We start from the raw sequence: 341,481 nt of genomic DNA on the forward strand, positions 1-341,481 counted from the left end.
CACGAGTTGGTGAAGGGCCGAACCCCGAGGAAGTCGGGGCAGGCTGTATTGTGAAGTAAAAACCAGCCTGCCGGCTGGCAGGTTCGATAAGGAGTGCCGATAGCTATCGGCATAGCCTTATCTTAAAAGTAGCGGAAAGAGGTTGCTGGTGTAAAGAGCGGCGGCCTTATGCTTTACGAACCGCCGTATACGAGATCCGTACGTACGGTGGTGTGAGAGCCTCAACCTGAGCCAATTGGCTCAGGTCGGGCTACTCGATTGGCAATCGTAATTCATTCTATCGTCAATTTCAGTTTCTTTCCAAGTCCTGCTTCTACAATTTTCCGAAATGTAGACATCTCAAGGTCAGTCTTATCATTCTCTATTCTCGAAATGTAAAACCTGGTTGTTCCACTTCTCATAGCTAACTGCTCTTGTGTCAGACCCGCTTTCAATCGTGCACTTCTTATCAGTCTGCCGTATCTGTATTTTGATGGCTCTTTAATACTGTCACTTAGTTCGTAAAGAACATCAGCTCCTATTTCGTATGGCAAGGTTAATTCTTCCCCGTTTTCTCCTTTTATTTTAATCTCAATGTTCGGCCATGACAGAGTAAAGTTTCTAAGTTTTACTTTTTCAAATTCTTTTTCGTCAAGTAAGGGGTATTCAAAATCGCTCTCGGTAACATTCCACTGTTTAAAAATCTTTACAAAGTCCAGTATTCGGCTCTCTCCGTTATTGAACATGCATTGGATTTTGTATCCTGAAATCTTTTCGATTTTTACTATTCTGGGTATTTTAATTTTCTGTCTCATGGCCTTGGATTTAATTTATTGAAAATCTCCATAAGGAATTGTTTGTTATCTGCCGCCCAATCATTCACTTTTTTTCTTTGCACTTTTGGCATTTTCCCTGCGTAAGTCTCCAACGTTTCAATTACTATCAGCTCTTCATATTCAGAGAATTTGGCATGAAAGTGTGGCGGTGGATGCTCTCGCGAGTAAATGTCAATCTTAATGTTATCAATCGTTTTTATTGTCGGCATGATTGTTATCCATTTAGACAACAAATTTAAAACATTATTTTCTGATTTCCAGGGTAGTTTTTTCAATTATTATGATTGCCAATTCTCTTATCTGTCTGGAAAATCCAGACCAATTTTTCAAATATATGTATATATGACTGGTTTTTATTTTCCTATATCCAAATCTTCTAAAGGGCTTCGGATCAGCTGTAATGACTTTTGGCTTACATGAGTGTAGATTTCCGTCGTCCTGCTGCTATTATGACCTAAGAGTTCTTGGATATATCTCAGGTCAGTTCCTCTTTCCAGTAAATGGGTCGCAGACGAATGCCTTAACCAATGCGGGGTAACAGGTTTTTTAATCCCCGCATTCTTAACGGCATTCTTCAAAACTTCTGCAAGGCTCTTTTCACTATATCGGCCACCCTTTTGTCCTTCAAAAATATACTCTTTAGGTTTATAGGCTCTCTAATACGATTCCAGTGCTTTGAGTAAAGAGTCAGGTAAAGTCACTACCCTATCTTTTTTTCCTTTGGAATTTTTCACAAGTACAAGACCTCTCTCTCTTTGGATATGCTCGAATTTTAATGCCAGTACTTCTCCTCTCCTCAATCCGCATGCATATAGAAACATCAACAATACTCGATGGTTTAAATTGGTTGGCGCATTTAAAACCCTTCCAACCTCTTCTTTACTCAGTACGTTCGGTAAATTCTTTTCATTCTTGGGTCTGTAAATGATATCAGGATTGATTTTAATACCTCTCCTGTTTGAAAAAAATAACTTGACAGCGTTGACAAACTGGTTTTGATAGGAACTTAATACCCTTTTGCGATGATATATTCGGTATTGAATTTTTCCAAATCTGAGCTTTCAACTTCTGCAATCGGCTTATTTTCCAAAAATCTGAAAAATACTGATAGTGCATCCCGATAGGTTTTGATGCTGCTTTCACTATATCTTTTGTTCCGCATCCATTGCTCAAATTTTATGATTTCCTCACCTATCCCAGAATCAAGGGGACTCAGATCATTCTTGATTTTTTCAACTGGCAAGGCTACTTTATTAAATTGGGAATAATCCAACCAAACCTTTCCCTTAAAAAATTCCAACAGTTCATTAAGCTTATTATCCGAGTAGGGGACGTACCATACTTTGAGTTCTTTTTTCCAATCCATTCCGGGAAATGTCTTTACCAGTTCTTTCAGCTCAAAATCGTAGAGAAACTCTAGGAAAATCATCTGGGATTTAACTATAGTACCATTTTTGATAAAAATCTTCTTCATAAAAAATCGGTTAAAAATTTATCTAAAATAAAAAAAATGCTGAAACCAAAAGCTTTCGGTCGCCTCCTTCTTCCCTGTGGCATCTAACATCGAGTGGCGACCCTGATGTCATATGTTTATAGTAAAAATAATCGTGTGTGGACCATCGACCTCGAAAGGGTCGATCAGAAGCTTCGTTGAAAAAGTGATACTACACATTTATTATAAGTTGATCGATTGTAATGACACTGAGAAAAAAATATTTTCACTTTTTTGAATTTTTTTTTTTTGATTTTAATTTTTGTTCAAATACATATTCTCTTTGTCCACCTGCAATAATTGTTTTGTATAATTTTAAAAGTGACAATTGACTCATTTTCAGGCGTATTTTATGAGGAAGGCAAGGGGGGGACGACTTTGGATATAAAGATTTTTGTCTCATATTAGAGGAACAATTGAAGGGTAAATGTTTAAAAAATGCCCCAAGATTGTTGCAGAAGTTTTGATTAATCACCCTTTAATCACCTTTTATATAATTATGAAAAACAAGACAAAATTGATTTTGGCGAATGTTTTTGCGTTGGTTGCGGTTTTGGCTATCCTTACCGTATTTAAGTTGCAAGGAATCGAAATAGGAAGTGCATCAGGCTCAATGCTGCCTAATGTATTGTTATTGGCGGTTCCACAAATAGGCTTTTTCTATTTTTATTGGATGTCTTATCAGAATAAAAAGCAAATGGCCTGATTACAATCTTCATTTTTTCAAATAATCCATCTCATTTAAAATCACCCAAAGGGGACTTTCTCTGGAAGTAACCATTTTTTGAGAACAGTAATATCCTTGCAAAAGGAAGTTTAAAGAGCCCGGAATGAAAGTTCCGGGTTTTTTTTAATTTGAGCTAAGTACTTCTTATTCTATCCAAAGATTCTTCCAAAATTCCTCATCAGGCGTAGCTTCCCAAGTATTTAAATTTTCCACAATTAGATTTTGGGCAAGGTCAAAAAGGTGTGCTTCGCTTTCATAGAAGTGCATCATATATCCTGCGGTATTTACAAAACAAACCAAATCCCCAATTTGTGGATACTGGCGGAGTGAAATCTTCCTTTTCAACAAAAGCTCTTGTTCAAGACAATAGGCACCTACAAAATAAACTTCACAAGGTACCTTTTCCATAGGCTTTTGAGGTAGGAAAATAGGGTCAAGTAGAAAATCAGCGCTAGAACTGAACATCTGGGTCCTGTTCATTTCCAATCCAACCAAAAGTCTCCCTTGTGAATCTGTTTTTCTAAAAGCAACCTTGGCTATGGTAATTCCAACTTGGTCCAACATAGACCGTCCCGGTTCAATTCTTAGTTCAATATTTCTTTGATTAAGATGTTTATAAAGAGGTATTCCATCCTTTAAACCTGTTAATATTTTCTCTACAAACTTCTCTTGAAATAATTCATTATAATATGGATACACCTTGGGTTCACCTCTTAACCTACCATCAATATTGATAATCCCCAGCAAATCCTTTTGGAAGGTAATCTCATCTTTGGCAGGTTGGATACTTTCCCTGAGTGTTTGGTGGAATGTTTCCCATTCTGTGGATGAGGCCAGATAATTCATTAAAATGCCGCCTCCCATATCAATAAATGATGTCTCCAAACCCGACTTCGAAAGGTTGTCGGCTATACTGATGGTTTGTGATAATGCATCAATCCTTTGTTCTGGACTGTATCCATTTAAGTGAAAGTGCAAGCCATGATATTTGAAGCGATTGTATTTACCTGACCCTGTTACATTTTCGGAAACATAATTCACCACTTCATCCACATCAAAGCCAAATCGAGAATATAATTTCTCTCCGTCATGCCAAAATCCGCTCAATCGAAATCCAACACGCAAAGTCTTATCTTCTTCAATTAGGATTTGATGCAAAAGCTCACATTCGTCATGATTGTCAAGAACTACAGGGATTTGATGTTCTATGACATATCTAAGAAGCTCGCGGTTTTTTACAGCAGCTGTTACGGTTATTTTTTCCGGATCTAACCCAGCGTCGATACAATCTTTTATTTCATTCAAGCTTGCGGTATCTACTCCAAAACCAAATTCTTTTGCTGCCCACACCAGGCTTTTACATTTATTGGCTTTTCTGGCAAAAAAGACACTGCTTTTCAATCCATATCGGTTAAAAACTTTGTCATATTTCAGAAAGTTCTCTTGAAATGGATCGAGATGCAACAGGTTGATTGGAGAACCGTATCGGGCAACCCAGCCGCTTATCAGTTCAATGTTACTCGTGAGGTCCTTAATCCAAGGTTGGATAATCGGCGTTAATTTTGGTGTTTTTGATATTGACATAATTTTGTGCGATTCGTTTAGCCCAGGGTGAAAGAAAATTATTGTTTGACCTGGAGAGGCTTTCATTATCAAGTGTCCAACCCTCTGTGGGTGTGCCATAAAAACTTATTTGCTTCTGCTTTTTCAATCGGCCCTCCTTATCCATTTCTATAGATCCGGTTTTGTAGTCTCCATTTGTGAAAAAACCAGCCCCCATATTCAATATTAATTTCCTGATGTATTCCGGCTGGGTAGAAAGATCCTTGGATTTGGGAATTCTGGCATCGATGAATAAACTAGCTGCTATGGAAAGGAGATTATCTTGATTGCTTAATTTTACATATGAATCTTGGTCTAGGATCGATATCTTGGGATTCGCAGCCAAGTCAAATCTCAAAATGTCTGCAGCTGCAAGGGTGAGTATTTTCTCCATATTTCCCTTTGGAGGACCATAAGCTACACGCTGAAATCTGCTGAAATAGTTCAAATCAAAATGGCGCTGACTTTCCCCAGTCAGTTTTCCGAAAGCATAAACCTTGTTGAATAGTGGATATATTTCACGCCACAATGCTGACATGGCTACTCTTGCTTGATGCAATTCATCAAATCGTTCTGGAAAAATTGTTTCTTCCAAATAGTCAATTACCGCATTGTGCCAGTCATTGGAGGGAAATGTTGGTGATAAAAACTTCTCTAAATCGAAGGGTGTAAAGTCAGGGAAAATGCCTGAAGCGTAAAATTCCATCTCTAGTAAAGTTTTTTCTGAATGTTTGACTTTATCAGAAATAAATGCCAGAAGATGTATAACATATTGGTATCTAAACTCATGCTGAATAAAAGGCAGTAAGTGTAATTTGAAATCAAGTTTATCATGCTTGTTAGATAAATGATCAACAGTTTCCTTTGTGAAGAATCTTAAAGAAAAATCACCTTTGCTTAAATCATCCTTCCTAGCAATCATTGGTAACCCGGTCCTTGAAAACGCAAAAATCTCCTTCGGTTCCTTTTTTGAGGCCAAATAGGTCAGACTTGTATTTTCGCGCTTAAATGCGCCCCCCTTACCTTCGGTTATACCCAAAACAGCATCCACAAAAGTCAACCCCAATCCCTTGATGGCTACAGTTTTTCCAGAATAGTTATTTTCCTGTAACTTTTGAATGGGATATACAGATCGGAATATTGATGAAGGAATCTCATCCGATTTTTTAACCTGATATGCGGAATTGCTCCCTTCTCCAAAACTATAAGCATGACCCGTACAGCATATGACCTCTGAAAAACCTTCATGAATTCCTACTTTGGAATTTATCAAAAGATTAGCGGAATCTTCCTCAATAGATGTCACCTCATCCACAATCAAATGCAAGTGAATGTTTGATGGAAGTGCCTCAATGAGTTTGCATAAACAATATTGCAGATATATGCCTGTCACGGCACGTGAACAATAATCAAAGGATTCAACCTCCACTTCAGATCTATTGTTTCTTTTTAAAAATGCTAAAAGATCTAGCCGATCATCCACTATCTGTTCCTGTTCATCAGTCCAGAAATCAACCTTTCCAAGGTTATAATTCATCAGCAAAAAGTCAGGCTGTTCTGTCTGATAATTTGGGCCACTGCCAAAATCAGCAGTGGTATTGAAACAAACAATATCCAAATCTTTACCAGGATGATTGCAATTCCAGACACTTGCCAGTCGCTCTATGGCATAGACACCTTTTGGACCACCACCAACTATAGCTACCCGGAAATCAGATTCCGGTAGGTAACTACCGCAAGTGTGATCTGTTAAAAATCTTTTATTTTGATTGATGATATCAGTTAAATTGCTCGAGTTCCAGACCTTCATTTACTTTTCTGTTTATTTTTTCGAGGATTTCAATTCCAAAGGTTTCCTCGATCCATTCGTCCGAATAAATTGTCTCTAGGTAGCGCTCTCCGCGATCACAAATGATGATCACGGCTTTTTCATCAGGATTCATTTTCAGTTTTTCAACCGCTGAAACCAATGCTCCTGTAGATCCTCCTGCTAGAATAGCTTCATGCTGTAAAAGCTTTTTACAACCCACTATACTTTCCCATTCCTTCATCCACATGGGTGACTCCAATAACTCCGGCCTCAATAAGGTTGAGGTCTTTGAAGCTCCAAAACCTGGAATAACCCTTTTTTCAGCCTTTCCACCAAAAATAATACTGCCATAAGCATCCACGGGAACAATCTTCATTTTTCCGCCAATCTGATCATTGTATTCTGCGAATCCCATTAATGTACCACAAGTGCTGGTGGCAGCCAAAATATAATCAGGACTTTCACCCAACTGACTGACAATTTCCTCGGCAGTCTGATGATGGGTGAGGGGATTTAACGGATTTTCGTATTGTTGGGTCCAGAATGCATTTGGATTTTCAGCCAAGATTTTCTCCACCCTTTTGATCCTTGTTCCCAAATATGAACCGGAGGCATCTGCTTCCTCCACCATTTCGATGTTCGCTCCATAAGTTTCCAATAACTCCAGTGTTTGCTGATTGATAAATGGATCTACGACAAGTCGGAGATTGAGTCCGTAGTACAGGCAGATTTGGGCAAGACCCACACCCATATTGCCGGAAGTACTCTCAACAATCAATGAGCTCTCACCGATCAACCCCAATTCCAGCGATTTCTCAATGATAAATTTCGCTGTCCTGTCTTTGATGCTTCCTGCAGGATTCATCAGTTCCAATTTTCCATAGACCTGTTTGTCAGGAAAGAGCTTGGACAATCGAATCAGTCCGGTATTCCCAATTAAAGCAGAAACACCATCTATGACTTGGTTTTCTGGGCTTTGTTTTTCTATGTTCAATATCATTATTTACTTGTTAGAATAGGGGAGTGGGTAGGATCGTTTAGGAGGCTTATCCGCCAACGATTTCACCACCATTGATATGTAAAACTTGACCTGTCATGTAACTGCTGTCCGTTGACCCTAAGAATACAAAGGCAGGTCCTACTTCTGATGGTTGACCGGCACGCTTCATGGGAGTATCTTGACCAAAATCTTCAATATCATCGAAAGTCGCGACGATTAAGGGAGTCCATATCGGCCCTGGAGCAACTGCGTTTACCCGGATTCCTTTTGCTGCCAAGTTCTTAGCTAGAGATCTCGTAAATGCCACTATAGCACCTTTGGTACTGGCATAATCGACGAGATGTTCACTGCCACGGTAAGCCGTAACCGAAGTTGTATTGATGATTGAGTCGCCTTCTCCCATCTGGGGCAAAAACTCTTGTGCCAAATAAAAAAATGAATAGATATTGGTTTCAAATGTTTCTTTTAGCTGTTCTTCTCCTATCTCTAGGATTGAATCTTTTGGATGCTGTATGGCTGCATTATTTACCAATATATTTACTTTTCCCAAAGAATTGATTATTTCCTTTGCTGCGGACTTACAAAATGACCTGTTTCTGATATCACATTTGACCAGAATACAAGAACGCCCCTCATTTTCAACCATCATTTTTGTGTCCTCAGCATCCTTATCTTCGCTGAGATACATGATAGCAATGTCAGCACCCTCTCTTGCCATATGGACCGCAGCACTACGACCAATTCCGCTATCTCCGCCTGTGATTACGACGGTCTTATCATTTAATTTTCCACTGCCAAGGTATGATGCTCTTATTACTTCAGGTTCGGGTTTCATTTTCCGTTCTTTACCGGGCAATTGTTGACTTTGCTTGGGGAATTCTGTTGGTTGATTCATCTTATTTTTGTTTAAGTTTTTGTCAAAGAGGTTTTTAAGTGATTTTTTAACTGAAAGGAAGTATATTATCCCTCTTTATACTTAGAAGGGGATAAACAAATACTTGAAATGTTCAGGTTTTTTTAATTATCACTAACCCTTCTCTAAATACTCCGTCGCACTAAAAAATATACACAAATACCACTCCAGCTATATAATAAAATGGTAAAAATTATAACTTATGTAAGTTTAAAGATTAAAAGTATAAACATTTAAATTCACTTCTTATTTTCCAATAGCTTCAATAATAATTTTTCAGCTTTATCCAGTGAAGTCGGCGAGTTTGTTTCCCGAAAGGGGTTTTTTAAGGGCAACTCCCCCAAATCCACTTTTTCCAAAATAAGAGGATGAATATAATATCCTTTACAGATAGTTGGGGTATTTCCCAATTCGTCTGCAATCATGCGAATTAAAATGGTTTCAAGTTTTTTTCGGGGAAATTGCTGCTGATGATTAAGGGCTTCCGGGAAAAATTCAATGGCTAACCTACTTCCAACCCAAGTTCTGAAGTCCTTGCTGGTAAACTCCTCACCCATATTTTCCTTGATATACTCTTGAACATCATAACTATCTACCCGATTAATTTGACCATTTGGATCAACATACTTGAAAAGTTCGTAACCGGGCAATTCTGCAACCTTTTTGATATGTCGCATAATGGCTTTGTCTTCAATAGTCACCTCCCGCTCTTTATTGCTTTTTCCTTTGAAGGAAAGAGAAAGAGTACCTCCCTCCACGACCATATGTTTACGGCGAAGTGTAGTTAACCCATAAGTTTGATTATCCCTTTCGTATTGTTTATTCCCAATTCGGATACCGGTTTCATCGAGGATGGTAACCATCAAAGCAAGAATTTTTCGCTTTGGCCAACTCTGTATTTTTAAATCTTTCTGAACCCTTTTTCTGATTTTTGGAAGTGCCTTCCCAAATTGGGCCATCCGCTCAAATTTTTCTTCCTGACGACTTTTTTCCCACTCGGCATGATAGATGTATTGTTTTCTACCTTTCAAATCCCTACCTGTCGCCTGAATATGACCATCATCAAACCTACAGATGCTCACATCATTCCACATCGGAGGAATGACCAAACTTTTGATCCGGTTTAATTTATGCTTATCGCCAATCTTCTCTCCCTTTTCATCCAAGTAGGCAAAACCTCGACCCTTTCTTACACGCTTGAAGCAGAGAGAATCTTCCTCGCTATAATATCTATAAGTAGATTTCATTATTGAATTGATTTGCAACATTTAAGCCAAATTTCAGCAACACTTATGAATGAAATTTTTTATCCGAAAGAGCGAAGATCAAAAACATTAATGCAACTGACATAAAATCAAATACTTAAAACTTTCTGCTGCTACCTGAGTTATGGTTACATCAAGTCAGAAAATTGATCCGACTATTCCTTGATTAACATCACTGATTTCTTTACCAACAAACTACATATTTAAAAAAAAATATTGAAATTCATGAAGAAGTTTAAAAAATCTGAAATAGTATTAATGGTCTTGGTAGTAGTCCTGATCGGAGTATCAGAATATTATTTTGTCATTCAAAAAGAGCCGTTAAAAGCCATTTTCATTGGTTTATGGTGCCCGACCATTTTGGGCTTTTTAATAATATTTAATATGAAAAGGTAAAATGGAAAATGTAGACATAATTATATTAACAATACTTGTTGTTGTTTCTTTTGTAGTTTTTATAGCTACTTCTCTAAAGGAATTTAACAAAATGGAGGATGAACCCTACGAATTTGAAAAGGCATCCGGCTTTACCAGAGCGGCATTATTTAATGTGCTCAGTTCCTTTTTTGATGATGATGAAATTCCTGAAAAAACCAGAGAAAAGTTTAAAAGCACCATCAAGCGTACCATTTCAGATATGGAATCAGATGGTGTATATTTTGATGATAAAGACAAGTCTAAAAAGAGACCTGATGGCAAAAAATAAAAAAATTATCTTTTAGAAATTACTATTTAATCCAATAAAAAGGATCAAAATCACAATCATGGATTACTTTACAGCCCTCCCAATTCCAAATTGATCTCCGGCTTTGGTCACCTGATGCTTGCTGAAATGGATCTCCACCATTTTTTCGCTCGCTACATAATTGTGGTATTCATCTTTGAGGGTCAAAAGAATATTTCTGGTTTCCACATCGATTACTTCACCGCTTGAAGGATAAGCATATTTTCCGTCCATACTAAAAGTAATCCAACCCGGTATATCCTGAAGCGGAATGGTCGTGAGTTGCTGGTAGGGCGGTGTTGCACTGAATACATGCATCCGCATGTTGTGGCCATCACTGACCCATAGTTCTTTTTCATTTGGGGTGAGACCAATGCCATGACTAGGATTTCCATGTCTCCGAACCGGGCCTTTTTCCCAACCTTCCACCACAATACTTTGAAGTACTTCCCCTGTATTCAGGTCACCCACTTCAAAGCCCAACAAGTCATCCACATTTGCAAAAACCAGTTTTTCTTGGCTGTCAATGGTAAAAGGCCGGATGCCATTGCTAAAGGGCCCCACTTTTTTAATGATGGAATGGTCCTCCGTATTAGTTACATGTAAATAGGGCGATGCAATATCAGCCAAGTAGGCATGCTTTCCAGAAGAGCCATAAAGGGTATTGTGTGCCCGCTGATGCACTTCAATTTTTTTGATGATTTCACCTGTTTCGCAATCCACTACATTCCAAAAAGACTTTTCTAAGGAAGGTAAATACATGGTTTTGCCATCAGGAGATATCGCCATCCGATCCGCGCCGCCATCATAGGTTTTCTCCCATAGCACCTTTTCCGAAGTCAGGTCAATGCGTTGGAGTGTTTGGAGCGTGCTGACATAAATGCTGTTGAGGGTCACGCTGACAGCTACCCCTTTGACATTGGAAGGCTTGCCGTTGGGAAGTAATCCTTGGGTTTTAATTCTTTTGACAAACTGATGACCATTGTCCATGTCAAAAACCAAAATCCCATGACCCCCATAACCCAAATAATTCCGAATTCCCGGGACTGCCACATACAGATACCTTCCTGATTCAGGAGATTGGATTTCCGGATCGGTATTTTCGACCTGATAGGGCATCCATGCGACGGAGAAAAAGATTAATAGGGCAACGCTGACAATGGCTTTGGTTTTATTGGGCTTCATGATATTTTGTTTTGGAACAGGGGAGGAGTAAGATAATGAATAAAGATAAACATTTGGAAGTGTTAGAAAAATCCGGCTTAAAAACAGGCAGATATTGCGACGAAATCATGATAAAATCTTTCGGTTATTTCCACCCTTTAAGGGTAAAGCCAAATATGCAGGCATGAATGCGACCTTGTTAAGGCAGTATGCTGCTGGTGTTAAAAATCCATCTCTAGAACAAGCTAAGAAGATAGAAAAAGCATTACATATTTTAGCAGACGAGCTTCGGGAAGCAAATATCGTAAATTAACTTCAACAAGGAATCCATGGCTCATCTCCTTTATCTTAAATAATATTATGCTACTTTTTGAGCAGACCTTTGGACAGACGTCATTTACCAACAGCTATATCTAAATACATATAAAATCAGTTTCAAAACATTTATTATATTTTTTTACATATAATTTAATATATTTGGTATTGTTTATATCTAAAAGAATATAATGAAAAGACTTTCGGAGTTTGTAAAAGAAAAGAGAAAGGAGACAGGAATGACTCAGGAGGAGTTTGCCGAACGCTCTGGGGTAGCCTTGACGGTAATCAGAAAGATAGAACAAGGAAAGACCAATCTCAACCTGGATAAGGTCAACCTGGTGCTCCGGATGTTTGGCCACGAACTGGTTCCTATAAACAGTAAAATTTTGAACGATGAGACAAGCGGAGATTTATTATAAAGACACGCTGGCAGGAATGCTTACTGAAACTGACGATGGGGAATATCAATAAGATTTACTAAACGTTTCTATAGCCAATCCTGAGTTCAGATCAGCTATATCAGACAATGGGTATTTATCAAATTCATCGGAACACATGCCGAATATGATAAAGTTGATGCAAATACAGTTGAGCAATTTAAATCGTAAAATACAATCGTAGATATGAAATGGGATAAAATCATCACCACAGAGCAAGAATATGAAAAAGCTTTAAAGAGGCTTTCCTCAATATTTGATGCGAATCCAGATAGTCCTGAAGGGATGGAAGCAGAACTCTTGGTCACCCTTGTTGAAAAGTATGAAAAGGAACACTATCCTATTGCTTTGCCCGAACCGATCACAGCTGTCAAGGAAGCCATGGAAATGAAAGGATTAAAGGACAAAGACCTAATTCAGGCTATTGGAAATAAGACCACTGTCAGCCTTGTTCTCAATCGCAAGCGAACTTTGACCATAGATATGATCAGAAACCTCAGCGAGCTTCTAGGACTCCCGGTAGAAGTGTTAATCCAACCTTATAAACTCAATGGTAAGCAAGAGATGGTAAATTGAGTCTAAGTTATCTTTGGTATCCATTAGTCCTTATACTGAGTAAAGTGACTATTCCCAAAACACCGGAACATGTGATGTAAGAAGAAGGATTTTGCGAAAAATTGGAGACCTTGGAGGTTTAAATTTCTGTATTTATAAGTTGATAGGTTATTTCCGATGACTAAAAATGAAAAAAGGCTGAATTTCTTCAGCCTTTTTGAGCAGAGGAGGAGGGATTCGAATAATCGCTATAACTCACTCTAAATCAAATATTTATTTTTGTAATTTTTCCGAGGTCTCGATTTTCCCTCACGGTAAATTTTCAATAAATCTGTGATGAATGGTAATTCGGGGATTCGAACCCTTGGTACTTTAGGTAATTCTCTACAGATTTTTAAGTACAGTTCTGAACCAATCAGGAATTGATTTTGGCAAAAGACAGTCAAACAATGATTTCAGTTATTTCAAAAGATTTTCTATTTTCCCTTGAATCATATTAAGGCTTCTCTTAACAAACTCCTCTTTTGTTTCATTTTCTAAAGGAAGTCCTATGTTTTCACTTATAGTTGTGATAAAAGAATCTGATGTTGCCAAATTCTTTATCTCCTCTATTTTTTCATCTCGAAGTGCATTATCATTTTTTATAGAAGGAGGAAATAAGTTAGTAATTGTTGAAATATTTTTTTTACTAAATTTTAAAAGATCTGGGTTTTCTTCTAAAAATAATTTAAAAGATACCTCTTTATTTAATTCGAATTTTTGTCCCATATAAATTAAGCGGTTTTGGATTTATAATAATCATAAAATTTTTCAAATATCTTTTCAAACATGTCTTTTAAAATATCTTGGAGATGCTCTTTTATATTTTTTTTAGTGTCATCATCAAATCCACTCCATAAGTGGATTAACCAGTTTATAATCTTTACAAAAATTGATGTCATAATTTTTTAGTAGTGGTTATTTAAATTTAATTTGAGGGTATTTATACTATTAGACTTTTAAATATATGATTTTTTTTAAAAATATAAAATCTTAGTTTAGAGTCTGAAGTATTAGTCCCGACAAACAAACTCTTTACGTCTTTTTAGTATATGATTTAAATAATAACTGGTATCTATCCAAAAAACTATTTATAAATATGATGATATGCTATAGGTTTATGGTTTTCAATCATTGCCTTCGATTTCAATGAAAATCTTCAAATTATCCCCTCCTTAAGTTTATGTTTCCATTTAATAAATCCTTCAGCAAAGTTTAAGGAAATATCATCGTGGTCTATGGTAGAAAATCCAAGGTCATTGTCAATATCTTTGTTTCTATATGCTTTTTTATATAGTTCACGTCCACCATCTCTAATTGTATTTATTGATGCTTCAATTCTCTTAAATTGTAATTCTATATCCAGTTCAGATTTTTCAATACTCCATATATACGTTGCATGAGAGTTGAGAAGCTCCCATACAAAATGGTTATTTTCTTTCCCTTCAATCAAAAATAGAAAGCCGAAGTTAGGATGAAGGGTAAACTTTAGCTTGCTGTTTTCCGACTGTTTTCTGCCAGCTAAGTACTCAAGTTGCTTCTTGTTTCTTGTTTTGTGGTTTTTAAGCAAGAGACCTAATATATCATCATCGCTCTGTTTGAAAACATTTCCTTCAACATCATTTGATTTGATTTCACCAAAAATTTCATCCAATGTGAAAAGTGATTTATCTCTGTCAAATGAATTTGGTTCTTTGGTCAAAGCAATTGTTCGATCATATTTGATGCTATCAACTAATTCTGCATCAATCTTCGAAATTTCCGGTGAGGTTGCTGTTGTTTCGAAAACCTTACCATAAGATATTTTGATAATAGCATTAACCCTGAATTTTTTAGTTTTTAATTTCTTAGAAAACCATGACTTTATACTTTCAAACTCAGCAAGTAGGAACTCATTTTTGACATTGAATTCAACATTTTCTGGAATTTTAGTTATCTTTTTAGTGAATGTTACATAACCATCCTTAAATTCTGCATCAGAAAAGTCAACCTTAAATTCAAAATTTAATGAATAGAAATTGGGATCTAAATCATCATCTTCCATGAAATCATGATCATCCTTTTTTTGTTGATGGAAGTCTAATTGATGGTAATCATCTTTTTTAGATTGCTTTGCGCTTTCCCTATAAAATCTATCCACATCATGATTATCCAATATACTTATTAAGTTTATCTTTGAATAGCTGGTCAGAAGCTGCTCAAAATTTAGCCAATCAAATTTTTCAAATGCTATTCGATCGATCTGCTCTGCGTATTTTTGGCCTTCAAAACTTTCAGTATGTTTGATAAAATAGTCCAAAACTTTCATTTTCCAGCACCTTGTATCATGGTTATATTCAATCAATTCAACATTCCAATATATTTCATTATGTGAACGAAATTTAAAATGTTCTATAGGGATATTTGTTTCACCAATAGGAATAGCCAGGGTTGGACTCAGATGGACTTCCTTGTTATCAATTTTTATGATTAACTCTCTACGCATAAGTTGTTAAACAAAATCCCTCAAATCCTCAAATAAGTAATATCACAAGCCTTGCATTTCCGTTTTTCCTGGTCGAGGTCTGCTGCATTGAACTTTCCTTCAATCCGGTCAAAAATATCAAGCCCTCGTCCAAGACTGATTTTCCATCCATTATCTGCCATGATGGATCTGTCATGGATATCCGAAAACTCATAAGTTAAGTGGATTCCAAGATCAGCAACACTTTCCTGTAAATCCTGGAAATTGGAAAGAGAGTCCTCCATATAGTCCGGATTGTTCAAAGTTACAATATTCTCCCATTGGCTTTTATTTATTTTGAAAGCTGCCTTTTCTTTAATTAGCGGGACATACTTTTCCAATTGGAGAGAATCTTTCTCCGAACTTTTCTCCGAACTTTTCTCCGAACTTTTTGACTGCCTTTTTAGGAGAACAGTGAAAATTCCCTCTGTCTTAAATAAGGCTGCCTATGACTCTTCCAATTTTCTCTTCAAGCTTTGTATATGCAGTATCTCCCTATTGCAGCCAACACTTTGTAAAGAAGAGTTTTCCCAATTGGAGAGCATCAATTATATGCCCGCAGATTAATCACCCATTTCAAATCCTCACCAACTCAGACTTACTCCCAATACCTGTAATAGAAACCCTTTGGATTGCTCTTGAGACTGCCACATACAGCAGGGATTTTTCATTTTTAAAGTAGCTCAGCTTTTCAGATTCTGACCAGTTTTTTAATTCTTCAAAATACCTGGGACAGGTTCTGTTATTGACATCTACCAAGAAAACCTGTTTGAATTCAAGTCCCTTAATATTATGAAATGTCAGAAGGTTGATTCCATTTTGATGTCCAACTTTGTTTCCATTTTCATACTCCGTGTAGGGTAGATTCACAAGATGGAGTTTTGACTTAATGTCCTTAAGTCCATTTTTTGTTCTTGATGTTATGGCAATTTCTTCCGGCTTATATCCTCCTTCTAACAATAAACCTACTTCTTGCAATACATAATCAACCTCCTGATCCTTGGAATGGAAGATTTTGTATTGTGGATGTTGGCCATGAAACAAAGATACATAGCCTCCTTTTTCTTCCTCCTGACCATCAAAATCATCATAGTGCTCGTCATTAACAATTGATATTGCGAGCTTCTTGATTTCCTCTGTTGTTCTGTAATTGATTCTTAACCTTCTGCTTCGCTTCCCTCTTATGTTGATTCCTGCTTGTGTGAAATTTATTCGTTTGTCGTAGATCTTCTGAAGTGGGTCACCAACCAGGAAAAGATCATTCGGTTTTTCACTTACAAGTGCCCTAACTACTCTAAGTTCTACATTCGAAAAATCCTGTAACTCATCTACCAAAGCATAGTCATAAACTTTGGTGTTATGGCTTTTGAGAAAATCGACCAACAGGTTATACAGTTCCTCTTTGTGGTAATAACTGTACTCAGCCTTGGCACCATTATATTTTTCAACCAAGGACCAGATCTCTTTTCTTTGTGTCCTACTTATCGCTTTTCCTCTGCCTGTTCGAGGGGCTTTCAGGTACTCCACAAGATTCTTAACGTCATGATACAGAATGATATCCGTATATTCTTTTATCAAAAATTCCGGGTCAAAAGAAGTCAATATCGTGCCTAATACTTCTTCCCAGATCTCTTCAGGCTTCTTAATGTTGTGTAATCCAAAAACCTTATAATGATTTGGAATCAATAGAAACTGTTTAACCAAATCGAAGGCCATGGCATCTATATTTGAAATTGTTATTCCTGAGAGGTCAATTTCAAGGTCATTTGCTAAGCCTTTCAAATTTTCAGTTAGTGCTTTTGTGAAAGTAGTGAAAAGGATTTTTTCACCTGATTGTCTGGTTTCAGCAAGGTATTTCATCCTGTGAAGAGCAGCTACTGTCTTTCCTGTACCCGCGCCTCCAGAAACTTTAACTGTCCCCGTAAATGAACTTGTCACTAATTTTCTCTGAGAAGGGTGAAGATAATATTTCCATTTTTTTAGGTTCCCTTCTAAAATATCATTGAACAAATCATCATCGGTAAGTTCAATGAAGCTTCGTTGATTATTGATACTTCTGATCTGTTCTTCTTCACTAACGGAACTTGCTTTACCCTCTTCAATTTCAAAAATCAATTGTTCAATTGCAGCTCCGTCTGAGAGGTAAAAGAGGTGTTCAAAAGTATCCTGAGGAATAAATTTTTCAAGTTTTTCCAAATCATCCAGATTTTGGATCCCCCTTATTGAAGGCAGCAACACTTCCGGAACACCAATTTTCATCAATTCAGGATCTTCATAATCGCTGAATAATCCCTGAATTGCAGTTAGTTTAGGTTCTACCGGAATTTCACTTTGCTCTTCCAATACTTCCGGTGCGGTAAATACCTGCATGCTTTGGGTATTTTCGTTCCATTGAAACACCTTGTTGGTGGCCCATTCATAAGCCTTATCGTGATGGTCAACCCAAAGTAGGTAATAGGTTTCTCCTGATTCAGGTACTTTGATGATTGCCCGGTAGGTTTGGTCCACTCTTGCGGATCTTAAGGAATTGTCCTTGAAGCCCTGAATAGGTTCCAGATGAATGGCTGTAGACTTTGAATTTTCCCGGAATTTCTTCTGAAATTCAATCACTTTTTTCTGGATGCCTTTCGGCAGTTCGATCAGGGAGTCAAAAAACTTATCATAAAACAATAATTTCATATCTCTTTATTTTTTAATTCCTCTTGAGATTCAATCCGGTAGCCAATATTTTCAAAATACTTAGTGCTTTGCTCATCGATAGGTCCGATTACCAATTTTAAATGGTCAATGATTAACTCTGCTTCAGCCAAGGTATTTCCTTGGTCGTCAAGAGCAGTATATAACCTAATCTCATCTTCTTCGCTTTTCAAATACCCTTTGGTGTAAAGTTTTGCCAAAACTTCATGATAGACTTCATCCGGGAAATTTCCTAATAGCTGTTCAAGGTTGTAGCCTGATTCCTCTTTCACCAACCCAGTGGTCTCTTGCACAAACTCCGCAAATTGGAGCATGTTAAATAGAACCCAGAAGTTATTCCATTCTTCTTTATCAATTTGCTCAGAAGACCTGATTTTATAATGGTAAAAGATCTGCCACTTTTTGAGATGGATCATGGCTTTCATTTCAAAAAGGGATGATTTGGGTACACCTTCGAAAGGAATTAATGCATCTTGGGTTCTTTGATCCAAAGCATACTGATCCCAATATTCTTCTTCAAAGAATGCCTTTTGAAGCTGATCGGGATGGTAGCTTGGTGAAAATAATTTTTGATGAAATGTGACCAAGTTCAATCCCCAAGTGTATCTAAAACCCTCATGATTTTTGATAGGGAATTTCAATAATCGCAAGAATCTTTCGAAATTATTCCTTGCCTCATAAACTTTGATAGGGTCATTTGCACCAAATTTCCCAAGCATTTTGTTTCGGGTTTCTTTAAAACCATCTGTTTTAGATAGTTGAAAGAGAAAGTCTTCTGATTTACGGATTTCATTATCTCCAAGAAATCCGGAATCAAATTTCTCTACATCTTCCCAAGTTAAAGTCCAGGTAAGATATTGGGGATTTTCAATTATGCCTTTTCGCTTTTCCAAATCATTCACAAACCTATTATTTTCTTCAGAGGCGTGATATTGGAAGCCATCCAAATAAACAGCAATTCGAGGAACCATATCCAATTCATACAATACTTTTCCATTAAAGCTTGCTGATGTACATACAAAAAGAAAATCGGTTCTGGTGATAAATTGAATTCCATATTGAGGGCCAAGAACTACCTGAGGTCTTATATGGTAGGTCAAGGATGAAAGTTCATTTTTATACCTGAGAATATAACTGACAAGACCCTCTTCCTTGATATCTTCAAATGTCCATTCTTCTTTATTATCTGCAAGAATCTTCAAACTTCTTACAAACCTATCCTCCAATTCAGACTCTTCAATTTGACCACTTGCAGTAATTTTGCCCAATCCTTGAGGAACAGATTCCCAGCTTTCCGATTTCTGAACAATTTCAGCAAAACGTTTTTCTGCACGCTCCCTGCTCAAATCAGACTGATAATATTGATTGCTGTAAGAATAAATGCACCTATAGCAGCCATCTTTTCCGTGATGCTGACAGGAACAATTTTTGATTTCTTGATATGCTAAACGGAGTAATTCACTGAAATTAGAAAAGTCAAATAGTTTCTCCAAATAACCTGTACCTCCGGGAACAGTGTCATATAGCACCAAATACCGATCAAACTTACCCGTATGGTGATTGAATTCCCTATATTCAGAAATGGCAATATGCTGGGGATTTCCATTGAAATACTTTTTCAAACCCAACTCAATCCCAGCTTGGAACATTTTGATCTCTGCCTCTGAGTTAAAGTCCTGAACAGGCAATAAGATTTTCAATACCTCAGTCTTGACTTCCCGAAAAAGGAACACTTCGGCATAAACCTCATCAGATTTCCCTACGTATTCCTTGTCTTTATACTTACAATACCCATAATGATACCTGTAATCTTTTTCCCGTAAATTAGAAGTTGATTTTCCACAATATCTACAGGTGACAAATCCATGGGCAGGAACTTCGGTATTATTGATTTTAACTTTTCTGGCATCAATAAGTCCCTGCCTTCCAAGATTGGCATCTGTAATGGTTACGTTTTTGACGAATTCAATCCCAAATGGAATTTCCTTCATTGCCCACGCTCCTGCAGATTGGTTGGTCTTAAATTCAAAATGACGATTGACCTGAAAAATGATGCTTTCCCTGTCTTCTTTATCATCTTTCAGGAAAGCGTCAGCTTCATTATTAGGCTTACTTTTACTACAGTACAACGGGTTTCCACCTATTCTGCCACCATGGAAACGGAGGAAGCATCTTTTGAAACCATGGCATTTGACAATGTGGATGAGACCAGGCATACCGAAATGCTCTTCAACCATACCGAAGGGGGACAGAACAGTGCCAGGCTGAATGCCGCAGCGGGAAAGGTCATGGGACCTTCCCTGAGCCTGGAGGTAAAGGCCGGGGATACCGTAAGGATGGAAGTACAGGCCAAATACCTTGACAAATACAAAGGTTCCAATGTTCTGCCGGGAGCAGCTTCCATCATTGCGGCTTCATTGGTCGCGGCACCGGTTAATGAAGCGTTGGGTATTTTGAATGAACTGCAGAGCGTATTGGGTGCAGGACAGGTCGCGGCTTTTTCCGATAATGATGAAATTCCCAAAGCCTATCTGCAGTACCTGTATTTTGACAATGTTTATAAGTTCAAAAAATCCGGTTTCAGGCAGATAAGCAAACAGGGGGAAGGGAGTTTCGAGACTCTGACGCTGGAACATGTGGCAGAGGAAGACGGCTTTATGATGATGTACGTGGCCAATGAGACCAATGAGGATCTCAATGTCTTCTTCGATGACCTGACCGTGGTCCATTCCGAGGGGCCGGTGATCAGAAAAGATGATTATTATCCCTTTGGATTGTCCTATAATACTTCTACTTTAGGTGGTGCTTTGACCAACAAATATCTTTACAACGGTAAGGAGTTTGAAGGGGAATTGGCGCTGAACTGGAATGATTACGGGGCGAGGATGTATGATGCGGCAGTGGGGAGATGGTTTGTTGTGGATCCATTGGCTGAAAAAGGAAGAAGATGGAGCCCTTATACTTATGCATTCAATAATCCAATAGGCTTTACTGATCCTGATGGAATGTGGCCGGATTGGAGTCTAAGTGATATAGTTCATACAACGCTTGATGTAGTTGGACTAGTACTTGGATTAGGAGAAGTAGCGGAAGGAGTAAATGCAGTTATATACTTGGCGGAAGGGAATTATACAGACGCTTCTTTGAGTGCTGCCGCAATGGTACCTTTTGCGGGAACTGCCGCAACTGTTGCTAAATTTGCTAAAAATGCCGATAAAGCTATCACTTCAGTAAAGGCTGCTGATAAAGCCGCGACCCTTCAAAAAAATATTGAAAAAGGTAAAGATTTCGAAAAAGTAGTATCGGGAGATCTAGCAAAAAAAGGAAATAAAGATATTGCTGAACAAGTTACCATTAAGGCTGATAATGGAACCAAAACAAGGGTAGATAATATTAGTAAAAATAAAGATGGAAAAATAGAATTAACAGAGGCTAAATCATCTTCTACAGCTCCATTAACAAAAAATCAAAATTCTGCCCATCCATCAATTGGGCAAAGTGGTGGCACAGTTGTAGGGAACAATGGAGCTGCTTTTGGTTATCCTGCCGGTACCAAGATACCACCTACAAAAGTTGATGTAGTCAGACCAAATAATTAATAAACATGACAGAAAGAGAATTTCTAAAATCAGAAGTATTAAAAGGTCTTTATGAAGAATTAATACATTATGATTATATACTTATAAAATCTACAGGCGAATTTGTTAAAAAAAGCAAGGATGGTTGGTTTAAGTATTCGCTATTATTTTTAATTAGGGATGAAGGTTGGGAAATTAATCCTACTATAAGCTTAAGAATTAATCTTGTAGAAGAAATTTACCACACAGTTTCTGGATTTGAAAAAAAATATCAAAAAGGGACACCTACATTAGGCACATCTGTCGAAAATTATATAAATGACGGACAAGAATATAGATTTCGCTTAGTTAATGAAAATCAGATAAATAAAGTAGTTTCAGGATTAACTGATTTATTTAAAAAAGTTGCATTACCATTTTATCAAAGGTATTCATCAATTGAAGCTCTTGATAAGGTCCTAAATGAAAATCCTAGTGATTCATCCCTTACTGGAGCGATTTTTAAAGGTGCTAAAGGACTTATTTTAGCTAAATTAACGAAGCGTTCTGATTATCCGGATCTTGTTAAAGTATATACTAGTCATTATGAACAATTAGCAGATGGGTTTTATTTAAAAGATTTCGAAAAGCTTATCTTAAAATTGGATTCATCTAATATTGTTAACTAAAAAAAACATGCAATTTCTAAAATATTTATTGATCATAAGCTTATTTTTTCAATGTTCTAATTCCTCTTCAACAAATAATAATTCTGAGAAAGTACAAAGAGTGATGCAAAAAGAAGTTTTTTCTATTTCAAGTAAGCAACTTCATTTTTTATTAAATGAAAAACCAGTTTTGTCAGGGAAAGCATCAATGATGGTGCCCGAGAATTTTAAATTAATGAATTCTGAAATGCTTGCTTTAAAATACCCTAATGTAGGACATCAACCAACTGAAGTTTATACAAACCTAGAGGGCACTATCAATATTGCTCTTAATCATACAAAAAATGTAGCATCAGAAGATAACTTGCAAGAGGTGAAAAAAGCTATGGATGCTCAAATTAATAAGCCTCCCATAGAATTTATTAAAAGTGAATTGGTTCAACTAAACGGTAACAGGTGTATTCTTATGGAATTTAAAAGCCAGGCGGTGGACAGCAAAATTTATAATTTAATGCTTATCACAAGCTTAGAAGGGCGTCTTGCTATGGTTACTTTTAATTGTACAGAAGAAAATTTAAATATTTGGAAATCAAGAGGGAATGATATTATATATTCCTTTAAATTAAATTAATTTTCAATACAACTGCTTTAAGATATTGACTCAGGAGTTGGGCGTTGACCTAAGTGCTAGTATAACGGTAAGGAGTTTGAGGGGGTATTGGGGCTGAACTGGAATGATTACGGAGCGAGGATGTATGATGCGGCTGTGGGTAGATGGTTTACTGTGGACCCTAAAGCACATCTTCTACCTTCCTGGTCGCCGTATGTATTCAGTCTGAATAACCCTATATTGTTTATTGACCCAGATGGGCAATTTCCATATACTTTCCATGTGAGAGCTTTTGCACCTACTGGATCATTTAAGGGATCCGGTTTCCATGATGATGGCAGAGGATTTTCTACAAATGCTGGTGCATCATCAAGGATAAAGCAAAACTTTACAGTTGACCCAACAGCCCAAACATTTTCAGGCGGAACACCGACTAGTGATCCGACATACTGGAATGGTATTAATACCGGAACTGCTACAAATAAGTGAGGTATTTCTACACCCGAATTTGGAGCCAATTCACTTGGTAGTGCCACTGCCTCTCTTTCCTCTAATTTTGAGGGTTCTAATCCTGCATTTAAGGGCTTAGCTCCTAATATTGAAGTTAGTTCTGCTTTATCGATAACAGAGAATTTAGAGAAAGGGCAAGTAACTATTTCGTTCGATCTTTTCAGTAAACAATTTCCGGCAACGGAAGGGTTTGTTCAGGACGCAGCTGGAAACAAGTGTATTCTTAGGAGGTGCAGCAGCTTTTGGAAGTGCTGGAAATTTGGTTAATGCTGATAAAAAACAAGTTTCTACAATTGATTTGATAATTGGGATAAATGATAAAGGAGTATTTCAAAATGTAACAATGGGAGGAACGACTTATTCCCTTGATGATTTTAACAATCTACGAACATCCAAACCTTCAGGACCATTCCCCAGAGAGGACAAAGACAAATAAGCAAATGATAAGTTATATAATATACGGGATATACAATCTGGTTTTTCAAATAGCTTCCATCGGCTTTTTGTTTTACGCCAATACATACCTGAATGGGTTCATTATTCCTGATCGCCTTCGATGGAAGAACGGGGGACTAAGGGAAGACCTAACAAGTTTGGCGTTCGCACAAGCAACAGTATTAATAATAGAGGCTGCTTTATTACTGCTTCTGATTTACTACATTAACAAGTGGTATTTAACCAACTTGGCAGGAGCAAGTGATCCTGTCAAGGTTGCACTATGGACAGCAGGTATTTATGCAGTTATTACTGTGGGGGTAATACTTGTGACGACTTACCTGAACTTCAAATAATTAAAAAAGCCCGGACTTGCCGGGCTTTTTGCATTTATAGCGCAGCGACATTTTTCTGGAAAAAGTCTTTGAATTTTTTGTTGGTGAGCATCTTGTCTATCAGCTTGAAGATGGTCTGCCTGTCCTCTTCTTTGAGCTGCTGGATAAGCCTGAGCTGTTCTACGGCGGTTTTGTCCTCGATGACGAATTCTGATGGGATCCATGAAAGCAGACAATCTGACCATAAACATAATGGGATCCAGGCCAGTCAGTGACTCGGCAGAATGCGAAAAGATGCCTGGTATTGGCCCATAATACTCCCATGGATGTGACAGTGGGTGATTCGATTCGTCGCGGCGAAAGGCTAGTAAAATTTCGAAACTTCCCATTCTTGGCCATTCTGTGCATTAAAATTCGCTACACTTTTAATCCATAAATAGCACTTGAAAATAATAATCCTTAACAATTTGGGAAGTGTTATAATTTTACAGTCATTTGATGAAATTTTCAACACATGAGACGTCAGCTTTTGGATTTATTCCAGGTCTTTACCTACGGTTTACTTTGTGTCTCAATTATTGGTGTTTCATTGTGGTTTGCCACAACTTCTGAATCCTTTACAGATCTTACCGCTGAAATACCTTTTGAAAAAATAGATATAAATCATAGTACGTCATACTTAGACTTTGAAAATGTCTTTGTTTCTGAAAACAGTACATCAGGGTTATTTTCCCAAGAAAAAAGCAAAAATCAAACCGGAGAAAGTAGCAGTATTTTCGGCTACAGGTCTATAAGTTTTTATCAATCATTTTTTGTAACAATAATATACAGGGAGCCGAAGTTTGGTAGCCTGCTGGATCAGCTCCACAACATTCTTTTCTTTTTCTGAGATTAACCAAGCCTTCATTGCACAGAAGTTCCCCGCTACAAGCACTGGGGATGCAAAAACAATCCATTCATTGTAATTATTTAGATTTTCTACCTTCTTGTTGATGAAAAATAAAACTTTGGCCAAGGATGCCTGGGGCTCCAGGTTAGGCCTGATTCTAGCTATGGCAGGCAATGCTGTAGGTCTTGGAAACTTCTTACGCTTTCCCGTTCAGGCAGTTCAGAACGGGGGAGGTGCATTTATCATTCCTTATCTTGTTTGTTTTTTGATCCTGGGCATACCCCTCTTGTTTATTGAATGGTCTTCCGGCCGGTTTGGGGGAAAATTTGGCAATCACAGCACACCTTTTATTCTCGACACAATGGGAAAAGGGAGGATTTGGAAATATATTGGGGTGTTTGGCATCTTTACAAACATTGCCGTAGTAGCATATTATACTTACATAGAGTCGTGGAGTTTGTCCTATGTCCTTCATTCACTGATGGGCACGTTTGAAGGAATGTCCCAATCTCAAGTAGCCCAGTTTTTTGATAACTACATATCAATCAGTTCCAGTACCACCGGCATTCCATTTGAGCCTGTGGTTATTTATATTTTAGTTTTGATACTCAATGTTTACATCCTATCCAAAGGTCTTGGTGGTATAGAAAAAGCTGCCAAGATAGGGATGCCACTTTTAATCCTATTCGGTATCATATTGGCTGTCAAATCCCTTACATTGGGAGAATCAGGCCGATCAGTACAGTTTCCTGATGCGAGTGCCTGGGATGGATTGAATTTTCTATGGACACCTCAGTATGATTCCCTACTTAACCCAAAAGTTTGGTTGGCAGCTGCCGGGCAGATTTTCTTTACGCTATCTGTAGGAATGGGGACAATTCAGTGCTACGCCTCATATCTTAAAGCCAACGACGATGTGGCATTGAATTCCGTTTCGGCGGGCTTTATGAATGAATTTGTAGAGGTAGTGCTTGGAAGCGCTATCGTCATTCCAATAGCTGCAGGCTTTTTAGGTTTGGATTGGGTATTGGAAAATGCCGGCTTTGGTATGGCATTCCAAACCATGCCATTTCTCTTTCAGCAATGGGGCACTGTGATGGCTACATTTTCAGGGGTTTTTTGGTTTGGATTGTTGTTTTTTGCAGGTATTACTTCATCACTCGCCATGGGGACACCTTGGATGGGCTTTATGAAAGATGAATTTGGTTGGGGTATGAAAAGAGGAGCCTGGTCTTTTGGGTTGTTGGCTTTGATTATGGGATTGCCGACTGTTCTTTTTTATCAGCAGGGCTTTTTTGATGAGTACGATTATTGGGGCGGAACTGTCAGCCTGGTCATTTTCGCCCTATTGGAGTCCATCTTGTTTTCATGGGTTTTTGGGATCAACAAAGGTTGGCAGGAAATCATGGAAGGGGCAGATATTCATGTTCCTATTATATTCAAATTCATCATCAAATATGTCACTCCATTGATGCTTCTCTTGGTATTCATCGGAGCTTTGGTGACGCCTCAAGGAAATGATTGGACAACCAATATTCAGAACCTATTGAGTGGTAATACATGGCAATTGGATAGCAGCTCCATCATCAGAAAGCTTTCCCATTTTGAATTAACAAATCAACTTGCTGTGTCAAATACACCTCTTAAACGGGAAATCATAGAAGATAAAATATTCTATTCCAACTTTGCCAGAATCCAGTTGGTAACACTCTTTCTATTCATCGCATTATTGGTTTACTACGCAAATTCCCGAAGAACTAAATTATTTACAAAATGAACCTTATACCCTTACTTGTGCTCTTGGTTACCCAAAGTTTAGTGACAGGCGCAACGATCTATTTCTTGTGGAAGGTCATGAAAACACCGTTGGAAGACGAGGAAAATCTATGATGCATATAGAATACTTAATTCCTATCGTTGCTTTTATCCTGGCAGCTTATTCGGTGATTGGCAATGACGTCATTCAGACCCTCGGAACTTTCCTCACTTCCAACAGTGACAAAAAGTGGTGGATTCTTTGGCTATATGCCTCTATCATTTTAGCTGCGCTTTTGATTTATGGGTGGTATGTGCACAATGGAGATGTTTCTTATGGAAGACTGGAACAGATACCATTACCTGAAAAAATGGCTTTGTGGTACTTAATCCCCCCTGTGGTTTTGATAATTCTTACCCGGTTGGGATTTCCGGTCAGTACCACCTTTCTCATCCTGAGTGTCTTTTCAACCCAAACGGTCATCGAAAAAATGATCATCAAATCCGTTCTGGGCTATGGAGTGGCATTTGTAGTTGCAGTGGGTCTTTACCTGCTTATTGCCAATAAACTGGAGTCAAAAGAAAGTTTTCAGCGTACAGGAAAATCACACAACAGGATTTGGTTGGCTGCGCAGTGGGTATCCACCGGTTTGCTGTGGGGACAATGGCTGATTCAGGATTTTGCAAACATCTATGTATATCTTCCCAGAAAGCTCGGAGCCCAAGAATTGATATTTTCTCTAATCATCATTTTGGGGCTGATGGCATATCTGTTCAAGACAAGGGGTGGAAAAATCCAAGAGATTGTTAATTCCAAATCCAATACAAGACACATACGTTCTGCAACAATCATTGACTTGGTTTATGCATTGATTCTCTATCTATTCGCAAACTTGAGCAATATCCCAATGAGTACCACATGGGTGTTTATTGGAATTTTGGCAGGAAGAGAAATGGCGATTAGCTATAGATTGAACAAGCATGAAATGAAAAAATCAAGAAATATTATCATCAAAGATCTTTACAAGGTTAATGTTGGTCTTATTGTCAGTGTTTTGATCGCATACCTTATAGGATATCTTAATTCGAATTATTAAAACAACCTGAAAAAACTAAAAACACATGACCATCTTTCTTATCAGCTCATTAGTAGCTATTGTGGTTTCATTTCTCTGCTCATTGACAGAAGCAGCACTATTGAGTTTAAACAGCGTGAAGATTGAGACAGACAAACAAAAAGGTCTGAAATATGCAATTATTCTTGATAAACTAAAAGGGAATATTAACAGGCCAATTGCTGCCATATTGATTTTGAATACCGTTGCCCATACAGGTGGGGCAACAATTGCAGGAAGTGCTTTTGACGAAATTTATGGAGACGAATGGATTTGGGTATTCTCAGTTGTGTTTACAGTCATCATACTATTTGGAACAGAAATTCTTCCAAAAGTCATTGGTGTTTCTAACTCAGATAATTTATCAAAATACATTGCCATACCTTTAGACATTACAATTAAGGCACTTTATCCCCTCATTTACCTTACTGACCTTTTCAATAGATTGATTTTGAAGAAAAAAGATAAAACCGTAAAATATTCTTTAGAAGACATTCAGACAATCGCCAAAGTAGCTCAGGTAGAAAATATTATCAACAAGGATCAGGAGGATATAATCATCAAAACCTCAAATCTGAAAAGCAGAAAAATAGATGAAATCATGCTCCCGCTTTCGGAAGTCATATATTTTCCGGAGACCATAGGCATTGATGATTACTACGCCTTAGCTGAAAAACATTTGCATACAAGATATCCTGTAAGCAGGACGGATTCACCTCAGGATATATTTGGTTATCTGAATTTCAAAGAGATTGCTTTACAGTGGGATAATATATCATTGGGTAACCTACAAAAATTCATCAGACCGATTCTATTCGTAAAAAGTACTCAAAGTATCATCCAAGTGCTTAAAGACCTAAATACAAAAAGGTATCATTTGGCAATTGTAGAAAATGAAAATGGAGAATTTAAAGGTTTGGTGACCTTAGAGGATATTGTGGAAGAAATAGTAGGAGAAATTGCAGATGAATTTGATAGTGAATGACCTGGCGCTTTTTTTGAGGTTTGCTGGCATGGGGATACAAAATATATTCAGATGAGTGAAAGATTCGATTCGTCATGGCGAAACCCTTTGACATGTACGAGAGTTTTATGATGGATCAAAATCAGGAGTTACAAAATTAATTTAGAAAAAGTAACCGGATTTGAGGGAAATGGAAAAGTCCAAACAATAAACATTTGGACTTAGAACAGAGAGTGGGGGATTCGATTCACCGTGGCGATACCCCCTTTGGGTGAAGTTTAGCTTTTGCCCTAAGCGTTTGCAACTACGCCTTTTCTACCAAATAGAATTTGCGATTTCACTACCAATTAATGGGGTAGTAGTTGTATTTTTGATGATAATCCAAATACATTTCGATAGATTAAGAAAATTTTGATGAAGTGTTTTGATTCAAATGAGCCCATGGTCGCAACCTAAACTAAATTCTACTCCTCAATGAATCTGATCCCAATCAAAATTTCAATTTTGAACTCATCCTTTTAAAACAATTCTAAGTTTCTCCATATCCTTGCTGATCTTGATATCCAGGATTTTTGCATAATGCTGGGTCTGTTTGAGAGATTTGTGTCCGAGCATTTTTGAAACCGTTTCGATAGGCACACCGTTTCCTAATGTTATTGTGGTAGCAAATGTGTGCCTGGCAATATGAAAGGTCAACTGTTTGTTGATACCACAGATATCGGCGATTTCCTTAAGGTAGGAATTCATTTTTTGGTTGCTCAAAACAGGTAATGCATATCCTTTATTCTCACAGTATGGATGGTCAATATATTTTTGGATAATGGACAATGCCTGAGGGAGTAATGGGAGTCTAGTTGGTGTTTCTGTTTTTTGCCTTTGGGTAAATATCCATTGTTCACCATCTATTCCCAATTTAATCTGTTCCTTTTTCAGGTTTTTGACATCTATATAGGCAAGACCTGTATAGCAGCAAAAAAGAAATATATCCCTGACCTGTGATAATCTTTCTATACTAAATTCTTTTTTTCGGATACTGTTCAATTCTTCATTACTCAATACCTCCCTTACAACTTCCTTTTTCACCATTTTATAGCCAAAGAATGGATCCCTGATCAGCCATCCTTTTTTGACACAGGAGAGGACAATCTTCTTAAAATTTGACAGATATTTTACAGTTGTATTGTGGCTGCAATTCCTGACAGTTTTCAACCAGAATTCATAGTCTGAAATAAATTCATAATTGAGTTGGTGGATTTCAATGTCATCTTTTTGGAATTTCCATTGAATGAAAGATCTGGTATGGTCCAAAGATGTCCTGTAACGCTGAAGGGTCCCTGCAGCGAATCCTTTTCCTACCAGTGCTTCGAGCTGTTCATAGTGCACCTGAAAGACCTCCAATATTTGTTTCCGATCCTCAGTTTTCCCAAGGAGAATATTTTTGATGTTTTCGGCGGTTACATCTTTGTTGTTGTCCATCAAAATTATCTTAGCCTGAAGTGTCTTCATTTGAAAAGAATCCAAGAAGGCATTCAGTTGCCTCACTTCTTCTTTGTTGCCAATTGCTCTTCCCTGACCTTGATTCCACTTGTGAATCTCACAAACCCTTTTAGTGGAGATTTCCCTTGAATCACCATCTACGGTCACTCTAGCGTAGATATACTTCTCCGATTTCTTACTGTTTTTGGTTGTTTTTAGAAAAAACATCAATCCAAAGCTTTTGTCCAGCATAATGTTGTTTTTTATTGGTTAAATAAATATCTAAAAACATGCTAACCAATACAAGATGTTCAGCTATTGAACATGTTGTTTTTCAGTAGTTTAAACCACCTAAAAAGCGTCTTTTTTTTGAAACCAAAGAACGCCACGAATGACGCTTTTGAATTTTGGGTATTTTTGAAAAATTTGGTGGTTTTGACACCAAAAACAAAAAGCCCACAGTTTGTGGACTGTAGGCTTTTTATCAATAAAATGATGTAAAATTGGTGGAAAATGTGCTTAAAATCGCTTTAAAACCACTTTTTCAATTTTTTGACTTATTTTGTTCAAATATGGAAAATTTAAAACTCTTCAAATTTGAACGTTTTGTAAGCCATTTTCGCAGAGGAGGAGGGATTCGAACCCCCGGTACCTCACGGTACAACGGTTTTCAAGACCGCCGCGATCGACCACTCTGCCACTCCTCTGTTTGATAATTAACGAATCGCTCGATTACGGATTGCAAATGTAGCCCTTAACTTTGATTTTGCAAATCCAGATCAGCCAAAAATAATTGCATTTGCCTTAAATCATTGATTTCCTGAAATATTGAATTGAAAGTTTTTTGAGGTAATTAGAATAGTGAGAAGTGTCGGATGTCCGGGAGTGCGAAGTTTGGGGGCAGTAGGCAGTCGCAGTTTGCAGTAGGCAGTTGCAGATAGTGGGCAGTTAATAGTAGGCATACCCAGTCGCAATAGGTATCAGTATTGACTGAAAATATTCTTCAATTTGAGGATTTGGTGTTTTATTGATATTGTGTAATTAGATTTTGTATCTAAAAATCCTGTATTTTAAGGGTTTATTAAATCAAACAAACATGACAAAAACCACTACTTTCCTTTCATTTATATTGATCTGTATTTTATTGCTTGCATGCAGCCAAAAAGAAAATACCGAAGGGAACTCCGATCCATTGCCCCGGATTGCCATTGCAGGGATAGCCATTGAATCCAGTACTTTTTCTCCCGCAGTGAGTGAAATGGATGCCTTTAGGGTCAGTAGGGGTGAGGAGATATTTAACCTTTATCCTTTTTTCTCAGCGGATTCAACCAATAGAAATCGAGCCTCTTGGTTCCCTGCCCTTTATGCAAGGGCAATTCCCGGCGGAGCAGTCACTCGGGAAACCTATGAAGCTTTGGTTAATGAAATCCTCGAAAGGCTGAAGGAAAACCTACCCTATGATGGGATGTTTTTTGACATTCATGGAGCTATGAGTGTGACCGGATTGGACGATCCGGAAGGAGATCTGATTACCCGCATCAGAGAGGTTATAGGTGATGAAACCATCATTTCCACCTCTATGGACCTGCATGGCAGTGTATCTTGGCGGTTAGCCGAAAACACAGATTTGATCACCTGCTATAGGATGGCCCCCCATGAAGATGCTATGGAATCAAAAAAACGTACGGTGGATAACCTCTTGGAAAGGTTGGAATCAGGAACTGGCAAACCTGCCTACAAAGCTTGGGTGGCTGTACCTATTTTGTTGCCAGGAGAGAAGACTAGTACGAGGGTTGAGCCCGCAAAGAGTCTGTATGATAAAGTTGCCCCGATTGCGAATCAGGATGGGGTAGTGGATGCAGGAATATGGATTGGGTATGCTTGGGCGGATGAGCCACGAAACCAAGCCTATGTCATGGTCACAGGAGATGATCAACAAAAAGTAACTGATGGGGCTGAATATTTGGCCAGAAGTTTTTGGGAAGTAAGGAAGGAGTTTGACTTTATCGCCCCAACTGCCACTTTGAAGGAAAGTCTGGATAAAGCCATTGCAAGCGATAAGAGACCGTTTATCATCAGTGATATGGGAGATAATCCGACTGCCGGTGGGGCGGGGGATGTAACTTGGACCTTAAATGAAATTCTTTCCCGTCCCGAATTCAAAACAGAGAAGGGGCCTTCATTAATTTACGCGTCTATTCCGGGGCCTGATTTTGTGGAAATGGCCGTCAAAGCCGGAGTAGGGGCTGTGGTGGAAGGTAATGCAGGCGCTATGGTGGATGACCGATATGCTCCCCCGATTCGATTAAAAGGGACGATCACTGCCATCGAACACGGTGACCAACACGCACAGACAGAAGTGGTGGTCAAAGTAGGTAGTGTTTCTGTGATTGTGACCAAAAGGCGTAAACCGTATCATTATGAAGCAGATTTTACCAATTTGGGTCTGAATCCAAGAGAAACAGATATTTTGGTGGTAAAGATTGGCTATTTGGTACCAGAGTTGTATGATATCAGGGCAGATTGGATCATGGCTCTGACTCCAGGTGGGGTAGATCAGGATTTGGACAGATTGGAATTCGAACGCATCAACCGCCCCATGTTTCCTTTCGATAGGGATATGGATGACCCCGACCTTAAGGCAAAGTTGGTTCCTATGAAGTGATCTGACTAGCCCATCGATCATGCCCATGTGAGTGTCCCCACTCACACCCCTAGCCGATAAGAGTGTCTCTCTTCTAGCTTCTAGCATCTTGATTCATTGTATTTCACTCCTCCCCAAGAGATTGCCACGTCGCACAAAAGGTTTCCTAAATTGAAAGGTAAATTGAAGTGCTCCTCCTACCAGAGGCAGGCAGGCGCAATGACGCCGTAGCCTCAAATCTCATCCACCTCTGTGGTCTGTCTCATATCTCACGTCTCACATCTCAAGTTTTCAGGTTAGCACATCACATCCAGGTTTCAGAATCGAACCTTGCTCTGATTGCCATAAGTATCGTTCATCTTGTTTCTCGTCCCTTTGTTCTCCTTTCTAAAATCTCGACTCTCGCATCTCGTTTCTTTAATCTTACGTCTTGTGTCTAATGTCTCACGTCTCACGTCTCACATCTCAAGTCTAAAATTCAAATATTCCACCAATAAGTAAACTTCAAAACTACCGACCTGTCTTTGGCCAAAAAGGGTGCGGGGAGGTAGTTGTCGGTGAAGACTAAGAAGATGTCGGAGGCGGGTTTGAATCGCCATTGCAAACGGGTATTGAGGTTGATATTGTTGATCTGTTCGTTGTATTGCATAAAGGCAGTGACAAAAAAGGTATTGGTCAAGGTAAGATCCAATCTCGGACCAACCAGCCAAAATGTAGTGACTCCCCAAGGTTCGGGAAGATGGATTTCATTGTAATTGGCAGAAAGGGTCATACTGAAATAGGGCTGAAAACGGTAGCCCACTTCACCACTGACATTGTACCTTTCTCCCTCGGCATAGTATCCTCCCATGCGGGAGGAAATGGCATAAGTGAAAATGCTCTGTGGCTTGGAGGTGAACTCACTTCCCCAAGAATACCACCGATGTTCTGTCCCTGTGGCCAAGGTATCTCCACTGAAATTGGTAGGGTCAAAGGGTTGGAGTAATTTGATATAATCATGTGCCGCCCATACAGCAAGGTTGCTCTGACTTCTGAACCGCATCTTGTACAAAAGATAACTTTCATTGTCTGTTTGGTTCATTTTGGTATCAAAAAACCATTTGGTGTTGATCTCAGGTCCATGGCTAAGGATTTTCTTGCTCTTTGGAAAAAACAGGTATCCAATCGAAGGATGTGCTTTGTAAAACCCTGTTCGAGGAACATATCCCACTTCTGCGGTATAGTTCTCAGAAACATATTCATGTTGCCAATTCCAATAAAGGTTGCCGCTGACATAGCGTAAATTGGAAGCATAAGCTATTCCATTTCCTTTTTGAAGTGGATTAAAAGATTTGAGGATAAAGGTTTTTCCGGTCCAAAGGTTATTGGAAGATGCCAGGTTAAATTCCACACCCACATTCCTGTCATAACCTGATAAACTTGGATTGTTACTATCTATTGAAGGAGCAAACAACCCGGCCTGTCTGTTGACCACGATTGCCCCAATGGTGGAGCGGGCAAATACCCTTCTTTGCAAGGTGAAAACAGAAAAATTCTGCGGATCAAGGTTGTCTTTTTCCACAGCCCCTGTTTGCATCGTCATTGCACCTACCCGCCAATCTTTGTTGATTTTGCCACTGAGCCGGGCCCCTGCTTGAATGGGGGCGTTCAAACCTATCCTTCTTGAAAAGAAGGGCCTAACAGTTTCATATCCAAAATTGCCAAAGAGGTCTCCATTTTCGAGGAAAAACTGCCGTCTTTCAGGGAAAAAGAGTTCAAAGCGATCAAGATTGGTAATCTGTCTATCTACTTCCACTTGGGAAAAATCAGGGTTGACCGTGAGGTCAAGGTTCAGGGCTGTTCCCAAGCCGACCTTTGCATCAAATCCTAGTGATCTTCTGTAATTGTCCTGTTCACCAGCAGCTCTATTTTGGGATATTCCGCCCAATCCGTATGGAATCAGTGAAATATTCGGCCCCGCATGCGGTGGTGGTTCATCCCAAACCAATACGCCCGTATAGGCAAGAGAAGCTGAAGGGAATTGCCTTGGAACGGGCGCCCAACCTGATTTCTCCGTTGTCTTTAAGTCCATTCTACTGAAATTGATTCCCCATTCCTTGATACCCGGTTTGTATCGTATGGATTTAAATGGAATAGCGGCTTCAAAAACCCACTTGTCCTCGTGATTTTTTACTTTGGAAACCCATTTATTGTCCCAACTCAAATCAATTCTACCCCCATCAAACATGATCCCGTCCCATTGGGCACCTGCGGCATTGGCTCCAAATGAAAATCCATTGAACTGATCCTCAAATGGATCCATAAAAAATATGAAATTGTCGTTTTTTCCAAAATTAAAATCCCTTCTCAAAGATTCGACCATATAGGGGCCTTCCACTGCGTGGTAATTGATCACAATCATGTAGATGTGTTTGTCATCATAAGACATTCTTACATCAGTTCTCACTTGAGAATAGCTAGTATCCATCGGGGTTATCATAAAAAAGTCAGTGGCTACGTCAGCATTTTCCCAAGTCAGTTCATCCATGACTCCGTCTATAATCATGGGTTCAGCTGTTTTTTCAATATTCAGCCGATAGGATGAATTAATTTTTTGGGAAAATGAAAACTCCTTAAAAGAGATCAACAAAAGAATCAGTAGACTGATTTTCTTCATAGCTTAGATTGGGTAATTTTCTGGGCAGCTATAAAATTAAGTAAGTTTTTACCGGAATCAGTAAATCTTTTTTCAACTGTTGCAGTCAGTTTAAGAATGGCTCAATTATAATATAGTCAGTAATTCATCTCAATACCTTAGACCATATTTTACTCTAGTAATTATGATAACCCCTGAATAAAAAAAACATAGAGTTTTAGCCGTCACGAATCAGGAAGCACTCTTTAATTTATGTATTCTGGCTAACCTATCGTTAACTGATATGATTAATTTAAATTACTACTTGGAGTTTCAATGTTTCCACTTCCCCGAAGTACATCAATGATCATTTCCAAGTCTTCGCTGAGTGTAATTATTCCGATCAAAGGCTCATTTCTTCGGCCGTTTTCGGTGATAAAAAGTGCTTCTGTAAGATTCTTTTTCCCGAGACTTTCAACAAAATATTCTCTGGCAGTTACAAAATCTGTATTGCTTTTGATGATTCTATAATTTTTCAATTGTTGGGTCGCTTTAAATACATCTTCGGTTGTGGTATTTTTACAGATTTCGAAGGGGTTCTCCAATTTTGTGATCTTTGCCATCCATTTGGCAATTGACTCAAAATTGATCATTCCCAAAAGGTACCCATCCTTGAGGATAGGTACTTGACTGTAATCTTTTTCGACCATGGCATGAAGCACATTGATCATAGGTTCATCCGATTCTACTGTATAGACTGGGCGAAGAAAATGTTGGGAAACTAAAGGTGGGTCCAATAGCATTTTCACGATTTTTTCTATCTGTTCCACCACATCTTCTCTTGGGTCGGCTACAGGTTTTCCATCTCTTCGGTCGGAGTGGACAATTGCATTTCTGAGATTGCCAAAAAGTCTAAGCTCTTCCCGGTATTGTCTTACAATAAGATTGTCTTGACTGGCATCATCGATCAGATTAAAAAAACTACTGAAGTTTCTTGCCTCAAGGTTTCTTCTCAGAAAATTTTCAATGGAATTGAAAGCCTGAATAAACCGCTCTGCATTTTTCATGAGGATTATTATTTATTCATTAAAGCAAATGTCTGTTTACCGATTTCCAATTCCTCATTGGTGGGAATGACAAGTATTTTGACTTTAGATTCTTTCGTGTTTACTTCTCTAATATCTGAAGATTTTGATTTATTTTTTACATTATCCAGCATTATTCCGAAAAAATCCATGTCCTTACAGACAGCTTCTCTCATATCAGGATCGTTTTCGCCTATTCCGGCAGTGAACACAATGGCATCCAAACCATTGAGAGATGCGGTGAAGGTACCGATATATTTCTGAATCCTATAAGCATATAGTTCATAGGCCAAAATTGCGTCTTCATTGCCTTCCTCCATTGCTTTTTTGACATCACGCATATCACTTAGTCCGCAAAGTCCCAAGAGCCCACTCTTTTTATTCAATATATCATTGACCTCTTTGGCAGTAAATCCCCGTTCGTTGATCAGATGAAAAATAATGGAAGGATCAATATCGCCGCTTCTCGTTCCCATCACCAGACCTCCCATGGGTCCTAGTCCCATACTGTGGTCAATGGATTTACCGCCTTTGATAGCTGTCATGCTACTGCCATTGCCAAGATGAATGGTAATGATTTTGGCATCAGGATTTTCCAAGTATTCATTTGCCTTTTTTGAAACGTAAAGATGACTTGTCCCATGAAAACCATAAGCGCGGATACCAAGGTCTGTATATAGTTCTTTTGGGATCGCATAACGGTAGGAGCGGGGAGGCATGCTTTGGTGAAAAGCTGTGTCAAAAACAGCTATTTGTTTTGCTTTCGGAAAAACGCTTTCTGCCACGGTTATCCCAAGATAGTTAGGGGGATTATGCAGCGGTGCAAGGGCAAATAATTCTTTGATTTTATTTTTGACTTCCTGGGTGATCAAAGTGGTTGAAGCAAATTGTTCTCCTCCATGAACCACCCGGTGTCCGATGGCTTTGACTTCATCCATATTGGAAATCACCCCTTTTTCGGGATCAATCAAAAGATCGGTTACTTTGAGCAGACCTTCTTCGTGGTCTTTGATCTTAGCTTGAATTTTGAATATCTCTTCCTTTCCATCGCGCATCACTTTATGTGTCAGCAATGCATTTTCCAATCCAATCCTATCCACCAAGCCACTGCACAATGGAGCTTCATTGGGCATTTCAAACAATTGGTATTTAAGTGAACTACTTCCGGAATTTAATACGAGGATTTTCATTTTTTTTCTTAGACGTTAGACATAAGACATAAGACACAAGATGCGAGAAACGAGAGCCAAGACATAAGACACAAGATACAAGAACCAAGAAACAAGACAAAAGCAAAGAAAGCTTTTCCTTGTCACTTCGACGAAAGGAGAAGTCTGTTGACCTCAGGGTTTTAGGTTTCTTTCTAAGTTCGAAATGGAGGAAAGATCAATCCCAAATTAAACAAGGTGGTTTTCAGATCTAAAATCTAAAATCTAAAGTCTAAAATCTACCTTCCTCCTTCCAAACTCACTCCTGCGCCTGAATAGCAGTAATCACTACCGTATTGAAGATATCATCTACAGTGCAGCCGCGGCTGAGGTCATTGACGGGTTTGTTGAGTCCTTGGAGCATGGGGCCGATGGCCATTGCTCCGGTTTCCCTCTGGACGGCTTTGTAGGTATTGTTTCCTGTGTTCAGGTCAGGGAATATTAGGACCGAGGCATTACCTGCCACTTCCGAATTCGGCATTTTTTGTTTCCCGGTTATAGGGTCTACTGCAGCATCATATTGTATGGGACCTTCCACTTTGATATCCGGTCTTTTTTGTTTTACTATTTCAGTGGCACTGCGGACTTTTTCGACATCCTCACCTGTGCCGGATTCCCCGGAAGAATAGGATAACATGGCTACCCGTGGTTCAATACCGAATTTGATGCTGGTATCTGCGGAGGAAATGGCTATTTCAGCGAGTTCTTCTGCTGTGGGGTTGATATTGATGGCGCAATCTCCAAATACCATCACTCTATCAGGAAGGCACATGAAAAAGATGGAGGACACCAAAGAAATCCCCGGCTTGGTTTTTACAAACTGAAGTGCGGGTCTGATGGTATGGGCAGTGGTGTGAATAGCGCCGGAAACCATTCCGTCTGCGTGACCTTTGAATACCATCATGGTACCGAAATAGGCCACATCTGTCATCAAGTCCTTGGCAACCTCCAGGGGCAAGTTTTTCCCTTTTCTCAGTTCAAAAAGGGTATTGACATAATCATCATAGTAAAAAGATTCATGGGGATTGATGATCTGACAGTTATCATGGTTAAGGCAAAGGCCTAATTTGCTGATGGTTCTGGCAATTTCATTCGTGTCTCCCAGTAAAGTAATGTTGACAATTTTCTGTCTGACGAGTCTGTCTGCAGCTCTCAAAATTCTTTCATCTTTTCCTTCGGGCAATACGATATGCTTTTTCTTGCTTTTTGCCCAACTGACCAATTGATATTGGAACATTCTAGGAGTAATACCAACAGCTTTGAATGAGGAAATTTTATTTTCCAAAGACGAGATGTCCATGTATTTCCTGAATATGTTGATGGCCATCATGATTTTCTCGGTGTTGTCCGGGGAAATTTTGGAGTGTATACCCGCCACTTTTGTTGCAGCATAAAAAGAAGGGTCTTCTACTCTTAAAATGGGAACTACGGTATCTGAACCTTCAATAAGCTTGAGAACAGATTCAGAAATATCAAATCCACCTGTGAGCACTATCCCCGCAATTTTCGGATAGTTTTTTGAAACATTTGCCTGAAGGGAAGCCACCACGATATCTGCCCGGTCACCGGGAGTCACTATAAGTACATTTGGCTTGATATGGTTGAGAAAATTGGAAATCTGCATGGCCCCGAAAATAAAATGGTCAGCACGGTTGGACAGATAATTTCCACCAAACATTACCTCTGCTCCTAAATGCTCCTTCACTTCCTTCATTGAAGGACTTTTAAGATCAATAATCTTTGGAATGATTGATAGGATAATGTCCTTGGGCAACTGTGCCCCGATAGCTGATTTGATTTCTTCAATTTCAGATTTATCCACTTTATTGACCACCACTGCCAAAACCTTCACTTTTCTTTGCAGGAAGTTTTTGGTGGTAATGATGGCGGAATTACTGATCTGTGCAATACTTTTATTATCACCGCTGAGGACGATAATTACTGGTGTTCCCAGGTTTTTGGCGATGGTGACATTGGCATCAAATTCAAATGCAGTGCCCTCTCCCAAGAAATCACTTCCTTCAATAATGGTAAAATCAAACTGTGCCTCAAGGCTTTTGTACTTACTGATGATGGTATCAATAATTTCCCCTTGAAATCCAGATTCTGCCAATAAGTTGGCTTCTTCACGGGTATAAGCATATGATTTTGAATACTCGATAGGTAGTTTGAAATGCTGTATCAAAGTATCGATATGAGCATCTCTTTTGACCTCAGGGCTATCGTTGATGATGGGCTTGAAATACCCGATTTTATGGGCTTTGGCCAGCAACATGTCTACAAGTCCCAATGCTACAATTGATTTTCCACTGAAGGGTTGTGCGGTAGCTATAAAAATGCTTTTGTTGGTTTCCATTGAGATAAAGGTTTAATATTTGATGCAAAACTAGTCAGTCTTTACAATGGCAAAGTTGACTTACTTTTGGTTTTTTTATGATAAAAATCATGAAATTTCAGCGGCGGCAGTTTTGGATACATATCTCCTTTCGGCAGCTTTATCCAAACTCACATTAATCTCAAAACATACCAATATAATCAATGATGTAATAAATAACCATAACATGACAGCAATCATTGCGCCGATAGACCCGTAAAGCTTATTGTAGGTAGCAAAATTGTTCAAATAGAATGAAAATAGGTAGAATCCTAAGGTGATGAGTATACCTGCGGTAATGGAACCTGTAGAGAAAAACTTCCACTTATCATGAACTGCAGGTGCAAATCTGAAGATATAGGCTGTTGCAATTAAGAAGACAGTCAAAAGCACCAAAAATCTGAATATGGTCAGCATATAATAGTAGAGATTGCTCGATACAATTTCCCATTCTGATATTCTGTACAAAATGCTGCTACCAAATATCATAATGACTACTGCTCCACAAATAGCAAGTATCAAGACAAATACGATGCTTACGGCTATGGCACGGGTTTTCCAAAAATCCCTATTCTCCTTGGTTCTGTAAACTGCATTGAAGGCATTCATCATCGAAACCACTCCGTTGGTAGAAAGGAATAGTGCCAGAAAGAAACCAATGGACAGCAAACTCTGCCTTGGCTTGCTGACAATATCCATGATGGTGGGTTCTGCTTCCGAATAAATAGAATCCGGAATAATTTCTTTGATAAATAACAAGATATTGTGCGTGGTCACATTGGCAAAAAAAATCCCAATATAAGGGATCATGTTCAGCAAAAACAGAATCAGTGGAAACATGGCTACTGTAAAACTGAAGGCCATGGCACCGGCCCTCTCTGTGATTTCGTCTTTGCGCATTTGTTCCATAAAAATCTTACCTACATCATAAAGATTCTGGTCAGGGTTTCCAAAATGGAATTTCCTGAGAAGCTTTGCCTTACGGGTAAATTTGATGGAGAATAAACGCAGTCTTTTCTTCACTGAAAAATTTTATTGGTAATAAGGTTTTAATAAATCTAGTAAATATTGCGGAGGTCTACAGGGTCTATGGTTATCTTTTTTCAAAAAAGTCAAGGTAGTCCAACCTTTGGTGATGATTTCATCCGCTTCATTAAATACTTCATATTCAAAGCGGATTCGGACATCGGGAAGTTTGGGGATGATGGTCTTGATGGTCAACATCTCATCATATTTTCCTGGTCTTAAATATTGGGAATGTAGTTCCAAGACAGGCATGATGATGCCATCATCTTCCATCTGTTTATAAGAGAAGCCCGCAGACCTAAGCGCCTCAACCCTTGCGACTTCAAAATACATGGCGTAGTTGCCATAATATACATAGCCCATTTGATCTGTTTCGGCATATCTGACCCTGACACTTGTTTCTGCTTGGAACATATCAATATATTTTAGCCCTATTCAAGGCAGCTTGGTATTGTCTTGCGTTTCTCATATGTTGGGAAAGATTGGTCGCAAAAGCATGATAGCCTGAGAAATCATCTTTGGCACAAAAGTAAAAGTATTGATGATCCTCATAGTTCAAGACGGCATCCAGTGCTGAAATTTCCGGCAGATTAATAGGTCCTGGCGGCAAACCTCTGTATTTATAGGTGTTGTAAGGGCTATCAATTTCTTTATGGATATTCAGTACTCTTTTCAGACTAAAATCACCCGATGCAAATACAAGGGTAGGATCGGCTTGTAAATGCATTTGAGTGTGAAGCCGGTTCATATATACCCCAGCAACCTTGGAGCGTTCATCTGCTTTTACAGTTTCTGCCTGAACAATAGATGCCAAAGTGGACACCTGTATAGGGTTCAGCCCGATTTGATGGGCCTTTTCCATCCTGGTTTCATTCCAAAAATTACCAAATTCCCTGTACATCCTATCGAAGAGATTTTCAGGACTAGTGTTCCACCATACCTCATAGGTGTTTGGGATAAACATAGCCATAATCGTTTCTTCATTGAAACCGAATTTTCTGATATTGACCGAATCAGTGAGAAGATTTAAAAAGGAATCTTGACTGATTTCCAGATTTCTAGTGATTTTTTCGGCAAGATCCTCCTTGGTTCTGATGTTGTTAAAAGTTATTCGCACCGGAGTCTGATTACCTGACCTTAGAAATTTAACTAAGTTGACGTTGTTCATTTTAGGCGAAATGGTATAAAGTCCCGGCTTTACAGATTCCTGATAATTAAGGACTTTAGCTACAAAGCTGAAAGATATCAGGTCATTGATGACACCTTTGCCGTAAAGACTGTCCACCACTGTTTGAAATGTGGCATTGCTGGGAATCATCAGCATATGGGATTCCTCTTTATCTGTCAGGGCGTTTGGACTGTAAAAAGCCTGATAGAAATAAAAGGAAAGTGTACTCAGGAGGACCGAAAAGGTAATTATGAATACGAGATAATATTTTGTTTTTTTGTCGTCAAACATATTTTTGAATCTCAATATTACAATAACCGCAAAAATAGAGATTTTTGTTCACTGGGCTAACATAGATCAAAATCAATGGTAAAACTAATCAAAGTTACTTGCGCGATTATTTTGGATTCCGGTAGGGTCCTATGTACCCAAAGGAGTGAAAATATGGATTTGCCGCTCAAATGGGAGTTTCCAGGTGGTAAAATGGAAGAAAATGAGTCGGCAGAGGAATGCCTGAAAAGGGAAATTATGGAAGAATTGAATATTGAAATTGAGGTGTTGGAATCGTTTGAAAGCAATATTCACCAGTATAGTCCTGCTAAGAAGATTGAACTTATTCCCCTTCTTTGTTGCTTTAAAAGTGGTAATATGGTATTAAAAGAACATAAAACCTTTTGTTGGAAGAAAGTCGGAAGCCTATCGGAACTGGATTGGGCAGCAGCAGATATCCCCATTGTCCAAAACTTTCTTCATTGGTATTCCCAAAAAACTCCAAAAGCTAATGGGACTTCTGTCTAAAAGTCCATCCTTTTGGTTAAGCCAAACCTAAATCTACCTCCTAAAATCTAACTTCTAAAAATTATCCCTCACCAATGTCCGCCGAACTCATTAAATTATATCCGGAAAATCCTGACCCCCGAAAAATCCAAAAAATTGTGGAAGTGCTTCGGGACGGTGGTGTAATCATTTACCCCACGGATACCATCTATGGTATGGGATGTGATATTCATAATCAACGAGCCGTAGAGCGTATAGCACAGATTAAAGGTATCAAACCGAAAAAGCATAATTTTTCATTTATCTGTTATGACCTCAGTAATATTTCTGAATACACAAGGGCATTGAGCACGCCTGTCTTTAAGGTCATGAAAAAAACATTGCCAGGTCCTTATACTTTTATATTGGAAGCCAATAACAATGTTCCCAAGATTCTCAATAGTAATAAGAAGACAGTGGGTATCCGTGTTCCCGATCATTCTATACCAAGATTGCTTGTAAAAGAACTTGGTTCGCCCATATTGACCACTTCTATCAGGGATGAAGATGAAGTAATCGAATACAGTACAGATCCGGAATTGATTTATGAAAAATACAGGGATTTGGTGGATATTGTCATCGATGGAGGGTATGGACAAAATGTGGCTTCTACAATTTTGGATTGCACAGGTGGAGAAATAGAAATCATCAGAGAAGGCCTAGGTCCTATAGATGACCTCTTTTAAGTGGAGACATGAGATTTGAGACAAAAGATTCAAGAGCCAAGAGCCAAGAAACAAGAAGGGAGAACCGAGAAGCGAGAAGCGAGAGTCGACAAGAATCAAGAAGCGAGAGCTGAGACAAGAACCAAAAATCAAGAGCCAAGAATCAAGAGCCTAGAGCCGAGAACCAGAAGCGGAACCCTAAAATGAATATCGGGGAAATGAGGGCAGAGAAACGGGAATCGAGAGCCAATAGACAAGAAAAAAGAACCAAGAATCAAGAACCAAGAGAAAAGATCCAAGAACCGAGAAGCTAGATGCGAGAGAAAGCTAAAACCTGCATGGAGAATCTGGGAAACGAGAGCTGAGATTCCTGATTCGAGAACCGAGATGCGAAATACGAAGGTTTCCCGAAAAGTTTACCAGCATCCTTCCCCCGGAGTCAATCTGAAATCTAAAATCAATCCCCTTCATCCCTCATCCCTTATCCTTCATCCTTCCCCATTGCCGAATCTTCAATCTAAAATCTAAAATCTAAAATCTAAAATTACCCCCCCCTTCATCCTTTCCCCATGCCCATCATAACAGAGCTCTTCTACCTGCCACCCATCGAATATTTCACCCAAATCAGTGGATACCGGGAGTTGTACATCGATGGCACCGAAAAGTATCAGAAGCAAACATACCGAAACAGGGCACAGATTTTATTGACGAATAAAGTGGATACTTTGTCTATTCCGGTTTTGGGCGGGAACAAAAAGCAGTTATATAGAGAAACCAAAATAGATTATGACCAAAAATGGAAAAACATTCATTTAAGGGGGATTCAAAGTGCTTATGGAAAAGCCCCTTTTTTTGAATATTTTTTCCCTTATTTGGAAAGCATTTATGCAAAGAACCTGACGTTTTTGTTTGACCTCAATATCGAACTACTGACAGTTTGTCTTAAATTATTGCAGTCAGATACAGAAATAAAAGTGGCATTAGAGACTTTAGATTTCAATGAATGCATTGATACAAGAGGAATAATCAGTGCCAAGCAGGATTACAGTACGAGAAACATCATGACAGTCTATCCCTATGATCAAATGTTTGGCGTAAACTTTGTGCCAAACCTTAGCGTTCTGGATTTGTTGTTTTGTAAAGGGCCTGAATCAAATGATGTTCTGAGCCTAACAAAAAAAAAATGATTGAACAATCGGTAAATAGATTGTGTTTTTAAAACAAATTCGGTAACATTAATACTGAAATAAGAATAAAAATAGAAAGGTTATACATGGAAGCAAAATTTTCAAACAGAGTCAAAGAGGTGATCTCCCTGAGCAGAGAAGAAGCGCTGCGTCTCGGACATGATTACATAGGTACAGAACACCTCTTGCTGGGCATGATTAGAGAAGGTGAGGGAGTAGCTGTTTCCATATTGAAAAAATTAGGAGTGCCTTTAGACGAACTCCGAAATTCTATCGAGCGGGCAGTTAAAGGTACTGCTACCCATAATGTCAAAAACCTTGCAAATATCCCATTGACAAGACAATCTGAGAAGGTACTTAAGATTACTTATCTTGAAGCCAAGATTTTTAAAAGCCAGTTGATTGGGACGGAACATTTGCTCTTATCTATTCTAAGAGATGAAGATAATATTGCAACTCAAATATTGAATAAGTTTGATACCAATTATGATTCTGTAAAGGAAATGTTGGAATTTCAGACCGATTCCTCACCAAGATCAAGAGCCGAAGCTGATGATCCGGATGATGATGGATCCAAGCTATTTGGATCATCTTCGGGAAGTTCCTCCGGTTCTTCCAAAAGCACAAGTGAAAAGTCCAGAACACCTGTTTTGGATAATTTTGGTCGTGATTTGACCAAAATGGCTGAAGACGATAAATTAGATCCGATCATCGGTAGAGAAAAAGAAATTGAAAGGGTTGCTCAGATTCTTTCCAGAAGAAAGAAAAACAATCCAATCCTAATCGGTGAACCCGGTGTAGGTAAAACTGCCATTGCAGAAGGACTTGCATTGCGTATTGTGCAGAAAAAGGTTTCCCGAGTGCTTTTCAACAAAAGAGTGGTCACTTTAGATCTTGCTTCTTTGGTGGCAGGTACCAAATATAGAGGTCAGTTTGAAGAAAGGATGAAAGCAGTAATGAACGAATTGGAGAAATCTCCAAACGTCATCCTTTTCATTGATGAGTTGCATACAATTGTTGGAGCAGGAGGAGCAAGTGGCTCTTTGGATGCTTCCAACATGTTCAAACCCGCATTGGCCAGAGGAGAAATTCAATGTATTGGTGCGACCACCTTGGATGAATACAGACAGTATATTGAAAAAGACGGTGCCTTGGCGCGTAGGTTCCAGATGGTGATGGTGGATGCAACCTCTCCGGAAGAAACCATACAAATCCTTGAAAATATCAAAGACAAGTATGAAGATCACCATAATGTGATTTATACCCCTGAAGCGATTGATGCCTGTGTAAAACTTTCAGATCGCTATATTTCTGATAGATTTCTTCCTGATAAGGCCATAGATATCTTGGATGAAGCTGGTGCAAGAGTCCATATCAACAATATCCATGTTCCTGAGGAAATCCTTAAGTTGGAAGAAGAAGTTGAGCATATCAAGGTTGAGAAAAACAGGGTTGTAAAGAGTCAGAAGTACGAAGAGGCGGCCCAATTGAGAGACAAAGAAAAGAAATTGCTCGAACAACTTGAGAATGCCAAAACGAAGTGGGAAGAGGAAAGTAAGACCAAGCGCTATACTGTTGAAGAGGATAATGTGGCGGAGGTGATTGCCATGATGACCGGTATTCCTGCCAAAAGAATTGCCCAAAATGAAGGAATAAAACTCTTGACCATGGGTGAAGAGTTGCAAGCTAAAGTCATTGGACAAGAAGAAGCAATCAAGAAGTTAACCAAAGCCATCCAAAGAACGAGGGTAGGATTGAAAGATCCGAAAAAGCCAATCGGATCTTTTATTTTCTTAGGACCTACAGGGGTAGGTAAAACTGAGCTTGCCAAAATGCTGGCCACCTATCTCTTTGACAAAGAAGATTCTTTGATCAGAATCGATATGTCCGAATATATGGAAAAATTCAGTGTTTCCCGACTTGTGGGAGCACCTCCGGGATATGTTGGATATGAAGAGGGTGGACAATTGACTGAGAAAGTCAGAAGAAAACCGTATTCAGTGGTATTGTTGGACGAAATTGAAAAAGCTCATCCTGATGTATTCAACATCCTACTTCAAGTTTTGGATGATGGGATTTTGACTGATGGTTTGGGTAGAAGAGTGGATTTTAGGAATACGATCATCATCATGACTTCCAATATTGGGGTTAGAGATTTGAAAGATTTCGGTGCAGGTATTGGTTTCTCACCAAAGGCCAAGCAGCAAAGCATGGATGAAGTGATGAAATCCACTATTCAAAGTGCATTAAGAAAAGCCTTTAGCCCTGAATTCCTGAACAGATTGGACGATGTGGTTGTATTCAATTCACTTGATAAATCCCATATCCATAAAATCATCGATATCAGTTTGGGTAAATTGTTCAGCAGAATCACTGATTTGGGTTATCAAATCGAGCTGACAGGGAAAGCCAAGGATTTTCTATCTGAAAAAGGGTATGACCAACAATATGGTGCAAGACCATTGAATAGAGCCATCCAAAAGTATTTGGAAGATGCCCTCGCCGAGGAAATCCTTAAAGGTGAACTTTCCGATGGAGATGTGATCATCGCTGATTATTTGGGTGAAGGTGAGGAACTCACCATCACTGTCAACAAGAAAGAAAAAGCGGAGTAAAATTTGAAACTTAACATTTACAAAACGGCCAATGAAAGTTGGCCGTTTTTTTAATGAATTTGTACCAATATGTTATATACAAGAGTTATAATTTTTTATGTGGCGAACCTTTAAATTTACAGTCAATTTTGGTTTAGTGGTTTTTCTGGGATGCACTGAGAAACAAGGTGAAATAAATATTTGGGCCAATCATATACCTTTTGAAAGTAATTTTTCAATCTCGGAAATGGAAAGTTCAACATCTTTTGCGCAAATGGGAGAGTCTAAGGGTTATCCGGAAGTTGACCAAGCATCGGGTTTGGCTTATAGCAGAAAAAATCCCGGATTCCTTTGGACACATCAGGACAAAAATTTTGACAATAGTCTGTTTCTTATTAATGCTTCAAATGGAGAGATTGCAGCTACCTATAAAATTCCAGGAATTGAGAATAGAGATTGGGAGGATATTGAAATTGCATCGGGACCAATAGCAGGACTTGATTATCTGTACTTGGGGGATATTGGCGATAATGATCAAAATTATGACAGCTATGTAGTATACAGGTTTGAAGAACCAAAATTCGAAGAAAACCATCAAGGAAAGATCATTGAACTTGCAATGTCTTTTGATAAAATAAACTTCAGATACCCAAATAAAAGCTATGATGTAGAGGTATTAATGGTGGATCCAATGACGAAAGATATCTATTTGGCTACAAAAAGGGAGTTGAGATCCCAACTTTTTGTCTTGCCTTATCCTCAAAATGTGGAAAAGGAAATCACAGCCATCAAAGCAGGGACATTTTCATTTAGAATTGTAACTGCTGGCGCGGTCTCCAGAGAAGGGGATAAAGTACTGATAAAAAATTATGATAGGATATTTTATTGGGAGAGAAAGTCAGGTCAAACTTTTGTTGAAATGATGTCAGAGATACCATCATTGCTGCCTTATAATCCGAAAGAAGAACAAGGCGAGGCTATTTGTTTTGATCAGGAAGGCGGTTATTTTACCTTTAGCGAATTAGCCAATGGTGTAAAACCCCAACTTTATCATTACACTAGGTTGAAGAATTGACGCCAAAATCACTGCTCAGGATATAAAGCGGAAAGGATTATGAAAATAAAATCCATCTCATTTCTGATAAGGGATATTTAATCAGCAAAAAAAAACGAATTAACAAACCTTAACATCAAACAGTTGAAAAGGGGACTGGATTTTGACTGCTAAACCTTATGAATACATTGTTCCATTACCTATTCAAGGCATATTTGATTTTCGTTTCCATACCTTTTGTGGTTTCACAGAAGGTTCCTGAATCCAAAGACCTTTCTTTTATTCCGGCTTATGCGGATTCGGTTTTTTCTGCCCCGAAAAAAGCTGGGGAATTGAAAAACAAAAAAATAGATGAAGCCAGTGGCCTTGCATTTTCCAGGACTCATCCTGGAATACTCTATACCCACAATGATAGTGGGGGAGAGCCTTTGGTATATTTAATAGATACTTTGGGTAAAGACAAAGGAAGTATTAGACTCAAAGGAGTAAAAAACAGGGATTGGGAAGATATAGCTGTAGGTCCCGGACCGGATCCAAAACGCCATTATATATATGTCGGAGAGATTGGTGACAATAATGCAGTTTACAAAAGTATAAAGATCTTCTGGTTTCCTGAACCCAAATCATTGGAAGAGGAAATGGAAGTTGAACCAGAAATACTCAAGCTTACCTTTCCTGACGGTGCTAGGGATGCAGAGACCTTGATGGTAGATCCGATTACAAAAGACATTTTCATTGTTTCTAAAAGAGACTCGGTCAATATCCTATACCGGGCACCTCAATCTGCTTTTTCAAAGAAGGATTTTGAACTTGAAAAAATCATGGAACTTCCTTTTACCATGTCTGTGGCTGGAGATATATCCGTAGATGGAAAACAGATATTGATCAAAAATTATTTTACTGTTTTTTATTGGGAAAGGAAAGTTGGGGAAACCGTTCCTGAGGCTTTAAACCGTACTCCGGTGATTTTACCCTACAAACCAGAACCGCAGGGAGAAGCCATAGCCTTCAATCCAAATGGAAATAGCTATTTTACTTTGAGCGAAGCAAGGTTTAAAATAAAGCCTGTACTGTACCGCTATAATAAAAAATAGGTAAATTCGGCTTTCCAAAAGCAACTATGCCAACTCAAACCACTTCAAATATCTTAATGGTCCGTCCAGCAAATTTCGGATTCAATCCTGAAACTGCATCCAATAATTTTTATCAGAAAAAAGACAATAGAAGCCCACAAGAGATTAATAAACTCGCCCAAGAAGAGTTTGACGGATTTGTTGGTTTGTTGGAAGAAAAGGGCGTGAATGTAATGGTAGTTGAAGACACAGTTGAACCAAAGAAAACAGATGCTATTTTCCCGAACAATTGGTTCAGTACCCATGAAGATGGAAAAGTGATTTTGTATCCCATGTTTTCACCCAACCGCAGGCAGGAAAGAAGAACAGATATAATTGAAATATTCATGAAAAGGGGTTATAAAATCAGTGATATTATTGACCTGACTTTTTTTGAAAATGATGAACAGTATTTGGAAGGAACTGGAAGTTTGATTTTGGATAGGGTGAATAAAATTGCCTATGCATGCAGGTCAGAACGAACACATTCAGTGCCATTGGCCTATTTTGGTAGGATAATGGATTATGAAGTGGTAGATTTTGATGCCAACCAAGTTGTCAATGGAGTGGTCTCAGCGATCTACCATACCAATGTCATGATGCACATTGGATCTGAAATAGCTGTTGTCTGTCTGGATAGCATCACACCTGCTTCTGAAAAGCTCAGGGTTCAGGAATATCTTGAAAAAACAGGTAAAAAGATGATTCCTATTACAGCAAAGCAGAAATTTCAATTCGCAGGTAATATGCTTGAAGTTAAAAATTCATCAGGTGCTAAATTGACAGTTATGTCAGAAGCAGCCTATCAATCACTCGGTCAGGTTCAGATTCAGACTATTCAACGCTATACTGAACTTATAGTGCCCGATATCGCTACCATAGAAAAGTTGGGCGGGGGAAGCGCAAGGTGTATGATGGCTGAAATATTTCTTCCGTCCGCGTAGGTTGTCTTAGGTCACAGATTTGATTTTTATAGTATCTACTTCAATCTCTTTTTCCTTTGCTGAAATTTTGTAATTGGCAATCACTTCAAGGACATCATAGTCAATCACTTTTGAGTTTGAACCATCAATGATTACATGCTTTCCAGGAGCGATATCATCCAAAGCTTGAATCAAGGCTCCTTTGTTTAGAAAACTCACCTCTTCAGATAGTACAATATGGATGGTGTTGGGATCTTTTTCAGGTCTTTCCTCATAAAAATGTGAGTTCTGAAAGTTTCTCATCAAAATGTAAACGATGGCAACACCCATCCCTATACCTATACCAATCAAAAGGTCAAAGATCACAATCCCTAAAATAGTCGTAACAAAAGGTAAAAACTGATCCATACCTAATCTTGCCTGCGATTTAAACAAGGAGAATTTTGCCAGTTTATACCCTATCAAAAGCAGGATTGCAGCTAAAGAAGCCAACGGTATAAGGTTAAGTAAGCCTGGAATAAGCAGGACACTTGCAAATAATAGAATACCATGAAAAACGGCTGAGGTTTTTGTTCTCGCACCTGAGGTAATATTCGCGGAAGTCCGCACAATAACCGCAGTTACAGGTATACCTCCGATCAAACCATTAATAACATTGCCAATACCTTGTGAAAAAAGCTCTCTGTTGGGCGGAGAGACTCTTTTGTAAGGATCCAATTTATCACCTGCCTCGAGACTCAGTAGGGTTTCCAAACTGGCAATAATAGCGATGGTGAAGGCCACGAGCCAAACATCGGGGTTGGTTATAGCTGAAAATTGAGGAAATGTCAATTGCCCAACAAGATGTCCAAAGGATTCAATTTCAGGCAATACAACTTTTCCTGATGCGTCAATATAAAGCTTTGGAACAAAAAACTTAAAAAATTTATTGATGGCAACCCCAATAATAACAACCACCAAAGGTCCCGGGATAAATTTAACAAATTTTTGCTTTTTAATAATCGGGCGATCCCAAAACAACAGTATGGCCAAGGAAACCAAAGTAATGATGATAGCACCAAATTCAAATTCCTTGGAAAGGTTTCCCAAATCCATTACCGCACTCCAGTCATTGACAAAAGGAATATATTTTTCAAGGTTAGCATCTTCATTTACACCAAAGGCATAAGGGATCTGTTTGATGATCAAAATCACCCCAATGCCAGCAAGCATTCCTTTGATGACCGAAGTAGGAAAATAATAACCAATGATACCTGCTTTTAACCACCCTAGAAGGATTTGTAGAATCCCGGCCAATACAACTGCCGTCAAAAAAATATCAAATGCTCCAAGATCTGAAATGGCATTCAGCACAATAACAGTCAAACCTGCTGCAGGCCCCGATACAGCAGTATGAGAACCGGAAAGAGAACCAATCACGATTCCTCCTACCACACCGGCAATAATTCCTGAGAATAAAGGAGCACCGGAGGAGAGCGCTATCCCTAAACATAAGGGGAGTGCTACCAAGAATACAACTAATCCTGCAGGTAAATCACTACTTAAGTGAGAAAAGATTCTTTTGTGGCTATCCATTTATTTTTATTTTTTGGTATTCAAATTGTCGTGACCAATTATAGAGAATACATTTTATTTATAATTACAATAAATTTAATTTATGTGCAAAATTATCTATTTCTATAGATCCCCCATCCCTTTTATCAAAAAAACTAAAAGGAGAAAGCTTATATCTGAAGTAATCAGATAGATAAGATTTCTCCTTTGAGTTAGGCAGGTAGGGATTAACCTCCCAAAAGCAACAACCTTTAGTCTAATCCGGTATAATTAAACGGACTGATTCTGCTTAATTCCTTTTTCAATTGATCAGAAACTTTCAGGCCATTGATAAAAGCAGAAATAGATTTTTCCGTAATTTTTTCATTGGTGCGGGTCAGTTCTTTAAGTGCCTCATAGGGCTTAGGATATCCTTCTCTCCTTAATACGGTTTGGATGGCCTCAGCGACCACAGCCCAATTTTCCTGTAAATCTGCGTCTATGGCTGCCCTGTTCAACTCCAATTTGCCAAGTCCCTTAGTCAATGACTCGAAGGAGATCAACATATGGGCCAAAGGTACGCCAATAATCCGAAGAACAGTCGAGTCTGTCAAATCCCTTTGAAGTCTGCTTATTGGTAATTTGGCAGCCAAGTGCTCTAACAAGGCATTTGCTATTCCAAGATTTCCTTCAGCATTTTCAAAATCTATAGGGTTTACTTTATGGGGCATTGCTGAAGAACCAATCTCACCTGCTTTTATTTTTTGTTTGAAATAATTCATGGCCACATATTGCCATATATCTTTTGAAAAATCGAGCAGGATGGTATTGATCCTTTTCAAAGCATCAAAACATGCAGCCAAGTTATCATAATGCTCAATCTGAGTAGTAGGATAACTTCTTTCCAATCCTAGATATTCTCCGACAAATTTTGCCGCAAAATTATTCCAGTCAATTTCAGGATAAGCGACATGATGGGCATTCATATTTCCCGTTGCACCTCCGAATTTGGCCGAATATGGAACCTGAGCAAGCAACTCCAATTGTTTTTCCAATCGGATGACAAAAACCCGTAATTCTTTTCCCAAGCGGGTTGGTGACGCAGGTTGACCATGGGTTTTGGCCAACATGGGAATATCTTTCCACTCAGCTACTTGTCCTTTCAACTTTTCAATGATGCCATTTAAATGGGGTAGGATGACGCCTTCAAGTCCATCTTTCAGCATCAAAGGTGTAGCGGTATTGTTGATATCCTGAGAAGTCAAGCCAAAATGAATAAATTCCTTGAATTCCTGAAGATTCAATTCATCAAATTTTGATTTTAAAAAGTATTCTACTGCTTTTACGTCATGGTTGGTGACTTTTTCTGTTTCCTTGATTTGGAGGGCATCTTCAAGACTGAAATTCTGGACTAAACTTCTTAAAGAAGAAAATAACTTCTTATCAAAATTATTAAGTTGTGGTAAGGGGATTTCGCAGAGCGCAATGAAATATTCCACTTCCACATGGACCCTGTATTTGATCAACGCAAACTCTGAAAAGTATGCTCTCAATGAAGCAGTTTTATTTCCATATCTGCCATCGATAGAACTTACAGCAGTCAGGTTGTCAAGATTCATCATAATAGGTTTTTGATTTGATTCACAAAGTTAGTTTTTAAGGTGAAAATACCTGTCTCTAGATCCGAATAAGTTTGATTTTAAAAAGAGGGTCACTTTTTCTGGGTAAATGCAAACCAGTTTCTCAAATATTTGTTGTAAACAATGATAATTATTATCAATAGGGCAGACAAATTGAAAATTGCAGTTTAATTTTGAAGCTTGGTTATTGTTGAAACAACTTGTAAAAGTATAGCGGGAATGTTTAATATATTTAAGAAGAAAAAAGACGAAAATAATAGGGGTGACCAGTATTTGTCATTGAAAATCAGAGAAATTGTAAAAGAAACTCCGGATACGGTTACGGTATTTTTTGAACAACCCGAGCCATTTTTGGAGTACAAGCCAGGGCAGTATATTACAGTTATTCTTGATTTGGGAGGGAAAGAGGTAAGGAGATCATACAGTCTTTGTACTTCACCTTTTATAGATCCTCACCCAGGAATTACGGTTAAAAGAGTTAAAGGTGGATTGGTTTCCAATTATATCAACGATCAACTTAGACCGGGAAAGACCATTGAGATCATGAAACCTTTGGGACATTTCACTACTGATTTCCATTCCAAAAACAAAAGACATTTTGTGATGGTGGCAGGGGGTAGTGGCATCACGCCGATCATGGGTATTGCCAAATCAGCTTTGATCAATGAACCAGAGTCAAAAGTTACAATCTTATATTGCAGCAGGTCAGAAGATCAGATAATATTCAAAAACCAGTTGGAAAAACTGGAAAATCAATACCCAGGGCGAATAACTGTGGTACACAATCTAAGTCAGCCAAATCCTACTTGGTCAGGTCTCAAAGGCAGGTTGGATGCCACTAAAATTAAAGAATCTTTGTCGCCAAGTGCCTTTCCAGCGTACACATCTTCTCTATATTTTGTCTGTGGACCGGAAGGCCTGATGGAAACTGCCATCCACTCACTTGAATCCATGGGTGTTCCAAATGACCTGATCTATAAGGAAAGTTTTTTTTCAGATATTGAAGCCAAAGAAGCTGACTTAAAGGCTTCAGGTAAATTGGCACCTGAACTCACCCGGGAAATCGAGGTCGTCGTCAACGGTGAAAGTCATCATTTTGAAGTGCCTGCAGGAAAGACCATTTTGGAGGCAGGTTTGGATAGGGATGTGGACATGCCTTACAGTTGCCAAAGTGGACTATGTACAGCATGTAGAGGTAAACTGACTTCAGGAAAAGTAGATATGATTGAGGATGCGGGTTTGAGTGAAAGTGAAATCGCAGAGGGTTATATCCTTTGTTGTTCCTCTAAACCTGCGAGTTCGGATATAAAAATCGTTATTGAATAACAGGATTTTGGAAAATAAAAACATCAAACAGATTTATGAAACTTTGGAGCGGAATGTGCTGATTTTGATAGCCATTCCGATTCCTTTTTTTGCAGTTACTTATTTAAATTCCCAAAATAGTACCATAACATTTGACATTCCTGAGGTTCCTCCTTTTTGGGATTCCTTTGGCTTGGGGTTGGTAGTTTCAATTTTGGTTTTGCATTATTTCAATTTTCAGTCAGCTATCAGACGAATTCAAAATGGAAGCTATGACTTGGAAATCAAAGTTAGTTTGTATTCCCAAGCCACTATGCTCCGTTTTTATATGCTTTTTGCTACGTCTTTATTGTGTGCAGCGGGACTATTGCTTTTCAACAATGCGGGATATACCATCGCCTTTGCTACGACACTGATTTTCTTTTCATTGGGCAAACCCAGTCCGGATCGGATTGTAAGGCTTTTGAAACTCAAAGGTGAAGAGAAAGATAAAATATTGGAGTTGAGGAGGAGGGGATGAGAAGCAGGAAATTGATCTAAACCCCATTACTCCGCATCTACGGCTATCTGATTAGCTTTGCCCATGCCATCTATTCCCAATTCTACTACATCTCCTGCCTTGAGGTACCTCGGTGGTTTTAGGCCCAAACCAACACCTGATGGGGTTCCTGTAGAAATGATATCTCCGGGAAGCAGTGTCATGTATTGACTGATGTAAGAGACAAGGGTAGGGATGTCAAACACCAAGTCAGAAGTATTACTGTCCTGTAGTTTTTCACCGTTGACTTTAAGCCAAAGTCTAAGGTTATGGGGGTCTTTGATTTCGTCTTTGGTCACAAGATAGGGACCAAAAGGTGCAAAATGATCTGCACTTTTTCCCTTTACCCATTGACCGCCATGATTTAATTGAAAATCCCTTTCGCTGACATCATTGTGTAGGGCATAACCTGCCACATAATCCATGGCATCCGCTTTGGAAACATAGGTGGCTTTTTTGCCGATGACCACTGCCAGTTCAACTTCCCAATCAGTTTTTGTGGAACTACGGGGAATGATAATCGAATCATTGGGGCCGCAAAGTGAAGAAGTTGCTTTCATGAAAAGGATTGGTACTTCGGGAACAGCCATACCGCTTTCCTTGGCGTGCATGGTATAATTCAACCCAACGCAGATGATTTTTGAAGGTCTTTTGATGGGTGAGCCTAAGCGGATTGATTTGCTGATTTGAAGTAGTTTGGATTCGTTTTGTTCCAACCACTCGGAAAGTCTTTCCAAGCCATTGTTTTCAAAAAAATCTTCAGACCAGTCCTCTCCAAAAGCACTGCAATCAAGCCATTGACCATTTTTGTTTTCTATTCCGGGTTTTTCTTTTCCTGTTGTTCCGAATCGAATAAGTTTCATAGGGGGGTAATTTAGATTTTAGATTTATGATTTAAGATTTTAGATTCGAGAAGCGAGAGCCTAGAAACAAGAGTCAAGAAACAAAGCTTGCCCCGAGTATCGGGGAGCCAGGATACAAGATGCAATAAACAAGAAAAGACCTGTTCCGGGTTTCAGGGAACCCAGAGGTAAGACTACATTGTACTTCGTACTTTCATCCTTCATCCTTTCTCCTTCATCCTCAGGCTTTCAGGCCTTGGAAGCCTCCGTCGATATTGAAATTGCTTCCTGTGATAAAGGAGGACTCTTCGGAGGCTAGGTAATATGCCATGGCAGCTATTTCTTCCGGCTTGCCCATCCTGCCGATGGGTTGGGTAGCTGCCAGTTTAGCAAACATTTCTTTTTCCTGCCCGGGGTAGTTTTTGGCTAAGAACCCATCCACGAATGGGGTGTGGACTCTGCCGGGAGAAATACAGTTGCAACGAATTTGGTCTGACACATAATCCCGCGCAATGGAGAGCGTCATCGATAAGACAGCCCCTTTGGTCATGGAATAGGCAAACCTATCAGGCAAGCCCATGGTTGCCGCTACTGAACACATATTGATAATCACTCCGCCTTTATTGGCTTTGAGTTTGGGTATGGCTAATTGACTGCAGTTAAACACGCCTTTGACATTTACTTGAAACAATCTGTCCAAATCTTCTTCAGAGGTAGTTTCCAGATTTCCAATATGGGATATTCCTGCATTATTTGCCAAAACATCTATTTTTTCCGGCATCTGTTTGAAAGCAGCCTTTACCTGATCCAAAGAAGACACATCGCAATGCAGGTAGGTGGCAAGTGTACCTTGTTGAATGAGGCTTCCCTCCAATTTTTTTCCGTTTTCTGAATTATAATCCAGAAAAAATACCTTGTAGCCATTTTTGGCAAAAAGCTCGGTGATGGCTAAACCGATTCCACTTGCCCCTCCCGTAATCACAATGGTTTTCATATTGATTTCGATTTTTTTCTCTTAAATATTTTATCAAGCCGAATTACCGGTTTTACATATTCCCCTGATCTTCTAGGCAATATATGGAAAATGAAAAAATAAAATAATTAAAAATTACTTTTGGCATGTAAATTGATTTCGAGGTGATCCCTTGTATTTCATTATAAATCAGTTGGTTTTATGTTAAAAAGATATAGTGTTTATTCTTTGCTTGTTTTTATATTGTTGGGTTCTTGTATGCCAGGTTCCGAAGATGACAACGGACCCAATCCCAATGACTTTGTAGTTTTTCTAGTGATTGATGAAGACAGTATCGACAATGATAGCGAACCGAACAATTTCAGTGAGACGGATGTCAACAATAACATTGCCCGTATCGGACAAAGGGAACAATTGAAATTCTTTACAGAAAATGTAGGAAAAACCATTGAGCTTTACACCGGTGAAGTAGGGGACGAGGGTTGGTTTGCTCTGAAATCAATTCCAAATAGATGGATCAATGCGGGACCCACAGATAATGGTCTCCAAAATTTTCTTGTTCCTGGACCTGGACTTGGTGCACCGAATATGGATGATGATAGGGAAGTTTTGTTGGATGAAATACCTGATGTCATCCCACTTAGGGCCACGGGTTTGAGGATGCTTGTAGGATACAAAGTATTGGCAGTGGTTTACAACAGCGATATCAGTGTCAATTATTCCCCTTTGGAGGGGAATCTTCAGGGAGCAAATTTGGGAATGGTGGCTTTTGAAGTCATGAGCGTCAGCCAGAGAACAGATGGAAGCGATTCTTCCTTACCAGCAGTCAGCATCAGGATTTTGGATGTCCCGGCATTGAGTGATTTTGGAAGGGTGTTATTTTCCAATGCACCGGTACCACAATCAGCTTCTGAACCATTTGATATTGTCCCTCCATCCAGCACAACTATACCTGTTTTGGTTCAGGCGAATTGATTTTTAATCTATGTGAAAATTACCAAATAAGGTTACCCATTTCACTTCTGTTTTCCAGCTTTCTGAAAATGAAGAATGAGGCCATAAATTCATGGGTGGGGTTGGAAATCATGAAAGACCTGTGTGCGGGAATTTCATAGGCATAGCCAAACCTGACTTTAGACATGAGGAATCCTAATTGAAAATTAGTGGCATAATCCACTCTATGTCCTAGACCTAGCCAAAATTTTTCCATCAGCATGGCTTTTACATTGAATTCGATATTGGAGGGGAGATCAGATTGAATTCTATACATCACATGAGAATAAAGGGAAAGGTTTTGGTTGATAGGCTGTTTGAACCCTGTTTGGAAAATACTCACGATAGGCTTTTTATCCATAAAAACATCTCCATTGCTCAATCTACCTTGATTGACATTTTGCATACCATAGGCGAAATAGTAATTCTGATGGGTAATGGACATTCCCAAGTTAAAATCAACAATATTCATATTGGCAAAACTGTTGATATATTGATTTACAGTAGGGTCATTGGCCATTTCGGTGGTCAGGTTATTCCCGTCAAGTCTTATTGTATTGTAATTGACCGAAGCCCCCAATCTTAAATTGGTTGCTGTTCCCAGTTGGATTCTTGATGCATAGCTCAATAGAAATTCGGTATCCACAAAAGGCCCATAATTGTCATGTACCATGTTGAACCCAAAAGCAGTTTTTCCCAATAATGCTGCATCATCCCCATTTTTGATTTCGGCAGGATCAAATTCTGCGGATAGAAAATAGGTTTTTGGAGCCCCATCCAATCCTGCCCATTGGTTTCTGACAAAACCCCTTACTATGGAGCCCTCATACCCAGTCAGTGAGGGGTTGAAATAGCTCTGAAGCTGATTGAATTGACTCACATACTTACGGGATTGACCGTTGACCACTATTGTTGGCAAAAGCGCTAAAAAAAAGAAGAGATAGATATTTTTCATGGTGATGTTTAACTTATCTGTTAACAGATATACTTTGAATTGAAGGATCCATTTGAAAGGACCCTTCAATTTGTTTTTTTATTTTCTTAGGAGATTAAGGACACCTTTTCTGGATTCTTTGGTATCTTCTATTTCAATGACATAATAGTAAGTGCCTACAGGCATTTCTTTGCCCAAATATGTACCGTCCCATTTTTTGTCAGCATTGTCGGTAAAGAAGACCCTTAATCCGCTTCTCTCGAAAATGTGCAATTTCACTCCTTTGTAGATTTTGAGGCTTGTCATTCCCCATTCATCATTGATATTGTCTCCATCAGGAGTGAAGGTATTTGGGATTTCCAAATCGCTCAGTTCATTGATTCTTCTGGTGATTGTAAACTCTTTTTCGAAAACGTTTCCGTCTCTGTCAGTCACCCTGACCAAAACTGTAAAGGTGGTTTCTCCCGGCATTAGACTTGAATTATTCCAATACAATTGGTTGTCAATAATGACAAACAAGCTATTGTCCAAAGCTCCTGGGACGAGTTCCAAAATGTGGATGTCATCAATAGGATCAATCACCGTAAAGTCCCCAACAAAAATAGGCTCTCCGTTGTCATCATGGGTGAATATGTCATTGCTTAGAACAAGGTCTATGGGACTGTCTTTTTGAAGGACTACCACCATGATATTTGGTAGCCTATCTGTTTGATTTTCCCAGCTGTTGGGGATAACAATAGTTCCGGTCAACATATAAGGGCCATTTTGGAACGGATCATAGTCCCCAATTTCCCAAATAATTGGCAGGTAAACCCAATTACCATTGTCAGTTTGAACCAAAATCTGCTCAGGTAGTCCCAATTCGTCGAAGAGCGTACCCCAAGGAACCTCTATGATTTCCCCATCTTCAAAATCTACAACGGCTATTGTTTCCGGTTCTTCCAATGAACATCCAAACTGATCTACCTCTGCTCCCTCAGGAGTATCAGGACACAAATCCATATCATCTGTGATTCCATCTCCATCGGTGTCAATTTCGGACAAAGCACAGCCATTTTCATCTACTTCCATTCCTGTAGGTGTTTCGGGACATTGGTCCAGGTCATCGGAGATACCGTCACCATCTGAATCCAACTGAGATAACGCACAGCCATTTTCATCAACTTCTGCACCCGTAGGGGTATCAGGACATTGATCCATGTCATCGGTGACGCCGTCTCCATCTGTATCCAATTGAGATAATGCACAACCATTCTCATCGACTTGAGTTCCTGCAGCTGTGTTAGGACACTGATCTATATAATCCGGTACGCCATCACCATCTGTATCAATCTGATCAAGGCTACAGCCGTTTTCATCGACCTGAGCTCCGGCAGCGGTGTCAGGACATTGGTCCAAATAGTCCGGTACCCCATCACCATCCGTGTCAATTTGATCCTGACTACAACCGTTTTCGTCCACTTGATCGCCAATAGGGGTATCAGGACAGAGATCAAGGTGGTCAGGTATCCCATCACCATCAGTATCAATCTGATCCAATGCACATCCATTTTCATCCACCTCAACACCATTTGGCGTATCCGGGCACTGATCAAGATAATCTGGTATTCCATCGCCATCGCTGTCTATCTGATCTAGACTACAACCGTTTTCATCCACTTGTGCTCCTATAGGAGTATTAGGACATTGGTCAAGATCATCGCTCACACCATCTCCATCTGAATCCAATTGTGAGGTTGCGCAACCATTTTCATCCACTTGAGCTCCCTGAGGTGTATTTGGACATTGGTCTAAATCATCTGTAATACCGTCTCCGTCAGAATCCAATTGTGAAAGCGCACAACCGTTTGAATCCACTTGAACTCCTTCGGGAGTATTGGGACATTGATCCAGGTCATCGGTCACACCATCTCCGTCTGTATCCAATTGAGAAAGGGCACATCCATTTTCATCGACCTGAACTCCTGCAGGTGTATCAGGACATTGATCAATATAATCAGGAATTCCATCCCCATCGGTATCAATCTGATCTTGGCTACAACCATTCTCATCTACTTGGGTTCCGGTTGGGGTATTTGGACACTGATCTAAATCGTCCGTGACCCCATCACCATCGGAATCCAATTGGGAGAGTGCGCATCCATTTTCATCCACTTGAGCTCCTGGAAGAGTATTGGGACATTGGTCAAGATCATCGGTCACCCCATCCCCATCAGAATCTACTTGAGAGAGTGCGCATCCGTTTTCATCAACCTGTATTCCAGCAGGAGTATCGGGACACTGATCCAAATAATCAGGAATTCCGTCCCCATCAGTATCGATTTGATCTAGGCTACAGCCGTTTTGGTCCACTTCTGCACCGTTAGGAGTATTTGGACATAGATCAAGATAATCCGGTATACCATCACCATCTGTGTCTATTTGGTCGAGACTACAGCCATTTTCATCTACTTCGGCACCAGCAGGGGTGTCAGGACATTGGTCTAAATCGTCCGTGACCCCATCACCATCGGAATCCAATTGTGAAAGCGCACATCCATTTTCATCTACCTGAACTCCAGAAGGTGTGTCAGGACATTGATCCAAATAATCAGGTATGCCATCCCCATCTGTATCGATTTGATCCGGGCTACAGCCATTTTCATCGACTTCAGCTCCGGTAGGGGTGTCAGGGCATTGGTCTAAATCGTCCGTGACCCCATCCCCATCTGAATCCAATTGTGAAAGCGCACATCCGTTTTCATCAACCTGTATGTCAGCAGGAGTATCGGGACACTGATCCAAATAATCAGGTATGTCATCCCCATCAGTATCTATTTGATCCAGACTACATCCATTTTCATCGACTTCAGTGCCGGCAGGAGTATCAGGGCATTGATCCAAATAATCAGGTATTCCGTCACCATCTGTGTCAATTTGGTCTTGGCTACAACCGTTTTCATCAACTTCATCTCCTGCAGGAGTATCAGGACATTGGTCCAGGTAATCAGGTATTCCGTCACCATCTGTATCAATCTGGTCTTGGCTACAACCATTTTCATCTACCTGAGTACCAGTTGGGGTATTGGGGCATTGGTCTAAATTGTCAGTGACCCCGTCGCCATCTGAATCCAATTGGGAGAGTGCACAACCGCTTTCATCTACTGCAGCTCCGGCAGGAGTGTCGGGACATTGGTCTAAATCGTCCGTAACTCCATCACCATCCGAATCCAACTGGGATAAGGCACAGCCATTCTCATCGACTTCAGTGCCGGCAGGAGTATCAGGACATTGATCCAAATAATCAGGTATACTGTCACCATCTGTGTCAATTTGGTCAAGACTACAGCCGTTTTCATCTACTTCTTCACCTGTAGGGGTATCCGGACATTGGTCCAGGTAATCAGGAATTCCATCCCCATCAGTATCAATCTGGTCAAGACTACAGCCATTTTCATCCACCTCGACTCCATTGGGTGTATCTGGACATTGGTCAATATCATCGGTGACTCCATCCCCATCTGAATCCAATTGTGACAAGGCACAACCATTTTCATCTACCGCGGCTCCCGGTGGGGTATCAGGGCATAAATCCAAGTAATCCGGAATCCCATCCCCATCTGTATCGATCTGATCAAGGCTACATCCATTTTCATTCACTTCTTCTCCTTCAGGAGTGTCTGGACAAAGGTCCTTATCATCCATGACCCCATCTCCATCACTGTCTTTTTGGGAAGGTCCACAACCATCCTCATCCACTTCCTCTCCTTCCGGAGTTTCGGGACAAAGGTCAAGGTAATCAGGAACTCCATCTCCATCTGTATCAATCTGGTCAGGACTACAGCCATTTTCATCTACTTCGACACCATTTGGTGTATCCGGACAAAGGTCCATATCATCAGAAACGCCATCTCCATCAGTATCTTTTTGAGAATCGGAGCATCCTGACTGGTCTACTGCTTCACCAAGGGGAGTGTTAGGACAGAAATCCATGAAGTCAGGTACACCATCACTATCCGAGTCTGTTTGTGCAGCCCTGCAATCATCCAAATCCAAAAACTCCTCACAATCATCAAATTGTACGGCATAATTCATGCCTTCTCCTGATAGGGGAGCGGACCTTTGAGCTTCAATGGTATATGTTTTTTGTGTGCCATTTGCCAAAAGTACCTGTATAGGAATTATGTTTTTTCCCGGATAAATCAAGATCTTGGGAGAAGCAACGGATGGCTTTACTTCTATTCCTCTTATAAAAATTCTTGCCTGATTGTCGGCTGTGATTGGTGTGATGTCAACCGCAAAATCGAGGTAGGATAACTGTACCTTATATTCCGCAATAGCAGGGTGAAATCTTGGCTCCAGTTTTCCATTACTGAACTTCAAATCTGAAAGTTCAGTGCTTGGTATACCGAATTTTATGTTCGTGTCTTTGAGGGCAACAGATTGGTGTTGCATAAAAAAAACACTGGTAAATATGACAATCCAGAAACAGTTTCTGAAAATACGTTTGGTGTCGACGATTTTCATTTTTTACTACAAAATGATGTTGAAATTGGGTGAGAGACTATGCTAGTCGGTAATAAATTTGTGGAAAAAAAACCATATTATAAAAATAATATTTGAATAAAATAGCGTTTTACCATATAATATTCTATAAAATTATTTTTTCAGGTTTTGAAATGCAAAAATATTGTGCTCAAAAAAAAATATTTTTTAAACTTTTTTTTTCAAAATCAGGTGAACATGAAGAATTCAGTGAAAAACATGAAAACCTAAGACTTTGGTTAACAGTTTATGACAGCGACCTGACCAAGTTAGAAATACAATCTTTTGTAGGCTTTTTGGAAGAAGCCTGACTCGAAACTCAAGGATAGGGAGAGGTGGATTATAATGGCAGGCCATACTGCGAGTGTAAAGATTACAAGCAGACAAAGGATAACCCCAAAAGCAATACTTGACCATGCTTCCTTGGGGCCTGCAAAATAATGGATTAAGGCATATAGAAATACATTGATACCGATGGCCAAAGAAGTGGAAAATGATGACAGCAGGTCTTGAAGAAAAATGCCCCTGAACCAAAATTCATAAGCGATTAAGAAACTTATTCGGAAAATAAAAAACAATGCAACGATCAGAGGAATGGGTGGTGCAATGAATAGTGTATCAATTTTTTGTAGTTTTTTTGATTGGGAAAATCCGACAATCGATGCCAAAATCACCAATGAAGCTACCAACAGCCATTGCATGTTGCCCAAAGGATTTTTTCCAAGTATGATATCTTCTGAAAATTCAGATCCCCAAATGATAAGTGGCAACAGACCCCAAACGAGAATACCTGTTCCCATTACTAAAAAATGTGGTCCCATGTGCTTTGCCCAACCTTGATCGGAAAAGAATTTGAGACTTTTTTTATAATAAGCATACCAGCTGACCGCAAACATGGCCAAATAAGCGAAAGTATGGTACAAAAATTCTGAATTAATCCAATTCATAACATCGAAGGATTACAACCTGGTTTTCAAAGATCGATCATTTTGCCAGTTTTTACAGATTCGTCACAGGCAAAAGCTATTTTGAGACTATTGATGGCATCGTCCAGATGGTCAGTCAAGTCCATATTGTTTTGAATTGCTTTCAAAAAGAATCGTTGTTCACGGTTGCACAATTCCTGATGATCCGGTTCGTCGGTCATATCTATCCATTGGTCTTCATGGACAAAGTTGTTGTGTTCATCAATGGCTGCATGATGGATTTTGATACTTTCAGTTTTGGTATGGGAGTCCACATCATCAGATTTTCCGGAGGCTCCAGCACTTTTGGCCTGTATGGAAACAGCACCTTTTGGACCAAAAACATCTTTGATAAAAAATGCATTGTCTGAAATCATCGGACCCCAACCCGCTTCATACCAACCTACAGAACCATCCTCAAATCTGATCTGAAGTTGTCCGTAATTGTAATTGCTGTTAGGGATTTCATTGGTCAATCTTGCGCCGATTGCTGAAACAGACATCGGCTTTGAACGGGTCATCTGACACATGACATCTATGTAGTGTACCCCGCAATCCACAATAGGGCTGAGGCTTTCCATCAGGTTTTTGTGTACATCCCACATGTATCCGTGACTCTGCTGATTGAGATTCATCCTCATGACCAAAGGTTTACCAAGCTTCTGTGCTTCTTCAATAAACCTTTCCCAAGAAGGGTGGTGCCTTAAAATATAACCCACAACCACTTTCTTTCCGGTTCTTTTAGCAGCATCAATAATATGTTGCGAACCTAAAACGGTATCAGCCAAAGGTTTTTCTATGAAGACATGACATCCCGCTTCCAAAGCTTTCAGTGCCATTTTCTCATGGGTATCGGGGTAAGTGGAAATACAAACTGCGTCAGGTTTGCATTGGGAGAGGGCAGTTTCATAATGATCAAAAAGAGTATAATCAGCTCCAAGCTTTTCATTCAATTTCCGTTTGCTGTCACCTCGGGCAACTAAGCCACATATTTCAAACTCGGGCATATGGTGATAGGCGGTGGCATGGGAGGCACCCATATTGCCACAGCCAACAACAAGGATTCTGATCGGTTGGGTCATTTTATTTTCTTTAATAATAAGAATACTTATGAATGAATTCGATGTTAAAATATTGAATTAACTAGGAAAAACTGATCCAATTCAAGAATAGACCTTTTATTGCCACCCTTTTCCTACTCCTGACTTCCCTGCCTGCCGGACGGGTAGGCGACCTGTTTGAAGTAGGATATTGGCTTATTGGCAAAGAAGCGGATAACCATTTTAAGAGTCAAGCAACTTTTCAATTTCGCTTTTACTGAGGTTTATTATTTTCACTTTAAGGGTTATGGGAGACAGGGGTTCATCTGTTTCATCTCTTTTTTCATAAACAATTCGGTCCACTATATCCATGCCTTTGATGACCTGACCAAAGACAGTATAATCACCGTCCAATCTGTGGAGACCATTTTTGTTTTGCACGATGTAAAACTGACATCTTGCTGATAATTTGTCAGGATTATTGTCCCTACCTGCACCTACGGCACCGTAGACATGGGTTATTCCGCGGACGAACTCAGGTTCCAACAAGTATTCAAGGTCATTGAAGCCTTCCTCAGTATCGGGACAACCCCCTTGTGCTACGAAATTGGGAATTACCCTGTTGAAAGTCAGTGAATCCCAATATCCTGCCTTGGCAAGTTGGATGAAACTGTCTCGGTGTTTTGGTGTTTCATCAAACAAACGGATATAAATCTTCCCTTGCGGGATTTCAATCAGTCCAATAGGTTCGGTTTGGGCAGTAGCGGTTTGTATAAACCAAAAAACCACCAAGGTGAGTAGCGGAGTGAATTTCATGGTTTTAAATATAAGGGGAAAATAAGGGAAAATGAAAGATGTGATGGGTGAAAGGAGGACGAAGGTTGAAAGATTTAAAAATTGTGGGAGTAGGGGATTGTAAAATTGAAAGATTGAGGGAGTAGAAGGTTGGAAGTAAAAAAGCAGTATCACTCTTTCAACCAATTTATTGCTGCTTCTATAAAATGATCTCGACCTGGAATCAGATCTGTAGGGTGGGTCAGCAATTCATCCACTTGCACTCCAAACTCCAATTGTGTGCCGTCAAGGTCAATCACCTGGCTGGCAGAGAAGCGGTAAGTCCAGCCGTTGGGCAATTCTGCATAGGCAGGTGTTCCTGCTCCGCCTCCTGTTTGATCTCCAAATAACCTGCCTTGGGGCAAAGTATTTATCATCTGCGCGAAAAATGTGGTCGTACTGTAGGAGCCCCTATTGGTCAAAACTGCTACTTTTCCCAAATACTTTTCCCCGGAATGGGGGAGAATCCGCAAGGGGACCCATGGTGTGAAATCCGATCTACCTGGTCCCGTTTTGAAGCGCTGTCTGCCGTAAGTCAGTTCTTCATCTGTCAATCGGGCAGCAATAGTAATTGCATTCATCAAATTACCTCCGCCATTGTTTCTGACATCAATGATCAGGCCCTCGTGAAACTGCATCAGTCGGACAATTTCATCCATGTGCCGGGCAGTTAATTTCCGTTCAAAGGAGCTGTTTCTGACATAGAGTATATCATTTACGGTTTGGGCATGCAAAGGACCAATTATCCTGTAGTCGGTTTTGAGATATTTATCATAGATTAACTGCTCATCAAAAAACAAGGGGAAGTCCGTATACCAACTCCAATTCCGAGAACGGTTGAATGTACTCAGAAGATTGACATGCCCGTCTTCGAGCTCAGCCAACATATCGCCAAGCACATCAAAAAGCTCAAAAGGACTCATGTCCTCAAGAATCAATGGACTGTAAATATCCTTTTTGGCCTCCCAGTCAATCTGCTTTTCCTCAAAAAAACTGTACCTGTTATTGATATCCGTCCATAAATGTTCAAATATTGCATTTGGACTGGCCTGTGGGGCTTTGGGTTCAATGATCTCCTCACAGCCCACGGCAATTACAGCCAAAGTCAATAACAAAAATCTGATCAAAAGATTTGTCCGTCTCATAGCTTGAAATTCAATTGAAAGAAATAGTGGCCTCCTGAGCGTTGGGAACGCTGTGCATTTTCCAGGGAAGTATAATGAAATCGATAACCAATACCGATCTCATTTCCATTGGATAACTGGTAAAATAACTGGTTCAGTATACCCAAATCCTGTTGTTGAAAAGGCTGGAAAAAACGGATAGATTGCCAAAAGGCATTGAAGGTTGACTGCTCGTGCAAGAAGGCATCCGGTGGACTTGTCACATAGGAAGCAGAAAATAGGAACCCGATGACCTGCCAATTGGCCTGTGAGGAAAACCTCCATTGCTGCTGATTTCCAAAAAACGTTTGGTAACGCATGGCTGGTCCAAAAGAGGTGTGGAAATCAAACCTAGGATTGAAATTCTGTGAATCTTCAAAATTTCTTAAGCTTAAGGCATTGTTATTGGACCAACCTAAGGCGAATTTTTCTGGTAACCAATCTGCCTTGTAAAAAGTGTAGGTCATGACACTGGCATGGGTGGCTGTCAATCCAGCATTGAATCCATTTTGTAGCGGCAGTCTACTGTAATGAAGATAGACTTCATCGGTTTTCTTTTCACCTACGCTGCTATATCCAAGTGTGAAACCCATGGAACTACCCTTATAAACCAAGGGAGAATAGGCGAATTCCCGTTCCCATGTATTTTGAGGGCCTGTATTGATTAGGATTGTTCTTTGATTTTTCTGTGCAAGCGCCAATAATTGGATAAAAATCAAGAAGGCCAAAATGAGTAATCTTTTCATTTTAATGGTATTAGAATCCAAAGTTAAGAAGAACGAAAATTTAAAAACATGATATATATCAGTTTGGAATATCTCACCTTCCCTTTACTCCATATCAAAAAGATCAGACTAAAAGAGATACCCTAGGGTCAACAAGCGAAATTAAAATAAATTAATCTTAGTTTTAAGACATTTTTCTCCACCCTTTTATGTCTTTCAAAAGGTCCAAAACGCTTTATTTTTTTAAGGACAAAAATATCCTTTATAGGAATAGGGAATTGATTTTGAGTTTGATATGTTTGCGATTATGCTTACGACCCAAACCCTAGTATCACCGCACGTTCCTAAAAATGAATTCGAAAGATTAGTCGAATTGAGTAATTACGATCTCGATTACTCCAGTCTGGAAGGTCATTTTAAAGACCTTACCAAATTGGCAGCTAAAATTGCCGGCACAGAAATTTCGCTTATTAACCTGATAGACTCATTTACACAATGGTCAGTTGCCGGTTATGGATTTCCAGCTGTTCAGATGGATAGGGAAGAAACTGTCTGTCAATACACCATTTTAGGAGATAGCCCTTTTGAGGTAAGAGATCTTAGCGATGATGTACGCTTCAAAGAAAAAACCTTTGTAAAAGAAGAACCAAAACTCCGGTATTATTGGGGGATTCCTTTGGCTACACCAAATGGTCATAATCTAGGGGCTCTTTGTGTTCTGGACAAGAAAATGAAAACTATCAGTCCTGAAAAAGTGGAAATGCTCAGGATCATTGGGGATGAGATTGTCAGTAGGTTGAGTCTTCTACGTGATATGGATGAACTGAAAAAGAGCATGTCCACGATAAGGGAAGACCATAAAAGGGTAGCCCATGATATCCGGGGTCCGATTGGGGGAATTATCGGACTAGCCCAGATTCTACAGGACCAAGGTGATGACAACAACCTGGAAGAAGTGCTTGAATTTATACATTTGATCAAGAAAAGTGGCAAATCACTCCTTGAAATGGCAGATGATGTCCTTTCACAAAATTTTCATTCCAGAAACAGACCAAAACTCAACAAGAAATTAGAGTATAATCTTTTCACCCTGAAAGAAAAGATATATGACCTTTATGCTGTTCAGGCAAAGCAGAAGGAGGTTGCACTCTCCGTGCACCTCAAAAGCCAGAATGGGGACATCCCTTTTCCGAAAAACAAACTGCTTCAGATCTTAGGAAACTTAATTTCAAATGCCATCAAATTTACACCCAAATATGGAAATGTGGAGATGCATCTGTCATTGGCTGAAAAAGAGGATGGAAACTGGCTGATTGTGTCTGTCAGGGATAATGGACTGGGGATTTCACAGGAAAGGATTCAGGAAATTCTTTCGGGAAAAACCAACTCAAGTCAAGGTACAAAAGGGGAGAAAGGCTATGGCTTTGGGCTTCCTTTGGTCAAGCATCTGGTTGATACGTATCATGGTAAAATAAAGATCAAATCGGAATTGGGACTTTACAGTTTGTTTTTGGTGAGGTTACCGGTTGGCAGATAGCAATCAATTTTTTACCCTAAGTTTTCTGCTTCTTCCTTTTTCAAAGTAAAAAACACTGTAGTACCCATATTTTCTTCTGAGGCTATCCAGATTTCTCCACCATGCTTTTCCACGATTTTTTTACAAATAGCTAGCCCAATTCCGGTACCGGTATATTTGTCCTTGCTGTGCAGCCTTTGGAAGATCTGAAAAACCTTTTCATGGTGCTCTTTGGAAATCCCGATTCCATTGTCTTTTATGCTGAATTTCCAAAACATACCTACATCTTCAGCACTTATTTCTATGACCGCCGGCACATCAGAACTGCTGTATTTAAGGGAGTTTTCAATGATATTCTGAAACAGTTGCCGCATGGGGGATTTTGAAGCCAATACCTTTGGAAGGTTATGGTAAATTATTTGAGCATCTCTTTCCTGTATGAGTTTTTTCTCCAGCAGTTTTATTTCGGTCATCAATTCATTGAGGTCAACTGTTTCTTTTTGACCGATATTATCTGCCCGGCTATATTCAAGTAAGTCCAGAATAATCTGTCTCATTCTCTCGGCACCATCCACTGAAAATTGGATGTATTGTTTGCCCTTTTCATCCAAAAGAGAGTTGTATTTTCTTTCAATCAAATTTAAAAAACCGGTAATCATCCGAAGTGGTTCTTGGAGGTCATGTGAGGCCACATAAGCGAATTGTTCCAATTCCGCATTGGAAAGTTCTAGTTCTTGTGCCCTTTTCAGCAATTCTTCACTCATTTTAAAAAGCGCCTTTTCATTGGCTTTGATTTCAGAAATATCCTGGGTAGCGCCTATCAATCTTACCGCTTTGCCCGATGCATTGCGTAGAATTATGCCTTTGTCAATGATATGACTGTACTTGCCATTACTTTTTTGGAGACGAAACTCCTGTTTCCAAAAGTTTTCCTTTCCTTCAAGGGTTTCCTGTAGGTTTTTATTTACTTTTTCCCTGTCTTCAGGATGTATTTTGGAATCCCAAAAATTATGGTTGCTGTTAAAGTCACTTGCTGAATACCCAAATAGTTTTTCAAAATTTTTCGATCTATAGACCTGATTGTTCAAAAGATTCCAATCCCAAATGGCATCGGAGGTGGCCATGGTGGCATATTCAAATCTCTCATTACTTTTTTTGAGCCGCCTAGACTGTTTTGCAACCTGGGCTTCAAGTATTGCGGGGATGCTTGCGAGGTACCAAAGAAAAAATCCTATCAGCATAGAAAAAATTGTCCTCAAGATCAAGGCCACAATGATGTGGTTAAATGCAGTACTTTTTTTTAATTGGACCGTCAGATTCCATTTACCTAGAGAAAGAGATGAACTGCTTTCAAATCCATTGTATTCTTCTTGTGGTAAGGGCAGAAAGTGTTCCAATAAACCGGTATCAGGGTTGGTTTTTGAAAACTGAACATAAAACTCACTCTTTTCCAGATGCTCATAATCAATCATTTTAAGGAATGTTTCCAAACGAATAACTACTGCTGCAAAACCCCAAAAACCATCTTCTTTGAATATCGGTATCCTTCCAACAATTCCAATTCCACCCTGTTTCAGTTCAAATGGACCTGCAAAAATAACTCTTCCGGATTCTATCGCTTGCATGGCTTCTGTTTTTCGGCTTGGGTCCTCCAAGATATTATATCCGATAACAGATTCATTCCCCTCTAATGGATACACATATTTAATGGCACCACCTTCTAACAGTTGAATGATATCTATGTTTTGATTGCTTTGGAGGATTTCCTTCGCCACTTCCACAAAATCGCCGTTGATATCAAAATTCTCCTCTAAATACGCCAAGGTCTTAATGGCTGAAAAACTATTCCGCAAACCATAGACTATCTTCTTTTCCAATAGGTTTTTTTGATCAAGAACTGTTTGTTGTTCCGAGGATTGGTACAGCAGAAAATCTTTGTAGGTGAGGTATTGGGTAAGTACAAAAGTCAATAAAAATCCAAAAAGACCTGTAATGATGGGATTTTTATAAAAAAACTTTAAGGATTTTTGTTTCATGTTATGTTTGTGGCTTTTTCGGGACAATTATATGGAACTGACTACCTTTATTTTCTTCTGATTCAACCCAAATACTTCCGCCAATATTTTCAACGATTTTCTTACATATAGCCAATCCAATGCCCGTTCCTGAATATTCTTCTTTGTTGTGGAGCCGTTGGAATATGACAAAGATTCTTTGATAGTACTCAGTTGCAATTCCTATACCATTATCCGAAATAATAAAATGCCATTGGTCTTTGGCTTCCTCTATCTTTAATTCTATGATTGGGTTCAATCCTTTTTGGCGGTATTTGATGGCATTGGAGATGATGTTTTGAAATACTTGCCTTAATTGTGATTTTTGGGAATTGATGACAGGAAGCTGAGGATAGACTATAGTTGCCTTATTTTCTTCAATTTGGGATTTTAAAAGAATTTTGACCTCTTCCATCAATTTGTTTAAATCAACAATAGAAATAGGGTCAGCCATTCGGCCTATTCTCGAAAACTCCAAAAGATCTGATATGATGGATTTCATTCTTTTGGCGCCATCCACAGCATAGTAGATATATTGTTTTGCTTTTTCATCAAGGAGATCACCATATTTTTTTTCAAGTTGACCCAGAAAGCTGGTAATCATTCTAAGTGGTTCCTGTAGGTCATGTGAAGCAACATAGGCAAACTGTTCCAATTCTTTGTTGGAAATATCAAGTTCCAAATTACTTTGAAGCAAATCTTCATTCAGCCTTTTTACGGAATCCAGATGATTCTTTCTTTCTATCGCTACGGCAAGATTGGAACTCAAGGTTTTTAAGAATGATATTTCTTCTTTGGACCATTTCCGTTCTTGGGTACAGTCATCAAAACCCAAGTAGCCATAAAAGTGGTCTTTGATAAATACAGGGATTTGAAGAATTGATTTGATACCTTGTTCTTCCAGTAATGCTTTAGTCTGCCCTTCAAGCTCATTGGTGAGATAAGAAAAAGGCTCATTTTGTAAAGCCAATTCTAAAAATATTGGATGTTCCTCCAAAGAAATTGCCTGATAATACGGATTTTTGATCTGAGCGGAAATCCCGTTCTGAACCCATTCCATCAATTGTCTGGTGTATAGTTTTTTTGAAATTGGGTCAATGTAATTTTCAAAAAAGTAAACCCTATCAGCAGCTACGGCTTTTCCCATCAGTTCCAGACATTCGGGCATAGCGGATTCCCAGTTTTTATTGAAAAGCAAGAGCTTGACTACTTCTGCGATAGTTTCCAGTAGTTTTGTTTTTAAAATCAATGATTGTTCACGTTCCTTACTCCTGGTAATATCCCTTGAAATACCCACAAGACCCAATGCCTCCCCTTTAGGATTGAATAGCGGGATTTTGGAAGTTAACAACCATTTTTTCTGGCCATTTTTATCAATTATTGGTTCCTCCTTATTAATAATTGGCTTTTTGCTGTTCATGACAAAAATGTCATCCTGATGATAAAGGTCCGCCAATTCTTTAGGGAAATACTGATGTGTGGTTTTCCCGATGGTTTCCTCCTCATTTTTTGCACCCAATAATTGTATGTTGGCCTTGTTATTAATAATCTGCCGGAGTTGTGTGTCCTTTACAAAAATGTAATCGGGGATGTTGTCAATCAAGGTACGAAGTAGGTTCCGCTCTTGGTAAAGCGATTCTTCGTAATTTTTTTGGGCACTGATATCCTGAAGGGCTCCAACCATCCTGATCGGAATTCCATTTTCATTTCTGATAATTAAGGTTTTTTCTCTGACAAAAGCATATTCACCATTGTATTTTTTAAACCTGTATTCGCCTGTCCATTTTTCTATTTGAGGATTATCCCTTGCCTCCTGAGTACTTTTATGAATGCTATCAAAGTCTTCAGGATGGATGGCTTCTTTCCAAAAACGCTCATCAACAATTGACATTTCAGTAGCATATCCGAATAATTCATGGTAACCCGGTCCCCAAAAAATCTGACCTGACTTGAGGTCCCAATCCCAAATGGCATCAGAAACAGCCTTTGAAGCATACAAAAACCTTTCGTTGCTTTTAATCAATTCCTGTTCGGCCTCATACTTTTCAGTCTCATCCAAAACTGTAGATATCATCAGATTTTGGTCATATAGCGGTATATTTTTTGCCGAAATATAACGTTCTTCACCTTTTTTGGTCGTGATTTTTATACCGTTCCAAGACATTCTTTCAGGATTCCGACTTTTTATGTCAGCTATGATTCTGTCAGCTATTTCTTGTCGGTAAGTGGGATCAGGATATACATTGGCAAAAAAGTTCTCCACATTTTCAATTTCATCAGGAGGCCAACCATAAATTTCAGAAAACTTCCTGTTTAACAATGTCGCAGTTCCTGAATCGATTTCATTGACAGCAATTCCGATCGGAATATTATCCAATGTAGTCTGTATGAACTGATTTCTTGTTTTCAGTTCTTCATTCGCTTTTTTGATTTCAGAAATATCCTGAATAGCTCCGACCATCCGGTATACTTTTCCTTTATCATCTCTCAAAGCATAACTTTTGTCCTGAACATCTACAAACTCACCATTTGCCTTTCTAAATCTATATTCTTTTTGCCAATTGTCAAATCCACTTTCCATGTAGTCTTCCAGACTATTGAGCACTTCTTGCAGATCATCCGGATGTATATTGTCCCTCCATGTGGAAAGATCAGGTTTAAATTTTTCAAGCTTATATCCGAAAATGCTCCTGTATCCCTCTCCCCATACAACCGTGTCTGATTTTACATCCCAATCATATATTGCCTCAAAGGTAGCTTTGGTGACCAAATGATATCTCTTTAGCAGGTCTTTGAGCCCTTGTTTCAGTATTTCTTCTTCGGTAATATCCTGAACTGTTCCTTTAAATATTTTTTTACCTTTCTCATCAACAAGTTTTCCTTTTTCGTGAACCCATTTCACCTCCCCATTTGGAGTAATGATTCTATGTTTAAAATCCAGGTAAGTATTGCCTGTAATAGCCTGATCATTTTGCCAATCAAATTCATTTACATCTTCTGGATGGATGCTTTGATGAAAATTTTCAAAATTATGAATGGTCTTACTTTTATTTAATTCCCAGATATTATATACCTCATCTGACCAAAAAAGGCTTCCTGTTTCGATATCCAATTCCCAATAGCCTACTTTTGTGATAGTTTGGGCTATAGTCAATTTTTGCTCCAGGTCCTCATGTCTTTTGATTTCTTTCTCCTTAACTGTAATATCCTCCGTTGTTAGGATGACACTTTTCAGACTATCTTCATACCCAGGTACAATTTTCCATTTGAAAGAAATACTTTTGATTTGTCCATCAAGGGTAATTGTTTGTGATTCATCCTCAAAGGCGTTCTTTTCCTCACAAATTGCCGCTAATTGTTTAATGACAAGTTCATATGCTTTTGGAGGGAACAATTTGTGAAAGTTTTCCTTTAATTCTTTTTTTGATTTGGCATGATGCAACTTCAGGCATGCATCATTGAAATCCACTATGATAAGCTTCGAAATACACTCCTTTACAAAACCGCTGTTGTTTTTCAGGAACTTCTCTACGCTAGAGGATGGCTGACCCATTAATCCTTTTTCTACCAGGCTTTTTTTGATTTCTGAAAAATCCTGTTCCCAGATGGCAACAGGGGTTACATCAAAAATGGCTTTGTATTTAGAATCAATTGTTGTCATGAATGATGTAAATGTGGGCAGATTAGCGGTTGCTTTTTATAAAAAAAAAATCAACCAGATTTAAAATTCGATTTGTTGAAGCATAAAAGCAAATTAATCAAATAAAATCGACGAATAAATTTAAAAAAAAATTATTAGAAAATTATTCTAAAAAATTGAATTTTATCGAGGGCGCCACTTTTTGCCAAGGATAGCAATATTCTGATTTTCAGGAAAATACTGTTTTTTGTTAGTGAAAAGCATTTTAATGGGCTTTTATCTTGAATCAGCTTCCGAATTGAACTTCTGATAATGGGTACCTTGGGTTGAACTCCTTAAACTTCCCTTTTTACACCTGGACATTTTTTTTTCAGGTTATACCATTATATAACGCTCCTTTCCAAGTCAAGTCCTGTTCTAAACAAATTAGAACCGCTGTTTTTTTTGATTGACTACAGGGTTGGCGTACATAGCCAGAAAATTTTCCACTGCTACGGAATCATTTTGATCCACTCCTTTATGGAATCTTGCTTCAAAATAGGCTTTTTCAGCGGAAGTATATTTATCCTTGAATTCATCAGTTTGATACAGCAGGTCATAAGCGATGTACTTGGTCGGCCAAAGTTTGTATCCGGACACAATTTGATCATCAATCAGGTCTGCCAGGGCTTTCAATTGCTTGGCTGGTCCCGTGGTTTTTTTACTGATTTGGTCTATCTGATCGGTAAGTAAATCCCCGATATGGATATGTATCCGGTTTTTTTGGCCTAAAATCCCGCTGAGTAAAGTGTGGAAATCTTCATTTTCTCCTTTGACATAGGATTCTGAACGGGCTTTAGCCAGAAGTTCGGGCATTTTCAAAATGTCTGTCGGATCATATTCATAGGAAATACTGACAGGTACAACATTCAGTTTTTTGAAATAATCTAATAGACTTTCTCCCTGATCTGATGCCATGGCGATCATTTTGAGGACACCTTTATGGGTCATGTCATTCCCGTCTTTGGTCCGGCCTTCCCTTTGGGCTATCCATACGGACCTGTTTTCCCTCAAAAGTGATTTGCCTATATACGCGGATATCAACTTGGAACTGTCCAGCAATTCCCTGGAAGGAAGTCCTCTTTTGATGATAAAGTTTCTTGTCAACTTTGCCAAAGCTCTCAGAAATTGTTTTTTGACCAGGTTGTCACCGATAGCAGAAGTGGTCATGGATAATCCATGCTCATACAGACAGGTATTGAGCAGGGAAGTATCAAGGATAATATCCCTGTGATTGGAGATAAAGAGATAGGAAGTGTTTTTGGATAGTTTTTCAAATCCCGAGGTACTCAATCCGTTTGAACTGCTTTCCAAAACCCTTTTGACTCCCGGATAGATAAAATTGATCTGGAAGTCCCTGATTGAATGGCAATGCAGCAAAAGGTCTTTCCAGTATTCGTCATTTTTACCCGGAAAAGTATAATTCATCATGGCCTTAAGCATCGGCTGGTCAATGATTTCCTTGATGGCTTGATTGACTTCTGTGTCGTAGTACGGTCTTATATCTTCAAATGGAGACATTTTTGCTGGGTTGATGAAGTACAAAGAAAGTAAATTTTAGGCAAATAGGGTGATTCTTTTAGATGGATACATTTTTTCCACGCGATTATTTTTAGGAGTAAATTTATATTGAAAAAACAGAAGCTGTCCCAGGGGAACAGCTTCTATTCAAAAAATGATCCAAAGGAATATTATTTTACCAAAAGTCTTTCGACCGTACTATGACCGTTTCTATCAGTAATTACAATGAGGTAAATGCCTTTTGACAAACCTGATACATCAAATTCAACAAATCCTTCATCCGTTATTTTACTGGTGATTTTGACACCTGCGGATGAAAGCAATTCCACATTGATTAAACCTTCTGTGTTTTTGGCAATGACTGTAACCAAATGACTGGAAGGGTTAGGGAATACCCGGACAGAACTGTTTCTCATTTGTTGAGGGAACCTGAATGTCTCAGATATTGATTGGCAACCCAATTCATTCTCTATGACAACTTCATAATTGCCGGCCCCTTGTATCCTGGTAGCATTGACAGTGGTAGTTGAAATAAGGACATCATTTTTATACCAATAGTATGTATAATCACCTTGAATGGTATTCAGCAATCCTCTTTCGAAATAGATGACCGGTTCAGGCAATTCAACCAACGCTGTTTCGGAAACATCAGAATAGGCAAAACATAAATTAGATTCCATCAAGACTCTAAATGATGCAGAAGCATTGATAGCAGAAATTGTTATTTCATTCTTGCCATCAGATCCCTCAATGGGCTCCCAAGTCATGCCGTTATCCGTTGAAATCTCCCAAGCCACGATGTTGGTAAATTCTCCTCCTACAAATAAAAGATTGAATTCACTTTCCGCACATACTTCATTTGGTGCTATAATCTGTCCAGCTATAATATCGCAGCGGAGTTTAAATCTTGCCTTGACCGGTAGATGGTCTGAAGTAGTAGAAAGATAATTGGTAATCAGGTCGAAAGGAGCAACAGCACGCTCGGAGTTGACTATCCAATTGCTTTCCAGTTCATCAGAAATGATCATGTGATCTATCACATCTTCAAAACTAGGGAATGTCCTCAAGCCGGCATTGCTTAGACTTAGGGTGACAGGAATATAGTTTTCAAGGTCATTGATATAATTAATGAATGATGTTTCTGATGTATTTACTGTTGGGGCAGTTTGATCGGCTACAGTCTCGTCAAGATCATCATTAAAATCTCCAAACAAAATCAAAGGAACATCACCATAATAAAAATCCAGAGAATCTTTCAGCACATTCACGTCATATCTTCTCATGGCATACCTTGGATTGGCAGCACTTTCTCCACCTCCGTTAGACCTGGTGTGTACGTTGACTAAATTGAATTTCTGTTGTATCCCATCAATATTCGCTTTTATTTCCATCATAAACGGAAGTCTACCACTTGCCCAGAATCTATCCGGGGTTGAAGGATACCCTACCAAATCTTCAGGATTTACGCCTTCCAGCAACACCCTGGTTTTCACCAATTCCACAACTTCTTTTTTGTAAAGGAAAATCAATTTTTGGGCGTCATCAAAGACATCAGGTCCTTGGGATGCGGCAGGGGAGACTACTGCTTCATATTCTTCCAACAATTCCACCAACTCATTAAATTTATCCAAACCTGTAATTTCCTGGAAAGCATATACATCAGCATCCAGATCTTCCACGATGGTTTTAACATTTTGAAGTTGAAGGTCAACATCGTTTGGACCCTGTCGCGGTTGGGTAGAACCAAACCACTCCACGTTCCAGGTAACAATATCAAAAGTATTGTCCCTTTCTACTGTCGCTCCGGTGACAAACCCTCTTTGGATCATAATATCCCCGCTTTCAAAAGCAATGTTACCACTAAATGCTCCCATGTCATTCGGTGCAAATCTTACTGTGACAGTATTATTGGCAGCAGCTTCTATTGGATCGTATGTCAAGGATTGGAAGAAATCACTTCCGTTTTTGGAAAACTCAAATCCTGGCACGGCCTTAATGGTCAGAGGTTCCAAGGCATCAGAAAGAGAGAAGTTAAAGGTTCTCGTTGCAATAGAAACTGTCCCTACAGGGATAATTCCAAAATGCCAGTAATCTACATTTCCAATAGTATTGGTCAAGAAAGGGGCAGGAGGGGCATCGGAATTTTTAAGGTTGAAATCATCCAAGGTCCAACGTGTTGCTCCTTCCACAGGGGAAGATCTGTATTTAAAGGCAATTCTTACATTACTGTTTTTGAAACCAACCAAGTTAATTTCTTTGGAAAAAGTCCATGTATTGGAAGTGGCAAACCTATCATTCAATTCCGTCCAATCAGCTTGAGCAGGATCTCCATCTACATAATTTGTAGATACCAATAGCTGTAATCTTGGTCCCGCAAAGTTTGCCCTCGACCAGAAGGTAAGTATGGGGAAGTCAAATTCCGAGAGGTCATAGGCAGGGCTAATCAACCAATCTTCATTCAATACAGGGCCGGATAAAAACCCATTCATTTGGACCCCAAAAGGAGCATTTGCAAACTCATTGGTGCCCGCTCTGCCAAACTCCGTACAAACCCATTCCTGATCACCCAAAAGGCTTACCGAAGTCCAACCGGAAGGTAATCCATCAGGGCAGGAGTTATTGAAGTCTTCCGAAATATTGAATGGATCAACAACCGTGGCAGAAACCGTCAAATTTACAGGACCAGCACCGTTGGTCTGATGAGTAATGTTTGATGAAAGAGTACCTGGAACGCTTGAATCCAAAGCAACAGAAATCGAAACAGGATTATTGAATTGACCTGCAGGAATTGTGATAGTGTTTTGGAAATTCACCCCATCTGCTGAAATGATAAATGGTCCCTCACTATTGATAATGATATCAGCAGTAAGGTTTGAGGCAGTAATTTCATAGGTCAAAACAGGGGCTGTTTCGTTGATGGTTACCATTCCAAAATCCAGCGTATTTGGATCAAGGTTAATGCCAGGAACAATTACTCCCGATGCATTTTTGACGATTCCAACAAATGATACGCCTACATTATCGGGGAAGAAATTGGTAACTCTCAGAGTGCCCCCTGAGGCGACAGTTCCGCCATTGGCAGATACATCGGAAGTACTGACAATTCTGAATTCAACATTGCCAGATAGATTTTTTAAGACGGATAGGTCAATTTCCTGATTGTTGAATGCTGTCCCTATTTGCTCCCAATTTGCCAGATCGCTGGAGAAATTGTCTCCGCTATATCTCAATGCGAGATTTTTAGGCCCTGTATTGGATGATCTTGTTCCTAATTTCAGATTGCTCAGGTCAACCAATTTGTCCGGCGCTACTGTGAAACCAAAAGTGAAAAATCTTTCAGCTCCGGAATCCCATCCATTTGAACTGATCGAGTTATTGGCTCCTGTAGGACCAATGTCAGTGCCTCTAGCAAAATCTAAGGCAGTCAAACCATCTGTCACTAATTCTGCACCGGTAGAAATCTGATTTCCAGGTTCACCTGTGAAATTATAATTGAGTATGACCTCAGGCTCTAAAGGTGGAATCTCCCTGATTGTTCCGTTGAATTGGACTGGTAAGAAGTTCCCAGATGAAACAAAGAAGTTTCCAACCCTTAATGTTCCTGCGGTTTGTATTTCGCTATTATTTGCAGCTCTATTGCTAGTAGCAACTACTCTGAATTCTACATCTCCTGATATCAGACCTATATTGGAAAGGTCTAAAGTTTCATTGGAGAAATTGGATCCGGAATTGGTCCATTGCGCCAAATCTGAGCCGAAATTATCAATACTATATCTTAAGGACAAATCGCCAGGTCCAGTATTTGAAGATCTTGTAGCAATTACAAGGTTTTGTAATTCCACTTCAAATCCTGACGCTATGGTAATACCAAAAGTAAAATAATCATTCGCTTCAGTGCTCCAACTGGAGCCACTTATTGAATTATTGGCTGTTGTAGGTATTATTCCTGTACCTCTTCCGAAATTTTTCGCATCAATATTTATACTTCCTGTTCCTGCGGTGAATTCCTGATTTCCCGGCTGCCCAGCAAAATCCCACTGAGCTAGGGTAGCTGCTGTTTCTGGATCGGGGTCATTGATAGGAGTAACTTCCCCATTTAAACTCACTGCCAAATCACCCGGGAAAAAATTAGTGACCCTAAAGGTTCCTGTAGTCGAAACTGTGCCGCCATTTGCTGAAACATTGCTTGAACTTACAATTCTGAATTCAACATTTTCTGTCAATAGGGGCAAAGCGGACAGGTCAATTTCTTGGTTATTAAAATTTGTACCCACCTGTACCCATGTCGCAAGATTGTTGGTAAAACCATCCATGCTATAGGTTAAGGCCATTTCTCCCGGACCTGTTCCTGAAGAACGGGTTCCTATAATCAGTTTGGAAAGTTTGGCCTGAAAACCTTCATCAATGGTTATTCCAAAACTGAAGTACCTGTTTTCTCCCGCATCCCAACCTGCAGAACTGATGGAATTGCCCGCTGTGGTAGCCGTAATATCTGCTCCCCGTGTTAAGTTCAAGGGAATTACGTTGGTACTTCCAGTACCTGCTGTAAATTCCTGATTGCCTGGTTCACCTGCAAAATTCCAGGAGGCCAAAGTTTGGGCCTGTACATTAAATAGCCCAAAGACCATTAAAGCGACAGTAAGTAATTTTTTAAGTAAAGGTTGTTTCATGAATTTTTAAAATTGATTTGAACTAATTCTAAAATTAGCCCTTCTATAAGCCAAAAGAGGAATGAGATTGTTATTAGAATGTTAAAAAATTGTTGGTTGGTTTTGGGTTTATTGGTGAGTAAAGTCAGCTTCCAATGTATCTGAAAGGTATGGAAATGAAAATTCCACTGATTACTCAGTGGAACTTTGCAAATCTATTATTTTATGATTCGATTGAATATTAAAATAAAAACCTCCAAGTCAGATTGATTGGTCTGATATTGTCAACATTTCCCGCAGTCAAAGGGGAGTTAAATTGGTAGGTGAGCCCAAAAGTTGAGGCATTTAGGATTTCCAGTTTTTTGAAATAATCACCCTTAAATCCAATCATCAGTTCTGCTTGAAGGTTTAATGGACTGGCCACTTCTGACAAGTTAATGGTTTGGTTTTCATTGTTTTCTCTGTAACCAAAAGTTGTGCTGAAGTTATAGCCCCCTCTTAATCCTGTTTGAAGAAAAATATTTGAGGTTTGTTTACTGCTGTTTTCCCTAAAATAAATTCTGGTCTGTGCAGAAAGGTTAAGACTATTTTGAAACACACGAGTATATTTAATTCCATCCGGCGCTTGGATGAAATTATTCCTGTTTTCATCCAAAACCGGATAAAAGTCGAGATTATAGGTCAATCTCTCCAGTTCCAAGCCTGTAATGAATGAAAGCCTTTTGTTGAATGGTAATTCCTTCATGAGACCTATTTGGACATTGCTGTGACTATCTTGATAGAAATTTTCAGAGACACCTTGCAGGAAACTAACCCCTGCGCCAAAGCTAAAGTAGGTTTGGGATTTGTAAGGTTTTTTTGAATTTTTACGCATTTCCTGGGCCTCTACATTGAAAGTGGCCAATAAAATCAAGATGCTTAGTAGATTTTTTTTGATAGTTTGTGTTTTCATAATTGTACCTCATTGATTTACAGGTACAAAATTGGGGGAAGATGAGGAGGTAAAAATTGACCTAGGTTAAGAACGTTTCTTTTTTTGCGCCATTAACTTTTTTCTGATCCTACTCAAGGATTCAGGTTTGATGTTGAGGTAGGAGGCAAGATATTTTAAAGGGACCTGTTCCAAATACACGGGGTATTTCTGCATCAGCTTCAAATACCGCTCACTGGCAGAATCTGTCAGAAGTGAGATTTCTCTTTGTTCACGCCAAATGTAATATTGTTCCACAGCTGTTCTGCCAAATTTATTGCTCTCGGGAAATTGTTCATAGAGGTGTTGTAAAAATGTATAGGGTAATGAGGCAAGTATGCAATCTTCCAATGCTTCTATAAAGAACATGGAAGGGCTTTGTTGGATAAAACTGGAATAGGAACAATTGAATTCGTGTTGGAAAGAAAAATCAAATGACTTTTCCTCTCCTTTTACCAAAATAAAATGCCTCGTTAGGCCTTGGATTACAATAGATAGGTACCTTTCAGTTTCACCCTCATTTATTATATAGTCACCCTTACTATACTTTCTGATTTTGAATCCCTGCTTGAACACTTCCCATTGTTCATCAGTCAAAGGGAGGTAATCATACAAAAGCTCCCTTGCTGCATATAAATGTTGTTCGTACTCATCTTCCGAAAGTGTTCTATCCATGAAGGAATTGAGGTTCAGTTTGATTTACAAGTTAAGGATTAACTTAACATAGGTCAATTTTTGGCGGTTTTAGGTCGCATACCTTTGTAAAACAAACCAAACTTAATGAAAATGAAAATTCAATTTACATTCGGAAGCCTAAAAGGGCTATATGTGATTGCTTACCTGTTGCTCTTTGGCGGAATATTGAGGCTGTTTTCCGGCCTGTATGATTTTTTCAAAGTTCAGTCAAAATTGGACCTTCTTGAAAAATTTGATTTTCTGGTAGAAAATGCCCTTTTATTTGGCCTTAATGGATTGATCTTGTTTTTAATCCTAAAATGGATGGCAGCTAATCTCAGAGGAAAGGATTTTGAAATGAGTCTGAAATAATTGTCAGGAATAAATAAAAATTGAAATGAAGAAGTCAAAATACAATTCAGCTTATCCATTTATCAACATCCTTTCCTATATATTTCTGGTGTGTGGGATAGTCCTTATTTCTTTGGAAATAGTGTTGTTCTTTAGATCAGAAGACTATACCATGGTGGATTCAAGTGATAAATATTTTATGGTAATCTTGATGTTGTTATGGTATGTGGGTTTACGGTATTTTAATAAAAGATATATTAACAAACATTAAAGTTGAGTTCGAACAGGTTTGAAATTCAGAATACGTTTGTATTTACAAATCCGTACTTTTGCTCAATCCTTGTGATCTTTGAGAACACCATGTTTAATTGCGCTGCAAAAAAAGACCTTTGGGAATAATTGCTTTTAGAATCCCAAGGTCAGGAATTAATTCCCTAGAGGTCTTTCCAACCTCTAGGGATTTAATTGACAGAAAAGTAAAAAGGAAGGATTACAATATAGCGTGAATTTTATCCAGGAAAGGATTTAAGCAATCAAAATTATTAACTGCTATGATTGCAAAAGTTCAGCCTTTATCCTATTGCAATCATCCAGATCAATTGGTTTTTCAAAAAACATTTTCACTCTCTTGTAGTGTGAACTTTTATCTTTATCTGATTGATGAATAGAGGAAGTGGCCATAATCACATTGACATGAGAAGGTATATTTAATTTGTCAAGTTTGTCCAAGATATCCCAGCCATTTAAGGTAGGCATATTGATATCCAAAATGACCAATATGGGGTTGATGTCATTTGATAATTTAACTATAAAATCCAATCCTTCTTTGGGATTGGAAAATGTGAAAATCTGATCTGTCAGGTTACTTTCTGACACCATCAATTCATGAAGAAATAATATTCCCGGTTCATCATCAACAATAATGACAGGTAAATTTCTCTCATTGTTTTTCATATTGCTTCTCCAATTTTGAATTTAATTCACGTAAAATTCTGTCCAACTCCAAAGAACTAGCCTCAATCTCCTCCATAATTTCATGCTTATCGAGTTTCACATTTTGGTAGTTTTCATAATTCTTCAAAGCCCTAATCATTCCTATGATTTTTGAAAGGGGGCCCCTAAATTGGTGGGATTGGGTCCAAGCCACATCTTCTAACAGTTTATTGTGTTTTTCTACATTATCCAAGGCTTTGGTGAGACTGAGGTTTTTGAGCTCCAGATCTCTTGTCTGTGATTTTATTTTACCTTCCAATTCCAATTTATTTCTTTTATTGGTTATCAAAGTTTTGACAAAATATCCCAAAACAAAAATGGAGATTAAACCAATAATTTTGAACCATATCGTTTGGTAAAAAAATGCTTTTACAGAAAAATTGACTGAGGCAATTTCAGAAGACTCTCCAAATTGTTCGGATTTGACCTGAAACTCATAATTACCGGGTGGTAAACCTGAGAAATAGGCCACATTTCTATTGTCATTATCAATCCAATTATTACCCAATTCTCTAATTCGATAAAAATATTTTATTGCAAGTGGCTTTTCAAATTCTATATTTCCGTATTTAATATTGAAAAAAGTCATCCCAGGTGGTACTTCGATATTTTTTTTAAAATCAATTTCATTGTTCCCATATTTTAAAGTTTCAATGTAGGGGACAGATACTTCCCTGCGAGCTTTGAGGTTTTGAGGATCCACAATAATAGCCCCTTCCATACTTGGGAATATGATTTTTCCGTTATCCAATTTCCAGCCTGAAGGATGAAAGCCACCATTAAACTCATTATTCAACAAGCCATCTGATTTATCGATTAGAGTAGTTGAAATCCTATAATCCTTGTCATCTGATTTTTTAAGAACCATCAAGTGGCTGATAGTCATCGCTTGAATTCCATGATTTCCAGTTATCCATAACATTCCATCTTCATCGGCAATCATTTTGTAGATGGTTTCAAATTGGAATCCATTGCTTTTCCCGAATATCTTAAACTTTCCATTGGTATAAGAAAGCAAACCGTCGGGAGTTCCTATCCACAAGTCCCCCTCAGGGTCTTCCCAAATACCTGTAGCCATTTGGGAGGGGGCTTTCTCGTGGATAGGGAAATGCATAATGTTTTCATCCTCATCTACACTGAAAAAACCGTTCCCATATGTTCCAAACCATAAGACACCTTTTGAATCTTCCATTCCAAAAATGATCTCAGCATTGATAAGCTCACTTTCAAGTTGGATGGTTTTCAATTCTTCATCAGGAGTTAGCTTCTGAAGAATGCCATTGATGGTTCCGATCCAAATGTTATCCTTTGAATCCTTCATCAAGGAATAAATTACACCCTCCAATATTCCATCTTGCCTATGGTAAACCTTCTCAATTTTCAAAGAGGGCAAGTGTATTTTATTCAATCCATTTCCAGTTCCTACGTAGATATAATCACCCCTTTGTGCAATACTCAAGACAAGGTCGTGGCTTAAGCCATTTTGTGTTGAAAACTTCATGACCCCATCGTCAGTGACCCGGTTCAGACCACCTCCTGGAGTGCCGAGCCATATCCCTTTTTCACTGTCTTGGAATGTGGTAAGGATGACACTGTGGCTTAGTCCTACTTTTGCATCAATGACTTCAACATTGCTTTTTCCAAACCTGGAAATACCAATCCCCAGACCACTGATCCAAATGGCATTTTGATTATCTTCATAAATGTCCCATATCTCATTCATAGATGAGTCGATATTGGGAAAAGAAATCAACTGATCATCAAGAATCTTATATATCCCATTAGCACTTGTACCAATCCATATCCCACCATCTATAGTAGAATGTTGAAGTGCAGTAATATTTTTGAAACCCGAATTAGTTGGTAATTCAACCTTTTTCACGTTTTCATTTTCCAAGACGTATAATCCATGAAGCCTTGTCCCAATGTAGATTTTCCTGTCAGTTGAAACAGCAATAGTCCTGACATCTTGATTGGTCAAAAGCTCATAGGAAGAGAATTTGCCTGAACTCATATCAAAGGAATAAAAACCATTTAATCCACCAATGAGGATTTGATCTTCAAAGGCAATCAATTCCCGAATATATCCGATTTTAAAATTTTCAGGGGAATTGATTTGCCTGAAGTCCTGACCGTCGAATAGAATCAAATTACCGTTTTGTGTTCCTAAAAATATTTTACCTGTAGCGGTTTCCGTAATTGCAGTAAATCTAAAAGTTCCCAGGTCTTCTGTGTTGGTAAATACCTTAAAGTCGTTGAATTCGGCATAAACCAATGCAATGGAATTAGCGGCATATATGCCTCCTTTTTTCGAAAGAATTAAATCGGTGAATGTTGCAGTTTGGATTTGGGAAGTATTCCTATGGTCAAAAATCTTAAATGTCCTACCATCAAACCTTACAAGCCCTTCTTCGGTTGCCATCCAAATAAATCCATTTTTGTCTTGCACTGTTCTAAATACAGTATTTACTGGAAGTCCATTGGAATTGTCCCAATCCGTCTGTACAAAAATTGTTTCTTTTTCAATTTGTTCCCATTTTTGGCCATATGAGTTCTCTAAACCAAAATAATTTAGGTGAAGTACGAGTAATATAACCCTTAAGGATAAGGAAGATTTACTTTTCATACAGATTAAAAGCTTTTATTGAAGAGTTAGGTGGTGATAGAATCAAATCTAGATTTCATTTTCCCCATTATTCGATACAGGTATTATTTTTTTACAACTCTTATGGTTTCCTTTTTGTAACCATCTATGATTTCAACCAATAAAATACCCTTTGGCAAATCCTTGATGATTTCATCCAAAACTATTGTTTGTCGATTGACTGACACTGATTTATGCAAACTTCCGGTAATGGAGGAAATGAAAATCTGAACTTGATTGTCTGGATTACTTGGCAAGCCTTGAAATTTTAAGGTCAGACTATTTCCTGCTATTGGATTGGGGTAGGCCAACCATTCAGATTCTCTCTGTTCTATTTGTTCCGGTACCAAAATAGAAATAACCTTGCTCAAATAGACTTTATCATTGACATCCTCGGTCCTGATTCTGTAGTAGACACGTCCGCCTATAGCAGGCAAGTGACGGTCCAAAAATTCATACACTCCACTACCTTCATTGTAACCATAGCCTTTTACACTACCTAGATCTTTAAAATTTGAGATACCTTCTATGGATCTTTCGATATAATATTTACAGGGATATTTTTCCAAAGTTGTAATCCATTCGATCTTGACACTCCGATTATTTTGACTCAATTTGGCTTCGAATGAATCCCACTTCTGTGATAGAATCGAGGACCACTCCAAAAAGTAATTTTCTGTAACAGTACATCCTATAGCGTCGGTAACAGTAATTGAATAGTTTCCTGAAGGGAGATTGTTGATGGTATAAGAACTGTCTATCCCTGATACTGAACCTGAATATCCTGATGGGTCACTTTGCCATGCAATTGAATACGGAGCATTTCCCCCACTGACATCAACTTTTATGGAACCATTATTTGAATTGATTTTGCTAGGGGTTATCTCAACCTGAATATCAAACACCGGTATGGTGACTGTTTGGGTTACTGCCCTCACAGTCCCGCTATTGTCAGTAGTAGTAAGCGTTACCTCATAACTTCCCGGTTGAGGAAAACTAAAGGAGGGGTTTTGAACGGTAGAAATTCCCAATCCATCAAAATCCCAAGCAAAACTATAGGGTGAATATCCACCTACAGTAAGGTCATTGAACTGTACTAGGGGATCGCAATAAGAAGCTACATAACTGAATTCAGGAAACAAGGGCACAGCTGCGACAAATCCATCTGCACTATAATAACATTGTGAATTGCCATCACTGACTTCAGAACAGGTAGAGTTGCTGTTAGTTGACCACCGAACATAGACATTCCTCACCTCTACGACATCTCCCCAATTCCAAGTAAAATTATTGACAAATACAGGAGTGTCGAGAGCAACTTTTTGCTGGTTAAACAGACAGGCGTACCCTTGGGTGACAGTTAACACCCCATTAATATAGACATCATAGGTGGTTTTTAAAGAATAAGCATTGGTCGAACTACCCGAAAAAGTCACAAATATCTGCCCTGTCACTGCATCTCCGATTTCATAATCATCATTGGGTGAAAAAGGGTTGCCATTTGCGTCACGCAAAGTAAAACTTTCTGCAACAATATTATTTTGGGTACAACTTTGTGCAAAAGCCTGATGTATCGGCAATATGAAATGTAATCCCAAAGCTAAAATGATGGTCAGTTTGGTTTTCATTTTCTTAAGATTTGTATTGCCGGAAAAATGGGGTGATTCTTCTTAGCAATGTTATAACTGGGTGTTAATGATATAAATATAACATCAAAACCATTAAAAAAAAGGCAATTTTATCCGCTTTAACCAATTCACTATAAGCTTAGGTTTCATCTTGTGCCAAATGACATTTAACTGATCAAGTAATCCAAAATAAAAGACTTGAAGCGGATATACCGTTTGTAAAATATTTTTTAAAAAAAAAATTCTTTAGCCAAATATCGCTGTTACATAAGTCCATGTAATCATAGCTGAATATCACATAGTTGGCTTTTTTAGGTTAATTTGTGAGGGTAGCACAAATTCCCGAATAGCTTGAAATAGGATAAGCTAGGTGATATGAATAAAAAAAATCGTTTTTTAACAATGTGATGTAACAATTTGGTTTTCAGATGGGGTACATTGGTAACAGTTGTTTTTAAAAATAATCTAAGTTGGTCTTCGATTTTTTTTTCCTTTAACCAATCTGTTTTTACATCATTGTGCTATTAGATGTATTGTACGGTTATTAGATCGATGTAATTTCACTTCTGATTTTTTGAATTTTGATTCACCCGATTTCAATGTTTTAAATGGAATAATTTTGGTCTTTGTAATAATGAAAACAGAATAGGTCTGTAAATCATTGAAGACTAAATAAATTGTTATGTTAAAATTAAATCAACAACCACTTAGAATAATCTATTTAGCTGTGATCGGTATGATCATCTTTGGCTGTGACCCTAATTCCTTGGGATCTAAGGACACCGAACAGTTAAACAATGATCATGATCCTACCAATATCGAAATCCCAAGAGATCAAGATAATCGCCAATTAGATAGTTTCAGTAATATGGATGATGATGGGGAATTTGTTGTTATTCAGGATTTTGGTGAGGAAGACTGGGTAAAATTTAGGGAGGACCGTAATTTAGAAGCTATATCCAATTCGTCTTTCAATCATATCAATGCTCAAAATTCAGGTGCAGAATCATGGAAACCATGGGAAGGTCATCAATATCGGATCGTATACTTTTCTGAGGAAGGCTCGCTAAAAGCTAGAGCACATTTAATGACCCCTGATAATAGAGAAATCGAAGTTTCAAACACGACCCTTGATTCACTGAATATTCAAGAACTTCGAAATGAAATCCAAAGGAGCTTAGACGATGTTTCTGCAAATTATAAAAGGATAAATTAAATTCAAAAACTATCAAGCAATTGGGAAATAGCACACTCGGCATCTGATTGACGAGCATCAATTACCATTATAGTAGAAATCTGTATCTGGAAAAAAATCTTCATGGTACTTTCTTTTTGGATGGTCTTGGTGTTGCTTATCTTAAATCTCTTTCCATCAGAATTGCTAATAACAAAAAAGTCCAAGTTCATCAGAACTTGGACTTTACAATTGTTGACCGACCAGGGCTCGAACCTGGACTCTTCTGAACCAAAATCAGACGTGTTGCCAGTTACACCATCGGTCAATTTTGGATTGTTTTACTATTCCCTTCTTTTAAGGTGCCACAAATGTAGGGGTACTTTCTTTTTTATCCAAGTCTGATTTGTAAGATTTTTGACTAAACATTTTAATTGCTTTAAAGTCAGAGATAAAAGTGGAAAATTATTTACCAGTTATCATGTACATGATAGCAATAAAATGGAGTATGGTACCTGCCAAAACAAATAAATGCCATATCATATGGGCAAACCTCATTTTTTGACGGACATAGAAAATGGTGCCTATGGTGTAGCTGATACCCCCTGCGGCAATCATGGTGAGGGTAGGAGTAGAGAGTGTTTCCAATAAGGGCCTCACCAAAAATACAGCCATCCACCCCATAGCTAGGTATAGTATCAATGAAGCTTTTGGGAATCTATGCGTATAAAATATTTTGAAGACTACACCAAATGCAGTCAGCCCCCAAATAATTCCAAAAAATACCCAACCATAGGTGCCTTGTACCCCTAGAAGTAAAAATGGAGTATATGTACCTGCGATCAGAAAATATATACCGATATGGTCGAAGGTTCTCAGCCATGATTTAATGGTTTCTTGCTGTGTTGCATGGTAAAGGGTGGAAAAGGTATACAACAATAGGATAGACCCTCCAAAAAGGCTGCAGCTGACAATATGAAGGGTGTCTCCATTGAGGACAGAGAATGTTACCAACAAAGCAATTGCTATCACACTGAATAAAATACCAAATCCATGTGTAATACTATTGGCAAATTCCTCTTGAAGACTCTGCTTTCTTTCCATAATTTTTCACTAAAATTCTTAACTATAAATATAACTTAAAAAAAATTAACCAAATAATGCTAACGAAATCGATTGAATTTTGAATTTATATTACTAAACATCTCATTATTTTGTATTTATGGAAAATTTACTTTTGTTTTGTGCTGGATTTAAGACAAAGAAGAAATCGAATTTAAACCAAAATTAATAATATTATGTCAGTTAAAATTTCTGAAAAAACAATTGTTTCAACATTAGAGAAGCTTGAAAAATTGAAATTAGATGAGAAGCTTCATGCAGAGCTTTCTTGGTGCTGGAATAGCTATGTAGCAGACAACAATCCTGCTGGAGTTATCGAAAAAAGCAAAAAGGCTTTGGATCTTCTAAAAGCTAAGAGAGAGCAAAACAGCAAGGCTGTTGCCAAAAAACTGGTTGAAGATTTGGAGAAAATAGCTCTTAATTAATCTTCTGATTAGAATTTTAAACAAAAAAGGCTTTCAATTTGAAAGCCTTTTTTGTTTACAGCGTTGAGGTGAATTATTCTCCTACAACTACAAATTTTACTAAGCTTTTCACTTCTCGATGAAGGTCTACTTCAGCTTCAAACTCTCCGGCACCCTGAACAGGAACATTGATGGAGATTTTCTTTCTATCGATGTCTATACCGTTGGAAGCTAGTGCATCAGATATCTGAAGTGTGGTTACTTTACCGAAAATTTTACCGGAATCACCGATTTTTGCTTTGATTTCCAAGGTCATTTCAGAAAGCTTTTCTGCAACGTTTTCAGCTTCTGTTTTGATTTTTTCTGCTTTGTGTGCAGCCTGTTTGATATTTTCAGCAAGAATCTTCTTGTTTGAACCTGTAGCCAGCACTGCATAGCCTTGCGGGATCAGGTAATTTCTACCATAACCTGGCTTGACATCTACCATGTCATTTTTATATCCAAGTCCTTTTATGTCTGTTTTAAGAATAATTTCCATCGTCGTACAATGTTAAATATGAATGAATTGAACAAGAACGGATTATTTCAAACCGTCAGTCACGAAAGGCAACAATGCCAAGTGTCTTGCCTTTTTAATGGCATTGGCCACTTTTCTTTGATATTTGGCTGAGTTACCAGTCAATCTTCTAGGAAGGATTTTCCCTTGTTCATTGACGAATTTCAAAAGGAAGTTAGGGTCTTTGTAATCAATGTATTTGATCCCGTGCTTTTTGAATCTACAGTATTTTTTTCTGTTTTCTACTCGATTGATCGGTTCATTCCTTAGTGTCATTGTGCTGGCTCCTCCTTAGCTTCTGTTTTCTTGTTAAATTCACCTTTTCTTCTTCTTTCTCCATAAACAATTGCATGTTTATCAAGAGCAGTAGTCAGGAATCGCATTACTTTTTCATCTCTTCTCAATTCAACTTCGAATTTTTTGATTAAAGTTGGAGCTGCGAGAAATTCTGCTAATACGTAAAAACCAGTACTTTTTTTCTCAATTGGGTAAGCCATTTTCTTAAGGCCCCAATTTTCAACATTGATGATTTCTGCCCCCTCAGTTTTTAACAAGTTAATGAACTTGTCTACGGTATCCTTCATCTGAACATCAGACAAAACGGGAGTAAGGATGAATACCGTCTCATAATTTTTCTGGAACATAATTATTTATTTGCTTTGTTTTTTTTAAACAGACCGCAAAAGTAGAGGAATTATCGTTTTTATCCAAATAGATGGAGAAAAGAAATGGGGTATAAGGGTTGGAGAAATGGTTTTAAGACTTTTCCTTGCCCCCTCAATCTTTTCAACACTACGGGAGTGATGTATAAAAACCCTACGGAATGACAGATCTCTTCTGCTACGGTGCACTGGCTAATACGTCCTGCCACAGCAGACAGGCGAAATGACAAAGGATTTGCCATCAGATTCATTCTTACTTCACCTCAAAACTTTTTGTTCCGATCTGATAGCCATCCACATAAATTCTGACTTCATAGATACCTGCAACATACTTACTTCCTTTTTCATAGAAGTAGGTAAGTTCCTGCTGGGTATTGTCAAAAAGTATATCTTGGTGTACGGTAAAGAATTCCTCCCTACCATCTAAGGTAAATGTACCTGAGCCTCTTGCTACATCAAAGATGGGTTGATTGTTTGGAGCAATAACCTGAACATACACATCTCTTGGACCTTGATTGGCAACTTTGTTATCAGCCAAATTAAAAGTTACTTTTAATCTTTCCAATTGCCTGTTTCGGAAGCCATCTTCTCTTTCCCGACCTCTTGTATTGACAGCAGCAACGACTATATTTTCAGCTTTTAAGCGGGCAGCAATATCCACCTTCTCTTGTAGTTCCTGTTTGCTCATATTTAGTTGGACCACTTCATCTTGGATTTCAGCCTGGGTAGTTTTCAGGTCTTCATTTTCTGCAAACAGCTGCTGATTGACTTCTCTGAGACGGATGATTTCCTCATCTTTTTCCTGGAGTGTAGTTGTATAATTTGCTATTCTCCTATTCAAAGCAGAGATTTCTTCGGCGGAGCGTTTTCTATCTAGATTTCTTTCTGCAGTCAGTTGATTTTTGATTTCTTCAAGACTTGAGATATCCCCTCCCAATTTGTTGATTTCGTTGATTCTCAGATCTAATTGGTAAGTCATCGAATCAATTCTTCTGTTGAGTTCGTTGTTGTCTTCTGAAAGAATCAGAATCTCCTCGGACTTTCTGGTCTTGTCCAAATGATCTGTGTAAAGCTTGATGCCACTAATGATGACAAGGATAATCAATACAATGATCAGAATGTTTTTTCCATTGTCACTGCGTTTGACTTTTTGAGGATTGGTTTCCATAAATGTTTAAGTTGTAATTTTACCCAAAATAATAAATTTTATGACGAATAACCTCCTGGATGAGAAATATTGGACGACTAGATATTTAAATAAATCAACTGCGTGGGATGCAGGTGAGGTGACTTTGCCCATAAAGCAATATTTAGACCAATTAATCAATAAAAAAATAAAAATACTCATCCCAGGTGCTGGCAATGGACATGAAGTAATTTATGCATTTGAAAATGGTTTCAAAAGCGTTCATATTTTAGATATTTCTCAAACTCCACTCAAAAGGTTTGAAGAGACATGTCTGGATTTTCCAAAAGATCAAATTCACCATCAGGATTTTTTTGAACATGAAGGACAGTACGACCTTATTCTAGAACAGACTTTTTTCTGTGCACTTCCTCCAATTCTACGCATTGAGTATGTCAATAAAATGAAAGAATTGCTGAAGCCAAATGGGAAACTGGTTGGGGTTTTATTTGGAATTGATTTTGAAAAAGAAGGCCCTCCATTCGGGGGAGATAGGGAAGAATACCAGAAATTGTTCAGTAGGGAGTTTGAAATCATGAAATTGGAACCATGCAGGAATAGTATTCCACCAAGAATTGGGTCGGAATTGTTTTTCATGCTCAGGAAAGCTCAATATTCCAGAACGTAGGCGGCTTTTGTAAATTTTTTGTCAAAAATCAATAAGCCGCATTCATAAAAGTCAAGACTTACTATCACCCTTGGGTGGTTCTTGATTTTCTCCCAAGCAGCAGACATTCCTGCTGACCAGTGTATGTCGGCTAAAGCAATGATACTGCTATCCTGAATGTAGGGTAGAATGAATCGAAAATACAATAAGCTGGCATCATAGGTATGGGTGGCATCTATAAGCACAAAATCGACCATCTCTATTTCATAAAGCTTTCTTGGAAGGGTCTCATCGATAGTGCCACGGATGTATTGGGTATTTTCGGGAATCTTATTTTCTTGGGCTTTTTTCCATAAGCTATCGGAGCCTTCGAAAGTAAACAATCGGCCCTTGGTTACTCTTGAAAGGTAACGGGTGTTGATTCCGACACATGTACCCAGTTCTACAACAACCTTCGCAGGGGTGCGAGTACAAAAATATTGGTATAGCTTCGAATATCTTTTGGAACTCGTGCTGTATTTGGTGATTGACGAGGTTTTTCTATAGGTGCTTTTAAGTTTTTTGGAACCTGCGCCAAAGTCATCTATGTGGAGTATTTCATGATCATTCAAAAGTAAATTTCTGATTTCCTCCAAGTCCAAGTCCCTGTTGACAGATTCCTTAACAAAAATCAAGAGACCATTATATAGTTCATAAATTTGGGGTGATTGAATGGCATACCTGCCTTCTTTGATCAGCCAATATTTAAAATAAGCAAAAAAAGGAAAAAGATAACCTCTCAATATCAATTGTCAAAAATATCTGCAATCAACTGAAATTCAGGTATTTTAACCTCTATTTGTTTTCCGTCAAATAGCTTCTCCATAAAATATGATCCCCTCATTTTACCCAAACCGGATTTTAAATTGCATCCTGATACATATTCATGATTGTTTCCGGGTTCGAGGATTGGTTGTTGTCCGACAACACCATCCCCTTCAACTACTTTTGAGGTATCACCGGCATCATAGATTTCCCATTTCCTGCGCATCAGTTGCATCGTGTGGGGGCTTTTGTTCTCAATATTTACTTTGTAGGTAAAAACAAAGTGGTGTTGGTGAGGACTTGAAAATTCAGCCTGATACGTAGCTTCAACTGTCACTTTTATACCTTCGGTGATGGCTGTTACCATTGTTTTGTTAAGTTTGGCTTTTTAGAGCTTTAAAAGTAAAGCTTAATCTTAAAAATCCAATTAGTTTCGTTGTAAAATGAATGTTAAAATTGAAGAATCTTGGAAAAAAGTCCTTGAGAGTGAGTTTTCCAAACCATATTTCACTGGATTGACTGATTTTGTAAAAAAGGAATATCAAGAACAGGTGGTTTATCCCAAAGGAAGTGAGATTTTTAATGCATTTCGGCATTGTCCATTGGAAAAAGTTAAAGTCGTCATATTGGGACAAGATCCATACCATGGTCCGGGTCAAGCGCATGGGCTTTCTTTTTCAGTAAGAGAGGGAATACCTTTTCCACCGAGTTTACTGAATATTTTCAAAGAAATCAATAGGGATTTAGACCAGTCTATGCCCTCTCATGGGGATTTGACAAGATGGGCAGATCAAGGTGTTTTATTGTTGAACGCGACACTTACTGTTAGGGTCCATCAAGCAGGTTCACATCAGCAGAAAGGCTGGGAACAGTTTACTGATGCCGTGATTCAACAAATTGACAAGGAAAAGAACAATGTGGTATTTATGCTTTGGGGTGCCTATGCGCAGAAAAAAGCTGCATTTATCTCAGACAACAAGCATCTCAAACTCCACGCCCCCCATCCCAGTCCGCTTTCCGCCCATAGGGGATTTTTGGGCTGTGGTCATTTTTCAAAGGCGAATGCCTATTTGAGGGAGAAGGGGTTGGAGGAGATTAAGTGGTAGGGGTGGAATTTTAGAATTTAGAATTTAGAATTTAGATTTAAGAATCAAGAGACAAGAACCAAGAGACGAGAGACGAGAGCCGAGAACCGAGAGATTAGAGTTAAGTGGCTAGAAAAAAGAGCCAAGAACCAAGGGAGGTTAAATGCCAATAGCGATCCATCAAAACAAGGACAGCTAATTAAAAAAACTTATCCTTTTCACCTCGAGTTACCAACATTATTAAAAATGCTCAGAATAGGCAATGACATCAGGTTACTCGTCATCCCGGGTCCCTAACATTTTGAAAATGTTCAGAAAAGAAATGACATCCTAGTGGGCCGCAGACCTCTCCTGACGTCGAGGTGACAAGGCAAAGTTCTTTAATAGATTTGAATGCTATTTGTAGTTCTAAACCATCAATTTTCAAGTATGTCATTGGTAGGGCACGAGGGAGCTCCAGCGGTACAATTAGACAGTTGAATAACTTGAAAAAACTTAACCCATTTGGTCAAAACCAACCTTTCCAAGAACCTCGGGAGATGCTTCTCCACGATAGCTATCGGGATCAGCATGACGGACGCTTCGATTTATTTCATTTTTGCGATAGGAGAGGTCTGGAAACCTTAATACAGGAGCAAAAGATTTCTTCCGCCACGGCCAGGCTTCTACGTTCCTGCCACGGCAGGCTGGCGAAATGACAAGGAAAAGCCCTTTTCAACAATTGATCCAATAAAAGTTTTCAATATTATATCAACAAAGGTTGTCTTGTTTCCCCGATACTCGGGACAGGCTTTGTCTCTTGGTTCTTGTCTCTCGCTTCTCGCTTCTAGTTTCTCGCTTCTATCACCAACGCTTCTATCACCAAACCCCTCTCACCTTCATCTGAAGTGTGTACACTGAGCCCATTGCCGTGATGAAAAGTGTTTTACGTTCTGCGCCGCCGAAGACCACGTTTGAGGTCCAGTTTTCTTCTATGGGAATATGGGCTATCTGAACTCCTTTTTGATTGAAAACCGTAACCCCCTTGCCTGTCAGATAGACATTCCCCCTGTTGTCTATGGTCATTCCATCAGAACCCATTTCCACAAAGAGTTTTTTATTGGTAAGATATCCATCTTCCTCAATGTTATAAACATAAGTTTTGTTGGCACCAATATCAGCGACATAAAGTTTTTTGCCGTCATAGGTTCCAACCACCCCGTTTGGTTTGACTAAGGTTTCGTCTACCCTGAAAAACTGTATTTTGTCAGCAGAAAGAAAATACAGATGCTCTCCATCTTGTTGCATTTCAGGATCTCTTTCCCAATAAGGTCTTTTGTACAAAGGATCTGTGATGTACATCCCTCCATAAGGAGAAATCCAAAGGTCGTTGGGACCATTTAATTTTTTGCCCTGAAAGCTCTCGATCAGGACTTCGATATTTCCTTTTTCATCTATAGACACCACTTGATTATCCAAATCAGCACAAGTGATCAGGTTTTTATTTCTGTCAAAATACATCCCGTTGGACCTGCTTGATTCTTCCATGAAAACACTTACCTCGTTTCTTGTTGCAGACCATTTGATGATTTTATTATTGGGCTGATCAGTGAAAAAGACATCTCCATTTAGATGTACAGCAGGACCTTCTGTGAATGAATAGCCGTCTCCTACTTTTACCAATTCAGCTTTTTTGGCTACAATTGATTTTTTGTCAACGATCTGTGCTTGGATGAACAATGGAGTCAAAATTGAAATTAAACAAAGGCAGATTGATTTTTTCATTTTTTCAATATAATTGGTTTATCGTGTTAGAAATTCAGCCCAAAGTGGAAAATGGTCCGAAATCCTGTAAGAAAGCTGAGAGAGACTATAATTCCTATTTTTTAAGACTTTATTTCTAAAATCCACAATACCACCCTTGGTGTATTTGAGGCATATATTGTCTTCAAACCATGCAATTTGGTCATAAAATGAATAAGTCTTTTTAAAAATGGTTCTGTCGATTTCCTGCAGGTCATCAGGGACATAGAGGCCCGATGAGACAAATGCTTCATAGGTGGGATCTCCGTTTTTGACAACATTAAAATCTCCTAAAGTGATCAAGCTGTGGCTCCAAGAGTTAAGTTCCTTGGCCCACTTGGAAATCCAATCTGCTATGGCCTGAATTTCAGCAATCCTATCAGGCGATTTTGTTCCAAAAAGTACATGAAGCGTCAATAAAACAAAAGTATTTCCTGCGACCTGAAAACTGACCCCATATGGTGTTCTTGCAAATTGTCTCTGTAACGCATCCGATTGGATAGCTTTGTTTTTCTCCAGAACATCATCAGGGATGACGATCTCACAGGCTAGACCGGAGAGTTTTACTTTCCTATTGTCAAATATAAATGCCAACCTTTCATCATTGCCTTTTGAACCGGCTGTGACATCGGTCATCAAAAAACTCCAATCAGGCCCCAGAAGCTGCATGGTTTCTCTGAGGGCTTTGATGTTGCCCCTTACCTCTTGTACAGCAATGATGTCAAATCTTTTAATAATCTCTACTATGCACAACAAAGAATGGCAGTCTCTTTTGGGCGATTGCTCGTCGGAAGCCTCCCAATCCATGGTTAATCCACCAAAAATCCGAATATTCCAAGTACATATCAGGACATTTTTGTCCAGTTTTTTTGCAGGAATCAGATCATCCAGAAATTCGCTGAATTCTTTGATTTCATTTTCTACTTCTTTTGGGGGAGTTTTAAATTCAATTTCCATATTTGAGTCGAAAAGAGTTGAACAAATGATTTGAAAACAATAAAGGCTTCTTATTTTTGATGATACCCAATTTAATCCTTTATGAGCAATATGCAGAACAAATCGAAAACCTTTTTGGATAGATTTTTGGATTTTATTGAAAAGGCAGGAAACAAGCTACCTGATCCGGCCATTTTGTTTTTGATGCTGATGTTGCTGACTTGGGTTTTATCGGCAATGCTTTCCCCTATAGATTTTGGTGCAGTGGATCCCAGGACCGGAGGGGAATTAAGGGTGCAGAATCTCCTGACAGGCCGACAGTTTGCTTCTTTTCTGGCCAATATGACTGGAGTCTTTATCAACTTTCCACCCTTGGGAGTGGTGCTTTTGGCGATGTTGGGAGTGGGAGTAGCCGAACATTCAGGATTTATCAATGCAGGATTAAAGTTTTTGTTGGGAGTTACTCCAACGATATTGCTAACCCCGATTTTGGTCTTGGTGGCAATTGTCAGCCATACCGCTGCTGATGCAGGATATGTATTGGTCATCCCATTGGGAGGTGTGATTTTTTATGCAGCGGGTCGACATCCTTTGGCAGGCATAGCAGCGGCGTTTGCAGGGGTCTCCGGTGGATTCAGTGCCAACTTTATTCCTTCCAGCATAGATCCTTTGATACAGAGTTTCACACAATCCGCTGCCCAGATTTTGGATGCAGATATTTCCCTAAACCCACTCAATAATATTTACTTCACAGGTTTATCGAGTGTGGTGGTGATCAGTGTTGTCTGGTATTTGACGGACAGGGTCATCGAACCAAGGTTGAATAAAAATGTGATGGTGGATGAAAACATGGATGACATCCCCAAAATGGAAACTCTGAATTCCAGAGAAAAGAAAGCCTTCTGGATTGCATTTATGACCATGATGGTCAGTTTTGCAGCCTTGTTTTTTTGGGCTTATCCCCAGGATTCTGCCTTAAGGGATCCCGTTGGTGAAATTACTTCTAGGGATGCACCTTTGATGAGGTCCATTGTTCCCTTGATATTTATCTTATTTTGGATACCTGGATTGGTTTATGGATTTGCCTCGGGTACCTATAAAAGCATGAAGGACATGGTCGCTTCGATGAGTAAGGCAATGGGCAGTATGGCATATTATATTGTGATGGCATTTTTCTGTGCCTTGTTTATTGATGCCTTTGGGAAATCAAATATCGGAGCTTTGACGGCATTGAAAGGTGCAAACTTCCTTCAGGCACTTGATTTACCTGCTCAAATTACCATTGTAGGAATAGTGCTGTTGACAGCTTTTGTCAATCTTTTGGTAGGATCAGCTTCCGCCAAGTGGGCATTGATCAGTCCGATCTTTGTTCCGATGTTGATGCAATTGGGGATATCGCCCGATTTGACGCAGGCGGCTTATAGGGTAGGGGATTCTGTATCCAATATCATCACACCTTTGCTACCTTACTTTCCTTTGATTGTGGTTTTCTGTCAGCGATATGTCAAAACTACTGGAATCGGGACTTTAGTTTCGATGATGATTCCGTATTCGCTTGCCTTGTTGGTCATTTGGACTTCGTTTTTGTTGCTTTATTGGACTTTGGGCATACCCTTGGGGTTGCAAAGTACTTATGAATATTTGATGGTAAGGCCTTAAGGAACTTAAATCAGAAAGTTGATTTTGGAACACAAAACGTCTTCGTAGATTTTTTTTATGTTCTTTTCAGTGAGTGACATTCTCTGCATTTTTCTTCCATCAATTCTCTTACTTTTTGTCATGATACAAAAAGTAACAAAAAAATCTAGACAATGGAATCCTATCCACGCGCAAGGCCTGTGCTGGCCCGGTCCATTGTCTTCCTGCCCGCGACCCTACCAAATTAAGGCTATTTTTTAAATTAAAGTTTTATAGAAGCAGCCCTGTAGGGGCTTGATATCCGTAGCCCCGGGCACAAGGTGCTACGTGATATATTTCGGCTTCTACCAAGCTCCAAGCACCGTCGCCCGGGGTATGAAGGCAACGAGAGAGTAAATTTCGGTCACAGAGTCTATTTTGGAATATAAACCCTATTCACCGAAATGTGGAACGCAAAGTCTATTGAAATGAGTTTTATTTGACATCTTTTTCAGTGAGGACATTCTCTTTATATTTCTTCCCTACAAATACCTCAAAAAAGCCTCCGGATTATTCAGAAAGTTTTTCATGATGGTAAAGTGTTCTGTTTCATCAAATCTGACTTTTTGAATGGTATCAGCGAACTGGTAAATGGTGGCGTTCGGCAGAGTCATTAAAATGGGGGAGTGGGTAGCGATGATAAACTGACATCCATTATTTTCAGCCAGATTTTTGACCAAGGAAAACAATGCCAATTGCCGCTGTGGAGAAAGTGCCGCTTCAGGTTCATCGATCAGGTAGATTCCTTCAGCTTGTAATCGACCTTGCAATACCTTTAAAAAACCTTCTCCGTGTGAAACTTGCGTTAAATCTCCGTATTTTCTCAACAGTGCCTCTTTTTGACCAAGAACTGCCCCAACTGCCAACTTCAATCCTGTTCCACTCAGTCTTTTTTCAAAGTCCACAATATCTCCCTTGAGTTCTTGGTCAAGGTTTTTCAATCTTTTGACAAAGCCGAAGTAATCTTCCGCCCTGAAAAAGAAGCCTCTATAAGCTTTGTTGGTCCATCTGGTTTTGATGCTTTCCCCGAATTCCTTGATTTCACTCAGCGTCTCATCTGACTCCAAATCACTGCTTCCTATAGCAGGGAGATTTAGCTTGATGGCCAAGGCTTTCAATAAGGTAGATTTGCCTGACCCATTTTCTCCAACAAAGACAGTAATAGGACTTTCAAACTGCATGCTTTCAAAGTTTTTGAAGGCAGGAAGGGAAAATGGAAAGCTTGACCTGGTTCCGGTTGGTAGAGATATATGTTGGAGGAAGTACATTTTTTTTAGACTTGAGACGTGAGACGTGAGATTTAAGAACCAAGATGCAAGAACCAAGAACCAAGATGAAAAGCTTGTCCCGAGTATAGAGGAACCAAGATACATGGAGGGAAGTTTTGATTTCGAACGGCTCATTCTGCATGACGGAACCTTTTCTGACTACTAACCTTATACTTGGTACTTTGTACTTAGTACCTAGTACTCAATCTTCAACCCTCTCCATCACCACCACTAATTTCCCCAACTTATCAGTATAAGCCATTCTACTGATGTTTTTGTAGCCGGGGACAATGATTTCACCTGCTTTTCTCCAAGTGTTCTCATTGTGTTTTTTGACGTATAGATCATCTCCTTTACCCATCAGGAGTAAGTTTTTGTTCAGCCATATAAAATCTTCAGCACCTGCAATGGTGTAACCAAACTCTATTAGCTCTCTTTTTTCAAGGTCAAAGCCCATGATGGCAAAAGCTTTTTCCCCTGCTATTTCTTTGAAATCATTTTTGTCAACATAGGTGATGATGCTGGTTTTCGGCCTTTTTTTAATAGCCCTTCCTACATTTTCGCTGATGGTAAGCACCTCTGATTTGCTGTAAGGGTAAACCAATGTGTTGGGTTGGCCGAGTACAAACATGGCGGCCTTGTTGTCATACCAATCATAATACCCAACAGGTTCGATATCATCATACAATAATTCAGGTTCACCGAAATTGGTGGGGTAGAGCCAAAGTCTTTGTTTTCCATCATCTTCGACGGTTACTGCCGACACATAAAGCCCACAATCTGTGAGAGAAGGGGAGAATTCATTCAGGTCAGGTGTTTTGGTCAGGTTGGTAAATTTGCCTGACTCAAAGTTATAAATGATGATATCATGGTTTCCTTTTTCATCGGCTGCGGAAAAGGCCATCTGAATATCATTGATAAAAGCAGGTTGGTTGTCATAAAGAGGCCTGTCTGTTATCAAGAATTCAGTACCTTCAGTAATGGTTAATTTACTGCCGGAAACTTTGACATCCACAACAATTAAATCCGTAGAAGTCTGTGAGAAAGCCGATATTTGGAGCAAGAAAAAGGATAAAGCAATCAAGGATTTAATCAGGTTCATAAGTAATCATTTCAAATCAAAAACTAAATTACAAAATGGAGGTTAGATTGGTGTGGAAAAATTGAGTTTATATACCGACAAGAATTTTAACTATCTGAGAAATAGGGTAGATGAATTGGCCGATGAGGCGGTTAAATTGCTGATCAAAAGTCCTGATCTATGTATTGCCATCAACAGTTGGGAAAATTTGCCGGAAGAAAATGAGTTGATGCAATTCCCGGAAGCAGCACAAAGTTATTTTCTATCATTTTCCCAAAAACCTGATTTTATCAATCCCAACAAGGTAAAGATTGCCCAGGGCTTTTTCGACAAGGAATCAAATTTGTATTTGTCCTTATTGGGTTTTTACTCACTTCCTTACTGTTACGCTTTCGCAGATGGTGCACAGGTTTTGATCAGGTCAAAAAGGATCATTGAAGATATTGGTAGAAGACTTTCAGAAACAGCTCTTTTTTTGTTGGACAGTTTTAGACCGGGAACATTTCTGGATGACAATCAATCCTTATTGACGATTGCAAAGGTTCGTCTGATCCATGCTTTTAGCAGGTACTTTGTCATTCATTATGCCAAAGATTGGCAGCCTGAATGGGGAATCCCAATCAATCAGGAAGACCTGATGGGTACCAATCTTGCCTTTAGCTTGATGGTGATGCGTGGGATGGAAAAACTGGACAAATTTCCTGGAACAGAAGTGCATGAAGCTATTTTGCATTATTGGAAAATCATTGGTCATTATCTGGGCATTGATACAGATTATTGGCCTGAAACAGCCAAGGAGGCTTATGAAATGGAAAAGTTGATCCGAAAAAGAAACTTAAAACCATCTGAAGCAGGTGAAATCCTCACTCGCTCATTACTGAGATTTTTTGAAAAGAATATACCCGATCAAAACCTGACTGCTTTTTCAGAAACAATGGTTGCTTATTTTTTGGGCAAAGAAGCTTCAGAGGCGGTTGGTATATCCCAAAAGGTCAAATTACCCAAAGGTCTGTATGGTTTGATTCTGGATTTGAGTTTTGTGCAACAAGGAGGATTGAAATCCAACTATCGGAAAACCCGACAGCAGTTTTTAGCACAGAGCAAGATGAGATTTGGTGAAGAACTTACTCTGAATATCCCTGTGATCACCCGTTCATAATCGTACACTTTTTGTCCGTGTTCGGGTCAAGCCTGAATACATAAAACGTTAATTAAGGTTAAAAACGATGTTTTTGCCTTATGGCATCCTTTTCGTACTTTACTGATCAAATGAAAAAAATCGGTAACATTTTCCAACGCTTTCCCTTGGAACTGATCTTTTGGATAGGGGCCCTGATAGGAATCCTTCTGATCGATCCTTATGGCGCCCAACACTTCACGCTTTGCCCTTTGGACAACCTTGGTTTCCATTGGTGTCCGGGCTGTGGATTGGGAAGGGCCATGAGTCTGTTGACCAAAGGGGACATCAAAGCATCATGGTCCATGCATCCGCTGGCGATGTTTGCTTTCGCTGCAATCGGTTACCGAATCTTCGAATTGATCAGAAACTTAAAAACTACTAATCACTATGGCTAATGTATTGAGACATCTTCCTGAATTGGAAGGAATGGAATTGGGTTACATCCAGGGAATTTTGAAAAACATGGATGACGACCAGGCAAATTTGTTTGCACAGGTTTACCGTGCAAGAAGAAAAGACAACCAAATGATATTGATCCTTTGTTTGTTGGGTTTCTTTGGATTTGCCGGACTGCACAGGTTTGTCCTCGGACAGATAGGATTAGGTATACTTTACTTATTGACCGTCGGTCTTTGTTTTATAGGTACCATCGTCGATTTGGTCAATTACAAAAGTCTTGCCTACGAATACAACATCAGGGTAGCACATGAAACTTTGAACATGATGTCCAATGGTGGAAGTTATGCTCCACATGCAAACACTAATGACAATGTATAAATCTTTGCAAAAGATTGGATTGATTTTGGTGAGCGGTTTTCTTCTGGTCTCCTGTTTTGCACCGGAGAAAACCGTCACCAAGGACTATGAGGAAACCTTTACAGATATCGAAGAAATAGAGTTGGATGGCAGGTTTTTGGAAGTAACTTATGAAGGTAGGAGTGGAGATGCGGAAGTTTATCTCAACGCCTATCTTGAAGCTTCTGAAAGCAGTGGCATGGAAGTCAGGTACCGCAAATCCGGCTCTAAGCTTAAGATTGAAGTGGTAGGAGAAAGTATGGGTGGATGGAATTTTGGTAACCAACACAAAGGATATATCAGTTTGACAGGTCCCGAAGATATCAAGCTCAACCTTGCTAACAACTCAGGTTCCTTGGAAGTGATGAATGTAACCCATCGGGTCATCGACCTAAAGGTAAATTCAGGAAGCATCAAAGCAATCGGTTTGGAAGTGGCTGATATCAACCTGACAGCATCCTCAGGAAGTATCAAAGGAGAAGGATTGACCGGGGATGTGATAGCACAGGTAAACTCCGGTAATATCACCATCATCGATGTGGAAGGAAATGTGGAAGCCAAAAGCTCCTCCGGAAGCCTCAAACTGGAAGATATTCAGGGCCTAGTCGCCGCCAAAGCTAACTCCGGTTCCATGAAATTTATAGGTGTAAAAGAACTCGGAGAACTGACAGTAACCTCAGGCAGTATCAGGGCAGAAAATTCCGGTTTGGGCAGAAACAGCACCTTCAACGCCAACTCCGGCAGCATCACCATCCAAACCAACTCCGACCTCCAAGATTTCAACTTCGACCTTAGTGCTAATAGTGGGAGTGTTAAAGTAGGGGATAATTCTTCTGGGAAGAAATTGAATATTGATAACGGGGCTTCCAATACCGTAAGAGGGAAGGTGAGTAGTGGGAGGATTAGGATTGGGAATTGAGGGGGGAGAGAGATTGGAAGATTTCAAAATTGAAAAATTGGAAGATTAAGGCAGTTAATAATTCAGGATTTAGTGGTCAAAATTCAAGATCGGAATTAGATTATTGTGGATTCAGTAATTAAGTTATTGGAAAATGGGGATGAGTTGAATTAAGCTTTTGAAATATCAATAAACTTTTCCTTGTCATGCCGACGACAGGAGGCATCTACTAAGGTCAGAATTGGGAATTAGACCATAGGTAATTTCAAACCTGTGGTTTTGTTTTTTCCATATATGGCAGTTTTTTTTCAAGAATTTTAATTTTATCAGTAACCCTAGGGTATAGAGCTTAAATGAATGATTTCAAAGGTGTATAACCCAAAATATATTTAAAAGAAACATGCCTTATTTGGAGTTATTTCAAGTGTATTCCGAAAATTTCCTGTAGTAATTAGCCATGGTATATTTTTTTGATTGGGTTTGTTTAGAATTTTTATGTAAGTATATTTAGAATTAGAAGGTTATTCTTTCATTTTTCAATCCTTACCAAAAACAATCTAATATGGAAGAAAAAAAGTTAATGGGAGACTATGATGAAATGATTGGCGAATTAGGCCGTTTTTTGGAAAATAATAAAAGGCATTTTGGCGGAGAAAACTTTAAATTTCAGGAATCTCATTTCAAAACCACTTTTGAGGTGGACAGGGAACCAGCAGAATGTAAGCAACTAGAATTGTTGCCCGAGCAGGTTTCCCAAAGATTCAGTCGAAATTTTGTTGATGGCAAAGTTCCTCCTTCTCTAGTCAAAGCGCTTTCTCAAGATGAGTATTACTTATTGCTTTTTCCGCTAAATATAAATACCCAGTTTGCTTTCGATTTCATTTCATTGAAAGTGGAAATGGATGAAGCCAAAACAGGACGGAGCTTTGTCGGGGCTTTCCCCGATTCTTTTAAAAGCACTATTGTGGAGGGAAATTTTAACCTTGGTATAAGCGTGGATGGAGATGCAGGTTTGAAATTAAATACCATCACTTTGGATACTCCCGTGGCGGCTGTTAACGCGAATGCAGATTTGGGGGCAGGTTTAAAAGTAGGACTAACCTCCCAATGGTCTTTTAAAATAAGCAGAAGTTTTATTAAACGGAATGCAGGTAATAATACCACTTGGACGGGATGGGAATTCAAAAAAGCTCCTGATGGTGGCGGATTGAACAATACGATAGAGAATATAAGCCTTTTAATGAAGAAACCTGTTGGGGCAGAATTTCCTACAATTAAGATTTCAGGATATGGCAGTAGAAGCGTAGGTATTTGGCCGGATTGGCTAATTAGGCTATTGGGCAACAAAAGTAGGTTGATGTCTCCAAAATTAAGGAAATTTATTCAGGAAGGCTTTTCTATAGGTTTAAACGGAAATCAAACAGTGATTTGGTCCTCAGATTTTTTCAAAGCTCATTTTGATATAAAGTAAAAATGGAAAAGTACGACTACAAGTTTAATTTCAATTCTCTAGAACAACTTGAATGTAACGGATTAGCGCTTAGAGAAATACTTAATACTAATAATTATTTACTGCGGCTTTTAAAAAATTATTCACAGATTACCCAAATCCAAGTGAATCAACAAAAAGAAAGTGGCGAAGGAGAAGAGGCAGACGAAACTTTGAGAAATTTAGGGCTTTTACTCTGGAATTATATTTTTTCGACCAATGCAGAGAACCAGGCCATTACTGATTTGGAAAAAATTTATAAGAACCGTTTCGATCATGAAAAATCGGGCAACATATTTGTTTTATGGTTTAAAGAAAGAAACCAAAAAATACGTTTTGAATCCTTACCTTGGGAGTTGCTTTTTTGGCCAGATTCCATATCCCCTGATGTAGATGGACAATTCCTTTTTAACCTTGAAAAAAATCGAATCATTCGTCAAGGTAATCCTTCAGAAAATAGTTTTGAAAGTAAAATTCCTCCTACGCTTTCTGAAAACGAAAATCTTAAAGTGTTATTTGTTGTCTTGGGATTTCCAGAGGATTTAAAAAACCCTAAATCCAATCAGGGATTTCAAAATAATGAGCTTTCGCCTTTCGAAGAGCAAAAGAAGGAGATGGAATGGGAGCCACTATCATATTTAAACGTAAAAGATGAGCTTTTAAATCTTGGCAAAAATGTAAAAAGTGAGATACGGATACTAATTAATGGGAAAGCTAAAGAAATCCACATCAATGGTACCCATACATCGGAGCAAGGACCAGAATTCATTACTTTCAGTTTGCTCCGTGATGAAATCACCACTTTTAAGCCAGATATTATCCATATAATCACTCATGGTAGATGTGATCCTCAAACAGGAACTTTGGAAATGATGATCAATTCGAATGAATATCAATTAAGGCCTGTGTGGGACAAAACATTATCTGACAACTTGGTTGCGCTTTTTGATTCTAACCAGTGGACTATCCAAAACAAACCAAAGTTGATATATCTTGAAGTCTGCCAATCAGGCCAATCAAATTTCCCGATTAAACTTTCTGAAAGAGGGATAGGAATTATCATAGCTATGTTTTACAACATCAAACAAAATATCTCACAGATAATTGCCATCAATTTTTATAAACATATTCTTTCAGAGGATCCCCTTGAGATTTTAGAGGCATTTCATAAAGCAAGGCGGTATTCTTGGGAGGAATTCGAAAAGAACGAGCTTGGATTTGGCCTTCCTCTGATTTATTATAATTATGATTGGGACGCGCATTTGATAAATAATAATCACTTTAAAAAGGATCCAAAAAATAAAATTAAAAAAGAAGTCATTAAATATATTAGCGGCATTTTCAATTCAAATGTTCCAAGACAGGCTGGAAATCAAAACGAAAACTCTAAGTCAGTCCAATTGAAAAATGAAATTAATAATTTAAAAAGTCGAAAATATGAATATGGAGAAAATGTAGAGGAATTAGTTACTTCATCTCTTGAAACATTGATAAGAGACACTGAAGTGAAAACAAAATGGCCACAGGCCATTACAGTTATTGAAGAATATTTAGAAAAAAATTCAAATATAGTTATTGAAGAATATTTAAAGGAAAATTCAAATAGCTCACAAATGTGGAAAAATGACGAAAAAGAATCATTCCCAGGTCAAGATAGCCCTTTAACTTCTCAATCTAAATCTACTTCATTTCCAATCAGGCATTAAACAGTCAATATCATTAAATAAATCAATTCAATGAAACTGTTACCATCCTATGGCCAACTACCTGAAAATCAAGCATGGATTGCCTTGGCTTGTAATCTAATGCGTAAGTGTGACCCATGGCGGGCCTTAGAAAAATTAAAACAGGTTCATAGAGAGGACTTACCTTCTGAGGATTTATATTGGGTTTCGTTTACTTCAGCAAGGTGTAATGCCTGGCTACAGGATCGGAAATCATTTGAAAGGGAACATAATCTATTGAAAGAATTGGGGACTCCATCCAAGGAATTAATCTTTTTAGAAGCAGAAATGGATTATTCTGAAGGATTCTTTCAAGAAGCACTAAAAATAATCAATAATTTTCATCTAGAGTCAGTAGAATTTGATTCTCTTAAAAGGTTGTGTTTGGGCAGGTCAGTAATTTTGCTTCAGCCTAAAGATTCATTGAAGATTTTGAAAGAGATCAACTACGAATCCCTTGAACCTTGGTACCGTGATGCTTTTGATTCAATCTACAATTTGGCTGAAATGATGGTAGGCATAAAGGAGCCTGACGAATCAATTCAAAGAACGGGTTGGATGTCCAATCTTCCGGAGGCGCAACTGTGGCGGGCATTTTTTTTGACATCAAAAGGAGATTATTCTCTGCCATTAAAATTACAGGGCAATAATTATCCCAAGGAATTGGAAATTTATATAAATCTTTTAAATCTTCGCCTGTCAATAGAAACCCTCGAACCTTTCGACCTCTGTAAGTCAAAACTCGAATCCTTTTTAAAAAAGTACGGTCATCCTTCCAATTTAAAATGGGGACTGGCATTATCAGGCAAACCTGCTCACTTAAACTATCAGCTCTTCAGGGTTTTTATATCTGAGGAATCGGAAGTTGAAATTGCAATTGAGACTATCCATTCGTGGATAGTTTCTATCAAAAATCATCAAACTTCAAATGAAGTTGGGCAGGTATTTTCCCTAGGTTTTCTATATTGTTTGAAGGGTTATTTTTATGAAAAACTACAAAATTCTACAAAAGCTGCTTTCTCTTACTTAAAAGCCGCGGAAAGAAATTATTGGGACGGGGAAGTAGACTACGGATTTAGGAATTTTGAAAAAACAGAAAAACTTGATCAAGGTCTTTCTGATTTGTATTGGTATTGGGCTGACTCCGCTTATCTAAGTTCTTTCTCTATTGCTGATACCATAGAAAAAATGGAGCGATTGAAGATTGCTCAACAAATCTGGGAAAAAGGTTATATCAAAGATCCACCAAAGATGGCATGGCCTTTCATTACCATGTCTCGGATTGCCATGCATCAAGCTTATATACTACAGCATGATAATGGTATAGAAAATGTAATTAAATCCATGCTGTATTGTTCAGTGGCTTTGATACTAGAGCCCAACAATAAAGATTGGAGTGGAACCTTGGCGAGCTTGTTCAATGGTCTAAATTTCAATTGTATTGCATATGCACTTTCTTTATCAGTCTTGGGGAAAGAACCCAATGACCCATTTAGTATAGAAAACGCATTACGATCAACCATTAGTTTTGGTGATCTAAAAAAGGCTAGCACTTATATGGAGCCTATTAAAAGCATCAATCCTGTTTTCCAAGAACAGTGTAGCATTTATGAAATGTACTTGGCAGGCGAATTGGATAATGCGACAAGTTCCTTAAAAAAACTAGTGAGTCAGGCCGATTTCAAAGAGGATAAATGGGCAAGATACAGTTTGTGTGTAATAAGCTGGTTAAAGGGTGATATGGATTTTGCCTTGGAACAGGCAAAATGGTTCAGAAACAAGGAAGTTTCTACTGAATTGGATGAAAATCCAAATGAGCTTACTTTTGTCAGTCTTCTTGATCAAAGGGATATCATTAAACGTTTTGAGAAAAACGCCAAGCTGATTGGCAATCCCATACTGGAACCTTCGCTTTCAATAAACCATCTTTTATTGCTTCTTTTTAATGGACAAATAGATAAAGGAGAAAATCATTTCTGCCAACTTCTCAATTACCCCCTAATTGGTCTCAACCACCTTTACGACATAAAATTATTCCTGAAAAGACTGGTGGATTATTCAAAGTCTCTAAACCAACCTCACCATTCAGTTTTGGAAGAGATGATTGGCGGTGAAAATTCAGGCTGGATATTGGAAATAAACCGGATTCAGGCCTCCCTTAGCCCTGAACTTGATCCATCTAATGCTAAGGTCTTTTTGGAGATGAAAAAGTTACAACAGATTTTACCCTCTGCCAATTTTGGGGGAATGCATTGGGCATCTCTGAAGTTAGCTGAAGTCTATTTGTCTTTCTTATTGGAAGGAAAAGTCAGACCATGTATGGAGGTACTACTCGATGTCCATCGACATGCTGCTACTCATATACCGGTGCCGATCACAGCTTTTTTTATATCATTAATAGAAAAACTCAAATCGTCAGATGAATATTGGGAAATAGATGAGTATATCAATTCACAAACTGACTTGTTGGATTTGGATGTAATTCTGAAAGAATGGCAAGAAGTGCTTAGTAAATTTGTTCAGACGGAAAGTAAAATTTCGGATAGTACTTCATTTTCACCATTAGTGGTTGATATTCATGGACCTTCTTTAATACCTGAAGGAATGATTGAAGGCCAAGTTTCCACGGATGATTGGAGTCTCTTCAAATCAAGCTTACCCAAATACCGAAATCAATTTTTGGAAAGGTTTGGTTGGGAGATGCCTGCCATTCTATTCCGACCTATTTCCTACGATCAACCTGAAGGAACTTTTATCATTCAAATTCACGGGGTATCTCTCTTCCTATGGCAAGTCAGGATTGGCTTCTGCTACCTCCTTGATATTCATTCAAAAAATTTAGTTGATTTGGGAGTAAAAGCAGAAGCAATTATTGAAGAGCCTATACCCTTGGATCCAAGACCAGGTTGTTGGGTAGAAAACCGGTACCAAAGCTTGCTTAAGGATAATGGGCTAAATTTCCTTGACAACTATGATGTGATTATGGAATACTTGTGCCATGTAGTAGAGCGCGAGGCCTCCCAATTTGTGGATTCAGATCTGATCCATAAAATCCTCCTAAAATGGCATCTGCAACCTCAAAAAAATCATGAATTCGAAGGAGATGATCTAAACCGTCAAGCCTGGATGGGGAAACTTATCAGAAGGCTAATTAGTCAACGGGTACCTTTAGCCGATTATCCCCTTATCATAAAGCAAATTGAAAGTTGGGGGGAAGAATTGCCCACTGTCACCGAAGCAGCTAATTTCATTAGGGAAATTCTACCGACAGTTCATTCATATGGACCTTACCTTTTAAATCACCCGATTTATTTAGATGCAGATTTAGAGGATCAATTATCCGGTTTATATATCAATACCACCGTAGAACAGATGAATGGTGCAAATGGCTATCAAAAAGTAATCATGGGTACCCCAAATGAAATACAAGAAGCCTTAAACAATATTAGAACCTGCATTACCGATCAATTACTTCCAAACACTGGACCGTGGCCCGCCCAGCAACTTGTAATTACCAGTAATATCCAAATTAGAAATGTATCCTCTGAATTGCTGGCATATGAGTTTCCACAGCTAACGGTGATTACGAGCAAGGAATTTGAAAATATTAAAAACAGTCAGCTTTCCGGCAGGTTTGATAGACTTTCTCAGAAACTAAACAAAGAAATCAAGAAATGATGAATATCCAAATACATATTGCACACCCAGTAGGCTGGGAGTCTAAAGTTTGGGACCAAACACGACAATATGTTCAGGAATCATTTGTTTCATGGATTACTCCAATGGGCTTGGTTCCTGAATTGTTTAGAATTAACATTTCACAAATTGATTCCTTTTCTGATTGCTGGGTAAGTGTAATTTTAGAAGAAATGGTTTTGCAATGTCCGGTTTGGAAAGCTCACCAAATAGCAACTTCCGTATCCGGAAAGCTTCCGGAAATGCCAAAGAATGAAAAGGAATTGTTCCATGATGTAACTATGGTTTCTTTGGTGGAAAAGGGAATATACAATTATTTTGTGGGTAAATTGGTCATTGATATTTGCCAGGAGAACATTGCATACTTTGCTACCAAAGCAGTGTGTAAGGAGATTTTGAGAGGCCATAGGTTATCACTTGATGATCTCAAAATTACTGATGACGAATTGATCCCAATTTTTTGCAAATTAATGGAAATGAAGTCCTTAAACCGCTTTATAGAAAGACTTAAAGATGATTGTTTCCGAGAAGCCCTTCGTGATAAATTAGCTTATCAAAATGACCCAATAGAAAAATCCGCCATTGCTTACAATCATTGCGGAACTCCTGAATTTGCATTACACATCGGGAGGCAATATCTCCGTCAATTACCAATTGGTTCATTTGAAGAGGAGTTCAAAGCGCTAGATCAGGAGCTTTTTTTTCTAACAGGCATTGATTTTCCTGATATTAAAATAATTCTTGATGATAAATTGATTCATCATCAATTCAGTGTTTCTGTCAACGGGTATCCTGGGCTGACTCAAAACGGAATTTCTCCGGAAAAAATCTATGAACGCATCTACTCTGATACACAAACCCAATTTATAGGCTTTCAATCCTCGACCGCGGATACGTCAGATGATTTCAGTGAATTCTATTTGCCAATAAATTTTGCCTCCTATAATATCCAACAGCTAAATGCAATACAATTTATCGCTACACATATCAAAGAGGTACTTTATCTTCATGCACCTTTGATGATAACTGTTGACTGGATGGCCGAGCAAATGGAAAATCATGGAAAGACCTATCCTACAATGAAGCAGATCATCCAAAGCCAATATGAACATGGGTTTTTGGCAGAAATCTTTTGCAGACTTATAGCTGAAGGTATATCCTTACGTAATTTTCATGTGATTCTGCAGGCTATTATTGATTTTGATTGGGTATTGGTAGATGACAGGAATTATTTGGTTTTTGATGAAAGGATTTCCTTGGATACCGCCCCTAAGAGCCGAATAAAGTTATTAGAAGCCATTTTAGCATTTAGTCGGACAAGACTTGCCAATTTTATCTCTTTTAATTATGCAGGAAACCATCAATCTGTATTTGTATATACTTTAGACATCGAAACAGAAAACAAGTTAGTATCTATTCTTCAAAATGAAGGAAATATGGCCGCCAGAGACTACTTTTTTCAAAAAGTAGAAGATCTCATAAATAACACCAAATTAATTCAAGGCAACATCAATATCATTACCACTACATCGCTAAGAACTTTAATCCGGTCTGCATTGATAGCTAAATTCCCTCAAATCAATGTGATTTCATTTCAGGAAATGGCAAAGAATGCAAATATTCAAATTGTTGATAGGGTATAGGGTTTCATTTTTTTTAAGGTAGAAAACTCAGGTTTGGGAAGAAATAATTCCTTAAATGCCAACTCCGGCAGCATCACCATCCAAACCAACTCCGACCTCCAAGATTTCAACTTTGACCTCAGCGCAAACAGTGGCAGTGTCAAAGTAGGAGATGATTCTTCAGGGAAAAAGTTGAATATTGATAATGGATCTTCCAATACAGTAAGAGGGAGGGTGAGTAGTGGGAGGATTAGGATTGGGAATTGAGAAAAATACTGATTTAATCCCAATACATATCGGGTTGGGGATCTGAGAAAATTCTTATAGTTCCGGGATTGGCTAATTCATCATTGGGATCATTTCCTTTTTCCAAAATTACAAAACACATAGTGAAATTTGTTAAAAGGTAATAATTGTAAGAACCTGAAATGATCCATAATGCCTTATAGGGAATATTCCTAAAACGTGCATTTTCTACTAAAACAAATAAAGTAAAGTTATCTGCACCTCCTGATGCATAACCACTTCCTTCCCCCGAGTCTATTCCATTTGGATATTCTGGATAGTTATCGCTGGAAAGTGAAGAATATCTTAACCGCCCAAGGTTGTTTAAACCTGGTTCGGTATCGATCAGCATTTCCATGAAAAAGCCTCCAAAAACTTCACCTACATTTGAAGAATTTTTTCCATCATAGATACACAGACTTTCGACAGTATATCTCACACCAAAATCCCCCTTTAATATGTCTGCCATAATTGTTGGTGGTTGGGCCCCGTTCGACACCCTCATTCCATTCGCCGTCAATAAATCCAAAAAATTCTCTAAATTACCTACCTTACTTAATACTTCCTCATTAAAAACATTTTCTTGGATCTCCACACCTAAATTATATTTTATCAATTTATTGGATGGCTTTTCTTCAGAGCCACATCCAAACATTAGTAACAAAATGATGGTGACATTAGCTAAGCAAACAAATTGATTTTTCATGTGTAAATAAATTTGAGGATAATTGAAAGATTTATAAATTAATCTGACTCGATGCTTTTACGGGTTGTTTTTTCGTATTTACTCATCAGAATTTCAATTAAAATTGAGATCAAACCCACAAAGAATACGACCATTAAGGAATAGGTTATCAATAATTTCAACCATGACTGATTGATGGAATCCTGCGTCCAAACCTTTCCTTTCTCTTCCGGAGAACCAAAACCCTCCCGTATGAGATCGTTGTCAGATTCTATATAGGGATTTTCAAGCTTGAATTTTTTTGCCAACTGAGTATATTCACTTCCTTTAATGTGATAACTAGTATTGTTATCAAAATCGCTGTAAGAAAATGTGCCTTCTAAAAAGAATTTTGTATGCGTAATCAAAATGACAATTAGGGAAAAAAACAGACCAACAGAAATATACTTCAATTGATTTCGGATTTTGAGGTTCCACTTTCCTTTTAATAAAAAAGATACTAATAGATTAACAACTAATGCTATCATTGTGGCCAAAGAAGTATAATACAGTGCCATTTCCTCAATAGCCAATAAATTAGCCAATCCTCCTCCAAATAGGCCAAATAAGACTCCAATTAGAGCTGCTCTGTATTTTAGTAATTTAATCATTTTGAAACGTAAATAGGGACAGTAATTCTATCCTCAGGATCACCTAATTTTGGATTATTAAAAGCTAGTTTAAAATCAATTAGTGAATTATTAATTGGGATACTACTTCCTAGATGGTCTTCCAATACAAAAAAAAGTTTCGCCGGAGGTAATAAGGCTATGGCATATGTAGCAGGGCCCGATAGGTAATGGAATGAGTCAGGATTATCTTTTAAGGCGGGTAAGGAATATTTAATTAGGTATTTTTTTTCAACTTCCGGTCCTTCAGTAATCAATTCTCCTTGTTCCCCAAACTTGTACACAGCAAAAGCAAATTCTTTTAATTTACTTGAATTGAGCCTTACATTATTTTTATGAAACCCCTCGATGTTGATGTTTTTATCAGACTGATAATTTTCCTGAAAGGAAAAAGTACTTGCAAACTGGATCTGATTTCTAATAAGATCGTTAAATGTCAGGTCATTTACTTCATTTAATGTATTTGGATCAAAAGAGGTTAATAGGTCTTTTAAATTTGTATCAAGATTTTCAATAAGATTGACCTGTTCATCAGAAATGCTCTGTGAATGAATTATTTTTTCAAGATTGTCATTTAATGCAAATATCAAATCTGAAAAGAATTGAATCATTACTATATTTTCTTCGCTTTTTTCAGCTAAGGCAACAGTATTGATTGCCTCAAAGGAGGGAAGAATTGCAGATATTCGGTTGGCACTTTTCAAATCTTCAGTTTTTCTTAGATCAACTTCCCAAGCTTTATATTTTTGAATAGTGGATTTGAGATTATTTTCTAAATTTCTCAAACTGTCTTTATTAAAATCTATTTGGGCGGAAAGGATTTCTTGAAAGTTTATTCCAGGTGGAGGTTCAGGGAAACTTGGCATGCGAAGCTTTTTATTTGATCTAATCACGTCACCGCTATCCAATTCAGGATTCAACCCGTACATTAGATTTAGTGCATCTTGATTTGGTAAAAAATTTCTATTTAAAAGATATGTTGGTAAGTGTTCAACAACAAATATCTTTGGCGCTCTAAATTTTTTTACAGTTAGAAAACTTCCGGCTGCAACAACAGCACCTCCCGCAACAATTAAAAACGGAAAGTCGTCATCAGGTGGAGTTGTGCTAAGAGGATTAGGACCGCTAGTTATAGGTCTTTGAGCAAAAATCTCCAAACAAGTCCAAAAAAGGACCAAAAAAATAGAGAATAGTTTTTTGAATTTATTTGGATTATAGGTCATGGCAAATTTTATTTTACATCATTTTACTATGTTGTTTAATTTTAATTTCTACTCATAACATTTATGGTGAAGAAATCAGATCACATTGATATTGCTTCCTGATTTGAAATCAATAAGTAGCGCAATTAAAATGTTTGCATTCTATTCATTTTTTCAGGAATCTGATTAATTCTTTGTCCAGCAATAGGATATAAAATCCAGGTGCAATATTTTCTAAATTGATTTCAATAAAATCCTGAACTTGAATATTTGATCCAAGGTCTTTTACCAAGGTACCATTGGCACTAAATAATTTTAGAGTTCCCAATATGGTAGGTTGTTCAAAAGTCACCTTTATAAACCCCTCAGCCGGGTTGGGATAAATTTTTGAACTGAATATTCTGTTTGGCGTAATCTCTGAAATAACCAAAGATTCAGAAATAGCAGAGCATCCAAATTCATTGGTTACCCTTACTTGGTAAATGCCAGGTTGCCTGATTTCATAGAATTGTTCTGTTCCGTTTGGAACTTCAAATCCATTAATTATCCATTGATTATTTATGGTACTACTTGAAGCAAGCCTTACTCCTGAAGGAGTCCCATCCGGTCCTAAGATAGAAATGACAGGAATAGGAGGAAAGTCAGCTTGGGCGCTCAGTTGAATTTCAACAGTTCTTTCACAGCCATTTTCATCGCGGGCAATTAAAGAAAAAATACCTTCAGCAAAACCTTCAAATTCTCCATCAGAGTTTATTATTCCTTCTGAAGGTATTTCGAAAGTATAATTACCATTACCTCCATTTGCAGCAACTCTTATCCTGCCTGAGGTTTCGTTAGGACAGCTAGGTCCGGTTTGTTCAAGAACGACAACTTCAATTGGATCGGGCTGTGAAACTGAAAATACCCTACGTATCACATAATTGGTGTTTTGGCTCCCCCTTATAAATACTGTGTATTCCCCTGCCTCTAACTGATTGAAAGAATTTATAGAGATAAAGTTATGCCCGTCAATACTATATTCAAGAGTTCCTTCCCCGACTGTGGCGGAGATTTCGATTCTACCATTATTTCCCCCAAAACACCTAACGTTTTCGACAAATGTTTCGCCTATATTGATTGGGTACCAATTGATAGCATAAGGTTCGGATATTTCGGAACCACAACCTGACTCAGAGAAAGCCTGCAATTGATAGGTACCCGATTGCGTCACTTGAAGCCTAGGATTGTCTGAATTGGGTATTTCCACTTCATTACGGAACCATACATATCGAAATGATTCAGTATTATCCGAAGACAATAACACTTCTGATGACGGATTTTGAGGGTTTTCCAGGAATATTTGAGGTGTAGAAGGCACATCATCGGTTTGGGGAGTTAAAGACAAATCAACAGATGTCGAGCATCCCCCCTCATCGTAAACCCAAATTGTATATGAACCTTCTGACAAACCGCCAAAAACACCACTATTATTGATGTTTTCCTCATCACCTGAAATTTCATACTGATAAGATTCGCCTGTTCCTCCACTTGCCGCTACCCTGATATTTCCTGTATTTTCTCCCGGACAACTTGGTCCGGTTTGTTCAAGAACGACCACTTCAATTGGATCAGGCTGTGAAACTGAAAATACCCTGCTTATTACATAATTGGTGTTTTGACTACCCCTGATAAATACTGTGTATTCCCCTGCCTCTAACTGATTAAAAGAATTTGTTGAGATAAAGTTTTGCCCGTCAATACTATATTCAAGAGTTCCTTCCCCGACTGTGGCAGAGATTTCGATTCTACCATTATTTTCCATAAAACACCTAACGTTTTCGACAAATGTTTCGCCCATATTGATTGGGTACCAATTGAGAGCATAAGGTTCGGATATTTTGGAACCACAACCTGACTCAGAGAAAGCCTGTAATTGATAGGTACCCGATTGCGTCACTTGAAACCTAGGATTGTCTGAATTGGGTATTTCCACTCCATTCAGGTACCATACATATCTGAAGAAGTCTAAATTATCGGAGGATATAAACACATCAGAAGTGGGTGATTGAGGGTTTTCCAGGAATATTTGAGGTGTAGAAGGCACATCATCAGTTTGGGGAGTTAAAGACAAATCAACAGATGTCGAGCATCCCGCTTCGTCGTAAACCCAGATTGTATATGAACCTTCTGACAAACCACCAAAAACACCACTATTATTGATGTTTTCCTCATCACCTGAAATTTCATACTGATAAGATTCGCCTGTTCCGCCACTTGCCGCCACCCTGATATTTCCTGTATTTTCTCCAGGACAACTAGGTCCGGTTTGTTCAAGAACGACAACTTCAATTGGATCAGGCTGTGAAACTGAAAATACCCTGCTTATCACATAATTGGTGTTTTGACTACCCCTTATAAATACTGTGTATTCCCCAGCCTCTAACTGATTGAAAGAACCTGTAGAGATGAATGGCTGACCACCAAGACTATATTCAAGATTTCCTTCCCCAACGGAAGCAGCGACTACGATCCGTCCATTTTCCTCTCCAAAACACCTTACGTCATCTACAAAAGCATCATCGATATTAATAGGATACCAATTGATTAAGAAGTTGTCGGAAAGATTGGATTCACAACCTGCTACTGATATTACCTTAACCTGATAATTCCCCGATTGTGTAATAGAGATAATAGGGGAATTTGAATTAGGGATTTGAACACTGTCAAGGAACCAAACATAAGAAAAAATGCCTGTTGTGTCGGTAGTTAAAGAAACATCAGGAGAGGGTATGGTTTTAGGAACGATAGAAATATTCGGAGTTTGGGGAATTTCACCGTAAAATGGTAATTGAATATACTGACTATCTTCGCAACCCTCACTGTCTTTAACCGATACAGTAAAATCACTATGAATTAACCCTCTAAAAATCCCGTTTTCGCTTTGAACTGTTGAATCATTGAAATATGTTAAATAATACGTATAATTTCCTGTCCCACCTGTTGCTGTTGCATAGACTTCTCTACACAGTTCGTTCGTTTCGGTGTCAATTTGGAGTGGGGGATTTATCGTAACAGTATCTCCTTTAGCTACAAAAATTGATTCGTTAATGGGTGTATTTGTTTTTTTTCTAATACCAGTTATATTAGCAGAATAAGTCGAATTTGTATTTGTATTTTCATTTATTCCATTGATTAAAATATTCCCAGATAAAGTTTCATTAGAATAACTCAAATTAATTTCTCCCGATGAGATTCTGAATTCTAAATACTCAGAATCTTTATTTAAAATATTTGAAAAAAAATAAATATTGTATGGGTTTGGTATAGATCCATTACTTAGGATTAAATTTGTATTTTTATTTTCATTATGAGAAAAGGATTTAGATGAAATATCAATATTTTCAGCATTTAAATCAGACTTGAAAACATTGATTAATGAGGTATTACTACCAAATTGCAAATGTCCATTTTTAGATAATTTTTCATTATAATCTGTAACGATTCCAATATCAATGGTATAATTTAGGTTCTGAGTGTTCGAAGGAATTTTTTCTGTAATGATTAAGCTACCTTGAATATTAAAAGACGGGATTTCTAATTGTTCAATCAGTCCTTTTCCCGAGATAATTATTTCGTATTCACCCGATACATTTATATTTGAAATTACATTACTAGAACCTCTTATTACTGGGATGTATTTGCCAGGAGATCGTTCAAATGAATTTTGAGTTGAAAAATTATTTCCATTAAGGCTATATTCTATGCTTTTTAGGCCCGAAGCTTCGATTTGAATAAATCCTCCATTATAAAACGTACAACTTTTAAAAATACTTTGAATTTCAATTGGAGGATTATTATAATTATTGCTCTGTGCGAATAAAATTTGCAACGTGGCGAAAATATAGACAAAAACTAAATTAAATAATTTCATAAAATCCAAGAAATAATGATGAAAAAGATTTTAAAATTTCAAAACAGAAACTGTTTGGTTTATGTTTTGGAATAGTTTTTACGAGAATTTGATTGCCTTTGAACTAATTCCTGATTTAATTCAGAAATACCGAGGTCTATTAAATGTTATTTTCAATAACATCAGCTTAAATGCGGTCAATAATTTTTTTTAAATAGTGAGAACAATTTATGAGCCTATAGAATTCTTTTTTGAACAATAAGAATTATTTTTGTGATAAATATAAGAAATTAAAACATTATTCCGCAATACTAAATGCAAAAAAAATTATATGAAATACTTTTTTGTCTTTTAATTAAAATTAAATAGTGATTTTTAGTTCTGTTTAAAGTTACATGGATGGGCAAATTCAACGATGAAGGGCTTAATATGAAAAAAATCTCCCTATTTTAATTTTGTGGAATAGTCTCTTTTAATAGGTAGAAGTTCTCAAATTCTGCCAGTGCAAAAAAAGTTATTGATCCCTTTTCCCAGTTTAGTTTTGAAATTTTTTTAAAAATAACTCTCAATGATGAGTAAATTGAATTTAACTCTATCACGATTTTAAAACCATTATAAAAATGGAGGATATAGTTCAAATTTTAGCTATTATTTCTTCTTAGAAATGCTATTGAAACTATTTTTTGAATTCAAGACTCACCGAATTGATACAATACCTAATCCCCCCCATATCTTTCGGGCCATCAGGAAACCTGTGGCCTAAGTGACCGCCACAATTCGCACAAAGAATTTCTTCCCTGACCATAAAATGACTTCGGTCCATTTTTACCTCAATGGCTTCAGGTCTGACAGGTTCGGTGAAGGATGGCCAACCACAACCACTGTCATATTTGGCTGAGGAGTGGAAAATCTCATTGCCACAGGCTTTGCATTCATAGATGCCGGTTTCTTTGTTGAGATAGTACTGACCAGTAAATGGTCTTTCCGTTCCTTTTTCCCGAAGGACATGATAGCTTTCAGGGTCAAGGTCTTTTTTCCATTCTTCTTCTGGTTTGGAAATTGGGTATGTTTTTGTTGGTTTTGAGGTCATGGTGTTTTGGTTGTTGTTGATATGAGCTTTCCTGATTGGTAAGGTTTTGTATCTAAACCATAAAATAGGGAAATTGGTTTTTTAAGGGTTTTTAAAACTTTGAATTTCTGATTGGTTGCCATTACCATTTTATCATATAAAACTTAGTTTAAACTGAGGGTTTTTAGATTTCTCCTGCCGTCGAAATGGCAAGGCGAACTTAAATGCCAGTATTAATCCATCAAAACAAGGACAGATAAAGAAAAAACCTTGCCTTGTCACCTCGACGAAAGGAGAGGTCTGGATACTTTCAGGGCTTTACAGATTTCTCTCCCGATAGCCATCGGGATCGAAATGACGAGGTGAACCCATAGACACAATTGATCCAATAACAGGAGTTAAGAGTCCTATTAAGATTTACCTTGTCACCTTTCTCCACATAGTCACCTCCCTTAAGGCTTCAACACCAACTTCCTCTTCTCCTTGATCACCGTCTCTTCCATTAGCATCGGCCTGTAAACGCCACTAGCGTACATTTCGGACTGATCGCTATAGTGGGGGCTGAAGAGATTGCTGCTTTGGCCGGTGGGTAGAATGGATTCTCCCGCTGATACATTGGTGAAATCGATGATAACCCGAAGTGCTGGACCTGAATTGACCTTATAAATTCCATCAGGATTGATGGTAAAGGCCATTTTATTGACTGATTCTTCATTGGCAGCTACCGCAGGCGCTTTTACATTGAAGATTTTATCCAAAGGCTTTTTGGAACTCAATGGATGGGGATGTTCCAAAACAACCACCTTTTCCCATTGCCATTTTTCAGGATTGTTTCCCAATTGTGCTTTGAGTTCTGTTAAGGTTGTTTCCAATGCCGCCTGAATGATGTCTTTTCTGCTTTCTTTTTGAGAGGTGTTGACATTATCCCACCAAGGTGAATCTTCTGTTTGTATCAGTTTCGAAGCACTTCTGATGTACATAAATGATTTGATGAAGTTGTTGAAATATTCCTCTCCCAACTCATCTGCCATCATCCCATGCATGGTATGGTAAAGCCATTTGTAATAAATGGTAGGGGCTATGGCGTCAAGGTCGTGATAACCTTTCCAGGATTCAAGAGCGCTAAGGGCTGATTCCAAACCTTTAAAAGTAGATCTATCAGAAGCTGACAACATGCTTTGGACATTCATAGGTTGGACTTCATTGATGGATTCCAATTGTAAGGTTTTGATGTTGTCTTTGGTCCAATCATTTCTGGAAGTGACGGTTTTTGCAATCCTGTTCCACCTTTCACCGGGGTAGTAGTAACCCGGGTAAAATATGCCGTTGCTCAAGGTGTCAGGCTGATTGTTGGCAGAGGCTACAAAACCGGATGGGGGATTGATGCTCATTGGGTTTTCTTCGAAAGGAATCCATTGGGTGATATCATTGGCAGGATTGCTGCCGTCTGAGAATATCTTGCTGTTGATGTTTTCAGATCTTAAGGGAAGTTTGGCAGCTGCCCACCAAGCAATATTTCCATCTTTGTCTCCATACATGACATTCAGGCCGGGAGAATGGATAAGGCGAACGGCATTTTCTGTTTCCTGAATACTTTTTGCCCTTGCCATTTTGAAAGTAGCTTCCAAAGCCCGTGTTGGTTCAAGGGTATAAACCCACCAAGAGGCGACAGGATTATCAGTCATTTTCGCAATTTCGGGAATGACCTCATTCATGATGGGGCCATGAATAGATTCTTTGATCTCAATGGTAACAGGCTCACTGCCTTTAACATTTATGGATTCAGTTCTTGTTTTCAAAGGCTTGAATTCATCTCCATAAATGGTTTCGTTGGGATTGTTGGGGTTCAGTTTTTCCTCATAAAAGTCCTGATCGTCATTCTCGAACATGGTCAAGCCGATGGCATGGTGACTGTTATGTCCCACAAATCCAAAGGGAATACCGGAAATATAATTGCCATAATAGCTAAATCCCGGATATTCAATGTGTGATTCGTACCAAACAGATGGCTGCGAAAATCCAATATGGGTATCATTACAAAAAAGTACTTCCCCCGAAGCTGTTCGGCTGCCGGAGATAACCCAACCATTGCTTCCTTCCAAGAGAGGAACCGGAAGTTTTTCCAATAAGGCTGAAAGATTATCGTTGACTAACATTTCCCCGCTGTATTCATCTCTTTCGGGATAATTGTTTGGAATGAAATGATGTTCAGGCAGGGTATGTACAGAAAGGACTTCCATGTATTCAGGCTCCAATGTCCTAGCCATGTATGTCACCAAAGGATCAGTTTTCATGGCCATGGCAAAAGTAAATGACAAATAACCTGCAATGGCATGGATATCGTTGACCGTAAACTCTCTTGGTTTGGATCCCAAAAGGGTGTATTCAATGGGAAGTTTTCCATTTTGTATAAAATGGTTCACACCTCTGACATAAGCTTCTGTGGCAGTTTTCCATTCAGAGTTTCCAGCCTTCTTCCATTCCTCTGTACTCCAAGCCGCATGCTTGGGAATACCTAAAGTCCTAAAGAATTTATCCACTTCCACCAGGTCCTCGCCCAATAGTTCCGCCAAAGTCCCCGTTCCGACTCGTCTTGTCATTTCCATTTGAAATAGTCTGTCCTGTGCATGGACATATCCCAAAGCCATATAGGCATCTTTGGCGTCTTGGGCATAAATATGCGGAACACCATAATCATCAAAGTAAACGGCTGTTTCGGCCGAAAGACCACTTATTTCAATTTCACCGGAATAGGTCGGACCAAATTGATACTTGACAATCTGATAGCCGGCAATGATGACAAAAAACAGGATGATCAGGACATAGAGGAGTTTTTTCATAAGGGTTTATTTGGGTGGGAGGATTACGGTAAATATAAGGTTTTCAAATTAAAGTCAGGAAAACTGAATATGTAAAAAATTAAATAGATAATCGGTAATTTGACGATTATCGATTTGTTAAAATACAGGGAACTGTAAATTGTTTATTGGTCTAATTACCCCTTAGACTTCTAGATTTCTTTCTACGTTCGAATGACAAGGAGAGAAAAATGCCAGTACCGATCCAACAAAACAAGGACAGCTATTAAAAATAACTTCTCCTTGTCACTTCGCCGGCAGGAGAAGTCTAAAACCTCAAGGCTGAATAGATTTCTCCTTTCGTCGAAACGAGAACCCTCTATTCAATTTATTCAGTAAAAGCATAAAATCACCCTTCTCCTTCCACCGCCTCCAAAATCACCCCACAAGCCTTCTCAATTTCCTCCTCCGTAATGACCAAAGGCGGCGCAATTCTCATGGCGTCATCGCAGAAAAGAAACCAATCTGTTATAACTCCTTTTTCAATGGCTCGGTCAATAATGGGTTTTAAAACCTCAAAAGACTCAAATTCCACTGCCATCATCAGGCCTTTGTTTCGGATGGATTTGATTTTTGGGTGGACCAATAGTTTTTTGAAAAGGTTGGCTTTGGCCTCTACCTGTTCCAAAAGATCTTCTTCCTGAATCACTTTGATGGTGGCCAAAGAAGCAACTGCTGAAACAGGATGCCCTCCAAAAGTGGTGATATGCCCCAATAATGGATTGTTTTTAAACACGCCCATAATCTCCTTATTGGCAATAAAAGCTCCGATGGGCATACCTCCACCCATACCTTTGGCACAGACCAAGATATCCGGTACAATTCCAAAATGCTCAAAAGCCCAGAATTTACCTGTTCTTCCAAATCCCGCCTGTATTTCGTCCAGAATCAATAGGGTTCCTGTCTCATCACATTTTTTCCTCAAAGCTTGGAAATATTGTGAGCAGGAGACTTTGATACCTGCCTCTCCTTGTATGGTTTCTACTATAAATGCAGCGGTATTTTCAGTGATTTCTTCCAGCTGATGGAAAGAGCCATAAACCACATTTTTGATACCAGGCAGTAGTGGACGGTAAGCCCTTTTAAAAATCTCATTTCCGCCAACCGAAAGTGAACCATGGGATGATCCATGATAGGCATTGACACAGGAAATGATTTCCCGTCTGTTGGTAAATCTTTTCGCCAATTTCAAAGCGCCTTCCACCGCTTCACTTCCGGAATTGACCAAATATACATTGTCCAAATGAGAAGGAAGTGTTTCGCAAAGTGCTTTCGCCAATAAGGTCTGTGGACTTTGGACATATTCTCCATAGACCATCAGGTGCAGGTATTTATCCAATTGTTCACGAATGGCTTCCAAGACTTTGGGGTGCCTATGGCCAACATTGCTGACCCCAATTCCCGAAATCAGGTCTAAATATGATTTCCCGTCAGGCCCATACATATAGACCCCCTCAGCCCTCTCGATTTCGATCATCAAAGGAAAATCAGTAGTCTGTGCGAGGTGGGAAAGAAAGAGTTGACGGTTGTTCATTTGGTTAGATGTGAGATATGAGACGAGAGATGGTAGAGCCAAGAGTCAAGAAACAAGATTCAAGAAGCGAGAAATTAGAACCGAGAAGCGAGAGCCGAGAGGTGACCACTTAATTAGTATCTTCTTCAACTTTAGCAGGCGTCACCCTAATCTGATGGCTATGCCGATGTGAGTGTCTTCACTCACATAGAAACCTCCCTTTTATCACTCACCAAGTCTCGATGCCAATGTGAATGTCTTCACTCAAATAGAAACCTCCCACTTCACATTGACCCAGTCTTGAATCTTGTGTCTTGGATCTTGAGTCTAATGAATTGTGTCTTGTATCTTGTGTCTCAAAACTTCCTGAACCTAAAGAAAATTCCAAGTGGCAAATTCTTCTTGAATCTATCAACTAAATAAAGCTCCCCGTGTTCAGCATTGTCAACTTCTCCGAAATTGGAATGGATCAAGTTGGCAGCGATCATGGAACTGAAACTTAGGGAATACATATTCAAAATCAGAAAGTGATGGTCAGGATCAAGGAGTTCTGCGCAGAGTTTGAGCATTTCGTTGATTTGCTCTTCTAGTATCCATTTTTCACCATCAGGGCCCCGACCATAGGCAGGTGGATCCAGGATGATTCCATGATATTTGTTTCCTCGTCTAACTTCTCTTCTAATAAATTTCATGGCATCATCTACAATCCATCGGATACCTTCCTGACCTGAGGATTCCATGTTATGCTTGGACCAGGTTACGACCTGCTTTACAGAATCTAAATGCGTTACTTCTGCGCCACAGGCTTTTCCAGCAACGGAGGCAGCCCCTGTATATGCAAACAGGTTCAATAACTTTGGGTTTTTGACAGGGAATGACTTTAAAGTATCCGAAATATAATCCCAATTCACAGCTTGCTCCGGAAAGAGTCCGATATGCTTGAAAGAGGTCATGGCCAGATTGAGTTTCATTTTTAATCCATCAGGATTTTGATAATTGATCTGCCAATTATGGGGGATTTCGGCAAGCTCATTCCAATGGCCCTTTTCAGGATTGTTTTTTTCTTTTGAAAAATGTGCATGGGCCAATTTTCCCCATTCTTCTTCATTCAGGCTTTTATCCCAAATGGCCTGCGGTTCGGGACGGCTCAAAATATATTTCCCAAATCTTTCCAGTTTTTCAAATCCACCAGTATCAATTAGTTCGTATTCTTCCCAATGATGTGGTGCTAAAGACAAAATAGATTCTTTCATAATGCAAAAGTAAATATATAATTGAAGTACAACCCATTTTCTATTTGTGATTTGTTTTGGTAAATTGTAAAAGAAAATTATCCAAAATCCAAGATGCAGAAGCAGTTTCGCTATATATTAATATTTTTGATAGGAGGAATGCAGGCTTTTTCCGCATTCAGCCAAGCTATTCAAACTATAAGAAGTCCGGAAAATCAATACTCAGGGACTTTCCGACTTAATCCAAAAAGTGATGGCGTAAAAGGAACACCATACCTTTTTGAAATACCACCTATGGGGAATATTTCCTTAAATAATGGTAATGTGCATGATCAGGTTCCTTTCAATATTTTGCTGGAAACCAATACCGTATATATTCAAACAGGGGGAGAGGATTCAGAGCCATTAGCTTTAAAAAACTGGCAATGGATCAAAACAATGGGTGAAGATGAAAGGCTATTTAAGATGGAGTTTGTTTCAGGAAAATCTCAATTGGTGGAAATCTTATTTGAAAATGAAAATGGAAAATATGTTGCACTCCATTCCAAAACTCTTGTTCAACCAAGTGGGGTAAGGGATGGATATACTGGGCCTCAATATGATACTTATAAGCATGATATTAAATATCTTTTTATTAAGGGAATGCAATCTTCTGAATTAAAGACAAATAGCTCGGGAATGAAGGATTTGGCAGGCGAAAAGTATAATGAATTAAAAAATTTTATTAAAACGGAGAAACTGAAACCCGAAAACCCGACTGATTTAAGAAAAATACTTATATTTCTGCTTGATTAATAACCCAAATTATTTTATGAAAAGACAACGATTTTTAAAATCATTTTTGTTGCCTTTCCTGATAACTTTGTTTTTTTCTTGTTCAGAACAAAATCAACAGGAATTTAATGTAACAGGCAACCCGTATTTATTTGAATCCATTACTACTTTACCGATTGAGGATCAGTACATTGTAGTTCTTCACGAAACCCAATTGTCATTTAAGATAGATGACAATGACTATGATGGTATGCAGACTATGATGCGTCAAGAAGTAGAGGGTTTATTCAGGCAATACAAAATCGCGGAAGATAATCTTGAAAGAATTTATTCTTTGGCTTTGACAGGGTTTTGTGCAAGGTTGGATCAATCCAAACTTGAATTGATCAGCAATGATCCAAGAGTGAAATATGTGGAACAAGACAGGATGGGGACTTTAGGGAAACCAACAGACAAACCACCGTTTAAAGTAAATGAAGATTTGGGGCCAAATACCCAAGTGGTGCCATGGGGCATTAAAAGGGTAGGAGGGCCTTTTGCCTATTCAGGAAGAAACAGTGTTTTTGTTATTGATACAGGCATTCAATTGGATCATCCTGATTTGAACGTGGACAGCAAAAGAGGTTTCGATGCTTACAATTCCAAAAAGAAAGATTGGAACATGGATGATGAACATGGGCATGGTACCCATGTCGCAGGGACGATCGGAGCTTTGGATAATAATTTCGGAGTTGTAGGAGTGGTTCCTGGAGTTTCAGTTGTTCCGGTAAAGATTTTCTTTGGTCCAAGGGCTGATTTCACATTTTCAGGAATGATAGCAGGTATAGAACATGTAGGCGTTCGGGGAATTCCCGGTGACGTGGCAAATCTAAGTTTTGGTGGTTTTGATTCCAGTACTGCAGTTGATGAGGCTGTGTTGCGGGTTTCTGAAAAAAGAAGAATTTGGATGGTCATAGCCTCGGGTAATTCGAGGTTGCCGGCAACTTCATTCAGCCCGGCAAGGGTGAAAGGAAAATATACCATTACAGTTTCGGCTTTTGATTCCAGAGATAGATATGCTTGGTTTTCACATTATGGAGAACCTATACAGTTTGGTGCACCCGGAGTTTCAGTACTCTCTACATGGGCCGGCAATAGATATCGTTCAGAAACAGGCACTTCCATGGCAGCACCTCATGTGGCAGGGCTGAGATTGCTGGGTGACATAATTTCGGATGGTTATGTTCTCAATTATCCCATTTCACCATCAGATCCGATTGCGTTTAGAAACAATGCTAAATGAAGATATCAAAACATTTGTTTTTGAGTTGTTTTTAAAACATCTTGAAAATCTTTTAATTACCCCAGTACATTAATACCTATGAAAAAAATTGTACTTTTTTGTATCGTCAGTTTCGGAATCACATTTAAGCTATTTGCTCAATTATTGGAGGTAGATAGCTTAAAAAAGGTTGTTCTGATGGAGACTAATGATTCAGAAAAGCTCAGAACCCTCAATAAGTTTACACTTCTGATCAGGGAAAAGGATACACAACAGGGATTGAAATGGGGAATTCAAGCAGAAGAATTAGCCCTTCAATTAGGAGATAGTCTTGAACTTGGGAGAGCAAAAGGAAACCTTGGTTGGATATATTACCGTTTGGGAATATGGGATAAGGCATTTAAGTATTCCAAAGATGCTTATCTGATAGGAATGCAATCCAATGATAAATTAGAAATAGGAATGGCCCTTAATAATTTAGGAGCACTTTACTATCAAAGAAAAAATTTTTTAGAAGCCATTAAAAACTTTCGCGAGGCATATGAAATTGCCCTTGAAATTGATGATCATTTTCTGACCATCAGGAGTTTGAATAATCTAGCCCTTAACTTTTCAAAGGTTGGTGAATTGGACTCTGCACTTTATTTTGCAAATACTGCTTTAGAGGTCAATGAGAAAGAGGGGTTAATGTATTTCACCAGTTTTACAAATAGGGTAATCGGAGATGTTTTTCTAGCAAAAAACGAGTTGGACACAGCTATACAGATATATGAATCTGCACTAGGAGTTGCTTCCCATCAAAGGCTAAAGACCTATGAAGCATCGATTTTTCATCGATTGGGTAAAGCATATTTCCTTTCCGGGAACATACCTAAAGCACTTGAATACTTGGAAAGAGGAATAAAAATTTCTGAACAAAATGGTTTTCAGGAAGAATTGGTCAGTACTTATCAGGTTCTTGCCACAGTCTATCATTCCATGGGGGATATAACACGCGCCTATCAGTATCACAAGGCTTTCTCAGAATTAAAAGATAGTATGGAGGAACAAATAGATGAGGATAGAATGTCATTGTTACAGGCCATGTTTGAAGTTGAAAAATCAGATGCAGAAATCAATTATCTTAAAATTGAAAACTCCCTCAAAGAACTTGAAATCCGAAGTGTGAGAAGGACGGTATTTGTAGCTTCTGGGTTTGTTGTATTGTGTTTGTTTTTGTTGACATGGTTGTACATTTTCAATAAAAAGCTCAAGAACGCAAATGACAGACTGACCCATAAAAAAGCGATAACAGAACTCCAAAAAAAGGAATTGGAGTCCAAATCCCAAGAACTCTATGAGTCTAATAAAATGAAGAACAGGTTGCTTTCTATTTTGGGACATGATCTCAAGAGTCCTGTAGCACAATTAAAAGGCGTTCTGGACCTTATGCATTCCCAAGGTCTTACAAAAGAGGAGTTTGAGGGAGTTTCTCATATCTTAAAAAGAAATGTGGATGGACTTTTTGAAACAATGGACAATATCCTCAGCTGGTCCAAATCCCAAATGGAAGGATTCAATGTCCAATTGTCACCAACTAACTTGGGAAAAGTTATCAGGCCGTGTTTGGATTTGTTGCAACATCAGGCCATTTCAAAGGAGATAACCATCAATTTGAATATAGGCCATGAAGAGAAGGCTTTGGTGGACAAGGATCTTTTGCAAATCGTGGTAAGAAATCTGGTGAGCAATGCAATCAAATTTTCCAATAAGGGATCTAAAATAGACATTTATACCATCAGTGAAGATGAATTTTTAAAATTGGTAGTACAGGATTTTGGCTTGGGCATGAGTGAAATTCAATTGAAAACCATCCTCAATGATCAGGTTTCCCTATTGGAGTCCAGTGCTGGCACAGAAAAAGAAAAAGGAACGGGTTTAGGACTGAATCTCTGTAAGGAGTTTTTGAATCTGATGGGTGGAAAATTGATTATCACAAGTAAAAAAGGAGAAGGGACGACGGCAATCGTTCATCTTCAGCGAATCATTATTCAACAAGAGAAAGCATTGGTCTAAACAAAAGATCTTCGGGATTAAAAAGTTGATCAATCAAGCCAAGTTCCAATAAAACCCTCATTGTTTTCTCGAGCATTTTAAAGGAAATATTGTTATCTGTTGACCACTGAGTCTGATTCAGCCAAGCTTTGATATCTTCCTCTTGTATTTTGTAATACTTGCTCAATTGCTTTGCATAGTCATCTTTTATGGATAGTTCAGCAGACATGTCGTAGACAAGGTTTCTTAATACCTCAATTGTCCCTTGAAGTTTATCCAAAGTTAATGGATGTGCAACGATGGAAAAGCAAGGCCATGGTGTAGGTACTTCACCTATTCTTTTGAATACACCACTGTCAACAAGTGGTTTCGTGGTATATTTTTCCCATAAAAAAATCTTTGGTTCTACGCCACTCAATGCAGTCTTGGCACCTTGAAGATCACCTACAACTTCAAATTTCAAATTTTCAGGACTCCAGTTTTCTCTTTTTGCTAATAAGAAAGCCATTAAATGGGATCCTGAACCATAGCGGCTGATTATAAAATGATGGTTTTTCAGTTGATGAACCGAATCGACCGATGAATTACCCGGTATATGAATACCCCAAATCAAGGGAGAAGCAACGTGTAATCCAATAATTAAACCTGGATTTCCTTCTATCTTATCTTTAATAAAGCTTTCTGTCAAAACAATCGCAAGATCTGTTTCTCCGCTGCGCAATGCCTTATTCATTGCTCCCGAGCCCTTAGGTTCATTGATCCATTCCAATTCGATGCCTTCTTGGAGAAAAGGTTGAGACTCGATCACCTTGATCCAAGGATAATTGAAATGTTCCGGAACTCCGGTGATTCTAATTTTTTCCATTTTTGTTTCTTTCGATCAACTGCCCACTGCCTACTGCGACTGAACACATAGAGTGCCTAATAAATCTGATACTTCCTACTACCACACTGCAACTGCCCACTGAAAACTGTCTATTGCGACTGCCTACTGAACACTGCGACTACCTCTACCCATCATGAGTAGCATTTCTATCTGTGATCAAGAGGTTAGCAAAACCGGCAACAATTAGAGACGTGCCTGCAAGCACCATGGTATAAATCACTTCTTCTCCAAACAAAAATTTATACATCACATTGATACCACCCAAGGCAGCAACGATTTGGGGAATGACGATAAACATATTGAATATTCCCATATAAACTCCCATTTGTTTTGGGTTGACCGAACTCGAAAGCATGGCGTAGGGCATGGACAATATACTTGCCCAAGCGATACCGACCAAAGCAAAGCATAAATGAAGCATCCAAGGTTCCGAAATAAAATAAATCAAGATAAAACCGCAACCTCCTGCTATGAGACTTAGCATGTGGACCAATTTTCTGTTGATCTTTATTTTGCTTGTCACAAAAGCCAATATCAGGGCATAGAACATGGAGATTAGCCCATAAGTGCCTAAGTAGTTCCCCACACTGTCCGCGGCATTATTGTAGGCCAAAGAGGAGGTGTCAGTAGCTTTGAAAATATGTTCTGTAATTGCCGGAGTCGCGAAACTCCACATGGTGAAAAAAGCAAACCAAGAAAAAAACTGAACCACACCCAGCTTTTTCATCACATTCGGCATACCAGCTATATTTCTGAAAATTTCTTTGAAGCCGTTCCAAAACCCTTTGTTTTCTTCCTTTTCTTTTTCAAAAGCTTTTAAATCCTCGGGTGGATATTCATCTGTGGTAAGTATGGTATATAAAATAGAACTAAAAAGTACAACTGCCCCAATGGCAAAAGCATATTTTACAGAGTCAGGAACCACACCCGGTGCAGCAGTATTTGGGATACCCACTTGGGTCATCATCCATGGCAGGTTACTAGCTACCCATGTGCCTATACCAATAATGAGAGTTTGGACAACAAAACCGTAGGATCTTTGGCTGTCCGGTAATTTATCTGCAACAAGTGCCCGGAATGGCTCCATACTGATATTGATGGAAGCATCCAATATCCAAAGTGAACCTGCAGCCATCCAAAGGGCACTGGAGTAAGGTGCAAAAAACAAGGCGCAGGTACTCAAAATGGCCCCAATTAGGAAATAAGGCCTTCTTCGCCCAAATTTATAATGCCAAGTTCTGTCACTCAAATACCCAACAATTGGCTGAATGATGAGACCTGTCAAGGGAGCTGCAATCCATAGCAAAGGGATCGCATCTTTTTCAGCGCCCAGAGTTTGGAAAATTCTCGACATGAAACCACCTTGAAGGGCAAATCCAAATTGGATTCCAAGAAATCCGAAACTCATATTCCAGATCTGCCAAAAACTAAGCCTTGGTTTTTGTTTTATTGCCTGCATTATTTTGGGTAGCTATTGATTTAAATTCAATCATGGATATTTAAATAAAATCTATGGAAAAATCTTCCATTGAATGCTCAATTACAAAACTCGGAGCAGCTTTGATTTCATGGTAAGGATGGTCATGTTCAGGCAAAGGATCAAATTCCGTCAGTTTTCCAAGAAATGCAACATTTTCGTATTTAGGAGTCAAAGTCATTTCTCCAATCTTTGCATTACCCACTTTTTGGTTTCCATGAAGGTATAGCTTTATCTTTTTGTATTTACTTTGGAATTCTCCTTGAGGCTTTTTAAATGTTAATCTCTCAGCAGAAGAATCCCATTCAATTTCTCGTTTGAAATACCCATGATCTTTGTAATCATGACTGATACCATCATCTTCGTAATGTATATGGACTGATTTGTCATTTCCTTTGTAGATGTGTAAGTACAATGTCTCATCATTTGCCTCTCCCGTATGGGACACATCTGACTGTAAGGCCAAAATAGATCCCGCTTTAATATACACAGGAAGGTAATTCAAAGGACAATCCTGATAAATGATCTGATGTCCGTGATGTTTTTGACTATTGTACATGTAGTACCAATCTCCTTCCGGAAGAAAGACTTTAGTGATCTCTTTGGTACTCTTGACGGGAGCGACCAGAATTTTGTCACAAAAAATGTATTGGTTTTGAAATTCTGTAAGGTATATTTTGTTGTCGTGAGGATAATCGATAGCAAGACTTTTTGATAAGGGAAGCCCAGTTTTAGTACTTTGATAGAAGCTACTGTATATCGTAGGCAGTAATTTATACCTTAATTTCATGTAGTTTCTGGAGATTTCTTCCACTTCCTCCCCAAAAGCCCAAGGCTCCGCATCACTACTATTGATCATGGAATGTGCCCTGAACAATGGGGAAAATACAGCAATACTCATCCATCTAGCAAAAAGAGATTTCGTAGCTTCTCCTGCAAAACCACCCACATCATATCCTGCAAAAGCCACTCCGCTAATCCCCAGACTATTGACCAATCTGATTCCTGCCATCATATGGTCTTCATTGGCAACGTTGTCTCCCGTCCATGCAGCTGCATAGCGTTGAATTCCTGAAAAACCTGATCTTGTTAAAACAAAAGGTCTTTCTTGGGGCCTTTGTAACAGACTTCCTTCCATGGCACTTCTTGCCATCTGAAATCCATATATATTTCTGGCTTTCCGATGACTTACCATCTCACCTTCATAGTTAAAGTCAATCAGGTTTGGAGTGAATTGCCCCCATGAGGCAGGCTCATTCATATCTGTCCAATAGCCGTCAACTCCAGCTTCATTATAAAAAGCCATTTTTTCCGCCCACCATTGACGTGTTTCTGGTTTGGTGAAATCCGGGAATGCACACCATCCCGGCCAAACTTGACCTTCATAAATCTGTCCATCCGGGTATTTTACAAAATGATCTTGTTCTTTTCCTTCATCATAGGGAAGGTAACCTTTGTCAGTTTTAATGCCGGGGTCCATGATCACCACCACTTTAAACCCCTTTTCTTTCAAAGTCCTGATCATACTTTTTGGATCAGGAAATTTTTGACCATCAAATGTGAAAACCTTGTATTTTTCCATGTGGTGAATATCAAGGTAAATAACATCAGCAGGCATGTCTTTATCCCTGAAGGTCTGAGCCAATGTCGTGATTTCAGAATCAGGATAATAGGAATATCGACATTGCTGATAACCTAATGACCAAAGCGGGGGCATCTCCATTTTTCCTGTCAGGTCACTGTATGCACTGATGATTTTGCCTACCGAATCATCATGGAAAAAATAATAATCCATATCACCATCTTCTCCTGAATAGTATACAAATCGGTTGTTTGAAGCTCCGAAATTGAAAACGCTCTTGTGGGTATTGTCAAAAAATATCCCATAAGCAAGTTGATTGTGGATACCTATATAGAATGGAATACTCATATACAAAGGATCATCTTCTACACCATAGGCAAAATAATCTGTGTTCCAGTTTGTATATGCCTTGCCGGCTCGGTCAAGGTTACCTGTTTTTTCGCCTAGACCGATAAACTTCTCATTTTTCTGAACCTTTTTATAATTGGTCACTTCCGTTCCAAGCCATGAAACTGCAAATGCGGGATCATCCTGATTGATGATTTCACCTTTTGGAGTTTGGAAAGTCAGAAAAAATGGAGAAAGGTTGACACAAAGATGGATTTTTGAAGTTTTTATCCAGACTTGTCTGCTATCATTTTCTTCGATGTTTGAAAAAACGCCTTTGGGTGTATTGACTGTACTGTAGGGATTTGGAAAAAAGGAATCATTTTGACTGATTTGGACCCTGATGGTGTGCTCATCGAAGACGGTAAGTTCAAATCTTGCGGATGAGGTCTCACCTTTGATTCCGTCGTTCTTTTCGCTCCATGATATTACTTCACCAATTCCAAGATTTCTGAAATTTTTTGTACTTTTTGTAAGGGAGGTCATTAGGCTTTATTTTGATTGAAAAGGTAAATAAATTCTCAGCATTCGCGTGGCTTGTCGGGTCAATTTAGGAAGGATTATTTAAGTATGAAATGTACTTATGTTGGAATCTTATGGTTCAAAGAAGGATTTGGACCGTATAAATGCGGGTTTTGTGTCAAACAGTTAAATTCAAACGTTTGCACAAAAAAATGGAACAGACTAAAAAAAAATCGCTAGATTCTGACAGAAGACTTCCTAACCAGCAATTCTGTGTCTAAAACAATATTCTTCGAATCCCATGATTGGTCTTTTTTGATATTGATCATTTCTAACAGAAGCTTTGACGATTGTTCACCAATCTTAAATCCTGGCTGGGATACTGTTGATAATGGTGGATCGATCATGGAGGAGAATTGCCAATTGGAATAACCTACTATGCCAACATCTTCCGGAATTCTTAGCCCTAAATTTTTCAAAGCCATCATTGCGCCGGCAGCAACAATATCATGATGCGCAAAAATAGCATCAGGGAGATCAACTGAATTGGAGAATAACTTACTGGTAATATCATAACTTTCCTTTTCTGTTCCGAAAGGACATTCAATGATCCAATCAGGGCGAGGTTTAATACCGGCATTTTTTAATGCATCAAGATACCCTTCTTTTCTTTTTTTGCTGATGGCCAGGTTTTGTGGGCCTGAAAGGTGTGCTATTTTTTTATAGCCTTGCTCTACAAGGTGATTGACTGCATCGTAGGCTCCTTGATAATCATTTACTGTAACATTTACTGTATTTTCCAGATCAGGCATTCTATCAAAGAACACAATTGGAAATCCCAAGTCAAGTAATTTTTTGAAATGTGTGAAATCAGTAGTTTCTCTTGAAAAACTCACCAAAAATCCATCTATCTGATTGGATAACATGGTTTCAATGCTGCTTTGCTCACGACTCAGTTTTTCGTTGGTTTGACACAAAATCACATTGTATCCATTGGCAAATGCCACTTCCTCAATTCCACTGATCACAGTAGAAAAGAAAAAATGTACGACTTCAGGAATGATGACACCAATTGTAAATGATTTGCTTTTCCTCAAACTTAATGCCACAGCATTGGGCCTATAATTCAATTTATCTGCTAATTCTTTGACTTTTCTTTTTGTTTCATCACTGATACCCGGGTAATCCTTCAGTGCTCTTGAAACAGTGGATGAGGAGACATTGAGTTCTCTGGCAATGTCTTTAATTGTGGCTTGTCCTAATTTCATAAAAATTAAATTTTTCTAAGATTGATATTATTGATACCGTTTGTTAGTTGATTGAAGAAAATGCCATAAATAATAGCAGGTAATTCATTTTTTTGATTCTAATATACACAAAATCTATTCAATTTTTTTTCCTACTGCAAACGATTGCGGCGACGTTTGCACCGTTTTTATTGAACGAAAGTTATGTGAAATACTTGCTATAACCTTTTTGTTTGTGTAATATTTGATAAAAGTTTTTCCATATCGTGATCTCATGTATTAGACTAAATCACTTATTTATGGAAAATACTTATTTTAAATATAATTAAATCTATAATATTTGAAAACAATAAATACCAAAACAATTACCTATGAGAAAATTTTCTAAAATCCTTTGGGTAGCATTTTTGCTCCCATTAATCTGGTCATGTGGTGAAATAGCCCCACCACCAATTATTTCCCAAACAACATCTTCGGTATTATCAACATCTCCTATAGTTTTAACGGAAGATGAAGCTGAGGAATCCATCGCATTTGAGGTCAGTCCTGCCGATTTTGGTATCTCTACAGAAGTAACCTATGTCTTACAGATGGATAGACCTGGTAACGATTTCGCCGCTCCGATTGACCTGGGTTCAAATACAAGTACTACGATATTGGTCGAAGTAGCTGAATTAAACAGAAGAGCCATTTCTAAAGGAATTGTAGCAGGCGAAACTGGAAACATGGAATTCCGGGTAAAAGCGGTAACACCTAGGAATATTTCTGACCTTTTTGGAGCGCCAGCTTCAATAGCGATTACAACCTATGCTGATGCTGTAATACTAAGAAACCTCTTCCTTGTCGGTGAAGCTACTGCTCCCGGATGGAGCAATGACAACAATAACCCTGCATTGTTCAGAGATCCCGTGAATACTGATCTTTATGTTTATACAGGCTTTTTCAATCCTGGTGGATTTAAAGTGCTAGGAAGATTAGGAGAGTGGCAGCCACAATATGGCACCAATGATGGTTCTACCATAGCAGTAAATGATGGAGGAGGATCTGATCCTGAAGTGTTCACGATACCATCCGCTGGTATTTATACTTTTACCATGGATCTTGACGCCAATACATTCTCAATCGAACCTTTCACAGATGGTGCTGGTACTGACTTTGCCACTGTGGGTATTATTGGTGACGCCACTCCTGGAGGCTGGGATGGAAGTACAGCCATGACCAAATCAACATTTGACGGAAATATCTGGACGATTACTGCAAACCTCACCCCCGGCGAGTTGAAATTCAGAGCCAATGACGCTTGGACTGTAAACTGGGGAGCAGATACTGCTATCAGTGGTATAGGCACTCAGGATGGTCCAAACATCCCAGTTGAAGAAGCAGGAACCTACACGATATGGTTCAATTCTTTAGATGGAAGTTATATTTTAATTCAATAGAATGAATATTGGTTTTAGCAAAAAGGCTACTTGATCAAGTAGCCTTTTTGTTGTTACATTACTTTAGCTTTATCTTCAAAACGGCTAACAAAAATTCTCAAATGCTAAACAAATTACTAACTACGCTTATTTTTTTGGCTTCAGCAGTTTCAGTATTTGGACAAGTAACATCTGTCCCAAGTTTCCCTCGCGCTGACCAAAATATCAAAATCACTTATGATGCTACCAAAGGGACCTCTGGGCTTCAAGGCGTAGATCCGGTTTATATTCATATCGGGGCAGTCATAGCAGGTCCAACATCTACATCTTGGGCCATAGTGCCATTTGACTGGGGGACTGCCAATCCAGATGCACAAATGACCAAGGTTGCAGACAATATTTGGGAATGGGAATTGATTCCTAATGAATTGTTCAATGTTTCTTCAGGCCAAACCATTTATAGATTGGGAATGGTGTTCAGAAACGCAAATGGATCTTTGGAAGGCAAATCTGACACCAATCAGGATATTTTTGTAGACCTTAGCCAAGGCTTTCAGGTCACCTTTACCAACCCTACAAATTCATCAATGCTTTTGGAAGTCGGGGACTCTCAGGATATTTCCATTGTTTCTTCTGAGCTTGCTGACCTGAGTATTTCCATCAATGGTTCAGTAGTCAATTCTTCTTCAAATATTGATGAATTAAACTATACTTTTCAAGCACTAACTGAAGGGGCTTTTAATGTTGAGGCTAAGGCCGAAAAAGCAGGAGAAGAAGTTACTGCCGAACTAATCATTACCGTCGTGGGTCCAAGCCCAAAACAGCCCTTGCCACAGGGGGTCCTAAAAGGTATCAATTATATATCGGATACTGAAGTAGTGTTGGTTCTTGAAGCCCCAATGAAAAAAAATGCTTTTGTAATCGGGGATTTCAATGATTGGAAGGTATTGCAAACCTATCAAATGAATCAAACTTTAGATGGGGAATTTTTTTGGTATAGGTTAACAGGACTAATCCCCGGTCAGGAGTATATTTTTCAATATTTGATTGATGGTAGTATACGAATAGGCGATCCTTATGCAGATAAAGTTTCTGATCCATTCCATGATGGGGAAATCATCCAACAAAACAGGTATCCCGGATTGAAACCTTATCCTGATGGGAAGACAGAGTTTCAGGCAACTTTTTTACAGACAGCCCAAGAAGAATACCAATGGCAACATACAGATTACGAAAAACCTGCTCCGGAGGAATTGGTAGTTTATGAATTATTGGTCAGGGATTTTGATGACCGCAGGACTTTCAAGGCAGTAACAGAAAGATTGGATTATTTAAAAGATTTAGGCATCAATGCCATAGAATTGATGCCCATCAAAGAATTTGAAGGCAATCTCTCATGGGGTTACAATCCCTCATTCTTTTTTGCAGTGGACAAATTCTATGGCCCAAAAAACCATTTGAAGGAGCTGATAGATGAAGCGCACAAAAGAGATATGGTGGTTATTTTGGATATGGTTCTCAATCATGCCTTTGGCCAAAATCCATTTGTCAGACTTTATAATGAAGGGGATTATGGAGCTCCTACCCCTGATAATCCTTGGCTTAATAGGATTGCTCGACACCCTTTCAACGTTGGATACGACTTCAATCATGAAAGTGCTTACACCAAAGCTTTTGTTGATTCAGTCAATAATTATTGGTTGACTGAATACAAGGTTGATGGTTATAGATTTGACCTGAGTAAAGGATTCACGCAAGTCAATTCAGGCGACAATGTTGGTCTTTGGGGTCAGAGGGACCAATCAAGAATTGATATCTGGAAAAATATTCATGATCGCATCAAAGAGAATCATCCCGATGCCTACATCATTCTAGAGCATTTTGCTGATAATACCGAAGAAAGAGAATTAGCCGACTACGGCATGATGTTTTGGGGTAACCTTAATTTTGATTTCCGGGAAATGGCAAAAGGTAATTCAAGAAATTTTGATTGGGGCTATTACCAAACACGGGGATGGGCCAAAAATAATCTGGTCAGCTACATGGAAAGTCATGATGAGGAAAGGACCATGTGGGAAACGCTGACTTGGGGCCAAACTTCACCTGTCAACCTGAGACAATTAAGAAATGCCGTCAATAGAAATCAGTTGATGGCGGCCTTCTTTTTTTCGATCCCGGGTCCCAAGATGATTTGGCAGTTTGAAGAATTTGGGTATGATCTGGAGCTGAACAATGACAGGCTGGGCATCAAACCTACTAGATGGAATTATCTTGAAGATCCGGAAAGAATCAGGTTATTCAATCTTTACAGGGCAATGATTGATCTGAAAAAGAATCATAATGCATTCAATAAACCTGAGAATGCCATTTTAAATTTGGCACAGCCTTTAAAGTCCATCAGATTGATTGATGGAGATTTACAGGTGATTCTTCATGGGAATTTTGGGCTGACTGATATCAATAATGCGACTCTCAGTTTTCCTACTCAGGGTACATGGTATAATTATTTTACAGGAGAGGAAATCAATATTACGGGCAACTCCAGAACTTTCAGGTTAAGGGCAAATCAGTATTTGTTGTTTACCAATCAAAAACTTCCGATGCCTGAAGGAGATATTTTAGAAGATCCAATTACGTCAATAGGACCTGAAGATGTGGACTTATCTGGATTTAAGATATATCCTGTTCCAGCAAATGACAGGATAAATATAGAGGCTCCCAAAATAGTTAATCAATTAAAATACAGGATTATAGATATGAAAGGTTCAGTTTTGAAAGAAGGAAGTCATATCGTCTCTGATAATATTTTGCAAGTGGATATCAAGGATTTTAACGCAGGTCTTTATATCTTTGAGATTAATGACAACCGTCAAGTTCTTAGAAAACGGTTCATAAAACAATAATCAATCATTTTTGATAAAATATTATGAAATTCAAACCAGGAGTAAAGTATGGTGAGGAGCTCAAAGATCTTTTGGAATATGCCAAAGAAAGTGAGTTTGCTATGCCAGCAGTTAATGTTATCAATACCAGCACAGTCAATGGTGTATTGGAAGCCGCGAAAAAGGTCAATTCACCGGTAATTATTCAGTTTTCCAATGGAGGAGGGCAATTTTTTGCCGGAAAAGGAGTAGGGAACGAAAACCAAAAAGGTGCCATTCAAGGATCTATTTCAGGTGCTTTACATGTTCACAGAATGGCTGAAGCTTATGGAGTTCCAGTTGTTTTACATACTGATCATTGTGCCAAAAAATTATTGCCTTGGATTGATGGCTTGCTTGAAGAAGGTAAAGCATATTATGAAGCTTTTAAAAAACCATTGTACAGTTCCCATATGTTGGATCTTTCAGAAGAGCCCGTAGAGGAAAACATAGAGATTTCGGTGAAATATTTCAAAGAGTTCAAGAAACTTGAAATGGGAATTGAAATCGAATTGGGTGTAACAGGAGGAGAGGAAGACGGTGTGGACAATACTGATGTGGATAGTTCAAAATTATATACTCAACCATCAGAGGTCGCTTATGCCTACGAGCACCTTAAGGAAGTAGGTGATTTATTTACCATAGCAGCCGCATTTGGAAATGTACATGGGGTCTACAAGCCTGGTAATGTATCTTTGAAGCCAGTTATTCTTAAAAATTCCCAAGATTATATCAATCAAAAATACGGAACAACTGGAAAACCGCTCTTCTTTGTATTCCATGGAGGATCAGGGTCAACTACAGAGGAAATCAGGGAAGCCAATAGCTATGGATCTGTTAAGATGAATATCGATACTGACCAGCAGTGGGCGTTTTGGGAAGGAGTTAAAAACTACTATAAAGCCAATGAAGGATACCTTCAAAGCCAGTTGGGAAATCCTGACAGTGCAGATGGTCCAAACAAGAAATATTATGATCCAAGAGTCTGGCTAAGAAAAGGTGAGGAGTCTTTTATCAAAAGACTTGAGTTGGCATTTGATATGCTTAACGCCATTAACAGAAATTGATATCGACTTCAATCATGATGAAAAAGTCACTTTTAAAGTGACTTTTTCTGTTTAAAAAAAAGCCCTTATGAAACAATATTCAATCCACATTATTCTTTTAATGTTGATACTAACAGCTTCTTGTACAGACAACAAAAATAAGAAAGTCGAAAATCATTGGCCGCATGCAGGTATTACCTACGAGATCTTTATCCAGTCATTTTTTGATTCTGATGGAGATGGAATCGGAGACATTGGTGGAGTTACCAAAAAGCTTGAACATGTAAAAGAATTGGGTGCAAATGCCATTTGGTTTATGCCCATCATGGCTTCACCCAGCTACCATAAATATGATGTGACAGATTACAAGACCGTTCATCCGGATTATGGGACTTTGGAGGATTTCAAAACATTGATTGATGAGGCACATCAAAAAGATATCAAGATAGTCATTGATATGATCATTAACCATACTAGCAATCAACATCCTTGGTTTTTGGAATCCCAAAAAAGCAGGGACAATCCTTACAGAGATTACTACGTTTGGGCACAAAAAGACACTATCGCAGATTTTATCAATAAAAAGACCATCACCCTTGACAGTGATAATATTCGTCAGTGGCATGACCCCGGATTTGGCGAGGATTATTACTATGGATTTTTCTACGGGGGTATGCCGGACCTAAATTTTGACAATCCTAAAGTCCGTGAGGAAATCTATGAAATTGGAAGGTTTTGGTTAGAAGAAGTTGGCGTTGATGGGTTCAGGCTTGATGCTGCCAAACACATTTTTCCTGACGACAGACCCTTAGATAATCATGCTTTTTGGAAAGAATACAGAGATAAAATGCAAGAAATTAAACCTGATGTTTATCTAGTAGGTGAGGTTTATGATAAAAAAGAAATTGTAGCCCCTTATCTTCCCGGGCTTCCGGCTTTGTTCAATTTTGATTTTCATTATACCTTGATTGAATCCTATCAGAAGGAAGATGGTATGTTGCTTGCCAAAAAGCAAAAAGAAGTGCTGGATTTTTATTTTGACATTACCAAAGACTTTATTGATGCCACTTTTTCCTCTAATCATGACCAACCGAGACTTTTGAACTCTCTGGATGAAAATCCTAAAAAATTCAAGCAGGCAATCAATATTTTGATGACCATGCCGGGTGCGCCTTATCTCTATTATGGAGAGGAAATAGGCATGTTGGGTAAAAAGCCTGATGAGAACATCCGGGAACCGTTTTTATGGGACATCAAAAACAATGACAAGGGGCGTACATCCTGGATTGAGCCCGTTTACTCTATAGATGAAAAGGTGACCCCACTAGCGATCCAAAAATCAATGAGTACGAGTTATTTTAATCATTATAAGGATATTATCAAGTTGAGGAATAGTAACAGGGCATTGGCTTTGGGTAAATTAGAACTGTATCAAGGGGAATTACCAAAACCCATAATGGCTTTTTTCAGAATTCATGAGAATCAGGAGGTTTTTGTTGTCCATAATTTGAGTGAAGAAACCCAGACTATTGATGCACCTGAAGAATTTACGGTTGAATTGTTCTCCTATGGAAACGCTAAAAAAGAGGGTAATAAAATTAATCTTCCTGCTTATGGGTCTATAGTACTGGAGTATTAGTCTTTTTTCAAATTATTGAAGAAACGATTTTAACGTATGAATTTTAAAAAAAAATGGAGGTATTGAGACCTCCATTTTTTATTTCCAATTTAATTTTGATCAGGTTGAAAGAATTTTTGCAATCCTAAAATCATCTTCATCGACTTCCTTACTTCCGATAATTGCTTTTGCAATTGGTGTAAATACGATTTTATTGTTGATGATACCGGCCATGACGTCATATTTGCCATTGATGAGTCCTTCTACGGCGGCCACTCCCAATTTGCTTGCTAACACCCTGTCTGAAGAGCTTGGTGCACCACCTCTTTGTAGGTGACCCAAGATGGTTACTTTGATATCATAATAGGGGAGTTGTTTTTTGATTTTTTGGGCTATTTCAGTGGCCCCACCACTTTTACCTCCTTCGGCAACTATTACGATATTAGAGGTTTTCATCGCCTTAGTACGGGCTTTTAGGCGCTCAACCAATCTTTCTATGGGCATTTTTTTCTCAGGTATAAGGGTGGCGGCTGCGGCACTGCCTATTCCCGCATTAATGGCGATAAACCCTGCGTCTCTTCCCATTACCTCTACAAAGAAAAGCCTGTCATGGGAGGTAGCAGTATTCCTGATTTTGTCAATGGCCTCAATGGCGGTATTACATGCCGTATCGAAGCCTATGGTATGGTCAGTTCCAGCAAGATCATTATCAATAGTACCGGGGATCCCAATTGATGGAATCCCATATTCCTGATAAAAAAGATGAGCACCTGTCAGAGAACCATCTCCTCCAATCACAACCAGTCCATCAATGCCATGCTTCTTAAGGTTTTCATAGGCTTTATTCCGACCTTCAGCGGTTCTGAATTCAGCACTTCTGGCAGATTTTAAAAATGTACCACCTCTTTCAAGTACATGTGCAATATTTTTTGATTCAAGTTTTTTGATTTCATCTTGAATCATTCCTTCATATCCTCTGTAAATGCCATACATTTCAAGGTTATAAAAAAAACCAGCTCTGACTGCAGCCCTAATGGCAGCATTCATTCCTGGGGCATCACCACCTGAGGTGAGGACACCAATTCTTTTCATTGTCTTAATTTCCATCAAATTGGGAGGTTAACTGTTCAAACATTAATTGAGCACCTGCTGGATTGGTAGCCAAAGGTATATTATGGACATCACATATCCGCATCAACATTTGTACATCTGGTTCATGGGGATGTTTATCCAATGGATCTCTAAAAAATATGACCATAGACAATTCTTTTTGAGCTGCCAACGAAGCTATCTGAGCATCGCCTCCCAATGGGCCCGAGAGGAGTTTCTGTACTTTGAAACCAGCTCTTTCGATGTGTGATCCAGTGGTGCCTGTAGCCACCAAATCAATTTCAGCATGGTGTAGTTGCTTTTTGAAGCCACTGAGGAAATGTATCATGTCTGCTTTTTTCCCATCATGCGCAATCAATGCGATTTTCATTCTTTTTAATTTAATAGGTTCTGGGTCTAAAGTTATGAAAATTTACATTCTTCACGTCCAGAACACCTTTTATAATACTTAATACATGGTGTATTATCTCAATATAAAACTCAATTTTCAGTAGGAAAGTCTGAATATTGTTAGATTGACAAACTAATTTTGACCGGACTGTTCATATTTTGTTTTTTTTACCTATTTTCAAAATCATTATTCACAAACTTTAATCAAAAAATATGAGCCTACTTAAAGAGTTTAAAGAATTTGCCATGAAAGGCAATGTAGTTGATTTAGCGGTAGCTGTCATTATAGGCGGCGCATTCGGCAAAATCGTTTCTTCTTTTGTCAATGATATTATTATGCCACCATTAGGTATTCTATTAGGAAATGTTGATTTCAAAGATTTGAGCATCATTCTAAGGGATACTTATCTTTCAGAGGCAGGAGAAGAAATGGCCCCTGTTTTGATCAGCTACGGAAATTTCATTCAAAATGTAGTGGATTTTCTAATTATCGCATTTGTGATTTTTATGGCTATCAGAGCAATGAACTCTATGAAAAAGAAGGAAGAAGCTGCACCTTCGGCACCACCTGCAGCGCCAAAGTCTGAAGTTCTATTAGAAGAAATCAGAGATTTGCTTAAAAAATAAAAAATAAAAAAAGCAGCTGAAAAGCTGCTTTTTTACTTTAATCATTTCTTCCCCGTTTTCCGCCTTGTTGCATTCTGTAGACCTGTCGTGTAAATTCCCGGTTGACCCCTCCTAACTTCATAGCTTGTACAGGAGTGATGGTTTTTATTACTTCCTCCATGAATTTTTTCTCCTTATCTAGCAGCATTTGCTGCAGGGATAGTCTTTGTTGAATCATTTCTCTTGCTTTGGCATCTGAGATATCCTGCGAAGAATTTCTATTTATAGCAGAAATCTGATTCATCAATTTACCTCTATCTTCATTATACTGATTGAAGATAGGCCAAAACTTCTCAGCTTGATCTGCCTTTAAATCCAGTCGATTGGTGATAAATGCAACTCTTGCCGCTTCAAGTTTTTCTTTATCATATTGTTGACCACTTGGTCTTTGAGCAAGCAATGATGAATAGGAACATACAAGGACAATAAATATTAGCACAATTTTTTTCATAATTTATTTGATTAATATAACCAATCTTCTTCTAACTGATCAACGGTATCCATTTCATAAGTTCCCCATTCCGTGGAGATGATTTCGTCTAAAATGGAGTTTGGATTGTCGGCAAAAGATAATATGTCTTCGGCCTGCCAATAGCCGGAATTGATGTACAGATCAATCTCCTGATCAAGATTGGCTTCCAGGGAAGTCTCGGTATTGATATCATACTTAAGGACAAAAAGAAACATACCCAAAACAATCACTGCTGCGGCTGCAATACTACTTACCAAAGTAAATGACCTTGTTTTTCTTTTTTGATTTCTTGCCAAAATCTCTTCCGGAAGCTTTTCAAAATAGCCCTCAGGCGTATTGAATATATTGGTTTTTGGTATATTTTTCATGATTATGTGGGTTAGACAGCAATAAAGTTCTGAAGTTTATTCTGTTTGAAGTTCATTTTCAATTTTTTTTGCGGCATGATGGTAACTTGCTTTTAGAGCGCCTACCGAAGTTCCGGTGATCTGACTGATTTCCTCATATCCCAAATCTTCAAAATACCTCAAGTTGAATACCAATCTTTGTTTATCGGGCAGTTTCAATAATGCTTTTTGAAGTTTCTTTTCTATTTCATCTCCTGTTATCAAGCCAGAATGATCGAGGTAGTTTTCCATAGCGGCCTCATGGTCATCAAAAGAAAAAAAGAATCTCTTTTTTTTCTTTTGGAGAAAATTCAAACTCTCATTGGTAGCGATACGGTACAGCCAAGTGAACAGAGAAGAATTTCCGCGGAAATTATTGATGTTTTTGAAGGCTTTGACAAAGGTGTTCTGAGTAATGTCATCAGCATCCTCATGGATTAAAACCATTTTTCTGATTACTCCATAAATTCTTCTTTGATATATTTCAACTAAAAATCTATATCCTTTCTCCCGGGTACCGGGATTTTGGATCATCTGTAAAAGGTCTAAATCGCTTATTGAAATCATTCGCTTCTTTGACAGAAGAATAATACATAAGTTTAATTGGTTTTCAAAAATAAGTGCGGATTGATGGTTTTCTATTACACAGCCTTTTCAATCCTAAATATTATTGCTCTGGGCAGCTATTGATAAATCAATGGTAGTTTCTGTGAGTTAATCACACAAAACGTATGGGAATTGAATACACAGGGAAAAATCAAACCGCTAAAAATTTATTAAGCGGTTTTTAAGAATTTCAAAATAAAATCAGATTTCAAGGATATAATCCAATATACCGGCATTTTTTCCTTTTGGTCTAGTTACCAATAATGGGAACTCATCATTTAGCTGAATCAGTCTTTCAGCAAGACTACCAATGAAGAGGGCTGTCGCAGCAGTTCTGCCTTTGGCACCGATGATTATAGCATCAGCTTCTATTTCTTTGGCTTTTGCCAAAATATCCTCAACAGGGTCATCGTCTTCGTCTTGCGTATATACCGGATTGATTTTGATGTTTTTTGTATCAATTTTCCTGATGAACTTTTTGAAATTTATTTCAGCATGCATCAACATGATGGCTGTAAATTCCTTATAGCTTTTACCGGTAAAATGGTATCCTGAAGGCACTGTAAATACATTTTGGCAAACTATTTCAGTATTTCCACCGTATTTCTCCACAATCATTACGGCCTCTTCCATGGCGTCTTTCGAATAGTCTGAAAAATCACTGGGGACCAATAACCGTTCCATCTTAGGTTCGGATTTTTCCGGAATAATCAGTAAAGAGCAACTCGCTCTTCTTGCCAATCTTTGAGAGACGACCCCTGTTCCGGGAAGTGTCACTTTTCTGCCCACTAAAATCATATCAGCAGATTTCTCGTGTGCAAGTTTGAGTATTTTTTTGGAAAGTTGGCCTTCTTTGACAACGTAGGAAAATTCAACATTTTCATCTTTGTCAAAATTCATATCCACTACTTCCTTCATCTGGGCCTTCCTTTCTTCCACCATATTATCGATCAAATGAGGGAATTCCTCCAAAACATCTTTTGGGATATTCAGGTTTCTGATGACATTGGTAAAATAAATCTTTTTGGTTTGGTTGACCTTGGAAATGAATGAAGCGAATTTAACAAGGGTAGCATCCAATGCACTCTGATCAAGACAAACGATGAGTTTTTTTATTTGATACATTTTTCTAAGCCTTATCGAACCGCAAAATTAAGCGATTTCAATCATCAATAGTTGATTTTGGTGAAATATTATTTTGAATATATAAATTAAACTTTAATGGTACAGATTATTATTTTGAATTAAGGGTCATTTTTGTTGAGGGATGATTGAAAATTACAAAAATGAATTAACCCAAGTATCCATTAAATTTTTTTTTCCAATAAAAATACTGATTAAATGTATTGAACAAAATGAATTTTGGTGAATTTGTTTGGGAAGGTAGATTATCCAACAAAAATCTTAAATCACAAAAGCGGAATTTAAGGGTGTGATAGTTGTTCTTAACGTTTCATGGTTTAATTCGTATATTTGAATTCAAAGGCTCAGGTCGCTGACATGTTCCAACTTCACAATTAAAATACAATGCCGAGTGAAGCCCTTTCCAAAAACAGGCCTCATCCCTTTCCGATAGCTATCGAAAATGGACCTCGTATCTAAGGATTCAGGATAACAGTGGAAGTTTGCGGATTTCAGGCAGCTCAAATCTTGTCAATAAAGGGGTTTGGTAACACTCTATGGCCTGGGCCTTTTTATTTTTTCAATTATTGACTTTTGACTCTCTTTAGCTATTCCGAGCAAATACATGCCTGTAATGTAGGTGACAGTAATTAGCAATGATCTTAAAATAATGTCATTGAATCCAACTTCCATATTTTGGAGTAGAAAAAATTGAATGATGTAGGTCATCGATCCCAATACAAGGATTTTCAATATATCTAATGAAAATGGATCAAAATCCAATCTGATTTTAAGGTAAAAATATTTGATCAGGTTGTATATCAGCAGGGATAAAAACGAAGCAACTGCGGCCCCTTCAATACCATACATGGGAATAAGGAGAAGATTCAATACGATGACTGCAACACACATGATCAATGTTGCTGTGATATTGAAAACGTAATATTTCGAAAATACAATAATCTCCCCGTTAATGGAAAACAGAATATCAGCCATTTTGGCAAGTCCAATCCACAATACTACCCATTTACCGGTTTCATAAATGACGTTGTTTGGGACAAAGTGATAAAGGTTGTCAATATTGGACCATATTCCCAAAAACAAAAGCAGACAGAATAGAAACTGATGAACTGCCACATCCTTATAGAGTTTATTGATTTCTCGAAGCTCATTTTTCGCAAAATGCTCAGCTACGACAGGCATGGCAACTTGGGATATGGCTCTTCTAGGTAATTCTATGACAATTGCAATTGAAAATGCGATTGTATAAATCGCATTGGCATCCAACCCAATCATTGAACTTACCATCAGGCTATCGATTTTCATGATAAGTACTGAACCCGCTGTACCCAAAAGCGTTATCAGACTGTATTTGATGAACTCACTTCGGAATCCTTTTGGAAATGATGAAAAGTCGAAGTCTAACTCGAAAATATTTATCCGGAGCATGTAAATGAGCATTCCGATAACAGTAGTCAAATAAAGAACTGCTAATCCCCAAATCATTTGGTCAAAACTTAGCCACCCCATAAAATATAAACCAATAAGTGTGGCCGTAAATAACCTATTGACAACCTCCCTGAAAAAAGTAGGTACTGCGATTTTCATAAAAGACCGGCAAAAGGCTTCTAAAATTGTGTTCATGACCGAAAAAAATGTAATGAACAATACTACGCCTAAAAAATCAATGACCTCAGGGGAGTTGGTCGCAAAGGCAGCAATCACATAGTCTTTGAAAATCAGGAAAAGCACTGAAACAATTAAAAATCCTACCAAAGTCAATCCCAAGCTTAAGGTAAAAAAAGCGTACATTTTTTCTTTGACCAAAGGAAAAAACCTGGTAATTCCATTTCCAATACCTAATTGCGCAATAGGAACAATCAATAGGGCCATATCCTGAAGGGTCCGAAACAGACCTATTTCATCAGGTTGCAAAACATAGGGTAAGAGCCAAAGAACGTTGAAATAACCTATCAAAACCCCTATGTAGGAAGAAATGGTGGTCAGGAGGCTTTGGCGGGCTAAGGGTTTCATGGAAAACAAAAATAGAAAGATAAATCTTATTTTGCCGAGGCAAGAATATTGCAGAATTCTTGTGGGACACGCGCTACAGGAATGCGTTTTCCCCTAAACCCGATTTTTTCAAACGTGTATCCCATTGGCCTTAGCAACTCAAAAATCTCTTCAGGTTCGTAGCCCCCTGCAAGACAAGCCTCTCTATTGATTTCGATCATGAGGTAGGGTTTGTGTTTTCTTAAGGTATCCAAGGCGCCTTTGAGTACCTGTAATTCAGCACCTTCCACATCTATTTTGATAAGATCAACTTGATTACAGTTCAAAAGACTCAATTGGTTATCCAGGGTATCAAGAATGATTTCCTGGATCATGACTGTATGGGTCTCAGTAGGGAACATGGTGTTTACGCCTTCATTGTCTCCTTCTTTGCCATATAGGTTGAGTTTTCCGGCGGCGTAGGATAAACCTATTTTTACCGGATAAAATGCTTTTTGGTACTTGGGATTTAAGGAGAAGTTAAATGTCAGTTGATCGTAGAGTCCATCCATTGGTTCAAATGCGATGACTTTTCCTGTATTTCCAGCATGTTTTATGGCCCATAAGCTGTATTCACCCTGATTGGCTCCCACATCTACAATGGTATGACCGTTTCTCAGGATTTTTTCAAGGACAAAAATTGGTGCCCAGTCATGCGCACCTCTCCAGTAAATCGCAGCACCCATACTTTTAGAAATATCCACCTTCATGGATATTCCTCTAAAAGAAAAAGTTCTCCACGTAGGATTTTGGTAATTGTTCTGAAAAAGATTTTTAATAAACTGCACCAAAAAATATCCTCCCGGAATGATATATAAATTTCTGGTAAACGAAGCCGCAATTCTGTCCATAGGCTTTATTGAAAATCAATGAGGTAATTTTGAAAAGAGCAAATCCTCCCTGCTCTGTAGAGAATATTTTTGAATAATTCTGTCTCTCGCTCCTTGGTTAAACACATTTACAATTGGAATTTCGAGTATTTTCCTAATCATTTTTTCCAAAAGATTGAGGTCTCTGTGGTCCAAAATATATCCGGTTTCGCCGATGATCTCCGGGATGATGTTGACCTTACTGCCTATGGGTGTGCAACCGCAGAGCATGGCTTCACAAAGCGCACAACCAAACCCTTCAAAAACAGATAGTTGTAAGTAATATCTGGCTTCGCGGTATTCATTTCTGATCAGTTCAGCATTTAACTTTCCCAGAAATTTCACGTTTTCATAATTACCGTTCAAGGTCTCGGGTTTGGACATTCCGGCTATTTTAAAGTTACAATCAGGAAATCTCTTTGCCAATTCCAATATCAGGTCACCACCTTTCAGCATATATTGTTCTGGAGAAAGCACGGCCAAAAATGATCGTGGAGATTTCTGAATGCTTTCATCACCTTTCCAAAACTCAACGTCAAATCCGTTATGGATGATTGTATATTCCTTTATCAGGTCCGGGAAATGATAAAGGAATCCATTGTTGATGGTGTTTCCTTTTGAGAAAAAATCATTTCCTGAATTTACAAGGGATTGGCTGACGGGAAACAAGCCTGTAGCCTGATCATAAGATTGTTTACAAAACCATTTTAAAAGTGGTATTCTCAGACTTCCATAATTCAATTCAGGAATAGATGCACAATCGGTTCCATGGAGAATTATATAAACAGGCTTTCGGAATACCTTACCCAATAAGGTTGGGAAAAAAGACCAATAGCCACCAAAATGGACGATTACAAGGTCAACATTTCCCATGTTTAGGAGCAGGATAAAAAATTGCATGATCATAAATACCGGTGCCAGTTCTTTTCTTTTCCAGTTATAGGAATCAATAATCAGATCATATTTTTTTGTCAGGATTTTAATGTCCTGTAAAACAAAGGACTGAAAAGAAGGAGTTACCAGCAGCAGCTTTGGTTTTCGCATTAATCAGGAGGTTTTATGAGACTTGTAAAAAGTAAGACCGACGCTTCCAACCAGGAGAATAACTGTCAGGTATTGAAATACGATCACCCATAATTTAGTAGCATAGTAGCTTGATGGTTCGAATCTCATTTCAACCCTCGATTGACCATCAGGTACCATAATTCCCCGTAACAGATAATTTGTCCTAATGATATCAGTTTTCTCTCCATTGACGAAAGCCTTCCAACCAATCGGATAATAAATCTCAGAAAAGACCAACAATCCACCTTTTTCGGCATCAATAGCATAAATGAGTTCATTGGCGCTATTTTTTTCAAGGACAACATTTCCTGAACCTGATTGAACCTTGTCAAAATCTGTTTCACTTACCGTTGCAGTTGATTTTGTGTCCATTGTTGAAACCATGTTGATTTCTTCATCATCAGTGATTACTTTTTGGATATTGGAAGGAAACCATGCGTAACCATTTGATTGGGGGTTCATAAAGACTGCATTCTCAGCCTTACCTGCTATGATGTATTTGGTATTCAACATGTTCAGGGAATTCAAACCCTCCCAATCAAAATTGCCTTCCTGAGCTTTTTGAATAAATGACTGCATTTCAGGGCTGATAACATTTTCTATCATTTCCTGGTACCTTTTCATTTTGGCCCCATGATATCCTCCGATACTATTGAAATAATAACTTGTACGGGCATCATTGAAAGGATTCTCCAGATTCAAGACCCTGAAATATCCCTTATCTGCCAGGATTCTTTCATCGGCAGGACTTTTGGCAAAGAACTGTTCTTTGGGACTAAACTGAAATGCTTCCTCATTTAGGTATCGCTTGTTGATCATCCAAAGATCAATCACCAAGATGACTGCAATAGCCAATCCGGTAACCTGTGTTGAAATTTTGTTCTTTAATGCGGCCCAAATCAATCCAGCTGAAAGCAGTATAAAAATCAAACTTTTCAGAGCACTCCCACGCATGATCGATTTTCTGTCTTCCTGAAGTGCTTCGGCAAGCCAGTCTGGGAAATTGACATCTATCGGTCCTCTAAAGCTGAACATGCCTGCAAAAACCGCAAAAAGCAAGGCCAAACCCCCACTAGCCCCTAATGCGATCAATAATTTCTTGGTCAGTACTTTTTGGTCTTGATTTCTAAATAAGTGTTCTAGGCCTAAACTACCCAAAACAGGAATGGCAAATAAAGCCATGGAAAGTCCCATGGTAACTGCCCTGAATTTGTTATATCCCGGTAAGAAATCAAAAACAGCGTAATTGAACCATTCCAGATTTTTCCCCCATGCCAATACAATAGACAGCAGCGTAATAGAAAGGAAAGTATATTTTTCTTTGCTTGGAGCAAAGAGTAACCCAAGTACAAAAAAGAAAATCATTATAGCTCCTCCATAAATAGGCCCACCCGTTCCAGGTTGATCACCCCAATAGGTTCTGCCATTTTGAAGAAAATCCCTGATCTGATCCTCTTGGGCACCATAAGATCTCAAAGCCTCTTCTGATTTGGAATCCTTGGGAAGTGGTTCCACGCTGGCCCCACCATATAGATAAGGAACTAGCAGTGTGAGGGTTTCTAATTTTCCTTGTGACCAATTGAATGCATAATCTTTATCAAGGCCTTGTTGGGAGAGGTTAGTGGATGAGGTTAAATTTGAAGCTCCTCTTGTTGAATAGGTTCCATATTCCAACACTGTAGCAAATCTGCTGAGGTTAGCTCCAACAGCCAAAAAGGCCCCCAGAATCAAGATTAGCATTGTTTTTCCCAAATCAGGCAAACCTTTTTTCTTAAATGTATCAACCATTTGGAAAATCCCATAAATACCGACAATCAATACGGTGTAATAAGTGATCTGTAAATGATTAAACTTCAATTGAAGCATAAGTCCGAAAGCGAAAAGTGCTAATCCTAAAATTCGTTTTCCAGTGAATGCTAAATGGATTCCGGCCAAGATCATCGGAATAAGGCATATTGCCCAGATTTTGGCATTGTGTCCTGCATCCAAACTGATGACATGAAAAGTATTGAAGGCAAATGCAATCGCTCCCGGAATGGAGAATTCAGGCCTGACTTTGAAACTCAGCAAGAGGATGTACATAGACACCATTCCAAAAAACAGAGAATTGACAGGGTGGGGGAGTCCAAGAGTGAAAATCTTAGTTAAGTAATTAGTAATATCACCAGGGATTTCAAAACTGACCAAATAAGCGGGCATTCCACCAAATAACCTGTTGGTCCACAGGGCTTCCTCACCTGTTTCAGCTCTGTAATCCATGATTTCTTTGGCAGCGCCTTCCCATTGAAGTATGTCATATTGGAAAAGGATTTTGCCATCAAAAACTGCGGGAGAGAAATAAAACAATACGATCAGGTAAAAAATGGCTACTCCTATGATGTGGGGCAGAATATCTTTTTTGAAGTTGGATTGCATTCTATGTGGTTTATCAATTTGTAGATAGCCTGCAAATTATGAATTATTGGGAGAAAAATCTTTATTGAAAGCCAACCACTTCGAATTTTAACTTGCATTAAGAATTTAAAAACCCCTAACCTTGACCCTTTGCCTAATAAATTTGATGCTTTGAATTTTTTAGAGATAAAATCGACTTTATGTTGAGTCCCTTTCAATAATTTTAGTTTTTAAAATAAAAACCTTGTGTGCCATAAATTCAGGATTTCTAATTTCCTCCAATAATCTTCTTGCTGCTAATTTCCCCATTTCAAAAGAAGGCTGTTCCACTGTAGTCAGATTTGGTTCTACGATCTGGGAAGCAGGAGAATTGGAAAAACCCATAACAGCAATTTGTTCAGGGATTTTGATTTTCTTTTTTTTCAAATGTAAAATACAGTCAATGGCTACCGTGTCATTAATGGCAAGGATAGCATCAGGTCTGTTTTTTAAGCTTAAATAGAAGTCAATACAATCTCCTGTTGATTGTTTTGATAGGTCTGATTCCAAAATCCAATCAGATTCATAGTTCATTTGATGTTTTCGAAGCGCATTTTGATATCCTGATAACCTGTTTTTGCAGATGCTGAGAATTTTGGGACCACACAAAAAACCAATTTTCTTATATCCTTTATGGATCAAATATTGGGTAGCTTCAAAGGAACTTTCTTCATCATTGATGACTACACTTGAATTTGAACCATTTTCATGGACCCTGTCAAAATACAAAAATGGAATCTTATGTTCTTTTAATTGATCCAAATGCTCAAAAGAATTTGTTTCCCTCGATAATGAAATCAAAATTCCATCAACCCTTGAATCTTGAAGGGTTTTGATATTGAATTTCTCTTGTTCCATTGACTCATTGGATTGGCAAATGATCAAGTTGTAACCACTCTCTTAAAAAGTCTTCTGCATTCCGCTGATGCAAGAAGAAAAAAAGTGCAGTTCAAGATCAGGCACCACGACACCGATGGTTTTGGAAGATTTGGTTTTAAGATACTTTGCAAAAAGGTTTGGATGGTAATCCATTTCTTTTGCAGCCAGCATAACCCTTTTTTTGGTTTCTTCTTTGATCGACGGGAGGTCACTGAGCGCCCTTGAGACTGTAGAAGGAGAGAGATTTAGCTTTTTTGCTATATCTTTTAGGGTTACATGTTCTTGTTTCATTAGTTTTCCGAATATGGTTTTTGAAATAAGAAAGGAGCTGATTAAGCTCCTTTTCCTACCAATTATTTATCGAATACTTTGTAATAAATTTCATTCCATTTCAACTCATTCTGAAACTGCCTTAATTCGGTCTTCTTATCTATGATTAGATTTTCAATTCCTGCAATGGAGGCAAAATCGGACAAATGCTCCTGAGTCAAATTTTGACTGAAACAGGTATGGTGAGCTCCTCCTGCATAAATCCAGGCAGCACAAGCTGTATTCATATCGGGTAAGGGTTTCCACATGACCCTGGCGACAGGAAGTTTTGGAAGGTCATACTGAGGCTCTATGGCTTCGACCGCATTCACCACCAACCTGAATCTGTTACCCATATCCACAAGTGAGGCATTGAGTGATGTTCCCGACTTACCATTAAATACTAACCTCACTGGATCCTCCTTTCCGCCAATTCCTAAAGGATGTACTTCACATCTTGGTTTATCCTTGGCCAATACTGGATCAACTTCCAACATGTGTGCTCCCAAAACCAAATTGTTGTCTGGCTCAAAATGATACGTATAATCCTCCATAAAGGCACTACCTCCTTCGAGACCTGTCCCCATTACTTTCATCGCTCTTACCAAAGCAGCAGTTTTCCAATCTCCTTCACCTGCATAACCATATCCATCAGCCATTAGCCTTTGGGTACCGATTCCCGGTAATTGTTTCATGCCATGCAAGTCTTCAAAAGTATTTGTGAATCCCTTGAAACCTCCTTCGCTTAGAAATTTCCGCATACCCAATTCGATTTTGGCAGCATCCAATAGGGAGCTTCTTCTATCTCCGTTTTTAAGCAGATTTTCGGAAAGTGTATAGGTGTTTTCATATTCAGAAACTAGGAGATCGATTTCACTTTCCGAAATTGAATTAATTACCTGAACCAAGTCGCCAACAGGATGGGTGTTTACAGAAAAACCAAATTTCATTTCTGCTTCCACCTTATCACCTTCTGTGACAGCTACATTTCGCATATTATCGCCAAATCTGGCAAATTTTGCTCCTTGCCAATCCTTCCACGCAGAAGCAGACCTTGACCATGTATCAATTTGAGACTTCACTTTTTCATCTTCCCAATATCCAACCACTACTTTACGGTTGATTTTCATTCTTGAAACCAAGAAACCGAATTCTCTGTCCCCATGTGCACTTTGATTGAGATTCATAAAATCCATATCGATGGAATTCCAAGGGATATCCCTATTGAATTGGGTATGCAAATGGAGTAGGGGCTTGCTTAAAATTTTTAAACCTGAAATCCACATTTTTGCAGGAGAAAAAGTGTGCATCCAAGTAATTATGCCAATACAGGCATCTGATTGGTTAGCCTCTTGACATACAGCGTAGATTTCTTCAGTAGATTTGACTATAGGTTTAAAAATTATACTTACACTGATTTCGTTAGAGTCATTAAGAGCTTTTGAAATAATGCGTGAATGTTCAGCTACTTGTCTGAGTGTTTCTTCTCCATAAAGATGTTGGCTACCAGTGACAAACCACACCTCGTTTTGTTTCAAACTATTCATTTCAGGTTATTTTCGGTTATTATATATTCAAATTACATCCAGAAAAAATAATAGAGCGTACCTACAATCAATACAATTCCTGCAGCCCCAAGGTTGAAAGGTGTAGCAGTATTGAAGAGTTCAGGATTGATCTCAAATGCTTTTTCATCAGATGTTTTCATTCTTGTATTGGTAAAGAGTATTATTCCCAGCATCATAAACAAAGTGGAAAGCATGAAAATGGATTCGATCCCCAAATACTGATAAGGCTCAAACAAAAGTAAGCCCAAAGCAGCCAGGATTAGCCCAAAAATCATAAAAACATAGCCAAGGGTCAAGATACCCTGATTTTTTCCATAATTTGGATTGATTCCCGTTTTTTTCTCTGAAAAACTTATCAATGAAGCCAAGAAGCATAGGACAATAAATACGTAGCCCATCCTAAGTATGAAAGGCATCTCGGGGTAAAGCAATTTAAAAACGATGCCTGCTGGTATGGTAGCTATTGCCGTCCATAACGCTGCATTAGCAGTAATCTGTCTCCAGAACAATCCCATACAAAAGACAGCAACCACGCCAGGATAAATATATCCTGTGTATTCTTGTATATATTGAAAAACCTGATCTAAAGTGCTCAATTTGGGAGCTATGAACATGGCAATCAATAAAGCTACAATTGCAACTATTCTTCCTGTATTTACCAGTTGTTTGTTGTTGGCATTTGGATTAAAGTAGGTTCTATAGATGTCCATTGTGAAAATGGTTGAGGTACTGTTGATCATTGAAGCCAGAGAAGAAACAATTGCAGCAGCAAGTGCCGCAAATGCCAAGCCCCTTACTCCAGCAGGGACGAAGTTTTTGAGCAACCAAGGATAAGCCTCATCCGATTTATCTATAGTGCCTATTTGATCCACAGGTACATTGAGCATGAGGGAAAGCTTTTCAGGGCTGAAATCATTGATCAAGACATGTGCTGCGATCCCAGGAATCACCACCAACAACGGAATGAGAATTTTGAGATATCCAGCGAAAATGAGTCCTTTTTTTGCTTCTTTGATGCTTTTAGCTGCAAGACCTTTTTGGATAATATATTGGTTAAAACCCCAATAACCAATATTGGTTAGCCACATGGCACCAAGTATCACAGCTACTCCGGGCAAATCCTGATATGCGTCCTTAAGCCCGCCTTCTCCATCAGGTACCATTAATTGACCTTGTGGGATGATCATTGAAAAATGATCTCTTCCGCTTTTGAAGATGGTTGAAATACCAGCAAATATTCCATTTCCATCACCCACAGCATCAAGTGCCAGAAATGTTGTCAACAATCCGCCTCCAATCAATACGATGACTTGTACCACATCTGTCCAAGCTACGGCTTCCAATCCACCATAGATCGAATAGATGCCAGAAAAAATCAAAAGTCCTATAATTCCATATGCTAAAGGGACCCCCATAATTTTTTCCATGGCCAAAGCACCTAAATAGCTTACTGAAGTTAAATTCACAAATACATAAACAAGCAACCAAAAAACCGCAAATGCAGTGCTCACGCTTCGATTGAATCTTTGACTGAGGAATTGAGGCATGGTATAGATACCTTTGTCAAGAAAAACCGGTAGAAAATATTTGGCAACAATAATCAGTGCTATCGCTGCTATCCATTCATAGGCAGCTATTCCCAAGCCAATTGCAAAACCGGATCCAGAAGTACCAATAAAATGTTCGGCTGAGATATTTGCTGCGATGAGAGAAGCACCTACAGCCCACCATGTCAAAGATTTATCAGCCAAAAAATACTCCTGTGCCGTTTTTTGAACTCCTTTTTTTGTTCTTGACACATATAGTCCAATGGTTACAATGGTTAGGCCATAAAAAACAAAAACTGTATAGTCTAAAGTAGAAAAACCTGAATTCATGCTCCGGATTTTTAGATTGATAGGTATAAAGGAAGAATAAGTATATTAAATATAAGTGTCATAAGTACACCATTTAATTTTAAAAAAAAAATATATGAGTAATAAATTACTCATTGAGCATTTGAATTTCATTTTTAGGAATGAAATTCAATATGCTTTGTACATTTTCTTTATAAAATTCTTCATCTAAGCTGTAGAAAAAAGCACCTTTTTTGCTACTTGACTTGTCTTTCTCTTTTTCTTTTTTGAGTAGATTAGTGGACAGGATTTTTCTACTGAAATTTCTCTTATCAATTTTAGTATCATATAAACCTTCATACATTGCCTGAAGCTGTGGAAGGGTGAATTTTTCAGGAAGGAGCTCAAAAAGGATCGGATGAAATGCTGCTTTGTAGCGCAACCTTTCCAAAGCAGTTTTTACCATTTCCTCATGGTCAAAAATGAGTTTGGGTAAATCCTTAATTAAAAACCATCTGGCATGGAAATCATCATTGATCTGTTGCTGGTATTTTTGAATGTCTATCAATGCCACATAGGCAATAGCCACGACTCGCTCTATAGGGTCTCTATCAGGCTTCCCGAAGACATGTAACTGTTCCAAATATACATCCTCTAATCCTGTCAATTGTTTGAGGATGCGGTTGGCAGCTTCATCTACTGATTCATTCATCTGCACAAAACCGCCCATAAGGCTCCATTTTTCCTTCTCGGGAGCAAAGCCTCTCTGTATTAACAATAATTTGTAATCTGATCCATCGAAGCCAAAAATAATGCTATCTACTGCTACCAAAACCCTAGCCTGATTTGAGTATTTCATGTTTCTGAATTTAGAATCGTAAAATTAAGAATTTTAAAATAATCTACCGATATAATAAATAAAACACTTAATTATAGTAAAAAGAATAAGGAAATCATACATCTTAATCAATATAGTATCAGTATCGGTTAATCAGACACAGTTTTATTTTAAGTGTTTATTGTACGTTTGTAATTGCCAGACAATAGTAATCTTTTTATATTTAAATTTAATATTTATGAAATTCAAATCAGACCTATCTCTTAAGTCAATGCAAAGGACAGTAGTTCTTGCAGTTTTACTAATAGTGATTTTTGTTTGCCAATCATTAGGTCAAAATATTTGGACAAGAATTGAGAATAGAAATCAGACATTGAATGTGGAAAATCAAACTGAGTTCAGTGTTGGTGGTCTAAATTTGAAGATTGTAAATGAATCACAGACCGTAGGTGAATTACGGCCTAATATCGACTTAGCATTTGATTTTGTACCCTCTGAATTGCTGGAAATCAGAAATCGAGATAGTCTATATCATTTGGGTGATGTAAACATAATGCTGCGAAAGAAAAATGACAAGGATTGGATAAGATTTTCATCTGCCAAAGAGCGCAAATCTGTCAGTCCTTTAGGACCATCAAAGGAATATCTTTTAGGATCTATCCTAAATCCCACTTTAGGAGAAGATTTTCCTATTGAAATTAGGAGGTATTGGGAGGAAAAGGATGGCCTGCTTTTAATGAGATTTGAAATCATCAATAATAGCCCTTCGGCTGTGGAAATTGGTTATTTAGGATTCCCTATGGTTTTTGATAATATACTTCACCGAAAAAACCTGGAAGAAGCGCATCTTCAAAAAGTTTTTTACGATCCTTATATGGGTAAAGATGCAGGCTATCTTCAGGTTGTTAGGTTGAGTGGTAAAGGACCTGTGTTATTGGTGTTGCCAAATGAAAATGCGGGATTTGAAGCCTATAATCCACTTTTGGATGATTTGACTCCAAGAAGTATCACATTTGAAGGATTTCATGATTGGGTTGTTCACAGCAAAGCACTAGCTGAAACAGAATGGGAAAATGTATCTCCATGGAATAGCCCGACATCAACGTATCTTGAACCTGGGGCAAAGCGATCAGTATCTTTTAAATTTGTTTTGGCTGAAAATGTTAAGGAAATAGAAAAAACCTTGTCCGAGCACGAAAGGCCCGTAGCTGTTGGTATACCCGGTTATGTCATGCCTATGGATATTGTCGGTAAATTATTTTTGAACTCCCCAAGTGAAATCAAAGAAATGACCATTGAGCCCGAGAATGCTATTGAGATTAAGAGAATAGGTAAGAGCAAATCTGGGATGTGGACAGAATTTCAGGTCAATGGGAAATCATGGGGAAGAAGTAGGATTACCATTGAATATGAAAATGGGGAAAAGCAAACCATACATTATAATGTCATCAAACCTGAGAAAGAGGTAATCGCTGATTTTGGGAGATTCTTGACTACCGAACAATGGTATGAAAACGATCAGGATTTATTCGGTAGGCATAACTCGGTGATATCCTATGATATTGAGGAAAATGCCAAAGTATTGGAAGATAGCAGGGCTTGGATTCCCGGACTAAGTGATGAAGCGGGAGCCGGTTCTTGGCTTGCAGCGATGATGAAGCAGGTAATTCAGCCAAATAAAGGAGAGATGGAAAAGCTATCCAAATTTTATTTTGAGACACTTTGGGGAGGTATTCAGTATAGCGAAGGTCCAAAAAAATATGGCGTAAGAAAAAGCATGTTTTATTATGAACCAGAGAAATTTCCCGAAGGTACTTACAGTAAAGATATCAACTACGGAACTTGGGCAGCCTGGGATCAAGAACAGGCTGAATCAACAGGTAGATCTTATAATTACCCACACGTTGCCGCAGCGCATTGGGTAATGTACAGGTTGTCAAGGTTTCATAAAAATCTTGTCGATCAAGAATCATGGGAATGGTATTTGGAAAATGCATTTCATACTGCTAAAGCGATGGTGGAACAGGCACCCCATTATGCACAATACGGTCAAATGGAAGGTACAATTTTCTTAATGATTTTAAAAGATCTACAAAGAGAGGGTATGGTTAATATGGCTCAAGAATTAGAGGACTTAATGAGGAAGAGAGCTGATATTTGGGCAGCGCTTGCTTATCCTTTTGGCAGTGAAATGCCCTGGGATTCTACCGGTCAAGAAGAAGTATATATGTGGTCAGATTATTTTGGATTTGATGAAAAATCTGAAGTTACCCTCAATGCAATTTTGGCTTATATGCCAACAGTTCCGCATTGGGGCTATAATGGGAGTGCAAGAAGATATTGGGATTTTGTGTACGGAGGCAAATTACGAAGAATTGAAAGGCAATTACACCATTATGGATCTGCTTTGAATTCCATTCCTGTTTTGAGTGCTTATCACAAAAATCCTGAAGATCTTTATTTGTTAAGAGTAGGTTATGGCGGTGTATTAGGGGGGATTTCTAATATTACCCAAAATGGTTTTGGACCTGCAGCATTTCATTCATTTCCAAATACCTTAAAAATAGATGGCTACTCTGGGGATTATGGTTCAGGATTTTTTGGATATGCTGTAAACTCACGAAGTTATCTTGTATTACATGAAGATTTTGGTTGGTTGGGATTTGGAGGAAATGTGAAAGAGGAAAAGGACTGGATCAATTTAGAAATAAAAAACGCATCAAGGTCTGCCGTATGGATAGGGCCAGAAAAAATTCTATTGGAATTGGATGCCGGAAATTTTGAAAGCGTACGCTACAATCAGAAATCCAAAGAAATAGAATTGATTTTTTCTCCAAAATCCACCTTTAAAGATAAGGTTTATCTGAAACAAAATGACAAGGTCGGAAAGGTATATAAGCCTGATATCCAATATCCGGTAGAGAATGGATCTTATGTAATTGAGCTAAAGAGTGAAAGATTAAAGTTGATACTTGAAAAGTGATTTTTACACTTATTAAAAAACCAAAGAGCTACATTTTGTAGCTTTTTATTTTTTTAATATTAAACCTTTTTAATCTAGTCAATATAGTATTAGTATTTATCATTTCTGTATAATTTCCGCATAAGTGTTTTTAGTACATTTATAATATTCATTTTCTATAAAAAAATCATTTCGTGATTTAGAATTATGAATGTAACTCAATTAACTACATCATTTAACCGAAATGCTTATGAAACATTTTACAAAATTTGTCAGCATGCTAGTAATAGTAGGGCTAGTAGGGGCCGGACCGACCATTTCAGTATGGGCGTCAAGTTCAGGTCCAAATGAATCTGGTTCAAACTCCTCCTTTAGCAAATTATCTGATCGGGATTTTGATAGAACAATCAGGGGAGTGATTACTTCTTCTGATGATGGTTTACCAATGCCAGGTGTGAGTGTTCTTCTTAAAGGCACTACAAGAGGAACCGCCACGGATATTGATGGTGCATACTCCATTACTACACCCGATGAAGGTGCAATTCTGGTTTTTAGTTTTATCGGATTCAAAACGCAAGAGGTTGCTGTGACAAATTCTTCTGTCCTCAATTTAAAAATGGAACTTGACCTCACTGCAATGCAAGAAGTGGTAGTAGTGGGATATGGAACCATGAGAAAAGGAGACATCACCTCAGCGGTAGCACAGGTCAAACCTGAGGAATTCATCACCGGAGCTGTAAGAAATGCGGGGGAACTGCTGCGAGGTAAAGTTGCAGGGCTTGCTATCAGTACGCCAACTGGGGATCCGTCGGCTGGACCTGAGATATCCCTTAGAGGTATTACATCCGTATTTGGGTCATCAGCACCTTTAGTTTTGATTGATGGATATCCGGGAAGCTTAAATGTGATTTCTCCTATGGATATTGAATCTGTCGAAGTATTAAAAGATGCTTCTGCATCAGCAATTTATGGAGCCAGAGGAAAAAACGGTGTCATCTTAATCACTACTAAACAAGGTAAATCAGGTAAGCCTACTGTTGAATACTCAAATTTTATGTCCACGAGTAATTTCGTGAGAACTGCTGATTTTATGTCAGCGACTGATATGAGAGGCTTTATAGATCAAGGTTTGATAGATCCTTCCAACGATTTGGGAGGTGACACTGATTGGCTAGGGGAAATAACAAGAGATGTTCCGTTTAATCACTTTCACAATGTTTCTTTAAGAGGCGGCACGGAGCAGACCAAGTATGTGGCCAATATGAGTTATCAGAATGAGTTAGGTGCATTTTATGGATCTGCGAATGAGGAATTTAAATTTAGAATGGACCTTACACAGTTTTTCGCAAACAATAAGGTTAAGGTAAACATGAATGTTTTGAAAGGTATCCAGAACATTGACGCTAGATTTGGAGGATGGGCATATCGTCAGGCACTTATCCGAAACCCAACAGACAGGGTTTTCAATGATGATGGCCGCTATCAGGAAAGACCCGAACAGTTCCAATATGAGAACCCATTGGCATTGATCAATGAGCAGGATTATAAAAATGTAAATGATTGGTTATGGTTGACAGGTTCGGCTTCTTATTTCCCTGTTCCTGAACTTGAGTTGAAAGTAGTAGGCTCTCAACACCGGTCCACAAATGATTTTGGTAGTTATCAGACAAGAAACCACATCTCAACGATTAGAGATAACAGAAATGGGGTTGCCAATGTGAGTAACTCCCTAACAGTTGAAAATTTCCTTGATCTGACTGCTGATTATCAGAAAATCATAGGTGACCACAGGGTTCATGGGATGGTTGGATACAGTTATATTGATTGGGTCAATACGGGCATGGCAACCAGTAATTTCGGTTTTCCATCTGATGTATTTTCTTTCAGAAACATCCAACAGGGTACTGCTTTAAGACAAGGTTTGGTAGGGACATTTGCAAACTCATCTTTTTCAGACTGGAAACTGATAGGATTTTTTGCGAGAGCAGGATATGGCTTCAAGGACAAATATAATATTCTCGGTAGTTTGAGATATGAAGGTTCTTCAAGATTCGGAACAAATCAAAAATGGGGATTATTCCCAGCTGTCTCAGCAGGTTGGACTATCAGTAATGAAGGCTTCCTGAAAAGCTCATCGGTAGTGGATTTCTTGAAGATTAGAGTCGGATATGGAGAAACTGGATCTGTTTCTACTGGACCCTACCAATCTTTGACCAGGTATGCCTATAGTCCAACGCAGTTTTATTTTGATGGCCAGAATTGGGTAAGCGTTTTGAATCCAGTTGCAAATCCAAATCCAAATTTGGGATGGGAAACCAATATTGAATATAACATTGGTTTGGATTTCAATCTTTGGAAAAATAAGCTTAGCGGTTCAATTGATTATTATGACAGGACCTTACAGAATTTAGTTTATAGTTATCCAGTACCTGTACCACCAAATTTGGTTGGCACTACCTTGGCAAATGCTGCCGCCATGCGAAATTCAGGAATGGAAGTAGCATTCAACTCTGATCTGATCAAAAAGGAAAAAATTGAATGGAGAGCCAATGTCAATTTCAGCGTCAATACAAATGAATTGACTCGTTTGTCCAGTGAGGAATTTCAATTAAGAAATGATTTCTTCTTTACAGGAGGAACAGGTGATCCAATTCAATTAAGCACACACAAAGTGGAAGAAGGTCAGCCAATCGGTTCATTCTTTGGATTTAAAAGTGTTGGCGTTGTAAATGATCCTTCTGATCCTGCGAGAAATGGAACTTGGTTGATAGAGGGACAAGACGGAGAAATCAAATCCATTTTGGATGCCAACCCGGATGATAGACAAATTTTAGGAAACGGTATGCCCAAATATTTCCTGAATTTCAACAATTATATCAGGATTGATAAATTTGACATCAATGTCACCATGAGGGGTGCATTTAAGTACCAGATTCTGAACTTCCAAAGGATGTTCTATGAAAATCCCAATATTGTTTACAACAGATTAAACTCCTCCTTCGATCCTATTGATGGACAGATTTTGAGAAGCCCTCAGTCCTATGTCAGTCATTACATAGAAAATGGGGATTTCTTGAAAATTGATAACGTATCAGTTGGGTATAATATTCCAACAGAAACATCAAGGTTCTTCACCAGTGCCAGGGTTTACGTTGCAGGTTCCAACTTATTTACATTTACCAATTATCAAGGACTTGATCCTGAAGTACCAAGAGCTGGATTAGCTCCAGGAAATGACGGTCGTGACAAATTTCCCACACTAAGGATTTTCACAATAGGAACAGATCTTAGATTTTAAATGAAAGTCAATATGAAAAATTCATTAAAAAAATTCAAATACATCATTGGTGTAATGGCACTGATGATAGTCTCTTGCACAGATTTATCAGAGAGACCTTATAACGTACTGATAGAAGATGATTTGGGAAGTGATACCCAGACTCTTAATGCTTTGACAGCTCCGGTTTATACAAGGTTAACGGATGTGCTTTATGGCTGGCATGGATATTTTGATCTTACCGAGGAAAGTTCTGATGCCATTGTAACTCCAGCAAGACCCAACGGATGGGTGGATGGTGGTACTTACAGAAACCTTCACATGCATACATGGAATGCATTTCAGTCTCAACCAAATGGTCTTTGGAATAGGGTCTATGGTGCACTTAATGTTCTGAATAATGGACTTCTTAATTATTCAAGACTTGAAGGCCCTGAAATAGAAGTCCTGGTAAGTGAATTGAGGGCTTTGAGAGCCTTATATTATTACTTTCTGTTGGATGCTTTTGGAAATGTACCCATAGTGACAGAAGCAGACTTGCTTAATGTTGGTGCTTTGCCAACACAATCGACAAGGAGACAGGTCTTTGATTTCATTGAAAGAGAACTTTTGGAGGTAATGCCGATTATTCCTGAAACCAAAGTTTATGGAAAAATGAATAAATGGGCCGCTAAAATGATTCTTGCAAAAATATACCTTAATGCTGAGGTATATATTGGTCAATCAAAATATCAGGAAGCCATTGTTCAGGTTGATGACATTATCAATTCAGGTTTGTATCAATTGGAATCCAATTACCATAATAATTTTATTACTGAGAATCAGGGTTCCAGAGAACAGATATTTTCGGTAATATTTGATACCACAAGAGCAGGCTGGTTCCATTATCACTGGAAAACCTTACATCCCGCTAGTTCTGCAACATATAATCTTGGTTCAGCACCTTGGGGAGGCAGCGGAGCAATTCCACAATTTATTGATACCTATGAAGATGGAGATGACAGGTATAACATTTGGATAAGAGGGCCTCAGTTTACGTCAAATGGCCAACCTATTTATAATTCAATGGACCCAACTCTTCGGGACACTCAATTGAATTATACAAATTTCATGGGAAGTGTGGATGGAACTAGGGAGTATGAAGGTTTTAGAGTCGGTAAATATGAAATTGCCTTGGGTACTGTTGGACCTTTGAGTAATGATGTTCCACTGTTTAGATATGCCGATGCATTGATGATCAAAGCAGAATGTCTTTTGAGAACCGGAAATAGTGCCCAAGCAGCGCAGATTGTGACTGAGGTAAGGTCGAGGGCATTTGAAAATGCTGAAGATGCGGTAGTGACCGCAGCAGATCTGACTTCAGGGAGTAGGTATCAGTATGGAAACTACGAAAGTGGTGTCATTACAAATTTAGAAGGAGGAGCAGACATACCTTTTGGTAGATTCTTTGATGAATTAGGTTATGAATTTGCTGCTGAATTCCATAGAAGGCAGGATATGATTAGATTTGGTGTATACACCAGAAAATCCTGGCTTAGCCATAGACCTAATGGTGACCATAGGACGATATTCCCAATACCCCAATCGGCTATCGAAGCTAATCCTAATTTAAATCAGAATCCTGGTTATTAAATAATCAGTTTAAATAAAAAAGATACCCGGTAATTGGAATTGCCGGGTATCCTTTTTTTATTCAAACTAAAAATCGAACAAAATGAAAATACAGGTCAAATTGAGAATTTTAATTTTCTGTTTTAATATTTTTGCACTAACTCTTAATTACAGCGATTCTTTCGCTCAGGGTACTTTAGAGGATTATCAAAGGGCAGAAAAGGTAAAAACAGAATCCCAAAAAGTTTATAATGCTCCCAACTCCTTCACATGGACTGATGATGGTACTTTTTTTCATTATTCTAAGCAAACACCTCAAGGAAAAGAATATTGGATATTTGAAGCAAAGTCAGGTAATAAAAAATTAATGTTCGACCATGAAAAGCTGGCAGGAGAGGTTTCAAAGATCAGTGGGAAAACATTAAAACCATACGATCTGGATTTGAATATCAGAAGTTTTGATCCCATTAAAAATCAATTGGTATTGATTCTTGAAAATGCCGAGTGGCAATATAAAATTGAGGAGAGTACTTTGGAAAAAATCAAAGAAATTCCTAGCAGAGGCAGAGGATATTGGGGACAAAGAAGAGATGACAGGGTAGGAGATCCGGTATTTTCGCCTGATAAATCCAAAAGCGCTTTTATAAAAGATAATAACATATTTATAAAAAATGGTGACATAGAAAAGCAGGTCACTTTTGATGGAGTACCAGGGCATTATTATGCTGCAGATATTACCTGGTCTCCTGATAATAAAAAACTAGCTGCTTTAAAAGTCAGACCCGCAGAGGTTCGTAAACTAACTTTGATAGAATCGGCCCCTAAAAGTCAGTTTCAGCCTTTGTTTCAGCAACGAGACTATGTCAAGCCGGGTGATGCTCTTCCAATCAAAACCCCTGTATTATTGGATTTGGAAAAAGATTTTTCCTATGCAGTGGAAAGTTCATTGATTCCTGAACAATTTTCTATATCCCGAATCGCGTGGAGAGAAGATAGCAGGTCCTTTACTTTTGAATACAATGAAAGAGGGCATCAAAAATACAATGTAATTGAAGTAAATGCGGTTCAGCCTAATGCCAAAGTTTTGATCAGTGAGACAAGTGAAACATTTATCGATTACAGCGGGAAAAATTACCGTAAGGATATTGCTGATGGAAAAGAAATAATTTGGTCGTCGGAAAGAGATGGGTGGAGGCACCTGTACTTGATTGATGGCAAAACAGGGAATGTGATCAATCAAATCACCAAAGGCAATTGGGTGGTTAGAAATGTGATCCATGTTGACGAGGAAAAACGAAAAGTAATATTCTATGCGAGCGGACTCAACAAAGGAGAAGATCCTTATCATTTGCATCTTTGTTCGGTCGATTTTGACGGATCCGGAATGCAGGTCTTGACCAAAGAAAATGCCAATCACACCATCACATTTTCGCCTGATTATAAATTCTTCATCGATTCCTATTCAAGACAGGATTTACCTACTGTATCCAAATTAGTTTCATTGGATTCCAAACCAAAAGATTTGTTTACGATTGAAGAGGCTGAAGTAAATTCGCTTTATGCTGCGGGATGGAAAGAACCTGAGATTTTCCATGCCAAAGGTAGGGACTCCCAAACAGATATTTGGGGCTTGATCATCAAACCCACAAATTTTGACCCTTCGAAAAAATATCCTGTGATTGAATACATTTATGCAGGACCCCATAGTTCACATGTGCCCAAAGGTTTCCGTCCAAACTATGCTGGGCTGAATGAACTGGCAGAGCTCGGATTTATCGTGGTTCAGATAGATGGGATGGGTACATCCAACAGGTCCAAAGCTTTTCATGATATAGCCTGGAAAAATCTGAAAGATGCGGGCTTTCCCGACAGGATAAAATGGCTGCAAGCCGCTGCAAAGACAAGAACTTACATGGATATTGACAATGTGGGAATTTTCGGAACCTCTGCTGGAGGCCAAAGTTCTGCCGGGGCATTGGTTTTCTTTAATGATTTTTACAAAGTAGCGGTCTCATCTTGTGGCTGTCATGACAATAGGATGGATAAAATCTGGTGGAATGAGCAATGGATGGGATACCCAATTGGTTCACATTACGAAGAATGCTCTAACACAGCCAATGCGTCAAAACTTCAAGGGAAACTCCTTTTGATTGTTGGAGAATTGGACGACAATGTTGATCCTGCTTCCACTCTTCAGTTTGCTGATGCATTGATTAAAGAAATGAAGGATTTCGACATGATTTTTGTGCCCGGAATGGGGCATAGTTCAGGTGGAGCATATGGTGAGAAGAAGCGAAGAGACTTCTTTGTCAAAAACCTATTGGGTGTAAATCCCCCTTCATGGAATTAAACTATTAAAAATGCTGTGAACATGAAAATGAATAAACTTATAGTAAAAGCATTGATGCTTTCACTGGTCATTATATCCTCTATGGCGACAGCAAGAGGCCAAAGTGGTGACCAAATTCTAGACGGAATCGGGGAAACAGATTTGAAGGCAAGGTATGTTTTTGATGGAGATTTTAGAGATTGGTCCAGAAACAATCTGCATGCTATTTATCGGGGTTCAAAACCTGAATTTATCAAGGATGAGCGATTTGGAAATGTATTGTCAATTTCAGGGAAGAAAGGAGAATTCATTTCCATTCCCAAAGAAGCATTTTTGGATGTTGAGTCCCTCAGTATTGCCACTTGGGTATATCTTAGATCCGAGAAGTCAAAACAATTTCTTTTTGATTTTGGAACTGGAAAAAAGAGCCGGTTTGCGGTATCGCCATTCGGTGCAGGGGAAAATGAAGGGTTATTGTTAAGCCTACAAACCCCAAATGGTAAAGAGAAAAAACTTTCCGCTCCTGAACTGCCGACCAACAAATGGGTTCACTTTACTGTTGTATACGATGTGCCTTCTAAAACCCTGACCTGTTTTGCTGATAGTAAACAGATAGGTGAACCAATAGCATTTGATCATGAATATTCAGAAGTTTTTGGCTTGGAAAACATAAAAGATATTCAATTTTTCCTCGGAAGATCGTTGCAGTCAGAAGCCAATAACTTGGATGCTATGCTGCACGATTTAAGATTTTACCGGGTACCCCTAAGCACCAAACAGATCGCAGGAATCTATTATAATGCTTGGCGAAATGTCAACGAAGATGCTTCGCCTAACAAAAAAGCTGAAGATGATCTACCTTTATTTTCAAAAAACACTGCACAGCTTTACAATACCTATCTCTTGGATGTGGCTGATGTGGAAGTGGAAACTGAAATCGGGAATTTACCAAGGTTGCCGACACATGTTCAGGGAGTTTACCAAAATCAACTAGATGGCCCTAAAGTCCGGGTAATCTGGCCCGCACCAATAGACAACGCTGAGGTGATTCAATCCGGGTCATATACCATTACAGGTATGGTGCCGGGAACCAAATTAGCGCCAAAAGCCAAGGTTATAGTCAAAGAAAGTGGTAGTAATTATGCACCAGCTTTGAAATTGGAGTCTTTTCATCTCCAACAGGTAAGTCTAGATGCAAATGTCAATAGTCAGGAAACTAAATTTGTCCAAAACAGAGATAAGTTTATTTTAACATTGGCCGAAACGGACCCCAATGCTTTCTTGTACATGTTCCGACATGCCTTTAATCAACAGCAACCCGAAGGAGCAAAACCATTGGGAGTATGGGATAGTCAGGAAACCAAATTAAGGGGACATGCCACAGGTCATTATTTGACGGCCATAGCGCAGGCTTATGCTGGAACGGCTTATGATAAAGAGTTGCAGCAGAATTTTTTAGACAAAATGAACTACATGGTTAACAGCCTTTATGAATTATCGCAATTATCGGGGAAACCTAATCCAGAAACCGGAACCTCAGTGAATGATCCTACAAAGGTACCAATGGGATCAGGTAAGTCTGAATTTGACTCTGATTTAAGCGATGAGGGAATCCGAAATGATTACTGGAATTGGGGCAAAGGATTTATCAGTGCATATCCTCCTGATCAGTTTATCATGCTGGAAAATGGCGCCAAGTATGGTGGTCAAAAAAACCAGATATGGGCCCCATACTATACCCTTCACAAAATTCTAGCTGGGTTGATTGATGTCTATAAAGTCAGCAACAACAAAAAAGCTTTGGAAATAGCTGTCGGTATGGGTGATTGGGTGTATGCAAGACTTAATGCCTTACCGCAGGAGACGTTGATCAAAATGTGGAATACTTACATTGCAGGAGAGTTTGGTGGAATGAATGAAACGATGGCCTCCCTATATGATATCACCAAAGACCAAAATTACCTTAAAGGAGCTCAGCTTTTTGATAATATTCAGATGTTTTTTGGAGATGCTGATCATTCCCATGGGCTTGCCAAAAATGTGGACACATTCAGAGGATTGCATGCCAATCAGCATATTCCCCAAATAGTTGGCAGCTTGGAAATGTACAAGGTGTCAAATCGAGCAGATTATTTTAAGATAGCCGATAATTACTGGTTTAAAGCAGTCAATGATTATTCCTACAGCATAGGTGGGGTAGCAGGAGCCAGAAACCCGGCCAATGCGGAATGTTTTATCAGTGAACCGGCAACCCTTTATGAAAACGGATTCTCAACCGGGGGGCAGAATGAAACCTGTGCTACTTACAACATGCTGAAATTGACGGGTAACCTCTTTTTATTTGATCAGCGTGCGGAATATATGGATTATTATGAGCGTGGGTTGTACAACCATATTCTGGCATCTGTTGCCGAAGACAGTCCGGCCAATACCTACCATGTTCCGCTCCGCCCAGGTTCTATCAAACGTTTTGGAAATGCAAAAATGACCGGTTTTACCTGCTGTAATGGAACAGCCATAGAGAGTAGCACCAAACTCCAGAATTCCATTTATTTCAAAAGTAAGGATAACGATGCCCTGTTTGTCAATCTGTATATTCCATCAACACTTAACTGGGAGGAAAAGGGCATTACCCTCAAGCAAAGCACCAATTATCCCAAAGAAGATAATACACTGCTGACAGTGAGTGGTGAAGGTAATTTCGATATCCATGTTCGGGTACCGGGATGGGCTACCAAAGGTTTTTTTGTAAAAATTAACGGGATAGAGCAACAACTTGATTATAAGCCAGGATCTTATTTAAAACTCAGCAGAAACTGGAAAAATGGAGATACCATTGAATTGAAAATGCCTTTTCATTTTTACCTCGACCCGGTAATGGATCAGCCAAATATTGCCAGCTTGTTTTACGGGCCGGTATTACTTGCAGCACAGGAAACAGACGCCAGAAAAGAATGGCGTAAAGTAACCCTTCATGCAGAAGATATCGGAAAGTCCATAGTTGGTAATCAAAAGGAATTGAAATTTACAATTGATGATGTTGAGTTCAAACCCTTTTATGAAACCTATGGAAGGCATTCTGTTTATCTGGATGTAACTTTAAAATAACAAGTTGACTGAGATTTATAGGTGTATGAAAAAAGAATGGTTATCTGCTTCTTTGCCATTAACCCAATATTTTACTACAAAAAGGTAGGAAGTCCGATGCTCCGTAATTTCAGTTTCTTGGCGAGAATTAAATTGAATTATCCTTTTAATGGATTGCGTATATACATGAAAAAAAGCCTTGTAGTATCTTACTGCAAGGCTTTTTAAATCAAATTCGGGCTAGTTTTTTTTCTTGAGGTGATTTTCTATTTGACTTTCCATTCCATCACTCCACTGGCATGGTCTTTTGGTAAAGTGACTTCTAGTCGCATAGCGGTAGTTTCTATCGGTTCGAAATTTACCTTGCAAAACCTGTCGGTGTCTATTTCATAATTGGATTTAGCTTTGACCGGCTTCCACTCATTTCCATCTTTGTAGAGGATTCTCCATTCTGCGGGAATTCTGGTCCCGCCAAAGGGTCCATCATCAAACCAATATACAGCAGCTTCACTGACAGTGACTGATTTTTCAAAATCATATTGCAACCATTCTACTGTGTTTTTCTTGGGCCACCAATGATAAAAAATGATTGACTTGTCATTTGAGTTTTCAGGTTCCATCTGGTCATTGATTGCCTGAATTGCCTTGGTGATATGTGACCCGGTAACAGTACTCTTAGAAGCTATTGTTGGATTTTTTGTGGGCTTTGCATTTTCTTCTTTGGTTGGTATCCACACCAACATTTCGCCTGCGCCTCTGTGAGCCCAAGCATAGTAGGGGATCAGGGTAAGTGACTTATCACTGGCCACAAGATTTTGGTTTTCATTGATTGACATGCCTTTTGCATTCCCTTGGATGGTATAAATACCACCCAAAAGATCCGGGTTGGACTTGGCTTCCAGATGCTGCCCTTCATTTAAAACCAAATTAAGGACTTTTTTGTCTTCCTGATCTGTCCACTCGGCAGCATATACCAACGGCCCTCTTTGGATGGCAATTTTATCTTTGTTGGTAACTAAATTCTCATGGGACTTAATTCTTCTGACTGGCATAGGAAGATTCAATTCTATTTTATCTCCTTTTTTCCATTTGCGATTGATCACGGCAAAGCCTTTTTCCATTTGGATATCAATGGCTTTACCATTTACACTTAACGTGACTTTATCATCTGATTGGTCTATAAAAGTATAAAGCCCACCTGGTGTTACGACATTGCTGGACCATCCTGGTATTCTGAGTTTGATTTTAAATTCTTCCGATCTTTCCGGTGAAACATCGACAAGAATTTTTCCTTCCCAAGGGTATTCAGTTTCTTGGCGGATTTGGACAGGATTGTTTTGGATATTGATTTCTGCAGTGCCTGAAGCAAATAAGTTTATAAACAGCTCATCATCTTTTTGTGCATAAAAATAGCTTGGAACAGAAGGGACGAACCGGGCAACATTGGAAGGGCAACATGCACAACCGAACCATGGGCTCCGCTCGTGTTGGCCATGAGATTCCAATGGGTTGGGATAAAAAAACAGGTCTCCGCTCATACCAACGCCAGAAAGTAATCCATTGTATAGGGAGCGCTCCAATACATCATAATATTTGGCATCTCCATGAAGCATAAACAATCTATGATTCCAATAGACGTTCCCGATAGAAGCACAGGTCTCACAATATGCTGACATATTTGGCAATTCATAAGGAGCCCCAAATGCCTCCCCATGACCTGTGGAGCCAATTCCACCTGTGATATACATTTTTTTGGTAACCACATCTTCCCAGATGGAATTGATGGCATCTATATATGCTTGATTGTTTCTCAAGGCAGCTATATCAGCCATTCCGGCATACATATAAACTCCCCTTACTGCATGTCCCACACCTTCACGTTGTTGGGTGACAGGAATATGGGATTGACTATATTCAGATCCATTGTTTCTGGATTCCAAAAGAAATTCGGAAGTGGTCAAATATTTTTCATCCCCAGTGGCTCTGTAAAGTTTGGCCAAAGCCAATTCAATGATCTGATGTCCTGGGTAAGAGACGATCTTATCTGGACCAAAATCTTCACAAACACGGTCAGCAGCTTTGATGGCTATATCTATTAAACCTCTTTTGCCTGTGGCGTAATAATGGGCGACACCCGCTTCAATTAAATGCCCGAGATTATACAATTCATGACTGAGGTCATGGGTCAGTTCCCATCTTTTTGTCCCTGCCCAGACATGAGGTTTATCTTTAAGAATCGTTCTGTTGGTATATAAATATCCATCATCCTCCTGAGCCTCATCAATCAAGGCAATGAGCGAATCAACCCGCGCTTCCAAATCAGGATCTTCTTCTACCATCAGGACATAGGCGGCACCTTCTAAAATTTTAAAAACATCAGAGTCATCAAATGGATATTCAGAACAAAATCCACCTGTTTCATGCCCGGCTGCAATCCTGAAGTTCTTTATTCTCCCCGACTTTTCTGATTGATCTAAAGTAAAAGGGATAGTAACGTCTTTGGAAGTCTGTAATCTTTTGGACCAAAATTTATCCTCAAATTTGACTGCTGTGAACAAAACAGGTTGGATAGGATAATCCTGCTCTAAAGTAATGGGTTGGGGAAGTTTTTTTAGGCTTTCTTGTACTTCAGGTTTACAATACACCAAAAGAATTATTGATAACAAGAAAAGAGAGAAGTTAATAATTTTAGTTTTGATTGTCTTCATCTGTTATTTTTATTTAATACCATATTTAAAGGTTTTGATAATAAATAATTATCCAATTGATTGAATAATTAAAGGTACCAATCACACTTTAATTTAAATAAATAATTATAGCTCATAGCCTATTTCTCAGGTAATTTGAAAACATGTTAACATACTACTGATATATATTAATATGGTATCAAGCGATCCCATATTTACAGATTTATCTTAGTAAAAAAATTAGTGGAGATTGATTTCACAAGAGCACTGACTAAAAATAATATTCTTAGAATCAAGAATAGTACCTTTGGAATATGAAGGCTCTAAATGATGGATATTTCAAACTCAGGTTTGTTTTACTTTTTAATGTTTAATTCGTGTAAAAAACACAATTATTATTTATGACATGTCTTTTAAATTTTCAATATTTGAATAAATCTTTAGCAAAAATATGAAGAACATTAGCATTATGGGGTTAATGGTGGTATCAACCTTCCTCATTTCAATTTCGTCAAACGCCCAAGAAAACCGACTCATTGTAAATACTGATCAGGGTAAAACAACCATCAGCAGACATATTTACGGTCATTTTGCAGAACATTTGGGAAGGAATATTTACGGAGGTATATGGGTAGGACCTGATTCGGAAATCCCCAATGAAGATGGTTATCGCTTAGATGTACTAAAGGCAATCCAAAATCTTGAAATCCCGAATCTAAGATGGCCGGGAGGTTGCTTTGCAGATGAGTACCATTGGACAGATGGGATCGGTAATCCCAAAGACAGACCGATGATGATCAATACCCATTGGGGAGGCGTTGTTGAAGACAATTCATTTGGGACACATGAGTTTATGAATTTTGCAAAAAAGATAGGAGCAGAACCTTACATCACAGGTAATGTGGGGAGTGGGTCTGTAGAAGAAATGTCCAAATGGATCGAGTATATCAACTTTGATGGTGTCAGTCCTATGTCCAATCTGAGAAAAAAAAATGGTCAGGAAGAGCCATGGAATATCAAATATTGGGGAGTAGGTAATGAAAACTGGGGCTGCGGTGGAAATATGACAGCTGAATATTATGCCAATGAATATAGAAGGTATGCTACCTATGCCAGGGATTATGGTGCTAATAAACTATATAAAATTGCAGGAGGAGCCAATAGTTTTGATTACAATTGGACAGAAGTTTTGATGAAAAATATCCCAATATCGATGATGGATGGGCTTTCATTACACTACTACACGGTGACCGGTACATGGCAGAACAAAACCTCTGCGACTGATTTTGACAAAGCAACCTATTTGGTCACTTTAAGTAAGGCAGCTAGACTTGAAGAACTGATTGTCCGACATGGTGCAATTATGGATCAATATGACCCGGAGAAAAAAGTAGGAATCATCTTTGACGAGTGGGGGACTTGGTTTGATGTAGAACCGGGAACCAATCCTGGATTTCTTTACCAACAGAATACTTTAAGAGATGCGTTTGTTGCCGCGATTTCTCTGAATATTTTCAACAAGCATGCAGACCGGGTCCATATGGCCAACATTGCTCAGACAGTCAATGTGCTTCAAGCCATTATTTTGACCAATGACAACGACATTATTCTTACCCCAACATATCATATTTTTGATATGTACAAACCACACAAGGACGCATTACTTTTATCCCATCACCTGACTTCAGAGGAGTTAAGTATTGGTAGTGAAAAAATGGAATCGCTGAACGTATCTACTTCCAAATCCGAAGATGGAACTGTCAATATCAGTATTGCTAATATCAATCCAGATAAGAAAATTGACTTGGAAGTTCTTTTGAGAGGGATGAATGCAAAATCTGTAACGGCTACAATCCTGACAGCGCCTGAAATCAATTCTTATAATTCTTTCGAAAAGAAAGAAGTAGTGAAGCCAACTGAATTCAAAGATTTTAAGCTGTCCAAAGAATCATTGAAAATAGCTGTTCCAGCCAAATCGATCTTGATGGTCAGAGTAAAATAATTTCTGAAAAATCGCCAACCTAGAATTAATTTTCAGTTTGGAAAATTTCCCAAATCATGAATAATAACTATGTTATAGGCCTTGATTATGGTTCTGACTCTGTCAGGGCAGTTTTGGTCAATACTTCGAATGGAGCAAATCTGGCCGAAGATGTTTTTTGGTATCCAAGATGGAAAGCCGGAAAATATTGCCATCCAGTTTCCAATCAATTCAGACAACATCCCTCAGACCATTTGGAAGGTTTGGAGGCTACTATAAAAAATGTACTTATCAAATCAGAAATTGATCCTGCTCAGGTTAAAGCAATCTGTGTGGACACCACAGGATCTTCTCCGATGCCAGTCGATGAAAATGCCCAATCTCTTGCCTTGAAGCCTGAGTTTGCCGCAAACCCAAATGCCATGATGGTAATTTGGAAAGACCATACCGCTATCGCTGAGGCAGATGAAATCAATCATGTCGCAAGAACATGGGGTGGGGAAGATTATACCAAATACGAAGGAGGGATTTATTCTTCCGAATGGTTTTGGGCCAAAATACTGCATGTCATCCGGGAAGATGAAGCTGTGAAAAATGCAGCTTTCTCATGGATGGAGCATTGTGATTTTATTACTGCCCAATTGATCGGTTGCGAAGATCCTTTAACCTTAAAAAGAAGCAGATGTGCGGCAGGACACAAAGCCCTGTGGCATGAAAGCTGGGGTGGTTTGCCTCCGAAGGAATTCCTTGGAAAGTTTGATTCATATCTTGCTGAACTGAAGGATAGACTCTATATAGATACCTACACTTCGGATGAAGTAGCTGGGAACCTAAGTGAAACCTGGGCTTCTAAACTGGGTCTTTCAACTGATGTTGTGGTAGCCGTTGGTACCTTTGATGCCCATGCAGGAGCGGTAGGAGGAGAGGTGACAGCAAATACCCTGATCAAGGTAATGGGTACGTCTACATGCGATATCATGGTTACAGATAAAGCAACGCTTGGGGATAAATTGATTCCTGGGATTTGTGGACAAGTGGATGGTTCTGTAATTCCCGGCACTATCGGTTTGGAAGCGGGACAATCCGGATTTGGAGATGTGTTGGCATGGTTTAAAAGCCTTTTGCTTAAGCCTTCATTGGAATTGATCGAGGAAAGCCAAACGCTCAATCAAGCTCAAAAAGAAAAATTAATAGCCGATTTGGAAGATCAATTGATTGTCAAATTATCAGAAGAAGCAATGGCTATACCTGTTGCTGAGTCCAGCATTGTGGCCTTGGATTGGATCAATGGGCGGAGAACACCTGATGCCAATCAAGCTTTGAAAGGAGCTATCAGAAATCTCAATATGGGTTCTGACGCAGTAAGGGTCTTCAAGTCACTGGTAGAAGCCATCAGCTTTGGATCGAAGAGCATTGTGGAAAGGTTCAGAGAAGAAGGAGTGAAGATAGATAATGTAATCGGCTTGGGAGGTGTAGCGAAAAAGTCCACCTTGGTCATGCAGACTTTAGCCGATGTACTTAATATGCCTATCAAAGTAGCCTCCTCAGATCAAGCTCCCGCCCTAGGTGCAGCCATGTACGCCTCCGTAGCCGCCGGCATCCACCCCAACACCCAAGCCGCCATCAAGGCTATGGGAAATGGGTTTGATAAAGTATATGAGCCGATTGAGGGGAATGTGGAGGTTTATGAGAAGCTTTATCGGGAGTATTTGGGGTTTGGAGGTGTTATTGAAGGATGAAGGATAAGGGATGAAGGATGAAAGTGGCAAGGTTGAAAGAGAAAGGATGAAGGAGAAGGGAGGAAGTGAATGATTTTAGATTTTAGAAGGTAGATTTTAGATTGGGAAGTGTAGAATGATTAAATTGTTGAAGTAATCATTTTTCTCATCTAAATTTTTATCCATGCAAAATCAACTTAAATCCAGAACAAAAAAATTTTGAATTGATGTAATTGACCTCGCGTAAAAATTACCAAATACAATTTCGTCAAGAATAATTGTGAATCAATTGGTGAAATGTGGAACATCGGTAGGAGCAAACTATAGGGCAGTTTGCAGGTCCAGAAGTAACAATGAATTTATCTCTAAAATGCAAGTTGTTCTAGAGGAGTCAGACGAAAGTTGCTATTGGCTGGAAATTGTCGAGGAAAAAGGTTGGGTTGATGTCAGAGCCCTCCTAAAAGAAGCCAATGAGTTAACAGCCATTTTTGTCAGTAGTATAAAAACCATTAAGAATAAATCCAATAATATTAAAAATAACAATATTAGAAAAACCTAATTTGCATTCTGACCCAAATCTAAAATCTAAGATCTAAGATCTAAAATTACAATGGGAAAATAATTAAAGAGGAAGCGATAAATCCACCTAAATCTAAAATCTAAGATCTAAAATCTAAAATTAATCATGTTTGAACATATAAAAACCTCCTGCCTCCAAGCCAACCTCCAACTCCCCACCCTCGACCTCGTCGTCTACACTTTCGGCAACGTCAGCGCGGTGGATCGGGAAAAGGGGGTGTTTGCCATCAAGCCGAGTGGGGTGCCGTATGAAGATTTGAAAGTGGAGGATATAGTCATTGTGGATTTTGACAACAATATTGTGGAGGGATCCATGAGGCCATCATCCGATACCAAAACACACGCGTTTTTATACAAACATTGGGAGCATATAGGCGGAATTTGTCATACCCATTCCACCTATGCGGTGGCATGGGCACAGTCACAATTGGACATCCCGATTTTTGGTACAACACACGCAGACCATTTGACTGCTGATATTCCATGTGCACCTCCCATGTCAGATGAACTGATTCAAGGTGACTACGAACACAATACCGGGCAACAGATTTTGGATTGTTTTGAAGAAAAGAAACTAAGCGCCAAAGAAGTAGAAATGGTACTGATTGGTAACCATGGACCTTTTGCTTGGGGAAAAGATGCTGCAAAGGCAGTTTATAATAGTAAAGTATTGGAAGAGATAGCAAAAATGGCCTATCTTACCCTACAGATTAATCCCAATGCGCCAAGATTGAAGGATGCACTGATCCGCAAACACTTTGAAAGGAAACATGGAAAAGATGCTTATTACGGCCAAGGATGCTAGGATAGAAGCGAGATGTGAGAATTGAGAACAAAGACTTAATCAAGTCACTGATGAAGCCTTGATAATTCAAGTTATTAACTATTATAAAAGACTTCACCTTGTCATGTCGACGACAGGAGACATCTAGTGAGAGGAGAATGGAGAACCAAGAGCCAAGAGGGGCACAGTCAGAAGCCATTAATAAGTTGTCAACGGTTTGGGGAAGATGCGTGGACCTAGAGGTAAGTGAAAAGAAATAAGAATCGATAAAATTCCGACTGATCATCTGGGTGAATCAATGAGGAATCGAGTTTATAGAATTTTAAACTTTCGCAAAAACACAAACAATAAAACTGAAATGAAAAGAAAGCAACTATTGACCGCAGTACTTTCTGTGGGATTAATTTTTGGGACAATATGGTCCTGTCAATCACCGAAATCTGACAACAAAGAAATGGAAAAAAAAGAAATCAAATTTAATGTCAATATTCAGGAAGTCCCTGTGGGAGGTAAAAATGCCAAATTATTTACTTTTGACAACGGAAACGGAGTAAAGGTTGAAATTTCCAGCTTTGGTGGGGTAATCACCAAATTGATGGTACCTGATAAAGATGGAAATTCCGAAAATATTGTCCTCGGTCATGAAAACCTAGAAGGCTATAATTCCAATGATGGATATTTAGGTGCTTCTGTAGGAAGATATGCAAACAGAATTGCTAAAGGTAAATTTGAATTGGATGGAACAACTTATCAATTGGCCACCAATAATGGTAATAACCACCTTCACGGTGGTTTGATAGGTTTCCACAGAAAGCATTGGGAGGCCGAAATGGTCGAAAGTGAAAATTCCATGAAAGTCAAAATGACTTACCTTAGTCCGGATGGAGAAGAGGGATACCCCGGTAATCTAAAAACAACCCTGACTTTTGAATTAACAGCTGATAATAAGCTTATGGTGGAATTTGAATCTGAGACAGACAAACCCACCATTGTCAACCTGACCCAACACGGCTATTTTAACCTCAGTGGTTTGAATGAAAATATTCTAGGACATGAATTGGTAATCCATGCATCCAAATACACCCCTGTAAATGATGAATTGATTCCAACAGGTGAGTTGGCGTCTGTCCAAGGGACAGCTTTTGATTTTAACGAACCCCATACTGTAGGTGAAAGAATTGCTGAAGTATCAGGTGGATATGATCATAATTATGTGATCAAAGAAAATCATAATGATGAATTGGTGAAAATGGCAGAAGTGTATCATGCTGATTCAGGCAGATTTATGGAATTGTACAGCGATGCCCCTGGAGTTCAGTTCTATTCAGGTAATTTTTTGGATGGAAAAATCACTAACAAAGGAAAAGCATTCACAAAACATATGGGGATGTGTCTTGAACCTCAGGTATTCCCCAATTCTCCCAATGAACCTACGTTTCCCACTTCAAGGTTAAATCCCGGTGAAAAGTACTCACATAGGATCCATTACCATTTTAGTACCAAATAAATTCCTATTTTTGCATCAAATAGTATTGAAAACATGTTTGATAATCTTAGTTCGAAATTAGACCGCGCTTTTAAAACCCTGAAGGGAACAGGGAAAATCACTGAAATAAACGTTGCCACCACTGTCAAGGAAATCAGAAGGGCCTTGATAGACGCTGATGTCAACTATAAAGTAGCCAAAGAAGTCACCGATAAAATCAGAGAGGAAGCCCTTGGCAGGGATGTGTTGATTGCTGTTTCTCCGGGTCAGTTATTGGTGAAAATCACCCAAGAAGAACTGACCAACCTGATGGGTGGCAGTAAAGTCGACGTCAATGTTAAAGGAGACCCGGCTGTTGTTTTGATCTCAGGCCTTCAAGGATCAGGTAAAACCACTTTTACTGGAAAATTTGCAAACTACCTCAAAAAGCAGGGGAAGCAGGTTTTGTTAGTTGCCTGTGATATTTACAGGCCAGCTGCGATCGATCAGTTGAAGGTTTTGGGTGAACAGATAGGAGTAGAGGTCTATGCCGAACCTGAGAATAAGAATGCCATCCAAATTGCCAACAATGCATTGGCTTATGCCAAGCAAAAAGGTAAAAAAATAGTCATTGTCGATACAGCAGGCCGATTGGCAGTGGATGAACAGATGATGCAGGAAATCGAAGCTTTGAAAAAAGCTATGAATCCATCTGAGACGCTTTTTGTGGTCGATTCCATGACAGGTCAAGATGCTGTCAATACTGCTAAAACCTTTGATGAAAGACTGAATTTTGATGGGGTGGTCCTGACCAAATTGGATGGTGATACCCGAGGTGGAGCAGCCATTTCCATCAGGCATGTAGTCAACAAGCCGATTAAATTTATTTCCACAGGTGAGAAAATGGAGGACTTGGATGTTTTCCACCCTGACCGAATGGCCCAGCGAATCCTTGGAATGGGTGATGTGATATCACTTGTAGAGCGCGCCCAACAATCCTTTGACGAGGATGAAGCCAAAAGGATTAATGCCAAAATCCGTAAAAACCAGTTCAATTTTGATGATTTCCTTTCCCAATTGGAACAGATCAAAAAGATGGGGAATATCAAAGACCTCGTAGGAATGATTCCTGGAATGGGAAAAGCCATGAAAGGCTTGGATATTGATGACGATTCCTTCAAACCGATTGAAGCTATCATCAGAAGCATGACACCATTGGAAAGGGAAAACCCGGATATCATCGATGGCAGCAGAAGAAAAAGACTTGCCTCAGGAAGTGGAAGAACCATTGTAGAAGTTAATAACCTGATGAAGCAATTTGGCGATATGCGAAAAATGATGAAACAAATGAACAAAATGGGCGGCCCTCAAAAAGCCCTTGGTGGCATGATGCCGAAGATGGGAAGAAGGTAAATAAAATTGATCAAAAAAACCTCCAAATCACATGATGTGATTTGGAGGTTTTTTATTTTTATTTGAATTCCCACACGGGCAGGTAAGTTCCTAGCCTTTAGTGTTTCCATTAAGGTGTATTGCTGGGCTTAAAGTGTATTTCCCAATTGAAAATTGGTTGTGATATAGGGAAGTAGTTGCAAACTCACCCAGTCGCCAAGGAAGGTTTAATCTACACCAAAGGTGGTTGGCGAAAATTAGGGGAGATCAACAATTTTATCAGATAAAAAGGTCAGTAAAACGTAAAAGTCAATATTTTTAAAGTTTTTAATAATATACAATAGAAGTTTTATGCGGTTTGTAAATATCATCCTACTACTTAGTATTGGAATGAATCCTTGTAACTCTCAAACACAGAAGAAGTTTAAAACTGCCGAAAACCGGGCAGCAGCTTTGAAGGAGTATTATGAAAAAGTCATCAACAGCGCAGGAAGTGAAAAACCTAAATACGAGCAGCTTTTTTTCGAAGCGTTTCCTTCATCTTTTCAAGAAATGCAAAGTGTGTTTGGATATGATGAAGAAAAGGGAGCGGCACCAATGTATTATTACAACATAGAGCTTGAAAGTGAAGGAAAGATTAGTATAATATCATTCTTTTATAATCTAAATTATATAGATAAAGAACAGCATTACAACAAGTACATTAATATTTGTATTGGCGGCCAATGGGATGCTGATAATATCAGTGAAGGATTTGGAATAGGGGCCAAACTATATAATGATACAGAAGCAATGGCATCAGTACTCTCCAAACGAACAAATAAAGAAATAATAAGTGCTATCCGTTTTGTGTTTGATGGCCCTCACCCCGAACAAAGAAAAGAATATTACGAAGAACTATACAACAAGGTAAAATTGGTCAATTCCCGTATTTCCAATTTAATAAAGCTGGCGTATGAACAATTATTGGCAGAAGATGACTGCCATGGGAATTAGGAAAGTAAAAAACTTAAGGATGGAGCTTGGACTTTAAGCCCAGTTTTTTATTTTCCCCATAGGTATGCAAGTGGTGGGGTAATGGATTTATACATTACAGTTCTTTTTCTATTTCATCTATAGCAGAATCAAAGTCCATGGCAGAACTGAGATTTTTCCTGTAATCATCCAGACGTTTTCTTACTAAATTCTTTTGCCAATCTGGTATTTCAACTTCTTCCTGCTCAATACCTTGTGTATTTACTTTTTAATTTATTCCACTCGTTAATAGGTGTGAAAACACCCGTAGTTTGCCCATTTCTGTCTGAAATTTATTGTAATTCATAATTGCATATTTTATTGAAAGCCAAGACCACACCTAGTCGGGGTAAAAAAAGGATTGGATTACACGAATGGGTTAATGATAGTAAGCCGGTTTTCTATAAGTTGGTTGTGCTGTAAATCTTCTGAGTATAGGGTGCTACAACTGGCCTCAAGTGCCGATGAAATTATGATACTGTCGAAAAGTTGGAAGTCGTATCTATTAATTAAATAAAGAGCTTTATCTAAAGTTAAATAGCTTACTGGAATGATTTTACAGTATGACAACACTTTGTTGCATTTTTCCAAAACTTCATTTTTGGGCATTTTTTGTAATCTTCTAGTTACGTTCAAGAACTCAGAAACTACTTGCGTGCTAACAGAAGGAGTACTAGCCAAAAGTGACTCACTGATTCGTCTCTTTTTTTCATCAGAGGAATCATACAAGTACATTAAGACATTGGTGTCAAGGGCGATTCTATTCATTATAATTATTAGCCTCGTCCCGGTTAAACTTGAACTTGCTCATATCCAGAAGGTTCCCCTTGAATATTTCTCTGATATCGCTCAAAATTTGGTTTTGATCAATTTTTGTTTCATCATTTACAAGAACATCCTTATTAAGCTCGAAAGCAATTACTTCCACACGCTTGCCTATCATTTCATCTGGGAGGGTAAGTGTGTAGGAGTTTCCGGTGGGTACTATAATTTCCCTGATTAGTTCCATAATCCTTTTGTTTATCACAAATGTAACAAAAAAGTGGCAAAGGGAGTGCCAGCAATTCCTTTGAACAATTTGCAAATAAACAATAAAAAGAATTCAGTCAGCGAACTTGCATTTTGATAGCAATGGAGGATGGTTGTGATTGAATTGTGTAGATTCATCCCGACAATTGTCGCGGATACACCCAGCCGCCGCTAAAAAATAAGATCAAAATAACCTCCAAATCGCACAATGTGATTTGGAGGTTATTTTTATACTTCGATCTTCCGTCTACAAAATAATTATCAGAGTTAAGACGTTCAGATGACTGCACATCAATTTTACCTAAAAATATACCCCAACCTCAAAGCCAGATGATTGACATTTCCCTGATCAAAATTGTCGCTGACCTGATTGGTCAAGCCCTGACTGAAGTTCAAGCCTAATTGGATTGCTCCAAAGGAATAACCAATCATGGCATTTACAGCGATGGTTAAGGGAGGTTCCTCGTTTGCACCACTTCCAAAATTATAATCACTGGTATTGGTATTGCCATTCAGATCCACTGTTCTTTTACCGGAAAGCCCTAGGTTGAAGGAAGGGCCAATACCAGCAAAAAAGCCTTTTTCATTTCCTCCTGTAAATACAAACTGGATAGGAATCTCCAAATAATTGATGCTCACTTTGGTGATTTCAGAGTCTCCTGTTGTCAGGTTTTCCAAATCATCTTTCCATTGTTTATTCAGGAAGTTGACCGCAGGCTGAATGACAAATTGATCACCAAAAGGAAGATTGTACATGGCACCGAAAGTAAAACTCATAGCGCCACCTAATTTGTCAAAACCATCCGCTGTAGGAAAAGCCTCACCTAAAATACCTACCGGTCCTGCCTGAATTCCAAATTGGGCGAAACTCTCATTGAAATGCAGGACAAATGTTAAAATTAATACTGTCAGGAATTTTTTCATGATATGTTAAATTTGGTCTGAATAAATGTCCTGAAAAAAATAAACGGACCAAATACCCCAAAAGTGGTATAATTTCCTATTCATTTATCCTCCATATTCCTTTTGAAAAAAAACTGACCTTAAGTGATCTTATATTTTTTACCTGGCATTGCCCGGATGATCCCCTGAAACTCCATGTTCAAAAGTTTTGAAGCCAAAACCGAAAGCGGTAACTCCATTCGGAATGCCAATTGGTCAATTTCAAGTTCTTTGGATTCATCAAGAATTTCATAAATCTTTTTTTCTGTCTCGTCCAAATCCTGAATGCTCTCGATTTTGCTTTTTGCTTCCACACTGTTGTTTTCTTTGGACCAAGACAAAGCCTCCTCAAGATCTTTTAATCCTGTAAAAATCGATGCTTTCATGGTTCTAATCAGATTATTGCAACCTTCACTGTAGGTGGATTGGAGATTACCGGGAACAGCAAATACTTCCTTATTATAACTGTAAGCTATTTCGGCAGTAATCAAAGCTCCGCCTTTTTTGGCAGCTTCCACCACAATCAAAGCATCTGAAAGCCCGGCGATTATTCGGTTGCGTTTTGGGAAGTTGGTTGGGTGCATCTCACTTCCCGGCATAAATTCACTGATCAATCCGCCTCTTTCAAGCATGGCAAGTGCGGTATTCTTATGGATAGAAGGATAGATCTGATCGGGTGAAGATCCTAATATAGCCAAGGTGGGCAGGTCAAATTGAAGGGCAGTCTTATGGGCTTCTATATCAATCCCATAAGCCAATCCACTGATGATGGTAGGGTTATATGGGGCGACATCCTCTATGATTTTTCTGGTGATGTTTCTGCCATATTCGGAAGCATTTCTGGTGCCTACTATCCCCAAAGTTCTTTTTGGATTCATGTCGGAAAAGCCTTTGCTGAATAGCACCATGGGCATATCTTCAATACTTTTGAGTCTTTGAGGAAATTGAGGATCGGAAATGGTGACGACCTGAATGTTTTTTTTGGCACACATTTCCAAAATCTCCTCTGCTTTTTTCAGGAAAGCATTCTTTTCCTTCCGCAAGGAGAGGAGTTTTTGATTGACCCTGGGGATTTTTGATGCTTTGCCGTTCGGAAGCTCTAAAAAATTGTAAGCAGATCCGGTATATGCTATGATATTTCTATAGACCGCAGGACCTATCTGCGGAATAAGACTGAGTGCCAATTCATGATGAAGTGTTTCATTCGGCTTTGACATGCATGGTATCTCTGATTTCCATTAAAAATCTCTTGATCTGATGCAACCGGTCAACCATCATGGCTTTGTCAAAAACTTGTTCCTGACCGGTTTTAAGGACTTCCTGAGCCCCTTGCAAAGTATACCCTTTGATTTTCACCAATTGGTAGATATACCGGATTTTTTCTATATCATCCTTTGTAAAACGTCTGTTTCCTTTTTTGTCCTTTTTGGGTTTGATGATATCAAATTCGCCTTCCCAATATCTTATCAATGAGGGGGCTACTTTAAAAATACTAGCTACTTCGCCTATGGAATAGTATTTTTTCTCAATTTCTCTTTCTTTGTACGGCACGGCTTTCAAGTAAAACTTTAATCAAAAATAAGAAAATTTCTTTTGCTTTATACTTTAAATATATTTTTCATCAACTGCCACTTTTCATCTTTTTTAACGCCCGGAAGCTTTTTTTGGTATTTGGACATTAGTTTTTCCCATTTTTGAACAACAGGATTTTCAGCGTCAGACTTTGCTTTTTTTTCAAATGTAAAACCTTCTTCTGTCTCAATAATCATAAACAACCTGTTCTCCCACCTGTAGATTTCCATTGTCGAAATCCCCGAATCGTAAAAGCTTTGTATAATCTCAGGCCAAACCTTTTGGTGATAAGATTCATATTCTGCAATCAAATCAGGATCATTTTTCAGGTCAAGAGTGAGACAATAGCGCATTAGAAGCAGGCTAATTTTGGATGTGGGTGATTCAAAATTGATGAAGTACTACTTTAATACTTTAAATATATGTATCTGATTCATAATGTGAAAAGGAAATAGATAAAATTTAACAATTTATTTTGGTTTTGATGATTTTTCAATCATTATGGCATAATCTTTTTGACATATCCAAAAAGACTTAACCTCAAAGAGTTGCCTTGGGACAAATTTAATATATATAAAAAACAGATGACTTGATTTCTTCGTCAAACACATGAGAGGCAAGCCATGAAAAGGATAATTTAAAATCTCCTTGAAACCAAAAAAATGGTCTTGATTTATCAATTTCAACAACTTATAGAATGAAAATTGCATTTCACCTAAAATTAATTTTTATACCCAAAAGATTGCTTTAAATTAACAGCCATAAATTCAATTTAATCGATGAGAGTTTTTAAAGCCCTGACCTTCTCTATCTTGATTGCACTGATGCAAGTGATTTTTTCTATTCAGGTAAATGCACAAGTTACTACCGTAGGCAAGGAATTTTGGTTTGGCTTTATGGAAAACAACGGGGTTCCACCCGATGCCCCGGACAGGGGGGTAGTGATCATCACTGCAAGTGAAAATGCAAGCGGTACTTTGCAATATGCAGGTAGAACGCTGAGTTTCAACCTAACCCCAGGTCAGCAGTTTATGCACAATATAGATGATGTAGACATGCTTCATCGATCTTCGGGGCAGGTCGAAAATAAAGGGATTTATATCGTATCAACCGGAAATATTTCAGTTTATGCATTCAATGAAAGATTTCGATCAGCTGATGGTACCGTAGTCCTTCCATTGCCCACACTAGGAAAGGATTATTACGTCACTTCCCATTTTGAAACCATGACCACACAGGTGAATTATGATGCCAATATCAATAATGAAAGTACACTTTTGGTAGTAGGAGTGGAAAATGACACCAGAATTGAAATAACCCCATCAGTTTTTACTGTAAATGGTAGGCCAGCCGCCACTCCGTTTGTAATCACGCTGAACCGTGGCCAAAGCTATCAACTCAAAGCAAGGGGTGATTTGACAGGTTCAAGGGTAAGGGTAGTGGGAGAGAATGTTGATGAATGTAAAAATATAGCTGTTTTCGGGGGAAATAAATGGGTCAGTGTAGGTGATTGTGGTCAAGCCAATGACCACCTTTTCCAACAAACATATCCTGTGAATACTTGGGGGACAGAATTTTTTCATATCCCTCTTTCAGGCAGGTCCTCAGGTGAATTGGTAAAAGTTCTGGCATCTGAAAATGATACAGAGGTATTGGTGGATGGAAATAATGTGAGAGTTCTTCAGGCCGGTAAATTCCTTACATTGAACTTTGAACGAAATCAGGTTGCAAATATTGAAACCAATAAACCTTCTTCAGTAACTGTCTTTGCCAAAAGCCAAAGTTGCAATGATCCAGTCCAGCCACTTTTCCAGGATGGTGATCCATTCATGATTTCATATAGTCCCAATCAGCAACTATTAAGCAACATCACCTTCAATGCGCTTCAGCTACCTTCCATTACCAGTCACTATGTGAACATAATTGTAAAAACAGCGACGAAAGGGGAGACTTGGCTAGATGGGCAAAATATAGGTAATAATTTCATTGAGATTTCCCAGAATTCAGAATATTCATATGCAAGAGTCCGAATCAATCAGGGTGTGCATAACCTGAGAAATTCAGAAGGTCTCATCGCCTACGTTTATGGATTTGGCTATATTGAATCATATGGTTATGCTGTAGGTGCAAGTTTGGATAACCTGAATTTTGAGGTTGAAGCATCTTACGATTTTGAATTATTGGGAAAGAGGGTGGCTTGTTATAACAGAGAGGGAACTTGGGAGATAATTCCAGAAAATGATATCTTCACTTATTTTATTTGGGACTTTGGTGATGGAAGTGAAACCAAAATAGGTAAGGTAGTTGACCATACCTATACAGAATTGGGAGAATATGAAATTAAAGTAATTGCTGCAATCAGTGAGGTAAGCTGCGATGAACAGCAAGAGGTTGTTTTCAATGTAGAAGTTGATAATACGGAAGGAGAAATTGCAGGGATTACAAAAGCATGTCCATTGGTAGAAGAATTGACCTATTCGTTATTCTCACAGGAAATTATATCCAAGGTGGATTGGGATGTGGTAGGAGGAGAAATCATTGAAGTAAATGAGGAAAACAAAGAAGTGACAATTCTTTGGGGACCTGCAAATCCAAATGCTCAAGTCATTGCAATTCCATACAATTCCGAAGGTTGTCCCGGAGATCCCATTTCCTTGGGGGTCATTATTAATCCATTGATTGATGCAGGAATTCCTAGTGGTGTGATGGAAATTTGCTTTGACCCAGAACAAACCTATGAGTACACTGTAGCTGAAAAATTCAATAATAGGGGTTTTGAATGGTTTATTGAGGAAGGTGAGATTGTGGGACCAAGTGATCAAAGTGTTGTAGCCGTAAACTGGTCCAATCCTGGTGTTATCGGAAAAATATGGTATCGGGAATTTAGTCTTTTTGATGACATGTGTGAAGGTACTTCTCCAAAATTGGAGGTGATAGTGAACCCGCTATTGGAAGCCTCAGTGTCGGACTTAGATGACGTGTTATGTTTTGGAGGAAACACAGGAAGGATAAATTTAGATGTCAAAGGAGGAAAGTCACCCTACACTTACAATTGGAGCCATCAATCAAACTTAAATTCAAATACTGCAGATAATTTAATATCAGGCTCTTATTCGGTCACAATTACAGATGCTTTTGGATGTTCAGTTTTATTGGAGGATATAGTCGTTGAAGAACCACAATTACTTAGCTACAGGGAGTTAGAATCAATAGCAACATCCTGCTTTGGTAGGGCAGATGGAAGTGAAGTTTTGGAAATCACGGGAGGCATTGGTCCGTATACCATAGACTATCCATCTGCTGTGGTCATTGATAATGAAATAAGGTTTACAGAATTGGAAGGGAAAGACTTTTCTTTTGTGGTTTCAGATGCCAACGGATGTTCTTTGTCTGTTAATTTTAGGATAGACTCTCCTATGCCTACCGTAGCAGATATTAGGGTTCTCAAACCCAGTTGCCCTGGACAATCAAATGGAGAATTGATTGTGAATGCGGTGGATGGTCAAGGACCATATACCTATTTATGGCAGTATGACAATTCAGGCAGCGTAACTTTGGATGGTATTCCTAGGGGTATTTATAATATCAGTATTGAGGACAGCAGGGGTTGTATCAGCAATGGATTAGGAGAAATGGTGGAAGAAGCACCTCAGGTAAGGATGCCGACAGGTTATAAACCAATGGAAGGCTTGTTTGGCCCTGTTTCCAACTGTAATCTCAGTTTCACCTTAAAAGTACTGAACAGATGGGGAAATTTAATCTATAGTGGTGAATCAGGTTGGGATGGATTAGTGGATGGGCAAGAAGCACCAATAGGTTCCTATACCTACTTATTATTTTTGGAAATAAATGTCAATGGTGAGGTTACTTCCAAAGAGTTGAGCGGTTTCTTTACTTTAATCCGTTAATTAAATCGAATAGAACCGTTATTTGAATTCAAGCTGTTATTATTGTAATTTAATTTAAGTAATATGAAAAAAATACTTATTACAGGTGGTGCAGGGTATATAGGGTCCCACACTGCTGTAGCATTGGTCAATGCGGGATATGAACCTGTTATTATTGACAATTTTTCCAATTCAGAAAAATCAGCCTTGGCCGGATTGAATAAAATCTGCGGCAGGGAAATTACCTCCTATGAGGTGGATTGTTTGGATAGGTCAGGAGTTGAAAGGGTATTTGTAGAAAATGATTTTTCCGGTGTGATCCATTTTGCTGCATTTAAAGCAGTAGGTGAAAGCACAAGGAATCCATTGAAATACTATACCAATAATGTTGACTCTTTGCTCATTCTTTTGGAAACCATGTCAAAGTTCGGAGTGAGAGACATTGTTTTTTCATCTTCTTGCACAGTTTACGGTCAACCCGAGGTATTGCCGGTAAAAGAATCCACCCCAAGACAACTTGCAGAAAGCCCTTATGGCAACACAAAAAAAATCTGTGAGGATATTTTGGTTGACTATATCAAAAGTGGGGCTGATTCCAGGATTGTGTCTTTACGGTATTTTAATCCGGTAGGTGCACATCCAAGTTCGGAGATAGGGGAACTTCCTATTGGTGTTCCTGCCAATCTGATTCCTTTTGTCACCCAAACTGCAGCAGGAATCAGGGAGAAGATCACGGTTTTTGGCAACGATTATAATACCCCCGACGGTACCTGCGTCAGGGATTACATCCACGTGATGGATTTGGCTGATGCCCATGTCAAAGCATTAGCTTACTTATCAGATCAGAAAGATAATTTTTACGATATTTTCAATGTTGGAACTGGAAGAGGAAATACAGTATTAGAAGTCATTCAGACTTTTGAAAAAGTTAGTGGTCAAAAATTAAACTATGAGATTGGCGATCGAAGACCAGGAGACATCGAAAAAGTGTGGGCCAATACAGATAAAATTAACAATATATTGGGTTGGGACGCCAAGTATTCATTGGAAGATTCGCTAAGAGATTCGTGGAATTGGCAGAAAAGATTGTCAGAAAGGATAGTTTAATGACAGAAAAATAAATTTATGTATTTGACAAAGAATGGTATAAGATAATGGCATCCATTTTTTTTCAATCAACTTTTGTATAAAATCAACAATTGGCTACCTTTGCGACAATTCAAAAGGGAAGCAAATTACAAAATGGTAGTTCAGCTGGTTCGAATGTCCTGGTTTATCGGGAAAATCGCTGGTTAGGGTTCACTATTTTATCAGAATAATTGAAAACGGAGTGGTAGTTCAGCTGGTTAGAATGCCTGCCTGTCACGCAGGAGGTCGCGGGTTCGAGTCCCGTCCATTCCGCATTAAATCAACGGTTCTTAAAAGAAGAACATTATTAAAAATATTGGAGTGGTAGTTCAGCTGGTTATAATGCCTGTCCCGATATATCGGGAAGGTCGCTGGTTCGAGTTCATCATTTTTAAAGAATAAAGAGTAAACGGAGTGGTAGTTCAGCTGGTTAGAATGCCTGTCCCGATATATCGGGAAGGTCGCTGGTTCGAGTTCATCATTTTTAAAGAATAAAGAGTAAACGGAGTGGTAGTTCAGCTGGTTAGAATGCCTGTCCCGATATATCGGGAAGGTCGCTGGTTCGAGTTCATCATTTTTAAAGAATAAAGAGTAAACGGAGTGGTAGTTCAGCTGGTTAGAATGCCTGCCTGTCACGCAGGAGGTCGCGGGTTCGAGTCCCGTCCATTCCGCTTAAGCCTTGGGAAAACCTAAGGCTTTTTTAATTATGGGTCATTTTGTCTATATAATACAATCTGAAATAGACGGAACCTTTTATATAGGCTCTACCCAAGATCCTATCTCTAGACTCCAAAAGCACAATGCGCTTCACAAAGGTTTTACATCTAGGAAACAGCCTTGGAAAATCGTCTACTCAGAGAAGTTTGAGAATAAGCAGGATGCACTCTTAAGAGAAAGGTTCCTTAAAGCGCAGAAAAGCCGTGAATTTTTTCAACGTTTAATTTCTGGTAGTTCAGCTGGTTAAAATGCCAGTCCCGAATTCTCGGGAAGGTCGCGGGTTCGAGTCCTCCCGATACTCGGGACAGGCTGTCCATTCCGCTTAAGCCTTGGGAAGACCTAAGGCTTTTTTAATTATGGGTCATTTTGTCTATATAATACAATCTGAAATAGACGGAACCTTTTATATAGGCTCTACCCAAGATCCTATCTCTAGACTCCAAAAGCACAATGCGCTTCACAAAGGTTTTACATCTAGGAAACAGCCTTGGAAAATCGTCTACTCAGAGAAGTTTGAGAATAAGCAGGATGCACTCTTAAGAGAAAGGTTCCTTAAAGCGCAGAAAAGCCGTGAATTTTTTCAACGTTTAATTTCTGGTAGTTCAGCTGGTTAAAATGCCAGTCCCGAATTCTCGGGAAGGTCGCGGGTTCGAGTCCTCCCGATACTCGGGACAGGCTGTCCATTCCGCTTAAGCCTTGGGAAATCCTAAGGCTTTTTTAATTTATTGGATATTATTCCATACTTCCGGTTCTTTTTTGGTGTTTACATACAAATAATTTTTCTTCGCAATATTCTTTTTATCTTTGCCCAAGTCAAAAAAACCGAGTATGCTATTAGAATTTGAAAAACCAATCGCTGATTTGGAGCTGAAACTTCAGGAAATGAAGGATTTAGCCAAAGGTAGAAACATTGATTTGACTACAGATATTCAGTCTTTGGAAGAAAAGATTCAGACTTTGAAAAAAGAAACGTTCCAACATCTCACCAGGTGGCAAAGGGTTCAGCTGTCCCGTCATGCGGATAGACCATATGCCCTAGATTACATATATGAAATCACCAATGATTTTATAGAAATCCACGGAGACCGTACTGTCAAAGATGACAAGGCCATGATTGGTGGGCTTGGGGATATTGATGGTAGGTCAGTAATGTTTGTGGGCCAACAAAAAGGTAGAAATACCAAACAAAGGCAAGAACGTAATTTTGGAATGGCCAACCCTGAAGGATATAGAAAGGCATTGAGGTTGATGAAAATGGCTGAGAAGTTTGGCAAACCAATTGTCACCCTCATAGATACTCCTGGTGCATTTCCAGGTATTGAGGCCGAGGAAAGAGGACAGGGAGAAGCGATAGCGAGGAACCTCAAAGAAATGTTTATGCTTAAGGTTCCTGTCATCTGTATCATCATTGGAGAAGGTGCCTCTGGAGGTGCTTTGGGAATTGCCATTGGTGATAAGGTATATATGTTGGAAAACACATGGTATTCTGTGATCTCACCTGAGTCTTGTTCTTCGATTTTGTGGCGAAGTTGGGATTATAAAGAACAGGCTGCTGAGGCCTTGAAGCTTACAGCTATTGATATGAAAACCAACGGTCTGATTGACGGCATTATTGAAGAACCACTTGGTGGTGCTCATAAAGACATGAAAAAAATGGCAGGAACAATCAAACAGACTATTCTGGAAGCCTTGAAAGAATTGGATAAAATCAAACCTGAAAAACGCATTGACCAAAGAATTGATAAATTCTGTGCAATGGGAGTTTTTGAGGAATAGAATCATTTATACCTTCCCACAAAATCCTAATTCCAATTTGTGTTGGTAGATGGTTTTGTGGGATCGTTATTTTCAGTAGAACCCCAATGAACTTACATGTAATCCATACCGGATTTTTTAAATTAGATGGAGGTGCCATGTTTGGTGTCGTTCCTAAGGTGCTTTGGTCAAAAACAAATCCCGCAGATGAAAACAATCTTTGCACTTGGGCCATGCGCTGTTTGCTGGTGGAATTGGGAGATCGGTTGATCTTGATTGACAATGGCATTGGAAATAAGCAGGATGCCAGGTTTTTTTCCCACTATTTTCTACATGGAGACATGAGTCTTGAAAGCTCCTTACATACCAATGGCTTTAGCTTCGAAGATGTTACGGACAACTTTCTGACACATCTACATTTTGACCATTGTGGGGGTGGAGTCAGGTATCATAATAGAAATCCAGATAGACTTGAAATGACCTTTCCAAATGCTGTCTACTGGTCAAACGAAGACCACTGGAAATGGGCCATTGAACCCAATGCACGGGAAAAGGCTTCATTTTTGAAAGAAAATATATTACCGATTCAGGAAAGTGGTCAATTAAAATTCCTGGATCTCAAGGAAAAGAAATTTGACTCTTCTTTTGAATTTCTGATTGCTGATGGGCATACGGATAAACAAATGCTTCCTAAGCTTAAATATAAAGACAGGACAGTTGTTTTTGCTGCAGACCTGTTACCTTCTGTAGGACATATTCCATTGCCTTATGTAATGGGTTATGATACCCGCCCATTAATCACTTTGGATGAAAAAAAGATTTTTCTTGAGGAAGCCGCTTTGAACAATTATGTTATATTTTTGGAACACGATCCTATAAATGAATGCTGCACCGTTAAAATGACTGAAAAAGGCGTACGTTTGGACCAAACATTTGCATTGCATGAACTCTGATAAAAAAATTGGAATAGCTCTCTCAGGTGGAGGAGTCAGGGGAGTGGCCCATTTGGGAGTTTTAAAGGCCCTAAACCAACATAAAATATACCCAAACAGATTTAGCGGAAGCAGTGCCGGTGCCATTGCTGGTGCGCTGTATTGTAGTGGATTGGAACCTGATGAAATTCTGGAAATTATCATCAAAACCAACTATTTCAAATTTATAAAACCCGCCATCAGTTGGACAGGAATCCTTAAAATGGATTCGGTGGAAGAGCTCTATACCAAGTATTTGCCAACCAATAACTTCGCTGATCTTAAGATCCCACTTACGGTGGTAGCGGTCGATATCAAACGAGCAAAAGTGGTTTATTTTTCGGAAGGAGAACTGATCAAACCTTTGATGGCTTCATCTTGCATTCCAGGAATGTTTGACCCTATGGAAATCAATCATGTATTTTATGTAGATGGAGGGGTATTGAATAATCTTCCTGTAGAACCTTTGGAAGGTTTCTGTGATGCCATTATAGGTGTAAACTGTAATCATCTACCTGTTGAACATAATATCAAAAACATCAAAGCCCTCATTGAAAGGACTGTAATTATGTCAATGAACTACAACGCATACAGTAGAAAAAACAGCTGTGACTATTTCATAGAGCCTCAAGGACTTGCCAGATATGGCGTCCTTGATATCAAAAAAGCAAAGGAAATTTTTGAAGTAGGTTATCAAACTGCAATGGAATTTGTTGCTGAAAACCAAGTAATATTAGAGCTTGCAATCAAAGAAAAAATTGTAGTTAAATCATGATGAAGTTTTTGTCAAGAATAGTATTCTGGATCAGTGGTTGGTCTTTAAATATAGGATGGCCCAAAGACCTTAAAAAAGCAGTATTGATTGCAATTCCGCATACAAGCAACTGGGATATATTGTATGCCAGGGCAGCTTTTTTTCTGATGGATATCCCTGTCAGGTTTACGATCAAAAAAGAAGTTATGGTAGGGCCTTTGGGTTGGTTGATTAAAGCATTGGGAGGAATTGCCATTGATAGAAAAAGAATTCCGGGCGGAAGAAAGCAAACCTATACAGAGGCCATGGTCAACATGCTGAAAGATGCTGATGAATTGGTCATCATGGTGACTCCCGAAGGTACCCGAAGCTACGCTCCAAGGTGGAAGTCAGGATTTTACCATATTGCGTTGGGTGCAGATGTCCCGATCGTTATCGGTTATTTGGACTATAAAAAGAAAGAAGCAGGCATTGGACCGATTATTTATCCCAATGGAAAAATGGATGAACAAATTGAAGAAATGAAGGCATTTGGAAGAACAGTTACCGGGAAATATCCTGAAAAGGGAATTCGTTAATGAGATTTTTTAATCCTTTTAGAAGGATAGCATTGATTTTGTATAGCAATTGCAAATGGTAATTTTTTTTAATTAGAACTATCGAATAATCGATAGCTTGGGATAAAACTTAAAATCATGTTTAGATCGAATTTTAGAAGATTCAAAAAACACACTTCTTTCCAAATCATTATGGAGAGTGTAAAAGATTTTTCTAAAAATGAGGCGATGACCTTTGCAGCTTCCACAGCTTTTTATACCATTTTTAGTTTACCGGGTCTCTTGATTGTCTCACTAACGGTAGCGTCTTATTTTTACAGTGAAGGAGAAGTGCGGGAAGAGTTACTTAATCAAGTCTCTGGAACCTTGGGTTCAGACAGTGCCGAAACATTCGATAATATCATTAAAAGTGCCAGAGTTGATAACAAAAGTATTTGGGCCAAAGTCTTAGGTGTTGGAGTATTAATATTTAGTGCCACTACAGTATTTGTAAGTTTACAAAACAGTATCAATCATATTTGGCATATAAAAGCAAAGCCGGAAAGAGGTCTTTTAAAATTTCTTATCAACCGGTTATTGAGTTTTTCAATGGTTGCTTCCATTGGATTTGTCTTGTTGGTTTCCCTATTGGTTGATGCCATCATTGTGGTTTTTTTCAGGTATTTATCAAATTTACTTGATGAATCCACCTTGTTTTTAGCTTCCATAGCAAATTTTATATTTGCTCAGGGTATTTTGGTTGTCATTTTTGGATTGATGTATAGAGTTCTTCCTGATGCCCGGGTAAAATGGAGAGATGTTTGGCTGGGAGCGTTTGTGACAATGCTTCTGTTTGCTTCGGGAAAATACCTACTTGGTTTTTATATGGCAAATTCAGGTGTTGGAAGTGCCTATGGGACTGCAGGTTCGTTGGTATTCATCCTCATTTGGATTTATTATTCGGTAATCATCTTCTTATTTGGAGCTCAAATTACTTTTTACATTGCAGAAAAAGCAGGAGGAAGCATTACACCCTACAAGGAGGCCGTAAGGGTGGAATTGATGGAAGTAGATGGTGATGGAAAGATGATCAAAAAAGCGACAGATAAAGATACGCCCGAGGAGATTAAGCAGGCTGGGGTGGAGGAAGAAAAAGCCATAGAAAAAGAAAAAAAGGAAGAGGAGAAGGAAAAGCAGAAAAAGGATGATGAAACTCATTGACAAGAATCTAATCAATTTCAATTAAGCGTAACAGGGTCATTCATTTAACTGTCAATGTGATTTCATCAAAATATATTGTACCTGTGTTTCTGGAAAGTATACTGAGAAAGGTATTCAGAATTTATTCAACTGTCAGGGTAATATCATCGAAGTAAACTTTTCCTGTTGTTCTCGGACCCATTACGAGATACACCATAATAAAGTCAATGTCTTTTGGAACGCTGGGTAGTGTGATTGCCAAAGGTTCCCAATCAAAAGTACCAAAAACCCGAAATCTATTTTGAGAGCTCAAAAATCTATTGATGGTTGTGCCTTCGCTATCCTCTACAGGAAACATTCTGATCGAAATATAAATGTTACTGTTGGGGCCTTTTAATTCAACATTTTCACCTTTTAAATGAGTGCGAAGGGTCAAACGCCTTCCCTCAGAAGGCATGGGACCATTGTATGATTGCCTCCATATTGAAGTATTTACATTGAGGCTATCCTGATTTTCAATAAATAATGACCTGTTTCCGGAAAGAAAAATCTCTTGACTGACTCCTAAGGAAAATCCTTCATTTGCGACAGGTACCCAAGGAGACACTGAATCTGGTGAGCGTGAAATGTCCGTATTCCGAAGGAGTTGGGAGTTGGCAGGTAACCCATCTCTACTTAAATCGCATTGGAAAAACAGTAGAGAAATAGATATTAAGAGCAACCCTTTTTTCATATGGAAAAGATAATAGACCTATCCCAAAAAACGGATATAGATCAGGTAAGTTTTAACATTTTTTTTTTAAATATTTTTAATTCTATATTGTAATATGATCCCAAGACCCTTTGACGTATGAAAAAATGGCTAAAGGTAAGTTTGATATTGCTATTGGCTCTTGCAGTTATTTTTATTTCTTATACTTTATATCAATTTAGGGACCGACATAAGGGATATGAGGTCGATATAAAGATCAATGCTGCCCATTCTGAAGAAATCAAAGCCGGGTTTTCAAAGGTAGACATTACCCCAACATATTTTGACACTTGGACAGATCACAATGGAGATGCCCGTTTCAGTGAGAAAGATGGGGATGTTTACCAAGATCGAAATGGCAACGGGCAATTTGATCCCATCTATTTGGCAGGTTTTCATCAAAACAGACCTGCTTCAGGGGTCAATGATCCTCTTTGGGCCAGAACAATGGTATTGGATGATGGTAATTCTAGGTTGGCTTTATGTGTCATTGATATGATTGGATTTGGCCACGATGATGTGGTCAATGTAAGAAAGAGATTAGAAGCATCACTCAATATCGATTATTTGATCATTTCCAGTACCCACGTGCATTCTTCGCCTGATCTGATGGGAATGTGGGGTGTAAATGAATATTCCAATGGTGTCAATGCTGATTATCTGGAGTTTGTCATGAAGGGAATACTTGAGTCAGTGGAGTCTGCCACAAATGTTCTGGAACCTGCTTATTTCAGGTTTGCAGTCGATGAAGATACTGCACATCCTTTGGTGGGTGATACCAGAGATCCTCAGGTTTTCGATGCCAGTATTCAGATTATGCAAGCTGTATCTGTAAAGGAAGGTCGAACTTTAGGGACGCTCATGAATTGGGGAAACCATCCTGAGACACTTTGGTCAGGAAATACGATGATCAGTTCAGATTTCCCCCATTATTTTAGGGAATATGTGGAAAATGGAATCATGGAGAAAGATAGCCTCAAACTGGAAGGTATGGGAGGCACATCAATTTTTTTAAATGGCGCACTTGGTGGTTTGATGACAACGCATCCATCTCTCCCCGTTGTAGACCCTTATTCTGGTGAGATTTTTCAGGAAGAAAACAATGATAAAATCGATGCACAAGGTAAAGCGCTTGCCAAGATTGTTTTGGAAAAATTGATAAGTGATTCCGTGGTGGAAGTAAAGAATGGAAATCTAAATATCAGGGCAAAAAGTATAGAACTCTCTTTGGATAATAAGCTTTTCAGATTGGCGGCATGGATCGGTATATTTAAAAGAGGACTAAGTTCTTGGTGGAAAATAAGATCGGAAGTGGCTGTTTGGAATTTAGGTCCGGCATCTTTCGTCCATATTCCTGGTGAACTGTATCCTGAGATTTTGAATGGAGGTATAGAATTACCTGAGGGTGCTGACTTTGGAATAGAACCTATAGAAGTACCAGCAATAAGATCAGTCATGCCCGGTCAATTCAGGTTTTTCAATGGTATGTCCAATGATATGATTGGTTATATAGTTCCCAAAAGCCAATGGGATGAAAAACCGCCATTTACTTATGGAAGAGAAAAAAGACCCTATGGTGAAATCAATTCCCTTGGTCCTGAAACTGCACCTGTTTTACATCGAGTTGTTTTGGAATTATTGGAGGATCTTAGGTAAGAGTTGAGCATTAGAGTTTTGAATACATGATTGGGAATAGCCAATCTATCTCAGGTGAAATTTTGATCAAAATATCTATCAATATCAAATATCCATAAATATCATTATTTTCCCTTTCCAATTTTCACATACCCAAAAACGCTTAACCAATTCCACCATGCAAGACAGCATTTTGACAGCAGTTTTTCTTCCTTTGGCCCTGGCATTTATTATGCTGGGTATGGGCTTATCACTTTCCATTAAAGACTTTAAGAACATCTTTGTTTATCCCAAAGCCATGATTCTTGGCTTGACAAACCAACTGATTTTGTTGCCCATTTTTGGTTTTGCCCTTGCCCAGGTTTTTGGGCTGACAGGTGCAATGGCAGTGGGAGTGATGATTTTGGCCGCTTGTCCAGGAGGTGCTACTTCGAACCTGATTACCCACCTCTCCAAGGGTGATATTGCGCTTTCGATAAGCCTTACCGCGGTAAGTTCTTTAATTACGATTATTACCATTCCGATCATAGTCAATTTTGCCATTGCTTTTTTTGGAGAGGAGGGGAGTATCAAACTTCCGGTATTAGAGACAATTATTCAAATTATGGGTGTGACTGTAGTACCGGTTTCTATTGGGATGTTTTTAAAGAAGAGATTTCCAATTTTGGCCATTAAAGCCGATAGGCCTGTTAGGATAGCTTCAGCTGTGATATTTGCCGCGGTACTGATAGCAGCCATTCTCAAAGAGAGGGATTCGATTGTTGAATATTTTATCCTTACTGGACCGATAATGCTTTCCTTGAATGTACTGACCTTGATAGTCGGCTTCTTTTTGGCTACCGTTTTCCTACTTCCTAAAAGGCAAAGACTTACAGTTTCTATAGAATCCGGAATTCAGAATGGAACTTTGGGTATCATGATTGCCGCAACATTGTTGAAAAATTCCGAGATGACTATTCCAATTGCTATTTATAGTTTGATTATGTTTATCACTTCAGCAGTCATCATTTTTTGGGCTAATAAGAAAAAGGCTTAATCCCGTCTGACTGCAGGTTTAAATATACCAGAGTTTTTAGAAAATGATCAGGCAAATCTGCTTGTAAATTGATTTCCTGATTGGAGTAAGGATGAGTGAATTTTAATTTCCAAGCGTGCAGTAACATATTTTCCAATCCGAATTGCACTCTGAAAAAATTGTTCTGTTTGTTATCTCCATGAGTAGAATCTCCGATGACATAATGACGTGCATGTGCCATATGCCTTCTTATTTGATGCATCCTGCCGGTATGTGGATATACTTTCAAAAGTGAATACCTGCTTGTTGGGTATTTTGGTGAAGAGGAGAAAGGTATTTTTGATTGGGCCAGAGACCAATAGGAAGTTTGGGCTTCCTGCAGTTCCCCAATCAATTTTTTCTTTAAGGGATGATTGATGACCCCATGCTTATCTTCCATATAACCACGGACGATGCAGAGGTAAAATTTTTCTACCTCAGTAGTTGGAAAAAGGGGCTGAAGTAATGAAGCAGCTTCTGATGATTTGGCAAATACCAAAACCCCACTTGTCGGTCTATCAATTCGGTGCAGTGGATAAACCTTTTGCCCAATTTGATCACGTAATATTTGGAGAGCAAATAGGGTTTCTTCATCATTAGCTATATTGGTTTTGTGTACCAATAAACCTGCAGGTTTATTGATTCCAATATAAAAATCATCTTCAAAAAGTATCTCTAAAACTGGTTTTTCTAAAGTCATTTATATTATTTTTAAATTTTTCATTAATGCAAAGTAACTCTTCCCTTCCAATCTTCTTTTTTAAAGTGAGAATTTTAATGATGCCAATTACATTTTTACCAAAAGGGCAAAAGTTCGCTTTGAGCTTTTGCCCTTTTGGTAAAAATTATCCCACTTATCCTTTTCACAAATCAATCTATATAATTCCTAATGACTGTTTTAAGAGATCAATTATCTTAGTCAAAGAATAAGACTTAGATCGAATATGAAAAAACAATTATTGACCGTATGCCTGTTTCTCATCTCCATGTCATTTGCTTTTTCGCAAGAGACTAGAGAAATTAAGGTAGAATCCGCTTCAGTGACCAATGGAGAAGTAACCATCAAAGGAAAAAGGGTGCCCTACAAGGCTACCGCAGGAACCATGCCTGTTTGGAATGAAGACGGTAAGCCAATTGCCACTTTGTTTTTTACTTACTATGAGAGAACTGATATCAGTGATAAAGCAGCTCGACCATTGGTTTTTTCTTTCAACGGTGGCCCAGGCTCTGGATCCCTTTGGATGCACCTAGCCTATACAGGTCCCTACAAATTGAATATTGATGATGAAGGAAACCCGCTACAACCTTATGGGGTAAGTCAAAATCCCCATTCCATTTTGGATGTTGCGGATATCGTTTATATAGACCCTGTCAATACCGGATACTCCAGAATTCTTGATAAAGAAACTCCCAGATCCACTTTTTTTGGAATCAATTCAGATATCAAATATTTGGCAGATTGGGTCAAGACCTTTGTGACAAGACAAAACAGATGGCCTTCGCCGAAATATCTAATTGGAGAAAGTTATGGTACAACACGTGTGGCAGGTTTGGTGCACGAATTACAAAATTCCCATTGGATGTATTTCAACGGGGTAGTTTTGGTATCACCAACTCCTATGGGATTGGAAAGAAGCGGTCCGGTTGCCAAAGCCAATTACCTTCCCTATTATGCTGCAACTTCTTGGTATCATAAAGTCCTTCCTTCAGACCTTCAAAGTAGGGATTTGGATGATATTCTCCCTGAAGTGGAAAAATATACTTTAGATGTCCTCATTCCTGCTATTTCAAAAGGGGGTTCCTTAGATCCTGCTGAAAGAAAAGCAATAGCCAAAAAAATGGCTTATTATTCAGGCTTGAGTGAGCAGGTGATTTTGAACCATGCTTTAGCTGTCCCTACCAGTTTTTATTGGAAAGAATTGATGCGTGATAAAGGTTTTACTGTTGGAAGGCTTGATAGTCGGTACAGGGGAATAGACCAAACCGATGCAGGGGAGCGATATGATTATGACCCGGCTTTGACTTCCTGGAACCATGCCTTTTCTCCTGCCATGAATTACTATGCTAAAAACGTATTGAAATTTGATACTGATTTGACCTATAATTTATTCGGCCCGGTGCATCCATGGGACAGAAGCAATGAAAATACAGGTATGCAATTGGCTCAGGCCATGTTACAGAATCCATATCTTCATGTGATGACCCAATCAGGGTATTTTGATGGAGGTACGGATTACTTCAATGCCAAATACAACATGTGGCAAATGGATCCTGCTGGTAAAATGCAGGATAGGTTAAGTTTCAAAGGCTATAGAAGCGGTCACATGATGTACCTGCGTGCCGAAGATTTAGCCACTTCCAACGAAGACATTAGACAGTTTATCCAAAAGACTTTGCCGGGTAAAGGAGTTCCTGCGAAGTATTGATGCCAATGACCTTTGAGTGCGCCGCAGCGTACTCAAAGGTTTTTTTTTGCCTTCCTCAATTCAAACGAAAAACTTTAAATTTTCGAATTAGACTTCTCCTTGTCATTCGACCATAGGGAGAAATCTGAAAAGCCTTAGGGTTTTAGACCTCTCCTGTCGTCGAGGTGACAAGGCATGGTCCTTTTCACTGGCAATCCTTTGTTTGATGGATTGCTAGTGGCATTTAGCTCAAATATACCTCCCAAACTCCTCCAAACTTTTGATAGGTTCCTTCACCCCCAGCCATTCACCAATCATCTTATAAATATCCTCTTTCTTTTTCCCGGATTTGCGCATGAATTGGATAGAAGATGCCCCTGCGGATTTGGATAGCTTTTGATTTTTTGGATCTTGTAGGAGATAGTGATGATAAAAAGTATTTTGCGCAAATGTATTGGGAGCCAAATGTTCGGAAAGATATACCTGTGCTAAAGTGGAACCAAAAAGATCTTTTCCTCTGACAATCAGATCAACCCCAAAATGTAGGTCATCGACCATCGAAGTGAATTGATAGGCAGGTAGGCCATCTTTTTTTCGGACTACAAAATCTGTCAGGATTCCGGGTAGTTTACCAACAATATGACCCTCATTAAGATCTTTGAAAGATATGTCCTGATGCATATTTGCTTTGAGCCTCCAAGAGATCTCATTTTGATCAAAAGGCAATTTTCGGTTTCGGCAAAAACCGGTATAGTATCCTTTAGGATGCATTTTCTCCACCTTTTTTCTACTACAATCACAGGCAAAAAGCAATTGGCTTTTTTTAAGGATTTCAAGGCCTTTTGTGTATTGCTCCATCCTTTTATTTTGGGAAAAATTACTTGTGAAATCCTTTAAGTTCTTTGGACCCAAGTCATAGGGTAATTCTAAAAAATCAAGCGTATCAAAAATATCCTGAATATATCGGTTCTTTATCCTTTCCTTATCCAAGTCATCAATCCTCAATAAGACTTTTGCTTGGTGCTTCTTGGCCAAATGATAAGTTACAACAAATGAATAAACATTTCCCAAATGAAGAAATCCACTCGGAGTGGGGGCGTACCTCGTCAGCTTAAAATTTTTCATAAAATATCTCGAACGATAGTTACAAAAATCTAAATATTATTGAGAATTTAATACCAATACAGCTCATTTAATCGAGCACATTTGAAATTGCACCTGAAATATCTTTTCCTCATACCCATGTTTATTTTTTATATTCTTTTCAACCTTCTATTTCTGATTTGGAATCGATTTAAAGCCCATTGCTTATAATGACCAACAAGGGCGATACTCTTGAATAGGGAAATCATCATTGGAGATTTGAAAAATCCAGCTGAAAGACTTTGGTATAGGACTGAAAATAAAGAATTTTTGGGTACTGATTATTTTGGAAAACTGAAGAATTATCCGTGACTGAACCTGATTAATATATTTTAACGCCTTAAACTTTTCTGGTATGTCTTCCTGAAGTAACTTTGATTTGTGAAAAAATATCTTCTCGCCCTTTTCATTTATGTTGTTCTAATACAGACCCAAGCTCAATCACAGGTCATTACCGGCAATGTCATTGAAGGTATGGATAAAGGTTTTCTTGAAAAAGTGTGGGTAATCAATCTTCAGAGAAAGGATAGCAGTTTGACCAATGAAAGAGGATATTTTCGGGTTAAAGGTGTCAAAGGTGACAGTCTTTTGGTAACAAGACCTTATTTTATTCCCAAGAAAATTTTGGTAGGTGAGGAGACACATATTCTTACGGAAATCTATTTGGATGCGAGAACACTTCCAAGGTTTGATTTATATGGGGAGGAGATTAAAATTCCTTTTAAGGTTGGCAATCAGTCCAGTATGAGAAGTTTGAGTGACAGACCGGCTGGTCCTGGGAAAATTTATTCAGGCCTTAGCAACAACGAAGGCCTCAATCCAGGTTTTACAATAGATGGCCCCATTTCCTACTTTATGAAGAGTGAAAGGCAAAAAAGACAGTATGCCAGGAAATTGGCCTTTATCTCACGTCAACAGAATTACCTTGATCTTATTCAGTCAGATTCAGTCATGCAGGTTCTCAAAATGGAATACAATCTGACCGACAAAGATATGGATGACCTGATCATCGAATTCAACCTCTTGCACATTGACCACCAATTTGTGGATATGGATTATGATAGGGTAGAGCGCCTGCTGATTGATTTCCTCGACCGTAGGACAAGGTACAGAAGAGAATATCCCGAAGATATGCGGAGGATAGATGGTGGGGGATGATTGGATTTAGAACCAAGAACCAAAGCCTGCCCCGTACCGTTAGCTGTCGGCATGGGGCCCCAAGAGCCAAGTAAAAAGAAGCGAGAACCTAGAGATCTAAGATCCTTCAATTTTGAGATAATAGCCAAGAAACGAATATCAAAGGCTGTCCTGAGTTTTGGGTAACCAGGAATCTAAATCTTAAATCTAAAATCTTAAATCTAAAATTAGATCACTGAGGCAACCTGTAAGCTTGTCTGGAAAGTAACTTCCAAGTAGATTTACTTTTCACCCAAACCATCATGTTACCTATCCTGATATTTACTTTTTCCATGGCTTTGTTTTCAGCTGTTGCGACATAAATATGCGTAACAACAGCTACATTACCAGAAATGGTTATTTCCTGATTTTCCACATCTACGGCGAGGTAATCAAATGGTGTCAGACTTATGATTTCGGCAATAAAGGCATTTTTGTCCTGCACTGAGCCATTGGAATGACCGTATACCAAATCATCGGACAATAATTTCAAAAATTTAGATTCGTCGGCTTCCACTACTGCTTTTGCAAACTCCTGAACAGCTTGACTTACTTTTTCTTTTTCATCAACCATTGAGCTGAAGCCTAAGAAATAAAAAAGGGAGAGTATTAATAATGTTTTCATTTTTTCAAATTTAAAGGAAAGGCTGTGTTAAAAATTTCACAGCCCTTCCAATTTGGATCTTCTGATTAACTCCAAGTTCTATCGTGGGATCTTTTTTCATCCCATTCAGGTGTAGGAGCAAAATAGGATGAATCTGATTTGTGGAGATGTTGTTTTACGACCTCATCATTCAATTCAATTCCCAATCCTGGAGCAGTCAATGGAACGGGTGCATAACCTTTTACGATCAATTTATCGCCACCTGTGGTTTTGACCATATCTTCCCACCAAGGTAGATCAACAGAGTGATGTTCCAATGAAAGGAAATTCTGAGTGGCTGCGGCACAATGTACATTTGCCATAAATGAAACCGGAGTTCCTGCCTGATGCATGGCCATGGCTATGCCAAACTCTTCTGCGTAATCACCAATTCTTTTTGTTTCCAATAAGCCACCTGATGATGCCAAATCAGGATGCACAATATCTATTGCCCGGTTGTGTATCAAATCTTTGAAGTTTTCCAGCAAGAAAATATCTTCACCTGTGGTGGTAGGGGTATCCAAAGCATCAGTAATGGTTTTATGCTGTTCAGTCCACTGCCAAGGAACCATATCTTCCAACCATGCCAAGGTGTATTTTTCAAGTACTCTACCCAATTTGATACAGTTGTTGACATCGATATGACCGTAATGGTCTGTTGAAATCGGAATTTCATAGCCAACCATTTCTCTGACCTCATGTACTATTTTCGCGAGTTCGTCCAATCCCTTTTCGGTTATTTGGACACCGGTAAATGCATGTTTTGTGTTGGCATAAGACATGTAACCACCCTGCCATTGATTGGAACCTTGTTTCATAATTTCTGTATTATTCAAGGTCCCGGGGATATTTCTAACCTGATTAATGGAAACGTCCATTTTAAGCCAAGAATACCCTTGGGTTTCTGTCCTGTATTTGATTTTTTCCTTTTGGTCCTGGGGATCACTTCCTGTAGGTGTATCGGCATACAATCTGATGTTGTCCCTGTAACGTCCGCCCAATAACTGCCATGCAGGCACGTTGTAAGCTTTTCCACAAAGATCCCAAAGGGCCATTTCTACAGCACAGACACCGCCTGCCTGACGTGCTTGCCCACCAAACTGCTTGATGATTTTGAAGATTTTTTCAACATTACATGGATTTTCTCCTAAAATCCTGCTTTTCAGCATTAACGCGTACCTTGGATCTGCACCGTCCCGTACTTCCCCTAGTCCGTAAATTCCTTGGTTGGTGTCGATTCTGATAATGGCGGTCCTGCCCAATACTGTAGTGACACAATACCTTAGGTCAGTGATTTTTAGATCAGAAGGTGCAGAAGCCCTTCTAACATTTGAGGTGGTTTCTGCCATGGTATCTTCCATAGAAAGTCCCATCAAGGCAGTTAAAGACATTCCTCCAAGTGCCGTCTTTTTAAGGAAATCCCTTCTATTTGCTTTTGTATTGACATTGTTCATTTCTGCCAATCTTTCCGCCGCATACTGCTTTTCAATTTCTTTGGTGGTTTTGATTATATCCTTCAGCGCGTTTTTCATGATATTCTAGGTTTATTGTTAATGTTTGGGTTATAGCTTGTTTGTTTTGATGATCAGGAACTACCAATTCCTGTCTTTAAGGAAATTATTCAATTCTTCTCGGCTCATAGGCAGGTCAGTTTTATTGTTGACCCAATCCAGGAAATCCTTTACAATTGTCTCACTCCATTTGCTGTCAACTTCACCGGCAGTATACTTGCCCTCTTTTAGCCTTTGGATACCAAATTGATCCCTTAGCATGATGAATTCTCCATTAATGACCAGGTCAGCCAAAAGATGGGCAGGAATAAATATCACCCCAAATTTATTAGCAAGGACTGCATCCCCGGGAAGTACGGTAGCCCTTCCAACACGAATAGGATAATTAATGGTCGTAAGCATCATTTGCTGAATGTATGAGGGATCATGACCCTTTACCCATCCATTAAAGCCATCTATTGCAGACAATCCGGCCATATCGCGAACAGATCCATAAAAAATAACACCCCTTTTAGTTTTGGCATAAATGGCATTTCCAAGATTATCTCCTATTAAGGTGCCATCTACAATTTTACCATAACCATCTGCCACATAAATATCACCGTCTACCAGCTTGTCTATCGGCCAAGAGTTGGTTCCTCCGGCTTGGGTACGGCCTTCTTTTTTACCAATTTCTTTTACAAGGTCATTGACATCGGTCCTTAGCGGCATATATTGTGCAGTGAGTGCCCTGCCTGTCATTACCCGGTCATCATCGATGATAACCCAATCATTTTCATATTGGTTGTTATACCCTTTGTTTCTTAAAAACCCCCATGATTCTTCCATAGAAAGTTTTTCCAGCCTTTTGAGTAAATCATCGGACACCTTAGGTCTTCCATCAGGAAACCGTTCACCTGTCCATTGGGAGGTTAGCATTTTTACTTGATCGGGTGTCGGAGAAATCTGTTGGGCTTTGGTGGAAAAAGCCAAGCATGTGACAAATGCAATGGCTAGTAAAATTGGTTTTCTCATAATCTCGGGTTTTTGATATTGAAGTTTCAAATAATTTAATTGATTAATAACTGAAATCCTCTTAGCAATTATAGGATTGGTTGATTCACTGTTTTGACCAATCAAAGATTCATGCTACAGGAATCAACCAATTTACTACTTCTCGGAATTTGCAAAATACTCTTCGGTTCTATTCAAAGAACGGAATCCCTGGAGCAGCATATTTTTTCATACCTTCCTCATTGATTTCCACACCGATACCGGGCTTTTCTGAAACTGTAATGAAGCTGTTTTCGGTCCTTGGACCATCGTAGGTGACGATATCTTTCCACAATTGATCTTTGTCCATATAGATCTGCCATTCCATAACCTGGAAGTTTGGGACCGAAGCACAGACATGGCAACTTGCCATTGCACCTAGGAAGGAAGCTACCATATGTGGGGAAAATGGCACGTAATATAGGTTTGAAAGATTGGCAATACGCTGGGCCTCACCTAAGCCCCCGGCTTTTTGGATATCAGGCATGATGATATCTACAGCTCCTTCGGATAGCAATCTTGTAAATCCATAAGCCAGATAAATATTCTCTCCTGTACATATAGGTGTAGAGGTTTGTGAAGTGATGGATTTATATACTTCAGGATTGTCAGCCGGAATAGGTTCTTCCAGCCACATGAGATTTAAATCTTCATACATCCTGGCCATTTTCAATCCTGTAACTGCGTCATACCTACCATGCATATCCACGCAGATATCAATATTTGGACCTACAGCTTCTCTTACAGCAGCAATGGCATTGTACATTCGATCTATTTCAGCATTGTTTGCTGTCCAATTGAACCTGTCATATTTATTTGGATCACGACCATCATCAACATCAAATTTTACCGCATTGTATCCTCTGCTTACTGCGTCTTTGGCGGCAAAAGCATAATCTGCCGGAGTGGGATTTGTGGAAGTATATAAGGCTGTATCACAGTATACCCTGATTTTATCTCTGTATTTTCCTCCCAACAATTGATAAACGGGAACTCCAAATACTTTGCCTGTAATATCCCATAAGGCAGTTTCTATCGCAGTAAGAACTGCAACAAAAACGCCTGATTGTGCACCTCCAAAAAAAGCACCTTTTCTGATTTGTTCTGCCAGACGGTTTGGGTTCAAGGGACTTTGACCCTTAATTTGATTTCCCAGTCTTTTCACCAAATGATAGGTGCCGTGGATGGCATCAACTGCTTCTCCACAACCCCAGACATCCTGGTTGGTATATATTTTAACATAAAGAGCACCTCTTACATATCCGCATTTTACATCTGTAATTTTCAAATCGGAGGGATTGGAAAAAGGTGATTGCCTGTCCACTGCGGCACTCAATCCCTGTCCAAATGTGCTTAGCAGGGCCCCACCTGTCAGGCCGGCGACCAAGCCTTTTTGTAAGAATGATCTTCTACTGTCTTTTTTATCTATCATTACTTGAGTTTTTTTGGTTTTTGAGATTTAATAAGTTTAAAAGAAGGGTGCGTCCTTGACTGCATATTTTCTGATCGCATCTTCGTTTGGTGTTACGCCCACACCGGGTTTGTCAGTAAGGTGAATGTATCCATCCTTAATCAAAGGTGCTTCTAGGATCAATTCATCCCATTGTTTCCATTTTGAAAACCAATGCCATTCCAAACAAAGGAAATTGGAGATGGAAGCGCAGCAGTGACATGCAGCCATAGCTCCAAAAGGAGATGCCACCATGTGCGGAGCTACTGGAACATAATAGAGGTTGGCTAAATTGGCTATTCTTTGGCCTTCACCCAATCCTCCACATTTATGCAGGTCAGGCATGACTACATCCGCAGCTTTCTTTTCCAATATTTTTCTGAAATCATGTGCCAAATATTGGTTTTCACCAGTACAGATAGGAGTAGTGGTCTGACTGGTAATTTCCCTTAAACTGTCCAGATTTTCTGCCGGAACAGGTTCTTCGAGAAACATTAATTTAAACTGCTCCATTTCTTTCGCGATCTGAATTCCTGATGGAAGGTCATACCGACCGTGTGCATCCAAACATAAATCCATATTCATTCCTATGGCTTCCCGAACAGCAGTGATTTGTTTTACCATCCGATCGATTTCACCATTGGAAGCTGTTCTGTTAAATTCATCTTGCTTTGAAGGATCACCGGCCCAATCAATATCAAATTTGATAGCAGTGAAACCAGCATTTTTTACATCCATTGCCCCAGCAGCCATATCTTCAGGACTTTCAGAACTGCTGGCACTATCGCAATAAAGCCTGATTTTATCTCTGAACTTTCCCCCCATAAGGCGATATACAGGCTGGTTCATGGCTTTTCCTGCCAAATCCCACAGGGCGATTTCAATTCCCGTGAGTACAGCTACATACATTCCTCCCTGTGCTCCACCAAAATGACCCCTTCGAAGAATTTGCTCTACAATCTTATTGATTTCAAGGGGATTTTGACCGATGAGAAATTGAGTCATATTGTCCCAACCCACTGTTCCTGTTGCAACACCATAGGTGCCCCTGACAGCATCCATTGCTTCACCATATCCTGTGATTCCCTGATTCGTTGTCAGTTTCACAAACATATGGGTGCCATGACCGCTCATATAGGCTGTTTTGACACTCGTTATTTTTAGATCTGACGGATTTGAATATTTTGGTCCATTTTCAACCGCACGGATAAGACCTGAACCGAAGCTTGGGATAGCTATTGATGAGGCAAATCCAGCCATCAAACTTTTTTGAAGAAATGAGCGCCTATTTTTGTCAGTTGTCATAATGGATGATTTTGATTTTGAAATTTACCAGGTTCTGTTTTTCAAAATTTCCTGGATCTGTTCCCGTGGGATGGGCAGCTCATCAATATGCTCATTGAGCCAAGATGAAAAATCCCTTTCTATATCATCTGACCATCTGGTATCGATTTGTCCTGCTGTATATACTCCTGCTCTCAATCTTTCATGGCCAAACATGTCCCGTAACCTGACAACTTCAGAAGTGACTACTACTTTTTCAACGAGATGGGCTGGAATAAATGATACGCCACCATCTCTTCCCAATACCACATCACCTGCCATGACAGTAGCCTGCCTTATTCTGGTGGGTTTGTTTATGCCTACCAACATGGTATTGAGATTACCTTGTTGGTTATGGTGGGAGGGATGATAGCTTGAATAATAGGAGGTGAATCCACCAATTTCTTTTAAACCCGTCACATCCCTAATTGCGCCGTCATAGACGATTCCATTTCCTGATTTTGTGAAAATGGCATTACCTACATTGTCTCCAATGGTGGGGCCGTCCACATGAATGCCGAATTGATCTACCACATAGACATCACCTTTAACCAAAAGGTCAACAGGCCAAGAATTCTGTCCACGTTTACCTTCTTTTTTCCCTCTTTCATCTATGGCGTTGTGGATATCAGGTCTTCCGGGCATAAACGTAGCAGTTACTGCCCTTCCAATTAGGATACTATCGGAATTGATTGTCTGCCATCCATCTGCATATTGGTAACGGTAGCCGGCATTTCTCATGACGGCCCAAGCTTCATCATGGGTGACTAGCCGCATCCTTTTAAGAAGGTCATCTGAAACCTTTGGCCTGCCGTCTTCAAATCTTTCTCCTTTCCATTCTTGGGTGAGAAAGAGCATTTCTTCTTTTGTGATTTGTTGGGCTTGTAATGATGCTTGTACAATTAGAAGTGTTAAAAGCAGGGAAGCTAAATTTTTGATCATTTTTGATTTTTATTTTTGGTCTTAGTACAATTTAAATAAAGAGGCTGTTCTGTATTCCATAAAGTTGATTCAACGGCTAAATAAAGTGTCTTACTGACACCGACACCTCTAAGTGGCCAAGAGTTTTCGTGGAAAAGTATTGTTTTCAACACAATAGCTATTTGGCACGCTAGGTATAGCTGAAATTTAATACTTCAATTGCAATCAACTTGCAAGAGGAGTTTAGAACAGCCTCTTGGAAACTTACTTATGCCACCAAATTCTAGTTTCAAGATTATCTGGACCTTGTGCAGAAATAGCAGCCTGTACATTTTCAGAATTAACTGATATTTCTGAGTTTGGATAAGTTAATCTGTTAATGAATACGGCTTCTCTTCCAGGGAAAGGATTAGGATCTAAACTTGGAAAACCGCTTCTCCTGAAGTTTGCAAATGATTCGGGGCCTTGCATAAATGTCGCTATCCAATATTGTTCATTGATTTGCTGTACTGCAGTAGCCTCGATTAAAGGATTGGCATTGACGTATGCCTCAATATCTGCCGTTGGAATTTCCATTGCCGGGTCATAAGATGGCATTTGATTCATATGAGCTCTGATTCCGGCATGAAAATAGTCCTGAACTGTTCCTGTTGTAATCCAACCAAGCTGCCTTGCTTCTGCCAGTAATAATTGGCTCATGGCCGCAGTAACGATAAAATTTGGAGAGGTCAATTTCACCATCCGCCTTCTATCTACCTGACTGAAATCATAGAAGCTTGCCAAACCCAAATTGGCAGCAACTTGCACTGCACCGGCATTGTCATTGCCCAAAGGCATTCCAATCTGAAGTTCAGGCTCATAGCTTTGTCTGGCAACCGTTTGCTCAGGTCCTGAAGAAGCACCAACATACCTCACAGCTATTGATCTTAGCCTTGGGTCATTCGTGTTTTTCATGAAGTTGACAAATGGCTCAGTCAGGTAAAAGTTTGCTGCTTCCGTAGCATTAAGTGTATTCCCAATTGGATTGACGTAGTTGGCATCATGGTTGATGATTACATTATCAATATTGCTTAAGATAACGCCTCCTGCAAAGGCTTGGGCAACTGCTTGTTGTGCAGCAGTGGGATTGGCTTTTCCTATTCTCATTCCTGCCCTGAGGAGTAGGGAATAACCAAATTTTTTCCACTTTTCAATATCTCCTGCAAACAAAACATCAGCGGTTTCTATTCTTCCTGAAGTACCTAAAGCAGTTGAAGCTTCGGTGAGTTCTTTTATGATGTCCGTATAAATTAATTCCTGAACATCATATTCAGGGAAGAAAATCTGATCACTAAATCCTGCGCCTGCCTGCCTGTAGGGAACAGAACCATAGGTGTCTGTCAACACCATGAATGCATGCGCCTGGACTATTCTGGTCATTTGAACCAAGTTATTTCTGGTAGGGTCATCCTTAATTCTGTCCAAAACATCTTTTGTGTTTTTGATGACATTTCGGTAATACTGTTGCCAGTTGGCTTGTGTAGATGCCCTATTGTCCTGATTGAAATTAGCGCCTGTCAATACTCCTGAGTTTGGAGAAATAACATGCTGTACAGCACCAACCTCATAAACGAGCACACCAAAAGATGAAGGTGCGGAAGAAATTATCGCTTGATTCAACTGGAACGTTGGATCTATTACAGTTGCGGATACTGTGTTGGTATTCAGCTCATCAAAGTTTTGATCGCATGAGGTGCTATATCCAATAAATAGCACAATCCATAAATATTTAAATATCTTTTTCATGGTGTCGTTGTTTAAAATCTGACATTTAAATTAAAGCCCATACCTCTTGTAGTCGGTAGTCCGGTACCTTCCAAACCGACCAAGTTATCAGAAGCATATCCAAATGATTCCGGATCAATATTATCCACCCATTTTTTCAACATGAGTACATTGTTGGCGACAAGGTTTAACCTTACTCCCGCCACAGGCCATTTCTCAGGTATAAATTTGGTAAAATCATAACCAGCAGTTACTTGACGAAGTTTCCAAAAACCTCCATTGTAAACAACCGGTTCGACAAGCCCTTGTGATCTCACTATTTCCCAATAGGATTGAACAGGAGCTACAGCAGTATTTGGTTCACCTGCCTGGTTAACACCATCTCCAATCACTCCACCTTCACGGCCTTCCAGGGTCATTTTATGCAGACCATGTCTTACCGCATTGAAGTTGGTACCTGAAATCAACTTGCCTCCTAATCTGAAGTCAATTAAGAAAGAGAAGCTCAATCCTTTATAATTAAATGAATTGTTAAATCCGCCCACCCATCGTGGCAGGGCACTTCCAAATTCAACCATATCAGGAGTTCTCAGAGGAAGACCGTTAGCTCCAAATATTCTACGACCTTGATCGTCCCTTAAGAAACCAAAACCAGTTACCTGACCCATTTCCTTGCCCACAACCTGTCTTAGTTCTCCATTGAAAACGTGGTTTCCAACTGTAATTCTTTCTCCCGGAGTATCTGAAAGGAGACTGAGGACTTGGGTTTTGTTATATGCTGCATTGAATGATGTTTCCCATGAAAAATCACCTGTCTCAACAGGTACTACAGTCAGCAACATTTCAACCCCTCTGTTTCGGCTTTGTCCACTGTTGATAGAGGTATTGATAAATCCGGAGGCATCAGAAATCTGTGCGCTTACAATCTGATCAGTTGTGATTTTATTGTATGCAGCCAAATCCACGAGTACTTTACCCTGAAACATTCTCATTTCCAAACCTACTTCTGATTCGGCTACCCTCATAGGTCTCAGGTTTGGGTTTGGCAATGTGCTGCCTATTGGACTTCCGACCGGCTGACCGCGAAACAAATTGGCATTGATTCCATAAAACAGCACATTGGAGTAAGGGGCTACATCAGCATCACTGCCCACTTCGGCATAGGCCAACCTAAGCTTTCCGAAATTGAACCAGTCCGAAGTACCTGTATTTTCTGAGAATACCCAACTCGTGGAAACTGAGGGGTAAACAATGCTTCTGTTTTCTTCAGAAAGCGTGGAAAACCAATCATTCCTGACAGTACCATTGATGTAGATGGTTTTTTTATAGGAAAATTCTGCAAAAGCAAAAAGAGAATTTACAGCTCTTTCCACCCTGTCAAAGATCGGGTCTTTTGCCCTACCGTTTTGGACTGTATACAAATCTCGGATTACAAAATCCGTCACCTGTACGCTGTTGAGCTCTGAATTTCTTTTCATGTGGTTTCCACCGACATTGGCATTGAAAGCATAGTCACCAAATTCTTTGGTAGCAGACAAAATAAAGTCAGCATTAACTTCCCGGAATCTTCTTGCTTCCTGTGTGTAAACCCCGTTGACAAAGCCTGCAGGGGCAGCGGCTCTTGAAGCTTGACCGGTTGGGAAATTGTTGAATTCCTGATCTCTTGACCAATAATCCTGGCCAACCCGGCCCTGTATATACAACCAATCTGTGAAATGATAAACAGCAGCAACATTACCAAAAATCCTATCCCTTTTGATATTGTTGAATTGTTCCGAAAGGGTAAAATAGGGGTTTGTTCTGTTTCTGAACCTTGAATACACCGCTTCGTTTCCATTTGCATCAAATTTGTTCTCGTCAAGAACATTGAGCGGCATGGAATTGGCCATGTTATATAGTGATGTAGGAATGCTATTATCCTGATTTGCCACATTGGGAGGATTTGTGTTTCTTTCAACGGAATAATTGATATTACCTCTAAAACTTAATTTTTTACTGAACTCATGGGTAAATCCAAAATTGAATGTTTTTCTGTTAAATGAATTGTTGGGTACAATACCCTTGCTGGTCAAATCCGAGAAAGAAAAGTTCATTCCCCCTTTATCAGAATTAGTTGCCAAACTGATGGAATTGGTTGTATTCTGTCCATTTCTGAAGAAATCATTGATGCGACCTCTAACAGGAACATAAGGGACAACAACCCCATCAAACAATGTTTGGGTCATACCTGGAGCAAATCTTTCTCCAAATGACCATTGACCTGATGTTGGGTTTGAGGATGTCGGTCTTACACCTTGTTCACCCTGTCCGTATTCATATTGGTAGTCTGTAAAATCAAGAGGTCTTTCATTCGTATAATTAAGGTTATAAGTGATACCAATACCCTTTGAATCACCTTTTGATTTGGTGTTGATCATGATAACCCCATCTTTAGCCCTGGATCCATAAAGTGCCGAAGCAGCAGCCCCTTTTAGGACTGTCATACTTTCTATATCATCAGGGTTGATACTGCTCAATCCATCACCACCATCAGAAGTGATACCACCTCCTCTAGTTCCGAATGAATTATCCGATGCAGCATTACCCGGCTTCGTACCAAAATTGGTGTTGTCAATAGGAATACCGTTAACAACAATTAAGGGATTGTTTTGGCCGGATATAGAGGACTGACCCCGGATTCTCACTTTAGAAGTACCTCCGGGACCTGTGCCCAAAGATGAAATATTCACACCGGCAATTTTGCCCTGAAGTGCATTCATGAAATTTGGGGTCCTGTTCACGGTTACTTCGTCAGTGGCAACATTTGTAGCCGCATATCCTATACTCCTGGAAGTCTTTTGGATACCCAAGGCTGCAATAACTACCTCTTCCAAAGCACGTGCTTCCTGGTCTAAAGTCACGTTGATTACAGATTGGTTTCCGACTGTAACTCTTTTGGTTGTAAATCCGATATAAGAAAAAACTAATGTGGAACCTTCAGGAACAGAAATAGAGTAATTTCCATCAATGTCGGTCACAGTACCTGTTGTAGTACCATCAATGAAAATTGTAACACCGGGCAGAAGTTCACCGGTTTCACTTTTAACAGTTCCCGTAACCTCTAAAAAGGCATTTGTAATTTGGCTTTCGATGGAATTATTTACTTCAGTAGATTTCAGTGATTTTACACTGATGATGTTGTTGACTTGTTTGAAGTGCAGTTGTTTTTTTTTGGCTACTTCGGTCAGAAAATCAGCAACAGTACCTTTTGAAATATCCAATTAGATTTTTTCATTGTCTCTGATGTTGTTTTCGGTGTAAAAAAAACTGTAATCTGTTTTTTTCTCAATGGCATTTAGAATTACTTCTAAATTACCCTCCCGGATATCGAGTTTGATGTAAACCTCATCAATACTTTTTACCTGGCCCGAATTGCTATCAGCAAATACTTCATTAATGGATGCACTCAACAAAATGGCACTGAAAAATGCGAATTTGAAGAATGAAATCATTGTTTTGTAAAATGATGGTATCATATTTTGGGTTGTTTTTGACAAATGATATTTTTAAATAAGTGTCCTTTTTTAATTATTAATTGGTTGTTTATGGGTTTCTTTTGTTAAAGGAATAAAACATTGAAACCTCTTCCGTTTTTTTGTCATAGGCAGATTTATTTAAAGTCAAGCGTTACCTTTTTTTGATTTATTTTATAATTGAATTCAATTGAATGGCCTAGAGCATCCAATACATTGGACAGGTATTCATTGGGTTTGAATGTGCCTGTGCATTTGACTGTCTTGGAAGGATTGCTTCCTATTATTTCTATTTCAACTCCATACCACCGCTCGAGAATTTCTATCACCTCCGGAAGTGGGAGTTTCTCAAACTGGAGAATACCATCCTTCCAGTTCAAAACACTTTTTATGTCCACCGTTTGTAATTCCAATTCACCTTTTGTAGGTAAATAACTTATACCTTCACCAGGCTTGATTTCTATTTGGGAGTTACTGATCGATTCGGCTATTATGACTTTACCGGTAGCCAAGCTGACTTCAATTTTTGAGGAATTTTCATAAGCTTTGATATTGAAGCTTGTGCCGAGAGCTGTAGTAACAAGATTGTCGGTAATTACTTCAAATGGGTGGTTTTCATCTTTGGCTACTTCAAAAAATGCCTCTCCATATAGATGGATGGTTCGATTTACTTCGAAATTATCCGTGAATTTTATGCTGCTTTCCGAATTCAGAAATACTATTGAACCATCGGGCAGAGATATTTTGGATTTTTGCCCTTTTGGGACGCTTTTTATAATTTCTTTTGGTGTTGTATCGACTATTTGATTTTCAATTGAGCCAATATCCCTTTTTATAAAAAATATAAAAGTGATTGAAAAAATAATCAATAGGCTAGCAGCAATTCTTAAAAATTTTGTAGACAAAGACTTAGTACTTTGATTGATGTCTTTTTGTTTGATCATTTGGACATGATGGGCGATATGTTGATCATCCCCCTTTATTTCTTTGTCCCTTTCTGTCTGAATCTTCCATAATTCATCCACCCGAGAATTTAAGACATTTTCACCATCCTTCGAATGCAACCAAATCAGAAATTCCTTTGCTTCTTTTTCGGAAAGCTTTCCGCTGAAAAATTTTTCAATATCATTTTCACTGAATTTCATTGGCTATACATTTATAGTATATAGCCTTTAACTCATTATTTTACTCATGAAAAAATAAATAATTGTACTATTTATAATAAATAAATAGTCCAATTGCTAAATCAAAAAAATAAGTGCCGAAAAAATAACAAAATTGTAAAATTGATCAATGGTTTGATAGGTACCAATGATTTTGCTGTCAGAGACTTTTTGATAGATTTTGTAGCTCTATAAATGTGATTTTCAACAGTTCGTTTTGAAATACCCATTTTTATCGCAATTTCCTCTGTAGCTAAATTTTCTTGATTTCTTAAAATATATACCTCTTTTTGAAAATCAGGGAGTTTGGCAATGGCAGTTAAGGCGAGAGATTCCATTTCAGTAATTTCTGATTCACTTTCAAAATTCTCTACAATTCCCTTTTGGGTATGAAGAGCATATTTTTCGTAAGCTACTTTTTTGGCTTCCTTTCGGGATCTTTTGATGATCAGTGATTTCAGGATTGCCAAAAGATAGGCATTGAAAGAAAGTTCACATTTTAAGTCTTGCCTGTTTTTCCAAATAATCAGAAATACCTCTTGGGCTATTTCCTCGGCATCCTCATTGGACAAAAACATTTTTTTGGAGGTATTGAATATTTTCGGTCTGAATATTCTAAAAAGTTCAGTAAATGCAAATTCACTCCCATCTTTTAATTGGGAAACCAAACAGGGTATATTTTGGGTGGCTTTCTTCTCCATTAATAGAAAGGAATATTTCTAATAAAGTAAAGAATAAATGAGTTTTAATGCAATTAATGTTAGGGTAAATTTCAGATATTAAAATTTTATTTCATGAAAGGTGAAAAAAATGAAATTAAAATGGTTGTTTTAAGTGATTTTTTGACACTTATTTTATCGATGTTTCATTTTTATGACTAACTCCTGAGGCATTTCTTATTGGGATAACACATCAATCTTCTGGGTAGGGTATATATACGAAACTTGTAAATACGCCATCCACCACGAAAAGACAACAAAACTCATCAGGGTCTTTATAAGCTTTGATAAAATCTTCCTGTAACTCTTCTGCGATCAATTTACGCTGGATGAACTCATCCAAATAGGTGATGTAATAGTTCCAATCCAGATTTTTTTCTGTTTTGTTCAAGAGCAACTGACCTATGGGTTGCTCGGTCTTGGAAATTGGAAAGATTGGATATTTGGAAAATTTCCTGCTTCGGACCTGATAAGAGGCTTCCTTAAGTATTTCTGAAACCTGTATAAAATCCTTTGTAATTGTTCCCAGGTATTTTCCACTCAATTCGGGATCATTGAAATCTGAAATCATGATTTTAAAGTTAATCGTATTACATTTTCAACATGATAAGTTTGGGGAAACATATCTACGGGTTGAATTTTTTCAATAATATATTTTTCTGCCAAAATAGCCACATCTCTGGCCTGTGTAGCTGGATTGCAACTGACATAGACAATTTTTGGTGCTTCTAGCCTCAATAACATTTTGACCACATCCTCATGCATTCCTGCTCTAGGGGGGTCCGTGATGATGACATCAGGTCTTGCATGGCTGGCGATGAATTCATCATTCAGTAAATCTTTCATATCCCCGGCATAGAAAAGCGTGTTTTCAATTCCGTTTACTTTTGAGTTGAGTTTTGCATCCGCTATGGCTGCTTCCACATATTCTATTCCGATAACTTGTTTCGCCTCTTTTGCTACAAAATTGGCGATGGTGCCCGTACCGGTATACAGGTCATAGACAACCTCATTCCCTTTCAAATCTGCAAATTCTCTTGCAACTTTATATAATACGTATGCTTGTTTGGAATTGGTCTGATAAAAGGATTTGGGCCCAATTCGGAATTTCAGGCCTTCCATTTCTTCTTCTATAAAATCTTTTCCTGCATAGGTAATTACTTCGAGATCGTTGAAGGTTTCATTCCCTTTCATGTTGATGATATAAAGGAGTGATGTGATCTGCGCGAATTCCATTTTTAAAAATGTCATCACCTTTTCAATTTCTTCAGGATCTTTTTTACCGAATTGAACAATCACCATGGATTCTCCGGTGGAGGTTGTTCGGATAATCAAATTACGTAGAAGTCCTTGTTGTTTTCTTAAATCATAAAAAGTCAATCCTTCTTGTAATGCATATCTTTTCAGAGAATTCCGGACCTCATTGGAGATATCTCCCTGTAAATAGCAGTGGTCTATGTCCACTATTTTGTCAAACATTTTGGGTACATGAAATCCCAAGGCATTCCTTTCAAATTCTTCTCCGGAATCAATTTCTGCGCGTGTCAGCCAACGGTTGTTGGAAAATGTATAATCAAGCTTGTTGCGGTAATATTGGATGTTTTCTGAACCAAGAATAGGTAAAACCTCAGGCATATTTTCGACTTTACCGATTCTTTCAAACTGATCTACTACCTGTTGTCTTTTATAGTTTTTCTGTAAATCATAATTGATATGTTGCCATTTACAGCCCCCACAGGTGCCGAAATGGGAGCAAAAGGGTTCTACTCTGTCTTTGGAGTATTCATGGAAAAATATTGCTTCCCCTTCCATAAAAGAACTTTTGCCTTTGGTTATCCTTACATCTACCACATCACCCGGCGCAACTCCCTGTACGAATACAACTTTTCCTTCATGGTGCCCCACACATTTCCCTTCAGTAGCAATCCTTTCAATCCGTAGGTTGGTCACAACCTTGTTCTTCATTTTTCTCGACATGGGCGCAAAAATAAGGTTTTGGATTGGAAGATTGGAAAATATTAAAACTAAAATGGTTATCCGCTTCTTTGCCAGTAACTCAATTCATCAACATACAGGACGGAAGACCGATGTACCGGACATTTCAGTTTCCTGGCAAGAATAATATAGAATTACCATTTCATTCTTCATTCTATCTCCCTTATCCGTCATCCTTTCTCCCTCATCCTTCCTCACTAAAAAGAGATTGCCACGTCGCACGAAGGATTATATAAAAAATCAAAGTTTCACCAGTGCTCCTCGCAATGACGCCCTCGACTCCCTTCAACTTTCTCCCTAAATCTTAAATCTACGATCTACGATCTACCCTCATCCTTCATTCTTTATCAACTTCCCACTTCCCAACTTCCTCCCTACCTCTTGTATTTCCCAAAAAATGCCCTTAATATGCTGTTTCATTTTCAAACAAAATAATGGGAGAATATATCGTAAACTTCAGCAATTGGATTTGGGATACACCAATGCTTATCCTATTGATGGGAGGTGGGTTTTTATTGTTTGTTTATTCAGGTTTCCTGCCTTTCAGGTACTTAGGGCATGCAATCAAGGTAGTACAGGGAAAATATGACGAAACAAATGTTCCCGGACAGATATCTTCCCGGCAGGCACTTTCAGCCGCGATTGCGGCCACGGTAGGTTTGGGTAACATCAGTGGGGTGGCCATCGCCATCAATATGGGCGGTCCCGGAGCGATATTTTGGATGTGGATGTCTGCTTTTGTAGGGATGGCTACAAAATATTTTTCCTGTAGTCTTGCCATCATGTACAGGGGCAAGGACAGTTCGGGAGAAATTCAGGGAGGGCCAATGTATGTGATAGAAGAGGGGATGGGTAAGAAGTGGAAACCACTTGCAGTCCTGTTTTCAGTAGCAGGTGTTTTGGGTCTATTATCTATTTTTCAAGCCAATCAGTTGACAGCAGTGTTGCGGTCAGTATTGTTGATTCCAAATGGTTTGGATAATGGTGAAACCACCAAATGGATTTTGGGTATTACGATGATGTTCATTGTTGCCGTGGTCATTTTGGGTGGGATTAAGCGAATTGCCGCTGTGGCCTCCAAATTGGTTCCATTTATGGTCATACTGTATTTTGTAACTGTAGTGATCATTATGGTTCAATATATCGGCGATGTTCCTGCCATGTTGTGGTTGATTGTTGAAGATGCCTTTACAGGCAATGCGGTAATGGGTGGCGCTGTTGGCGCAGTGATTGTAATCGGCGCGAGAAGGGCTGCTTTTTCCAATGAGGCAGGTATAGGAACGGCACCCATGGTGCATGGTGCATCCAAAAACAATGAACCTGTGAGGGAAGGTTTGATTGCCATGTTAGGCCCCTTTATTGATACTGTTGTGGTCTGTACCTTGACTGCCTTGGTTATTTTGTTGACAGGAGTATGGGAAAGTACCGAAAACGATGGCGTAAGGCTTACCTTGTCCGCATTTGAAATGGCGTTGCCGGGATTTGGGAAATACCTGCTAATGGTGGCGGTTTTGGTTTTTGCGCTTTCGACCATGTTTACTTATTCTTATTACGGACATAAGTGTTTCAATTATCTGTTCGGAGCAGAAAAAGCCAATTATTACAATTACTTCTATTTGGTTACCATTGTCGCGGGTGCAGTAGCCTCGTTGGAAGTAGTAGTAAGTTTCATAGACGGTATGTATGCCATCATGGCCATCCCAACCATGATTTCCACTATTTACCTAGCACCAAAGGTGAAGGCAGCGACCAAGGTTTATTTTGAGAAATTGAAAGCTGAGGAGAAGAAGTAGGGGGATTGCAAGATTGTAAGATTGCAAAATTGGAAGATTAGTGACCTGCAGATAAAAAGTTGAAGTGGATTGGAAGATTTCAAAACTTGTTGAAAACGCCATAGTCAAACAGGCTGGGCAGACTGATCGGAAAAACCTTCCAGGTCTAAAAAAGACCTCAAAGGTTACGGGTTTGACCTTTGAGGTTTTTTTTCAAAACCTCGAAGGTCTTAGCGGTAGACTTAACGTGTTTCTTTTACCTTGACCGAATTTCGCTGCAAATTTAAAACCTCCGAGGTCAAAAAAAGACTTCAAAGGTTAAACTGCTCTCTTCTTGGCTCTTTGTTCTTGACTCTTGTTTCTAACATCTCGCTTCTCGTCTCTCGTCTCTCGCTTCCCACATCTCATATCTAAAAAATGAACTACCTCATAGCACCAAACGCATTTAAAGGTACCATCGAAGCGGATGAAGCTGCGGCAATTATTTCGGAAACTATTACCAAGAGATTTCATGATGCCCATACTGATCAATGCCCAATTGCTGATGGCGGGGATGGGACCTGTTTTTTGTTGGGAACTGAATTGAAATTGCCACGGATCGATATTTTCACTTTGGATCCTTTGGGAAGGTCTATTTCTGGTTATTACTTTTTGGATAAAGTCAACGAAACAGCCTACTTGGATGTATCTACAGTTTCAGGGATAAAATATTTAAAGGAATACGAGAAAAGCCCTTGGATAGCCAGTACCTATGGCACAGGGGAATTGATCTGCAATGCCATAGCATTAGGGGCTAAACATATCGTTCTTGGTTTAGGCGGGAGTGCGACGGTGGACCTTGGAATGGGAGTTTTAAATGGTTTGGGTTATCTGTTTTTGGATGAAAATGGTCGGGAAATCCCCACTTTTTCTGATATGCTGTTTAGAAAAATTCGATATATTCAAAGTCCTTTGAAGCGGCCTGATATAAGGTTTACCTGTCTTTGTGATGTAAACAATTATTTTTTAGGTGAAGAAGGAGCCATTCCTGTTTTCGGTCCTCAAAAAGGTTTGGACAAAAATGATTTTGAGGAATTTGGGAAATGCTGTTCAAATGTTTTGGAATTACTATCCAAAAAATCAGGAAAAAAAGTTCTAGATAAATCCGGTTTTGGAGCAGCAGGGGGAATAGCCTTTGGACTTTCATTCTTTTTCCCCGTAGAGATTCAAATGGGAGCAAAATGGTTTTTTCAACAAGTTGGAATCGAAGAAAAAGTTAAGCGATCAGATGTCGTTATAACAGGCGAGGGACGATTTGACAGCCAATCTTCAGGTGGTAAAGGAAGTTATGAATTATTGCAAATCGTTAAAAAGCTTAACAAAAAAATCGTTTTGATCACCTCGGGAACACAGGCCAATGAAGCAGGTTTTGATGAGGTTTTGATTTTACCAGATTTGGATTTTGATCGGAAAGATTTTCAGGATCTGGCCCGGAAAAATTTGTTTGATTGTGTCAGGCAGTGGAAAGGTTCAATTTAATTGCAAAGCAGATTTCCCCGGAAGAAAATTCATTTGTCCTGGCATTATACGGATGACCTAAGGCCCTGTCTGTAAGCAGACAAGGATGCCGATTGAAGCCCGAATCCTGAGAAAAGATAACTTTTTTGATGACTTCTATCATATTCTACCCATTGGTAAATGTCTAACTTGAGATGATCAAAATAACCTGACATCAAATTATATGGGGAGCCAAAATGTAAGCATATTAAAAAGTAAAAAGGATAAGTCTGAATATTTTCATAGGCTGATCAAAGACATTAAAGCGCTGGAAGATATGCTTCAGCAGGATTTAATAGAAAAAGCACCCATAAGGATGGGTGCAGAACAGGAATTTTTTATTGTAACCAACGAATTTTTACCAAATAACAATGCGCTCGAGCTTTTGAAGGCAATCGATGATGAACATTTTACAACTGAAATCGGGAATTTTAATTTAGAAATTAATTTAGACCCGATTGAACTCAGAGGAAATTGTTTCAGTCAGATGCATCAGCAACTTACTGCTATGCTAGACAAGGCAAAGTCAGCTGCAGCCAAACATGATTCCAAGATAATTCTGACAGGCATACTCCCCACACTCTCCCAAAGGCATATTACCGTAGAAAACATGACCCCTATGCAACGGTATTATGTTTTGAATGAAGTTGCCAAGGAATTACGAGCGCAGGATTTTAATATTCATATTCGAGGAGTCGATGAATTGACTATCCTTCATGACTCTGTGATGCTTGAAGGTTGTAATACGAGTTTTCAAATGCATCTTCAGGTTGATCCTGATGAATTTACAGAAAGCTACAATTGGGCCCAGGCAATTGCGGGTCCTATTTTGGGTATTTGTAGTAATTCACCACTATTATTTGGAAAAGAATTGTGGAGCGAAACGAGAATTGCCCTTTTTACCCAATCAGTTGATATCCGATCAAATTCGTATTTGTTGAATGAAGCCCAACCAAGAGTTAGTTTTGACAACGAGTGGCAAAGAGGTGCTGTTATAGATATTTTCAAGGACAATGTCGCCCGATTTAAAAGCTTGGTTACGAGCGAAATGCTGGAAGACAGCACTGAGATTTTGAAGGGAGGAGCAATCCCAAAACTCCGGGCCCTTAATCTCCATAATGGAACGGTTTATAGGTGGAACAGGGCCTGTTACGGGGTAGGAGGAGGCAAGCCACACCTCAGGATTGAAAACAGGTACATTCCGGCAGGTCCTACACAGATGGATCAAATTGCCAATATGGCTTTTTGGATAGGCGTGATGAAAGGTAGACCGGAGCAATATGACAGAGTTCACGAAAAACTTGATTTCAAAGATGCCAAATCTAATTTTTATCATGCATCGAGATATGGTATGGGTGCGCAGTTTAAATGGGATGGAAAAGAAATATCCAGCCAAAAACTGATCTTAGAGGTATTTCTTCCGATGGCATATGGCGGATTAAGAAAAGCAGGAGTATCTGAATCGGATATAACGACTTACCTTTCCATCATCGAAAAAAGAGTACATTCTCATTCAGGTTCTGAATGGATAATCAAAAGTTATAGAAACCTGTTGACCTCTAAAAAAAGAAATGAATCCCTGCAGGTATTGGCAGCAAATTTATTTTTAAATCAAGAGAAGGATATACCGGTTGCGGATTGGGAAATATTGAAATCATCTGCCACTACGACCTTTAACATTGAGAAGAAGGTACATCATGTCATGAGCACCGATATCTTTTCTGTGGAAGAAAAAGACAGTTTGGAACTTGTGCTGTACATTATGAAATGGAAGAATATCCATCATATGCCGGTGATAAGAGGGGACAAGGAGTTGGTTGGTATTCTTTCCTGGAAAGATTTGGTTCCTTATTTTGACAGTGATGAAATCAAATCGATTGCAGTTAAAAAGCTGATGAAAACAGATCTTATCACCATTTCTCAAGATAAAAACGTGGACGAAGCAAAAGAATTGATGAAGTACCACGGCTTCAATTCTTTGCCTGTGGTGAAGGATAAAAAATTGGTGGGAATCATTACTTCAAAAGATATTTGATTTTATGGTTCAGGTTTATAGCAAAGCCTTAAATAAGAAGCTCATGGTGGATAGGATAATAGGGAAGATCGAAACGGGTAAACCGGGGCCCACCGTGGTTTTTTTTGCTGGGATTCACGGTAATGAGGTTGCCGGAGTTTTTGCACTTGAAAAAGTCTTTGGCGAGTTGGATAAGTTAAACGCTAAAATTCGTGGGAAGATTTATGGGATATGTGGAAACCTCAAAGCACTGGCTTCCAACAAGCGTTATATCAAAGAGGACCTCAACAGGCTTTGGACCAAATCAAATATCAAAAAGATTGCGATCAAAGAGAAATTAAGTGATGAAGAGGAAGAGTTGGTCTCTTTGATGGTCATTCTAGAAAAGATTTTGAAAGATGATCCGGGACCGTATTATTTTATTGACCTGCATACTACCTCTAGTAAAACCCTTCCCTTTATCACCATCAATGATGCTTTGATCAATAGAAAGTTTTCGGCTAATTTTCCAGTTCCGGTAATTTTAGGAATAGAGGAATTTCTAGATGGGCCGATGTTGAGCTACATCAATCAATTGGGATATGTAGCGATAGGATTTGAATCAGGGCAACATGATGAAGCAATATCCATAACCAATAATATTGCTTTTATCTTTTTAACATTGGTTTTTGCCAGGTTGATCAAAAAAAAATCTTTGCCTGAATTTGAAGTTTATTTTAATCAGTTAAAAGATGCTTCAGGTGATGTGTCAGAGATTTTTGAGATCATCTACCTTTACCGTATCCAAAATGGGGAGCATTTCAAAATGCTACCCGGATTTGAAAGTTTTGAGAGTGTTAGTAAAGGGATGCCTTTGGCTATGAGTGATGGTTTTACCGTTGAATCTCAGTATAAAGCAAGGTTGTTTATGCCCTTGTACCAAAAGCTGGGGGATGATGGATTTTTCCTGATCCGTAGTATACCATATTTTGCCCTGAAGTTGTCATCCTTTCTTAGGAAAATCAAATTTGACAATCTGTTGGTATGGTTACCCGGGATACAGTGGGAAAGTCGGGAGAAGGAGATCCTCAGAGTAGATTTAAATACAGCGAAGTACTTTACAGGCCCACTTTTTCACCTATTGGGCTACCGCATCCGTGTCATGGACGAGAATTACCTCAGACTTTACAACCGAGAACATGCCGCAAAAACCGAGATGTATAGGGGGGAGAAGTGGTATTGATGATATTGAAAGGATAGGCTAGATATGGATAGATCAGAAAGACCAGAAGAAAAGAATAAGGGAATACGGATAGCGACCGTATGTAGCAGCTAGGTACTCCCCGGGTTTGATCAACTGCGGGAGTTTTGTATTTTTATAAGCTTGTTGATTGTGTGAGAACATTGAAAATCAAAGCGTGGGGAATGGTTTTGGAAATGTGTAAAATAGATTAGATTTGATCAGGATGCAGAAAAAATTGAGTTTGTTTATATAGGAAAATGAGAAGCTATGTGCAATTTTGATTCTAATTATACCGAATTCGGGGTAATTAGAAATCAAGCTGGAAGCGATAATTTCGTTTTGTCCGTTAATAATTGACGCGATCAAGTTTCGCATGTAGCAGCGTAAAGGTGAATAGCGTAAATCCGAAAAGAGACATTCGTCAAAGCCTTATAATCCGGATATAGCAAATACCCTTTTCAGAAGTGGGTATATCGAATCCTGGGGAAGAGGTATTGAAAAAATGATTAATTATTGTTTAGAAGCTAAGATTCCTTCACCCTCCTACTTTTTTGAAGCTTCCGATTTCTTGGTAGAATTCAGAAAGGATATTTACAATGAAGAGTATTTGACAAATATTGGCTTGAAAGAAAGACAAGTTAAGGCGGTACTTTTTACAAAGGAGAAAGGGAAAATCACTAACGGTGATCATCAAGAGTTGAACAAAGTATCAAAACGAACAGCTATAAGAGAATTGACGGGACTTGTAGATGAACATAAAATATTAATTTGAGAAGGCACTTCCGGGTCAAGTATAATTTATAGTATAGTGGGGCCATAGTGGGGCCATAGAGTTTTTAAGATTGAAAGAAAAAGGATATGTTGTATCCTAATAAATCTAAAAACAACAAAATAAATGAAATAAAAATGAAATCGCCATTTCCGCCAAACGAATTTAGACCTCAAAACCATTCCCCCCGCATCTCCACAGTCACCATATCATCCGACACCAACCTTTTGCCAAGACCATCCATTTTGACCAGTTCATATTCAAAGAAGTAGCGCATGCACATGATTTTACCTTGGTAGAAGTCTTTTTCGGGACTGTCGGAATTCAAGGCTTTTTGGGAGATTATACCTTGATGAAGCCACTGCCAAGCAATGGTCAGGATGCTGAGATATTCCAAATATAAGGTGGCATCTGCAAGGAATTCTTCTGGATTTTTGCCGGCCTTGGCCATTAGTTGTCCACTAGTTTGTTGCGCCCTTTGAAGGTATTTTTCCAGCTTTTCGGCGAAGGGTTGCATAGCGCCATCTTCTTTGGCTTCTGCAATGGTCTGCATTATTTTTTCAGCAAAGATCCTGACAGCGCTACCATTCTTCATCAAGACCTTTCTGCCCAACAAATCCATTCCATGAATACCTGTTGTCCCTTCATGGATAGGGTGGATGCGGGCCTCGCGGTAGTATTGCTCCACTGGAAAATCCGTGGTATATCCCGCACCTCCCAAAACCTGCACGGCAGCCGATGTAGTCAGGCAACACATTTCTGAAGGATAGGATTTGGCTATCGGTGTCAGCAGGTCGAGCAGGAGTACAGCCTCTTCTTTTTCCTGACCTCCTGCCACATTGACCAAATCACCCAATTTGGCGCAGTAGAGCAATAGCGAAAGGGAGCCTTCCACAATGGATTTTTGAAAGAGTAACATGCGCTTGACATCGGCATGTTCGATGATAGAGACTTGGGGTTGATTGGGGTCTTTTTCTCCGATTTTACGGCCCTGAGGCCTTTCCTTGGCATAAGCAAGGGAAGCATAATAGGCTGCGGTGCCAATGGCAGCGGCATTCATGCCCACACCAACTCTTGCCTCATTCATCATCTGAAACATGTAGGACAAACCTTTATTGGGTTCGCCTACCAGAAAGCCTTCACAAGCATCGTTGGAACCTACCATCAAGTGGGCAATGGGTGCGCCTTTATAACCCATTTTATGATACAAACCTTCGGTCAGCACGTCATTGGAGGCTCCGGTATCGGTTCTTTTTTGGGGAACGACAAACATGGATATTCCTTTGACTCCTGCAGGGGCGCCTTTGATTCGGGCAAGCATTAGGTGAATCACATTTTCACAGGCATCATGGTCTCCACAGGAGATGTATATCTTTTGTCCTTTGATTTTATAAATACCTTCTATTTCAGTAGGGTATGCGGTGGTACTTAAATCTGAAAGGGAAGAACCGGCATCAGGTTCGGTCAGGGCCATGGTTCCCTGCCATTTGGCATTGTACAAATTTGGCGTGAATCTTTCGATCAGTTCCTTACTTCCAAAAGTTCGGATCAGATTGGCGGCACCCGAAGTGAGAAAGGGATACACCGAAGCCGAATAATTGGCAGCCTGCCAAATAAAACCTACTGCTGATTGGATAGTATTAGGCAATTGCTGCCCACCTTCTTCATAGCTGAAACAGGCATTGATCCAACCGTCTTCTCCATATTGGCAGTAAATCTTCTTCATGCCCTCATGCACAATAATTTTTCCATTTACCAATTGAGGTTCCTTCCTGTCCATTTCGGTCAACAATGGTCTCAAAGAAGTCACTCCAATCTGATCCGCTGCATCCAATACCATCTCAAATGTTTCCTGGTTATGGTCTTTGAAAAAGTCAAATGAGGTCAGCGATAAAGCATCAATATTTTCAAAAAGTTGGAAGTGGAGGTCACGTTTGGAGTAAAACATAGAAAGGTTGGATTGAGGGTTTAATTATTAAGACGGGAGACGGAAGACAGAAGAACCGGGAATTGATGCATTATTGGTAATATTCATTTGATAAGTTGTTGGCAGAATCCGAACAATCATTTTTTTTACAAGATTAAGGTATTGAAAAATTGATTCACTTAAAAGTAACAAAAGTCCACAAAAGCTTTGTATAGTACATTTTTGACTTCTTTTGTTCTCTTTTGACACTTTTGTGGTTCAAAAATTTATGGTTGATAAGAACATGCAACTGCTTTAGCGGAAAAATTATGGCATTTTCACTCCAATTTCCTGATTACTTTGCAGGGGTTTCCTGCGGAGATTACATCTGCAGGAATGTCTTTGGTGACCACCGAACCTGCACCGATAATGGACCTGTCCCCAATGCTGACCCCGGGGCAGATGATGCTTGCCCCGCCTATCCAAACATCATCTCCAATGTTGATGGGGGCACCCGATTCCAGCAAGCTGCCCCTTACCTGATGGTCAATAGGGTGGGTCGCGGCATAGAATTGAACATTTGGACCCACCAATACCCTGCTTCCAAAATTCACTGGAGTGACATCTAGGATAACACAATTGAAGTTAAAGAAAACATCGTCTCCAGCGGAAATGTTGTAGCCGTAATCGCAGTAGAATGGTGGCTCAATCCAGAAGTTTTTGCCTTTTTTGCCGATCAGTTTTTGGAGTATACTTTCCCTCAGTTCGGTTTCATCAGGATTGGAATCGTTGAGTTGTTTGGTCAATTGCCGGGCATGAAGCCTTTCTGTGGCCAATTCAGGATCGGAAGCGAAGTAGAGTTCGCCGGCGAGCATTTTTTGTTTTTCGGTTTTTGGAGAAGACATAAGACAATAGATGTTTTCAGAGATTCATGATATTTCAGATTTTTGTTAAAAGCAGGTTTTTGGCTTGGTCGAGGTGTCGCTGTTCGTGGGCAATGATGATTTCGATTGCTTTTTCCAGAGAATACACGATCAATTTATTGGCGGGAGAATGGATAATCTGGTTTTTTTCAACAAATGGCTCCATCTGTACTATCCATTTTTTCAATTCTTCCTGATGTTGTTTAAACCGTTCCAAAACGCCGGTGTCTTCGTCAGTGATTTTTGGTTCCCAAAGGGGAAAGGTTTTTTGTTTTTTCTTGCCGCCATCTGATACGGATTTGTAGATCATATCCCCAAATAGGTTATTAAAAAAGGAAAACCTTCCTATAAAAGCGCCTTGATAGGAGCCGTTTTTGAGTTTTTCGAAAATCGGGAAATAGGTCTTGTTGATGGTGATCAGATGTTCGATGTTCTCGGCAATACTCCAGGTTTTGGGATCGGGTTTGAAATGGATTTTCTCAGCAGGCAATCCAATGAAGTTATCAAATGCATCGTTTGTGATTAGGTCAATTGATTGGAGATGATTTTCTAATTTTGTTGGCATTGTTTTTTTCAATTGAAAAGTTTCATTATACATTCATTTCAAGTAGTTGGAGTTTTTCCATTCTTTGAAAGTGTTGAGGATTTAAAGTTGCAATTTTCAAATTATAAGCTATCCCTGTTGACCCAATGAATAAATCCTCTATTTCAATCAATTGGTTTTTTCTCCTAAGATATTTATAATTTGAGACAGCCACCTTAAGACAATTTTCATCAAACGGAATAACTTCAACTTGTTCAAAAAATTCCTGCCAAAAAAAACTTTGCTCATTTGTACTTCCTACCATTATCTCATACTTGGTAACAATCGAAACAGCAAACGAATTATAAAATTTTGAAATTGAATAAAATGTTGATTTGCTTTTATTTTTCTTTCGAAAATAATCTATCAGAATTCCTGTATCCAGTAAGATTATTTCACTCTCCATGTATTGAAATGCTTTTTGTGTTCCAAATAATCTTGGTATTGGCTGTCATCCATTACAGGACCGCTCAATAAAAACTTTTGAAAATTGAATGACTTTACTTTTTGTTGTTGAGAATTCTTTTCTATCAATTTTTGAATCAATTCCTCAATTTCTTTTGAATTAAGTGATTCTGATTTTAAAAGGATTTGTTTGATGGTCTGCTTAGCACTTAATTGATAGATTTCCGGTTCTGGTTCATTTACCATATTTATCTCGATTTTCTCTGACTTTTTTTTCATAGCAAGTATATAATATTGGTTCAACCACAATGTTCATTTGATGAACCTGTGCTTATTTTCCTTCCACCAATTTGCTTTTGATTCGTCAGCCAATTTATTGACAATTTCCTCGGTGGCTTGGGAGTCCTGGGTAGCCTCCCTATATTTTAGGAAATCAAAAATTCTCTGAAGTTCTTTGATATCAGTATCTGCAGGAATTTTGAATACAATTTCTTTATCTGTTCGCTCAACTATCATATTCAAATATACTGAAATCAAGTGAAAAATGATTCAAGTCTAACAGAACTAATCCCATCACTTTAAATGTTAGAAACTGTTTTTAACCCATCAACATGACTAAAACCAAACCAAAAGAAAGCAGGGTCACCATGGCCACTGTGTTCAAAACCATCATCTGGCCAAGAAGAAAGCATTTGTTTCTCGGCTTATTTTTGATCATTATTTCCAGACTTTCAGGCTTGGTTTTGCCGGGAGCCAGTAAAATATTGATTGATAATGTGATTCCCTCCAATGACCTGGATTTGCTCAAATGGCTGGTCTTGGGTGTAGTGGCAGCCATTACCATTCAGGCGACGACCTCTTATGCATTGACGCAGATTCTCAGCGTGGAAGCACAGCATTTGATTTCCGTACTGCGTTCGCAGGTCCAAAAACATATTATTCAATTGCCCATCAGGTTTTTTGACAATACCAAGACAGGAGAACTTGTATCAAGAATCATGACGGATGTGGAAGGGGTGAGGAATCTTGTAGGCACCGGTTTTGCCCAAATGGTAGGTGGGATACTTACAGCAGTGATTTCGCTGGTACTCTTGATCTATATCAGTCCGATGATGACTGTTTATGTATTGGTTCCGGTGATCATATTTGGACTGATCTCTTTGAAAGCTTTTGGCAAAATCAGGCCCATTTTCAGAGAAAGAGGAAAAATCAACGCGGAAGTCACCGGTAGGCTGACCGAAACTTTGGGCGGAATCCGGGTCATCAAAGGCTTCAATGCAGAAGATCAGGAAATCAAAACATTTGAAGCAGGGGTTGAGCGACTTTTTCTCAATGTGAAAGCAAGTTTGACAGCAACCAGTTTTGTGACTTCTTCAGCTACTTTCCTTTTGGGTTTGGCTTCTGCCGGTATCATGGGCATAGGTGGATATATGATTATGGATGAGCAGATGACTTTTGGGGACTTTTTGGCTTTTACACTTTACCTGGGTTTTATGATTGCGCCAATTGTGCAGATGAGCAATATTGGCAGTCAGTTGACTGAAGCTTTTGCAGGGCTAGATAGGACCGAAGAAATCATGAATTATCCTTTGGAAGATGCGCATGGCATTAGGAATTTAATGCTGCCAAATTTCAAGGGGGATATCCGGTTCCAGAATGTTTCTTTTGCCTATGAAGAGGGAAAAGAAGTGGTGAAAGGAATCAGTTTTGATGCGCCTGCAGGTTCTGTAACCGCATTGGTGGGTACTTCAGGTTCAGGCAAAACCACTATCGCAGGCTTGGCAGCTTCGTTTTTAAACCCTGATTCAGGCTTGATTACCATTGATGGCAACGATTTGCAGAAAGTATCCTTGAAAAGTTATAGATCACAGTTGGGTGTGGTGTTACAAGATGACTTTTTGTTTGAAGGCACAATCAAAGAAAATATCCTTTTCCCAAGACCCAATGCAAGCGAATCAGAATTACTTCAGGCAGTAAAAGCCGCCCATGTGCAGGAGTTTACCGATAGGTTTGAAGATGGGTTGGAGACCTTGATAGGAGAGCGGGGCGTGAAATTATCAGGAGGACAAAGGCAAAGGATCGCTATTGCAAGAGCAATACTAGCAGATCCAAAAATACTCGTATTGGATGAAGCAACCTCCAACTTGGATACCGAATCCGAGTCATTGATTCAGGCAAGTCTGAAACAATTGATGAAAGGGCGGACGACTTTTGTAATAGCCCACAGATTGAGCACCATCCGGCAGGCAGATCAGATTTTGGTGATTGAGAATGGGGAGATAAAAGAAAGAGGAAAACATGAGGAGTTGATTGCTTCTGAAGGAAGATATTATCAGTTGTATACTTATCAGGCTAGGATTTGAGAAGGGAGTTTTGAGTCGTAGCGGGCAGTGTTCAGTGAGCAGTCTCAGTAGGCAGTTTTCAGTGTTATGTGTTCAAAGCAGCACTTCGACTGTATATTGCCTACTGTTCAGTTAGAAGGGAAGGTCTGAATTTTGAAGTTTGAGGAGGAGGTCTGAAGTTTGCAAGTAACCACTGCCAACTGCGACTGCCTACTGTTCAGTTCGCTGTTGCCTTAGGTTATGTACAGTCTCAGGATGTAAGACCAAAAACTTGTAAACCATTTATCAAAAAGTAGGGGTTTTGGCAGATTCTAATGAGGTAAATTGCTCCTTCTATGAGATTTTCTCCCAAAATTTTCAGGTATCTGTTTTTGTTTTTGTGCTTATTGATCCCCCTTTTTAAGGGAATGGCGCAAGATTCAAAGTCATTGGAGGCATACCGTCTCAAGCCGGGTGAATTGATTGTATTGGATGGGAAGTTGGATGAAGAGTTTTGGGGAAATACAGATGTGGCTTCGGATTTTTTGATGATGGAACCTGTAGAAGGCTCTCCAGCTTCAGAGCGGACCATCATCAGGGTTGCCTTTGACGGTCAATACCTGTATATAGGAGCTCGGTTTTTTGATTCCGAACCGGATAAAATAAAAGCATTTCAACGGAGAAGAGATCAATCTTTGTTAACCGATGACAGATTTGCCTTTATTTTGGACACTTATAATGATCAGCGATCTGCCTATTATTTTGAAATTAACCCATTGGGTCTGATGAGTGATGCCCTACTACGGGTAGGTCAGGGCACAAGGCTGATACCTGCATGGGACGGTATATGGAGGGCCTGGGTCAGCAGGGATACAGAAGGTTGGTCAGCAGAGATAAGAATTCCGTTTATGACACTCAATTTTGACCCTAGCTCAGATGTTTGGGGGATCAATTTTTTGAGAAGCATCAGAAGAAAAAACGAAGAAGTTCTTTGGTCAGGTCATCGGAGAAACCAAGGGATACGGAGACCACAGGATGCGGGTAAATTGACTGGGTTAAGCGGCATCAACCAAGGACTCGGCTTGGAAGCAATTCCTTATGGAATAGTCTCAGAGTTCAGACAAAAGGCTGATCCTGAAAGTCCCACTCAAAGTGAATTCCGTTACAATGCAGGAGGAGAATTGAACTATAACATTTCCCCCAACCTTAAGGCAGGTATTACTGTGAATACCGACTTCGCCGAAACCGAAGTGGATGACAGACAGATTAACTTGACCAGATTTCCTCTCTTTTTTCCGGAAAGGAGGGCATTCTTTCTGGAAGGTTCCCATATTTTTCAGTTTGCCCCTTCCAGTAACCCCAACCCTTATTTCAGCAGGAGAATAGGTCTTGATGACGGTAGACCCATTCCGATTCGGTACGGTGCCAGAATGATAGGGAGGATCAAAAATACAGATGTAGGGTTTCTTCATGTCCGAACCGGAGAAAGTCAGGAGAACTCCGGAGAGTCATTTACTGTCGGGCGCGTGGTCCAGAATTTTGCAGGGGAAAGTACCATTGGTGTGATGTATACCAGAAGGGATACAGATGAAGATCCATTACAGACCCGACAAACAATAGCAGCAGATTTGGGGCTCAATACATCTAAATTTTTGGGCAACAAAAACCTACAATTTGAGGCATTTGTGGCAGGTCACACCGAAACGGAATTCGGAGACACCACCAATCTATGGGACAGATCGGTTCGGGGAGCTAGGATCAATTTTCCCAATCAGCCTTGGGAAGCCCATGTCAGTTACAGAGAATTTGGCATCAACTATGACCCAGCTGTCGGATTTGCACCCAGAGTAGGATTTAGGCGGCTTCAACCCTCCATCAGCTACAGTCCTTTGATTGGCAAAAGTGCAATCATCAGGGAGCTGAGTTGGCAGTATTATTTCGAATATTTAATGGAAATGGATTGGCGTCCTGCTACTGTCAATCACCGCCTTCAGTTATTGGGAATCAGGTTTGAAACAGGTGATATCCTTCAATTTGAGGTCAATCACAACTATGAATATTTGGATCATACTTTTGATATTCTGAGAAATGGGGAGTTTGTCATCCAACCTGGAGATTTTTACAATTTGGGTTACAGCATTGCCGTCCGATCAGCGAGCTTCAGAAGAGTGGGCGGCGAATTTACATTAAATAAAGCCGGGTTCTGGACCGGTGAACAAACGATGATCACTGCGGACTTGTTTGTTAGGCCATTTGTTGGACTGAATGTGACTGGAAGCTGGGTCCACAGCAGGGTCAGGCTGGCTGAAGGAGACTTTGATACCCACCTTTTCCGTTTGATCACAGCTTATGATTTTTCTCCTTGGGTTTCGATCAACTTCAACATCCAATATGACAATGTCACCAATTTTTTGGGAACCAACACCCGATTTTCTTGGGTATTAAGTCCCGGAAACACCTTTTTTGTAGTGTATAACCACAATTGGCAAAACTACATGGAGAGATTTGTATCCATGGAAGCAAATACCAATATGAAATTGACATATACATTCAGGTTTTAACCATTTGGAAATAACCAAATGTGGACTAATTGAGTCCTAATAAATCAAAAGGTTTCAGACCAAGACGGTCTGAAACCTTTTTCATTTTAAAAATCTAAGAAGATGATCAGCTCAAAGATTGATTTTCTTTGCCTGCCAATTCCAGAATTTTATCATATTCTTCTGGCGTGAGGTCTTTGAAGAAGTAATTGACAGGGTTTATAAATCTTCCATCTTTCATAATCTCATAGTGGACATGTGGGGCTGTTGAAGAGCCTGTATTTCCCACGGTGCCAATTTGGTCGCCTCGTTTTACTTTTTGACCTCTCCTGACTTTAAAGTCGTTCATGTGTGCATACCGGGTTACAAACCCAAATCCATGATCAATTTCAATATGTTTGCCATAGCCACCAAATACTGTTTTTACTGATTTTACCACTCCATCTCCGGTTGCATAAATCGGAGTTCCTTTTGGGGCAGCAAAATCCACTCCCTGATGCATTTTCCGCACTTTGAGAATAGGATGAACCCGCATACCGAATCCTGAAGCCAACAAATTCAATTCTTCATTGGTAACAGGCTGAATTGCAGGGACTGAAGCCCAATATTCTTCTTTCTTCAAGGCAAGTTCAGTAACTTCATCATAACTCACTGATTGGACATAAAGTTGTCGTTTCAAGGCATCCACTTTTTGAGAAAGTGTGAGGATCAAATCTTCTTGTTTAAGACCCTTGTCCTTCAACTCTTTATACCTTTCTGTGCCTCCAATGCCAGCTTTTCGTATCTCGGTAGGAACAGGCTCTGTTTCAAAAATGATCCTGTAAAGGTTGTCATCCCTTTGTTGAAGGTCTGATAGCATGTAATTCATTTTGGAAACTTCTTCCTCCAATAACTGATAATACAAAGTCAGTTCTTGATTTTCCTTTTTGAGCAAAAGTTCTTTTGGACTGTCAAAGTAATAACTGAAAAGTATGAGAATTCCAATTGCCATCATGGAAGCCAATGAGACAAAACCCAAAGTATTGAGCAATATGTCCCATTTGCTACGTTTGTAACGTTCGTATTTACATGTTTTGGCGTCGTAGTAATATTTTATTCTACTCATTGTAAAATGCAGGGTAAATCTTCTAATTTTGTGCCCCTAAGGTAAGTGGGTGATTACGTCAAGGAGCCCACAAAGATATTAAAATTAATTAGATAATACGAACATAGTCAAAAGCTTAGATGAAAGCCAAGGAAATCAGAAATTTATTTATAGAATTTTTTAAGTCAAAAAACCATCAATTTGTCCCTTCTTCTCCCATTGTTGTCAAGAATGACCCTACACTGATGTTTACCAATGCAGGTATGAATCAGTTTAAGGATTTCTTCTTGGGAAATGAGGTTCCCAAAGCCAATAGGGTTGCAAACAGTCAGAAATGCCTTAGGGTTTCAGGTAAGCACAATGACCTGGAAGAGGTGGGTGTGGACACCTACCACCATACCATGTTTGAGATGTTGGGCAATTGGTCATTTGGTGATTATTTCAAAAAAGAAGCAATTGAATGGGCTTGGGAATTGTTGACCGAAGTGTATAAGTTGCCCAAAGACAGGCTATATGTTTCAGTATTTGGAGGGGACCAAAAGGATGGTCTCGACAAGGACTTGGAAGCCTTCCAGATTTGGAGCAGCATAGTGCCTGAAGCCAGGATCTTATTTGGTAGCAAAAAAGATAACTTTTGGGAAATGGGAGAGACCGGGCCATGTGGACCCTGTTCTGAAATCCATATTGATCTAAGAACTGATGATGAGAGAAGTCAAACATCTGGTTTTGAACTGGTCAACAATGATCACCCACGGGTAATTGAAATCTGGAATTTGGTTTTTATGCAGTTTAATCGGCTGGCTGATGGTAGTTTGAAGGAGCTTCCTGCAAAACATGTGGATACAGGGATGGGATTTGAAAGACTTGTAAGGGCCATCCAAAACAAATCTTCCAATTATGATACGGATGTGTTCACTCCTTTTATCCAATTGATTGAATCCAAATCAGGCAAAGAATACGGCAAGGAGGAAAAGACTGATATTGCAATGCGGGTTATTGTGGACCATATTCGTGCGATTGCATTTACAATTGCAGATGGGCAGCTTCCATCCAACAACAAAGCAGGCTATGTTATCAGGAGGATATTGAGAAGAGCAGTGAGATATGGCTATACCTTCCTCGGTTTTCAAAAACCATTTCTTCATGAATTAATGCCATTGTTAGCAGAAAATTTCGGTGATGTCTTTCCGGAAATTGCTGCCCAACAGGATTTTATTTCCAAGGTGGTGATGGAAGAGGAAGCATCCTTTTTGAGGACCTTGGATAACGGACTTAAAAAGCTCGATCAGATCAAAGAGGAAATGTCCCATACCGGATCCAAAGTGATTGAAGGAAAAGTTGCCTTTGAACTGTACGATACTTATGGATTCCCTTTGGACCTGACTTCTTTGATAGCGAGGGAAAATGGACTTTCTATTGACGAAGTAGGTTTCAAAGTAGAAATGGAAAAGCAAAAGACCAGGTCCAGGGCTGCTGCTGAACAGGAAACCGGTGATTGGAATATGGTCCATGACGAAGAAGGTGTCGAATTTGTTGGTTATGATTTTCTGGAGTCAGAAAGTAGAATCATAAAGTACCGACAGATCAAGGATAAAAAAGGTGACAGGTTCCAATTGGTGTTGGATAAGACACCGTTTTATGCAGAAAGTGGTGGACAGGTTGGTGACCAAGGCTTTTTACAAAATGGTAATGAGACAATACAGGTATTGGATACAAAAAAAGAAAATGATCTCACCGTTCATTTTGTAGACAGACTTCCCAATGACCCAAATCAGCTTTTTTTGGCAAAAGTAAATGTTGATAAAAGAAAATCAACAGTCAACAATCATTCTGCTACCCACTTGCTTCACGCCGCCCTTAAAGAGGTGTTGGGCAATCATGTTCAACAAAAGGGTTCTTTGGTCAATGAAGAATTGCTCAGGTTTGATTTCTCTCATTTTGCCAAAATGACCGATGAAGAAATCATCAAAGTTGAAAATATCGTCAACGCCAAGATAAGAGAGAATATTCCATTGGAAGAGCAGCGGAATGTTCCTATCGAAGAAGCAAAGAAAAGAGGGGCCACTGCCCTGTTTGGAGAAAAGTACGGTGATTTTGTGAGGGTAATCACATTTGATAAGCATTTTTCGGTAGAACTTTGTGGCGGTGTGCACGTACCTTCCACAGGTGTGATCGGGATGCTTAAAGTTGTCTCTGAATCTTCTATCGCCGCAGGCGTCAGAAGAATTGAGGCAGTGACGGCAGAGGCTGCTGAACAAATGGTCAATGGACAGTTAACCTTGCTGAAGGAAATTCAGGAAATGTTAAAAAACCCAAAAGATCTGAGGAAATCCATCGAATCCTTGGTTTCTGAACGTAATGACCTTAGAAAGGAAATTGAGGTTTTGCATTTGGGCCAAGCTTCTCTTCAAAAAGAAGCGCTTTTGAAAAAGTTGGAAAATGTCAATGGAATCAATTTCCTTTTTGCACAAGTAAATTTCCCAAATGCAGATGCACTTAAAAAAATCTCTTTTGAATTAAAAAATGAAATCGAAAATCTAGTTGCAGTTTTGGCAGCAGAAATTGAGGGGAAACCACAAATTGCAATTGTCATTGATGAGGAGTTGGTAAAATCAAAAGGATTGAATGCAGGAACTATAATAAGAGATCTTGCCAAAGAAATCCAAGGGGGAGGAGGAGGTCAGGCCTTTTTCGCTACGGCAGGAGGGAAGGATGTTTCAGGTTTACCAAAAGTGTTGGAAAAGGCAAGGTTGATGTTAATGGGTCTTTGACTCTAAATATTAGGTTGGATCTTATTGTGTAAATTTCTAATTGAGATCTTATTAAAATATCCTTGGTTTTTTTGCCATAAAACAAATAAGTTATTGTTACCATGTAAATATGACAATGCATGGTTAATGTAAATGAAGACCGTTAATTTGGTTTTGGATGAATTTGGACCCAATTTTGGGTACTTCAATAATAGTTTTACCTGATATGATTTCAGCAGAAATAAAAAATAAATATGAGTTGGTAATAGGGCTTGAAGTTCATGCCCAACTTTTGACCAAAAGTAAAATGTACACTTCCGATTCTACCGAATACGGAAATCTTCCCAATACCCATATTTCAGTCCTTACATTAGGTCATCCGGGCACACTTCCTAAAGTCAATATGAAGGCAGTGGAATTTGCTATAAAAATGGGTTTGGCCTGTGAAAGTGACATAACAAGGAACAATATTTTTGCTCGAAAAAACTACTTTTATCCTGACTTACCAAAGGGATATCAGATCACACAGGATAAAAATCCTATTTGTGTAGGAGGACATGTCCCCATTACTTTGCCGAATGGGACCAAAAGGTCTGTGGCGCTGACACGGATCCACATGGAAGAGGATGCCGGAAAATCCATGCACTTGGCAGGAGAAGTGGATACTTTGGTCGATTTCAACAGAGCAGGGGTCCCGCTCATTGAAATAGTTTCTGAGCCGGATATGCGCTCCTCAGATGAGGCATATGCCTATTTGGTTGAGATCAAAAAATTGGTCCGATACCTGGATATTTGTGATGGTAACATGGAAGAAGGTTCCTTGAGGTGCGATGCAAATATCTCAGTAATGTTAAAAGGAGCAGCTGAATACGGTAAAAAGGTGGAGGTCAAGAATATGAACTCCTTTAGAAATGTAAGCCGTGCAATTGAGCATGAATTTGAGCGTCAGATTGAATTGGCAGAACAAGGAAAAGAAATTATTTCGGAAACAAGGACTTTTGATGCTACCACAGGTACCACTGCAAGCATGAGGACAAAAGAAGACCTGAACGATTATCGATATTTTCCTGAACCCGATCTCAGCCCTGTAATTGTATCTGAAGAATGGCTTGAAAGTGTCAGGGCAGCTATGCCTCCATTACCAAGGGAGCTTTTCCATAAGTTTGTTCATGAATATGGATTGCCGGAATATGATGCCGGTGTGCTGACTGATTCTAAAGAAATCGCACTCTACTTTGAAGATCTTTGCGCTCATACCCAAAATTTCAAAGCAGCATCCAACTGGATGATGGGGCCTGTAAAATCCTATTTGAATGAACTTACCTTACATATTTCAGACTTTCCTGTTAAAGCAAATAGTCTGGCAGAATTGATTTCCATTATTGATGAGGGTAAAGTGAGTTTCTCGGTAGCATCACAAAATATATATCCTGAACTCCTAAAAGGAACGGATAAATCACCATTGGAAATTGCCCAAGAACTGAATCTGATACAGGAGAGTGATGAAAGTTCTCTGAAGCCAATAGTGGAGACTGTATTGGCGGAAAATGTTGGAAAGGTAGAGGAATATAGATCAGGCAAAAAAGGGTTGATGGGGATGTTTATGGGGCAAGTAATGAAGAAATCCCAAGGAAAGGCAGATCCTAAAGTAGCCACTAAATTATTGACAGAATTACTTGAAAATTAATTAAATGAATACGCCAAATGCAAAATCTGCATCCAAAGGCGATATACAGTTTTCTTACAAACTTAGCTTCATCCAACAAGGTATTTGGGTATTAACCGAAGACTTTGAAAAACTAATTTAATTCAGATGAAAAATATATTGAATTTACCTTTATTGATTGTCCTTGTGACATTGTTTTCTTGTTCAACAAACGAAAAAAGAGTTTTTGACGGAACTGTAGAAGTCTCAGGAATATTGACCAACGCACCTGAGGGGAAACTTGAATTGTCGCAGTTTGTGGACGATAGCACAGAGTCTCTTGCGGAACTTGAATTGAATAGCAGTGGAAAATTTGATTATCAACTCAATTTGGAATCCCCCGGTTTTTATGAATTGAATCTGATGGACCAAAGAATTGTAAGGCTTGCGCTTTATGATCAGGATGTACAGATTTTTTATGATTTCGATGATGAAAATAGCCTAAAAATTGAAGGTTCAGAAGATTCAAAGAATATGCAGCAGATAGAATCTCTCATGACCGATTATCAAGAGAAGCTCAATGAACTTAATGATGCCTATTTTGAAGCAATGAGCAAAAGAGATCAAGATGCCATCAAGGATATTCAAAACAAAGCTATGTTGATTGAAACTTCTCATAGTGAAAAAGTCAAAAAAACATTGGAAGGGATGAATGGAAGCTTTGCCACGATGGCAGGGATTTCCCTATTGAATCTCAAGAATGATTTCTTATTTGTTGATCAGATGGTTTCTGATCTCAACCAAAAATATCCTGATACGAAGATGATACAGGTGATGGCCAATCAACTGGATGAGATGAGGGCATTATCGATAGGTCAAATAGCCCCCGAAATATCGCTGCCTGATCCCGATGGTAATATGGTAAATCTCTCGGACTTAAGAGGTAAATATGTTTTAATTGACTTTTGGGCTGCATGGTGCAGACCTTGTAGACAGGAAAACCCAAATGTTGTAAAATTGTATAATGAATACAATGATAAAGGTTTCGAGGTTTTCGGAGTGTCTTTGGATCGGACAAAAGATGCTTGGGTAAAAGCAATCGAAGAAGATGAACTGACCTGGACCCATGTTTCTGACCTGAAATATTTCAATTCTGCTGCGGCAGCTTTGTATCAAATCAATGCAATCCCAGCCACTTACATGGTGGATCCAGAAGGAAGGATTATTGCTAAAGATTTAAGAGGTGTAAATTTGGAAAATAAATTGAAAGAAATCTTCAATCAATAAAATACCGATCAAACGAAGAGGCAGTGTTTTGGGCACTTGTAGTCTTTTTATTTGTAAAAATAAATTTTATATTCCTTCGTCAAACATTGAAAATATATAAAGAATTTTCACATAGATTTGTGCATCTTTGAAAAATACAAAAAACACACAAATTGCAATTCCAGAAATAATAAATTCAAAATAAATAATTTGAAATCTTTCAATGGAATACATTTTGTACAATATAAAGTAACCCAATCTCTTAAATTAAAATTAATCAATTAGCTAAACATGAAAAAAAGAACCGTCCAATCACCACTGAGCAGGATACTGACAATTGCCCTGTTTGGATTGCTAGCCTTGGGTGCCTGTAAAGGGAAGAAGAAAGTCGTAGCAGCACCAGAACCAGCACCTGTAGAAGAAGTAAAACCAACCCCACCACCACCACCTGCGCCAGGTCCTTCTGCTGAGGAAGTTGCAGTAGGTAAATTGGAGAATTATTTCAACAGTATCGCCAATTCCAGCAATCTAGATGCTGCCAATACGACTATCCAAGAAGCATCCGGCATGTTTTCTAATTCAAATACACCTGTTTTGATTGTGATTCATGAAGAAAGTGGAATTAAGGATTATGATGAACCTACTACCATTGATAAATATTTGAATTACCTAAAAGACACCAAGAAAAACCTCAACTTTATATCCGATATCAGACTTGATAATAATGGTAGGGTTTCTGAACTGGAACTTCGTCGTAAAAAATAATATCCACCGTAAAATCTAATCAAATGAAAAAATATATCCCACTTTTCCTGTTGCTGTTTTTGGTATCAGCATCAGTTTCAATGGCCCAATCCGACAATATCAGTCCAGCTAGAAAGCAGGCGATTGATTCCTTGGCATTGGAAAAAGTAAAAGATTTGAGTAAGTATATCAGTATAATTGGAAGTAAGGAAACACAATTCTCTGAGGCAAATCGCGTTATGGACAGAGCGGAAGAACTATTTGCACCAGGTGCTGAAATGGGAGTTTCTTCCTTGAACCGCAAAGAAATAGCTTATTATAAAGTAAGAAGATACTTTGAAAGATTGATGGCTTTGAATTATGATCGGGTAAACATTTCATGGTACGATATTCATTACATCAGTGATCTTGAAAGACAGCCTGATGGAAGATATGTTGGCGTTGTAACTGTTTACCAGAGATTTGAAGGTACTTCCCTTGAAAGTGGTCTAAACTATAGAGATACCACCAAAAAAGATATCACCATATACGTTGAGAAAAAACAAACTCAGATCGCCGGTAGGACTATCGAATTCTGGGATGTGATGCTCGGTGATATCCGTGTGACTGAAACCTCCGCATGAGAAAACTATTATTAGTATTAGTATTATTTATTACATCCTTATCAATGGCGAGCAGCCAGGGCCTTTACAGCCCTGGTTCGCCGAAGGATGATGGCAGATTCGCCGCTTCAACAAAACAAGTCAACCAATTTTTTAGAAGGTTTAATGCCGAAGAAAGTCAGGATGGACAAAAAAGGTATTATTCCGGAGACCCTCTCTATAGGGATAGGGAATTAAGAGGTCAATTTATTAGCATACTTTTTGACAATGAAACATCGGGTATCACCAATAATCTCAAATCTGATTTCATGAAAGAAGTACTTGCAGATAATCTGCCGCAATTCCTGAATTTTCATCGGGAAGGATGGTTTGCAGAAGTAAGTTCAATTTTCATGTATAAGGGAAAAAGGGAAAATGTCACTTTATTCCTCAAAATCCAGCCTGAAGGTTTGGGGTATGAGTGGGTTATTGATAAAGTAATATTCGAACCCTTCAGGGATGTTTTCAAAAAACCAAGTGGAAGTGAAAAAGGCTTCCTTCATCCTTTGAGTCATGAATTGGGCTTTATGAATCTTAGAAGAGCATTTCAGGATTCTGATACTCCTGAGGCATTTACTTCAAAAGAATATGAACCCGATTACCTGACTTTATTTCTTTACGAAATGAAAAAAGGCAATATCAGATTTGAAACAATAAGTGATGTGAAATTCCATTTCTTCCAGATCAACAATTGGTATTTCGAACTCAATCAATTCAACAGACCGGGATTCAATACCGGTTGGCTGATAGGAAATTTAGTGAAACTCAACCCAGGAGATAAAGAAACTATTCTCAAGTATATTTATGATCAAAAATAAGCACTTCATTCTTTTTATTATTTCTTTGATTGGAACAATGACACCGGGTTTTTCTCAAAACCTGGGTGATTATACCAAAACAGAAATTAAAGAATTGTCTCAAAAGGTGGACGATCAAGTACAGTTTTTGGAGTATTTTTTCAATACTGTAGGCAGTAAGGATACGCCTTCGAGGGATAAGGATGTGATTATCAGGGAGAGCTATAAAAAGATTTTTAGAGACGAAAAAGTCCAAGTAGAAGATGACCTTTTGCTGGATAGAAAAGTAATTACCAATAAGGATGTGACAGCTTATCTAAAAGATATCGAGTTTTTTTTCAAGGATGCCAACTTTAAATTTAAAGTCCGAGAGGTTAAGCCTTTTTTGAGAGACAATGAGGAATTATCATTTCTTGTTTCCATGGACAGGACGCTTACAGCGACAGGTCTCAACGATGAGAAGATCACCAATACAAAAGAACGTTTTGTGGAAGTGAATGTGGATAAAAAATCAAATGAACTGAAAATTGCCAGTATATACACCACCAAATTGAGTAGGGATGAAGAATTGACAGAGTGGTGGTCAACACTTTCTTATACGTGGGAAGCTTATTTTAGAGAAAAAATTGGGTTATCCGAAGAAGATTCAATTATGCTGGAACACCTTTATAAGATCAGTATTATTGACTCTTTGGACTTTTCGGGTAATGAATATGTTCTTGATCTTGAGCCAATTCATGCGCTAAGAGAACTAAAATACATTAATATTAGCAACACCAAAATAGTTGAGCTTAATCCTATCAGTCATGTGACTTTTCTGAATTATCTGGACATTTCCAATACCCCCACTGAAGATATTCAGTTTATAAAATACTCTGATAATCTAGGGTACTTGAATATTTCAGGTACGCAGATTCAGGATATCAGTGAATTGGGTAATTTAAAAAAGCTTCATTCGCTCAAAGCCATAAATGTTCCTGTTCAGAGCTTTGCAGTGCTCAATTCTTTTGAATCATTGAAAGATCTGGATTTAAGTAATAGTGGTTTTAACAATATTGAAAATATCAGTGAATTGGAGAATCTTGAAAGGTTGGATATCAGTGGGAATTACTTGATGAACCTTGATCTTCTGTCATCCCTTAAAAGTTTGGAAGAAATAACCCTCAAAGAGACCAATATAGTAGATTTGACACCGCTTGTAGGATTGGAAAAACTCAATATGATTAATATCAATCAGACTGAAGTTTCTGACCTGAGTGCATTAAGTGGAAAAAGATCCCTGCGAAAATTATATGCTGACAGGACAGGTGTTGCGGAGGAAAGTGCGGATGAATTTGCCAGAAGAAATAGGTCAGTCCTTTTAATTCACCATGTCGAAAACCTTCAGACTTGGTGGAATGGGCTTCCGGTTGAGTGGAAAGCAACGCTAGCGAATATCAATCCTAAGCTTAAATCAACCACTCCTGCTATTGAAGACATTTCATTTACTGTAGGGGCTGATTCCTTGGATCTTTCCGCAAGTGATATCAACGCACTAGGTCCTGTACTGAAATTTAAAAAAATCAATCATCTTAACTTTGATGATACCCAGGTCAACGACCTTACACCACTTTCTGATATCAAGACTTTATTGACAATATCAGGTAAGAATACGAAGGTTAAAAATCTTCAGCCGTTGGTTAACTTGCTGGATTTGACAAGGATTGATTTTCGTGACAGCCCAGTGGAATCATTTTTGATCCTAAAAGAACTTCCTGCATTGGAGTACCTTAATCTCGATAATTCTGAAATTAATGCTGAAGATCTACCGGAGTTTTTGACTGCCAATAAAAAAATAAATATCATTTACCGATCAACTTCCCTTGAACAGTGGTGGGATATTTTGGATGAAACTTGGAAGTCTGTCTTTAAAGAACAGTTTGGCGACTCTGACCAAACACCTACTTTAGAGTCCTTACACAGTTGGACAGCACAGCCTGAAGTAAAAATTCAAGGGGTACAAATATCCAACCTTCAGCCATTATTGATTTTTAATAATTTGAGGAAACTTTCAGTTTCAAATGTTCCCATGATTGATATTTCGGATCTTTCCAATATGCCTCTTTTAGAACAATTGAAAGTTTCTCATGCCCCTGTTACTGATCTTTCAGTATTGACTCCCCTTAGAAATCTACTTGTCCTTGACGTTTCCAACACAGGTATTGAAGATTTGAGACCCTTAGGCGAATTACCAGGTTTGGAATCATTGGTCATTTCAGGAACCAATATTAGAGTTTTACGTGGTTTGGAAACTCTGATTAATCTTAAGCATTTGGATATTGCCAGCACCAATGTCAGATCCCTGAAGCCTGTTCAAGGTTTGAATCTAGAAAGTTTGATATGCTTTAACACAAGATTGAACCAAAGGGCCGTCGATGGTTTCAAAAAGCTAAATCCCAATGCCGACGTGAGGTTTTATTAGGGGGAGGCTGAGAGGAGAGAAGCGAGAGATTAGAACTGAGAAAGAAGAGCCAAGAAAAAAGACCAAGAATCAGTCGTTTATGCGTATGGTGAAGCTGGTTCTTGGTATTTCGTACAAAATGTACTAGGAGTATTGTTCTTGCCAACTGCCAACTGCAACTGCCTTCTAAATCTTCTACTTTTTCAACACCTGTTCAAGGCTTTCTCGTAAAATTTGCCCCATATTGGTACAATTCAAAAACCTGTCATTTTTGTAGTGTCTAGCCAAATCTTTTTTGAGGGAATCTATATTTTCTTTGGTAGAAATCGTGTCATTTTCCATAGTTTTGAGTACATCTTCAATTTCAACGGTTGATGTTTTGAGCCTATTGGCAATTAAGGCTCTTTCCTCTCTTTGGTATTGGGCCATGGACTCCGGTGTAATATGTTTGATACCCAGCTGTATCAGCGCATTATTCTGCTTAAAATACTGGGGTAGATAAATGGATTTTTTCGCCTCATAAGACTGTTGGTCAAAATCAATGGCACGGATTCTATAATGGGTTTCTTCAAAATCAGGCGTCACCACCACCACAAAGTTGGATGAATGCATGTCACCCAAAAGCCTTACAAAACACCTTTCATTGAACTTCACAAACTCCTTGGCCAATCTGATCGGATTAAGTAATGGGTCATTGATTTGTTGCCGCATAAACTGTTCTCCGGGTATTCCGGCAATATGTTCTTCTATCAGGGTGTTTTTGTGGACAAAATAGCTGATTCGATTTGGGGAAAGTAAGTGCTCCAATTCCAGACCATAAACTCTGGAAGCATCTGCTTGTTTGACATAAAAATAATCGAAATTATCGTTTATTCTATTTACAATCCTGACTCTGAAAGGCTGCGTATTTCCGTAGACACACAGATCAATCCGGTCCACATAAAGGTGTTTCATGACAGACATATCACCCTCGGCCTTTAGAAGAGAATAGATTTTTTTTACATTATAATGTATTTCCTCCCGATCAGATTGGGCATAAAAAACTGTCTCCCAAAGCGTATCGTTATCTTTATAATCATACAATGGGATCGAACTGCTGTACCTCAATAAGTCATGGTAATGAATCGGAAAATCAACTTCCCGACCATATTTTTGAAGAAACAACCGTAAGCCGTCACTGATTGGATAAATTATTTTCTTTTTACTGATCAGTGCCATAAGATTAGAATTAAGATTTAGCCATCTCTTTTTCTTCTTTGCTCAAATACCTGTCAAAAATAAATGGGCCAAATGGTAAAACCGAAGCCATCAAAGCAAAAAAGGTTTTACTGAAATTCCATGACATTCTTCTGGCTGTAGGAAAAACCACATAAATATAAATGACAAAAAGTATCCCATGTGCCCAGCCGACATAGGTGACAGCAAGTGGTAAATCCAACATGTATTTCAATGGCATGGCGATAAATAAAAGCACTAGGAATGATATTCCTTCCACGATACTGATTATCCTGAACCTTTTTAACCACGTAATTTTAATATTGTCAGTGCTCATTTTTGCTTTTTAGTAATGTTGAATAGTACCTGAAGTTCAGTCCAGAGTGCTTTTTTTAAAATAATATTTTCAAAGAGAATTTTCAGATCATCGGCAAAAAGGTATTCTACACCTTCATGATTGATGATTTCGTAAGGTGATTTTTTGAGCATCATGATGTCATGTCTAAAATTCCCGAACAAAATTATTTTATTTGGGTTCATTGCCATAACATTAGAAAGTGATATCATTTCCATCGAATCAGAAGACGCTAGGGCTATGTCTTTCAAAGAACAACCCACTGCATTTAATATTTTGAACAAAAGTTCATGCAAAGCAGGATCTAAAGACTTCCCTTGGTAAACTACCAATACACCTTTTCCAAATCCGCCCTCATATTCCAAATTCACTGAATCATTTTCTGAATCTTCTTCAACCAAGCTTATTTCCTGCTTTGGTTCAGGATAGGGAAGGGAATCTGATTCCTTCTCGATGATCATATTTTTCTCTTCGGGAAGAATAAAAATCTCACTGTCCATGAACATAGCCAGATGATGAATGCTCAAATTTTCCATGTGCCTAAATTGATTAAAAAATCGGGGTATTACAAGAAGTAGAGACTATGATTCTTTTGGATTATCCATGTTAAAAATCGACTTGAGTTCAACGGCATCTTTTGGGTCCATTCTTTTCGCAAGTACAAGCCTTAATTGCCTTCTTCTCAAAGCCCCTTCAAACAATTCAACTTCTTCCGGCGTGCTCGGTTCTACTTCAGGCACTTCAATCGGCCTCCCATTTTGATCTACAGCTACAAATGTAAAGAAGGCTCTATGGGTAAGTATTTTTTTGTTTGCGGGAATATCTTCTGCCCAAACTTCAATGAATACTTCCATGGAAGAGTTGAATGCCCGGGTAACCTGAGATTTTAAAGTCACGACATTTCCAAGTGCAATAGGATGTTTGAACGAAATACTATCAGCCGCTGCTGTCACTACAATTCTATTGGAATGCTTTTGCGCTGCTATAGCCGCTACGACGTCCATCCAATGCATCAGTTTGCCACCCATGAGGTTGTTGAGGGTATTGGTGTCATTGGGGAGAACCATCTCGGTCATAATTACCGCCGATTGACTGGCAAGTTTCTTTTTTGTCATAAAAATTAATTTTTTTGTAAAATTACAAAATTATTGATTCATATTTTAATTATAGGATTCAAAATTCAGTATATTATTCTGTTATCTCCAGCCTTCTGCGCCAAGTAGTGGCACAAATGCAAAGTTTTCAAATTCCTCCTGAATGATTTTGGTTGCTGTTTTTTTAGTCAATCTGAGCATCTTCTGATTTTTTCTATCTCCGACCGGGATGACCAATTTCCCTCCGATTTTAAGCTGTTGCAGCAGTGATTGAGGTACAACCGGGGCTCCAGCGGTTACCAATATTTTATCGAAAGGTGCTTTTTCAGGAATTCCCTGCGAACCATCGCCAAAATAAAAATGAAGGTGAATTCCGAGTTTTGTCAAAAATTTTTTCGTTCGGTCAAATAATTTTTTTTGATATTCAATGGTGTGGACTTCTGCCCCAAGCAAGTGTAGAATCGCACCTTGATATCCCGAGCCTGTTCCTATTTCCAAAACTTTATCTCCAGGATTGACTTGCAGCAATTCGGTCTGAAATGCCACAGTATAGGGTTGAGAGATGGTTTGACCTTCTCCTATAGGGAAAGCTTTGTCTTCGTATGCGTGGGAGTCCAATGCAGAATCAAAGAAAAAATGGCGTGGCAGGGTGTTGATTGCTTCAAGTACAGCTTCATCTTTGATACCTTTTTCTTTGATCACTTTCACCAATTCTTTTCGCTGACCCTTATGACGGTAGCTATCTTCTAATTTCAACATATAAACTGATTGAGAAACTTTTGTACGGCGTGCTAAGTTAAGGGATAAATTGGCTTAATTTGAGAGCTGATGTGCAAATTGCTGCTTATTACCTGAATAATTGGAAACTAGAATTTGAAAAATGTTTACAGGAATTATTGAAACTTTGGGTACCGTTACCCATATTGAAAAAGAAGGTACAAATGTTCATTTTGATATTGCTTCTCCAATAACAGATCAACTTACAATCGATCAATCTGTTGCGCATAATGGTGTTTGCTTGACGGTAGTAGCCGTTGGGAGCGAGCATTACCGCGTAACAGCAATTGATGAGACGCTTAATAAAACCAACCTTGGATCTTGGTCAAAAGGAGGGAAAGTAAACTTGGAAAGATGCATGTCTGCCAATGGCAGATTTGATGGTCATATTGTTCAAGGACATGTGGATCAGATCGGAATTGTAGATAATATTACAGAGAATGACGGTTCATGGATCTTTGATTTTTCCTTTGACTCCGCCACCGGAAACGTTACAGTTGAAAAAGGGTCCATTACCATCAATGGCACGAGCCTTACCTGCTTCAATTCCAAAAACGGTAAATTCACTGTAGCTATCATACCCTATACTTATGAACACACAAATTTCCATGAGTTAAAAATAGGGGATAAGGTCAATTTGGAATTTGACATCATTGGAAAATATATCCAAAGAATCATTAAAGGTTACCAATAATTTTTGCAAAAATTTAAAAATCCCCTTTGCATATTGAATTGTTGACAAGCTGTTTATAAAGTGATTTTGCTTGTTAATAAGCATGTTATTCAATCTCAAAATCAGTGGAAAAATTGTTCAAAAGTAAATGGTCAAATGATTGGAAGACAGATATTTATGATATAATTTTATCATCATCAAGTAAGAGATAAAAGATCGGATATACGAATCCGGACATTGGTTGAAGACTTTCGGTGAAAGTATAAAGGGATCAAAACCTTAGGGTTTTATCTGAAACAGGAAACTGCAGAATACTGAACTCAGCTTTGATTTCGAAAGATTGAAAAAGTTTTAGTATAGACCAAATGTTATGATCTTGGGCAACTGGGTAAAAATCTTGAACTGTAGCTTGACATGTTTTGGCAATTACGATTACCAAGTCATGAAACGGGAAGTATTCGAAAGATTACTTCCCGTTTTTGTTTTTATTTACTTTTTGATCCAATGTTTTTAATGAATAAAATGCGATCAGTCCGCTCAAAATGCCTACTAAACCACCCATAATTACATCCCCAGGATAATGTACTCCCAGGTAAATTCTAGTATATGAAAAAAATATGGCCCAAATAAAAAGCCACCTTACTGTAAAATATCTATGTGATAGTGCCAGACTCATGATGGTTGCAATTCCAAAGCTATTGGCAGCATGGGAAGAAGCAAATCCATACATGCCCCCACATCTCCCAAAATTATGGACCACACCTTCCAAAGCAGGGTCGTGACATGGTCTCAATCTTTCAAAATAAGGCTTCATAATAGCAGAAGTAGTTTTGTCTGCCAACAAGATGGTTAATCCAACAGCAACAAAAACCCACCAACTATTTATCCCATAAGTTTTCCATATCAAGTAAGATAGGAGAATGTATAAAGGAACCCAAGGCAAGGTTTGGGTCAATTGGAACATGATCGGATCCATGAAATCCGAATGAAAACTGTTTAAGAATATAAATAGCTGCCTGTCCCAATGGCTGATTTTTTCCAGCATTTTCGTTCTGTTTCAAATGAATTTACAAACTGACCCAGTCAATATCTTTTTTGAGATATTCCAGGGTTTGAGCTTCCCTTGAGCCTTCTTCAGGCTCATGCATATATTCCCAGTTTGCCACAGGTGGCATACTCATTAAAATACTTTCCGTTCTTCCATTGGTATCCAATCCAAATTTGGTTCCTGCATCCCAAACCAGGTTAAACTCCACATATCTTCCCCGACGAAGGGATTGCCATTTTTTCTCCGTTTCGGAATATGGTAGGGCACTATTCTTTGCCATAAAATGTCTGTACACTTTTGGAAAAAGGTATCCTATAGATTTGACGAATTCAAAAATGTTGTTCATTTCACTGGGGTCATTGCTGACGAGGCGATCAAAAAATATTCCACCGATACCCCTTGTTTCGTTTCTATGTTTGATAAAAAAGTAGTCATCCGCCCATTTTTTAAATCTGGGGTAATAATCAGGATTAAAAGCATCACAAGTTTTTTTCACCTCCTGATGAAAATACTTTGCATCCGATATCTCTACGTAATGGGGGGTCAGGTCAATACCTCCACCAAACCAATTGACACCATTGCTCATTTCGAAATAGCGGATGTTCATGTGAATTATCGGCACCATAGGACTGACAGGATGAATGACTATTGAAACGCCTGTTGCATAAAAATCTGCTTTTTCAAGGTTGAGTTTTTTAAGGATTTTTTCTGGAGTTGGACCCTCAACAGCAGAAAATGCTACCCCACCTTTCTCTATAATCTTTCCGTTTTTGAAGATTCTCGTACGTCCACCGCCACCTTCTGCCCGTACCCATTTATCTTCATGAAAAGAACCGTTTTCATCTCCCAATTCGAGTTCCCTACAAATGTGGTCCTGAATATCTATGAAGTCTCGGGTGATCGTTTGTTTATCCATGTGTTGATTGTAATTCAAATAATTTTAGTGATTAAAAAGTTTTTTGATCAATCTTCTGATTCCAAAGCCTCAAGGATTTCAGATAACTCATCAAAATCTTTGAGACCAGGTTTGATTTCATCGCCACCTTGCATGGATATGCCTTTTATTTCCGTTGATTCAATTAGTTTTAGAATAGAATCAGCATGAATTCCAAACCCCAGAAGTACCTGACATTTGGAAGATAGCTCTGTTAATTTATTTAATACTTCCTCATTTATTTCCAAACTTTCAGATTGGAGTAGGAGGGTGACATTAAAGTCATGGTAAGAAGTAGATTTTTTGATCAAATCATCGATATCTTCCAATTCTTGTACTTTTTGATTTAAAAAGATACCGTAATTGGTATTGACCAACATCTTCAAGTGAATTTCTTCTTTGATTTCAATATTCTGGATTTCGGGGTAATCTTTTAATTGGGTGAGAATCCTTTCAGGATGTGTATGAGAAAACTCAGCAACATATTCAACACCTGAAAGCCAGCCTGTTATTTCTTTGAATTTCTCAGGAGATATATAATTTTTGTCACTTTCTTCCAGACAAAATCCCATCAAATTGACCTGCATTCCTGAGCAGTAACGGGCATCTGAAAGGTTATTTACTGTCGATATTTTCACAAATGTCTTTAACGCCATTTTTCACTATACTTTTTTTATGCTCGCTAAGGTAAAAGATTTCAAGATAAAAATGTATTTTTAGGCTCTGCTATAGTAAATGAAATGCGCAGCTTACACCCATTTAGTTTTATTCTTCTTATTTCAGTGTTGTTTTCCTGTGGCGAAACAGAAAATCCAAGGGTTGATTTTGGCTTGGATTATCAGCCATTGGAGATTGGATTGTATTGGGAATATGAAGTCAGCCAAACACTCGTTTTTGGAGAAAATGACTCCGAAGAATCATCCTTTTTCATAAGAGATAGGGTGGATTACAGCTATATCAATGCCGAAGGAGAATTTGTATATGTCTTGGTAAGGGAAACTTCAGATGACCGGTCTGCATGGCAACCTGTAAGTAATTATGCCATGCAGCATGTTCGGAATACCTTGATCCGAAATTTTGAGAACAAAAGGACAGTTAATTTGGTTTTTCCTCCTGAATTAGGGAAGTCTTGGGACGCGGAGGCGTTGAATTCGCAAAGTCAGGATATCTTTAAAATTGATATTATGGGAACAATCCCTGTTGGAGAACAGTCTTTTACCCGTTCTTTAAAGGTATTGCAGGAAGAGGAGGATGACGAAATTACCTTCAGAAATAACAGATATGAAGTTTTTTCCAAAGGGATAGGTCTAGTGGAACAATATTATGAGGTTTTCACTTATTGTTCAAGAAACGATTGTCTTGGGCAGATGGTTATAGATTCAGGAAGATTGACGCATCTCAAAATAGTGGCATATGGTAAATTTTAATAGATATTTTTTAGTTTTTCTGTTATTGATCTTCAGTAGTTCCGTCTTCGGACAAAACCGTTACGCAGTTCATTTTAAATTCAAGCCTCAGGACAGTTATTCTTTCAATAGCCCTGAAGAATTTCTTACTGAAAAATCCTTAGACAGAAGACAGCGACAACAGATACCTTTGGATAGCTTGGATTTTCCTGTTTCCCAAAAATATCTTGAATTAATCAAACCTTCAGTAGATTTTATTTTATATAGTACTCATTGGCTTAATGCATCTGTTGTCACAGCAGATCCTGAAAATGTACCTGATTTGGAATCACTACCATTTGTTGAAAAGGTGGTATTGGTCGCCCCGGGTAATTTTTCTCAAGCTAGATTAAATTCAAATATACGGGGTAAAGGAGGATTAAATGTCAATTTTAATATTTCTTCGAAGAAAAATTCATCTCCTTATGATTTCCAAAATCAGGTTTTGGGTATTCCTCAAATGCATGAAGCAGGATTCAAAGGGAAAGGCATTACGATTGCAGTTTTCGACGCGGGATTTCCCGGAGTAAATCAAATACCTGCTTTTTCACATTTATTTGAGAATGATCAAATTGTCGGTACCCGGGATTTTGTACACGTGGGAAACGATGATGTTTACAGCAAAAACCAACATGGGACCAACGTATTGTCTCTGATTGCAGCCAATGATGATGAATTATTGGTTTCGGGTGCTCCAGAATCAAATTATATCTTGTGTATCACGGAGGAAGTTCCTACGGAATACCGGATTGAGGAATATAATTGGGTCAAAGCTGCTGAATATGCAGATAGCTTGGGAGTGGATATTATCAATAGTTCCCTCGGCTATTGGGATTTTGACGACCCGGGTATGGATTACACCACCGATGACCTTGATGGAGAAACCGCTGTCATTACAAGAGGAGCTTCTATAGCAGCGACTAAAGGTATTTTGGTGGTGACCAGTGCGGGTAATTATGGAACGAGAGGGGCTTCTTCTCTTACAGCCCCAGCGGATGCAAGAGGAATTTTGGCCATTGGTGCTGTAAAATCAGATTTGACAAGAGCCGTTTTTAGTTCAATGGGCCCTACCGCGGACGGAAGGATTAAACCTGATGTGTCCGCTTTTGGAGAGCAAGTTTGGCTGATGAGATCCAATGGTGTTGTTTCGAGAGGAAATGGAACTTCTTTTTCAGCCCCGCAGGTTGCCGCATTGGCTGCTGGGTTATGGCAAGGAAGGCCTGAATGGACAAAAGATGATTTATTAGAAAATCTGATCAGGAGTTCACACCTGATGGAGGAACCTGACAACATGTTGGGATTTGGAATACCTGATTTTTATAAAGCCTATTATGGAGAAATTTTGGATGTAGTCACAGTAGATAGAGAAGGCAATTGGAAGGTTTATCCCAACCCTATTGATGGTACTGATCTGTTCATTTCATTCGGGTCCAATCTAAACGGACAGTTTTCCTTAATTGATATGAAGGGAACGATTCTAAAAAAAGAATCATTGAGTAGAACAAATTTAGAGATTCCTTTTGTCGTGAATTTACCAGAAATCCGAAATGGGGTATATTTTGTCCAAATGCAATCAGGAAAGGAAATCCAAAGGACAAAATTGATGAAAAGATAGGTGCCCAATTGGATTTTTATTTCCTTTGCAGCACAATTAAAGCACCTTTGACATGCCCATTAAAATTGCACCCTCTGTTTTGGCTTCTGATTTTGCCAATATTCAATCCGAAATAGAAATGTTAAATGCATCTGAGGCAGATTATATCCATGTGGATATCATGGATGGGGTATTTGTGCCCAATATTTCATTTGGCATTCCGGTAACTGAAGCAATAAATAAGCACGCTAAAAAACCTTTAGACGTTCATTTGATGATCATAGATCCTGACAGGTACCTTGAAGCATTCAAAAAAGCAGGTGCTGGTATTATTTCAGTTCATTTGGAAGCCTGCAATCATTTACACAGGACCCTACAGGCCATCAAAGAATTAGGCTGTAAAGCTGGGGTGGCTTTAAATCCACATACTTCTATTCATCTTCTTGAAGATGTGATCATGGATATTGATTTGGTATGTCTGATGTCAGTTAATCCTGGTTTCGGAGGACAAAAATTTATTGAAAACACTTACCATAAAGTAAGGCAATTGAAGTCTCTTATCACTGAAAAAGGTGCCAATACCATGATTGAAATTGACGGCGGTGTCAATCAAATAAATGCACCATTGCTTCAGGAAGCAGGAGCGGACGTTTTGGTAGCTGGTAGTTTTGTTTTCTCTGCCGAAAACCCATTAGAAACAATCAGGAGCCTAAAAAATATTTAAATTTCAATGTTCTAACTGTTTGCCTTTAAAGTTATAATATTTCCATTTAACAATTTTTAAGGCCAATTTTTTGTATTTTTTCTTGTATTGAAGGCATTTTAACTGTTTATTGGAAATTAATTCTAATTTGATTAAATCATATAAACCTTCTATTAAGATGAAAAAAGTATTTGTATTGGCATTTTTCCTTTTGGGAATTTTGAGTGTGAACACCATGGCCCAAGATGCTCCGGAAGAAGTTACTGAAGAAGAAATCCAGAAATTTGCTGCCATGGAAGAGGCTGTGGCAAATTATCTCCAAGAGAAGCAAGATCAATTGGTGGACATGATTAAAACTGACGAGGCTTTAGGTGGTGCAGCCAGATACAATGAAATCAAAGGTGCATGGGGTAAAGAGGATGAGCTTGCAGAGATCAATATTACAGATGAAGAAAAAGAAGCATTTCAGAAAATCCAAGACTTTATGGATTCTCTCTCAGAAGATGTGAAGAATTACAAAGTAGAAATGATCATGGATGCAGAAAAACTTGGTGCGGGAACCTATAATAAAATCATGAAAGCGATGAGTGCGGACCCATCTGTAAAAGAGAAAGTTGATTCCCTTATCTCAGAGTTAAAAGAGAAAAGAGCAGCGGATGACGGTGAAGTTACCTTGTAATTGAAATAATTTAGATTAGAAGGCTTCCAATTTTGGAAGCCTTTTTTGTTTTAATCAAGGTATTGTTTTTACTTTCGGTTTCGTTAAATAGAAATATGAGAAGAGTCTATTTTACAATGTTTGTATGCTTATTGGGTTTTCAAACCCTTCTTGCCCAAGATGACATATTTGGGATTGATTCCAAAGCAAGAGACAAGGGAAGAAAGAGTCAGAGCAACATTGGTAATGTTTTTAGGAACGCTGTTAGTAATTTCAGCTTTGAAATGTCTTCGGGGGGGAGCTTTCACACCAATCAAATGCAGTTTTTTTCCCAATTTCCAAATCAATACCCCATAAAACAATACCGGAATCTTGAAGAGCCCCAAAGCATTGCAGCAGGCGATACCATAAGCTTTAACAGCAACCAAATTGCCATTCCAATAAACCTAGGAGTCAAATTGAATCTTTTCAATACATTAATGGTCGGTGCAGGCTATGGGCGTGAGCTAGGGAAAATGGATAACCTTCGTGGAGGCGATTTTGAATTTCAATTTGAAAATGCAAACTACACCTTGGATAGGGTTTTTGGATCTGTTGGACTAGTAGTTTATGACGCCAGGAAAAGAGCTAAATTCTTGAATTGGAGATATAGACAATTTTCTACCAACAATATCTACATGCAATCGGAAAAGAATCAGAGGATCCGTCAGAATTATCCATGGAGATTTTTGATTGAAGCTGAGTTTGGGAATTTGTACATGAGGAAGAGTTTTGATGGTAGGGTTTTGCCATCAGAAGATCCTTTTTATAATGTTGGTCTTAGGGTTGAAAGAGAGTTTTCAGAATACGCAAGATTCTTTGCCAAAACAGGAGTTGAGTTCAGGAATTATAATTTTGGAACTGAGAATCTTGATGAATTCCAAAATATTAAGCAGAATTTATATCTTGCCCAAATCGGAATTTCGATAAGTCTTCCCGGTACCAAAAGGTGTAAAGTCCATGGTTGTGGGGTGGTAATGAGGCATGTACATGATGGTATAGAGTATAGAGGAAGCTCAATATTCAATTTCCAGAACAGGAAAGTTGGTCAATGGTATTAAACAATATCCAAATAGCCTTTACAAGACAGAATAATCTTTTTAAAACCGTATTCTTTTTAGTAAATTGCAACATTATTGATCACCTAATAAAATATGGCGAAAGGAGAAAACGAGAATATAATTCCGATTAATATTGAAGATGAAATGCGTGGAGCCTACATCGATTATTCGATGTCGGTTATTGTTTCCAGAGCACTTCCAGATGTCCGTGACGGACTCAAGCCAGTTCACCGTAGAATCCTTTTTGGGATGCAGGAACTTGGTGTCATGCACAACAAACCATTCAAAAAATCAGCAAGGATAGTAGGGGAAGTATTGGGTAAATATCACCCACATGGTGACTCTGCAGTATATGAAACCATGGTCCGAATGGCCCAGCCTTGGTCCTTGAGATATCCATTGGTGGATGGTCAGGGTAACTTTGGTTCCGTTGATGGAGATAATCCCGCGGCCATGCGTTATACTGAGGCAAGGTTGAAAAGAATTGCAGAAGAATTGCTGATTGATATTAATAAAGAAACTGTTGATTTTCAGTTAAACTTTGATGATTCCCTGAAGGAACCTGTTGTTCTACCGGCTAAAATTCCGGCGCTCTTATTGAACGGTGCTTCAGGTATAGCTGTAGGCATGGCTACCAATATGGCTCCTCACAATTTGGGAGAGGTAGTCGATGGTATTATTGCATACATTGAAAATAGAGATATTACCATTTCAGAATTGATGGAGTTTGTTATTGCTCCTGATTTCCCTACCGGAGGAATTATCTACGGTTATAATGGTGTCAAAGCAGCTTTTGAAACAGGAAGGGGCAGAATCATTGTACGTGGAAAGGCAGAAGTAGAGACTAGGGATAATGGACGTGAGTCTATCATCATTTCTGAGATTCCATATATGGTCAATAAGGCCAATATGATTGAAAAGACTGCTGCGCTTATCAATGAGAAAAAAATTGATGGTATTGTGGCTATCAGAGATGAATCAGACAGGCAGGGTATGCGTGTGGTATATGATCTGAAGAGAGATGCCGTTACGAATGTCGTCCTAAATAATCTTTACAAACAAACACAGTTACAAACCTCATTCTCAGTCAATAATGTAGCTTTAGTAAAAGGACGACCTCAGACCCTTAATCTAAAGGATATGATTGTACATTATGTCAATCATAGACATGAGGTAGTGGTCAGAAGAACCCAATATGAATTAAGGGAGGCTGAAAAGAGAGCCCATATATTGGAAGGCTATCTGATTGCATTGGATCATTTGGATGAGGTGATTTCCTTAATTAGAAGTTCTAGAGATCCTGAGACGGCACGAAACGGCTTGATGGAAAAATTCGAGTTAAGTGAAATTCAGGCAAGAGCAATTCTTGATATGAGACTTCAACGTCTTACAGGAATGGAGCGTGAGAAGATCCAAGAAGAGTATAGGGAATTGATGGCTTATATCGAAGAACTCAAAGGGATTTTAGATAGTGAGGAGCAGCGGATGCAGATCATCAAAGATGAACTGACCGAAATCAAAACCCGCTACAACGATGATAGGAGAACAGTCATTGAACATAATGCAGAGGACTTCAACTATGAGGATATGATTCCTAATGAAGAAGTAGTCATTACGGTTTCCCATGAGGGTTATATCAAGAGAACTGTTCTTACTGAATATAGGACTCAGGGCAGAGGTGGAGTTGGTTCCAAAGGAGTTTCCACCAAGCAGGATGATTGGACCGAATATTTGTTTACTGCTTCTACACATAATTACCTTTTGATTTTTACGGACCATGGTAAATTGTTTTGGTTAAAGACTTATGCCATTCCTGAAGGTTCAAAAACATCAAAAGGACGTCCTATTCAGAATTTGATCAATATTAATTCTGAAGATAAGATAAGGTCAATTATTCAAGTAGGGGATCTTAATGACGAGGATTACATCAATAACAATTATCTTGTGATGGTCACCAAGAAGGGCATCATTAAAAAGACCACGCTAGAACAATACTCAAGACCTAGAACAAACGGTATCATTGCTTTGAATATCAGGGAAGATGATCAGTTGTTGAGAGTTGAAATGACGGATGGAGATACCCATATCATCATTGCTGCCAAAACAGGAAGGGCTATACATTTCCATGAATCCACAGTAAGGCCAATGGGAAGGACAGCTACCGGCGTCAAGGCAATTAAGTTAAGGGATGTTAATGACGAAGTGGTTGGCATGGTATGTGCATCTAGAGAAGATGCCAGTCTTTTGGTAGTCTCAGAGAAGGGTTATGGTAAAAGGTCACCCCTTGATGAATACAGAATTACCAATAGAGGAGGTAAAGGTGTCAAAGCTATGAATGTCACCGAAAAAACAGGATTCCTGGTGGCTATTAAAGAAGTCGTTGATAGCGATGACTTGATGATCATCAACAAGTCAGGAATCACTATCAGAACTCCTGTTTCAGAACTTAGGGTAATGGGCAGGGCAACTCAAGGAGTCCGTTTGATCAAACTCAGTGAAACAGATCAAATCTCATCAGTGGAGAAGATTTCAAGGGAAGAAGATGTTGAAGAAATTGAGGGTGAAATTGAACCAAATACAGATGAGCCCAACGGGGAAAATGAAAGTGATAATCCAATTGAATCTTAAAAGAGGAGATTTTAAATCCAATTAAATATAGACCAAACAATTAGCAAAAACGAAATAAAATGAAAAAGTTAATCTTATCATTGGCTTTAGTAGGCATTGCAACTATGGCCTTTGCCCAAAAAAAGGTAGTAAAATCTGCCGAACGTAATTTTAAAAAAGGTGAGTTAGAAGTTGCCATGACGGAAGTTGAGGCCGCTCTTCAAGATCCTGAGACGAAGGATGACCCCGAGACATTACTGCTGAAAGCTAACATTCAAACAAAAATGTTTGAAGCTGATGAAGAAAATAATGCTTCAACTGTAGCTACTGGTAGGAGTGCATATAATGATTTTCAAAGTACCCTTAAAATGGTGGACAATGACAAGGAAAGCAAAGTCGGCAAGGAAATCTTCAAAGAAGATATTCCAGGAGTTCTTCCTGATAACCTCAGACCATTCTCTATTGAAACTTTAAGACAAGCGTCTTTCAATAAGGCAATTACTACTTATGAAGAAGATGATTACGAAATGTCTTATGAGTTTTTCGCATTGGTTTCGGATATTGACCCTTCTGATACTACTGCGAATTTCAATGCCGGCTACCTTGCAAATGATCTTGGTAAATTTGAAGAGGCGAAAAAACATTTCAACAGGTTGATTGAAATTGAGGATTACGATAAATTAAATTCCTATTATTTCCTGATTCAAATTGCCAGTGGAGAGGACAAAGATCCTGAACAAGCTCTGAATTATGTCACCATGGCGAGAAAGGAATTCCCTGAGGACAAAACGTTATCAGAATTTGAAGTGCAACTATTGCTTCAAATGAACAAGATGGATGAGGCCATGGCTTCTGTTAAATCTGCCTTAAAAGATGACCCAAACAATTCAGGTCTATTATTGAGACATGGATATTTGATGGAACAGTCAGGAGACATGGAGGGAGCTTTGGGTGAGTACAGAAAAGCGGTAGTAGCTGATCCTGATTTCTTCGAAGGAAACTATTATGCTGGAGCCATTTATCTCGATAGGGCAAGAGCTATCTTAGCTGAAGTAAATAATTTGTCAGATGAAGAGTGGGAAAAAAGAGCGCCTGAAATGAGCAAAGAAGCTGATGGACTCTATGGTGATGCTATTCCTTATTTCACTAAAGCATCAGAATTGAAGCCTGAAAATGTTGAAATTCTTGAAATTCTTTTCCAAATTCATACAAGATTGAAAAATACTTCGGAGGCTGAAAAAGTCAATCAGAAATTGATTGCAATACTTGGTCCTGATTGGATGGAGAGATAATTGATTTATAATAAAAAAAGCTGCCTTACTAAAAAGGCAGCTTTTTTTATTGTTTTTTTGATCAATTTCGGGAATAATTTCCTCTAATTATTTTGTTATGCGCCATTTGTTTTTTCAGACAGGTGTAATTCTTATTTTTCTTCTCCTTTTCGGAAAGGCAGCAGCTATTCAAGAGACGGATTCATTGCCGAAAATTAAAAAATATCAAAAACAATTCAGTTTTCTTTTGGAATCAGGGCACATGATAACATAATTTAACATGAGCCTAAACCCTCTGGTGTAAAAAAGAGTTTTAATTGTTCATTCCTTCCAGTACATTTTCATCAAATTTCAAAAAAACATGAAAAACCCCAAATGGCTGCTGTTTTGTTTATCATTTTTAATTCTATCACCAGTATTTTCGCAGTCTCATCCATCTTCAGTCCTTTACCACAAACTGCTACGCTTTAAGGACACCAAAAGAGTATTGTTTGTAGCGGCCCACCCTGATGATGAGAATACGCGATTGATTGCCTATTTGGCCAATGCCGAACATGCCGAAGTTGCCTACCTCTCTCTTACAAGAGGTGATGGAGGTCAAAATCTAATTGGAAAAGAATTGGGAATCGAGCTTGGAATGATCAGGACACATGAGTTGCTTAGGGCGAGAGAAACCGATGGCGGTAGACAGTTTTTTACCAGAGCACTGGATTTTGGATTCAGTAAAAACCCTGATGAAACCTTCAATAACTGGGACAGAGATAAGTTGCTCTCGGATGTGGTTTGGATGGTAAGAAAGTTCCAGCCTGATATCATTATCAATAGATTCAATACCATACCGGGAACCACTCATGGACACCATACGAGTTCAGCGATCTTATCTGTAGAAGCTTTTGACAAAGCTGCGGACCCTTCTGTCTTTCCGGACCAATTGAAATACACAAAACCTTGGCAGGCCAAAAGGATTTTCTGGAATGCCTATAACTGGGGAGGTCAATATGAACCCGAAGAGGGAAAGACCTATTTCACTTTTGCTGTTGGAGAATACAATCCTTTGTTGGGCACGACCTATTCTCAAATCGCCGCTGACAGCAGGACCATGCACAAATCCCAAGGGTTTGGATCGACTTCTCAAATAGGCGAAGGAAATGACTTCATAGAATTGGTCAAAGGCCCGACATTTAAAGATCACCCTTTTGAGGATATCAGTAACAGGTGGGAACAATTGCCCAATGGAAGCAAAGTCATTGAAGCGATTGAAGGTGCACTGATTGATTTCGATTTTACCTCTCCCGAAAACAATCTCGAAAAACTCCTTCACATCAAGAGTCTTTTGGATGCTCAAAATTCAGAGGATTTATGGTTAGTTGAGAAGAAAAAATATCTTGACAAACTTATTTTGGAGGCCTTGGGTGTCAAAGCAGAATTTATTGTAAAAAAGGAAATTGGTTTTCCAGGGGAAACCATCACCACTGAACTTGTTTTTAATAACCCTGCACAAATCCCTTTGACAGTAAGCACTTTTGGGGGGAAGATTTTTTCTCAAAATATTAATAAGGAAGCTAAAAACAACATACCGGTAACACAAAATTTGGAAATCAAGATTCCAAGAGATTACCCGGTTTCGCAGCCATTTTGGTTAGAAAAACCCTTGGATGGTAGTCTTTTTGACATTCAAGAACTTGCAAAAATAGGTCAACCTGTCAACGGTCCAAGTATTGAGGGTAGTTTGGTTTTATCGATCAATGGCCAAGTTATCCAGATGAATCTTCCCTTATTGTATAAATACAATGATCAGGTTGATGGGGAAATAAAGCAGCCATTTACCCTTGTACCTGAAGTCAATGTCAAATTGGATAAGAACAATCTGTTTCTAATCCAAGGTGCCGACCAGACTTTGAATGTAGAAGTTTCCTTTAGAAACAGAATCTTGGATGGGAAACTCGCTTTGGAAGGTGTAGAATCAGGACAGTTCAGGATTGTAAATGAGGAAAAAGACGAGAAAAGAAATAGGTTGGTGTACACCATCGAATTTTTGGACTCGGATCAGGAAAAGAAAGAAATACTTGTTTCATTTCAAACCAACGATGGTCAAAAATTCAATTTGGATACCAAAAGAATTATTTATAGGCATATTCCAAACCTGACTTATTTTACCAGTACTACTTTAGGTTTGGTGAAAATGGAACTTAAACTCAGCAATCAAAGAATCGGATATATCAGCGGCGCCGGAGATGACGTTCCAGAAGTTTTGAGAAACCTGGGTTATCAGGTTTCAATTCTGGAAAATGAAGAGTTAAAAAAGGAAAGGCTAAAATCATTTCAAACCATCATCATAGGTATTCGTGCATTTAATGTCAATCAGGATTTGGCAGATAATGTAGATCAACTGATGGAGTATGTCCAAGAAGGTGGTAATTTGATTGTTCAGTATAATACCATTTCTCCTTTATTGACACGAGAACTTGGACCTTATCCTTTTTCCTTATCAAGAAATCGGGTGACCGTAGAGAACTCTCAGGTAGTGGCGGATTTGGCCCATCCTGTTTTAAGTAGACCAAATAAAATAAGCCTATCAGACTTTGAGGGATGGGTTCAGGAACGGGGTTTATATTTTACCAGCAATTGGGACAATAATTATACTTCTCCGCTTACAATGCAAGATCCAGGAGAAAAAGCCAATAAAGGTTCTTTGATTTTTGCAAAGTATGGCAAAGGTACCTATACTTACTCAGGCATTTCCTGGTTCCGTCAATTGCCTGCCGGAGTTCCCGGAGCCGTCAAATTATTTGTCAACTTAATCGAACAATCAGGTGAAGGATCAAATTAACTGGAGAAACTGGTATTTGGGATTGATGATCACCTTGGGAATTTTGATTGTATTTTTTTATTGGTTAACGATCAGTTACTTATGAGCAGTATTGATTGGATCATCATGTTTGGGACACTTTTGGCCATAGTAGGCTATGGTGTATACAAGACATATGGAGTGAGGGATATGGATAGCTATATCCGAGGCCAAGGAAATATGAACTGGTGGACCATCGGGCTGTCTATTATGGCCACCCAGGCTTCAGCAATCACTTTTTTGAGCACACCCGGTCAAGCCTATGAAGACGGCATGCGCTTCATTCAATTTTATTTTGGTCTTCCTTTGGCCATGATTATTCTATCGGTAACTTTTTTACCGATGTATTATAAGTTGAAGGTCTATACCGCCTATGAGTTTCTGGAAAATAGGTTTGATCTGAAAACAAGGACGCTTGCAGCTTTATTGTTTTTAGTTCAAAGAGGACTTGCAGCGGGAATAACCATCTATGCACCCGCCATCATCTTATCGACTCTGTTGGGTTGGAACCTTACCTTCACGAATATATTTATTGGGGTATTGGTCATTATCTATACCGTATCGGGAGGAACTAGGGCAGTTTCAATTACCCAAAAACAGCAAATGGCTGTAATGATGGGAGGGATGGTCCTGGCAGGTATTCTGGTGATACAGATGTTGCCGGTCAAATTCACCGAAGCTTTGCATGTGGCAGGAAAAATGGATAGGTTGAATGTTGTCAATTATGAATTCAACCTTTCAGACAGGTATAATTTCTGGTCAGGTATGACCGCCGCCTTGTTTTTATTTCTTTCCTATTTTGGCACAGATCAATCTCAGGTTCAAAGATATTTGACGGGCAGTACACTTACCCAAAGCAGGATGGGGCTGATGATGAATGGACTGTTAAAAGTCCCCATGCAGTTTGTCATCCTGTTTATCGGTGTCATGGTCTTTGTTTTTTATCAGTTTTTCCAACCACCGGTTGTTTTCAATAAAGTGCAAACCGAACAACTGCAAAACAGTGCCTTTAAGGAAGATTTCAGATTTTTGGAAGAAGAGTATACGCATGTTTTCCGTGAAAAAGGGCAGGACATTGAAGATCTGTTGGAAGCAGTCAAAAGCGATAATCAGGAAGGAATTGCCCTGGCCCAAGATGGGATGATGAAAAAAAGCCAACATCAGGAGCGTATTCGAAATGAAGTCAAAGAATTGATTGTCAAAAATGACCCAATGGCAGAAACTCGGGATACGGATTATGTCTTTATGCGCTTCGTCATGGATTATCTCCCCAAAGGGATTGTTGGCTTGCTGTTTGCCGTCATATTCAGTGCGGCCATGTCATCTACCGCCTCCGAGCTCAACTCGCTTGGCACCACCACTACCATTGATATCTATAAAAGGTCAATATCCAAGCACAGTAGCCAATACCACTACATGTTATCCTCCAAGTGGTTTACCGCGATTTGGGGGATTTTTGCGATTGTGTTTGCTACCTATGCCACCCTGTTCGAAAACCTGATTCAGGCGGTCAATTTGCTTGGTTCCTTATTTTACGGTACCATCTTGGGGATCTTTTTTGTGGCCTTTTACATGAAATGGATCAGAGGAAATGCCGTCTTTATCTCAGCCCTGATAACTCAGGCCATCATCCTCTTGATACATTGGAAAAATGGAGATTCCCTGTTAGGCATTCCCATCAACATCGGCTTCTTATGGTACAATGTGATCGGATGTCTATTGGTGATGCTCTTTTCGGCGATTATTCAGTTGGGAGGAGTTAAGGGAGAGAAGGTAGAGGGTTAGAAAGAGTTTTCAAAAGCGAGATGCGAGACCCGCCTGCCTGCAGGGACGAGAAACGAGAGCGGGTTTAGAGCCAAGAGCTAAATCCTGCCTCGAGTATCGGGGAGCCAAGAGCCAAGGAACAAAAGAAATAAGATGCGCTAATTATCAGGGAGATAAGAAAAAAATTCCAGCCAAATTTAGTATTGGGATGAATAAAGCAGTTACCAATAGCTCCACAAACTTTTAAACCTGAACCTTCTTATATCTTGTGTCTCACGTCTCAAATCGCAAATCTAAAATCTACATTCTAAAATCCTCACAATCCTACATCATATACTTAAAACACTTCAAAACCCGATTCCTTTGGTTTCTACTCCTTGGGTCCCCCATTAGGAATTGGTAGCGGAAGGATATTTCATGGGCACCTCTTGTCTGATAGCCGATATTGGAAATCATAAAATCGTAGCTATAGCCGATGACCATCCCATTTTCCAGGTTAACACCAAACATCGTAATGATGGAATCCTGATTGGGCATATTCCTTAATCCCGGAATCCCCCTATAGCCCAATCCCCCGATGACACTGCCATACAATGCCTGCAGGGCAACATCCATTTGTTGGAAGGGTCCCTGTTTTTTATAATTTACCAATAGAGAGGCTTGATTGTCAAAATTGGACCCAAAATAGTCATTGGCACCCAAAGGGAAATTGACACCTCCATGTACACTCCACTTCATGGGCAAAACTCCAGCTTCATTGTCAGGGAAAAATGAAAGATTGGGTCGGTTGATATGGTGTGCGGAACCACCAAGCCACATAAAGTCATTGTTGACCAATGCTCCGAAGGAAATGTCCACATAGCCATTGGGTTCAAAATCCGGGATCAGGTCAATGCTGCTTTGATTGACAGTTCTATTGAATAAATCCACCTGATCTCCAAACACCAGGTTGTCGAGTTTGGCGCTCCTTCTTACCCATGAACCTTGTCCGCCTAACCTGAAATTCCAGGATTCTGCGACTCGGAGATTATAGGCATAAAGGAAGGAAATGTCAGAGGTATTGATCCGCATATTGGCTTCCTGAAAACTGTTGACCATAATCCCAAACCCACTGTTGAGGTCATAGCTATAGTGGTCAAAATATGCCGAATAGGCATTGAAATCATAGGAAAGCCCTGGCCATTGTTTCCGGTAATTGACACCCACCCGGGTCAGTTCAGTTGAACCGGTCAAAGCCGGATTCAGATTTAGGGGCGAGGCGTAAAACTGTGAAAAATGAAAGTCCTGACTGTATCCCAAATTGGAAATCAGTAGCATGAAGATCACGTATGTCAGGTTTTTCATCCTCATCATTTCAATAATAAAAAGACATCTGTTTTTGTCTCAATCCTACCATCCACCGTTTGGAATTTGAGTTTGTAAACATAATTCCCGGGCATGGCCATGTCACCCATCACCGTACCGTCCCAACCATTGGCTTGGATATCATCTGTATAGAAAATCGTTTCTCCCCATTTGTTCAAAACCCAAAATTCCAATTTCTCAAGATTCAGGAATTTGGGAAAGAAATAATCATTGATGCCATCACTGTTGGGCGTAAAGACATTGGGTACGACTAAGAAATAATCAATTATCTTGATTTCTTTTACCAGTTCGAGTATGCAACCAAAGGCATCAATGGCCTGTAGTTTGACCTCAAACTCACCTGCTGTTTGGTAGGTATGGGTTGGATTGGTTTCCGTGCTGCTGTTGCCATCTCCAAAATCCCAGAAATAGGAGATGATATTGCCGATGGACTTATTCTGAAATTGAATAGGAATCCCGACCAAAAAGGCATTGTATTGGTCAAAGCCAATGGATTCAATATCAGCTTCCAACAATACATCGGTGTTTTCTACCTGATATGATTCCTGATATTCACAGCCTTGGCCATCTGTAATGGTCAGGACATACAAACCGGACTGACCGGTAGACATGGTCAACCCATTATTTGAAACTATTCCGCCGGACCAAGAAATGGTGTAAGGCGCAGATCCACCTGTAATAGAAATATTTAATTCTTCCAAAATCTCTCTGGGTTCACAGTTCACGTTGGTGGTTCTGATGGTAGCCACAGAGATTGGAACAGGTCTTTTGACAGTAAATTGTCTTTCTGTTAAACATCCCTTGGAATCTTCAATGCTCACGCCATAAGTGCCTGAGGGGATATTGGTAAGATTTTGTTCGGTGCTGCCATTACTCCATCTGTAATTAAATGGTGGATTTCCTCCTGTTGGGTTGACAAAAATACTTCCGCTTTGAGGATTGTCGCAGTCAAACGCATCCACCACCGAACTTTCAATTAAAAGTGGATCAGGCTGAAGAATGGTAAATTCCCTTCTGACTTCACAGGAACCGAATTTGGAAACAGTGACCCCATAAGTTCCTGCATCCAGATTGAAGAGATTTTCCAATTCCTCCCCATTGTCCCATCGGATTGTCACGCCTTCGGTACCCCCTTCAATATTGAGTTGAATATGACCGTTTTTTTCTCCAAAGCAAGAAATCTGATCTACTTCTGCATTGACTTTGAATAATGGAGCGTCAATGATACTTACCGATTGGGAAAGTATACAGCCTGCTTGGTCAGAAACGGTAACTGAATATTGCCCCGGTCCGACATTGTCAAAACTTCTCAGATTGGAACCAAAATCCCATGCCACCGTATAGGGTTCAACTCCTCCTGAAATGTCCAATCTCAAAAAACCATCATTGGCTTCATAGCAGGAAATATCACCTTTTTCAATGTTGATTTCCAACCTTTGTTCGGGTTCTTCAATCTGGATTGGACCTGTAGATACCGTACAATTATTGTTATCAAAGACAGTCAATTCATATATTCCTGCAGCTATATTTTCTAAAAGTAAACTACTCGATGGAAAAGGTTGACCGTCCTTGGTCCAGTTTAGCAGATAGGGTGAATCAACAATTCCCCCCGAAACAGCCACTTCTATCCGTCCCGTTTCATCTCCTTTACAGAATACATCTCGGGAATTGATAAGGTCAACAACAAGTTGTTCTGGTTCATTTATGGTATAAGGACGGGTCAAACTGCAACCAAAGTCATCTTCAACCAACAAAGTGTAGTCACCCGGTATTAAGTTTTCAATAATTGTGGAAGATGCAGTAAAGCCATTTGGTCCCGTCCAGGTTAAAGTAAAGTTTCCATTGCCTCCTTGTGGGTCAACCGAAATGCTACCGTCATTTGCACCAAAGCAGGAGATGCCGAAACCCGAAAAATTACTCACTTCATCCACAACGCTAAGCGTAGGGTTTACCGTAATTTGATAGGTTTTTGGAAGACCTTCACAATTACTTTGCCCACCTGTACTTGCAAAAACAATGAACTCAACAGTAATTGGTTCAGAAGTTGGATTGAAGAGATTCTGAATTGGGATCGTCCCATTGCCATTTGGTAAAACCCCCGAAACCCCATTCGCCACCGATGTCCATGAAATAACTGCATCTGCTACATTGCTGCTGATTAAGACCTCCTGACTTTCAGAACCTGTACAGAGGGTTTGGTCAGACAATGAAAATTCTATTGCCGGTGATGGTAGAACGGTAACAGAAAGCAAAAAGGACTGTCCCTGACAAATCCCAAGAAATGGTGTGATGTTATAAATGACGGTTTCTGGATTGTCGCTGTTATTCACCAATTCAATTGGAATGGTATTTTGGGCTTCCTCAACCGATTCTGCACCTATAACTGTGGATGGGGCAGAAACTGTCCATGTAAAAGTGCTTCCCGAAAGCATGTTCTGTGGAGTAAATGATGAAGATTGGGAACTACATATTTCCAGTTCCTCATCTTGATATACAGGTTCAGGGTTTACAGTTATTTTGTAGGTGGCGACTACTTCTTCACAGCTCCCAAGGTTTTCAGAGGCTATTTTTGCTAAGAAAAGCACTTCAATCGGATTATTACTTTTATTGATGATGGTTTGAGAAGGTATCTCATTGAGACCCTCAGGTTCTACGCCTTCAGCACCGTTGCTGACCGAAGTCCACTCAATGATTGCTTCTGAAAGATCAGAAGTTAAAATAACAGCTTCAGATGCCTCTCCTGAACAAATGATCTGATCCGGTATAGAGAATTCCACCGAAGGTGCTGGAATGACAGTAACCGTAACCTGACTTTCTATACTACAAGTAGTTTGTATATTGGTGGCAACTACCGTGTAGGTTGTAGTTTCTTCAGGTCTGACGGTTGGATTGGCACTGTTGGCATTTTGAATATTGCTGAACGGACTTGCCGTCCAGCTATAGCTATAATTTCCCTCAGGAATAATTTCTGAATCCAAAACAAGTGTTTCTCCTTTGCAGATTTCCTTATCAGGTCCCAAATCAATCTCGGGGATTGGATTGATGTTGAAAGTAATAGATGAGGAGGTCGTGCCACAGGAATTGGTGACTTCTAAGGTAACAACCTTGTTTCCTATCGTTTTGAATTCAATAGGTCCAGGGTCTGCATTTGATGATGTTGAAGGAATTCCGCCTTCAAAGGTCCATTTAAAAGTCGCCTCATCTTCACTACATAAAAGAACAGTTGATGTGGGTGAAATGGTCAATTCTCCACATGAATCAGGGATGATTCCCAATGAAACTGAAGGCGGCGAATAGACAGAAATCAATTCTGAGGCTGTAAATACCCCGCAAGATGTAATCAATTGTTGGGTGATAATATAGTCTCCGGGATTGATGAAATTGAATTCAGGGCTGATGTCATTGAAACTGCTTCCTTCCGCGAATTCCCAATTTCCACCAATACTGCATTCTCCTCCCTGAAAAGCTACCGACCACCTGAAGAAGTCTCCACCATCAGCACAAGTTCCCAGAATATTTGATGTATTTGTAGTTTTGACTGAAATTGGACCACATCCATCAAGTTGATCGACTTCAAATGAGGCAATAGGCTCAGAAATGATACAGATGGTTTCCTCTCTTTCTTCTATGCCACAGCGATTGCCAGAAATCAACTTAATGGTATAAATTCCAGGTTCGGTAAATCTAGGCGTTAAAACAGGTGATCCGTTGACCCAAGAATTTGGGATTTCCGGATTGTTTCTTACCCCTAATGTGTTATCAGCACTGAGTTCCCAACCCGTTTCGGGACTTATTTCCCAAACAAATTTTCCACTAGTAGTACATTGTCCATTATTGTTGACTTCATTTCCGTAAAGCGTTTGGTTGAATATATTAAAAAAGGTGTTTTCACAATATACAGAGTCAGCTAAGCCGATTATAGGTTCCGGTTTTTCAGAGACATAAATCGGCACTACCTGTGCAGATGATCTTGAACAAGGGTTTTCAGCCAGTATGGTTGCTGAAAATGAATTCCCAAATCCTGGTGCTCCGAATTGTCCACAGGAAGTGGATTCAAAAATATGACTGACTGTGGCAGGAGGTGGATGTGAAAATACCTGGGGAGGAGTTCCATCAGAAAAAGTCACGGTATAGGTTGTCCCAATAGGGTTATTCTCAGTTCCTGTAATTGGAAAAGTCAATGCTTCTCCCGAGCAGATATTTGTATTACCGGGGTTTCCAAAACCAACAGCTGGGTTTGAACCAATGAATACACCGATTCTTCTGTTGACAATACATCCATTTCCACCTGTGACTGTATAATTCAGGTAATATACACCAATGGAATAAGCATGAGTTAATTCCGTCCATTCTTCTCCTTCAAAAGCTTCCGAACCATCCCCCCAATCGATGAGATAGGAAGCGTTAGTGGATATAGTGCTTGAATTATTATAAAAAGTGAATTCTGAAAGCTCATCATTGTCACAAACAATAAAATATGGAAGATTATCAAAATCAGTGTCATTCCTGTCACTTGAAACAGCGACAGAAGGAATTTGGTTGATAGTAATCGGGTTTGTTTTGGTGGCCGTAATCCCCAAAGAATCTGTAACGGTCAGCGTTACTTGAAAAGTCTGTGTTCCATTTCCTATGGCATTGTCAAATACATGCTGTGGCTCTTCTGCAACAGAAGTTGTTCCATCCCCGAATTGCCATAAATAAGTTAGTTTATTTCCTGTGGAAAGATTGGTGAACTGTATGGGAGAGTTGCCACAATATTCCTCTTCTTCAAAACTGAATTCTGCGGTTGGAGGGTCACTGACTTCATTTTTTTGGTTGGAAAAAACCGATTCTATGAACAAATTAGGGGAAAAAATAAGCATACCGCTTACACCGCTGAAAGCAAAAAACAAACATACAGAAAAGAAAATCAATATTCTTTTAAAACGCATCGAAAATAAACTACAAGCAAAAATGTATTACGTGGCTATATTTATGCGGAATATAAATAATCAACAAGAGAAAAAAAATACTTTCTAAAAATCATTAATATGGTTTCTTAAAAATCTGCCGATAACTTGCCAAATTAAAGAACGATTTTATCAAATGTACCAAGTCCCATTCCATCGAATTTCCAACTTATGGGAGCTTTAATTTTACTGGAAAAAAATAGAATAACTTTGTGTTATTGAATTATTCAAAGAAAAGAAGTGTCTTCGGAAGCTTCTTCGGTCATTTTTTCAGCAATTTCTTTGCCTAAATATTTATCTATCAGACCGTGTCCAACATAGAGTAGGGGAGTGAGCAAAATTGCGACACTGAATTTGTAGATGTAATTGATGATCCCAACGGAAGCCACTTGCGCCCAACTCCAGTTTCCAAAAATATAAAATGCAATTCCCAACACGACAAAAGAATCTATAAATTGGGAAACCAAGGTTGACCCTGTCGCTCTCAGCCAAATCATTTTTGGTCCAGTGATTTTTCTTAATTTTTGAAAAACATACACATCTATTAACTGACCTAATAAAAATGCCACCAAGGAACCGAGGATAATTCCCAAGCCTTGTCGGAAGATTACGTTAAATGCATAATCTATATTAAAAGGATTGCCGTCAGGGTCAGGTGTATTTACATCTAGCCAGAATGCTGCAGGAGGAAGACCGGTGACCAGCACTATAATCAGGAAGACATATGCAATAAAAAAAGCTGTAATAAAACTGATTTTTCTGACACCTTTCTTCCCAAAATATTCATTGATAATGTCTGTCGTAATGAATACTATAGGCCAAATAACCGCACCTGCGGTTAAGTTAAAGTCCAATATATATTCTCCAAATATTGTCCATCCAGCAGGTTCCCAACCAAGGGTTTTTTCACCGGAGAAAATTTTTACTCCAATAATTTCCGCCAAAATGGCATTGGTGAGAAAAATCCCACTGAGGATAATAAAGAGGTTGGTCTTTTTTGACTGAAAAGTCTTAGAGGTGACTTCTAAATCCATGTTGTAGGAATTAATATGAAATGGGTAGTTGATAATCAGGGGTTGAGAATTGGATAGGTAATACCTTCTTCACTTAAGTAACTTTCAGTAAATTCTTCTTTGGCCTGTTCTGACAATATGGATAGGTCTTTATATCGGGATGAATAATGTCCTAGCAATAATTTCTTTACACCCGCAGATTTGGCTATCAGAGCAGCTTGTCTTGCTGTACTGTGAAAGGTAGATCCTGCTCTTTCTACCTCCATATCATCGAATGTGGCTTCATGATACAATAAATCTACACCTTTAATTATTCTAACAATCCTTGGATCATAAATTGTGTCTGAACAATAAGCATACCTACGGGGCGGCTTTTGTTCATGGGCAAATTCCGAAACTGCATACAGTACATTGCCATTAGCGTCCAAATAATCCTTACCTGATCTGATGGTATTTATAGCTTCTATACTGAGTTTATGTCGTTGTAACTTTTCCTTAACCAAATTCCGAAGCCCTTGTTTTTCTTCAATCAAAAATCCTGTACAGGAAATCCTGTGTTGAAGTGGGAAAGAATAAACCCGAAAGTTTTTTTCTTCAAGGATTAGTTCATCTTTTTCAGTTTTTGTACTGATAAATCTTAGGGGGAAGCCGAGGTTGGATTTGCTATGTTTGAGTTGAACAGTAATTATTTCATCAAGACCTTGCGGTCCAAAAATTGTCAATAGGCGTTCTCTTTTGACAAGGTGAAAACTTGAAATCAATCCCATCAAACCATAAAAGTGGTCTCCATGCAGGTGAGAAATAAAAATAAAGTCAATTCTGGAAAATTTAAGCTTGAATTTTCGAAGCTGGATTTGGGTTCCTTCTCCACAATCCAAAAGTAAATAAGACCCCCCAACTTGAATCAGCTGGGAGGTTTGATTTCTACCATGGGCCGGAATAGCAGAATTTGAGCCTAAAATCGTAACTTCAAAATCCAAGATTAATCTTCCTCCTCGTGTTCGCGGCCCTCAATTTCGTGTATGAAAATTGCTTCTGCTGCTTCTTCGATGGAATCCACAATTTTAAAAACTTTATCAAGCATGGAAATCCTGATCAGTTTCATAACATGTTCCTGCGGTGATGCAATGATGAAAATCCCCCCGTCTCTACCAAACTCCCTGTTTCCTACCAATAAAGCACTCAACCCACTGGAATCAGCATATTTTACATGACTCATGTCGATGACCAGGTTATCATAACCTTCAGCATTTACTGTCAACAATTCTGATTTCAATATTGGAGACAAGGCAGAATCCAGTTTTTCCTCCATGGGGGTGAAGATTACATATTGCTCTTTTTTATCTACTGTATATTTCATATTTTTTTGATTCAATTATTCTAAATCCCAGTTATCTTATTTTAACGCGAAATTAATGATCGTATTTTAAGGTAAGTTTGATCAAAAACTTGATTTTAATCTTACTTATTAAATTTTTTCCAAGATGGCTTTTTCTATACTTCCTTCCAAATCTTCAAAGCCAGATTTCACAAATTCCTCACCTATGATTTTTTCGTACAGCTCAATATACCTCGTTGAAACTTCTTCAACAAATTCGTTAGGCATGACAGGAACATTTTGTCCTTCCTTACCCTGAAATCCATTTGAAATCAACCATTGTCTAACAAACTCCTTGGATAGCTGTTTTTGAGGAAGACCTTCTATTTGTAAAGCTTCGTATTTATCTGCATAAAAATACCTGGAAGAATCAGGTGTATGTATTTCATCTATCAAAAGGATTTCATCTCCAAATTTGCCAAACTCATATTTGGTGTCCACCAAAATGAGCCCTTTATCCTTTGCCATCTCCGTCCCTTTTTCAAATAAGGCAAAGGTATAATTTTCCAATACCTCATAGTCCTTCTCACTGACGATACCTTTTGCCAGGATATCTTCCTTGGAAATATCCTCGTCATGCCCTTCAGAAGCTTTCGTGGTAGGTGTAATGATAGGTTGTGGAAGTCTGTCGTTTTCTTTTAGTCCATCAGGTAAAGGCACGCCGCATAAGATTCTTTTTCCGGCTTTGTATTCCCTGGCTGCGTGCCCGGCAAGGTAACCCCTCACGACCATCTCCACTTTAAAAGGATCACATTTTTTACCAATAGTCACATTGGGGTGGGGGGTGGATGTCACCCAATTGGGGACAATATCAGCTGTTGCCTGAAGAAATCTGGCTGCGATCTGATTCAGCACCTGTCCTTTAAAGGGAATTGCTCTGGGTAATACGACGTCAAAAGCAGAAATTCTGTCAGTGGCAACTACAGCAAGACTCTCCTCAAAAATATAGACATCTCTTACTTTACCTTTATAGAATCCGATTTGATCGGGGAATTTGAATTGGGTTTCTTTTATTGCTGTTTCCATTCGATATATCAATTAAGCAAAATTAAAAAAAGCTTCTTGTTTTGAAGCTTTTGGGTATTTTATTTCTTGAATTCAATTGTCATTTTCATTAAAAAGATCCTGCGCATATTTTCCTTCTTTGAATTGTCGTTCCTGAATTAGATCACCTGCCTCATTATATATTTTCTGGATTCCATGGGGTTTGCCCATGCGATAGGGCATAATTTCTTTGATCTTGCCATTCGGATGATAAATTAGCGCTTCACCTTCCTCTTTGCCATTGAGGTAAGTTACCTTTCTTTCTTCCTCTCCATTTTCATGGTATCCAATGATTCTAACCAAATCCCCGAAATTATTGTAAGTAGCCACTTCTTTGATCTGACCATTTTGATAATAGGTGTTGATTGTTCCTGAAATCCTACCAGCACGATATTGTCCCTCTTCCTCCAAAGAACCGTCTTCATAAAAGCTCTTGAAGGTTCCTGTGGGTTGCCCTTTCTTGAATTTACCCTGTCTAGCTATCTGACCATTTGGGTGAAAATAAGCAATGCTGCCATTTTGGAGGCCATTATTATATTGAATTTGAGATTTGATTTCACCGCTAGGATAATAAGTAAATTGGTCACCATCCAATTTGCCATTTTTATAATAAAGTTTGGAGATTAGTTTTCCATCTTCATCATATTCTTCCTTATTGCCATCAATTACACCGGATCTATAAAATGATTTTTCTATCAGCTTTTCATCTTCATCATAATAAAAGCTCCAACCTTCCGGAACGTTTTTTTCAAAACTTGATTTTTGCTTGATTTTACCATTTTCAAAATAGTTGATGACTTCACCTTCTATCTGGTTTTTCGAAAAATTAAGTTCTTGTGAAATATGGCCGGTCTGAAAAAAATTCTTTGAAGGACCTTCACGCAGATTGTTGACATAATTCACCAATCTTAAGGTATCTTCGCTGAAAGGATAAAAATCTACAAAAAGCCCCTCTTTTTTCCCATCTTTCAATTGCCCAATGAGAGCCAAACCACCATCTTCATAATACAGCTTATATAATCCCTGCGCGACACCACTGATCATTTCATATTCTTCCTTTAGCTTAAGGCTATCTTCATCATAATAGGTCTTGACCGGGATTTGAGCAAGAACGCTTGATGAAAACAAAACGAAAAGAACAAATAGAACAGGGTTTTTCATTGGATATTTCAAAGTTGATTCAATGACCAAATGCCTGCGAAATCACAGGCATTTGATTTTATTCAGAAGCTGAATAATGGCTAAAGTTTTTCAATGACAATGGCAGATGCACCACCACCTCCGTTGCAGATACCTGCAACCCCTATTTTCCCTTTCTTTTGGTTCAATACAGAGCAAAGCGTAGAAATAATTCTTGCTCCGGAAGCACCTAATGGATGACCAAGAGAGACAGCACCTCCAAATACATTCAATTTGTCATTGTCCAAATTCAATTGACGTTGATTGGCAATAGCTACAGCAGCAAAAGCTTCGTTGATTTCATAGAAATCAATATCTCTTTCAGTAAGACCAGCATTTTTGATTGCTTTTGGTATAGCAACAGCAGGTGTGGTTGTGAACCAAAGAGGATCTTGCGCAGCATCTGCAAAGCCAATTATTTTTGCAATCGGTTTGAGGCCCAATTCCTGAACTTTTTCTTTACTCATTAAAACCAAGGCTGAGGCCCCATCATTCATTGTAGAAGCATTTGCTGCGGTTACCGTACCTTCTTTATCAAATACTGGACGTAAAGAAGGGATTTTATCAAACATAACATTTTTGAATTCCTCGTCCTCATCGATGATGATGGTCTCACCTTTTCTTCCTTTGATAGTTACAGGTATAACTTCATCTTTGAAAGCGCCTGATTTCCATGCTTCAGCCGACCTATTATAGGATTGAATGGCATAATTGTCCTGATCTTCTCTGGAAATATTCATTTCCCTTGCAGTATTGTCCGCGCAGTTACCCATAGGAAACTTATAATATACTTCAAACAAACCATCCTTGACCAATCCATCAACGAACTCGGCATTGCCATATTTGTATCCAAATCTAGCTTTTGGAACATAATAGGGAACATTGGACATACTTTCCATCCCACCTGCCACGATCACGTCATTCTGCCCCGTCATGATAGATTGGGCAGCAAACATGACCGCTTTCATACCTGAGGAGCAAACCTTGTTAATGGTCGTACAGGGTACATTATAACCAATACCGGCACCTATGGCTGCTTGCCTTGCAGGTGCCTGACCAAGATTGGCCGAAATCACATTTCCCATAAGGACTTCGTCTACTTCCTTGGGTTCAACTCCTGCTTTTTCCAGTGCACCCTTAATTGCAATACTTCCTAATTCCACTGCTGTAAGTCCAGACAGTTTTCCACCAAAACTCCCCAGGGGAGTTCTTACGGCTGATATGATATATACTTCTTTCATTTGGGTTTATATTTAAGATATGAGACGTTAGATATTAGACTTGAGATACAAGTGCCAAAGTTTGCCCTGAATATTGGGGAGACAAGAATGAAGAATCAAGAACCAAGAGACAAGAAATAAATTCCGGTCCAAGATTTAGATTTAAGGAGAAAAGCCTACCAATCCGGCAAGCCTCTTTCAGGTCTTTTGGTGGCTTTCTTTTGATTTTGTTGGATGTATCTGAGTTCAGCAGCATTCATGGCCTCTAGGATTTGTGCTGCCTGTTCGGGAGTGAGGTTCATTTCTTTCAGATTTTCCCTCATTTTTTCCATTGCCTTTTCCCGGTCACTCAGGTCACTTTCAAGATCACTTGGTTCCTCCGAATCCTCTTCTTGCTGGGATTCTTCACCGGATTTATCATCTTTTTTCTGCGACTCCGAGGCTTCATCTTCCTCAGTTTCTTCATCACCCTCACCGTCCTTGCTATCATCAGATTTTTTGTCCTGATCCTGTTGGTCTTGATCTTCTTGATCCTGTTGCTCTTCACCGTCCTCACCTTCTTCGTTTTGATCGTTTTGGTCAGGATTTTCCTCCAACCACCTGCTCAATAATTCATAGTTGTACCTTGCAGATTCATTGAGATGATTTTTGATCAGGGCCATTTTAAAGGATTCCAAAGCTTCCTCATATTTCTTTTCTTCTCCCAAAATGACTCCCGATTGGTTATAAGCAAATGAAGCAAGTTCTTTGTCCGGAGCATTTAACAATCCCGAATAAGTTCTTGTAGCTTCTTCCAATTGACCGTTATAATGATAGCTTAAGGCAAGGTTATAATTGACATTTGGGGTACTCAATTCAAAATCAGAAATGAGTTTCATATGTGAGGCTACAGAAGCCTCATATTCTGTTGATGCATAGTCTTTCGCAGCTGTTTTGATTGCCTTGTTGCGGTCACTGACTTCTGTCAGTGAAGAAGGAATCATTACAATGAAAATTAATATAAATCTTATGACCAAATGCATGTATGATAACACGTTTTTAAAGGTTAATGGTTTTTATTGGAAGCATTAAATCTAATAACGCCAACCCCAATCCAATAAGCAGGAAATAAAAATATTTATTTGCTGAGGCTTCAATCATTCTGGAACCCGTGACAGTGCCTTCCTGCCTTTCAATAGCTGCCATGAGGTCAGGAATTTCCTGTACTTCATCACTGAGTTCAAAATATTGTCCGTCTGTTTGGGAAGCAATCAGTTTCAGATTATTTGATTCTAGTCTGCTTACGGCAGGCTGATTTGTATTGGGGTCAATAATTCTCGAATTTCCTCTTGGAATTGTACTTCCTTGGCTTGTACCCACTCCCAAGGAAAATACTTTTATACCCTGTTCACTGAGTCTGCTTGTCTGATCTCTAAAATTATCTGCAAAATCCTCCCCGTCAGAAATCAAAATTACTGACTTGGAATTGATGTCAGGGGAATTTTCCAAATTGAATTTTTCCAAAGCCATGTTCAAAGGAGCACTGATGTCAGTACCCTGATTGGGTACTAAATTTGTATTGAGACCATCCAAATGAAGTTGGATAACGTTTTGGTCAAAGGTTAGGGGACATTGCACAAAAGCCTCAGAACTAAAAATAATCAACCCGATTCTATCGCCTGCAAAATTTTTGACAAGGTTTTTCAGTTCAAACTTTATTCTCTGAAGTCTGCTTGGGCCAATATCTGTAGCATTCATGGACTGGGAAAGGTCAATGGCAATGAAAATATCCTTACCTTCTTCTTTGATCTCTTTTAATGCTGTGCCCACAGATGGTCCTGATAAAGCAATCAGAAATAAAATAAAATAGGAAAATCTTAACAATATTTTAAAAAACAACCTGTGCTTCTTTACCTCCAGTTTCTTATTGATAAGATAAAAACGGAATAAATAAATAAAGTATAGCAAACCAAAAAGGATTGCCAAGGTTAAAATCAAACTTATATCAGGATATGCCCAAATCATGGCCTGAAATTATAAAATATATATGAAAAGAAAAGGAATTAGATTTTATTGATATAATTTTCAACACCCAAACGCGATTATGCGTTATCCTATCAAACATTAATACAGGCATGAAGTTTTTGACCCTTTTATTATCAGGGATTATATTTTCAAGTTTTTTGGCTTTTGCCCAAAATGAACAACATATTTCAGGTCAGGTCCTTGAAGTGGATGGCGGGACACCTCTTCCTGGCGCCAACATTTATTGGGAATCGGAGCCTCAAAAAGGTGTGGTTTCGGACCTTGATGGAAATTTCACGATTGAAGTGAGCACACTTCCAGATAAGTTGATCATTTCTTATTTGGGTTTTACACCATCTCTAAGAATACTGACTGTGAAAGATTTGGAAAAGCCACTGAAATTTTACCTCAAGCCGGAAGAACTGTCTTTGGAGGAAATCATCATCAGAGATACCAATCCCGAACAAAATATTTTAGGCACTGAAATGGGCAAATCAGTAGTTTCAATGGAGACCATCAAAAACATTCCGGCTTTGTTTGGAGAGGTAGATCTTTTGAGAAGTCTTCAACTGCTGCCTGGTGTGCAAACAGCGGGCGAAGGTACCACAGGCTTATTTGTCAGAGGTGGATCAGCAGATCAAAACCTGATCCAACTGGATGGTGCACCGGTTTATAATCCTTCACACTTTTTCGGATTCTTTTCAGTCTTCAATCCAGATGCCCTTAGTGGAGTGGAGTTTTATAAGGGAAATATCCCTGCCGAATTAGGTGGGAGGGTTTCCTCAGTTGTTGATGTTTCTCTACGGGAAGGTAATTTTCAAAAAATTAGAGGTGAGGGGGGAATAGGTACAATCAGTTCAAGATTTACTTTGGATGGTCCTATAGTTTCCGATAAATCTTCATTTATCATCTCGGGCAGGAGGACTTATGCAGATTTATTTTTGAGGCTTTCAGGCAATGAAAATATCCGCAATAACCAGCTTTATTTTTATGATTTGAGTGGAAAAGCCACTTTTAGACTGAGTGAAAAAGACAAACTTTCAGTTTCTGGCTATTATGGGTCAGACTTCTTAGGTATTTCCAACCAATTCGGTCTGGGCTGGAACAATTTTGTTTCTTCTCTTAATTGGAATAGAAACATTAGCAACACTTCATTTTTTGACTTGAATGTCTACAATAGCAGGTATAATTACAAAGTGCTTTTTGATGATGACGGGAGTGGCTTCAATTGGAACAATACCATATCGGAAACCGGCGCAAGGATGGAATGGTCCTGGCTAAAACCTAATAATACTGTGATAAAAGCCGGGTATCACCCACAGCTTTATCATTTTTCCCCGATTAGTCTTACACCAGGCCCTGAAAGTAATTTTGATAATATAAACACCAATCCCAGAAATGGCCTGCAGAACAACTTGTTTTTCTCTGGATCTACGGACATAGGAAAGAAAATAAAATTGGAAGCTGGATTGAGGTATGCATTGTATCAGGAAATCGGTTCAGGAGTAATTTATGATTATGAAGGTGGAAGACCCTTGCCCGATGCCGAGATTATTGATACGCTTAATCTCAATAGGTTTCAGACTGCCAAAGTCTTTCACAGATTTGAGCCCAGGTTTTCGATGAGGTATTTACTTAGGGATGATATTTCCATAAAAGCCGCATTTAACCGTAACCATCAATTTGTACAAGTTGCCACCAATAGCTCTGCAGGATTGCCGATTGACAGATGGGTTCCTGCTGGTACTTATATTGATCCTCTACGTGGTGATCAATATTCAATTGGTGTCTTTAAAAATTTTGGACTCGCCAAGTGGGAAGTTTCTGTAGAATCGTATTATAAAGATTTTAGAAATGTGGTAGACTTAAGACAAGGTGCCAGTGTACTATTCACCGACAATGTAGAAACCGAACTTTTGAGCGGGGTAGGTTATGCCTATGGTTTGGAGTTTCTTTTGAGGAAAAATTTTGGTAAAACTACCGGATGGATAAGTTATACTTATTCCAGAACCTGGAGAAAAATCGAAGGTATCAGTGGTAACAATTGGTACAATCCAAGGTTTGACAGACCTCATGATGTTAACCTGGTTTTCAATCATGAATTTTCAAAAAGATGGATGGCGGGTCTGACTTTTGTCTATACTACAGGTCAGGCAGTTACTTTTCCCGTAGGTACCTACGAGATTGATACCCAAACGCTCCCTTTGTATGGTGAACAGCGAAATGCTGACAGGTTTCCTGACTATCATAGAATGGATGCTTCTGTAACTTGGAGGGGATATGATAAGGGAAGAAAATGGAAGGGAAGCTGGAATTTCAGCATCTATAACCTTTACGGTCGAAAAAATCCATTTACATTTCAGTTTACCGATATAGTCAATGAAGATATTAATTTTAATCAGGATGGAGGAGAGGAAGTAACTTCCAGGAGACCTGGTGTTGTGATGACCTATCTATTTACATTCTTACCGTCGTTAACCTATAATTTCAAATTTTGATGCGTACTATTTGGTTTATTTTATTTGGAATGTTGCTTGGATCTTGTCAGGAAGAGATATTTCTTGACCTGAACACGGCAGACCCGACACCGGCCATCGAAGCCATTTGGACTAACAATGGCAATATGAATCAGGTTAAGATCATGTATTCTAAGGATTACTATAATCAAGAACTCAATCAAATTGTGACTGATGCAGAAGTCAGCATTAGAAATCTAAGGACTGATAGGGTATTTCCTTTCATTTTTTCCGAACAGGCAAAAAGGTATTTGCCAGTCAACAATCCTGGAGGTAGAATCGGAGAGCGATACCAGTTAAATGTAAGGATCGGAGAAAATGAATATGTCTCGGAAGGTACCATGTTGCCTCCTCCGATTTTGGATAGTATTAAATATGAATTTAAGGAAAAAAGATTCTTTAGAGAAGAAGGATATTATTTGACGGTATATGGTAAAATCCCATTTGAAACTGATAATAATTATCGAATAAGAATTATTCAAAATGATACCTTAAAAAACAGTCGTTTCGATTACCTTTTGTTCGATGATTCATTTGGAACGTCAATATTGGATAAGGGCTTTGAACTTGCAGGTTTTCCTTTTGCTGCCAATGATAGGATAAGATTGGAATTGTATAGGCTCAATACTGATGCTTTTAATTATCTCAATCAATTGGTTGATTTGTTATTTAATGATGGTGGTCTTTTTTCACCGCCACCACAAAACCCCAAATCAAACATTAAGCTAAAGAGTGGTTATGGTGAAGTATTAGGTTATTTTATGGTCAGTCCATTTTTAAGCGAGGTGGTAGAAATTGTGCCGGAAGAATAGCAAAATCATTTTTTGAAAGTGGTTCAGAGTTTATTTCTACTTTTGTAACATGATAGATTTTGAAACCAAAGGAAAAGTCGTAGTTACCTTCAAAGACAGGTTTGCTCCTTATGTTGAATTAGAATTGAGAGAATTGGGATTCAAACCTGTGAAAGCAGAGCGGACATCGATAGAACTCTTTGCGTCCATGCAGGACTGCATTTTTTTAAATCTTCATTTGAGGACTGCTAGTCATGTGCTTTACGAGATCAAATCCTTATACCTTCACCATGCTGACGATATTTACCGAAGATTAAAAGCAATACCTTGGGAAGAATATATCAATGAGGATTCTTATTTCTCGGTGATATCTCATGTAGACAACGATAGTGTAGATAATCCACTTTTTGTCAATGTCAGAGTGAAAGACGCCATTGTTGACCGATTCAGGGATAAGTCAGGAATAAGACCCAATTCAGGGTCTGAATTGGATGGAGCAGTTTTTCAATTATTCTGGAAGGATACCCAAGCTTCCATCTATATCAATACCTCAGGAGAAACTCTTGCCAAGCATGGTTATAGAAAAATACCTGGAAAAGCACCCATGTTAGAGGCGTTGGCTGCAGCAACTATTTATGCGACAGGATGGGATAGAGAAAGTCCTTTTGTCAACCCTATGTGCGGTTCAGGAACTTTGGCTTTAGAGGCTGCTATGATTGCGACTGACCGCTACCCGGGGCTTTACAGAGACCATTATGCCTTTATGCATATTTTGGGTTATGAGGAATCTTTCTACTCAGATCAAAAAGAGATTTTGGTAAATAAAATCAAGTCCAAACCAACATTAAGGGTTATTGCCAGTGATATCAGCGAGCAAGCGGTGTTATTCAGTAAAGAAAATGCAGGCTATGCCGAAATGGAAGAAATTATAGAATTTGAAGTCTGTGATTTTGAAGAAACTACCATTCCAGAATCAGAAAATGGGATTGTTATTTTCAATCCGGAGTATGGAGAAAGGCTGGGTGAGGAGGAGGAATTGGGATTGACCTACAAAAGGATTGGAGATTTTTTGAAACAAAAGTGTGCAGGGTATACGGGATACATATTTTCCGGCAATCCATCCTTGGCAAAAAGAGTTGGTCTGAGAGCCTCTAGAAAAATTGAATTTTATAACGGTACCATAGATTGTAGGTTATTGAAATTTGAACTGTATAAAGGGACGAAGAAGGTTGTTGAATAAAAAAAACCGGCTAGCAGCCGGTTTTTTTATTGTTCTGGAGAGAAAGTATGTATTTTTTTAAAAGCTTCCCCTGTTTTTCGATCTCCCTCAACATCGGTCATCGGTCATCCAACAACTAACCAATTCTTCCTCAATCAAAGCTTTCCCATCAATCCATCAATCTTAGACTTGAGGTTATTGATGGCATTGCTGTACCTGTCATCCCATTCTGTCAGTCTTTCTGTTGATTTCATTTCGGTTTCATATTTGATTCCTGGAAGAATCCACGAGGCATAACCACTGAAAGGATCTGAAGAAGCGTAAAGAGAACGGTACCAATTTCCGAAATACATGCCTTTTGGATCGATAAAGCTTTTTTCTAAAGTCATTAAGTCTTTATTGATGGCATTCAGTTTTTTGGAATCGTTCAAATTTGAAGCTAAAACTTCAGAGATTTTGACATCCAATGCCTCAGCACTTTTTTTCAATTCAGCTATGGAATTTTTGGATTTCGCGAAACCTGAGAAATCTGTATGGTAGACTTTCACATCTTTTTCGGCAGCTTCAAAATGCATCTGCAGGTCCTGTGCATACCTGCCCACATGGTAAGGGATAATTTCAGCATTTGCTAACCTGAGACTCAATATACCAATCACTTGCTCTACAGTTCCACCCATCTTGAATGTTGGATCAGCAAATTTTGCATAATAAGTAAGGTTGTCATAATTGGTGTGATACAGGGAAGGGCCACCTGCACCACCGCTCATTGAGGGAATCCCTACATGCATATAGAATGCAATGTGATCAGAACCCCCGCCTAAATTCCCAATATTGGGTTCACTACTTCCTTTTGCCCAAACATCATAAACAGTTTTTGCAGAATCCGGATAGGCTACTTCTTTGGCTGCGTCCATAATAGATCTTTTCAATGTAGGCGAAGATGAAGCTCCGAAATTTCTTCCGCCAACAGCTGCATCCAAATTGATATAAGCCACAGCCTTTGCTCCCAATTCATTTCTGAACTGCTCTACCCATTCTGTAGAACCAATTACTCCATGTTCCTCTGCATCCCAATGCGCAATCAAAATAGACCTTGCTGGTCTTTCACCTTCTTCGGCCATTTTGCCAAGGGTCTCTGCAAGACTGAGCAACATGGCAGTACCTGAATTGGGATCCGTAGATCCAAAGCTCCAAGCATCATAATGACAGCCTAATATGATCCATTCATCAGGATGGGTTTCTCCTTTTAAAGTGCCAACCACATTGTTCGCGCGTACGAAACCTTTTTCCTGTTTTACCATTAGCCTTACAGTAAGATCTTTGCCTCCTTCTAGTCTGTAAGTAAAAGGAAGGCCCCCCTGCCAGCCTGAAGGAACAGGTTCTCCTTCCATTTTTTCCAGTATTTCCCTGGCAGAACCATAAGATATGGGCGTAACAGGAATCGTATGTAAGCCAACTTCATCCGGACTGAGTCTTTTGATTTTGGTTTTCCCATCCAAAGGAAGCGCAGGTTCAAAAGGAGTAAGGGGATCGCCCGTCCAATCAGCAGTCAACAAAGAACCTCTTTGGATAGAGCTTTCGCTGAAAGCGGTTCCATTGGGATAGACAAGCCCCCTAGCGTAACCCGAATCCCCGGGATCAGTAAAAATCAATAAACCTGCTGCGCCATATTGCTCCGCAAATTTTGCTTTGTATCCTCTGAAGTTTCCCCCATATCTTGCCAATACAATTTTTCCTTTGATGTCAATGCCCAATGCTATTAACTTCTCAAAATCTGCTTTAGTACCATAATTGGCATATACTACCTCGGCAGTAACGTCCCCGCTGCCAGAATAGGCATTCCATCCTTTCCATAAATCAGGATGTGAAGAATAAGGGTCTTCTTTTAAGATATATTCCTGTTGGTTTAGAGGCTGACGAATTGGAGTAACCAATTCGATGAGAGATTCCCCGGGCTCTTTGGATAGGTAAAGATCATAAGGATAAACAGTCACGTCCCAACCAGCTGCTTTCATCGACTGAACCATGTAATCCTTGACCTTTTCATTTGCTGCTGAACCTGCCACATGAGGTACGGAGGTTATTTCAGTCAAGTGGGTTTTGAATCTGCTAAAATCTACAGTATTTTTAAATTGCTTCTCGAGTTCCAATTGTTTTGGTCCGGATTCCTTTGTAAATCCGCTCAATGTTTGTGCTCCAAGTTGAAGACCCAAAAAGGCTCCAAATGTCAGTGTCAATAGAATTCTTTTCTTCATAGAAATATTTTTTTGTGAAAAACAACACATCACAAATATATCCAAATAGGAGTGTAGCGGACCCCAATATTGTTAAATGGTAGATATTTGTTGTGATTAGTTGATTTGGTTTTAAAAAGTGAGTCCTTTAAGGGGCGATTCATTAATTATAAAGCGTATTAAATATCCTTTTTATGGTTTCGAAAAGGAAAATATAAATTCCCTTAGTAAATTGTATTAAAAATTCACCCATGCCAAATACTGTAATCCCTATTCAAAAAACAGCTTACAAATTATTAGTTTTTGTATTGGTGGTATGGATACTAAAAGTAGGTTCTGTTATCATCATTCCATTGGTATGGGGTGCTTTTTTTGCATTTGCGCTTTATCCCATTTCCAATTGGTTGGAAGAAAGGCGGTTCCCAAGAGCATTAGCTATTGCTTTGACCCTTATTTTGGTCACCTCCTTCGTCTTAACAGTTTTATATTTTCTGACAGATCAGGTTTTAGGGCTGATAGGAGATATCCCGGAGATTAAATTGGCATTTGAAACCAAAGTCAATGTATACCTTGGAGAATTTAGAAATTTTTTTGGACTTGGAGCTACCGGATTGCCTTCAACTAGTGAATTTTTAAAGCAACAAAATATGGAATCAGCTATTTTTGAGGCAGGTAGGTCTTTGGTTTTGTTAGGCGTAATTCCGCTTTTTATTTTTCTAATGTTATATTATAAGGATTTTTATGTAGAGTTTCTCAAAAGAATATCAAAAGATGGTAATCCTGCTATTTTAATCTGGGTAAAGGAATCGGGTTCGGTGATCCAATCCTATTTATTGGGGATGCTTATGGTCACCGGAATTGTGAGTCTGATTTGCGGGATAGTTTTTTATTTTTTGGGGATAAAATATTTTCTTCTCTTTGCTGTGTTTATAGCAGTGATGAATTTGATCCCTTATGTTGGAGTGATTTTTAGTTCTCTCTTGTTGGTGTTTTATGTGCTTTTAACTACTGAAACATTATTCTATCCTTTGGCAACCCTTATATTGCTTTGGCTAATTCAGCTTATTGAGAATAATCTAATTACGCCATTTGTAGTTGGTGCTAAGGTAAGGGTAAATGCCTTTGCTGTTATTTTGGCCATACTGATTGGGGCATATATTTGGGGTGTTTCAGGAATGGTTCTATTTATTCCTATGGTAGGAATTTTAAAAATAAGTTTTGAAAGAATACCCTCTTTAGCCCCATACGGATACCTATTGGGTGATAACAACCATGTAATTGAAAAGAAAGAAAATTTCTGGAATTTGTTGGTCAGAAAAGTCAAAAATAAAAAAGAGGCCAATTGACCTCTTTGAGTTTTAATAATTTGAATGTATTTCAAATATCAGATTCCACTTCAATATGCCGCACATCCCCTCGCGAATCCTCCTTATGGTCGGATTTCGAACCCCGGTTCTCATCCTGCCACCTTGTGGAGATCGAAAGTGATAGACACAAAAAAACCCACCCTTATGGGCAGGTTTTGTCTGTATTGGTCGGGGTGGCAGGATTCGAACCTACGACCTCCTCGTCCCAAACGAGGCGCGATACCGGGCTACGCTACACCCCGAAACTTTAAACACTGTTTAATTGCCGTTGGAACAAAGTCCGCAAACTCCAATAAATAACAGGCGTTTTCTATCGAGGCTCAAAAGTAGTGATTAAATTGAATTCTTTTCAAATGAAAAGTAGAATTTTAAATTAATTAATTTTTCAAGAGATGAATCTTCATAAAACATGGTGTGAGGTGATTATCGACTTTTTTCGGAAATTCTTTTTCATATCCTAATTGAGCGTTAATATTGGAATCATATTTTGAAATTCTGTTAGTGGTTTTGATGTCATTGTTTTCAATCGCTTATGCATTTAGCCAAAAGATAGCAGTATGATTTCTTGCATCAATCTACAGGAATCACCTGGATGCAGGTAGCTATTTCTTGTAAAACCCTTTCAAATAGTTATATATATCCTTGACACAATCAAGACGCTCTGTCTCTATTCCGATATTAATAGTTTGAATTAACCCTTTTCTCTTGCATTAAACAACATCACATTATACATAATAAATTAAATGTATTATATTTTTTATAATTATATGAAAATATTGTATTTAAATAATTATTTATAGTTCCGTAAAGTACGATATATAAATTATTTGTTAAATATTTAAATTTTATGATTATGAAAAAAAATGTATGGCTACCTTTTTTAGTAGCCGGAGGATTATTCCTACTCGCTTCCTGTGATGCAGAAGAGCAGCCTACTGTTGGTGGAGATCCAACAGATCCGGCAGAAGTGCAAACCGTAGAGTGGACTGCTGAACATGTGCGTATGATTTCCCGAAATGAGGGGAACACCATTCCTAGGGTAGATTTCGATGAAGGTGTGGATGTTATGCCCGGATATCATCAGTGGGATTACTGGCCTATCCTTAATTTGGATGGTTCGATTGCAAGAATTAATGGATACCGTGTCATGATAGTTTTGACGGCGCCTGATACTGTGCTATCCGGTAAGCGACATGATATCGTAAGACATCGTTATGCCATTTCGAAAGATGGTGTCAATTGGGAAGATAAGGGTATGGTGTTTACCGAAGACGAAATCATAGGTTCCCGCCAATGGGCCGGAGCAGCTTATTATGATCAAGGCTTGGTATATTTCTATTATACCGCTACAGGTGAAAAAGGCGAATTGAATTCAGGTAGGTTAAGCAGCGGCGCTCCAGGTGGAGATACCGGTATTTCCTATGAGCAAAGGATAGCCCTAGCAACAGCTCAGGTAGCTAATCAGTAGGAAACTGTGGTTTTTGATAACTATAGCCAACATAAAATTATCTTGGAGGCGGATGGTCAAATCTACCAACCTGCTACAGGTATTGATGAAGCGGGAACCGTATTTGCAATGAGGGATCCTTTTATCTACAGAGATCCTGCGACCAACAAGATATACATGACTTTCACAGCTCGGGAGGCAGGCGACATCACAACCTATAACGGTGCAGTTGGTTTGGCCGAAGCGGTAGACAATGATCTGACAAAATGGAAACTACTTCCTCCTTTGGTGGTAACAAACATCAATTCCGAATTGGAAAGGCCTCATTTTGTCCTTCATGACAACAAGTACTACATGTATTTTTCTACACATATAGAAAAATTCGCCCCTGAAGTAATGGATAGGGTAAATTCCCCTGAAGGGATGTACGGATTTGTCTGTGACAATTTTCTCGGACCCTATGAGCCTCTTAACGGAAGTGGACTTGTGGCAGGAAACCCAATAGAAGATCCTTATGCAACTTTCTCATGGCACGTGTTGCAGGGCAATACTGTATTGAGTAATACCAATTACTATAATATACAGCCTGGACTTGAAGTTGGAGAGTTTGGTGCTTTGGGAGAAGAATGGGACCGTAGGCATTTTGGAGGTACCCTTGCCCCAAGATTAGTACTTTCGGTAAATGGCAATGTGGTTACGTTGACTAACAGACTTGCACCTTCTTTACCATAATAACTTGATACTTGAATGCCGGATTTAGTCCGGCATTTTTTTTTGGATTAAACTGAATGACCATAAAAATGCAATTGAATCCAAAACTTGAATTGTAGAGACTTATTCAATTGGAAAAATTGCGACACTTGCTGCCAAAGGGAAAATTTAATTGGCGTCATGTATGGATTATTTTAAAAAGTGTTTAAATTACACTTGTAAATTAATTTTCAAATCCCCTTTCTTTGGAGATTTTGAAATATAGGTTGATGCATGCTATGTAGCGAAGGAACTTTTAGGTGCTTGCTACGAGAATGACTTCGATTACTGGAGGTAGATGCTGTTGGTTTCTGACAAAGAATTACTTCCATCTTGCTTTTTCAATAAAAACCAAACATGACCATGAACCTAAAAACCAATAAAGGCATTCCAATCCAATTATTTTCATTGCTGTTTGTCTTCCTGTGCCATATTGGATTGGCACAGCAAGCCAACGTCAATTTGGATTACAATCCCCAAAAAGATACTGAAGGGTTGATCCCTTTCAGTGCTCCTTTGAACTCCCCGGAAGTTCACGATGACAGGACGGTCACATTCAGGTTAAAAGCACCAAAAGCCCAAGAGGTCCAATTGGCTGGTGGAGCTTTGCTGACGGGATTGGGTAGGGGAAATGAGCAAGTGCCCTTTACCAAAGGAGAGGACGGGATTTGGACTTTGACTGTAGGACCATTACGGCCTGATATGTATGCCTATCATCTCAATGTGGACGGCATGCAAATCACCGACCCCAACAATACTTATGCGGCCTTTACGGCCATGCCACCTTACAGCCAATTGATTGTGCATGGGGATGGACCTGCCTACTATGATGCCAAAAATGTCCCTCATGGAAATGTCACGCGCCATGTTTATCATTCGGAGGTGACGCAGGGAGAGCGTGAAATGTATGTTTACACTCCGCCTGGATATGACCCAAATAAAAGCTATCCGGTTTTGTATTTATTGGGAGGCAGTGGTGAATTGCCATCCAATTGGATATACGATGGCAGGGCAAACTTTATCTTGGATAACTTGCTGGCGGAGGGGAAAGCAGAACCCATGCTGATAGCCTTACCCAACAACCAGATCATTCACCGTAACCATCCAAAGCATACTGAATTGACCTTTGATGTTTTTGAAAAGGAACTTAGGGCGCATGTAATTCCCTTGGTGGATCAAAACTACAGCACCATTCAGTCCCCAAAAGGAAGGGCAATATCCGGCTTGTCAATGGGCGGAAGACACAGTATGTTTATTGGTTTCCGGTCCTTAGATCTTTTTGCCAATTTCGGCATTCTCAGTGCGGGAGATGGTGACGCAGAAAAAACATTGGCCGAATTTCTCAATGATCCTGAAGTCAATGAAAAAGTGGATTACCTGTTTGTAGGACAGGGCACTGAGGAAGCAAAAGGATTCTTTGGTGCTAGAGTGAAAGGACTTCTAGAAGCATTGGATAACCACCAAGTCGAATATGAATATTATGAAGGAGGCCATGGAGGGCATGATTGGTCCACCTGGAGACACCTACTTCACGAGAAGTTTCTTCCGAATCTTTGGAAGAGAAAATGAATTTGAAATCAAGTAATCTCCCGGTTTCAGATGGGATGGCTGATCTCAATCCTGAGATATTCCCCTCTACCTTCCTGGCGGTTTACCTTTTATGATCGAATAGCTGACTTGAAGGCCGATAAACAACAGGGAAGACTTGATGGTGTCATGGTATACCGGATTAAAGTTACCGCCCGGTACCAATCTGGTAGTCATGGAATATTCGAAATCAGCACGCTGATAAAGGATTTCCAAGCCGGTCTGTATTCTCCCTGTTTCATAGCTAAGGTTGAACATTCCCCCGTAAGCAAAAGCATTGAGGTCCGGTCTTGGCCCATCATGCCCCCAGGTCCCTTTATGTGATGGTGTATATGTTAGGATTAGATTGTAATATGGAAATTCTAACCTCCCATTCCCTGCAAAAAGTCCTGTACTTAAACCCCAGTTTCCCAACCTGTGGGAATACCCTATCCCTGGGGCTAAAGTCCGTAGCTGATAATCCGTTTGGGTGAAATTAACCTCAACTGACCATAGGGTACTAAAATAGTCCTCAATTATCTGTTCTGCAACCGGATTATTGGAACTTCCTGCCCTTAAGAAAACAAAAAACCGGTTTGTAATCCCATAATTCACCTGGGCCGCATAATAATAGCCTGGCCGGGCAAAACCATTTTCGGATTTTTTAATGCCGATCTCCCAAGGGGGTGTCACATCTTCTCTGTAAATTATAGAAGATGCTATATCTTTTCCAGAAAATCCTGCCATTGGACGGGAACTTCCTCCACTTAGGGAAAAGGCCAGTTCTCCTCTGTTGAAAGTTTGGCTTATTGAATCCATGAAGATTACCGAAAAAGCGATTAATAAGATTATTCTTTGGTACATAGCTCCTTGGTTTTATTTTGAAATTACAATCCTTTGTTGGTGGATCACTCTTCCTTCATAGAATATGGAGATCAAATAATCCCCCGGTTTCAGATAGGAAGTATTGATCTCTCTTCCGCCTTTGTATTTCGATATATCCATTCCGAGAGTAATTTCGATCCATACACCGATTCATCAATATGCCAAGCCGACGGTGATTGATCACCTGAGCAATTTCCCTGTGCAAATCCACTTATTGAATAGAACAAGGATAGCGTCAAAAGCAATAAAAAAAAGTTGGGTTAAAAGAAATCCAGTCTGAAATAGCCCTTAAAAAGCAGGGTAATCGGTAGGTTATTTTTCATATTGGGTTTGGGTTGAGTGGATAATATAACTAAAAATATTTTATTTATACAAGTCTATGTCTAATTCACCAAATTAAAATGGGTTTTCATTTTCCTTTATTCACCTTTTTCCATGAACACAAAAACTTGACAATTGATAATCATTTGAACTGACTCTTCGGAATCTTACAAGTAGCTAAATATAAGGCCTCGTCCTCGAGCTATCGGGATGGGCCAACGGATTTTCCACCTTTCCACACAAAATTCAGTACCCCGAGCCTTCCGAGGGGATTTTATGTCAAATAATATTTCATTACGTGTAACATTGCGGATACTCAGATCATTTTAACAAAACTACTTCAACTGATTACCAGGTAGGAATGAATTTTCCAAGGAATTGAAATCCAATTAAAGCTCCACAATCGCTTTGATCACCTTATTTTCCGGCAACAATAAACTTTCAAATTTTTCCGGTAAATCCTGAAATGCTACCCTGTGGGTAATCCAGAGATCCGTATCAATCTTTCCTTCCTCCATTAAAGTAATGATCTGTTGAAAGTCGGTTCCAAGCGCATTTCTACTTGCCAACAAGGTGATCTCCTTTCTGTGAAACAGTGGGTCAAAAAATGTAAAATCTCCTTGAAACAGGCCGATGAAAACAATCTTTCCACCAAATGCAACATAGTCAAAGGTGTTTTTCATGGATTGGGGATTTCCCGTGGCATCCATCACTACAGTGGGCAAATCTCCCGCAAAGACATTCCTGATATCATCTATCACCTTATTTGATTTGGCATTGATGATGCCGGTCAGGTCTAGATTGGTTCTGCAAAATTCCAGTCTCTCCTCATTGACATCCATCACGGCGACTTTTGCATTTTTGATTTTTGCAAACTGAATGGTGGCCAATCCAATCGGACCTGCACCGATTATCAGTACCTTGTCTTCTTTGGTCAACCCTGCACGGTTGACAGCATGGCAACCAATGCTCAATGGCTCGATCAAAGCCAATTGTTCATAAGTGAGTTTGTCGGATTGATGCAGATACCTGGAAGGTAACTTGATAAACTCCCGCATCCCACCGTCTTCGTGAACCCCAAACACGGAAATATTTTCGCCGCAATTGGTCTTTCCCCTCCTGACTGCCTGATCTGTTCCAAAGTTAAAATATGGTTCTACAGAGCATCTATCCCCAACTTTTACATTTTTCACTTGATTTCCGATTTCGATTACTTCCACTCCAAGTTCATGCCCGAGGATTCTCGGATAGGAAAAAAATGGCTGGTTTCCCCGAAATGCATGCATGTCCGTTCCACATATCCCGATTCTATGGACCTTGAGCAAAGCCTCATCGGGTTTTAAATCCTGATCCATTTCAGTCTCTTTTTTTTCCAGTTGCCCTGGTTTTTTCAGAATTATTGTATTCATTTTATTGGTGGTTCTATTATTGGAAAAGAAGAGGTGCAAAGGTATAAAGATCATTTCTCCAAACAGGCCATGTATGCCCCCCAGGATATTCACGATAAGTGTATTTGATATTCATTTCATCGAATTTGGCCATCATGGCTTTGCAGTTTTCATAAGCAATATCCTCTTTTCCACCCATGGAAATCCAGAACTGCTTCAGGTTTCCATTGATTTTATCAGCATTGGTTTTCATGAATTCATATTGGCCATCAGAAATCTCATTTTGTCGGTCCTTAAACCAGCCCGAACTGAATACCCCCAAGTAAGAAAACAAATCAGTATTTTGAATCCCGGCATAAAGGGTCTGTAATCCTCCCATGGACAAGCCTGCTAATGCGCGGTTATTGGAGTCTGTCAAAACCCTGTAGTTTTTCTCCACAAATGGAATGATACTTTCCAGCAATTCCCTTTCAAACATCTTCAAACTGTTTTCATTGAATCCGGGAAATGGCATATTGCCATCAGGCATGACCACCAGCATCGGTTTGGCTTTTTTTTCTGCGATTAAGTTATCCAAAATCAGGTCTGTTTTTCCCTGAGAAGCCCATGCCCGCTGATCTTCTCCACCTCCATGCAAAATATACAATACAGGAAATTTTTCATTGCTCAAGGCATCATATCCCGGAGGAGTGTAGAGATTGAATGTCCTCCATTGACGGAGGATATTTGAAAAGTACCTCACCTTTCTCACTTCACCATGTGGCACGTCTTTGATGGCATAATAATCATCTCCCTTAAAAGGAACTTCAATACCACTGGCTTTTCGGCCCATCCCATAGAATGTCTCACTCGCTGGATCAGCCACGGCGATTCCATCGATGATCAGGGAATAATAATGGAACCCTTCACCTAAAGGTTCGGTGGTCACTTCCCACATGCCGTCTTCACCTTTTACAAAGTCATATTTCTTTCCTAAATCAAGTTGTAGCTTATTTGCCTCAGGCGCTTTGATCCTAAAAAGTGCACGGCTATCGGGTAGGATTTGGGGAAATTTCGCATTCCTGATATTGGTAGCAGCAGGGGTGCCCAAAAGACTATATTGATTGAATTTTGATTGGTCAACAGGCTTGAACAACATTTTCGAAAACATATACAGTCCACTTTTCCAGACCTTGAAATCATGGCCTCCCGGTTCAGGATAATAGATGTGCGGAACATCATTTTTCACTAGGTATTGATGGGTGCGCTCACTGAAACGAAGCAGGTTATCGGCATCACCACAGGATATCCAGAGTAATTTCAGCTTTTCCCTTGCCGCATGGGGATCAGGAACCAAAACCGCCGGTTCTTTGGTGTTGGGTGCAGAAGAAAATCCACCCACCCATGCGAATTTGTCAAGGTTGCCAAGTCCAAAATTCAGGGATTGGCCACCGCCCATGGAAAGTCCTGCAATGGCCCGGTTTTCACGGTCTTTCAGCACAGGGTATTTTTTTTCAATGAAAGGAATCAGATCATTCAACAGGTCCTTTTCGAATGTGGCAAAAGCTTCGACTTTGTCAGGTGCCATGATATTTCCGCCGGCACTGTCATCTTTCATGGCCCGGCCATTTGGCATGACCACAATCATGGGTTCGATCTTTCCATCGGCATAGAGATTGTCCAGGATTTCCTGTGGACTCCCATGGGTTAACCACTCTTTTTCGTCACCACCTATACCATGCAGCAGGTAAAGGACAGGATATTTTTTGCTTTTGGAAAAAGAAGGGGGCGTATAGATTAAAGCTTTCCTCGTCACCCCAACTGTTTAGGAGGGGTAGTTTATGGTTTCGATTTTTCCTTTGGGAATGTCAGTTCTGACAACGTCAAATCCTTCAGGTGCTTGTTTTTCGAAGTCTTGTCCGTAGACAAATCCAAATCCTAATGACAGGAGTAGAAGTAGGGGAATGATTTTTTTCATGGTTTTAGGGTTTGATAGGTTTGAATTCCTAAGTACATCGTGCTAAAATGGTATTGTGGTACTTCTCACATTAATGGTCCTATAATTTCAATTGGATATTTGTCGATATTGGATGTTGATGGATATTTTTTCGAGGTGGGATATAGATTCAAAGGATATTTTAATTTTATATTTCATTTTTTTCAAGAAAGTAAAGTGCCTTTCTGATGAGGATTAATGTCCAAGCAAAGCCAGCATTTTTTCACCGTAACGTGTGCCGAGTTTTCGGTAGCCTTCGGCGGAGAAATGCAGGCCATCAGCAACAGCTTCACAGTCTTCAGATGAGATCACATGTGCATTCGGGATTATTTCCGGAAGTTGATTGATTATTGGGTTCATGCTGGCACATTTTCCTCCCTGAGCTTCGCCTACAAGTTCACCCGCCAAAAGGGGAACGGACTTTTGATCAAGTCCAAGATCATCCAACAAATTGGTATACACATCCTTTACCTTATTTGGCCAAGTGGTATCACCTGTATTGGACTCACCCTGATGCAATAGAATACCTTTGATGACTCCATCTTTTTGTGCCAGTTTCGCCATTTCCACCAGCCTGCCGTAAGGATTCCCATCGTAATCATTGATCATATTTTTCATCCAACCCGGTGCGTCAGCGGTGTATGTTTCATAATTGTCTTTATCAAAGAGTTCTATTTTACAGCCTCCGACCGAGACATTGATGACGGCAATTTTGATGTTTTCCGGTAATCCTGCGACCAAAGTCCGACCGAATTAATCAGCAAGGGTCAGCCCAGTATTGCATCTGGTCAATGGCGGGACAGCGTCATACCATTTCCCTTTTTTTCTATCAAGGTTTTCACAATCCACTACTTGCATGACCTTGAACCGTGGATTTGCAATGGTGTCCACGGGTTCAAATTTGGCGTGCCCTTCCATATTGGATTGTCCGAAACTGAGGAATATATAGAAATCAGGATCCTGGGCGCGGCTTTGAGTGCTTATCAAGGTTGCGGTTATCAAGGCAATGAACAATAATTTTAAGTTTAATCTCATGTCAAATTGGTTTATAAATTCTCCTGTTTCTCTGTCATTAAAATTGCAGATCAGAACACATGAACTAGATATATTTCTATCATTTGAATTCAATTTACATTTTCAATTATAAATAGTGTCATATTAACACTAAAAGTGTTATGAACGGTCAATTGACCTTGTAGTTATCTTTGGAAAATGGACATCTGCCCATATATTTAGTGTTGTTAATTTTGATTGACCTTTGTGAAAAAACCACACAGGGTATTCATCTCAAATTCATTGCCATCCCCAAATCTTTAAAATGATAAGCGGATGATATGTTGATACTTAATTTAAAAATATTAATGAGCCCAAGAAAACCTATAAACTCAAAAGTTCCGATTGTTTTCGGAATATTTATATTGACCTTATTTTCAGCTTGTCAAAAAGAAGCTTCTACAGAACGACATGCCACTTGGACACACTATGGGGGAAGTCCGGATCAGTCCAAGTTTTTTGATGGAGATGAAATTACGAAGGCAAATGTTTCCCAATTGAAAGTGGCTTGGATGTATCCAACAGAGGATGAGACCCCGTATTTTTTCAGCCCTATCATTGTGGATACAGTGATGTATGTGATGGGTAAAAACTCTTCACTTATAGCACTGAATGTGGTTACCCAAGAGGAAATTTGGATCCATGCCAATCTTATGGGGCTGACCAGAAGGGGTATCAATTATTGGGAAAGCAAGGACAAAAAAGACAAACGATTGATCTTTACAATCAGTAATACCATTCAGGCCATAGATGCAGTTACCGGTCTATCTGTGATGAGTTTTGGAACAGATGGATATGTTGACCTGAGAGAGGGGGTTGACCGTGACCCTACTTCGATAAGGAGGATACAGCCCATGATGCCAGGAGTGATTTATAAGGATTTATTGATCATAGGTTCAGCGCCCGGAGAGAATTACTTCTCTCCTCCGGGACATGTAAGGGCATACAATGTGGTGACCGGCAAGATGGAATGGATATTCCACACCATCCCTCATCCCGGTGAATTTGGGTATGACACCTGGCCAAAGGATGCTTACAAATATGTGGGAGGGGTGAATGTTTGGAGTGAAATCACAGTGGACACAGAAAGGGGAATTGCTTACCTTCCGGTAGGTTCACCAACCTATGATTATTATGGCGCTGACAGGATCGGAAGTAACCTTTTTGGCAATTCGATTGTAGCATTGGATGCTAATACAGGTGAAAGAATATGGCATTATCAGACTGTCCACCATGACCTTTGGGACTATGATTTGTCACCCGCGCCACAGTTGTTGACAGTTGACCGGAATGGGAAAAAAATAGATGCTGTGGCAGTAGCTACCAAGCATGGCTTTGTATTTGTTTTTGACAGGGTTACAGGTGAGCCTTTATTTCCGATTGAAGAAAAACCTTTCCCTCCAAGTGCAATGCCCGGGGAAGAGGCTTGGCCTACGCAACCTATATCCTCGCTTCCAAATTTTACCAGAAATGAGGTTACAAAGGAAACCCTGAATCCATATTTTCCCGATAGTATCAAACAAGCATGGTATAAAAGATTGGAAGAAGCCAAGTCAGGCTTATATGTTCCTCCATCAGACCAATATGAGACGATGATGATGCCCGGGGCCTTGGGGGGCGCTAATTATGGCAACTCTGCTGCTGATCCTCAAAATGGAATGATGTATTTACTGACTCAGGAACACGCTTCAATTTACAAACTGAATAAAGTAGAGCCTCCAAAAATAGACTTATCTGTGAATGAGGTGCAACGTATAAAAACTCTGTATTCTTCAACCTGTCAGACTTGCCATGGCGTAGACATGGCAGGAGGGGTAGGTCCGTCTCTTGTGAATATTGGACAACATGTTTTCTTTGATGAATTCAGAAGTGCCGTGATCAATGGGAAGGGTCAAATGCCAGGTTTCGTACATGTAGATGAAGAAACATTAAAAGCCATGTACCGTTATTTGGGAGGTAACCCTGCCAGCTTCAACTTCAGAAGAAACCTCGAGCCAAAAACGCCGGAAGGGCCTGTCGTAGCGTCGGGTGGTGTCAAAATCAGACCTGATGAAAACAGGGCTCCTGCAATGTCAGCTTATCCTAAAGATACCGAACATCCAACTGATAGGTACACCACGGAATATGGTTTGGAATGGCCAGGATTGGCTGCACCGCCCTGGTCTTCCATCGTAGCCTATGATCTGAATGAAGGGGTTATCAAATGGAGAATGCCTGTAGGCCAAGACTCCCTCTATGTGCAAGGGGACCAAAGCAAAGGAGCGCCCGGTGGGGTTTTGAGAAAAGGAATGATCGTTACTTCTACAGGGGTTGTGTTTTCCACCGCCAAGGGAGGGAAACTTTATGCCTTTGATGCAGAAAACGGAAAGCTCCTGTGGGAAGAAACCCTCAGCAGGGAATCCAATGCACAGCCCAGCATGTATATGTTAAACGGGAAACAATACCTGGTCATCAATGCCACTTCCAATTTTGCCAGAGATAGCTATAACCATTCCAAAAAACCAGGGGCTTTGCCAAAAGGGTATGTAGTATATGCCTTACCAGGGAATAAATGATACCACCTCATTCTAGAAATTTGTAAAAAACTAATCCCAGACGACCTATGAAAAGATTAATCATTTTGGCAAGTATTGTATTGGCATTTCAGGCCAATGCACAGTCCCTTAAAGATAGAATAATCCCCAATGACCAGACCAAATACAGAGAATTGTCCGGGGTGCATGCAGGGGCAGGAAAAATGGGCTTTACCCAATTGATAGGGAGAAATGACCTTGCTTCAAACTTCCTTTACCTCCATGCAGGACAAATTCAAGGAAAATCCGGCATTGGCCATCATTTCCACCATAGCATTGAAGAAATGTTTGTCATCTTGGATGGTGAGGCAGAATTCACTGTTAACGGAAGAACTTCAAAAATCAAGGCCCCGGCAGTAGTTCCCTGCAAGATGGGAGACTCCCACGCCATATATAATTCCTCTGACAAGGGCTTGACCTGGCTCAACTTTGCCGTCAGCCGCACAAAGGGAAAGACTGATAACTTTGACCTTGGTGATACCCGCGTAGGAGCAACACTGGATCCTATCCCCACCTTTGTCAATGGACGATTGGAAAAAGAAAAGCTCAGAGCTGATAATCCAGCTTATGGGGGAGAAGGTGTCTTATATCGTAGGATTCTTGGTCCAGAGATTTTCAGTACAGACTGGAATCATGTTGATCATGTGGTCATTCCTGCAGGAAGTAAGGGGATAACACGAAAACTTGAAGGATTTGAAGAAGTGTATTATGTTACAAAGGGCAATGGCAGTGTAGCAATTGGAAATGACTTGGGGAACTTCAAAGCGCATGATGCCTTCTTTGGTTCATTGGGAGAGCATTTGAGTTTCTCAAATGATGGAAGTGAGGATTTGGAATTGTTGGTAATCGGTATAATGCCGTCCAAACATGCCCATGCGAATGCATCAACCCAGTCAAAAGGAATTTCATTGCAAATGGAATTTGTGGTGGACAAGGAAAATGCCAAAGCCTTTGAAGATATGTACCATTCTATATATGTGCCGGCCATGGTAGTGCAGCAAGGGTATTTGGGTTCAAAACTTTTACGTCTGTTTCCAGAGAACATCTCCAAGGAGATTCAGGCAGAACAGACCAGCTACAATTACCAGATCATGATTTCCTTTGATACCGAAGAAAACCGAAGAAAATGGGTTGCCAGCAAGCAACATGACATTGCCTGGCCTGCCGCCTCTGATCTTGCCAAAGAATTCAAATGGAAAGGATATGAGGTGATGGGAGATGATAATCGTTAATTGAGTCGAAACAAAATTTGTATACCTGCTATAAAACCAACAAGTAATGAAGTTTAGAATCACAGTTATTTTTATTTGTCTAATATCTTTTATTGGCATTTTACCTGCTCAAACTATTTCCAAAGAAGAAATGATTTTTCTTACTTCGGAATGGAAGGGAGAGCGTTTTCCGGATGGCAGACCAAAAATCCCCGATGATTTATTGGAAAGGGCCAAGCATATCATGATAGACGATGCATGGAATGCACTTCGGAACGAGGGGTATAATAACCAATACGAAGGCGGATGGAAAATGGTAAATGAAACCTTGATGACAGGACGTGCCGTCACTGCCATGTACTTGCCCAATAGACCGGATGTGGAACGCAACATCAAGGAAAGAGGTGCCAAAGAAGGAAGGAAAGGGAATACCAACGCTTGGCCCATTGATACGCTTGTGCCGGGTGACTTGTATGTTGCCGATGCTTTTGGAAAAATAGGAGGTGGACCCATCATGGGATCAACATTGGCCAATTCCATTTTCAGTAAATCAGGCAATGGGGTAGTATTCGATGGTGCCTCCAGAGATTTGCAGGAAATCAGGAATATTCCTGGGTTCAATGCATTTGTCCGGGATTTTCATCCTTCATTCACTGAAGAAATGGTCCTGATGGGACTTAATACACCTATCCGAATTGGAAATGCCATTGTGCTTCCGGGGGATTTGGTGATAGCAACGGTAGAAGGGGTACTATTTGTACCTGCGCATTTGGCCGAAGCTGTGGTCTCTGTTGCGGAATTTGTGGTAAGAAAAGACCAATTCGGTTTCGAGATGGTGCGGAATAATATTTACAGCACCGGCGAAATCGACAGTCAGTGGACAGATGAAATCAAAGTCGCCTTTCTGCAATGGTTGGAAAAACATCCCGAACTCGGCACCATGACCCGACAGGAATTGGATCAGATGATGAGTAAGAGGACGTGGTAGGAGAGGGAATTGTACAAAGTTCGATGTACCAAGAATCAAGAAACAAGAGACAAGAACCAAGAAACAAGAGACAAGAGACAAGAAACAAGAACCAAGAAACAAGAGGGGAGAACCGAGAGACTAGAATCGAGAAGAGGTAAGTGGTATAAGATCCAGAGAACTATGGCGTGAGACTTTTGGCGGTCAGTGGCGTATCGAAGGTTTAATGCATAAAAGTCAAGTTCTATCAGGACTTGACTTTTATGTAATCAACCTACAAATAATTCACATACCCCTCCTTATTCGTTCTGATCTTGTAGACTTTGCTGTAACTGACAATGTAAAGTGTCTTCATATCTTCATCCCCAAAAGCCAAACTTACAGGAAATGAGGGCATATTGATCATGCCGACAAATTTGCCTGTGTTGTCAAAAATCTGTACACCATAATAGGTTGCCACGTAGATATTGCCTTCTTTGTCAATGGCCATCCCATCAGCACCGGAAGACCTGCCCTGCCTATCAAGTACATCTTCTGTCAGAAAGACCTTTGCAAACTGTCGGCCATTGCTGATGCTTCCATCTTCATTGACATCGTAAGCCCATATATAGTTGTCTTTGTCGCTTTGGACGGGATACCAATCTTCTTTGTCAAAACAGTTGTTGATATATAAGGTCTTTTCATCAGGTGAAAGTAAAATCCCATTGGGCATGGCAAACTCATTGGGTTCGGTGATCCTTTTGATTTCGCCTTTGGCTGAGACATAGTAAACTGCTCGGCCTGGTTGAAACTTTTCAGCTTCCATGGTAAATTGGGGATCAGTAAAATAAAATCCTCCCTTTGAATCCGTGATGATATCATTGGGGCCATCAATGGGTTTCCCCTCATATTTATCTGCAAGCACCCTCACTACCTGTCCATTTGGGGTCATTTCAACCACTTGATGTCCCATCATGTCACAAACCAAAAGGTTGCCGTTTTTGTAGGGATATAGTCCATTGGTCTGCATCTTACCTTCAGTAATGTTTCTGTAACTTCCATCAGGATCCATGACCACGGTTGAACTCCTTTTTGGATCAGCATTGTAATCCTGGTCAAAATACATGTTGGAGAAATAAAGCTTTCCGTTCATCCATTTTGGGCCTTCTGTAAAGAAAAGTTCAGGTTTGGTTTTTTTGCCGTCTATGACCAATTCCAATTCAGCCTCTTTTGGAATGAATTCATGGAAAGTGTTCATTCTTTCCTGTTCCTTTTCCAGATAATCATTGCGGGAAGGCCAGAAAATATCCAAAGCGTCAGCACCCAAATCCCTGATTTCGGCACCATGGACAAAATTTCCAGGAATAAGAACCACATCATTGCTTTCCATCAGCTTTTTGCGATCCAACAAAATTTCATCAACAGAACCCCTCAATACAAACATGATTTGTTCTTCCGGGTGTATATGATGTCCAAACACCGCATCCGGGTCCATGGAAATAAAGCTTAAGAGCATATTCCTGCCTGATATCAATCTTGAGAAAGCTCCCGGAGCTAACTCCGAAAGTTGGATATCATAGAGGTCATAAACGGTGTTGGGTTCAATATTGGGGGAAAGAGGGTTTTCAATATCCTTAATTTCGGATGGAAGTTTTTCTAAACCTGCTTTTTGGAGGTATTCTTTACGAAGTGGACTATATATTTCATATATCTTGGCTCCTGTTGGCCCTGCTATTAAAGTGAATTTACTGCCCTTTTCAAGGTATACAAAATCAATCTTTGGGGTACTGCTATGAATACCATCCGGGGCTTCCCTTTTTCTGGATACCATGGAAACAGGAGTCCCGTTGATAAGGGCTTCGGTCTCTCCATCCATAATAAAAACAAACCTGTCGACCTCTGATGTTTCTTCGGGAATTTGGGCTTGCGGATCAAGCAGGAGTTCTGCCATCATCGTTCCGGAACCCCAAATTACCTTGGCCTGAACACCGGGATGCAGTTCAATACTTTCAACATTGCTCAGATTGGTGACCTGCGCAGCTTCAGGATTTGAATCCAGGGTAGTAGATGGAAGTCCGGGAATTTGACTTTCCGTCAATCCGTATTTCTTTATAAGAGTCAGGTTTTCTTTTTTCCAATCAGGACCGGATGGAGTGCATTGGCTAAAAATCAAGATATAGATGACAAGATAAAAAACCGGGAATGGTTTTCGGCTTATTTTTAGGTTCATAGGTGAATAGGTTTTGATTTGAACTCAAAAAATAGCCATTTAATTTAAGAATTAAGAATACACTCACTGATTTTGAAGATAAAAAAATAAGGACTTATATTTTAATGGGATTGTTAAGAGAGCTAACCATTATTCAATTAGGGTGCCTGGAATAATTTTTGTGCATAAGGCAAAATTTGGCTAAATGTCCTGCTATTTTACTTCATTAGCTTCTCGGGATTTGTAATCTCGAGAACGGATAAGGAGGAATTTGTAATTCCGGTATGCAAGGCTTGAGGTGAAGATTGGGATTACAAATCCCAATTTATCTGGATTCGGCATTAAAAATACCGAATAGCTAATCCTACAACCTAAACTTCAATATCTCTGCTTTGACGGCATAGTAATCTTTTTCTGTCAACAGGAAATTGTTATAGGCCATATAGTAATAATTGGACTCCATAAAATATACGATGGTAGAGATATGGCCGACCTCCAAGGCCTTGTCCAAATACTCTAAACTGTTTATAGCCGAAAGCACCGTTTTATATTCATTGAAGGTTCTTGACAATTTCTCATATTTTTCAAACAGCTGTTTGACATCAAAAAACTTCTCATTTTGGTATTCCCTGACCCGTAAATCCGAAAATAAGACAGCAGCTTCGCTTTGGCGGACTTTGTATTTGTTTTCCCAAAGCGGAATGCTTGTGCCGATATGAAATCCGTTGAAGGTTTGTCCCAAAATTCCCTGATAACGGTAACCTGCTTCCATTTTTGGAAGGGCAAGAGCTTTGCTGAGTTCCAATTGCTTTTTTGCAGTCACAGTTTCCAACTCAATAAACTTAAGCGTAGGGTCTTCTGTCTGAATTTCATCATACAAATCCTCAAAAAATGGTATCGGATCCATTTCCGGATAAATGGTTTCTGTAAAGGATAATTCAATCCCACCATTGAGTGCAGTAAGTTGTTGGTTGAGTTGGTTAATTTCTGACTGATTTAATTGAAATTCTTTGTTGATTTCAATCAGTTGTAACCTTGCTTTGTTTACATCAAGAATGTTTCCATCTCCCGTTTCCAATTTGGTTTCAAAATCGCTGAGTAAGTTTTCAGTAAATGTTTTTCTTTGGTCGTATTGTTCCTGAAGTTTATTTCTATAAACCAACTCAATACAGGTTGACTGAGCTTCAAAAAGAATTTCCTGCCTTGCAGCATCAAAATTGTAGGAGGATTGGGCGATTTGTTCATTCGCAAGCTGTTTTCTTTTACCATACACTGTGGGGAAATCAAAGGCCTGATTGAATAAAACATCAATTTGATTTCCTGCGCTTAAAGGAAATCCATACAAATAATCATACTCGATATTGGGGTTGTAAAGAGGCATTTCCGATTTGAATTGAAGATTCTGAGCTTGTTGTTTTTGGTAATTTGCCTGTAAGGTTTTGTTGTTTTTTTCAATCTCTGACATAATGAGCTCAAAGCTCGATTGTGCTCGAAGAGTCACAAAAGCCAAAAATGAAAATGCAAATAGTAGGATGGACTTTTTCATTTGGTTTCAGATTTTGAGTTGACTAGAAAATAGACCATGGGAACAATGATCAGGTTAAGTAGCGTAGAAGTGGTCAAACCGCCCAAAATCACTTTAGCCATCGGGCTTTGGATTTCATTTCCGGGCAGATCCCCCGCCAAAGCCAATGGGATCAATGCAAGGCCTGCGGTGATGGCTGTCATCAGAATAGGACTCAATCTATCTTGTGAACCTTGAATCACAGTTTCATAGAGACTTAGTCCCTGTTTCATCAGGTTTTCGTAATGCGAAACAAGTAGAATTCCATTTCTGGTGGCAATACCAAAGAGGGTGATAAAACCGATGATGGCAGGTATACTCAAAATGCCACTTGTGAAGTAAATACTTAATATACCACCGATCAAAGCCAAGGGGAGATTGATCAATATGATGGAGGCGAGGGTGACTTTTTTGAACTCCTGAAATAGGATCATGAAAATAATCAGAATGGCAAAAAACGAGGTGACCAAAAGGGTAGTGGAAGCTTCTTCTTCTGCTTCAAATTGCCCGCCAAGTTCCACATGGTAGCCTTCAGGAAGTTGGATATTTTCGGATATTTTGGCTCTGATATCATCCACCACGCTCTTTTGATCGCGTCCTGTCACGTTTGCCGAGACTACAGTTTTTCGCTGTACGTTTTCCCGGTTGATGGTGTTTGGGCCGCTGCCGCTTACAATATCAGCTACATAATGTATAGGGATTTTTTCTCCGTTTTCAGCATCAATGAGGGTATTCATGATATGATCCATTTTGATCCTGTTCTCCTCATCAAAGCGCACTATAAGATCAAAGGACCGGTTTTCCTCATAGATTTCTGAAACTTTTTCACCGGCAAGACCCACATCTACGAATTCATTGAATTTGCCAATGCTGATACCATAATGGCTTAGCAATTCCCTATTGGCTTTGATCTGTATTTGTGGGATTTCAATCTGCGGCTCTACCTGCAAATCAACCAATCCCTCAATTCCCTGTATTTCATTTTTGATCTGATTGGACAAATTGTACATCCTGTTCAGGTCAGAACCAAAGATTTTGATGGCAATATTTGCCCTTGTACCTGAAAGCATATGGTCGATTCTATGGGAAATTGGTTGGCCTATGGTGACATTAGCTTCTTTGATCTGTGAAAGCTTTTCCCTTACCTCTTCTAAAAATTCGTCCCGACTTCTTTCTTCCAAGAGGAATGGAACCTCAATTTCTGATGAATTGACACCCTGTGCATGCTCATCCAATTCTGCCCGTCCGGTTCTACGGGTAGTTGAAATCACTTCAGGAACACTTAATAGAGCTTCTTCCACTCTTCTACCTATCTTATTGCTTTCTTCGAGCGATAGCCCTGGTAATGAAACAGCTGCGATGGTAAGCGCCCCCTCATTGAATTCCGGTAAGAAACTTCTTCCCAATTGGGTAAAAGCCAAGATTGCTACAACTAGCATAGCCAGAGCGGAACCAATAAACAGCTTTTTCCACTTCATGGCATATTCAAGAAAGATCCCATATCCATTTTGCAGCCTACTCACAAGCCAACTTTCTCTGTCCTGTTTGATCAGCCTGCTTTCATCGGTCAGCATGTAGCTGCAGAGAACAGGGGTAAGTGTGATGGCTATGATCAATGAAGCAAATAATGCCACTATAAACGCAATTCCCAAAGGCGCCAATAATTTACCTTCCATTCCCGATAGAAAGAACAAAGGGATAAAGGCCACAATAATGATAAAAGTAGCATTGATGATGGAATGCCTGATTTCGAATGAAGCATCAAAAATTACTTCTAGTTGATTTCTTTTATGCTGTTCAGGAAGCTTGGCATTTTCTTTCAACCGTTTGAAAACATTTTCAACATCAATGATGGCATCGTCCACCAAATCACCGATTGCGATGGCCATACCACCCAAACTCATGGTATTGATGGTGAATCCCAGCCATTTTAATGTTAGGATGGCAACAAGCAATGATATCGGTATGGCCAAAAGTGAAATGACTGTTGCCCTCCAATTCATCAGGAACAGGAACAATACGATGACAACAAATGCGCTGCCTTCCAATAATACCTTCTGAATGTTGCTAATGGAAGCGTTGATAAAGTCAGCTTGCCGAAATACTTTGGTGTCTATTTTGATATCCTCAGGAAGTGTTTTTTGAAGATCTTCCAAGGCCTCATCAATTTTTTCGGTCAGCAAAAGTGTATTGACATCAGGCTGTTTGGAGACAGCTAGCACAACACTTGGCTTGGCATTACTGGAAGCATCTCCGATTTTTGGTGCTGCACCTATTTTGACTTCTGCAACATCCTCAATCCTGATAATTTGTCCATTAGCATGTTTTATGATTGACCGTCCGATTTCTTCTATGGAATTGGTTCTGCCTATTCCTTTGACGATGTATTCATTTCCATACTCATACACAAATCCACCTGAAGAGTTGCCATTGGATTCCTCTCCGGCTTTCATCAATTCTTCCAAAGTAACACCATGAAAACCCATCCTTTGGGGATTGGCCAAAATCTGATATTGTTTGAAATCCCCGCCATAAACAATCACCTGTGCAACGCCACCTGTTGCCAATAACCTAGGGCGGATAATCCAGTCCGAAAGCGTCCTTAAGTCCATCATGGAGGTACTATCCGCAGTCAAACTGACAAACATGATCTCTCCCATAATGGAGGATTGTGGTGCCATGACAGGCTTTCCTGCGCCTATAGGTAAGGATTCTCCAATGGTTGCCAGTTTTTCGTTGACAATCTGCCTGGCCCGATAGATATCAGTATCCCATTCGAATTCCACCCAAATCACTGAGAATCCTCCTGATGAGGCAGACCTTACTCTTCTGACATTGGTGGCACCATTGACAGAAGTTTCAATTGGGAAAGTGACCAATCTTTCCACTTCTTCAGGAGCCATTCCATGAGCTTCGGTTAAAATAACGACCGTTGGGGCCGTCAAATCCGGAAATACATCCACTTCCATATTGAATGCCACATAAGTGCCAAACAGTGATAGTAAAGCAAATGATGTCAGCACCAGAAGTCGGTTATGCAATGAAAATTTTAATATCGCATTAAGCATGTTTTTCTTCTTTTAAAATTTCTAAATCCTAAGATTTGAAGTGGACAGAATTTAAAAATCAATGGCTATGACCGTGCTCCGGAATTGCTCCTGATGCAGAGGCCAATTTGATGGCGTAAGCTCCTTTGGTGACAACCCTTTCATTTTCCTTCAGGCCTGAGAGTATATGGACATTTATACCGTCATTTCCGCCGAGCTTTACCTCTCTCTTTTGAAAACTTTCTCCCCCGGTTTGAACAAAGACATAGAAATTCCCCAATTCTTCCATAAGGGCTGAAACCGGAATGATCAAGGCATCAGGAATGGGTGATGACTTCAAATAGACTTCTGCAATTGCGCCAGGGATTATATTGCCGATATTGTCAATTTCAAAAGTGATCGGAATGTAGGAGGAGTTTGCCGAAGCGCTTTTACCGAAGGAAACAACTTTGCCGTTCATCCTTTCTGAATCAAAAACTTTTTCATCTGAAATGATTCTAAAATTGGCAGCGGAAATTCCGGGCAGTTTGTTATAATATTTCTGAGATACATTGGCCTGAAGTAGGACTTTTTTGTTTTTACTGACCAAAGCCATTGGGAAACCCGCTTCAACATATTGACCTTCTGTGACCATGAGATTTTTCAGAAAGCCAGGGGAATTGGCGCTGATTTTTTGACCTGATCTCGAATAATTCCTGGATACTGCCTGAAAGGTGGATTCCATGTTTTCAAATTCCATCTTTGCTTGTAAATATTCTTTTTGCGAAATGATCCTATCCTTTACCAAAATCTCTGCTCTTTGGAATTCTGCTTTTGACAGTTCGTATTTGGCTTTGGTTTCATTGAAGTAAACATCAGGATTCTCCTGAGTCAGGTTGGCGCTGCTGATGGTAAAAAGGTGATCTCCAGCTTTTAATTCAGACCCGATCACTGTCTTATTCGTTGCAAACAAAACTGCCCCATTGGAATTGGCTGTGATGACTGTTTCATCTCCCGGTGCGGGCAATACCTGACCGCTTGTTTTCAGGATTTCGCGAAATGACTCCCTCCTTACAGGTGCATTTGAAAATTCAATGTTCCAGGTCTGATTTTTCAAATAAGTTATTTCATCACCTGAATCGCTTGGCTTTTTATACCTCGATGCAGAAACGATGTCTGGAAAAACAGTGATATTTTCGAATCTGATGAAATCTGTAAACGAAGGCGTTTGAACCTCAAAAGTCAGATTTCCTTCTCCACTAAGTTCAGGATCCAATTCCATTTCAAAAATTCCCGGAGTTTCGGGTTTATTGGAACTGGATTTTGTTTCTTTTCCACTCATTGAAAAAACAGCATTGATTGTGCCATTTTCCAAAGGGATGAACCGCTCATTCATCAGACTGACATGGACCATCATGGTAGTGGTTTTGCCGGCAACCATGGGTTCGAAGTCGACAAACAGTTCGATGTTTTCTGAATATGCGGTCAGCGCAACGGTTTGGAATTCTTGTTCATCATGGCTATGGTCATGCGCTTGTTGGCAGGAAGCCAAAAATGCCAAACCACAGGTCAAAAGGATTTTTGCCCGATTCATAAAGGTTGATTTTAATGGTAACTTAAATTTTATTAAGGCCTAGTCAAAATAAATGACTCTGCTGATCTTCAAAATGATCACACCTGTGACGGTGGGGCCCTCAAACTGTCCGGTAACAGTTCAGAAATTTTGGAATAAAAAGATGTGGAATAGGGGTGGCTGTTCTTAGATATGCCAAGGAATTTTTTGTAAAGTCTTTTATTTTCGGCCACTTCGGATTCAAATTCAAATAATTGTTTTTGAACCGGTTGATCCATATGGGGGCAGGCGATACACTCTATTCCTGCTTGACCATGTTGAATCAAGGAGAAAATATCCGAGCTGTGTTGCTTACCTGTATCATGGTCATTTCCATGATGTTGTTCACATGGATATACATGATGACTATACATGTCCAATGGATCGTGGTGGTGATGCGGAAAAATACTATGCCCCAACAACATCGCTTGGGCTAGGGTAAGAAAAAAGATGGATATGTACTGCTTGAACATCTCAATCAAATTTAGAGAAAAAGTGGAGATTATGAACGATTTCATATTTTTATTTCACCAGATACTTAGGTGCAGATCCGGAAGCACGGATTGCTGGAAGACCTATCTGGCAGTTTGATGAACACGTAGAGGTGTCGGAATCCTATCTTGCTCCCGGACTTGATCCATCATCCACTTGGCTGCCCTCCAAGGCCTTTACCCTTAGCTATCAATCAAGATTTTTAATTTTATGGGAAAGTCAATGGTTTGGAATTTTTCAAAATTTCTTTTGCTGTTTTCCAATCAGGAAATTTGTCTGAATCTATGGTAAGGGTTTTGATTTCTTTTGCGATTTGCCCCGATTTTTTCATGGACTGAAAATGGGCGCCGCTTTTGGAAAACTCTTTCAGTGATTTTTCATCCGGCCACATAGTCATGGTATAGTGCTTCGTCCAAACCCCTTTTTTTCTCATGCCCAAGCAATTGCTTTTTTTTATTTGTCGCGTAATGGCAAGTGCTTGTTTGGATAATTTGAAAAATAAAAAGGGGCTCTTAAGTTCAAGGTAAGTGATGGTGACTTTCATGATTGATTGGGATATTTCTTCAATGTAAAATCCATAGATGCTTTGACTAAGTCTATCAGGACCTCTATATTGATGTCTTCCAATTTGTTGACATACAAACAACTTTTTCCGTTTTTGAATTTTCCCAGTTTTGAAAGAATTGAGGCATGCTGACCTTCAATGTCACATGACAAATAAAGGGATATGGCATTTTTTCTCGGGGAAAAGCCAATTAATAGAAAATCCCCCTCTCTGCCGCTTGCATATTTATAATGATAGCTGCCAAAGCCAATAATGCTATCTCCCCACATTTTGGGTTCAAATCCTGAAACCTCCTGAAATAACTTCAGCAACTCAAAACTGTCCTGCCTTTTCTTTTGATCCTCAACAGCGTTGATAAAATCTTCAACCGATTTTTCTGTCTCTTTGGTTTTGTTTTCTGTCATGACCAAGTTATTTGTATTTGTCATTCAGTCCTTTACCTTCCAAAATCATCGGCTTGATTTTTTCCAAACGGGAGATTTTTGTTTCCTCCCTTTTGGATTCCTGAATATGGAGCGCATATTCTTTTTGCTTGCCGGGGCTGAGTTTGAAGAAACTATCTTTCAATTCAGCATCTTCTTCGAAAGCCTTTTGAAGTAATTCGGGGATTTCAAATTTGGCAGACCTATCAGGAACCAATCTTTTCCCTGCCTTTTCATTGGCTATTGCTTCCAGGAGATAGGAATAAATCTGATCGGGATTGATTTCGTCCTTACTTGTAAATCTCCATTGTCTCAACGCTTTGGTTTTTCCTTCTTGGGCATTCACAAAGACATTCAAAGGATCAGACATAAACACGCCATTGTAAAACCAAATTCCTATATATGCCTTAAAAGGAGCAATACCAATGATATTCTGTCCATTCAGGGTATATACATCTATACCCCATTTGATCGCGTGCTGCAGTTCAGTTTTTTCCACAACGGATTTTATCAATTCAATTTCTTCCTGCCAGTGGGTTGTCATAGTTGATTGGGTTGAATGGGTTTATTCGAAATTAAGGATTTTAAGGGAAAAACATAAATCAAAACTGGAAAGCTTAAAATCCCAAGGTAAATTTATTTCGGGGAAGAAAAATTCAGGTGAAAAAGTATTTAAATTAGGTTAAGGCCAATTATTGATAGGAACGATAAAGTCAGCAGCAACCCATTTGGAATCCAATTCATTTTTTGCCTTTCTAGCGATCTCCAATGGTTCAAAGCCTGTTATTACGTCTTTTACTACAAACCTTTGGGTCAGGCTTGTTGATCCTTCCCATTCTAATCCGTTTTCTAATTGGATTTGGGTTTCTTTTTTCAAAGTCATTAAATTCCACAAATACAACACCAGTCGGTTTAGTTTATGCCGGCTACGGTATTCGAAACCGAATTTTCATTTAGCTATTTTATAAATGTTTGTCTGTGGCCATATTGAATTTGCTTGCCATATTCCTAATGTGTCTGAATTGATACCATATCCAAAAACAATTTCGGAATCTTGAATTCTAAATATTCTGAAGTTATCATTTGTCTCAAAAACAACATCAAGTTCTGTAATAATCATTCTGCTATTATTCTTAATAATTAGTTTCCCTTCTCTTGTAAAAGTATAGTAGTGTGTTGAATCAACGTCCAGTGGAGTTATAGGTCTTCCCCTTGTGTCAAAGGTTGTCTTTACCCACTGCCATTCGTTATAAATGTCATAAACCGGTGTAACATCGTCCTCGCACGATATCATTATGAGTAGAATTAAAATTCCTAAAGTCCTTTTCATTTTTTCAAATTTGCCACTATTAATAGGATACTTATACGTTCGGAAAAGTTGGAGTATTAATCTAATATTTTTAAACTTCTCTATAAATCGTTTAATTGTCAGAGTTGCATTTTGGGGCTTGCCAGCAGCCTAGGGGTAAAAGAAATATTTTCATAAAGAAAACTTTCCTGACAGGATTCATCAAGAAGCTCGCTGTCATTTGCACAGGAAGAAATTATTATCAATGTCAAAATGAAGAAGCTCCTTATCATAACTAACATAACATCAAAGTTTTGAAGGATCACCCAATTTTCCCATAAACAAAATCGCACCACTGTGTTTTTCCTGAATAAAGAAAATGAAAGGTTTATCCAATACAATGACACTTGGAATAGGTGGCGCTGATGTTCTTTCGACTACTACTTCCACTATTGTAGCTGCTGCCGCCTCACTACCTTTTTCATCTACTTCAATCATGGCATCATGGATCACCCTTGAAATTTTCAGGTCATCAGTGGGATTGGAAAACAATTTGGTGAAGTTATCGGGATGGAAGGAAAAAGGTCTGACTAATCCCATTGCTATCAAGTCATCTTTCATGTTTGCCATTTTGTACTTCATCTTGAATTTCGGCATTTTGAGGATGAAATTTCTTTCTTGGGCATCCTTTCTCCACATGTCAAGGTTGCCCAAATTCAGATATTGGCTTACCTGATCAAGATTTCCTTCTTGATTGTAAAGAATTCCCATAGCGTATTGTCCTGTGGAATAGGGGATTTCAAAGTAGTGGTATCCGCTCCCAGAATAGCTTCTAAATGCGGAAGGTTTATCCAAGTCCATCATGTCTACCTGAACAGCATTTCCGGGACTGGGATAAAAGTTTTCCTTTTTTGTTTTTGAAGCAACAAATTGATACTTCCAATCAGCCTTGAAGTAAATGGCATTTACTAGGTACATGACGGCATTGGAGGGGATTTCATCCAACATGTCTTTGATCAGGTTGTTGGTTTTCTGGGCTATCCAGTTGTTGATGATATTGACTGAATTGGGATTCAGCATATCAAGCCCGGCTATTTCAGCATTGTAGTATTCCCTCGCTGTATCTTTGAAAGGCACCTGCACCTGATACTCCTGCTTGTACCAAATGGCATTGGCAATGGCCAGTTTCACTTTAGGGTCGACTTGTAGCAAAAATTCAGTCAGTTCTTTGGAACCGCGATTGGCATCATCCAAACTCATCCCCTCATACCTCAGGAGATCAACAAATTCTTGGAGAACTTCCCCCTCATTCCCATTCATGGTCATGGAGAGGGCCTGATGGATGCTATAAGGACTATAGAACTGATTGGGTTCTTCGGGGTCGTTTAGCTGCGCGAAAAGATCAAGGGCGAATTTGGTACTTGAATTGGCCAGTTCTTTTTCATAAGTGGCCAATGTCCTCAAATTTGCTTCTGCAGGTTTAAATTCTTCGGAAGGCACACAGGCAAAGAAAAATAATGAAAAGAGGGGCAGGAGCAGTTTTTTCATAGTTTGTGCATTTATTAGACTCTACGTAGAATAGTGGTAAAACGCGACAAAAAAATCTAATAATCATAAAAAAAATTGAACTGACCTCATTTGATTTTAATCACCAAAATAAAAATAAATGGGCCTCGTCCGCGATAGCTATCGGGATCGGCCACCGGGATCGTCTTTTGGAGAGGTGGGGTGTGGGAAAAGCGGCGGCGCCGCTTTTCCCACACCCCACCTCAATTAACCAAATTATCCGTTCCCCGATTCCGATAGCTATCGGAACGAGGGGCAATTTCTAATTCTGTCATTGGTAGTTATGAAAATTGGCATTTATAGAAAGGAAATGACATCAAAAAGGGCGTCATTCCGAGTCTTTAACATTTGGTAAATGTTCAGAATGGGTAATGACATCAAGAAGGGCAGTAGACCTCTCCTGACGTCGAGGTGACAAGGCAAAGTTTTTTATAGACTTGAATGCTTTTTGTAGTTCAAAACCATCCAATTATAAATCTGTCAATGGTAACTTTGAGAAAATCCTATTTGGAGGTATCCAACGCCCTTTCTACATCCTGAATGATGTCTTCATAATGCTCTAAGCCAACTGACAACCTTACCAATCCATCAGTAATGCCAACATTTGCCCTTTCTTCCTCACTCAACTTGCTGTGGGTCGTAGAAGCAGGATGGGTGATGATGCTCCTGCTATCTCCCAAGTTAGCCGTGACAGAAATCATCTGTAAGCCATCAATAAAGCGCTGTGCTCTTTGGATTCCTCCCTTTACAGTCAAAGTAATAATTCCTCCGCCCTGCGACATTTGTTTTTTTGCCAGTTCAAATTGGGGGTGGGAGGGGAGGAAGGGGTATTTCACAAATTCTATCTCTTTGTTGCCTTCAAAATATTCAGCAACTTTTAGGGCATTGCCACAATGTCTATCCATTCTGACAGCCAATGTCTCCATGCTTTTTGCAAGTATCCATGCATTGAAAGGGGAGATGGAAGGGCCGGTATGTCTTGTAAAGAACTGTACTTCTTTGATCAATTCCTGTTTCCCCAAGATCAATCCACCCAAAACCCTGCCTTGTCCGTCAATGTATTTGGTTGCTGAATGGGTCACAATATGCGCTCCCCATTTTGCAGGTTGTTGCAGGTAAGGAGTAGCAAAACAATTGTCCACCACCAAAATCAGATTATGCGCTGCTGCAAACTTTCCTGCCCATTCCAGGTCAATGATTTCCAAACCGGGATTGGAGGGGGTTTCTATAAAGAGCATTTTGGTGTTTGGCTTGACCAGCTTTTCCCAATTGGCCGTATCAGAAATATCTCCATAGGTTGATGTAATTCCCCATTTTGGAAATACCCTTGTCAGCAATTGATGTGTCGACCCAAACAATGAACGGGAAGCAAGGATATGGTCTCCCTGTTGCAAAAGTGAAGCTATGCTGCCAAACATGGCTGCCATTCCGGATGCAGTAGCTATTCCGTCCTCCGTCCCTTCTGCGGCACATACTTTCTGGATCAGGTCAGAAGAATTGGGATTCGCATACCTGGAATAGATATTCCCTTCGATTTCATCGGCAAACATCTGTCTCGCCTCTTCAGCAGAATCAAAAGTAAAGCTAGAACTTAAATACAATGGAGCAGAATGCTCCTTATGATTGGATTTGGAGGAGGCTATTCGGATGGCGTCAGTTTCAAAATGGGACATTTAAGTTTTGTTTAATGGTTAATTTCGCAGATTCCGAACGAATTTGCGATTCGGGATGGTTGAAATAGGGTAGAAATAAAGTAGAAATATGGTTGAAATAAAATGGAAATAGATACTTGTAGATAACTCGTCCCGATTTTTTCGGGATTGGATATTGATAGATATTTCATTGAAATATATGAGAAATAAAAGTAGTAAGACGGTAGAAATAGTAGCAAATAGTGATCCCAAAAGCAGTAGCAAATCTGGATTTGGCCGTAATAAAAAGTGGTTAAATGAGATTTTTTGACAGAAATGTTATTTGCAAGAGAAGTTATTTTCTTTATATCAATACCCGGAAAATGGCTGGTCTCCCAACTCTTGGTACATTGTACTTTGTACTTGGTACAAATTCCTAAAGACGAAACAATTTCTTTAAATAACGTGTAAATCTGTGCAGATGGCATAATTTCCAATTTATAGTCCCCGATTAGCCGGGCAGGTTTTGGCACCTTTCCCGATGTGTCGGGGTGGTTGCCAGAGGGTCTTCGAGCCTGTTCTCTCACCTCTTCTTTATAAATCAGTTTCCTGAAGTGAATGCAAAGTAAGTTTTCAAAAAGTGGATTTCAAAAGATTATCCAGAATACTTTTTTATCGAAGGGAAATATGGTGAAATAAAATTAGAGATTGCCACGTCGCACGATGGAATACCTCAATTATTAAGTTTAATGGAAGTGCTCCTCCTACCAACGGCAGGCAGGCGCAATGACGGGCTTAATTCTTGTGTCTTGTGTCTTGTGTCTCACGTCTTTCAAATACCACACATCTCCCATCTAGCCTCTCAAGTCTAATCACTCATTAAACTGCGTCATCGTCATATTGATCCCAACGGTACAAAAGCTTAAAATCATATCAATTGCCTTATCCATGAAAATTGGCAGTTCCTCGATTTCTTTTTGTGTCCATCTGCCGAGCACATATTCTATCTGCCTCCCCTTGGGAAAATCATCTCCAATTCCGAATCTCAACCTGGGATAATCCTGTCCACCGGTTAATTCTTCGATATTTTTGAGCCCGTTGTGGCCTGCAGCAGAACCTTTTCCCCGCATTCTCAACTTTCCAAAGGGAAGTGCCACATCATCAACGATGACCAAGACGTTTTCTTTTGGGATATTCAGTTCCTTCATCCAATAGTTCACTGCTTTACCACTGAGATTCATGTACGTGGTGGGTTTGATCAGATAAACCTGTCTGCTTTTGTGCTTAAAATTTGAAGTGAAAGCAAGCCTACCACTTTTCCATTCCGCACCATATTTGTCCGCCAACCTGTCAACAGTCAGGAAGCCTACATTATGTCTCGTCAGTTCATATTCAGGACCAATATTCCCAAGTCCCACGATAAGATATTTCATGTTTTGATTGATATAAAAGCTGCACAAAAATAAAAAATCCTGCTTATGGTTAAGCAGGATTTGATTTTATCGTATTCTAAAGTCTGATTACTCAGCTTTTTTGCCTCTAAGTGCTCTTGGAATACCAATGGTAACTATGGAAACATTCGGGCTGGTCAGGATTTCAAAGCCTTCAACTTTCAAATCTCCAACTTTAAATGATTTACCCAAATCCAAGTTATTGATATCAACTTCAATACTGTCAGGAAGATTTCCTGCCAACCCTTTGACAGCTAATCTTCTTGTTTTGATTTCAAGTTTACCACCTTTGATGATACCCGGAGAGGTACCTTTGATCACAACAGGAATTTCAAACTTAATTGGTCTGTCAGGACTGAAAGCCAAGAAGTCTGCATGCAACAATACGTCTGATACCGGATGGTATTGGGAATCTTTCAATACTGCTTTCATTTTTTCGCCTTCGATGTTCAGATCAACCATGTGGACTTCAGGCGTGTACACCAAGTCTCTGAACAAAATAGCAGGGGAGTAGAAATGGATTTGCTCTTTGATAGCAGGTCCATATACTACACAAGGGACATTACCATCCTGACGGATTTGGTTCAATTCCTGGTTATCGAGATTTGCTCTTTTAAACCCTATAATCTCTAAAGATTTCATAAAATTTTTAATTTAAGTATATATATAATTGAATAAGTAATTCACTAAATAAACAATGCACTGATAGAAGTATTTCCAGTTACTGCATGTATTGCTTTTGCAAACAAGTCTGCAACCGACAAGACCCTGATTTTTGAACTCTTTCCTTTCATAGGTATGGTATCGGTGATCACAAGCTCCTTAAGAACAGAATTTTCAATATTTTCATAGGCATTCCCTGAAAGAACGCCATGGGTAGCTATAGCTCTAACGGAGGTAGCACCCTTATCCATTATAATCTGAGCTGCCTTACACAATGTGCCTGCAGTATCTACCAAATCATCAATGAGTATCACATCCTTACCTTCAACATCACCAATAACCTGCATAGACGCCACTTCATTGGCTCTTTTTCTGTGCTTATCACAGACTACCATTTCTACTTCAAAATGCTTGGCATAAGACCTTGCTCTTGCCACACCTCCCACATCAGGAGCGGCGAAAATCATATTGTCCAAGGCCAGCCTTTCCAAATAGGGCACAAAAATAGCTGATCCGTTCAAATGATCCAAAGGTATATCAAAAAAACCTTGAATTTGTCCTGCATGCAGGTCACAGGTCATGATCCTATCAGCACCTGCAGAGGTTAACATATTTGCAATTAGCTTTGCAGCTATAGAAACCCTTGGTCTGTCTTTTCTGTCCTGTCGGGCATACCCGTAATAGGGTATGACAGCACAAACTTTGTAAGCACTCGCCCTTTTCGCGGCATCTATCATCAAACAAAGCTCCATCAGGTTATCAGCATTCGGATTAGTTGTCTGGATCAAAAATACAGTACATCCCCTTACAGACTCATTGTAACTTGGGGACATCTCCCCGTCACTGAATTTGGAAATCGTAAGATCTCCCAGACGTTTTCCGTAATGTTTTGCTATTTTTTCGGCGAGTAAGTGGCTGTTGGTACCGGAAAAGAGTTTAACCTCCGTCATGTTTTATTGGAATTTTGCAGTGAAATGATTGATTTCGGAACGCCAACAAAGGTATATAAATTTGATGGCAATGTGAATCTGATCGTGAAGATTGTAAAATATAATTTGGTGGCAATCCATATTCATCCTATCGGGAAACTAATTTGCCATCCTCTAATATCCCAATTACATCATAAATATTCTGGGAAAGGCAAAAAACAATATCTGATTCGATATTGTGGTTTTGTAATCTTTTGGCATGGGAAGCTTGCCCCATAAAGACCTGTAATCTGTGTTCATTACTTTCATAGAGTGATCTCATGGCTATTGATGTATCGCAGTCCGTGCCAAAATGAGGATGTAGACTACTTACCAATGCACCGGCAAAAAGAGAATCTTCTAAATTGAATTTTCCCTTCCATCCTGCACAAAGTATCAGAATATCGGTTTCTTGGGATATGAGGAATTCTGCTGTTGCCTTTATATTTACGAAAGCGCCAAGTATGATATTTTTGGCCAGTTCTCTGGTTTTTTCGATTGCTACCGTGCCATTGGTAGTTGTCATTGCAATTTTCTCATCTGCAAATTTTTTACCCAAATAGGCTAAAGGAGAGTTTCCCAAAGTAAATCCTTCCGCAGTTTTACCATCCCTTTCCCCTGCAATGACATACCCTTCTTTTTCCATTGTTCTGCAGGATTCCAGGTCCATAACAGGGGTTATTGAGGCCACACCATTTGCCAAGGCTGCCATCATAGTTGAGGTAGCCCTGAAAATATCCACAATCACCACGTTTTTGCCTTTGAAATCATACAAGTGAATCAATTCAGGACTGAGGCAAATTTCAACTTTTTTCATTTATAAAATATAATAAAAAACCTCGCCATTGAGTTTTTATTGTAAATGGCGAGGTTGAGGTGTATTATTGATTACTTCTTGTAGAGTGGAAGTTTTTCTATTTTGGCAGGCAGGTTCTTATTTCTGACAGTGATGGCAATGTCCGTTCCAGGTATCGCATATTCAGAATTGACATACCCCATTCCTATTCCTACACCCATAGATGGTGACATGGTGCCTGAGGTTACCTCACCGATGATCTCCCCGGAAGTGTTTACGATAGGGTAGTGTGCACGTGGAATTCCTTTTTCCTGAATGATAAAACCAACGAGTTTTTTTTCAAGCCCTGATTCTTTTTGTTTTTTAAGATTTTCACTGTTGATAAAATCCTTGGTAAATTTTGTGATCCATCCTAGTCCTGCTTCAAGTGGAGATGTTTCGTCATTGATGTCATTTCCATAAAGGCAATAACCCATTTCCAGTCTCAGTGTATCCCTAGCGCCAAGACCAATGGGTTTGATACCAAAATCTTTTCCCGCTTCAAAAACAGCCTTCCATACTCTCTCTGCATCTTCATTTTTCACATAAATTTCAAATCCTCCTGCCCCGGTATATCCTGTTCCTGATATGATGACATCATTGACCCCAGCAAAATCTCCTTTGGTAAAATGATAAAATTTGATCGTAGAAAGGTCAATGGAAGTTAAGGACTGAACGGCTTCTATGGCCTTCGGGCCTTGAATGGCAAAAAGCGATAGGCTATCCGAAATATTTTCCAATTCAGCCCCGATATCATTATGTTGATTGATCCAGTTCCAATCTTTTTCGATATTGGAGGCATTAACCACCAACATGTATTCTTCTTCTCCAATTTTGTACACAATCAGATCATCTACAATTCCACCTTTCTCATTGGGAAAGCAGGAATATTGTGCTTGTCCAATGATAAGTTTAGAGGCATCATTTGAAGTTACTTTTTGAATAAGATCCAAAGCTTTTGGTCCTTTTACCATAAACTCACCCATGTGAGAAACATCAAAAACACCGACTCCTTCCCGGACTGTTTTATGTTCTTCTATATCCGAAGAATACCTGACAGGCATATTGTATCCTGCAAAAGGAACCATTTTCCCCCCTAAAGCTTCATGGAGGTCATTGAGTTGGATTTTTTTGATTGAATCTGTCATAAATGGGTTTTGGTTTTCTGCACGCAAAGGTAGTTAATGGTAACAAGTATAGCGAACGGGGCAATAAAAAAGCCACCAAAAAGGTGGCTTTTTTATTTAGATGGGTTCTATTAATTTCCGTAACCTGGATTTTGCACCAAATTTGGATTGGCATCCATTTCTCTTTGAGGTATCGGGAAGACCATTCGTGGACTATCAAATGCAAACACATCAGTTCCAGTATTGTCATTGATTGAACCACGGGTTCTTTTCACATCGTGGATGATATGACCTTCATGAGCCAATTCCACTTTTCTTTCCTGTAAAATTTCCGCTAAAGTAAGGGTAGTCTTTGCAGGTAGATTTACCCTTGCCCTGATAAGGTTGATATCATTCAAAGGAGTATCTCCGATTGCAGTACTTTCTCTAAAATTAGCTTCTGCACGGGTAAGATACATTTCAGCAAGTCTCATCACTTTCACATTTCTAAATTGATCTCTCCATTTGGCAGTTCTCAATTCCCCTGCAGCTGTGAAAAATTGATCTAATCTTGAATCCCCTGTCTCATATTGGGTCAAATGATTGGCAAGGATGGCTACATCACCACCCCTTGCACCAAATTCGGGCAAGGAATAGAATAGGAACATATCATTTGCTGGATCTTGGGTGTTTACCTGAATGGCATAGAGGTCTTCTGCTGAATTACCCTCCGTATTGAAAGCATCCATGTAGTTAAAGATAAGGGTTTTTTGCAAACCTGTAGCGAGAGTGATTGCTCTATTGGCAGCATCTCTTGCATCTCCAAATCTTTCCATCTGTAGATAAACTCTTGAAAGTTGACCTGCGGTGACATAAGAATTGGCTAAAAAACTATTTGATGCTGGAAGCAAAGATTCAGCTTGTGTCAGGTCGCTCAAAATCTGAGTATATATCTCCTCAACAGTATTCCTGCTGACAAAACTTTCTTCATTGATTTCCCTGGTTGGAGTCAGCACTAATGGCACACCCAAGTTTGAAGCAGGATTTCCGGCAACATAAGGAAGTGCATAAAGTTTGATCAGTTCAAAATACATGGAACCTCTCAAAAACAAAGCTTCTCCTCTCACACGATCTCTGTCTTCTTCGTTGACAACTTCCAATGCATCCAAAACATTATTTGAAATGTTGATGGCACGATAGGCAGCAGCCCAAGTACCTTCTATAAAGGAGTTGTTGACAAATATAGACTTATTGAAAATTTCCCTGGGTTGATTGAAAGTACCTTCCCATCTCACTTCACCGTTTGCACCTAGCATCTCACCATACAACTGAAGTCTTCCACCATACAGGTCAACATCTCTTGTTTCTGCATAGGCTCCGATCAATACACTTTTGACATTGGCATCATTACTGAGTGCAATGCTCTGATCTATACTCTGAAAAGGGGTTAAGAATAACTCGTCATTACAGCTACTGAATACAGTAGAAAGCCCCAATATTGCTATAATTATATATTTCTTCATTTTCATATCTATTTAGAATCCAACATTAAGACCCAATGATAAAATTCTAGCCTGTGGCGCTGAATAGAAGTCATTTCCTTGGAAGACATTACTTGCCAAATAATCTGCATTCACTTCAGGATCCCATCCCGCATATTTGGTGAAAGTCAACAGGTTTTGGCCAGTAAAGAAAAACCTTGCAGTTGCAATTCTCATCTTACTGAGCAAGGTTGATGGCAAAGTATAACCTATTGTCAGCGTTCTAAGTCTGACATAACTTCCATCAGAAAGGTATCTACTGGATGCCTGGCAACCGTTGCATTCTCCCAATCTTGCTTGCGGAATCATGGTGACATCACCTGGGTTCTGCCATCTTGCCATTTGGTCTCTGGTAGAGTTATCAAACCAATCACCATTGGCCGCAAAGAAACCTCCACCACCGTCAAAAATTTCATTGCCGAATACACCTTGGAATAGGAAACTCGCATCAAAATTACCAAAAGTAAAATTGTTGGTAATACCTCCAAAGAATCTTGGGTTTGGATCACCTACGACCATTCTTGCAGCATCATTGTAGCTATTGGTTGTTTCTGTCAATTCCTCATTGAGGTAGTACAATGCGTCACCGTTGGCAGGATCGACACCGGCATATTTTGGACCATAAAATACCCCTATTGGCTCACCAACAAAAATTCCATTCAGGAACCTAGAGGAAGAAGGCGGGATAGAAGTCTGACCTGGAGCCAATTCCTTAACAGTATTCACGTTCCTTGCAAGGTTCAAGGTTGCATTCCAGCTGAAATCCTGTTTGGTAACTATGGCGCCATTCAAGATCAATTCAAATCCGTAATTTTGCATCCTACCAATATTTTGTCTTTGCACGGCAAAACCTGAGGTTGCCGGAACAGGAACATTTAAGAGTAAGTCACGGGTGTCTTTGTTATAATAATCAATTTCACCTGTAATTCTGTCTCTAAAAATACCAAACTCAACACCAACATTGAATTGAGCAGTTTTTTCCCAGTTTAGGTTTGGATTTGGAATTTGACTTGGTCTTAATCCCGGTAACAATGCATAAGAAACCGGACCGTAAAGACCCAAATGGTCAAAATTTCCGATTTCAGCATTACCAGTCAGACCATAAGATGCTCTCAATTTCAACAAACTCAATGCGTCATTTCCTTTAAGGAATGATTCTTCTGATAGAATCCAACCTAGCGAAGCTGCAGGGAAGAAACCATACTTGTTGTTGTCTCCAAATCTTGAAGACCCATCAATTCTACCACTGATAGTGGCGAGGTATTTTCCTGCAAATCTATAGTTGGCTCTTGCAAAGTAGGATAAGAAAGTAAAATTGGTAAATGTAGAAGTACCGCCTGTAATCTCTGCTGCTGAAGCAAGTGTTCTTAACTCATCCAAAGGAAATTCCTGCCCTTCAACACTGGTAAAGTTATCCTCAGATTTTTGGAATTGCATACCACCTACCACTTCAAGGTTGTGCTTTTCAGCGAAAGTATTGGTATATGTAAAGTAGTTGTTGGTATTGTAATTGAATATCCTCAACCACCTGGATCTTGCAAATCCATTTGTAGACAATCCAAGGTTGGTTCTGGACCCGAAGAATTGCTCTTCGTTTTGGTTCATGACATCCACACCAAATTCACTTCTAAATTTCAACTTTTCGGTTAATTTATATTCACCATAAATGTTGGAAATATTTCTGAAAGAGGTGTTCAACCACTGTGCATTCTCGGAATCAATCAAGTTATTGTAATAAGTAGCTGTTGGACGGTCATACAATTGACCTTCAAGATCCCTGATCGGTGTAATCGGCGCTAGGGCAACCAACTGAATTGGATTGTTAAACTGATTGTCATCTGCTAATCTATTATTTCTCGTTCTACTGACACCTAGATTCGCTCCCAAAGTAAATCGCTCATTTACCTGATGATCTAGGTTCAATCTGACCGAAATCCTTTCAAAATCATTTCTGATCAGAATACCATCCTGCTTGTCATAGGCGGTACTGAAATAAAATTTGGTTTTTTCATCGCCACCTGATGCGGAAAAATTGACATTGGTTACGCCGGCATCAGGATTGAACGCCTGTTCTTGCCAATCTGTATCAGTTTCCAAAGTTCTCCAGTCAGACCAACCTGAATACCGGTCCAATCTGCTTTCTACAAACTCCAAATCAGAATCTTCAAAGTCAGCGGGGTTATTGATCGGATCTAACCCATTTCTAAGGTCATTGTTGTATCCTGCTTCTCTCATTAACTCCACAAACTCAGAGGAATTTAGGAATTCTCTTTTTCTTGTTGGAGATGAAACACCTCTTTGGATACCCACATTGAACTTAGTTTTACCTTTTGAACCAGACTTGGTCGTAATCAGGACCACACCGTTTGCAGCTCTTGCTCCATATATGGCGGCTGCTGAAGCATCTTTCAATACTTCGAAAGATTCAATGTCATTGAAGTTGATATCTGCTAAAGGATTGAACAAGCCAATCGCACCACCTGAAGTAATAGGAAGACCGTCAATAATATATAAAGGCTCGTTACCACCTGAAATAGAAGTAGTACCTCTAACCCTTATCTTGACTCCTTCACCCAATTTACCACTGGAAGATTCCACAAAAACGCCTGCTAATCTTCCCTGTAAGGCTTCCTGAAAGTTAGGGACCGGAATATTGGCTATTTCTGCACCTTTAATAGAGGCAATGTTTCCCGTGAGATCTCCTTTTGTCATTGATCCAAAACCTACGACTACAACCTCACCCAATGTCTTGGCATCTAACTGCATCGTGATGTCGATGACACTGCGGTTTCCTACCAAGGCTTCTTGTGATTCAAAACCAACAAAGGAATATACCAATGTTTGATCTGATGCTGCTTGAATGGTATAATTTCCATCCAAATCCGTCACAGCTCCCGAGGTAGTTCCTTTAATGATCACATTCACCCCAGGAAGGGGCAAATTATCTTCGACAGAAATCACAGTCCCCGTGACTGTTTTTGTTTGTGCATTGGCAATGCTTCCCAGGAAAAAGAAACAAAGCAAAGCGCTTAGTAAATTTTTTGTCATAAATAGTAAAGGTTTAGTAAATAAATTATTAAAGTAATAGAATAAATAGTATCAGTGGTGTAAGTTAAAAAACATTTTCCTTTAGAGTGAAATTTAAATTGAAATTTATTTCTCGCATTATTTAATAAAAAGATAAAAAAATACTTATAAATATAATTTTAATAATAAATGATTGTATCAATATATATGTATTAAATTCTATTTTTTATTGCGTGAAAAGTATGAAAGGGACATTCAGTATATGAGTTTAAATTTAATAGGCATATTTTTTCTGTAACAGCTTGATGGTTTTATTAAAATATTATGAATAAAAAAGCCAGTTTGGTAAAACTGGCTTAAAATTGAATTTTTTAAAGTTAAATTTAAACTGAAAAACTTTCTCCGCAACCGCAGGTTCTAGAGGCATTGGGGTTGACAAATTGAAAACCTTTACCGTTCAATCCATCTGAAAATTCCAATGTCGTTCCTGCCAAATACAGCAAACTTTTTCTATCTACAATAATTTTAACTCCTTTGTCTTCAAAAATATGGTCAGAGTCTACTGTAGTACCGTCAAAACCTAGATCGTACATCAATCCCGAACATCCACCACCTTTGACAGAAACTCTAATATTCTCATCCTCTGCCCTTCCTTCCTCTTTTTTCAATTCTAGAATTCTTTCTTTTGCCTTTTCTGAAACGATTATCATATCTTTAAATTATTAAGTCAAATTTATAAGCACCAAATTAACATGCTTTGTTTTGAAATGATTCACAAACAAATATAAAAAATAATCAAGATGAGAAAAATTGAACATTTGGGAATTGCAGTCAGGGATCTTCAAAAATCAAATGATCTCTTCAGGAAATTATTGGGTTCAGAACATTATAAAACAGAAAGTGTTGAAAAGGAGGGTGTCAAGACTTCTTTTTTTCAGGTAGGGGATACCAAAATAGAACTTTTGGAAGCAACAAGAGAAGATAGTCCAATAGCAAAATTTATTGAAAAGAAAGCAGAAGGAATCCACCACATTGCTTTCGATGTGGAAGATATCTTTAAGGAAATGGAAAGGCTGAGGGCGGAAGGATTTGAGATTTTGAATGATATCCCTAAAGAAGGGGCGGATAATAAATTGGTGGTCTTTTTACATCCCCGGTCAACCAACGGGGTTTTAGTGGAGTTGTGTCAAGAAAAACAAGCCGATTTTTAAACGTTTGACCTTTTTTCTTTAATCCATTAATTCTGTAGTAAAAATTTCTTTAACTATTTTTTTTTCAAATTATCATCTTCTCTTAATTCATTTACAATGCTATGAAACCATCAATCAAAATTTTTCTGATTATTCCAGTGTTTGTTCTTTTGTCTTTAATCCAACAAAATTGCCTTGCCCAAGAAGTGGGTGAAAGCAGGTTTGGAATTCAGTTGTCATATGGCAATCCCTATTTTATCCCAGGCAAGTAGAGAATTCTTTGGAGCTTTTCGGCTTGGATTTTCTCTTGGTGTTGGCAAGGAGTTCAACTTGGGGGAGAAGTATGCTTTATTGATTGTCCCAACTTTTAATGCCAATCCATTTTTCCCTACAAACACAGAAGGTATGACCCAATTGGGAATTCGCAGTATCTTTGCATTTCCAGGTAAGAAATAAAAAGTACAAAATATGTCCGAAGAAAGAACTGAGATCTCTGAAATAGGAGAATTTGGTCTGATTGACCATCTGAATGAAAAAATAATCATCAAAAACGCGTCTACCATCAAAGGAATCGGTGATGATGCAGCAGTCATTGAAGCTGGTGACCATGTCAAAGTGGTGACAACTGATTTATTGTTGGAAGGGGTTCATTTTGATATGTCTTATGCACCATTGCCCCATATTGGATTTAAGGCAGTCGCTGTCAATGTCTCTGATGTAGCAGCCATGAATGCCGTACCAAAGCAGATTACTGTAAGCATTGCACTTTCCAATAGATTCTCTGTGGAGGCCGTTGAGGCCCTGTATGCAGGAATCAATGCAGCTGCCGAGCATTATGGCGTAGATGTCATAGGCGGGGATACTACTGCTTCCCGCTCGGGTTTGGTGATATCGGTGACCGCCATAGGGGAAGCCAAAAAAGAATCTTTGAGTTTTCGATCAGGTGCCAAGGTCAACGATATCATTTGTGTCACAGGAGATCTGGGTGGTGCTTTGGTAGGTTTGCAGATTTTGGAAAGGGAAAAGCAGGTCTATTTGGCTAATCCCGATATGAAACCTGAATTGGAAAAATACAGCTACGTTACGGGAAGACAATTAAGGCCTGAAGCGAGAATGGACATTGTCCATGAATTGAGGGAATTGGGGATTGTGCCCAGTAGTATGATGGATGTTTCAGATGGCTTGGCTTCTGAATTGTTTCATATCTGTAAGGCATCCAAAATCGGTGTTACCATCTATGAGGATAAATTACCCATTGACAAACAGACTTTTGATACCGCAGTTGAACTGAATTTGGATCCGATTACCTGTGTTTTGAATGGGGGAGAGGATTACGAATTGTTGTTCACCATTGACCAAAAGGATTTTGAAAAATTGGAAAAACATGCTGATATCCATTTTATCGGTCATGTGACCAAGGAAGAGGAAGGGAAGTTTTTGGTAACAAAAAGCGGAACGGCAGTACAGTTAAAAGCCCAAGGTTGGAAGCATTTTTAAAATCATAGTTCTCCAACTTTTCCAAGGGCATAATTTACCAATTTATCGTCCAATCTGAAATTGAGTTTCTTTTTAAGGACCTCAATTTCAGATTTTAATGAATCTATCTTTCCTTCAATTTTACATCTAATCAAAAGCCCCAATATTCCGGTAATTTTTATTCCCAAATTTTCAGCTATTTTCCTTCCTTTTTTCTCATCAATGAGTAAAAGGTCAGCGCTTCTTTCCATACAAACTAATATTGATTCAGACTCTCCAATATCTAAAACTTTGCTTAACTCATTTAATGCAATTTTATTTCTACATTCAGCTACAATAAATGATCCGTGGGATAATGGGCCTAAATCATAGCCATATTTTATCAGTGATTGGGTTTCTTCAAAGACTGATAATGGAATTAAAATCTGATCAAAAAATTCAGTTAGTATTTCGATTTTTCCCAATGCCAAAAAACCTAAGATAACTGATGAATCAGCTACTACTTTCATTTTGCAATTTCAGGTTGATCAAATCAATGTTTAAATCTTCGATGTCATAGTTAACAGTTTCATTCCTATTGGCTAACTCCTTTAAAAATTGAATTCTATCAATCCCGGCAAAGTGAAATGCTTGGCCAATAGAAAACTTACCTCTTTTGTATAAAGCAACACTGAGTTCAAGTTTGATATCTTTTTCGTCTAATCCCACTTCCGGAAAATTTTCAAGGGAAATCTTCATATTCTATTTGTTTATTGATCTAAATATAGGAAATTTTATTTTCAAAATCTGGTTCTTAACTATGTCGAGACTTATCAAATCATCTTATTTTTATCCTTTAGAGGTTATTATTGACGATAGGGAACCCATGTCTGTTGAAAAGGAATTGCTGGCAAAGGGAAATTTGTTGGTGCAGAGAAAAAGGTTGGATGTTGGGGATTATATTTTTGACAACGATTTATTGGTGGAAAGAAAAACTGTGGTTGACTTCTGTGGATCCATTAAAGATGGTCGGCTTTTTAAGCAAGTAAGCAAACTTGCAAAAAGTAAAATTCCGGGGATATTGATTTTGGAGGGGAAGCAAAAAGAATTTAAAGAGACTGATTTTTCTGTTTCAGCTATTCAAGGTATTTTGGTTTCCATCAGCCTAGGATTCAAAATTCCAATTCTTCAGTCCAAAGGAATAAAAGAAACAGTAGCGATTATGTTGCAGGGCTATAAGCAACTGACAAAGGACAGACTTCAAGACCAAAGGGTTTATCCCCGTAAGGGAAATTTTAAGAAGGGTAAAGATCAATCTTTAAAACAAAAGATCCATATACTGGAAGGCTTTCCAGGAATAGGAGTGGACAGGGCAGAAAGATTATTGGATCACTTTGGAAGTTTAAAGGCTGCTTTTGATGCGGATTTTGAAAAACTCCTGAGTGTACCGGGCTTTGGAAGAATTTCTGCCCTTAAGTTCATTGAAATTCTTGATGATTAAAGGTTCATTTGAGCATCCATAGGAAGCCCAAATGAATGTAATATTTACTTTTTTTAAAGAATCAGCCAATCTTTTCAGTCGCTTCGATTTATGTTGCTGCCTCATCTTTAGGTGGTTTTCGATGCCAGTAAGATGCTAAAACTGAACCTGTGATGTTCATCATCGGGCCAAAAACGGCGGCAGCCAAACCAACAGTCGCAATCTTACCCATTTCCTTGGCCAGTCCTGAGGCTAATCCCGCATTTTGCATGCCGACTTCAAGGGCAATTGTTCGGCAATCGCTTTCATTCATCCTGAAGAGTTTTCCCATCCAATAACCTAAGGTATATCCACTTAAGTTGTGAAAAAGAACCAAAAGAATCAGCAATGGCCCAATGGACAAGAGATTATCCCTTCCGGCGGCGGTAATGATGACGATGATCACGGCAATGCCGATCATAGAAACCAAAGGCATGGCAGCGTCAAGCCATTTCATTTTTCCGCCCAGGTATTTGTTGAACAGTAATCCTGCTCCGATGGGTATAATTACAATTTTCACGATATCCAAGAACATTCCCCAAACGTTGACTTCCACAAATTCTCCAGCTAACCAACCCATCAGGACAGGTGTGATAAAAGGTGCCAACATCGTGGTAATGGCTGTAATGGTGATTGATAATGCCAAATTTGCTTTTGCCAAAAAGCTCATGACATTAGAAGCCATACCACTAGGGGAACAACCAATCAATATTAGACCCGCAGCAATCTCAGGTGGAAATCCACTGGATTTTGCCAAAGTATAACCTATAAAAGGCATGATAGAAAATTGACAAAAAACACCTATTAAAACACCTTTTGGCATTTTTACCACTCCATGGAAATCTCTTAGGCTCATAGATGTACCCATTCCAAACATGATGATCTGAAGCAGCGGAGTAATTAATCCGCTCAATTTGAAACCACCCATTTCCTGAAAAAAAACAGGATAAAACATGGCTGCAGTAACAGAGGCAAAAATCATGATGGTGTAGGTAAAGCCCTTGAGTTTTTCAAAACCCCTGAACCCTATCCCTAATAAAACAAAAAATAAAATCAACAGAGGCCCTATAAATACTGTATGATCCATCAGAAACAGGATTCCGGACAATAATAATACTGGCAAAGAAAGCCATAATAGTGTTTTAAATACGTGTGGTTTCAAGGTGCAGGTTTTTTTGGGTTTGAAATAATGGGTAATCTATCAGCTAAATTTTAAAATCTAAAACCTCTAATATAAAAACCAACATCAATGATAAAATTATTCAACCTTAGAACAAAAATTTCCAATTGAAATAGTTCCTTGGCTACTTTTTCTTGAATGACCATTTTATATAAAATCTTGCAACCACCTCACCGTCGGGATTGGTGCCGGTAGATATCATGGTCAAGGTGTTAGTTGCTCCTGTTGTTAAGTTGTCGAGTATTTGGGTCAGTTCAATTCCCTGATTACAAACAAAGGTGATTTTTTGGTTCGCCTTTTTGTGGTATTCAGCGCGGAAATCCACCACCAACATGCTGAATTTTCCTTTTCCTGCCATAGCCAACTGACATAGTGCCCCGGTACTCAATTCCCCTGCACCTGCCATGGCTGCAAAATAGATGGATTTGAAAGGATTTTGACTTCTCCAGAAATAGGGAATGCTTACCCAACATTCCTCAGGAGTTATTTTCTTGATCTTTATTCTCCAAAAAACCACAGAGGGTAATTTAAAAAGCATGGCCCACCAATAAATAAAAGGGTTGTTCATTCTTTTCAGGTATTTCTTGGCTTCAGGGGTCATATGATTTTTGATTTTATTGTTCGTCAAATTAAGCAAAAAATTAAATTCCCTTTTTGAAATGGCATCTTTTTTGGGCAATTTCGGGCAAAATATAAGGATATGTTAAAGAAGATAATTTTTCTGTTGGCCTTGGGAATCACGGTGTATTCCTGTGCCAAAGTTCCCATGAGTGGAAGAAATCAATTGTCATTGGTGAGCAATGAGGAATTGTTGCCCATGGCGTATGTACAATACAATGATGTGTTGAAAGAAAGTAAAATTGTGACCAATACGGCCGAAGGACAAATGGTGGTGCGCGTAGGAAAAAGGATCGCTGAAGCAGTTAAAGTTTTCATGACCGAACAGGGTTTGGAGAAGGAATTGCAGGGTTTTGCCTGGGAATTCAATCTGATTGAGGATGACATCGTCAATGCCTGGTGTATGCCCGGTGGTAAAGTTGCCTTTTACACAGGTATCATGCCGATATGCCAAGATGAAGCAGGTGTAGCGGTGGTGATGGGACATGAAGTAGCCCATGCCATTGCTAACCACGGCAGAGAAAGGATGTCAAACGGGATGTTGCTCAATGGATTGATCGGAACAGCCCAAGCTGCCATGGGTCAGAATCCCACCCTGACCCAAGATCTTTTTCTGCAGGCTTTTGGAGTAGGCGGTCAGTTGGGCATGTTGACTTTCTCGAGGACACATGAATTGGAAGCAGATCAGTTGGGACTAAATTTTATGGCTTTGGCCGGATATGACCCAAGGGTTGCTCCCGGTTTTTGGGATAGAATGGGAGAGGGACGCACAGGTGAAGAACCACCTGAATTTCTTTCCACACACCCCGGCCCCAAAAGAAGAAAGGATGAACTGAACAAAGCCATGCCAAAGGCGATGGAGTATTATGAGAAGAGTGATAAGGTGAAGTAGTTGGGGGATTTGGATTTAAGATTTTAGATTTTAGATTTAGGATTGCCTTCAGATAGCGGGATTAGATTTAAGATTTTAGATCTAAGGTTTGAGTTGGGAGGTGGATTGTCCGTTAGGGGCAGTTGGATTGAGTATTAAATGATGAGTGAAGAATGATAAGATGGGGAGAAATCAAAGAAAATAAAATCAAAAAGCCTGACCTGATGGTCGGGCTTTTTGCTTTTTTAATGAAAAGCTACATGGGTTTTAGCCAAAAGATAGATTTCCAAATAGGCGTGAAATCTTCCCAAAAGGTGTAAAGGATTCAAACCTTCCCTGTTTTTGGCGGAAAGCCTAATTCACTTTTGACATTATTTCGGCCAAAAACCGGAGACGTTTTGTTGATCATTGTCCCCGGGTTGCGTTCCTTACCCGGGGCTACCCATATTTGATCCCTATGGGATCATTTTTTAATTCAAACCGGCTGCTATCAATAATCAGCCAAATAAATCCTCAGAAATAAGCCGAAACAAGCAATCATCCAATAAAACAAAATCCCAAATAGAAAAAATACCCTGTTTACGGTATTTTTTGTGGAGGAAGAATATAGTAGGTTTAGAAAATAAAAGGAAAGAAAAACCAGACTGATCTATTTATATTTTATAAATCTGTCTGGGAAATCCAAACAGATAAGTAAGTTGCCAGTAATGTGAACAAACCGCAAAATGTTTCCATATAATTCAACTTTTTATTATCTTTGTTCTGTATCATGAATTAAAAAACTGACTGATGAAATTTGGGAGTTCAGGACAAAATATAGCGGACTGCAATATCGACTTTTCGCATTTTGGGACAAAACAGACAAATCTGAAAC

At 39.0% G+C, this 341,481-nt stretch carries 271 protein-coding genes, 5 tRNA genes, 6 pseudogenes and 1 riboswitch; of the genes and pseudogenes, 119 read left to right on the forward strand and 163 right to left on the reverse strand.

Translation table 11 applies throughout. The features are described from left to right. Positions 1-272 precede the first annotated feature (272 nt). From HMJ38_RS03700 to HMJ38_RS25265, 4 genes and pseudogenes are all read right to left on the reverse strand, one after another. Positions 273-794, reverse strand: coding sequence for a helix-turn-helix domain-containing protein (locus HMJ38_RS03700; RefSeq protein ID WP_194973029.1), 522 nt, complete (start codon positions 792-794; stop codon positions 273-275). After that, positions 791-1,090 (reverse strand): DUF4160 domain-containing protein, encoded by a 300-nt coding sequence (locus HMJ38_RS03705; protein ID WP_228779870.1) that lies wholly within the window; start codon positions 1,088-1,090, stop codon positions 791-793. Before HMJ38_RS03705 ends, HMJ38_RS03700 begins: the two co-directional genes overlap by 4 nt. A 78-nt stretch (positions 1,091-1,168) precedes the next feature. Continuing rightward, positions 1,169-1,858: pseudogene (locus HMJ38_RS25260) on the reverse strand (tyrosine-type recombinase/integrase). Next, entirely contained in the window at positions 1,822-2,289 is a 468-nt protein-coding gene (locus HMJ38_RS25265; RefSeq protein ID WP_228779871.1) for a phage integrase N-terminal SAM-like domain-containing protein, read from the reverse strand. Before HMJ38_RS25265 ends, HMJ38_RS25260 begins: the two are co-directional and overlap by 37 nt. Before the next feature lie 517 nt (positions 2,290-2,806). Between HMJ38_RS25265 and HMJ38_RS03715 the strand changes: the two genes are divergently transcribed. Beyond that, positions 2,807-3,013, forward strand: coding sequence for a hypothetical protein (locus tag HMJ38_RS03715; protein ID WP_194973030.1), 207 nt, complete (start codon positions 2,807-2,809; stop codon positions 3,011-3,013). A 165-nt stretch (positions 3,014-3,178) separates the two neighbouring features. Here HMJ38_RS03715 and HMJ38_RS03720 read toward each other — a convergent pair whose 3' ends face one another. From HMJ38_RS03720 to HMJ38_RS03740, 5 genes are all read right to left on the reverse strand, one after another. Further along, positions 3,179-4,618 carry a type III PLP-dependent enzyme domain-containing protein gene (locus HMJ38_RS03720; protein WP_194973031.1) on the reverse strand — a complete coding sequence of 480 codons (1,440 nt, stop codon included), beginning with the start codon at positions 4,616-4,618 and terminating at the stop codon, positions 3,179-3,181. After that, positions 4,566-6,446: an FAD/NAD(P)-binding protein gene (locus HMJ38_RS03725; RefSeq protein ID WP_194973032.1), complete on the reverse strand. Its 1,881-nt coding sequence runs from the start codon at positions 6,444-6,446 to the stop codon at positions 4,566-4,568. Before HMJ38_RS03725 ends, HMJ38_RS03720 begins: the two co-directional genes overlap by 53 nt. Continuing rightward, a complete protein-coding gene (gene sbnA / locus HMJ38_RS03730) occupies positions 6,415-7,446 on the reverse strand; it encodes a 2,3-diaminopropionate biosynthesis protein SbnA (RefSeq protein ID WP_194973033.1) in 1,032 nt (343 codons plus the stop codon). Before sbnA ends, HMJ38_RS03725 begins: the two co-directional genes overlap by 32 nt. Before the next feature lie 46 nt (positions 7,447-7,492). Next, a complete protein-coding gene (locus HMJ38_RS03735; RefSeq protein ID WP_194973034.1) occupies positions 7,493-8,341 on the reverse strand; it encodes an SDR family oxidoreductase in 849 nt (282 codons plus the stop codon). Positions 8,342-8,598: 257 nt separating this feature from the next. Then, complete coding sequence (locus HMJ38_RS03740; protein ID WP_194973035.1) at positions 8,599-9,606, reverse strand: DNA topoisomerase IB; 1,008 nt, start codon at positions 9,604-9,606, stop codon at positions 8,599-8,601. Positions 9,607-9,849: 243 nt separating this feature from the next. Between HMJ38_RS03740 and HMJ38_RS03745 the strand changes: the two genes are divergently transcribed. After that, positions 9,850-10,020: a hypothetical protein gene (locus HMJ38_RS03745; RefSeq protein WP_194973036.1), complete on the forward strand. Its 171-nt coding sequence runs from the start codon at positions 9,850-9,852 to the stop codon at positions 10,018-10,020. A gap of 1 nt (position 10,021) precedes the next feature. Further along, entirely contained in the window at positions 10,022-10,330 is a 309-nt protein-coding gene (locus HMJ38_RS03750; RefSeq protein WP_194973037.1) for a hypothetical protein, read from the forward strand. A gap of 63 nt (positions 10,331-10,393) precedes the next feature. Here the strand turns inward: HMJ38_RS03750 and HMJ38_RS03755 are convergent, their stop codons facing one another. Further along, positions 10,394-11,533, reverse strand: a complete 1,140-nt coding sequence (locus HMJ38_RS03755) for a YncE family protein (RefSeq protein WP_194973038.1) — start codon at positions 11,531-11,533, stop codon at positions 10,394-10,396. A 163-nt stretch (positions 11,534-11,696) separates the two neighbouring features. On the opposite strand from HMJ38_RS03755, the gene HMJ38_RS25510 reads away from it, so the two are divergent. From HMJ38_RS25510 to HMJ38_RS03770, 4 genes are all read left to right on the forward strand, one after another. Continuing rightward, the gene (locus HMJ38_RS25510; protein ID WP_262892868.1) at positions 11,697-11,825 is read left to right on the forward strand and encodes a hypothetical protein; all 129 of its coding nucleotides are present in this window, start codon (positions 11,697-11,699) and stop codon (positions 11,823-11,825) included. A gap of 193 nt (positions 11,826-12,018) precedes the next feature. Next, positions 12,019-12,249, forward strand: a complete 231-nt coding sequence (locus tag HMJ38_RS03760) for a helix-turn-helix domain-containing protein (RefSeq protein ID WP_194973039.1) — start codon at positions 12,019-12,021, stop codon at positions 12,247-12,249. Positions 12,250-12,339: 90 nt separating this feature from the next. Continuing rightward, positions 12,340-12,438, forward strand: coding sequence for a type II toxin-antitoxin system HigB family toxin (locus HMJ38_RS03765; RefSeq protein ID WP_317174492.1), 99 nt, complete (start codon positions 12,340-12,342; stop codon positions 12,436-12,438). Between the two features lie 15 nt (positions 12,439-12,453). Further along, the gene (locus HMJ38_RS03770) at positions 12,454-12,843 is read left to right on the forward strand and encodes a helix-turn-helix domain-containing protein (RefSeq protein WP_194973040.1); all 390 of its coding nucleotides are present in this window, start codon (positions 12,454-12,456) and stop codon (positions 12,841-12,843) included. Positions 12,844-13,281: 438 nt separating this feature from the next. Here HMJ38_RS03770 and HMJ38_RS03775 read toward each other — a convergent pair whose 3' ends face one another. The 5 genes from HMJ38_RS03775 to HMJ38_RS25270 all read right to left on the reverse strand — a co-directional run bounded on the left by HMJ38_RS03775 (position 13,282) and on the right by HMJ38_RS25270 (position 20,052). Next, positions 13,282-13,590 (reverse strand): hypothetical protein, encoded by a 309-nt coding sequence (locus HMJ38_RS03775; protein WP_194973041.1) that lies wholly within the window; start codon positions 13,588-13,590, stop codon positions 13,282-13,284. A gap of 430 nt (positions 13,591-14,020) precedes the next feature. Further along, a complete protein-coding gene (locus HMJ38_RS03780; RefSeq protein WP_194973042.1) occupies positions 14,021-15,346 on the reverse strand; it encodes a hypothetical protein in 1,326 nt (441 codons plus the stop codon). A 20-nt stretch (positions 15,347-15,366) separates the two neighbouring features. Then, entirely contained in the window at positions 15,367-15,705 is a 339-nt protein-coding gene (locus HMJ38_RS03785) for an MIT C-terminal domain-containing protein (protein WP_194973043.1), read from the reverse strand. A gap of 235 nt (positions 15,706-15,940) precedes the next feature. Further along, complete coding sequence (locus HMJ38_RS03790) at positions 15,941-18,043, reverse strand: UvrD-helicase domain-containing protein (protein WP_194973044.1); 2,103 nt, start codon at positions 18,041-18,043, stop codon at positions 15,941-15,943. Beyond that, positions 18,040-20,052 carry a DUF1998 domain-containing protein gene (locus tag HMJ38_RS25270; protein ID WP_228779872.1) on the reverse strand — a complete coding sequence of 671 codons (2,013 nt, stop codon included), beginning with the start codon at positions 20,050-20,052 and terminating at the stop codon, positions 18,040-18,042. Before HMJ38_RS25270 ends, HMJ38_RS03790 begins: the two co-directional genes overlap by 4 nt. Before the next feature lie 39 nt (positions 20,053-20,091). Between HMJ38_RS25270 and HMJ38_RS03795 the strand changes: the two genes are divergently transcribed. From HMJ38_RS03795 to HMJ38_RS03840, 10 genes and pseudogenes are all read left to right on the forward strand, one after another. Continuing rightward, positions 20,092-21,660, forward strand: coding sequence for an RHS repeat-associated core domain-containing protein (locus HMJ38_RS03795; RefSeq protein WP_228779873.1), 1,569 nt, complete (start codon positions 20,092-20,094; stop codon positions 21,658-21,660). Between the two features lie 5 nt (positions 21,661-21,665). Beyond that, positions 21,666-22,307, forward strand: coding sequence for a hypothetical protein (locus HMJ38_RS03800; RefSeq protein ID WP_194973046.1), 642 nt, complete (start codon positions 21,666-21,668; stop codon positions 22,305-22,307). 7 nt (positions 22,308-22,314) lie between these two features. Beyond that, positions 22,315-22,917 carry a hypothetical protein gene (locus HMJ38_RS03805; protein WP_194973047.1) on the forward strand — a complete coding sequence of 201 codons (603 nt, stop codon included), beginning with the start codon at positions 22,315-22,317 and terminating at the stop codon, positions 22,915-22,917. Between the two features lie 72 nt (positions 22,918-22,989). Continuing rightward, positions 22,990-23,385, forward strand: a pseudogene (locus HMJ38_RS03810) (RHS repeat-associated core domain-containing protein); the annotation flags it as partial. A 211-nt stretch (positions 23,386-23,596) separates the two neighbouring features. After that, on the forward strand, positions 23,597-23,842 hold the full coding sequence (locus HMJ38_RS03815; RefSeq protein ID WP_194973049.1) for a hypothetical protein: 246 nt from the start codon (positions 23,597-23,599) through the stop codon (positions 23,840-23,842). Positions 23,843-23,846: 4 nt separating this feature from the next. Further along, positions 23,847-24,197 carry a hypothetical protein gene (locus tag HMJ38_RS03820; RefSeq protein WP_194973050.1) on the forward strand — a complete coding sequence of 117 codons (351 nt, stop codon included), beginning with the start codon at positions 23,847-23,849 and terminating at the stop codon, positions 24,195-24,197. A 493-nt stretch (positions 24,198-24,690) separates the two neighbouring features. Then, positions 24,691-25,065, forward strand: a complete 375-nt coding sequence (locus tag HMJ38_RS03825; protein ID WP_194973051.1) for a hypothetical protein — start codon at positions 24,691-24,693, stop codon at positions 25,063-25,065. Between the two features lie 103 nt (positions 25,066-25,168). Further along, positions 25,169-26,842, forward strand: a complete 1,674-nt coding sequence (locus tag HMJ38_RS03830; RefSeq protein ID WP_194973052.1) for a sodium-dependent transporter — start codon at positions 25,169-25,171, stop codon at positions 26,840-26,842. A 109-nt stretch (positions 26,843-26,951) separates the two neighbouring features. Next, positions 26,952-27,917, forward strand: a complete 966-nt coding sequence (locus HMJ38_RS03835) for a hypothetical protein (protein WP_228779874.1) — start codon at positions 26,952-26,954, stop codon at positions 27,915-27,917. A gap of 25 nt (positions 27,918-27,942) precedes the next feature. Continuing rightward, positions 27,943-28,920, forward strand: a complete 978-nt coding sequence (locus HMJ38_RS03840) for a CNNM domain-containing protein (RefSeq protein WP_194973053.1) — start codon at positions 27,943-27,945, stop codon at positions 28,918-28,920. A gap of 489 nt (positions 28,921-29,409) precedes the next feature. Here the strand turns inward: HMJ38_RS03840 and HMJ38_RS03845 are convergent, their stop codons facing one another. Together HMJ38_RS03845 and HMJ38_RS03850 are read right to left on the reverse strand one after the other, a co-directional pair. Then, a complete protein-coding gene (locus HMJ38_RS03845) occupies positions 29,410-30,627 on the reverse strand; it encodes a site-specific integrase (protein ID WP_194973054.1) in 1,218 nt (405 codons plus the stop codon). A 370-nt stretch (positions 30,628-30,997) separates the two neighbouring features. Further along, positions 30,998-31,082, reverse strand: a tRNA-Ser gene (locus HMJ38_RS03850). A 389-nt stretch (positions 31,083-31,471) separates the two neighbouring features. Here HMJ38_RS03850 and HMJ38_RS03855 point away from each other — a divergent pair. Beyond that, positions 31,472-33,040, forward strand: coding sequence for a M81 family metallopeptidase (locus HMJ38_RS03855; protein WP_194973055.1), 1,569 nt, complete (start codon positions 31,472-31,474; stop codon positions 33,038-33,040). A 457-nt stretch (positions 33,041-33,497) separates the two neighbouring features. On the opposite strand, the gene HMJ38_RS03860 is transcribed toward HMJ38_RS03855, so the two are convergent. The 7 genes from HMJ38_RS03860 to mltG all read right to left on the reverse strand — a co-directional run bounded on the left by HMJ38_RS03860 (position 33,498) and on the right by mltG (position 42,785). Continuing rightward, a complete protein-coding gene (locus tag HMJ38_RS03860) occupies positions 33,498-35,675 on the reverse strand; it encodes a DUF5916 domain-containing protein (RefSeq protein ID WP_194973056.1) in 2,178 nt (725 codons plus the stop codon). A gap of 266 nt (positions 35,676-35,941) precedes the next feature. Next, the gene (locus HMJ38_RS03865) at positions 35,942-36,700 is read right to left on the reverse strand and encodes a CBS domain-containing protein (protein WP_194973057.1); all 759 of its coding nucleotides are present in this window, start codon (positions 36,698-36,700) and stop codon (positions 35,942-35,944) included. A gap of 8 nt (positions 36,701-36,708) precedes the next feature. After that, positions 36,709-37,908, reverse strand: coding sequence for an acetate/propionate family kinase (locus HMJ38_RS03870; RefSeq protein ID WP_194973058.1), 1,200 nt, complete (start codon positions 37,906-37,908; stop codon positions 36,709-36,711). Positions 37,909-38,185: 277 nt separating this feature from the next. Then, entirely contained in the window at positions 38,186-40,282 is a 2,097-nt protein-coding gene (pta, locus tag HMJ38_RS03875; RefSeq protein ID WP_194973059.1) for a phosphate acetyltransferase, read from the reverse strand. A gap of 87 nt (positions 40,283-40,369) precedes the next feature. After that, positions 40,370-41,323 carry a YihY/virulence factor BrkB family protein gene (locus HMJ38_RS03880; RefSeq protein ID WP_194973060.1) on the reverse strand — a complete coding sequence of 318 codons (954 nt, stop codon included), beginning with the start codon at positions 41,321-41,323 and terminating at the stop codon, positions 40,370-40,372. A 9-nt stretch (positions 41,324-41,332) separates the two neighbouring features. Beyond that, positions 41,333-41,740 (reverse strand): acyl-CoA thioesterase, encoded by a 408-nt coding sequence (locus HMJ38_RS03885; protein WP_194973061.1) that lies wholly within the window; start codon positions 41,738-41,740, stop codon positions 41,333-41,335. Position 41,741: 1 nt separating this feature from the next. Beyond that, positions 41,742-42,785, reverse strand: coding sequence for an endolytic transglycosylase MltG (gene mltG, locus HMJ38_RS03890; RefSeq protein WP_194973062.1), 1,044 nt, complete (start codon positions 42,783-42,785; stop codon positions 41,742-41,744). Between the two features lie 75 nt (positions 42,786-42,860). Here mltG and HMJ38_RS03895 point away from each other — a divergent pair, with 75 nt between their 5' ends. The 7 genes from HMJ38_RS03895 to ctlX all read left to right on the forward strand — a co-directional run bounded on the left by HMJ38_RS03895 (position 42,861) and on the right by ctlX (position 50,866). Then, positions 42,861-43,292, forward strand: a complete 432-nt coding sequence (locus tag HMJ38_RS03895; RefSeq protein ID WP_194973063.1) for a (deoxy)nucleoside triphosphate pyrophosphohydrolase — start codon at positions 42,861-42,863, stop codon at positions 43,290-43,292. A gap of 74 nt (positions 43,293-43,366) precedes the next feature. Next, on the forward strand, positions 43,367-43,996 hold the full coding sequence (locus HMJ38_RS03900; protein ID WP_194973064.1) for an L-threonylcarbamoyladenylate synthase: 630 nt from the start codon (positions 43,367-43,369) through the stop codon (positions 43,994-43,996). A 548-nt stretch (positions 43,997-44,544) separates the two neighbouring features. Continuing rightward, the gene (locus HMJ38_RS03905) at positions 44,545-45,162 is read left to right on the forward strand and encodes a WbqC family protein (protein WP_194973065.1); all 618 of its coding nucleotides are present in this window, start codon (positions 44,545-44,547) and stop codon (positions 45,160-45,162) included. An 86-nt stretch (positions 45,163-45,248) separates the two neighbouring features. Next, positions 45,249-47,777: an ATP-dependent Clp protease ATP-binding subunit gene (locus tag HMJ38_RS03910; protein ID WP_194973066.1), complete on the forward strand. Its 2,529-nt coding sequence runs from the start codon at positions 45,249-45,251 to the stop codon at positions 47,775-47,777. Positions 47,778-48,003: 226 nt separating this feature from the next. Next, entirely contained in the window at positions 48,004-48,831 is an 828-nt protein-coding gene (locus HMJ38_RS03915) for a hypothetical protein (RefSeq protein ID WP_194973067.1), read from the forward strand. A 158-nt stretch (positions 48,832-48,989) separates the two neighbouring features. Then, on the forward strand, positions 48,990-49,904 hold the full coding sequence (locus tag HMJ38_RS03920) for a hypothetical protein (protein ID WP_194973068.1): 915 nt from the start codon (positions 48,990-48,992) through the stop codon (positions 49,902-49,904). A 26-nt stretch (positions 49,905-49,930) separates the two neighbouring features. Then, positions 49,931-50,866: a citrulline utilization hydrolase CtlX gene (ctlX, locus tag HMJ38_RS03925; RefSeq protein WP_194973069.1), complete on the forward strand. Its 936-nt coding sequence runs from the start codon at positions 49,931-49,933 to the stop codon at positions 50,864-50,866. A gap of 6 nt (positions 50,867-50,872) precedes the next feature. Here the strand turns inward: ctlX and HMJ38_RS03930 are convergent, their stop codons facing one another. Both HMJ38_RS03930 and purB read right to left on the reverse strand, forming a co-directional pair. Further along, positions 50,873-52,420, reverse strand: coding sequence for a SulP family inorganic anion transporter (locus HMJ38_RS03930; protein WP_194973070.1), 1,548 nt, complete (start codon positions 52,418-52,420; stop codon positions 50,873-50,875). Positions 52,421-52,650: 230 nt separating this feature from the next. Then, positions 52,651-53,997 (reverse strand): adenylosuccinate lyase, encoded by a 1,347-nt coding sequence (gene purB, locus HMJ38_RS03935; protein ID WP_194973276.1) that lies wholly within the window; start codon positions 53,995-53,997, stop codon positions 52,651-52,653. 240 nt (positions 53,998-54,237) lie between these two features. Between purB and HMJ38_RS03940 the strand changes: the two genes are divergently transcribed. Both HMJ38_RS03940 and HMJ38_RS03945 read left to right on the forward strand, forming a co-directional pair. Beyond that, a complete protein-coding gene (locus tag HMJ38_RS03940; RefSeq protein WP_194973071.1) occupies positions 54,238-55,344 on the forward strand; it encodes a ferredoxin--NADP reductase in 1,107 nt (368 codons plus the stop codon). A 7-nt stretch (positions 55,345-55,351) separates the two neighbouring features. After that, complete coding sequence (locus HMJ38_RS03945; protein ID WP_194973277.1) at positions 55,352-55,843, forward strand: hypothetical protein; 492 nt, start codon at positions 55,352-55,354, stop codon at positions 55,841-55,843. A gap of 26 nt (positions 55,844-55,869) precedes the next feature. Here the strand turns inward: HMJ38_RS03945 and HMJ38_RS03950 are convergent, their stop codons facing one another. Beyond that, entirely contained in the window at positions 55,870-56,724 is an 855-nt protein-coding gene (locus tag HMJ38_RS03950; RefSeq protein WP_194973072.1) for a fumarylacetoacetate hydrolase family protein, read from the reverse strand. A 220-nt stretch (positions 56,725-56,944) separates the two neighbouring features. Beyond that, the gene (locus HMJ38_RS03955; RefSeq protein WP_194973073.1) at positions 56,945-57,697 is read right to left on the reverse strand and encodes an SDR family NAD(P)-dependent oxidoreductase; all 753 of its coding nucleotides are present in this window, start codon (positions 57,695-57,697) and stop codon (positions 56,945-56,947) included. A 180-nt stretch (positions 57,698-57,877) separates the two neighbouring features. Here HMJ38_RS03955 and HMJ38_RS03960 point away from each other — a divergent pair, with 180 nt between their 5' ends. Next, the gene (locus HMJ38_RS03960) at positions 57,878-58,651 is read left to right on the forward strand and encodes a hypothetical protein (RefSeq protein WP_228779875.1); all 774 of its coding nucleotides are present in this window, start codon (positions 57,878-57,880) and stop codon (positions 58,649-58,651) included. Between the two features lie 19 nt (positions 58,652-58,670). Here the strand turns inward: HMJ38_RS03960 and HMJ38_RS03965 are convergent, their stop codons facing one another. The 7 genes from HMJ38_RS03965 to HMJ38_RS03995 all read right to left on the reverse strand — a co-directional run bounded on the left by HMJ38_RS03965 (position 58,671) and on the right by HMJ38_RS03995 (position 68,875). Next, entirely contained in the window at positions 58,671-59,624 is a 954-nt protein-coding gene (locus HMJ38_RS03965; protein WP_194973074.1) for a PorP/SprF family type IX secretion system membrane protein, read from the reverse strand. 78 nt (positions 59,625-59,702) lie between these two features. Then, positions 59,703-64,109 carry a thrombospondin type 3 repeat-containing protein gene (locus HMJ38_RS03970; RefSeq protein ID WP_194973075.1) on the reverse strand — a complete coding sequence of 1,469 codons (4,407 nt, stop codon included), beginning with the start codon at positions 64,107-64,109 and terminating at the stop codon, positions 59,703-59,705. A gap of 287 nt (positions 64,110-64,396) precedes the next feature. Next, positions 64,397-65,074: a CPBP family intramembrane glutamic endopeptidase gene (locus HMJ38_RS03975; protein ID WP_194973076.1), complete on the reverse strand. Its 678-nt coding sequence runs from the start codon at positions 65,072-65,074 to the stop codon at positions 64,397-64,399. A gap of 26 nt (positions 65,075-65,100) precedes the next feature. Next, positions 65,101-66,174 (reverse strand): Gfo/Idh/MocA family oxidoreductase, encoded by a 1,074-nt coding sequence (locus HMJ38_RS03980; protein WP_194973077.1) that lies wholly within the window; start codon positions 66,172-66,174, stop codon positions 65,101-65,103. 201 nt (positions 66,175-66,375) lie between these two features. Further along, positions 66,376-66,948 (reverse strand): peptidylprolyl isomerase, encoded by a 573-nt coding sequence (locus HMJ38_RS03985; protein ID WP_194973078.1) that lies wholly within the window; start codon positions 66,946-66,948, stop codon positions 66,376-66,378. A 149-nt stretch (positions 66,949-67,097) separates the two neighbouring features. Then, entirely contained in the window at positions 67,098-68,111 is a 1,014-nt protein-coding gene (locus tag HMJ38_RS03990; RefSeq protein ID WP_194973079.1) for a S41 family peptidase, read from the reverse strand. Further along, the gene (locus HMJ38_RS03995; protein ID WP_194973080.1) at positions 68,108-68,875 is read right to left on the reverse strand and encodes a hypothetical protein; all 768 of its coding nucleotides are present in this window, start codon (positions 68,873-68,875) and stop codon (positions 68,108-68,110) included. The genes HMJ38_RS03990 and HMJ38_RS03995 overlap by 4 nt, the downstream gene beginning before the upstream one ends. A gap of 286 nt (positions 68,876-69,161) precedes the next feature. Here HMJ38_RS03995 and HMJ38_RS04000 point away from each other — a divergent pair, with 286 nt between their 5' ends. Continuing rightward, positions 69,162-70,391 (forward strand): GAF domain-containing sensor histidine kinase, encoded by a 1,230-nt coding sequence (locus tag HMJ38_RS04000; RefSeq protein ID WP_194973081.1) that lies wholly within the window; start codon positions 69,162-69,164, stop codon positions 70,389-70,391. A gap of 11 nt (positions 70,392-70,402) precedes the next feature. On the opposite strand, the gene HMJ38_RS04005 is transcribed toward HMJ38_RS04000, so the two are convergent. The 6 genes from HMJ38_RS04005 to HMJ38_RS04030 form a co-directional block, all read right to left on the reverse strand. Further along, positions 70,403-72,406, reverse strand: coding sequence for an ATP-binding protein (locus HMJ38_RS04005; protein ID WP_194973082.1), 2,004 nt, complete (start codon positions 72,404-72,406; stop codon positions 70,403-70,405). Between the two features lies 1 nt (position 72,407). Then, entirely contained in the window at positions 72,408-76,085 is a 3,678-nt protein-coding gene (locus HMJ38_RS04010; protein WP_194973083.1) for a PAS domain-containing protein, read from the reverse strand. A gap of 405 nt (positions 76,086-76,490) precedes the next feature. Next, positions 76,491-77,624, reverse strand: a complete 1,134-nt coding sequence (locus HMJ38_RS04015; RefSeq protein ID WP_194973084.1) for a 1-acyl-sn-glycerol-3-phosphate acyltransferase — start codon at positions 77,622-77,624, stop codon at positions 76,491-76,493. Between the two features lie 170 nt (positions 77,625-77,794). Beyond that, positions 77,795-82,294, reverse strand: coding sequence for an endonuclease/exonuclease/phosphatase family protein (locus HMJ38_RS04020; RefSeq protein ID WP_194973085.1), 4,500 nt, complete (start codon positions 82,292-82,294; stop codon positions 77,795-77,797). A gap of 220 nt (positions 82,295-82,514) precedes the next feature. Further along, positions 82,515-83,225, reverse strand: coding sequence for an outer membrane beta-barrel protein (locus HMJ38_RS04025; RefSeq protein WP_194973086.1), 711 nt, complete (start codon positions 83,223-83,225; stop codon positions 82,515-82,517). A gap of 66 nt (positions 83,226-83,291) precedes the next feature. Beyond that, on the reverse strand, positions 83,292-83,918 hold the full coding sequence (locus HMJ38_RS04030) for a Crp/Fnr family transcriptional regulator (protein WP_194973087.1): 627 nt from the start codon (positions 83,916-83,918) through the stop codon (positions 83,292-83,294). A gap of 111 nt (positions 83,919-84,029) precedes the next feature. On the opposite strand from HMJ38_RS04030, the gene HMJ38_RS04035 reads away from it, so the two are divergent. After that, positions 84,030-84,290, forward strand: coding sequence for a hypothetical protein (locus tag HMJ38_RS04035; RefSeq protein ID WP_194973088.1), 261 nt, complete (start codon positions 84,030-84,032; stop codon positions 84,288-84,290). 25 nt (positions 84,291-84,315) lie between these two features. Then, entirely contained in the window at positions 84,316-84,540 is a 225-nt protein-coding gene (locus tag HMJ38_RS04040) for a hypothetical protein (protein WP_194973089.1), read from the forward strand. 278 nt (positions 84,541-84,818) lie between these two features. Here HMJ38_RS04040 and HMJ38_RS04045 read toward each other — a convergent pair whose 3' ends face one another. From HMJ38_RS04045 to HMJ38_RS04055, 3 genes are all read right to left on the reverse strand, one after another. Beyond that, a complete protein-coding gene (locus HMJ38_RS04045) occupies positions 84,819-85,223 on the reverse strand; it encodes a response regulator (RefSeq protein ID WP_194973090.1) in 405 nt (134 codons plus the stop codon). Then, a complete protein-coding gene (locus HMJ38_RS04050; protein ID WP_194973091.1) occupies positions 85,210-87,888 on the reverse strand; it encodes a ligand-binding sensor domain-containing protein in 2,679 nt (892 codons plus the stop codon). The genes HMJ38_RS04045 and HMJ38_RS04050 overlap by 14 nt, the downstream gene beginning before the upstream one ends. A gap of 83 nt (positions 87,889-87,971) precedes the next feature. Beyond that, positions 87,972-89,534 carry a PKD domain-containing protein gene (locus tag HMJ38_RS04055; protein WP_194973092.1) on the reverse strand — a complete coding sequence of 521 codons (1,563 nt, stop codon included), beginning with the start codon at positions 89,532-89,534 and terminating at the stop codon, positions 87,972-87,974. A 682-nt stretch (positions 89,535-90,216) separates the two neighbouring features. On the opposite strand from HMJ38_RS04055, the gene HMJ38_RS04060 reads away from it, so the two are divergent. Then, complete coding sequence (locus HMJ38_RS04060) at positions 90,217-90,750, forward strand: hypothetical protein (protein WP_194973093.1); 534 nt, start codon at positions 90,217-90,219, stop codon at positions 90,748-90,750. A 213-nt stretch (positions 90,751-90,963) separates the two neighbouring features. Here the strand turns inward: HMJ38_RS04060 and HMJ38_RS04065 are convergent. Further along, positions 90,964-91,036: transfer RNA gene (locus HMJ38_RS04065), tRNA-Gln, on the reverse strand. 137 nt (positions 91,037-91,173) lie between these two features. Then, the gene (gene trhA, locus HMJ38_RS04070) at positions 91,174-91,812 is read right to left on the reverse strand and encodes a PAQR family membrane homeostasis protein TrhA (RefSeq protein ID WP_194973094.1); all 639 of its coding nucleotides are present in this window, start codon (positions 91,810-91,812) and stop codon (positions 91,174-91,176) included. A gap of 194 nt (positions 91,813-92,006) precedes the next feature. On the opposite strand from trhA, the gene HMJ38_RS04075 reads away from it, so the two are divergent. After that, positions 92,007-92,255, forward strand: a complete 249-nt coding sequence (locus tag HMJ38_RS04075) for a hypothetical protein (RefSeq protein ID WP_194973095.1) — start codon at positions 92,007-92,009, stop codon at positions 92,253-92,255. 73 nt (positions 92,256-92,328) lie between these two features. On the opposite strand, the gene rplI is transcribed toward HMJ38_RS04075, so the two are convergent. The 4 genes from rplI to HMJ38_RS04095 form a co-directional block, all read right to left on the reverse strand. Next, on the reverse strand, positions 92,329-92,772 hold the full coding sequence (gene rplI, locus HMJ38_RS04080; protein ID WP_194973096.1) for a 50S ribosomal protein L9: 444 nt from the start codon (positions 92,770-92,772) through the stop codon (positions 92,329-92,331). Between the two features lie 42 nt (positions 92,773-92,814). Next, the gene (rpsR, locus tag HMJ38_RS04085; RefSeq protein ID WP_009035688.1) at positions 92,815-93,066 is read right to left on the reverse strand and encodes a 30S ribosomal protein S18; all 252 of its coding nucleotides are present in this window, start codon (positions 93,064-93,066) and stop codon (positions 92,815-92,817) included. Next, the gene (gene rpsF / locus HMJ38_RS04090; protein ID WP_194973097.1) at positions 93,063-93,434 is read right to left on the reverse strand and encodes a 30S ribosomal protein S6; all 372 of its coding nucleotides are present in this window, start codon (positions 93,432-93,434) and stop codon (positions 93,063-93,065) included. Before rpsF ends, rpsR begins: the two co-directional genes overlap by 4 nt. Positions 93,435-93,705: 271 nt before the next feature. After that, the gene (locus tag HMJ38_RS04095; protein WP_194973098.1) at positions 93,706-94,620 is read right to left on the reverse strand and encodes a hypothetical protein; all 915 of its coding nucleotides are present in this window, start codon (positions 94,618-94,620) and stop codon (positions 93,706-93,708) included. Between the two features lie 40 nt (positions 94,621-94,660). Here HMJ38_RS04095 and HMJ38_RS04100 point away from each other — a divergent pair, with 40 nt between their 5' ends. Continuing rightward, on the forward strand, positions 94,661-95,266 hold the full coding sequence (locus HMJ38_RS04100; protein ID WP_194973099.1) for a methyltransferase: 606 nt from the start codon (positions 94,661-94,663) through the stop codon (positions 95,264-95,266). Here the strand turns inward: HMJ38_RS04100 and HMJ38_RS04105 are convergent. Continuing rightward, entirely contained in the window at positions 95,248-96,033 is a 786-nt protein-coding gene (locus HMJ38_RS04105) for an O-methyltransferase (RefSeq protein WP_228779876.1), read from the reverse strand. The genes HMJ38_RS04100 and HMJ38_RS04105 overlap by 19 nt on opposite strands. Next, positions 96,030-96,416, reverse strand: a complete 387-nt coding sequence (gene apaG, locus HMJ38_RS04110) for a Co2+/Mg2+ efflux protein ApaG (RefSeq protein ID WP_194973100.1) — start codon at positions 96,414-96,416, stop codon at positions 96,030-96,032. The genes HMJ38_RS04105 and apaG overlap by 4 nt, the downstream gene beginning before the upstream one ends. Before the next feature lie 76 nt (positions 96,417-96,492). Between apaG and ung the strand changes: the two genes are divergently transcribed. After that, positions 96,493-97,155 carry a uracil-DNA glycosylase gene (ung, locus tag HMJ38_RS04115; RefSeq protein ID WP_194973101.1) on the forward strand — a complete coding sequence of 221 codons (663 nt, stop codon included), beginning with the start codon at positions 96,493-96,495 and terminating at the stop codon, positions 97,153-97,155. Positions 97,156-97,992: 837 nt separating this feature from the next. Here the strand turns inward: ung and HMJ38_RS04120 are convergent. Continuing rightward, entirely contained in the window at positions 97,993-98,898 is a 906-nt protein-coding gene (locus HMJ38_RS04120; protein WP_194973102.1) for an SMP-30/gluconolactonase/LRE family protein, read from the reverse strand. Positions 98,899-98,916: 18 nt separating this feature from the next. Then, on the reverse strand, positions 98,917-99,873 hold the full coding sequence (locus HMJ38_RS04125; RefSeq protein WP_194973103.1) for an endonuclease/exonuclease/phosphatase family protein: 957 nt from the start codon (positions 99,871-99,873) through the stop codon (positions 98,917-98,919). Positions 99,874-99,963: 90 nt separating this feature from the next. Here HMJ38_RS04125 and HMJ38_RS04130 point away from each other — a divergent pair, with 90 nt between their 5' ends. Then, entirely contained in the window at positions 99,964-101,511 is a 1,548-nt protein-coding gene (locus HMJ38_RS04130; protein ID WP_394355055.1) for an AbgT family transporter, read from the forward strand. Positions 101,512-102,011: 500 nt separating this feature from the next. Here the strand turns inward: HMJ38_RS04130 and HMJ38_RS04135 are convergent, their stop codons facing one another. Beyond that, entirely contained in the window at positions 102,012-102,797 is a 786-nt protein-coding gene (locus HMJ38_RS04135; RefSeq protein ID WP_194973105.1) for an AAA family ATPase, read from the reverse strand. 202 nt (positions 102,798-102,999) lie between these two features. Further along, on the reverse strand, positions 103,000-103,899 hold the full coding sequence (locus tag HMJ38_RS04140) for a TolB-like translocation protein (protein ID WP_194973106.1): 900 nt from the start codon (positions 103,897-103,899) through the stop codon (positions 103,000-103,002). A gap of 52 nt (positions 103,900-103,951) precedes the next feature. Here HMJ38_RS04140 and HMJ38_RS04145 point away from each other — a divergent pair, with 52 nt between their 5' ends. From HMJ38_RS04145 to HMJ38_RS04185, 9 genes are all read left to right on the forward strand, one after another. Continuing rightward, on the forward strand, positions 103,952-105,037 hold the full coding sequence (locus tag HMJ38_RS04145) for an oxygenase MpaB family protein (RefSeq protein WP_194973107.1): 1,086 nt from the start codon (positions 103,952-103,954) through the stop codon (positions 105,035-105,037). 80 nt (positions 105,038-105,117) lie between these two features. After that, positions 105,118-105,453 (forward strand): DUF2752 domain-containing protein, encoded by a 336-nt coding sequence (locus tag HMJ38_RS04150; protein WP_228779878.1) that lies wholly within the window; start codon positions 105,118-105,120, stop codon positions 105,451-105,453. Beyond that, on the forward strand, positions 105,446-105,835 hold the full coding sequence (locus tag HMJ38_RS04155; protein ID WP_194973108.1) for a TM2 domain-containing protein: 390 nt from the start codon (positions 105,446-105,448) through the stop codon (positions 105,833-105,835). The genes HMJ38_RS04150 and HMJ38_RS04155 overlap by 8 nt, the downstream gene beginning before the upstream one ends. Then, positions 105,828-106,772, forward strand: a complete 945-nt coding sequence (locus HMJ38_RS04160; protein ID WP_194973109.1) for a DUF4097 family beta strand repeat-containing protein — start codon at positions 105,828-105,830, stop codon at positions 106,770-106,772. The genes HMJ38_RS04155 and HMJ38_RS04160 overlap by 8 nt, the downstream gene beginning before the upstream one ends. Positions 106,773-107,313: 541 nt before the next feature. Beyond that, entirely contained in the window at positions 107,314-108,222 is a 909-nt protein-coding gene (locus HMJ38_RS04165) for a hypothetical protein (protein WP_194973110.1), read from the forward strand. Positions 108,223-108,224: 2 nt separating this feature from the next. Beyond that, positions 108,225-109,946, forward strand: a complete 1,722-nt coding sequence (locus HMJ38_RS04170) for a CHAT domain-containing protein (RefSeq protein WP_194973111.1) — start codon at positions 108,225-108,227, stop codon at positions 109,944-109,946. Between the two features lie 30 nt (positions 109,947-109,976). Then, positions 109,977-113,642, forward strand: a complete 3,666-nt coding sequence (locus HMJ38_RS04175) for an FHIPEP family type III secretion protein (protein ID WP_194973112.1) — start codon at positions 109,977-109,979, stop codon at positions 113,640-113,642. Next, positions 113,639-115,303, forward strand: a complete 1,665-nt coding sequence (locus HMJ38_RS04180; protein WP_194973113.1) for an FHIPEP family type III secretion protein — start codon at positions 113,639-113,641, stop codon at positions 115,301-115,303. Before HMJ38_RS04175 ends, HMJ38_RS04180 begins: the two co-directional genes overlap by 4 nt. A gap of 33 nt (positions 115,304-115,336) precedes the next feature. Beyond that, positions 115,337-115,549, forward strand: a complete 213-nt coding sequence (locus tag HMJ38_RS04185) for a DUF4097 family beta strand repeat-containing protein (RefSeq protein ID WP_228779879.1) — start codon at positions 115,337-115,339, stop codon at positions 115,547-115,549. Positions 115,550-115,562: 13 nt separating this feature from the next. Here HMJ38_RS04185 and HMJ38_RS04190 read toward each other — a convergent pair whose 3' ends face one another. The 8 genes from HMJ38_RS04190 to HMJ38_RS04225 form a co-directional block, all read right to left on the reverse strand. Continuing rightward, positions 115,563-116,273, reverse strand: coding sequence for a hypothetical protein (locus HMJ38_RS04190; protein ID WP_194973114.1), 711 nt, complete (start codon positions 116,271-116,273; stop codon positions 115,563-115,565). Positions 116,274-116,311: 38 nt separating this feature from the next. Next, the gene (locus HMJ38_RS04195; protein WP_194973115.1) at positions 116,312-116,902 is read right to left on the reverse strand and encodes a hypothetical protein; all 591 of its coding nucleotides are present in this window, start codon (positions 116,900-116,902) and stop codon (positions 116,312-116,314) included. After that, complete coding sequence (locus HMJ38_RS04200; RefSeq protein ID WP_194973116.1) at positions 116,899-118,143, reverse strand: hypothetical protein; 1,245 nt, start codon at positions 118,141-118,143, stop codon at positions 116,899-116,901. The genes HMJ38_RS04195 and HMJ38_RS04200 overlap by 4 nt, the downstream gene beginning before the upstream one ends. A gap of 145 nt (positions 118,144-118,288) precedes the next feature. Then, positions 118,289-121,333 (reverse strand): T9SS type A sorting domain-containing protein, encoded by a 3,045-nt coding sequence (locus tag HMJ38_RS04205; protein WP_194973117.1) that lies wholly within the window; start codon positions 121,331-121,333, stop codon positions 118,289-118,291. Positions 121,334-122,687: 1,354 nt separating this feature from the next. Further along, the gene (gene msrB, locus HMJ38_RS04210) at positions 122,688-123,101 is read right to left on the reverse strand and encodes a peptide-methionine (R)-S-oxide reductase MsrB (RefSeq protein WP_194973118.1); all 414 of its coding nucleotides are present in this window, start codon (positions 123,099-123,101) and stop codon (positions 122,688-122,690) included. A gap of 431 nt (positions 123,102-123,532) precedes the next feature. After that, the gene (locus tag HMJ38_RS04215; RefSeq protein ID WP_194973119.1) at positions 123,533-125,920 is read right to left on the reverse strand and encodes a penicillin acylase family protein; all 2,388 of its coding nucleotides are present in this window, start codon (positions 125,918-125,920) and stop codon (positions 123,533-123,535) included. Between the two features lie 367 nt (positions 125,921-126,287). Beyond that, a complete protein-coding gene (locus HMJ38_RS04220) occupies positions 126,288-127,472 on the reverse strand; it encodes an aspartate aminotransferase family protein (RefSeq protein WP_194973120.1) in 1,185 nt (394 codons plus the stop codon). Positions 127,473-127,807: 335 nt separating this feature from the next. Beyond that, on the reverse strand, positions 127,808-128,704 hold the full coding sequence (locus HMJ38_RS04225; protein ID WP_194973121.1) for a class I SAM-dependent methyltransferase: 897 nt from the start codon (positions 128,702-128,704) through the stop codon (positions 127,808-127,810). Between the two features lie 93 nt (positions 128,705-128,797). On the opposite strand from HMJ38_RS04225, the gene HMJ38_RS04230 reads away from it, so the two are divergent. From HMJ38_RS04230 to HMJ38_RS04240, 3 genes are all read left to right on the forward strand, one after another. Beyond that, positions 128,798-129,478, forward strand: coding sequence for a hypothetical protein (locus tag HMJ38_RS04230; protein ID WP_228779880.1), 681 nt, complete (start codon positions 128,798-128,800; stop codon positions 129,476-129,478). A 16-nt stretch (positions 129,479-129,494) separates the two neighbouring features. Continuing rightward, a complete protein-coding gene (locus HMJ38_RS04235; RefSeq protein ID WP_194973122.1) occupies positions 129,495-130,739 on the forward strand; it encodes a S8 family serine peptidase in 1,245 nt (414 codons plus the stop codon). A 78-nt stretch (positions 130,740-130,817) separates the two neighbouring features. Next, positions 130,818-132,773 carry a sensor histidine kinase gene (locus HMJ38_RS04240; RefSeq protein WP_194973123.1) on the forward strand — a complete coding sequence of 652 codons (1,956 nt, stop codon included), beginning with the start codon at positions 130,818-130,820 and terminating at the stop codon, positions 132,771-132,773. On the opposite strand, the gene HMJ38_RS04245 is transcribed toward HMJ38_RS04240, so the two are convergent. The 4 genes from HMJ38_RS04245 to HMJ38_RS04260 form a co-directional block, all read right to left on the reverse strand. Continuing rightward, positions 132,745-133,617 carry a substrate-binding domain-containing protein gene (locus HMJ38_RS04245; RefSeq protein WP_194973124.1) on the reverse strand — a complete coding sequence of 291 codons (873 nt, stop codon included), beginning with the start codon at positions 133,615-133,617 and terminating at the stop codon, positions 132,745-132,747. The two genes, HMJ38_RS04240 and HMJ38_RS04245, sit on opposite strands and share 29 nt — an antisense overlap. Before the next feature lie 145 nt (positions 133,618-133,762). After that, the gene (locus tag HMJ38_RS04250; RefSeq protein WP_194973125.1) at positions 133,763-135,097 is read right to left on the reverse strand and encodes an MFS transporter; all 1,335 of its coding nucleotides are present in this window, start codon (positions 135,095-135,097) and stop codon (positions 133,763-133,765) included. Between the two features lie 40 nt (positions 135,098-135,137). Further along, entirely contained in the window at positions 135,138-137,570 is a 2,433-nt protein-coding gene (locus HMJ38_RS04255; protein ID WP_194973126.1) for a glycoside hydrolase family 31 protein, read from the reverse strand. Positions 137,571-137,782: 212 nt separating this feature from the next. Continuing rightward, positions 137,783-138,814: a LacI family DNA-binding transcriptional regulator gene (locus tag HMJ38_RS04260; protein ID WP_194973127.1), complete on the reverse strand. Its 1,032-nt coding sequence runs from the start codon at positions 138,812-138,814 to the stop codon at positions 137,783-137,785. A 350-nt stretch (positions 138,815-139,164) separates the two neighbouring features. Between HMJ38_RS04260 and HMJ38_RS04265 the strand changes: the two genes are divergently transcribed. From HMJ38_RS04265 to HMJ38_RS04280, 4 genes are all read left to right on the forward strand, one after another. Next, complete coding sequence (locus HMJ38_RS04265; RefSeq protein ID WP_194973128.1) at positions 139,165-140,232, forward strand: SusE domain-containing protein; 1,068 nt, start codon at positions 139,165-139,167, stop codon at positions 140,230-140,232. A 101-nt stretch (positions 140,233-140,333) separates the two neighbouring features. Then, positions 140,334-143,114, forward strand: coding sequence for a DUF4961 domain-containing protein (locus tag HMJ38_RS04270; RefSeq protein ID WP_194973129.1), 2,781 nt, complete (start codon positions 140,334-140,336; stop codon positions 143,112-143,114). A gap of 23 nt (positions 143,115-143,137) precedes the next feature. Continuing rightward, the gene (gene fbaA, locus HMJ38_RS04275; RefSeq protein ID WP_194973130.1) at positions 143,138-144,199 is read left to right on the forward strand and encodes a class II fructose-bisphosphate aldolase; all 1,062 of its coding nucleotides are present in this window, start codon (positions 143,138-143,140) and stop codon (positions 144,197-144,199) included. Between the two features lie 67 nt (positions 144,200-144,266). After that, entirely contained in the window at positions 144,267-145,817 is a 1,551-nt protein-coding gene (locus tag HMJ38_RS04280; protein WP_194973131.1) for an alpha-amylase family glycosyl hydrolase, read from the forward strand. Between the two features lie 99 nt (positions 145,818-145,916). Here the strand turns inward: HMJ38_RS04280 and pfkA are convergent, their stop codons facing one another. After that, the gene (gene pfkA, locus HMJ38_RS04285) at positions 145,917-146,903 is read right to left on the reverse strand and encodes a 6-phosphofructokinase (protein WP_194973132.1); all 987 of its coding nucleotides are present in this window, start codon (positions 146,901-146,903) and stop codon (positions 145,917-145,919) included. Beyond that, positions 146,893-147,276 (reverse strand): methylglyoxal synthase, encoded by a 384-nt coding sequence (locus HMJ38_RS04290; protein WP_194973133.1) that lies wholly within the window; start codon positions 147,274-147,276, stop codon positions 146,893-146,895. The genes pfkA and HMJ38_RS04290 overlap by 11 nt, the downstream gene beginning before the upstream one ends. A gap of 233 nt (positions 147,277-147,509) precedes the next feature. Between HMJ38_RS04290 and mscL the strand changes: the two genes are divergently transcribed. Beyond that, on the forward strand, positions 147,510-147,923 hold the full coding sequence (mscL, locus tag HMJ38_RS04295; protein WP_194973134.1) for a large-conductance mechanosensitive channel protein MscL: 414 nt from the start codon (positions 147,510-147,512) through the stop codon (positions 147,921-147,923). A gap of 37 nt (positions 147,924-147,960) precedes the next feature. Here the strand turns inward: mscL and HMJ38_RS04300 are convergent, their stop codons facing one another. The 13 genes from HMJ38_RS04300 to HMJ38_RS04360 all read right to left on the reverse strand — a co-directional run bounded on the left by HMJ38_RS04300 (position 147,961) and on the right by HMJ38_RS04360 (position 162,417). Beyond that, complete coding sequence (locus HMJ38_RS04300) at positions 147,961-148,413, reverse strand: Spy/CpxP family protein refolding chaperone (RefSeq protein WP_194973135.1); 453 nt, start codon at positions 148,411-148,413, stop codon at positions 147,961-147,963. Between the two features lie 11 nt (positions 148,414-148,424). Then, complete coding sequence (locus tag HMJ38_RS04305; RefSeq protein WP_194973136.1) at positions 148,425-148,802, reverse strand: hypothetical protein; 378 nt, start codon at positions 148,800-148,802, stop codon at positions 148,425-148,427. Positions 148,803-148,838: 36 nt separating this feature from the next. Continuing rightward, positions 148,839-149,387 carry an RNA polymerase sigma factor gene (locus HMJ38_RS04310; RefSeq protein ID WP_194973137.1) on the reverse strand — a complete coding sequence of 183 codons (549 nt, stop codon included), beginning with the start codon at positions 149,385-149,387 and terminating at the stop codon, positions 148,839-148,841. Positions 149,388-149,627: 240 nt separating this feature from the next. Continuing rightward, on the reverse strand, positions 149,628-150,551 hold the full coding sequence (locus HMJ38_RS04315; protein ID WP_194973138.1) for a universal stress protein: 924 nt from the start codon (positions 150,549-150,551) through the stop codon (positions 149,628-149,630). A 552-nt stretch (positions 150,552-151,103) separates the two neighbouring features. After that, entirely contained in the window at positions 151,104-152,582 is a 1,479-nt protein-coding gene (locus HMJ38_RS04320; protein ID WP_194973139.1) for an oligosaccharide flippase family protein, read from the reverse strand. A 26-nt stretch (positions 152,583-152,608) separates the two neighbouring features. Beyond that, a complete protein-coding gene (locus tag HMJ38_RS04325; protein WP_194973140.1) occupies positions 152,609-153,451 on the reverse strand; it encodes an FkbM family methyltransferase in 843 nt (280 codons plus the stop codon). Positions 153,452-153,466: 15 nt separating this feature from the next. Continuing rightward, positions 153,467-154,513, reverse strand: coding sequence for a glycosyltransferase family 4 protein (locus HMJ38_RS04330; protein WP_194973141.1), 1,047 nt, complete (start codon positions 154,511-154,513; stop codon positions 153,467-153,469). Positions 154,514-154,516: 3 nt separating this feature from the next. Further along, positions 154,517-156,949 (reverse strand): glycosyltransferase family protein, encoded by a 2,433-nt coding sequence (locus HMJ38_RS04335; protein WP_194973142.1) that lies wholly within the window; start codon positions 156,947-156,949, stop codon positions 154,517-154,519. A 177-nt stretch (positions 156,950-157,126) separates the two neighbouring features. Next, complete coding sequence (locus HMJ38_RS04340) at positions 157,127-157,852, reverse strand: substrate-binding domain-containing protein (protein ID WP_262892870.1); 726 nt, start codon at positions 157,850-157,852, stop codon at positions 157,127-157,129. 15 nt (positions 157,853-157,867) lie between these two features. After that, positions 157,868-158,137 carry a LacI family DNA-binding transcriptional regulator gene (locus HMJ38_RS04345; protein WP_194973144.1) on the reverse strand — a complete coding sequence of 90 codons (270 nt, stop codon included), beginning with the start codon at positions 158,135-158,137 and terminating at the stop codon, positions 157,868-157,870. Between the two features lie 62 nt (positions 158,138-158,199). Beyond that, positions 158,200-159,702 (reverse strand): L-arabinose isomerase, encoded by a 1,503-nt coding sequence (gene araA, locus HMJ38_RS04350; RefSeq protein ID WP_194973145.1) that lies wholly within the window; start codon positions 159,700-159,702, stop codon positions 158,200-158,202. Between the two features lie 32 nt (positions 159,703-159,734). Then, the gene (locus tag HMJ38_RS04355) at positions 159,735-161,600 is read right to left on the reverse strand and encodes a sodium:solute symporter family transporter (RefSeq protein WP_194973146.1); all 1,866 of its coding nucleotides are present in this window, start codon (positions 161,598-161,600) and stop codon (positions 159,735-159,737) included. 106 nt (positions 161,601-161,706) lie between these two features. After that, complete coding sequence (locus tag HMJ38_RS04360) at positions 161,707-162,417, reverse strand: NUDIX hydrolase (protein WP_194973147.1); 711 nt, start codon at positions 162,415-162,417, stop codon at positions 161,707-161,709. A gap of 217 nt (positions 162,418-162,634) precedes the next feature. Here HMJ38_RS04360 and HMJ38_RS04365 point away from each other — a divergent pair, with 217 nt between their 5' ends. The 5 genes from HMJ38_RS04365 to HMJ38_RS04385 all read left to right on the forward strand — a co-directional run bounded on the left by HMJ38_RS04365 (position 162,635) and on the right by HMJ38_RS04385 (position 175,683). Further along, entirely contained in the window at positions 162,635-165,379 is a 2,745-nt protein-coding gene (locus tag HMJ38_RS04365) for a DUF5695 domain-containing protein (protein ID WP_194973148.1), read from the forward strand. A 256-nt stretch (positions 165,380-165,635) separates the two neighbouring features. Beyond that, positions 165,636-168,656, forward strand: a complete 3,021-nt coding sequence (locus tag HMJ38_RS04370; protein ID WP_228779881.1) for a SusC/RagA family TonB-linked outer membrane protein — start codon at positions 165,636-165,638, stop codon at positions 168,654-168,656. 12 nt (positions 168,657-168,668) lie between these two features. Beyond that, complete coding sequence (locus tag HMJ38_RS04375) at positions 168,669-170,267, forward strand: RagB/SusD family nutrient uptake outer membrane protein (RefSeq protein ID WP_194973150.1); 1,599 nt, start codon at positions 168,669-168,671, stop codon at positions 170,265-170,267. Positions 170,268-170,349: 82 nt separating this feature from the next. Next, entirely contained in the window at positions 170,350-172,596 is a 2,247-nt protein-coding gene (locus HMJ38_RS04380; protein ID WP_194973151.1) for a S9 family peptidase, read from the forward strand. 21 nt (positions 172,597-172,617) lie between these two features. Continuing rightward, entirely contained in the window at positions 172,618-175,683 is a 3,066-nt protein-coding gene (locus HMJ38_RS04385; protein WP_194973152.1) for a beta-L-arabinofuranosidase domain-containing protein, read from the forward strand. A gap of 245 nt (positions 175,684-175,928) precedes the next feature. Here HMJ38_RS04385 and HMJ38_RS04390 read toward each other — a convergent pair whose 3' ends face one another. Beyond that, a complete protein-coding gene (locus HMJ38_RS04390; protein WP_194973153.1) occupies positions 175,929-178,370 on the reverse strand; it encodes a glycoside hydrolase family 127 protein in 2,442 nt (813 codons plus the stop codon). Positions 178,371-178,800: 430 nt separating this feature from the next. On the opposite strand from HMJ38_RS04390, the gene HMJ38_RS04395 reads away from it, so the two are divergent. The 7 genes from HMJ38_RS04395 (at position 178,801) to HMJ38_RS04425 (ending at position 187,264) form a co-directional block, all read left to right on the forward strand. Further along, on the forward strand, positions 178,801-180,351 hold the full coding sequence (locus HMJ38_RS04395) for an alpha-N-arabinofuranosidase (RefSeq protein ID WP_194973154.1): 1,551 nt from the start codon (positions 178,801-178,803) through the stop codon (positions 180,349-180,351). Positions 180,352-180,407: 56 nt separating this feature from the next. After that, on the forward strand, positions 180,408-182,069 hold the full coding sequence (locus tag HMJ38_RS04400) for a ribulokinase (RefSeq protein ID WP_194973155.1): 1,662 nt from the start codon (positions 180,408-180,410) through the stop codon (positions 182,067-182,069). A 241-nt stretch (positions 182,070-182,310) separates the two neighbouring features. Beyond that, positions 182,311-182,607, forward strand: a complete 297-nt coding sequence (locus HMJ38_RS04405) for a four helix bundle protein (RefSeq protein WP_317174494.1) — start codon at positions 182,311-182,313, stop codon at positions 182,605-182,607. 126 nt (positions 182,608-182,733) lie between these two features. Then, a complete protein-coding gene (locus HMJ38_RS04410) occupies positions 182,734-183,432 on the forward strand; it encodes an L-ribulose-5-phosphate 4-epimerase (RefSeq protein WP_194973156.1) in 699 nt (232 codons plus the stop codon). A 337-nt stretch (positions 183,433-183,769) separates the two neighbouring features. After that, positions 183,770-184,918, forward strand: a complete 1,149-nt coding sequence (locus HMJ38_RS04415) for an aldose epimerase family protein (RefSeq protein ID WP_194973157.1) — start codon at positions 183,770-183,772, stop codon at positions 184,916-184,918. A gap of 33 nt (positions 184,919-184,951) precedes the next feature. Then, a complete protein-coding gene (gene ffh, locus HMJ38_RS04420) occupies positions 184,952-186,289 on the forward strand; it encodes a signal recognition particle protein (protein ID WP_194973158.1) in 1,338 nt (445 codons plus the stop codon). Between the two features lie 330 nt (positions 186,290-186,619). Further along, the gene (locus HMJ38_RS04425) at positions 186,620-187,264 is read left to right on the forward strand and encodes a hypothetical protein (protein ID WP_228779882.1); all 645 of its coding nucleotides are present in this window, start codon (positions 186,620-186,622) and stop codon (positions 187,262-187,264) included. 94 nt (positions 187,265-187,358) lie between these two features. Here HMJ38_RS04425 and HMJ38_RS25745 read toward each other — a convergent pair whose 3' ends face one another. The 7 genes from HMJ38_RS25745 to HMJ38_RS04460 form a co-directional block, all read right to left on the reverse strand. Further along, positions 187,359-187,493, reverse strand: a complete 135-nt coding sequence (locus tag HMJ38_RS25745) for an addiction module protein (protein ID WP_194973283.1) — start codon at positions 187,491-187,493, stop codon at positions 187,359-187,361. Positions 187,494-187,648: 155 nt separating this feature from the next. Beyond that, complete coding sequence (locus HMJ38_RS25750; RefSeq protein WP_194973160.1) at positions 187,649-188,050, reverse strand: PIN domain-containing protein; 402 nt, start codon at positions 188,048-188,050, stop codon at positions 187,649-187,651. Next, the gene (locus HMJ38_RS04440; RefSeq protein WP_194973161.1) at positions 188,043-188,291 is read right to left on the reverse strand and encodes a hypothetical protein; all 249 of its coding nucleotides are present in this window, start codon (positions 188,289-188,291) and stop codon (positions 188,043-188,045) included. Before HMJ38_RS04440 ends, HMJ38_RS25750 begins: the two co-directional genes overlap by 8 nt. A 317-nt stretch (positions 188,292-188,608) precedes the next feature. Continuing rightward, positions 188,609-189,235, reverse strand: coding sequence for an outer membrane beta-barrel protein (locus tag HMJ38_RS04445; protein WP_194973162.1), 627 nt, complete (start codon positions 189,233-189,235; stop codon positions 188,609-188,611). 119 nt (positions 189,236-189,354) lie between these two features. After that, positions 189,355-190,470, reverse strand: a complete 1,116-nt coding sequence (gene dprA, locus HMJ38_RS04450) for a DNA-processing protein DprA (protein WP_194973163.1) — start codon at positions 190,468-190,470, stop codon at positions 189,355-189,357. Then, complete coding sequence (locus tag HMJ38_RS04455; protein ID WP_194973164.1) at positions 190,454-190,804, reverse strand: MerR family transcriptional regulator; 351 nt, start codon at positions 190,802-190,804, stop codon at positions 190,454-190,456. The genes dprA and HMJ38_RS04455 overlap by 17 nt, the downstream gene beginning before the upstream one ends. A 47-nt stretch (positions 190,805-190,851) precedes the next feature. Further along, positions 190,852-191,178 carry an L-rhamnose mutarotase gene (locus HMJ38_RS04460; protein WP_194973165.1) on the reverse strand — a complete coding sequence of 109 codons (327 nt, stop codon included), beginning with the start codon at positions 191,176-191,178 and terminating at the stop codon, positions 190,852-190,854. Positions 191,179-191,604: 426 nt separating this feature from the next. On the opposite strand from HMJ38_RS04460, the gene HMJ38_RS04465 reads away from it, so the two are divergent. The 11 genes from HMJ38_RS04465 (at position 191,605) to HMJ38_RS04515 (ending at position 201,794) form a co-directional block, all read left to right on the forward strand. Then, positions 191,605-194,733, forward strand: coding sequence for a PKD domain-containing protein (locus HMJ38_RS04465; protein WP_194973166.1), 3,129 nt, complete (start codon positions 191,605-191,607; stop codon positions 194,731-194,733). A gap of 63 nt (positions 194,734-194,796) precedes the next feature. Beyond that, on the forward strand, positions 194,797-195,819 hold the full coding sequence (galE, locus tag HMJ38_RS04470) for a UDP-glucose 4-epimerase GalE (protein WP_194973167.1): 1,023 nt from the start codon (positions 194,797-194,799) through the stop codon (positions 195,817-195,819). 220 nt (positions 195,820-196,039) lie between these two features. Further along, positions 196,040-196,113: transfer RNA gene (locus HMJ38_RS04475), tRNA-Asp, on the forward strand. A 324-nt stretch (positions 196,114-196,437) separates the two neighbouring features. Then, a tRNA-Asp gene (locus tag HMJ38_RS04480) sits at positions 196,438-196,511 on the forward strand. Between the two features lie 35 nt (positions 196,512-196,546). Beyond that, the gene (locus HMJ38_RS04485) at positions 196,547-196,804 is read left to right on the forward strand and encodes a GIY-YIG nuclease family protein (RefSeq protein WP_194973284.1); all 258 of its coding nucleotides are present in this window, start codon (positions 196,547-196,549) and stop codon (positions 196,802-196,804) included. A gap of 109 nt (positions 196,805-196,913) precedes the next feature. After that, positions 196,914-197,171 (forward strand): GIY-YIG nuclease family protein, encoded by a 258-nt coding sequence (locus tag HMJ38_RS04490; RefSeq protein WP_194973284.1) that lies wholly within the window; start codon positions 196,914-196,916, stop codon positions 197,169-197,171. A gap of 214 nt (positions 197,172-197,385) precedes the next feature. Further along, complete coding sequence (locus HMJ38_RS04495; RefSeq protein ID WP_194973168.1) at positions 197,386-198,333, forward strand: acetyl-CoA carboxylase carboxyltransferase subunit alpha; 948 nt, start codon at positions 197,386-197,388, stop codon at positions 198,331-198,333. An 86-nt stretch (positions 198,334-198,419) separates the two neighbouring features. Continuing rightward, complete coding sequence (locus HMJ38_RS04500) at positions 198,420-199,265, forward strand: MBL fold metallo-hydrolase (RefSeq protein ID WP_194973169.1); 846 nt, start codon at positions 198,420-198,422, stop codon at positions 199,263-199,265. Beyond that, positions 199,255-200,058 carry a patatin-like phospholipase family protein gene (locus tag HMJ38_RS04505; protein WP_194973170.1) on the forward strand — a complete coding sequence of 268 codons (804 nt, stop codon included), beginning with the start codon at positions 199,255-199,257 and terminating at the stop codon, positions 200,056-200,058. The genes HMJ38_RS04500 and HMJ38_RS04505 overlap by 11 nt, the downstream gene beginning before the upstream one ends. Further along, entirely contained in the window at positions 200,055-200,615 is a 561-nt protein-coding gene (locus HMJ38_RS04510; protein WP_194973171.1) for a 1-acyl-sn-glycerol-3-phosphate acyltransferase, read from the forward strand. Before HMJ38_RS04505 ends, HMJ38_RS04510 begins: the two co-directional genes overlap by 4 nt. A gap of 117 nt (positions 200,616-200,732) precedes the next feature. Further along, on the forward strand, positions 200,733-201,794 hold the full coding sequence (locus tag HMJ38_RS04515; RefSeq protein WP_194973172.1) for a YihY/virulence factor BrkB family protein: 1,062 nt from the start codon (positions 200,733-200,735) through the stop codon (positions 201,792-201,794). 121 nt (positions 201,795-201,915) lie between these two features. Here HMJ38_RS04515 and HMJ38_RS04520 read toward each other — a convergent pair whose 3' ends face one another. Continuing rightward, a complete protein-coding gene (locus tag HMJ38_RS04520) occupies positions 201,916-202,506 on the reverse strand; it encodes a hypothetical protein (RefSeq protein WP_194973173.1) in 591 nt (196 codons plus the stop codon). A gap of 117 nt (positions 202,507-202,623) precedes the next feature. Between HMJ38_RS04520 and HMJ38_RS04525 the strand changes: the two genes are divergently transcribed. Together HMJ38_RS04525 and HMJ38_RS04530 are read left to right on the forward strand one after the other, a co-directional pair. After that, positions 202,624-204,180 (forward strand): neutral/alkaline non-lysosomal ceramidase N-terminal domain-containing protein, encoded by a 1,557-nt coding sequence (locus tag HMJ38_RS04525; protein WP_194973174.1) that lies wholly within the window; start codon positions 202,624-202,626, stop codon positions 204,178-204,180. 157 nt (positions 204,181-204,337) lie between these two features. After that, positions 204,338-205,195, forward strand: coding sequence for a bile acid:sodium symporter family protein (locus HMJ38_RS04530; protein WP_194973175.1), 858 nt, complete (start codon positions 204,338-204,340; stop codon positions 205,193-205,195). On the opposite strand, the gene HMJ38_RS04535 is transcribed toward HMJ38_RS04530, so the two are convergent. Then, positions 205,176-205,913: a pseudouridine synthase gene (locus HMJ38_RS04535; protein WP_194973176.1), complete on the reverse strand. Its 738-nt coding sequence runs from the start codon at positions 205,911-205,913 to the stop codon at positions 205,176-205,178. The genes HMJ38_RS04530 and HMJ38_RS04535 overlap by 20 nt on opposite strands. Before the next feature lie 244 nt (positions 205,914-206,157). On the opposite strand from HMJ38_RS04535, the gene HMJ38_RS04540 reads away from it, so the two are divergent. Next, a complete protein-coding gene (locus HMJ38_RS04540; RefSeq protein WP_194973177.1) occupies positions 206,158-207,639 on the forward strand; it encodes a S10 family peptidase in 1,482 nt (493 codons plus the stop codon). 228 nt (positions 207,640-207,867) lie between these two features. Here the strand turns inward: HMJ38_RS04540 and HMJ38_RS04545 are convergent, their stop codons facing one another. Then, complete coding sequence (locus HMJ38_RS04545; RefSeq protein ID WP_194973178.1) at positions 207,868-208,743, reverse strand: glutamate--tRNA ligase family protein; 876 nt, start codon at positions 208,741-208,743, stop codon at positions 207,868-207,870. 399 nt (positions 208,744-209,142) lie between these two features. On the opposite strand from HMJ38_RS04545, the gene HMJ38_RS04550 reads away from it, so the two are divergent. Next, entirely contained in the window at positions 209,143-209,919 is a 777-nt protein-coding gene (locus HMJ38_RS04550) for a hypothetical protein (protein WP_228779884.1), read from the forward strand. A gap of 211 nt (positions 209,920-210,130) precedes the next feature. Here the strand turns inward: HMJ38_RS04550 and HMJ38_RS04555 are convergent, their stop codons facing one another. The 13 genes from HMJ38_RS04555 to rlmD all read right to left on the reverse strand — a co-directional run bounded on the left by HMJ38_RS04555 (position 210,131) and on the right by rlmD (position 225,952). Continuing rightward, on the reverse strand, positions 210,131-210,562 hold the full coding sequence (locus HMJ38_RS04555; RefSeq protein ID WP_194973179.1) for a nuclear transport factor 2 family protein: 432 nt from the start codon (positions 210,560-210,562) through the stop codon (positions 210,131-210,133). Between the two features lie 65 nt (positions 210,563-210,627). Further along, on the reverse strand, positions 210,628-212,112 hold the full coding sequence (locus HMJ38_RS04560) for a mandelate racemase/muconate lactonizing enzyme family protein (protein WP_194973180.1): 1,485 nt from the start codon (positions 212,110-212,112) through the stop codon (positions 210,628-210,630). 60 nt (positions 212,113-212,172) lie between these two features. Then, entirely contained in the window at positions 212,173-213,105 is a 933-nt protein-coding gene (locus HMJ38_RS04565) for an RraA family protein (protein ID WP_194973181.1), read from the reverse strand. Between the two features lie 169 nt (positions 213,106-213,274). Next, on the reverse strand, positions 213,275-214,555 hold the full coding sequence (locus tag HMJ38_RS04570) for a mandelate racemase/muconate lactonizing enzyme family protein (RefSeq protein ID WP_194973182.1): 1,281 nt from the start codon (positions 214,553-214,555) through the stop codon (positions 213,275-213,277). A 36-nt stretch (positions 214,556-214,591) separates the two neighbouring features. Then, positions 214,592-215,878 carry a mandelate racemase/muconate lactonizing enzyme family protein gene (locus HMJ38_RS04575; RefSeq protein ID WP_194973183.1) on the reverse strand — a complete coding sequence of 429 codons (1,287 nt, stop codon included), beginning with the start codon at positions 215,876-215,878 and terminating at the stop codon, positions 214,592-214,594. A gap of 24 nt (positions 215,879-215,902) precedes the next feature. After that, a complete protein-coding gene (locus HMJ38_RS04580) occupies positions 215,903-216,838 on the reverse strand; it encodes an RraA family protein (protein WP_194973184.1) in 936 nt (311 codons plus the stop codon). A 243-nt stretch (positions 216,839-217,081) separates the two neighbouring features. After that, complete coding sequence (locus HMJ38_RS04585; RefSeq protein ID WP_194973185.1) at positions 217,082-218,602, reverse strand: SusD/RagB family nutrient-binding outer membrane lipoprotein; 1,521 nt, start codon at positions 218,600-218,602, stop codon at positions 217,082-217,084. Between the two features lie 11 nt (positions 218,603-218,613). Then, the gene (locus HMJ38_RS04590; RefSeq protein ID WP_228779896.1) at positions 218,614-221,739 is read right to left on the reverse strand and encodes a SusC/RagA family TonB-linked outer membrane protein; all 3,126 of its coding nucleotides are present in this window, start codon (positions 221,737-221,739) and stop codon (positions 218,614-218,616) included. Positions 221,740-221,841: 102 nt separating this feature from the next. Next, the gene (locus tag HMJ38_RS25275; RefSeq protein ID WP_228779885.1) at positions 221,842-222,096 is read right to left on the reverse strand and encodes a hypothetical protein; all 255 of its coding nucleotides are present in this window, start codon (positions 222,094-222,096) and stop codon (positions 221,842-221,844) included. 134 nt (positions 222,097-222,230) lie between these two features. Further along, positions 222,231-223,238: a FecR family protein gene (locus HMJ38_RS04595; protein WP_194973186.1), complete on the reverse strand. Its 1,008-nt coding sequence runs from the start codon at positions 223,236-223,238 to the stop codon at positions 222,231-222,233. Between the two features lie 101 nt (positions 223,239-223,339). Further along, positions 223,340-223,957, reverse strand: a complete 618-nt coding sequence (locus HMJ38_RS04600; RefSeq protein ID WP_194973187.1) for an RNA polymerase sigma factor — start codon at positions 223,955-223,957, stop codon at positions 223,340-223,342. Between the two features lie 211 nt (positions 223,958-224,168). Then, positions 224,169-224,546 (reverse strand): hypothetical protein, encoded by a 378-nt coding sequence (locus HMJ38_RS04605; protein ID WP_194973188.1) that lies wholly within the window; start codon positions 224,544-224,546, stop codon positions 224,169-224,171. Next, positions 224,543-225,952: a 23S rRNA (uracil(1939)-C(5))-methyltransferase RlmD gene (gene rlmD, locus HMJ38_RS04610; RefSeq protein ID WP_194973189.1), complete on the reverse strand. Its 1,410-nt coding sequence runs from the start codon at positions 225,950-225,952 to the stop codon at positions 224,543-224,545. Before rlmD ends, HMJ38_RS04605 begins: the two co-directional genes overlap by 4 nt. A gap of 452 nt (positions 225,953-226,404) precedes the next feature. On the opposite strand from rlmD, the gene HMJ38_RS04615 reads away from it, so the two are divergent. The 5 genes and pseudogenes from HMJ38_RS04615 to HMJ38_RS04635 all read left to right on the forward strand — a co-directional run. Continuing rightward, on the forward strand, positions 226,405-227,763 hold the full coding sequence (locus HMJ38_RS04615) for an alanine/glycine:cation symporter family protein (RefSeq protein ID WP_194973190.1): 1,359 nt from the start codon (positions 226,405-226,407) through the stop codon (positions 227,761-227,763). A 396-nt stretch (positions 227,764-228,159) separates the two neighbouring features. Further along, positions 228,160-229,260 (forward strand): glycerate kinase, encoded by a 1,101-nt coding sequence (locus HMJ38_RS04620; protein ID WP_194973191.1) that lies wholly within the window; start codon positions 228,160-228,162, stop codon positions 229,258-229,260. Positions 229,261-229,462: 202 nt separating this feature from the next. After that, positions 229,463-231,313, forward strand: coding sequence for a CBS domain-containing protein (locus tag HMJ38_RS04625; RefSeq protein WP_194973192.1), 1,851 nt, complete (start codon positions 229,463-229,465; stop codon positions 231,311-231,313). Positions 231,314-231,356: 43 nt separating this feature from the next. Further along, entirely contained in the window at positions 231,357-232,514 is a 1,158-nt protein-coding gene (locus HMJ38_RS04630) for a succinylglutamate desuccinylase/aspartoacylase domain-containing protein (RefSeq protein ID WP_228779886.1), read from the forward strand. A gap of 421 nt (positions 232,515-232,935) precedes the next feature. After that, a pseudogene (locus HMJ38_RS04635) lies at positions 232,936-233,286 on the forward strand (ATP-binding protein); the annotation flags it as partial. 169 nt (positions 233,287-233,455) lie between these two features. On the opposite strand, the gene HMJ38_RS04640 reads toward HMJ38_RS04635, so the two are convergent. The 6 genes from HMJ38_RS04640 to HMJ38_RS04665 all read right to left on the reverse strand — a co-directional run bounded on the left by HMJ38_RS04640 (position 233,456) and on the right by HMJ38_RS04665 (position 237,637). Then, positions 233,456-235,231, reverse strand: coding sequence for an acyl-CoA dehydrogenase (locus tag HMJ38_RS04640; protein ID WP_194973194.1), 1,776 nt, complete (start codon positions 235,229-235,231; stop codon positions 233,456-233,458). A gap of 296 nt (positions 235,232-235,527) precedes the next feature. Next, positions 235,528-236,094, reverse strand: a complete 567-nt coding sequence (locus HMJ38_RS04645; protein WP_194973195.1) for a sugar O-acetyltransferase — start codon at positions 236,092-236,094, stop codon at positions 235,528-235,530. Positions 236,095-236,128: 34 nt separating this feature from the next. After that, positions 236,129-236,677 carry a DinB family protein gene (locus HMJ38_RS04650; protein WP_194973196.1) on the reverse strand — a complete coding sequence of 183 codons (549 nt, stop codon included), beginning with the start codon at positions 236,675-236,677 and terminating at the stop codon, positions 236,129-236,131. A 25-nt stretch (positions 236,678-236,702) separates the two neighbouring features. Then, positions 236,703-237,101 carry a type II toxin-antitoxin system VapC family toxin gene (locus HMJ38_RS04655; RefSeq protein WP_228779887.1) on the reverse strand — a complete coding sequence of 133 codons (399 nt, stop codon included), beginning with the start codon at positions 237,099-237,101 and terminating at the stop codon, positions 236,703-236,705. After that, positions 237,086-237,379, reverse strand: coding sequence for a hypothetical protein (locus tag HMJ38_RS04660; RefSeq protein WP_228779888.1), 294 nt, complete (start codon positions 237,377-237,379; stop codon positions 237,086-237,088). The genes HMJ38_RS04655 and HMJ38_RS04660 overlap by 16 nt, the downstream gene beginning before the upstream one ends. 33 nt (positions 237,380-237,412) lie before the next feature. After that, positions 237,413-237,637, reverse strand: a complete 225-nt coding sequence (locus HMJ38_RS04665; RefSeq protein ID WP_194973198.1) for an SH3 domain-containing protein — start codon at positions 237,635-237,637, stop codon at positions 237,413-237,415. Between the two features lie 74 nt (positions 237,638-237,711). Here HMJ38_RS04665 and HMJ38_RS04670 point away from each other — a divergent pair, with 74 nt between their 5' ends. Next, positions 237,712-239,463, forward strand: coding sequence for an ABC transporter ATP-binding protein (locus HMJ38_RS04670; RefSeq protein WP_194973199.1), 1,752 nt, complete (start codon positions 237,712-237,714; stop codon positions 239,461-239,463). A gap of 314 nt (positions 239,464-239,777) precedes the next feature. Then, positions 239,778-241,982 (forward strand): carbohydrate binding family 9 domain-containing protein, encoded by a 2,205-nt coding sequence (locus HMJ38_RS04675; protein ID WP_194973200.1) that lies wholly within the window; start codon positions 239,778-239,780, stop codon positions 241,980-241,982. A gap of 106 nt (positions 241,983-242,088) precedes the next feature. On the opposite strand, the gene HMJ38_RS04680 is transcribed toward HMJ38_RS04675, so the two are convergent. Further along, positions 242,089-243,066, reverse strand: coding sequence for a M23 family metallopeptidase (locus HMJ38_RS04680; protein ID WP_194973201.1), 978 nt, complete (start codon positions 243,064-243,066; stop codon positions 242,089-242,091). 119 nt (positions 243,067-243,185) lie between these two features. On the opposite strand from HMJ38_RS04680, the gene alaS reads away from it, so the two are divergent. The 7 genes from alaS (at position 243,186) to HMJ38_RS04715 (ending at position 253,349) form a co-directional block, all read left to right on the forward strand. Continuing rightward, positions 243,186-245,816 carry an alanine--tRNA ligase gene (gene alaS, locus HMJ38_RS04685; RefSeq protein WP_194973202.1) on the forward strand — a complete coding sequence of 877 codons (2,631 nt, stop codon included), beginning with the start codon at positions 243,186-243,188 and terminating at the stop codon, positions 245,814-245,816. Positions 245,817-246,021: 205 nt separating this feature from the next. Continuing rightward, positions 246,022-247,482, forward strand: a complete 1,461-nt coding sequence (gene gatB / locus HMJ38_RS04690; protein WP_194973288.1) for an Asp-tRNA(Asn)/Glu-tRNA(Gln) amidotransferase subunit GatB — start codon at positions 246,022-246,024, stop codon at positions 247,480-247,482. Positions 247,483-247,608: 126 nt separating this feature from the next. Next, on the forward strand, positions 247,609-248,727 hold the full coding sequence (locus HMJ38_RS04695) for a redoxin domain-containing protein (protein ID WP_194973203.1): 1,119 nt from the start codon (positions 247,609-247,611) through the stop codon (positions 248,725-248,727). A gap of 270 nt (positions 248,728-248,997) precedes the next feature. Then, complete coding sequence (locus HMJ38_RS04700; RefSeq protein WP_194973204.1) at positions 248,998-249,471, forward strand: nucleoid-structuring protein H-NS; 474 nt, start codon at positions 248,998-249,000, stop codon at positions 249,469-249,471. A gap of 23 nt (positions 249,472-249,494) precedes the next feature. Next, positions 249,495-250,073 carry a hypothetical protein gene (locus tag HMJ38_RS04705; protein WP_194973205.1) on the forward strand — a complete coding sequence of 193 codons (579 nt, stop codon included), beginning with the start codon at positions 249,495-249,497 and terminating at the stop codon, positions 250,071-250,073. Next, a complete protein-coding gene (locus tag HMJ38_RS04710) occupies positions 250,070-250,909 on the forward strand; it encodes a hypothetical protein (RefSeq protein WP_194973206.1) in 840 nt (279 codons plus the stop codon). Before HMJ38_RS04705 ends, HMJ38_RS04710 begins: the two co-directional genes overlap by 4 nt. Further along, positions 250,896-253,349, forward strand: a complete 2,454-nt coding sequence (locus HMJ38_RS04715) for a leucine-rich repeat domain-containing protein (protein ID WP_194973207.1) — start codon at positions 250,896-250,898, stop codon at positions 253,347-253,349. The genes HMJ38_RS04710 and HMJ38_RS04715 overlap by 14 nt, the downstream gene beginning before the upstream one ends. A gap of 174 nt (positions 253,350-253,523) precedes the next feature. On the opposite strand, the gene HMJ38_RS04720 is transcribed toward HMJ38_RS04715, so the two are convergent. The 5 genes from HMJ38_RS04720 to HMJ38_RS04740 form a co-directional block, all read right to left on the reverse strand. After that, positions 253,524-254,546 (reverse strand): hypothetical protein, encoded by a 1,023-nt coding sequence (locus HMJ38_RS04720; protein ID WP_194973208.1) that lies wholly within the window; start codon positions 254,544-254,546, stop codon positions 253,524-253,526. A gap of 10 nt (positions 254,547-254,556) precedes the next feature. After that, positions 254,557-254,880 (reverse strand): DUF3817 domain-containing protein, encoded by a 324-nt coding sequence (locus HMJ38_RS04725; protein WP_194973209.1) that lies wholly within the window; start codon positions 254,878-254,880, stop codon positions 254,557-254,559. Continuing rightward, positions 254,877-255,434: a hypothetical protein gene (locus tag HMJ38_RS04730; protein ID WP_194973210.1), complete on the reverse strand. Its 558-nt coding sequence runs from the start codon at positions 255,432-255,434 to the stop codon at positions 254,877-254,879. Before HMJ38_RS04730 ends, HMJ38_RS04725 begins: the two co-directional genes overlap by 4 nt. 45 nt (positions 255,435-255,479) lie before the next feature. Continuing rightward, positions 255,480-256,013 (reverse strand): acyl-CoA thioesterase, encoded by a 534-nt coding sequence (locus HMJ38_RS04735; protein ID WP_194973211.1) that lies wholly within the window; start codon positions 256,011-256,013, stop codon positions 255,480-255,482. Positions 256,014-256,094: 81 nt separating this feature from the next. Then, positions 256,095-256,751: a protein-L-isoaspartate(D-aspartate) O-methyltransferase gene (locus HMJ38_RS04740; protein ID WP_194973212.1), complete on the reverse strand. Its 657-nt coding sequence runs from the start codon at positions 256,749-256,751 to the stop codon at positions 256,095-256,097. A 121-nt stretch (positions 256,752-256,872) separates the two neighbouring features. Between HMJ38_RS04740 and HMJ38_RS04745 the strand changes: the two genes are divergently transcribed. Beyond that, entirely contained in the window at positions 256,873-257,463 is a 591-nt protein-coding gene (locus HMJ38_RS04745; protein ID WP_194973213.1) for a riboflavin synthase, read from the forward strand. Positions 257,464-257,908: 445 nt separating this feature from the next. Here the strand turns inward: HMJ38_RS04745 and HMJ38_RS04750 are convergent, their stop codons facing one another. Genes HMJ38_RS04750 through HMJ38_RS04760 form a run of 3 tightly spaced genes read right to left on the reverse strand, consistent with a single transcriptional unit; the run spans position 257,909 to position 260,080 of the window. After that, entirely contained in the window at positions 257,909-258,487 is a 579-nt protein-coding gene (locus HMJ38_RS04750) for a phosphatase PAP2 family protein (RefSeq protein ID WP_194973214.1), read from the reverse strand. 22 nt (positions 258,488-258,509) lie between these two features. Beyond that, positions 258,510-259,406: an oxygen-dependent coproporphyrinogen oxidase gene (gene hemF, locus HMJ38_RS04755; protein WP_194973215.1), complete on the reverse strand. Its 897-nt coding sequence runs from the start codon at positions 259,404-259,406 to the stop codon at positions 258,510-258,512. A 47-nt stretch (positions 259,407-259,453) separates the two neighbouring features. Beyond that, positions 259,454-260,080, reverse strand: coding sequence for a beta/alpha barrel domain-containing protein (locus HMJ38_RS04760; protein WP_194973216.1), 627 nt, complete (start codon positions 260,078-260,080; stop codon positions 259,454-259,456). A gap of 84 nt (positions 260,081-260,164) precedes the next feature. Between HMJ38_RS04760 and HMJ38_RS04765 the strand changes: the two genes are divergently transcribed. The 9 genes from HMJ38_RS04765 (at position 260,165) to HMJ38_RS04805 (ending at position 273,435) form a co-directional block, all read left to right on the forward strand. Further along, positions 260,165-260,851 (forward strand): hypothetical protein, encoded by a 687-nt coding sequence (locus HMJ38_RS04765; RefSeq protein ID WP_194973217.1) that lies wholly within the window; start codon positions 260,165-260,167, stop codon positions 260,849-260,851. Beyond that, the gene (locus tag HMJ38_RS04770; RefSeq protein WP_194973218.1) at positions 260,838-262,484 is read left to right on the forward strand and encodes a S8 family serine peptidase; all 1,647 of its coding nucleotides are present in this window, start codon (positions 260,838-260,840) and stop codon (positions 262,482-262,484) included. Before HMJ38_RS04765 ends, HMJ38_RS04770 begins: the two co-directional genes overlap by 14 nt. Before the next feature lie 52 nt (positions 262,485-262,536). Beyond that, positions 262,537-263,187, forward strand: a complete 651-nt coding sequence (gene rpe / locus HMJ38_RS04775; RefSeq protein WP_194973219.1) for a ribulose-phosphate 3-epimerase — start codon at positions 262,537-262,539, stop codon at positions 263,185-263,187. A gap of 157 nt (positions 263,188-263,344) precedes the next feature. After that, on the forward strand, positions 263,345-263,845 hold the full coding sequence (locus HMJ38_RS04780) for a hypothetical protein (protein ID WP_194973220.1): 501 nt from the start codon (positions 263,345-263,347) through the stop codon (positions 263,843-263,845). Between the two features lie 95 nt (positions 263,846-263,940). Next, positions 263,941-264,924, forward strand: a complete 984-nt coding sequence (locus HMJ38_RS04785; protein WP_194973221.1) for a hypothetical protein — start codon at positions 263,941-263,943, stop codon at positions 264,922-264,924. Between the two features lie 93 nt (positions 264,925-265,017). Then, positions 265,018-267,552: a DNA gyrase subunit A gene (gene gyrA / locus HMJ38_RS04790; protein ID WP_194973222.1), complete on the forward strand. Its 2,535-nt coding sequence runs from the start codon at positions 265,018-265,020 to the stop codon at positions 267,550-267,552. 59 nt (positions 267,553-267,611) lie between these two features. Beyond that, positions 267,612-268,823, forward strand: a complete 1,212-nt coding sequence (locus HMJ38_RS04795; RefSeq protein ID WP_194973223.1) for a tetratricopeptide repeat protein — start codon at positions 267,612-267,614, stop codon at positions 268,821-268,823. Between the two features lie 340 nt (positions 268,824-269,163). Next, positions 269,164-271,632 carry a PIG-L family deacetylase gene (locus HMJ38_RS04800; RefSeq protein ID WP_194973224.1) on the forward strand — a complete coding sequence of 823 codons (2,469 nt, stop codon included), beginning with the start codon at positions 269,164-269,166 and terminating at the stop codon, positions 271,630-271,632. 81 nt (positions 271,633-271,713) lie between these two features. Further along, positions 271,714-273,435, forward strand: coding sequence for a sodium:solute symporter (locus HMJ38_RS04805; RefSeq protein WP_194973225.1), 1,722 nt, complete (start codon positions 271,714-271,716; stop codon positions 273,433-273,435). A gap of 303 nt (positions 273,436-273,738) precedes the next feature. Here the strand turns inward: HMJ38_RS04805 and HMJ38_RS04810 are convergent, their stop codons facing one another. From HMJ38_RS04810 to HMJ38_RS04855, 10 genes are all read right to left on the reverse strand, one after another. Further along, positions 273,739-274,758 (reverse strand): PorP/SprF family type IX secretion system membrane protein, encoded by a 1,020-nt coding sequence (locus HMJ38_RS04810; RefSeq protein ID WP_228779889.1) that lies wholly within the window; start codon positions 274,756-274,758, stop codon positions 273,739-273,741. 5 nt (positions 274,759-274,763) lie between these two features. Next, the gene (locus tag HMJ38_RS04815) at positions 274,764-279,710 is read right to left on the reverse strand and encodes a PKD domain-containing protein (RefSeq protein WP_194973226.1); all 4,947 of its coding nucleotides are present in this window, start codon (positions 279,708-279,710) and stop codon (positions 274,764-274,766) included. A gap of 245 nt (positions 279,711-279,955) precedes the next feature. Next, positions 279,956-280,762, reverse strand: coding sequence for a queuosine precursor transporter (locus HMJ38_RS04820; RefSeq protein WP_194973227.1), 807 nt, complete (start codon positions 280,760-280,762; stop codon positions 279,956-279,958). A 35-nt stretch (positions 280,763-280,797) separates the two neighbouring features. Continuing rightward, positions 280,798-281,721 (reverse strand): ribonuclease Z, encoded by a 924-nt coding sequence (locus tag HMJ38_RS04825; protein WP_194973228.1) that lies wholly within the window; start codon positions 281,719-281,721, stop codon positions 280,798-280,800. 2 nt (positions 281,722-281,723) lie between these two features. Continuing rightward, complete coding sequence (locus HMJ38_RS04830) at positions 281,724-282,101, reverse strand: STAS domain-containing protein (RefSeq protein ID WP_194973229.1); 378 nt, start codon at positions 282,099-282,101, stop codon at positions 281,724-281,726. Positions 282,102-282,209: 108 nt separating this feature from the next. Next, complete coding sequence (locus HMJ38_RS04835) at positions 282,210-283,145, reverse strand: phosphoribosylaminoimidazolesuccinocarboxamide synthase (RefSeq protein WP_194973230.1); 936 nt, start codon at positions 283,143-283,145, stop codon at positions 282,210-282,212. 72 nt (positions 283,146-283,217) lie between these two features. Next, positions 283,218-284,324: a toxin-antitoxin system YwqK family antitoxin gene (locus tag HMJ38_RS04840; protein ID WP_194973231.1), complete on the reverse strand. Its 1,107-nt coding sequence runs from the start codon at positions 284,322-284,324 to the stop codon at positions 283,218-283,220. Between the two features lie 80 nt (positions 284,325-284,404). Further along, the gene (locus tag HMJ38_RS04845; RefSeq protein ID WP_194973232.1) at positions 284,405-285,583 is read right to left on the reverse strand and encodes an acetyl-CoA C-acyltransferase; all 1,179 of its coding nucleotides are present in this window, start codon (positions 285,581-285,583) and stop codon (positions 284,405-284,407) included. 155 nt (positions 285,584-285,738) lie between these two features. After that, positions 285,739-286,545 carry a tetratricopeptide repeat protein gene (locus tag HMJ38_RS04850; protein WP_228779890.1) on the reverse strand — a complete coding sequence of 269 codons (807 nt, stop codon included), beginning with the start codon at positions 286,543-286,545 and terminating at the stop codon, positions 285,739-285,741. Between the two features lie 55 nt (positions 286,546-286,600). Continuing rightward, positions 286,601-287,566 carry a vWA domain-containing protein gene (locus tag HMJ38_RS04855; RefSeq protein WP_194973233.1) on the reverse strand — a complete coding sequence of 322 codons (966 nt, stop codon included), beginning with the start codon at positions 287,564-287,566 and terminating at the stop codon, positions 286,601-286,603. Between the two features lie 110 nt (positions 287,567-287,676). Here HMJ38_RS04855 and HMJ38_RS04860 point away from each other — a divergent pair, with 110 nt between their 5' ends. From HMJ38_RS04860 to HMJ38_RS04870, 3 genes are read left to right on the forward strand one after another with little or no spacing between them, the layout of a single operon-like run. Beyond that, positions 287,677-290,064 carry a TonB-dependent receptor gene (locus tag HMJ38_RS04860; protein ID WP_194973234.1) on the forward strand — a complete coding sequence of 796 codons (2,388 nt, stop codon included), beginning with the start codon at positions 287,677-287,679 and terminating at the stop codon, positions 290,062-290,064. Next, positions 290,064-290,894 (forward strand): DUF4249 family protein, encoded by an 831-nt coding sequence (locus HMJ38_RS04865; protein WP_194973235.1) that lies wholly within the window; start codon positions 290,064-290,066, stop codon positions 290,892-290,894. Before HMJ38_RS04860 ends, HMJ38_RS04865 begins: the two co-directional genes overlap by 1 nt. Before the next feature lie 49 nt (positions 290,895-290,943). Then, positions 290,944-292,113 (forward strand): THUMP domain-containing class I SAM-dependent RNA methyltransferase, encoded by a 1,170-nt coding sequence (locus tag HMJ38_RS04870; protein ID WP_194973236.1) that lies wholly within the window; start codon positions 290,944-290,946, stop codon positions 292,111-292,113. A 134-nt stretch (positions 292,114-292,247) separates the two neighbouring features. Here HMJ38_RS04870 and HMJ38_RS04875 read toward each other — a convergent pair whose 3' ends face one another. Continuing rightward, positions 292,248-294,347, reverse strand: coding sequence for a M28 family peptidase (locus tag HMJ38_RS04875; protein WP_194973237.1), 2,100 nt, complete (start codon positions 294,345-294,347; stop codon positions 292,248-292,250). A 230-nt stretch (positions 294,348-294,577) separates the two neighbouring features. Between HMJ38_RS04875 and HMJ38_RS04880 the strand changes: the two genes are divergently transcribed. Next, positions 294,578-295,672, forward strand: a complete 1,095-nt coding sequence (locus HMJ38_RS04880) for an AI-2E family transporter (protein WP_194973238.1) — start codon at positions 294,578-294,580, stop codon at positions 295,670-295,672. Positions 295,673-295,858: 186 nt separating this feature from the next. Here HMJ38_RS04880 and HMJ38_RS04885 read toward each other — a convergent pair. Further along, a tRNA-Pro gene (locus HMJ38_RS04885) sits at positions 295,859-295,935 on the reverse strand. Positions 295,936-296,546: 611 nt separating this feature from the next. On the opposite strand from HMJ38_RS04885, the pseudogene HMJ38_RS25280 reads away from it, so the two are divergent. Beyond that, positions 296,547-297,872, forward strand: a pseudogene (locus tag HMJ38_RS25280) (glycoside hydrolase family 68 protein). A gap of 375 nt (positions 297,873-298,247) precedes the next feature. Beyond that, positions 298,248-299,459 (forward strand): esterase, encoded by a 1,212-nt coding sequence (locus HMJ38_RS04900; RefSeq protein WP_228779891.1) that lies wholly within the window; start codon positions 298,248-298,250, stop codon positions 299,457-299,459. A gap of 66 nt (positions 299,460-299,525) precedes the next feature. Here the strand turns inward: HMJ38_RS04900 and HMJ38_RS04905 are convergent, their stop codons facing one another. From HMJ38_RS04905 to HMJ38_RS04920, 5 genes and pseudogenes are all read right to left on the reverse strand, one after another. Beyond that, positions 299,526-300,320: a hypothetical protein gene (locus HMJ38_RS04905; RefSeq protein ID WP_194973241.1), complete on the reverse strand. Its 795-nt coding sequence runs from the start codon at positions 300,318-300,320 to the stop codon at positions 299,526-299,528. Positions 300,321-300,332: 12 nt separating this feature from the next. Continuing rightward, positions 300,333-300,461 carry a hypothetical protein gene (locus tag HMJ38_RS25515; RefSeq protein WP_262892872.1) on the reverse strand — a complete coding sequence of 43 codons (129 nt, stop codon included), beginning with the start codon at positions 300,459-300,461 and terminating at the stop codon, positions 300,333-300,335. Positions 300,462-301,051: 590 nt separating this feature from the next. Then, positions 301,052-302,071: a zinc-binding alcohol dehydrogenase family protein gene (locus HMJ38_RS04910; protein WP_194973242.1), complete on the reverse strand. Its 1,020-nt coding sequence runs from the start codon at positions 302,069-302,071 to the stop codon at positions 301,052-301,054. Between the two features lie 16 nt (positions 302,072-302,087). Next, positions 302,088-304,007 (reverse strand): annotated as a pseudogene (locus HMJ38_RS04915) (alpha/beta hydrolase-fold protein). 213 nt (positions 304,008-304,220) lie between these two features. Next, positions 304,221-305,060 (reverse strand): annotated as a pseudogene (locus HMJ38_RS04920) (sialate O-acetylesterase). A gap of 326 nt (positions 305,061-305,386) precedes the next feature. Here HMJ38_RS04920 and HMJ38_RS04925 point away from each other — a divergent pair. From HMJ38_RS04925 to HMJ38_RS04935, 3 genes are read left to right on the forward strand one after another with little or no spacing between them, the layout of a single operon-like run. Continuing rightward, positions 305,387-307,633: an outer membrane protein assembly factor BamB family protein gene (locus tag HMJ38_RS04925; RefSeq protein WP_194973243.1), complete on the forward strand. Its 2,247-nt coding sequence runs from the start codon at positions 305,387-305,389 to the stop codon at positions 307,631-307,633. Positions 307,634-307,680: 47 nt separating this feature from the next. Then, positions 307,681-308,883 carry a cupin domain-containing protein gene (locus HMJ38_RS04930; RefSeq protein ID WP_194973244.1) on the forward strand — a complete coding sequence of 401 codons (1,203 nt, stop codon included), beginning with the start codon at positions 307,681-307,683 and terminating at the stop codon, positions 308,881-308,883. A gap of 46 nt (positions 308,884-308,929) precedes the next feature. Further along, the gene (locus tag HMJ38_RS04935) at positions 308,930-309,850 is read left to right on the forward strand and encodes an RraA family protein (protein WP_194973245.1); all 921 of its coding nucleotides are present in this window, start codon (positions 308,930-308,932) and stop codon (positions 309,848-309,850) included. A 253-nt stretch (positions 309,851-310,103) separates the two neighbouring features. On the opposite strand, the gene HMJ38_RS04940 is transcribed toward HMJ38_RS04935, so the two are convergent. The 20 genes from HMJ38_RS04940 to HMJ38_RS05035 all read right to left on the reverse strand — a co-directional run bounded on the left by HMJ38_RS04940 (position 310,104) and on the right by HMJ38_RS05035 (position 334,484). Beyond that, on the reverse strand, positions 310,104-312,038 hold the full coding sequence (locus HMJ38_RS04940) for an SMP-30/gluconolactonase/LRE family protein (protein ID WP_194973246.1): 1,935 nt from the start codon (positions 312,036-312,038) through the stop codon (positions 310,104-310,106). A 343-nt stretch (positions 312,039-312,381) separates the two neighbouring features. Next, a complete protein-coding gene (locus HMJ38_RS04945; RefSeq protein WP_194973247.1) occupies positions 312,382-313,563 on the reverse strand; it encodes a TolC family protein in 1,182 nt (393 codons plus the stop codon). Next, entirely contained in the window at positions 313,560-316,649 is a 3,090-nt protein-coding gene (locus HMJ38_RS04950; protein ID WP_194973248.1) for an efflux RND transporter permease subunit, read from the reverse strand. Before HMJ38_RS04950 ends, HMJ38_RS04945 begins: the two co-directional genes overlap by 4 nt. Positions 316,650-316,707: 58 nt before the next feature. After that, positions 316,708-318,201: an efflux RND transporter periplasmic adaptor subunit gene (locus HMJ38_RS04955; RefSeq protein ID WP_228779892.1), complete on the reverse strand. Its 1,494-nt coding sequence runs from the start codon at positions 318,199-318,201 to the stop codon at positions 316,708-316,710. 77 nt (positions 318,202-318,278) lie between these two features. Continuing rightward, complete coding sequence (locus HMJ38_RS04960; RefSeq protein ID WP_194973249.1) at positions 318,279-318,737, reverse strand: hypothetical protein; 459 nt, start codon at positions 318,735-318,737, stop codon at positions 318,279-318,281. A gap of 182 nt (positions 318,738-318,919) precedes the next feature. After that, a complete protein-coding gene (locus HMJ38_RS04965; RefSeq protein WP_194973250.1) occupies positions 318,920-319,255 on the reverse strand; it encodes a DUF3291 domain-containing protein in 336 nt (111 codons plus the stop codon). Beyond that, positions 319,252-319,680: a DUF1801 domain-containing protein gene (locus tag HMJ38_RS04970; protein WP_194973251.1), complete on the reverse strand. Its 429-nt coding sequence runs from the start codon at positions 319,678-319,680 to the stop codon at positions 319,252-319,254. The genes HMJ38_RS04965 and HMJ38_RS04970 overlap by 4 nt, the downstream gene beginning before the upstream one ends. 7 nt (positions 319,681-319,687) lie before the next feature. Beyond that, complete coding sequence (locus HMJ38_RS04975) at positions 319,688-320,242, reverse strand: YdeI/OmpD-associated family protein (RefSeq protein ID WP_194973252.1); 555 nt, start codon at positions 320,240-320,242, stop codon at positions 319,688-319,690. A 138-nt stretch (positions 320,243-320,380) separates the two neighbouring features. Further along, on the reverse strand, positions 320,381-320,575 hold the full coding sequence (locus HMJ38_RS04980; RefSeq protein WP_194973253.1) for a hypothetical protein: 195 nt from the start codon (positions 320,573-320,575) through the stop codon (positions 320,381-320,383). 72 nt (positions 320,576-320,647) lie between these two features. Then, entirely contained in the window at positions 320,648-321,028 is a 381-nt protein-coding gene (locus HMJ38_RS04985; RefSeq protein ID WP_194973254.1) for a hypothetical protein, read from the reverse strand. A gap of 264 nt (positions 321,029-321,292) precedes the next feature. After that, positions 321,293-322,534: a serpin family protein gene (locus tag HMJ38_RS04990; RefSeq protein ID WP_194973255.1), complete on the reverse strand. Its 1,242-nt coding sequence runs from the start codon at positions 322,532-322,534 to the stop codon at positions 321,293-321,295. 521 nt (positions 322,535-323,055) lie between these two features. After that, on the reverse strand, positions 323,056-324,225 hold the full coding sequence (locus HMJ38_RS04995) for a trans-sulfuration enzyme family protein (RefSeq protein ID WP_194973256.1): 1,170 nt from the start codon (positions 324,223-324,225) through the stop codon (positions 323,056-323,058). Positions 324,226-324,678: 453 nt separating this feature from the next. After that, positions 324,679-324,786: riboswitch (SAM riboswitch) on the reverse strand. Positions 324,787-325,055: 269 nt separating this feature from the next. After that, positions 325,056-325,616 carry an aminoacyl-tRNA hydrolase gene (gene pth / locus HMJ38_RS05000; RefSeq protein ID WP_194973257.1) on the reverse strand — a complete coding sequence of 187 codons (561 nt, stop codon included), beginning with the start codon at positions 325,614-325,616 and terminating at the stop codon, positions 325,056-325,058. A gap of 87 nt (positions 325,617-325,703) precedes the next feature. Further along, positions 325,704-326,276 (reverse strand): 50S ribosomal protein L25/general stress protein Ctc, encoded by a 573-nt coding sequence (locus HMJ38_RS05005; RefSeq protein WP_194973258.1) that lies wholly within the window; start codon positions 326,274-326,276, stop codon positions 325,704-325,706. A 44-nt stretch (positions 326,277-326,320) separates the two neighbouring features. Beyond that, a complete protein-coding gene (locus HMJ38_RS05010) occupies positions 326,321-327,247 on the reverse strand; it encodes a ribose-phosphate pyrophosphokinase (RefSeq protein WP_194973259.1) in 927 nt (308 codons plus the stop codon). Between the two features lie 127 nt (positions 327,248-327,374). Beyond that, positions 327,375-328,082: a 2-phosphosulfolactate phosphatase gene (locus HMJ38_RS05015; protein WP_194973260.1), complete on the reverse strand. Its 708-nt coding sequence runs from the start codon at positions 328,080-328,082 to the stop codon at positions 327,375-327,377. A gap of 71 nt (positions 328,083-328,153) precedes the next feature. After that, on the reverse strand, positions 328,154-329,248 hold the full coding sequence (gcvT, locus tag HMJ38_RS05020; protein ID WP_194973261.1) for a glycine cleavage system aminomethyltransferase GcvT: 1,095 nt from the start codon (positions 329,246-329,248) through the stop codon (positions 328,154-328,156). 110 nt (positions 329,249-329,358) lie between these two features. Beyond that, complete coding sequence (locus tag HMJ38_RS05025) at positions 329,359-330,729, reverse strand: RagB/SusD family nutrient uptake outer membrane protein (RefSeq protein WP_194973262.1); 1,371 nt, start codon at positions 330,727-330,729, stop codon at positions 329,359-329,361. 12 nt (positions 330,730-330,741) lie between these two features. Next, positions 330,742-333,795, reverse strand: a complete 3,054-nt coding sequence (locus HMJ38_RS05030) for a SusC/RagA family TonB-linked outer membrane protein (RefSeq protein WP_194973263.1) — start codon at positions 333,793-333,795, stop codon at positions 330,742-330,744. Positions 333,796-334,157: 362 nt separating this feature from the next. Beyond that, on the reverse strand, positions 334,158-334,484 hold the full coding sequence (locus HMJ38_RS05035) for a HesB/IscA family protein (protein ID WP_194973264.1): 327 nt from the start codon (positions 334,482-334,484) through the stop codon (positions 334,158-334,160). Between the two features lie 90 nt (positions 334,485-334,574). Between HMJ38_RS05035 and mce the strand changes: the two genes are divergently transcribed. From mce to thiL, 3 genes are all read left to right on the forward strand, one after another. Beyond that, on the forward strand, positions 334,575-334,985 hold the full coding sequence (gene mce, locus HMJ38_RS05040) for a methylmalonyl-CoA epimerase (RefSeq protein WP_194973265.1): 411 nt from the start codon (positions 334,575-334,577) through the stop codon (positions 334,983-334,985). Between the two features lie 174 nt (positions 334,986-335,159). Further along, positions 335,160-335,420 (forward strand): hypothetical protein, encoded by a 261-nt coding sequence (locus HMJ38_RS05045; RefSeq protein WP_194973266.1) that lies wholly within the window; start codon positions 335,160-335,162, stop codon positions 335,418-335,420. A gap of 12 nt (positions 335,421-335,432) precedes the next feature. Then, the gene (gene thiL, locus HMJ38_RS05050; protein WP_194973267.1) at positions 335,433-336,461 is read left to right on the forward strand and encodes a thiamine-phosphate kinase; all 1,029 of its coding nucleotides are present in this window, start codon (positions 335,433-335,435) and stop codon (positions 336,459-336,461) included. 2 nt (positions 336,462-336,463) lie between these two features. On the opposite strand, the gene HMJ38_RS05055 is transcribed toward thiL, so the two are convergent. Together HMJ38_RS05055 and HMJ38_RS05060 are read right to left on the reverse strand one after the other, a co-directional pair. Then, on the reverse strand, positions 336,464-336,949 hold the full coding sequence (locus HMJ38_RS05055) for a DUF3368 domain-containing protein (RefSeq protein ID WP_194973268.1): 486 nt from the start codon (positions 336,947-336,949) through the stop codon (positions 336,464-336,466). After that, the gene (locus HMJ38_RS05060; protein WP_194973269.1) at positions 336,933-337,178 is read right to left on the reverse strand and encodes a UPF0175 family protein; all 246 of its coding nucleotides are present in this window, start codon (positions 337,176-337,178) and stop codon (positions 336,933-336,935) included. Before HMJ38_RS05060 ends, HMJ38_RS05055 begins: the two co-directional genes overlap by 17 nt. Positions 337,179-337,239: 61 nt before the next feature. Here HMJ38_RS05060 and HMJ38_RS05065 point away from each other — a divergent pair, with 61 nt between their 5' ends. Further along, the gene (locus tag HMJ38_RS05065) at positions 337,240-337,920 is read left to right on the forward strand and encodes an ERCC4 domain-containing protein (RefSeq protein WP_194973270.1); all 681 of its coding nucleotides are present in this window, start codon (positions 337,240-337,242) and stop codon (positions 337,918-337,920) included. Positions 337,921-338,008: 88 nt separating this feature from the next. Here the strand turns inward: HMJ38_RS05065 and HMJ38_RS05070 are convergent, their stop codons facing one another. After that, on the reverse strand, positions 338,009-339,025 hold the full coding sequence (locus HMJ38_RS05070; protein ID WP_194973293.1) for a bile acid:sodium symporter family protein: 1,017 nt from the start codon (positions 339,023-339,025) through the stop codon (positions 338,009-338,011). 217 nt (positions 339,026-339,242) lie between these two features. Beyond that, the gene (locus tag HMJ38_RS05075; protein ID WP_194973271.1) at positions 339,243-339,719 is read right to left on the reverse strand and encodes a DUF4442 domain-containing protein; all 477 of its coding nucleotides are present in this window, start codon (positions 339,717-339,719) and stop codon (positions 339,243-339,245) included. Between the two features lie 99 nt (positions 339,720-339,818). On the opposite strand from HMJ38_RS05075, the gene HMJ38_RS05080 reads away from it, so the two are divergent. Both HMJ38_RS05080 and HMJ38_RS05085 read left to right on the forward strand, forming a co-directional pair. Next, the gene (locus HMJ38_RS05080; protein ID WP_194973272.1) at positions 339,819-340,628 is read left to right on the forward strand and encodes a M48 family metallopeptidase; all 810 of its coding nucleotides are present in this window, start codon (positions 339,819-339,821) and stop codon (positions 340,626-340,628) included. 152 nt (positions 340,629-340,780) lie between these two features. Beyond that, positions 340,781-340,927, forward strand: coding sequence for a hypothetical protein (locus HMJ38_RS05085; protein WP_194973273.1), 147 nt, complete (start codon positions 340,781-340,783; stop codon positions 340,925-340,927). Positions 340,928-341,481 lie beyond the last annotated feature (554 nt).

This window comes from Aquiflexum lacus (assembly GCF_015476655.1).
Taxonomy (GTDB): domain Bacteria; phylum Bacteroidota; class Bacteroidia; order Cytophagales; family Cyclobacteriaceae; genus Aquiflexum; species Aquiflexum lacus.

Excerpts from the sequence above, each read along its gene's own strand:
- HMJ38_RS03700 (WP_194973029.1), bottom strand. The coding sequence starts at position 794 with ATGAGACAGAAAATTAAAATACCCAGAATAGTAAAAATCGAAAAGATT.
- HMJ38_RS25265 (WP_228779871.1), bottom strand. The coding sequence starts at position 2,289 with ATGAAGAAGATTTTTATCAAAAATGGTACTATAGTTAAATCCCAGATG.
- HMJ38_RS03715 (WP_194973030.1), top strand. The coding sequence starts at position 2,807 with ATGAAAAACAAGACAAAATTGATTTTGGCGAATGTTTTTGCGTTGGTT.
- HMJ38_RS03720 (WP_194973031.1), bottom strand. The coding sequence starts at position 4,618 with ATGTCAATATCAAAAACACCAAAATTAACGCCGATTATCCAACCTTGG.
- HMJ38_RS03725 (WP_194973032.1), bottom strand. The coding sequence starts at position 6,446 with ATGAAGGTCTGGAACTCGAGCAATTTAACTGATATCATCAATCAAAAT.
- sbnA (WP_194973033.1), bottom strand. The coding sequence starts at position 7,446 with ATGATATTGAACATAGAAAAACAAAGCCCAGAAAACCAAGTCATAGAT.
- HMJ38_RS03735 (WP_194973034.1), bottom strand. The coding sequence starts at position 8,341 with ATGAATCAACCAACAGAATTCCCCAAGCAAAGTCAACAATTGCCCGGT.
- HMJ38_RS03740 (WP_194973035.1), bottom strand. The coding sequence starts at position 9,606 with ATGAAATCTACTTATAGATATTATAGCGAGGAAGATTCTCTCTGCTTC.
- HMJ38_RS03745 (WP_194973036.1), top strand. The coding sequence starts at position 9,850 with ATGAAGAAGTTTAAAAAATCTGAAATAGTATTAATGGTCTTGGTAGTA.
- HMJ38_RS03750 (WP_194973037.1), top strand. The coding sequence starts at position 10,022 with ATGGAAAATGTAGACATAATTATATTAACAATACTTGTTGTTGTTTCT.
- HMJ38_RS03755 (WP_194973038.1), bottom strand. The coding sequence starts at position 11,533 with ATGAAGCCCAATAAAACCAAAGCCATTGTCAGCGTTGCCCTATTAATC.
- HMJ38_RS25510 (WP_262892868.1), top strand. The coding sequence starts at position 11,697 with ATGAATGCGACCTTGTTAAGGCAGTATGCTGCTGGTGTTAAAAATCCA.
- HMJ38_RS03760 (WP_194973039.1), top strand. The coding sequence starts at position 12,019 with ATGAAAAGACTTTCGGAGTTTGTAAAAGAAAAGAGAAAGGAGACAGGA.
- HMJ38_RS03770 (WP_194973040.1), top strand. The coding sequence starts at position 12,454 with ATGAAATGGGATAAAATCATCACCACAGAGCAAGAATATGAAAAAGCT.
- HMJ38_RS03775 (WP_194973041.1), bottom strand. The coding sequence starts at position 13,590 with ATGGGACAAAAATTCGAATTAAATAAAGAGGTATCTTTTAAATTATTT.
- HMJ38_RS03780 (WP_194973042.1), bottom strand. The coding sequence starts at position 15,346 with ATGCGTAGAGAGTTAATCATAAAAATTGATAACAAGGAAGTCCATCTG.
- HMJ38_RS03790 (WP_194973044.1), bottom strand. The coding sequence starts at position 18,043 with ATGAAATTATTGTTTTATGATAAGTTTTTTGACTCCCTGATCGAACTG.
- HMJ38_RS25270 (WP_228779872.1), bottom strand. The coding sequence starts at position 20,052 with ATGAAGGAAATTCCATTTGGGATTGAATTCGTCAAAAACGTAACCATT.
- HMJ38_RS03795 (WP_228779873.1), top strand. The coding sequence starts at position 20,092 with ATGACGATTGACCTGAAAAATGATGCTTTCCCTGTCTTCTTTATCATC.
- HMJ38_RS03800 (WP_194973046.1), top strand. The coding sequence starts at position 21,666 with ATGACAGAAAGAGAATTTCTAAAATCAGAAGTATTAAAAGGTCTTTAT.
- HMJ38_RS03805 (WP_194973047.1), top strand. The coding sequence starts at position 22,315 with ATGCAATTTCTAAAATATTTATTGATCATAAGCTTATTTTTTCAATGT.
- HMJ38_RS03820 (WP_194973050.1), top strand. The coding sequence starts at position 23,847 with ATGATAAGTTATATAATATACGGGATATACAATCTGGTTTTTCAAATA.
- HMJ38_RS03825 (WP_194973051.1), top strand. The coding sequence starts at position 24,691 with ATGAGACGTCAGCTTTTGGATTTATTCCAGGTCTTTACCTACGGTTTA.
- HMJ38_RS03830 (WP_194973052.1), top strand. The coding sequence starts at position 25,169 with ATGAAAAATAAAACTTTGGCCAAGGATGCCTGGGGCTCCAGGTTAGGC.
- HMJ38_RS03835 (WP_228779874.1), top strand. The coding sequence starts at position 26,952 with ATGATGCATATAGAATACTTAATTCCTATCGTTGCTTTTATCCTGGCA.
- HMJ38_RS03840 (WP_194973053.1), top strand. The coding sequence starts at position 27,943 with ATGACCATCTTTCTTATCAGCTCATTAGTAGCTATTGTGGTTTCATTT.
- HMJ38_RS03845 (WP_194973054.1), bottom strand. The coding sequence starts at position 30,627 with ATGCTGGACAAAAGCTTTGGATTGATGTTTTTTCTAAAAACAACCAAA.
- HMJ38_RS03855 (WP_194973055.1), top strand. The coding sequence starts at position 31,472 with ATGACAAAAACCACTACTTTCCTTTCATTTATATTGATCTGTATTTTA.
- HMJ38_RS03860 (WP_194973056.1), bottom strand. The coding sequence starts at position 35,675 with ATGAAGAAAATCAGTCTACTGATTCTTTTGTTGATCTCTTTTAAGGAG.
- HMJ38_RS03865 (WP_194973057.1), bottom strand. The coding sequence starts at position 36,700 with ATGAAAAATGCAGAGCGGTTTATTCAGGCTTTCAATTCCATTGAAAAT.
- HMJ38_RS03870 (WP_194973058.1), bottom strand. The coding sequence starts at position 37,908 with ATGAAAATCCTCGTATTAAATTCCGGAAGTAGTTCACTTAAATACCAA.
- pta (WP_194973059.1), bottom strand. The coding sequence starts at position 40,282 with ATGGAAACCAACAAAAGCATTTTTATAGCTACCGCACAACCCTTCAGT.
- HMJ38_RS03885 (WP_194973061.1), bottom strand. The coding sequence starts at position 41,740 with ATGTTCCAAGCAGAAACAAGTGTCAGGGTCAGATATGCCGAAACAGAT.
- mltG (WP_194973062.1), bottom strand. The coding sequence starts at position 42,785 with ATGTTTGACGACAAAAAAACAAAATATTATCTCGTATTCATAATTACC.
- HMJ38_RS03895 (WP_194973063.1), top strand. The coding sequence starts at position 42,861 with ATGGTAAAACTAATCAAAGTTACTTGCGCGATTATTTTGGATTCCGGT.
- HMJ38_RS03900 (WP_194973064.1), top strand. The coding sequence starts at position 43,367 with ATGTCCGCCGAACTCATTAAATTATATCCGGAAAATCCTGACCCCCGA.
- HMJ38_RS03905 (WP_194973065.1), top strand. The coding sequence starts at position 44,545 with ATGCCCATCATAACAGAGCTCTTCTACCTGCCACCCATCGAATATTTC.
- HMJ38_RS03910 (WP_194973066.1), top strand. The coding sequence starts at position 45,249 with ATGGAAGCAAAATTTTCAAACAGAGTCAAAGAGGTGATCTCCCTGAGC.
- HMJ38_RS03915 (WP_194973067.1), top strand. The coding sequence starts at position 48,004 with ATGGAAAGTTCAACATCTTTTGCGCAAATGGGAGAGTCTAAGGGTTAT.
- HMJ38_RS03920 (WP_194973068.1), top strand. The coding sequence starts at position 48,990 with ATGAATACATTGTTCCATTACCTATTCAAGGCATATTTGATTTTCGTT.
- ctlX (WP_194973069.1), top strand. The coding sequence starts at position 49,931 with ATGCCAACTCAAACCACTTCAAATATCTTAATGGTCCGTCCAGCAAAT.
- HMJ38_RS03930 (WP_194973070.1), bottom strand. The coding sequence starts at position 52,420 with ATGGATAGCCACAAAAGAATCTTTTCTCACTTAAGTAGTGATTTACCT.
- purB (WP_194973276.1), bottom strand. The coding sequence starts at position 53,997 with ATGAATCTTGACAACCTGACTGCTGTAAGTTCTATCGATGGCAGATAT.
- HMJ38_RS03940 (WP_194973071.1), top strand. The coding sequence starts at position 54,238 with ATGTTTAATATATTTAAGAAGAAAAAAGACGAAAATAATAGGGGTGAC.
- HMJ38_RS03950 (WP_194973072.1), bottom strand. The coding sequence starts at position 56,724 with ATGAAACTTATTCGATTCGGAACAACAGGAAAAGAAAAACCCGGAATA.
- HMJ38_RS03955 (WP_194973073.1), bottom strand. The coding sequence starts at position 57,697 with ATGAAAACCATTGTGATTACGGGAGGGGCAAGTGGAATCGGTTTAGCC.
- HMJ38_RS03960 (WP_228779875.1), top strand. The coding sequence starts at position 57,878 with ATGTTAAAAAGATATAGTGTTTATTCTTTGCTTGTTTTTATATTGTTG.
- HMJ38_RS03965 (WP_194973074.1), bottom strand. The coding sequence starts at position 59,624 with ATGAAAAATATCTATCTCTTCTTTTTTTTAGCGCTTTTGCCAACAATA.
- HMJ38_RS03970 (WP_194973075.1), bottom strand. The coding sequence starts at position 64,109 with ATGAAAATCGTCGACACCAAACGTATTTTCAGAAACTGTTTCTGGATT.
- HMJ38_RS03975 (WP_194973076.1), bottom strand. The coding sequence starts at position 65,074 with ATGAATTGGATTAATTCAGAATTTTTGTACCATACTTTCGCTTATTTG.
- HMJ38_RS03980 (WP_194973077.1), bottom strand. The coding sequence starts at position 66,174 with ATGACCCAACCGATCAGAATCCTTGTTGTTGGCTGTGGCAATATGGGT.
- HMJ38_RS03985 (WP_194973078.1), bottom strand. The coding sequence starts at position 66,948 with ATGAAATTCACTCCGCTACTCACCTTGGTGGTTTTTTGGTTTATACAA.
- HMJ38_RS03990 (WP_194973079.1), bottom strand. The coding sequence starts at position 68,111 with ATGAGACGGACAAATCTTTTGATCAGATTTTTGTTATTGACTTTGGCT.
- HMJ38_RS03995 (WP_194973080.1), bottom strand. The coding sequence starts at position 68,875 with ATGAAAAGATTACTCATTTTGGCCTTCTTGATTTTTATCCAATTATTG.
- HMJ38_RS04000 (WP_194973081.1), top strand. The coding sequence starts at position 69,162 with ATGCTTACGACCCAAACCCTAGTATCACCGCACGTTCCTAAAAATGAA.
- HMJ38_RS04005 (WP_194973082.1), bottom strand. The coding sequence starts at position 72,406 with ATGAAACAAAAATCCTTAAAGTTTTTTTATAAAAATCCCATCATTACA.
- HMJ38_RS04010 (WP_194973083.1), bottom strand. The coding sequence starts at position 76,085 with ATGACAACAATTGATTCTAAATACAAAGCCATTTTTGATGTAACCCCT.
- HMJ38_RS04015 (WP_194973084.1), bottom strand. The coding sequence starts at position 77,624 with ATGTCTCCATTTGAAGATATAAGACCGTACTACGACACAGAAGTCAAT.
- HMJ38_RS04020 (WP_194973085.1), bottom strand. The coding sequence starts at position 82,294 with ATGAAACAACCTTTACTTAAAAAATTACTTACTGTCGCTTTAATGGTC.
- HMJ38_RS04025 (WP_194973086.1), bottom strand. The coding sequence starts at position 83,225 with ATGAAAACACAAACTATCAAAAAAAATCTACTAAGCATCTTGATTTTA.
- HMJ38_RS04030 (WP_194973087.1), bottom strand. The coding sequence starts at position 83,918 with ATGGATAGAACACTTTCGGAAGATGAGTACGAACAACATTTATATGCA.
- HMJ38_RS04035 (WP_194973088.1), top strand. The coding sequence starts at position 84,030 with ATGAAAATTCAATTTACATTCGGAAGCCTAAAAGGGCTATATGTGATT.
- HMJ38_RS04040 (WP_194973089.1), top strand. The coding sequence starts at position 84,316 with ATGAAGAAGTCAAAATACAATTCAGCTTATCCATTTATCAACATCCTT.
- HMJ38_RS04045 (WP_194973090.1), bottom strand. The coding sequence starts at position 85,223 with ATGAAAAACAATGAGAGAAATTTACCTGTCATTATTGTTGATGATGAA.
- HMJ38_RS04050 (WP_194973091.1), bottom strand. The coding sequence starts at position 87,888 with ATGAAAAGTAAATCTTCCTTATCCTTAAGGGTTATATTACTCGTACTT.
- HMJ38_RS04055 (WP_194973092.1), bottom strand. The coding sequence starts at position 89,534 with ATGAAAACCAAACTGACCATCATTTTAGCTTTGGGATTACATTTCATA.
- HMJ38_RS04060 (WP_194973093.1), top strand. The coding sequence starts at position 90,217 with ATGTTAAAATTAAATCAACAACCACTTAGAATAATCTATTTAGCTGTG.
- trhA (WP_194973094.1), bottom strand. The coding sequence starts at position 91,812 with ATGGAAAGAAAGCAGAGTCTTCAAGAGGAATTTGCCAATAGTATTACA.
- HMJ38_RS04075 (WP_194973095.1), top strand. The coding sequence starts at position 92,007 with ATGTCAGTTAAAATTTCTGAAAAAACAATTGTTTCAACATTAGAGAAG.
- rplI (WP_194973096.1), bottom strand. The coding sequence starts at position 92,772 with ATGGAAATTATTCTTAAAACAGACATAAAAGGACTTGGATATAAAAAT.
- rpsR (WP_009035688.1), bottom strand. The coding sequence starts at position 93,066 with ATGACACTAAGGAATGAACCGATCAATCGAGTAGAAAACAGAAAAAAA.
- rpsF (WP_194973097.1), bottom strand. The coding sequence starts at position 93,434 with ATGTTCCAGAAAAATTATGAGACGGTATTCATCCTTACTCCCGTTTTG.
- HMJ38_RS04095 (WP_194973098.1), bottom strand. The coding sequence starts at position 94,620 with ATGGAAACCAATCCTCAAAAAGTCAAACGCAGTGACAATGGAAAAAAC.
- HMJ38_RS04100 (WP_194973099.1), top strand. The coding sequence starts at position 94,661 with ATGACGAATAACCTCCTGGATGAGAAATATTGGACGACTAGATATTTA.
- apaG (WP_194973100.1), bottom strand. The coding sequence starts at position 96,416 with ATGGTAACAGCCATCACCGAAGGTATAAAAGTGACAGTTGAAGCTACG.
- ung (WP_194973101.1), top strand. The coding sequence starts at position 96,493 with ATGAATGTTAAAATTGAAGAATCTTGGAAAAAAGTCCTTGAGAGTGAG.
- HMJ38_RS04120 (WP_194973102.1), bottom strand. The coding sequence starts at position 98,898 with ATGAAAAAATCAATCTGCCTTTGTTTAATTTCAATTTTGACTCCATTG.
- HMJ38_RS04125 (WP_194973103.1), bottom strand. The coding sequence starts at position 99,873 with ATGGAAATTGAATTTAAAACTCCCCCAAAAGAAGTAGAAAATGAAATC.
- HMJ38_RS04130 (WP_394355055.1), top strand. The coding sequence starts at position 99,964 with ATGCAGAACAAATCGAAAACCTTTTTGGATAGATTTTTGGATTTTATT.
- HMJ38_RS04135 (WP_194973105.1), bottom strand. The coding sequence starts at position 102,797 with ATGTACTTCCTCCAACATATATCTCTACCAACCGGAACCAGGTCAAGC.
- HMJ38_RS04140 (WP_194973106.1), bottom strand. The coding sequence starts at position 103,899 with ATGAACCTGATTAAATCCTTGATTGCTTTATCCTTTTTCTTGCTCCAA.
- HMJ38_RS04150 (WP_228779878.1), top strand. The coding sequence starts at position 105,118 with ATGGCATCCTTTTCGTACTTTACTGATCAAATGAAAAAAATCGGTAAC.
- HMJ38_RS04155 (WP_194973108.1), top strand. The coding sequence starts at position 105,446 with ATGGCTAATGTATTGAGACATCTTCCTGAATTGGAAGGAATGGAATTG.
- HMJ38_RS04160 (WP_194973109.1), top strand. The coding sequence starts at position 105,828 with ATGTATAAATCTTTGCAAAAGATTGGATTGATTTTGGTGAGCGGTTTT.
- HMJ38_RS04165 (WP_194973110.1), top strand. The coding sequence starts at position 107,314 with ATGGAAGAAAAAAAGTTAATGGGAGACTATGATGAAATGATTGGCGAA.
- HMJ38_RS04170 (WP_194973111.1), top strand. The coding sequence starts at position 108,225 with ATGGAAAAGTACGACTACAAGTTTAATTTCAATTCTCTAGAACAACTT.
- HMJ38_RS04175 (WP_194973112.1), top strand. The coding sequence starts at position 109,977 with ATGAAACTGTTACCATCCTATGGCCAACTACCTGAAAATCAAGCATGG.
- HMJ38_RS04180 (WP_194973113.1), top strand. The coding sequence starts at position 113,639 with ATGATGAATATCCAAATACATATTGCACACCCAGTAGGCTGGGAGTCT.
- HMJ38_RS04190 (WP_194973114.1), bottom strand. The coding sequence starts at position 116,273 with ATGAAAAATCAATTTGTTTGCTTAGCTAATGTCACCATCATTTTGTTA.
- HMJ38_RS04195 (WP_194973115.1), bottom strand. The coding sequence starts at position 116,902 with ATGATTAAATTACTAAAATACAGAGCAGCTCTAATTGGAGTCTTATTT.
- HMJ38_RS04200 (WP_194973116.1), bottom strand. The coding sequence starts at position 118,143 with ATGACCTATAATCCAAATAAATTCAAAAAACTATTCTCTATTTTTTTG.
- msrB (WP_194973118.1), bottom strand. The coding sequence starts at position 123,101 with ATGACCTCAAAACCAACAAAAACATACCCAATTTCCAAACCAGAAGAA.
- HMJ38_RS04215 (WP_194973119.1), bottom strand. The coding sequence starts at position 125,920 with ATGAAAAAACTCCTCTATGTCCTGATCATCCTGTTTTTTGTCATCATT.
- HMJ38_RS04220 (WP_194973120.1), bottom strand. The coding sequence starts at position 127,472 with ATGAACAACCGTCAACTCTTTCTTTCCCACCTCGCACAGACTACTGAT.
- HMJ38_RS04225 (WP_194973121.1), bottom strand. The coding sequence starts at position 128,704 with ATGAAAGAATCTATTTTGTCTTTAGCACCACATCATTGGGAAGAATAC.
- HMJ38_RS04230 (WP_228779880.1), top strand. The coding sequence starts at position 128,798 with ATGCAGAAGCAGTTTCGCTATATATTAATATTTTTGATAGGAGGAATG.
- HMJ38_RS04235 (WP_194973122.1), top strand. The coding sequence starts at position 129,495 with ATGAAAAGACAACGATTTTTAAAATCATTTTTGTTGCCTTTCCTGATA.
- HMJ38_RS04240 (WP_194973123.1), top strand. The coding sequence starts at position 130,818 with ATGAAAAAAATTGTACTTTTTTGTATCGTCAGTTTCGGAATCACATTT.
- HMJ38_RS04245 (WP_194973124.1), bottom strand. The coding sequence starts at position 133,617 with ATGGAAAAAATTAGAATCACCGGAGTTCCGGAACATTTCAATTATCCT.
- HMJ38_RS04250 (WP_194973125.1), bottom strand. The coding sequence starts at position 135,097 with ATGCAGGCAATAAAACAAAAACCAAGGCTTAGTTTTTGGCAGATCTGG.
- HMJ38_RS04255 (WP_194973126.1), bottom strand. The coding sequence starts at position 137,570 with ATGACCTCCCTTACAAAAAGTACAAAAAATTTCAGAAATCTTGGAATT.
- HMJ38_RS04260 (WP_194973127.1), bottom strand. The coding sequence starts at position 138,814 with ATGAAATTAGGACAAGCCACAATTAAAGACATTGCCAGAGAACTCAAT.
- HMJ38_RS04265 (WP_194973128.1), top strand. The coding sequence starts at position 139,165 with ATGAGAAAATTTTCTAAAATCCTTTGGGTAGCATTTTTGCTCCCATTA.
- HMJ38_RS04270 (WP_194973129.1), top strand. The coding sequence starts at position 140,334 with ATGCTAAACAAATTACTAACTACGCTTATTTTTTTGGCTTCAGCAGTT.
- fbaA (WP_194973130.1), top strand. The coding sequence starts at position 143,138 with ATGAAATTCAAACCAGGAGTAAAGTATGGTGAGGAGCTCAAAGATCTT.
- HMJ38_RS04280 (WP_194973131.1), top strand. The coding sequence starts at position 144,267 with ATGAAACAATATTCAATCCACATTATTCTTTTAATGTTGATACTAACA.
- pfkA (WP_194973132.1), bottom strand. The coding sequence starts at position 146,903 with ATGGAAATTAAGACAATGAAAAGAATTGGTGTCCTCACCTCAGGTGGT.
- HMJ38_RS04290 (WP_194973133.1), bottom strand. The coding sequence starts at position 147,276 with ATGAAAATCGCATTGATTGCGCATGATGGGAAAAAAGCAGACATGATA.
- mscL (WP_194973134.1), top strand. The coding sequence starts at position 147,510 with ATGAGCCTACTTAAAGAGTTTAAAGAATTTGCCATGAAAGGCAATGTA.
- HMJ38_RS04300 (WP_194973135.1), bottom strand. The coding sequence starts at position 148,413 with ATGAAAAAAATTGTGCTAATATTTATTGTCCTTGTATGTTCCTATTCA.
- HMJ38_RS04305 (WP_194973136.1), bottom strand. The coding sequence starts at position 148,802 with ATGAAAAATATACCAAAAACCAATATATTCAATACGCCTGAGGGCTAT.
- HMJ38_RS04310 (WP_194973137.1), bottom strand. The coding sequence starts at position 149,387 with ATGATTTCAATAAGCGATTTAGACCTTTTACAGATGATCCAAAATCCC.
- HMJ38_RS04315 (WP_194973138.1), bottom strand. The coding sequence starts at position 150,551 with ATGTATCAAATAAAAAAACTCATCGTTTGTCTTGATCAGAGTGCATTG.
- HMJ38_RS04320 (WP_194973139.1), bottom strand. The coding sequence starts at position 152,582 with ATGAAACCCTTAGCCCGCCAAAGCCTCCTGACCACCATTTCTTCCTAC.
- HMJ38_RS04325 (WP_194973140.1), bottom strand. The coding sequence starts at position 153,451 with ATGGACAGAATTGCGGCTTCGTTTACCAGAAATTTATATATCATTCCG.
- HMJ38_RS04330 (WP_194973141.1), bottom strand. The coding sequence starts at position 154,513 with ATGCGAAAACCAAAGCTGCTGCTGGTAACTCCTTCTTTTCAGTCCTTT.
- HMJ38_RS04335 (WP_194973142.1), bottom strand. The coding sequence starts at position 156,949 with ATGCAATCCAACTTCAAAAAAGATATTCTGCCCCACATCATAGGAGTA.
- HMJ38_RS04345 (WP_194973144.1), bottom strand. The coding sequence starts at position 158,137 with ATGAAACAAGAACATGTAACCCTAAAAGATATAGCAAAAAAGCTAAAT.
- araA (WP_194973145.1), bottom strand. The coding sequence starts at position 159,702 with ATGAATAGTTTGAAACAAAACGAGGTGTGGTTTGTCACTGGTAGCCAA.
- HMJ38_RS04355 (WP_194973146.1), bottom strand. The coding sequence starts at position 161,600 with ATGAATTCAGGTTTTTCTACTTTAGACTATACAGTTTTTGTTTTTTAT.
- HMJ38_RS04360 (WP_194973147.1), bottom strand. The coding sequence starts at position 162,417 with ATGAAATACTCAAATCAGGCTAGGGTTTTGGTAGCAGTAGATAGCATT.
- HMJ38_RS04365 (WP_194973148.1), top strand. The coding sequence starts at position 162,635 with ATGAAATTCAAATCAGACCTATCTCTTAAGTCAATGCAAAGGACAGTA.
- HMJ38_RS04370 (WP_228779881.1), top strand. The coding sequence starts at position 165,636 with ATGCTAGTAATAGTAGGGCTAGTAGGGGCCGGACCGACCATTTCAGTA.
- HMJ38_RS04375 (WP_194973150.1), top strand. The coding sequence starts at position 168,669 with ATGAAAAATTCATTAAAAAAATTCAAATACATCATTGGTGTAATGGCA.
- HMJ38_RS04380 (WP_194973151.1), top strand. The coding sequence starts at position 170,350 with ATGAAAATACAGGTCAAATTGAGAATTTTAATTTTCTGTTTTAATATT.
- HMJ38_RS04385 (WP_194973152.1), top strand. The coding sequence starts at position 172,618 with ATGAAAATGAATAAACTTATAGTAAAAGCATTGATGCTTTCACTGGTC.
- HMJ38_RS04390 (WP_194973153.1), bottom strand. The coding sequence starts at position 178,370 with ATGAAGACAATCAAAACTAAAATTATTAACTTCTCTCTTTTCTTGTTA.
- HMJ38_RS04395 (WP_194973154.1), top strand. The coding sequence starts at position 178,801 with ATGAAGAACATTAGCATTATGGGGTTAATGGTGGTATCAACCTTCCTC.
- HMJ38_RS04400 (WP_194973155.1), top strand. The coding sequence starts at position 180,408 with ATGAATAATAACTATGTTATAGGCCTTGATTATGGTTCTGACTCTGTC.
- HMJ38_RS04410 (WP_194973156.1), top strand. The coding sequence starts at position 182,734 with ATGTTTGAACATATAAAAACCTCCTGCCTCCAAGCCAACCTCCAACTC.
- HMJ38_RS04415 (WP_194973157.1), top strand. The coding sequence starts at position 183,770 with ATGAAAAGAAAGCAACTATTGACCGCAGTACTTTCTGTGGGATTAATT.
- ffh (WP_194973158.1), top strand. The coding sequence starts at position 184,952 with ATGTTTGATAATCTTAGTTCGAAATTAGACCGCGCTTTTAAAACCCTG.
- HMJ38_RS04425 (WP_228779882.1), top strand. The coding sequence starts at position 186,620 with ATGCGGTTTGTAAATATCATCCTACTACTTAGTATTGGAATGAATCCT.
- HMJ38_RS25750 (WP_194973160.1), bottom strand. The coding sequence starts at position 188,050 with ATGAATAGAATCGCCCTTGACACCAATGTCTTAATGTACTTGTATGAT.
- HMJ38_RS04440 (WP_194973161.1), bottom strand. The coding sequence starts at position 188,291 with ATGGAACTAATCAGGGAAATTATAGTACCCACCGGAAACTCCTACACA.
- HMJ38_RS04445 (WP_194973162.1), bottom strand. The coding sequence starts at position 189,235 with ATGAAAAAATTCCTGACAGTATTAATTTTAACATTTGTCCTGCATTTC.
- dprA (WP_194973163.1), bottom strand. The coding sequence starts at position 190,470 with ATGTCAAAGCCGAATGAAACACTTCATCATGAATTGGCACTCAGTCTT.
- HMJ38_RS04460 (WP_194973165.1), bottom strand. The coding sequence starts at position 191,178 with ATGCGCTATTGTCTCACTCTTGACCTGAAAAATGATCCTGATTTGATT.
- HMJ38_RS04465 (WP_194973166.1), top strand. The coding sequence starts at position 191,605 with ATGAGAGTTTTTAAAGCCCTGACCTTCTCTATCTTGATTGCACTGATG.
- galE (WP_194973167.1), top strand. The coding sequence starts at position 194,797 with ATGAAAAAAATACTTATTACAGGTGGTGCAGGGTATATAGGGTCCCAC.
- HMJ38_RS04485 (WP_194973284.1), top strand. The coding sequence starts at position 196,547 with ATGGGTCATTTTGTCTATATAATACAATCTGAAATAGACGGAACCTTT.
- HMJ38_RS04490 (WP_194973284.1), top strand. The coding sequence starts at position 196,914 with ATGGGTCATTTTGTCTATATAATACAATCTGAAATAGACGGAACCTTT.
- HMJ38_RS04495 (WP_194973168.1), top strand. The coding sequence starts at position 197,386 with ATGCTATTAGAATTTGAAAAACCAATCGCTGATTTGGAGCTGAAACTT.
- HMJ38_RS04500 (WP_194973169.1), top strand. The coding sequence starts at position 198,420 with ATGAACTTACATGTAATCCATACCGGATTTTTTAAATTAGATGGAGGT.
- HMJ38_RS04505 (WP_194973170.1), top strand. The coding sequence starts at position 199,255 with ATGAACTCTGATAAAAAAATTGGAATAGCTCTCTCAGGTGGAGGAGTC.
- HMJ38_RS04510 (WP_194973171.1), top strand. The coding sequence starts at position 200,055 with ATGATGAAGTTTTTGTCAAGAATAGTATTCTGGATCAGTGGTTGGTCT.
- HMJ38_RS04515 (WP_194973172.1), top strand. The coding sequence starts at position 200,733 with ATGTTTAGATCGAATTTTAGAAGATTCAAAAAACACACTTCTTTCCAA.
- HMJ38_RS04520 (WP_194973173.1), bottom strand. The coding sequence starts at position 202,506 with ATGAAAAAAGGGTTGCTCTTAATATCTATTTCTCTACTGTTTTTCCAA.
- HMJ38_RS04525 (WP_194973174.1), top strand. The coding sequence starts at position 202,624 with ATGAAAAAATGGCTAAAGGTAAGTTTGATATTGCTATTGGCTCTTGCA.
- HMJ38_RS04530 (WP_194973175.1), top strand. The coding sequence starts at position 204,338 with ATGCAAGACAGCATTTTGACAGCAGTTTTTCTTCCTTTGGCCCTGGCA.
- HMJ38_RS04535 (WP_194973176.1), bottom strand. The coding sequence starts at position 205,913 with ATGACTTTAGAAAAACCAGTTTTAGAGATACTTTTTGAAGATGATTTT.
- HMJ38_RS04540 (WP_194973177.1), top strand. The coding sequence starts at position 206,158 with ATGAAAAAACAATTATTGACCGTATGCCTGTTTCTCATCTCCATGTCA.
- HMJ38_RS04545 (WP_194973178.1), bottom strand. The coding sequence starts at position 208,743 with ATGAAAAATTTTAAGCTGACGAGGTACGCCCCCACTCCGAGTGGATTT.
- HMJ38_RS04555 (WP_194973179.1), bottom strand. The coding sequence starts at position 210,562 with ATGAAAACATTATTAATACTCTCCCTTTTTTATTTCTTAGGCTTCAGC.
- HMJ38_RS04560 (WP_194973180.1), bottom strand. The coding sequence starts at position 212,112 with ATGAAAAACGCGCTGAAGGATATAATCAAAACCACCAAAGAAATTGAA.
- HMJ38_RS04565 (WP_194973181.1), bottom strand. The coding sequence starts at position 213,105 with ATGAGAAAACCAATTTTACTAGCCATTGCATTTGTCACATGCTTGGCT.
- HMJ38_RS04570 (WP_194973182.1), bottom strand. The coding sequence starts at position 214,555 with ATGATAGATAAAAAAGACAGTAGAAGATCATTCTTACAAAAAGGCTTG.
- HMJ38_RS04575 (WP_194973183.1), bottom strand. The coding sequence starts at position 215,878 with ATGACAACTGACAAAAATAGGCGCTCATTTCTTCAAAAAAGTTTGATG.
- HMJ38_RS04580 (WP_194973184.1), bottom strand. The coding sequence starts at position 216,838 with ATGATCAAAAATTTAGCTTCCCTGCTTTTAACACTTCTAATTGTACAA.
- HMJ38_RS04585 (WP_194973185.1), bottom strand. The coding sequence starts at position 218,602 with ATGAAAAAGATATTTAAATATTTATGGATTGTGCTATTTATTGGATAT.
- HMJ38_RS25275 (WP_228779885.1), bottom strand. The coding sequence starts at position 222,096 with ATGATACCATCATTTTACAAAACAATGATTTCATTCTTCAAATTCGCA.
- HMJ38_RS04595 (WP_194973186.1), bottom strand. The coding sequence starts at position 223,238 with ATGAAATTCAGTGAAAATGATATTGAAAAATTTTTCAGCGGAAAGCTT.
- HMJ38_RS04600 (WP_194973187.1), bottom strand. The coding sequence starts at position 223,957 with ATGGAGAAGAAAGCCACCCAAAATATACCCTGTTTGGTTTCCCAATTA.
- HMJ38_RS04605 (WP_194973188.1), bottom strand. The coding sequence starts at position 224,546 with ATGATTTCAGATTTCAATGATCCCGAATTGAGTGGAAAATACCTGGGA.
- rlmD (WP_194973189.1), bottom strand. The coding sequence starts at position 225,952 with ATGTCGAGAAAAATGAAGAACAAGGTTGTGACCAACCTACGGATTGAA.
- HMJ38_RS04615 (WP_194973190.1), top strand. The coding sequence starts at position 226,405 with ATGGGAGAATATATCGTAAACTTCAGCAATTGGATTTGGGATACACCA.
- HMJ38_RS04620 (WP_194973191.1), top strand. The coding sequence starts at position 228,160 with ATGAACTACCTCATAGCACCAAACGCATTTAAAGGTACCATCGAAGCG.
- HMJ38_RS04625 (WP_194973192.1), top strand. The coding sequence starts at position 229,463 with ATGGGGAGCCAAAATGTAAGCATATTAAAAAGTAAAAAGGATAAGTCT.
- HMJ38_RS04630 (WP_228779886.1), top strand. The coding sequence starts at position 231,357 with ATGGTGGATAGGATAATAGGGAAGATCGAAACGGGTAAACCGGGGCCC.
- HMJ38_RS04640 (WP_194973194.1), bottom strand. The coding sequence starts at position 235,231 with ATGTTTTACTCCAAACGTGACCTCCACTTCCAACTTTTTGAAAATATT.
- HMJ38_RS04645 (WP_194973195.1), bottom strand. The coding sequence starts at position 236,094 with ATGTCTTCTCCAAAAACCGAAAAACAAAAAATGCTCGCCGGCGAACTC.
- HMJ38_RS04650 (WP_194973196.1), bottom strand. The coding sequence starts at position 236,677 with ATGCCAACAAAATTAGAAAATCATCTCCAATCAATTGACCTAATCACA.
- HMJ38_RS04655 (WP_228779887.1), bottom strand. The coding sequence starts at position 237,101 with ATGGAGAGTGAAATAATCTTACTGGATACAGGAATTCTGATAGATTAT.
- HMJ38_RS04660 (WP_228779888.1), bottom strand. The coding sequence starts at position 237,379 with ATGAAAAAAAAGTCAGAGAAAATCGAGATAAATATGGTAAATGAACCA.
- HMJ38_RS04670 (WP_194973199.1), top strand. The coding sequence starts at position 237,712 with ATGACTAAAACCAAACCAAAAGAAAGCAGGGTCACCATGGCCACTGTG.
- HMJ38_RS04675 (WP_194973200.1), top strand. The coding sequence starts at position 239,778 with ATGAGATTTTCTCCCAAAATTTTCAGGTATCTGTTTTTGTTTTTGTGC.
- HMJ38_RS04680 (WP_194973201.1), bottom strand. The coding sequence starts at position 243,066 with ATGAGTAGAATAAAATATTACTACGACGCCAAAACATGTAAATACGAA.
- alaS (WP_194973202.1), top strand. The coding sequence starts at position 243,186 with ATGAAAGCCAAGGAAATCAGAAATTTATTTATAGAATTTTTTAAGTCA.
- gatB (WP_194973288.1), top strand. The coding sequence starts at position 246,022 with ATGATTTCAGCAGAAATAAAAAATAAATATGAGTTGGTAATAGGGCTT.
- HMJ38_RS04695 (WP_194973203.1), top strand. The coding sequence starts at position 247,609 with ATGAAAAATATATTGAATTTACCTTTATTGATTGTCCTTGTGACATTG.
- HMJ38_RS04700 (WP_194973204.1), top strand. The coding sequence starts at position 248,998 with ATGAAAAAAAGAACCGTCCAATCACCACTGAGCAGGATACTGACAATT.
- HMJ38_RS04705 (WP_194973205.1), top strand. The coding sequence starts at position 249,495 with ATGAAAAAATATATCCCACTTTTCCTGTTGCTGTTTTTGGTATCAGCA.
- HMJ38_RS04710 (WP_194973206.1), top strand. The coding sequence starts at position 250,070 with ATGAGAAAACTATTATTAGTATTAGTATTATTTATTACATCCTTATCA.
- HMJ38_RS04715 (WP_194973207.1), top strand. The coding sequence starts at position 250,896 with ATGATCAAAAATAAGCACTTCATTCTTTTTATTATTTCTTTGATTGGA.
- HMJ38_RS04720 (WP_194973208.1), bottom strand. The coding sequence starts at position 254,546 with ATGGCACTGATCAGTAAAAAGAAAATAATTTATCCAATCAGTGACGGC.
- HMJ38_RS04725 (WP_194973209.1), bottom strand. The coding sequence starts at position 254,880 with ATGAGCACTGACAATATTAAAATTACGTGGTTAAAAAGGTTCAGGATA.
- HMJ38_RS04730 (WP_194973210.1), bottom strand. The coding sequence starts at position 255,434 with ATGGAAAATTTGAGCATTCATCATCTGGCTATGTTCATGGACAGTGAG.
- HMJ38_RS04735 (WP_194973211.1), bottom strand. The coding sequence starts at position 256,013 with ATGACAAAAAAGAAACTTGCCAGTCAATCGGCGGTAATTATGACCGAG.
- HMJ38_RS04740 (WP_194973212.1), bottom strand. The coding sequence starts at position 256,751 with ATGTTGAAATTAGAAGATAGCTACCGTCATAAGGGTCAGCGAAAAGAA.
- HMJ38_RS04745 (WP_194973213.1), top strand. The coding sequence starts at position 256,873 with ATGTTTACAGGAATTATTGAAACTTTGGGTACCGTTACCCATATTGAA.
- HMJ38_RS04750 (WP_194973214.1), bottom strand. The coding sequence starts at position 258,487 with ATGCTGGAAAAAATCAGCCATTGGGACAGGCAGCTATTTATATTCTTA.
- hemF (WP_194973215.1), bottom strand. The coding sequence starts at position 259,406 with ATGGATAAACAAACGATCACCCGAGACTTCATAGATATTCAGGACCAC.
- HMJ38_RS04760 (WP_194973216.1), bottom strand. The coding sequence starts at position 260,080 with ATGGCGTTAAAGACATTTGTGAAAATATCGACAGTAAATAACCTTTCA.
- HMJ38_RS04765 (WP_194973217.1), top strand. The coding sequence starts at position 260,165 with ATGCGCAGCTTACACCCATTTAGTTTTATTCTTCTTATTTCAGTGTTG.
- HMJ38_RS04770 (WP_194973218.1), top strand. The coding sequence starts at position 260,838 with ATGGTAAATTTTAATAGATATTTTTTAGTTTTTCTGTTATTGATCTTC.
- rpe (WP_194973219.1), top strand. The coding sequence starts at position 262,537 with ATGCCCATTAAAATTGCACCCTCTGTTTTGGCTTCTGATTTTGCCAAT.
- HMJ38_RS04780 (WP_194973220.1), top strand. The coding sequence starts at position 263,345 with ATGAAAAAAGTATTTGTATTGGCATTTTTCCTTTTGGGAATTTTGAGT.
- HMJ38_RS04785 (WP_194973221.1), top strand. The coding sequence starts at position 263,941 with ATGAGAAGAGTCTATTTTACAATGTTTGTATGCTTATTGGGTTTTCAA.
- gyrA (WP_194973222.1), top strand. The coding sequence starts at position 265,018 with ATGGCGAAAGGAGAAAACGAGAATATAATTCCGATTAATATTGAAGAT.
- HMJ38_RS04795 (WP_194973223.1), top strand. The coding sequence starts at position 267,612 with ATGAAAAAGTTAATCTTATCATTGGCTTTAGTAGGCATTGCAACTATG.
- HMJ38_RS04800 (WP_194973224.1), top strand. The coding sequence starts at position 269,164 with ATGAAAAACCCCAAATGGCTGCTGTTTTGTTTATCATTTTTAATTCTA.
- HMJ38_RS04805 (WP_194973225.1), top strand. The coding sequence starts at position 271,714 with ATGAGCAGTATTGATTGGATCATCATGTTTGGGACACTTTTGGCCATA.
- HMJ38_RS04810 (WP_228779889.1), bottom strand. The coding sequence starts at position 274,758 with ATGAAAAACCTGACATACGTGATCTTCATGCTACTGATTTCCAATTTG.
- HMJ38_RS04815 (WP_194973226.1), bottom strand. The coding sequence starts at position 279,710 with ATGCGTTTTAAAAGAATATTGATTTTCTTTTCTGTATGTTTGTTTTTT.
- HMJ38_RS04820 (WP_194973227.1), bottom strand. The coding sequence starts at position 280,762 with ATGGATTTAGAAGTCACCTCTAAGACTTTTCAGTCAAAAAAGACCAAC.
- HMJ38_RS04830 (WP_194973229.1), bottom strand. The coding sequence starts at position 282,101 with ATGAAATATACAGTAGATAAAAAAGAGCAATATGTAATCTTCACCCCC.
- HMJ38_RS04835 (WP_194973230.1), bottom strand. The coding sequence starts at position 283,145 with ATGGAAACAGCAATAAAAGAAACCCAATTCAAATTCCCCGATCAAATC.
- HMJ38_RS04840 (WP_194973231.1), bottom strand. The coding sequence starts at position 284,324 with ATGAAAAACCCTGTTCTATTTGTTCTTTTCGTTTTGTTTTCATCAAGC.
- HMJ38_RS04845 (WP_194973232.1), bottom strand. The coding sequence starts at position 285,583 with ATGAAAGAAGTATATATCATATCAGCCGTAAGAACTCCCCTGGGGAGT.
- HMJ38_RS04850 (WP_228779890.1), bottom strand. The coding sequence starts at position 286,545 with ATGATTCCTTCTTCACTGACAGAAGTCAGTGACCGCAACAAGGCAATC.
- HMJ38_RS04855 (WP_194973233.1), bottom strand. The coding sequence starts at position 287,566 with ATGATTTGGGCATATCCTGATATAAGTTTGATTTTAACCTTGGCAATC.
- HMJ38_RS04860 (WP_194973234.1), top strand. The coding sequence starts at position 287,677 with ATGAAGTTTTTGACCCTTTTATTATCAGGGATTATATTTTCAAGTTTT.
- HMJ38_RS04865 (WP_194973235.1), top strand. The coding sequence starts at position 290,064 with ATGCGTACTATTTGGTTTATTTTATTTGGAATGTTGCTTGGATCTTGT.
- HMJ38_RS04870 (WP_194973236.1), top strand. The coding sequence starts at position 290,944 with ATGATAGATTTTGAAACCAAAGGAAAAGTCGTAGTTACCTTCAAAGAC.
- HMJ38_RS04875 (WP_194973237.1), bottom strand. The coding sequence starts at position 294,347 with ATGAAGAAAAGAATTCTATTGACACTGACATTTGGAGCCTTTTTGGGT.
- HMJ38_RS04880 (WP_194973238.1), top strand. The coding sequence starts at position 294,578 with ATGCCAAATACTGTAATCCCTATTCAAAAAACAGCTTACAAATTATTA.
- HMJ38_RS04900 (WP_228779891.1), top strand. The coding sequence starts at position 298,248 with ATGACCATGAACCTAAAAACCAATAAAGGCATTCCAATCCAATTATTT.
- HMJ38_RS04905 (WP_194973241.1), bottom strand. The coding sequence starts at position 300,320 with ATGTACCAAAGAATAATCTTATTAATCGCTTTTTCGGTAATCTTCATG.
- HMJ38_RS25515 (WP_262892872.1), bottom strand. The coding sequence starts at position 300,461 with ATGGATATATCGAAATACAAAGGCGGAAGAGAGATCAATACTTCCTAT.
- HMJ38_RS04910 (WP_194973242.1), bottom strand. The coding sequence starts at position 302,071 with ATGAATACAATAATTCTGAAAAAACCAGGGCAACTGGAAAAAAAAGAG.
- HMJ38_RS04925 (WP_194973243.1), top strand. The coding sequence starts at position 305,387 with ATGAGCCCAAGAAAACCTATAAACTCAAAAGTTCCGATTGTTTTCGGA.
- HMJ38_RS04930 (WP_194973244.1), top strand. The coding sequence starts at position 307,681 with ATGAAAAGATTAATCATTTTGGCAAGTATTGTATTGGCATTTCAGGCC.
- HMJ38_RS04935 (WP_194973245.1), top strand. The coding sequence starts at position 308,930 with ATGAAGTTTAGAATCACAGTTATTTTTATTTGTCTAATATCTTTTATT.
- HMJ38_RS04940 (WP_194973246.1), bottom strand. The coding sequence starts at position 312,038 with ATGAACCTAAAAATAAGCCGAAAACCATTCCCGGTTTTTTATCTTGTC.
- HMJ38_RS04945 (WP_194973247.1), bottom strand. The coding sequence starts at position 313,563 with ATGAAAAAGTCCATCCTACTATTTGCATTTTCATTTTTGGCTTTTGTG.
- HMJ38_RS04950 (WP_194973248.1), bottom strand. The coding sequence starts at position 316,649 with ATGCTTAATGCGATATTAAAATTTTCATTGCATAACCGACTTCTGGTG.
- HMJ38_RS04955 (WP_228779892.1), bottom strand. The coding sequence starts at position 318,201 with ATGAATCGGGCAAAAATCCTTTTGACCTGTGGTTTGGCATTTTTGGCT.
- HMJ38_RS04960 (WP_194973249.1), bottom strand. The coding sequence starts at position 318,737 with ATGAAATCGTTCATAATCTCCACTTTTTCTCTAAATTTGATTGAGATG.
- HMJ38_RS04965 (WP_194973250.1), bottom strand. The coding sequence starts at position 319,255 with ATGAAAGTCACCATCACTTACCTTGAACTTAAGAGCCCCTTTTTATTT.
- HMJ38_RS04970 (WP_194973251.1), bottom strand. The coding sequence starts at position 319,680 with ATGACAGAAAACAAAACCAAAGAGACAGAAAAATCGGTTGAAGATTTT.
- HMJ38_RS04975 (WP_194973252.1), bottom strand. The coding sequence starts at position 320,242 with ATGACAACCCACTGGCAGGAAGAAATTGAATTGATAAAATCCGTTGTG.
- HMJ38_RS04985 (WP_194973254.1), bottom strand. The coding sequence starts at position 321,028 with ATGAAAAGGACTTTAGGAATTTTAATTCTACTCATAATGATATCGTGC.
- HMJ38_RS04990 (WP_194973255.1), bottom strand. The coding sequence starts at position 322,534 with ATGAAAAAACTGCTCCTGCCCCTCTTTTCATTATTTTTCTTTGCCTGT.
- HMJ38_RS04995 (WP_194973256.1), bottom strand. The coding sequence starts at position 324,225 with ATGTCCCATTTTGAAACTGACGCCATCCGAATAGCCTCCTCCAAATCC.
- pth (WP_194973257.1), bottom strand. The coding sequence starts at position 325,616 with ATGAAATATCTTATCGTGGGACTTGGGAATATTGGTCCTGAATATGAA.
- HMJ38_RS05005 (WP_194973258.1), bottom strand. The coding sequence starts at position 326,276 with ATGAAATCTTTAGAGATTATAGGGTTTAAAAGAGCAAATCTCGATAAC.
- HMJ38_RS05010 (WP_194973259.1), bottom strand. The coding sequence starts at position 327,247 with ATGACGGAGGTTAAACTCTTTTCCGGTACCAACAGCCACTTACTCGCC.
- HMJ38_RS05015 (WP_194973260.1), bottom strand. The coding sequence starts at position 328,082 with ATGAAAAAAGTTGAAATTTGCCTCAGTCCTGAATTGATTCACTTGTAT.
- gcvT (WP_194973261.1), bottom strand. The coding sequence starts at position 329,248 with ATGACAGATTCAATCAAAAAAATCCAACTCAATGACCTCCATGAAGCT.
- HMJ38_RS05025 (WP_194973262.1), bottom strand. The coding sequence starts at position 330,729 with ATGAAGAAATATATAATTATAGCAATATTGGGGCTTTCTACTGTATTC.
- HMJ38_RS05030 (WP_194973263.1), bottom strand. The coding sequence starts at position 333,795 with ATGACAAAAAATTTACTAAGCGCTTTGCTTTGTTTCTTTTTCCTGGGA.
- HMJ38_RS05035 (WP_194973264.1), bottom strand. The coding sequence starts at position 334,484 with ATGATAATCGTTTCAGAAAAGGCAAAAGAAAGAATTCTAGAATTGAAA.
- mce (WP_194973265.1), top strand. The coding sequence starts at position 334,575 with ATGAGAAAAATTGAACATTTGGGAATTGCAGTCAGGGATCTTCAAAAA.
- thiL (WP_194973267.1), top strand. The coding sequence starts at position 335,433 with ATGTCCGAAGAAAGAACTGAGATCTCTGAAATAGGAGAATTTGGTCTG.
- HMJ38_RS05055 (WP_194973268.1), bottom strand. The coding sequence starts at position 336,949 with ATGAAAGTAGTAGCTGATTCATCAGTTATCTTAGGTTTTTTGGCATTG.
- HMJ38_RS05060 (WP_194973269.1), bottom strand. The coding sequence starts at position 337,178 with ATGAAGATTTCCCTTGAAAATTTTCCGGAAGTGGGATTAGACGAAAAA.
- HMJ38_RS05065 (WP_194973270.1), top strand. The coding sequence starts at position 337,240 with ATGTCGAGACTTATCAAATCATCTTATTTTTATCCTTTAGAGGTTATT.
- HMJ38_RS05070 (WP_194973293.1), bottom strand. The coding sequence starts at position 339,025 with ATGGATCATACAGTATTTATAGGGCCTCTGTTGATTTTATTTTTTGTT.
- HMJ38_RS05075 (WP_194973271.1), bottom strand. The coding sequence starts at position 339,719 with ATGACCCCTGAAGCCAAGAAATACCTGAAAAGAATGAACAACCCTTTT.
- HMJ38_RS05080 (WP_194973272.1), top strand. The coding sequence starts at position 339,819 with ATGTTAAAGAAGATAATTTTTCTGTTGGCCTTGGGAATCACGGTGTAT.
- HMJ38_RS05085 (WP_194973273.1), top strand. The coding sequence starts at position 340,781 with ATGATAAGATGGGGAGAAATCAAAGAAAATAAAATCAAAAAGCCTGAC.